This window comes from Klebsiella sp. BIGb0138 (assembly GCF_004342285.1).
Lineage (GTDB): Bacteria > Pseudomonadota > Gammaproteobacteria > Enterobacterales > Enterobacteriaceae > Klebsiella.
In genome coordinates this window covers 285,574-735,305 of sequence record NZ_SMCV01000002.1, presented here as the reverse complement: position 1 = coordinate 735,305, position 449,732 = coordinate 285,574, and the positions used below count along the sequence as shown (strand labels likewise).

The window sequence follows — 449,732 nt, the reverse complement described above, 5'->3', positions numbered from 1 at the left end:
GCGGGTCGTTAGCTCAGTTGGTAGAGCAGTTGACTTTTAATCAATTGGTCGCAGGTTCGAATCCTGCACGACCCACCAGTTTTATACTGGTGACGAGTGAAGAAGAATTCAGACAGTACCCGAGCGGGTCGTTAGCTCAGTTGGTAGAGCAGTTGACTTTTAATCAATTGGTCGCAGGTTCGAATCCTGCACGACCCACCAGTTTTATACTGGTGACGAGTGAAGAAGAATTCAGGTAGTACCCGAGCGGGTCGTTAGCTCAGTTGGTAGAGCAGTTGACTTTTAATCAATTGGTCGCAGGTTCGAATCCTGCACGACCCACCAATGTAAAAAAGCGCCCTAAAGGCGCTTTTTTGCTATCCACGGGGGACAAAATTCGCACCTGCAGCAGGTTCGGGTCGAACGTAGTGAGACAACGGAGCCGCTTGCGGCGACGGCCCGTAGGGCGAGGCGAAGCCGGGTCATCCTGCACGACCCACCAATGTAAAAAAGCGCCCTAAAGGCGCTTTTTTGCTATCCACGGGGTACAAAATTCGCACCTGCAGCAGGTTCGGGTCTCACGTAGTGAGACAACGGAGCCCTTGCGGCGACGGCCCGTAGGGCGAGGCGAAGTCGGGTCATCCTGCACGACCCCATGGAGGATGCCGCTTTTTGCTATCCGCTGTTTTTCCACCACAAAAATAGCTCCCTCTTTCTTTGGCTTCATTCAGGTATAAATTCCTCACGACAATTTCTGTACAATCGGCTATCTTGTTTAGCATATAAAACATCATGACCGTTATGATGCCCTGTGTGGGCATATTTACGGTTTTTGAGTTAAGCCAGTAAAACGAGATTGCATGATGAGCGTAATGTTTGACCCTGAAACGGCGATTTATCCATTCCCGCCTAAGCCATTGCCCTTAAGTCGCGATGAAAAGCACTTTTATCGGGAAAAGATTAAACGTCTGCTGCGTGAGCGCGATGCGGTGATGGTCGCCCACTACTATACCGATCCTGAAATTCAGCAACTGGCAGAAGAGACCGGCGGCTGTATTGCGGACTCTCTGGAAATGGCTCGTTTCGGCGCTCGCCACACGGCATCAACATTGCTGGTTGCCGGGGTCCGCTTTATGGGAGAAACGGCAAAAATCCTCAGCCCGGAAAAAACGATCCTGATGCCCACGCTAAACGCCGAGTGCTCTTTGGATCTGGGCTGTCCAGTTGATGAATTCAATGCTTTTTGCGATGCGCATCCCGATCGCACCGTGGTGGTCTATGCCAATACCTCGGCGGCGGTAAAAGCGCGCGCTGACTGGGTTGTTACCTCCAGTATCGCTGTTGAACTTATCGAACATCTGGATAGCCTGGGCGAAAAAATTCTTTGGGCGCCGGATCGTCATTTAGGGCGTTACGTGCAGCGACAAACCGGCGCGGACGTACTCTGCTGGCAAGGGGCCTGTATTGTCCACGATGAGTTTAAAACTCAGGCGCTGACGCGAATGAAGGCGCTGTATCCCGATGCTGCCATACTGGTGCATCCTGAGTCGCCACAGTCGATCGTTGAGATGGCCGATGCGGTCGGCTCGACCAGCCAGCTGATTGCCGCCGCCAGAACGTTGCCTCAGCGCCAGCTTATTGTCGCCACCGATCGGGGGATCTTCTACAAAATGCAGCAGGCGGTGCCGGAAAAAGAGCTGCTGGAAGCGCCGACGGCGGGAGAAGGGGCGACCTGCCGCAGCTGCGCCCACTGTCCGTGGATGGCGATGAACGGCCTGAAGGCCATCGCTGAAGGGCTGGAGCACGGAGGCCTTGAACACGAAATCCAGGTGGATACCCAGCTGCGCACCGGGGCATTAATTCCGCTTAACAGAATGCTGGATTTTGCAGCTACACTACGGGGATAACTGACAAACGGCGTCATCATACGCTCTGGGGAAAATATGGATTTTTTTAGTACACAGAACATTTTGGTACATATACCCATTGGGGCCGGGGGATACGACTTATCATGGATTGAGGCGGTCGGCACCCTTGCCGGGCTGTTGTGTATCTGGCTGGCGAGTCTGGAAAAGATCGGCAACTATGCTTTTGGGCTGATCAACGTGACGCTGTTCGCCATCATTTTCTTTCAGATTCAGCTCTATGCCAGCCTGCTGCTCCAGGTATTTTTCTTTGCCGCTAATGTTTATGGCTGGTACGCATGGTCGCGGCAAACCAGCGACCATGAGGCCGAGCTGCAAATTCGCTGGCTACCTTTGCCCTGGGCGCTCGGCTGGCTGACGGCTTGCGTGGTGGCGATTGCGCTGATGACGGTGTTCATCAACCCGGTCTTCGCATTCCTGACCCAGATTGCGGTGACGGTGATGCAGGGCCTGGGGCTGCAGGTGACGATGCCGGAGCTCCAGCCGGATGCGTTCCCGTTCTGGGACTCCTGCATGATGGTGCTGTCGATCGCGGCGATGATTCTGATGACCCGCAAATATGTCGAAAACTGGCTGCTGTGGGTGATTATCAACGTCATCAGCGTGGTGATTTTCGCCCTTCAGGGGGTGTACGCGATGGCGCTGGAATATCTGCTGTTGACCTTTATTGCCCTCAACGGCAGCCGCATGTGGATGAACAGCGCGCGTGAGCGAGGTTCTCACGCGTTATCTCGTTAATGATGGTGCTGATGGCCATGCCCGGCGTGCGTCAGGTTAAGACGGCATTCCGGGCCGCTACAGGGCTGATACTCCATCTGCACGGTGACATGTTCAATAGCATATTTATGCTGCAGAAAGGTTTGAATACGATTCAGCAGGCCGTCGTGATCGTACGGCGGTACCACCTGAACATGCAATGTCATCACCGTTTTTTCGCCGACCAGCCAGACGTGAACATGATGGACATCGCGAACCTCCGCAACGGAGCGATGCAAATCGCGTTTTAGCCCCTCGACATCTAACGAGCGCGGGGCCCCTTCCAGCAGCTCGTTCATGCTTTCCTGCAACAACCGCCAGGCGCTACGTAACACCAGGCATGACACCAGTACCGACAAAATCGGGTCAATCGGCGTCCAGCCGGTGGTCAGAATCACTATCGCGGCAATAATTGCCCCAACCGAGCCCAACAGGTCGCCGAGGACATGCAGCGCGGCGGCGCGAACGTTGAGGTTCCGCTCCGCGCTGCCGCGGTGCAGGATCCAGAACGCCAGGATATTGGCCAGCAAACCGGCAACGGCAATGACCATCATCGTGGCGCCGGCGACAGGTTGGGGATGGTTAAAGCGTTGCACCGCTTCCCAGACGATAAGAATGGTGATCACCACCAGCGCAATCGCGTTGACGAAAGCCGCCAGCGTTGTCAGACGCAGCCAGCCGAAGGTATGGCGGGTGTTGGGCGGGCGGTTGGCGAAGCGGACCGCCAGCAGGGCGAACAGCAGGGCGGCTGAATCGGTCAGCATATGGCCGGCATCGGCCAGCAGCGCCAGCGAGCCAGAGAGTACTCCGCCGATGGCTTCAACCAGCATAAAACCGGCGGTGACGATGAAAGCCTGCAGCAGCCGGCGGGCATTATTATCTTCCGACGGTGAAGGAGAAGTATGAGAGTGCGCGTGGGCCATGGTGCCATCCCCTGATAATTATCATTATTACTGTATGACATCATACCGCTTTTCGGTTAACAAAATGAAAAAGGAGAGCCGTAGCTCTCCTGATGTTAAACCTGGGGGTTACTGGGTGGTACCGTCGGTTTTGCTGCTGTCGCCCTGGGGACTATCCGGGCAGCGGCCGTCTTTGCACATCGAGTTTTTATGCGCTTCGTCGCTGGTCATCCCGCCGCTATTGGCAGGTGAATCTTCGGAATGGAGCATCGTCCCGCCGGAGTTGATTTTATTGTTATCAACGTTATTCGGCGCTACGTTTTCACGGGCATCGGGGGCGACCTGCCCGGCATCGGCGGCGGCGTTTGCCTGCCCGTTATTGGATTGCGCGCCGCTATCTGCCGCCAGGGCAGCGCCACTGGCCAGAGTGAGGGCGGAGGCTAAAAAGAGGGTGGTGAGTTTGGTCATTTTCATCGGATGCTCCTGTTATGGTCGAATTGTCGGATAGCCGCTTCCAACAGTGCATTTGCCTGAGTGGTGACACGCTCTGGTTAAAGACCCTACATCAAAGAGTTACACCAGCATGGAATACTAATTATTTGCGTAAAATATGGCTTTAACAGTTAAAAATTATAGCTTAAGGATTATTATTCGCTACTTTATGGCGTTTTTAACCCTATTTCCAGGATTAATCTGTCGCGACTGTAAAATCATGTTTACACTTTTTCGGCGAAGAGATAGATTGGAGGGATTGCATTTAAATAGATAAGATGGCAACGCTGGAAAGAACATGAATTATCAGAACGACGATTTACGTATTAAAGAGATCAACGAATTATTACCTCCCGTTGCGCTCCTGGAAAAATTCCCCGCTACCGAAAACGCCGCAAATACCGTGGCTCATGCGCGTAAAGCGATCCATCAGATCCTCAAAGGCAACGACGATCGTCTGCTGGTGGTGATTGGCCCGTGCTCAATTCACGATCCTGCTGCGGCAAAAGAGTACGCCGGGCGTCTTCTGGCGCTGCGTGAAGAGCTGAAAGGGGAACTGGAAGTGGTGATGCGCGTCTATTTTGAAAAACCGCGTACCACCGTCGGCTGGAAAGGGCTGATTAACGATCCGCACATGGATAATAGCTTCCGCATCAATGACGGTTTGCGTATTGCGCGTAAGCTGCTGCTGGAGATTAACGACAGCGGGCTGCCTGCGGCGGGTGAATTCCTCGATATGATTACCCCACAGTATGTTGCCGACCTGATGAGCTGGGGAGCTATCGGCGCGCGTACCACGGAATCGCAGGTGCATCGTGAACTCTCTTCCGGCCTCTCTTGCCCGGTGGGCTTTAAAAACGGCACTGACGGGACCATTAAAGTGGCTATCGATGCGATCAACGCCGCCGGCGCGCCGCACTGCTTCCTGTCAGTGACCAAATGGGGCCATTCGGCGATTGTGAACACCAGCGGTAACAGCGATTGTCATATCATTCTGCGCGGTGGTAAAGAGCCGAACTACAGCGCGAAGCACGTCGCGGAAGTGAAGGTCGGTCTGGCGAAAGCGGGCCTGCCGGCGCAAATCATGATCGACTTCAGCCATGCCAACTCCAGCAAGCAGTTTAAAAAGCAGATGGAAGTAGGGGCGGACGTTTGCCAGCAGATTGCCGGCGGTGAGCAGGCGATTATGGGGGTGATGATTGAAAGTCACCTGGTGGAAGGGAATCAGAATCTGGAAAGCGGCGAGCCGCTGACCTACGGTAAGAGCGTGACCGATGCCTGTATCGGTTGGGAAGATACCGATCTCATCCTGCGCCAGCTGGCGGACGCGGTGAAAGCCCGCCGCGGCTAATGCGTTGCGTCGCCCGGCCCGGCGTCGCGACGCCGGGCTGAGGGCAATAAAAAAGCGTGGACGACTCCACGCTTTTTTTATGGCTGGCGAAAATTACTTCGCTTTACCCTGGTTGGCTACCGCTGCGGCTTTGGCGGCGATTTCATCCGCGTTGCCCAGGTAGTAGTGTTTGATCGGTTTGAAGTTTTCATCGAACTCATAAACCAGCGGCACGCCGGTCGGGATGTTCAGTTCGAGGATTTCATCTTCGCCCATGTTGTCCAGGTATTTCACCAGCGCGCGCAGGGAGTTACCGTGAGCGGCGATAATCACGCGCTCACCGCTTTTCAGGCGCGGCAGAATGGTTTCGTTCCAGTAAGGCACAACGCGCTCAATGGTCAGCGCCAGGCTTTCGGTAAGCGGCAGCTCTTTGTCGGTCAGTTTTGCATAACGCGGATCGTGACCCGGATAGCGCTCGTCATCTTTGGTCAGCTCCGGCGGGGTAATGGCAAAACCACGACGCCACTGTTTTACCTGCTCGTCACCATATTTTTCCGCAGTTTCCGCTTTGTTCAGACCCTGCAATGCACCGTAGTGACGCTCGTTCAGCTTCCACGATTTTTCTACCGGCAGCCACGCTTGATCCAGTTCGTCCAGCACGTTCCACAGAGTGTGGATGGCACGTTTCAGCACAGAGGTATAAGCAAAGTCGAAGCTGAAGCCTTCGTCTTTCAGCAGTTTACCTGCCGCTTTTGCTTCACCAACGCCTTTCTCGGACAGATCGACGTCGTACCAACCGGTGAAACGGTTTTCATTGTTCCATTGGCTTTCGCCATGACGGACCAGTACCAGCTTAGTTACAGCCATTCTCTCACTCCTCAATACACGCCATCTTCCGCGCTGCCTCAACGCTGGCAACCGGTGCGCTCCAGGATGGCATAGATGTCTATGCTCCCAGGAATTCACCCGGCTGCCGGCCCGACGCAACCCGAATGCTGTGGTGTATGCGTTTTATTGATTGATTACTATTCTCATTATATTGCCGTAATTTGAGCCACGGCAACGCTTATCCCTAACCATAGCGAAAATAGTGGCTCAGTGTAAGATGCTTGTAAATCGGCGGTTATCTTTTTGTCTGTAAGCGGCGTAATTTGCAGCAAAATGGCGAAAAAAAGCCCTCCGACAGGAGGGCTGGGGCATTATCCGGCGATGAACTGGTATTCAGTCAGGCTGACGTATTCCTCGCCGGGGCGCAATACGCAGTCTGGCTGTGGCCATTCCGGGTGATTGGGAGAATCCGGCAGGAATTCGCTTTCCAGCGCCAGACCCTGCCAGTCGGCATAAGGCCGATCCGTGCGCGACGGGGTGCCGCCGAGATAGTTACCGGAATAAAACTGCAGGGCGGGGGCGGAGGTATAGACCGTCATCTGCAGTTTTTCATCCTGCGACCAGACATGGGCGGCCGCCTGGCGAACATCGCCTTTGGCCTGCAGCAGGAATGCATGATCATACCCTTTCACTTTCTGCTGATCGTCATCGCGGAGGAAGTCGTCCGCCAGCACTTTCGGCGTGCGGAAATCAAAGCCGGTCAGCGTGACGTTTTGCAGCTCGCCGCCCGGGATGCCATCGCTTTCGACCGGCAGATATTGGTCGGCGAAAATTTGCAGCCGATGATTGCGGACATCGCTCAGCTGACCATCCAGATTGAAGTACACGTGGTTGGTCAGATTGACCGGGCAAGGCCGATCGACGGTGGCACGATACTCAATGGCGATGCGATTATCTTCGGTCAGACGATAGTGCGCCGTGGCGTTGAGGCTGCCCGGAAAGCCCTGATCGCCATCAGCGGATGCGAGGGCAAACAGCGCCTGATGTTCGTCCGCGCGGACAATCTGCCAGCGGCGTTTATCAAAGCCATCCGGCCCGCCGTGCAGCTGGTGGCCGGCTTCGCTCGTGGGCGTCAGGGCGATAGTCTGGCCATCCAGCGTGAAGCGGCTGTTGGCAATTCGGTTGGCATACCGGCCCACCGAGGCGCCGAGATAGGCCGCCTGATGGTTATACTGTTCCGGGGTCGCGCAGCCGAGCAGCGCTTCGCGAACCTCGCCATCGGCCAGCGTTATGCGAGCCGATAACAGCGTGGCACCCCAGTCCATTAGCGTCACTTCCATCCCGGCGTCATTACGCAGGGTGATCAGATTCCACGGCTGGCCGTCCGGCGCGCGTTCGTTGGTTTGATTCAGCACTGGCCAGCCCCCTGTGACGGTTTGCAGACGTAGAAGGTCTCTTTAATGCCGGTTTCCGCTTCATACCGGGCCGCAACGGCCTGCTGAACGGTATCCACCAGCGCTTCCGGTACCAGCGCCACAACACAGCCGCCGAAGCCGCCGCCGGTCATGCGAACGCCGCCTTTATCGCCAATGGCGGCTTTGACAATCTCGACCAGGGTATCAATTTGCGGGACGGTAATTTCGAAATCATCGCGCATCGAGGCGTGAGACTCGGCCATCAGCTCCCCCATACGCTTCAGGTCGCCTTTCTCCAGCGCGCTGGCGGCTTCGACGGTGCGGGCGTTTTCGGTCAGTACGTGACGAACGCGTTTCGCTACCACCGGGTCCAGCTCATGGGCAACGGCGTTGAACTCGGCAATTTTGACATCGCGCAGCGCCGGCTGCTGGAAGAAACGCGCGCCGGTTTCGCACTGTTCACGGCGGGTATTGTATTCGCTGCCGACCAGGGTACGTTTAAAATTACTGTTGATGATCACCACCGCGACGCCCCTGGGCATCGATACGGCTTTGGTACCTAAAGTACGGCAGTCAAGCAGCAGCGCATGATCTTTCTTACCCAGTGCAGAGATCAACTGGTCCATGATGCCGCAGTTACAGCCCACGAACTGGTTTTCCGCCTCCTGACCGATGAGGGCGATTTGCGTCCCGTCCAGCGGCAGATGGTACAGCTGCTGGAAAACGGTACCGACCGCCACTTCCAGCGAGGCGGAGGAGCTTAAACCGGCACCCTGCGGCACGTTGCCGCTGATCACCAGATCCGCGCCGCCAAAATGGTTATGGCGTTTTTGCAGATGTTTCACCACGCCGCGCACATAGTTTGACCACTGCTGGCTGTCGTGGCTGACAATCGGCTTATCCAGGGAGAATTCATCGCTCTGATTTTGGTAGTCAGCGGCAATCACCCGCACGATGCGGTCAGCCCGCGGCGCGCAGCTGATGACCGTCTGATAATCGATCGCGCAAGGGAGTACGAAGCCGTCGTTATAGTCGGTATGCTCACCGATCAGATTGACGCGACCCGGTGCCTGAATAACATGGCTGGCGGGGTAGCCGAATTTTTCAGCAAACAGGGTTTGGGTTTTCTCTTTCAGACTCATTGTTATTCTCCGGATTCGCGAAAATGAACGTCGCTGACGGCCCGCAGGCGCCCGGCGGCTTGTTCCGCCGTCAGATCGCGCTGGGTTTCGGCCAGCATTTCGTAGCCGACCATAAATTTGCGCACCGTCGCGGAACGCAGCAGCGGCGGATAAAAGTGGGCATGTAGCTGCCAGTGATTATTGTCTTCGCCATTAAACGGCGCGCCGTGCCAGCCCATGGAGTAGGGGAATGAGCACTGGAACAGGTTGTCGTAACGGCTGGTCAGCTTTTTCAGCGCCAGCGCAAGGTCGCTGCGCTGCGCTGCGGTTAAATCGGTAAGACGTTGCACGTGCGCTTTCGGCAGCAGCAGCGTCTCAAATGGCCACGCCGCCCAGTAAGGCACAACGGCCAGCCAATGTTCAGTTTCGACCACCGTCCGGCTGCCGTCGGCTAATTCACGCTGCACGTAAGCCACCAGCATTGGCGAACCCTGTTCGGCGAACCAGGCTTTTTGCAGGCGATCTTCGCGTTCGGCTTCATTGGGCAGGAAGCTGTTGGCCCATACCTGGCCGTGCGGGTGCGGGTTGGAGCAGCCCATCGCCGCTCCTTTATTCTCAAAAACCTGCACCCACGGGTAGGTTGCGCCCAGATCGGCGGTCTGCTCCTGCCACGTTTTAACCACCTCTTCCAGCGCTTCGACGCTCAGCTCGGGCAGCGTTTTGCTGTGATCTGGCGAGAAGCAGATGACCCGACTGGTGCCGCGCGCGCTCTGGCAGCGCATCAGCGGATCGTCGCTTTCCGGAGCATCGGGGGTATCGGTCATCAGTGCCGCGAAGTCGTTGGTAAACACGTAGGTCCCGGTGTAGTTCGGGTTGGTGTCTCCCGTGACGCGGGTATTACCCGGGCACAGGAAGCAATCCGGATCGTGCGCCGGCAGGGTTGACCTGGCCGGCGTTTCCTGCGCCCCCTGCCAGGGGCGTTTGGCGCGATGCGGTGAAACCAGAATCCACTGCCCGGTTAACGGGTTATAACGACGATGCGGATGGTCGACGGGGTTAAATACGTTCATGACGGTTCCTTAGTCTGGATAACCCTGCGGATGACGAGACTGCCAGTGCCAGGTGTCCTGCGCCATTTCGTCAAGGTTGCGGGTCACGCGCCAGTTCAACTGCTGGTCAGCTTTTTGGGCGTCGGCCCAGTAGGCCGGGAGATCGCCATCGCGACGCGGAGCGAAATGGTAGTTTACGGGTTTGCCACAGGCTTTGCTGAAGGCATTAATGACGTCAAGGACGCTGCTGCCAACGCCTGCGCCGAGGTTATAGATATGTACGCCAGCTTTGCCAGCCAGTTTTTCCATCGCCGCGACGTGGCCGTCGGCGAGGTCCATGACGTGGATATAGTCGCGTACGCCGGTACCATCAGGGGTGGGGTAATCATTGCCGAAGACGGCCAGCGATTCGCGACGGCCCACGGCCACCTGGGCAATGTAGGGCATCAGGTTGTTCGGAATACCCTGCGGGTCTTCACCCATGTCGCCTGATGGATGCGCGCCGACCGGGTTGAAGTAGCGCAGCAGCGCAATGCTCCAGTCGGGCTGGGCTTTTTGCAGGTCGGTGAGGATTTGCTCAACCATCAGTTTGCTTTTGCCATATGGGCTTTGCGGCGTACCGGTGGGGAAACTTTCGACGTAAGGGATCTGCGGCTGATCGCCGTAGACGGTTGCCGAGGAGCTGAAAATAAAGTTCTTCACGCCGGCGGCGCGCATGGCGGAGACTAATTTTAGTGTGCCGGTTACGTTATTGTCGTAGTATTCCAGTGGTTTGGCGACGGATTCGCCGACGGCCTTCAGGCCGGCGAAGTGGATCACTGCTTCTATCGCGTGATCGTGCAGGATTTCCGTCATCAACGCTTCGTTACGAATATCGCCTTCGATAAAGGTGGTTTTAGCCCCGCCGAGACGCTCCATGACCGGTAATACGCTGCGCTTACTGTTGCAGAGATTATCGAGAATAATCACTTCATGCCCCTGCTGTAACAGTTGCACACAGGTATGACTTCCAATGTAACCGCTACCACCCGTAACCAGTACTTTCATGATTCGCTCCAATAGGCTTATCGTATGTGAAGAAGATAGCATACCAAAGAAGTCAAAAGTGTGACACAGGGCAAATTGGTGGAATCGTTTACACAAGGGTGAGAAACAGAAGGTTTATGAGTATTTTTGTTTTAAAACATTACGTTATTCGGTGTTCCTGACATTTTTCTGAAAAAAACAGGGAGCCGCGGACCCCCTGTTTTGCTTTAGTGCACGAGTGTACCGACCTGATAAGTGTAACCGTCTCCACTCTTCACAAACTCCAGACGGTGGGTAATGCAGTCCGGCGCGTCTTCCGCATGATGGGAGACAAACAGCAGCTGGGTGGCCCCTTCGCTAATCAGCACATCGACAAAACGGCGCACCAGCTGTCGGTTGAGCGGGTCCAGACCCTGCAACGGTTCGTCAAGAATCAATAGCGTCGGGTGTTTGACCAGCGCCCGGACGATCAGCGCCAGCCGCTGCTGCCCCCAGGAGAGGCTGTGGAATGGCGCATCGGCGGTACGCTTGTCGATACCGAGGATATCCAGCCAGTTTTGCACCAGATGGCGTTGCTTATCGGAAACGGCCTGATAAATGCCGATAGAGTCGAAATAGCCCGACAGAATCACGTTGCGCACCGTGGTGCTGACGCGGTATTCAAGGTGCAGGCTGCTGCTGACGTAGCCAATATGCTTTTTGATATCCCAGATGGTTTCACCGCTGCCGCGACGGCGGCCAAACAGGGTGAGATCGTTACTATACCCCTGCGGATGATCGCCGGTGACCAGGCTAAGCAGGGTCGATTTTCCGGCGCCGTTGGGGCCGACGATCTGCCAGTGCTCGCCGGGATTAACCGTCCAGCTCAGGTGCTCAATGATCGGCCGATCGTTATACGACACCACGCCGTCATTGAGGACGATGCGCGGCGCGTCGGCTTCAAGAGCGTGGCGGGCGGCGGGGGCATCCGGCTCCGGCAGGGTCATGCCGTCGAGTTTTTCGCTGTGCGCCAGCTGGGCAATCAGCGCCTGTTGCAGCAGCGCCTGCTTTTCACCGGTTTCGCTCAGGGTGCAATCCGCCAGTACTCCGGCAAACTGAACAAATGGCGGTATTTCATCGAACCGATTGAGCACCAGCACCAGCGTGATGCCCGCGTCGTGCAGCGTTTCAAGCAGCCCGGCAAGCTGTTGACGGGAGGCGACATCAAGGCCGTCAAAGGGTTCGTCGAGGATCAGCAAATCCGGCTGCGCCATCAGCGCCTGGCATAGCAGCGTTTTACGCGTCTCGCCGGTAGAGAGATATTTAAAGCGACGCTGGAGCAGGCTGGTAATGCCAAACAGTTCGGCGAGGCGTGCGCAACGGACGGCGTCTTTGCACTCATCCTGGATGATCTCTTCCGTTGTGCGGCCGGTGTCTTCTTCGCCGGGACTGAGCAAATCCGTATTGTTGCGCTGCCACTCGTCGCTGACCAGCTTCTGCAGTTGTTCAAATGAGAGGCGGGTCATGCGGGAAAAGCGGCTTTCACGCTGGCCGGAGAGCAGGGTGAGTTCACCGGACAGCGCGCGGGCCAGCGCGGATTTCCCGCTGCCGTTGCTGCCGACAAAAGCCCAGCTTTCGCCAGCGCCAACGGCGAGGTGTTCAATCGTTAACGTTTTTGTGTCGCTCAGGCGAAACGTGCCTTGCGAAATTTGCAATGATGACATTGTGTATCCCACTTTTTGCAGCGATTTACCACAGGGATACGACGTCACGCGCGGGTTGTCAATCCCGTCAGCATAACGTGGCGAGAATGATGCGATCCGCATTGAAATATGCTATCGCCTCAGCACCTTCTGCCAGATCACGGGTCTGATCCACGGGTAAGGTTGCGCACAGGCTCTGACCATCCGGCAGCGCCATCAGGACTTCACACTGTTCAGCCCCATATTCAATATGGCTGATGCGCCCGGCGAGCTGATTGTCGGCTGCTCCGGCGACGGCCGGATCCTGAGTGATGCCCACCCACGGGGCTTTTAGCAGCACCAGCACTTCCTGACCCTCGTCGAGGCCCAGGCGATCGGCGCTTTGGGCGGTGATGGCAACTTTGAAGCGGGTCTGGCGATCGGCGAGTAGCACTTCGACATGCTGCTGCACCTGCTGGTGGTCGCGGCCGGTGATGGTGCCGAACCACTGGTTACGCGCGCTGGTTTGCAAAGAGAAGCGCGAGATGGCGGCCAGCAGGCTGTCGAGGGGCAGGGCGTCGTCATCGCTCAGCACGTCGAAGGCTTTCTGTTGAATTTGCGCCAGCAGATCGTAAAGCTGAATCAGCCGCTGGCCGTAGCGGGTCAGCACCGCGCCGCCGCCGCCTTTACCGCCGGTGGCGCGCTCGACCAGCGTCTGCTCGCTGAGCTGATTCATTTCATTGATCGCATCCCATGCGCTTTTATAGCTGATGCCCGCGTTTTTCGCCCCCTGGCTAATGGAGCCGGTACCATCGATCTGCTTTAGCAGGGCGATGCGACGGGGATCGGCGAACAGGCGCTGCTGTAACTTAAGGGTCAGAAGAATTTCGGCCTGCATAATAATATCCTGGCAAAAAAGGGTATTGTGACCGATAGCGGTCATCTTGCAAGATACATCTGTCGCCCGGCTCCGCCGGCCACCGCACAAATGGGGCGTGTTTTTCCAGCTGAAACGGTTACAATAAACTATTCGTACTTTCTGGAGCCCATTATGTTAGAGCTATTGAAAAGTCTGGTTTTTGCCGTTGTCATGGTCCCTGTGGTGATGGCGATCATCCTGGGCCTGATTTACGGTCTGGGCGAAGTGTTCAACATCTTCTCCGGCGTCGGTCACAAAGATCGCGGCCAGCACAACAACTGATTTCCCAACGCCCGGTTTTACCGGGCGTTTTTATATATCCCGCTCTTTTGATCCTCCTCTACTTACCACCAATTCGCGCTGGGAAAACCCTTGTCTTATCGTTATATTAGCCCCTACATAACGCACTCACAGGAGTTTCAGATGGCACGTCAATGGTTACGCTTGTTTGCCGGAGCGACATTAACGCTCTCCGTTGCTGGTCACGCGCTGGCGGAAGAAGGAAAGATCACCGTTTTTGCCGCGGCATCGTTAACGAATGCAATGCAGGACATTGCCAAAGAGTATAAGAAAGAAAAAAACGTCGAGGTGGTCTCCTCGTTCGCCTCTTCATCGACGCTGGCCCGGCAAATCGAAGCGGGGGCGCCTGCTGACCTGTTTATCTCTGCTGACCAGAAATGGATGGACTACGCGGTCGAGAAAAAAGCGATTGATACCGCCTCGCGTGAAACGCTGCTCGGCAATAGCCTGGTGGTGGTGGCGCCTAAAGCCAGCGCTCAGGGAGAGATCGCGATCGACAACAAAACCGACTGGACCAGCCTGCTGAAAGGCGGCCGCCTGGCGGTTGGCGATCCGGAACACGTCCCGGCGGGCATCTACGCTAAAGAAGCGCTGCAAAAACTGGGCGCCTGGGAAACGTTGTCGCCTAAACTGGCTCCGGCGGAAGACGTACGCGGCGCGCTGGCGCTGGTTGAACGTAACGAAGCGCCATTGGGGATTGTTTACGGCTCCGATGCGGTTGCCAGCAAAGGGGTGAAAGTGGTGGGGACCTTCCCGGAAGATTCGCATCAGAAAGTGGAATATCCGCTGGCTATCGTCGATGGGCATAAAAATGCGACGGTGAGCGCGTTTTATGACTATCTGAAAGGGCCGCAGGCGGCAGCTATCTTCAAACAATACGGATTTACGACCCGCTAATGTTCTTAAGCGATCCCGAATGGCAGGCGGTATTGCTCAGCCTGAAAGTCTCCTCCCTGGCGGTGGTATTAAGCCTACCTTTTGGGATCTTTATCTCCTGGCTGCTGGTCAGGCGTAATTTCCCCGGCAAAGCGCTGCTCGACAGCGTTATCCACCTGCCGCTGGTGCTACCGCCGGTGGTGGTGGGCTATCTGTTATTGATTGCAATGGGGCGGCGCGGGTTTATCGGCAGCTGGCTGTACGACTGGTTCGGTCTGACCTTTGCCTTTAGCTGGCGCGGCGCGGTACTGGCGGCGGCGGTGATGTCGTTTCCGCTGATGGTGCGGGCCATTCGTCTGGCGCTGGAAGGCGTCGACGTTAAGCTCGAGCAGGCGGCGCGAACCCTGGGCGCCGGGCGTTGGCGGGTGTTTTTCACCATTACGCTACCGCTGACGCTGCCGGGCATTATCGTCGGTACGGTGCTGGCCTTCGCCCGTTCGCTGGGGGAATTCGGCGCCACCATTACCTTTGTCTCCAATATTCCCGGTGAAACGCGGACCATCCCTTCGGCGATGTATACCCTGATTCAAACCCCGGGCGGTGAAAGCGCCGCCGCGCGTTTATGTCTGATTTCGATTGTGCTGGCGCTGATTTCGCTGCTGGTTTCTGAATGGCTGGCCCGTCTCAGCCGGACGCGGACGGGGAAATAGCGATGCTTGAACTCAATTTTACCCAGACGCTGGGCAACCACTGCCTGAGGATCAATGAAACGCTGCCCACCAGCGGGATTACCGCCGTTTTCGGCGTTTCCGGAGCGGGAAAAACCTCGTTGATTAATGCCATCAGCGGCCTGACCCGCCCGCAGCAGGGGCGGATTGTACTCAACGGCAGGGTGCTCAATGATGTCGATAAGCGTATCTGCCTGGCGCCGGAAAAACGGCGTATCGGCTATGTTTTTCAGGATGCGCGCCTGTTCCCACACTATAAGGTTCGCGGCAATCTGCAGTACGGCATGGCGAAAAGCATGGCAAGCCAGTTTGATAAGCTGGTGGCGCTGCTGGGGATTGAGCATCTGCTTGAACGCCTGCCCGGCGGGCTTTCCGGCGGTGAAAAGCAGCGGGTCGCCATCGGCCGGGCGCTATTAACCGCCCCCGAGCTGCTGCTGCTCGATGAGCCGCTGGCATCGCTCGATATTCCGCGCAAACGTGAACTGCTGCCATACCTTCAGCGCCTGGCGCGTGAAATCCATATCCCGATGCTTTACGTCAGCCACTCGCTGGACGAGATTCAGCACCTGGCGGATAACGTGCTGGTGCTGGAAGGGGGCGTGGTGAAAGCTTTTGGCGACCTTGAGGCGGTGTGGGGCAGCAGCGTGATGCATCCCTGGCTGCCGCAGGAGCAGCAGAGCACGATTCTCAACGTCTCGGTTGCCGCCCGGCATCCGCACTATGCGATGACCGCGCTGGCGCTCGGCGAGCAGCAGCTGTGGGTCAATCACCTTGACCGGCCGATCGGCGAGGCGGTGCGCATTCGTATTCAGGCGTCCGATGTGTCGCTGGTCCTGCGGCCGCCGCAGCAGACCAGCATTCGCAATATCCTACCGGCGCAGGTGGTGCAGTGCATGGAAACGCACGGGCAGATCGAGGTACAGCTGAACGTCAGCGGCCGTACGCTATGGGCGCGCATCAGCCCGTGGGCCAGAGATGACCTGGGGATTACGCCAGGCCAATCGCTGTATGCGCAGATTAAAAGCGTGTCGATTACCGCCTGATCACAGCAGATGGCGGTTGATAAAATCGGCAATACTGTTGCTTTCGTTGTCGCCGATGACGACGTTGGCGCGGGCTTTGACTTCGTCAACCGCATTGCCCATCGCCACCCCGGTACCGGCGGCTTCCAGCATGCTGAGGTCATTATAGTTATCGCCGAAGGCCACCACCTCCTGCATCGACAGCCCCTGAGCTTCCACCCACTGCGCCAGGCGCTTGCCTTTACTGTTGCCGGCGCGGGCGATATCGACCTGATCGTGCCACGACCATTCGCACTCCAGACCCAGCGTCTGCCCCACCTGCAGGGCGAACCGCTGCAGTTTAGGAATGTCCTCATCGGTGAGGGCAAACTTCCATACCGCCTTGACGTCGCGTGCGGCCTGCGCCAGCGAATCGACCTGGGTAAACACCGGGCGTTGCTCGGCGGGCAGCGACTGCGCCCAGCGGGTCGTGCGAATAACGTGCCCGGTCGGGCGTTCATACAGCATCGCGTCGTCAACGTACATCAGGCCGTGAATATCGTGCTCGGCCAGCATCCCGGTCAGGCTCAGCGCTTTATCTACCGGCATCGGATCGGACTGCAGAACCTTTTTTGCCTGATAATCATACAAATAAGTGCCATTACAGCAAATTGCAGGTGTATCCAGAGCCAGTGCCTGATAAAAAGGATGGATAGCGACGTGATGTCGGCCAGTGACGACGATCGCCTGGAACCCTGCCGCTCTGGCGCGCGCCAGCGCTTCCAGCGAGGCGGGCAGGATCGTTTTGTTGGAGGTGAGCAGGGTGCCGTCTAAATCCAGTGCAATCACGCGTGGGGTCATGTGTTGTTTCCGGTTAATGGTGAAAAAATTGCCTGGCATGATGGTACACCGCTCTCTCTCAGGGGCAAATTTTTCAGCATCTACCGTTAAAAGAGTCTATACATTGCATCAAAGAAGCAGCTTGATGAATGAAATGTATACGTTTTTCCATGTGCAGTGAGGAAAGGAGCAGTCATGAAACAAACCGTTTATACCGCCAGCCCGGAAAGCCAGCAGATTCATGTCTGGAGCCTGGATCTTGAGGGGCAGCTCAAACTTGTGCAGGTTGTTGACGCCCCAGGCCAGGTTCAGCCGATGGTGGTGAGCCCGAATAAAGAGTATCTCTACGTCGGCGTGCGTCCGGAGTTTCGCGTCCTGGCTTACCGCATTGCGCCAGATAACGGCGCGTTGACCTTCGCCGGCGAGGCGGCGCTGCCGGGCAGCCCGACGCATATTTCAACCGACCATCAGGGGCGTTTCGTGTTCAGCGCCTCCTACAACGCCGGTTGCGTGAGCGTGACGCCGCTGATTGATGGCCTGCCGGGGGAAACGGTGACCGTTGTTGAAGGGCTGGAAGGCTGCCACTCGGCCAATATTTCCCCGGATAATCGTACCCTGTGGGTACCGGCGCTGAAGCAGGATCGCATCTGTCTGTTTAACCTCAGCGATGACGGTTTCCTGTCCGCGCAAGACCCGGCGGAAGTGACCACCGTTGAGGGGGCTGGCCCACGTCATATGGTGTTCCATCCCAATCAGCAGTACGGTTACTGTGTGAACGAACTGAACAGCTCCGTCGACGTGTGGGAGCTGAAAGATCCGAATGGCAATATTGCGCGTGTACAAACGCTGGATATGATGCCTGCTGATTTTACCGATGTACGCTGGGCGGCGGATATTCACCTGACGCCGGATGGCCGCCATCTTTATGCCTGCGACCGTACCGCCAGCATTATTACCGTCTTCAGCGTATCCGAAGATGGCAGCGTGTTGTCGGTTGAAGGCTATCAGCCGACCGAAGCGCAACCGCGCGGTTTTAACCTCGATCACAGCGGTAAATACCTGATCGCCGCCGGGCAGAAATCGCATCATATCGCGGTCTATGAGATTAGCGCAGAGCAGGGGCTGCTGACCGAGAAAGGGCGTTACGCCGTGGGCCAGGGGCCAATGTGGGTGGTGGTTAACGCTTATTAAGCCGCGCCTCGCCGTGGCTAATGCTGGTCACTTAAGGTGGCCAGCAGGTTTTTGGCGTGATGCCGGTAAACGGCGGTTTGGGCGAAGTGCGTTTGTCGTTCGTGCTGTGGAATATTCCACCGCCCGAGTGATGAGACCGTGCTTTCGCCTCCTAAAAAGAAAGCCTTGCGGCATGCTATGAACATGGCGGATGGCCCGACCGGACATCGTTGCTGAACGTGCAGATAACGTCAAAAAATTATCTCCGTAGCGGCGACCCGCCACCGAAAACGCGTCTACTCCAGCGCCACCCAGCGCCTGCCGACAATGACCGTCAGCGCCACAATCGTCGCTATCGCCGCCAGATGCGTGACAAAATCCAGCGCATGCAGATGTACCGGATGGCAAAACGCCAGCAGGCTGACCGCCAGACAGGCAATTCCCAGCCCCGCCATCGCCAGGCTACGCACCGGATGCAGCGACCGGCTACGACGCAGGCTGGCGATCATCAGCGCCATCATCGGCGTACTGACCACCAGTAAAAAGATAAAGCAGGGCACGCTGTCATTATCCGCCGTCAGCGGTGGCTGATGCGGGATGCTGCTGATACTCAACCCCAGCCACATCACCCCAATGGGGAGCAGGGCTTTCCAGCTGAGGTGACGGCGGCCGGCAATACTCATATTGAAGGCGCTGAGAATGGCCAGCGTGCCGAGTAAAAAAGCCAGCAGCAGCTGGACCACCGCCCACGGGGCGCCGGGCTGCGACCAGTCGGTCGGGCTGCGTTGGACCAGAAAACTGGCGGCGATGGCGCAGGGAAGCGCGGCGGCCAGCCATGCCAGCACGCGCCAGCCGGTAGGGCGCAGCCGTTTTACCGGCCGCATGCCGCGCCCCAGTTTTTCAATCAACAGGTCATGATCGGTCATGATGAGCTCCAAAGCGGCGCAGATTTTTCAGCGCCCGATGCAGCAGCGATTTCACCGCTGCGACACTCAGATTGTGATGCGCGGCGGCCTCCGTCAGGCTCATTTCGCGCAGATGAACATGCTCCACGATAGCTTTCTGGCGAGAGGGGAGCTGGTTCAGGTACCCCGCCAGTTCCTCCCGACTATCCCACCGCGGCGGTTCCGGGGCCGTCGCCGTTTCCGGCAGCGTCTCTTCAGGGATTTCCCAATGCTGATAGCGCCCGCGGCGGCGCAGCGCATCGATGGCGCGCGCCGCGATAATCGCCATCAGCCAGGGTAAAAAAGGGAAGGCCGGATCGTAGGTATGGCGCACCCGATGCACCGTCAGCAGGACATCCTGAATCACGTCTTCGACTAAGGCCTCATCGGCGATGCGTTTACGTATCTGCGAACGAATCACCGGCACCAGCGCCTTAAGTAACCGGGTGTAGGCGCGCTGATCGCCCGCCTGTGCCTGTGCCATTAGCGCGGGCCAGCTTTCGCGCGCGCTATCGTTGGTTTCCATAATCCGCCTTGTTGCGTTTACACCTTTTTGCTGGTCGCCTGATTCAACGCGTTTACGACGATGCCCGGCGTCAGAACCTGCGGCAGTACTTTGGGCGGCCCGCCGTCGGCCGGGTAAACCACGTACAGCGGCAGACCGCCCTGGCCAAACTGATTCAGCGCATCATCGACATCCGGGTTAAATTTAGTCGAATCTGCGATCATATACAGCGTGCCGGTTTTTGCCAGCGCCTCTTTGACCGCCTGAGTCGAGAGCGAGGTTTTCTCGTTTACCTGACAGGTGATGCACCACGAGGCGGTGAAGTTAACAAAGATAGCCTGGCCGTGGCCGCGCCGGGACTCAACCGCCTGCGGCGTCCATTTTTCCGCGGCGACGTCGGCGCTAGTCCGGGCGCCCGGCTGCGCTGAGTCCGGATCAATCAGGCCGACCAGCGGGGCGATGACCGCCAGCGCGAGCGCCGCCGTGACGCCAAACAGAACCTTATGCCCTTTGCCCTGATAACGCCGCTGCTGCGCGATACCGTATAGCCAGGCGGCAAAGCTTAGCACCACGGATGCCGCCAGCAGCGTGGCCAGCGCGCCGCTCCCGGCCTGCTGCGCCAGCACCCATACCAGCCAGGCATACGCGCCAAACATCGGAAACGCCAGTACGCGTTTGAGTATATCCATCCACGCGCCCGGACGCGGCAGGAGAGTGGCCAGCGCCGGAAACAGCGAGACCAGGGTGAACGGCGCGGAAAAACCCAGCGCCAGAGCGAAGAACACTGCTAATGCCGTGGCCGGGGGCTGCACCAGCGCATAGCCGATGGCGCTGGCCATAAACGGTGCCGCACACGGGGTGGCGACGATAATGGCCAGCGCGCCGGTTAACGCCGAGCGGATAAAGGCGCCGCGTCCCATCTCCAGGGCGCCAACGCGCTGTGCCGCCAGCCCGACCTCGAACACGCCGAGCAGGTTGAGCGCCGCACCGAGGATCACCAGCGCAAGCAGGGCAATCACCAGCGGAGACTGCAGCTGGAACCCCCAGCCGACGGCGAGGCCCCCGGCGCGGGCCGCCAGCAGAATACCCGCCAGCGCCATCATGGTGATCATCACGCCAAGTAAAAATGCCAGCCCTTCGCGACGGGCGCTGGCGGCATTATCCGGGTGACGCAGGAGCCCGAGCGCTTTCAGGGAGATGACCGGAAAAACGCAGGGCATAAAGTTGAGTATAATGCCGCCCATAAAGGCGGCCAGCATGGCGGTTATCATCGCTGGCCTCTTCGCTTAATGAGTTTGCGGATGTGCAGCGTCGTACTGTTTCACCGCCGCCAGGGTTTTCTCGATATGAGTCTCCGGGTTTCGGTCCGTGTAGCTGAGCAGAATGTTGCCATCGGGGGCAATCACGTACGAGGTCCGGTCGGACAGGGTCTTGCCTTTCATCTCCATCAGCGTTTGATACTGCGCCGCCACTTTGGCGCCCGGGTCTGCGGCGACCGCGAACTTATCGCGGCACTCCAGTTTCGAGAAATCACTCACCTGGTCGGTGTTACCGGCGGTCACGCCAATCACGGTGGCCCCCATTTTTGTAAAGTCATCGGTGGCTTCGGCAAAATCATGAGCTTCAATGGTGCAGCCCGCGCTGAAGGCGGCCGGGAAGAAATAGAGCACCACCGGACCTTTTTGTAATGCCTGCTGCAATGAGAAAGTGATCGGTTTACCGGCTAAGGCGCCCTGCAGTTCGAAAGCGGGGGCCTTGGCGCCGACGGGCAGCGCCGCAGCGGCGTTGAACGCGGTGGCGGACAGGCCCAGCGCGACGGTCATGGTCAGAGTACGAGCGAGGTTTTTCATACGTTTCATTATCAGCTCCTGCGATGTAAGGGAGTTCCGGTTGGGTGACTCCACTATTCAGTTCGCCGCAGTGAGGGGAAAAGTTTCGCTGGGGAAAAAATATTTAGCAGGTCACCGGGAGGGCGGGTTACGCCAGCAGACGCTGTAACTGGCGCGCGTTCGTGTGCAATTGCGCGCCAGGGTTGCGGCCAAGCAATACGAACTGATACCCCCGGTTGCGCCACCAGGCGATATTCATCCCGTGCCGCTGCTCAGCGTTAATCGCCGCGCTGCTCTGCTGACGATCCGGCGAGATACACAGCGCCATCGGGCCATATTCGGCGTGAATCCACGCAATTTGCGTAATGGTGGTGCTGTCATAGCGCAACATGCGAACCATTTTCAGCTCCGCGCCCGGCAGGGTGAGCTGCTGCTCGCTGAGAGTTAAACCGATGTCCTCGGTGGTACGCGCCAGGCCTCGTTGCAACACTGCGGGTGAACTGTCCATGTCGAGCAGCGTTTCCGTGCTGTAGAGCGACATGTAGCGGGCTTCAAGATCGCGAATATTTTCACTGTCGTCAGGCGCGCTCGCGCCTGGCCGCGCCAGGTAGCCTAATCCGCTGCCGATCAGCAAAAAACTGAGCGAGGCGGCAATCATGGCGCGGCGGCTAAACTGCGGATGGGAGACGTCGCCATCCGCGGCGGGCAGCGCCGCCAGCTGCGCGTCGAGCCGGCTCTGCATCCGTGCCACCGGGGCTTCATCGAGCAAGGGGGCAAAGGCCTGCGGGTAATGTTGATTGTTGCCCATCAGCTCGGCGATGCGCCCGGCCAGCAGCGGGTCGTCCCGGAATGCGGCTTCGAACCGGCGCGCATCGGCCTCACTCATTTCGCCATCCAGCCAGGCGACGATCGCTTCATCGCCGTAAGGCGGGGTAAAACATAACGATTTCAAGAGGGTATCTCCTTGGCTGAGGGTGGGGCCGCGACCGTTTTTGCCAGCGTAGCGCGCGCCGCCGCCAGCCGGCTCATCACCGTGCCGATGGGGACTGACAGCGTGTCCGCCGCCTCCTGATAGGTAAATCCTTCAACATACACTAAGAATACGGTATTGCGCTGCGCCTCAGGGAGTGCGGCGACCCGTTGCATAATCTGCTGATAATACAGGCGATCCTCGCTCATTTCGCGGCTGTCGGGCGCCGTCAGCTCTTCACTATCCACAAATCCCTGCCCCATGCGTACGTGGCGCGCGCGTAGCTCTGAGATCCAGATGGAGTGCAAAATGGAGAATAACCACCTGTCTATACGCGTCCCGGGGGTAAACTGCGCGCTCTTTTCGAGCGCGCGTACGCAGGTCGACTGAACCAGCTCTTCAGCAATATCGCGGTTGCGCGAGAGGATCAGTCCATAGCGCCAAAGGCGCGACAGATGAGCGGCAAGCTGTGAGCGAACTTCACTGGTTGTAATTTTCTTACCCTCGCGGCGCTATTCAGGATTCAGGATGTCCGTCGATCGCGGCGCGTAAATCCCGGTACTCCTCGCAGCCCTGTCCGCAAATTCCGGCGATGACCTGCAGCTGTTCCTGCGCCAGATCCCGGCGGCCTTTAATCATCCAGGCCTCGCCAAGATATTCGCGCGCTTTCGCGTAATTGGGCGCCAGCGCCAGCGAACGCTGATAATAGCCGATACCTTCATCCGTACGTCCAAGCTTGCGGGTCGCATAGCCGCGGTAGTTCCAGGCCTCGGCCGTATTGCGGTTCTTCAGGGAATCCAGCAGGTTTAACGCCGCCTGATATTCGCCTTTTTTAGCCAGGTGGTAGGCGTAGTTGGTCTTATCCTGATCGCTAAGGCTGCTGGTTTTTGCCGGTACGCATTTTTTACTGACGCTGTCGTAAATCTGTCCATTGGGGCAGTCCGGGGTTTTGCTCTCGGTGCTATTATCGCCCATGGCAAAGGTCTGCGATGCATAGAATAAACATAGCAGTGCCGGGACCATTAAGCGGCGTGCTGTGGGCAGGAAGGGGGAATATAGGGTGTTCATCTTCGTCTCCGTGGCGGCGAAACAGGGAGCCAGGCCACATCCGGCGTAATACGGCGAATGAGGGCGACAGGCCATGATGTTCTGACAATGCGTAAACGTATGAGCGGGGATTTTTATTCGTTCACCCGCAGTTTTTTTTGCAGCCAGCAGAGAAGAGGGGGCGGCAGGCCAGGCGGTCGCCGCTGGAGGAAGCCAAGGGGGAGTGCCTCCCCCTTGATCAAACGTTACTGCCTGGGCTCAGCAACAATGACGCTGCCCACGCCGCGGTTATTGTATTCCCACATGCGGTTGAAGCTGGCGTCGTTGAGGTTACGCTGCGGATTGCCTTTTTCATCCGCGGTGCCGGTATTAGCGCTGAACGCGCGGTTAGAGACCGCCGCATCGGCCCACGGCTTAGCCACATTGAAGCCTTCATTGATGACGCTATCGCGGATCACGACCTGACCATTGGTCGCGCTGTCGACATCCAAAGAGCGCCCCAGCTGCGCAACGCCATCGCCGGAAGCGGTAAAGCGGCTGTTCACCGCCAGGAAACCGTAGGTGACGCTTTTCAACGTCGCCGGTGCGAAGACATAGCCTTCTTTCTGCGTGCGGGAATTCACCACCCGGAAATCGGTGTTATCAAATACGACGGCGCCGCGGCCGGCAACGATATCGACGTCGCCTTCAATATAGCTGTTGCTCACCAGGGTTCGGGTCTGGCGATCGTTCTGCAGACGGTTCTGTACGCCGCTGTTGGTGACGAAGAAGGTGTTCTGACGTCCCAGGATGTTGACGTTGTTAATCTGTACCTTGTCGCCATCGCTGCGTAGCGCCACGGCCTGGTGCGTTCCGGCATCCACGCTATCGCCGAGGTTGTTGGCGATGGTCAGGTTCTGCAGCTGCAGGCCGTTATTCTGCGACCAGAATACCGCCGAGCACATGACGCCCACGGTGGCGGTACGTTTGCTCTGGCAGCTATCGAACATATACCACGCAGGTTTACCCGGCATGTATTTCCCGGCCGGGTTCACCAGGTGGCGCCAGGTGTTGGTATCCATCTCGGAATCAATGGCCTGGCTAATTTTGACATCCAGCGGTTTTTCGCCGGTACCGTACAGCGTTATCGCTCCGGGCGCAGCCGGCACATAGACGGTACCGGTATATTCCCCGGGCTGAATGGCAATAAACTGGCGACGGTCGGAGTGACGCGCGATGGCCGCATCGACGGCTGCCTGAATCGTGGTGTGGGTCACGCCCTGGCCGCCCGCCGGGCCGACAACGAAGTCAGGCTGGGCTGGCGGGCTAATGGCCGCCGGAGTCCACGCCGCGGCGTTGGGATCCAGAGACTGGAAATAGCTGGCGGCGGTGAAATTTTTGGCTTCATCGGCCGTTAACACAGGGCGAGAGGCGGTGCCCGGCGCAGTCTGCGTGGAGGGCTGTTGATCGGCAGGGGTTGAACTACAGGCGGACAACGTCACGCCGAAGGCCAGTGCCAGCGTCAGGCGGGAAACTGAGAATGTGTTCATGTTGCTCCGGGCAAGAATCAATTAACAAGACCTGTGATACTCCGGGTTGCCTCTGCGTTCGCGCGTTCATGGCTATTCACCGCGCAGCAACCCGAATTATGTGGGGTGTAATTATACAAAAATCATTCCCGCAGCGTGAACCTTGCAAGGAATGAACGGCGTGTATAAGTCCTTTAAAACCTGCTTTTTATACTAAGTTGAGCGAAACGGGAAGATGCTGAGCGAAAAAGTTGCCGCAATTGTGGCAGGCGCTGGCTCCTGCCCTCGCGTTCAGTCACAAAAAAATAACAATTACGCCAGCTGGTGTTGACATTCAGTGCGTAATGAAAATAAATGTCTATACAACCCATGACAAGTTAACTGCTATGACTGAAGCCATTTCCGATCGCGTTATCTGGCGAAATGCCCGCCTTGCCACCCTGACTCCGCATGACTCGCGGCCTTATGGCCTGCTGGATAAACATGCGCTGCTGGTCCGCCACGGCCGTATTGAAGGTATTGTGCCTGAAAACGATGCCCCTGCCGGGCGCAGCGTTGATCTTGGCGGCAGACTGCTGACGCCGGGGCTGATTGACTGTCATACCCATCTGGTTTTCGGCGGCAGCCGGGCCCAGGAGTGGGAGCAGCGTCTGAACGGCGTTTCCTATCAGACGATTAGCGCCAGCGGCGGCGGGATTAACTCAACGGTACGCGCCACCCGCGAGAGCAGCGAAGCGCAGCTGTTGGCGCTGGCCCAACAGCGGCTGGATCGCCTGCTGCGTGAAGGCGTCACCACGCTGGAAATTAAGTCCGGCTATGGCCTGGATCTGGAGAACGAGCGCAAAATGCTGCGGGTGGCGCGTCGCCTGGCGGAGAACAATGCGCTAGAACTGTCGCCGACGCTGCTGTCCGCCCATGCCACGCCGCCGGAATATAAAGACGATCCGGACGCTTATATTACGCTGGTCTGTGAAACCCTGCTGCCGGTGCTGTGGCAGGAGGGGCTATTCGAAAGCGTCGATGTATTCTGTGAAAACGTCGGCTTCAGCCCGCAGCAAACCGAACGCGTGTTTCAGGCCGCTCAGGCCCGCGGGATCCCGGTCAAGGGGCATGTCGAGCAGCTTTCGTCCCTCGGCGGCGCGCAGCTGGTGAGCCGCTATCATGGCCTTTCCGCCGACCATATCGAATATCTGACGGAAGAGGGGGTGGCCGCGATGAGCCGCAGCGCCACGGTGGCGGTTCTGCTGCCCGGCGCGTTCTATTTCCTGAATGAGACCCGTAAACCGCCGGTCGATCTGCTGCGGCAATACCAGGTCCCGATGGCTGTCGCCACGGATTACAACCCGGGCACCAGCCCGTTCGCCAGCCTGCATCTGGCGATGAACATGGCCTGCGTCAAATTTGGCTTAACCCCGGAAGAGGCGTGGGCGGGGGTTACCCGGCATGCCGCGCAGGCGCTGGGGCGTCAGCACAGCCACGGTCAGCTGGCGAGCGGGTTTGTCGCTGATTTTGCTATCTGGGATGCAGAGCATCCGGTTGAAATGGTGTATGAGCCGGGACGTAGCCCGCTCTGGCGCCGCGTGGTGCGAGGAGAAATGCAATGACGTTGTGGCAACCTACGCCCGCCGATATCTGGCAAGGGCGTGACGACAGCGCGGAAGCCGCCAACGCGCTGCGCCTGTTCCAGACCATGGCGCGGGCCGAGCGCTTTGCGCCCGCGGCGCAGCCGGGAGACATCGCCCTGTTGGGATTCGCCTGTGACGAAGGCGTGCGGCGCAATCGCGGGCGCGCCGGGGCCGAAAAGGGGCCTGAGATCTTACGCCGGGCGCTGGCGAATATGGCCAGCCACAGCGGGCACGATCGCTGTGTGGATATGGGTAACATCGTGGTCGTCGGCGAGGCGCTGGAGGAGGCTCAGCAGGCGCTGCGTGATGCGGTGGCGGCCTGCCAGCGCGCGGGCAAACGTACGCTGGTGCTTGGCGGCGGACATGAAACGGCCTTTGGCCATGGCGCGGGGGTGCTTGATGCCTTCCCCGATGAGAAGGTCGGAATTATCAACCTCGATGCCCACCTCGATTTACGCATTGCCGGGCAGGCGAGCTCAGGAACGCCGTTCCGCCAGCTGGCGCTGGAGTGCGACGCGCAGCGGCGCGGTTTTCATTATACCTGCTTCGGGGCCAGCCGCGCGGCGAATACCCAGGCGCTGTGGGATGAAGCCGCGCGCCGTCAGGTGCGGGTGATTGAAGATCTGGACGTTATCGAGGCTTTTGAATTACGCGTAATGCCGGAAATCGCCCGCAATATCGCCCTGTACGATCGGCTCTATCTGACCATCGATCTGGACGTGCTGCCGGGGCGCGACATGCCGGCGGTGTCAGCGCCAGCGGCGTTGGGCGTGCCGCTGGCGACATTGCTGCGCATCGTCGAGCCGCTGTGCCGCAGCGGCAAGCTGCAGGCGGTCGACCTGGTGGAGTTTAATCCGCAGTTTGACATTGATAGTCAGGGCGCCCGCGCAGCGGCCCGGCTGGCATGGCAAATCGCCCATTGGTGGCGCTGACGATTCAGTATATTCTGATCGTTTCGCCGCCCATTGAGTATAAGGAAAGCCAGGCTATGTTTTCACAGCAACCTCGATCTGCGCCTGCACCGTTCTATGAAAAGGTGAAGCAGGCGATCAGCGAAAAGATTCAGCGCGGCGTCTGGCGTCCGCATGACCGCATTCCTTCTGAGGCGGAACTGGTGGCGCAATTTGGCTTTAGCCGGATGACCATCAACCGGGCGCTGCGTGAACTCACGGATGAGGGCTTACTGGTGCGTTTGCAGGGCGTGGGCACGTTTGTGGCGGAGCCGAAAGGGCAGTCGGCGCTGTTTGAAGTTCGCAGCATCGCCGACGAGATTCTCTCCCGCCACCACCAGCACCGCTGCGAGGTATTGCTGCTGGAGGAGACCGAAGCCGACCTTATCCAGTCGGCCGCGCTGAACGTCGCCGAGGGGACGCGGATTTTCCACTCCCTGATGGTGCATTTTGAAAACGATATTCCGGTACAGATTGAAGATCGCTGCGTCAACGCGACGGTGGTGCCGGACTATCTGCGCCAGGATTATACCGTGACCACGCCGCACGATTATCTGTCGCTGATTGCGCCGTTAACCGAAGGCGAGCATATCGTGGAGGCGGTGCAGGCGAGCGCCAAAGAGTGCGAGCTGCTGCAGATCCACGCCCATGACCCATGTTTGCTGATTCGCCGCCGTACCTGGTCAACCACGCATATCGTTTCCCACGCCCGTCTGCTGTTCCCGGGTAGCCGCTACCGGCTGCAGGGCCACTTTGCCTCCTGACCATCCCTCGCGTCAGCAAAAGCGTGATTGCTGACGCAATATAACAAAATTGTATCATTTCTGTTAAATCCTGGCTTGCGTAGGCTTGTATAGACAAGTATATGTATTTACGTAAACAACGTTAATTGTCAGGAGAAACCCCGATGTCGCAAAGCAAATATCGCCAGCAGGACGTACGTGCGCCGCGAGGCACGACGCTGAATGCGAAGAGCTGGTTGACCGAAGCCCCGCTGCGTATGTTAATGAATAACCTCGATCCCGATGTGGCCGAGAACCCCCATGAGCTGGTGGTCTATGGCGGTATCGGGCGCGCGGCGCGTAACTGGGAATGCTATGACGCTATCGTGAAGGCGCTGAAAAACCTGGAAAGCGACGAAACTCTGCTGGTGCAGTCCGGTAAACCGGTGGGCGTGTTTAAAACCCATGAAAACTCACCGCGGGTGCTGATCGCTAACTCCAACCTGGTCCCGCACTGGGCAACCTGGGAGCATTTCAACGAGCTGGACGCGAAAGGGCTGGCGATGTATGGCCAGATGACCGCCGGCAGCTGGATCTATATCGGTAGTCAGGGCATCGTGCAGGGCACCTACGAAACCTTCGTCGAAGCCGGACGTCAGCACTATCAGGGCAGCCTGAAGGGGCGTTGGGTATTAACCGCCGGTCTGGGCGGTATGGGCGGCGCGCAGCCGCTGGCGGCTACTCTGGCAGGAGCCTGCTCGCTGAACATCGAATGTCAGCAGAGCCGGATCGATTTCCGCCTGCGGACCCGCTACGTTGACGAACAGGCCACCTCGCTGGACGACGCGCTGGCCCGCATCAAGAAATACACTGCGGAAGGCCGGGCAATCTCTATCGCTCTGTGCGGCAACGCCGCCGATATCGTGCCGGAGATGGTTAAACGCGGCGTGCGCCCGGATATGGTCACCGACCAGACCAGCGCCCACGACCCGCTGCATGGCTATTTGCCGAAGGGCTGGAGCTGGGAAGAGTATCAGGCCAAAGCGGAGTCCGATCCGCAGGGGACGATCCTGGCCGCCAAACGCTCCATGGCCGACCACGTCCAGGCGATGCTGGCCTTCCACGAAATGGGGGTCCCGACCTTCGACTACGGCAACAATATTCGCCAGATGGCGCAGGAGATGGGGGTCGGCAACGCGTTCGATTTCCCGGGCTTTGTCCCGGCCTATATTCGCCCGCTGTTCTGCCGCGGCATCGGCCCGTTCCGCTGGGTGGCGCTCTCCGGCGATCCGCAGGATATCTATAAAACCGACGCTAAAGTTAAAGAGATCATCAAAGATGATACGCACCTGCACCGCTGGCTGGATATGGCGCGCGAGCGCATCAGCTTCCAGGGGCTGCCGGCGCGTATTTGCTGGGTGGGTCTGGAGTGGCGCCAGAAGCTGGGGCTGGCGTTTAACGAAATGGTCCGCAGCGGCGAAGTTTCCGCGCCGATCGTTATCGGTCGCGACCACCTTGATTCCGGCTCCGTCGCCAGCCCGAATCGTGAAACCGAAGCGATGCGCGACGGTTCCGATGCGGTTTCCGACTGGCCGCTGCTGAACGCCTTGCTGAATACCGCCAGCGGCGCGACATGGGTGTCGCTGCATCACGGCGGCGGCGTGGGTATGGGCTTCTCCCAGCACTCCGGGATGGTTATCGTCTGTGACGGTACCGACGAAGCGGCGGCGCGTATCGCTCGCGTCCTGCATAACGACCCGGCGACCGGGGTGATGCGTCACGCCGATGCCGGCTACGACATCGCGATCGAGTGCGCGGCAGAACAAGGACTGAATCTTCCTATGGTGGCAGCAACGCAGGGGCAACGCTGAAATGAAAAGCTTAACACTTATTCCTGGTCAACTGACTCTGGCGCAGCTGCGCGAGGTATATCATCACCCGCTGAGCATCACCCTCGACGAGCGCGCTTTTCCGGCGATTGACGAGAGCGTGGCCTGCGTCAACGCGATTCTGGCGGAAGGGCGTACCGCTTACGGTATTAACACCGGTTTTGGCCTGCTGGCGCAAACGCGCATCTCTACCGACGATCTGGAAAATCTGCAGCGTTCTCTGGTGCTCTCCCATGCCGCAGGCATTGGCGAGCCGCTGGACGAGGCGATGGCGCGCCTGATTATGGTGCTGAAGATTAACAGCCTCTCCCGCGGCTTCTCCGGTATTCGTCTGAGCGTGATTCAGGCGTTGATTCAGCTGGTGAACAAAGGCGTGACGCCGTGGATCCCGGCCAAGGGTTCGGTCGGCGCGTCCGGCGATCTGGCGCCGCTGGCGCACATGTCGCTGACGCTGCTGGGCGAGGGGAAAGCGCGCGTCGACGGCGAGTGGATGCTGGCGGGGCAGGCGCTGAAAAAAGTCGGTCTCGAGCCGATTACGCTGGCGGCGAAAGAGGGGCTGGCGCTGCTCAACGGCACGCAGGCATCGACGGCGTTTGCCCTGCGCGGCCTGTTTGAGGCGGAAGATCTGTTTGCATCTGCGGTGGTGTGCGGGGCCTTAACCACCGAAGCGGCGCTGGGCTCGCGTCGGCCGTTTGATCCGCGTATTCATGATGCCCGCGGCCAGCGTGGTCAAATTGATGCCGCCGCGCTGTACCGCCATGTGCTGACCGACGACAGCGCGATTTCGCAATCGCATCACAACTGTAGCAAAGTGCAGGATCCGTATTCTCTGCGCTGTCAGCCGCAGGTGATGGGGGCCTGTCTGACCCAGATTCGTCAGGCGGCCGACGTGCTGCTGATTGAAGCCAACGCGGTATCGGATAATCCGCTGGTCTTCGCCAGCGAGAACGAGGTGATTTCCGGCGGTAACTTCCATGCCGAGCCGGTGGCGATGGCGGCGGATAATCTCGCCCTGGCGATTGCCGAAATCGGCTCGCTGTCAGAGCGGCGGATTGCGCTGATGATGGACAGCCATATGTCGCAGCTGCCGCCTTTCCTCGTGAAAAACGGCGGCGTTAACTCTGGTTTTATGATTGCTCAGGTCACCGCGGCGGCATTGGCCAGCGAGAATAAGGCGCTGTCGCATCCGCACAGCGTTGACAGCCTGCCGACTTCGGCAAACCAGGAGGATCACGTCTCGATGGCGCCAGCCGCCGGTCGTCGCCTGTGGGCGATGGCGGACAACACCCGCGGCGTGCTGGCCGTAGAGTGGCTGGCCGCCGTCCAGGGGCTGGATATGCGCGAAGGCCTGGCCAGCAGCCCGCTGCTGGAGGAGGCGCGTCATCTGCTGCGCGAACGGGTCTCGCATTACACCCAGGATCGTTTCTTCGCCCCGGATATTGATAACGCTATTGCGCTTCTGGCGGCGCGTCACCTGACGCGACTGCTACCTGCCGTATTACCCAGTCAGCTCTGATCATCGCTGTTTTCTGTACCCGCGTCGGGGGGATATCTTCCCCCCGGCCGTCCTACGCGCATATTTGTCGTCATACAAAAATTATCAGGACACTCGCATATGCAACAACAACCCTCAAAGCCACACCTGCTGCGCGGGCTGAACGCCCGCCATATTCGTTTCATCGCGCTCGGTTCCGCCATCGGTACCGGGCTGTTTTATGGGTCGGCCGCCGCCATCAAGGCCGCGGGACCGGCGGTTCTGTTAGCCTACCTGATTGGCGGCGCGGCGGTATTTATCGTCATGCGCGCGCTGGGGGAAATGGCGGTGCGCAACCCCGTTTCCGGCTCCTTCGGCAGCTATGCCCGTCAGTATCTCGGACCGCTGGCCGGGTTTATCACCGGTTGGACCTACACCTTTGAAATGGTGATTGTCGCTCTGGCCGACGTCACCGCGTTTGGCATCTATATGGGGCTGTGGTACCCCGACGTCCCGCGCTGGATTTGGGTGCTGAGCATCATCTTTTTCATCGGCGCGATGAATCTGTGCCACGTACGCATTTTCGGCGAGATGGAGTTCTGGCTGTCGCTGATTAAAGTGGTGGCGATTATTGCGATGATCGTCGCCGGCGGCGGCATCATCTTCTTTGGCTTTGGCCATGCGTTCCCGGCGACAGGGCTGGAGAACTTGTGGCATCACGGCGGTTTTGCTCCGAACGGCTGGCAGGGGATTATCGCTTCGCTTGGAATAGTGATGTTCGCCTTTGGCGGGGTGGAAATTATCGGCGTTACCGCGGCTGAAGCGCAGAATCCCAGGAAAGTGATCCCGCAGGCGATTAACACCATCCCTCTGCGCATCGTGCTGTTCTATGTCTGCACGCTGGCGATTCTGATGGCGATTTTCCCGTGGAACAGTTTTGGCGAGCAGGGCAGCCCGTTCGTGCTGATTTTTAGCGGTCTGGGTATTCCGGCTGCGGCGACAATCCTCAATATCATCGTTATCAGCGCCAGTATTTCGGCCATTAACAGCGATATTTTTGGCGCCGGACGCATGATGTACGGCATGGCGAAAGAGGGCATGGCGCCGAAAAGCTTCCAGCGGATTGCCAGCAACGGCGTGCCGTGGATGACGGTAGTGGTGATGGGAGTGGCGCTGCTGGTGGCGGTGGTGCTGAACTATCTGATGCCGGAGCAGGTCTTCGTGCTGATTGCCTCCCTGGCAGCGTTTGCCACGGTGTGGGTGTGGCTGATGATCCTGCTGGCCCACTTCGCCATGCGGCGCGGGCTGTCGGCAGAAGAGCGCCGACAGATTGAGTTCCCGGTGCCGTTCTGGCCGGTCGCGCCGCTGCTGACCCTGCTGTTTATGGGGCTGGTGATTGCGGTGCTGGGGATGGTCGAAGAGACGCGCATTGCGCTGATCGCCGGACTGGTCTGGCTGGCGCTGCTGACGGTGGTGTGGTACGCGAAAGTCAAAAAAAGCGCGGCGCTGCCGGTGGCTGAGCAGTCATCTTCGAGCTGAAGGACTCCCCGGTGGCGCTGCGCTTACCGGGGCGATAAAGGTACTGTCACATCGCCCGGGTAAGGCGTAAGCCGCTACCCGGGGAAGGGTGACGAGAAAAGGTCAGATAAACAGGGCGGTGATGGATGCGCTGCCCAGGGAATGGAAATGGACGTTAAAGCCCACCATCGCGCCGCTTGCGCCCTCATCCACATCGATCTTGTCGACATCCAGCGCATGTACGGTAAAGATATAGCGATGGCTTTCCCCCTTCGGCGGCGCTGCGCCGCCATAGCCGGCCTGGCCGAAGTCGGTGCGGGTCTGGATGGCGGTTGCTGGCAGCGGCGCCAGACCGGAGCCGGCACCCTGCGGCAGTTCGCGCGTTTCCGCCGGCAGATTGGCGACCACCCAGTGCCACCAGCCGGAACCGGTCGGTGCGTCGGGATCGTAACAGGTCACCACAAAGCTTTTGGTGCCGGCGGGAACTTCGTCCCACGCCAGATGCGGCGAAATATTGTCGCCGTCGTAGCCCATGCCATTAAAAACCTGACGATGGGGCAATTTGCCGCCATCCTGCAGGTCGTGACTGATTAATTTCATACCGTCTCCTCAGGGATAATCTACTGATTAGCAAAGAAGTGTAGTCCGGTTGACGGCCAATTTCCGCTGCTTATTCGCTAAAAAATGTTTCTTCCTGCACCGCCGCGTTGACCGCCTGGGTCAGGCGCGTCAGCTGCTGCGCGGTGATGACATAGGGCGGCATCAGATAAATCAGGCGACCGAACGGACGGATCCATACTCCCTGCTCAACGAAGAAACGCTGCAGCGCGGCCATATTCACCGGACGACGCGTTTCCACCACGCCAATGGCGCCCAGTACGCGAACATCGGCCACCTGAGGAGATTCCCGCGCCGGCGCCAGTTCGGCGTTAAGCTGCGCTTCAATGGCCGCCACCTGGCGTTGCCATTCGCCGCTCTCCAGCAGGCGCAGGCTTTCTGTCGCCACCGCGCAGGCCAGCGGATTGCCCATAAAGGTCGGGCCGTGCATAAAGCAGCCCGCAGCGCCATCGCTGATGGTCTCCGCGACCCGTCGGGTGGTGAGGGTGGCCGACAGGGTCATAGTCCCACCGGTCAGGGCTTTACCGAGACAGAGAATATCCGCCGTAATCCCCGCATGTTCACAGGCAAACAGCTTGCCGGTCCGGCCAAATCCGGTGGCAATCTCATCGGCAATCAGCAGGATGCCTTCCCGGTCGCACATCTTGCGAATGCGCTTCAGCCACTCGGGGTGGTACATCCGCATTCCGCCCGCCCCCTGCACAATCGGTTCGAGAATCACCGCCGCGATCTCCTGGCGATGGGCTGCCATCAGCCGGGCAAACGACACCATATCCCGCTCATCCCATTCGCCGCCAAAGCGGCTTTGCGGCGCCGGGGCGAACAGGTTATCCGGCAGATAGCCCTGCCACAGGCTGTGCATCGAGTTATCCGGATCGCAAACCGACATCGCGCCGAAAGTATCGCCATGATAGCCGTTGCGGAAGGTGAGAAACCGCCGGCGCGGTTCGCCTTTTGCCTGCCAGTACTGCAGAGCCATTTTCATTGCCACTTCCACCGCGACCGAACCGGAGTCGGCGAGGAATACGCACTCCAGCGATGCCGGCGTCATCGCCACCAGCTGGCGGCAGAGCGCGACCGCCGGAGGGTGGGTGATGCCGCCAAACATCACGTGCGACATCTGGTCAATCTGCGCTTTCATCGCCGCGTTTAACCGCGGGTGATTGTAGCCGTGAATCGCCGCCCACCACGAAGACATGCCGTCGATTAACTGCTTGCCGCTGGCGAGGGACAGCTCGCAGCCGTGGGCGGCAACCACCGGGTATACCGGCAGCGGGGAAGTCATGGAAGTGTAGGGGTGCCAGATGTGGCACCGATCGAAGGCGAGATCGTCCGTTGTCATAAGTGACTTGTAAACCATTTTGAAAAGTTTTAGGTTTACGAGTATAAACCGAACCGACAATTAACAAAACCCTTTGGAGAGGCCAATGGCTCACCACGCACGCTGGACAATGTCGCAAGTTACTGAGTTGTTTAATAAACCGTTGTTAGACCTGCTGTTTGAAGCCCAGCAGACGCACCGCCAGCACTTTGATCCGCGCCAGGTCCAGGTCAGCACGCTGCTGTCGATTAAAACCGGCGCCTGCCCGGAAGACTGCAAATACTGCCCGCAAAGCGCGCGCTATAAAACCGGTCTGGAATCGGAGCGCCTGATGGAAGTGGAACAGGTGCTGGAGTCGGCGCGGCAGGCGAAAAATGCCGGTTCAACCCGCTTCTGCATGGGGGCGGCATGGAAAAACCCCAACGATCGCGACATGCCGTACCTGGAACAAATGGTCAAAGGCGTCAAAGCGTTGGGGCTGGAGTCCTGTATGACGCTCGGGACCTTGACCGACAGCCAGGCGCAGCGGCTGGCGGGAGCCGGACTGGACTACTACAACCATAACCTGGACACCTCGCCGGAATTCTACGGCAATATCATCACCACCCGCACCTACCAGGAGCGGCTGGATACCCTCGACAAGGTGCGTGACGCCGGGATCAAGGTCTGCTCGGGCGGGATCGTCGGCTTAGGCGAAACCGAGAAAGATCGCGCTGGCCTGCTGCTGCAGCTGGCTAACCTGCCGACGCCGCCGGAGAGCGTGCCGATCAACATGCTGGTCAAAGTGAAAGGCACGCCGCTGGCCGATAACGATGACGTCGACGCCTTTGATTTTATCCGCACCATCGCGGTGGCGCGGATTATGATGCCGACATCGTACGTGCGTCTTTCCGCCGGGCGCGAGCAGATGAACGAACAGACGCAGGCGATGTGCTTTATGGCCGGGGCGAACTCGATTTTCTACGGCTGCAAGCTGCTGACCACGCCGAACCCGGAAGAGGACAAAGACCTGCAGCTGTTCCGCAAGCTGGGCCTTAACCCGCAGCAGACGGCGGTGCTGGAAGGGGATAACGAACAGCAGCAGCGTCTGGAACAGGCGCTGCTCAACCCGGATACCGAGGAATATTACAACGCGGCGGCGCTATGAGCTGGCAGCAACGGATCGAGCGGGCGCTTGGCGAACGGCGGGAGGCGGACGCGTTTCGCCAGCGCCAGCCGGTCACCCAGGGAGCCGGGCGGTGGCTCGCCCGCGAAGGCCAGCGCTGGCTGAATTTCTCCAGCAATGACTATCTCGGGCTGAGCCAGCATCCGAAGATTATCGCCGCCTGGCAGCAGGGGGCGGCGCGTTATGGCGTCGGCAGCGGCGGCTCCGGCCACGTCAGCGGCTACAGCGAGGCGCATCGCGAGCTGGAAGAGGCGCTGGCTGACTGGCTGGGCTACCCGCGCGCGCTGCTGTTTATTTCCGGATTTGCCGCCAATCAGGCGCTGATTGCCGCGCTGCTTGCAAAGGACGATCGCATCGTCGCGGACCGGCTGAGCCACGCTTCGTTGCTTGAGGCGGCCAGCCTCAGCCCGGCGCAGCTCAGGCGTTTTGCGCACAACGACGTGCAGCAACTCGGCGATCTGTTGGCAAAGCCCCTGACCGGCCAGCAGCTGGTGGTAACCGAAGGGGTATTCAGCATGGATGGCGACAGCGCGCCGCTCGGCGATATCGCCCGTACCACCCGGGCGGCTGACGGCTGGCTGCTGGTGGATGACGCGCACGGTATCGGGGTGATGGGCGATGAGGGACGCGGCAGCTGTCATGCCCGGAACGTCCGCCCGGAACTGCTGGTGGTGACCTTTGGCAAAGCCTTTGGCGCCAGCGGGGCGGCGGTACTCTGCGACGATGCGCTGGCGGACTACCTGCTGCAGTTCGCCCGCCATCTGATTTACAGCACCGCCATGCCCCCGGCCCAGGCGCTGGCGCTGAGCGCGGCGCTGGCGGTTATCCGCAGCGATGACGGCCAGCAGCGTCGGGAAAAACTGGCCAGCCACGTGGCGCAATTTCGCGCCGGCATGGCCAGCTTCCCCGGCGAGCTCAGCGCCTCAACCAGCGCGATTCAGCCGCTGATCGTCGGCGACAATACGCGGGCGTTGCGACTGGCGGCAAGCCTGCGCGAGCAGGGCTGCTGGGCGACGGCGATCCGCCCGCCGACGGTGCCGGCCGGCAGCGCGCGGCTGCGCCTGACGCTCACCGCGGCGCATGAGTCCACCGATATCGCCCGTCTGCTGGAGGTGCTGCATGGCGGCGGTGAATAAACGCGCGGTGGCCGCGGCCTTTGGCCGGGCGGCCACCCACTATACGCAGCACGATGAGCTGCAGCGGTACAGCGCGGAGCTGCTGCTGCGCCGGCTGGCAAGCCGGGCCTTTGCCGAGGTGCTGGATGCCGGCTGCGGCCCCGGCAGTATGAGCCGCTACTGGCGCGATGCCGGAAGCCACGTCACGGCGCTGGACCTCTCGGTCGAGATGCTGGCGCAGGCGCAGCGTGGGGGTTGCGCCCACCGCTACGTGGCGGGCGATATTGAGTCGCTCCCGCTGGCGGATGGCTGTGTCGATCTGGCGTGGAGCAACCTGGCGGTCCAGTGGTGTGACAGTCTGGCGCGGGCGGTGGATGAACTCTGTCGGGTGGTGCGTCCCGGCGGCAGGGTGGCGTTCACCACGCTGCTGGCCGGTTCGCTGCCGGAACTTAATCAGGCCTGGCAGGCGATTGATGCCCGCCCGCACGCCAACCGCTTTCTCAGTGAGCAGGCGGTGCGCGAGGCGCTGGCCGGACGACGGGTTAGCGGACAGGTTCACGCCGTCAGCCTGCCGTTCGCCGATGCGCTGAGCGCGATGCGTTCGCTAAAAGGCATCGGCGCGACTCATCTGCATCAGGGACGCAGCGCCGCGCCGTTAAGTCGGGGCAAACTGCGCGAGCTCCAGCTTGCCTGGCCAAAACAGCAGGGGCTGTGCCCGCTGACGTACTATCTTTTTACAGGAGTCATTGCACGTGACTAAACGTTTTTTCGTCACCGGAACCGACACTGAAGTCGGGAAAACCGTCGCCAGCTGCGCCTTACTGCAGGCGGCTAATCTATCCGGGCTGCAGAGCGCGGGCTATAAGCCGGTGGCCTCCGGAAGTGAAGATACGCCGCAGGGGCTGCGCAACGACGATGCGCTGGCCTTGCAACGTAACAGCAGCGTGGCGCTGAGCTACGCCCAGGTTAACCCCTGTACCTTCGCTGAACCGACCTCTCCGCATATTGCGAGCGCCGATGAAGGCCGCCCGATTAGCGGGGCCGCGCTCTCCGCCGGGCTGCGCGAGCTGGAAAAGCTGGCCGGGTGGGTGCTGGTGGAAGGGGCGGGAGGCTGGTTCACGCCGCTCTCCGATACTCTGACCTTTGCCGACTGGGTGCGGGACGAACGGCTGCCGGTTATTCTGGTGGTGGGCATCAAACTGGGCTGCATCAACCATGCGCTGCTGACGGCCCAGGCGGTGCGTCAGGCGGGGCTGCCGCTGGCCGGCTGGATCGCGAACGACGTCCAGCCGCCGGGCAAGCGTCATGCCGAATACCTGGCGACCCTTAAGCGCCTGCTCCCGGCGCCGTTGCTGGGGGAGATCCCGTGGCTGGCGGACGCGCCGCAGCGCGAGGATCTCGGGCAGTATCTGGACCTTAACGCGCTGGATCTGGCGTCATCCACTGCGCCAGCAGCGGCTCATCCAGCTGGATAACGTTGCCCTGCGCCACGCTGCGGCCGCGATGAAGCAGGCAGAACCGGTCCGCCACCCGGCGAATAAACGGCAGGTGCTGTTCGGCAAGCAGCACCGTTAACCCGATATCGCGATTCAGCCGCACCAGCAGGTCCCCCAGCTTTTGCATGAAGTGATGCCCGCTGCCGCGCGAAGGCTCATCAAGGATCAGCAGGCGCGGTTGAACAATCAGCGCCCGGGCCAGCGCCAGCTGGTACTGGTCATCTTCCGAGAGCATCGCCCCTTTGTGCTGGCGCAGAGCGTACAATTCGGGAAATAAATCGTAAATCTCGCCCTTCACCGCGGCGCCGGGGTTCCCCCCGGCCGCCAGCGCAATATGCAGATTCTCCTCCACGCTCAGCTGGGAAAAGATGCGCTTGTCCTGCGGGACGTAGCCGATGCCAATAATCGAGCGGGAGTGGGCGGAAAGCGGCGTGAGATCGCAAGGCGGGGCCCCGATGTCATGCCAGGTCATCGTGCCGCTGGCGACCGGGAGATGCCCGGTAATGCAGTTTACCAACGTGGTTTTCCCCATCCCCTGCAGCCCCATCACGCAGGTGCACTCCCCTGGCCGGAGTTCAAGGTCGACATTCCATAGCGTGTGCTGACTTCCGTAGTACTGATTAACTGCGTGTAGACTCAACATAGACGTTTTCTCCTTTTTGGGGATAGCGAGCGACATGAAGATTCTGCAAATCTCTTGCCAGGAAAAAGATGTTTCGGTGTTTTCTCGCAAAGACAGGGGGCGCAGGGCATCACAGCGGCGGGTTAACGAGGCGGTTGCACTTTCCCGGTGCCAAAGCGCATGAAATTTGGTGCAGAAAGCAACAAAAAGGTGGCCGTCCTTAGCTGATAAATATCAAAAATAATTCGATAATTTTTTTTAGCCGGCCGATTTTTGCCGGCGGGCGATTTCTGCCGGGTGGCAGACCTCATGGCCTGCAGAGACTTATCCACTATTCCTGTGGATAACCTTGTGCATTAGAGTTAGAGAACTTGCGGTAAGCTAGAGATTACGCGGCCTGCGGCTGAATTGGCGCGAAACCCATCTTTTGTTTAATTTCATTTAATATCAATTAGTTGAATAAAAGCAATGGCTGTAAGGAAAGTGTCACCTGCTGCCATAAAAGATTCATTACCCTGCTTGACAAATGTTAAATCCTAAATCTTTCTGGGGATAACCCCACTGACTGGCGGATTATTCCGCAAGGCGGCCTGTTTTTAGCCCAAAACGATGGGTCGCTCGCCGGTATGGCGTATAGACAATAATGCGATACTGGTTTTATATCCAGTGTTATTTATTGGCAAAAGCTGGCGTGGAGGGTAGAATTAAACACCTGCCGCATACGGCCAGGCGCGTCATCCTTCTTCAGGGCCAGAGATATGAGTAAAACGTTCACGCTGCATTCCGCATTCCGTCCCTCTGGCGATCAGCCAGAAGCTATTCGCCGCCTCGAAGAGGGGCTGGAAGATGGCCTGGCGCATCAAACGCTGCTGGGGGTAACCGGTTCAGGTAAAACCTTTACCATCGCTAACGTCATTGCCGACCTGCAGCGTCCGACGATGGTGCTGGCGCCGAACAAAACGCTGGCGGCCCAGCTGTACGGTGAGATGAAAGAGTTCTTCCCGGACAACGCGGTGGAATATTTCGTCTCCTACTACGACTACTATCAGCCTGAAGCCTATGTCCCGAGCTCGGACACCTTCATCGAGAAAGACGCCTCGGTGAACGAACATATCGAGCAGATGCGTTTGTCGGCGACCAAAGCGCTGCTGGAACGGCGTGATGTGGTGGTGGTGGCCTCGGTGTCGGCGATTTACGGCCTCGGCGATCCCGACCTCTATCTGAAAATGATGTTGCACCTGACGACCGGTATGCTGATTGACCAGCGGGCGATTTTGCGCCGTCTGGCGGAGCTGCAATACACCCGTAACGATCAGGCCTTCCAGCGCGGTACTTTCCGCGTGCGGGGGGAAGTCATCGACGTCTTCCCGGCTGAGTCTGACGATATCGCGCTGCGTATCGAGCTGTTCGATGAAGAAGTTGAGCGTCTGTCGCTCTTTGATCCGCTCACCGGGCAGGTGGAATCAACCATTCCGCGCTATACCATCTATCCGAAAACGCACTACGTTACGCCGCGCGAGCGGATCGTGCAGGCGATGGAAGAGATTAAAGTCGAACTCGCCGACAGGCGGAAGGTGCTGCTGGAGAACAACAAGCTGCTGGAAGAGCAGCGTCTGACCCAGCGTACTCAGTTCGACCTCGAAATGATGAACGAGCTCGGCTACTGCTCCGGTATCGAAAACTACTCGCGCTATCTTTCCGGGCGCGGGCCGGGCGAGCCGCCGCCGACGCTGTTTGACTACCTGCCGGCGGATGGGCTGCTGGTGATCGACGAATCCCACGTCACGATCCCACAAATCGGCGGGATGTACCGCGGCGACCGGGCGCGTAAAGAGACGTTGGTCGAGTACGGCTTCCGTCTGCCATCGGCGCTGGATAACCGCCCGATGAAGTTTGAAGAGTTTGAGGCTCTGGCGCCGCAGACGATTTACGTCTCGGCTACTCCCGGGCCCTATGAGCTGGATAAATCCGGCGATGAGGTGGTCGATCAGGTGGTGCGCCCGACCGGGCTGCTTGACCCGCTGATCGAGGTGCGCCCGGTGGCGACCCAGGTCGATGACCTGCTCTCGGAAATTCGCATCCGCGTCGCGATCAACGAGCGCGTGCTGGTCACCACCTTGACCAAAAGGATGGCGGAGGACTTAACCGAGTACCTTGAAGAGCACGGCGAGCGCGTGCGCTATCTGCACTCGGATATTGATACCGTTGAACGTATGGAGATTATCCGCGACCTGCGCCTTGGCGAGTTTGACGTGCTGGTGGGGATTAACCTGCTGCGTGAAGGGCTGGATATGCCGGAGGTGTCGCTGGTGGCGATTCTGGACGCCGACAAAGAAGGCTTCCTGCGTTCAGAACGTTCTCTGATTCAGACGATTGGCCGTGCGGCGCGTAACATCAACGGCAAAGCGATTCTTTACGGCGATAAGATCACCGCCTCGATGGCGAAAGCCATCAGTGAGACCGAGCGTCGTCGTGAGAAACAGCAGCGTTATAACGAAGAGCACGGTATCACCCCGCAGGGTCTGAATAAGAAAGTGGTCGATATTCTGCAGTTGGGCAGCAACCTGGCGAAAACCAAAGCGAAAGGGCGCGGTAAATCACGCTCGCCGGTTGAAGCGGATGCTCCGGCGGCACTGACGCCGAAGGCGCTGCAGCAGAGAATTCACGAGCTGGAAGCGCAGATGATGCAGCATGCGCAGAATCTGGAGTTTGAAGAGGCCGCGCAAATCCGTGACCAGCTGCACCAGCTTCGCGAGCTGTTTATCGCCGCATCGTAGCGGCAGGCCGCGGAGAGGCGGTTCCGGGGCGGCCAGCGCCGGGTGATGGCGGTAAGATTTTGCCTTATCGTTGCGTTTGATGGCAGGCTTAGAGCCTATCCCATTAGGGCTATTTTACTTGCCATTTTGACGCTGGTCAGTGCTCGAAATCCTCACGTACTACGTGTACGCTTCGGTTTCTCCGCGCTGTCCGTGGTCAAACTGTCTGCGACAATAACGGCTACTGATAGGCTCTTAATGTCTGCTTAATCTTGCCAGGCGACACTGTCCTCATTCTGCTGAGGATAGTGTTATGCAAAAATTAAACTTCCGTGAGTATCTCGGCGTTGCCTGCGCCTTTGTGGTGGTTGTCGCCTTTTTCCATCAATGGGTGCTGACTTTCTAACGCGAAGGTTTAGGAAACAGAATCCAGCCCCGGACTCCGGGGCCCGGCTGGCGGTTATGTAAAAAGAACTGCGCCTCGTGTAGCTGAACGATGCGGGTGACGATACTTAACCCGAGGCCAATTCCGCCATAGCGGCTGTCCATGCGGACAAAGGCTTTGCTTAATTCGCCGCTTTTCGCTTCATCAATCCCCGGCCCTTCATCTTCCACGGCCATCACCGGCGTCGAACCTGCCTGTATCGAGATCTTCACCGTCGACCCCGTCGGGCTATAGCGGTGCGCGTTCTCCACCAGATTGCGCAGCACCACGCGCAGCAGCGTGGCATCGCCGGAGACGATAACCTCTTCATCGGGACAGGAGAGCGCCAGCTTTTGCTGGCGCTGCTCCAGCATTGTTTCCAGCTCGTTCTGCAGCGGCTCGACCACATCCTCCAGCAGGGGCACGCGCTGATAGCTCCCGGCGGAAAATGACTGGCCGACGCGGGCAAGCTGTAGCAGCTGAGAGATACTGTTGGTCATCTGGTCCAGACGCTGGATCAGCGGCGCGACCTCGACGCTGTGCACTTTCGCCAGCAGCTCGAGATGCAGGCGGAGCCCGGCTAACGGCGTACGCAGCTCATGGGCGACGTCGGCGGTGAACAGACGCTCGCGATCGAGCGTCATATTCAGACGGGAAACCAGCTGATTAATGGCCGTCGTCACCGCCGTGACCTCCGGAACGGAGTCCGTCAGCGTAATTGGCTGCAGGTTATCCGGGGTTCGGCTTTCCAGCTCGCTTTGCAGATTCGACAGTGGGCGGGTGATTTTTTTCACCGCCAGCAGGCTGATATACAGCGCCAGACCGATGATTAACAGGCTGGGTACCAGCAGGCTGGCCACCGCCTCGCGCACTTCGTGCTCGACGTGCTTTTGATTGTTATGCCCTTCTATGGCGCTCGCCACCAGCAGCTGTATCTGCTCTTTACTTTCATGCCATAGCCAGAAGACGCTGATCAGCTGACAGACCACCAGAATGGCGCCAATGGTCAACAACAGCCGGTGACGCATCGTCCATGTTTCACTTGCGAACAGAGCCATAGCGTTCTTCCGTTTCTGAGTTTTTCACCAGCATATAGCCAAACCCCCTGACGGTACGAATTCGGGCTTTGCCGACTTTTTCACGCAGGTTGTGGATATGCACCTCCAGGGTGTTGGTAGCCGGTTCATTATCCCAGCTATAGATATCGTTGTAGAGAATTTCCCGGTGCACCGGACTGCCCGCTTTCATCATCAGACGAGAGAGCAGGGCGTACTCTTTTGGCGTCAAATCCAGCGCCTCTTCGCCGAGCCAGACCTGGCGTCGGCTGATGTTCAGGCGCAGGTCGCCGACGGCCATTTCGTTATCCCCCTGATTGTTATGCCGGCGCAGCAGGGCGCGGATGCGGGCATTCAGCTCTTCCAGCGCGAAAGGTTTCACCAGATAGTCATCGGCGCCGGTATCAAGACCGCTGATGCGGTCTTCGAGAGTATCGCGGGCGGTGAGGATCAGCACCGGCTGGCTGAATTTCTCCCGGCGCATACGCGCCAGGAAGTGCAGCCCGTCCTCATCCGGCAGACCCAGATCTAAGACAATCAGGCTGTAGTGATTGCCGGCGAGGGACAGGGCGGCCTCGTGCGCGCTGGCGACGCCATCACAGACGTACCCTTCGCTTTGCATCGCCAGAATAAGTCCTTGTAACAGGAGTGCATCGTCCTCAATGACTAAGATTTTCATCTGTCTGCCTCGCTTCTGCATGGCGTTAAAATATCGTCTGTTGCCCGGTACTGCTGGGTATTCACCCCGAATAGCCCGAGCAGAGTGGAGAACAAATTATCCTGCGAATAGGGCTCCGTTTTGGCACGCTGCTGCAGGCACCGGCTGGAAACGCCGTAGCGCTGCTGATAATCCGGCGACAGCCAGATCAGCATCGGGACGTGTTTTTGCGTCACGGGGGCGATTGACCACGGTAGCCCGTGCAAATAGACCCCATCCTCGCCCAGCGACTCGCCATGATCAGAGAGATAAACCAGGCTGGTGGTAAATTTATCCTGCTTTGACTGCAGTATTTTTATAGCTTTATCAACTATATAATCGACATACAGTAGCGTATTGTCGTAGGTATTCGTAAGCTGTTGCTGCGTACAGCTCTGGATTTCGTTGGTCTCGCAGGTCGGCGTGAACTTTTTGAATTCAGGCGGATAGCGGTTGTAGTAGGTCGGACCATGGCTACCGATAGTGTGCAGAACGATAATGCCGTCGTGCTGCAAATTATCGATGTCATGTGCCAGATTATGGAACAGGACCTCATCGTAGCATTCCCCTTCGATGCACTGTCCACTCAGGTGCAGATCGGTGACGTTCTGGTGCGGAACGCGATCGCAGGCCCCCTTACAGCCGCCGTCGTTTTCGTTCCACAGTACCTGAATACCGGCCCGTTGCAGAATATCCAGCACCCCTTCCTGATGGTGCGCCAACTCTTCATCATAATGCGCGCGCGGCATGTTGGAGAACATGCAGGGTACCGATACCGCCGTCGCGGTACCGCACGAGGTGGTATTGGCGAAGTAAATCACCCCATCTTGCTGCAACCGCGGGTTGGTATCGCGCTCGTAGCCGCCCAGGGAAAAGTTCTGCGCGCGCGACGTTTCGCCCAGCACCAGAATGGTCAGATTCTTGCGCGCGCCGCTACCCATTTCCGGCTTCTGTACGGCATCTTCGCCGATTTTCACCAGCGGCAGGTTGTCCATCTTGTTGTGCGCGTACCACGAGTTGATCGCCACGATGCTGTTCGACGGGCTGAGGGATTTCACCAGTTCTTTGTTATTGCGAAATACCGAGGCGTAATCTTTATAAAACAGCGCGGCGACCACAACGATCAGTAAAGCCGAGACGGCGATATTCAGCAGGCGCACGGCGACGTCGCGCCACAGGGTGCTGGGTCGGCTGATTTTTATCCACCAGGCTATGGCGACCATCAGGAAGCCGGAAAGTCCCAGCGTCAGCACCATTTTTCCGGACATCAGGGCAAAGCTTTCCGCCGGGGTGGTATCGAGGATATTGGTGATCATCGCGCGGTCGATGATCACCCCGAAGGTCCAGATAAAGTACTGTGCTGAGGCGCTAAGCAGAATAAACAGACTGATGACGATGCGGTCGAGCCTGAGGAACGAGGCCAGCGTAGTGAGGATGTTCATCACGCTGAAGGCCACCACCGGCATGCTGAGAAACACCAGCCAGTTATGCACGCCGTTGACCGGCAGCAGGGTGAACGCCTGGCGATAGAAGGCGAGATTCAGCAGCAGGCCGACATACAGCGCAAAAAGAAGCAGATAAACCGTGCGGCTCATGACCGGCCGACGTAAGGGAAATAGCGACATAGCAAAAATCCTGCGGAAAAGATGTTTGCCATGCTGCCACCGTTATTTTAAGACAACCTTAAGATTTTAAGGAACCCGCCGGATACGCGGCCGACGGCAAGAGATTAAGACTTAACCTAAGATCTGAATCGCCTTTTCCAGCGCATTGCGTAACAGCATCCGGTCGTGGCGATAGGGGACATCGCTGGCATCCAACGGCGTCTGAACGATCGCCCGGTTTTCAAGACCGGTGATATCGGTTTTCGGCCCGATAACAACGGCGTCAATCACCCGCTTGCCGATATACTGCTCCATAATCCCGACCCGGTCCGCCAGCGTCAGATTGGCCGCCGGACTGTGCTCTTTACCGAGGTTATCGATAAATACCATGGCCGCCGGCGTTCGGCGCAGGGCCTGCGCCATCTCATCAAGCAGCAGTATCGGCAGCAGGCTGGTGTAAAAACTGCCCGGGCCAATCAGGATGAGATCGGCTTCGGCGATCGCTTCCACCGCTTCACGGGTGGTGGGGACCGGCGGGGTGAGCATCAGCTCGCGCGGTACGCAGGGGAGCCGATCGATATTCACTTCGCCGTAAACTTCATGGCCTTCGTGGTCAAGTGCCATCAGATCCACCGGCTGTTCCGACATCGGGATCAGGAAAGCGTCCACTTTCAGCAGGTTTCTGATTAAATTTATCGCCTCTAACGGCCTGACGCTTAAGTGATCCAGCGCCTTTAACATCAGATTTCCGAGGTTATGGCCGGAAAGTTCACCATTACCGGCAAAACGGTACTCAAACATCGCCGATGCGATGCTGGGTTCGGCAATAAGTTGATTAATACAGTTGCGCATATCGCCCCAGGCTATGCCGCCCTCCGAGCGACGAATTCGCCCTGTAGAACCGCCGTTGTCGGTGGTGGTGACGATACCGGTCAGACGCGATCCAAGCGATGAGAGTGACGACATCACCCGGCCCAGACCGTGGCCTCCGCCGAGTGCCACAACGCGATCCAGGTCGGCGAACGTACGAGTGCGCATACAGATTCCTTATCTCCAGTGAACGAGCTCACAGTAACCGATCTACCCCTAAAAGACGATGCCCGGATCCCGACAAAATGACCGATATCAATGCAAAAGGATGATTTTTAGCTATTCTGTAGCGAAAATGCACGATCGTGTCGATATATACCTGATTATATAACGAAATCGGACATGGCGGAACCGTCATTTCCGCGCTATCATCGGCATAAACCAGTTAACACTCTAGCCTCTGTGCCTGTGTCATAAGATATGGTGCTTTGGCCGTGACAGCCTCGCTTGTCACCAGGGCGTGGGAAGAAATGACCGCGTCTCCCGTACTTGGAAAGGTGTATATGGCCTCACAGCTTACCGATGCATTTGCGCGTAAGTTTTATTACTTGCGCCTGTCGATTACCGACGTGTGTAACTTTCGTTGCACCTACTGCCTGCCGGATGGTTACAAACCCGGCGCCGTCACGAACAAAGGCTTTCTCAGCGTTGATGAAGTGCGCCGCGTCACGCGGGCGTTTTCTGCCCTCGGGACCGAAAAGGTGCGCCTGACCGGCGGCGAGCCTTCGTTGCGCCGCGATTTCGCCGATATCATTGCCGCGGTAAGGGAAAACCGCGCGATCCGCCAGATTGCGGTCACCACCAACGGCTATCGCCTGGCGCGTGACGTCAAGCTCTGGCGCGATGCCGGGCTGACGGCGATCAACGTCAGCGTGGATAGTCTCGACGCCCGTCAGTTTCACGCCATCACCGGGCAGGATAAATTTCAGCAGGTGATGGACGGCATCGACGCCGCCTTCGCCGCGGGCTTTGCGAAGGTGAAGGTCAACACCGTGCTGATGCGCGATGTTAACCATCACCAGCTCGATACCTTCCTCGCGTGGATCAAACCGCGCCCGATTCAACTACGCTTTATCGAACTCATGGAGACCGGCGAGGGCAGCGAGCTGTTCCGCCGCCATCACATTTCCGGCATGGTGCTGCGCGATGAGCTGCTGCGCCGCGGGTGGATCCACCAGCTTCGCCAGCGCAGCGACGGCCCGGCTCAGGTCTTTTGCCACCCGGATTACTCCGGTGAGATTGGCTTAATCATGCCGTATGAGAAAGATTTCTGCGCCACCTGTAACCGGCTTCGCGTCTCGTCTGTCGGCAAACTGCATCTGTGTCTGTTCGGCGACGGCGGCGTGGCGCTGCGCGATCTGCTGGTCGAAGACCAGCAGCAGGCGGCGCTGGAGGCGCGTATTTCCGAAGCGTTAACCCATAAAAAACAAACCCACTTCCTGCACCAGGGCAACACCGGTATTACGCAAAATCTGTCGTATATCGGCGGATAATTTATTCTAAAGGAGCGATCAGATGAGTCAGGCTAGCGCTGAGTTTATCCCGACCCGAATAGCTATTCTTACCGTTTCCAGCCGGCGTGGCGAAGAGGATGACACCTCCGGCCACTGGCTGCGCGATGCGGCGCAGGAAGCGGGCCACCGCGTTGTCGATAAGGCGATTGTGCAAGAGAACCGTTATGCCATCCGCGCCCAGGTATCGGCGTGGATCGCCGGCGACGATGTACAGGTGGTGCTCATTACCGGCGGTACCGGGTTTACCGAGGGCGATCGGGCCCCGGAAGCGCTGCGTCCGCTGTTCGACCGCGAAGTGGAAGGCTTTGGCGAAGTGTTTCGCATGCTCTCCTTCGAGGAGATTGGCACCTCGACGCTGCAATCCCGGGCCATTGCCGGCGTGGCGAACCACACGCTGATTTTCGCCATGCCCGGTTCGACCAAAGCCTGTCGTACCGCGTGGGAGAATATCATTGCCCCGCAGCTCGATGCCCGCACGCGTCCGTGTAACTTTGTTCCCCATCTTAAGAAATAAGCTATGTCACAACTGACCCATATTAACGCCGCCGGCGAGGCGCACATGGTGGATGTCTCCGCCAAGGCGGAGACGGTGCGCGAAGCGCGCGCGGAAGCCTATGTTGCGATGCAGGCGGCGACGCTGGCGATGATTATCGACGGCAGCCACCACAAAGGCGATGTTTTCGCCACTGCCCGTATCGCCGGCATTCAGGCGGCAAAACGCACCTGGGAACTGATCCCGCTGTGTCATCCGCTGATGCTGAGCAAAGTCGAGGTCAATCTGCAGGCCCAGCCGGAACATAACCGGGTACGGATCGAGTCGCTGTGCCGTCTGACCGGGAAAACCGGCGTCGAGATGGAAGCGCTGACCGCCGCCTCCGTGGCGGCGCTAACGATTTACGATATGTGCAAAGCGGTGCAAAAAGATATGGTGATTGGCCCGGTGCGTCTGCTGGCGAAAAGCGGCGGCAAATCCGGTGACTTCAACGCGGATGAGACTCATGATTAAGGTTCTGTTTTTTGCTCAGGTGCGCGAACTGGTCGGCACCGACGCCCTGACCCTTGAGGCGGGCGACCTGGCGACGGTGGAAGCCGTGCGTCGCCAGCTTATCACCCGCGGCGATCGCTGGGCGCTGGCGCTGGAAGAGGGCAAACTGCTGGCGGCGGTAAACCAGACGCTGACCCCCTTTGACCATCCGGTCGTCGCCGGTGATGAAATCGCCTTCTTTCCACCGGTTACGGGAGGCTGAGATGACGGACACTCGCATTGTCGTCAGTCATGAGCGTTTTTGCGTGGGCGACGAGTATCCGTGGCTGGCCGAACGTGATGAAGACGGGGCGGTGGTGACCTTTACCGGTAAAGTGCGTAACCACAATCTTGGCGATAGCGTGAAGGCGCTGACGCTGGAGCACTATCCGGGGATGACGGAAAAGTCGCTGGCGGAAATCGTCGACCTGGCGCGCGAACGCTGGGCATTGGGGCGGGTGACGCTGATTCACCGTATCGGCGAAATGTGGCCAGGCGAAGAGATTGTCTTCGTTGGCGTCACCAGCGCGCACCGCAGCAGCGCCTTTGCGGCCGGGGAATTCATTATGGATTACCTGAAAACCCGCGCGCCGTTCTGGAAGCGCGAAGCGACGGCGGAAGGCGAGCGCTGGGTGGATGCGCGCGATAGCGATCGCCAGGCGGCAGAGCGCTGGTAGTGTGGTACGCTTAGTAAGAGAAAACTTGTTAATCAGGAGATAGTCATGGACAGATTCCCTCGTTCAGATTCCATTGTTCAGGTCCGCGGCGGTTTGCAGACGTATATGGCCCAGGTCTACGGCTGGATGACGGTCGGGCTGCTGCTGACGGCGTTTATTGCCTGGTTTGCCGCCAATACGCCGGCGGTGATGATGTTTGTCTTTTCCAGCAAAATAACCTTTTTCGGCTTGATTATTGCCCAACTGGCGCTGGTATTCGTGCTCTCCGGGATGGTACAACGCCTGAGCGCGGGGATGGCGACCACCCTCTTTATGCTCTATTCGGCGCTGACCGGGCTGACGCTATCCAGTATCTTCATCGCCTACACCTATTCGTCGATTGCCAGCACCTTTGTGGTCAGCGGCGGGATGTTTGGCGCGATGAGCCTCTATGGCTATACCACCAAACGCGATCTCAGCGGCTTTGGTAATATGCTGTTTATGGCGTTGATTGGTATCGTGCTGGCCTCGTTGGTCAACTTCTGGCTGAAGAGCGAAGCGTTGATGTGGGCGGTCACCTACATCGGTGTGGTGGTGTTTGTCGGCCTGACCGCCTATGACACCCAGAAGCTGAAAAACATCGGCGAGCAGATCGATACCCGCGACGGCTCAACGCTGCGTAAATACGCCATTCTTGGCGCGCTGACGCTGTATCTGGACTTTATCAACCTGTTCCTGATGCTGCTGCGTATTTTCGGCAACCGCCGTTAAAATCTCCGGCCCGGGCCGCGGCGGCAACGCCTTGCCCGGGTAACCGTCGTCTCTTCCCGTCACTTATCCATCCGCCAGCTTGCGCTGATTTTTCGCCCGTAACTTCTTCGCCTGACTCTCCAGCAGCAGATAGCCGACGGTGGCGATAAGCAGCGGCAGGAAATAATAGAGCACGCGATACGCCAGCAGGGCGGCAATAATCGCCCCGCGGGCGATCTGCTGATCGCTGAGCATCGCGATAAATACCGCCTCCAGCACGCCGATCCCGGCGGGAATATGCACAATAACCCCGGCAATACTGCTGACCAGCAGCACCCCCAGCACCAGGAAGTAATCGACCTGCTGCGCCATCAGGAGCCAGATAATCGCCGCCATCACCAGCCAGTTTACGACGGAAAGCGTCATCTGCAGCAGCGCGAATCGCCATGAGGGCAGGACCAGCCGCTGACCTTTAATGGTCATATGCCGCCGGGTGGCAAACGCACAGGCCCACAGATAGAGCGCGGCGGCGGCCAGCAGCACGATGCCAATCACCCGCAGCGTGCCCTGGCTGATGTACCAGTGCGCCGGGAGCTGCACCAGACTGGCGGTAAAAATCAATCCGCCCAGCAGAATGTATCCCAGCCAGTTGGTGGTGATGCTCAGGGAGAAAATGCGGGTAATGGTGCCGCCGCTGAGGCCAAGGCGGGAATAGAGCCGGTAGCGCATGCCGATGCCGCCGATCCAGGTACTGAGGGTCAGATTAAAGGCATAACAGATAAACGACACCAGGATCACCTGCCGCTTCGCCAGCTGATGCCCGCAATACGCCCGGCCCAGCAGATCGTAGCAGCCATAAATCAGATAGCTCACGATGGTCAATCCGACGGCGCCGAGCAGCGCGAGGCGGTTGTAGTGGCGGATAACCTTCCATACCTCCTGCCAGTCGACTTTTTGCGCGTAGACCACCAGTAAAACCGTGACGGCGATAAAAAATATCGCGGTGAGGATCTTTTTGACCATCCGCCAGCGAGGATGTGATTTCGCCATCAGGGTTTCACCTCCTGATTTTGCGCATCCAGCTGATCCTGGGTTTCAATTTCCGGCTGTACCGGCGGGCTGACCCGTGACAGATGCGGCGTGTGGGCCGGCAGCCAGCCGACCCATGCCGGGAAGTGGCGCAGGAAGTGGAAGGCCAGCACGCTTTTACCCAGGTTCCACCAGCTGCGTTTTGGCAGCATTGATTTATCCACCTGTTTACAGTCCCGGGTGATTAAGCCGTTGAGGTTGTCGCGCAGGGTCTGGTTGAACTCGCGGTCGTGGATAATCAGGTTGGCCTCCAGGTTTAATGAGAGGCTGAGCGGGTCGAGGTTACTGGATCCGACGGTGGCCCAGTGATCGTCTGCGAGGGCGACTTTGCCATGCAGCGGGCGGCGGCGATACTCAAATATCTGCACCCCTCCTTTGACCAGGTAGTGATACAGCAGGCGGGCGCCGACTTTGACGATGGGGATATCGGGCTCGCCTTGCACAATCAGCTTGACCCGTACCCCGCGTCGGGCGGCGTTGCGCATGGCGTGCAGCATCCGATAGCCAGGGAAAAAGTAGGCGTTGGCGATAATCACCTCGCGGCGCGCGTTGGCCAGCATCTTCAGATAGTGGCGCTCAATGTCGTCGCGATGATCGTGATTATCCCGCCAGATAAACAGCGCCTGCGCTTCACCGGGGCTGTGATTAACCTCCGGTCGGTGGCGACGGCGGGGCCACATACGCCGCGTCGTTTCGCTGGCAGGGAGATTTTCCAGCTCAAATCGCAGAATATCCAGCACCACCGGTCCCTCAACCTGCACGGCATAATCCTGTTTTGCCTCCGGGCCGTAGCTGGTCATGTGTTCGGCAGAGTAATTAATCCCGCCGACGAACGCCGTCGTATCATCGATCACCACGATCTTGCGGTGCATGCGGCGAAAGAGGTTGGTGCGCATGCCAAACAGCCGCGGACGCGGATCGTAGTAGCGGAAGATCACCCCAGCAGCGCTCAGCTGGTGCACGAAACGATCGCTCAGGTCGGGGGAGCCGTAGCCGTCGAGCAGGACTTCGACCTGGATCCCTCGCCGCGCCGCCTTTAGCAGCACCGCATGAAGCTGCCAGCCGACCTCGTCCTCAAACCAGATAAAGGTTTCGAGAATCACTTTGTGCTGCGCGCGCGCAATGGCCGCAAACAGGGCCGGATAATAGTTATCGCCGTTCTCCAGCAGCTGGATCCGGTTTCCTTCCTGCCAGCGACATTTCATAGATGAATCTCCACGCTCAGCGGCGCATGATCCGACAGGTGACGCCATCGATGAAGCTCCAGCGCCGCCGGCTGGCTGGCATGCGCATTTTTCACATAGATACGGTCAAGGCGCAGCAGCGGAAAACGCGCCGGGAAGGTGCGCGCCGGGCGGCCGTATGCGCGGGTGAAGATCTCCTCCAGACCGGCCTGCGCCTTCAGCGGCCGGTTGGCCTGCTGCCGCCAGTCGTTAAAATCACCGGCCACCACCACTGGCTCTCCGGCGGGCAGGTCGTTGACCCGTTCGGCGAGCATCGCCAGCTGGGCCGTTCGCTGCTGCGAACTCAGCCCCAGATGAACACAAAACAGGTGCAGGGTTACGTCGCTTTCCGGCGGCACAATCCGGCAGTAGAGCAGGCCGCGCTTCTCGCTCTCGCCCACGGAAATGTCGAGATTTTCGTAATATTGAATGGGAAAGCGCGAGAGCACGGCGTTGCCGTGGTGCCCCTCCGGGTAGACCGCGTTGCGCCCGTAGGCGTATTCGCTCCACATCGTATCGGCCAGAAACTCATAATGAGTGCTGTCCGGCCAGTTTTCGACATGCAGAGGATGAATTTCATGCGCGCCCATGACCTCCTGCAGACAAACAATGTCGGCGCTGACGCTGCGTACCGCATCACGCAGTTCCGGCAGAATGAAGCGTCGGTTAAACGTCGTAAAGCCTTTATGGGTGTTAATTGTCAGCACGTTTAACGAAAATCGCGGCATTTGTTCAGCCATATTTCTCCAGTCAATGTCACTTTCCTGAATGAAATAGTGTAGTAGGTGTCACAAAAAGATGCGGTGATACGGAATTTTCCGTAAAGTGCGGTACTCTGAGTTACAGATAAAGATCCTTCAGGAGAGAAGCCATGAAGTGGCAACAACGTGTACGCGTCGCAACTGGCCTCAGTTGCTGGCAGATTATGTTGCATCTACTGGTCGTGGCAGTACTGGTGATGGGTTGGATGAGCGGCGCGCTGGTACGCGTCGGATTAGGGTTATGCGTGCTGTATGGCGTCACCTTACTGTCGATGCTGTTTTTACAGCGTCACCATGAAGAGCGCTGGCGTGATGTCGGGGACTTCCTTGAGGAGCTCACCACCACCTGGTACTTTGGCGTGGCGGTTATCGTGCTGTGGCTGCTTTCGCGCGTGCTGCACAATAACCTGCTGCTGGCCGTTGCCGGGCTGGTGATTCTGGCAGGCCCGGCGGTGGTGTCCTTGCTGGCGAAAGATAAGAACCGCTACTCTAAGTTCGGACTGCATCAAGGCGGCAGCGCCGCGAATCCCCCGAAGCATAGATAATAGCTATGTGAGCGGGTGAGCGAGGAAGCCAACGCAGAGGCAGCCCGCACGATGACGGTTATCCCCTAAAGCGTTTGGCTTGCATCAAGGCGGCAACGCAGCGAATCTCCGGGAGCATAGAGAGCTATGTGACCGGGGTGAGCGAGGAAGCCAACGCAGAGGCAGCCCGAACGATGACGGGGATCAGGCAATCTTTCTGCGAAACATCGCATACGCCGCTGAGCCCGTCGTGGCCGCTATGACCAGTAGCGGCCACAAACTCCCCCACACAATTTCCAGACTCGCATCCTTTAAATAAATCTGCTTGGTGATATCGGTAAAGTGGCGAATCGGATTTATCCATGTCACCTCCTGCAACCACTGCGGCATGTTCTCAACCGGCGAGACGTAGCCGGAGAGCAGAATCGCCGGCATCATAAAGACGAAGACGCCGATAAAGGCCTGCTGCTGGGTGGAGCACAGGGAGGAAATCAGCAGTCCGAACCCCACCAGCGACAGCCCGTAAATCACCATCGTCAAGTAAAACAGCAGCAGCGAGCCGGCGAAAGGGATCTGATACGCCCAGATCCCGATGGCCAGCACGATGCTCGCCTGCAGAGTGGCGACAATCAGCGCCGGTATCGCCTTGCCGACGAAAATTTGCCAGGTCGCCAGCGGCGACACCAGCAGCTGATCGAGAGTGCCCTGCTCACGCTCGCGGGCCACCGACAGCGAGGTGACGATCATCACGCCGATGGTGGTGATCATGGCGATCAGCGACGGTACCACGAACCACTTATAGTCGAGGTTGGGGTTATACCAGTTGCGCACCACCAGTTCGCTGTTATTGGGCTGCGCTTTCCCTGCGAGCAGCTCCTGCTGATAGTTTTTGACGATCTGCTGGAGATAATTGGCGGCGATTTGCGCGCTATTGGAGTTGCGACCATCCAGCAGCAGTTGCAGCGGCGCGGTTTGCCCATGATCGAGATGGCGCGAGAAATCCGCCGGGAAGCGGACCAACAGCAGCGCTTTTTGTTCATCAATGGTCGGGCGAATCTCCTGCGGGCTTTTGAGGATCAGAATGTGGGTAAAGGCTTTGGCGCGGGCAAAACGCTGGGTCAGTTCCACCGCGTGGCGGCCGTTGTCTTCGTTGTAAATGGCGATGGTGGCGTTGGTCACTTCCAGGGTGGCGGCGAAGGGAAACAGCAGCACCTGAATCAGCACCGGCATAATCAAAATGGCGCGGGTTTGCGGCTCGCGCAGCAGCGATTGCAGTTCTTTGCGAATCAACGTCCATAAGCGATGGAACATCTTGGTCTCTCTCAGCATGGCCCGCCGCTCCCCGTCGTGCGCATCCGGGTGAGCCGCCCGCGGGCGCGTTAATCCAGGCGACGTTTGGTTTTCAGCCACGTCAGGCCGATAAACATCACCGCCGAAGCGATTAAAAACAGCACGTTCACCAGCAGTACCACTGGTATATTGCCGGCCAGAAACAGGCTTTGCAGGGTGCTGACGAAATAGCGCGCCGGGATCACGTAGGTCACCGCGCGGATCACCGCCGGCATACTGTCGATCTGAAAAATAAACCCGGAGAGCATAATCGACGGCAGAAAAGCGGCGTTCAGCGCGACCTGCGCGGCGTTAAACTGGTTGCGGGTGATGGTTGAAATTAACAACCCCATCCCCAGGGTGCTGAGTAAAAACAGGCTGGTGATAAAGAACAGAATCAGCAGCGAACCGCGAAACGGCACGCCGAGAATAAAGACTGCCACCAGCATGCACAGCAGCATTGCCAGCATGCCGAGAAAATAGTAGGGGATCAGCTTACACAGCAGTAGCTCAACGCGGGTAATTTCCGTCGACAGCAGCGCCTCCATGGTACCGCGCTCCCACTCGCGGGCGACCACCAGCGAGGTGAGGATCGCGCCGACCACGGTCATAATGATGGTAATGGCGCCGGGGATAATAAAATGCTGGCTGATGGCCGCCGGGTTGAACCAGTAGCGCATCTGCACGTCAATCAGCGGCTCGAAGGTTTCACCGCGGTCCTCCGCGCGCTGCTGCTGCCAGATTTGCCAGATCCCCTCCACGTAGCCCTGGGCAAAGTTGGCGGTGTTAGGCTCGCTGCCGTCGGTAATCAGCTGCAGCGGGGCGCTATCCCCGGGGCGCGCCATCTTCTGGTCAAAATCCACCGGGATCACCACCAGCGCGCGAATGCGCCCGGCCTGCATCATCTGAATCAGCTGCTGGCGATTATCGCTGAGGGTGGCGTCAATATAGGGGGAGCCGGTCATCGCGTGGACGAAATCCAGCGCCTCTTCACTGTGTTGTTCCAGCAGGACGCCGACCCGCAGCTTGCTGGAGTCGAGGTTGATCCCGTAGCCGAAGATGAACAGCAGCAGCAGCGGGATTACGACCGCAATCAGCCAGCTGCTGGGATCGCGGACGATCTGCCGCGTCTCTTTGACGCACAGGGCGCGTACGCGCCGCCATGACAGCAGTTTAGCGCTCACCGGCATTCTCCTTATCCCAGTCGTGAATCAGGGTGATAAATGCCTGTTCCATGGTGGGATCGGGCTGTTCATCGTTTGCCGCCAGCGCTTTCAGGGCATCCGGGGTGCCGCTGGCGATAAGCTTACCGTGATAAACCAGACCAATGCGGTCGCAATATTCCGCCTCATCCATAAAGTGGGTCGTCACCATCACCGTTACCCCTTTATCCACCATACTATTGATATGCAGCCAGAACTCGCGGCGGGTGAGGGGGTCAACGCCGGAGGTCGGCTCATCGAGAAACAGAATATCCGGCTCGTGCATCAGCGAGCAGGCCAGCGCCAGGCGCTGTTTGTAACCCAGCGGCAGCTCATCGGCGGCATGGCCGGCGATGTTTTTCAGGCCAAACGCCTCGCTCATGCGGGCGATCTTTTCGTTTTGCTCCCGGCCACGCAAACCGTAAACGCCGGAGAAGAAACGCAGGTTTTGCTCCACGCTAAGGTTGCCGTACAGCGAAAACTTCTGCGCCATATAGCCAAGATGCTGGCGCGCTTTGCCGGAGCTGATTTTCAGGTCCATCCCCAGCACCAGCGCTTTGCCGGAGGTGGGGACCAGCAGGCCGCACATCATTTTAAAGGTCGTGGATTTACCGGCGCCGTTAGGGCCCAGCAGGCCAAAAATCTCGCCTCGCCTGACCTGGAAGTCCACGTGGTCGGTGGCGGCGAAGTCGCCGAACTTTTTGCTCAGGCTTTGCGCTTCAATGACCGTTTCATCGCCGCTCCCCTCGACGCGATGAATAATCTCGCCCAGCGGCGATTCGGCGGTCGCGGCGCCGCCCAGCAGATCGATAAACGCGTCCTCAAAGCGCGGGGCGGTTTCGGCCACCTCCAGCGGCGGCAGGCCGCTATTGTGCTGCACCTCCGCCATGCTGGCCTCTTTTTTCAGGATCAGACGTACCGATTTGCCCTGAATGACGCCGTCGCTAATCTGCGGCAGTTTCAGCGCCCGCTGCAGGAGGCGACGGTTATTCTCCTCACGACTGGAAACCAGGAAGCTGCGCCCGGCCATCGTTTGGGTCAACGCCTTTGGCTCCCCCTGATACAGCAGTTGGCCTTCGTTCATCAGCAGCACATCGCGGCACTGTTCCGCTTCATCAAGGTAGGAGGTGCTCCAGAGGATCAGCATCCCGTCGCCCGCCAGTTCATGCACCATTTGCCACAGCTCGCGCCGGGAGATCGGATCGACGCCGACGCCGGGCTCATCAAGCAGCAGGACTTTCGGTTCGCCCACCAGGGTACAGGCGAGCCCCAGCTTCTGCTTCATCCCGCCGGAAAGCTTACCCGCCAGGCGGCCGGTAAAGGGGCCAAGAGAGGTGAACTCCAGCAGGCGGGCGAAGGTTTTTTTCCGCGCCTCGCCGGTGACGCTGCGCAGGTCGGCATACAGGGTGAGGTTTTCCATGACCGTCAGATCTTCATACAGCCCGAATTTCTGCGGCATATAGCCGAGCACCGCGTGCAGGGCGCTATCGTTGGCGATCGGATCGAAGCCGATAACGCTGGCGGTGCCGCCATCGGCCTTCAGCAGCCCGGCGAGCATGCGCATCAAGGTAGTTTTTCCGGCGCCGTCGGGGCCCACCAGCCCGGTGACATAGCCCGAGCGGATAGTGCAGGTGAGCGGCGCCACGGCCGGGCGGTCCATCCCGGCGAAGCGGCGGGTCAGCCCGTCGAGCGTGATGAGGTCCTCATTCATGTCCGTTCCCGCGGCTAAAGGTGACGGTCACCGGCATCCCCTGACGCAGCGCGTCGTCCGCATCGGTAACGACAATGCGCAGGCGGTAGACCAGGTCGGTACGTAAATCGGGGGTTTCAACGGTCTTCGGCGTAAATTCAGCGCTCGGGGAGACGAAGCCGATTTTGCCGTGATAGGGCTGATTCGGGCGGCTATCGGTGTACAGCAGGACTTCACGTCCCGGTGCCGCCTGGCCGAGATTTTTTTCGTCAATGTAGGCGCGGACCCATACCGGATGGGTGAGCGATAGCGTCATCACCGTGCCGCCGGCGCTGAGCATGCTGCCGGGCTCAACGGCGCGGGTCATCAGAGTACCGTCGGCGGGGGCGATCAGCGTGGTATCGTGCAGATCGAGCTGCGCCTGCGCCAGGGCGGCCTGCGCCTGCTCAAGGCTGGCTTTGGCCTGGGCGATTTCCTGCGGCCGGTTGCCGGCGCGATACTGACGCAGTTTATCCTGGGCTGATTTCAGCGTCGCCTGGGCCTGATCGCGGGAAGAGCGGGCATTTTCGAGATCGTTAAGCGAAATGGCGCTGTTCTGGCGCAGCCCAAGCTGGCGCTGGTAGAAGTTCTGCGCGTAATCGTAGGCGGCCTGCGCCTGTTTGACGGCGGCGGCGGCCTGAGCGATCTCTTCCGCCCGGTAGCCGGCCATCATCAGGTCATACTGCGCCTGCGCGGTGGAAACATTGGCTTGCGCCTGCTGCAGGGCGTTCTCGTAGGGCGCGCGATCCAGCTGGCCCAGGGTCTGCCCGGCCTGAATGGCATCGCCCTCATCGACGTTTAACGCCGCCAGGCGGCCGCCTACGCGGAAGCTCATATTGACGGTACGAATATCGACGTTGCCATACAGGGTCAGCTCCCTCTGTTGGCTGCTTTGATACCACCACCAGCCGCCGCCGACGGCGGCAATCAGCAGCAGCGCTAACAGGACGATGATGACGGGTTTTTTCATGATCCCAAACTCCTTTGCGATAACCCTTGCAGAACGAAATCGATATGGCAGGCGATAACCTGATAAATTTGCTCGGTTTTCTCTTCGTCGAACTGCGCCCAGCCGGTACGCAGCAAAATAGTTTCTCGCCCAAGGCGGAAAGCCAGAATCTCGCCCAGCAGCGCATGCGTGTGCAGAATCATCTGCGTGTCATCGGCATCAAGGCCGGTAAACGCGGCGATTAAACGGGTCAGATAGCGGTGCAGCGGCGCGATGACCTGGTCGTGGATTAACTGGTACGCCGCGGTGGGAGACAGCTGCTCGCGAGAGATGAATTTACTCAGATTGACCGTATCATCCTGGGTCAGCAGCAAAATCATATTCTGGCAGGCGCGCAGAATCAGCGTGCGAATCGCCGACTTGTCCAGCGTCGGCGCGGCAAGGAGCGTTTCCGCCGCCTCGGCATGCGGGCGAAAATTGTGGCTGATAAAATCGGCAATCCACTGCGCGCAGGCGAGATACAGGTCGTCTTTCGAGCCGAAATAGTAGGGGATGGCGGCGATATTTTGCCCGGCCTGGGCGGCAATATCCCGGGTGGTGGCATGCAGTCCATATTCGCCAAACTGGGCGATGGCTGCGGCAATCAGCTGACTTTTGGCTTGTTCGCCTTTGGTGGTGACCGGGGAGGTATTCATCGCGCGCACCAAAAAATTAATCAATCGATTGATTAATAGTATGTCCGGTTCGCGAAACTGTCCACCGTGGCTGATACTCTATTCAGCCTGCGTGCCCACCGGCTGGTGTCGCCGGGCGGACGAGGATTATGCGGCGGAAAAACCCCGCAGGGATATTTTATGCGCTATGTCACAAAACCTGCTAGACTGCGCCCCTTCATGGCATTGTGGTTTTTGCCATCTCTTTCGCAATAATCTCCCCGAAAACTACGCCTGTAACGGGCCGGGGCGGTTTGGAGTTGTTATGTCTTTTGATTCCCTTGGCCTGAATTCTGAAATCCTGCGCGCGGTCGCCGAGCAGGGTTACCTTGAGCCAACCCCAATTCAGCAGCAGGCGATCCCTGCGGTGTTGCAGGGACGCGATCTGATGGCCAGCGCCCAGACCGGCACCGGCAAAACGGCAGGCTTTACGCTGCCGCTACTGCAGCATCTGATTCAGCAAGAACCGCATGCCAAAGGCCGTCGCCCGGTGCGCGCGCTGATCCTCACGCCAACCCGTGAGCTGGCGGCGCAGATCGGTGAAAACGTCCGGGATTACAGCAAGTACCTGAATATTCGCTCTCTGGTGGTCTTCGGCGGCGTCAGCATTAACCCGCAGATGATGAAGCTGCGCAGCGGCGTCGATATCCTGGTGGCGACCCCCGGGCGTCTGCTGGATCTCGAACATCAGAACGCGGTCAGCCTGGATAAAGTGGAAATCCTGGTGCTGGATGAAGCCGACCGTATGCTGGACATGGGCTTTATCCATGATATTCGCCGCGTGCTGGCGAAGCTCCCGGCGAAACGCCAGAACCTGCTGTTCTCTGCGACCTTCTCCGACGAGATTAAGTCACTGGCGGAAAAGCTGCTGCATAATCCGCTGGAAATCGAAGTGGCGCGCCGTAACACCGCTTCCGAGCAGATAACGCAGCACGTCCATTTCGTTGATAAGAAACGCAAGCGTGAACTGCTGTCGCAGATGATTGGTGAAGGCAACTGGCAGCAGGTGCTGGTCTTTACCCGCACCAAACACGGCGCCAACCATCTGGCAGAACAGCTGAATAAAGACGGTATTCGCAGCGCGGCGATTCACGGCAACAAGAGCCAGGGGGCGCGTACCCGGGCATTAGCTGACTTTAAATCCGGCGGCATTCGCGTGCTGGTGGCCACCGATATCGCCGCCCGCGGCCTGGATATCGAAGAGCTGCCGCACGTGGTGAACTATGAGCTGCCGAACGTTCCGGAAGATTATGTGCACCGTATCGGCCGTACCGGCCGCGCCGCCGCCACCGGCGAGGCGCTGTCGCTGGTCTGCGTCGACGAACATAAACTGCTGCACGATATTGAACGTCTGCTGAAAAAAGAGATTCCGCGGATTGCGGTTGCCGGCTATGAACCGGATCCGTCGATCCGGGCGGAACCGATTCAGAACGGTCGTCAGCAGCGCAGCGGCGGCGGCCGTGGTCAGGGGCAAGGCCGCGGTAGCCAGGGCCAGGGGCGTAACGCTCAGGGCCAGGGGCGCAGCCAGCAGTCCGCGCCGCGCCGTACCGACGGTGAAGCGCCGAAGGCCGGGGCTAAACCTTCACGTCGTACCGGCGAGGCGAAACCGGCCGGCGAGCAGCAGCGCCGCCGTCGTCCGCGTAAACCGGCGGCGGGCGAATAACCGTCGTACCTCGCTCTTGCGATCCGGGCAATCTCCTGCCCGGATCGCGCGAGGCCGCAGCATCGCCCGGATAAGGCCTTTACCCCGCCACCCGGGCTTCTTCTTTTGCTTACGCCACGCCTGCTGGCATCGCGATTTTCCGCCAGACCCCGAGCCGCATTCCACTTTCCGCAGAAAGAAACTCCTCCTGTCAGGCAAAAAGTGTCACAATAGTGGCTGTTTATACAGTATTCAGGTTTTCTCATGGCTTTGACCGCTGCGCTAAAAGCGCAAATCGCCGCCTGGTATAAGGCGCTTCAGGAACAGATTCCGGACTTTATTCCCCGTCCTCCGCAACGGCAGATGATTGCTGACGTGGCGAAAACGCTCGCCGGAGAAGAGGGCCGCCACCTGGCCATTGAGGCTCCTACCGGCGTCGGGAAAACCCTGTCGTATCTGATTCCCGGCATCGCCATCGCCCGTGAAGAACAGAAAACGCTGGTGGTGAGTACCGCCAACGTCGCGCTGCAGGATCAGATCTACAGTAAAGATTTACCGCTGCTGCGCAAAATCATTCCCGATCTGCGTTTTACCGCCGCCTTTGGCCGCGGGCGCTACGTCTGCCCGCGCAATCTGGCCGCGCTAGCCAGCACCGAGCCGACGCAGCAGGATCTGCTGGCGTTTCTCGATGACGATCTGACGCCGAATAATCAGGCCGAGCAGAAGCTGTGTGCCACCCTGAAGACCGATCTCGATAGCTACCGCTGGGATGGTCTGCGCGATCACACCGATAAACCTGTTGATGACGGGCTGTGGAGCCGCCTGAGCACCGACAAAGCCAGCTGCCTGAACCGTAACTGCCACTATTACCGCGAATGTCCGTTCTTCGTTGCCCGGCGAGAAATTCAGGAAGCGGAAGTGGTGGTGGCGAACCATGCACTGGTCATGGCGGCAATGGAGAGCGAAGCCGTGCTGCCGGAGCCGAAAAATCTGCTGCTGGTTCTGGATGAAGGTCACCACCTGCCGGATGTCGCCCGCGATGCGCTGGAGATGAGCGCGGAAATTACCGCCTCCTGGTATCGGCTGCAGCTGGATCTGTTCAGCAAGCTGGTGGCGACCTGCATGGAGCAGTTTCGGCCTAAAACCACGCCGCCGCTGGCGAACCCCGAGCGCCTCACCAGCCATTGTGAAGAGCTGTATGAGCTGATCGCCACGCTGAATAATATTCTCAATCTGTATCTGCCCGCCGGCCAGCAGGCCGAGCACCGTTTTCCGATGGGGGAACTGCCGCAGGAGGTGATGGCGATCTGCCAGCGGTTGGCGAAACTCACTGAAATGCTGCGCGGGCTGGCGGAGCTGTTTCTTAACGATCTCGGCGAAAAGACCGGCAGTCATGATGTGGTGCGTTTACACCGGGTGCTGCTGCAAATGAACCGGGCGCTCGGCATGTTCGAAAGCCAGAGTAAGCTGTGGCGGCTGGCGTCGCTGGCGCAATCTTCCGGGGCGCCGGTCACCAAGTGGGTCACCCGCGAGCTGCGCGACGGCCAGGCGCATATCGGGTTTCACTGCGTCGGGATCCGCGTCAGCGACCAGCTGGAAAGATTGCTGTGGCGAAGCGTACCGCATATTGTCGTCACCTCCGCCACCCTGCGTTCGCTAAACAGCTTTGCCCGCCTGCAGGAGATGAGCGGGCTGAAAGAAAAGGCCGGCGATCGCTTTGTGGCGCTGGATTCCCCCTTCAACCACGTCGAGCAGGGCAAAATTGTGATCCCGCAGATGCGCTACGAGCCGCTCATCGATAACGAAGAGCAGCATATTGCGGAAATGGCGGCCTACTTCCGCGAGCAGGTTGAGAGCAAAAAGCATCTGGGGATGCTGGTGCTGTTCGCCAGCGGCCGGGCGATGCAGCGTTTTCTGCAACATGTCACCGACCTGCGTCTGCTGCTGCTGGTGCAGGGGGATAAGCCGCGTTACCGGCTGGTAGAGTTGCACCGCAAACGGGTGCAGGACGGCGAACGCAGCGTCCTGGTGGGGCTACAGTCGTTTGCCGAAGGGCTGGATTTAAAAGGCGAACTGTTAAGCCAGGTGCACATTCATAAAATTGCTTTCCCGCCCATCGACAGCCCGGTGGTGATTACCGAAGGCGAATGGTTGAAAAGCCTGAACCGCTATCCGTTCGAAGTGCAAAGCCTGCCGAGCGCCTCTTTCAACCTGATCCAGCAGGTTGGGCGTCTGATCCGCAGCCATAGCTGCTGGGGCGAAGTGGTGATTTACGACAAGCGTTTGTTGACCAAAAATTATGGCCAGCGTCTACTGAACGCACTGCCCGTTTTTCCGATAGAGCAGCCGGGCGTCCCTGAGGTTATAGTAAAAAGCAAAGCAAAACAGACGCGCCGCAGGCGTCGTTAATGGTGCAGTGTCGACGATGTGAGCAGCTTAGAAGGAGTCTTCAATGGACTACAGCAAGATCATTAAAGAAGTCGGGCGGGGCAAAAATCACGCTCGCGACCTGGATGTGGAAACGGCCCGCGCGCTTTATACGCGGATGCTCGATGGCGAGGTCGCCGAGCTGGAACTGGGTGGGATTTTAATTGCTCTGCGCATTAAAGGCGAAGGCGAAGCGGAAATGAAAGGCTTTTATGAGGCCATGCAGCAGCAAACGTTGCGCCTGACGCCGCCTGTGGCCCGGCCGATGCCGGTGGTGATCCCCAGCTATAACGGCGCGCGTAAGCAGGCTAACCTGACGCCGCTGCTCGCCGTCCTGCTGCATAAACTCGGCTTTCCGGTGGTGGTGCATGGCGTCAGCCACGATCCCACCCGGGTGCTGACGGAGACGATTTTTGAGCTGATGGGGATCCCGGCGACCCGGCATGCGGGACAGGCTCAGGCGCGGCTGGACGGCCACGAGCCGGTCTATATTCCGGTTGGCGCCTTCTGTCCACCGCTGGAGAAACAGCTTGCCCTACGCTGGCGAATGGGCGTGCGTAATAGCGCGCATACGCTGGCGAAACTGGCGACGCCGTTTGCTGAACAGGCGGCGCTGCGCCTGGCGAGCGTCTCCCATCCCGAATATGTCGGCAGAGTCGCGAAATTCTTTGCCGAAATAGGGGGGCGGGCGCTGTTAATGCACGGTACCGAAGGGGAGGTGTATGCCAATCCACAGCGTTGCCCGCAGATTAGCCTGATTGATAGCCACGGCGCGCGGGTGCTCCATGACCGCCAAAGCGATACGCCGCAGGGGGACCTTGCGCTGCCGGAGTCAAAAGATCCGCTGGTGACGGCGCGGTGGATTGAGCGCTGCGCGGTGGGAAGCGAGCCGTTGCCGCAGTCGCTGAGAATTCAGCTGGCATGTTGCCTGGTCGCTACCGGGGAAGCCACCTCGCTGGAACAGGGGCTGGCTAAGGTAGCAGAGCGCTGGTAGCCGCCCGGCTATCCGGGCGATAAAAAACCGCTAAAAAGCTTCATCAGCGGTTAGCGTGGCGTGTCGCAGGTACAAGACGGCGCGAGCAAAAGCATTTTTTGCCGCCGCGCCGGGTGGCCGGTTTTTATGGCTGCCGCTGAAAAGCGTGCAGCATAAAAATGGCGGCGGTGTGGCAAGGGGCCGATCGCCTGAGGTTCCCGGCGGCCAGTACACGTCTCCATGCCATTGATCGGCGGCGGGTGATCGGCGGCGGACAATATCAACGCATGCCACAGCCGCCGTGAACGGAATTATCCGCTGCACCTGACTCATTTACCTTCGCCCACACCGCCTCCAACAAGAAACCCATCGCCGAATGCGGCGCATAAAAAAAGCCCGTCCGGTGGCACGGACGGGCAAAACAAGGGTATTAAAGGGTTTTTCAGGGTTAATACAGGTGGAGCAGCGATTATTTGTAGATAACCGCGGTACCGCTAACTTTGTTATTGGTGTTAGCGGAGGTGATGCTGTAACCGGTGGCGCCCGCGGCATTCGCTTTCGCCGCCAGTTTGGCTTCCAGGCCATCCAGCGTCGTTGCGCCTTCCGCAGACACAACGCCGATTTTATTCATGCTTTCAGCCTGAGATGGAGTGACCGGTTGAGCGGCGAAAGCACCAAAGGACAGAGCAGATAGGGCAATAGCAGCGGCAGCATATTTAATGGTTTTCATGATTAATCTCTCGCAGGTTATTTTGTTAAGAGGACGATGTTCCGTCGATGTGATAAGTATCACGTTTGTTCGCGAGATATAAAATCGAAGGAAATTAACAGTCTTTATCGAATTTTTTGAATGACTATTAATTTATTGAATATTAATAAATTATTTTTCTGTTCGTGTCCCCGCGGGACGGTAGAGAGGGGCAGAAACTTTTCAGGGCACATTTTGCCACTTTTTTCGCCGGAAAACGTGCGCGAAAAGATAATCCATGCTGTGGTAATGAACGGTAAATGAAGGTCAGCGTAGCTGGCTATCCTTGGATCCGCGGCGATTATATCCTGAAAATGTATTGTTATGTAAATCTTTATCCTGCTGGCACTTCACGCAGAATCTGACCCCAGGAATCGCCTTGCGCCGGGCCTCGGGAATCGGCTCTCCGCATTCATCACAAAATTTGTTGCTCTCCCCGCTGGGAAGGGCGTTTCTCGCCCGCGCGACCGCATCGTCAATGGTGCTGTCGATCTGATCCTGAACTGCGCCATCATTTGCCCAACCTGATGCCATGATGCACCTCCTCACTGTTGTTACTGTCAGTATAGAGAAGATGGGGGCAAAAAAGGGTCAGGCAAGGGATCAGATTTCCGACCAGTCCCGCAGCAGGTTATGGTACAGATTCAGCAGCGATAGCACCTCATCACTTTCGCCGTGGCGGCTCTTCAGGGTTTGAATATTACGATCCAGCTCAAACAGCATACCGCGGCGCTTGTCGTCCCGGACCATTGACTGGATCCAGAGGAAAGAGGCCACCCGCACGCCGCCGGTGACTGGCGTCACGCAGTGCAGACTGCTTGAGGGGTAGAGTACCAGGTCGCCCGCCGGGAGTTTGACCGCATGCTGACCGTAGGTGTCGTTCACCACCAGCTCTCCGCCTTCATAGCTCTCCGGCGCGCTGAGGAACAGGGTGGCGGAAAGGTCGGTACGCATCCAGCCGCCCTGGGCCTGACTACGGACCGCGCCGTCAACGTGAAAACCGTAGGTTTCACTCTGCTGATAGCGGTTAAACAGCGGGCTGGAGAGGGTTTTAGGCAACGCGGCGGCGAAGAATAGCGAGCTGCGGTTGAGCGCGGCGAGGACCTTATTCTGCAGTTCAGCGTACAGAGGCGTGCGGGTGTCGACCTGCTGGTTTTTTTTCACCTGCGCGCCCTGATCGCCGGTGGTAGCTCGCCCGTCAACCCATTCGGCCTGCTGCAGCTGCGCGCGAAAATCATCAACTTCCTGCGGGCTGAGAACGGCGGGAATATGGTACATCATCGTGGTGTCTCCTGAGAAAACGGGGCGTTGCCGCCCCGTGTGTGGATTAGAAATGGACGTTGGCGGTCAGCAGGAAGGTCCGCGGTTCGCCTGGGTGATAACGGTAGCCGCTCTTGTTGATTGAGGCGACATAATTGGTATCGAACAGGTTATAGACGTTCAGCTGCAGATCGACGTTTCGGTTGATACGATAGCCCACTTTAGCGTCGGCCACCCAGTAGCCTTCGGTGTAGGACGGCGTACCGACGGCGCCGTCGCTGCCGCGATGCATGCTGCCGATGTAACGAGCGCCTGCGCCAAGGGCGATCGCATCGGTTGCCTGGTACTGGCTCCAGAGGGTAAAGGCGTGCTCCGGCGTGTACGGCAGCGCGCTGGTGCCATCCTGGGAGATGTTGGCGCCTTCACGGATGCTGGCGTGCTGCTGGGTGTATCCGCCGATGACCTGCCAGTCCGGCGTGATATTACCGGCCAGCGACAGCTCATAACCTTCGACGCGTTTTTTACCGTACTGCGAATAGGTGCCGTCGTCGTTTTGCTCGACTTCGTTCTCAATATCGGTACGGAAAACCGCCGCCGTCAGCAGCAGACGCTTATCCATCAGCTCCCACTTGGTGCCGACTTCGCTGGTCTTCGCTTTCTGCGGTTTGAAATCGGTACGGTTGGCGCTATTCCCGGTACCGCTCTGAGCCAGGGCGAAGTTGTTGCCGCCCGGGGGCTGCTGCGAGATCGCGTAGTTAACGTAAACGTTGCCGTTATCGGTCAAGTGGTACAGCGCGCCGGCTTTCCAGTTCACCAGATTGCCGCTCGTTGAGGTATCTACCGTGGTGACCGGCGAGTTCACCGCGACGCCGGCCGGGCAGGCAACCGCGCCGCGGCCGGTGCCGCCGCACAGGCTCGCGCTGTCGTATTTAGTCTGGTAGTTATCCAGACGAATGCCGCCGTTAAGCTCGAAATCACGGGTAATCTGCAGGGTATCGAAAGCATATACGCCGAAGGTGTCCGTCCGCCCGTTGGCATTGGCGCCGCTGCGGTTCAGCCCGCCAATAGAGATATCGCTATTGGGGTGGTAAATATTGACCGCCGGAGGCGTGATGGGATAAACGCCGTAGTTGGTCTGGGTTTCCCGGGTCAGCTCGAAGCCGGCGCTGATGTCGTGCCCGATCGAGCCGGTGTAGAACTTCGAGGTCAGGTTGGTCTGGTTGGTCAGAATTTTATTGCTGACGTCTTTGGTGTTCGCCAGGCGCGACCAGGTCCAGTCTCCAACATCCGGGCCACTTTGCGTGATGTTAGTCGCGCCGCCCATCACCGCCGTCAACAGATAATCCTGCTTTACGCGCGACCAGCGGGTGGTGTTGCGGATGGTGGTATTATCGCTCAGGTCATGCTCAAAACGCATGGTCACCGTATCGGTGGTGGAGTCGTCGTAATCGGAATTGGTACCGTAGAAGTTGCTGGTGGCGACTTTGCCGGAGTGATTGAGCGCCGCCGTGCCTGCCGTAGGGGCCGAGTATCCCGGCAGACCGATGGTTGGGATACCGCCATCTGGCGTGTTGTGCTGGGTCACGTGCAGATAGTTCAGGTACAGACGATTCTCCGTGCCGAGACCAAACGCCGCCGATGGCGCGACGCCGTAACGTTCATTTTTGACGTTATCGCGGCCGGCATCGTGGGTTTTCTCACCCATCAGGTTCAGACGCACGGCGCTGGTTTCGCCGATGGCCTCATTGATATCGAGCGTGCCGCGGCGCAACCAGGCGCTGCCGGCGCTGACGGAGGCATCGATACCGGAGTCCAGGCGCGGCTGCTTGCTGATCATATTGATTGAGCCGGTAGGGGCGCTACGGCCGTAGTCAGACCCCGACGGGCCTTTAATCACTTCCACCTGTTCAGTGTTAAAGGTATCGCGGGTCACGCTGCCGATATCGCGGACACCGTCGACATAGATGCTGTTAGACGTATCGGCCCCACGCATATAAATGGAATCGCCGGTCGATGAGCTACCGTTTTCACCTGCATAGAAGGCCCCGACGCCAGGGACGTTTTTTAGCGCATCGGTCAGGTTGGTCACGCCCTGATCTTTCATCACCTGATCGGAGACGACCGTTACTGTACGCGTGGTATCCGCGAGCGGGCGGGAGAATTTAGGGTCGGCGGATTGCGTGGGGGCATACAAAGAGGGAGCCTGCGCTTCCACCACCAGCGTTTCACCGCTATTTTTTTCACTGCTGTCTGCGGCCAGCACCTGTCCTGTCGGCGACAGGCTCAGACACAGACCGGTAAAGATCGTCAGCGAGCTAAAACTGCTGAAAGGTAAATTCTGTTTTTTGTCCATTTCAATAAGCAACTTATAGTTTTAATTTAAGCCATTACGGCCGCAGGCCCAGCGATGCCGGGTCCCGACCACTGCAGGTGATTTGTTAAAATAACAATGCGTTTGATAATGATTTTGATAACCATTATCAAATAACGGCAAATTTCTATCACTCATTGATAAAAAAATAAATACATTTCTTTACGTGCATTACATTTTTTCTACATAAACGGCGGGCGGCTGGCTCACCATGAGAGTCGGAGGCCCGATGGTCACCGACCCGTTTAGCCGCGGCTTATTTATAGATAATGGCGGTCCCGGACATTTTATTGGCGCTGTTGGCGGAGTTGATACGCCAGGCGATCGCCCCTTGTTCATGCGCTTTTTGCGCCAGTTTTGCCTGCAAATCATCCAGATTGCTGGCGCCTGAGGCCGAGACGGTACCGACCGGGCGCAACGGACCGCTTTCGGGAATAGTGGGGGAAGGGAGTATCTCGGCCGGGGCCATAAACGAGCTGGCGGCGAGCGCGATGGTGATGAGTACCAGCACATTTCTTCTCATGAGCATATCCTCATTAACCGCATGGGACATACTCTAAGTTTAGGCCTTTGCCGCAGGATAGACAGGATAAAAAACTGAAGGCAAACAACGACTTTTTTGCATGAACGGCGCGATAATCTGCTGCCCGGCCGGCCGTTTGCGCAGCAGGCCGGGCAGAAGGGGGCGCGGTCAGGCGGGGTTAGCGCGCGTCCGGGCGGATCAGGTCAAAACGCAGACTTTCATCAATCGCGTAATAGGCGCTCGGGCCGCCGGCACGGAGAATCGGCTGGGCCTTCGCGGTCTGATACACGCCATTCTCCAGCAGCGATTCGTCGATATGGACCGCCACCACTTCCCCCAGCACCAGCCAACTGTCGATGGGGGCGCCATCGGCGGTGGTCAGGCGAATGCATTGGGATAACCGGCACTCGAAGTTCACCGGACTCTCCGCTACCCGAGGCGCGGCGACGAGGCGACTGTCTGCGGGGGTCAGCCCGGCGCGGACAAACTCATCTTCGTGACGCGGGATACTGGCGGAGGTCTCGTTCATCGCTTCAGCCAGCGGGCGGGTCGCCAGATTCCAGACAAATTCTTTGGTTTCGACAATATTCTGTACACTGTCTTTCCATCCGCTGCTGGCAAAACCGATAATGGGTGGCCGATAGTTAAAGCAGTTGAAAAAACTGTAGGGAGCCAGATTGCGCTGTCCCGCCGTGTCCAGAGACGCAATCCAGCCGATCGGGCGCGGCCCGATAATTGCGTTAAGCGGGTCGTGCGGCAGGCCATGTCCTTGTGAAGGTTGATAGAAATACATAGAACACCCGTAACCGAATAGGAGATATCCAGACTCCCTTATTTACCGCGCCGCCGTCAACGGGTATCTTACGCGGCTGTTCAAAGGAGATTGCCATGAAAGCCCAGAAACCGGGGTTACACCCGCGTAACCGTCATCATCAACGTTATGATTTGCCCGCGCTATGCCAGGCTCATCCGGAGCTGGAGGGCTTTATCACCCTGAATCCGCTGGGCGAACAGACCATCGACTTTGCTAACCCGCTGGCGGTGAAGGCGCTGAATAAGGCGCTGCTGGCGCACTTCTACGCGGTAAAACACTGGGATATTCCGGACGGCTTTTTATGCCCCCCGGTACCGGGAAGGGCGGATTATATCCACCATCTGGCCGATCTGCTGGCGCTGGATACCGGGACGATTCCCGACAATGCCACCATCCTCGATATTGGCACCGGGGCAAACTTAATTTATCCGCTGATTGGCGCGCATGAGTACGGCTGGCGTTTTACCGGCAGTGAGATTAACCCGGAAGCGCTCGCCAGCGCCCAGGCGATTATCAGCGGCAACCCGGGGCTGAGCCGTCAGATTCGCCTGCGTCGCCAGAAAGAGAGCGGGGCTATCTTTAGCGGCGTGATACATAAAAACGAGTGCTACGACGCCACGCTATGCAACCCGCCGTTCCATGACTCGGCGGCCAGCGCGCAGGCGGGCGGCGAGCGCAAGCGCCGTAACCTGGGGCTTGGGGCAGACAGCGTGATGAATTTCGGCGGCCAGCAGCAGGAGCTGTGGTGTGAAGGCGGCGAGGTCGCGTTTATCACCCGGATGATTCGCGAAAGCCAGCAGTTTGGTCGTCAGGTGAAATGGTTCACCTCGCTGGTCTCCCGCGGCGATAATCTGCCGCCGCTGTATCGTACCCTGACCGACGTTGGCGCAGTGAAGGTGGTGAAAAAAGAGATGGCTCAGGGGCAGAAGCAGAGCCGTTTCATTGCCTGGACCTTTATGGACGAAGCGAAACGTCGCCGCCCGCTGTAGCCGTGAGCCGGCGCAGTGACGACGGCCGGGCGGTCTGTGCCGCCCGGGCCTCACGCTAGAGCGTCGGTTCTGATGGCGCCGGAGGCGCCTCGGGGGAGGCTGTCGATGCCGGTGCCGGGAGGACCTGGTAAGTTTGTACCGGCGCCCGTACCCCGGCGAGGTCGAAGTGTTTTTTCACCTGGGTGTCGAGGGCGAAACGGACCGTCCACTGCTTCAGCGGCAGGGTGGTAAAGGTCACCCGCAGGGTAAACGCCGTATTGCTGAGGCCGACCAGCCCGGCAAATGACGGTTCGCCAATCACCAGCCCACGAATCTCCTCCTGAGCCATCACCGCGGCAACCGCATCTTTCAAGGCCTGCCCGGCTTTTTCCAGATCTTCATGTCTGTCGACATCGTAGTTGGCGACCACCGAACCGATGCCGCGCACGAAGTTGGCGAAGGTGGTGATCGAAGACCACGGGATAATATGGTACGCGCCGGTATCCTGGCGCACGCCGACCGAACGGATCGACATCCGTTCCACCGTCCCGGTTAACGGCCCGATGGTGACCAGATCGCCGGTATTCATCCCGTTCTCAAACTGGATAAAAATCCCGGTGATAATATCCTTCACCAGCGTCTGGGCGCCGAACGAAATGGCCAGCCCCAGCGCGCCGGCGCCAGCCAGCAGCGGCGCGATATTCACCCCCACTTCGGAGAGCAGGATCATCGCGGTGATGGTGCTGATGATTACCGCCAGCGCGTTGCGGAATAGGGTCAGCAGCGTGCGCGCGCGGGCGCCCGGCAGCGGACGGCCGTGGATGTCGGAGGCGAGGCGGTTTTCAATCAGGCTGGCGAGCAGCGTCCAGCCGATGGCGGAAAAGAACAGGATCAGCGCGATGCGGATCAGCACATCCACCGCTTTTTGTCCGGCGCCGTTTTGCATCCAGTTCCAGAAATCAAACAGCCCCCACGCGCTGAGCAACAGCATGATCGCCACGGCAACCACCAGAATACGCGCCACCTTGAGCGAGGCCGAGATCCAGCCGTTCAGCCGTTTTTGCAGCTCCGGGTAGTTACGCTGGGTGTGCGGCGACAGGGTGATGGTTTTGGCTATCCAGCGCGATAGAATGCCGGAGACCAGCGCGGCGGCGCCGATAATCGCCAGGCTGCGTACCGTGGCCCCCATCATAAACTTCAGGCTGTTGCCGGGATCGAAGAGGGAAAAGAAAAACAGCACGATAAAATAGGCGCAGGCCAGCCAGTGCCAGATCAGCGCGAAGGCGCGGATAAACAGGCTGAAGAAGGTCAGCGAGCGATCCGCCAGATGGAGCAGCTCCTCGGTAATCAGTTTCTTATTATGGAAGATCAGATACAACGCCCACAGGGTGATACAGAGCATGATTATCACGTTGGCCAGCGCACCAACCTGCACATTGACCTGGTTGGAGATAATCGGTACCGCCACGATAAGACCGTAGCCAATCAGGCTGCTCAACGCGCTGAGACGGAGGTTCCAGTATCTGGCGCCCTCATCGCTGAGGTTAAAGGGGCGCAGCTCCGCCACCCGCGGGCAAAAAATCAGGCGCAGAATGGCTTTAAAGAACTCAATCAGGGCGAAGGCGTTGAGGAACAGGCTTTGCTGAAAGGCGATGGTGCGGCTGCCGCCGTTAAACCGGTCGCTGAGCATCTGGCCGATAAACAGCGTGAGCGCCAGCAGGAGCAGGTCGAAAATAAACGCGCCGGCGATGGTGGCCGGCAGCTGCAGCCAGTTGCCGCGATCGTGGTTTTTCCGTCGTCCCCATTGGCCCATTTTGCGATACAGCGGCAGGGCGGCCAGGCGCACTAACCACCAGAAGGCGAAGACCAGCGCGGCCAGCAGCAGGAAGTGGCCCGCGGCGTTGCGAAAGGTATCGGCATGAAAGGGTTTATGCGCCGAAGCGGTGATATTGCGCCACAGCTGAGAGAAACGCGAGGCGAAGCGTTCGCCGTACTCGCGGCTGATTTGGGTGACATTTTCCAGCACCGTACGTTCATCTTTCTCTTCCGGCGGCGTCAGTTTCGGCGCGCTGGCCGGCGGCGGCGTGGCGGCGGCGGTGCGCAGCTGGTCGATCAGCTCCTGGCGTGCGGCATCGTTATCCAGTACGTCGGCCAGCGCGGCATAGGCGGCTTTCTTCTTCGCAAGATCGGGTTCACTGCTGGCGGAGCGATCGGCGGTGGCGGTCGGGGCGCCGGGTAGCGCGGCTGCCGACAGCGGGGCGGTAAACAGCGTTGCAAGCAGTAACAGGATCCACGGCACAGGCGCCTCCCTCTCATTCCAAAACCATTAAGTATAGAAGTTGATGGGCGGAGGGGGGCGGTGAGATGAGTCTGGAAAGCGGCCCCCCGCGTTGGGGGAGCCGTTGTTGACGGTCAGGCTACGTGCTGGAGGAATTCGCGCAGACGCGGGCTCGGTGGGTTCCTGACCAGCTCCTGCGGGTTACCATCTTCCGCAATGCGCCCTTTATCAATGAAGATCAGCCGGGAAGCCACCTTCTCGGCAAAGCCGATTTCGTGGGTGACGATGACCATCGTCATGCCTTCTTCCGCCAGATCCTGCATAACCTTCAGCACTTCGTGACGCAGTTCCGGGTCCAGCGCCGAGGTGGGCTCATCAAACAGCATCATTTTAGGTTTCACCGCCAGCGCACGGGCGATCGCCACGCGCTGCTGCTGGCCGCCGGACAGTTCAGAAGGATAGTGGTGGGCGCGTTCCGCCAGACCCACTTTCTCCAGCAGATCTTGCGCCAGTTTCTCTGCCGCCTCTTTTTTCGCGCCGCGTACGCGCAGCGGCCCGAACATGACGTTCTCCAGCGCCGTCAGGTGCGGGAAGAGATAAAACTGCTGGAACACCATCCCGGCTTCCTGGCGGATCAGGCGCTCGTCGACCTTCGGGTCATTGACCTTCAGGCCATCGACAATCAGCTCGCCGCTGGTGATCTCTTCCAGTTTGTTGATGCAGCGCAGCAGAGTTGATTTTCCGGAGCCGGACGGCCCGATGATCACCACCACTTCGCCCTGGTTGATCTTCAGATCGATATCATGCAGCACCTTGGTTGGGCCAAAGTGCTTGGAAACGTTTTTAAATTCAATCACAGGATTTTCATCCTTCTTTCAAGACGACGCAGAATGAAGCTCAACACCAGGGTGATGATCAGATAAATCACGGCAACGGCGCTCCAGATTTCCAGCGCGCGGAAGTTACCGGCAATAATCTCCTGGCCCTGGCGGGTCAGTTCGGCGACGCCGATGACGATAAAGAGCGAGGTATCTTTGATGCTGATGATCCATTGGTTGCCCAGCGGCGGCAGCATACGACGCAGCGCCAGCGGCAGGATCACGTGACGAATGGTCTCGCGTCGGGAGAGACCAAGGGCCAGACCGGCTTCGCGGAAGCCTTTATGGATAGAGAGCACCGCGCCGCGGGTAATTTCCGCGATATAGGCGCCGGAGTTAATCATGATGGTGACCACCGCCGCGGAAAACGGGTCGATGCGCAAATCATTAAACGCCATTGGCAGGGCGAAGTAGATAAACATGACCTGCACCACGATCGGGGTGCCGCGAATGATCTCAATGAACACTAACGCGATGTGGTTGGCGATCCAGCCGCCAAAGCAGCGGGCGAAACCGGCGACGAGGCCGATAATCAGGCCGCCAGCCAGGCCGAGGACGGAAATCCACAGCGTCATTTTGGCGCCTTCCAGCAAAATCGGAATGGCGGGCCAGATGGCACTCCAGTCAAACTGCATAATTCGTTCCTGTTACCGTGTCGAAAAACAGAGGACAACCTCTGCGAAAAAATGACTCAGGCCTGCGGTGAGGTGATTCCCGGAGCGAGGCAACGGCCTTGTCCGGGAGACCAGACCACAGCAGGCCTGTAAACGAGCGACGCCGATTATTATTTCGGTTCAGTACCGAACCATTTTTTATAAATTTCGTTGTAGGTGCCGTTTTCATGCAGCGTCTTCAACGCGCCGTTCACTTTCTCGCGCAGCTCGTCGCTGCCTTTCGGGAAAGCGATACCGTAGTTTTGCGCTTCCAGCGACTCACCTACCGCTTTGAACTGACCGTTGCCGGCAGTTTTGATGAAGTAGAGGATGTTCGGGGTGTCATGCAGAACCGCATCGGCGCGGCCGGTACCCAGCTCCATATAGGCGTTATCGATATTCGGGAACTGGCGCAGATCCTTGGTTTTGATGTTCGCTTTTGCGTAGTCAACGGAGCCGGTGCCGCCTTTAACGGCGACGACTTTACCGTTCAGATCCTTCACGTCTTTGATGTCGTTGTTATTGGCTTTCACCATCACCAGCAGACCGCTCTTATAGTAGCCATCGGAGAAGTCGATCGCTTTCTTGCGTTCTTCAGTAATGGTAATACCCGCCAGCGCGAGGTCGATGTTCTTGGTTTGCAGCGCCGGGATGATACCGCTGAAATCCATCGGCTTCAGGGTGTAGTCCAGTTTCAGCTCTTTGGCGATGGCGGCCCACAGGTCAACATCGAAGCCGACGTACTTATCGCCTTGTTTAAATTCAAACGGCACAAACGCCGTATCAGTCGCCACAATCAGTTGTTTTTCAGCGGCCTGGGAAGAAACCGCAAAAGCCAGGGTCAGTGCAGCCAGTGAAACTTTAAATACAGACTTCATAGCATTTCCTTTTTTATCCACGGGACGATCCCCTGCGAGAACGACTAACCATATGAAAAAATCGTGCCAGTTTTACAACTTATTGTTTTATAACAAACGAAGTCGGTCCTGTTGCACGGTTTCGGTTATAGAGAACGGTAAATGCACCGCGATGGGGCGTCATTTTGGTGCGCCATAAACGCGCCGTATAACCAGCACATTTTTAACGCAAACACCGATGGTAAAACAATCTCGCTGTAACGATTGTGTGAGGTGATTATTACAATTGATTTACTTTAGTACGTATTTTGTACATTGGTGTGCACTGAAATAGTGCGTTGCGGCGAGCGAAGAAAAAATGGAGGGCAAAGGTGAGGATCATCTGAAAAAAGAAAGGCCGCCAGCCAGGCTGACGGCGATACAGGACGATCAGGCAATATTGGCTTCGATGAACCACAGGAATTTATCCAGGTCGCGGGAGGCGGCGGTAAAGATATCCGCAGTATCCTCGTCTTTTGCTTCGTCGATCGCTTTACGTACGTCATTGGCGACAATCGCGTAACGATCGGCCAGCTCTTTCAGGTGGTCCTGCACGTTGTGAATATCCAGCGGGTAGCTTTTCAGCGGCGTTTTGCTGTTAATCACCTGGGTGGTGCCGAGGGCGACGCCGCCCAGCTGTACGGCACGTTCTGCCATGGTGTCGAGATGATCGGTAAGCGCCGTACGGAAACCATCGAGCATTTCATGGACGGCGATAAAATTGGCCCCGCGCATATTCCAGTGAGCCTGCTTGGTGATCAACGACAGGTCGATGAACTGAATTACCTGGCGATTCAGCAGCTCGACGGTAGCCTTTTTCTCATTGTCTGCGACATCGTTGCGGGTATAGAGCAGATCGGACGCTTTCGTTTTAACCAGTTTTGCGGTACTCATAGTTTCATATCCTCTTGATATTTATACTCGTCATACATCAAATTTGAATCAGATGGAGCGCTTGTCCCCGGTAACTAATGGCATTAAGTATAGCAACGGATAGGAAAAGGGGGGTGGTGGTAGTCTCTATCGGTTTGATAGCGCAGGTGGGTTAGCTATTTTGAAAAATTCGTGAAATCAAAAGATTAGTCGGTGGCGGTTCTGCACGACACCCGGTGGCCGTGCAGAACGGAGGGGAGGATTTAGCGGATATCCACTTTTTCGATTTTACTTTCTCGCTGCATCGTCAGCGTCGACCCCATCGAGGCCAGGATAATCGCCCCGAGCGCCAGGGTTTGCGTTAAGGTCAACGTCTCGCCAAGGAACACCATCCCGGATAGCGCAGCCAGCGCGGGCTCCAGACTCATCAGGGTACCGAACGTTTTGCTTGGCATACGGGTGAGGGCGATCATTTCCAGTGAATAAGGCAGCGCGGTGGAGAGCACGGCGATAGCCACACCCAGCGGCAGAAGCGACCACTGGAACAGCGTATCGGTGGCCTGCAACATCCCCAGCGGAACAAAGATCGCCGCCGCGATAAGCGACCCCATGGCCACCGTTGCCGGGCCGTGCTCCTCCCCGGCGCGCTGTCCGGTCAGGATATAGACCGCCCAGCAGGCTCCGGCGCCGAGCGCCAGCAGCGCGCCGGGCAGATCGACCTGTGAGACATCTTGCCCCAGCGGCAGCAGGAACCACAGCCCCAGCACCGCGAGGATCACCCAGACAAAGTCGGGCGGACGTCTGGCACCAAACAGCGCTACCGCCAGCGGCCCGGTAAATTCCAGCGCCACCGCGATGCCAAGCGGGATGCGTTGGATAGATAAGTAAAAGAGATAGTTCATCGCCCCCAGCGCCAGGCCGTAAAAGAGCAGCGGCACACGCTGCGCTGCGGTGAAGCGCAGTCGCCAGGGCTTGAAGACGATCGCCAGAATTAAGGTACCCAATGCCAGGCGTAGGGCGGTCACGCCAGGAGCGCCGACTAACGGGAACAGCGATTTCGCCAGCGATGCGCCGCTCTGGATAGACACCATCGCGATTAAAATAACCAGTATCGGCAGCCATGCCGGAACTTTACGGGACGAGCCGGGCATCCTTTCTCCTGTCAGAATTTGTCAAACGCGGTAAAGGTTCCAGTGTAAATGAATAACCCAGCTACGGTTTATCTATTGTTGAAAAAAACGCGGGCAGGAAGCGTACAATGCGGCGAGATGCGAAGATAAACCTCTCTGTGGATTAGGAATTATCTGGATGCACGTCCGGCGGGTTATGGGCCTTAATAAGAGGATATTCGCTAAAAACGGTTGTTTTCCAGTTTGTTATAGAATTGTGGAAACTTTTGGTTACATGAAAAGCTATGTTAGACAGTGTAAAGTGAAAAGAGTTTCCCCAAAGTTTTTGATATATTTAAGACTTAGGACTTATTAGAAACACATTTGAGGTGGTTATGAATAAAATTGCACGTTTTTCAGCACTGGCCGTTGTTCTGGCTGCATCCGTAGGTACCGCTTTCGCTGCAACTTCTACCGTTACCGGTGGTTACGCGCAGAGCGACATGCAGGGTGAAGCCAACAAAGCAGGCGGTTTCAACCTGAAGTATCGTTACGAGCAAGACAATAGCCCACTGGGTGTTATCGGCTCCTTCACTTACACTGAAAAAGACCGTACCGAAGCCGGCGTTTACCAGAAAGGTCAGTACTACGGCATCACCGCGGGCCCGGCTTACCGTCTGAACGACTGGGCAAGCATCTACGGCGTAGTGGGTGTTGGTCACGGTAAATTCCAGGACAACAGCTACCCGAACAAGCACGACATGAGCGACTACGGTTTCTCCTACGGCGCGGGTATGCAGTTCAACCCGATCGAAAACGTTGCCCTGGACTTCTCCTACGAGCAGTCTCGTATTCGTAACGTTGACGTCGGCACCTGGATTGCTGGCGTAGGTTACAGCTTCTAATCACTCCGGTGATATAAAAAATCCGCCTCATTGGGGCGGATTTTTTTTGCCTGCAGCGAGCGACGATTCGCCGCCGCTAGCGGGGGGTGAAGAGATCGCTACCCAGATGGGTATAGTCCACCTTCTGCAGCTGGAAGTTAGTGATATAGACTGGCCCGGCTTTTTGCTCCGAGATAAAACGATAGCGCGGCGTAATTTCTGCGGCGCTGATTCCGGTCCACTGGGAGAAGAACCCCAGGAAGTCGTTGGCGGAGCGACGGGCTTTAATGATCTTATGCGCTTTATCGTCGCTGGACAGCACCATAAACGGAACCTGGAAATTCTGCTGAAACTTATCGTCGTGCGCCAGGTACTGAACTGCTTTGCCGCGCTCTTTAAAGGCCAGCCCGTGATCGGAAAAATAGGTCATCGAGAAGCTATCGCCGGAGTTTTGTAACTGACGGTAGAGCTGCCCCAACAGACCATCGGTTTGCGTCATGCTGTAGAGGTAGCAGGAGGTCTCTTTCGATTGCACAAAGACGGTATATTTTCCTTTGGTGCGGTCACAGGCCTGCGGGTGAGAGCCCATCAAATGCAGGACGATCAGCTGCGGCTGGGTCCGCTGAACCGAAAGTACCTGCTCTGTCAGCTTTAACAACTGCTCATCCTGGGTATTTTTGTTCGCTTCAAAGTCGCCATTTTTGAGGAACTGCACCTCATCCGCGCGCCTGGCAATACTGGCGATCGCCGTATCGTATTCGCCAATCTGCCCCTGATTCGAGAACCACCACGTCTGAAAGCCCGCGCGGTTGGCCAGAGTGACAAAGTTATCCTGATACTGCGGCTTGCCGTCTACTACCCGGTTAAGCGTTAAGCCGAGGGATTTTTGCGTTGAGCCGCTGGCGGCAATGTAGTCATTGAACAGATAGCCGTTGACCGAGCTGGTAAACGGGGTGTTGTCCCAGTGGCCGCCAAAGGCGCCGAGAGCATCGCGGCGCGCGCTTTCGCCGATCACCACAACATACAGATGATACTTCGGCTTGACCGCCAGCACGTGCCAGCTGTCTTTCATATTCGCCAACTGGGCCATCCGCGCCTGTTCATCCAGCACTTCATTGTTATTCACCACCACGTCCTTGACGAAGCGCAGCGCGGGATAGCCGGTATCAATCACTTTGAAGACCCCACCCCAGGCCAGGTTCTGCACCGGCTGGAGAAAGAAAATACCGATGCTGAACAGCAGGGCGACTATTTCCAGTTTATTCCAGCGCTTGCGCTCTTCCGCTTTGCGGTGCACGGCAGTGACGCCCAGCGCAAAAATGAAGACCGCCAGCAGGTAGTTGTACCAGGGGAAGATGGTCAGGATCTCCGTCGATTCTTCGACGTTGGTGGCATGCAGCGCCAGCAGCGTGTTGAAGTTGGGGGCGCCATACGCCTGGCCAAACGGATAGTAGAGTGCCGCCAGCAGGGAATAACCGCCCACCACCACCTTTTGCGCCCGCGGGAAACTGCGCCATAGCAGATGTAGCACGCAGGTAAATGCGACGGTATAAAGCAGGCTAAATTCGTAGCCAAGGGCGAGGTTAATCAGCAGAGACTGTAAAAAATAGAATCCTGTCCATGGGTTGGGAACCAATCCACGGGCGACCAGCGTTTCTTTCAGGGTGACATTCATAGTTAATAATCAAAAAGACGCCATGTGCATCCCCTGGCATCAAGGGGTAAAACCTGCTGGACAGTGCCGGAAGAGGGTCTCTGCGAGCCGCAGTAGTGGCAGGGCTGACAAAAGATAGGGCCTGCAAATGATAAGGTCAACCGGGCATAACGGATTGTTTTGGGAGAATGCTTACAAAACTTGAAAAAAGTGGCGGGAACGCGGGGAAACTAGCCAGTCTGGCAGCGGATTATGACGAAAAAATGAAGCGGCGTACCGCGACGCCGCTTCAGGGGTTGGATTTGTCCTGGCGATTTTTGCCATTAATCATGTCGCACAGCATGCCGATCAGCATCAGGCGGACTTTAAAGGGAGAATGAGTAAACACGGCTAAGCACCTCTTGAATTCGTTCATGGGACCTCCTGTAATTTCGCCCTTCGCTCCTTGAAGGATGTCTGCATTACATACAGATATAGCACAGGCTATATCTTATAGCTATGGCTAAAACGTTAATTTTTTGTGCTACGGGCCCAATCATTTACAATGGTGATCTTTTGAGATGATGCGTAATGCGTCACCAGGTATGAGGAAGCACAATGAACCGTCGCGTGGGTAAACCAATAACAAAAAAAGTGACGCAGCTTGTTAATGTTGAAGAACACGTTGAGGGGTTTCGCCAGGTGCGTGAGGCGCATCGCCGGGAGCTTATTGATGACTACGTGGAGTTGATTTCCGATCTGATTCGCGAAGTAGGGGAAGCCCGTCAGGTCGATATGGCCGCGCGTCTGGGGGTTTCGCAGCCGACGGTCGCCAAGATGTTGAAACGGCTGGCCAGCGTCGGGCTGATTGAGCAGATCCCGTGGCGCGGCGTGTTTTTGACCCCGGAAGGCGAGAAGCTGGCGCACGAGAGCCGTGAACGTCATCAGATTGTGGAAAACTTTTTGCTGGTGCTGGGGGTCAGCCCGGAGATTGCTCGTCGCGATGCCGAAGGGATGGAGCACCACGTGAGCGAAGAGACGCTGGCCGCCTTTAATCAGTTCACCCGGAAATACGGGCCGCGCGGAGAATGAGTCTCCCCTTTGTCCAGTCGTTGATCCGCGATCGCTTTCTCCATCTGCTGCTGCTTATCGCCTGTGGTTTAAGTTTCTTTGTACCGTTCGCGGCAAAAGGCTGGCTGCATGCTATCGACTGGCACACCATTATCACCCTGAGCGGGCTGATGCTGCTGACCAAAGGGGTTGAGCTGAGCGGCTACTTCGATGTGCTCGGGCGTAAAATGGCGCGTCGCTTTGCTACCGAACGACAGCTGGCGATCTTCATGGTGCTGGCGGCGGCGCTGCTGTCGACGTTTTTAACCAACGACGTGGCGCTGTTTATCGTCGTGCCGCTAACGCTGACGTTGAAAAAATGGTGCGCGATACCGGTTAACCGCTTGATTATTTTCGAGGCGCTGGCGGTCAATGCCGGCTCCTTACTCACCCCCATCGGCAATCCGCAAAATATCCTCTTGTGGGGGCGGTCCGGCCTCTCTTTCCCGGCGTTTATCGGTCAAATGCTGCCGCTGGCGGCGGCAATGATGCTGACGCTGCTGGCGCTGTGCTGGTGCTGTTTTTCCGCAACCCGCCTGCATTTTCAACGCGGCGACCGGGTACCGGCATGGCAGCCGAAGCTGGTATGGGGCTGCCTGGCGTTTTATCTGATTTTCCTTACCGCCTTAGAAATGCAGCTGGCGCTGTGGGGGCTGGGGCTGGTTGTGATCGGCTTCCTGGTGCTGGCGCGGTCGGTGATTATCTACGTTGACTGGTCGCTGCTGCTGGTCTTTATGGCGATGTTTATCGATGTTCATCTGTTGACCCAGCTTCCCGCGCTTCATCTGGCGCTGAGCGGCGTTGGCCAGCTCTCTTCCGGCGGGCTGTGGTTGACGACGATTGGCCTGTCGCAGTTTATCAGCAACGTGCCGGCCACGATTCTGCTGCTCAACTATGTTCCCCCTTCAACGCTGCTGGCCTGGGCGGTCAACGTCGGCGGTTTTGGCCTGCTTCCCGGCTCGCTGGCCAATGTAATTGCCCTGCGTATGGCGTCAGACCGTCGTATCTGGTGGCGTTTCCATTTTTATTCCCTGCCAATGCTGCTGTGGGCGGCGCTGGTGGGCTACGCGATACTGCATTTCAGCGCCTGATTTTCAGAGAATTGGGCAAGAAACAGACAGAATCACCCCATTCGGACTCTCTCCTGCCGGCGTATAACTATAACGCTGAGGTATAACATCCTGATGAGGAGAGTCCCATGCGTTATCAAAAACTAGGCAATACCGGTCTGTTTGTTTCTGAGCTGTGTCTCGGCACCATGACCTTTGGCGGCGAAGGCGGCATGTGGGGGAAAATTGGTCAACTGCGCCAGGCCGAAGCCGAACAGCTGGTGGGCAGCGCGCTGGATGCGGGAATTAACTTTATCGATACCGCGAATATCTATTCTGAAGGACGCTCGGAAGCGTTAACCGGCCAGGCGCTCAAAAACCTGAAAGTCCCGCGTGAAAACGTGGTGGTTGCCACCAAGGTCTTTGGTGAAACCGGGACGGCGGGCGTCAATTCCCGCGGCAGTTCGCGCTATCACATCATGAGTAGCGTCAAAGAGAGCCTGCAGCGGCTGCAGCTCGATCATATCGATCTTTATCAGCTGCACGGTTTCGATCCGGCGACGCCCATCGAGGAGACGCTCTACGCGCTGGATAATCTGGTGCAGCAGGGGCATGTCCGCTATATCGGCGTGTCGAACTGGGCGGCGTGGCAAATCGTCAAAGCGCTGGGGATTTCCGCACGTCTGGGTCTATCGCGCTTTGCCTCTTTGCAGGCGTACTACACGATCGCCGGGCGTGACCTGGAGCGTGAGCTGGTACCGATGATGCGCAGCGAAGGGGTAGGGTTGATGGTCTGGAGCCCGCTGGCCGGCGGTCTGCTCAGCGGTAAATACGATCGCGATGGTCAGACGGCGGCGGGCGGTCGGCGGCAGGAGTTTGATTTTCCGCCGGTGGATAAGGATCGCGCGTTTGATTGCGTGGACGCAATGCGCGTCATTGCCGACGCCAGAGGCGTATCGGTGGCGCAGATTGCGCTTGCCTGGCTGCTGCATCAACCGGCGGTCAGCAGCGTGATCATCGGCGCCAAACGAGTCGATCAGCTGACGGATAATATTGCCGCCACCGCGATTCGCCTTACTGAAGAGGAGCTCCAGCAGCTGGATGCCGTGAGCGCGCTGCCGCGGGAGTATCCGGGGTGGATGCTCGAGCGCCAGGGTGAGTATCGCCGTAATCAGCTTAAAGATTAATTTTCCGCGATCCTCAACGGCGGGCACTGTCCCTGATGCTGGTCACTTAAGGTGGCCAGCTTTTTTTATGGTTTATCGTGGGCCTGCGTAGGTAGATAAACGGTGGTTCAGGCGCAAGCTGAAGCGCTTGCGGGGGAATATTCCCGGGCACCCACGTAAGAAAACAGCTTTCGCCTGAACCACCATACAAAAGAAATTCTCTGCTTCACGGCGACGTCAGGTACGGGCTCACCTGTCAGGTATGTTGAGAACCGGCTCCTTAACCGACCGGCAGCAGGCTCTGTCCCGCCGTTTTCTTCTCCTCTTTTCGAAATCGCTCACAAAAACGACATAACTCTTTTGCCTGATTGGTCATTTCATTCTATATGACTAGTCATGATTTTTTAATGACTAGTCATAGCAACGGAGCGAACGATGAAGACACTGGCGAAGGATTTTTTATGGGGCAATTCAGTTTCCAGCATGCAGACGGAAGGCGCATGGAATGAGGGCGGAAAGGGGATGTCGGTATACGACATTCGCGAAGCTTCAGAGTTTGCTTCGGACTGGAAAGTGGCGACCGACTCCTACCATCGCTACGAAGAAGACTTTGATTTAATGCAGGATCTGGGCATGAATTGCTACCGCTTCCAGATTTCATGGAGCCGCGTGTGTCCGACCGGCGATGGCGAGTTCAACGAAGAGGGGATCGCGTTTTACCACCGCTTTATTGACGGGCTGATTGCCCGCGGCATCGAGCCGATGATTTGCCTGTACCATTTCGACATGCCGCTGGCGCTGGCGAATGAGTATAACGGCTTTATCGATCGCCGCGTGATGGCGGCGTTTGTGCGCTATGGCAAGAAAATGATCGACTGCTACGGCGATAAGGTGAAGTACTGGCTGACCTTCAATGAACAGAATATTTTCCATATGCCGATCGCGTTTCGCATTGCCGGCTACCTGCACGGTGATGAAACGCTCCGCGAGCTGTATCAGATCCAGCATTACACCATGATGGCGCACGTCCATCTGACCGCGTACCTGCACGCTACCAAACCCGGCAAGCTGATGGGAGGGATGCTGGCGCATCAGCTTATCTACCCGGCTACCTGCCGGCCGCGCGATATTTTTTGCGCTCAGCAGCATGATGAGTTCCTCAACCAGAACCTGCTGCGGGTATATGCCGGCCAGGGCTACAGCCCGGAGGTGATGGCGGTAGTGGCGCGCGAAGGCTTTGGGGATATCTATCGCGAAGAGGATTTAGCCCTGATTGCGCAGAATAAAAATGACTATATGGCGTTCAGCTACTATGCCAGCCGCACGCTCAGCAGCGATCCGATCCCGGAAGGTACCGAGGTGAACTACTACATGCAGTTCGGCGATAAGGATAACCCGTACCTGCAGTCTACGGAGTGGAACTGGCAGATCGACCCGCTCGGTTTTCGTACCATCATCACCCGCTACTACAACGACTGGCGCCTGCCGGTGTTCCCGATTGAAAACGGCATCGGGGTGATTGAGTCCTGGGATGGCGAAAACATGATTGCCGACGATTATCGCATCGCCTATCACCGTGACCATATCAACGCCATGAAAGAGGCGATTTTTGACGATGGCGCGGAGGTGATCGGCTATCTCGGCTGGGGGCTTATCGACATCCTCAGCTCGCAGGGCGATATGCGTAAACGCTATGGCGTGGTCTACGTCAATCGCGAAAACCACGATCTGAAAGACCTTCAACGGGTACCGAAGAAAAGCTATGCGTGGTTGAAACGGGTGATTCACAGCAACGGCCAGGAAATGTAAGCCGGCGGGTCGAACTGGGTTAACGGGTCAGTGATGAAGAGGATTCTGCAAAATGTCTGATAACACAACATCCAGTATGCAGTCTTTGACCGATCGCTTTGTTGAATTTTCCGCGCGTATCGCCAACCAGGTCCACCTGCGTTCGCTGCGCGATGCCTTTGCCGGAGTGATGCCGATTTTCATTCTGGCCGGGCTGGCGGTGCTGGTGAATAACGTGGTGTTTCCGTGGATATTCGTCGGCGACACGCTGGCGCACTTTAAGGTATGGGGCGATGCGATTATCAACGGAACGTTGAATATCGCCGCGCTGCTGATTGCGCCGATGATTGCGTGGTCGCTGGCCCGTAACAAAAACTTCGCTAATCCGGTTTCGACCGTCGTCATCGCGCTTTGCAGCTTTATTATTATGATGCCCATGCAGGTGGAGCTGGTGCCTGTCGGCGGGAAAGCCACGGTCAGCCTGACCTCGGTGCTGACCTTCGCCAACATTGGCTCTACCGGGATTTTCGCCGGGGTACTCATCGGCCTGCTGGCGACCGAGATCTTTATGCGCATCGCCGGCATCAAGCGTCTGGCGATTAATCTCGGCGAGAACGTGCCGCCGGCGGTGGGGCAATCCTTCTCTTCGCTCATCCCGGCCATTCTCACCCTGTCGCTGTTTGCGGCGCTTGCCGCGCTGCTGAATAACCTGCTGCATACCGATCTGATTCATCTGATCACCACGCTTATCCAGCAGCCGCTGCGGCTGATTAATACCAGTCTGCCGGGGACTATTTTTATCTACAGCTTTGGCAACTTCCTGTTTACTCTGGGTATTCATCAGTCGGTTGTCAACAGCGTGGTGCTGGAGCCTTTCCTGCTGATTAATACCAATGAGAATATGCTGGCCTACGCCAGCGGTCAGCCAATTCCGCATATCATTAACAACATCTTCGTTCCGACCTTCGGCATGGTTGGCGGTACCGGGAGTACCATTTCGTTGCTGATCGCCATCTTCCTCTTCTCGCGTCAGCGGGCCTCAAAGCAGGTGGCGCGTCTGGCCATTACCCCGGGGTTGTTCAATATCAACGAGCCGGTGATTTTCGGTCTGCCGATCGTTTTCAACGTGCCGCTGATGATCCCGTTCGTGCTGCTTCCCGCCATCGGCATCTTTTTCGCCTGGCTGTGCACCACGCTTGGGCTCATGTCGCGCTGCGTGGTGATGATCCCGTGGACGACGCCGCCGGTCCTGAGCGCCTGGCTGGCGACGGCGGGGGACTGGCGGGCGGTGGTGGTGCAGTTGATAATCATCATCTTTGGTGTATTCTTCTACCTGCCTTTCCTCAAGATTTCCGAGAGAGTGGCTTTAAAAAACAATGGGATAAATGAATAATAAGGAACGGGCAATGGCGGCGAAGTATCTTCTGATCGCGCGGGAAATTAAAAAGCGGATTATCAGCCGGCAGTATCCCGCCAGCACGCCGTTACCGGACCAGTTTGCGCTGGCGGCGGAGTTTAACACCAGCCGGATGACTATCCAGCAGGCGATACGCCAGCTCATTGTGGAAGGGCTGATCTACACCCGTAAGGGGCAGGGCACCTTCGTACGAAAAAATTTTCTTCAACTTTCGCAGTGGGATCTGCCCGGCAGCGACTATTTTGGCGCCACCAAAACCTGGGCGCATCTGGGGACGGTGAGCAGCCAGGTGGTGCGTTTTGAGCTGCGTTTTCCCAGTGAAAAAGAGCAGGCTTCGCTACTGATTAATGCCGACGCCCCGGTTTATGACTTCGTGCGTCTGCGGCTGCTCAACGGCGAACCGATGTCGCTGGATGCCACGGTGATGCCGGTGAATCTGGTTCCCGGCCTGAACAAAGGTCATCTGGAAAGCTCGGTGTTCCAGTATGTCGAAACCCTCGGGCTGAAGATCATGGGATCGTATCGCGTGGTGCGCGCTATTAAGCCAGGGGAGCTGGAGCAGCAGCATCTGGTATGTGACGCCAGCGATCCGGTGCTGGAGGTTGAGCAGGTGATTTACCTGGAGGACGGTACGCCGCTCGAATATGCCCACTGTCACTACCGCTACGATCACGGCGGCATCGTTATCGTTAATAACGGCTGACCTGAAGCGAAAATAAAAAAGGGCGAGGTGTTAACCTCGCCCTTTTTCGGCATAGTGCTCAGGATCAGTTCAGACGAACCGGCATACCGGAACGGTTCTGAACGGCCTGCTCCACAACGCTCTGATCGACGTCGGACTGGCTGGTGACCGACTGTACTGCTTTGGTCAGCGTAATCGGTACGACTTCGTCGCCCTGGAACTGCGCTTCGGTGGTGGACAGCGGGTTATGGACTTCAACATAACGGCTACCGTCTGGCTCAGTGGTGGCTTTCACCGGCTCATCGATAAATTCGACGCGGGTACCGACCGGCACATTTTCAAACAGGAATTTAATGTCTTCGTTGCGCAGACGGACGCAGCCGTGGCTGACGCGCAGGCCAATACCGAAGTTAGCGTTGGTGCCGTGAATAGCGTACAGGCGGCCAATATACAGCGCGTAGAGACCCATCGGGTTGTCAGGGCCGGCCGGAACAACGGCTGGCAGCGGGTTGCCTGCGGCAATATATTCGGCGTGCATTTTCGCCGTCGGCGTCCAGGTCGGGCCCGCTTTCTTACGTTCTACTTTGGTGACCCATTTGATCGGCGTATCTTTACCCAGCTGGCCGATACCAATCGGCAGCACGATGACGGTATTGGTGCCTTTCGGGTAGTAGTAGAGACGCATTTCCGCGCTGTTGATAACGATACCTTCATGAACGGTATCCGGCAGAATCAGCTGCTGCGGGATATTCAGCACGGTACCGCCTTTCGGCAGGTAGGTATCCACACCCGGGTTCGCTTCCAGCATGTTGGACAGACCCATCTGGTATTTAGCCGCGAAATATTCCAGCGGCTGTTTATTGTCATCAGGAACCGTGACGACCTGGTTCTGACCAATCAGTCGGCTACCGTCAGTCGGCAGCGGATAAGTGACGGCGGATGCGGTATTGCAAAAGCCCACAATGGCGAAGGCGGCCGCTAAGAGTGTCGATAATTTCATATTCATCATGTCGTGTGCAGTGTCAAAGCCACACAGGCCTTTGTCAGATTATTCAGGGAGTAGATAGGAGCGCATTATATGTGCATTCCAGGCAACAGGGAAATCAGATGTGTACGAAATCACACTTTTTTGCCAGTTGTTTCAAGTGTCGTTCGCCGCCCTGGCCGCGGGCGGCAAAACGTTGAATGCCAAAAACCGGCGGCTACCCTTCAAGAAGCCTTGCCCGCAGCGCCTCTCTCGCCTGCGGCGTGAGCTGATACTCCTGTTCCAGCCACGCCTCAACGCTGGGGTAACGTTCATTAATCGCTGCCAGCGCCGCCGAGAGATACGACTCATGCACCGTCATGATCTCTGCCAGGTTCTGCCGTCCTCGCGGGGTCAGATCATTGCCGAGCGTGTTGAGCAACCAGGCTTCAACCTCGTGTAGCATGCCGTGAGTGAGGAGATACTCCTCCATCACCGTATGGCTATCGCAGCCCAGCGCGAGCAGGGTCAGCGCGCAGCCGACGCCGGTACGGTCTTTCCCCACCGCGCAGTGCTGTAACAGCGCGCCGTCGTAAGGCTGCATCAGCCATCCGGCAAGCTGGCGGTAGGCGGGGTTGTTGAACGGCAGCTGGCGATAGAGCTGCAGCATAAACTGCTCGCCGTTAAGCGCATTCAGCGTCGCGGCGTTAAACTCCGTCACTTTGGCGTTGACGGGGGATGCGAGCGGGTTGGCGGGGGCATTGAGATAGCGGGTTCGTTGATTCAGCTTGTCGGGGCTGCGCTGCACTTCGTGCGGGTCGCGGTAATCCAGCACCCGGGTCAGCGGAATCGCCTCCAGACGACTAAGATCCTCGTCGGACATCATATGCAGCGCGCCGGAGCGCAGTAACTTTCCCCGGCGCACGCGTCGTCCGTCGGCGGTGGGCAGGCCGCCAAGGTCGCGAAAGTTGATGCCGCCCTGCAGCGATAAGAAGGCCGGATGGCGGGAGTGTGTGGTCATAGGTTCCTTCCAGATTCAGAGAAAAAACGGGTTTCAGGCAGATGAATCGCGCAATATAAGAGAGACCGTACCACAAGCGCGGCCCGGGATTTTATTGCAAACCGTGAAAAGTGTTGGCTTTGCTGGCATAATGTCCGATGTATCACACTTCTCATTCTCTTTTTTCAGGATAACCCCGTGCTAGTATCCAGCAACGTCACCATGCAGTTTGGCAGTAAGCCGCTGTTCGAAAACATCTCCGTCAAATTTGGCGGCGGCAACCGTTACGGCCTGATTGGCGCCAACGGTAGCGGTAAATCCACCTTTATGAAAATCCTCGGCGGCGATCTTGAGCCAACGCTGGGCAACGTCTCTCTCGACCCGAACGAACGTATCGGTAAACTGCGTCAGGATCAGTTCGCCTTCGAAGAATTCACCGTGCTGGATACGGTCATCATGGGCCACGGCGAGCTGTGGGAAGTGAAACAGGAACGCGACCGCATCTATTCTCTGGCGGAAATGAGCGAAGAAGACGGCTATAAAGTGGCCGATCTGGAAGTGACCTATGGCGAGATGGACGGCTACTCTGCCGAAGCGCGCGCCGGTGAACTGCTGCTGGGCGTGGGGATCCCGGTTGAACAGCATTACGGCCCGATGAGCGAAGTCGCTCCCGGCTGGAAGCTGCGTGTGCTGCTGGCGCAGGCGCTGTTCTCAAACCCGGATATTCTGCTGCTCGATGAACCGACCAACAACCTCGACATCGATACCATTCGTTGGCTGGAGCAGGTGCTGAACGAGCGCGACAGCACCATGATTATTATTTCGCACGACCGTCACTTCCTGAACATGGTCTGCACCCATATGGCGGATCTCGACTACGGCGAGCTGCGCGTTTATGCCGGTAACTACGACGAGTACATGACCGCGGCGACGCAGGCTCGCGAGCGCCTGCTGGCCGATAACGCCAAGAAAAAAGCGCAAATCGCCGACCTGCAATCTTTCGTCAGCCGCTTTAGCGCCAACGCCTCTAAATCGCGCCAGGCGACTTCCCGCGCCCGTCAGATTGATAAAATCAAACTGGATGAAGTGAAAGCCTCCAGCCGTCAGAACCCGTTCATTCGCTTCGAACAGGATAAGAAACTGTTCCGTAACGCGCTGGAAGTGGAAGCGCTGGCGAAAGGCTTCGACAATGGCCCGCTGTTCAAAGGGGTTAATTTACTGCTGGAAGTCGGCGAGAAGCTGGCGGTACTGGGGACCAACGGCGTGGGTAAATCCACCCTGCTGAAAACCCTGGTGGGCGAACTGGAACCCACCAGCGGTAGCGTAAAATGGTCTGAAAACGCGCAGATTGGCTACTATGCGCAGGACCATGAATACGAATTTGAAAACGATCTGACCGTCTTCGACTGGATGAGCCAGTGGAAGCAGGACGGCGATGATGAGCAGGCGGTGCGCAGCATCCTGGGCCGTCTGCTGTTCAGCCAGGACGATATCAAGAAGCCGGCAAAAGTGCTGTCCGGTGGTGAAAAAGGTCGCATGCTGTTCGGTAAGCTGATGATGCAAAAACCGAACATTCTGGTGATGGACGAACCGACCAACCACCTGGATATGGAATCGATCGAATCGCTGAACATGGCGCTGGAGATGTATCAGGGGACCCTGATCTTCGTCTCTCACGACCGTGAGTTCGTCAGCTCGCTGGCGACCCGGGTAATCGAAATTACGCCGGAACGAGTGATCGACTTCACCGGCAATTACGAAGATTACCTGCGCAGCCGCGGTATCGAGTAATTCTGCCGGCGCGTCGCGCCTGAGCGGATCGTCCGTAGTGAACCCCGGCAAGCCTCAGGCTGCCGGGGTTTTTTATGCCGGTTTAGCCGATGGCCCACTCGCTGGCGCGTTCACCGTTGATCAGCAGCGCGCGTGTTTCACCTGCCGGTAAGGTCACTTTCAGCGCCTTCCACGCCGGGCGATAATGACCGCGCGGGCTGATCTGCAGGCTGATGGTGCTGCCGTCACAGATCATTTTCCACTCCAGCCACAGCGCATCGTCCTGTTGATAGCCCCAGCTTTCGCCGTCGTCCTCAAACAGCAGGCCCTCTGATGACCCCACGCCTTTCAGCGGGAACAGCCTCAGCTCGCGGCGATCGTCCTTCGCCGCGTCCACATGAGCGAGGCGTTCGCTGAGCGGCAGGCCGGCCCCGGCGCGGACCAGCAGCGGCAGTTTTTCCAGCGGGGCATCCAGGGTGATCCACTGCCCGCCGGAGAACCACTCTCCGCGATAAAAATCGTACCAGCCGGATCTATTATCCGGTAGCCACACCCGACGCTGACGCTGGCCCGGCTCCACCACGCTGGCGACCAGCAGATCGCGGCCGAGGAGAAAATCATCGCACTCGGCGAAGGTCTGCGGATCGTGCTCGTGGTCGAGGAAGGTCGGGCGCAGCATCGGCTCATCGTCGGCATGCGCCTGCCACAGCAGGGTATACAGGTAGGGCAGCAGACGATAGCGCAGTTCAATAGCGCCGCGAATCGCGGGGGTGACGGCCGGATACATCCATGCTTCATTCACCGTCCGATCATCGTTCCAGGAGTGGATCGTAAAACGCGGGTGCATCACGCCGTTCTGGACCCAGCGTACGAACAGTTCGGCATCCGGTTTGTCGCCGGAGAAGCCGCCAACGTCATGGCCCACGTTATACAAACCGGACAAGCTCATTCCCAGCCCCATGCGGGTGTTGTAGCGCAGGGTCTCCCAGCTGGTGCGGTTGTCGCCGCTCCAGGTCTGGACATAGCGCTGCATCCCGGCGCAGCCGGAGCGCGAGATCAGATACGGCCGTTTTTGCGGCGCAAAACGCTGCTGGGCTTCTATTGAGGCGCGCATCATCAGCAGCGGCATGACCGGACGGATATGCTTGATGGCGATGTCGCGACCAAAGCCGTGGCAGCGGGCTTCGCCATCCCAGACTTCAAATTCGTTGTTATCGTTCCAGGTCGAATCGATCCCCATCTCCAGCAGCTGGCGGGTGACGCCCTCCTGCCACCAGTTGACGGTTTGCGGGTTGGTGAAGTCGAGATGCGACCCTTCGTCGTCCCAGAAGCTGGAACGTTCCGGCGCGTCCGTTTCCGAATCGCGGATAAACAGTCCTTGCTCCGCGACTTCGCCATAGCGCGGATGGTCCTGTAACAGACACGGTTTAATGTTGGCCGCCAGCCTGATGCCGGCGTCATGGAAGCGTTGGCTCATCACTTTTGGCTGCGGCACCTTGTCATAGTTCCAGTTAAAGACGTAGCGCTTGTCGTTGATGGAGGTATAGCCGGACGAGAGCTGGAAGGAGTCGCAGGGAATCGCATGCTCTTCGCACAGACGAATAAAATGCATCAGCTGATTTTGCGCATCCGGCGCGTCGGTGTAGTGCATGGTGGAACCGCTGTAGCCGAGGCTCCATTTGGGGCCGAACAGCGTTTTACCGGTCAGACGGACGAATGCTTTGGTGACGTCCAGCGCCCGTGGTCCGGTAAACAGGTAGTAATCGATATCGCCGGCTTCCGCCTGCCAGCGGCGATAGGCGGTGTGGTAGTTATCAATTTCATTGCCGAGGTCCAGCCAGCAGCTGCTCAGGTTGTCGTAGAACAGGCCGTAGCTGATGTCGCCGCGCTGGGTGAGGGTAAAGGGCACATGCTTGTACAGCGGGTCGGTGCTGAGGGCGTTGTAGCCCATCGCATCGAGGTTGCGCATCTCATAGCGCCTGCCGTTGCGCTGCAGGTCGCCGGCCTTCTCGCCAAGGCCGTAGAACCGTTCGTCCTTACGGCGGCTGAGATAGTGCGCCACGCCGTCGCCGTGGGCGTTCAGCAGGTAGGCGCTGGTGGGACGGTCGTTGACCAGCGGCTGCCACTCGCCGTTGTCGTTGCGATAGCTCCACTCCAGCCACAACGGCTGGTGGACGGTCACCCGCAGCTGTCCGGTGGCTACCGTCAGGCTGTCCGGCTGCTGTTCCAGCGTCCAGGCGGGAAGGGTGAAGCCGCTCAGGTCGTCGCGCGGACGGCCTTCCCACGGAACGTCCTGCTGCGGGGCAATGCTCCAGGTGCGGTCCAGCGCCAGCTCACCCTTGCGCCTGAGCAGGACGCGGAACAGGTTCTCTTCCAGTACATACAGGCACAGGGTGTGTTGCCCGTCGACGGTCAGCTCCACGTGGTGGGTAAGCTGTTGGTGTAATGTCCAGTGTTTAAGCGTTTTCATCTTTGTATCCACTCTCAGGCGCGTTTGGCGCGACGTTCAGCAATAAAAGTCACCAGGAAGATGGCGCCAATCAGGTCAAAGAACCCCATGGCGATAAATAGCGGGTTGAAGCCGATCTTGTCGGCGGTCACCCCGATGAGCAGCGAGAACAGGAAGCTGGCGATCCAGGCGGCGGAACCGCGCATGCCGTTGACGGTCGCCATCTGGCCTTTATCAAAGGATGCCACCACCAGCGCGCTCAGCATGCAGGAGATGATCTGGTGGCCGAAGCCGCCGATAGAAATCAGAATGATGGTGATATAGGGGTCGCGGGTGATGGCGACGAGCGCCAGCGAAATCATCAGGAATGCGCCGGTCACCGAGCTGGCGACCACCGAGTTAATCTGCGTGCAGCCGAACCAGCGGGTATACAGTCTGGTCAGATAGCCGCTGGCGACGCTGCCGAGGTCGGCGGCGAGGAACGGCAGCCAGGCGAACATGGCGATCTGCTTGAGATCCATCCCGTGCTCTTTCGCCAGGTACAGCGGTACCCAAAAGCTCAGCACCGCCCAGGCCGGTTCGGCCATAAAAGCCGGAATCGCAATACCGTAGAAGCGCTTATTTTTCGATACGGTTTTCAGCGCGGTAAAGAACGGCAGTTTTACCGCCGCCGGTTCATTATCCTGGCGGATGTACTCCAGCTCTGCTTTGCCGAGGTTGGGGTGCTTTTCCGGGGTGTGGTAAAACGCCCACCACAGAACCACCCACAGCAGCGCCAGCGCCCCGGTGAACATGAACGCGCCCTGCCAGCCGAAAGAGGCGTGGGCGAAATAGATAATCGGCGGCGCCAGCATGGCGCCGATGGAGAAGCCGACCCCGGCCCAACCGGCGGCAATCGGCCGTTCAGATTTCGGGAACCATTCGCCGATGGTTTTGGCGTTGGCCGGCGTGGCGGCGGCTTCTGCCCCACCCATAAAAAAGCGCAGGATCGCCAGGTGCAGCCAGCTACCGGCGCCGGCGTGAGCGATACAGGCGATCGCCCACAGCGTGGCGCAAATCATAAAGCCGAGCTTCAGGCCGATCACGTCGATAAGCCAGCCGCACAGCGGCTGGAAGAGGGTGTAGGCGAGCTGAAACGCGCCGACGATCCATGAGTACTGTTCGGTGGTGATGCCGAGGGTGGATTTCAGTTCCGGGGCGATAATCCCCAGAGAGTTGCGGGTAATGTAGTTAACGGTGACGCCGAGTAAGAAAAGGATCAGCATCCACCAGCGTAAGTTTTTTACCACCCGGCGGGCTTTGCTGACTGCCATATCGTTGTTGAGGCCTTGGCTCATAGAACGCTCCACAAGATTTTTTGTGTAGGGGGAAATGACCGTCTCAATCCGTAAGTTGTCATACCTGTTTTTTTAATATGTTGAATAATATTGTTTTATTTGTTTGGTGGTCCGAGGGTTTTTAGCGGAAGCTATCGGACCAATTGAGGTTAAGATAGAAAATTAGCCGACAGTAGCGTTATTTATGAAAGCTTTTTCATAAGATGGCGGAATGCTCACGGAAGATGCCAACGGTGGCTTGATAAACTGGGTTTTCAGTTGGTGAAAATTCTTTCATTTGCAAAATGGAGCTGGATCACAAAATGGATAAAAAGCTAAAAATCGCCGAAATCGCCGCCCGGACGGGGATGTCGGCGAGTACGGTTTCCAGGGTGCTGGCCGGAAAAGCGAACACCAGCGAGAAGGCGCGCCAGACCGTGCTGACCTGCGCGCGCGAAATGGGGGTGATGGATGGCATCGCCGCCGGACGCATGCTGCTCAATAGCCTGGTGGTGTTTGCGCCGCAGCGGGCGTTCGACGAGCGTTCCGATATCTATTACTACCGGGTTATCCAGAGCATTCATCACGCGCTGGCGGCGCATGAGGTGCGCCTGCGTACCTGTGCGCTGGAAGAGAACGACAGCGATGCCAACCTGTTTCTGGCGCGCATGAATGAGCCGGAAACCGAGGCGGCCGTCCTGCTCGGTATTGACGATCCGCATATTCACGATCTGGCGGCGGACCTGGCGAAACCCTGCGTACTGATCAACTGCCGCGATGAGGGAATGCGCCTGCCGTCGATTGCGCCGGATCACCGGCTGATCGGCCAGTTTGCCGCGCAGTATCTGTTTGATATGGGGCATCGGGCGGTGCTGAACGTGATGTGCCTGCGGCGCTACACCATGGAGCTGCGGCTGGTGGGCATCAAGGAGGCCTGGCGCGCGCGGAATCTGCGGTTTAGCGACGGGCGGGATCTGCTTACCGTCGCCAGCTTCAGCGCCAGGGAGACGGAAGAGCGGGTAGGGGAATGGCTCGATGCGCAGGCGGGGAAACCGCTGCCGACGGCATTTCTGGTGGGCGGCGATTTTATGGTCGCCGGCACCGTCAGCGCATTGCAAAAGCGCGGCCTGCGGGTGCCGCAGGATATATCGGTGATGAGTATCGATGGCTTTAATCTGGCGGCGATCCAGGATGTGCCGCTCACCGCGGTACACGTCCCACGCGATGAGCTGGGTACCGAAGCGGTCCATATGCTGCAGCAGCGGCTGCTCCGTCCGGATGCGCCGCGGGGTTCACTGCTGCTGCACGGTACGCTGGCGGTGCGTGACTCGGTACGGCGGATACGGCCGGATAACCGCCATACCGCCGTAGTGCAGGCCGGGCTCTATGACGACTAAACGGGGATACCCAGCGCCCGTTTACCGTGAACGTTGAGATCGTCCAGGGTAAAACGTTCCTGCCAGTCGGCCTCGTAGTCTTCACGCGGGAAGTCACCCGGCGAAGCGCCTTTTTCCAGCGCCAGTTTGACCTTCTGCGCGTAGGCGAGGTTTTTCTCGCACATCGGCGCGGCGGGGATATACATCACGTTGCCCCAGCCCTGCTGGTTTTCAACCGGGGCAACCGAGTGAATCACATCGCAGTGCCACCATACCGAATCGCCGGCGTTGAGCGCCGGAATCGAGCTCAGCGCTTTCATCAGCAGCGGGTGCCATTTCTGTGAAATCGGCAGCACTTTGCCCGGCGCCACGCCGCACAGCTCGTCTTCCGGCACGTCGTCAAGCAGCGGCCGCAGCAGGACATAGGCCATCGCTTCCGGAATCGGCACCACGTGCAGCAGTCCCTGACCCGGAATCATATCCGAGAGTGCGGTCCAGCCCTGGAAGGTACGGAAGACGGAACATTTGGTGGTGTTGTCGACGGTATACTCTTCCACTTCGGTGCGGTGCGCCGCATCCCACGGGTCGTAGGCTTCAATATTGCCGTTAAAAACGTTGGCAAAGACGCGTTGGTAGGCCGGCAGCAGCCAGCGCTCCAGCGCTCCGGAATCGGTGTGCGCGCCCAGCCCTTTTGAGGTGGTGCCCGGCGGGCGGCGGCGAATACGGTCCGGGTAAATGACGCTGACGTCAGGATCGAACCACTGTTTGCCGTCATGGTTAAAGGTCCACAGGCGGTTGAGGAACGATTGCACGGCCGCCATTTCATCGCTCTGCCGCGCCTGCATCTGCGCCTGGGACCAGTAAATCGGGTAAATTTCCGGGCGTGAGGCGTCGAGTGAGCCGAAGAAGGTATCGCCGGGGCCTTTGTAAACGTCATCGAAATGGTTGTGGTCGAGATACTCCAGCATTGCGTTATCCCAGGCCAGCGCGCGCTCGCGTGAAAAATGACCTTTGATCACCGCGCAGCCGCGACGCTTGATGGCTTCGCGCTGGGCGGGGCTGACCTTACCCTGGGCAATATCGCTAAATGGGATCACCGGCCAGACCTCTTCGCCGCGGGCCTTCAGCGCCTCGATCTCTGCCAGACGCGCGCTAATCCGCGCCGTTAGCTTATCGAACACCGCCTGCACATCGCCGATTTGCCCGCGCAGATGCTGTTTCATTTGTCGAATTGCCGCTTTGTGGTCGGCAGGTAATGTTTCGTGGGTATAGATAGCAGCCATGGTGACCTCACTCATCTTTCATTCGAAAGTATTAAATCTTACAAACGTTAATTTAAGTTAAATTTAAGTTAATGCAAGTTTAAAAATTAAAGGGAGTGCACAAAATGGAAAAAACCGGGGCGGAAGGCCCCGCTGAGCGATCAGACGTCGAAGGGGGAGGCGTTATCCAGAACGGCCTGAATGACCTTTAGCGCGCCGTGGTGATTATTGTCATCGGTCGCATACTGCGAGATAGTTTTGATGCTTTCGGCGGCATTGCCCATGGCGAATGAGTATTTCACCAGCTTGAGCATTTCCGCGTCGTTGCCGCTGTCGCCAATGGCGACGCACTCCTGCGGCGAGACGTGCCAGCGTTTCAGCAGGCGACTGATGCCGTTCGCTTTATGCAGGCCGGGAATGATTAAATCGACGAAGCCGAAACCGCTGGTCACCGGCTTCATGATGCCATCCAGCGCAACGTGCAGTTTATCGATCAGCTGCGGGATCTCGCTATCCGGCAGATTGAGCGAAAACTTAAACAGGGTGTCGTCGATTTGCTGATAATCGCTGATGCGCTGCAGGCGGTGATAGTGTTTTGCCATCAGGGCGACAAACGCATCGGGGGCTTTATCGCTGACGTAGGCGCTCTGCAGGCCGCAGGCGACAAAGTTCAGCTGGCTATCTTTCAGCAGCTCGCCAATGACCACCTGGGATTCGTGGCGCGTCAGCTCGCCGTGAAACAGCTGCTTGCCGTGCTCATACACCAGCGCCCCGTTCTCGGCGACGAAAGAGATCTGCTGTCGGATTTCAGGGAAAAAGGAGATCAGCTGGTAGTACTGGTTGCCGCTGGCGACAACGAATTCAATACCTTGCTGCTGAAGTTGCGCGAACTGCGCAAGAAAACGCGGGCGGTCATACTGCTTGGCGTCATTGAGAAAAGTTCCGTCCATATCAGTGACGATAACTTTAACGGTCATACCTGTGCTCCTGGCTTAACTGCGACCAGTAACATTCTAATTACAATGTGACCCAAAGCACAAATTTATTTCGAATGAAACTTCATCCGCCTCGTTGCGCTCCAGATAGGTGGGTTGACTCCGCTAGCGGCTGACAATGTACGGGAGAAAATTCCCGGGTTGCGGCGCTAACGCCTGACCCGGGCTACCACGGCGCGCAAATGGCCGTGAATCCGTAGCCCGGCTCAGCGCAGCGCCAGCCGGGGCTTTTACTTACAGCGTAGGCCTGGTACGGGCGATGAACTCGTCTCCGGGTTGCGGCGCTAACGCCTGACCCGGGCTACCACGGCGCGCAGATGGCCGTGAATCCGTAGCCCGGCTCAGCGCAGCGCCAGCCGGGGCTTTTACTTACAGCGTAGGCCTGGTACGGGCGATGAACTCGTCTCCGGGTTGCGGCGCTAACGCCTGACCCGGGCTACCACGGCGCGCAAATGGCCGTGAATCCGTAGCCCGGCTCAGCGCAGCGCCAGCCGGGGCTTTTACTTACAGCGTAGGCCTGGTATGGGCGATGAACTCGTCTCCGGGTTGCGGCGCTAACGTCTGACCCGGGCTACCAGCCAGCAAATGGCCGTGAATCCGTAGCCCGGCTCAGCGCAGCGCCAGCCGGGGCTTTTACTTACAGCGTATGCTCGGTGCGGGCGATGATATCGTCCTGGGCATCCGGCGACAGGGCGGTGAAGAAGGCCGAATAGCCGGCGACGCGGACCACTAAGTCGCGATACTGGTCAGGGTGTTTCTTCGCTTCCAGCAGCGTTTCGCGCGAGACGATGTTGTACTGGATATGCCAGCCTTTATGCACCTCGAAGAAGGTGCGCAGCAGCACCATCAGCTTCTGTTTATCGGACTCGTTCTCCAGCGTCGCCGGATTGAGCTTCTGATTCAGCAGTACGCCGCCGAGAATCGACCCGGTGGGGAGTTTACCGACGGAGCCGATCACCGCGGTGGGCCCGAGGTGGTCAGTCCCTGACGCCGGGCTTGCCCCTTCCGCCAGCGGGGAGTGCGCTTTGCGCCCATCCGGGGTGGCCATCGTCTGCGCGCCAAACGGTACGTTTGCCGAGATGGAAGAGGTCCCGGCGTAGTAGTTACCGCCAATCGGGCCGCGGCCGTAGCGCGGGTTATGATATTGCTTCAGCTCATCGATATAGGTCTGATACGCGCGCGCCAGCAGAATATCCACGCTGTCATCATCGTTGCCGTACTTCGGCGCGCCGTTAATGAGGCGTTGGCGCAGCTGTTCGTGGGTCAGTCCGGCGAAGTCCTCCGCCAGGGCTTGCGCCAGCTGCTGCTGACCGATCGCGCCCTGCTCAAACACCAGTTTTTTCACCGCCACTAAGCTGTTGCCGAGGTTGGCGATACCGACCTGCAAACCGGATACCCAGTCGTATTTCGCCCCGCCCTGCTTAATGCTCTTCGCCCGCTCGATACAATCATCCACCAGCGCCGAGCACAGAATGTCGTGGACGTTCTCTTCCAGCATGGTATCGACCACGTACTCGATCTCGATAGATTTGCGCGTGTAGTAGCGAATCTGCCTGTCCCAGTCCTCCAGCACCTGGTCGAAGCTGGCGAAGTTGCCTTTCGACAGCGCGCGCTCCTGCGGCAGAAACACCTGGCCGCTGGTGGCATCGCGGCCGCCTTCGAGAGTGGCCAGCATCACCCGGGCGAAGTTAATAAAGCTCATCCCGGTACAGCGATAGCCCCACTTGCCGCCGACGGCGGTTTCGATGCAGCCAATGGCGGCGTAGTCGTAAGCGTCCTGCGGCTCAATGCCGAGCTTGATGAATTCCGGAATAACGATTTCGTCGTTATTGAACGCCGGCATGCCGAAACCGCAGCGGATCACCTGCACGCAGGCATCGAGGAAGTCATTGCTCATCCCGGCATGGTAACGCACGCTGAGGTTGGGCTGGGTGGAACGCAGGCGGCCGCAGGATTCGAGGATCGCGTAGGAGAGCGGGTTCACCGCGTCCTGCGGCTTGCCGTCGACCAGATTCTGTCCGCCGATGGTGACGTTCTGGTACAGCGGGCTGCCCGCAGAGGCTTTGGAGTGCGAGCCGGAGCGGATTTTGTTCACTTCCAGCAGCTTCAGCCAGCAGCTATGCAGCATTTCAATCGCCTGCTCACGTTCCAGAGAGTGCTGCAGTTCGACGTCGCGGCGATAGTACGGGTACAGATACTGGTCCATTCGGCCGAAGGAGACCGAGTGGCCGTTGGATTCGATTTGCAGGATCAGCTGGATGAAATAGCACAGCTGCAGCGCCTGCCAGAAGGTTTTTGGCGGTTCATGGGCGATAATGGCGCAGTTTTCGGCGATGGCCAGCAGCTCGTCGCGACGGGCTTCGCGCGTTTCTGCGGCGGCCATCGTCCGGGCCAGCGCGGCAAAGCGTTGGCAATGTTCGCTCACCGCTGCCAGAACGATATCCATCGCTTTCAGGAACTGTTCGCCGTGTAAATCTGCCAGCACGGTGAGGTTAATCCGCGAGCGGCGCTCGGCGACTTTAGCGCGCAGGCCATCGAGACCTTTTTCCAGCAGCAGGGGATAGTTAACCGCCAGATGAGCGTCGCCGGAGGTCATGTTGCCTTCGGCTTTGATAATCCCGGTCGCCAGCAGCGCTTTTTGCTCATCGCTGAACATCCCGTAGCAGCGGTCCTGGACGGTTTGTCCGCGCCACCACGGGCAGATTTCATGCAGAACGCGCTTGTTCTCTTCGCTGACCGCGAAGCCCGCGCCCGGGCGATCGGCGAGGTCATCGATCTCTTTTTCTATCCAGCTGACGGTATATTCCGGGAAGATCGGCGCCGCGCGGACTTCGCTCGCCTGGTTGCCGACGATCAGCTCGTCGTGCTTGATCCAGATGGTGCGCTCCGCCAGGTGATGGGCCAGCGCCAGCGCGCGACGTACCGGGAGCGGCTTATCCAGATGCTGCTGATAAGCGGTGGTGTAATGCTGCGCGCGTTCGGTGCATACCGGCGGCTTAACAATATGCACCAGCGCCATTTTGTGCGCCTGAATGCGGGCGCTCAGCGTATCCAGTTTCAGAGTGGTCATGAGTTTATCCTCGTAAAGTAGCCGTTAAACCTTTGCTCTGAGCATAGTGCTGCGCGAAGGCGAGCAGCTCGGGGGCAGCAAGCGGTTTGTCCGGAGCGGTATAGGGCTGACTGAGTAACTGGTATTTGTTCATTCCCAGCGTGTGGTACGGCAGGAAATGAATCTCTCCGACCTGCAGGCGGTCGGCGGCAAAATCGGTTATGGCGGTAATCGCGGCTTCATCGGCGTTAAAGCCCGGAATGAGCGGGACGCGGATGATGATTTTCTTCCCGGCCTGCGCGACGCGCTGCAGGTTATCCAGCACCCGGCGGGCGCTGCCGTCGGTCCACGTATTGAAAATGGCCTCATTCACATGCTTGAGATCGGCGAGGAACAGATCGATCCACGGCAAAGAGGGGGCCACATACTTCCACGGTACGTGCAGGCACGTTTCGACGGCGGTATGGATCCCGGCCTCATGGCTTTTTCGCAACAGCGGCAGCGCCAGTTCAGGGCTCATAAAGGGTTCGCCGCCGGAGAGAGTGATCCCGCCGCCGCTGCGATCGTAAAAGGGCTTATCGCGTAGCACTGCGGTCATAATCTCGTCCACGCTTTTCTCTTCGCCACAGACGGTGAGCGCGGTAGTCGGGCAGCATTCGCGCAGCCGCGCATAGTGGTCATCGGTGAGCTTTTCACGATGGATAATCAGGCCATCCAGCTTGCGGGTTATCACCTCCGGCGCCGCCTGCTGGCACAGGTCGCAACCGTCGAGGCACAAACGGGCGTCATACAGCAGGTCCGCCGTACGGGCGCGGCTTTCCGGGTTCTGGCACCAGCGGCAGCCCAACGAGCAGCCTTTAAGGAACACCACGGTGCGGATCCCTGGGCCGTCATGGGTGGAATAGCGCTGAATATTGAAGATCATGATGAGCTCTCTCTTTGCATATGAAGATTAAATAACTTTCGAATGAAAGTTATATTGATGCAAATCAACAAGCATGGCGGAGAAGCTGGCAAAGAACGGGAAAGGTGTTGCAGGTCACAGATTAGCCGGCGACCGCCGCCGCCGGAAGGCAGTGGCAGGTTAGCGGCTTGCGCACACCTCGCACTGCGGATTGCGCGGCAGTCTCATTTCTCGGAACTGGCAGGTCATCGCATCATAGATCACGATTTTCCCCGCCGCGGGCGTGCCGTAGTGGGTGAGAACCTTGATGGCTTCCATCGCCTGCAGGGCGCCGATGATCCCCACCAGCGGGGCCATCACACCGGCCTCAACGCAGGTAAGGGCGTTATCGCCAAACAGACGGCTCAGGCAGCGATAGCACGGCTCACCCTCCTGCCAGGTGAAGACGCTGATCTGGCCTTCCATACGAATAGCCGCGCCGGAAACCAGCGGCGTGCGGTGCTGAAAGCAGCCGGCGTTAAGCTGGTTGCGGATGGCGACGTTATCGGTACAGTCAAGCACCAGATCATGGGCGGCGATTTGCGCCCACAGCGCCGGCCCTTCCAGCAGAGCGTTAAGCGGCGTGAGCTGAACATGGGGATTGATCCGCGCCAGCGCCTCGCGGGCGGAGTCGACTTTCGGCTGGCCGAGAGTCGCATCGCTGTGCAGGGTCTGGCGCTGCAAATTGGAGAGTGACACGCTATCAAAATCCAGCAGCGTCAGCTGCCCGACGCCTGCCGCCGCCAGATACTGCGCGGCGGCACAGCCGAGCCCGCCGAGTCCGACCACCAGCACCCGGGCGGCTTTCAGCTGCTCCTGACCGTCAAAATCAAAACCGCGGAGGATGATTTGCCGGTTGTAGCGCAGCATCTCCTCATCGCTCAGCTCCACGCCCATTACAGCCCCCCGAACAGATGGTTGAAGGGCTCGACTTCAACCCATTCGCCCGCTTCGACATGACCGCGTTCGCGTTCGAGGACGATAAAGCAGTTGCCGAGGCTGAAGGAGCTGAAAATGTGCGACCCCTGATGGCCGGTGGATTCGACCACCAGTTCACCGTCCGGATTGCGTTGCAGGATGCCGCGCTGGAAGTCGAGGCGCCCCGGCGATTTTTTCAGGCGTGCGGCGGCGCGAACCCGCAGGCGCATCGGCTGGGCCTGCGCGGTATTACCGCTCAGTTTCGCCAGCAGCGGCTGCACCAGCTGGTAGAAGGTGAGAGTTGCGGAGACCGGGTTCCCCGGCAGGCCGCAGAACCAGCTGCTGTTCAGCTTACCGAAGGCAAAAGGTTTACCCGGCTTGATGGCCAGCTTCCAGAAGCCGATTTCACCCAGCTCGTCGAGAATATCTTTGGTGTAGTCCGCTTCCCCGACGGAGACGCCGCCGGAGCTGATCACCACGTCAGCCTGCTGGTCGGCCTTGATAAAGACCTCCCGTAGCTTTTGCGGATCGTCAGGAATAATGCCGAGGTTGATGACTTCGCAGCCCAGCTGCTGAAGCATCAGGTGCACGGCAAGGCGGTTGGTATCGTAGATTTGCCCGTCGCCCAGCGGCTGGCCCGGCAGCTGCAGCTCGTCGCCGGTGGAGAAGACCGCCACCCGGACCTGACGAACCACTTCGACCTGGGCAATCCCCAGCGACGCCAGAACCGGCAGCTCGGCGACGGTTAAACGGGTCCCCGCCGGGAAGACCACCGCTCCCCTGGCGATATCCTCACCACGGCGGCGAACGTTTTGCCCGGCTTTGACCGGGGCAATGAAGCGAATGCCGTCCGCGGTTTGTTCGGTCTCTTCCTGCATCACCACCGCATCGCAGTCCGCTGGGACCGGCGCGCCGGTCATAATACGCAGACAGCTTCCCGCGGGCCAGGCGCCATGGAACGGCTGACCGGCGAACGCTTTACCCGCGACCGGCAGAGCGGCGCCATCGGCGAGATCGGCCAGACGTACGGCATAGCCATCCATCGCCGAGTTATCAAAGCCCGGAACGTCCAGCGGCGAAACGAGATCATGGGCGGTCACGCGCGAAAAGGCCTGCAACAGCGGTACGGTTTCCACCGCATTCAGCGGCGTTATACGGTTGAGCATCTGAGTCAGGGCGGTGTCGAGCGGCATCAGTCCGGCGGTAAAATCCATGGGTTGCTCCTGCGGGCAAAACATCAAAACGCCTATTATGGCAGAAAAGCGCCGGCGGCTATATGCCCTCCGGAACAGGCTTTACATCACCGCGCGCGCTTTCTATATTCAAAAATTGTATAGGACAGTAAGCACGATAATGATATTTATACACAAAATCATTCAGAGCGCGTCGAAGCGACAGCAACATCACCCCGGGATGGTGCGGGTGTTTGTTGCGTCGCAGGCGGCCGTTCACAGGATGCCGTGTAGAGGCACTTTATCGTTTAAGGATCGCTGAATGGGCAAGGCGGTAATAGCAATTCATGGCGGGGCGGGGGCCATCACGCGCGCGCAGCTGACGCCAGAACGCGAACGTCAGTACGTGGCGGCGCTGTCGGCGATTGTCGACAGCGGGCAGAAAATGCTGGCGGCGGGAGCCAGCGCGCTGAATACGGTGACCGAAGCGGTGCGCCTGCTGGAAGAGTGCCCGCTATTTAATGCGGGTATCGGTTCGGTATTCACCCGCGATGCGACGCATGAGCTGGATGCCTGCATTATGGACGGCAACAGTCTCCACGCCGGGGCGGTCGCCGGGATTAAACATCTACGTAACCCGGTGCTGGCCGCGCGTCTGGTACTTGAGCAGAGTCCGCATGTGCTGCTGATTGGCGAAGGGGCAGAGGATTTTGCCGCCTCTCACGGCATGGAACGGGTGGCAAACACGCTGTTTTCAACCACCGAACGTTTACTGCAGCTGCAGCAGGCGCAGTCGGATGACGAGATTGTCCTCGATCACCACCTCGCCCCGCTGGACGAGCGCCAGAAAATGGGTACCGTCGGCGCGGTGGCGCTGGATTTGGCCGGTAATCTGGCTGCCGCGACCTCTACCGGGGGGATGACCAATAAACTCCCCGGCCGCGTTGGCGACAGTCCGCTGCCCGGGGCCGGTTGTTACGCCAATAACGCCAGCGTGGCGGTCTCCTGTACCGGTACCGGCGAAGTCTTTATGCGTACGCTGGCGGCCTACGATATTGCCGCGTTGATGGAGTATGGCAACCTGAGTCTGTACGACGCCTGCGAACGCGTGGTCATGGAAAAACTGCCGGCGCTGGGCGGCAGCGGCGGGCTGATTGCGATCGACCGGGAAGGTAACGTGGTGCTGCCGTTTAACAGCGAAGGCATGTATCGGGCGTGGTGCTATGCGGGCGATACGCCTACGATTGGTATTTATCGGGAATAAGGGGAAGGACGTTGCCGCAGAGTCAAGAAATCGATGCCAGCGATGTGCTGGTGGTGCGCGATCTGAACGTGGCGTTTAGCCAGGAGCAGCAGACCTTTTCGGCGGTGCGTCATCTCTCGTTTACCCTGCGGCGCGGCGAGACGTTAGCCATCGTCGGGGAGTCCGGCTCGGGTAAGTCGGTGACCGCGCTGGCGCTGATGCGTCTGCTCGATCAGGCGGCAAGCCAGGTCAGCAGCGAGGGGCTGTGGCTGCGCCGCCGCAACGGCCAGGTGCTGGCCTTGAGCGAGCAGTCCGCCGCCGGGATGCGCAGCGTGCGCGGGGCCGATATGGCGATGATTTTTCAGGAGCCGATGACCTCACTGAACCCGGTGTTTACCATCGGCGAACAGATTGCCGAGTCTATCCGTCTGCATCAGGGGCTGGGGCATGAAGAGGCGCTGCGCGAAGCGAAAAAAATGCTCGACCAGGTGCGTATTCCCGAAGCGCAAGCGATGCTCTCGCGCTATCCGCATCAGCTCTCCGGCGGGATGCGCCAGCGGGTAATGATCGCCATGGCGCTGTCGTGCCGACCGGCGGTGCTGATCGCCGATGAGCCGACCACCGCGCTGGATGTGACGATCCAGGCGCAGATCCTCCAGCTGATTGCCGTGCTGCAAAAAGAGATGGCGATGGGGGTGATTTTTATTACGCACGATATGGGCGTGGTTGCCGATATCGCCGATCGGGTGCTGGTGATGTACCGCGGAGAAGCGGTGGAGTGCGGGGCGGTGACGGAGATCTTCCGCGCGCCGCAGCACCCTTATACCCAGGCGCTGCTGGCCGCGGTGCCGCGTTTAGGTTCGATGCGCGGCAGCGATCTCCCGCGTCATTTCCCGTTATTACAGCAAACCGCGCCTGACGAGGGCGAGCAGAATACCGTCGTCGCCGGGGAGCCGATTCTGAAAGTGCGTGACCTGGTGGCGCGTTTCCCGCTGCGCAGCGGCATTCTGAATCGCATCACCCGCGAAGTGCACGCGGTGGAAAAAGTCAGCTTTGACCTGTGGCCGGGGGAGACCCTGTCGCTGGTCGGCGAATCCGGCTGCGGGAAATCAACCACCGGTCGCGCCCTGTTGCGGCTGGTCGCGACGCAGGGCGGGACCATCACGTTTAACGGCGAGCGCATCGATACGCTCGCCAACAGCAAGCTGCAGGCGCTGCGCCGCGATATTCAGTTTATTTTTCAGGATCCGTATGCGTCGCTCGACCCGCGACAAACGGTCGGCTATTCGATTATGGAGCCGCTGCGCATCCACGGTATGCTGGAGGGCGATGCGGCGCGCGAACGCGTCGGCTGGCTGCTGGAGCGCGTCGGCCTGCTGCCCGAACACGCCTGGCGCTACCCACATGAGTTTTCCGGCGGCCAGCGCCAGCGCATCTGCATCGCCCGCGCCCTGGCGCTCAATCCAAAAGTAGTGATTGCCGATGAGTCGGTCTCGGCGCTTGATGTCTCGATCCGCGCGCAGATTATTAATCTGATGCTCGATTTACAGCGCGAAATGGGCATCGCCTTTCTGTTTATTTCGCATGATATGGCGGTCGTTGAACGCATCAGCCACCGCGTGGCGGTGATGTATCGTGGTCGCATCGTGGAGATTGGCCCACGGCGTGCCGTATTTGAAGACCCACAGCATCCTTATACCCGCAAACTGATGGCCGCCGTTCCGGTCGCCGACCCGACGCATCGTCATCCGCAGCGCGTGCTGCTCTCTGATGAGCTGCCGGGCAATATCTATAAGCGGGGAGAAGAGGTAACCAGCGCGCCGTTACTCCAGGTGGGGCCGGGACATTTTGTCGCCAGGGAACCCGTCGCCGATGTGCTGGGAAGATAACAACAACATCCATAATGCAGGATTTCAGGAGAACAACATGACACAACGCGTATCACGCAAATGGTTGCTGGCGCTGGGCATCGCGTCGGCGCTGGCGGCAAGTCCCGCTTTTGCCGCCAAAGATGTGGTCGTAGCGGTCGGTTCTAACTTTACGACCCTCGACCCCTATGATGCCAATGACACCTTGTCCCAGGCCGTCGCCAAGTCGTTCTATCAAGGGCTGTTCGGTCTTGATAAGGATATGAAGCTGCAAAACGTGCTGGCGGAAAGCTACACCATCTCCCCGGACGGGCTGGTCTACACCATCAAGCTGCATTCGGGGGTCAAGTTCCAGGACGGCAGCGATTTTAACGCCGAAGCGGTGAAGGCCAACCTCGATCGCGCCAGCAATCCGGACAATCACCTCAAGCGCTACAACCTGTATAAAAATATCGCCAGTACCGAAGCCGTTGACCCGACGACGGTAAAAATCACCCTCAAACAGCCGTTCTCGGCGTTCATCAACATTCTTGCCCACCCGGCAACGGCGATGATCTCCCCGGCGGCGCTGAAAAAGTACGGCAAAGAGATCGGTTTCCATCCGGTGGGCACCGGCCCGTATAAGCTGGATACCTGGAATCAGACCGATTTTGTGAAGGTGACAAAATTTGCCGACTACTGGCAGCCGGGCTTGCCGAAGTTGGATTCTATTACCTGGCGTCCGGTGGTGGATAACAATACCCGTGCGGCGATGCTGCAAACCGGCGAAGCGCAGTTTGCCTTCCCGATCCCCTATGAGCAGGCCCCGGTGCTGGAGAAAAACAGCAAGCTGGAGCTGGTGGCCAGCCCGTCGATCATGCAACGTTACATCAGCATGAACGTCACGCAAAAGCCGTTTGATAACCCGAAAGTGCGGGAAGCGATCAACTATGCGATCAACCGCCAGGCGCTGGTGAAGGTTGCCTTCGCCGGCTATGCCACCCCGGCCACCGGCGTTGTCCCACCTTCCATCGCCTACGCCGAGACCTTTAAACCGTGGCCGTACGATCCGGCGAAAGCCCGCGAGCTGCTTAAAGAGGCCGGTTTCCCTAACGGGTTCAGCACCACGCTGTGGTCATCGCATAACCACAGCACCGCGCAGAAGGTGTTGCAGTTCACTCAGCAGCAGCTGGCGCAGGTAGGAATTAAGGCGCAGCTGACGGCGATGGATGCCGGGCAGCGTGCGGCGGAAGTGGAAGGCAAAGGGCAGAAAGAGAGCGGAGTACGCATGTTCTACACCGGTTGGTCGGCCTCAACCGGCGAAGCCGACTGGGCGCTGTCGCCGCTGTTTGCTTCGCAAAACTGGCCGCCAACCCTGTTCAACACCGCTTTTTACGCCAACCCTCAGGTGGATAAGGACCTGAATGATGCGCTGAAAACTACCGACGTGAAGGAAAAAACGCGGCTCTACAAAGACGCGCAGGATACGATCTGGAAAGAGTCGCCGTGGGTTCCGTTGGTGGTGGAAAAACTGGTGTCGGCGCACAGCAAGAGTCTGACCGGCTTCTATATCCAGCCGGATACCGGCTTTAGCTTCGAGCAGGCGGATTTAGCACAGTGATAGCATGTACCCTGGCCCTCTCCCGCCGCGGGGGAGGGCAGCGGGCCACGCGGCTACGCCTGTTATCCTCGTCCCGACGCAGTGAGGGCGGAAGTCAGGAGGGGCGATGCTTAATTATGTGATTAAACGCCTGCTGGGGCTGATTCCTACGCTGTTGATTGTCGCGGTGCTGGTGTTTCTGTTCGTGCATATGCTGCCCGGAGACCCGGCGCGGTTGATTGCCGGACCGGAGGCCGATGCGCAGGTAGTGGCGATGGTGAGCCAGCAGCTGGGGCTCGATCGGCCGCTGCACGTCCAGTTCTGGCACTACATCACCAGCGTGCTGCAGGGGGATTTTGGCATCTCGATGGCGTCGCGTCGTCCGGTGAGCAGTGAAATCGCCAGCCGCTTTATGCCGACCCTGTGGCTCACGCTCGCCAGCATGAGCTGGGCGGTGGTGTTTGGTATGGCGGCGGGCATTGCGGCGGCGGTGTGGCGCAATCGCTGGCCGGATCGTCTGGGGATGGCGCTGGCGGTCACCGGTATTTCGTTCCCGGCCTTTGCGCTCGGTATGCTGTTGATGCAGGTCTTCTCCGTTGAGCTGGGCTGGCTGCCGACGGTCGGCGCTGACAGCTGGCGGCACTACATTCTGCCTTCCCTGACCCTGGGGGCGGCGGTGGCGGCGGTGATGGCGCGTTTCACCCGCGCCTCTTTCGTCGATGTGCTGCATGAAGACTACATGCGCACCGCGCGGGCGAAAGGGGTCAGCGAGACGCTGGTGGTACTGAAACACGGCCTGCGCAACGCGATGATCCCGGTGGTTACCATGATGGGGCTACAGTTCGGTTTCCTGCTCGGCGGGTCGATCGTGGTAGAGAAGGTCTTTAACTGGCCCGGCCTTGGGCGACTGCTGGTGGATTCAGTGGAGATGCGCGACTATCCGGTGATTCAGGCGGAGGTTTTGCTCTTTTCGCTGGAATTTATTCTTATCAATTTAGTGGTGGATGTGCTGTATGCCGCCATTAACCCAGCTATCAGGTACAAGTAAGGTGCGATTGCTCAACTGGAGAAGGCAGGCGGTTATCAATGCCATGCCGGGGCTCAAACCCGGACAAATACGCACGCCGTGGCACGAATTCTGGCGGCGTTTTCGGCGTCAGCCGGTGGCGATGGGAGCCGGCGTTTTTGTCCTGCTGCTGATTGCGGTGGCGGTGGTCGCCCCGTGGATCGCGCCGTTCGATGCGGAAAACTATTTCGATTATGACCGGCTGAATGAAGGCCCGTCGATGATGCACTGGTTTGGCGTCGATTCGCTCGGGCGCGATATTTTCAGCCGGGTGCTGGTCGGGGCGCAGATTTCACTGGCGGCCGGGGTGCTGGCGGTGCTGATCGGCGCGGCGATAGGCACCGTGCTCGGACTGCTGGCCGGGTATTATGAAGGCTGGTGGGATCGGATCATCATGCGTATCTGTGACGTGCTGTTTGCCTTCCCCGGGATCCTGCTGGCGATTGCGGTGGTGGCGGTGATGGGCAGCGGGATGTCGAACGTGATTATCGCGGTGGCCATTTTTTCGATCCCGGCCTTTGCCCGCCTGGTGCGCGGCAACACCCTGGTGCTCAAGCAGCAGACCTTTATCGAGTCGGCGCGCAGCATTGGCGCCAGCGATGCCACGATTCTGTTCAGCCATATCCTGCCCGGCACGGTGTCGTCAATCGTGGTCTATTTCACCATGCGTATCGGGGTGTCGATTATCTCCGCCGCCAGTCTCTCTTTCCTGGGGCTTGGGGCGCAGCCGCCGACGCCGGAGTGGGGGGCGATGCTCAATGAGGCGCGGGCGGATATGGTGATGGCGCCGCACGTGGCGCTGTTCCCGGCGATTGCGATTTTTCTGACGGTGCTGGCGTTTAACCTGCTGGGCGACGGCCTGCGCGATGCGTTGGATCCGAAGATCAAGGGGTAGCGGAAGATTCCCCGCCGGCGCGGCGCTTATCGGGGAGCGCGGGCGGGGCGATGTGTGGTTTTGCTCGCCCGGATAAGCCGCATCGCGGCGTTATCCGGGAGCGGGACGATGCCGGAATTAAACCCGGCTGCCCCACAGGTCGTATTCGTCGGCGTGTTCCACTTTCACCCGCACCACGTCGCCAGGTTTCACCCCGGTTTCGCCGTTCAGATAGACCGCGCCGTCGATTTCCGGAGCGTCGGCCATGCTGCGGCCGATGGCGCCTTCTTCATCGACTTCGTCGATCAGCACCATTACTTCGCGGCCCACCTTCTCCTGCAGACGTTCGGCGGAAATCTGCTGCTGCAGCTGCATAAAGCGATTCCAGCGCTCTTCTTTCACCTCTTCCGGCACCTGATCCGCCAGTTCGTTGGCGGTAGCGCCTTCAACCGGGCTGTACTTAAAGCAGCCAACGCGGTCGAGACGCGCCTCTTTCAGGAAGTCGAGCAGCATCTGGAAATCTTCTTCCGTTTCTCCCGGGAAGCCGACGATAAAGGTCGAACGCAGGGTCAAATCGGGGCAGATTTCACGCCACTGCTTGATGCGCGCCAGCTGACGATCGGCCGAACCCGGACGTTTCATCAGTTTCAGGATCCGCGGGCTGGCATGCTGCAGCGGGATATCGAGGTACGGCAGGATTTTGCCTTCCGCCATCAGCGGGATCACGTCATCGACGTGCGGGTACGGGTATACGTAGTGCAGGCGTACCCAGATGCCGAGTTTCGCCAGCTCTTCGCACAGGCTGACCATGCTGGTTTTCACCGGCATCCCGTCGTGGAAGCCGGTGCGGTGTTTCACATCCACACCGTAGGCGGAGGTATCCTGAGAAATGACCAGCAGCTCTTTTACCCCGGCATCGGCGAGACGTTTGGCTTCTGCCAGCACTTCGCCAATCGGACGGCTCACCAGGTCGCCGCGCATCGACGGGATAATGCAGAAGGTGCAGCGATGGTTGCAGCCTTCGGAAATTTTCAGATAGGCGTAGTGACGCGGCGTTAGCTTCACGCCTTGTTCCGGCACCAGGCTGAGGAACGGATTGTGCTTCGGCTTCGGCGTATAGTGATGGACGTGCTCAAGCACCTGCTCATAGCTATGCGGGCCGGTGATCTCCAGCACTTTCGGGTGCACTTCGCGAATCTGGTCTTCTTTCGCCCCCAGGCAGCCGGTCACAATCACTTTCCCGTTTTCTTTTAACGCTTCGCCAATGGCTTCCAGCGACTCCTGCACGGCGCTGTCGATAAAGCCACAGGTGTTGACGATAACCATGTCGGCGTTGTCGTAGGTGGGCACCACGTCATAACCTTCGGTACGCAGTTCGGTCAGGATGCGTTCTGAGTCCACGAGGTTCTTCGGGCAGCCCAGAGAGACAAAGCCGATCTTCGGCTGATGCGTTACATTGCTCATAGCTTAAAAAGTATTCAATTATTGGAATGGTCGGGGCACAGATTCTACAGAGATTGGCGGGAAAATTGTACTGCTATCTCCGCTTGCCGCAGCGGGTCGCGGATCCGCCGGGAAACGCTTTTCCCGGGCAGTGAAAGCGGGCAGGATGACGGGCGCGGCATTAAAATCCGCTGGCGTGCGACGGCCCCGTATAAAGGGCGCCGCTGCGCATAGGCCTTTCGCGTACCTTTAGCGCCGGCAATATGTATATCGCCAGCGAACAAGACCGGGCAGCACGTACGCCCGGAGAGGCTGATTGAGTCCCGGTTTAGCTCTGCTGTGATAACGTGCTGTTTTGCTCCCGACGTTTCCTTGTTGTGTCCCTGGATTTGTGCATGTTTAAAAAACGAAATTGCGTATGCGGTATTTCACTGATGGCGGCAGTCGCTTCAGGTTATGCCGCAGAGATTAATTTATATTCTATTAATACGGGTTCCTATGTCTATCATTTGACGGGGAATCATGGTCAATATAACGAGAATTTTAATAACCGCTTTGTCTCTGTTGAGCGGAAGTTTTCGCCAGAGTCTAAATACAGTGCATTAGTCGGCACGATGAAAAACAGTTTTGATGACCGCTGCCTGTCGTTGGGGATGAGAAGAGACTGGGCTTCCGGGCAAAACGGTTGGACATTTAAAGGTGTCTACGCCTATACCGGAGAATTCTTTTTTAAGGCGTTCAGCCACTGCGGTGATTCAGGAACCTACAGGACGGCAAAGAAATTAACCGGGGTCGGTTTTTCGCCCTATCTTTACCACGGACTGCAATATAACTTTAGCAATTATTTTGCCGTTGAAGGGGGGATGATTGTCCCGGCGATATTTGCCATGAGTATGCAGTGGAGCTTTCGTTAATGACCGCGATGTGGCCGCCGCACAATACGCCGCCGGATATTTAAACCACGCCACAGGGCGGAAAAAAGAGAGTATGCGTTGAATGGGGATTCATGAATCCCGGAGACCTTCACGCCATCCTGGAGCAAAGGCTGCCGGAGAGGTTAATTAAAAAGTGAATATTCACGCTGAGCGCCAGCATGATCAGCATGGTGACAAGGAACAGAATGCCGGAGCGCAATGTTTTTATTTTTTTCTCATTGCTGCTTAAATCACGGTTGTTGCGTATTTTATTACGCTGATACAAAAAGATAAGGCATAGCGCGATATACGCTAGCGGCGAAAAAATATGAAGATAATGATAGGGCCAGAGTAATAACTCGCTGGTGCCCATGGCAATGAGCCAGGCAATGATGAGGATCATGCTGTTTTCCGCAGTTGATAAATGATTTTTACACTATTTTCGGGTGAAGAAAAAATACGCTGAAAAAATGATATCCAGGAAAATCCACAGCCCGCTAAGAAACAGTATGTGCTTGAATGCGCCAATCCAGAAGGCCGCATCGCGGGCAAACCTGTGTTCGGCGAAGGGCGCTGCCGAACTAAAATACAGGACATACATGCTGACGGCTAACATGACAACATTCATTATGATGAATAATGTAAAAATAATGCTGCCAGTATGTGCTTTTTTACTTTTTTTAAATTTCATAGCGACCCTGTTTTTTAGTGGTTAAGTCAGGCAATAATAACAACAAGACTTTAAACGAAAAATAAACATGGCGGTCTGCGGAGCGCTATCCATATCCGGATATAGGTTGTTACGCTCATCGGTGGTTATTGTAGGGGGTGATGTTGTGCGTGGTGGGGCGTGGTCTCTACAGACTGCGGGGAAGGGCGCGAGGATTGGTCCATATCTCTTTAGGTTGATTGTGAGTTTTAAGCTGCGATGAATGGAAGAAATAAGCATTATGACTGACGAAGTCTTGATTAATATGATAGATAAAAACAAAAATGCATGCGGCTAACGAAAATATCAATATAAGTATTTTCATAGATGCTCCTGATATAGGTGGCAAGAAGGGCTATTTTGCTACGTGTGACCAGGCATGTACACGATGGAAAATAATTTTTGTGCGTTCTGTTTTAGTGTTGTTTATATTTAACGCCTGACCAGGTGTGCTGTGTTAAATAAAAATAAAGCGGAATTTATTAAATTGTTAGTGAGTTTTAATAAGATACTTGATTCTGTTATCAAGATGCGAAACTTAAATTTTAACTGATGTTAACGCATGGATTGTTGATATCAGGTTTATTTTTCATATGCATACTGATGCACTGCTTATCCTCTGCACAAAGAACGGAAATTTTTTTCTCTATACCGGATATTAATCACCCTATGAACGAGCAAATGAATAAACGACCACATCGTTTTGTCTTCACGACGGCCCTGCTGTTTATATCCCTGCACGCGGCTTCGGCGCATAGCCAGAAAAACTATATTATTGAAGCATTTCCAGCGAGAGAAGGTACGGCAATCGCGGCGGATGGACAGAAAAAATACATTAAAAGCTTTGATCTGGTGCTGATCAATGAAGGGCATCCGCTATTAATGACCGAATCAGGGCAGTGCTACCGGGCATATGATGAGAATGGCAATAGTTTTGCTGAGTGGCGAGTGCAGCCGGAACTTTTGGGGCATATTGATGAAGGCGTGGAAACCGGTGAGATTACCTTTGCCAGCGGTAGCCGTGCGGTATACCGGGCAACGTTCGTTCGGTTGAGTACCGATTGCGCTAAGTAAAGCATCCGAAACGTTGTCTACCTGGACCTGACGCCGGTCGCCCGCGCCCGGGGATTCGCGGCGCTGCGCCTTGATGCAACCCGGGTTATTCAGGATATAGATGGGCAATGAATAATCGCAGTGACGCTATGAGATTCTGATTTTTACCTGTGCGCCGGTGCTGTGTTTTCTTATCGTTTATTTTATGCAAAGTATCATGATGAGATAATTGGTTTCTCTGGTGTTAATTAAGCATGAATTTAAAATTAAAAAGTAATATCGGGGTTATTATTCTGATCATTCTCGTCGGCATCTATATTTTTGCGTTGGGTGAGTGCTGGAACTACCTTCTGGATAGCCACTGGATTGCTCTCGTCGACTAAAAGTCGCCATCGCTTGTCTTTGGTGTTACCCCATGGTCCGACGTCTGCCCTCTGTTCAGCGAGTCCGTCGTTTCCCGACGCCATAAGCGTGCAGCGCGCCAGGATGACTTTCCGTATTGGATCGCCCGTCGGCTGGATTTCGCGCTTTGTTTAACAATGTATTTACATTGTAAATGATGTTAATTAACCAGGAATTATTGACCTCGCGCATCATTTTGTACAAAAAATAACCATATCATATCTGTGGTAAAGGATGACAGAGGAGGAAACCTGATGAGCGTTGACAGACTGTATCGTCACCTTCTGAATAAGCTGATTAATGCCCACATTGATCTCGATGCTTATTTGCAGTTGCGCAAAGCGAAGGGCTATATGTCAGTCAGCGAAAATGAGCATCTGCGTGATAACTTGTTCGAACTGTGCGGTGAAATGCGTGAACACGGGCTGCGGCTGCAGCACGTTATTGCGCCGGAAGAGAGGGACGCTCTCCGTCTTGCAGGTGGAGCCGTTGCCTCTGCGGCGGTGTGCCTGATGAGCGGGCATCATGATTGTCCGTCTTATATTGCGGTTAACGTAGAGACGCTAGAACGCTGCCTGGCTGAATTGTCGCTGAATATTCATAAACTGAATAAGCTGGCGCCACTGTCCCACGTCTGAATTCAGGGGGAGGCGAGCTCCCCCTGCTTAATGTTATGTAAAAATCCCGTCCTGTTTCGTCCCGCTGGCTACCCTTATCAGCATTGCTGCCAACAGGAGGATGCCATGCGCCAGATTGCCACCGTAGTGACCCTTGCCGCGCTGTTGTTTCCCGCCCTGACCTATGCCGAAAAGGTGCGCGTTGACGTATTGCAAAACCAGCTTGACCATCCGTGGGCGCTGGCGTTTCTGCCCAATGACCAGGGGATGCTGATCACTCTGCGCGGCGGGGAACTGAAGCGCTGGCGCGAGGGAGACGGTCTCTCGGCGCCGATTGCGGGCGTGCCGAAGGTATGGGCCAACGGCCAGGGGGGGCTCCTGGATGTGGCCCTGGCGCCGGATTTTGCGCAATCTCGCCGGGTCTGGCTGAGCTACGCCGAAGCCGGCGATGACGGTAGGGCCGGCACCGCGGTGGGTTTTGGCCGCCTGAGTGACAACCTACAGCGGCTGGAAAACTTTCAGGTCGTTTTCCGCCAGCAGCCGAAGCTCTCTACCGGCAACCATTTTGGCGGGCGGCTGGTGTTTGATGGCAAAGGGTATCTGTTTATCGGGCTGGGCGAGAATAACCAGCGTCCGACAGCCCAGGATCTGGATAAGCTGCAGGGAAAAGTGGTTCGCCTGACGGAGGACGGCAAAGTCCCGGCCGATAACCCCTTTGTCGATCGGGCCGGAGCAAGAGCGGAAATCTGGTCTTACGGTATCCGCAACCCGCAGGGGATGGCGATGAATCCGTGGAGCCAGACTCTGTGGCTCAACGAGCACGGCCCGCGCGGCGGGGATGAGATTAATATTCCGCAGAAAGGCAAAAATTACGGCTGGCCGCTGGCGACGCACGGCATCAACTACAGCGGGCTGGCGATTCCCGAAGCGCAGGGTACCGCGGTAGAAGGTACCGAAGCGCCGCTTTTCTTCTGGCAGCACTCCCCGGCGGTGAGCGGTATGGCTTTCTACGATGCGCAGACCTTCCCGCAGTGGCGGCATAAGCTGTTTATCGGGGCGCTGAAGGATCAATCCCTGATTGTCCTGCGGGTGAACGGTGACGCGGTGAGCGAAGAAGAGCGTATTCTGCGCGACCGCGGTAAGCGTATCCGCGATGTACGCGTCGGACCCGACGGCTATCTGTATGTCTTAACCGACGAGTCCAACGGCGAGCTGCTGAAGGTGAGCCCCGGGAGTTAGCCTCAGGTCACCGGAATCATCACCACGTTGCGCCACGCCTGGCGCTGGTTGAGCTGCTGATACCAGCGCTGCAGATGCGGGCGCGGCTGCCAGCTATCGACAATCGTCATCAGGTTGTAGACGAACGGCGCAACGGCAATATCGCCGAGGCCAAACGCGTCGCCGGACAGCCAGGCCGACGTCGCCAGTTCGTCATCAAGGATAGCAAACAGCGCTTCGCAGGTGGCGATACCGGCGGCAATCGCCGCCGGGTCGCGTTTTTCCGCCGGCGTTCTGACCAGCCCCATTAACACCGGGCGGTGGGCCGGGGAAAGCGAACCGTTTGCCCAGTCCATCCACTTGTCGCTCTGCGCCCGCTGCCGCGGAGCGTCTAGCCACAGACGGCCGTGGCCATACTCGGCGGCCAGATAGCGAATAATGGCGTTCGACTCCCAAAGCACGAGGCCGTTCGCATCATCTTTGAGCAGCGGCACCAGGCCATTTGGGTTCATCGCCAGATACTCCGGGTCATGATTGAGGCCGAACTCCAGCCCCGCGAGGATTTGCTGATAGGGGAGCGCCAGCTCCTCCAGCACCCAGCGTACTTTCTTCACATTGGTCGAATTATTCCTGCCCCATAGCGTAATCATCTCTGTTCCTGCCTTTTATTGAGCCGTCGTTGCAGCATGGTGAGCAATCATGTTGGAATAGAGATAATATTTAGGCAACCACGATCAAAAAAATTGCTCTGTTTTCAGCAGGGAGCGAGGTTATTGCGTAAACTTTAAAAACTTTACCAACTCGCTGTTTCTTTAAGGTCATTTGTACGCTTTACTCACCGGCTGCTGCTGCGCCGAGAGAGTGTTGCGGCATATTTTGTTTGGAAAGGATACTTGGGTGGCTCTTATGACGCATGATGCTTTTTCCCTTCGCGGCCTCGCGGCAGGCTGCGCACTTCTCGTTCTCGCGGCGCCTGCGGTACAGGCAGCGGAACAACTCCCCGATGCCCCATCGATTGATGCGCGAGCCTGGATCCTGATGGACTACGCCAGCGGCAAAGTACTCAGCGAGGGCAACGCCGATGAAAAACTCGATCCGGCGAGCCTGACCAAGATCATGACCAGCTACGTGGTCGGCCAGGCGTTGAAAGCGGGTAAAATTAAGTCCACCGATATGGTGACCGTCGGTCGCGATGCCTGGGCCACCGGCAACCCGGTGCTGCGCGGTTCATCGGTGATGTTCCTCAAGCCGGGGATGCAGGTATCGGTCGAAGACCTGAATAAAGGGGTGATCATTCAGTCCGGCAACGATGCCAGCATCGCGATTGCCGACTACGTGGCGGGGAGCCAGGATGCGTTCGTCAGCCTGATGAACGGCTACGCCCAAAAAATGGGGCTGACCAATACCACCTTTATGACCGTGCATGGACTGGATGCGCCGGGGCAGTTCAGTACCGCGCGCGACATGGCGCTGCTGACCAAAGCGATGATCCATGACGTACCGGAAGAGTACGCTATCCATAAAGAGAAAGAGTTCACCTTCAACAAGATTCGCCAGCCGAACCGCAACCGCCTGCTGTGGAACGCCAGCCTCAACGCCGATGGCGTGAAAACCGGCACCACCGCCGGCGCAGGGTATAACCTGGTCTCCTCTGCAACTCAGGGCGATATGCGTCTGATTGCCGTGGTGCTCGGGACGAAGACCGATCGTATTCGGTTTAATGAATCCGAAAAACTGTTGACCTGGGGCTTCCGTTTTTATGAAACCGTGACGCCGATTAAACCGGACGCCACCTTTATCACCCAGCGCGTCTGGTTTGGCGACAGCAGCGAAGCCAAACTCGGGGCGGGAGAAGCCGGCTCGATTACCCTGCCGCGCGGGCAGCTGAAAAACCTGAAAGCCAGCTATACCCTGAAGGATCCGCAGCTGACGGCGCCGCTGAGCAAAGGGCAGGTGGTGGGAACCATCGACTTTAAGCTCAATGATAAAACCATCGAGCAGCGTCCGCTGATCGTCATGGAAGCGGTCAACGAAGGCGGTTTCTTTAGCCGGATGATGGACTTCGTGCTGATGAAACTGCACGGCTGGTTTGGCAGCTGGTTCTCGTAAGCCTCTGACCGCGCCCCGCGGGGCGCGGTCAGTACAGCAGTGAAATTTGTTTTTCTTTCGCCAGCGCGAGCAGATCGTCGTCCGGAGAGACATCGCTGGCAATCACGTCAAACTGCGATAAATCGCCCATCCGCGCCGGCCTCACCTTGCCGAACTTACTGTGATCGACCACCAGTACATGGTAGCGCGCGCTGCTCATCGCCCAGTGCTTAACCGGCAGCTCTTCGAGGTTATAGCAGGTTGCGCCCTGCTCGCAGTCGATGCCGGCCGCAGAATAGAAGGCGATATCCGGACACAGATGGCTGAGGGTGTCGCGCAGGCTTAGCGGTTTAAAAATCGCGTTGCTGGCATGGAATTCCCCGCCGCATAAAATAGCCCGGCACTGCGGTTTTTCCTGCAGCGCCAGGAAGGTGTTCAGCGAATAACAGACGCCGGTGAAGGGCAGGGCGTTATCGATCGCGTCGATGATCCACGGCGTGGTAGTCCCGCAGTCAAAAAAAGCCATCTGATGCGCTTCGAGCAACGCGGCAGCGTGGCGGGCAGCGCGGCGTTTCTCATCCACCAGGCGGGTTTTCTGGTCGCTGAGCAGGTAATGGGTCGCGCTGCGGGGCTCGAGGACAATGTAGCCGCCTAACAGCACCACCGGCCCGTTATGGCCGTTCAGATCGCGACGAATGGTCATTTCTGACACGCCCAGCAGCGACGCGGCCTCTTTTAAATGAAGCTTATCGCTGCGCTTGAGCGCCTGAATGAGCTGGCTGATGCGTTCATCACGACGTGTTTCCATATTCCCTCTAAGCTGAAATCGCCCTGCATCGGCAGGGCGTCAGGGGCAATTTTACCTGCCGGAAGAGGGTTAGTCACGCACCCAGCCTTTACGAATCGGCAGGGAGAAGCAAAGACGATACAGCTGCTGCAAATATTGATACAGCGAGCTGCCGCAGGCCTGCCATAGCAGCTGAGCGCCCAGACAGCCGCACATCCCGGTCAGCAGGCCGCCCAGCATATCCAGCGGCCAGTGTACCCCGAGATAGACCCGCGACCAGGCAATGGCGACGGCGGTCGCCATCAAGGCGGCGCCAGACCACAGGCGGTGCCAGAACAGGAACGCCAGCGCAAAGGTAAAACTGATGGTGCCGTGATTGCTGGGGAAGGAGTTATTCGGCGAGTGGTGCAGGAACTGATAGCCCGCGCCGGCGACGAATGGGCGGTCATGCGGAAAAAGGAAACCAAAAATCCATGACAGGCTCAGGCTTATCGCCAGCGCCAGCATCACTTTAAAAACCAGCTGACGCTGATGGGGTCCCCACAGCCATAGCGCGGCGGCCAGCAGGGGCACAATCAGAATCACATCTTTGGCAATCAACGTCGCCAGGCGTATGACCCACGACGGCGAAGCGGGCGTGGCGTTGATTAAGGCAAATAGCGCGTAGTTGATATTTTCCAGCATACTTCCAGGCTCTTGTTATCCGATAGCAATAAGCCGCCCACCTTAAGAGTCGGTGGCGATGAGGTAAAGCAGTATTGTCTTAATTATCAGCTTGTTAAGAACCTACCGCGGGGCGGTATCTTCGCAAACAGGCCACAGAGTCTGAGTATATCGTCTGTAACCTAATTGAAATATAAACGAAATATAGACAGGCCTATTTAAAATGGCGGCGGCGTGGACGGTCAGATGGGGAACCGGGAGCTATTTTTAATCGTCACTCATAATTCACTATCTCCCCAGCCAGACTTTCATTAAACTTTGCGCGATTTTTATTTTAATAAGAGATGGCATGCAGAATTATTCGCTTTCAGGCAAACGCCTCGGACGGCAGGCGCTGCTTTTCCCGCTGTGCCTGGTGCTATACGAATTTTCCACTTATATCGGCAACGACATGATCCAACCGGGCATGCTCTCGGTGGTGGAAGAGTTCCAGGTGGGCAACGAATGGGTACCTACCTCCATGACCGCCTACCTCGCCGGCGGCATGTTTTTGCAGTGGCTGTTAGGGCCGCTGTCGGATCGCATTGGCCGCCGCCCGGTCATGCTCACCGGGGTGGTGTGGTTTATTGTCACCTGTCTGGCGACGCTGCTGGCGCAGACTATTGAACAGTTCACGCTGCTGCGCTTTTTACAGGGCATCAGCCTGTGCTTCATTGGCGCGGTGGGCTATGCCGCGATTCAGGAGTCATTTGAGGAGGCGATGTGCATCAAAATCACCGCCCTGATGGCTAACGTTGCGCTGATTGCACCGCTGCTTGGCCCGCTGGTGGGGGCGGCGTGGGTGCATATTCTGCCGTGGGAGATGATGTTCGTGCTGTTTGCCGTACTGGCCGCCGTCGCCTTTTTTGGCCTGCAGCGCGCGATGCCGGAAACCGCGACCCGCATGGGTGAGAAGCTATCGATGAAAGAGCTGGGCCGCGACTATGGCCTGGTTCTGAAGAATCTGCGCTTTGTCGCCGGCGCGCTGGCGACCGGCTTTGTCAGCCTGCCGCTGCTGGCGTGGATTGCCCAGTCGCCGGTGATTATTATCAGCGGGGAGCAGGCCACCAGCTATGAATATGGCCTGTTGCAGGTGCCGATCTTCGGGGCGCTGATCGCCGGCAACCTGGTGCTGGCGCGTTTAACTTCACGGCGCACGGTACGCTCGCTGATTATCCTCGGCGGCTGGCCGATTATGGCCGGGCTGCTGCTCTCCGCGGTGGCGACGGTGGTCTCTACCCACGCCTATCTGTGGATGACCGCCGGACTCAGCGTCTATGCCTTCGGGATTGGTCTGGCGAACGCCGGGCTGGTACGCCTGACGCTGTTTGCCAGCGAGATGAGTAAAGGAACGGTGTCGGCGGCGATGGGGATGCTGCAAATGCTGATTTTTACCGTCGGTATTGAAGTCAGCAAGCATGCGTATGCCCTGGGCGGCAGCGGGGTCTTCAGCCTGTTTAACCTGCTCAGCGGCGTCCTGTGGCTGGCGATGATTATCTATTTTCTCAAGGATAAGTCCGTGGGGAACTCCAACGACCCGCAGGCATAGCGTCAGGGCTGGCGGGTGCGGCGAGGCTGGCCGCACCCGGCCGGCATCAGGCAAACGGCGCTTCGCGATTCAGCACTTTATCAATAATGTGCAGTACCCCTTCTTCATTGTTATGCGGCGCATCGTATCCGGCGACGGCTTTAACCGGCGCGGCGGCGTTGGCCATCGCAAAACCAAACCCGGCATGTTGCAGCATTTCGATGTCGTTTCCGCTGTCGCCGAAGGCGACCACTTCATGATTATCAATGCCCCAGCGCTCCTGCAGAATGCGCAGGCCGTTGGCCTTGTGGATCCCGGGAATGATCAGGTCGATGCTGCCGTAGCCGGTGGCTACGGCAGTCACCATAGCGCCTAATGCGGCATGCAGCTGCGGCTGGAGGTGCGGGATCAGCCGGTCGGGAACGTTGAGGCCGAATTTCAGAATCACGTCGTCAATCGCGGCAAAATCATCCACCAGCTGCAGGCGATGATAATACTTCGCGGCAACCGTCTTCAGCGCGTCGTTATAGCGATTGAGCGTCCAGGCGCTGCGTTTGCCGCAGGCGATAATGTCAATATCTTCCAGCGTGTGCAGGTAGTCGACCACGGTGTGGAAATGGTCCTTCGGTAACTGGCAGTTGAAGACGTCAACTCCGGCGCTCACCACCCAGCCGCCGTTTTCCGCGACGAAGGAAATCTCGTGGGCAATTTCCGGGAAAAACGAAATCAGCTGATAATACTGGTTGCCGCTGGCGACCACGAAGCGAATATCCTGCTCGCGCATCCGCTGATACTGGCTCAGGAAGCGCTGGCGATTATAGGTTTTGGCATCGTTTAAGAAGGTGCCATCCATGTCGACTGCAATCAGTTTAATGCTCATCAATTGTTCTCCATGACCGGTTCATGCTGTGGCCTGGCCACCGCCCGGGCGACCAGGGCAGCCACCAGCACCAGACCCAGCACCACCATCATGGCGCTGCGCAGGCCGAAATGTTCGCCGAGGAAGCCCAACAGCGGCGGCCCGACAAGAAAGGCGAGGTAGCCGGTTATCGCCACCACGCTGACGCGCTTCGGCGCATCCGGCCCGGTGTCGCTGGCGGCAGAAATGGTCAGCGGGAAACCGAGCGAGGCGCCGAGTCCCCACAGCAGCACGGAGATACCGGCCACCCACGGGTTGTCGACGAAAATGATCAGACCGATGCCCAGCGCCCCCATGATGGCGCTGGCGCGGACCACCGTAACCCGGCTGTAGCGATCGATAAACCAGCCGCCGGTGAAGCGACCGAGGGTCATCCCGAGGGTGAAGCCGGCGTAAATTAACGAGCCGGAGGTCGGACTGAAGCCGTGGCCGTCAACCATCAGCAGCGGCAGCCAGTCGTTGGCGGATCCCTCCGCAAAGGCCATGGCCAGCACCACCACGCCAATCAGCAGCAGCTGGACATCGCGCCACACCGGGAGACCTTTTGCTTCGTGATGGGCGGTTTCGGGCGCGTTCTGGCCGGTGCCGTCCGGAATGGCGCGAATGGCGATAGCGATCGGCGCGATCGCCACCAGCGCCGCCAGCAGAATATGCGGCGCGGCGGGCAGGCCAAAGCCGGTCACCGCCATACCTACCCCGGCGCCGAACAGCGTGCCGAAGCTGTAAAACCCATGCATCATCGGCAGGACGGTTTTATGCATTTCCCGCTCAACGGCGGCGCCTTCGACGTTAATCGCCACTTCCGCCGAGCCGAAGCTGGCGCCAAAAATAGCCAGACCGAAGGCAAACAGGGCGGCGGAGGTGAGCCACAGCGCCAGGCTGAGCACCATCATACCGACGACTGCGCAGGACATGGTGGTGCGAATGACTTTGCGGGTGCCGAAGCGTTTAACCAGCCACGCAGAACAGAGAATACCGCTCATCGAGCCAATCGACAGACCAAACAGGACGATACCCATTTCCGCCGTCGATAGCGTCAGCAGATCGCGGATCGCCGGCGTACGGGTGGCCCAGGAGGCCATCAATAAACCGGGAATAAAGAAGAACATAAAAAGTGCCCACAGCCGAAGCCGCAGGGCTCTGCGGGAGGTTTGCGTTGTCATCCGTTAACGTCAGTGAATGAGAAGATGGAGACAACAGTAGCAAGGTTGTGTACATTTGTACATATTCTTCGGAATGCCCGTTCCCTCAACGCCAGCATGGCCCGGGCAACGGCATTGCCGCCGGAGCGCAGCGCGAATGACTGCCAATAAGAGGAAAGATATGGCCCGTCGACCGAACGACCCGCAGCGCCGGGAGCGCATTTTGCAAGCGACCCTGGATACCATCGCCGCCCACGGTATTCACGCGGTAACCCACCGTAAAATCGCCAGCTGCGCCGAAGTTCCGCTCGGTTCGCTGACCTACTATTTCAGCGGCATTGAAGCGCTGATTGAAGAGGCGTTTCGTCTTTTTACCCGCGAGATGTCGGCTCAGTATCAACAGTTTTTTACCACGGTCAGCAGCCGTGAAGAGGCGTGTGATGCGATTGCTGAGCTGATCTTCAGCGCCCAGGTGACCACCGCGCGAAATATGGAGCTGATGTATCAGCTGTATGCGTTTTGCAGCAGCCAGCCGGCGCTGAAGGCGGTGATGCAGCACTGGATGCGGCGCAGTCAGCAAACGCTGGAGCAGTGGTTTGCAGCGGAAACGGCTCGTGGACTGGATGCGTTTATCGAGGGCATGACCCTGCATTTTGTCACCGATAGCGCGCCGCTCTCTAAGCAGGCCATCCGCCTGATGGTCGGACGCCTGGCGGGAGAGGCGAACGCGCCATAGCGCGCAGCGCGTCATGCGCATTGACCGGTCCGTCGCCCGCGCGCGCCGCACGGATTTCGCGGGCAGCCCGATCCAGCTTATTCTGGTTGCGCGCGCCGGGATATATCCGCGCCCCTCGCGGCCATGACATGTGCCGCGGCGCTGCCAGGTGCGCCGCTCCCGCCGAAGATAACCGCGACCTTGGTTTGCGCCAGCATCGCGTTTCCTCTCAGCGGTCTGGGTCCGTCAAAAGTACGGGCAATAATCGGGGGATGCAAATGGCGGGGGCAAGGCGTCCGCGATTGGGCATCTGGCAACGGAAAGTGAACAGCCTGTGCAGGCGAGGTTGAGCAGGGTTGGGAGGATTGTTCTGCACGCAAATGGCAGGCAACAAAAAACCCATCAACCTTGAACCAAAATGGCGGGGTTGATGGGCTCCACAAAATGGGGACATCAAAGAAAAGCAGTGGCACTACTTATGACTGATGCCTGAGAGAAAAGTTCTGCCTCTCGCCATTTTTTTCTGAAATATTTACTGTAGCCCTGGCCAGATGATGACTATCAGCGTCCCCGCGAGGGTGAGCAGCACGTTGGCAATCGCGTAAGTTCCCGCATAGCCCAGCGCCGGAATGTTGCTGCGCGCGGTGTCGCTGATGATTTCCATCGCCGGGGCGCAGGTACGCGCGCCCATCATCGCGCCAAACAGCATCGCGCGGTTCATGCGCAGCACATAGGCGCCGAACAGGAAACAAATCACCACCGGCACCAGGCTGACAATCAGACCCGCCGCCAGCATCTGGCCGCCGACAGCCCCCAGACCGTGCCCGATGCCGGATCCCGCGCTCAGGCCGACGCCGGCCATAAATACCATCAGACCGAACTCCTTCACCATATTCAGCGCCCCCTGCGGGATGTAGCCGAAGGTCGGGTGGTTGGCGCGCAGGAAGCCGAGCATAATCCCGGCGAACAGTAGCCCCGCGGCGTTACCGATGCCGAAGCTAAAGGAGCTGAACTGGAAGGTGATCATCCCGATCATCAGCCCGACGATAAAGAAGGCGCAGAAGGCGAGCAGGTCGGTGACCTGGCTGTGGATCGAGATAAAGCCAATGCGATCGGCGACGGTTTTGACCCGCCGCGCATCGCCGCTGACCTGCAAAACGTCGCCCTTGTTGAGCACCACGTTATCGTCGATCGGCATCTCAATCTGGCTGCGAATGACGCGGTTTAAGAAACAGCCGTGGTCGGTCAGCTTCAGCTGCGCCAGGCGGCGGCCTACGGCGTTATGGTTTTTGACCACGATCTCTTCGGTGACGATGCGCATATCCAGCAGGTCACGGTCGAAAACCTCTTTGCCGTTACGGAAGCTGGGGTCGAGACGGGCGTGCGCGTCCGGGTAACCCACCAGCGCGATATCATCACCTTTCTGCAGTACCGCATCGCCATCCGGGTTCGCCAGAATCCCGTTACGGCGAATACGTTCGATGTAGCAGCCGGTCTGACGATAGATCCCCAGCTCACGCAGATTTTTCCCGTCAGCCCAGGCCACCAGCTCCGGGCCGACGCGATAGGCGCGGATCACCGGCAGATAGACTTTGCGTTTAGAGTCGGTATCGAGCCCGCGTTCACGGGCGATTTGCTGGGCGCTGGTTTGCAGATCCTGATGCTGCAGCTTCGGCATATAGCGAGCGCCGACGATCAGACTGACGAGGCCAATCAGATAGGTCAGGGCGTAGCCGAGGCTCAGGTGGTCAAGGGACAGCGCCAGCTGGTCGCTGGGCAGGCCAAAATGGCGGAGCGTATCGCCCGCGCCCACCAGCACCGGCGTTGAGGTCATCGCCCCGGCGAGCATCCCCGCCGTCAGGCCGATGTCCCAGCCGAACAGTTTACCCAGCCCTAACGCCAGCAGCATCGCGCTGCCAACCATCACCAGGGCCAGCATCAGATAGTTTTTGCCGTCGCGGAAAAAAATAGAAAAAAAGTTGGGGCCAGCTTCGACGCCGACGCAGAAAATAAACAGCATAAAGCCCAGATTTAGCGCATCAGTGTTAATACTGAAATGCTGCTGGCCTAATAATAATGAAACCACTAAAACGCCAATAGAATTACCAAGTTGTACCGACCCGAGGCGCAGTTTCCCGAGACAAAGCCCGAGGGCAAGTACAACGAATAATAACAGGATGTAATTCCCGTTTAACAAATCTGCGACGTTTATATTCACGAAAGCCAACTTCTCATTTACTAGTAAGTTGTTGAAGGAAAGGGTTATTTGGTCTAAGGTTGCTCCAGTGTTCGCGTTGTCCCGAACCCTATTCTGGCATCCCGTTATAACCGGTAAAAATAGAGTCGGTAGTTTAATCCTTCCTGGATGCTGCGGCTAGTCACAATCTTTTTTACCTCGACGGGGCCAAATTGGCATGGATTGCCGGAATGCTTTATCTGACTGGACGAAATGAAATGGGTTGGAGGCAGAATCAGGAGGATGTTGTGAAATCTGAGCGTGCCTGGATCGGTATTACCTGCGGGTTCTTGTTGTTTATTGTGGTGTGCTTATCGCTGTTACTGCATATGAAAGGCGTCTTTCGCGCCGGTGGCAATCCTGAGGTCGGGCTGCTTTTTTTTCTGTTGCCCGGCGCGGCTGCAAGCTGCCTCTCGCCAGGGCGACGGGTAATGCTCCCGCTGGCGGGAGCTATTCTGGCGGCCCCGGTCTGCCTGCTGGTGATGCGGCTTTTTTTTGCGACGCAACGTACGTTCTGGCAACAGCTGGCGTGGTTATTTAGTGCGGTATTCTGGTGTGCGCTGGGGGCGTTGTGCTTTTTGTTTATCTGCGCCTGGTTAGACACCAGGCGCAAGCACTCGTCAGAGGAATGAGCCGGCTCAGGCGAACAGACCGAGATTCTCTTTCGCCCACGCTTCAAAATCCGTGCAGCCGCCGATATGTTTTTGATCGACAAAGATCTGCGGCACGGTCTCAACCGGCTTACCTACGGTCTTTTCCAGATCGCTCTTGCTGATGCCTTCAGCATGAATATCCACGTAGCGGTAGTTAAAATCATCACGTTCGTTGGTCAGTTTTTCCGCCAGCTCTTTGGCGCGAACGCAATACGGGCAGCCTGGACGACCAAAAATAACGGTAAACATGCTTTCTCTCCTTAAACTCTCAGCCGGATGGCGAATGGCGGCTATGATGCCCCGTTATACCGGTGAGTAAAAGAAGGTTCTGCCTTTTTCTCCGATGGTTTAAGGCTATGTTTGATAAATGTCTTCGTGGTTAAATCACTATACTGTCCCTGCTGCGCGGCGATCGGCCGATCGATCGCGCGGCCCACATTGACCGGAGGAGAGTTATGCGATCGCCCGCCATTTTGCCCAAAAGCGTTCTGCTGGTAGAGATTATTGGCATTGTGCTGCTGACCCTGGCCTGGCTCTCGCTGAACCAGTATTTGCGCCTGCCCGCGCCGTTTTCCGGCCCGACGGCCGCTCTGCTGATGATTTTCCTCGGCATCCTGCTGATGCTGCCGGCCGCTATCGCCTTAATGTGGCGAATGGCAAAGATCGTCGCGCCGCAGCTGACGCAAACGAAAAAAACACCTTCTTCACCACCAGACAGAGAACAACGAGATGACGCCGACCATTGATCTGCTGCGCAGCCACCGTTCCATTCGCCACTTTACCGATGCGCCGATCGACGATGAACAGCGCGCGGCCATTATCGCCAGCGCCCAGGGAGCCTCCAGCTCCAGTTTTTTACAATGCAGCTCAATTATTCGCGTCACCGATCCGCAGCTTCGCCAACAGCTGGTGACGATGAGCGGCGGGCAGCAGCACGTCGCGCGTGCGGCAGAATTTTGGGTATTTTGCGCCGATTTTAACCGCCTGCTGCAAATCTGCCCGGACGCCCAGCTGGGGCTCGCCGAACAGCTGCTGCTGGGGGCGGTGGATACCGCAATGATGGCGCAGAACGCGCTGGTTGCCGCAGAATCGCTGGGGCTCGGCGGCGTCTATATCGGCGGGATCCGCAACAGCATCGACGCGGTGACCGAGCTGCTGAAGCTACCGCAGCACGTGCTGCCGCTGTTTGGCCTGTGCCTGGGCTGGCCGGCCGATGATCCGGACGTGAAACCGCGTATGCCTGCGGCGCTGCTGGTGCATGAAAATGCCTATCAGCCGGTGGATGATGCGGTTCTGGCGCAGTATGACGAGCAGATGGCGCAGTACTATCTGTCGCGCGGCAGCAACGCGCGCCGCGATACCTGGAGCGACCATATCCGTCGCACTATCATTAAAGAAAGTCGCCCGTTTATTCTCGAATATCTGCATAAGCAGGGGTGGGCAACGCGCTGATTGCGTGTACACTGCACCTGCTTGCCGTCCCGTCATTCGCTGGACAGGGCGGTCGTGGCGCAATTAACATATTGCAGGCCCGCCGGAGCGGGCCTTGTTGCAGAGGTGCAGGGTGAAAATTGCCATATTATCCCGGGATGGAACGCTTTATTCATGTCGTCGCCTGCGCGAAGCCGCGCACCAGCGCGGCCATCAGGTGGAAATCCTCGATCCGCTATCCTGCTATATGAACGTGAGCCCTGTCGCCTCATCGATTCACTATAAAGGCCGCCAGCTCCCGCATTTCGATGCCGTGATCCCACGCATCGGCTCCGCGATTACCTATTACGGCACCGCCGCGCTGCGTCAGTTTGAACTGCTGGGCAGCTATCCGCTGAATGAATCGGTGGCGATCACCCGCGCCCGCGACAAGCTGCGTTCGCTGCAGCTGCTGGCGCGTCAGGGGATCGATCTCCCGCTGACCGGCATTGCGCACTCTCCGGACGATACCAGCGATTTGATCGCCATGGTCGGCGGCGCGCCGCTGGTGGTGAAACTGGTGGAGGGCACCCAGGGCATCGGCGTGGTGCTGGCGGAGACGCGGCAGGCGGCGGAGAGCGTGATCGACGCCTTCCGCGGCCTGAACGCGCATATTCTGGTTCAGGAGTATATCGCGGAGGCGAAAGGGCGGGATGTTCGCTGCCTGGTGGTCGGCAATGAGGTCGTGGCGGCGATTGAGCGCCGGGCGAAAGAGGGCGATTTCCGCTCTAATCTGCACCGTGGCGGCGTGGCAACCGTCGCGACCATTAGCGAGCAGGAACGGGGGATGGCCATCCGGGCTGCGCAAACCCTGGGGCTGGACGTCGCCGGGGTTGATATCCTGCGGGCGACCCGCGGGCCGCTGGTGATGGAGGTCAACGCTTCACCAGGCCTGGAAGGTATTGAAACCACCACCGGGATAGATATTGCCGGGCGAATGATCGCCTGGATTGAGTGTCAGGCGACGCCGGAATTTTGCCTGAAAATGGGCGGATAATCCGCATCGGATACACTTTCATGGTATGCGCCGCGTTTTTTGCGTAAGCTATGGCGTCGTTTTTCCACAGTAAGAGGTCACAGGTCATATGGATTCACTGGTCGTTCCGGGTCTGGATACGCTGCGTCATTGGCTCGACGAATTAGGCATCAGCTTTTTTGAATGTGATTCCTGCCAGGCATTGCACCTGCCGCATATGCAGAATTTCGACGGCATTTTTGATGCTAAGCTCGATCTGGTTGACAACGTGGTGCTCTTTTCCGCCCTTGCGGAAGTGAAGCCTTCGGCGTTGCTGCCGCTGGCTGCGGATCTCTCGGCGATTAATGCCAGTTCATTGACCGTAAAAGCCTTCCTCGATATTCAGGATGATAATCTGCCAAAACTGGTGGTGTGCCAGGCCTTGTCCGTTGGCGTTGGTATCTCCTTTGAACAGTTTGGCTGGTTTGTGCGCCAGAGCGAAGAGCAGATCTCGATGGTTATCCTCGAAGCGGCGGCCAATCAGGTGCTGTATAAAGCCGAAGAGGAAGAGTACGCCGCTGAGGATATTCAGCACCATTTTCTTCACTAAACCTGTCGATGAATAGCGCAGCCACTACCATAGCGGCTGCGTATTACGCGCTTTTATTCTGCTATTAACCTTTCCTTACGGAATTTTTCACCGCTATTCTGCCGCTTTTGGCTTATCACGTAGACCGTTATTGCCTAAAAAATTGATAAAAGGCGTTTTTTTAGCTGGGCTATAGCCTCTTATTCTGGCTACAGTTATTCTGACGATGCTTCCAGTTGCGGGCAACCATTCCGGGAGAGGTCCTCTCTCCTTTTCTTTGGCAATGAGAAAATATGCATGATTATTGCATGCAGACAAGTGCGTATATTAAGCCCGCTTGTTAACGGGCATTGAGAAGGAATAAGAGATATGACCGCCTTTGGTAAAAAATGGTTAACAGGTCTGATTACAGGTGCGTTGATGGCCGTCTCTGCCGGTTCACTCGCCGCTGAACAAAAAACCCTGCATGTTTATAACTGGTCTGATTATATTGCCCCGGATACGGTGGCGGATTTCGAAAAAGAGACCGGTATTAAAGTGGTGTACGACGTTTTTGACTCCAACGAAGTGCTGGAGGGCAAATTAATGGCGGGCAGTACCGGTTTCGACCTGGTGGTACCGTCAGCCAGCTTCCTTGAGCGCCAGCTGGCGGCGGGCGTATTCCAGCCGCTGGACAAGAGCAAACTGCCGAACTGGAAAAATCTCGACCCGGAAGTGTTACAGCTGGTTGCGAAGCACGATCCGGAGAACAAGTACGCGATGCCGTATCTGTGGGCGACCACCGGCATTGGCTATAACGTCGATAAAGTGAAAGCGGTGCTGGGCAAAGACGCGCCGCTCGATAGCTGGGATCTGGTGCTTAAGCCGGAGAACCTCGAAAAACTGAAAAGCTGCGGCGTCTCTTTCCTTGATGCACCGGAAGAGATCTTCGCCACCGTGCTGAACTATCTCGGCAAAGATCCAAACAGTACTCAAGCCAATGATTACACCGGCCCGGCAACTGACCTGCTGCTGAAGTTGCGGCCTAATATCCGCTACTTCCACTCCTCGCAATACATTAACGACCTTGCCAACGGCGATATCTGCGTCGCCATCGGCTGGGCGGGCGATGTCTGGCAGGCGGCAAACCGCGCTAAAGAGGCGAAAAACGGCGTCAACGTTTCCTACTTTATTCCCAAAGAAGGAGCGCTGGCGTTCTTTGATGTCTTTGCGATGCCGGCGGATGCCAAAAATAAAGATGAGGCCTATCAGTTCCTTAACTATCTGATGCGCCCGGAAGTTATCGCCAAAATCAGCGACCAGGTGTATTACGCCAACGGTAACAAGGCCTCTACGCCGCTGGTCAGCGAAGCCATCCGCAATAATCCGGCTATCTACCCACCGGCTGACGTGTTCGCCAAGCTGTTTACCCTGAAAGTTCAGGATCCGAAAATCGACCGCGTGCGTACCCGCGCGTGGACCAAAGTCAAAAGCGGCAAATAAAACCTGACGGCCCGGTTCGCCGGGCCGGAAAAGGTGTTACTCAGCCGGGAGATTGCCATGCCCGGCCTGAGCAGACGCGAAAGTCACGTGTAGCGAAAATATGCACCAGGATGGTGCACCTGCACTGTAAAGCACAATGTATGGCAACCGGGCCATACGGTGGTTAGTTTTTTGCCGGAGAGCACCCGAGTGAATGACGCAATTCCCCGCCCACAAGCGAAAACCCCGAAAGCGCTGACCCCGCTGCTGGAAATCCGTAACCTGACGAAGTCCTTTGACGGGCAGCACGCCGTCGACGACGTCAATCTCACGATTTATAAAGGCGAAATTTTCGCCCTGCTGGGCGCATCCGGCTGCGGAAAATCGACGCTGCTGCGCATGCTGGCCGGCTTTGAAGAGCCAACCGCCGGGCAAATTATGCTGGACGGCGTCGACCTGTCGCGGGTACCGCCGTATCAGCGCCCCATCAATATGATGTTTCAATCCTATGCGCTGTTTCCCCATATGACGGTGGAGCAGAACATTGCCTTCGGCCTGAAGCAGGACAAGCTACCGAAGAGCGAAATCACCAGCCGGGTGCAGGAGATGCTGGCGCTGGTGCATATGCAGGAGTTTGCCAAACGCAAACCGCATCAGCTGTCCGGCGGCCAGCGTCAGCGCGTGGCCCTGGCCCGCAGCCTGGCGAAACGTCCGAAGCTGCTGCTGCTCGATGAGCCCATGGGCGCTCTGGATAAAAAGCTGCGCGACCGCATGCAGCTGGAAGTGGTGGATATCCTCGAGCGCGTGGGGGCGACCTGCGTGATGGTGACCCACGATCAGGAAGAAGCGATGACCATGGCCGGGCGTATCGCCATTATGAACCGCGGTAAGTTCGTGCAAATTGGCGAGCCGGAAGAGATCTACGAGCATCCGACGACCCGCTATAGCGCCGAATTCATCGGTTCGGTCAACGTCTTTGAAGGGCTGGTCAAAGAGCGTCTGGAAGATGGCCTGGTGCTGAGTTCGCCGGGGCTGACGCATCCGCTGAAGGTCGATCCCGACGCTTCCGTCGTCGATAACGTCCCGGTGTGGGTCGCCCTGCGGCCGGAAAAAATCATGCTCTGCGACGAGCCGCCGGCGAATGGTTACAACTTCGCGGTCGGGGAGGTGATTCATATCGCCTACCTCGGCGACCTGTCTATCTACCACGTACGGCTGCAAAGCGGACAGATGATCAGCGCTCAGTTGCAGAACGAACACCGCCACCGCAAGGGCACGCCAACCTGGGGTGATGAAGTCCGTTTGTGCTGGGATGCCGACAGCTGCGTTGTTCTGACGGTGTAAGGAGAGGGCGATGAGTACATTAGAACCACCGGCCGGGGCGAATAAAACGGGCGGTTTTGCGCGATGGCTGACGCGCCTGCAGATGGCCCATGGCCGCAAGCTGGTGATTGCGCTGCCGTATCTGTGGCTGATCCTGCTGTTCCTGCTGCCGTTCCTGATCGTGTTTAAAATCAGCCTCGCGGAGATGGCGCGGGCGATCCCGCCCTATACCGATCTGTGGGCGTGGGCGGATGGCCAGCTCTCGCTCACTTTGAACCTCGGCAACTTCCTGCAGCTGACCGACGATCCGCTCTATTTTGAGGCCTATCTGCAGTCGCTGCAGGTGGCGGGGATCTCAACCTTCTGCTGCCTGCTGCTGGGTTATCCGCTGGCATGGGCGGTGGCGCACAGTAAACCGTCAACGCGAAATATCCTGCTGCTGCTGGTGATCCTGCCGTCATGGACCTCATTCCTGATCCGCGTCTATGCGTGGATGGGGCTGTTGAAAAGCAACGGCGTACTGAATAATTTCCTGCTCTGGCTCGGGGTTATCGATCGGCCGCTGGAGATTCTGCATACCAATCTGGCGGTCTATATCGGTATTGTGTATGCCTATCTGCCGTTTATGGTGCTGCCGATCTATACCGCGCTGACGCGTATCGACTACTCGCTGGTCGAGGCCTCTCTGGATCTGGGGGCCCGGCCGCTGAAAACCTTCTTCCAGGTGATTGTCCCGCTGACCAAAGGCGGGATTATCGCCGGTTCGATGCTGGTCTTTATTCCGGCGGTAGGGGAGTTCGTGATCCCGGAGCTGCTCGGCGGCCCGGATAGCATTATGATCGGGCGGGTTCTGTGGCAGGAGTTCTTTAATAACCGCGACTGGCCGGTTGCCTCTGCGGTGGCGATCGTGATGCTGCTGCTGCTGATCGTGCCGATCATGTGGTTCCACAAACACCAGCAAAAACAGATGGGGGAGCACGGATGAATGAGTTGCCGGTAGTCCGTTCGCCGTGGCGAATTTTAATCCTCGTTATCGGCTTCACCTTTTTATATGCCCCGATGCTGATGCTGGTGATTTACTCGTTCAACAGCTCGAAGCTGGTCACGGTGTGGGCCGGCTGGTCAACGCGCTGGTACAGCGAACTGTTCCACGACGATGCCATGATGAGCGCCGTGGGGCTGAGCCTGACCATCGCCACCTGTGCGGCGACGGCGGCGGCGATCCTCGGCACCATCGCGGCGGTGGTGCTGGTGCGGTTTGGCCGCTTTCGGGGGTCAAACGGCTTTGCCTTTATGATTACCGCGCCGCTGGTGATGCCGGATGTGATCACCGGGCTGTCGCTGCTGCTGCTGTTTGTGGCGCTCGGGCACGCCATCGGCTGGCCGTCGGATCGCGGTATGTTGACCATCTGGCTGGCGCATGTGACCTTTTGCACCGCCTACGTGGCGGTGGTGATTTCATCGCGGCTGCGTGAACTGGACCATTCTATCGAGGAAGCGGCGATGGACCTCGGCGCGCCGCCGCTAAAGGTCTTCTTCATTATTACGCTACCGATGATTATGCCGGCGGTGATCTCCGGCTGGCTGCTGGCGTTTACCTTATCGTTGGACGATCTGGTCATTGCCAGCTTTGTCTCCGGCCCCGGAGCCACCACCTTACCGATGCTGGTCTTCTCCAGCGTACGTATGGGGGTGAACCCGGAAATCAACGCCCTGGCGACCTTAATCCTCGGCGTCGTGGGGATTGTTGGTTTTATCGCCTGGTATTTGATGGCGCGCGCAGAAAAGCAGCGGGTACGCGATATCCAGCGTGCAAGACGGGGCTGAAGCCCCTAAAATCTACGGTAAGACTGGTATCGGCGTCGCGAGCAGGCGACGCCGTTTTCATGGAAGACGTTTCCGTTGGCATTGTTTACTAAAACTCGTTCATCTCATGCCCGGCTTAACGTGCCTGCGCTGGTGCAGGTCGCGGCCTTTGCCATTATTTTGATCCGCGCAGTGGACCTGCTGATGATCCTTAATCAGCTGGGGGTAAATGGCATAGCGGAATTTATTCACCGCAGCGTGCAGACATGGAGCCTGACGCTGGTGTTTCTCTCCAGCCTGCTGCTGGTGTTTGTTGAGATCTGGTGCGCATTTTCTCTGGTAAAAGGGCATAATCTGGCGCGGTGGATCTTTCTGCTGACGCAAATTATGGTCACCGGCTATCTTTGGGCGGCGTCATTGGGCTATGGCTATCCGGAACTGTTCAGCATTGCCGGTGAATCGAAGCGGGAGATTTTACATTCGCTGTTCATGCAAAAGCTGCCCGATTTGCTGGTGCTGGCGCTGCTGTTTATCCCGGCGTCGTGTCGCCGCTTTTTCCGACTGCAATAACGGTGATACAATCCCCGCCCCTGATTTTTTGAAGGTCTTCTTATGCACTGCGCACTCTATGACGCGGGCCGCTGCCGCTCCTGTCAGTGGCTGGAACTGCCGTTAACACAACAGCTCGCCGGTAAAATGGCTGAGCTCAGAACGTTGTTGGCAGACAGCCCGGTGGCGACATGGCATGAACCGGTCTCCGGCCCGGAGGCCGCTTTTCGCAATAAAGCCAAAATGGTGGTCAGCGGCAGCGTCGAACGTCCGCTGCTGGGGATGTTGCACCGTGACGGCAGTCCTGAAGATCTGACGGCGTGTCCGCTCTATCCCGCCAGTTTTGCGCCGGTTTTTGCCGCGCTGAAACCGTTTATCGCCCGCGCCGGGTTAACGCCCTATAACGTCGCTCGCCAGCGCGGCGAACTGAAGTATCTGCTGCTGACCGAAAGCCAGCAGGATGGCGGGATGATGCTGCGTTTTGTCCTGCGTTCCACAACGAAACTTGCGCAGCTGCGCGCCGCGCTGCCGTGGCTGCAGGCGCAGCTGCCCCAGTTGAAGGTCATTACCGCCAATATTCAGCCGGTGCATATGGCGATTATGGAAGGCGAAGAGGAGATTCTCCTCAGCGAGCAGGCGGCGCTGGCGGAAAACTTTAACGGCGTGCCGCTGTGGATCCGCCCGCAGAGCTTCTTTCAGACCAACCCGGCCGTCGCCAGCCGGCTGTATGCCGCCGCCCGCGACTGGGTGCGCCAGCTGCCGGTGAATCATATGTGGGATCTGTTCTGCGGGGTGGGCGGTTTTGGCCTGCATTGCGCCACGGCGAAAATGCGGTTGACCGGGATCGAGATTGCGCCGGAAGCGATTGCCAGCGCGAAACAGTCTGCCGCCGAGCTGGGCCTGAGCAACCTGCATTTCCAGGCGCTGGACTCGACGCAGTTCGCCACCGCCGGGGGAGAACTTCCTGACCTGGTGCTGGTGAACCCGCCGCGCCGCGGGATTGGCGGCGAACTGTGCGACTATTTATCGCGTATGGCGCCCCCCTACATTATCTATTCCAGCTGTAATGCCAGGACGATGGCAAAAGATATCGCTCAGCTGCCGGGTTACCGGGTTGAGCGGGTGCAGCTGTTCGACATGTTCCCCCACACCGCACACTATGAAGTGCTGACGCTGCTGGTTCGTGAAGTTTAAACAAAATGTGAACTCTTAGGGCGGGGGAAATCAGGTAAGCTTGGCGGATAACGGCGTGAATATTAGCGGAGCGATACCGATGGTCAAAAGAATCCTGCTGGTCGAAGATGATGACGACATTGCCACTTTGCTGCGCCTGAATCTGCAGGACGAGGGGTATCAGATTGTCCATGAAGCGGATGGCGCGCAGGCGCTGGCACAGCTGGAAAAGGGCGGCTGGGATGCGGCGATCCTTGACCTGATGCTGCCCAACGTTGATGGCCTGGAAATTTGCCGGCGTATTCGCCAGATGACCCGCTATCTGCCGGTGATTATCATCAGCGCCCGCTCCAGCGAAACCCACCGCGTGCTGGGGCTGGAGATGGGGGCCGACGACTATCTGGCAAAACCGTTTTCGGTGATTGAACTGGTGGCGCGGGTCAAAGCGCTGTTTCGTCGTCAGGAGGCGATGGGGCAGAACCTGTTGATGGATGCCGGGCGGATTGAGTGCCACGGCCTGAGCATCGATCCGCTGTCGCGGGAGATCAGACTGCGCGGCGAGCCGGTGGATTTAACGCCACGCGAATTCGACCTGCTTTACTACTTTGCCCGCCATCCCGGCGAGGTCTTCTCCCGCCTGGCCTTACTTGACCGCGTCTGGGGTTACCAGCACGAGGGCTATGAGCATACGGTCAATACCCATATCAACCGCCTGCGCAGCAAAATTGAACGTGAGCCGACAGAGCCGGAAATCATTCTGACGGTGTGGGGAAAAGGCTATAAATTCGCTCCTGAGCGCAAAGGGGAAGGGCAATGATGCGGCGGCTGAGCCTGAGTCAGCGTCTGGCGCTGGTGTTCACTTCGCTGCTGCTGCTTTGCGCGGCGGCCGTTTGTGCGGTTCAGCTATACAGCAGCGCGCAATACGGTAACGCGATGGTGCAGCGTCTTTCTGCCGGGCTGGCGCAGCAAATTGTGGCCCGTGAGCCGCTGCTCGATACCCACGGACAGGTCAATCGCCAGGCGCTGAAACCGCTATTTGACCGGCTGATGGTCTTTAACCCCAGCGTTGAGCTGTACCTGGTTTCTCCTGACGGCGAACTGCTGGCCGATGCCGCGCCGCCGGGCCATATCAAGCGCCAGCGTATCGACCTGTCGCCGGTGCAGACGTTTCTCTCCGGGGGGAGCTGGCCGGTGTACGGCGACGATCCGCGCAGTCCGGACCGGCAAAAAGTGTTCAGCGTCGCGCCGGTGAATATTGACGGCCAGCTGCGCGGGTATCTGTATATTATTCTGCAAGGGGAGACCTTTAATGCACTGGCGGCCAGCGCCTGGCAGAAGACGCTGGGGAGTCTGCTGATCTGGACGCTGCTGCTGGTGGCCCTGTTCGGCCTGCTGGCCGGTGGGCTGGCCTGGTTCTGGGTGACGCGCCCGGTGCGTCAGCTCACCGCGCAGGTAGGGATCCCTGGAGAAGACAGCATGGAGGCGATCAGGCTCCTGGCGGCGCAAACGCCGGAGCCGCATCCCGGTAATGAAGTGGCGATTTTGCACAATCGCTTTATCGACCTCTCCCGACAGATTGCCGGGCAGTGGGAGCATCTGGCCGATAGCGACCGCCAGCGTCGGGAGTTTATCGCCAATATTTCTCACGACCTGCGCACGCCGCTGACCTCGCTGCTGGGCTATCTTGAGACGCTGACCCTGAAAGCCGACCGGCTGAGCGCGGAGGAGAGCAAACGCTATCTGAATATTGCGCTGCGGCAGGGCAACAAAGTCCGCTATCTTTCGCAACAGCTGTTTGAGCTGGCTCGCCTGGAGCATGGCGGCATCAAGCCGCAGCCGGAGAAGTTTGTGCTGGCCGAGCTGGTGCAGGACGTGGCGCAGAAGTTCGACCTGGCGATTGCCACCCGTCATATTCGCCTGCAGCTGGCGCTGGCCGGCGGCCTGCCGCCGGTGGTAGCGGATTTATCGATGATGGAACGGGTCTTGACCAATTTGCTGGATAATGCGATTCGCCATACCCCGGATGGCGGCAACATCAGCCTGACGGCGCGTCAGCAGGGCGCGCAGATGGTGGTCGAGGTCGCGGATAGCGGCCCCGGCGTTGCCGGTGAACTGCGGGCCACGCTGTTTGAACGGCCTTCGGTGCTGGAGCCAGGTCAGGGGAGTGAATCGCGGGGCGGGTTAGGGCTGATGATCGTGCGGCGGATGTTGCAGCTGCACGGCGGCGATATTCAGCTGCAGGATGTGCCGGCAGGGGCCTGCTTCCGCTTTACCCTGCCGCTGCGTTTGTAGCTTCCCCCGGCCGGGGCCGAATACAGCGCCCGGGTCAGTAAAAGATTATTCCGGGAACCACTGGCTGCTGATTTTCTGATAGGTACCGTCGGCTTTAATCGCCTTCAGCGCGCTGTTCAGTTTTTCCAGCAGGGCTTTGTTATCCGGACGCACGGCGATGCCAAGGCCGGTACCGAAGTATTGCGGATCGGTCACTTTTGGCGTCGCCACGCCCAGCTGCGGGTTGGTTTTCAGCCACTCATTCACCACTGCGGTATCGCCGAATACCCCGTCAATACGGCCGTTTTTCAGGTCAATAATCGCATTCTGATAGCTATCGTAGGCCACGGTTTTGACTTCCGGATGTTTGTCCTGCAGGTATTTCTGGTGAGTGGTGCCGTTTTCCATACCAATACGTTTGCCTTTCAGGTCGGCAAAAGAGTGGAACGCGTCTTTTTTGGCAATCACCAGCGCCGAGTTTGCGTAGTACGGCTCGGTAAACGCCACCTGCTTGCTGCGCTCCGGGGTAATGTCCATACCGGAAATCACCGCATCATATTTTTTAAATTTCAGCGCCGGGATCAGGCTGTCGAAAGCATGATTAGTAAAAGTACAGTCGGCCTGCATTTGTTTGCACAGCGCTTTTGCCAGATCGAGATCGAAACCGACGATCTGATTGTTGGCGTCCATGGATTCAAAAGGGGGGTAGGTTGCCGAAACGCCGAAGCTGATCTTCTCTGCGGCAGCGGCGCCAAAGGCGAAAGAGGAAAGCAGTGCAGCCAGAACTAACTTTTTCATCGTGGAACTCCCGTCGGTCAATCTTATGATGTTGTGCCGTGTCTGCGGCTGATTTTTACAATGCCATTAAATGAATTTATATTCAATAATTTGGTATAAGTATTTTTTAATCAATAAAAAAGACGGGCTATGTAGCGACATGCCCGTCTTTATATTTGATAGTTATGCATTCTCGGCGCGCGTTTAATCCGGCGTCTCAACCTGCTTAAACGCAGACAAGCGTTAATTCCGCCGTTCAAACGCCAGCGCTTTACGCTCCACCAGCCGCATCAGTAAGGTCAGCAGCCCGTTGACGATCAGATAGACGATACCGGCCGCGCCGAAGACCATCACATCGTAGGTTCGTCCGTACAGCAGCTGGCCGTGCCCCATCACTTCCATCAGGGTGATGGTGTAAGCCAGGGAGGTGCTTTTGAACACCAGCACCACCTCGTTGGAATAAGAAGAGAGGGCGCGTTTAAAGGCATACGGCAGCAGAATCGCCAGCGTATCTTTCTTGCTCATTCCCAGGGCGCTACAGGACTGCCACTGGCCGTCAGGGATCGCGCGAATCGCGCCATAAAACAGCTGGGTGGTGTAGGCCGCGCTGTTTAGCGACAGGGCGATCAGGGCGCACAGCCAGGGTTCAGAAATCAGATGCCACAGTAGCGGATACTCCTGTAACGAGGGAAACTGCCCGGGGCCGTAGTAAATCAGGAAGATCTGCACCAGCAGCGGCGTGCCGGTAAACAGGGTGATATAGACGCGAACAATCCACACCAGTACCGGCGTTTTTAGCGTCAGCACAATGGTAAAGATTAGCGACAGAATCAGCGCCACGACGATCGATGCTGCGGTCAGCGTCAGGCTGGTGTGCAGCCCTTTCAGCAGTTCGGGTAAATAATCGAGCATCAGCCTGGTCTCCGTTCGAAGCGCGTCGCACGTTGGTCAATACGTTTCAGAATGTACTGACTGAGCAGGGTGATGACCAGATAGATCGCCGCCGCGATGATATACCAGTTGAACGGTTCCTGGGTGCGGGTGGCGATACTTTTGGTTTGCAACATCAGATCGTTGACGCTGATTAAGCTCACCAGCGCGGTATCTTTCAGCAGCACCAGCCACTGGTTACCGAGGCCCGGCAGCGCATGACGCCACATCTGCGGCATCACCAGACGGAAGAAAATCGCCCCTTTCGCTAGCCCCAGCGCCTGGCCGGATTCCCACTGCCCCTGAGGCACGGCCTTCAGCGCGCCGCGCAGAGTTTGCGAGGCGTAGGCTGCGTACAGCAGGGACAGGGCGACGGCGCCACAGAGGAACGGACTGACGTCGAAGTTCTCAATCTGCATCTGCACCGGAATCTGCACCACACCCAGATTGATGGTGAAGCCGTCAGAGAGCGTGAGCAGCAGCTGCGAGGAGCCAAAATAGATAAACAGGACCACCAGAATTTCCGGTAGCCCGCGCAGAACCGTCACCACGCCGGTTGCGAGCCATGCCAGCGGACGCCATTTCACTGACTCCAGCACGGCGAACAGCATCGCCAGCACAAGGCCGATGATGAGCGCGCAAACGGCAAGGCCGACGGTCATCCCGGCGGCACTTGCTAATGGGAAAATTTCGTTCATTGAGCGTTACTTCTGAAACCATTTGCTGTAGATGGTCTGGTAGGTCCCATCTTTTTTCACTTTTTCCAGCGCCGCATTAAATTTCTGCTGCAGCTCGGTGTTGCCCTGACGCAGCGCAATCCCGAGACCGGTGCCGAAGTAATCTTTATCCGTGACTTTATCGCCAACCGCCGCCAGCTTCGGATTGCTTTTCAGCCACTCGGTGACGACGGCATTATCGCCAAACACGGCGTCAATACGGCCATTTTGCAGATCCAGCTTCGCATTCTGGTAGCTGTCGTAAGGCACGGTGGTGATTTCAGGATGTTTGTCGTTAATGAATTTCTGGTGGGTGGTGCCGTTCTGAACGCCGACTTTTTTGCCTTTCAGCTGGTCGATGCTGGTGAATTTACCCTGCTGACCGACAAACAACGCGGAGTTCTCATAGTACGGGGTGGTGAACAGCACCTGCTTTTCACGCTCAGGCGTAATGTCCATCCCGGCCATCACCGCGTCGAAGCGGCGGAACTTCAGGCTGGGGATCAGGCTGTCGAAGGCCTGATTGGTAAAGGTGCAGGTCGCATCAATCTCTTTACACAGCGCGTTAGCCAGATCGACGTCGAAGCCGACAATTTTGTTGTTGGCGTCAATCGATTCAAACGGAGGATAGGACGCCTCGGTAGCGAAACGAATGGTCTGGGCTGCGGTAGCAGAGAGGCTCATACCCGCCAGAATCGCGGCAATCAGTACTTTTTTCATCGTCAATTCCCCGAAAAACATCAATGTGAAAGATAGTTTTTAAACGCGTCAGTCTGCGGATGCGTAAAGCAGCTGGCATCCCCTTGTTCAACGATATAGCCGTTTTCCATATACACCACGCGGCTGGCGGTTTTGCGCGCCACTTCCACTTCGTGGGTAACGATAACCTGCGTAATGCCGGTGCCAGCCAGTTCGCGGATAATACTGACGATCTGGGCGGTAATTTCCGGATCGAGCGCGGCGGTGGGTTCGTCAAACAGCAGCACCTGAGGCTCCATCATTAGCGCCCGCGCAATGGCGACGCGCTGCTGCTGGCCGCCGGAAAGGTGCAGCGGATAACGATCGCTGTAGGGCTTAAGGCGCAGCCGCTCCAGCAGCTTTTCGGCGCGAGCCAGAGCCTGCTCTTTGCTTAGGCCCAGCACGCGGCAGGGGGCTTCAATCAGATTTTGCACGACGCTCAGGTGCGGCCACAGATTGTACTGTTGGAAAACCATACCTACGTTCTGGCGCAGCTCACGAATGGCTTTGTCGGAAGGCGCTTTGGTAAAGTCAAAGTGGTTACCGGCGATATGTAACGTCCCGGAGCGCGGCATTTCCAGCAGGTTGAGTACGCGAAGCAGCGAGCTTTTCCCGGCGCCACTGGGGCCGAGCAGCACCAGCGTTTCCCCCTGCGGGCAATCCAGCGTGATGTCGAACAGCGCCTGGTGTGCGCCGTAGAAGCAGTTAATGCCGTTTAGTTTAATACTCATCTGGGCTGTCTGATTCGAATAGCTATTGAGGCCGCAAATACTACCTTTGACAGAATAGTTATGCAATATTTATGCGTTAAAAGTTAAATCTAAACCACATTTACCTCTAAACTTAGCACAAAATATGGGTTCGTGGGGTAGGGGGGAACAAATGTCGGTATAACCTGGAGAAATACCGACATTTTACCGGAGTTATCGTTTCAGCGCCGTGGGTTCAACGCCCTTATCCCCGTTTTTCAAGACTCTGTTGCAGCGATCCCGCCGGCGCGTGGGCGTTTATGCCGAGATAGCGCACATCATCGACTACCCAACACTGCCCTTCGTGAATCATCAGCACTTCATCTTTCCAGCTTTGGCTACCCTGGGTAAACCCGACGCGCAGAGGGATATTGCGGGCGTCGCGGTTCGGGATCGTCGAGGCGCTGGCGACGCTGGCGCTATCGGCCGGGGTCGCAGAGCTGGAGAAGGGGTTAGATTGCAGCAGGGAGCCGCGCGCCGGGTCGCGCTGCGCATCGTTCAACAGCTTCGCCAGATCGTCGCTCAGATAAGGGCGCAACGCCGTCAGGTCGTGATTACGCTGCTGAATCTGGTCGTCGTAAAACTTCTGCGCCACTTCATCTGGCCCACCTTCGATGCAGCTGCCGCTGCGCGGGCCGTTATCTTTATAGGCTGGAGTGACGGTGGTACAGGCGCTCAGCGCCAGCGCGCAGGGGAGCATTAAAGCAACGAGTTTGTAGCGCATAATGATTTCCTTATAAGCTCACTACGTTAAAATATCCATTCAAGCATAGCGTATCGATACGGGAATGTGCTTGACTCTCAGAGCTAACACCTTGAACGCTAAAGAAGGAGCTTTATGATGCAATTTTCAACGACTCCCACCCTCGAAGGACAGCCTATCGTGAAATACTGCGGCGTCGTGACCGGAGAGGCGATCCTCGGCGCGAACGTTTTCCGCGACTTCTTCGCCAGCATCCGCGATATCGTCGGTGGCCGCGCGGGATCCTATGAAAAAGAGCTGCGCAAGGCGCGGGAGATCGCGTTCGGGGAGATGGGCGAGCAGGCAAAAGCGCTGGGCGCCAACGCGGTCGTCGGTATTGATATCGATTATGAGACGGTAGGCAAGGATGGCAGTATGCTGATGGTCACCGTCAGCGGTACGGCGGTGCAGACCCGGTGACGATGCGCTCTGGCCTGAGCATAGCGATGCTGGCGCTGCTGCTGGTGGGCTGCTCGGCGGAAAAGGGAATAATCGACCGTGACGGCTACCAGCTGGATACCCGCCATCCGGCGCAGGCGGCCTACCCGCGCGTGAAGATCCTGGTCATCCACTATACCGCCGATGATTTCGACGTTTCGCTGGCAACCTTGACGGATAATCAGGTCAGCTCCCACTACCTGATTCCGCAAACTCCGCCTGTGCATCACGGCAAGCCGCGGATCTGGCAGCTGGTGCCGGAAGAGGATCTGGCGTGGCATGCCGGCATCAGCTTCTGGCGCGGCAGTACGCGAATTAACGACACTTCTATTGGTATCGAGCTGGAAAACCGCGGCTGGCAAAAGAGCGCGGGAGGGAAAAGCTTTACGCCATTTAATCCGCCGCAGATTGCGGCGCTGATTCCGTTGGCAAAAGATATTATCGCCCGCTATCACATCGCGCCGCAAAATGTGGTGGCCCATGCCGATATTGCGCCGCAGCGCAAGGACGATCCCGGGCCGCTGTTCCCGTGGCGCCAGCTGGCTGAGCAGGGCATCGGCGCCTGGCCGGACGCCGACCGGGTGAGCTTTTATCTGCAGGGGCGTCCGTCGTATCAACCGGTCGACAGCGCTGAACTGCTCGCTATACTGGCCCGCTATGGCTACCAGGTTACGCCGGAGATGACTCCGGCGCAGCAGACACGGGTGATTATGGCCTTTCAGATGCATTTCCGTCCGGCGCGCTGGGATGGGGTTGCCGATGCTGAAACCCAGGCCATCGCCGAAGCGCTGCTGGAGAAGTATGGCCAGGCGTAAACCGGCGTTAGCGGTGCAGCTTCCCGTGGTCTTTCAGCCAGGCGGCGGTACGGACAATCCCGTCGTCTAAGGTGACCACCGGTTGATAGCCCAGTTCTTCCTGCGCGCGGGTGATATCAAGAGTAAAGTCGAAGTTCAGCTTGGAGACGCCGTAGTGGGTGAAGGCGGGCTCTTTGGCGGACTTATTGCCAAAATGTTCCATACTGCGGGCGATAATATCCAGCATCGGGTAGGGCACCGAGCGAATCCGGCATTTGATACCCAGTTCATCAATCAGCTTCTGCACGATGCTGCGCAGGGGGCGCGGTTCGCCATTGGTAATGTTCCACGCGCGAGCGGAAGGCAGATGGTCACACTGGGGCTGGCTGGCGAGCCACATTGCATGCACCGCATTTTCATAGTAGGTCATGTCAACCAGCGCGCTGCCGCCGCGGGGCAGCAGGACGCTGCCATAATGTTGCATCATCTGCGCCAGGCGCGGGATAAACACCTTATCATGGGCGCCGAACAGACTTTGCGGCCGCAGAATGGTGAAGCGGGTGTTGGGGTTCGCCTGCGCCAGCAGGTTGATGACCTCTTCACTTGCCGCCTTGCTGCGCGCAAACTCATTGGCAAAACGCTGCGGGCGAAACTCTTCTTGCACATCGCGATGATGGTGATAGTCGAAATAGAGCGACGGAGAGGAGATATGAACGAAATTGCGTACGCCCCAGGCAACCGCCCATTCCCCCAGGCGACGGGTGGCCCGGACGTTGGCGAGATCGAAGGCCTGCTGCGTTCCCCACGGCGAGGTAAAGCTTGAGCAGTGCCACAAGGTATCAATACCGGCGAGCATGACCTTGGCCTGCGATGAAACCAGTTCGGTTAAATCAGCAGGCACAAACTCGGCGCCCATTTTGCTCAGCAGCTTGCCCATCGCTTCGTTACGCCCGGTCGCTCTGACGCTGATGCCTTTATGACGCAGATATTCCACCGCGTTGCGGCCTAAACCGCTGGTCGCACCGGTAACCAGTACCTTCATATCAACCTACTGTCCCAGAAAAGAATTTCGTGCGCATTTTTCCGTGATTCTCCTCATGTTGCAATGAGAATGATGCGAGAATGCCACACATAGTGCCTATTTGCCTGTGATTTGTTCTGCCAGCCGGGCAATGCGCCGCGCCATGCCGCGAAAGATAAACAGATGGGCCGGGATCATCAGCAGCCAGTAGAACAGCCCGGGCATACCATGAGGATGCCACCAGGCGCGGACATCCAGCTCGCGGTGGTCGCCTTTATCGTTCAGGGTGAAACTCAGGCGCCCAAGGCCCGGCGCCTTCATGCCGAATAATAAGGTTAGCTGCTTTTCCGGTTCGACAATAATCACCTTCCAGCTGTCTACCGTATCGCCGGTTTGCAGTTCGGCGCGAGCCGGGCGACCTTTCGCCAGCCGATGGCCCACCAGCAGATCCATCGCCGCGCGGATCTTCCACAGGACATTGCCAAAGAAGTATCCCTCTTGCGCGCCGAGCCGGTTGACCACCTGCCAGATGGCCGCCGCGCTGGCGGGGGTACTGACCGTACAGCCGGCCTGTTTCGGATAGTAGCCATACTCCGGCCGCCAGCGGGCAAACGCCTGCGCGTCATAGCCCCAGTCGCTGGAGTTGGCCAGCTGCTGCTCCTCTTTTAGCGTGCGGCGCACGGCCTCATCAAAAGAGATTAACGGTTGGGGGATCAGCGCGCGCAGGGCCCGATCGTCGGCGATCAGGTCGTGTTTCAGGCCCTGAATCAAGGCCCGGGCGGTGGTTGGCGGTACCGAGGTGATGACGTTGAGAAACCACACCGAAATCCAGCGGGTGGGGAAAGGTATCGGGATCAACAGGCGGTGCCTGCCGCTGAGCGCCATGAAGCGGGTGAACTGCTGTTGATAACTTAACACTTCCGACCCGGCGGCTTCGAAAACGCGGTGCTCGCTGGCCGGATGGCGCAGCAGCTGCAGCAGATAATAGATCAGGTTTTCCCGATCGATTGGCGTGGTTCGTGAACGAACCCAGCGCGGCGGCGTCAGGATCGGCAGGTTATAGACCATATCCCGCATCACTTCAAAGGCGGCGGAACCGGCGCCGATGATAATTCCGGCCCGCAGCTCGGTGACCGGCACGCCGGATTGCCGCAGGGTGTCGGCGGTCACCTGCCTGGCGCGCAGATGGTCGGATTGCTCCGCCTGCGGTACCTGCAGAGAGCTGAGGAAAATCAGCTGGCGCACCGGGGTGGCGAGCAGCGCATCGCGAACGTTAACGGCGACCCGGCGCTCATGGGCGATAAAGTCGCCCCCTTCACCCATGCCGTGGACCAGGTAATAAACCGTATCCACCTGCGCCAGCAGGGGGGCAAGCCCCTGCGGGCGATTGAGGTCGAGCGCATGACAGCTCACCCCGGGAAGATGCCGTTTCTTCAGCCTGGCGACATGGCGTGCCGCGGCCAGTACCGTATATCCTTGCTCGCTCAACGCCTGTACCAGATGCTGGCCGATATAACCGCTGGCGCCGAGCACCAGAATTCGTTGCGCCACGCCAGGCTCCTTAGCGCTGCAAAAATGCCTGCCAGTGGCTGACGACTTCCGCCAGCTGCTGACGGCTGACATCAAGATGGGTGACCAGACGAACGATCGGCGAAGCGTTGATCAGCACCCCGCGCTGTTGCATAAACTCACCCAGCGCCTGGGCATGCTCTTCGCCGACGCGGACAAACAGCATATTGGTGTCATGACGGGTGACGTCGGCGCCAAGCGCGCTGAGCTGGCTGGCCAACCACGCGGCGTTATCGTGATCGTCTTTTAAGCGTTGCACGTTGTTTTGCAGCGCATACAGGCCCGCGGCCGCCAGAATACCGGCCTGACGCATTCCGCCGCCGACCATTTTCCGCCAGCGGGTTGCGCGGCGGATGTATTCGTGACTGCCGACCAGCAGCGAACCGACCGGCGTGCCGAGTCCTTTTGAAAGGCAGATGGTAAAGGAGTCGCAATATTGCGCGATGTCACGCAGTTCGCAGCCGTATTCGACCACCGCATTGAAGATACGCGCGCCGTCAACGTGGAGCGCCAGATTGCGCTGGCGGGTGAATTCCCATGCCGCTTTCAGGTATTCGCGCGGCAGGACTTTACCGTTGTGGGTATTTTCGAGGCTCAGCAGACGGGTCGGGGCAAAATGGATATCGTCAGGCTTAATCTTCGCCGCGACTTTATCCAGCGGCAGAGAGCCGTCGGCCGCGGCGTCGATCGGCTGCGGCTGGATGCTGCCCAGGACCGCCGCGCCGCCCGCCTCATACAGATAGTTATGTGCGCCCTGGCCGACGATATACTCTTCGCCGCGCTGACAGTGGCTGAGCAGGCCGACCAGGTTGGCCTGGGTGCCGGTGGGCAGGAACAGCGCGGCGTCTTTGCCCGCCAGTTCGGCGGCAAAGCGCTGGAGCTCATTAACGGTCGGATCGTCACCATAAACGTCGTCGCCGACCGGGGCGGTCATCATGGCCTCCCGCATGGCGGGGCCAGGGCGGGTTACGGTATCACTGCGTAAATCAATCACGGCATTTCCTTATAAAATGATGAGGTTACCCGCCATCATCCGCATTTAAGTCCGCAGGCGCAAATCATGACGGGGAAGGCTATCTGTTTTACCTGAGCCAGTTGGTTTTCGCCAGTTCGATCACCTCATCCCCGCGTCCGCTGATAATGGCGCGCAGCATATACAGGCTGAAACCCCTGGCCTGTTCCAGTTTGATCTGCGGCGGAATCGCCAGCTCCTCTTTGGCGACGACGACATCGACCAGCACCGGGCCATCGGTGCTGAAGGCGGTTTGTAGCGCCTCATCGACCTCGCTGGCTTTTTCGACGCGGATCCCTTTGATCCCGCAGGCTTCGGCGATACGGGCGAAATTGGTCTCATGCAGCTCGGTGCCGTCGGTCAGATAACCGCCGGCCTTCATCTCCATCGCCACAAACCCGAGCACGCTATTGTTGAAAATCACCAGTTTCACCGGCAGTTTCATTTGCGCCAACGAGAGAAAATCGCCCATCAGCATGCTGAAGCCGCCATCGCCGCACATCGCCACCACCTGACGCTCAGGCGCGGTGGCTTTCGCGCCGATCGCCTGCGGCATCGCGTTGGCCATCGAACCGTGGTTAAACGAGCCGATCAGGCGGCGCTTGCCGTTCATTTTCAGATAGCGCGCGGCCCACACGGTCGGCGTCCCGACATCGCAGGTAAAAATGGCGTCATCAGCGGCGAAGTGGCTAATCTGCTGCGCCAGATACTGAGGATGGATCGCCTTATCGCTGGGCTTCGCCAGATCGTCGAGGCCTTTGCGCGCCTCGCGATAGTGCTCAAGCGCTTTATCGAGGAATTTACGATCGGTTTTCTCCTCCAGATGCGGCAGCAGCGCGCTGAGGGTGGATTTGATATCGCCGACCAGCGCCATATCAACTTTGCTGTGCGCGCCGATACTGCCGGGATTTATGTCGATCTGAATAATTTTCGCCTCGGTGGGGTAGAAGGCCCGGTAGGGGAACTGGGTCCCCAGAAGTACCAGGGTATCGGCGTTCATCATGGTGTGGAAACCGGAAGAGAAACCGATCAGCCCGGTCATGCCGACATCATAGGGGTTGTCGTACTCCACGTGCTCTTTACCGCGTAGGGCGTGGACGATCGGCGCTTTTAATGTTGCCGCGAATTGTACCAGCTCGGTGTGCGCACCGGCGCAGCCGCTCCCGCACATCAGGGCAATATTGCTGGAATAGCGCAGCACCTGCGCCAGCTTTTTGATCTCCTCTTCCGGCGGGGTGACCACCGGCAGCGGGGCGGAATACCAGTGGCTGCTGGCGCTCTCCGGCGCCGCTTTCAGGGCGACATCGCCGGGCAGCACGATCACCGAAACGCCGCGGTTAATCACCGCTTTACGCATGGCTATCGCCAGCACCTGGGGGATCTGTTCCGGCGTGGAGACCAGTTCACAGTAATGGCTGCATTCGCGGAACAACTCCTGCGGATGGGTTTCCTGAAAATAGCCGCTGCCGATTTCGCTGGAGGGAATATGGGCGGCGATGGCGACCACGGGGACGTGGTTGCGATGGCAGTCAAACAGGCCGTTAATCAGATGCAGGTTGCCAGGGCCGCACGAGCCTGCGCATACCGCCAGCTCACCGGTCAGCTGGGCTTCAGCGCCCGCCGCAAAGGCGGCGACCTCTTCATGACGCGTCGGCATCCATGCAATGGTACCCATCCGGTTGAGGCTGTCGCTCAGGCCGTTGAGGGAGTCGCCGGTGACGCCCCATATGCGTTTCACGCCGGCCTGTTCAAGGGTCTTCGCGATGTATGCCGCCACAGTTTGTTTCATGGTTGTCCATCTCCTTTTTGTGATAACGACTACAAGCTTAGATGAAACTGGCGGTTACGCCCGCGATATCCTCTCATTTTAAGTGGCTTTTCTTTGGTGCCAGGTCGGCATAATCTGGCTACACACAAAGTGGTAAACAGGAATCATTTCAGATGGTTAAATCACTGTTAAATGCTGTTAATAAAATGCTGTCTCACGACGATGTCGGCAAACTCTTGTTACGACTTGCGGTCGGCGGGCTGATGCTGTTTCACGGTCTGCATAAACTGTTTGCGGGGGTGTCAGGGATTAGCGGCATGCTGGTGGCGAAAGGATTGCCGGGGTTTATCGCTTATGGGGTGTTAGTGGGAGAGGTGGTGGCGCCTTGCCTGCTGATTGCGGGGATCCTTACCCGCCCGGCGGCGCTGGTTCTGGCATTGACTATGGCGGTGGCATGGCTGATGGTCGGCACCGGTCAAACCTTTATGCTGGATGCGGTCGGAGCCTGGGCAATTGAGAGCCTGGTCTACTTCTTTATCGGCGCGTTGGCGATCGCCTTTCTCGGGGCGGGGCGTTTTTCGCTCGCCGGGAATTCGGCCTGGCGGTAAAGCGCGTGCCGGGTGGCGCATTGGCGGCGCCATCCGGCAGCGCTTAAGCTATGCCAGCACTAAATCGCTCTGCGGATGACAGGAGCAGGCCAGCACGTAGCCGTCGGCGATTTCCGCAGCGCTCAGCGTCATGGTGCTGTTGACCGTGTAGTCGCCGGAAACCACTTTCGTTTTGCAGCAGCCGCAGACGCCGGCGCGGCAGGCGGCGGTAACCGGAACGCTGTTGCTTTCCAGCGCCTCCAGCAGGGTACTACCGACCGGGGCATAAAACGTCTTCGCCGGCTCTAGCTTGCTGAACTTCAGCCCTTCGCTGGCCGCTGCCGCCACCGGCGTAAAGAACCGCTCTTTAAAGAAGCGCGTCACGCCCAGGGCTTTCACTTCTTTTTCGACCAGCTCCATGTACGGCGCGGGACCGCAAGTCATCACCGTACGCGAGGTCAGATCCGGTACGCTTTGCAGCAGTTCGCTGGTCAGTCGGCCGGCCACAAATCCGTGGGGAGCATTATTTTCGGCGACCAATGTCACCGGATATTCACGCCATTGGTCGGCAAAAATGACATCTTCCGGTGAACGAACGTTAAAGATCACCTGCACGTCGGCCCCGGGACGGTACTTCGCCAACCAGCGGCGCATCGACATAATCGGCGTCACGCCGCAGCCGGCAGCCAGCATCAGGAATTTATCGTCTGCTTTGTCTTCACAGGTGAAATCTCCCATTGCATCGGACAGCCAGAGATAGTCGCCGCGTTTCACTTCCCGGGTTAACCACTGCGAACCCGCCCCGCCATCAATCCGGCGAACGGTCAGCGTAATGTATTCGCTGACGCCCGGCGTTGAAGAGAGGGTGTAGGCGCGCAGCGTATCCGCCGAATGGCGCACGCTGACCAGAGCATACTGCCCGGCGCGGTAGGGATAATAGTCGTGACACAGCAATGAAATAGTCCAGACATCCGGCGTTTCCTGATGGATGTGATGAACCTGCATCCGCCACGGGCACTGATGGGTTGGCATCGTCATTCCATTACTCCTTATGCGCTCAGCAGCAGCTGCATGTCTTGTTCAACGGTAGTCACCGAACGCAGGCCAAATTTCTCATTGAGGATCGCCAGCAGATCCGCCGTGAAGAAGCCCGGTGCCGTTGGGCCGGTGACGATGTTTTTCACACCCAACGACAGCAGAGTCAGCAGAATGACAATCGCTTTCTGTTCAAACCACGAAAGCACCAGGGAGAGCGGCAGGTCGTTCACGCCGCAGCCCAGTTTTTCCGCCAGGGTGACCGCCAGAATAATCGCCGAGTAGGCGTCATTGCACTGACCGGCATCCACCAGACGCGGCAGGCCTTCGATGTCGCCGAACTCCAGTTTATTGAAACGGTATTTGCCGCAGGCCAACGTCAGGATCAGACAGTCGTCCGGCACGCTGGTAGCGAAATCGGTAAAGTAGTTACGTTCGCCACGTGCGCCGTCACAGCCGCCGACCAGGAAGATGTGGCGCAGTTTTTCACGGCTCACCAGGTCGATCAGCGTATCCGCCGCGCCTAACAGGGTCTGACGGCCAAAGCCAACGGTGATCAGGTGGGGAATTTCGCTATACGGGAAACCGGCCATCTGCTGAGCCTGGGCGATGACCGGGGCGAAGTTGTCGCCTTCAAGATGGCTCACGCCCGGCCAGCCAACGATGCTGCGGGTCCAGATCCGGTCATCGTATGCACCAACGGTGGGGTCGATGATGCAGTTAGAGGTCATCACGATAGGCCCAGGGAAACGGGCGAATTCCACCTGCTGATTCTGCCAGCCGCTGCCGTAGTTACCGATCAGATGTGTGAATTTGCGCAGTTCCGGGTAGCCGTGCGCCGGCAGCATTTCCCCGTGGGTATAGACATTGACGCCGGTACCTTCGGTTTGCTCCAGCAGGTTATACAGATCCTGCAGATCGTGGCCGGAGATCAGGATGCACTTACCTTCGGTGGCTTTCACGTTCACCTGGGTCGGCGTCGGGTGCCCGTATTTGCTGGTTTCACCGGCGTCCAGGATGCTCATCACTTTGAAGTTCATCTGGCCGATTTCCATTGAGCACGCCAGCAGCGCGTTCAGATCGGCAGGCCAGGTGCCCAGCCACGCCATGATTTTGTGGTAGCGGGCGTAGATATCATTGTCATATTGGCCGAGAACGTGGGCATGTTCCATGTAAGCCGCCGCCCCTTTCAGGCCGTACAGGCATAGCAGGCGCAGGCCGAGAATATTCTCGCCGATGGCGGCTTTATCTTTATTCGGCGTAAATTCCGCCGCCTGACGCTGCAGGTCGCCGAGGTCGTCGCTCACCAGCTGCAGGTCAGCCATCGGGTTGTCTGTGGCGGCACCGGCATCGATATTCAGGCACTGCGCTTTCAGCGCTTCGCGCAGGGCGATAGCTTCACGGGCGTAGCCGACAATACGTGGCGAATCGAAGTTAACGTTGGTCAGCGTGGAGAAGAAGGCGCGCGGGGCAAAGCTATCGACATGGTGATCGATAATGCCATATTCACGGGCCTTGATTGCCCAGGCTGACAAACCTTGTAGGGAAGCGATCAGCAGATCTTGTAGATCGGAAGTTTCAGCCGTTTTACCGCACATACCCTGCGCGTAAGAGCAGCCGTTTCCTGCCGGAGTACGGATGGTTTGTTCACATTGCACACAAAACATGGTCACACCTTTTAAAGTTATATTTAATATACATGTTTAAGGTTATGCCGGGGTAGAAAGGGATAAAAGGTATTTCTGATACAATTTAAAGGGAGATTGATTTAGCGCAAATTTGGCGGCGGCGGGCTACCGCTGCGGAGGTAGAGAGTCTCTTTATCGAGAAGACATCGAGAAGACAAGGGTGATAAAAAGTCTGTCCCCGGCGACATTGTGAAGATGGTCGCCGGGAACAGCGCAGGCTCTATCAGGCCGAGAACATAGCGATCAATACAGGCACCAGCAGGCTCAGAACAAAACCGTGCACGATGGCGGCAGGGACGATCTCCACCCCGGCTGAGCGCTGTAATACCGGCAGGGTAAAGTCCATCGAGGTGGCTCCGCACAGTCCTAATGCCGTGGAGCAGCTGCGACGAACCAGCCCTGGAATCAGCATAATGGCCAGCAGTTCGCGGGAGAGGTCATTAAAGAAGGCGGCGCTACCGATAACCGGTCCGTAAGATTCGGTCATCAGGATCCCCGACAGCGAATACCAGCCAAACCCGGAGGCCATCGCCAGCCCGGCTTTCAGCGGCAGGTCGAGAATAAAAGCGTTAATGACGCCGCCGAGCATCGAACTGGCCACCACCACCACGGCCACTATCATGCCCCGACGATTAAGCACAATTTGCCGTAGGGTCATGCCGTTATTTCGCAGCTGAATACCAATCAGGAACAGCAGGAAGATCAGCGTATATTCGCTGGCCTCTGTCGCATGCTGTAAAAATGACAAACCGCTCAGGCCGATGAGAAAACCAATAAATACCACGCCACACAGCTGCAGTGACTCCATTGCCATGGCCACCCGGGAAGGTAATTTCTCCTGCCGATGCTGGTTGCGCCACGGCATCTTCTGCTCCAGCCACATTAATGCTGCAATATTGCACAGCAGTATAACCACCACGCTGACCACCGCATAATGAAGAATGGATAGCAGGTTGCTGGATAAATTATCGAGGAAGGCCAGGCTAATCCCCATGAAAAAGAGGATCACGTAAACAATCCCGCTCAGCAGTCGTGTAATAAGTTTAAGTGCCGAGGGATGACGCAGAGGAATAAGATAGCCGACGACCAATGGCAGCAGAATGATTAATAATCCCGAAAACATGAACGATGTGGTCCTTGCAGAATGAGGAAAGCGCCACTGACACTACCCAGGTCAGGGAACCGAGTAAAGCTGTACTCCAAAAGAAAGGCCCGGCATTGCCGGGCCTATGGTGAAACCACAAGGCTAATTACCGGCGTTTTTCCAGCAGGGTGCGATACAGCACGCCGCCGAGGATACCGCCGATGATTGGCATCACCCAGAATAACCACAGCTGCTGCAGCGCCCAACCGCCCTGGAAAATCGCCACCGCGGTGCTTCGCGCCGGGTTCACCGAAGTATTGGTCACCGGGATGCTGATTAGGTGGATTAAGGTCAGCGCCAGTCCAATCGCGATTGGCGCAAAGCCCGCCGGGGCGTTTTTATCCGTTGCGCCATGAATAACCAGCAGGAAGCCACAGGTCAGGACAATCTCAATCACAATGGCGGACAGCATCGAATAGCCGCCCGGAGAGTGTTCAGCGAAGCCGTTGGCCGCAAAGCCGCTGGCCGCCGCATCGAAGCCGGCTTTACCGCTGGCGATCACGTACAGAATAGCGGCTGCAATAATCCCGCCAACCACCTGGGCGATAATATAGCCAATCACCTCTTTCGCCGGGAAACGCCCGCCGGCCCACAGACCTAAAGTTACCGCCGGGTTAAAGTGGCCGCCGGAAATATGACCGACGGCAAACGCCATCGTTAATACGGTTAAACCGAAGGCCAGCGCCACGCCGGCAAAACCAATTCCCAGCTCCGGGAATGCGGCTGCCAGCACCGCGCTACCGCAGCCGCCAAACACCAGCCAGAATGTACCGAAACATTCTGCCGCTAATTTTCTGAACATAACCACCTCAAATAATAATGTATATAGGCATGCGTTGTGATGCCGTTCTTTATTTATCAACGTAAAGGATGAAGATAAAAATAAAGCGACGCTATTCTATGGACAATCCCCATCAAGCACCAGACTAAAAAATTAGCGATAATCTGATTTAGGGCCAGGCAATCTTAATCCTTTCGCCAATGATGATTCCAGAGAAGTGTAGAACATAAATAATCAAGATCACCACCGCGCGGAATGAATTCTTTTTAAAGCGCGGAGCGCAATAAATAATCCTATCGCCGAAGCTTTAACCGAACCGCTGCCGGTAGCGGTTTTTGTCCGGAGTGTCATGTTACGCCATGTCTCGCTATACTGCTGATAACTGAAGGAGAAAGTGGTCGCTGAGCGGAGGGGATATGCATCTTGAACGGGTAGAAATCGTCGGTTTTCGCGGTATCAATCGTTTATCGTTGATGCTGGAGCAAAATAACGTTCTGATCGGTGAGAATGCATGGGGTAAATCCAGTCTGCTGGACGCGCTGACGCTGCTCTTATCCCCGGAATGCGAGCTGTACCATTTTGTCCGGGATGATTTTTGGTTCCCGCCTGGCGATGTCCAGGGGCGCGAACATCACCTGCATATCATTTTAACCTTCCGCGAGAACGAACCAGGCCACCACCGGGTGCGGCGTTTTCGCCCGCTCAGCGACTGTTGGGTCCCTTGCGAAGATGGTTTCCAGCGTATCTTTTACCGCCTGGAAGGCGAGCTGGCGGACGACAGTAGCGTGATGACGTTGCGCAGCTTTATCAACGGCAAAGGCGAAGCGCTGGAGCTGGAAGATATCGATGAAAAGGTGCGCCATTTAGTGCGGCTGATGCCGGTTTTGCGCCTGCGTGATGCGCGCTTTATGCGACGCATCCACAATGACAGCGTCCCGCACTCGTCGCAGATAGAGATCACCGCTCGCCAGCTGGATTTTCTCTCCCGCGAGCTGGTGAACCACCCGCAAAATTTAACCGATGGCCAGATCCGCCAGGGGCTATCGGCGATGGTGCAACTGCTGGAACACTATTTTGCGGAACAAAGCAGCGCGCAATCTCGTCACCGGCTGATGCGCCGTCACTCCCATGATGAACAGCGCAGCTGGCGCTATCTGGACATTATCAACCGGATGATTGATAAACCCGGCGGCCGCAGCCATCGGGTGATCCTGCTGGGGCTGTTTTCGACCCTGCTGCAGGCGAAAGGGACGGTGAGGCTTGACCGCGACGCGCGGCCGCTGTTGCTGATCGAAGATCCGGAAACCCGCCTGCACCCGATTATGCTGTCGGTGGCCTGGCATTTACTCAATTTACTGCCGCTCCAGCGCATCACGACAACCAACTCGGGTGAACTCCTGTCGCTGACCCCCGTGGAGCACGTTTGTCGGCTGGTGCGCGAATCGTCGCGCGTTTCGGCCTGGCGGCTCGGGCCTGGCGGAATGAATGCCGAAGATAGCCGACGGATCGCTTTTCATATTCGCTTTAACCGCGCCTCCTCGCTGTTTGCCCGCTGTTGGCTGCTGGTGGAAGGCGAGACCGAGACCTGGGTGATCAACGAACTGGCCCGTCAGTGCGGGCATCACTTTGATGCTGAAGGGGTGAAGGTGATTGAGTTTGCTCAGTCAGGGCTGAAGCCGTTAATTAAATTTGCCCGCCGGATGGGCATTCAATGGCACGTGCTGGTCGACGGCGATGAGGCAGGGAAAAAATATGCCGCCACGGTGCGCGGCCTGCTTAATGATGACCGCGACCTTGAACGCGAACATCTGACCACGCTTCCGGCGCTGGATATGGAACACTTTATGTATCGCCAGGGTTTTAACGATGTTTATCATCGGGTGGCCCAGCTGCCGGCCAACGTTCCGATGAATATGCGTCGGGTGATCACGAAAGCTATCCATCGCTCATCGAAACCGGATCTGGCGATTGAAGTGGCGATGGAGGCCGGGCGCCGCGGCGTTGAGTCGGTGCCGACGCTGTTGAAAAAAATGTTCTCCCGCGTGCTGTGGCTGGCGCGCGGTCGGGCGGATTAGTCCCCGGCCGGCCGGGAGAGCAAAAGTGCAGGGCGAGTCAAATACAGGGTTATGTTTTCGCTATATCCAGATAGAATCACCACCTGGCGCTGCGGGTTAAAACATCAGGAATTTTTATGAAGCTCAATGGAAAACGCAGGAAAGTCTGGTGGCTGCTAGCCATTGCGGTACTGGCCGTGGCCGTCTGGGGATGGCGGATCTTAAATGCGCCGCTGCCGCAGTATCAGACATTGGTGGTGCGTAAAGGCGATTTGCAGCAGAGCGTGCTGGCAACCGGCAAGCTCGACGCCCTGCGCAAAGTGGATGTCGGAGCCCAGGTGAGCGGGCAGTTAAAAACGCTGCGCGTGAATATTGGCGACAAAGTCCAGAAGGATCAACTGCTGGGGGTTATCGATCCCGAGCAGGCGGAAAACCAGATTAAAGAAGTTGAGGCCACGCTGATGGAGCTGCGCGCCCAGCTCAATCAGGCGCGTGCCGAACGTCAACTTGCCGCCGTCACCTTAGCGCGCCAGCGGCAGCTGGCCCAGCGTCAACTGATTTCACGCCAGGATCTGGATACCGCGGCGACCGATTTGGCGGTGAAAGAGGCGCAAATCGGTACCATCGAGGCGCAGGTCAAACGCAATCAGGCGACGCTGGATACCGCAAAAACCAACCTCGATTACACCCGTATTGTCGCGCCGATGTCCGGCGAAGTGACGCAAATTACCACCCTGCAGGGGCAAACGGTGATTGCCGCTCAGCAGGCGCCGAATATCCTGACGCTGGCCGATCTCAGCACCATGCTGGTGAAGGCTCAGGTCTCGGAAGCCGATGTCATTCACCTGCGTCCCGGGCAAAAAGCCTGGTTCACGGTGCTGGGCGATCCGCTGACCCGCTATGAGGGCAGCCTGAAGGATATTTTACCCACCCCGGAGAAGGTCAACGATGCCATTTTCTATTACGCCCGTTTTGAAGTGCCGAATCCGCAGGGCATTCTGCGCCTTGAAATGACCGCCCAGGTGCATATCCAGATGGCGGAAGTCAAAAATGTCATCACGATTCCGCTGAGCGCGTTAGGCGATGCGATCGGCGATAACCGCTACCACGTGCGTCTGCTGCGTTCCGGCGAGGTTAAAGAGCGGGAGGTGACCATCGGATCGCGTAACGATACCGATGTGGCGGTGGTGAAAGGGTTAGAGGAAGGCGATGAGGTGATCGTCGGTGAAAGTCATGCCGGGACGGCAAAATGACGGCGTTGCTGGAACTGCGTGATATCCGCCGCAGCTATCCTTCCGGCGGCGGCAGCGTGGATGTACTTAAAGGCGTCACGTTGAGTATTGCCGCCGGTGAAATGGTGGCTATCGTCGGCGCCTCCGGTTCCGGTAAGTCGACGCTGATGAATATTCTCGGCTGCCTCGATAAGCCGACCAGCGGCACCTACCGCGTTGCCGGGACGGATGTCGCGCAGCTTAGCGGCGATGAGCTGGCCCGCCTGCGGCGGGAACATTTTGGCTTTATCTTCCAGCGTTACCACCTGCTGTCACACCTGACGGCGGCCCAGAACGTGGAGGTGCCTGCGGTGTATGCCGGCACCGAGCGACGGCGACGCCTGGTGCGGGCGCACGAACTGCTGGTGCGGCTGGGGCTTGGCGAGCGCGCGGAGTACCAACCGTCGCAGCTCTCCGGCGGTCAGCAGCAGCGGGTCAGTATTGCCCGCGCCTTAATGAACGGCGGAGAGGTCATTCTGGCCGATGAGCCCACCGGGGCGCTGGACAGCCGTTCCGGTGAAGAGGTGATGGCGATCCTCCATCAGCTGAAATCCCAGGGACATACGGTGATCATCGTCACCCATGACCCCCAGGTGGCCGCGCAGGCCGAGCGGATCATTGAGATCCGCGATGGCGAGATTGTGCGTAATCCACCGGCGAAAACGGGGACCGGCGGCGTGGCGCGTCAGCTGAGCCGCGAGGAGCCTTCCGCATGGCGCCAGTTCAGCAGCGGCTTTCGTGAGGCGCTGGTGATGGCCTGGCGGGCGATGGCGGCCAATAAAATGCGTACCCTGCTGACCATGCTCGGCATCATCATTGGTATCGCCTCGGTGGTGTCGATTGTGGTGGTCGGCGACGCGGCAAAACAGCTGGTGCTGGCCGATATTCGCGCCATCGGCACCAATACTATCGATGTCTATCCCGGCAAGGATTTTGGCGATGACGACCCGCGCTATCAGCAGGCGCTGAAGTATGATGACCTGCTGGCGATCCAGAAGCAGCCGTGGGTGAGTTCAGCGACCCCCGCGGTGTCGAAAAGCCTGCGTCTGCGGGCGGATAATATTGATGTCGCCGCCAGCGCCGAAGGGGTAGGGCCACAGTATTTTAACGTCTACGGGATGACTTTCAGCGAAGGTAATACCTTCAACGAGCTGCAGCTCAATAGCCGGGCGCAGGTGGTGGTTCTGGACAGTAACGCCCGGCGTCAGCTGTTTCCGCATAAAGCGCGGGTGGTCGGGGAAATCATCCTGATCGGCAATATGCCGGCCACCGTCGTGGGAGTGGCGGATGAGAAGCAGTCGATGTTCGGCAGCAGTAAAATCCTGCGGGTCTGGCTGCCGTACACCACCATGGCGGGAAGGGTGATGGGGCAGTCATGGCTGAACTCAATTACCGTTCGCGTGCGGGAAGGCTATGACAGCGCCACCGCCGAGCAGCAGCTGCTGCGTTTGCTCGAACTGCGCCACGGTAAAAAAGATGTTTTCACCTGGAATATGGACAGCATCTTGAAAACGGCGGAACGGACCACACATACATTACAGCTGTTTCTGACTCTGGTCGCGGTTATCGCTCTGGTGGTGGGCGGTATCGGCGTGATGAACATTATGCTGGTGTCGGTGACCGAACGAACCCGTGAGATTGGGATTCGGATGGCGGTCGGGGCGCGGGCCAGCGACGTGCTGCAGCAGTTTTTGATCGAGGCGGTATTAGTCTGTCTGGTGGGGGGCGCGCTGGGGGTGACGTTATCGCTGATGATAGCCTTCATCCTGCAGCTGTTTTTGCCCGGCTGGGAGATCGGTTTTTCACCGCTGGCGCTGGTCACCGCATTTTTGTGTTCGACGCTGACCGGCGTGCTGTTTGGCTGGCTTCCGGCGCGCAATGCCGCTCGTCTCGACCCGGTGGACGCGTTGGCTCGCGAGTAGAAACAAAAAAATGCCAGTCAGAAGGACTGGCATTTTACGGGCAGGATGTACACAATGAAGCAAAAGAGTTATGCAGCCGCTTCCGCTTCCACAGGAACAATCACGCTGGCGTGATTGCCTTTCGGCCCCTGGTGAACATCAAACCGAACGGCTTGTCCGGCTTTTAGCGTTCTGTAACCATCCATCTGGATGGTGGAGTAATGGGCGAAAATGTCTTCGCCGCCGCCCTCAGGGCAAATAAAGCCGAACCCTTTGGCATTGTTGAACCACTTAACAGTACCCATTTCCATACTTCGACATCCTTCGTAAATCTTTATAAGTAAGATGGAATGAACCGGTGGTGGAGTGACGAGTTGTTCAAATGCTCGCCAACTCTCGCCAGTACAATTTAGAGAAATACGGAAATGCGTCAAGCGATTGACGGTAGTGGGAGGCGAAAAATGCGTCAAAATTTGAAGCAGTTAACGCTATTGCCGGGGAATGTGACAGACATCGCGGATGGAAGTAATAGATGATAGTTATCTATGATCTATTGTAGATTTGTGGTGTGCATAGCCTCTGGTCATCGACAGGCCGCCGCCTGTTGGCAACAGCAACCGATGATGAACACTGACGATGAGTAAGAGAGATTGGCTGGACTTCGATCAGCTGGTAGAAGACGAAGTTCGTAATGAGCTTAAACCACCATCGATGTATAAAGTGATATTGGTCAATGATGACTACACTCCAATGGAGTTTGTTATTGACGTGTTACAAAAATTCTTTTCTTATGATGTAGAACGTGCAACGCAACTGATGCTGACGGTTCACTATCAAGGTAAAGCGATTTGTGGGGTATTTACCGCAGAAGTGGCGGAAACCAAAGTCGCGATGGTGAATGAATACGCGAAGGAGAACGAGCATCCATTGCTGTGTACGCTAGAGAAAGCCTGAAGACAGGCATGAAAATTGGGGGAGGTGCCTATGCTCAATCAAGAACTGGAACTCAGTTTAAATATGGCTTTCGCCAGAGCGCGCGAGCACCGTCATGAGTTCATGACCGTCGAGCACTTGTTGCTGGCTCTGCTTAGCAACCCCTCGGCCCGCGAAGCGCTTGAAGCGTGTTCTGTGGACCTGGTGGCGCTGCGTCAGGAACTTGAAGCCTTCATCGAACAGACCACACCCGTTCTACCCGCCACGGAAGAAGAGCGCGACACTCAGCCGACGCTGAGTTTCCAGCGCGTGCTGCAGCGTGCGGTCTTCCATGTACAGTCCTCTGGCCGCAGTGAAGTGACCGGCGCCAACGTTCTGGTCGCGATTTTCAGCGAGCAGGAGTCCCAGGCGGCCTATCTGCTGCGTAAACACGAGGTCAGCCGTCTTGACGTCGTGAACTTCATCTCTCATGGTACGCGCAAAGACGAGCCGAGCCAGTCTTCCGATAACAGCGGAAGCCAGCCCGGCAATGAAGAGCAAGCAGGCGGGGAGGAACGTATGGAAAACTTCACCACCAATCTCAATCAGCTTGCTCGCGTCGGCGGTATCGATCCGTTGATCGGCCGCGAAAAAGAGCTGGAGCGCGCTATTCAGGTTCTGTGCCGCCGGCGTAAAAATAACCCGCTGCTGGTGGGGGAATCCGGCGTAGGTAAAACCGCGATCGCCGAAGGGCTCGCCTGGCGTATTGTCCAGGGCGACGTGCCGGAGATCATGGCCGATTGCACGATCTACTCGCTGGATATTGGCTCTCTGCTGGCGGGAACAAAATACCGCGGTGATTTCGAAAAACGTTTCAAAGCGCTGCTCAAACAGCTTGAGCAGGATACCAACAGCATTCTGTTTATTGATGAAATCCACACCATTATCGGTGCGGGCGCCGCTTCCGGTGGGCAGGTCGATGCCGCCAACCTGATTAAACCGCTGCTTTCCAGCGGCAAGATCCGGGTGATGGGGTCAACCACCTATCAGGAGTTCAGCAATATCTTCGAAAAAGACCGGGCGCTGGCTCGTCGTTTCCAGAAGATCGACATTACTGAGCCTTCCGTGGAAGAGACGGTGCAGATTATCAATGGTCTGAAGCCGAAGTACGAAGCGCACCACGATGTGCGTTACACCGCGAAAGCGGTTCGTGCGGCGGTGGAGCTGGCGGTGAAATACATTAACGACCGTCATTTGCCGGACAAGGCGATTGACGTCATTGATGAAGCGGGCGCGCGGGCGCGGTTAATGCCGGCCAGCAAGCGCAAGAAAACCGTTAACGTGGCGGATATCGAATCCGTGGTTGCGCGTATTGCGCGTATTCCAGAGAAGAGCGTTTCGCAGAGCGACCGCGATACGCTGAAAAACCTTGGCGAGCGCCTGAAAATGCTGGTCTTTGGTCAGGGCAAAGCGATTGAGGCCTTAACCGAGGCGATCAAGATGGCGCGTGCCGGACTGGGGCATGAGCACAAACCGGTGGGTTCCTTCCTGTTTGCCGGGCCGACCGGGGTCGGGAAAACCGAGGTGACCGTGCAGCTGGCGAAAGCGCTGGGGATTGAGCTGCTGCGTTTTGATATGTCCGAATATATGGAACGTCATACCGTCAGCCGCTTGATTGGCGCGCCTCCGGGCTACGTGGGGTTCGATCAGGGTGGGCTGCTGACCGATGCGGTGATCAAACATCCGCACGCGGTGCTGCTGCTCGATGAGATTGAAAAAGCGCATCCGGACGTCTTTAACCTGCTGCTGCAGGTCATGGATAACGGTACGTTGACCGATAACAACGGCCGCAAGGCGGACTTCCGCAACGTGGTGCTGGTGATGACCACCAACGCCGGCGTGCGTGAGACCGAGCGTAAATCGATCGGTCTTATCCAGCAGGATAACAGCCCGGATGCGATGGAAGAGATCAAGAAGATCTTTACGCCGGAGTTCCGTAACCGTCTCGACAACATTATCTGGTTCGATCATCTGTCCACCACGGTGATCCATCAGGTGGTGGATAAGTTTATCGTCGAGCTGCAGGTTCAGCTGGATCAGAAAGGTGTGTCGCTGGAAGTGAGTCAGGAAGCGCGTGACTGGCTGGCGGAAAAAGGCTATGACCGGGCAATGGGCGCACGTCCGATGGCGCGCGTAATTCAGGATAACCTGAAGAAACCGTTGGCTAACGAGCTGCTGTTCGGGTCGCTGGTGGATGGCGGTCAGGTTACCGTCGCCCTGGATAAAGAGCAAGGCACGCTGACGTATGATTTCCAAAGTGCGCAGAAGCATAAACCGGAAACCGCGCATTAAAGCGGTTCTCTGATAGTAAAAAACCGGCCCGTGGGCCGGTTTTTTTATACCCGCCGTTTTAGCAGATAACCGATATGAAAAGACCGGGAATTATCCCGGCCTTCAGCATCTGACGCCACGAGGGCGGAAAACTATCAGCGACTACGGAAGACAATGCGGCCTTTGCTCAGGTCGTACGGGGTCAGCTCAACAGTCACTTTGTCGCCCGTCAGAATGCGGATGTAGTTTTTACGCATTTTACCGGAAATATGCGCAGTTACCACGTGACCGTTTTCCAGTTCTACGCGGAACATTGTGTTAGGCAACGTGTCAAGTACGGTGCCCTGCATTTCAATATTGTCTTCTTTGGCCATCTAGTCCTCTGGGGTATCACTACCGTAGTTTTGAACCGGCAAGATAATGCCGAAGTTCAGCGAGTAAGTAAAGTTTTACGTTTGTGTGCTTTATCTTTCAGGCTCTCTTCGCTTACCTGGTCACATAGTTATTGACGCTGCCAGGCGCTTTGTTGTGCCTTCCTGACGCATCCTAAATTATTAAGGGTATAAGTCATTGAAGTAGTTTTGGCGCATTGCCCGGAATTCACACGGATAAGCCGCATGACAGGCGCAAACGTAAAGGGGAGTGACAGAACGATGGGCGTTATCTGACTCTTATTATTCCCATAACGGCGGCGGGGCAACAGGCAGAAGCTACTCTACTGCGCAATTATACCATCACGGTGAAAAATGTGCTGAAAACATTTACACATTGCCGGTAAATAGCACCCTGGGCACCCAAAATCTTTCCGGCAGACGGAAGGTCCGCAATATCGCCAGGCTATCGAGATAATCGCGGCGGGGGATTTCGCTCGCCCCCAGCGATGCCGTATGATTATTCAGCACCTGGCAGTCAATTAATTTCCCGCCGTCGCGCATAAACGCCTGGCAGAATACCAGCAGCGCGGTTTTCGAGGCATTTTCCGCGCGGCTGAACATCGACTCGCCGCAAAATAGCGCGCCTTGCGCCACGCCGTACATCCCTCCCACCAGCGTATTGCCGAGCCACACCTCGATCGAGTGCGCATGACCCAGCTCGTGGAGCTGGTGATAGGCCTTCACGATGCTGGGCGTAATCCAGGTCCCTTCATCACGATTGTCGGCACAGCCCGCGATAACCTCGCCGAAGGCATGGTTCAGCGTGACGCGATAGGGAGAGCGCTGATGGAAACGTTTCATGCTGCGGCTGAGGTGAAACCGTTCAGGCCACAGCACCGCGCGCGGATCGGGAGACCACCATAAAATAGGGTCGCCCGGAGAAAACCAGGGGAAAATTCCGTGCTGATAGGCCATCAGCAGGCGCGCCGGGCTAAGATCGCCGCCGAGCGCCAGCAGGCCATTCGGTTCGCGCAGGGCGCCTTCCGGGGAAGGAAAGGCAATGGACTGACGGGAAAGCTGAACCAGACGCATTTTAACCTCAATACGCACCAGGCAATTGTTCAATATATTCGCTGTCTTACAAGCGTACATCAGCCCCGTGGTCCCACCGTGGCCACAGGCCAGTGCCTGACTCCACGGGGCCGCTTTCAGCACGCCTGAAACTCATAGAGTATATACGCAAAACGTTGTACAGCACCTTCAGACAAGCGGTCTACAGACGCTGCTTAAACTGGTAGTAACGCCCCTGTTCGGCCAGCAGTTCCGCGTGACTACCTTGCTCAATAATCTCGCCGTTGTCCATGACAATTATCTGATTAAAACGCGCCAGGCCGCGCAGACGGTGGGTGACCATCAGCACGGTCTTCTCGCTCATGACCTCAGCGAGTAAATCCAGAATCTGGCTTTCCGTCGTGGCATCGAGACCTTCGGTGGGCTCATCAAGCAGCATCAGCGGCGCGTCGTGCAGCAGCGCACGGGCGATGGCCAGTCTGCGGAGTTCGCCGCCGGAGAGCTGACGGCCACCTTCGCCGAGCCAGCTATTGAGACCGCCGTCTTCCAGTAGCTTATCCAGCCCGACGCGTTGCAGGGTGTTCATCAACTGGGTATCGCTGGCCTGCGGCGCCGCCAGCAGCAGGTTGTCGCGCAGCGTGGCGCTAAACAGGTGCACGCGCTGGGGGACAACGCTCATCGCCTGGCGTAGGGTCGCTTCGTTGAGCTGGGTTAACGGCCGATCGTTGAGCAGAATCTCTCCCTGCGCGGGATCCCAGGCGCGGGTCAGGAGTTGCAGCAGCGTGGATTTGCCGCAGCCGGTGCGCCCCAGAATGGCAATATGCTCTCCGGGGGCGATCTGCAACGAGATGTTTTCCAGCGCCGGCGTGGTCTGCTGCGGATAGCTGAAGGAGACCTGATTAAAGGTCAGCGCAACCTGCGCAAACTGCCGATCGGCGCCCTGTACGAAGGAGACCTCCGGCTGCTGTTCGGTAATTTGCGTAATCCGTCGGGCGGAGGCGATGACCTGCCCGAGGTGCTGAAATGCGCCGGTGACCGGGGCCAGCGCTTCAAAGGCCGCCAGCGCGCAGAAGACAAACAGCGCAATCAGCGCGCCGGGCTGGCTATTGCCACCGACGCCGGCAGAGGCGAGCCACAGCATGGCTACTACCGCTATCCCGCTCACCAGCAGCATCAGCGCCTGCGATAGCGCCGTCAGCTCGGCCTGGCGACGTTGCGCATCCTGCCAGTGCAGTTCGGTCTTTTCCATCTGGGCGCGGTAGCGGTCGCTGGCGCTGAACAGCATCAGCTCAGCTTGTCCCTGCAGCCAGGCGGTAAGCTGCTGGCGGTACTGCCCGCGCATTTGCGTCATGCTTTCACCGGCCGGTTTACCCGCCCGATAAAACAGCGGCGGCAGGATCAACAGCGTCAGCAGCATAATTCCCCCCAGCGTCAGCGCCAGCGTGACGTCGAGAATGCTTAAGCCCGCGCTGACCACCACAATGACCACCAGCGCTCCCACCAGCGGGGAAATCACCCGCAGATAGAGATGGTCCAGAGTATCAACGTCGGCGACCACCCGGTTGAGCAGTTCGCCCTGACGAAAACGCGCCAGCCCGGCAGGGGAGAGCGGCAGCAGCTTGCTGAAGGTGAAAACGCGCAGATGTTGCAGGACGCGGAAAGTGGCGTCGTGGCTGACGAGGCGTTCGAAGTAGCGACCGGCGGTACGAATAATTGCCGCGCCGCGCACGCCTGCGGCCGGCAGCATATAGTTAAAACTGTAGATCCCGGCGACGCCGACCACGGCGGAGGCCGATAAGAACCACCCCGACAGCGTCAGCAGGCCGATGCTGGCCAGCAGGGTGACGATGGCCAGCACCACGCCAAGCGTCAGCAACCAGATGTGCCGTTTATACAGCGCCAGATAGGGTAATAATGCGCGCATTTAAATCTCCTCCGGACGGTGGGCCAGCAGCCCGGCGAAAGGACCGCCGGCGGCGGCCAGCTGCGAATAAAGCCCCTGTTCGACAATCTGTCCATCCTGCATCACCCAGATCGCATCCCAGTCGGCGAGACCTTCCAGCTGGTGGGTCACCATCAGCGTCGTTTGTTGTGAAGAAGCGTGAAAAAGCGCCTGCATGACCCGCTGTTCGCTATGCGCATCGAGGCTGGCGGCGGGTTCATCCAGCAGCAGCAGACGGCAGGGCATCAGCAGCGCCCGCGCGACGGCAATTCGCTGCGCCTGGCCGACCGACAGGCGAGCGGCCTGATCGCCAACCAGCGTGTCAATACCTTGCGGCAGCTGGGCCACGAATTCGCTCACCCAGGCTTTATCCAGCGCCAGCTGGAGCTGCGATTCGCTGGCTTCCGGCGATGCCAACAGCACGTTATCACGCAGCGTGGCGGCGGGGAGCTGCGGGTTTTGCCCCACCCAGCTCAGCAGGCGATGCCAACGGCTGGCGTCAAGATCGCGCAGTTCCACGTCGTTGACCATCAGCGAACCCTCGTAGGGGAGAAAGCCGGTTAAGGTATTCAGCAGCGAACTTTTACCGGATCCGCTTTTCCCTACCAGCACCACGCGCTTGCCGGCGGGAAGAGTAAAGTTGAGCGGACCCGCCAGCACTTTGCCTTCAGGTGATTTAACGATTAAATCGCGGGCTTCGAGGCGAATCAGCTCATTGTCGCTGAGTACCTTTTCACCGCGTTTCGCCTGCGCCAGCGGCGTTTCCATAAACGTTTTCAGACTATCCGCCGCGCCAATGGCCTGCGCCCTGGCATGGTAGAACGTGCCTAAGTCACGCAGCGGCTGGAAAAACTCCGGTGCCAGGATCAGCGCCAGAAAACCAGACATCAGGGTGACGCCGGCACCGTAGTGGCCGAAATTCAGCTCTCCGAGGTAGGAGAAACCGAAGTAGACCGCCACCAGGGCAATGGAGAGCGAAGTGAAAAACTCCAGCACCCCGGAAGAGAGGAAGGCGAGACGCAATACTTCCATCGTCCGCTGACGGAAATCCTGGGAGGCCTCACGAATGTTATCCGTTTCCGCGGCGCCGCGATGAAAGATGCGCAGCGTTTCCATGCCGCGCAGGCGGTCGAGAAAATGCCCGCTCAGGCGGGCCAGCGCCAGGAAGTTACGCCGGTTAGCATCCGCGGCCCCCATCCCTACCAACGCCATAAACAGCGGAATCAGCGGTGCGGTGCCGAGCAGAATCAGCGCGGCGGCCCAGTTAATCGGCAACAGGGTGAGGACGATCAGCAGCGGCACGCAGGCCGCCAGCGTCATCTGCGGCAGGTAGCGCGCGTAGTAATCGTGCATATCGTCAATTTGTTCGAGTATGAGCGTCGCCCAGCTCCCGGCCGGTTTACCCTGAATCCACGCGGGACCGGCCTGCTGCAGGCGATCGAGAACCTGACGGCGAATCTCATAACGAATGTGTTGCCCGGCATAGAAGCCCACCCGCTCGCGCAGCCATACCACCCAGGCCCGGAGAACAAAAATCAGCACCAGGACGATAAACGGCAGTACCAGCGCCGTCGCCGGAATATTCTCCATAATCATGCGGTGCAGGATCCGCGCCAGCAGCCATGCCTGAGCGACGATCAGAAGGCCGCTAATGACGCCCAGCGCGCGGGAAATCATCAACCAGCGACGGGAGAGAATGCTTTGCTCTTTTAACCAGCGGGTTAACTCTTGTTGACGGGTTTTATTCATTGCGCACTTAGCAGGTGTAGTTATGAGGTTTTTGGGCCACGCAATGTTACAACGAGGAAAAAATAAAGGCGACTTTTCGTCGCCTTCTTTACCTTTGTTACTGACTTGTAAAGATTATTTGCACGCGTCGGCTAAACCGTCAAGATAGCGCTCAGCGTCCAGCGCCGCCATACAGCCGGTGCCTGCGGAGGTGATCGCCTGACGATAGATATGGTCCATCACGTCGCCCGCGGCGAAAACGCCCGGAATGCTGGTCTGGGTAGCATTGCCGTGGATCCCGGACTGCACTTTGATATAGCCGTTTTCCAGCGCCAGCTGACCGTCGAAGATCGCCGTATTCGGGCTGTGGCCGATAGCGACAAACAGACCCGCCACTTCCAGCGATTCGATATTGTCCGCGTTTTGCGTATCACGCAGACGCAGACCGCTCACGCCCATCTGATCGCCGGTCACTTCTTCCAGCGTGCGGTGGGTGTGCAGCACGATGTTGCCGTTTGCCACTTTGTCCATCAGGCGGTTGATGAGAATTTTTTCGGCGCGGAAGGTATCGCGACGGTGAATCAGGTGCACTTCAGAGGCGATGTTAGAGAGATACAGAGCCTCTTCCACCGCGGTGTTGCCGCCGCCGATGACCGCGACTTTCTGGTTGCGGTAGAAGAAACCGTCGCAGGTTGCGCAGGCGGAAACGCCGCGCCCTTTGAAGGCCTCTTCCGACGGCAGACCCAGATAACGCGCTGAAGCGCCGGTGGCAATAATCAGCGCGTCACAGGTGTATTCACCGCTGTCGCCGACCAGGCGGAAAGGACGGTTCTGCAGATCGACGCTGTTGATATGGTCGAAAATAATTTCGGTATCGAATTTCGTCGCATGCTCATGCATACGTTCCATCAGCAGCGGGCCGGTCAGATCGTTTGCATCGCCGGGCCAGTTTTCCACTTCGGTGGTGGTGGTCAGCTGACCGCCTTTTTCCATGCCGGTAATCAGCACCGGCTGCAGGTTTGCGCGCGCTGCGTAGACGGCAGCGGTGTATCCCGCAGGTCCAGAACCAAGAATAAGCAGTTTACTGTGTTTGGTCGTGCCCATGAGATCCCCATAATTTATTGGCATACATTGGCTTGGATTGTAGGGAATTTGTTGGCGTAAAAAAAGAGCGCAGCGGTTTTGTTAACGATATGTGCAATCGGGGGCGCCGATGAACTGGCGATTTTACGCACGAAGAATATAACTAATTCTACTGTCAGCGGGACAATTATAAGATGAAAACATGAGGATCCACGGGGGTGGATAATGAATATCTGGCATCTTGTACTAAAAATCGATGTTTTGCTTTGACAATCCCCTGTGCTTTTGCGAAAACATTCATGGAAGACAAAAAGCAGTGTTTCGCGTGTGGCGAATTTTCATGCACGCAAATGCCATTTTTATCCGGGTCAGCGAAATCTACGCATGGTGTGGACAGACGCCATGCGTGATGTCGGTGACTGCCGTCAGGCAACGGGCTTCTCACGTACCCCTGGGTTACCCAATGTCGTATACGGGTAATAACAGGATGGACTCGGGCAGTGAAGGCTCTGAGTCGGAACAGGAGTAGGGAAGGAATACAGAGAGACAATAATAATGGTAGATAGCAAGAAGCGCCCTGGCAAAGATCTCGACCGCATCGATCGTAACATTTTGAATGAACTGCAAAAAGATGGGCGTATTTCCAACGTCGAGCTTTCTAAACGGGTGGGACTTTCACCGACGCCTTGCCTTGAGCGCGTGCGTCGGCTGGAAAGACAGGGTTTTATTCAGGGCTATACGGCGCTGCTCAACCCGCATTATCTGGATGCATCACTTCTGGTATTTGTTGAGATTACTCTGAATCGTGGCGCACCGGATGTGTTTGAGCAATTTAACGCCGCTGTGCAAAAACTTGAAGAAATTCAAGAGTGTCATCTGGTATCCGGTGATTTCGACTATCTGTTGAAAACCCGTGTGCCGGATATGTCAGCGTATCGTAAATTACTGGGCGAAACCCTGCTGCGCCTACCGGGCGTGAATGACACCCGTACCTACGTGGTAATGGAAGAAGTCAAGCAAAGTAATCGTCTGGTAATTAAGACGCGCTAACACGGAACAGGTGCAAAATCGAAGTAGTTTGATTACACTCCTGTTAATCCATACAGCAACAGTGCCGGGGTGACCCGGCACTGTTGTCCGTTTTAGCAGCAGGCAGGAAACAGCCTGATACCTGGAGAGCCTTTTTTGAGCCAGGAATACACCGAAGACAAAGAAGTCAAACTGACCAAGTTAAGCAGCGGGCGCCGACTCCTTGAGGCGTTACTCATCCTTTGCTCCCTATTTGCCATCTGGCTGATGGTAGCCTTACTCAGCTTTAATCCCTCGGATCCTAGCTGGTCGCAAACGGCCTGGCACGAGCCTATTCACAACATAGGCGGAATACCGGGAGCCTGGCTTGCCGATACGCTATTTTTCATTTTTGGCGTAATGGCCTATACCATCCCGGTGATCATCATCGGCGGCTGCTGGTTTGCCTGGCGTAATCAGGCCAACGACGAGTACATCGATTACTTTGCCGTCTCGCTACGCTTAATTGGCGCGCTGGCGCTGATTCTGACCTCCTGCGGCCTGGCCGCCATCAATGCCGATGATATCTGGTATTTCGCCTCGGGCGGGGTGATTGGCAGCTTGCTGAGCACCACTCTGCAACCCTTGCTGCACAGCAGCGGTGGAACCATCGCGCTGCTCTGTATCTGGGCGGCGGGGTTAACTCTGTTTACCGGCTGGTCCTGGGTGAGCATCGCCGAAAAACTCGGCGGCGGTATTCTTTCCGTCCTCACGTTCGCCAGCAATCGCACCCGTCGCGACGATACGTGGGTGGATGAGGATGAATATGAAGATGATGAAGACGAATATGACGAATCTGCCAAACCGCAGGAATCCCGGCGCGCGCGCATTTTACGCAGCGCCTTAGCGCGTCGTCAGCGCCTGGCGGAGAAATTCAGCAATCCGATGGGGCGCAAGACCGATGCCGCGCTGTTCTCCGGTAAACGGATGGATGATGCCGAAGAGGACGTCCAGTTCAGCGCAAACGGGGCGCCAGTCGCGGCGGATGATGTGCTCTTCTCCGGCGCCAGCGCGACGCGTCCGGCAGAGGCAGACGATGTGCTGTTCTCCGGCTCCAGCGCAACGCGCCCGGGGGATTTCGACCCCTATGACCCGTTATTGAATGGCCAAAGCATTGCCGACCCGCTCGGTACGGCGGCGGCGGCCACCGCGGCGCCGCAGACGTGGGCCGAACCGGTAGCCGGTCAGGCGCCGTTGCAGCAGCCTGTTTATCAGCCCGCACCGTCGCAGGCGCAGCAGCAGGTATATCAGCCGGAACAGGCGCCGGTTTATCAGTCCGCACCGTCGCAGGCGCAACAGCAGGTGTATCAGCCGGAACCGGCGCCGGTTTATCAGCCCGCACCGTCGCAGGCGCAGCAGCAGGTGTATCAGCCGGAAGCGGCGCCGGTTTATCAGCCCACACCGTCGCAGCCGCAGCAGCAGGTTTACCAGCCGGAACAGGCGCCGGTTTATCAGCCCGCACCGTCGCAGCCGCAGCAGCAGGTGTATCAGCCGGAACAGGCGTCGGTTTATCAGTCCGCACCGTCGCAGCCGCAGCAGCAGGTGTATCAGCCGGAACAGGCGCCGGTTTATCAGTCCGCGCCGTCGCAGCCGCAGCAGCAGGTGTATCAGCCGGAACAGGCGCCGGTTTATCAGCCCGTGCAGCAGCCTGTTTATCCGTCGGAAGCTGCTCAGCAGACCTATTATCAGCCGCAACCCCCCGTTTCTTCAGCTGCCGTAGAGCCTGAAGCGCCGCAGGAAGAGGTGAAGCCGCAGCGTCCGCCGATGTATTATTTTGAAGAAGTCGAAGAAAAACGTGCGCGCGAACGTGAGCAGCTGGCCGCCTGGTATCAGCCGATTCCAGAACCGGAAAGCCCGGTCGCGACGCGCCCCATGACGCCTCCGTCCTCTTCCCCGGTCGATGCCGCTGCGGTAACCCCGCTTGCGGCCGGCGTACACCAGGCCACCGGCGCTGGCGCGACGGCTGCCACCGTGGCTTCTGCGGCGTCATCTGCGGCGCCGGTGTTCAGCCCGGCGTCCGGTGGGCCGCGCGCGCAGGTGAAAGAGGGGATTGGTCCAAAACTGCCGCGCCCTAACCATGTTCGCGTTCCGACACGTCGGGAGCTGGCTTCGTATGGGATTAAGCTTCCGTCGCAGCGGATGGCGGAAGAGCGTGCGCGGAAGGCGGAACTCGATCAGAGCTATGACGATGAACCGTTAACGGACGAAGAAGTGGATGCGCTGGAGCAGGATGAACTGGCGCGCCAGTTCGCCGCCACTCAGCAGCAGCGCTATGGTGAAGCCTACCCATCTGAGCAAGAAGAAGATGATGACTCGGCTGCTGAAGCCGAGCTGGCCCGGCAGTTTGCCGCTTCCCAGCAGCAGCGCTACAGCAGCGAGCAGCCGCAGGGGGCAACGCCATTCTCGCCTGCTGATTATGACTTCTCGCCGATGAAGGCGTTGGTCGATGACGGCCCAGGCGAGCCGCTGTTCACTCCGATGCCGGAAACACAGCCGCCGGTACAGCAGTACCAGCAGCCGGCACAGCAGCCGCCGGTCCAGCAGTACCAGCAGCCGGCACAGCAGCCGCCGGTCCAGCAGTATCAGCAGCCGACACAGCAGCCGCCGGTCCAGCAGTATCAGCAGCCGACACAGCAGCCGCCGGTCCAGCAGTATCAACAACAGCCGGCTCAACACCCGCAGCAAGCCCCTCAGGGCCACACGCCGCAGCAGACAGCCGCCGTGCAGCCGCCGCAGGATAGCCTGATTCACCCGCTGCTGATGCGTAACGGCAACAGCCAGCCGATGCAACGGCCGACGACGCCGCTGCCGTCGCTGGATCTGCTGACGCCGCCGCCGAGCGAGGTCGAACCGGTGGATACCTTCGCGCTGGAGCAAATGGCGCGCCTGGTTGAGGCCCGTCTGGCTGACTTCCGCATCAAAGCGGATGTGGTGAACTACTCGCCAGGTCCGGTTATCACCCGCTTCGAGCTGAATCTGGCGCCGGGCGTGAAGGCCGCGCGTATTTCAAACCTGTCGCGCGACCTGGCCCGCTCCTTGTCCACCGTTGCGGTGCGCGTCGTGGAGGTGATTCCAGGTAAGCCGTACGTCGGCCTGGAACTGCCGAATAAAAAGCGTCAGACCGTTTACCTGCGTGAAGTGCTGGATAACACCAAATTCCGCGATAACCCATCGCCGCTTACCGTGGTGCTGGGTAAAGACATCGCTGGCGATCCGGTCGTTGCCGATCTGGCAAAAATGCCGCACCTGCTGGTTGCCGGTACCACCGGTTCCGGTAAATCGGTCGGCGTGAACGCCATGATCCTCAGCATGCTCTATAAAGCGCAGCCGGAAGATGTGCGCTTCATTATGATTGACCCGAAAATGCTCGAACTGTCGGTCTATGAAGGGATCCCGCATCTGCTGACGGAAGTGGTCACCGATATGAAAGACGCCGCCAACGCGTTGCGCTGGAGCGTGAACGAGATGGAGCGTCGCTACAAGCTGATGTCGGCGCTGGGCGTGCGTAATCTGGCAGGTTACAACGAGAAGATTGCCGAGGCGGCGCGAATGGGGCGTCCAATTCCGGATCCTTACTGGAAGCCGGGCGACAGTATGGACGCCGTGCATCCGGTGCTGGAAAAACTGCCGTATATCGTCGTTCTGGTGGATGAATTCGCCGATCTGATGATGACCGTGGGTAAGAAAGTCGAAGAGCTGATCGCGCGCCTGGCACAAAAAGCGCGTGCGGCGGGGATTCACCTCGTGCTGGCTACCCAGCGTCCGTCCGTCGACGTGATTACCGGCCTGATCAAGGCCAATATCCCGACGCGTATCGCCTTCACCGTGTCGAGCAAAATTGACTCGCGTACCATCCTCGATCAGGGCGGCGCGGAATCACTGCTGGGGATGGGGGACATGCTCTATTCCGGGCCGAACTCAACCATGCCGGTACGTGTCCACGGCGCCTTTGTGCGTGACCAGGAGGTCCATGCGGTGGTACAGGACTGGAAAGCGCGCGGCCGTCCGCAGTATGTTGACGGCATCACCTCCGACAGCGAAAGCGAAGGCGGTGGCGGCGGCTTTGACGGTGGCGAAGAGCTGGATCCGCTGTTCGATCAGGCGGTCAACTTCGTGACTGAGAAACGTAAAGCGTCGATTTCCGGCGTACAGCGTCAGTTCCGCATCGGTTATAACCGTGCCGCGCGCATTATTGAACAGATGGAAGCGCAGGGTATCGTCAGCGAGCAGGGCCATAACGGCAACCGCGAAGTGCTGGCGCCGCCCCCCTTCGAGTAAGTGCAAAGTTGGGTAAATAAGCGCAAAATCAGCCTATTCTTCTGTCCCGCCGCGCCAGGCGGTCCTACATTAGGGGCAGAAGAGGCTCCCGCGTCGGGAGTGACGCACATTAAGGAATAACAATGAAAAAACTCGCAATCACCTGTGCATTACTGTCTGGATTTGTTGTCAGCCAGGTTTGGGCGGATGCCGCCAGCGACTTGAAAAGCCGCCTTGATAAGGTGAGCAGCTTCCACGCGAGCTTCACCCAGAAAGTGACCGATGGCAGCGGCAATGCCGTCCAGGACGGCCAGGGCGACCTGTGGGTCAAACGTCCCAATCTCTTCAACTGGCACATGACGCAGCCGGATGAGAGCATCCTGGTTTCCGACGGCAAGACGCTGTGGTTCTACAACCCGTTTGTGGAGCAGGCGACGGTGACCTGGCTGAAAGACGCCACCAGCAATACGCCGTTTATGTTGATTGCCCGTAACCAGTCTAACGACTGGCAGCAGTACAACATTAAACAAAATGGCGACGATTTTGTCCTGACGCCGAAAAGCGGCGGCGGCAACCTGAAGCAGTTCACCATCAATGTTGGCCGCGACGGTACCATCCATCAGTTTAGCGCGGTGGAACAGGACGATCAGCGCAGCAGCTACCAGCTGAAGTCGCAGCAAAATGGTGCGGTCGAGGCATCTAAGTTCACCTTTACGCCGCCGCAAGGGGTTACGGTGGACGATCAACGTAAGTAGAGGCGAATGTGAGCAATCTGCCGCTCGATTTTTCCGACAATGCGTTTCAACCTCTGGCCGCCCGCATGCGGCCAGAAAATTTAGCGCAGTACATCGGCCAGCAGCATCTGCTGGCGCCGGGTAAACCTTTGCCGCGGGCGATTGAAGCCGGGCACCTGCATTCGATGATTTTATGGGGGCCGCCAGGCACCGGGAAAACCACGCTGGCCGAAGTGATTGCGCGCTACGCCAGCGCCGACGTCGAACGTATTTCGGCGGTCACCTCCGGAGTGAAAGAGATCCGTGAGGCCATCGAGCGCGCCAGGCAGAATCGCAATGCCGGCCGCCGCACCATTCTGTTCGTCGACGAAGTCCATCGTTTCAATAAAAGTCAACAGGATGCCTTCCTGCCGCATATTGAAGATGGCACCATCACCTTTATCGGCGCGACGACGGAAAACCCCTCGTTTGAACTCAATTCCGCACTGTTATCCCGGGCGCGGGTTTACCTGCTGAAATCGCTAACCAGTGATGATATCGAACAGGTGCTAACCCAGGCGATGAACGATAAACATCGCGGCTACGGCGGGCAAAATATTGTTCTGCCGGACGACACCCGACAGGCCATTGCCGGGCTGGTCAACGGCGACGCCAGGCGCGCGCTCAATACGCTTGAGATGATGGCCGATATGGCCGAGACCGATGCCTCCGGCAACCGGGTGCTGCAGGCCGAACTGCTGACCGAAATCGCCGGGGAACGCAGCGCCCGTTTTGATAATAAAGGCGATCGTTTTTACGATCTGATTTCCGCGCTGCACAAATCCGTTCGCGGCAGTGCGCCGGATGCTGCGCTGTACTGGTACGCGCGAATTATCACCGCCGGCGGCGATCCGCTGTATGTCGCCCGTCGCTGCCTGGCGATCGCTTCGGAAGATGTCGGCAATGCCGATCCGCGGGCTATGCAGGTGGCTCTCTCTGCCTGGGATTGCTTCACCCGCGTGGGGCCGGCCGAGGGCGAGCGTGCCATTGCTCAGGCCATTGTTTATCTGGCCTGCGCGCCGAAGAGCAACGCGGTCTATACCGCGTTTAAAGCGGCGCTGGCCGATGCCCGCGAGCGCCCGGATTACGACGTGCCGGTACATCTGCGTAATGCGCCGACCCGGCTGATGAAAGAGATGGGCTACGGGCAGGAGTATCGCTACGCCCATGATGAGCCGAACGCCTATGCCGCCGGGGAAGCGTATTTTCCGCAGGAAATGGCCCAAACACGCTATTATCAGCCAACAAATCGGGGGCTGGAGGGGAAAATTGGCGAAAAGCTCGCCTGGCTTAGCGAACAGGATCAAAATAGCCCCATAAAACGCTACCGCTAACAGAGGCGTTGCGGTAAGGTTATCAGGATATTCCGGTGGTCGTAGTCTGCGGCCACTTTTCTTTTTTAATTCGATAAGCACAGGATAAGCATGCTCGATCCCAATCTGCTGCGTACCGAGCCAGACGCAGTCGCTGAAAAACTGGCACGCCGGGGCTTTAAGCTGGATGTAGATAAACTGCGCGCTCTGGAAGAGCGTCGTAAAGTTCTGCAGGTGGAAACTGAGAACCTGCAGGCGGAGCGTAACTCCCGATCGAAATCCATTGGCCAGGCGAAAGCGCGCGGGGAAGATATCGAGCCATTACGCCAGGAAGTGAACAAACTTGGCGAACAGCTGGATGCGGCAAAGGCCGAACTGGACGTGTTACTGGCGGAAATCCGCGACATCGCCTTGACCATCCCGAACGTTCCGCACGATGACGTTCCGCTGGGTAAAAGCGAAAACGACAATGTTGAAGTCAGCCGCTGGGGTACCCCTCGTGAGTTTGATTTTGACGTTCGCGACCATGTGACGCTGGGTGAAATGCATGGCGGGCTGGATTTTGCCGCTGCCGTTAAGCTGACCGGTTCCCGTTTTGTGGTGATGAAAGGCCAGCTGGCCCGTCTGCACCGCGCGCTGGCACAGTTCATGCTGGATCTGCATACCGAACAGCACGGCTACAGTGAAAACTACGTACCGTATCTGGTCAACCAGGAAACGCTGTACGGTACCGGCCAGTTACCGAAATTCGCCGGCGATCTGTTCCATACGCGTCCGCTGGAAGAAGAGGCGGACAGCAGCAACTATGCGCTGATCCCCACGGCGGAAGTGCCGCTGACTAACCTGGTTCGCGATGAGATCATCGACGAAGACGATCTGCCGATCAAGATGACCGCCCACACGCCATGCTTCCGTTCTGAAGCGGGATCCTACGGGCGTGACACCCGCGGTCTGATCCGTATGCATCAGTTCGACAAAGTGGAAATGGTGCAGATCGTCCGTCCGGAAGATTCTATGGCGGCGCTGGAAGAGATGACCGGCCATGCGGAAAAAGTGCTGCAACTGCTGGGTCTGCCGTATCGTAAAGTGGCGCTCTGCACCGGTGACATGGGCTTCAGCGCATGCAAAACCTACGATCTGGAAGTCTGGGTTCCGGCGCAGAATACCTATCGTGAAATTTCTTCCTGCTCCAACGTCTGGGACTTCCAGGCGCGTCGTATGCAGGCGCGTTGCCGCAGCAAGTCTGACAAGAAAACGCGCCTGGTACACACCCTGAACGGCTCTGGCCTGGCGGTAGGGCGTACTCTGGTTGCGCTGATGGAAAACTATCAGCAGGCCGACGGTCGGATTACGATCCCGGAAGTTCTGCGCCCCTACATGCGCGGCCTCGAATTTATCGGCTGATTTTTCTACCTGCTTCTCAAAAGCGCCTTCGGGCGCTTTTTTTTTATCCTCTTATTGATGCCGGGCAATAATCCATCTGGTGAATACCTCCATACTCCCTTTGAGTTAAATCAGCACAAAAAACTATAAAAAACAAAATTCGTTATATAAACACCTATATAACGATTGTCAGTATATTGTGAGCAACCAAAGCGAGTATCCATGAAAATTAAAGCCCCCGATGCTTTACTGGCTGCCGAAGTCAGCCGGCGTGGTTTAATGAAAACCACGGCGATTGGCGGTCTGGCGATGGCCAGTAACGCATTGACGTTACCCTTCACACGCATTGCCCGCGCCGCCGATGGCCTGGCGCCAGTCGGTGAAACGGTCACCTGGAGTGCCTGTACCGTGAACTGCGGTAGCCGTTGTCCGCTGCGTATGCATGTTGTGGATGGCGAAATTAAATACGTTGAAACCGATAATACCGGCGATGATAACTATGACGGGCTGCATCAGGTGCGCGCCTGTCTGCGCGGGCGTTCAATGCGTCGGCGGGTCTATAATCCGGACCGGCTGAAATACCCGATGAAACGCGTAGGCAAACGCGGTGAGGGTAAATTCGCGCGGATTAGCTGGGAAGAGGCCTTCGATACGATTGCCGGCAATATGCAGCGCCTGATTAAAGATTATGGTAACGAATCTATCTATCTGAATTACGGCACCGGAACCCTTGGCGGCACCATGACCCGCTCCTGGCCGCCGGGAAAAACGTTAATCGCGCGCCTGATGAACTGCTGCGGCGGCTACCTTAACCACTATGGCGACTACTCTTCGGCACAAATTGCCGCAGGCCTGAATTACACCTACGGCGGCTGGGCGGATGGTAACAGCCCGTCGGATATCGAAAACAGCCAGCTGGTAGTGCTGTTCGGAAATAACCCTGGCGAAACGCGGATGAGCGGCGGCGGGGTGACGTACTATCTTGAGCAGGCGCGGCAAAAATCCAACGCGCGGATGATCATCATCGATCCGCGCTATACCGATACCGGCGCAGGCCGTGAAGATGAGTGGATCCCTATTCGTCCCGGTACCGATGCCGCGCTGGTTTCCGCGCTCGCCTGGGTCATGATTAGCGAAAACCTGGTCGATCGCCCTTTCCTGGATAAATACTGCGTCGGTTACGACGAAAAAACCTTACCTGCCGATGCGCCGGCTAACGGACACTACAAAGCCTGGATCCTCGGGCAGGGCAGCGACGGCGTTGCCAAAACTCCGCAGTGGGCATCAACGATCACCGGGATCCCGGTCGAGCGTATCGTGCAGCTGGCGCGTGAAATAGCGACGGCGAAACCGGCTTATATCAGCCAGGGGTGGGGGCCGCAGCGCCACGCGAACGGCGAAATCGCCACCCGCGCGATCGCAATGCTGGCGATTCTGACCGGTAACGTGGGGATCAACGGCGGTAACAGCGGCGCGCGTGAAGGGTCATACGACCTGCCGTTTGAGCGTATGCCGACGCTGGAGAACCCGGTACAGACCAGCATCTCGATGTTTATGTGGACCGATGCCATTGAACGCGGTCCGGAAATGACGGCGCTGCGTGATGGCGTACGGGGCAAAGATAAGCTGGATGTCCCGATCAAAATGATCTGGAACTATGCTGGCAACTGTCTGATTAATCAGCATTCTGATATCAACCGTACCCACGACATTCTGCAGGATGATAAGAAATGCGAGATGATCGTGGTAATCGACTGCCACATGACGTCATCGGCGAAATACGCCGATATCCTACTGCCGGACTGCACGGCGTCCGAGCAGATGGACTTCGCGCTCGATGCTTCCTGCGGCAATATGTCCTACGTGATCTTTACCGATCGGGTGATTAAACCACGTTTTGAATGTAAAACGATCTATGACATGACGACGGAACTGGCCAAACGCATGGGCGTGGAGCAACAGTTTACCGAAGGTCGCACCCAGGAAGGCTGGATGCGCCATCTGCATGAACTCTCGCGCAAGGCGATTCCTGATTTACCGGACTTTGAGACCTTCCGTCAGCAGGGGATTTATAAACAGCGCGATCCGCAAGGGCACCATGTCGCCTATAAAGCCTTCCGCGACGATCCGCAGGCCAATCCGCTGACCACGCCGTCGGGTAAAATCGAGATTTATTCCCAGGATCTGGCGAAAATCGCCGCGACATGGCAGCTACCTGACGGCGATGTGATCGATCCGCTGCCGATTTATACCCCGGGTTTTGAAAACTACAACGATCCGCTGAGCGCAAAATTTCCGCTGCAGCTGACCGGCTTTCACTATAAATCCCGCGTGCATTCGACCTACGGCAATGTTGACGTGCTGAAGGCCGCCTGTCGCCAGGAGATGTGGATGAACCCCCTCGATGCGAAACAGCGCGGCATCGCCAATGGCGATCGCATCCGTATTTTCAACGGCCGCGGGGAAGTGCATATCGAAGCTAAAGTCACGCCGCGGGTGATGCCTGGCGTCGTCGCGCTGGGCGAGGGGGCCTGGTATAACCCGGACGCAGGACGCGTGGATCAGGCGGGGAGCATCAACGTGCTCACCACCCAACGCCCGTCGCCGTTGGCGAAAGGTAACCCATCGCACACCAACCTGGTCCAGGTTGAGAAGCTGTAAGGAATAACCGATGACAACTCAATATGGATTTTTTATCGATTCTGCTCGTTGCACCGGTTGTAAAACCTGCGAGCTGGCCTGTAAAGACTATAAAAACTTAACCCCGGACGTCAGTTTCCGTCGCATTTATGAATATGCGGGCGGCGACTGGCAGGAAGATAACGGCGTCTGGCATCAGAACGTCTTTGCCTATTACCTGTCCATTGCCTGTAACCACTGCGAAGACCCGGCCTGCACTAAAGTGTGCCCGAGCGGGGCGATGCATAAACGCGACGATGGTTTTGTGGTAGTCGACGAAGATGTATGTATTGGCTGTCGCTATTGCCACATGGCCTGCCCATACGGCGCGCCGCAGTACAATGCGGCGAAAGGGCATATGACCAAGTGCGATGGCTGCCACGAGCGTGTTGCTGAGGGGAAAAAACCGATTTGCGTCGAATCCTGCCCGCTGCGCGCGCTGGATTTTGGCCCCATCGAGGAGCTGCGCAAGAAACACGGCGAGCTGGCTGCGGTTGCGCCATTGCCGGCCGCGCATTTTACCCAACCCAGTATTGTCATCAAACCGAACGCCAACAGTCGTCCGTGTGGTGATACAACCGGCTATCTGGCCAACCCGAAGGAGGTCTGAAATGGGAAGTGGATGGCATGAGTGGCCGCTGATGATCTTCACGGTCTTTGGCCAATGCGTGGCGGGCGGTTTTATCGTCCTGGCCGTGGCGCTGATGAAAGGTGGCTTAGCGAACGAGCAGCAGCAGCGCGTGGTGCTGAGTATGTTCGGCTTATGGGTGCTGATGGGGATTGGCTTTATCGCCTCGACGATGCACCTGGGATCGCCGATGCGCGCCTTTAACTCGCTAAACCGCGTTGGCGCATCGGCGCTGAGTAACGAAATTGCCAGCGGCGCGCTCTTTTTCGCGGTGGGCGGTATCGGCTGGCTGCTGGCAGTGGTGAAAAAGCTGCCGGTTGGGCTGCGTAGTCTCTGGCTGGTGGTGACGATGGCGCTGGGCGTTATCTTCGTCTGGATGATGGTGCGGGTATACAACACCATTGATACCGTACCAACCTGGTATAGCGTCTGGACGCCGCTGAGCTTCTTCCTGACCCTGTTTATCGGCGGCCCGCTGTTGGGTTATCTGCTGCTACGCGTGGCGGGGGTTGACGGCTGGGCGATGCGCCTGCTGCCGGCCATTACGCTGCTGGCGCTGGTGGGCAGCGTGATGGTGGCCTTGCTGCAGGGCAGCGAACTGCCGACCATTCATAGCTCAATTCAGCAGGCTGCCGCTTTGGTGCCCGATTACGGGTCGCTGATGGCCTGGCGTGTGGCCGCGCTGGTGCTGGCGCTGGCGTGCTGGGTGGTTCCGCTGCTGAAAGGGTATCAACCTGCCGTACCGCTGTTAGGCCTGGCATTTGTGCTGGTGCTGATTGGTGAGATGGTGGGGCGCGGGGTGTTCTACGGTCTGCATATGACGGTGGGAATGGCCATCGCCAGCTAACCTGGATATTGCGCCAGGATGTTCACTTCTGGCGCAATAAAAAATGCTGTCGATTCATGAAATTTTTCTACTGATATTCCTACCGCTATTTTCCAATAAATTAATAAAAACAATGGAATAATATAAAGAATAATTCTGTTGTCGTTCCGCTGGATAAAAAACTTCTATCGTTGCCCGTGAAACCGCGTCCTGCCTGATTTCTGGTGGATTGACAATGTTTATAGCGGTGGCATGATGCGCACGAAATCTAAACTTCCTCACGGTTACATCCATGTCCATCTACACCCGGCCGGTGCAAATGTTGCTCTGCGGCCTGCTTTTGTTGACGCTGGCGATCGCGGTTTTAAATACCCTCGTCCCGCTTTGGCTCGCCCATGAAAACATGCCTACCTGGCAGGTCGGGATGGTCGGTTCGTCCTATTTTACCGGCAACCTGGTCGGCACGCTGCTGGCCGGATGGGTCATTAAGCGTCTGGGATTTAACCGCAGCTATTACCTGGCGTCGCTGATCTTTGCGGTGGGCTGCGTCGGGCTTGGCGTCACTATTGGCTTCTGGACCTGGTTTAGCTGGCGTTTTATCGCCGGCGTGGGCTGCGCGATGATTTGGGTGGTGGTGGAAAGCGCGCTGGTTTGCAGCGGTACTGCACGCAGCCGTGGTCGTCTGCTGGCGGCCTATATGATGGTTTACTATGTGGGGACCGTGTTGGGCCAGCTGATGGTCAGCAAGCTGCCGACGGATCTGATGAGCGTGCTGCCGTGGGTTACCGCGCTGGCGCTGGCGGCGATTCTGCCTTTGCTGTTTACGCACGTGGTGAATCAAAGCGATGAACAGCATGAACCTGCGCGCATCTGGCCAATGCTCAGGCTGCGTCAGGCTCGTCATGGCGTTAACGGCTGTATTATCTCCGGAATTGTCCTTGGCTCACTGTATGGCCTGATGCCGCTGTGGTTGAACCACCAGGGGGTGAGCGACGCCGGAATTGGCTTCTGGATGGCGGTGATGGTCAGCGCGGGTATTCTTGGCCAGTGGCCGATTGGGCGGATGGCCGATCGCTACGGTCGTCTGCTGGTGCTGCGCGTGCAGGTGTTTGTGGTTATTCTGGGCTGCCTGGCGATGCTGAGCGGCGCCGCCATGGCCCCGGCGTTGTTTATCCTCGGCGCATCCGGCTTTACGCTGTACCCGGTGGCGATGGCCTGGGCCTGCGAAAAAGTCGAACGTCATCAGCTGGTCGCGATGAATCAGGCGTTACTGATGAGCTATACCGTCGGCAGTCTGCTTGGGCCAACGTTCACCGCGATGCTGATGCAGAATTTCTCCGACAATCTGTTATTTATCATGATCGCCAGCGTGTCGTTTATTTACCTGCTGACGCTGCTGCGTAAAGCGGGGCACCATCCGACGCCGGTGGCGCACGCGTAAGTTTTCTGCGGGCCTTCGCTACGGTGATAATAAAAGGGGACAAAGTCCCCTTTTATTCTTTGCCGCCAGCGACGAGCGCAGCAAGCTGGTTCTGATGTCCTACCCTGGTGAGCTGACGCAGCCGATCCTCCTCATCCAACCAGCAGACTAACCGCTGGATAGTCTGAATATGCTGTTTACTATCGGCCGCGGCCAGGACGATAATCAACCGTACCTCGGGATGACCGGGGAACTTCACCGCCTCAGCGCAGCAAACCAGAGAAAGAACGCTGTGCGGGCTCAGGACCCCTTCATCCGGACGGGCGTGCGGGAGTGCAAATTCCGGACTGAGTATGTACCAGGGGCCGTTTTGCTCGGTGGCGCTAATGATGGCTTCCGTGTAGTCGGCGCTGATTTTCCCCTGCTGCGCCAGAGGGTGGCAGGCCAGCCTAATGGCGCTGCGCCAGTCCAGGCTCCGCTCCGTATACTGACAAGCGGCAAATAATTTCTCATCCATACAGGATCCTCAAATAGCGAGCCGGCCACTGCGCGACCGGCTCGTGCGCCGGTCAGCGAAGCGCGTGATACAGCGCCTCGCCGGAGATGCCGTATTTTGCCTTGAGCTGTCGGCTGTTGCCCGACTCGGTGAAGGTATCCTGCGTTCCCAGACGCGTCAGGCGCGCAGGATGGGCCGCTTGCGCCATGGCTTCGGCCACCTGACCGCCAAGGCCGCCGTTTACCGTGTGATTCTCAAGGGTGGCGATATGCGGGCAATTTGCTACCAGCGCATAAAACGCCTGCTGGTTAAAGGGTTTGAGCTTCGCCACGTGGATGAGCTTGCCTTTCTTACCGCTGGCCACCAGCCTTTCATAGCCTTCGCTGGCCTGTTCCAGCACCGTGCCTTCAAAGAGAATGGCGAAATCATTGCCGCTACTGGCGATGGCCGCAATATCGGTGACCCGCGGAACCACGCTCTTATCGCGTACCGGCATCGGTTCACGCGCCACGCGGATATAAACCGGGCCTTTGATTTTTGCCGCCTGCTCAAAGGCGTCGGCTATTTCTTCGGCATCGGCCGGCGTCAGGATCGTCATGCCTGGCAGCACCCGGGTCAGGGCAAGATCCTCCAGCGCGTGGTGCGAGGCGCCGTCCGGCCCGTCATCCATGCCCGGATGGCTGCCGACCAGCTTGACGTTGGCTTTGGCATAGCAGGCCTGGCGCAGCTGGGTCCATGCCGTCCCCGTCACAAACATCGCAAAATTGACATAGTAGGGGATATAGCCCTCAAGCGCCTGACCCACGGCAAAACTCATCGCTGAACCTTCCGCAATGCCCATTTCAAAGAAGGCCTCCGGGTAGCGCGCCTGAAACTGGTCGGTGCGGGTTGAACTGGCTAAGTCACTATCGATAGCGACGACCGGGTAGCCTTTTTCTTTCAGGGCAATCAGTGCATTACCGATCTCATCACGCGGTGCTTTCATCACTGTAACTCCTCCATTGCCTGCTGGTATTGTTCTGTGGTCGGGGTTTTTGAGTGCCAGTCGCCGTTATTTTCCATGTAGCTGACGCCGGAGCCCTTGGTGGTATGGGCGACGATGGCGACGGGCTTGCCTTTCAGATGGCGGGAGAGCATCAGGGTGTCGGCTACCTGGTGCATATCATTACCGTTATGCAGCTCCAGCACGTGCCAGCCAAAGCTGCGGATCTTATCCGCCAGCGGCTCGAGATTAACTACCTCATTGACCGGATCGTGAGAAGAGAAGCCGTTGTAATCGATGATCGCGACCAGATTATCCATTTTCATATGCCCGGCCTGCTGTAAGGTTTCCCAGATTTGCCCTTCATGCATTTCGCCATCACCGATGATGGCAAACACCCGATGAGGATCGTCGCGCCGTTTTTTAGCGGCCGCCATACCGAAAGCAATGGAGAGTCCCTGGCCGAGCAAACCGGTCGTCGCGTCGACATCCGGGAGCGATTTTATGCTGGGGTGCCCCTGCAGGCGCGAATTGATCTGGCGGAATGTATTGAACTCGCTGCGTTCGATTTTGCCTTTTTGGTAAAGCATGGCGTACTGCGCGGCAACGGCGTGCCCCTTGCTCATAACGACGCGCGCGCGGGGCGAGGCCGCCAGGTCAACCTCCTGATAATAGAGCCAGGTGAGGATATCGATTATCGATAGGGCGCCGCCCGGGTGGCCAATGCCGGACTCATAAATCATGGTGACGATATCGCGGCGAGCGGCGAGCGCATGGGACTTCAGTTCATCAATGTTCATGTTGTTTCCTTCTTATGGCAGCATTTTGCCGATGTAGTACACAACCAGGCCCAGGGCGACAAAGTCGGTTTCCGGGAAGCTGGTTCCCGACAGGCCGACGGACTCCATGATGGGGTAAATCAACGCAGGGCCGATACCAATCAGGATCCCGGTGACGAAGCTGCCGGCGATAGCCCCTTTCCAGCCGCCCGAGGCGTTACCAAATACCGCCGCGGTGGCGCCGATAAAGAAGTAGGGGATCGCCACCGGAATAATGACGGTTTGCCCGAGGATCGCCAGAAAGCCCATGACCACCAGTCCGCCGACAAAAGAAGAGATAAATCCCAGTACTGTGGCGGTTGGTGCATACGGGAAAACCACCGGGCAATCGAGGGCGGGTTTGGCGTTGGGAATGAATTTCTCCGAAATGCCGAGGAAGGCCGGGACAATTTCTGACAACAGCAGGCGTACCCCAGTAATGATGATGTACAGCGACGCGGTGAAAGTGAGCGACTGGAACAGAGGGTAAACCAGCCAGTGCATTCCGCCCGCGGCGGCGGTCACCGCCTCTTTCCCGGCGGCGAGCGCCGCAATGTAATAGAAAATACTGACCGAGATCGACACGGAAACGATGTAATCTTTAAAGATCCCAAGCCAGCCGGGCAGATTCAGCTTTTCGGTCGACTGCTTAGGATCGCCTACCTTTGAACCGATCCACCCGGATGCCGCATAGGCCAGCGTCACGTAGTGCCCCATCGCAATTTCATCATTACCGGTGATTTTCCTCATCCACGGCTGGGCAATTGCCGGGTACAGGCAGGCGGCCAGCCCGAGCAGGATAGAACCGACAATAATGGTGGTCATGTCGCTATAGCCGAGCGCTTTCAACGTGACGGTCAGCAGGGCGGAGAGATAGAGATTGTGCTGCCCGGTGAGAAAAATGTATTTGAAGGGGGTAACGCGAGCAAAGAACAGGTTCCAGCCAAAACCAATCACCATAATCAGCGAAACGCACATCGCGAATTTAGTTTGTGCCAGACCGGTCAGCGCTTCCGCCAGCGGCATGACGCCTTTCAGACCAAATCCATCGCTGAATAATGTTTGAAAATTACCGAGAGAGGTCACCGCCAGTCCGGCCCCGCCGGCAAAAACCAGAAAGCCGACAATCGTTTTGAACGTCCCGGAGAGAACCTTTTCAATGGGCTTTCGTTGGATCAATAAGCCAATTAATGCGATAAAACCAACTAAAAGTGGGGTGACGCCCAGAATGTCGAATACAATAAATCTGAGGAAATCCATATTGCCTCCGGGAGAGGTTAGTTGTCCTGGATTACGCGGGTAAGCGCTGATTCCATTTCTTCACTGTTCATCAGGTCGGTGATACCGATAGCTTTAAACCCGGCAGCTTCGACTTCATCGGTGAGATCGCGCATCGTGATGACGAAATCAATATCTCGCCAGGTTCTTAAACCTGAGAGGACGTCGTGTTCCAGCTCGATATCCCAACCGTGTTTATCGATGATTTTTTGTGCTTTTATTTTGAGCATTAAGGAACTGCCCATACCGGTACGACAGACGATGAGACCTTTCATGAGATGTTCTCCTGTTTGTAAAAATAATTATTTTTATTTTTTTGCATGAGATAATAATTATTATCTTTAGCGCGGGACGAAAGATGTGACTGTGTTTGCATTTTGAGCAAGAAAGGCAAAAAATGAGCCAGATAGATAATAACTTATTGATAAACATACGGAATGGGTCTTCGGAACTCAGCCCGATACTGGAGAAGGTTGGCCGCTTTATTGCGGAAAATCCTGATTTTGTGATGCGGCATACCATTTCAGAACTGGCTGACTCTGTTGATACCAGCGAGGGCAGTATTACCCGTTTTTGTCGGGCGTTTGGATTTAAAGGTTTCTCAGATTTCAGAACGGCGCTGGCGGTTGAGCAGGGCGCTGCGCGTTCGGAAGAGGGCGATGATGAAGACATGGCGCCGGTGCTGGCGAGCATTCGCGACAGCAATGCCATTATCGATGCCCAGGAGCTGCAAAGCGCGGCGGTTTGGCTGAATGCGCTGAATAATATTGCCATTTATGCTGTAGGTACGGCGGTGCCCGTCGCTCTGTTTCTACAAATGAATTTAATCAACATGGGGAAAGTCGCCAGCTTCGTCGATCGCTCTTATCCGGCGGCGATTCCCATGTCAACCGATCGGCAAAAGACGGGAATTATCGTCGTTCATACCGAACAGGCATCGGCGGATATGATGCAGGCTTTGACGCTGGCAAAGCAGCAGGGGGTGAAAATATTGTCGCTTACGCGCGGTACTTTTACGCCGCTGGCCCGTTTATCGGACTGGAACCTGCAGGCCGCCGTTGCTTTACAAGGGGAAGGTGAATCCGGATTTGCCGAAATTGCCGGCGCAATGATGGTTGCCGATCGGATGCTCCACGCGCTGGAGGAGCAGGATGAACGCTATGCGGAGTATCGTAAAGCGCATCAGAAACGCATTTTCTCGATTGAGAGTGTGGCAAATAAACTGTCGCAATACTTTATGTCGTGATGCCGGCAGACGCGTTTTTCGCCCGGATAAGACGTTTTGCGCCCTATCCGGGGAACACTCTGCGTAACCGGGCAATGTATCTATCGCCGCCGTCGGGTTAATACATGACCTTATGGCCATACTGCTCGAGAATACCTTTTACCCGGTCCATGGTCTCTTTCTTCGGCGGATGCACGCCATCCAGCTTGTACTCTTCGCCCATGGCCACCCACTTATGTTTACCTAACTCGTGATACGGCAGCAGTTCGATTTTTTCGACGTTGCCCATATCGCGGGTAAACTCGCCGAGGCGATGTGCGGAATCATCATCATCTGACCAGCCGGGAACGACCACGTAACGAATCCACACTTTGACGTTTTTATTCGCCAGGTAGCGGGCAAATTCCAGCGTACGGTGGTTAGAGACGCCGACCAGATTCTGGTGGATCTCATCGTTCATCTGCTTGAGGTCAAGCATCACCAGGTCGGTGACTTCCAGCAGCTCATCGATGACCGGATCGTAGCGGCGGACAAAGCCGTTGGTATCGAGACAGGTATGGATGCCTTCTTCGTGGCAGGCGCGGAACCAATCGCGGACGAACTCCGCCTGCAGAATCGCCTCGCCGCCGGATGCCGTGACGCCGCCGCCAGAGGCGTTCATAAAGTGGCGATAGGTCACGACCTCTTTCATTAAGCTTTCGACGGTCACTTCAGTGCCGCCGTGGGTATCCCAGGTATCGCGGTTATGGCAATACAGGCAGCGCATCAGGCAGCCCTGGAAGAAGGTGATAAAACGGATCCCTGGGCCATCGACAGTGCCACAGGATTCAAAGGAGTGAATACGACCAATAGTTGACATTGCGGTGATATCTCCAGATTCGGCCCGTCCGGGGCCTGTGATGCACAGCTCAAACCGGCTGTGTTAAGTCTGTTTTGGCGGTTATCCATTCAGTATAGATAGCGGACAAAAGAGACTGCGGCAGGGAAGGTGTTAAAAAGGCCCCACTTGCGTGGAGCCTTTATTGTACGCTTTTTAAATCGCGATTTCAGTCACACCCATTACATGGTCTGAGTGAAGGTACGCGTAATAACGTCCTGCTGCTGTTCTTTAGTCAGGGAGTTAAAACGTACTGCGTAGCCAGATACGCGGATGGTCAACTGCGGATATTTTTCCGGGTTTTCCATGGCGTCGAGCAGCATTTCACGGTTCATCACGTTGACGTTCAGGTGCTGACCGCCTTCGATAGATGCTTCGTGGTGGAAGTAACCATCCATCAGGCCAGCCAGGTTGGTCTTACGAACTTCGTCGTCTTTACCCAGTGCGTTCGGAACGATAGAGAAGGTGTAAGAAATACCATCTTTCGCGTAAGCAAACGGCAGTTTAGCGACGGAGGTCAGAGAGGCAACAGCGCCTTTCTGGTCACGGCCGTGCATTGGGTTAGCGCCTGGTCCGAACGGCGCACCAGCGCGACGACCGTCTGGGGTGTTACCGGTTTTCTTACCATACACCACGTTAGAAGTAATGGTCAGAACCGACTGCGTCGGGATAGCATTGCGGTAGGTGTGCAGTTTCTGAATTTTCTTCATGAAACGTTCAACCAGGTCAACCGCCATGTCATCAACGCGAGAGTCGTTGTTACCAAACTGCGGATATTCGCCTTCGATTTCGAAGTCGATAGCCAGACCGTCTTCGTCACGAATCGGTTTAACTTTCGCATATTTGATAGCAGACAGGGAGTCAGCCGCAACGGACAGACCCGCGATACCGCATGCCATGGTGCGCACCACGTCGCGGTCGTGCAGCGCCATCAGGGATGCTTCGTAGCTGTACTTGTCATGCATGTAATGGATGATGTTCAGCGCGGTGACGTACTGTTTAGCCAGCCAGTCCATGAAGTGATCCATGCGTTCCATCACTTCGTCGAAGTTCAGGACATCGCCTTTGATCGGTTCAGATTTAGGGCCAACCTGCATTTTCAGTTTTTCATCAACGCCGCCGTTGATCGCGTACAGCATGGTTTTCGCGAGGTTAGCACGGGCACCGAAGAACTGCATTTGCTTACCAACAACCATCGGGCTAACGCAGCAGGCGATAGCGTAGTCATCGTTGTTGAAGTCCGGACGCATCAGGTCATCGTTCTCATACTGCAGAGAAGAGGTATCGATAGACACTTTAGCGGCGAATTTCTTGAAGCTCAGCGGCAGTTTTTCAGACCACAGAATGGTGATGTTCGGCTCCGGAGACGGCCCCATGGTGTACAGGGTGTTCAGGAAGCGGAAGCTGTTTTTGGTGACCAGAGTACGACCGTCAACGCCCATACCACCGATGGATTCGGTTGCCCAAATCGGGTCGCCGGAGAACAGTTCATCATATTCCGGAGTACGCAGGAAACGAACCATACGCAGTTTCATGACCAGGTGGTCAATCATTTCCTGAGCGTCTTGCTCGGTGATTTTACCGGCTTTCAGGTCACGTTCGATGAAGATATCCAGGAAGCTGGAAGTACGGCCGAAGGACATTGCCGCGCCGTTCTGAGATTTAACGGCAGCCAGGTAACCGAAGTAGGTCCACTGGATGGCTTCCTGAGCGGTCGTTGCCGGACCGGAAATATCGTAGCCGTATTTGGCGGCCATTTCTTTGATCTGGCCCAGAGCACGGTGCTGCTCGGAGATCTCTTCACGCAGACGGATAGTCGCTTCCAGGTCTTCGCCGCTTTCCAGTTTATCCTGCAGAGACAGGAACTGAGCGTATTTGTCTTTCATCAGGAAATCAATACCGTACAGCGCAACGCGACGGTAGTCACCGATGATACGACCACGGCCATAAGCATCTGGCAGGCCGGTCAGAACGCCTGATTTACGGCAGTTCAGGATGTCTTTGGTGTAAACATCAAACACGCCCTGGTTATGCGTTTTACGGTATTCAGTGAAGATTTTTTTCAGCATCGGGTCCAGCTCGCGATCGTACGCTTTGCAGGAACCTTCAACCATTTTGATACCACCGAACGGGATGATTGCACGTTTCAGCGGCGCTTCAGTCTGCAGACCCACGATTTTCTCAAGTGCTTTTTCGATGTAGCCAGCGTCATGAGAAGTGATGGTGGAGGCAAGGGAAGTGTCAAAATCAACAGGCGCGTGAGTGCGGTTTTCCTGTTTAACACCTTCCATTACGTTGTCCCACAGCTTGGTGGTCGCCTCAGTTGCGCCAGCCAGGAAGGACTCGTCACCTTCGTACGGGGTATAGTTTTTCTGGATAAAGTCACGGACGTTGACTTCGTTCTGCCAGTCACCTTTCGCGAAACCTTCCCAGGCTGTGGCTAACTTTTCATTAAGCTCGGACATGTAACACCTACCTTCTTAAGTGGATTTTTTATTTACTGCCTGAAACGGCCCTTAGTGATGGTCGTCGCCACGCAGGTAAATGACCCAGTATGTCAACCCAACCAGCAGACCACCGCCGATAATGTTCCCGATAGTGACCGGGATCAGGTTATCAGTGATGAAGTTCATAACGGTCAGGTGAGAGAAATTTTCCGGAGTGGAACCGATAGCGGTCCAGAATTCCGGGCTTGCAAAGTCGCGGATTACGATCCCCATCGGGATCATAAACATGTTAGCGATACTGTGCTCAAAACCGCTGGCAACAAACATGGCCACGGGTAAAACCATAATCATGGCTTTGTCCATCAGGCTGCGGCCGGAGTAGCTCATCCACACCGCCAGACAGACCATCAGGTTTGCCAGGATCCCCAGGCACACGGCTTCAATAAAAGTATGGTGCATTTTGTGGTCAGCGGTTTGCAGGACGTTGAGGCCCCAACCGCCGTTGGCGGCCATATACTCGCCAGACAACCACATCAGTAAGACAAACAGCAAAGCGCCTATCAGGTTACCAACATAGACGTTGAGCCAGTTTCGCGCCAGTTGACCCCAGGTAATTCGCCCGCTGGCTTTCGCCACGACGATCAGAACGGTCGAGGTAAACAGGTCTGCACCGCAAATGACGCAAAGAATCAGGCCGAGTGAAAAGCAGATCCCTCCGATCAGCTTGGCAATACCGAAAGGCATCGCGGCAGTACCGGTCGTTGCAGTGATATAGAAGACAAAAGCGATGGAAATGAAAACACCAGCGGTAATCGCCAGATAAAATGTCTTCATCGGGTGCTTTGTCGCTTTATAGATACCTGCTTCTTCGGCAACTTTCGCCATGGCAGCAGGGAGTAAAAGATCAAAAGGGTTGTCAGCTTTCACACTAACTCTCTCTTTATATAAGTTGGCGGTGAGATACTAACAAAGCATTATAGAAGGGAAATTGATGTAGATCATATCCCACCGGAACTATAGGCCCTGTCAATGTATGGTTTTCATTTTTTTCATGGTTAACTTTATGTTTTTTATGAGGAAAATAAATTTTAAAATTTACAACTTATGTTGATTTTTTTCATTTCTGCGCGCAAATGACGGTTAATTAAAATGGGGTATTTTTATTAAAATTAACAACCATAAAGTGCTGCGTAAATTTTTTTTACGCGAAATTAACTTTGCAACTACAAATAAGGCGGGGCGGTGCGTAAGGATAAAAAAACGGAGCCGTAATCGGCCCCGCTGGTAGAGTGCTCAACCGCGAAAGGCGGTCTTATTTTGCCCAGAATGCGGCTTTTGCACGCTGCAGTTTTTCATAAGCTTTCAGCAAGGACTGGTGAGCCGGGAAAGCGTGCAGATCGCTATCGACCGCCTGCAGACCGTAGAACGGCGCTTCACCGCTCAGCGCGGCGCTGGCGGCTTCTACCGCATCGGCACCGTACATACGGACAAAGGCATTCAGGTACTGTAACGGTTCGCGTTCTTCTTCCTGGCTCAGTAACAACAGCGTCTGCAGGCAGCGGTAGTAGTTCGCGCGTTCTGCACTGAAGATTGAGGCATTGAATTCAATGGTCCATTCTGTCCAGATCAGCGCCTGTTCCAGATCGCCGCCCGCCAGCGCCAGCATCGCCTTCAGCTCACCAATGCGCAGCGTATACCAGCCGTTGTCTTTGCCCGTCGCCAGACCCAGCAGTTCGCGTACGCGGGTAAAATCGTCATTACCTTCATCGTCGAGCTGTTCAATCAGCGCGAGATAATCTTCTTTCTCCCACTCACTGCCCGGCAGGGAAAGCAGGGTTTCGCGCAAATGGCTGCCCATGCTGTTATTCGCCAGCCACAGATCTTCTGCCGGATAAATGTCAGACATCCCCGGAACGATGATGCGGCAAGCGTAGACGCTCAGATGCTCGTAGTCAGCGATGTAAACTTCTTTATCTTCTTGTTTGAAGATGGCCATCAGGGTCGCGAACTCTTCTTCCGTCGTACCGGAGAAGTTCCAGTCGACGAACGGGTAGTCGGCATCCTGCTTGAACATATCCCAGGAGATTAAACCGCTGGAGTCAATAAAGTGGGTTTCAAGGTTGGCATGCTCGGCGACCTCTTCATCATCGAAGGTCGGCGGCGTGAAGACATCGAGATCTTTCAGGCTGCGGCCTTGCAGCAGCTCGGTGACGGTACGTTCCAGCGCGACGCCGAAATCCGGGTGGGCGCCGAAGGAGGCGAAGCAGGTCCCGTTCGTCGGGTTAAACAGCACCACGCAGATCACCGGGTATTTGCCGCCCAGCGAGCCATCGTAGGCAAAAATCGGGAAACCCTCCGCTTCCAGCTTATTGATGGATTCCACCACGCCCGGGTAGCGCGCCATCACCTCAGCCGGGATTTCCGGCAGGCTGATGCTTTCAGCGATAATGCGGTTTTTAATGTGACGCTCAAAAACTTCCGACAGGCCCTGAACACGCGCTTCATTCGGGGTATTACCCGCAGACATGCCGTTAGATACATACAGGTTGCCGACGATATTCATCGGAATATAGACGGTTTCGCCATCGGACTGACGGGTGAACGGCAGGCCGCAAACCCCGCGCTCATCGTTACCTGATTGCAGATCTACCAGCATGCTGGCGGTCAGCTGATCGTCAGGATCGTAGAATGCGCGCAGGCGTGGATCCAGCAGGCCCTCCGGCACGTCGTCGTTTTCAGTCAGCGGGAACCATTTTTCGTTCGGGTAGTGAACGAACGGCCCGTTGGCGATCGTTTCGCCCAGCCAGAAGTCGGCGAAGAAATAGTTGGTGGACAGACGTTCGAAGTATTCGCCCAGAGCAGAGGCCAGCGCCGCTTTTTTGGTCGCGCCTTTACCGTTGGTGAAGCACAGCGAACACTCTTTATCGCGGATATGTACTGACCACACGTGGGGTACCGGATTCAGCCATGAGGCCTCTTCAATATCAAATCCGAGGTCGAGCAACTTCTGCTGGAAGCGAGCGATGGAGTCTTCCAGGGCGGCGTCTTTGCCGGGAATAAACGTTTGAGTCATGGCGATCACTTTTATCGTACGTAAAGCGCGCAATGATACGGCTTTTAGATGACCGGCGCTATCTCCATCGTCTGGCTATCCTTACTGACACCCGATAACTGTTCAGGCGTTAACCATGAAGGCATTTGATTGGCATCGTATGGCGTTGGATAAAGTGCCAGTGGATTTTTTGGCTGAGGTGGCGCTGCGCAGCGTGTACACCTTTGTACTGGTCTTTATTTTTCTTAAAATCACCGGCCGACGCGGTGTGCGGCAGATGTCGCTGTTTGAAGTTCTCATTATTCTGACCCTCGGTTCCGCGGCGGGCGATGTCGCTTTTTATGATGATGTCCCGATGCTGCCGGTGCTGGTGGTCTTTGTCACCCTGGCGCTGCTTTACCGGCTGATTATGTGGCTGATGGGTAAAAGCGAGAAGCTGGAGGACTTACTGGAGGGCAAACCGATCGCGGTCATCGAACAGGGTGAACTGGCCTGGGAAAAATTACAGGCGGAAAACATGACCGAATTCGAGTTTTTTATGGAGCTGCGGGTCAACGGTGTTGAACAGCTGGGTCAGGTCAGGTTGGCTATTCTGGAAACGAACGGACAAATTAGTCTCTACTACTATCCTGATCGAGACGTTAAAGCCGGCCTGTCCATTTTACCTCCGCCGCACAACGCGAGCTTCGCCACCATTCCGCGCGACGATGAATATGCCTGCGTACGTTGTAGCGCAGTTCTTAGGCTACGCGCCGGGGATAAACAATTATGTCCGCGCTGCGCAAATGCAGAATGGTCGCGGGCCAGCCGGGCGAAAAGAGTCACCTGACAGCAATTATGTCGGTTTTATGACGTCAAGCTGGCAGATTCTTTTGTGTGACGGCGGCCGCATTTCGTGGCCGCTTAGTTTTACTCGTTGCGGTGTGTGTCACTGAATGATAAAACCGATAGCCACAGGAATAACTTATGCTCGCGATGGTTCGCGGGCAGACAACATAGCAACGTGGTGAGGGGAAATGGCTCAGGTCTATAACTTTAGTTCGGGCCCGGCAATGCTGCCGGCGGAAGTTCTCAAACTGGCACAGCAGGAATTGTGTGACTGGCATGGTCTGGGTACGTCGGTCATGGAAATCAGTCACCGTGGCAAAGAGTTTATCCAGGTGGCCGAGGCGGCAGAACAGGATTTTCGCGATCTGCTCAATATCCCTTCCAACTACAAAGTTTTATTCTGCCACGGCGGCGGTCGCGGTCAGTTCGCGGGCGTTCCGCTGAACCTGCTGGGTGATAAAACCACCGCAGACTACGTCGATGCGGGTTACTGGGCGGCAAGCGCGGTTAAAGAAGCGAAAAAATACTGTTCGCCCAATACCATCGACGCCAAAGTGACGGTTGATGGCCTGCGGGCGGTCAAACCGATGAGCGAGTGGCAGCTGACCCCTGGCGCGGCGTATCTGCACTATTGCCCGAATGAAACCATCGACGGTATTGCGATTGATGAAACGCCGAATTTTGCTGACGACGTGATTGTTGCGGCCGATTTCTCCTCCACCATTCTTTCTGCGCCGATCGACGTCAGCCGTTACGGTGTTATCTATGCCGGCGCGCAGAAAAACATTGGTCCGGCGGGCCTGACGCTGGTCATCGTACGCGAAGATCTGCTGGGCAAAGCCAACGTCGCCTGTCCGTCAATCCTTGACTACACCGTGCTGGATGCCAACGACTCGATGTTTAACACCCCGCCGACGTTTGCCTGGTACCTGGCGGGCCTGGTGTTCAAATGGCTGAAAGAGCAGGGCGGGGTGGCCGCAATGGACCAGATCAACCAGCAAAAAGCCGATCTGCTCTATGGCGTTATCGATCGCAGCAGCTTCTATCGTAACGACGTGGCGGCGGCCAACCGTTCCCGTATGAACGTGCCGTTCCAGCTGGCCGACAGCGCGCTGGATAAACTGTTCCTTGAAGAGTCCTTCGCCGCGGGCCTGCACGCGCTGAAAGGCCACCGGGTGGTTGGCGGTATGCGTGCCTCTATCTATAACGCGATGCCGCTGGCGGGCGTGAAGGCGCTGACCGACTTTATGCAGGACTTTGAACGTCGTCACGGCTAATCACGGTCTTGCTTTTCATCCCCGCAGCTGGCCTGCGGGGTTTTTATTCTGTTTGTTTGAGAGTTGAGTTTGATGGAATCCCTGACGTTACAACCCATTGCGCGAGTCGATGGCACCGTGAACCTGCCTGGGTCAAAAAGTGTCTCTAACCGCGCTTTGCTGCTGGCGGCATTAGCCCGTGGCACTACGGTGCTGACCAATCTGCTGGACAGCGACGATGTACGCCATATGCTGAATGCCCTGAGCGCCCTGGGAGTTCATTACGCCCTGTCAGCCGATCGTACCCGCTGTGAAGTGACCGGCAACGCCGGTCCGCTGCGGGCCGGTAGCGCGCTGGAGCTGTTCCTCGGTAACGCCGGGACCGCGATGCGTCCGCTGGCGGCCGCGCTGTGCCTGGGAAGCAACGATATCGTGCTGACCGGCGAGCCGCGGATGAAAGAGCGCCCGATTGGTCATCTGGTCGATGCTCTACGTCAGGGCGGCGCGCAAATTGATTATCTGGAGCAGGAAAACTATCCGCCTCTGCGCCTGCGCGGTGGTTTTGCCGGCGGCCAGGTTGAAGTGGACGGCAGCGTCTCCAGCCAGTTCCTGACCGCGTTGCTGATGGCCGCGCCTCTGGCGCCGCAGGATACTACGATCGCCATTAAAGGCGATCTGGTTTCCAAACCGTATATTGATATCACCCTGCATCTGATGAAAACCTTTGGGGTTGAGGTCGAGAACCAGGCTTATCAGCGTTTTGTCATCAGCGGCAATCAGCAGTACCAGTCGCCGGGCGATTATCTGGTGGAAGGCGATGCCTCTTCGGCTTCCTATTTCCTCGCCGCCGGGGCGATCAAAGGCGGTACCGTAAAAGTGACCGGCATCGGTCGCAATAGCGTGCAGGGCGATATCCGCTTTGCCGACGTGCTGGAAAAGATGGGGGCCACCGTCACCTGGGGTGAAGACTATATTGCCTGCACTCGCGGTGAGCTGAATGCGATTGATATGGATATGAACCATATCCCGGATGCGGCGATGACCATCGCTACCGCGGCGCTGTTTGCGAAGGGGACCACCACCTTACGTAACATCTATAACTGGCGCGTCAAAGAGACCGACCGTCTGTTTGCGATGGCGACCGAACTGCGTAAAGTGGGCGCCGAAGTGGAAGAGGGTGAGGATTATATCCGCATCACGCCGCCGCTCGAACTGCAGTTTGCCGAGATTGGCACCTATAACGATCATCGCATGGCGATGTGCTTCTCGCTGGTGGCGCTGTCCGATACGCCGGTGACCATTCTCGATCCGAAGTGCACGGCGAAAACCTTCCCGGATTACTTCGAGCAGCTGGCGCGGATCAGTACGCTGGCTTAACGTTCGCCGACGCAAAAAAGTAAAACATTGTCATCTCCCGGGCTGATGTTCCATCGGCCCGCTATAATTGCGCAATTCTTCTGCATTACATTTCTGGTAGTCCGTAATTTGCAAGCAATGCTCACTTTCCGGCGTATAGATGCGTATAATGCGCGGCGTTTATATTCTATGCGCCTTGCTGAAGGAGAAAAAGATGACGGCAAATATTCCGGTAATCACCATTGATGGGCCTGGCGGCGCGGGTAAAGGCACGTTGTGCAAGGCAATGGCGGAAGCGCTGGGCTGGCATCTGCTGGATTCCGGTGCTATCTATCGCGTTCTGGCCCTCGCGGCGCTGCATCATCATGTTGATGTCGAATCGGAAGAGGCGCTGGTGCCGTTGGCCGCGCATCTGGATGTACGTTTTATTTCCACCGACGGTCATCTGGAGGTCGTGCTGGAAGGCGAAGACGTCAGCGCTGAAATCCGTACCCAGGAAGTGGCGAATACCGCCTCGAAAGTGGCTGCGTTTCCGCGCGTGCGTGAAGCGTTACTCCGTCGTCAGCGCGCTTTTCGTGAATTGCCCGGCCTGATTGCCGATGGACGTGACATGGGAACCGTGGTGTTTCCCGATGCGCCGGTGAAAATTTTCCTTGATGCATCCGCGCAGGAGCGTGCCCACAGACGCATGCTGCAGTTGCAGGAAAAGGGCTTTAGTGTTAACTTTGAACGTCTTTTGTCCGAGATAAAAGAGCGTGACGATCGCGACCGCAATCGCAGCGTGGCGCCGCTTGTCCCGGCCGCTGATGCTTTAGTTCTCGATTCGACTGAACTAAACATTGAGCAAGTTATTGAAAAAGCGCTACACTATGCGCGCGAAAAATTGGCAGTCGCCTGACCGTTAAACGGTGAAGCGCCAGGCCTCCGAATTATAGCAGTACCCCCGCAGCAATGGAGTGTTAGCGGGTATGTTAAACAACCCCATCCGGCATGGAGCCAGGTGGACGTTAAATATGAAACCTGAAGATTAAACATGACTGAATCTTTTGCTCAACTATTTGAAGAATCCTTAAAAACAATCGAAACCCGTCCGGGTTCCATCGTTCGTGGTGTTGTTGTTGCTATCGACAAAGATATCGTACTGGTTGACGCCGGTCTGAAATCTGAGTCTGCCATTCCGGCAGAGCAGTTCAAAAACGCCCAGGGCGAGCTGGAAATCCAGGTCGGTGACGAAGTTGACGTTGCCCTGGATGCAGTAGAAGACGGCTTCGGTGAAACCCTGCTGTCCCGTGAAAAAGCTAAACGTCACGAAGCTTGGATCACGCTGGAAAAAGCTTACGAAGAAGCTGAAACTGTAGTCGGTGTTATCAACGGCAAAGTTAAAGGTGGCTTCACTGTTGAGCTGAATGGTATTCGCGCGTTCCTGCCGGGTTCCCTGGTTGACGTTCGTCCGGTTCGCGACACCCTGCACCTGGAAGGCAAAGAGCTTGAGTTCAAAGTCATCAAGCTTGACCAGAAGCGTAACAACGTTGTTGTTTCCCGTCGTGCCGTTATCGAATCCGAAAACAGCGCAGAACGCGATCAGCTGCTGGAAAACCTGCAGGAAGGCATGGAAGTCAAAGGTATCGTTAAGAACCTCACTGACTACGGCGCATTCGTTGATCTGGGCGGCGTTGACGGCCTGCTGCACATCACCGACATGGCGTGGAAACGCGTTAAGCACCCGAGCGAAATCGTCAATGTTGGCGACGAAATCACGGTTAAAGTGCTGAAGTTCGACCGCGAGCGTACTCGTGTATCTCTGGGCCTGAAACAGCTGGGCGAAGATCCGTGGGTAGCTATCGCTAAGCGTTATCCGGAAGGTACCAAACTGACCGGTCGCGTGACCAACCTGACCGACTACGGCTGCTTCGTTGAAATCGAAGAAGGCGTTGAAGGCCTGGTTCACGTTTCCGAAATGGATTGGACCAACAAAAACATCCACCCGTCCAAAGTTGTTAACGTTGGCGACGTAGTGGAAGTTATGGTTCTGGATATCGACGAAGAACGTCGTCGTATCTCCCTGGGTCTGAAGCAGTGCAAAAACAACCCGTGGCAGCAGTTTGCGGAAACCCACAACAAGGGCGACCGTGTTGAAGGTAAAATCAAGTCTATCACTGACTTCGGTATCTTCATCGGCCTGGACGGCGGCATCGACGGCCTGGTTCACCTGTCTGACATCTCCTGGAACGTTGCAGGCGAAGAAGCAGTACGTGAATACAAAAAAGGCGACGAAATCGCAGCGGTTGTTCTGCAGGTTGACGCAGAGCGTGAGCGTATCTCTCTGGGCGTTAAACAGCTCGCAGAAGATCCGTTCAACAACTGGGTTGCACTGAACAAGAAAGGCGCAATCGTCAACGGTAAAGTCACTGCAGTTGACGCTAAAGGCGCAACCGTAGAACTGGCTGACGGCGTTGAAGGTTACCTGCGCGCTTCTGAAGCTTCCCGCGACCGCGTTGAAGATGCGACTCTGGTTCTGAGCGTTGGCGATGACGTTGAAGCTAAATTCACCGGCGTTGATCGTAAAAACCGCGCAATCAGCCTGTCTGTTCGTGCTAAAGACGAAGCTGATGAGAAAGATGCTATCGCCACTGTTAATAAACAGGAAGATGCAAACTTCTCTAACAACGCAATGGCTGAAGCTTTCAAAGCAGCTAAAGGCGAGTAATTTTCGTCATTCAGGTTACAACAACCTGAATTATGACGAGTTTACTTGACAGATTGCAGGATTCGTCCTGTAATCAAGCACAAAGGGCGGCTACGGCCGCCCTTGTTTAAAGCAGTTAGCTAATTTTGCCTTGAAGGAAACCGGAGGAATAATGACCAAGTCAGAATTGATAGAAAGACTTGCCAGCCAGCAATCTCACATTCCTGCGAAAGCGGTCGAAGATGCTGTTAAAGAAATGCTGGAACATATGGCCTCAACGCTTGCTCAAGGTGAGCGCATTGAAATCCGCGGTTTCGGCAGTTTCTCTTTGCATTATCGAGCACCTCGCACCGGGCGTAACCCGAAAACTGGCGATAAAGTCGAACTGGAAGGTAAGTACGTTCCGCACTTTAAGCCCGGGAAAGAATTACGCGACCGCGCCAATATTTACGAAGAGTAAGTCTCGCAGAACGGCGACAACGTACTCTGACAATAAAAAAAGCACCGCAGAAGGTGCTTTTTTTATGCCTGCTATTTGTCCCTCCTCACAAAAAAACATCCTCTTTGCGGCAAGCCGAACGTTTCTGCGGAAGCAAAAATCCGGGCTAATCGAACGGTGACTGACGAGCCTCTGGCTTAGCGTGATACTTCTGGTTAACAGGGAGGGCGCTATGCGTTTGCCACAGCTTGCCGGGTGCGCGATTTGCGGGATGTTACCGCTGTTGTTATTACCTGATTTACCCACGTTGGCCACCGTACAGGGCACCGTTGTCGGCGCTCTGCTGGTCGCGCTGTCCCGCAGAACCGTTGCCCGCTATCTGGCACTGACAATGCTGTTTTTCGCGTGGGGCGTACTCCACGCGCAGCAGGCGCTATGGCCGACTCAGGCGTTAGCGGGCGGTTCCCGTCAGATAGAGGTTGAGCTGAGCGCCGTGGACGGGGAGACCACGTTCCAGGGAAATATCACCCGTTTAAACGGGCGGCGCCTGTCTCCCGCACCGGGCGTTACGTTTTACGGCCGTTCTCTTCCCGAGCCACCGTGCGCCGGGCAGCGCTGGCGAATGACCGCCCGGATTCGGCCGATCCATAGCCAGCTCAATGAGGGGGGCTTTGACGGCCAGCGTTACGCCCTGGCCCAGCATCGCGCTTTAACCGGGCGCTTTACCTCCGCTGAGGCGCTCGACCTGAACTGCAGCCTGCGGGCGCGCTATCTGGCGTCGTTAGAGCATACCCTTACCGCATTCCCCTGGCAGTCGGTGATATTAGGGCTCGGGATGGGGGAGCGTCTGGTGGTGCCGGGAGAGATAAAAGTCCTGATGCAGGAAACCGGAACCTCGCATCTGATGGCGATATCCGGCCTGCATATCGCGCTGGGGGCATTGCTGGGTGGGTTAGCGGTACGTGGCCTGCAATTCTTTTTGCCCTGCCGCTGGATAGGCTGGCAGATGCCATTACTCACGGGCCTGGTCTGTGCGTTATTTTATGCCTGGCTGACCGGGATGCAGCCGCCGGCCCTGCGGACCTGCGTCGCGTTAGGCGCGGGGGTTGGCCTGCGCTTATCCGGCAGGCGCTGGTCGCCCTGGCAGATATGGGGATGCGGTATCGCCGCGATTTTATTCGCCGATCCGCTGGCGGTGTTGTCCGATAGCCTGTGGCTGTCGGCATTTGCCGTCGCGACGCTGATTTTCTGGTATCAGCTGGTGCCGGTGTCATTACACGCCTGCCGCTGGCCGCTGCGCCAGATACTGGCTTTATGCCACCTGCAGTTCGGACTGATGTTCCTGCTATTACCTCTCCAGATCGTCCTCTTTCACGGCATGAGTATGACTTCCTGGGTGGCGAATCTTGTTGCCGTCCCGTTAGTGACCTTTGTTATCGTGCCCCTCATTCTGGGGGCGATGGTGGTACACCTCTGCGGACCCGTGCTGGCCGAGATGGCTTTGTGGCTGCTGGCCGACCGGCTGCTGGCGGGGTTATTCTGGTTTTTGCGTCTGCTGCCACAGGGCTGGCTCAGCCTGGATTTCCGCTGGGCAGGGGTGAGCGTCCTGCCGTGGCTGATACTTCTGGTCTGGCGCTTTCATGCCTGGCGTTCGCTCCCGGCTGTCTGTCTCAGTAGCACCGTGCTGCTGAGCTGGCCCTTCTGGCGCCACCTGCCACAGGATGAATGGCGGGTGACGATGCTGGATGTCGGGCAGGGGCTGGCGCTGGTTATCGAGCGCCAGGGCGCGGCTATCCTTTATGATACCGGGCTGGCCTGGCCCGATGGCGATAGCGGTCGGCAGATTATTATTCCCTGGCTCCGCTGGCATAACCTGCGTCCGGAAGGCATTATCCTGAGCCATGAGCATCTCGATCATCGCGGCGGTCTGAACTCGCTCCTCGAGGCCTGGCCCGGGCTCTGGGTCCGCAGCCCTCTGGACTGGGCGGGGCATCGGGCATGCCGCCGCGGTGAAAGCTGGCAGTGGCGCGGGTTAACTTTTCGCGCGCTATGGCCACTGCCGGGGAGCAGCGCAACCGGCAATAATCGCTCCTGCGTGGTGCGAATCGATGATGGAAAGCGCAGCATTCTGCTGACCGGAGATATTGAAATTCCAGCGGAAAGGGCCATGTTGAGCCGCTACTGGCAGCATCTTGCGTCTACACTTATCCAGGTTCCGCATCATGGCAGCAATACCTCTTCTTCGCTAGCGCTATTGCAGCGAACCGGAGGTGCGGCGGCGCTGGCCTCTCTGTCCCGCTATAATGCGTGGCATATGCCTGCAGAAAAGGTTATTCAGCGCTATCGGCAACAGGGCTATCAGTGGTTCGATACGCCGCATCAGGGGCAAATTACGGTGAGTTTTTCCGCAGAGGGTTGGCAAATCCACGGCTTACGAGATCAACTTTTACCGCGTTGGTATCATCAGTGGTTTGGCGAGACCGCGGATAACGGGTAGAATATGCGGCTATTTCAACACAAGCTGGTTTATTGAATGCAGAACGATAAAGACCTCTCCACGTGGCAGACCTTCCGCCGACTCTGGCCGATTATTGCGCCGTTTAAAACCGGACTGATCGTGGCGGCAGTCGCGTTAGTGTTTAACGCGGGTAGTGATACCTTCATGCTATCGCTTCTTAAACCGTTACTGGATGATGGTTTTGGTAAAACGGATCGCTCAGTGCTGCTCTGGATGCCGCTGGTAGTGATCGGCCTGATGGTGCTGCGCGGCGTCACCAGCTATATTTCAAGCTACTGTATCTCCTGGGTTTCCGGCAAAGTGGTTATGACCATGCGTCGCCGACTGTTCAGCCATATGATGGGGATGCCGGTTTCCTTCTTTGACAAGCAGTCGACAGGGACTCTGCTGTCGCGTATCACCTACGACTCCGAACAGGTGGCGTCATCCTCTTCCAGCGCGCTGATCACCGTGGTGCGCGAAGGGGCTTCGATCATCGGCCTGTTTATCATGATGTTCTACTACAGCTGGCAGCTGTCGCTAATTCTGATCGTGTTGGCTCCTATCGTCTCAATGGCGATTCGCGTGGTATCCAAACGTTTTCGTAATATCAGTAAAAACATGCAGAATACCATGGGGCAGGTGACCACCAGCGCTGAACAGATGCTGAAAGGGCATAAAGAAGTGCTGATGTTCGGCGGCCAGGCGGTAGAAAGCAGCCGTTTTGATAAGGTCAGCAACAAGATGCGTTTGCAGGGGATGAAAATGGTCTCCGCGTCGTCTATCTCCGATCCGATCATTCAGCTGATCGCCTCGCTGGCTTTGGCGTTTGTTCTGTATGCCGCCAGCTTCCCCAGCGTGATGGAAACCTTGACCGCCGGTACGATCACCGTCGTCTTCTCTTCCATGATTGCCCTGATGCGCCCGCTGAAATCCCTGACTAACGTCAACGCCCAGTTCCAGCGCGGGATGGCCGCCTGCCAGACGCTGTTTGCGATCCTTGATTCCGAACAGGAAAAAGACGAGGGTAAGCGGGTTATCGAGCGTGCGAAAGGCAATCTCGAGTTCAACAACGTCACCTTTACCTACCCGGGCCGCGATGCGCCGGCGCTGCGTAATATCAATCTGAGTATCCATGAGGGTAAAACGGTCGCGCTGGTGGGGCGTTCGGGGTCGGGTAAATCGACTATCGCCAGCCTGATCACCCGCTTTTATGATATCGATGAAGGGCAGATTACGCTGGATGGGCACGACCTGCGCGAATACACCCTGGCTTCTCTGCGCGATCAGGTCGCGCTGGTATCGCAAAACGTCCATCTGTTCAACGATACGGTGGCGAATAACATCGCCTACGCGCGCACAGAAGAGTACAGCCGTGAGCAGATCGAAGAAGCGGCGCGGATGGCCTATGCCATGGACTTTATCAGCAAAATGGATAATGGCCTGGATACGGTTATCGGCGAGAATGGCGTCCTGCTTTCCGGCGGTCAGCGTCAGCGTATTGCCATCGCGCGGGCGCTGCTGCGTAACAGCCCGATCCTGATTCTGGACGAAGCAACCTCGGCGCTGGATACCGAATCCGAACGCGCCATCCAGGCTGCGCTCGACGAACTGCAAAAGAACCGCACTTCGCTGGTGATTGCTCACCGCCTGTCAACCATCGAGCAAGCCGACGAAATTGTGGTGGTGGAAGAGGGTCATATCGTTGAACGCGGTAGCCATGCCGATCTGCTGGCGCACCGCGGCGTATATGCCCAACTGCATAAGATGCAATTTGGCCAATGATTGCGCGTATCTGGTCCGGTGAGTCGCCTTTATGGCGACTTCTGCTGCCGCTCTCCTGGCTTTATGGCCTGGTGAGCGGGCTGATTCGCCTCAGCTACCGGCTGGGGCTGAAGAAGGCCTGGCGGGCGCCGGTGCCGGTGGTGGTGGTGGGCAACCTTACCGCAGGCGGCAACGGCAAGACGCCGGTGGTCATCTGGCTGGTGGAGCAGCTACAGCAGCGCGGGATCCGGGTCGGCGTGGTGTCGCGCGGCTATGGTGGTAAAGCGCCGGGCTACCCGCTATTGCTCAGCAATCGCACCAGCACCGCGGAAGCGGGCGATGAGCCGGTGCTGATTTTCCAACGCACCGGCGCGCCGGTTGCCGTCTCGCCGGTGCGCAGCGAGGCGGTGCAGGCGCTGCTCGCCGCCCATGATGTGCAGCTGATCGTCACTGATGACGGTCTGCAGCACTATAAGCTGGCGCGCGATAAAGAAATTGTCGTCATTGATGGCGTGCGCCGTTTTGGTAACGGCTGGTGGCTGCCGGCCGGGCCGATGCGTGAACGCGCTTCCCGTTTACGCAGCGTCGATGCGATCATCGTCAACGGCGGCGTCGCGCAGCCGGGAGAGATCCCGATGCAATTGCGTCCCGGGCTGGCGGTGAATGTGTTAAGCGGTGAGCGACGTCAGGTGGCGTCATTCGCTAATGTCGTGGCGATGGCGGGAATTGGTCATCCGCCGCGCTTTTTTGCCACTCTGGAAAGCTGCGGCGTGCAGCCGGTGAAAACCGTCGCGCTCGCTGACCATCAGGCATTAACTCAGGCGGGCGTGTCCGCCCTCGTGACCGCGCAGCAAACGCTGCTGATGACCGAGAAAGACGCGGTAAAATGTCGCGGGTTTGCCGAAGCGAACTGGTGGTATTTACCCGTCGACGCCATCATGACGGATGCACGCGCACAGCGCTTGCTGACGGATCTGGTGACGCTGGCGCAACGTTAGTGCTGCCACGCTGGCTTTCACCGACGCTGTGCCGCAGTCCTTTACGGAGAACCTGCATGTCGGTATTAGCACTGTCACTCAAAGAAGCCCGTCATCTCCACCTTGCGGCGCAGGGGTTACTGAAAAAACCCCGACGTCGTGCCCGCGCCGGTGACATTCTGCAAACTATTCAGCAGATGTCGCTGCTGCAAATCGATACCATTAACGTCGTGGCCCGCAGCCCCTACCTGGTCCTGTTTAGCCGCCTTGGCAGCTACCCGCAAGGCTGGCTGGAAGAGGCGCTGCGCGCCGGGGAGCTGATGGAATACTGGGCCCATGAGGCCTGTTTTTTGCCGCGTAGCGATTTTCCCCTGATACGTCATCGGATGCTGACGCCCGATAATATGGGCTGGAAGTACCGCAAAGCGTGGATGGCGGAACACGCCGAGGAGATTCAGCAGTTGCGTGAGCATATTGCGCAGAATGGCCCGGTACGTTCGGCCGATTTTGCACATCCGCGCAAAGGCGCCAGCGGCTGGTGGGAGTGGAAACCGCACAAACGCCATCTGGAAGGGTTGTTTACCGCCGGGGAAGTGATGGTGGTGGAGCGACGCAATTTTCAGCGGGTATATGACCTGACGCAGCGGGTGATGCCGCACTGGGACGACGCGCGCGATGCATTGTCACAGGCGCAGGCGGAAGAGAGAATGTTGCGTAACAGCGCCCGGAGCCTGGGTATTTTCCGCCCACAGTGGCTGGCCGATTACTATCGGCTGCGCCGGCCCGCGTTGCCGAATCTGCTGGCCAACTGGCAGGAAGAGGGGCTGGTGGTGCCAGTGAAGGTGGAAGAGTTAGGCGAGATGTGGCTCCACCGCGAAGCGCTCGGGCTGCTGGAATCGGCGCCCGGCGGTAAACTCTCCGCCAGCCACAGCGCCGTGCTCTCGCCATTTGACCCGGTGGTCTGGGACCGGAAACGCGCCGAGCAGTTATTCAATTTTAGCTATCGTCTTGAGTGCTATACCCCGGCGCCAAAGCGGCAGTATGGCTACTTTGTTCTGCCGCTGCTGCACCATGGCAAACTGGTGGGCAGAATGGACAGCAAAATACATCGCAAAACCGGGGTGCTGGAAGTGTTCTCGCTGTGGCTGGAAGAGGGGGTCAAGGTGACCCCAGGCCTGGAAAAGGGGCTGCAGCGGGCGCTTGAAGAGTTCGCCCTCTGGCAGTCGGCCCGGCGAATCGCCATCGGGCGTCTGCCGCCGATGCTCTTTGCCGACCGGCGTGAGGGCTGGGAAATCGAACCGGCCTGAGCCGCAGGCCACGTCCCGCTCAGCGCGACCGCAAACGGATCCCTGAGTTTGCCATCATGTGCTATGCTGCTGCGGAATCTATTCGGTCCATCAGGAGGAATCATGGATCACCGTTTACTTGAAATCATCGCCTGTCCTGTCTGCAACGGTAAACTCTACTACAGCCAGGATAAGCAAGAGCTGATCTGCAAAATTGACAGCCTGGCCTTTCCTTTTCGTGACGGCATCCCCGTGTTGCTGGAAACCGAAGCCCGCGCGCTAGCCGTGGGAGAAAGCCATTCATGAGTTTCGTGGTCATCATCCCTGCGCGCTTTGCCTCCACGCGCCTGCCGGGAAAACCTTTACAGGATATCAACGGTAAGCCGATGATCGTTCATGTGCTGGAGCGCGCGCGCGAGTCCGGCGCCGAGCGTATTATCGTGGCGACGGACCATGAAGACGTTGCCCGCGCCGTCGAAGCGGCCGGGGGGGAAGTGTGCATGACGCGTGCGGATCATCAGTCCGGTACCGAACGTCTGGCTGAAGTCGTGGAAAAATGCGCCTTCAGCGATGACACCATCATCGTCAATATTCAGGGCGACGAGCCGATGATCCCGCCGGCGATTGTCCGTCAGGTGGCTGACAATCTGGCGGCCAGCAGCAGCGGGATGGCGACGCTGGCTGTGCCCATTCACGATGCCGAAGAGGCGTTTAACCCGAATGCGGTGAAAGTGGTTATGGATGAACAAGGCTACGCCCTGTACTTCTCCCGCGCCACCATTCCGTGGGATCGCGATCGCTTTGCCAAATCCCGTGAGGCCATCGGCGATTCTCTGCTACGCCATATCGGTATTTACGCTTACCGCGCCGGCTTTATCCGTCGCTATGTCAGCTGGGCTCCCAGCCCGCTGGAGCAGATCGAAATGCTGGAGCAGCTGCGCGTGCTGTGGTACGGCGAAAAAATCCATGTCGCGGTGGCCGAAGTTGTCCCGGGCACCGGCGTTGATACACCGGAAGATCTGGAGCGCGTTCGCGCAGAGCTGCGTTAATCCCTCTGTCCCCTCCGTCGGGAGGGGATATTTCCACGTTTTTTTTCCATATTTTTTCCGCTAATTTTTGATCTTACCCGATGACATCCCCGCGGCTGGCGCTCATTATAAAACCAGTAGTATTCACAGGGGCAATCAATAATGGAACAATTGCGAACCGAACTGAGCCACCTGCTGGGGGAAAAACTCAGCCGCGTGGAGTGTGTCAGTGAGAAGCCCTCGTCGGCGCTGTGGTCGCTATACGATGCGCAGGGAAATCCGCTACCGCTGCTGGCGAGAAGTTTCACCACTCCCGGCGTTGCCCGCCAGCTGGCATGGAAAATCTCAACCCTGGCGCGGAGCGGCACCGCGCGCATGCCGGTGGTCTACGGGGTGTTGACCCATGAAGAGCATCCTGGCCCCGACGTGTTGCTGATTGAGCGGCTGCGCGGAGTATCGGCAGAAGCGCCGGCCCGTACGCCGGAGCGCTGGGAACAGCTGCAGGAGCAGATCGTGGAAGCGCTTCTGGCATGGCATCGGCACGATAGCGGCGGCTGCGTCGGTATGGTCGACAGCACCCAGGAAAACCTGTGGCCGAACTGGTACCGTCAGCGGGTTGAGATGCTGTGGAGTACCCTTAATCTGTATCAGGATACCGGCCTGACGATGCAGGATAAACGAATTTTGTTCCGCGCCCGCGAGTGCCTCCCGGATTTATTGCAAGATTTTAATGATAACTGCGTGCTGGTACACGGCAGCTTCACGCTGCGCAGCATGCTGAAAGATGCGCGCAGCGATCAGCTGCTGGCGATGGTCGGGCCGGGCATGATGCTGTGGGCGCCGCGAGAATATGAGCTGTTCCGCCTGTCTGACGGCGGACAGGCGGAACAGCTGCTGTGGCACTATCTGCGCCGCGCGCCGGTGGCGGAGTCCTTCCTGTGGCGGCGCTGGCTCTATCTGCTGTGGGACGAGGTGGATAACCTGGTCAATACCGGGCGCTTTGACCGCGGCCGCTTTGATTTAGCGGCGAAATCAATCCTCCCCTGGCTTGCCTGACGCTCCTTTCAGCCACTGCCAGATGCGCCCCAGCGTTTCATAGCCTACGCGATCGCTGTGCATCAGCCAGAAAGGCGAAGGGATTGCCCGCTCCCACGGGTTGAGCGGCGACTCCACCGCCAGCTGGTTGGCGGGCGCTGGCAGAGGGTTCAGCCCGGCATGACGGAAGAAAATCATCGCCCGCGGCAAATGTGATGCGGAGGTCACCAGCAGGAACGGCGCATCGCCGATCGTCTGTTTCACCGCCGCGGCTTCTTCCTCGGTATCTTTCGGCCGATCGAGTACGATAATCTCGCTGCGCGGCACGCCAAGGCTTTGCGCGACCCGCGCGCCGGCCTCCGCCGTGCTGACCGGGTTGGTTTTCGCCGCGGCGCCGGTAAAGATCATCTTCGATCCCGGATTCTCCTGCCACAGCCGTATCCCCTCGGTCAGTCGCGGCAGGCTGTTATTAATCAGGTTTGAGCTGGGAGCCCACTGCGGATTCCACGTATACCCGCCGCCGAGCACCACCACGTACTGAACGTGCTGTGTACCGCGCCATGTCGGATAGGTCTCTTCTATCGGTTTAAGTAAACCGTCGGCCACCGGTTGCAGGCTGAGCAGCGCCAGCAGTAGCCAGCCGACGCTGACGCAGGTCTTGCCGGTGCGTTGAAAACGACTGAACCAGAGCAGCGCGATACCCACCGCAATCAGCAGCAGCAGCAGCGGAAGCGGCAGCATCATGCCGCCAATATACTTTTTCAGCGTAAAAAGCATGCCAGATGGCTCCTTTTTTAACCATATAACCAAAGTTATGCCCGGATCTTATAACAGATCGCTTCATTCTCAGCGTGGGTATGACAAAATAGCGGCTTTGTGGTGGCAGGTGGAGTCGTTCGTGCAGGATCGTAATTTCGATGACATGGCTGAAAAGTTTTCGCGCAATATCTACGGCACCACCAAGGGCGAACTGCGTCAGGCGATCCTCTGGCAGGATCTGCAACCGTTGCTGAGTCAGCTTGGGCCCGGGCCGCTGCGGGTTCTTGACGCCGGCGGCGGGGAAGGGCAGACGGCGGTGCGAGTGGCGGAAATGGGCCACCACGTGACGTTATGCGATCTTTCCGCTGAAATGGTGGCCCGCGCCCGGCAGGCGGCTGCCGATAAAGGTGTGATCGACAACATGCATTTTGTACAATGCGCGGCTCAGGATATTGCGCAGCATTTGGAAAGCCCGGTCGATCTGATACTGTTTCATGCGGTACTGGAATGGGTGGCCGAGCCGCAGGAGATGTTGCGCACGCTGTGGTCGGTGCTACGCCCCGGCGGCGCGTTGTCGCTAATGTTCTACAATGCTAACGGTCTGCTGATGCACAACATGGTCGTCGGGAACTTCGACTACGTACAGCTTGGCATGCCGAAAAAGAAAAAACGCACGCTATCGCCGGACTATCCGCGTTCCCCGGAGCAGGTGTATGGCTGGCTGGAAGAGCTGGGCTGGCAGATTACCGGGAAAACCGGCGTGCGGGTGTTTCATGATTATCTGCGTGAAAAACGCAAACAGCGCGACAACTTTGCGGCGCTGCTGGAGCTGGAGACGCGCTACTGTCGCCAGGAGCCGTATATCAGTCTGGGGCGTTATATTCATGTCACCGCGATTAAGCGCCAGGCTCAGAGCTGCAGATGCAAGGATAAAGTATGAGTGAATTTTCCCAGACAGTCCCCGAACTGGTTGCCTGGGCCAGAAAAAATGATTTTTCTATTTCGCTGCCGGTGGACAGACTCTCTTTTCTGCTGGCCGTTGCCACGCTGAACGGCGAGCGGCTGGAAGGGGAAATGACCGAGGGAGAACTGGTGGATGCGTTCCGCCACGTCAGTGATGCGTTTGAGCAGACCAGCGAAACCATCAGCCAGCGCGCCAATAATGCGATTAACGACATGGTGCGCCAGCGTCTGCTGAACCGCTTTACCAGCGAAAGTACGGAAGGCAATGCTATCTATCGTCTTACGCCGTTGGGAATCGGGATTACCGACTACTATATTCGTCAGCGCGAATTTTCTACGCTGCGTCTGTCGATGCAGCTGTCGATCGTGGCAGGCGAACTGAAGCGCGCCGCCGACTCGGCCGAAGAGGGCGGGGATGAGTTTCACTGGCATCGTAACGTCTTTGCGCCGCTGAAATACTCGGTGGCTGAGATTTTCGACAGCATCGACCTGACCCAGCGCATCATGGATGAACAGCAGCAGCTGGTCAAAGATGATATCGCCCAGTTGTTGAACAAAGACTGGCGCGCGGCGATCTCCAGCTGTGAGCTGCTGCTGTCGGAAACCTCCGGCACCCTGCGCGAGCTGCAGGATACGCTGGATGCGGCGGGCGATAAGCTGCAGGCTAACCTGTTGAGAATTCAGGACGCGACGATTACGCGCGACGATCTGCATTTTGTCGACCGTTTAGTCTTTGATCTGCAAAGTAAGCTGGACCGCATTGTCAGCTGGGGGCAGCAGGCTATCGACCTGTGGATCGGCTACGATCGCCACGTGCATAAGTTTATCCGTACCGCCATTGATATGGATAAAAACCGCGTGTTCGCCCAGCGTCTGCGTCAATCGATCCAGACCTACTTTGATGCGCCGTGGGCGTTGACCCACGCCAGCGCCGATCGTCTGCTGGATATGCGTGATGAAGAGATGGCGCTGCGCGACGAAGAGGTCACCGGGGAACTTCCCGCCGATCTGGAGTACGAAGAGTTTAACGAAATTCGCGAGCAGCTGGCCGCGCTGATTGAAGCACAGCTGGTGGTCTATAAAGACAAAGGGGTGCCGCTGGATCTCGGTCTGGTGGTGCGCGAATATCTGGCGCAGTATCCGCGAGCTCGCCATTTCGATGTGGCGCGAATTGTTGTCGATCAGGCGGTACGCCTGGGCGTCGCGCAAGCAGATTTCACCGGACTGCCGGCAAAATGGCAGCCGATTAATGATTACGGAGCCAAGGTACAGGCGCATGTCATCGACAAATATTGAACAAGTGATGCCAGTTAAACTGGCGCTGGCGTTGGGCAATCCGTTATTTCCGGCGCTGGATAGCGCCCTGCGAGCAGGCCGCCATATCGGTCTGGACGAACTGGATAATCACGCATTTTTGATGGATTTCCAGGATTACCTGGAAGAGTTTTACGCTCGCTATAACGTTGAACTGATCCGCGCGCCGGAGGGATTCTTCTATCTGCGCCCGCGCTCCACCACGCTGATTCCGCGTTCGGTTCTGTCAGAGCTGGATATGATGGTTGGCAAAATCCTTTGCTACCTCTATCTCAGCCCGGAACGCCTGGCCAATGAAGGAATCTTTACCCAGCAGGAGCTCTACGATGAGCTGCTGACCCTGGCGGACGAAGCCAAACTGCTGAAGCTGGTAAACAACCGCTCCACCGGTTCCGACCTCGATCGCCAGAAGCTGCAGGAGAAAATGCGCGCGTCGCTCAACCGCCTGCGCCGTCTGGGGATGGTGTGGTTTATGGGCCATGACAGCAGCAAATTCCGCATTACCGAGTCGGTCTTCCGCTTCGGCGCTGACGTCCGCGTCGGCGACGATCCGCGCGAAGCGCAGCTGCGGATGATTCGCGATGGCGAAGCGATGGCGCTGGAAAACCACCTGCAGCTCAATGATGAGAATGAAGAGAATCAGCCGGATAGCGGGGAGGAAGAGTAATGATTGAACGCGGTAAATTTCGCTCGCTAACGCTGGTTAACTGGAACGGTTTTTTTGCCCGGACTTTTGATCTGGATGAGCTGGTCACCACCCTTTCCGGCGGCAACGGCGCCGGGAAATCCACCACCATGGCGGCCTTCGTCACGGCGCTGATCCCGGACCTGACCCTGCTGCACTTCCGTAACACCACCGAGGCTGGCGCCACCAGCGGCTCGCGCGATAAGGGCCTGCACGGTAAGCTGCGCGCCGGGGTGTGTTATTCGGTGCTGGACGTTATCAACTCGCACCACCAGCGGGTGGTGGTGGGCGTGCGTCTGCAGCAGATCGCCGGTCGCGATCGTAAAGTGGATATCAAACCCTTTGCGATTCAGGGACTGCCGACGTCGGTGCAGCCAACCCAGCTGCTGACGGAAACCCTTAACGAACGCCAGGCGCGCGTTCTCAGCCTCAACGAGCTGAAAGATAAGCTTGAGGCGATGGAAGGGGTACAGTTCAAGCAGTTCAACTCGATCACCGATTATCACTCGCTGATGTTCGATCTGGGGGTGGTGGCCCGTCGTCTGCGTTCTGCCTCTGACCGTAGCAAATACTATCGCCTGATTGAAGCTTCGCTGTACGGCGGGATTTCCAACACCATTACCCGCTCGCTGCGTGACTACCTGCTGCCGGAAAACAGCGGCGTGCGTAAAGCGTTCCAGGATATGGAAGCCGCGCTGCGCGAAAACCGTATGACGCTGGAGGCGATTCGCGTCACCCAGTCCGATCGCGATCTGTTTAAACACCTGATCAGCGAAGCGACGAACTACGTGGCGGCGGACTATATGCGTCACGCCAATGAACGTCGCGTTCATCTGGATAAAGCGCTGGAATACCGTCGCGAGCTGTTCACCTCGCGGTCGCAGCTGGCGGCAGAACAGTATAAGCATGTCGATATGGCCCGCGAACTGCAGGAACATAACGGCGCGGAAGGCGACCTGGAAGCCGATTATCAGGCCGCCAGCGATCATCTGAACCTGGTGCAAACCGCTCTGCGTCAGCAGGAGAAAATCGAGCGCTATGAAGCGGATCTCGATGAACTGCAGATTCGCCTGGAAGAGCAGAATGAAGTGGTCGCGGAAGCGACCGATCTGCAGGAAGAGAACGAAGCCCGTGCGGAAGCCGCTGAAGTGGAAGTGGATGAGCTGAAAAGCCAGCTGGCCGATTATCAGCAGGCGCTGGACGTGCAGCAGACCCGCGCGATTCAGTACAACCAGGCCCTGCAGGCGCTGGAACGCGCGAAAGCGCTGTGTCACCTACCGGATTTAACCCCGGAAAGCGCCGGCGAATGGCTGGAAACGTTCCAGGCGAAAGAGCAGGAAGCGACGGAAAAAATGCTGTCGCTGGAACAGAAAATCAGCGTGGCGCAAACCGCGCACGGTCAGTTTGAACAGGCTTACCAGCTGGTGGCGGCAATCAATGGCCCGCTGGCGCGTAATGAAGCCTGGGATGTGGCCCGCGAACTGCTGCGCGATGGCGTCAACCAGCGCCATCTGGCCGAGCAGGCCCACGGCCTGCGCAGCCGTCTGACCGAGCTGGAGCAGCGTTTGCGCGAACAGCAGGACGCCGAGCGCCAGCTGAGCGAATTCTGCAAGCGTCAGGGCAAACGCTACGAGATCGACGATCTGGAAGCCCTGCATCAGGAGCTGGAAGCGCGTATCGCCTCCTTGTCCGACAGCGTCTCTTCCGCCAGCGAACAGCGCATGAATCTGCGTCAGGAGCTGGAACAGCTGCAGTCCCGCACCCAGTCTCTGCTGCGTCGCGCGCCGATCTGGCTGGCCGCACAGAACAGCCTGAATCAGCTCTGCGAGCAGAGCGGCGAGCAGTTTGAATCAAGCCAGGACGTCACCGAATACCTTCAGCAGCTGCTGGAGCGCGAACGCGAGGCGATCGTTGAACGTGACGAGGTCGGCGCCCGTAAACGCGCGATCGACGAAGAGATCGAACGTCTCAGCCAGCCGGGTGGGTCTGAAGATCCGCGTCTTAACGCGCTGGCCGAACGTTTTGGCGGCGTCCTGCTGTCTGAAATTTATGACGATGTCAGTCTGGAAGATGCGCCGTACTTCTCCGCGCTGTACGGCCCGTCGCGTCACGCGATCGTGGTTCCCGATCTGGCGCAAATCGCCGAACAGCTTGAAGGGCTGGAAGATTGCCCGGAAGATCTCTATCTGATCGAAGGCGACCCGCAGTCGTTCGATGACAGCGTATTCAGCGTTGATGAGCTGGAAAAAGCGGTGGTTGTGAAGGTAGCGGATCGTCAGTGGCGCTATTCGCGCTTCCCGACGCTGCCGCTGTTTGGCCGCGCCGCGCGTGAAAGCCGCATTGAGAGCCTGCACGCCGAGCGTGAAGAGCTGTCAGAGCGTTTTGCCACCCTCTCGTTTGACGTTCAGAAAACGCAGCGTCAGCATCAGGCGTTCAGCCGCTTTATCGGCAGCCATCTGGCGGTGGCCTTCGAGGATGACCCGGAAGAAGAAATCCGTAAACTGAACGGCCGTCGCGGCGAGCTGGAGCGGGCGCTTAGCGCGCACGAAAGCGATAACCAGCAGAACCGGGTGCAGTTTGAGCAGGCGAAAGAGGGCGTTTCGGCGCTGAACCGTCTGTTACCGCGTCTCAACCTGCTGGCGGACGATACGCTGGCCGACCGCGTGGATGAAATTCAGGAGCGTCTGGATGAGGCTCAGGAAGCGGCGCGCTTTATTCAGCAGTATGGCAACCAGCTGGCGAAGCTGGAGCCGATCGTTTCGGTGCTGCAGAGCGACCCGGAACAGTTCGAACAGCTGAAAGAAGATTATGCTTACTCGCAGCAGACGCAGCGCGATGCGCGTCAGCAGGCGTTTGCGCTGAGCGAAGTGGTGCAGCGCCGCGCGCACTTCAGCTACTCCGATTCGGCGGAAATGCTCAGCGGCAACAGCGATCTCAACGAAAAACTGCGCCAGCGTCTGGAGCAGGCGGAAACGGAACGTAGCCGCGCCCGCGACGCGACGCGTACTCATACGGCGCAGCTGAACCAGTACAATCAGGTGCTGGCGTCGCTGAAAAGTTCGTATGACACCAAAAAAGAGCTGCTGGGCGATCTGTATAAAGAGCTGCAGGATATCGGCGTACGGGCCGATAGCGGCGCGGAAGAGCGCGCGCGCGCGCGTCGCGATGAGCTGCATAGCCAGTTAAGCAACAACCGCGCCCGCCGCAATCAGCTGGAAAAAGCGCTGACCTTCTGTGAAGCGGAAATGGACAACCTGACCCGCAAGCTGCGTAAGCTCGAACGCGACTATTGCGAAATGCGTGAGCAGGTGGTTAGCGCCAAGGCGGGCTGGTGCGCGGTCATGCGTCTGGTGAAAGATAATGGCGTCGAGCGCCGCCTGCATCGCCGCGAGCTGGCCTATCTCTCGGCCGATGAGCTGCGTTCGATGTCGGATAAGGCGCTCGGTGCGCTGCGTCTGGCGGTGGCGGATAACGAACATCTGCGCGACGTGCTGCGCGTCTCAGAAGATCCGAAGCGTCCTGAGCGTAAAATTCAGTTCTTCGTTGCCGTTTATCAGCATCTGCGCGAGCGTATTCGTCAGGACATTATCCGTACCGACGATCCGGTTGAGGCGATTGAGCAGATGGAAATCGAGCTTAGCCGCCTGACGGAAGAGTTGACCAACCGCGAACAGAAGCTGGCGATCAGCTCCCGCAGCGTCGCCAATATCATCCGCAAGACTATCCAGCGCGAGCAGAACCGTATTCGTATGCTCAACCAGGGACTGCAGAGCGTCTCCTTCGGCCAGGTCAACAGCGTGCGGCTGAACGTCAACGTGCGGGAAACCCACTCGACGCTGCTGGATGTGCTGTCCGAGCAGCATGAACAGCATCAGGACCTGTTCAACAGCAATCGTCTGACCTTCTCTGAAGCGCTGGCGAAGCTCTATCAGCGCCTGAATCCGCAGATCGATATGGGACAACGGACGCCGCAAACCATCGGCGAAGAGCTGCTCGACTACCGCAACTATCTGGAAATGGAAGTTGAGGTTAACCGCGGCTCCGACGGCTGGCTGCGCGCTGAGTCCGGCGCGCTGTCAACCGGTGAGGCTATCGGGACCGGGATGTCGATCCTGGTGATGGTGGTGCAGAGCTGGGAGGATGAATCACGTCGCCTGCGCGGCAAAGATCTTTCGCCGTGCCGTCTGCTGTTCCTTGATGAAGCGGCGCGCCTCGATGCCCGATCCATCGCCACGCTGTTTGAGCTGTGCGAACGTCTGGAGATGCAGCTGATTATCGCGGCGCCGGAAAATATCAGCCCGGAAAAAGGCACCACCTATAAACTGGTGCGTAAAGTGTTTAATAACCATGAACACGTTCACGTCGTCGGCCTGCGCGGTTTCGCCGCTCAGCTGCCGGAAACGTTGCCGGGAACGGCTGACGCCTCTTAACGGGCGGTGAATCAGCGGAGAAAAGGGCGACAATGTGTCGCCCTTTTTGTTATCCAATTGGTAGGGTAAGGTTGTATAATCTTTAAACTTCTTTACATTTGGTAAGGCAAAAGCGTTTACGCCTTTATATACTGTGAGTAAGCCCCATTTTTGTGGGTGGCAATGTGTTAACAGGGGGCAAGGGATGTTGCTAAAAAAACGGTATGGTCGTCAATGGTCAGCGCTGAGTTTGAGCCTGGCTTTTGCATTTGCTCCACTGTTCAATGTCCAGGCCGAAGAGCCTGAAGTGGTACCTGCCGACAGTTCCGCCACGATTGGTGAACTGTCTTCTGCGCTGAGCCAAAGCGCGGGTCAGTCTGCGACGGTCGCGAAAATGGCCGGCGAGCAGCCGCTGGCTACCGATGCGGCAGCGAAAAGTCGTGCCGATATTACCGCACTACTGCCGGCGGGTTATCAGCCGGTGTTTATGAATCCTCTGGTGTCGCTGTACGCGGCCAGGGATATGAAGCCGATGTGGGAGAACCGCGAGGCGGTGCAGGCGTTCCAGCAGCAGCTGGCCGAAGTCGCGATTGCCGGTTTCCAGCCGCAGTTCACCACCTGGGTAAGCCTGCTCACCGATCCGGCGGTGAGCGGTATGGCGCGTGATGTCGTGCTTTCCGATGCTATGATGGGCTATCTGCACTTTATCAGCGGCATTCCGGTTCAGGGGAACCGCTGGCTGTATAGCTCCAGACCTTACACCATGTCGACGCCGCCGCTGTCGGTCATCAACCAGTGGCAGCTGGCGCTGGATGACGGTTCACTGCCGCAGTTTATTGCCGGACTGGCGCCGCACCATACGCAATATGCGGCGATGCATCAGGCGCTGCTGTCGTTGGTGGCGGATTCGCGTCCGTGGCCGCAACTGACCAGTACCGCATCGCTACGTCCTGGCGAGTGGAGCAACGATATCGGCGCGCTGCGTGAGATTTTACAACGTACCGGCATGCTGGATGACGCTGAGAAGATAGCTTTGCCGGGGGACGTCGTCAGCCCGTCGGCGGGGAAGAAAAATAAAACGGCTGCGCGCGGCGTTTACGATCGCCAGCTTGTTGCGGGCGTTAAGCGCTTTCAGGCGTGGCAAGGGCTGGGTGCCGATGGCGTCATTGGCGCCTCCACGCGCGACCTGCTGAACGTTTCCGCGGCGCAGCGCGCCGGGGTGCTGGCGCTGAACATCCAGCGTTTACGCCTGCTGCCGGGCAAGCTCTCCACCGGGATCATGGTGAATATTCCGGCCTTTTCGCTGGTCTATTATCAGGACGGCAGTCAGGTGCTGGCATCGCGAGTGATCGTCGGGCGCCCGGATCGTAAAACGCCGATGATGAGCAGCGCGTTAAATAATGTGGTGGTGAATCCGCCGTGGAATGTGCCGCCGACGCTGGCGCGCAAAGATATCCTGCCGAAGGTGCGTAATAATCCAGGCTATCTTGAGCAACATGGCTATACGGTAATGCGCGGCTGGAACAGCAAAGAGGCCCTCGATCCCTGGCGCATTGATTGGTCAACGATCACCGAGAACAATCTCCCGTTCCGCTTCCAGCAGGCGCCGGGGGCACGTAACTCGCTGGGGCGTTATAAGTTCAATATGCCCAGCTCCGATGCTATCTATCTGCACGATACGCCGAACCACAATCTGTTCCAGAAAGACGTGCGCGCGTTAAGCTCCGGCTGTGTGCGGGTCAATAAAGCTTCTGAACTGGCGAATATGCTGCTGCAGGATGCCGGCTGGAACGATACGCGGATTTCCGATGCGCTTAAGCAGGGCGATACGCGGTATGTGAATATCCGGCAGAATATCCCGGTGAATCTCTATTATTTAACCGCCTTCGTTGGCAGCGACGGCCGCATGCAATATCGTACAGATATTTACAATTACGATCTCACCGCGCGATCTGGCGCACAAATTTTGGCGAAAGCTGAACAATTAATCAGGTAAATGAAGTAGTTCACCCCATTTCGTTGTCCTAACTGTGGGTGAAAACAGGCTCTGTTCCTCTACAGAGCCTGTATTTACTGGGGTTAGGCTACCTTGACGTTGGCAATAATGCCCGGTAAGGTGCCTTTCGTGCGCCAGAAGTGCATATATTCGATTCATTTACTTGTAGACCTGATTATCATGGACAAATTTGACGCTAATCGCCGCAAATTGCTGGCGTTAGGTGGGGCTGCGCTCGGTGCCGCCGCCATTCTGCCTGCGCCGGCATTTGCCACCCTCTCGACCCCCCGACCGCGTATTTTGACGCTGAATAACCTGCATACTGGTGAATCACTCAAGGCGGAGTTTTTCGATGGCAGAGGCTATATTCAGGATGAATTAGCAAGGCTTAACCATTTTTTCCGTGATTTCCGCGCGAATAAAATTAAGCCCATCGATCCGAGTTTGTTCGATCACCTCTATCGTCTGCAGGGATTGCTTGGCACGAATAAACCTGTCCAGCTCATCTCTGGCTATCGTTCCCTCGATACCAACGATGAACTTCGTGCACGAAGCCGTGGTGTAGCGAAACATAGCTATCACACCAGGGGGCAGGCAATGGATTTCCATATTGAAGGCATTTCGTTAAGCAATGTTCGCAAAGCGGCGTTATCTATGGGCGCAGGTGGTGTAGGATACTACCCACGTAGCAACTTTGTGCATATTGATACCGGTCCGGTAAGGCACTGGTAACGAAAGGAGCATCATGAACTATCGTATTATTCCGGTTACCGCGTTTGCTCAGAACTGTTCTTTAATCTGGTGCGAACAAACCCGGCTTGCAGCGCTGGTCGATCCTGGCGGTGACGCTGAGCGAATCAAACAGGAAGTAGCGGCAGAGGGCGTCAGCCTGATGCAGATTTTGCTCACCCACGGTCATCTCGATCATGTCGGTGCGGCGGCCGAGCTGGCACAGCATTATGGTGTGCCGATTATCGGGCCGGAAGAAGAAGATCGGTTCTGGCTGGAAGGGCTGCCGGCGCAAAGTCGGATGTTTGGTCTGGAAGATTGTCAGCCATTGCAGCCGGACCGCTGGCTCAATGAAGGCGATGTGGTCAGCGTAGGGAATGTTGCTCTGCAGGTGCTGCACTGTCCCGGGCACACGCCAGGGCACGTGGTCTTTTTTGATCCGGCATCCCGGCTGCTGGTTTCCGGCGACGTCATTTTCAAAGGTGGAGTAGGGCGCAGCGACTTCCCGCGCGGCGACCACGGTCAGCTGATTGATGCGATTAAGCGCAAATTACTGCCTTTAGGCGATGATGTGACGTTTATTCCCGGTCACGGGCCGATGTCGACGCTGGGCTATGAGCGTCTGCATAACCCTTTCCTGCAGGATGAAATGCCCGTCTGGTAATGCTCCTCGACGGAAAATATAAACAAGGCCGCGCAAGCGGCCTTTATTTTTTGCCAGCGAGGCTATTACAGCACGGCGACAATCGCTTCACACAGCGGCGCCATGTTGTCTGGCGTCATACCGGCGACGTTGATACGCCCGGAAGCCACGGCGTAGACCCCGAACTCTTCACGCAGACGCAGCACCTGCTCTTTGGTCAGGCCGCTGAACGAGAACATCCCGTTTTGCTTGATGATGAAAGAGAAGTCGCGAGTGGCCCCTTTTTCCTGCAGGGTATTCACGAACAGCAGACGCATGCGCTGAATACGCTGGCGCATATCGGTCAGCTCTTGTTCCCAGATAGCGCGCAGCGCGTCGTTGCTGAGAATCGTCGCCACCACCGAAGCACCGTGCGCCGGCGGGTTGGAGTAGTTTGCCCGGATGGTGGATTTCATCTGGCTGAACGCGCGGTCAACGGTTTCCTGGTCGCCAGCCACCAGCGTGCAGGCGCCGACGCGCTCGTTGTACAGACCGAAGTTCTTCGAGTAGGAGCTGGCCACCAGCAGCTCTTTATGCAGCGCGGCAAACGCGCGCAGCCCTTCAGCATCCTCTTCCAGACCACGGGCAAAACCCTGGTAGGCAAAATCGAACAGCGGCAGCCAGCCTTTTTCGACGGACAGCTGCGCCAGCTGTTGCCACTGCTCCAGCGTCGGATCGATACCGGTTGGGTTATGGCAGCAGCCATGGAACAGAACCACGTCACCGGCCTGCGCCTCATTGAGGCTTGCCAGCAGACCGTCAAAGTCGAGCGCGTGGTTGGCGGCATCGTAATAGGCATATTCACGGACTTCCAGACCCGCGGAATTGAACACGCTTTTGTGATTCGGCCAGCTCGGATTGCTCACCCAAACGCGCTTAACGTCGGTATTCTTCGCGAGGAAATCCGCGGCAACGCGCAGGGCACCGGTACCGCCAGGCGTCTGTGCGGTACGGGCGCGCTTATCGTTGATAATCGCATTGCCTTTACCGAACAGCAGCTCCTGAGTGCAGCGACCAAATTCCGCAATACCATCGATACCGAGATAGTTTTTGGTGGTTTCATTTTCCAGCAGATACTGCTCTGCTTTTTTTACGCTGGTCAGGACCGGGGTTTTACCCGTTTCATCTTTGTAAACACCAATCCCGAGGTTAATTTTGGTAGGGCGGTCATCGGCACGAAACAGATCGGCCAGGCCCAGAATAGGGTCGGCAGGGGCGGCAGTAATGTTCTCAAACATGACGAGGTTCCATTGTGATTACTGAAGGGAATTCCGCTATCAGGGTAACGGCAGATGAACTAATTGCCAACCGTTTGCGACAAAAAGCGCGAAGGTTTTCGAAAGTTACGATCTTTATCTCAGGAATAGAGAAAAGCAGGACCGAAGTCCTGCTTTTTAGGCATATCACGAAGGGGTGTACTGCAGATTAGAACTGGTAAACGATACCCACGGCGACGGTGTCGTCGGAGTTCACGCCCAGCTTGTTGTCGCTGTCAATCTGGTTGATTTGATAGTCAACATAGGTGGACATGTTTTTGTTGAAGTAGTAGGTCGCGCCGACGTCGATGTAGTTGATGTAATCTTCATCGCCAATGCCGCCTTCAATATTTTTCGCTTTAGATTTGTAGTAAGCGATGGACGGACGCAGGCCGAAATCGAACTGATACTGCGCAACGACGGAGAAGTCCTGAGTTTTGTTGGCAAAGCCATCCGTAATGCGGGTCGCATTGCGGGTTTCGCCGTACAGGGCTGCGAGGTAGATATTGTTCGCATCGTATTTCAGGCCGGTTGCCCACTGCTCAGCTTTATCGCCTTTGCCGCGTGCCAGAGCCTGCTGTCCGTCGGTACGGTCTGCTGCGCCGTAAGCGCCGACAATGCCGAAGCCATCGACTTCATAGCTCAGAGAGGTTGCCCAGCCATCACCGTTCGCACGGGACGGGTTATCTGCGTGCTCGTTTTTACCCAGGTACTGTACGCCGAAGTTCAGACCGTCAACCAGACCGAAGAAGTTGCTGTTACGGTAGGTTGCCAGGCCACCGGTACGACCGGCGAAGAAGTTATCGCTAGGGCCGGTGTCGCCGCCAAACTCAGGCAGCATATCGGTTACGCCGATGGCGTCATAAACCAGGCCGTAGTTACGACCGTAGTCGAAGGAGCCTGCATCGCCGAATTTCAGACCGGCGTAGGCCAGACGGGTTTTGTTACCGGTCTGAGCGTCGCTACCTTCCGTATTATTACCCTGGAAGTTATATTCCCACTGGCCGTAACCGGTCAGCTGGTCGTTGATCTGCGTTTCCCCTTTAAAACCCAAACGGGCATAGGTTTGGTCGCCGTCATTATCTTTGTTATCAGAGAAATAATGCAGACCTACGGTTTTGCCGTACAGATCGAGCTTGTTGCCGTCTTTGTTATAGATTTCCGCAGCGTTTGCTGCGCCGGCTACCAGCAGGGCAGGGATCACCGCTGCCAGAATATTGCGCTTCATCATTATTTATTACCCTCATTAATATTTTTATATGAACACTTGCCACTGCCGCCAATAAATTCCGTCAATAAAAATTTACAGAACTATTGATGATAGTTTGGTGTCTGAAGGCATCTTTCCATCCACGCCACCGTTTCGCTAGCCGGAAAATGCTACCAATGTCGCATATGAGTAACAATACGAAAATGTATGTAACAAAATATGTATTTTTAGGAACTTTGTGAACTCAATCAAAATTCCGTTCCGGTTTGCTCGTAAAATAAACTAACCTTATATATCTATATGAATTAATTATGATTAATTTAGATAAGGCGGCTTTTGTGCATTTTATGTCTGCATTTCGCTTTTTTTTCGCTCAGCTTTTGTCTTCACACCTTGTGCGGTGGGTGCTTAAAAAATGAACAGAATAATCAGGCATTTCGCCAATATATGAACATAAGATGCGATTTGTCGGCTGTGGAGGGGGCGAAATAGTGAGTAACATAAATGTGAACTTGAAGGGTTGATGTTTAAATTTATTAGTATTCGTTAACATTAATTGACATAAAAAAAGGCCAGCTTACGCTGGCCCTTGGCGATGATCAGAAAAAACAATCAGAATGTGGCGCTACGCGGCGTACGCGGGAACGGAATCACATCACGCACGTTCTGTACGCCGGTGACGTAGGCGATCAGACGTTCAAAGCCCAGCCCGAAGCCGGAGTGTGGTACGGTGCCGTAACGACGCAGGTCGCGGTACCACCAGTAGTCTTCTTTATTAAGACCCATTTCCGCCATGCGCGCGTCCAGCACGTCCAGACGTTCCTCACGCTGAGAGCCGCCGATGATTTCACCGATGCCCGGCGCCAGGACATCCATTGCCGCGACGGTTTTACCGTCTTCGTTAAGGCGCATATAGAAGGCCTTAATGTCTTTCGGGTAGTTTTTCACCACCACCGGCGCTTTGAAGTGCTCTTCGGCCAGATAGCGCTCATGCTCGGAAGAGAGATCCACGCCCCAGTAGACCGGGTTTTCAAACGGCTTGCCGCAGTTCTCCAGAATCGTCACCGCGTCGGTGTAATCAACCTGAGCGAAGTCGGCATTAATAAAGCGTTCCAGACGAGAAACGGCTTCTTTATCGACGCGCTCGGCGAAGAATTTCATGTCATCCGCCCGCTCTTCCAGTACCGCTTTGAAGACGTACTTCAGCATGGCTTCAGCCAGGCCAGCGACATCGTTGAGGTTCGCAAAGGCCACTTCCGGCTCCAGCATCCAGAATTCCGCGAGGTGACGGCTGGTGTTAGAGTTTTCAGCACGGAAGGTTGGGCCGAAGGTATAAATTTTCGACAGCGCGCAGGCATAGGTTTCGCCGTTCAACTGGCCGGATACGGTCAGGAACGACTCTTTGCCGAAGAAATCTTTATCGAAATCCACTTTGCCCAGATCGTTACGCGGCAGGTTCTCCAGATCCAGCGTCGATACGCGGAACATTTCGCCAGCGCCTTCGGTATCCGATGCGGTAATCAGCGGCGTAGAAACCCAGAAGAAGCCCTGCTCGTCAAAGAAACGATGCAGCGCCTGTGCCAGGGTATGACGCACGCGGGCGACGGCGCCAATCAGATTGGTACGCGGACGCAGGTGCGCGACTTCACGCAGATACTCGATGCTGTGGCGTTTAGCGGCCATCGGATAGGTATCCGGATCTTCTACCCAACCGGTCACTTCAACATGGCTGGCCTGGATTTCAAAACTCTGACCCTGACCCTGGGACGCCACGATTTTACCCGTAACGATGACCGAACAGCCGGTGGTCAGGCGCAGTACTTCCTGATTGTAATTGGGCAGAGAATTATTAATAACGGCCTGTACAGGATCAAAGCAGGAACCGTCATAGACGGCCAGGAAGGAAAAGCCAGCTTTTGAATCTCGGCGGGTACGTACCCATCCGCGCACGGTGACTTCGCTGTCAACGGCAACACGGCCCTGGAGTACGTCGGCTACAGGCACAACGCTCATAATAGTCTCTCTATTCGTAGTCCAATAAAAAAATCGATATCCCCCGGCAATCGGGGGATATCTATGTTACCTGTCATCTTCCATCAGACAAGTAGATTTCGCACCGGGAGAGAGAGTTTTCGGAAATAAATAAAGAACAAGGAGCCAGAACGGCTCCTTATGGTGATTAACTGGCCTTTTTCACCGGCGGCAGATCGAAGGCTTTACGCAGCGCGCGCACGAATGCTTTATCGTGGCAGATGGTTTTGCCCGGACTGTCGGAGAGCTTGGCGACCGGTTTTCCATTGCATTCCACCAGTTTTATAACGATATTGAGCGGTTTAACCTGGGGGATGTCGCAGGTTAAACGGGTACCGATGCCAAAGCTGAGATTGATCCGCGAAGAGAAGTGGCGATACAAATCAACCGCTTTCGCCAGATCGAGATTATCGGAAAAGACCAGTACTTTACTCATCGGGTCGATACCCAGTTTCTGATAATGGGCAATGGCTTTCTCACCCCATTCAAACGGGTCGCCGGAATCGTGGCGCAGACCCTGATAACGGCTGGCGAACTCCGGACCGAAGTCGCGCAGGAAGGCATCCATGGTAATACAGTCAGTCAGGGCGATGCCGAGCCGATCGGGATACTCTTCCAGCCAGGCCGCCAGGGCCGCGCGCTGGCTGCTGGCTAAATTGGGGCTGATTTGCTGATGCGCCTGGAACCATTCATGCGCCTGGGTACCCATTGGCGTCAGATTCAGGCGTCGAGCCAGATCGTAGTTGCTGGTGCCGCTAAACCACGGCTCCTGCTGTAAACGTGCAACAATGGCCTGCTGCACTTCACGGGAGAAGCGTCGGCGGGTGCCGAAGTCCATCAGACGGAAGCGACTCAGATCGAGGTCCGCCGTGATATGTGCGAAGTCGGCGAGCTTGCGCTCAAGCGTGTCGAGCGCTAAATCGACGCTGATTTCGGGCGAGCGGTAGCGATGGACCAGCTCGCTAATGACTGCCAGCAGCGGCACTTCCCACATAATGACTTCACGCCAGGGGCCGGACAGGCGGATATTCAGCTTGCCGTTGTCGTTGCTGACGATGACCTGCTGCGGGTCATAGCGGAAATCACGTAGCCAGTCGAGATAGTCCTGAGAAAAGAACGGCAGGGTGGACAACCACTGATATTCATCGTCCTGCAGCTTCAGGTCACGCATGGTTTCCACCTGCTCGCGAATTGCATCGGCGTAGATACCGAGCAGATCGTCCCCGCGGCAGCGGAACTCCGCCGCAACGTGTACGTCGTGATAGCGGTGGAAGACAGCCTGCTGCATATGCAGCTTGTAAGCATCCGTATCAAGCAGCGAGTGCAGTACAGGAGAAGTGAATTGTGTCATGGTGCGCAGTAGCGTCCTCTCACTGGAGCGTTTCCATCAAAACCGAAGCAGAAAAAAGGAGGCGGAGTATACCTTTATTACCCGACTCTGTCCCGCAGTGACGGTCGATGGCGACGCTGACGGTCATTTGCGAGGCCTAGTTTAATATATTGAACAGGGATCACACCACAAGCTTTGCGCCGGGTCGAGTGCATTTCGTGCCTCTTGTGTTATCAATATGTAGCAATTTTCGTGTTTGACGTTGAAAAGATGAAGATTCTGCATAGCGCGATCTACACAACAGGAATAGACTGGGTTCGACACTTTATGGAACATGCTAAAGGTTTTTTATGACACAACAGCCCCAAGCCAAATACCGCCACGATTACCGTGCGCCGGATTATCTGATTAGCGATATCGATTTGACCTTTGACCTGGATGCCGCGAAAACCGTTGTCACGGCTGAGAGCAAAGTCTCCCGTCACGCGGCTGCGTCTGATGTGCCATTGCGTCTGGATGGCGAAGACCTGACGTTGGTCTCCCTGCAGGTCGATGGCCAGCCGTGGAGCAACTATAAAGAAGAAAATAACCAACTGGTGATCGCTGGATTGCCGGAACATTTCACCCTGACGATCGTCAATGAAATCAGCCCGGCGGCCAATACCGCGCTGGAAGGGCTGTACCAGTCCGGCGAAGCGCTGTGTACCCAGTGCGAGGCGGAAGGCTTCCGTCATATTACCTGGTATCTGGATCGCCCGGACGTGCTGGCGCGTTTTACCACCAAAATTATTGCCGATAAAACGAAATATCCCTACCTGCTCTCCAACGGCAACCGCGTGGCGCAGGGCGAACTGGAAAACGGCCGGCACTGGATCCAGTGGCAGGACCCGTTCCCGAAACCATGCTATCTGTTTGCGCTGGTGGCCGGTGACTTCGACGTGCTGCGCGATACCTTCAAAACCCGTTCCGGGCGTGAAGTGGCGCTGGAGCTGTTCGTCGATCGCGGCAACCTCGATCGCGCGCCGTGGGCGATGACCTCCCTCAAAAACTCGATGAAATGGGACGAAACCCGTTTTGGTCTCGAGTACGATCTCGACATCTATATGATTGTCGCCGTCGACTTCTTTAATATGGGGGCGATGGAGAATAAGGGGCTGAACGTCTTTAACTCCAAATACGTTCTGGCGCGCACCGATACCGCAACCGATAAAGATTATCTCGATATTGAGCGGGTGATCGGCCACGAATATTTCCACAACTGGACCGGCAACCGCGTCACCTGCCGCGACTGGTTCCAGCTGAGCCTGAAAGAAGGGCTGACCGTCTTCCGCGATCAGGAGTTCAGCTCTGACCTTGGCTCGCGTGCGGTCAACCGCATTAACAACGTGCGCACCATGCGCGGCCTGCAGTTCGCCGAAGACGCCAGCCCGATGGCCCATCCGATTCGCCCGGATATGGTCATTGAGATGAATAACTTCTATACCCTGACGGTGTATGAAAAAGGCGCGGAAGTGATCCGTATGCTGCACACCCTGTTAGGGGAAGCCAACTTCCAGAAAGGGATGCAGCTGTACTTTGAACGGCATGACGGCAGCGCCGCGACCTGCGACGATTTCGTCCAGGCGATGGAAGATGCTTCCAATGTCGACCTGTCCCATTTCCGTCGCTGGTACAGCCAGTCCGGTACGCCGGTGGTCAGCGTTCATGATGACTATAACCCGGAAACGGAACAGTACACGCTTACCATCAGCCAGCATACGCCGCCGACCGCCGAGCAGCAGGAGAAGCTGCCGCTGCATATTCCGTTCGATATCGAACTGTATGATAACGAAGGCAAGGCGATCCCACTGCAGAAAGGGGGGCATCCGGTCCATCACGTGCTGAACGTGACCCAGGCCGAACAGACTTTCGTCTTTGACAATGTCTACTTCCAGCCGGTACCGGCGCTGCTTTGCGAATTCTCCGCACCGGTGAAGCTGGAGTATAAGTGGAGCGACCAGCAGCTGACGTTCCTGATGCGCCATGCGCGCAACGACTTCTCCCGCTGGGATGCCGCGCAGAGTCTGCTGGCGACCTACATCAAACTGAACGTTAACCGCCATCAGCAAGGGCAACCGCTGTCGCTGCCGATTCACGTCGCCGATGCGTTCCGCGCGATCCTGCTGGATGAGAAGATCGATCCGGCGCTGGCGGCCGAAATTCTGACGCTGCCTTCCGCGAGCGAAATCGCCGAGCTGTTTGCCATCATCGACCCGATCGCCATTGTGGCGGTACGCGAAGCGTTGACCCGCACGCTTGCGAAAGAGCTGGCGGACGAGTTCCTCGCGGTTTACCACGCCAATAAGCTGGCGAGCTATCGCGTGGAGCATGGCGATATCGGCAAACGTTCACTGCGTAATACCTGCCTGCGCTATCTGGCGTTTGGTGATGCTGAACTGGCGGATAAGCTGGTCGTCGCCCAGTATCAGCAGGCCGACAACATGACCGACGCGCTGGCCGCGCTGTCAGCAGCGGTCGCCGCGCAGCTGCCTTGCCGCGATGCCCTGATGCAGGAATATGACGATAAATGGCACCAGGACGGCCTGGTCATGGACAAATGGTTCATCCTGCAGGCCACCAGCCCGGCGGATAATGCGCTGGAAACGGTGCGCGGCCTGCTGAACCACCGTTCGTTCAGCATCAGCAATCCGAACCGCGTGCGTTCGCTGATTGGCGCGTTTGCCGGCAGCAACCCGGCGGCATTCCACGCCGAAGATGGCAGCGGGTATCAGTTCCTGGTGGAGATGCTGACCGAGCTCAACAGCCGTAATCCACAGGTGGCCTCGCGCCTGATTGAGCCGTTGATTCGTCTGAAACGCTATGACGCCAAACGTCAGGCGCTGATGCGCGCGGCGCTGGAGCAGTTGAAAGGTCTGGAGAATCTCTCCGGGGATCTGTTCGAGAAAATCAGTAAAGCGTTAGCGTAAATGCCTTATCCGGGCTACCGATCGCAGGATCCGTAGCCCGGAATCGGGCGTTTAACCGTGACTAAACAAGCGCGGCGCAGGTTCATTCTTGCCGCGTTTCATCACCCGGTTCAGCACTTCCGCTTCCAGCTCAGCCAGTCTGGCTGACCCGGTACGGCGCGGTCGTGGGATATCGACGACTAAATCCAGTCCAATCTTGCCTTCTTCAATTAACAGCACCCGGTCGGCCATCGCCACCGCTTCGCTCACGTCGTGGGTCACCAGCAGTACGGTAAAACCGTGCTCCTGCCACAGGGAAACGATCAAATCCTGCATTTCCAGGCGGGTAAGGGCATCCAGCGCGCCCAGCGGTTCATCCAGCAGCAGCAGGCCCGGGCGGTGAATCAACGCGCGAGCCAGCGCCACCCGCTGTTTCTGCCCGCCGGAGAGCGCCGCCGGCCAGTCGCCCGCGCGGCTTTCGAGGCCAACGCTGGCCAGCGCCTGGAGCGCGGCCTCGCGCCATGAGCCTTTTAGCCCAAGTCCGACGTTATCGATGACCGTTTTCCACGGCAGCAGCCGTGAGTCCTGAAACATCATGCGGGTATCGTCCTGGATCTGCGCCAGCGGCGTCGCACCCGCCAGCAGCTCGCCGCCGTTAGGTTTTTCCAGCCCGGCCAGCAGCCGCAGCAGGGTGCTTTTACCGCCGCCGCTGCGCCCGACTACCGCGACAAACTGCCCGGTAGGAATATGCAGGTCCAGCTCATTAAGAATGGTGTTCTCGCCGTAGCGTTTGGTCACGCCGTTCAACAACAGCGGGATCCCTGGGTTCAGACGGGCAGTGGTCATGCGTTGGCCTCCTGAAGGTGATAAGCCGGGTTCCAGCGAAGCCAGACGCGTTCCAGTAGCTGGGCGCTGAAGTCGGCCAGTTTGCCAAGAATGGCGTAGAGAATGATGGCTACCACCACCACATCGGTTTGCAGAAATTCCCGCGCATTCATCGCCAGATAGCCGATCCCGGCGTTGGCGGAGATGGTTTCGGCCACGATCAGCGTTAGCCACATCAGACCAAGCGCAAAGCGGATGCCGACCATAATCGAGGGCAGGGCGCCGGGCAGAATGACGTGGCGGAATAAGGCGAAGCCGGACAGGCCATAGCTACGCGCCATCTCCACCAGCCCGCGATCGATATTACGGATGCCGTGCCAGGTATTGATGTAGATCGGGAACATGGTCCCCAGCGCGACGAGGAAGATTTTGGCGCTTTCATCGATGCCGAACCATAAAATAACCAGCGGAATCAACGCCAGATGCGGGACGTTACGCAGCATCTGAATCGAGGTATCCAGCAGGCGTTCCCCCCAGCGTGACAGGCCGCTAATCAGGCCCAGCACCAGCCCGATGGAACCGCCGATAGCGAAGCCCAACAGCGCGCGCCATGAGCTGATAGCCAGGTGTTGCCACAGCTCTCCGCTGGCGGAGAGCGTCCAGAAGGCTTTCAGTACCCCCTCCGGAGAGGGGAGAATACGGGTCGATAGCCAGCCCACCGAAGAGGCGATTTGCCAGACGATGACGGTCCCTACCGGCAGAAGCCAGGGAGCGACCCGCAGCAGCAGTTTTTGCGCCGATGTTGCCATGACCTGCTCCTTAACTCTGCGCCGCTTTACGCGGGATAAATTCATTCGCCACCGCTTCGCCCTGCTGACGCAGGCTATGCGGCTGCGGGATCGACGGAATATTGACATCCAGCAGGGGGAACAGCAGCTCCCCGACGCGATAAGCCTCTTCAAGATGCGGATAGCCGGAAAAGATAAAGCTATCAATACCGAGGGCGGCATATTCGTTGATGCGTTCGGCCACGGTGGCCGCATCGCCCACCAGCGCGGTACCCGCGCCACCGCGCGCTAACCCCACGCCGGCCCACAGATTGGGGCTGATTTCGAGCTTGTCGCGCTGGCCATTATGCAGAGCCGCCATCCGGTGTTGCCCCACCGAATCGGTTTGCGCAAAGGCAGCCTGCGCCCGGGCAATGGTCTCATCATCAAGATGAGAAATAAGACTCTCCGCCGCTTGCCAGGCCTCTTCATTGGTTTCTCTGACAATGACATGCAGACGAATGCCGAAGCGTACCTGGCGGCCAAGCCGGGCCGCTTTTTCACGGACCTGGGCGATTTTTTCCGCCACCTGGGCCGGAGGCTCCCCCCAGGTAAGGTATAAATCAACCTGCTCAGCGGCGAGATCCTGCGCCACTTCGGAAGAACCGCCGAAGTAGAGCGGGGGGCGCGGCTGCTGCAGCGGCGGGAATAACAGCTTCGCGCCGCGTACGCGCTGGTGTTTACCGTGGAAGGTGACCGTTTCGCCTTCCATCAGGCGGCGCCAGATATGGGTAAATTCAGATGAGGCTTCGTAGCGTTCGGTATGGTCGAGGAATACGCCGTCGCCGGCGAGCTCCTGCGGATCGCTGCCGGTCACCAGATTAAACAACGCCCGACCGTTGGACAGGCGGTCGAGGGTGGCGGCCTGGCGTGCGGCGACCGTGGGTGACATCACGCTTGGGCGCAGGGCGACGAGGAACTTCAGACGCTGGGTGACCGGAATCATCGAGGCGGCCACCAGCCACGCATCTTCACAGGAGCGCCCGGTCGGGATCAGGACACCGGTAAAACCGAGACGATCGGCGGTTTGCGCGATCTGTTGCAGGTAGCCGTGGTCGACCGGGCGAGCGCCTTCTTCCGTACCAAGATAGCGACCATCACCGTGGGTCGGTAAAAACCAGAACATATTCAGACTCATGATTTCGCTCCTTGTGCGGTTGCGGGATGCCAGATGCGGTCGCGGATATCGACTTTTTTTGGTACCAGCTTGTTCTCGTAAAACAGGTCGGCGGTTTGCTGCTGGCGGGCTGCCGTTTCGGCGCTGACCGGCGTAATGATGGTGGGCGGGCGATGGTCCAGATAGCTGGCGATCACCGCTTCAGGCAGGCCCATGATTTTTGCCAGCAGGGCAATGCTTTGCGGGCGCTGGCTCTGCGTCAGGGCGTCGGCCTGGCTGAAGGTCTCGAGCACGCCGGTAATAAAGGCACCGTTTTTCTCGGCGTAGGGGCGAGAAGCCAGATAGAAAGAGCCGGTTTGTTTCAGGTCGGTGCCATCCTTCAGCACCCGGGCGCGACTTTGCTGCAGGGCCGCGGAATAGTACGGATCCCAGATAGCCCAGGCATCGACATTGCCCTGCTGGAACGCGGCGCGGGCGTCGGCGGGGGCGAGATAGACCGGCTGAATATCGCTGAATGTCAGGCCCGCCTGCTGCAGCGCGCGCAGCAGCAGATTGTGTGAACTGGAGCCTTTCTGGAAGGCCACCTTACGTCCTTTTAACTCAGCCACGTTTTTGATCGGGCTGTTTTCCGCCACCAGAATCACCTCTGCTTTCGGCTTCGGCGGCTCGGCGCCGACGTAGAGCAGATCGGCCCCGGCGGCCTGAGCGAAAATGGGCGGTATATCGCCAGTACTGCCGAGGTCAATACTGCCGACGTTTAATGCTTCGAGCATCTGGGGGCCAGCGGGAAACTCCACCCAGGAAATTTTGGTGTTCGGGTAGCGTTTTTCCAGCAGCTGGTAACTTTTAGCCAGCACCATACTGACGCCCCCTTTTTGGTAGCCGATGCGCAGCGCGTCCGGCGCGGATTCTGCCGCATGGCCCAGGGCGGAGAGCGTCAGCAACCCGCCAAGCGCCAGGGCACGCAGGGGATTAAGCATGTTCCACCCCGCGAATCGTGTTCAGCGCGGGAGCACGGCTGCTCGGACGGTGCAGCGCCTGCCAGAAGGTCTCCAGCGCCAGATCGAGGCGTCCTTGCAGGTTAGGCGTGAACTGCGGCTTGTGCTGATAGTCGGTTACCTGGCTGTCATCGGCAAAGACGCCGTGGAGGATCTCCTGGGCTTTCAGGGCATTGAGCACCGGTTTCAGCGCATAATCTACCGCCAGCATATGTGCGATGGTGCCGCCGGTGGCCAGCGGTAAGACGATTTTACCTTCCAGCGCCCGTTCCGGGAGCAGGTCGAGCAGCGTCTTCAGCGCGCCGGAAAATGAGGCTTTATAGACCGGGGTGGCGATAATCAGCCCATCGGCGCCCGCCAGCTGTTCGTTCAGGGTATGCAGCGCCGGGTTATCGAAACGGGCATAAAGAAGGTCTTCCGGGGCAAAATTCTGCAAATGCCAGTGGCAGACTTCAACATCAGCGGCGGAGAGCGTCTCTCTGGCATATTCCAGAAGCGCGCTGGAACGGGAAGGGTAGCGCGGGCTACCTGCTAGTGTAATGACACGCATTTTCTCTCTCCTTATAACCAAATGTTTGCATTTATCTATAATTGATAACATTTGATGGCAGTGTGACAGAGCCGATTTATTTCCCTAAATGATTTTTCCACCCTTGTTTTGTCAGAATTTGCATAACGCGGGCGTGAAAAGTAAACGTTTGCGCTGGATGTGACATTTTTTGTCGCAGGTCAATTCCCTTTCCGTCGTCGATCGAACATAATACGCCCCCGGTTTGCACACCGGGAATCCAGGAGAGTTCATGTACTACCCCTTCGTTCGTAAAGCTCTTTTTCAGCTCGATCCTGAGCGCGCTCATGAAGTAACCTTTCAACAATTACGCCGTGTATCAGGTACGCCGCTGGAAATGCTGGTCCGCCAGAAGGTGCCGTCTAAACCGGTCACCTGTATGGGACTCACGTTTAAGAATCCGCTGGGTCTGGCCGCCGGGCTGGATAAGAATGGCGAGTGCATTGATGCGCTCGGCGCCATGGGCTTTGGGTCAATTGAGATTGGTACCGTGACGCCGCGCCCGCAGCCGGGTAATGATAAGCCAAGGATCTTCCGTCTGGTGGATGCCGAGGGTTTGATCAACCGCATGGGCTTTAATAACCACGGTGTTGATAACCTGGTTGAGAACGTAAAAAAGGCGCATTTTGACGGTATTCTCGGGATTAATATCGGCAAAAATAAAGATACCCCGGTTGAGCAGGGTAAAGATGATTATCTGATTTGTATGGAAAAAGTCTATCCCTACGCCGGTTATATCGCCATTAATATCTCTTCGCCGAATACGCCGGGGCTGCGTACCCTGCAATACGGTGAGGCCCTCGATGATTTACTCTCCGCGATTAAAAATAAGCAACTTGAGCTGCAGCAGAAGCATCAGAAATATGTTCCTGTGGCGGTGAAGATCGCGCCGGATCTTTCTCCTGAGGAATTGATCCAGGTGGCCGATAGTTTAGTCCGGCATAATATTGATGGCGTCATCGCCACCAACACCACTCTGGATCGTTCGCTGGTGCAGGGGATGAAATTCTGTGATGAAACCGGTGGTCTTAGCGGTCGTCCATTGCAATTAAAGAGTACGGAAATTATCCGTACGCTGGCGATGGAATTAAATGGTCGCTTGCCGATTATCGGCGTTGGCGGGATTGACTCGGTGATTGCGGCTCGGGAAAAGATGGCTGCCGGCGCCAGTCTGCTGCAGATTTATTCCGGATTTATTTTTAAAGGCCCCCCGCTGATTAAAGAAATTGTTACCCATATCTAATCTTTTCCCCCTCTGATACCCCCCAGGGCTTTATTTCCGGCCCTGGTTGTTTTATATTCCTTCATTGTTGCTTATTTAGACATTTTAGTCTTTTCTTAATTTTGGAATTATTCTGTTGCAGGATGTCATGGCATTACAGACGGAAGTGAAAGAGGACGGGGGAACAATGCGAATTAAACCTGACGATAACTGGCGTTGGTATTACGATGAAGAGCACGATCGTATGATGCTCGATCTGGCCAATGGTATGTTGTTCCGTTCGCGTTTCGCGCGTCGGATGTTAACGCCTGATGCTTTTTCACCGTCCGGGTTTTGTGTCGACGATGCTGCTCTTTATTTCTCATTTGAAGAAAAATGCCGCGATATAGAATTATCTAAAGAGCAGCGTGCGGAATTAGTCCTTAATGCGCTGGTAGCGATTCGTTTTCTGAAACCGCAGATGCCGAAAAGCTGGCATTTCACCACCCACGCTGAGTGCTGGCAGCCGGGCAGCGGCGATGCCGCCAGCGCCTGGTTGAGCGACACCGGGCAGCAGGTCAATCTGCTGGTGGTGGAGCCGGGTGAAAATGCCGCGCTGTGCCTGCTGGCGCAACCGGGGCTGACGCTCGCCGGACGAACGATGCAGCTGGGGGATGTGATTAAAATCATGAACGACAGACTGCAGCCGGCACCGGGCGTGGCCAGCTACAGCCTGGGTCAGGCGGTTTAGAAACACGTTCCCGCGCTCAAGGCGCCAGCCGTAAGGCGGTTTTCGGCACGCAGCTACAGCACAGAATCGTGCCATCCGAGGCCTGTGCGTTCTTCTTCAGCGGGCTGACTTCACCTTCCTCCAGACGAATCCGGCAGCTGCCGCAGATGCCCGCCCGGCAGGAATAGGCAATACGTATACCCTGTTGTTCCAGCTGCTCCAGCAGCACCTGCTGGTTGTTTCCCTTAAAATGCTGCCCCTGCCATTCGATGTCGACGGTGGTACTCTGCTGCGGGGTCAGCGCCAGCGTATCGTCGCTATCGCCTGCGCCATAGGCCCTGGCCGGACCGCGGGTCAGGATTTCCACTTCATCGCCAGCGCGCACCACGCCGCTGTTACGGGCAATCAGATTCTGGCCGAAATCGACATCGCCGTTATCCAGCGCGGTCCGGAAGCGTTGCAGCGTGGCTAACGGTTCGCCGGAAGGGTGTTTTTGTCCGCGCTCCGGACTGACGGTGGTTAGCACGCAGCGGCTGCAGGGCTTCGCGACGTCAAAAACGACCTCGCCGATGCGAATCACTTTCCAGGTGTCTTCTTCCCAGGCCGCGGCGCCGGTCACTACCAGATTGGGGCGAAACTGTTCCATGCGCACGCCGGCCGGGCAACGGTTTTGCAGATCGCGCAGCGAGGCTTCATTGGTCAGCAGGTAGGGGAAACCATCCGCGAAGGTGAGAGGAACGGCATCATGGCGCTTAACCCGGCGGGTGAGCTGCGGCCCCAGCCAGCGGAGCTGAACGTCGCGGTTGAAGAAAGCGCTGAGCCATTGGTTGATCGCCGGGGGGGCGATCAGGGCGGTAAAGTGGTTACCCCACACTTCGGTAGGCTCGCCCTGCGGGGCAAAATCGCTGAAACGCACGATCGCGCTGCTGCCGTCGACCGCCGTCAGGTGAATCCCATCATGCAGCGGCGCGGGGGTAAACTTCACCATCTGGGGGAACTGACGGGCGGTAATAAAGGTGCCATCGGTTTCCGTCACCATAAACGCGCGATCGAAAGCCAGGCCGCTGATATCGGCAAACGCGTGCGTCAGGCCAATTCCTCGCATGGATTTGACAGGGTGAATAAAAAGTCGCGATAGCGTTATCATGCGCAGCCTCTGGGCTTAAAAATAAGCCTTTAACTTTATGACATAGGGCGCATATTGGCTATAATGCGCAACAATTTTCTTTTAGTAAAAGTGACGATATGAATTCTCTGTTTGCCAGTACGGCTCGTGGCCTTGAAGAGCTGTTAAAAACTGAACTGGAAGCACTTGGCGCGATGGACTGCCAGGTAGTCCAGGGCGGGGTCCATTTTCAGGGAGATACGCGCCTGCTGTATCAAAGCCTGATGTGGAGCCGACTGGCTTCGCGCATCATGCTGCCGCTCGGTCAGTGTAGCGTGTATAGCGACCTGGATCTTTACCTTGGCGTTCAGGCCATTCCATGGACGGAGATTTTCACCCCCGACGCCACTTTCGCCGTGCATTTTAGCGGGCTGAACGAGGAAATACGTAACAGCCAGTACGGGGCGTTAAAGGTCAAAGATGCGATCGTCGATAGCTTTACGCGCAAAAACCTGCCGCGTCCCAACGTCGATCGCGAACATCCCGATCTGCGGATTAACGTCTGGCTGAATAAAGAGACGGCGCACATCTCGTTGGATCTCAGCGGCGAAGGTCTGCACCTGCGCGGTTACCGCGATGGCACCGGTATGGCGCCGATCAAAGAAACGCTCGCCTCGGCGATTGTCACGCGTTCTGGCTGGGTTCCCGGGACGCCACTGCTCGATCCAATGTGCGGTTCCGGTACCTTGCTAATCGAAGCCGCGATGCTGGCGACCGATCGCGCACCGGGCCTGCATCGCGGGCACTGGGGCTTTAACGGCTGGCTGCAGCACGATGAGGCGGTGTGGAAAGAGGTGAAAGCCGAAGCGCAAACCCGCGCCCGTAAAGGGCTGGCGGGGTATGAATCGCGCTTCTATGGCTCCGACGTTGATGCCCGCGTGATTGAACGCGCGCGCAGCAACGCCCGTCGCGCCGGCGTCGGCGAGCTGATCGCATTTGAAGCAAAAGATGTCGCCCAGCTCAGCAATCCGCTGCCGAAAGGCCCTTACGGTACCGTAATCAGCAACCCGCCGTATGGTGAGCGTCTGGAAAGCGAGCCGGCGCTGATCGCGCTGCATAGCCTGCTTGGCCGGACGATGAAAAGCCAGTTTGGCGGCTGGAACCTGTCGCTGTTCAGCGCCTCTCCGGAACTGCTGAGCTGCCTGCAGCTGCGTGCGGACAAACAGTTTAAAGCGAAAAACGGCCCGCTGGACTGCGTGCAGAAGAACTACCACCTTGCGGAAAACGAAGGCGGTGGTGCGGTATCGCTGGCGGAGGATTTCGCTAACCGGCTGCGCAAAAATCTGAAAAAATTTGAAAAATGGGCGCGTCAGGAAGGGATTGAATGCTATCGCCTGTACGATGCCGATCTCCCGGAATATAACGTCGCCATCGATCGCTACGGCGAGTGGGTGGTCGTCCAGGAGTATGCGCCGCCGAAAACGGTCGATGCGCATAAGGCGCGTCAGCGTCTGTTTGATATTATTGCGGCGACTATCTCCGTACTCGGCATTGCGCCGAACAAGCTGGTGCTGAAAACCCGCGAGCGGCAGAAAGGCAAAAATCAGTACCAGAAAATGGCCGAGAAGGGCGATTTCCTTGAAGTACAGGAATATAACGCGCGTCTGTGGGTCAACCTGACCGACTATCTGGATACCGGCCTGTTCCTCGATCACCGTATCGCGCGCCGCATGCTAGGCCAGATGAGTAAAGGGAAAGATTTCCTTAACCTTTTCGCCTATACCGGCAGCGCCAGCGTACACGCCGGCCTCGGCGGGGCGCGTTCCACCACCACCGTGGATATGTCCCGGACCTATCTCGAATGGGCCGAGCGTAACCTGCGCCTCAACGGTTTGACCGGGCGCGCGCATCGTCTGATGCAGGCTGACGTGCTGGGCTGGCTGCGCGAGAGTACCGAACAGTTTGATCTGATCTTTATCGATCCGCCGACCTTCTCTAACTCGAAGCGCATGGAAGATGCCTTTGATGTACAGCGCGATCACCTGCGTCTGATGACGGATCTCAAACGTCTGCTGCGCAAAGGCGGCACGATTATGTTCTCGAACAACAAACGCGGTTTCCGTATGGATCATGACGGGCTGGCGCAACTGGGGCTGCAGGCGCAGGAAATTACGCAAAAAACGCTGTCTCAGGATTTTGCCCGTAACCGTCAGATTCACAACTGCTGGCTGATTACCGCAGCCTGAAAGGAATAAAGAATGTCATTAATTAGTATGCATGGTGCCTGGCTCTCCTTCAGCGATTCTCCGCTGCTGGATAATGCCGAGTTGCATATCGAAGATAACGAACGCGTCTGTCTGGTCGGGCGTAATGGCGCGGGTAAATCCACGCTGATGAAGATCCTCAACCGTGAGCAGGGTCTTGACGACGGGCGTATTATTTATGAACAGGATCTGGTGGTTGCCCGTTTGCAGCAGGATCCGCCGCGAAATATCGCCGGCACCGTATACGACTTTGTTGCGGAAGGGATTGAAGAGCAGGCGGCCTATCTGAAGGGCTATCACGATGTCTCGCGCCTGGTGATGACCGACCCGAGCAGCAAAAATTTAAATGAGCTGGCGCGCCTGCAGGATCTGCTGGATAACCTGGGACTGTGGCAGCTGGAAAACCGCATTAACGAAGTTCTCGAACAGCTGGGTCTGGATGCCAACGCCGAGCTGGCGTCGCTGTCCGGCGGCTGGCTGCGTAAAGCCGCCCTTGGCCGCGCGCTGGTCAGCGGCCCGCGCGTGCTGCTGCTGGATGAGCCGACCAACCACCTGGATATCGAAACTATCGACTGGCTGGAAGGTTTCCTCAAGACCTTCAAAGGCACCATTATTTTCATCTCGCACGACCGTTCCTTTATTCGCAACATGGCGACGCGGATCGTCGATCTCGATCGCGGTAAGCTGGTGACCTATCCAGGCAACTACGACCAGTATCTGCTGGAGAAGGAAGAAGCCCTGCGCGTGGAAGAGCTGCAAAATGCCGAGTTTGACCGCAAGCTGGCGCAGGAAGAAGTCTGGATCCGCCAGGGTATAAAAGCGCGGCGTACCCGTAACGAAGGCCGCGTTCGCGCCCTGAAGGCAATGCGTCGCGAACGTGGCGAACGCCGTGAAGTGATGGGTAGCGCGAAAATGCAGGTGGAAGAGGCGGCGCGCTCGGGTAAAATCGTCTTCGAAATGGAGAACGTTGACTACCAGGTTGGCGGTAAAGTACTGGTTAAAGACTTCTCCGCGCAGATTCAGCGCGGCGACAAGATTGCGCTGATTGGCCCTAACGGCTGCGGCAAAACCACGCTGTTGAAACTGATGCTGGGCCAGCTGCAGGCGGACAGTGGACGGGTTCATGTCGGCACGAAGCTGGAAGTGGCCTACTTCGATCAGCATCGCGCCGAGTTGGATCCTGATAAAACGGTGATGGATAACCTGGCCGAAGGCAAGCAGGAAGTGCTGGTCAACGGTAAGCCGCGCCATGTGCTGGGCTATTTACAGGACTTCCTGTTCCATCCGAAACGGGCGATGACGCCGGTGCGCGCGCTATCCGGCGGAGAGCGTAACCGACTGCTGCTGGCGCGCCTGTTCCTTAAGCCAAGCAACCTGTTGATTCTCGATGAACCGACCAACGATCTGGATGTTGAAACCCTCGAACTGCTGGAAGAGCTCATCGATGGCTATCAGGGCAGCGTCATGCTGGTCAGCCACGATCGGCAGTTTGTGGATAACACCGTGACCGAATGCTGGATCTTCGAAGGCGAAGGGCGCATTGGTCAATATGTCGGCGGCTATCACGATGCCCGCGGGCAGCAGTCGCAGTCGTTGGCGCAAAAACAAGCGGTGGCGAAAAAAAGTGTCGAAGTCGCTCAACCGAAAGCAGAAAGTGTCAAACGAGCGCCTGGCAAACTAAGCTATAACCTGCAGCGCGAACTGGAGCAGCTGCCACAGCGGCTGGAAGAGCTGGAAGCTCAACTGCAGACGCTGCAGGAGCAGGTTGCCGATCCTGCTTTCTTTGGCCAGTCCCATGATCATACGCAGCAGGTGCTGGCGCAGCTGGCCGAAGCGGAACAGGCGCTGGAAACCGCCTTTGAACGCTGGGAATATCTTGAAGGATTAAAAAACGGCGCATAAGCTGAGGAGTTTTCATGTGCGATCATCATCATGCTGCGCGGCATATTCTGTGCCCACAATGTGATTTGCTGGTGGCTTTGCCGCAGCTGGAGCATCGCCAGAAAGCCGCGTGTCCGCGTTGCGGGACAACGCTGACAACGTCATGGGACGCGCCCCGGCAGCGTCCCACCGCCTATGCGCTGGTGGCGCTGTTTATGCTGCTGCTGGCGAACCTGTTCCCGTTTGTCAACATGAACGTCAGCGGCATCAGCAGCGAAATCAAGCTGCTGGAGATCCCGGACGTTCTGTTCAGCGAGAATTACGCCAGCCTCGGAACCTTCTTTTTGCTCTTTGTGCAGCTGGTACCGACGTTTTGCCTGGTGACGATTCTGCTGCTGGTCAATCGTGTCCATATGCCGCGGGGAGTGAAGGCATTTTTGGCGCGCATTCTGTTCCATCTCAAAACCTGGGGCATGGCGGAAATTTTTCTCGCCGGGGTACTGGTGAGCTTCGTCAAGCTGATGGCGTATGGCGATATCGGCGTCGGCCTGAGTTTCGCGCCCTGGTGTTTGTTCTGCCTGCTCCAGCTGCGCGCGCTGCAGTGCGTGGACAGGCGCTGGTTATGGGACGATATTGCGCCGATGCCGGCGATTAAACCGCCGCTGCGGATTGGCATGCCGGGGATCCATCAGGGCCTGCGCTCATGTTCATGCTGCACCGCCGTTTTAGCGATTGATGAGGCCGTTTGTCCGCGTTGCCAGACCAAAGGTACGGCGCGCCGCAAACACAGTCTGCAGTGGACGCTGGCGCTGCTGTTGACTTCATGCATTCTTTATCTCCCTGCTAATATCATGCCGATCATGATTACTGATTTGCTGGGCGATAAAATGCCCTCCACGATCATGGCCGGGGTGATCCTGCTGTGGAGTGAAGGGTCGTATCCGGTGGCGCTGGTGATATTTATCGCCAGTATTATGGTGCCGACGCTGAAAATGCTCGCGATTGGCTGGCTGTGCTGGAACGCCAACGGTAATGGTCAGCGCGACCCGGAACGCATGCATCTGATTTATGAAGTCGTGGAGTTTGTTGGCCGCTGGTCAATGATTGATGTTTTTGTCATCGCTGTACTCTCGGCGCTGGTGCGCATGGGAGGGTTGATGAGTATCTATCCTGCGATAGGGGCGGTGATGTTTGCGCTCGTTGTTGTCATGACAATGTTCTCAGCCATGACCTTTGACCCTCGTTTGTTGTGGGACCGTGAACCAGATTCAAGCCATGAGGAAATGCAGCAGCATGGAAAATAAGAGCGGAGAAGCAAAAGTGCAAAAGGTGAAGAACTGGTCACCGGTATGGATCTTCCCCATCGTCACTGTGCTTATCGGCGCGTGGATTCTTTTTTATCACTACAGCCATCAGGGGCCGGAGGTGACGCTGATCACCACCAATGCTGAAGGGATTGAAGGTGGTAAAACCCGGATTAAAAGCCGTAGCGTCGACGTTGGCGTGGTGGAAAGCGCTACCCTGACGGACGATCTGACGCACGTTGAGGTTAAAGCCCGTCTTAACTCCGGTATGAAGAAGCTGCTGCACGACGATTCCGTGTTCTGGGTCGTTAAACCGCAGGTGGGACGTGAAGGGATCAGCGGGCTCGGAACCTTGTTGTCCGGGGCCTATATTGAGCTGCAGCCGGGTTCGAAAGGGGGGGAACCCGCCAGGTATCCGCTGCTGGATTCTCCGCCGCTGGCTTCACCGGATGCGAAAGGGATCCGCATTCTGCTGGAAAGCAGTAAAGCCGGCCAGCTCTCTCCTGGCGATCCGGTGCTCTTCCGCGGCTATCGCGTTGGCTCGGTTGAAACCAGCACCTTCGATGCGCAAAAGCGCAGCATCACCTATCAGCTGTTTATCAATGCGCCAAACGATCGTCTGGTCACCTCCAACGTTCGCTTCTGGAAGGATAGCGGTATCGCGGTCGATCTGACCTCGGCGGGGATGCGCGTGGAGATGGGCTCACTGGCCACCCTGTTTGGCGGCGGCGTCAGCTTTGATGTTCCGGAAGGGCTGGAGCTGGGCGAGCCGGTAGCGGACAAAACGGGCTACCACCTGTTCGACGATCAGAAGAGTATTCAGGATTCTGTCTTTACGCAGCACGTTGATTACGTGATGTTCTTTAAAGATTCTATCCGCGGCCTGCAGCCGGGCGCGCCCGTGGAATTCCGCGGCATACGTTTAGGGACCGTCGGTAAAGTGCCCTTCTTTATACCTGGACTGAATCAGCGCCTGAATGATGACTATCGCATTCCGGTAGAGGTGCGTATTGAACCTGGACGGTTGATTAACCAGCTTGGCAGCAACCCGGATATTCCTTCTCATATCGACGATCTGATCAACCGCGGCCTGCGGGGATCCCTGAAAACAGGTAACCTGGTGACCGGGGCGTTGTATATCGATCTCGACTTCTATCCGAAAGCGCCTCCGCGCGGCCAGATTCGTGAGTTTGGATCTTATCCGATCATCCCAACGGTCAGCGGTGGCCTGGCGCAGATTCAGCAGCGCCTGATGGATGCGCTGGATAAGATTAACAATCTGCCGATCAACCCGCTGCTGGAACAGGCGACCAGTACTCTGGCGCAGAGCGAAAAAACGATGCAGCATGTGCAAGCGACGCTGGATAGCCTGAACAAGATAACTTCAAGCCAGTCTATGCAGCAGCTGCCGGGCGATATGCAAAATACGCTGCGTGAGCTGAACCGCAGTATGAAGGGCTTCCAGCCGGGCTCTGCGGCATACAACAAGATGGTGGCGGATATGCAGCGACTGGATCAGGTTCTTCGCGAACTGCAGCCGGTACTGAAAACGCTCAATGATAAGAGCAATGCGCTGGTATTTGAGGCCAGGGATAAAAAAGATCCTCAGCCGAAGGGAGCGAAATAATGAAAAAATGGTTAGTGGCGGCAGCGGTGTGTGCGTTAACGGCGTGCAGCAGCGGTGGGGAGAGTAAAACCTACTATCAGCTGCCCGTTGCCCAGAGCGGCGCGCAAAGCGCCGCCCACCAGAGCAACAAGCTGCTGTGGGTTGAGCAGGTGAGCATCCCGGATTATCTGGCAGGCAACGGCGTGGTTTATCAAACCACGGACGTGCAGTACGTCATTGCCAATAATAACCTGTGGGCCAGTCCGCTCGATCAGCAGCTACGCACCACGCTGGTGGCGAATTTGAGCAACCAGCTGCCGGGCTGGGTGGTCGCATCGCAGCCTCTGGGCAACGACCAGGATACGCTCAACGTCGCGGTGAACGGTTTCCATGGCCGTTACGATGGGCGGGTCATCGTCAGCGGGGAGTGGCTGCTGAAGCATCGGGGCCAGCTGATTAAGCGCCCGTTCAATATTGAGCTTAAGCAGCAGCAGGACGGTTATGATGCGATGGTGAAGACCATGGCTCAGGCCTGGGCTCAGGAAGCGACCGCGATTGCCAGCGAGCTGAACCGTCTGCCATAAGTAAAATGAATGAAAATTAACAGCCGCGGTGGTCTGAAAAACCACCGCGGCTTTTTTATTTTCTCGTCAGGTTGTTACTTGTCCCGGTTCACAGTTTTTGTACAAATGAACTTTCATGTAGCTCACAATTATGACAATGGCGTGAATTTTGCGCATTGACGTTGCCTCAGATTCGCGGTATTCGTTAACCGTGGTTGCATATTTAGTGACCACTGTTTTCTTTTCCACCAGATCAGATAATGAGGGAAACGAGGCATGAAGAGACAAAAACGAGATCGCCTGGAACGGGCACATCAGCGTGGATATCAGGCCGGGATAACCGGAAGATCGAAAGAAATGTGTCCCTACCAGACCTTGAACCAAAGGTCCTACTGGCTAGGAGGCTGGCGAGAAGCCATGGAGGACAGGGTACAAACTGCCTGACTGTCTCTTTAAAAAAGAAGCCTCCGCAGAGCGGGGGCTTCGCCTTGTTTACAGCATTACAGCTTATCAGAACGCGGAAGTGTCCTGGAACAGGCCTACTTTCAGATCGTTGGCGGTGTAGATCAGACGATCGTCAACCAGTACTTCGCCATCCGCCAGGCCCATAATCAGACGACGGTTAACAATGCGTTTGAAGTGAATACGGTAGGTCACTTTCTTCGCCGTCGGCAGTACCTGGCCGGTGAATTTCACTTCACCCACGCCCAGCGCACGGCCTTTGCCTTCGCCGCCGAGCCAGCCCAGATAGAAACCAACCAGCTGCCACATGGCATCCAGACCCAGACAACCCGGCATTACCGGATCGCCGATAAAGTGGCAACCGAAGAACCACAGGTCCGGGTTAATATCGAGTTCTGCTTCAACATAACCTTTATCGTAGTTACCACCCGTTTCGGTCATTTTGATGACGCGGTCCATCATCAGCATATTCGGCGCTGGCAACTGCGGGCCTTTCGCACCAAACAGTTCACCACGACCAGAGGCAAGAAGGTCTTCTTTTGTATAGGATTCGCGTTTATCTACCATTGTTTTCAGTAAGCCTTATTTTGAGTTCGGGACGCAGGATAGCTAACACGTGTAAGCTGAACAAGTCCGATCAGTTAGAACCTGAACCACCTAACCAGCGTAGCGGCCACGGAAAACGATGGCGATTCTCTTGCTGGGTCGCCTGCGCAATCCGTTCCTGAATGGTTTGCCGTAAAGTTTGCCCTTCGCCATCCCATAGCAGCTGGGTCAAAATGGGTAACGCTTCAGTGACATCTTCCACCGCCCAGATGAAAAACTGTTCTTCCGCCACCGCCTGCTGCAGGTCTGCTGACAGACTCAGGTGGCGAATATTCGCCGCTGGGATGATGACGCCTTGTTTACCGGTCAGCCCGCGCTGCTGGCAAATGGCGAAGAAGCCTTCAATTTTCTCATTGAGCCCACCGACCGGCTGTACGCGACCAAACTGATCGACTGAACCGGTAACGGCAATGCTCTGATGAATCGGCACGCTCGCCAGGGCGCTGATTAAGGCGCATAGCTCGGCCATGGAGGCGCTATCGCCGTCCACTTCACTGTAGGATTGCTCGAAGGTCAACGAGGCGGTGAAGGGGAGCTGTTGCTCGAGTTCCAGTTCGGACATCAGAAACGCCTGCATGATCATCATACCTTTGGCGTGAATGTTGCCGCCCAGCTCCGCCTTACGTTCAACGTCGATAAACTCACCATCACCGATGTGGACTACGCAACTGATACGCGACGGCTCGCCAAATGCGCGCGGGTGGCCAGGGAATTCGATCACCGACAGGGCATTAATCTGGCCGATGCACTCGCCTTCGGTTTCAATTAATATCTGTTCCTGCAGGATTTCATCCTGCATCCGCTCGGCGAGATAACCCTCACGCCACTCGCGGCGGGCCAGCATGGTCTGCATCTCTTCTGCCGTGATCTGCTCGCCTTCGCAGAAGGCCGCGGCTTCACGCAGCTGGCGCGCAATCCACAGCGGAGATAGCGGCAGCGTCTCCTGGTCGCCGGTATAGCGTGCGCCTTCCTGAATTAACAGGGGCCAGGCATCAGCGGCCGGTCCCGGCAGTTCAAGCTGTCGGGCGTTTTGCCATACCCACTGACACCATTGTTTCAGCGTCTCGCCATCCGTGATTTGCAGATTATCTTCGTATTCGCTGTAAATCGCCTGGGCAGAAAGCTCAGGCTCCATCTCCTGGAAATCGGCCAGGGCGTCACGCTCGCCAACCAGAATCACCTTCAGGCTGAGCGGCATGGAGGGAATGCTAACCGGCAGAGGACGGGATTCATCGATGGATAGCCAGTCAAAACGCTGGCGGGTGACCATATTTTTCAGGCGCATCCATAGCAGCGGCTGAGCGAGTAGCGCGCGCAGGGAGATAATCAGCACGCCGCCGTTGGTGCGGTGAACCAGCCCCGGCTGCAGGGATATTTCACCGTTAAACTGGCGAACGCAGCCAAAAAGCTGTTCGGCTTCGATCCAGTCGGCAGATTCAACCGGCGCGGTGCTGGCAAAATTATCGTCGGCAGTCTTCGCCGGCGTGAGGGTAACGTTTCCGCCATTGATCTGGTAGCGAACACCGTACAGCGGTGCTGCAGGTTCATGTAAGGTGCGTGTTTCCGTCGTCAGCCATTGCAGATATTCGGGTTCTTCCGGGGCCTTAACCAGCATGAATGATGAAATGGTCGGAGTCACCAGAAGCTGCTCCAGACCATAGAATAAACGGGGCTGCAGTTCGCCTGAGAGGGAAGCCTCTGCCTGGGCTAAATCGGCTTGTGCAAACAGCGCCTGATAACTTTCCGTATCAGGAGCGAGGTCGTTTCGGGTAAGTTTCGTAATGGTCAAAGTCGCTGTTTTTTAGTCAGATGTAAAACGCGCGATTATACCTTATGCCGCGTCTGAGCACACGGCTGATTGTGTTTGCGGTGACGATAACCCGGTTACGTGCATCACGAATGATGATTTATTCTCAGCACATTGGGAAAAAACTGATATCCTGAAATGAGTTACACGGTCACATTGAGATCGCAATGAAATATCAACAACTGGAAAACCTTGAAAGCGGCTGGAAATGGAAATATCTGGTAAAGAAGCACCGGGAAGGTGAGCTGATTACCCGCTACATTGAAGCCAGCGCTGCGAAAGCCGCGGTCGATGTCTTACTGACGCTCGAAAATGAACCTGTTCTGGTGCATACCTGGATTGAGCAGCACATGAATCCGGAGTTAATGAACCGGATGAAGCAGACTATCCGCGCGCGTCGGAAGCGACATTTTAACGCCGAGCATCAGCACACGCGTAAAAAGTCGATCGACCTGGAGTTTGTTGTCTGGCAACGTCTGGCTGGGCTTGCGCAGCGGCGTGGCAAAACGCTGTCCGAGACCATCGTACAGCTGATTGAAGACGCGGAGCATAAAGAGAAGTACGCCAACAAGATGTCCAGCCTGAAGCACGATCTACAGCTACTGCTGGGCAAAGATTCGTAACCGGAAGCAGGGCGCAGGATTGTCGTCGGCTCAGCTGTTAGCGTTAACGCCAAAATTTAGTTAAAAAAAACCCCGCATCAGCGGGGTTTTTTATCGGTAGTGAAACTTAAGCCTGCGGCTGAGTTACTACGTCTTTGTAACCTTTAACTTCGATCTCTACGCGACGATCCGGGGCCAGGCAGTCGATCAGTGCAGCGCGAGCTTTCACGTTGTCACAGGTGTTGCCGGTAACCGGGTTGGATTCGCCCATACCACGTGCGGAGATTTTGCCAGCCGGGATACCTTTAGAAACCAGGTAATCAACAACGGACTGAGCACGTTTCTCAGACAGCTGCTGGTTGTAAGCGTCAGAACCGATACGGTCGGTGTAGCCCAGAACCACTGCAGAACCGTCTTTCGGATCCATGTTGCTCAGTTGGGTGTACAGCTGATCCAGAGCCTGCTGACCTTCCGGTTTCAGGGTAGATTTGTTGAAGTTGAACAGAACGTCAGACTTCAGGGTGAAGTGCTTAGTAGTCACTTCCGGAGCCGGAGCCGGAGCCGGTGCAACAACCGGAGCTTCTTCCTGACCGAAACGGTAGGAAACACCCAGGCTCAGCATGCCGTTATCCGGACGAGTACCAACGGTACCTGCGTCACCGATGTTGTTAACCCACTGGTATTCCAGACGGGTAGCGATGTCACGAGTAACAGCCCACTCTACACCACCAGCAAATACCGGGGATACGCCAGTGTCGTGTTCGCTACGGGAAACGCCGGTAGAAGCGTAGTTGCCCTTAGCATCTGCACGCCAGACCATACCACCCAGACGGGTATAGATGTCCAGATCGTCAGTGATCGGGTAACCCAGTTTAGCAGTCAGCTGAACGCCCTGAGCTTTGAAAGCACCGTTGTCTACGCTGCCTTTATAAGCCATACGGCCCAGCCAGTCGTAACCCATTTCAAAACCGAGGTACGGGTTAACCTGATAGCCACCGAACGCACCAGCACCCAGCTGATCGTTACGGGTAGGGCCGTTGTTGCCCTGGAAGCCGTTACCGTAGAAACCGGTATCGTGATACTGGGACCAGCCCAGTTTACCACCTGCATACCAGGTGTTATCTTTCGGAGCGGCCTGCGCTACGGTAGCGAAGCCAGCCAGTGCCACTGCAATCGCGATAGCTGTCTTTTTCATTTTTTGCGCCTCATTATCATCCAAAATTCGCCATGAAGGTACAAAAGACCTCACGGTTAAATCCTTCACCCGGGGCGTGACTTGTTGTTAACTATGCTGATACATGCAGCGTAAGCCGATCACCCCTGGCGATGTAAAGTCTACAACTTAGTTCGAAACTTACAAGTGTGAACTCTGTCAGGCATATGAAAAAAAAGGGTTGTATACACAACATTTAACAAATATGGTTGATTTTTATTCAGCAAATAAAGCCGCGAGACCGCATCAGACAGGCATTCCGGCAAAAATAACCCCGGTCAAAAAATGGCTTTTGGCGAAGCAAAAAAAATTCCAGGATTAATCCTAATTTAGCTTAATGGTACAAGTTAGAGTGAATTTTTAGCCCGCTGAGTTGTCTCCCATGCTGGCTCGTATTTCCCACCGGGCGCATGATGAACCCCATCGCATGACCTTCTTCCGCCGCGATAACCAGGCGTTCATGCTCTTCCGCCGTCAGCTCATCTGCCAACCAGCCGATCACTACGCTATAATTGCCGGTACGCAGCGCGCGGATCATTGATTCCAGAGTGTTGTAGGGAGACAGCTGGCTGATCTGCATAACTTTCGATAGTGGCAGGCCGGAAGACTGGACCCATTCGCGACTTAACTTCTGCTTCGGTGTTAACCAGAGCTGCCAGCGAGACTGCTGGCCAAGCTGTTGTAATAAAGGCAGCAGGAGGAGTTGTGTCATCATCGGCTGATCTTCACGGTAGACAATTTCACTAATCAGCCCGCTGGCTGGTTGTTCGACGACGTCATGCGAGTGGCGACGTACTGAAGCAGAAGTCAGTGATGAACGATTTGCATAAGCTGAAGTCAACATAGTCTGTCCCGCCTGTGGGTTACTGTATGCATATACAGTATATCCAGCAGGGGAAAAGATCAACCTCATTTCTCATCTTGTTGGTCAATATTCATACATGAAGCAGTGCCCGAACCGTGCCAACCCGTGCTGGCGTTGGGAGAGGAGAGATGTAAATTTTTTCTGGCCAGTCGTCGGGAGGGGGAGTTTACCGCCCGAACGAATTGAGCGCCGGTGCCAGCCCCGCCGATAGCCCATCTATTCACCTGAATCTCACTCACTACGGCTTGTCTATTTTTCCACTTATATATTTGCCATATCGGGGCGCCAGTTTCCTGAAAGCCCCTCGCAAAATGATGAGTTAATTGAGATGAACGGCAAAATCATCTTGCCGCAATAAAAGAAGTCACTTATTTTCTATATTAGCGGATCCGTTCATAAATTATCCTCTATTTGCATGATTAACAAAGGAATAATCATGAAGAAAATTTCATCTTTACGGTTCCATCAATTTCAGGAATGTTTATCTTCATTAGGTAAAATAAGCTGTCGTCCATTATTTGGCGGTTATAGCCTGGCGATAGAGGATACGGTTTTTGCCATGGTGGCGGAAGGCGAAATCTATCTTCGGGTTTGCGAACAGAGTGCGGCCTACTGCGGGGAGCATGCGAATCCCCCTTTGACGATGCGCAAAAATGGCCGTCCGGTGTCGCTGAAATACTATCAGATTGACGAAACGCTTTGGCGCGATAGCAAAATGCTATTCAACCTGTCGGCGTGCTCGTTGCAAACCGCGCGTAATGAAAAGAGGCGACAGCGTGATGGCGGGAGGTTGAAAGACCTGCCAAATATTAGCTTTCACATGGAGCTACTGTTGATTAACGCAGGCGTCACTGATGAACAGACCCTACGTCATCTTGGCGCGGAGAAGGTCTGGTTGAAATTACGTGAGTTGAATAAGGCCCTGACGCTAAATGTTCTCTATTCGCTGGAAGGCGCGATCGCCGGCGTTCACGCCGCGGCGCTCCCGACGCAACGGCGTCAGGAGCTCAAAGAGTGGGCTGGTGCCCAACCCCGGAGGTATTGATGTTTACTCAGGGTGAACCGCTACCTGCTTTTGCAGCCGGCAGATTTCCGGTAACAGCGCCAGTAGCAGACCGACCTGCTGGAGCACCAGCGGTTCTTTACTGTCGGCGCGCGGCTCGAGATGTTGGATCCGGGTTTGCAAACTGCTGAGTGCCTGCTGCACCCGCTGTTCGTCGGCTGGCGTGTGGTGCAGCCCATCATCAACATAGCAGACGGCATCATCAAGGAGAGCCAGTATCTCCGGGGTAGAGAGTTTTTCCCGGTGCGCGCCCAGCGCCGAAATATAGCTGGTAAACGTATGGTTCAGGCACAGTAAACGGAATGCCGTTTCGCGCAGGGTCGAGTCTGCGCGCGGTTCCGTCGACAGGTTAGAGACCACCGAGGCGAGTTCACCATCCCGGCTGTGTGCATCCCGACGTGCAACGCGGTAGGCCAGGCGGTTATCGCGCCCCTGATGATACTGTTCGAGGATAGCATCCAGGTAGCGGCAGTTGGCATTGAGCGCCTGGTCCAGCGCGCGCGGCAAATTGCGGAACTTCCAGTCCGGCCAGATAAAGCTCACCGCCGCCCAGGCGATAGCACAGCCAATCAGTGTATCGATGATGCGTGGCAATGCCACCTCGAACCCTTCTCCCAGCAGGTTAAAGCACAGCAGGACCAGCAGGGTGATAAACATCGTCGCGTGGGCATACTGTACGTTGCGAAACGCAAAGAACAGTACGCCGGTCAGGACAATCAGCAGCAGCTGGCCTTCAACTGACGGTACCAGCAGCAGTATCGGCAGGCCAATCGCTACCCCGATCAACGTCCCGATAATCCTCAGCGCCAGCCGATGGCGGGTGGCGTTATAGTTCGGCTGACAGACAAACAGGCTGGTCAGGAGGATCCAGTAACCATGATCTAATCCGGTGAACTGAATAAACGCATAGCCTGCGCACAGCACTAACGACATCCGCACGGCATGGCGAAACAGGGCCGACTCCGGCGACATATTGCGCCGCAGGCGTAGCCAGATATCACTGAAACCGCTGAGCCTGTCGTCTGAGAGCAAGCTTTCGGTATTGCTGGTTGATGGCGTAATCGTTTGTACTGACTCAATGGTCGCCAGCTGCGCATCAATCGCGCGTAAATTATTCAGCAGGAAGCCGAGCGCTTTCACCTGTTCCGCTGGCGCTCCGCTGGCCCGAACGCGATCGAGGGCGGCATCAAGGTGCATAAATGCCCGTTCAAAATGGGCATCGTGCTGATAAGGCTCGCGTAAAAGAATTGCGCGGGAGAGTTTCTGACACGCCTGCGCCTGCATCGACAGCATCCGCTGGAAGCGAAACATCACATCGCTATAGCGGAAATGATCGCGCAGCGTCTGATACTGAATATGCGATGAGCTGGCGCGCTCATGGATGTCCTGGGCAACAAAATAATACTGCAGCGTTCGACGGGTGCCGCGCTGCCCGCGGTCGCCGCGCAGGCGAGTCAGCAGCGAGGTTTTCGTCTGATTGAGCGTTGTGACCAGCTGGCCATTGGCAATGGCTAAATCGTAGAGCGGCGCCTGACTTTCATCTTCAATATCCGGGTCAAACAGGCGGGACTTGAGCTCCAGGTAACGTGCCAGCTGCTCATAGCTGCGCGCAAGATTGTCCTGAAGCGGGCGAATCGGGAAAATGATGTGCCCGGCCAGCGTCAGGAGGTTGTACCAGACGGCCCCGGTCAACAGGAACAGCGGTTGCAGATACCAGCGATCGTAGAGCGTCACCCCTAGCATGGTATAAATGGCGATCAGCAGGGCGCCGAATGCGATCGTGGCGTAACGCTGTCCCAGCCCGCCGAGCAAAATGAAGCCGGTGGTGGAAAGCGTTAAACCGAGCGCAAACAGCCAGGGCCAGGGAAAGAGCAGTTCCACCGAGGCGGAAGCAATAAAAAAGCACACCAGGGTAATGGCCAGATTGCGTAACCGTCCGGTGAGGCGATCGTCGAGGTCGGTCAACGCGGCGGCAACGACCCCAAGCGTCAGGGGGATGGTCAGTTTTACTTCGCCGAGCCACCATGGAACGGCGGTCGTGCCGCACAGGGCGATAAAAATCCTGGCGTTGTATAACCAGGCGCTGTTCCATGTATAACGGCGTAGCAGGGGGCTAAGCATGATCGTATTCCGCCCGGTTACTGAAAGCGACGGCGTGCATTCGCCTCACGCGCGGCGCGGGCCGTTTCGACGGAAACTACTCTGCGCCCCACCGGCCACAGGGCAATGGCGGCGATTTTAAAGTTGGCAATACCGACCGGGATACCGATGATCGTCAGACACTGGGCGATGCCGCTGAAGATGTGCATCAGGCACAGCCACCAGCCAAAAAAGATAAACCACAGTATATTCAGGATGGTGCCGCCGGCATTCAGCAGGCTATTTTTCCCCTGCGGTTCGAGTTCGTCGACATGAATTGCCTCGTTACCATAGGGCAGAAGAGACAATCGGGTAATTTCCCAGCACGAGCGGGTTAACGGCAGGGTGAAGATCAGGACGATGCTGACCAATGTCGCCAGCAGCCAACCCAGGGTGGTGGCGAAACCGCCAAGTATAAAGTTCAAAATATTCAGAATGGTACGCATAAACCCTCTGTTCAGTCCTGGAGATAATAAGACCTGACCATTGTAACGTTTTTTACGCTGGAGCACCTGGTCGCTGGCGGTTAAACTTAAAAACATCCAACCTGATTGAAATTCGGCATTATATGGAACTTAAAGCGACAACATTGGGCAAACGCATGGCACAGCACCCTTACGATAGGGTGCAACTGCTTAATGCCGGAGTAAAAGTTTCCGGCGATAACCATGAGTATCTTATACCTTTCAATCAGTTATTGTCAGTTCATTGTAAGCGTGGCCTGGTCTGGGGCGAGCTGGAGTTTGTGCTGCCGGACAGCAAGGTTGTGCGTTTGCATGGCACCGAGTGGAACGAAACGCAGCGTTTCTTTCATCATCTGAATACTCTCTGGCAGCAGTGGAGCGCGGAAATGAGCGACATTGCGGCTGATGTTCTGCGCCAGCAGCTGGCGGAAGTCGCTCGTTCCAGCGCGGAAGGGAAGTGGTTGACCCGCCAGCAGGTCGCTGACGTGCAGAGTAAAATACGCCGTGCGCTGAAAGGGCTGCCGATGCCCACCAGCCGGCTTGACGCTTTCGAGAACTGCCGTGAGCTGTGGCAGCAGTGCCAGAGCTGGTTGGGTGATACGGAAGAAGCCCGGCTTGCGCATAATCAGGCTTTTACAGCGTCGATGCTGGAGCAATACCGCGGTTTTTTTGCCGGAGTCGAATCATCGCCGCTTAATCCGGCGCAGGCGCGGGCGGTGGTTAACGGCGAGCGCTCTTTGCTGGTGCTTGCCGGCGCCGGCAGCGGAAAAACGTCGGTGCTGGTGGCGCGTGCCGGATGGTTGTTAACGCGAGGCGAAGCCGCGCCTGACCAGATCCTGCTGCTGGCATTTGGGCGCCAGGCGGCCCAGGAGATGGATGAGCGCATCCACGAACGGTTAAGCAGCGAAGAGATTACGGCACGCACTTTCCACTCTCTGGCGTTGCATATTATTCAGCAGGGCAGTAAAAAAGTGCCGGCCATCAGCAGGCTGGAGAGCGATAGCGCCGCTCGTCAGGCGCTGTTGCTGAAACACTGGTGCCTGCAGTGCCAGGAGAAAAAGGCGCAGGCCAAAGGCTGGCGCCAGTGGCTGGAAGAAGAGATGGCGTGGCAGGTACCGGACGGTGAATTCTGGCAGGACAAAAAAATACAGCGACGGATATCCAGCCGCCTCGATCGCTGGGTCAGCCTGATGCGCATGCACGGGGGATCGCAGGCGGAGATGATCGCCGGCGCGCCAGAAGAGGTGCGGGATCTGTTCGGCAAGCGCGTCAAACTGATGGCGCCGCTGCTTAAGGCCTGGAAAACGGCGCTGAAAGACGAAAACGCGGTCGATTTTTCCGGCCTGATACATCAGGCGATTAATATTCTGGATAAGGGGCGTTTTGTCAGCCCGTGGAAGCATATCCTGGTGGATGAATTTCAGGATATCTCTCCGCAGCGCGCCGCCTTGCTTGCCGCACTGCGCCGGCAGAACACGCAGACCACGCTCTTTGCCGTGGGCGACGACTGGCAGGCTATTTACCGCTTCAGCGGCGCGCAGCTCTCCCTGACCACCGCCTTCAACCACTATTTTGGCGAGGGGGATTGCTGTGCGCTGGATACCACCTACCGCTTTAATGGCCGTATTGGTGAAGTGGCGAACGGTTTTATTCAGCAAAACCCGCATCAGCTAAGCAAACCGTTGAACAGCCTGACGGCCGGAGATAAAAAGGCCGTGACCTTGCTGGCTGACGATAAGCTCGACGAGCTGCTCGATAAGCTTAGCGGCTATGTGAAGCCGGAGCAGCGGATCCTGCTGCTGGCGCGCTACCATCATCTGAAACCCGATGCGCTGGAGAAAGCGGCGACGCGCTGGCCGCATTTGCAGCTCGATTTTATGACTATTCACGCCAGTAAAGGGCAACAGGCGGATTACGTGATTGTCCTCGGGCTGCAGGAGGGCGACGATGCCTTTCCGGCCCCGGCCAGGGAATCCATCATGGAGCAGGCGCTGTTGCCGCAACCGGAAGATTTCCAGGATGCGGAAGAGCGGCGGTTACTGTATGTCGCCATCACTCGCGCGCGTCTTCGCGTCTGGTTGCTGTTCAACAAGGCGCGGCCTTCGCCGTTTGTCGAAATATTAGAAGAGCTTGATGTTCCTGTGGCGAGAAAACCGTAATCGCTGGCGGCCGGTCCGCCAGCATGGCTTACTTCAGGCGGTCGGCGAGATAGCGTTGATAATCCGGAATCAGGATATCGAGCGGTTCGCTAAAGTGCGGAGACAGAATAATAAAGTCGGCCGTTGAGGCGTTTGTCGCTACCGGGATATTCCACACCGTTGCCAGGCGCAGCAGCGCTTTGACGTCCGGGTCGTGCGGTACGGCGTTAAGCGGGTCCCAGAAGAAAATCAGCACATCGATTTTGCCTTCGGCGATCAGCGCGCCGACCTGCTGATCGCCGCCCATCGGCCCGCTCAGCATCGCATTTACCTCAAGCCCGGTTGCGCGGGAGATAAGGTTACCGGTGGTACCGGTGGCATAAAGCTCGTGCTGAGCCAGCAGCGCCTGGTGGCGCGCCACCCATTTCATCAGCATATCTTTGCAGTGATCGTGAGCAACCAGCGCGATATGTTTGCGCGCAGGTAACGTACGTGTCGTCAGTTCCATAATTTCATTCCACATTTTGACCAGCAGACAGATTACTGGAAGTGACTGCGGCTGCAAGTGCCGCGGTGAAAATTTTTGACGTATCCGTTAATCAGGAGGAATGGCTCGTTTACCCGGATTAGCTTACACTTGGCCTAAATAGCGGGAGGAAAATATGACAGAGAACGATATCGCAGACATTCTCACCTCAACACAGACGATTGCGCTGGTGGGGGCGAGTGACAAACCCGATCGTCCCAGCTATCGGGTAATGAAATATCTTCTGGAACAGGGGTATCACGTGATCCCGGTCTCGCCGAAGGTGGCCGGCACGACGCTGATGGGGCAGAAAGGTTACGCCACCCTTGCCGATGTACCGGAAAAAGTGGATATGGTTGATGTTTTCCGTCATTCCGACGCGGCGTGGGGCGTCGCGCAGGAGGCGATAGCCATTGGGGCGAAAACGCTGTGGTTACAGCTGGGCGTGATTAATGAGCAGGCCGCCGTCCTGGCGCGCGACGCGGGGCTGAACGTGGTGATGGATCGCTGCCCGGCGATTGAAATACCGCGCTTAGGGCTGGCGAAATAAACAAAAAACCCCGCCATCGCGGGGTTTTTCACATTAGTTACGTAATCGCGGTGCCTGCAGCTGCTGGCGAATCGTTCTGGCCAGCTCATCCATGGACGGCTGCTCCGGGTGTTCATCGCTGGCTTCGCTGCTCAGCTGCGCTTCTGCAAGATAAGTGTGGATCGGCTGGCCGTCCTCATCTTCCATGACCACATGATACCAGGGCGACGCCCGCAGTTCGTCATTGGCGGCAATTTCATCCTCTTCCGGTTCCGCGAGCGAGTATTCTGGATCGATATCAACGACCACGCCGAGGTAGCCCAACAGCGTATGGCGGACCTGCTGGCCGATACCGAATTTGCTGGCAATCATAGGCACCTCCTGGGAAACATATTACCTGCTATATGCGGGCAATGTTCCGCTTTTCAAGTTACATGATGCGACAGGCAAACCCTTTCAGATACAGCCCTTCCGGGTAGGTTGCAATCACCGGGTGATCGGCAGCCTGACGGAACTGTTCTATAAATTGTACATCACGTCCGGCATCAATTGCGGCATCGGCAATGATTTTCTGAAATAAATCGGTCGCCATTAAGCCAGAGCAGGAGAAGGTCAGCAGGATGCCGCCGGGATTCAGCAGCTGGATAGCCAACATATTGATGTCTTTATAGCCGCGGCAGGCGCCCATCAGCTGGCTCTTGTTCTCAACAAATTTCGGTGGATCCATGACGATAACATCGAACTTCTCCCCCTGATCGCGATATTTGCGCAGCAGTTTAAAAACATCGTCGCGGACAAATTCGGCTTTCGACAGATCCAGTTTATTCAGCTCAACGTTTTGTCTGGCGACGTCCAGCGCTTCCTGCGACGTATCGACGCTGATGACCTGGCGGCAGCCGCCGATCAATGCAGAGACGGCGAAACCGCCGGTATAGGAGAAGCAGTTCAGTACCCGTTTGTCGGCAACGTAGCGGCGGGTCGCCAGGCGGCTATCGCGCTGGTCGAGGTAGTAACCGGTTTTGTGACCGCCCTGAATATCGACCAACAGCTGCATGCCGTGTTCGGCGATCGGCAGCAGCGCCGGCGGCAGTTCGCCGGTAACCAGACCCTGCGCCAGCTCCAGACCTTCTTTTTTACGTACCGCGACATCGCTGCGATCGTAAATGGAGCAGGCCGGGAACAGGGTTTGTAGTGCGCTGACGATGGCTGCGCGCTGGTACTCGGCCCCGGCGCTCAGCAGCTGCAGCACGAAAAAGTTGCCAAAACGGTCAATCGTCACCCCCGGAAGCCCGTCGGACTCACCGGCAATCAGGCGGTAGCTGTCAAGACCGTCGCGCGCCGCCAGCCATTCACGCCAGCTCTGCGCCTGTTGCAGGCGGCGCTCGAAAAAGGCGTTGTCGATAGCTTCGTGACGATCGAAGCTCCAGACGCGCGCGCGAATCTGTGAAGAGGGTGACCAGGCGCCGCGGGCCAGCCATTTCCCCTGAGAATCAACGATGTCGATGGTTTCACCGGAGCGGGCTTTCCCTTCCAGACGGGCGACGGCGCCGGAGAAAATCCAGGGGTGACGACGCAGCAGAGATTTCTCGCGTCCTTTGGTTAACACTAAGCGGGGATAAATGGAGTCTGTCATGGGGCTACCTTTAAGCAACGGGAATGTCGGCACCGAAAAATGGCGCGTAGGTTAGCACAAGTGACCGGCGCAAGCATCATTCCGCCTGCGTCGGCGGGTGAGCGTTTCGGCACAAAACGCAGGCGCTTCGGCACAATAAAAACCTGCGCTCGATCTTACAGTGTTTCCTCACCCAACGGAGGAAAATACGATGAAAACAGGATCCTGGTTAGCGGCTATCATGATGGCGATGAGCGGTACCGGCGCGGCGGCTGCACCGTTTCGCGTCACCAGTAGCGACATACGTGAAGGTGGCACTCTGGCGATAGCACAGCGGTTTAACGGTTTTGGCTGCAGCGGCGACAATATCTCACCGCAGCTGGCCTGGGAAAATGCGCCGCCGGGAACCCGGAGTTTTGCGGTGACCGCTTATGACCCGGATGCCCCCAGCGGCAGCGGCTGGTGGCACTGGACGGTAGTCAATATCCCGCCAGCGGTTTCTCAGCTGGCGGCTGGTGCCGGGGATAAAAATAGCGCTACACTGCCTGTCGGCGCGGTTCAGGGGCGGAATGATTTCGGCTATGCGGGATTCGGCGGAGCGTGCCCACCTGCCGGGGACAAGCCTCACCGTTACCGCTTTACGGTGTGGGCGCTGGATACGCCAGCATTACCGATAGATGCCCAGGCCAGCGGCGCGTTAGTTGGCTTTCAGCTGCACGGCCATGCCATCGCCAGCGCGCAGTTGACGGCGATGGCGGGGCGCTAAACGACCTCAAGAGAACGAAGATGCGGAACATTCATTTTCATCACAGCGCGTTATCGGCGGCAGAAATTACCTCCCGACGATTATATAAACTGCATCGCGTCAGGCTGTTTTCACCGGCGCTGTGTCGGGTTAATCGCGGGAGTAAGATTATCGTACAGGGCGTCAGCCAGATGCTGGCGACGCCACAGCAGCTGATCATTCTGCCCGCTGACGTCGAACTGGAAGTGATTAATCAGCCGGATAGCGGGCTGTTTTGTTCCGATCTGCTTTCGCTGACGGCAGACCTGCTGGCGGATTTTAAAACCCGCTACATGAGCGAGCCGCAGCCCGGCCGCCTGACTTCATTATGTGCGCCGATAACCCCTGAGCTGGCGTTTATGTGGCAAAACGTGTTGCAGACGGTTCGCGGCGAATTATCGGCGGCGATGCAGCAGCATCAGACGATGGGGTTACTGCTGGCGTTACAGCAGGCAGGGTACGCCGGGCCGCTGTTGAGTGAAAGACAGCAGGATCTGACTGGTCAGGTCCGGCAGATTATTATGCTGTCGCCCGCCGAAACGTGGAGCGTTTCCCGGGTGGCGAAGATGTTGTTTGTGGGGGAGTCGACGCTACGCCGTCGTTTACGTCAGGAGTCGCAAAGCTTTCGCCAGATCGTCGAAGAGGTGCGCATGGCTCATGCACTAGGTCAGCTGCAATCGACGTCGCTGCCGATAGGCGAGATCGCTCTCAACAGCGGCTATCAGTCCGGTTCTCGATTCAGCGCGCGTTTTCGTCAGCACTATGGTCTGCTGCCGAAGCATGTACGTTGACGAGAATTTGCTATTCTCAGCGTAAGGGGTTGCCCGGAAAGGGGGGAATATGGCGACAGTATGCACAATGGCATGGGTTTATGGTTCCGTGCAGGGCGTTGGGTTTCGCTACTCGACGCAGCGGGAAGCGCTACGTTTGGGGCTGACGGGTTACGCGCGTAATCTTGATGATGGTAGCGTGGAGGTGCTGGCCTGCGGAGAGGAGGAGCCGGTCGCGGCGTTAGTGGCCTGGCTGAAGGCCGGCGGACCGCGCAGCGCGCGGGTTGACAGGGTGAATACCGAGCCCCATCAACCCAGCAGAGAGTGGCAAAAGTTTGCCATTCTTTATTAGATGCACTTTACCGGTTTAGGCAGGCCGGCAATTTTTGTCGCCTGCTTCGCCGGGCCTTTCGGGAACAGGCGGTAGAGATAGCGACTGTTGCCTTTCTCTTCGCCAAACTTGCTCGCCATCGCCTTCACCAGCATACGGATCGCCGGCGAGGTGTTGAATTCCAGATAAAAGTCGCGCACAAAGCGCACCACTTCCCAGTGTTCAACGGAAAGGGTAATCCCTTCCTGCCCGGCGATGACCGCGGCCATTGCTTCGCTCCACTGGGTGGTATCCTTCAGATAGCCTTCGCTATCGGTCTCTATTTCGTTGCCTTCAAAGATAAACATAATTCGTCACATACCGCTCAAACTGGCGGCAGTGTAGCAAAAAATAAGGCCCCGCATAAGCAGGGCCTGAGAAGAACAGGAGAGCGGTTAGTCTCTGCTGGCGAAGCCAAGGATGCTCAGCAGGCTGACGAAGATGTTGTACAGCGATACGTACAGGCTCACCGTTGCACGGATGTAGTTCGTTTCACCGCCGCGGATGATGTTGCTGGTTTCAAACAGGATAGCGCCTGAAGAAATCAGGATAAACACCGCGCTGATCGCCAGATGCAGAGCCGGCAGTTGCAGGAAAATGTTCGCCACCATACCGATCAGCACCACCACTACGCCCGCCATCAGCATACCGCCGAGGAAGGACATATCTTTACGTGTGGTCAGCACATAGGCCGAGCAGCAAAAGAACACCAGAGCGGTCCCCCCCAGCGCCAGACCGATCAGATCGCCCATCCCCGCTGACAGGTAAGCGTTGAGCATCGGCCCGAGGATATAGCCCAGGAAGCCGGTAAAGGCGAACGCCGCCAGAATGCCGGTCGGTTTATTCGCCAGTTTGTAAGTCAGGAACATCAGACCATACATACCGACCAGGGTCAGAATCAGTCCCGGAGAGGGCAGCATCAGTACCGTGCTTGCCGTTGCCGTAATGGCGGAAAATGCCAGCGTCAGACTGAGCAGGAAATAGGTGTTCCGCAGCACTTTGTGCGTGCTGAGCAGCGATGAACGGTCACGCGACGACGTAATAATACGATCCATGAGTCACTCTCTTATGACAGATGTAATTAATAATGAAGCATAAAAAAACCACGCCTGAAGCCATAGGGCTTTTACCCATCTTTACGTAGACCTCAAGGTAATGATGCAGCATATTATTCTAATAAATGATGGTAAGGCGGTGTGTTTGTGCGTTTAGCGTCAGGAACCAGATCGGAATCTGATAGGTTACTGAAAAATATTGCGTTATCGCCATTCTGTGGCTAAGTGTGGAGAGGGTACAAATGAAGTGTAACAAAGGCAAGGGATATGAAATTACAAAAATACAATCACCTCACACGCGCATTACTGGCCATCGGGTTACTCGGTACGACGTTCACGGCTTTCGCCGCGCAGGTGCCGCCGGGAACGGTGCTGGCAGAGAAGCAGGAACTGGTCAGAAATAACGGCAGCGAACCGGCATCTCTGGATCCGCATAAAGTGGAGAGCGATGTTGAGTTCAATATCATCAGCGATCTCTTCGAGGGGCTGGTCAGCGTCTCGCCGCAGGGCGAAATTCAGCCGCGGCTGGCGGAGAAGTGGGAAAATAAAGATAACACCGTCTGGACGTTCCATTTACGCCCCGGGGCGACCTGGTCAGACGGGACCGCCATCACCGCGCGGGATATTGTCTGGAGCTGGCAACGTCTGGTTTCCCCGCTAACCGCATCGCCTTATGCCAGCTACCCGGGCAATATGCATATCGTCAATGCGCAGGATATTGCGCAGGGCAAAAAAGCGCCGGAGACGCTGGGCGTCAGGGCTATCGATGACAGCACCTTTGAAGTGACATTAACCCAGCCGAACGCGGCGTTTTTAGCGATGCTGGCGCACCCTTCGCTGGTCCCGATTGATAAAGTGCTGGTGACCCGCTTTGGCGAGCAGTGGACCAAACCGGAACATATTGTCACCAGCGGGGCGTATAAACTTTCCGCATGGGTGGTCAACGAGCGGATTGTGGCCGAACGTAACCCGCGCTACTGGGATAATGCTCATACCGTCATCAATAAAGTGACCTGGCTGCCGATTCATTCGGAAGCGGCTGACGTTAACCGCTATAAAGCCGGTGAAATCGACATCGTTTATACGGTGCCGATTAACCAGTTCGCTCAGCTCAAAAAGACCATGGGCGATCAGCTGAACGTTTCGCCGCAGCTGGCGACCTACTATTACGAGTTCAATACCACCAGAGCGCCCTTTAACGATCCGCGGGTCCGACTGGCGCTGAATATGGCGCTGGATAAAGACATCATCGCTGAAAAAGTGCTGGGGCAGGGGCAGCGTCCGGCGTGGTTGATCAGCCAGCCTGATATTGGCGGCGTAAAACTGCAAAATCCAGATTATGCCAGCTGGCCGCGCGATAGACGTATAGCCGAGGCCAAAAAGCTGCTGAGCGAAGCCGGGTACAGCGACAGTCATCCGCTGGTATTCAATCTGCTGTATAACACGTCGGAATCACATCAGCGGGTGGCGATTGCCGTCAGTTCGATGTGGAAGAAAAACCTCGGCGTAGAGGCGAAGCTGCAGAATCAAGAGTGGAAGACGATGCTCGATACCATGCATACGCATAATTTTGATGCGGTGCGCTACGCGTGGATTGCTGATTATGACGATGCCGCCACCTTCCTGAATAACTTCCGCACCGGCGATAGTGAAAACACCAGCCAGTACAGCAACCCGGCCTATGATGAAGCGTTAAAAAGCGCGGCTAAGGCGCCGGATGTTGTTACCCGTGGCCAGTTCTATCAGCAGGCCGAGGATCTGCTGGGGAAAGATGTCCAGGCGGTGCCGGTTTATCATTATGTTCGTACCCACCTGGTGAAGCCGTGGGTGGGAGGATTTACGCCGGATAAGCTGGGCTACTATTTCACGAAAGATATGTACATCAAAAAACATTAACCATCACCCGCCCGATTGGCGTTGATTTTTTACGCAAACTGCCTGTATTTCAGACGAATAACGCATTTTTGGTTGTTTTTAAGGCAGTTGAACAAAATCGGGCTTTACAGGCTACGCCGAGGTGTTTATAGTGCGCCCCATACCGGAAGCGTGGCCGAGCGGTTGAAGGCACCGGTCTTGAAAACCGGCGACCCGAAAGGGTTCTAGAGTTCGAATCTCTACGCTTCCGCCAAATAAAAAAAGGGGTTACCGACAGGTAACCCCTTTTTGCTTTTTGTCGTTTAACCCATGAGCTAACGTAATCTGCAGGTGTAGTAAAGCCGCTACCTTGACAGGGGATTATGTTCCGTCGGTCGATAGTTCATTCCCGGGTAAAAAAACCTCTTCACTTGCGACTTCCCTCCCGCGGTGGTATCTCCTGGCTATTGCCAGCGTTCATCCACTGGTTATTTCCCGGTTCTTTTCCCCTCATCTCCGTATTTAATGTGAAACTTATCACAAAATGAATACGCCGATTTTTTGGCAAAATACACACTTTTTAAAAAATAGAGCCTAACAAAAAAGATAAATAAAAACATATGGTTAAAAAATTTGGCTTTAAAAACGCTCTAAATATTAGTGATTATTATCACAATTTTTTATGTATTTTTAACCTGTCAATAACCTTTTGAGCCCTGAAATCTCACAAATATGTGATGGGGTTCAAAAAAAATAATATGCCCACTATTAGAATCGATTTCACCTTAAGAGCTGAGTAAATAACCTGAGGGCACCATGAAAATTGGTTTGGTAATTAGTGGTGGCGACGTCAGCGGCATGAATAATTTTCTTTTTCAGATCAATCGAATGACTGAAACAGAAATTGTTATTTTTGATGGTGGTATTAATGGTTTGATCGGCAACTGTGCCAAGGAAATATCAACCAGAGATTTAGTCGATTTTTCAATCTCCGCCGTGCCGTTAGTTTCTTCCGGCAGAAAAGAGGATAAATGCAGAAAATCTGACTACGAAAAAATAGTTAAAAATATTCGTAGTAAAAAACTGGATTGTCTGATTATGGGAGGCGGCGATGGTTCATTTCAGTTTCTAAAGAATCTGAGTGGCTACGGTATAAATTGTTACGGAATCGGTATGACGATTGATAATGATATTGCCGGTAACAGTTATACAGTGGGGTTTTCTACCGCCTGTGAACAGGTTATTGCTGAGGTCGCCAAACTACGTAATACCGGGCGCGGGCTGCCGGGGCGTGTATTTATGATTGAGCTGCTAGGGGGATACTGCGGCGAACTGACGCTTCAGGCCGCGCTGAAAAGTAATGCCGATATTGCCTTAATTCCTGAAGCCATATGGGATATCGACGAGCTGGCCAGTCGTATTAAATGTAAAATAAAACAGCAGAATAGCGTGATAATCCTCTGCTCAGAAGGCTACACCAAAGAATATACCCCAGGATTCCAGGGGGCGATTGATACTATGATTGGCAAAATCGAGCACAAGATTGGTATTCGTATCAGAAAAACGATTTTAGGATATGGTTTAAGAAGCGGGATGCCAACCGGCGAGGAAATTATTGAAGGTGCAATATTAGCTGAAGAAGTGGTGAGATGTATCAACAGCGGTCTGACTAATAAAATCATAGTTATTAATAACAACAATAGAGCGATTCCGCTCGATCTTGAAGATTCTGAAAGACGTTTAGTAGATCAAGAAAGCGACATCTACAAACTGGCTAAACTAACTCAACTTATCTGAGGTATTTAAAATGCTTAAAGTACTCTGCGTATGTGGCTGTGGCCTTGGCTCAAGTTTTGCTATTGAGATGAGCGCGAAAGCAGTATTAAAGAAGTTACAGATTGATGCCGATATCGATCATACGACGGTTTCTGAAGCATCATCTTTTAAATATGATTTCATTCTTACACAAAAAATGTTTGCCGATATTTTAAATGCCGACGCCAGCGAGGAACAAAAGAAAAAAGTTATCATATTAAATAAACTGACGGATAAGAATGAGATAGAAGAAAAAATCCTTGCTTATATGAAAAACAAGTAATCGTGAGGTGTTACGTGGACGCTATTATTCATTTTATAGTCAAAGATTTTTTAGGGCAGGCTTCGATACTGATTGCGCTTATTGCAATGCTGGGTCTGATCTTACAGAAAAAATCGCTCGGGAAAACGGTTGAAGGGACCTTTAAAACCCTGCTTGGCTTCCTGATCATGATGGCCGGGATCAATATCATCGTCGAGGCGCTGACCTTCCTCAATGATATCTTCACCCAAGGCTTTGGTATGAAGGGGTATATCACCGACGTCGCTGCGATTGCCGGGGTGGCTAACCGTGAGCTGGGCTCGGAAGTCGCGCTTACACTGCTGGTCATTTTTGCCGTTAACATCCTTATCGCCCGTATTACACCGTTTAAATATATCTTCCTGACCGGTCAGGCTCTGCTGTGGATGGCAACCATTGGTACCGTCATTGGTTATAAAGCCGGGTTAAGTGGGGCCTCTCTGATTCTAACCGGTGGAATCTTTGGCGGCATCATGGCGGTGCTGATGCCGGCAATCGCGCAGCCTATCGTGCGTAAGATCACTGATTCGGATGATATTGCATTGGGACACTTCTGCACCATTGGCTATCTGGTGCAGGCGGCAGTGGCCAAAGTGGTCGGTAAGAACTCCCACTCAACCGAAGATCTGCAACTGCCTGATAACTTTAAGTTCCTGCAGGATACCTACCTGTCGATGGCGGTGATTATGGTGCCGATGTATATCATTCCTGCAATCTTCGCCGGTTCGGGTTATATCGCGCAGTTCGCCGGGGATACTAACTACATTATGTACTCCTTTATGCAGTCAATGCAGTTTGTTGCCGGTGTATTCGTGCTGTACAGCGGTGTACGTTTACTGCTGAACGAACTGGTACCAGCCTTCCGTGGTATTGCCATGCGCCTGGTGCCGAATGCCAAACCCGCTCTGGACTGCCCGGTACTGTTCCCCTACGCGCCAAACGCGGTCATCGTTGGCTTTCTCGCCACTACCGTGGGGTCAATTATCGGCATGATCGTCTTTCCGATGTTCGGTCTGGCGATGATCCTGCCCGGCCTGTTAACCAACTTCTTCGCCGGAGGGGCTGCCGGGGTGTTTGGTAACGCGATGGGTGGCAGAAAAGGGGCCATTATCGGCGGCGTGGTACACGGGTTATTTATCACCCTGCTGCCCGCCATTCTGGTGCCGCTGCTGGAGTCCTTCGGCTTTAAAGGTGTGACCTTCAGCGACTCTGATGTCATCAGTACGGGGCTGGTATTAGGCCATGCTTTCCAGAATGACTGGTCATTCGTCATCGGCTTTATTGTCTTCGTCGTCCTAATTGTCTGGTTTGCTAACAGAAAACTGAGCAAGTAATCGTTAATTAAATTAACTGATATCCCCCGGCAGAAATAACGTAGTAACGCACCAGGAGGCAATATGTTTTCATCATTAAAAAAACTCTTTAATTCAGGTAAGGTGCAGGGGAATACCTATGACGCTGAGGCCGAGAAAGTCAAGCTTGAGTTATCACAGTTAGAAGCCGCACTGGCTGAAAACCCGGCGGATAATGCAACGCAAAAACTGTTAATGGTGAAATATAACCAGGCCATCAAAATTTACGCTGCCAGCAAGGACTACAGAAATTGTGTTGATGATGTTTTCGTTAAAATTGACGAATTAAGGAACACTATCCGCAAAAATATATGAGGTTGTATGAGTATTAAAGACTTTCTCTCGGAGAACCATTGTATTCAGGTCAGCATTGAAGTTCATTCATGGCATGAGATAATTGAAATAGTGGCGCAGCCATTAATTACCGGCGGGTTTGTCACCCGTGATTATCCCACCGCGGTAATTAATAATACGGAGGAATTTGGTGCCTATTACGTCTTTGATGAAGGTATTGCTATTCCTCACGCAAGACCAGAGTGTGGGGTAATAAAGAACTGTTTCAGTATGGCAACGTTAAAAGTACCGATATCAATTCATGGCAGCTCGCCGGTAGATATTGTGGTGATGTTTGCTGGGGTCGACAGCAATACCCATATTACCGAAGGCATTGCCTCGATAGTGGAACTGCTGGAAGATGAGACGACATTAGCGCAAATCAGAAACGCTACCTCTGTAGATGAAATACTGAGGTTATTATGAGGAAACTGATTTTAGTGAATGGTATTCCCGCGTCAGGGAAAAGCTCGGTGGCAAAAAATATTTCTCTGCATTTTAATGCGCCAGTGTTGAGTATCGATGAAATTAAAGAGCCCTTTATGCTTCAGTTTGCCGATATTATTGACCGACCATTAAATCGTAAGCTCGGGTATGCCGCATATGAAGCTATGTTCAGGATTGTCAGGAGCGCGCCGGAAAATTCGCTGTTTATATTAGATGCCTGGTTTGGTTTTCGCGACAGGTCAGTTCTTGAAGAATACCTTGCGATGGCTGGATGCCAGAGTGTTATTGAAATATGGAATAAGATCTCGGCGGAAAATGTGGCTGAGCGCTATAAATCACGGTGCTCCTGTCGGGTGAAGGGGCATCCGGGGGAAGAGTATATTCCGGAATTAATGCGACTGGCTGAGAAAGCACAGCCAATGGCGTTAAGTGATGTCTATATCGTTGACCAGAATAACCTCAGCGATGGCCACGATCTGATGACATGGATTGGCCAGCGTCTGCACTGCAATTAATTTTAATACTGTTAATCTCCTATAAGAGGGTATATATGATGAATATAATGACCACCGCTGAGCGTCGCGGCTATCAAATGATTTGCGATGCTACAGGTTCAATGATGGTTGTCGCCTGCGATCAGCGCGGAGGAATGCGGACGTTATTAGCGGCAACCCCTGAAGCGCAAAAAGAGATCAGTAACGAAACGCTGGGTAAAACGAAATATGATATTACCCGCTATCTTGCCTCTGAAGCGGGCTGTGTATTAGTCGACCCTCTCTGTGCCGTACCGGGAATTGTCGATGAAGGCGTACTGCCACGTAATACCGGTCTGCTGGTCGGCCTGGATGCGTCCGGCTGGGAAACCTCAGAGCAGGGATATCGCATCTCTACGATGGTGGAAGGGATTAATGCGCGCAAAGTTCGCGAACTGGGCGCTACCGGCGGGAAAATTATGATCTACCTGCGTTCCGATATACCGGATGCCAATACCGCCAACCTTGCGACGCTGAGGGAGGTCATTGCCGACTTCGCGCGTGAAGACCTGCTACTGGTCGTGGAGTTCCTGACCTACCCGTTGGAAAATGAAAGTAAGGAAGAATACCAGCGTAGAATTCCGCAGCTGATTCAGGATGGCTGTAAGCTATGCATTGAGTGCGGTTCAAAGGTACTGAAAATCCCTTATCCGGGAACGGAAGAAGCTTGCGCAGCGGTGACGGAAATCTGTGGCGATATTCCGTGGGCGGTACTGTCTGCCGGAGTCGACCATGCCACCTTCCTGAACCAGGTTGAGATCTCCCTGCGCAACGGCGCATCCGGAGTGATTGCCGGACGCTCGCTTTGGAAAGACTGCATTTCTCTTGACCGTGATGTTTCAAAAGAGAAACTGTCTTCAATAGCGGTTTCCCGTCTGCGCGATATCCAGCAACTGCTGGTCAAATACAGAAAGCAGGTACAGGCTGCTTAAATCTTAGTCTGTGCGGTCGCCTGCCGCCACCGGCGGCGACCGGATCCTAACGGGAAAAATAAAGATGGCCAGAGCACCTGAACTGGTAATATTTGACTGTGATGGCGTGCTGATTGATTCCGAGATTATTGGTATCAATCTGACTCTGCGGCTGCTGGAAAGCCACGGAGTGACGATAGGGTTTCACGAGTTTGCCAGCGAGTTCAGCGGACTTTCATGGGACGAGCTGATCGATAAGGTTCGCGATCGGCAGGGCGTTGCCGTGCCGGCTTCGATCAACGGTACGTTCTATGCGTTGTTGCAGGAGGAGTTTGCACAAAAATTGACGCGAACCGACGGTACATTGGAGGTTCTCCGTTCGCTGGACTTTCCAAAATGCATCTGCTCCAACTCCTCCAGCAGCCAGATTGACTATGCGTTGACCCTGGTTGGCCTGAAGCCGCTTTTTCCTGGCGGCGTTTTTTCCGCCGTCGATTTAGGGCCTGGACGCGCCAAACCCCAGCCTGATATATACCTGCATGCTGCAAGAGTGATGAATGCGGCCCCAGAAAATACGCTGGTGATTGAAGATTCCGTCCATGGGGTAACCGCAGCCAGCAGGGCGGGCATGGCGGTTATTGGCTACATTGGGGGGGCGCATACTTATCCTTTGCATGGTGAAAAACTGCGGGCGGCCGGCGCAGGGGTAATTATTCAGTCGATGTATCAGCTCCCGGCGGAAATTGCCCGCTTTATCAGCCAGCGCGATATCCGCTGAGTGGGGTTTAATGAACGGACAATTCACGTCACGTTGGCGCGGATCTTACATCACCCACCGTGGTTTTTAGCGACTTTCGCTAATGCTTCAGGAATAAGTACATCCATTTTACTTTCCAGTTGTTCATAGGCCTGCCGCGGTTTTCCGTAAGGGTCCGGTAAATCGGCATGCTGTCCCTGGGCATACTCGGTTAACGTGAAGACATGATCCCGCGCCTGAGGATATTCAGCCAGAATCTTCTCTTTATGCGCGGCGGTCATCGTTAATACGACCTGTGAGTCTTTAATATCGTCGGCCGTCAGCTGCTTTGCTCTGTGCGCGGAAACATCAATACCGCGTTCTTTTAATACGGCGACGGTGCCTGCCTCAGGCTGGGTTTCCTGGGGATTAACCTTCACGCCCCTCGACTGAACATGGATATTAAGATGTTCAGCCTGAATAAGATGAGAGGCTAACGCTTCGGCCATTGGGCTACGACCGGTATTGCCCGTACAGACGAAGGTGACCAGGGGGGCAGCGGCAAAGGAAAGGGTACTGAACAGCGAAAGCCCTGCTGCAAAAAACATGCTAATTTTTTTCATATTCATCCCAGGTAAAATCAATTAAAAGAGCACGGAATAAAAAGCGGCCTTATAACATCTGCCTGCGAGTAATATCATATCGTTATAAAAAAGATAAAAGATCGGTAACGTATAGTTGATGCTTTGTTTATGACTTTTTCTTATTTCTCTGCCGTGTCACTTCATCGCCATAACATCGCGGATTCCCGGCGAGAGTTTCAGATTAGGCATACTTTGACATGTTTCGCCCATCGTCCACGATATCCAGAAGCATTGTCAGGCGATCGGCTTGATCCACGGTGAAAAACGCTACCGCGCACGCCTGGATGGGAATCTCATGTTGATTATAGGCGACGGACATCTTAACTTACCCCAACGTAAAGATTGTCATCTGACGATTGTGCACACCGTGCATTTTCATCTGCATCCGTTTGAGCGTTCCAGGAGAACATGTGGCAAAAACAGTTGAACAGCAGGGAACCCAGTACGAGTTGCTGAAATCTATTGCCGAGGGCATTGCGGCCCTTTTCTTCCCGAGCGTGGAAGTGGTTATTCATAATGTGACTACCGGTAAGGTGGCCTACATTGCGAATAACCTCTCCAGACGGAAACCGGGCGATGATGCTGGCCTGGAAGAGATGGAAATGAGCAGCCTTGAACGGCTGACCGGACCTTACGAAAAGCTCAACTGGGATGGTAAAAAGATGCGTTCTGTCAGTATTGCCGCAGGTCGCGAGGGCCATACCGATTATCTTCTATGTATCAATCTGAGCACGGCCATTTTTGAAGAAGCCAAAAATGCTCTGGAACTCTTTCTTTCTGCCTCCCGACTGAGGCCCCAGCCCGCCGAGTTGTTCAAAGATGACTGGCAGGAAAAGATCAATACATTCCTGCATGACTGGATACGTCAGCAAAATACCACGCTGGCGTTACTGACCAGAGAGCAGAAGAAGCGTTTAGTTATCGCTTTACACCACGAAGGGGCGTTCAGGGCGAAGAATGCGGCTGACTATATTGCCAGCGTGCTCTCTCTGGGCAGAACGACCGTCTATAAATATCTTCGTGAACTGAAAAAGTCATAATCCGCCTGCAACGACCCCGTTAAATCCCTTTCACCCTGACAATCTCCATAGGGATTTCTTATTCCTCCCGGCGACTGGTTTTTGTCAGAGGCCCGCTAATTTTTATTTAATTCAAATTATTCAATGGCTTGATGTTTATTTTCGCCAGTATTTATGTTTAATCCGGGCGGCAGTCTGCCTCTGCTATGCCGGGTTTATACATTGTAAACAATTTGTGCATAGTGTACTTTTTAGTTCATGTAGTGCGAATTTTCACCATCGCCAGCCAGACTGGCCAGCTGGATACGCTATGAAACCTGTCGGAATTCCCGTTGTTAGCGCCGAAAAAACGGCGCAGATACTTCCCCGGATTGATGTTGTCGGCACGCTACGTCAGGCGTTTATCGGTCTGGCCAGGGGCGCCGTGGTGCAACCGGCACAAAACGTGGTGCTGTTGCCCGATAACCAGGGGGATTTCATCAACTACCTGGCGGTGGATATGACCAGCAAGGTGCTGGGTGCAAAAATATCCCCATATCTTGTCACTGCCGGCAGACCGATTATCACTGCCTGGACACTGCTGATGTCGACGGAAACCGGTATGCCGCTGATGCTGTGCGACGCCTCGCTGCTGACTATTGAGCGAACGGCGGCCACGACGGCGCTGGCGATAGATTATCTTGCGCCGCAGACTGCAAAGAAACTGACGCTGATCGGCACCGGTCCCGTTGGCCTGGCCCACCTGCGGCAGGTCGTAAACCTCAGGCAATGGGAGGCGATCGGGATCTATAGCCGTAAATCCTCCCTGGAAGCGGATGCGTTAGCCGCGGATTTGGCACTCCCCGCCGGGCGTATCAGCGTGCACACGTCGCTGGATGAGGCGGTACAGGATACCGATGTTCTGATGCTATGCACCTCTTCCGCCACACCGGTGATTGACCCATCGCAATTGACCAGACCTTGCCTGATTACCTCGATCGGCACCAATGCGCCGGGGGCGCACGAGGTCCCACCTGAATCGCTAGCCGGCATGGAGGTCTACTGTGATTACCGGCAAATCACCCCTTTGCAGGCCGGGGAAATGGTGCTGGCGGCGTCCGCTACGGGCTGGAACCACAACGACATCAAAGGCGACCTGGCAGAACTGTGCAGTGGCGCCTGCGAGAAACCCACTTTTCGGCAGCATGTCTTCTTTCGCTCGGTTGGGCTGGGTCTGGAAGACGTCGCGATTGCCTGTCAGCTGATGAACAACCTACAAGCTCAGGATAAATAAGATGCAAATAAGAACTTTTGGCGTAGAGCAGTGGATGAATGAGTGGGAAACGCGCTGTGAATATAACCTGGCGGAGACCTGCGTTGAATCGCTAACGATGCGGGAACTGCTGGCCATGAGCGGCAGAACCGAGGATGTGCTGCGCGATATGCTCGATATCAAAATGACGTACGGGGAGATAACCGGTTCCAGCCGTCTGCGCGGCATCATTTCTCAGCAATATGAGAAGCAATCTGCGGAGAATATCCTGATGACCCACGGCGCGATTGGCGCCAACGCGCTGGTCTATGAAACCCTGGTTGAGGCGGAGGATACGGTAATTTCCGTTTTGCCCACCTATCAGCAGCATTATTCCATCCCCGCCAGCTATGGCGCTGAAGTGAAAATTCTCCCCCTCCGGGAAGAAAATCACTTTCTCCCCGATCTGAACGAACTGCGCGGGCTGGTTGATCATAAGACCCGTCTGATTGCCATCAACAATCCGAATAATCCGACTGGCGCGTTGATGGATGCTGCTTTCCTGCGGCAGATTGTTGACATCGCGCGTGAAGCCGGCGCCTGGCTGCTGTGCGATGAGGTCTACCGCGGCACCAATCAGCACGGCGATGGTTATACCGCGGCCGTGGCCGATCTCTATGAAAAAGGCATCAGCACCGCCAGCATGTCAAAAGCCTATTCGCTGGCCGGATTACGTCTGGGCTGGATCGCCGGGCCTGTTGAGCTGCTAAAAGCCGTTGAAGTTCATCGTGATTACAACACGATCAGCGTGGGGATCCTGGACGATTATTTTGCTTCTCTCGCGCTGGAAAATCGCGACCAGATTCTGGCGCGCAATCAGAAAATGCTGCGCGAGAACCTTGAGATCCTCGATCGGTGGGTACAATCCGAGCCTTATATTAGCTATATCAAACCCGATGCTGGCACCACGGCGTTACTGAAATATGATTTGCCGCTCAGCTCGCGGGAATTCTGTATCAGCCTGCTGGAAAGATATGGGGTCATGTTCACCCCGGGCGACGCCATGGATATGGAAGGCTATCTGCGAATCGGTTTCGCCAATAATCAACAGATATTGCAAAAAGGCTTATCGCGGGTCTCTGCATTTATTAAAGAAATAGCGCAAGAACGTGCCGGAGAGTAAAGGCGCATCGCTGAAATAACCCTTACACAGCAAACCGTCATGCTCATTGATTTAAAATGAGCATAATCTGGAGTGATGGTATGAAAAGAATTTTAGCTTTAGGTGTTATGTGTTGCTCATTATCGTCGATGGCCGCAGTCACGGAGCAGATTCGCTATGGTGTGGAACCCAATTACGCGCCTTTCGAATATAAAACTCAGGACGGTAAACTGGCTGGGTTTGATATTGATATCGGGCATGCGCTTTGTGAAAAAATGAAGATTCAATGTTCGTGGGTGGAAGTGCCTTTTGATGCGCTGATCGCCGCTCTGGATGCGAAAAAATTCGATGTGATTAACTCTGATTTTAGCGCGACGGCGAAACGGGCGCAGATCATCAATTTTTCGCATATGTTGTACGATGTTTCTCGTCGGCTGGTGGCGCGCAACGGAAGCAATTTACAGCCGACGCCGGCGTCGCTGCGCGGGAAAACCATCGGCGTGACTCAGGGCACCATTGAAGAAATCTTTATCAAGAAGCACTGGGTTCCTCAAGGGGTTAATATTCAGGTGTATCAAAATCAGGATCTGGCCTATGCCGATCTGGTGAACGGCCGCGTGGATGCGTTACTTCAGGGCACCCAGTCGGCGGAAACGGCGCTGCTGAGCCGGCCGCAGGGCAAGGACTTTGGCTTCTCAGGCCCGCCGGTAATCGATGAAGAGACGCTGGGCAAAGGGGTATCCTTAGGCTTCCGTAAGGAGGATACCGCGCTGCTGCAGCGTTTTAATCAGGCGATTGCTGAACTGCACGCCGACGGCACGATCGAAAAAATCAGCCGTAACTATTTCAAGGAAGGGGTGATTTTCTTCCCTCATAATAAGGTCGATGGCGATGCAACCCACTAAATATACCCCGGTGTTACAGGAAATAGCCCGTGAGGTCCGGCCGATCGTATTGCGCTATTTCAGAAGCGAACTGTCGGTAGAGATCAAAGAGGATAACAGCCCGGTTACCGAAGCGGATAAACGCGTTGAGATAAAAATCCGCGAAATTGTCGCGCGTCATTTCCCGCAGGATGCGATCTGCGGTGAAGAGTTTGGCGGCGAACCCGGCGACGCCGCGACCTGGATAATCGATCCGGTCGATGGCACTAAGGCTTTTGTCTGCGGCTTTCCTCTGTTTGGCACGCTAACCGGAATAATGAAAAATAGCCGTATGGTCGCGGGAATGATCTCTGTTCCGGTCACCGATGAGCTGTGGCTGGCTGAAGAGTCAGGCGCCACCACGCTGAATGGTGTGGCGGTACAAACCAGCCGCTGTCGGTCGCTTAGCGCAGCGAGGATATGCACCACCTCACCCGATGATTTTGCTGCCGCGGCCTGGCCGTATTATCAACGGTTAGCCGCCGCCTGCCAGATGCAGCGCATGGGGGGAGGGTGTTATGCTCACGCGATGCTGGCCAGCGGTCATGCCGATTTGGTGGTGGAATATGGTCTGGGCCCCTGGGATTTCTTACCGTTGATACCGGTGGTCGAAGGGGCGGGGGGAATTATCAGCGACTGGGCCGGGCAGCCGCTGAACTTTCATTCCCGCGGCGATGTGCTGGTCAGCGCCAATGCCGAACTGCATGCCTCAGCGCTGAATTATTTACGTGAGTACCGCTATTAATACCTGCCATCCGCCAACCAGCGGGGCTGACGATGAACAAACAGCTTAAGCCTGTTCGCCGGTTAAAACCGCACAATAACCGGCATTTCACGATAAGCATGCTATCCCGGGTCATATTCTGCGGGCCAAATGAGGAGCGGCAGGCGCCGGTTAATTGCCGGCTTTAATGCACACTATCACTTTTGTGTGCTAAAAGGGTAAGGCGGCTTTTCATCAAAAGGAAAGAGTATGGTTACTCAAAAACTGGTTGAAACCTACATGTTAGTTAGCGATCAACAATCACGGGTAAAGTACGAAGTTTTTGCAGGTGATGAGGACCTCTACGCGCTGGTGACGGTTTTCGGGGATGACCCCGATGTTCATATCGTCGGATATGACTCCTTAACGCTGAGTGATTCGGAAGATATTCGATCGCAGATTGAAGAACACTTTGCGGCCACCTACCCGTAACGCGGCACGCCTTGATGGTCAGGCTCGTCGCCAGCCGTCGACAAGCCCCGCTGCTGCGGGGCTTTTTTACGCCCTTTATGCCCAGGTGATTTGTCCGGTATTGAGGTTGGCGCCGTTCAGTTCATCGCGGCAGAAGCGTCAATGGGTAACGCGAAACCGAACACGTCAGCTGGGGTTTATACGCTGCCGGCAGGCAATGGAACGAAGCAGAAACGAACATACAACGGTAAACTGGCTGAAGTTAATGATGCGGTAAAAGTAATGGATGCCGCTATTGCGGAAGAGAACCGTAATGGAAATATCCACCGTATGGTTGTTATCTGGGCCAGTTATATGGCAAGTGCTTATGCCGTAGCGGTGTCGGTTTTCGAAGGAACAGCGTAACTGATGGTGTCGTGGCTGATTAACGAGACCGGTAATAAAATGACTTCAGACCGATATATGATTGTCTGCGTCTTAATTTAATTGCAGACGATCGGTTTCTTTGAAGATACGGGTGATAAAACGCTGGGATAAGACAGGAATGTATATTGTCTAGCTACTTCCTTATATTGTCTGTGGTCTTATATGTCAATATAGAATAAATATTCATTGATAAAAAAGCCGAATTTTTTAATCCGGATTAGAAAATGAAGTCACCGATAGTCTACTTTAATTGAAAAAACTGAACTGATGATATTTAAACATTCTGTTCAAATCAGCTTTTCTGCTCTAAACGACGACCCGGTGGCTGAGGCAAAACAATATCTTGTTGCACGGAATGGACGATACCGCCCTATAGCAGGCAGGATGAACATCATAGGATCCGCCCTGTCCTGATGGCACCATGTTCGTCCCTGGCCCATATACCCCAACATCAAGGGGGAGCGATCCTTACGGCATCCCCGGATGTTGAACTGCACCCGGCGCTCGTAGTTCGGAATCCATCAGGATACTGCAGGCATACTCTGAAACCGCCATCACAGATTCCTTATTTACATCCCCTCACTACTATCCTCATTAACTCATTGTTTATTAATATTTATTATGTCTGGACAACAGAGTCTTAGGACAAGGGGTTCCCATTTTGTTTCGTGACTCATCTCTCATTTTATTCATTTTTCGGATTGTCACGCTTGATAACCTGGTGGTGAAGTGTAGTTTAAATCATAACTTCACAAATAATTGTGAAGAAGGAAAGTACATCACAAACTAGTTTTGAAGGATCCACCCTCATGTCGGAATTGAAATTTGCCACGCGTTTAAACTCTTTTGCCTCAGGGGCGAACCTCTATTGGCCGGATCTTCAGGGAAAACCCTCTGTGCTGCAGATGATTGCCCGCGCCGGTAAGGTAAAAGGGTTAACCCATCTTGATTTGAACTATCCGCAACACATCACGACTGATATTCAAACGCTGCGCCTGGCCATTGAAGATGCAGGACTAGCGGTCAACGGTATGCAAATGCGCTGGGATGCACCGCAATTTAAAATCGGGGCATTTACTAACCCTAATCCGCAGATCCGCCGCGAAGCCATTGAGTTGACAAAACGCGGAATTGATGCCGGGCGCGAATTTGGATCACGCCTGATGACGCTGTGGATGGGGCAGGATGGCTATGATTACTGCTTCCAGGCCGATTACAAAAAAATCTGGGACGATGCGGTGAGCGCAGTCCGTGAAATTGCCGAATATGCGCCGGACGTCGATATCAGTATCGAATACAAACCGAATGAGCCGCGTGCTTACAGTATTTTCCCCAATGCCACGACATGCTTACTGGCGGTAGAAGAAGCTGGCTGTCCGAATCTGGGGATCACGCTTGATTTTGCTCACGTGCTGTTTGCCAATGAAATTCCAGCTTACGCTGCGGCGATGGTAGCGCGCCGTTCACGTCTGCTGGGGCTTGATCTCAATGACGGTTGGGGAAAACGTGACGATGGGTTGATGGTGGGCTCGGTCAACCCACGTGCCACGCTGGAATTTCTCTGGCAGATGCAGCGCGATGGTTATCAGGGGGCCTATTACTTTGACACTTTCCCGGATGCCAGTGGTCTGGATCCGGTTCGTGAAGCTGAAATCAACATTGCGACTGTTACCCGTCTACTGAAACTTTGTGAACAACTGAATGGCAATGATGAACTGGCAGCGGCCATCAGCCGCCAGGACGCAGTTGCCTCTCAGTGGATAGTTAATGACATTATGCTGGCCAGATAGCGCAAAGAATTAGCAAAAATTAAAAATGTACCCTGATGCGAAAATTAAAGGCTGAAAAATGAAAAAGCTCATACTCTCTGTACTCGCCTCTTCTTTACTGTGCTCGATGGCTTACGCCGCTGATTTAGCCCCGCTGAAATCGGATACTGAACCGGATCGCACAGACTGGACGCAACTCAGCAGCAAATATGGCCCTATGCCGAAAGTCGACAGCAAACTTAAAATTGGCGGCGTATCGAAAACGCTGACCAATGAATACTGGCGTTCACTCGGCGAAGGTTATCAGAACGTCGGTAAAAAATATGGCTTCACCGTAGCTTACCAGGCTGCCGCAAATGAAGACGATCAACTGGGTCAGTTATCAATAGCGGAAACGCTTATCTCCCAGGGATTTAACGGGCTGCTGGTATCACCTCAGACTGATATCAACCTCGAACCCGCTCTGGAAAGTGCCACCAGCAAAAAAATTCCGGTGGTCAATGTTAACGATGCGGTGATGCCAAATGCACCGTATTACGTCGGGAACGTGCAGAAAGATAACGGTGTGCGGGTGGCGAAATGGTTCATCGAACATCATCCGCAGGGCGGTAAAGTTGCAGTGATCGAGGGGCAGCCTGGTGTCTATGCCGCTGGCCAGCGAACCAGCGGTTTCAAAGAGACGCTACAGGTCAACGGCAAGTTCAATATTGTTGCCAGCGTACCGGCGAACTGGAGTCGTGAACAGGCGTTTAATGCGGCCTCAACAATCTTGCAGCAGCATCCCGATCTGATTGGTTTTTACGCAAATAACGACACCATGGCGCTGGGCGTGGTGGAAGCGGTTCGTTCGCTGAATAAAGCCGGGCAGGTGGCCGTATTTGGTACCGATGGTATCTCAGATGCCTATGCCTCGATTAAACGTGGCGAACTGACGGGCACGGTGGACAGCTTCCCGATACTGACGGGGGAAGTCGCAATGGAAGTTATGCTGCGCCTGATTGATGGTCAGGAAATTTCCCGTGTGGTCTCTACGCCTCAGGCTTTGATCACGAAAGATAACGCGGATGCTTTTTCGACCAAAGATAACGATAAGCTGCGTCAGCTGCTGGCTCAACAGTAAGTCAGGCGGAGGGTGTATGGAACAGTATCGCTTAACGATGCGTGGGATAAGTAAGACATACGGTAATGCGGCGGCATTACAGGACGTGGACTTTTCGGTCAAAGCTGGAGAGGTTCATGCCCTGATTGGTGAAAACGGCGCAGGAAAATCCACGCTGTTAAATATTCTTTCAGGCGTACGAGAGGCCGATAGCGGCGAGATTAGCGTGAACGGACAGCCCGTTCAGATGAAGAATCCGCTCAGCGCTCGTCATGCGGGTATTGCCATGATTCACCAGGAATTACAGCATGTTCCGGAACTCTCCGTTGCGCAGAATATGTTTCTTGGCCGGCCGCTTACCAAAGCAAAAGGCCTATGGGTGGATAAACACGCTCAGCTGGAAAGAGCGAAGCTGATTCTCAAACAGCTGGATCCGACAATTGATCCCAATGAGCCGATCAAGAACCTGAAAGTCTCACAGCAGCAGATCGTGGAGATTGCTCGCGCCATGCTGGACGATGCAAAAATCATCGCCATGGACGAGCCGACATCCAGTCTGACGCCGAGAGAGTTTGACCGGCTGGCCGAACTGATTTCGGATCTGAAGTCTATGGGGGTATCGCTTATCTATGTTTCTCATAAGATGAACGAAATTTTCAAAGTCTGCGACCGGGCCACCATTATGCGGGATGGCAGGCAGGTTGGGGTGGTGAATATTTGTGATGAGGATGAAGAGAGCATCGTCTCAAAGATGGTCGGGCGCAAGATTGAGAAACTTGAGCACAACTCTTATGTGACCGAGCGTGAAGTTCTTCGCGTTGAGAATCTCTCTCGTGGTGGCGCTGTGCGCGATGCCAGTTTCACCGTCCGTGCCGGTGAGGTGCTCGGTATTGCGGGTCTGGTCGGAGCCGGGCGTACGGAACTGATGAAACTGATTGCCGGTATTGATAAACGTAGCAGCGGCAACGTGTTTGTTAACGGTAAGGCCGTACGCAATCATAACGTCAGTGCCGCCATCAGCTCAGGTATCGGCCTGGTGCCTGAAGACCGCAAGAAAGAAGGGATTATTAAAGAACGTGCGGTGAAGATGAATATGGCGCTGCCTTCAATGCGTAACTTCACCATTTCGGGAATGATCAGTAAAGTTAAGCTTAACCAGGTTGCGCATGAAGTGATGAGCGATTTGAAGCTACGACCACTGAATATTGATAAAACGATTGGCACATTAAGTGGAGGTAATCAGCAGAAAGTTATTATTGGACGCTGGGTTGCCGCAGATGCTCAGGTTTTTCTGTTTGATGAGCCAACCCGGGGAATTGATATCGGGGCAAAATCAGAAATTTATAATCTGATAGAAAAACTGGCCCGTTCAGGCAAAGCGATTGTTGTTGTCTCTTCAGAGATGACAGAGATTATTCGTATTTCAGACCGCGTACTGGTTATGCGTGAAGGGAAGATTACTAAGGAACTGAAGGGTGATGCTATCACGGAAGATAATATTGCACGCTTTGCCATTAAAGATGTCGAAGAGACCATTTGACTTTGTTATCCGTATTAATTTGAAAGGCCATAATCATGATTTTACAAAGTAATTCCCGGCCCGAAAAGCTTCGTGCGCTGCCGTTTAAATTTAACCTTCGCGATGCTGGAACCTTAATTGGTTTGCTTATTATCATTATTACGTTTTCTTTTTTATCACCGGTGTTTTTCACTATCCCTAATTTGCTGAATATTTTACAACAATCATCCATTAACGCATTAATTGCGCTCGGGATGACCCTGGTAATTATCTCCGGAGGTATCGATCTTTCGGTTGGTCCGACCGCTGCATTATCGGCGGTTTTAGGGGCAACCATGATGGTAGCGGGAGTCCCCGTGCCGTTGGCCATTCTGGCAACGCTGGGTATAGGGGCTATCTGCGGCGTCTTTAGCGGTTCGCTGGTTGCCTATGCTGGATTGCAACCCTTCATTGTTACCCTCGGGGGGCTGTCGTTGTTCCGTGCTATCGCGCTGATTTATACCGGCGGCAATCCGGTATTTGGTATCCCAATGGAATTCCGTAGCCTGATTAACAGTGAAATTTTTGGCATTCCAACGCCTATCGTTATTGTTGCCGTTATTGCTCTGGTGCTGTGGACCGTTATGAATAAAACTCCGTTAGGAGAATATATTCTGGCCGTCGGCGGCAATGAAGAAGCTGCTCGCGTTGCCGGCGTGCCGGTGAAAAGAACCAAAGTCACGGTATTTGTTATCTCAGGCACTCTTGCGTCTCTGGCTTCCCTTATCCTGATTGGCCGACTAGGTGCGGCAGAGCCGACGATTGGTAACCTGTGGGAGCTGGACGCCATTGCCGCTGCGGCTATTGGCGGCGCGTCTCTGATGGGAGGGAAAGGTAGCGTAGTAGGTACAATTATCGGCGCAATCATTCTTGGTGCGCTACGTAATGGCCTGACGTTACTTAATATCCAGGCTTTTTACCAATTGCTTGCGACTGGTCTTATTATTATCATAGCGATGTTGATTGACAGAGCGACCAGAGGCAAGTAATGAAGCAGGATCCACGAGCCATTGGTGCTCAAATACGTATGCGACTGCCCCAGCTGACACCTTTAGAACGCCGTGTCGTTGAGGCTATCATTGCCCGAACGGACATTACTGAGCAGACCTCGTTAAAGGAAATTGCCCAGGAAAATAATGTTTCAGAAGCAATGATTGTCAAAATTGCCAAAAAGCTTAACTTTTCGGGATTCAGGAATTTCAGAACCGGTTTGATTTATTACAACCAGTCTGAAGTGGCAAGTTTACATGCGGAAATTGAGCCCGGTGACTCATCGGAACAATTGTTGTCAAAAGTATTCAGAACCTCTATTCAGGCTATTGAAGAAACGATGTCAATACTGGATATTGCTGAATTTGACCGCGCTGCGGATATTATATTTAAGGCACGTCATATTGATTTATATGCGGTTGGGGGGTCGGCTACAGTAGCACGGGACTTATCGCATAAGTTATTAAAGATTGGTATAAAATCGACAGTATATGACGATGCCCATATTATGTTGATGTCCGCCGCAGTGTTGTCAGACGACGATGCTGTACTGGCAATCAGCCATTCCGGTGCGACGCGTGCCGTTAACGACCCGGTAAAACTGGCGGCTCGTAATGGGGCCAAAGTGATTGCGATTACGAATTATGCCGAATCGCCTATTGCGCGTAATGCGCATGTGGTACTCAATTCAACTTCTCAGGGATCGCATTTGTTAGGGGAAAACGCCGCGTCACGCATTGCCCAACTGAATATTCTGGATGCATTGTTTGTGGCTATTGCCAAGAAAGATCTGAAGCAGGCGGAGAAGAATTTGATGAAAACCCAGCATGCGGTTCAGGACCTGCGGGAATATTAACCATGAGTAAAATTGTTGTAGCGGGGAGCCTTCATTACGACATTATGCTGGATGCGCACCATCGTCCGGAGAAAGGGGAAACGGTAATAGGCTCAGGCTGCGCTTACAAATTTGGCGGTAAGGGAGGAAATCAGGCCATTTCAGCCGCCAGAGCGGGCGCTGCTGTCGCGTTTATTGGCGCGGTGGGAGCAGATGCACAAGGACAATTTTTGCTGCAGACGCTGCGTGATGCCGGAGTGGACACCGGGGCTGTCGTGGAAATTAGCGGTGCCCCTTCGGGAATGAGCGTCGCTATCTCCGATGCTGATGGGGACTATGGCGCGGTTGTTGTCTCGAATGCGAATCAACGTATTCCGGCAGGACTCTTTCAGCAGGAGAGCGTCTGGCAGGATGCCAGGATGCTGGTATTGCAAAATGAGGTTCCGGAAACGATCAATCTCTGTGCTGCAGCGGAAGCTAAAAAACGTGATATTCCCGTATGCATTAATGCTGCCCCGGCAAGAGAACTGAGTTCTGAACTGGAAAATTGTATCAGTTTGCTGGTGGTCAATGGCATCGAAGCGCGTGATATGAGTGGCATTACGGTGAGCGATTTATCCTCAGCTCTTCGGGCGGCAGAATTATTGGCCAGGCGCTTCCCCCGGGTGGTTGTCACCGCGGGCGAACATGGTGTGGCGTTTTGTGAAGCAGATCAAACCGGGCGGACTTTACCGGCCAGGAAGGTCAAACTGGTGAGTACGCATGGCGCTGGTGATTGCTTTATGGGGGTATTGTGCACCAGCCTGATGAGAGGGGAAAACTTTGAAGAGGCAGTATCTAACGCGAACGAGGCGGCAGCAAGGCATGTCTCCCAGTCTCAGGCATAGATAGATTCATTGTAATGAAAACAGAGGAGGGAGATTTCCCCCTCTGTTTTCATCTCAGGGTCTGAAACATTATTCCTGTATCAAGATATAATCGCAGGAGTTAGTGGTATTAACTCACCAGCAACTCCCCTGTGCGCCCCGCATCCTGTCCGGCAAGCCGCACGACCAGCCCCCCTGCGCTGGCGAATCTATCCCAATGGCGCGCATAGACGATGCCGCCAAACCTCGCGACCAGCGGCGTGAGCCGGTCGGTGAGCGGGTCAAGGATCTCGGCAACTACCTCTCCAGCCTTGACCTGTGCTCCCAGCGGGCAACGATACAGAATGACTCCCGAATGCGGAGCGTGCAGGTATTCGCACCCCGCCAGCGGAGTAGCCGCATTGATCAGGGGGGGAGGAGGACTGGCTTCGCCGGCAATATATCCCCCGGCGATTAAGGCCTGAATAATGGCATCCGCATCTTTTGCCGCCTGCTCTGATGACACATCGCGTACGCCGCGAAGTTCTACGGTTACAGGCAACAAACCGCGCGGCAGAGGATACGTCTCTCCAAAGCGTTCCTTTAGCGTCAGCCAGGGCTCGCAGCAGGCTTCATCAAAAGGTTCGCCTCCGGAAATTTGCGCCAGCAGCTGGACCTCGCTCCCCAGCCAGCGGGCCAGAGGTTCGATATCAGGCCAGGCGTGCGGCATCGTATAAAGATGCGCCAGCGCCTCCCAGTCGCAATGCAAATCGATCATTAAGTCCGCCTGGCTTGCCATGCGCATGAGGATAAAACGCTGAGCGTCCAGTTCGGTTTTTGGCGCGCTATCCCGGTAATACCGCTCGATAGCGTCGCGGATAAGGCGTTTGTTTTCCGCCTCATTGGGGGTAAGACGACCGGTAAGCGCTTTAACCAGCTCTGCGCCCAGCATGGGGAATTTACGGTTAAAGTCCTGACCGCTGGCGGTGTGAAAACGGCCCAGATGCGAGCCGTGCCAGTGTTGCCCGAGGGCCAGTGGGTTAGCCACCGGCACCAGGGTGAACGCCGCTTTCAACTTTCCGTCGTTTTCCAGCTCAATGAAGCGCTGTTTAAGATGCCAGGCGGTCGCGATGCCGGGTATCTCGTCGCCGTGAAGGGCGGCCTGGATATAAACCTGTTTTTCGTTCTCCCCGCCAAAATGGTAGCTGATGATTTCACGCTGGGTTCCCAGCGTGGCGCTAAGCAGGGGATGGTGTTGTTGTTGCATGGCGTAAACTCAATTCCTGATTCGGCGCTACTGCTGAATGGAAATATCGGTAGCAAAGTACTTCTTCTGAATGCGTTCGAAGGTGCCGTTCTTTTTGATTTCCGCAAAGGCGTTATCCAGCGCGGTTTTCAGCTCTTCATCACCTTTGCGCAGGCCGATTGCCGTTCCCGGGCCGATAATCGGATCCTCAACGATGGGGCCGGCCAGCTCAAAGTCTTGCCCTTGCGGTTGTTTCAGAAAGCCGATGGCGGCCTGGGCGGCATCGGTGAATACGGCATCCAGACGGCCGGACACTAAATCGCTCTCCACCTGCGCCTGATCGCCATACGCAGTAACCGTCACACCAAACGGCTCCCATTTCGCTTTTGCATAACGCTCCTGAACCGTACCTTGCTCAACGCCGACGGTTTTTCCTTTCAGCGAACCGGCCTCCGGTAACAGGCCTGTGCCTTTACGGGCGAGCAGCTGCGCATGGGTATCGTAGAGCGGAACGGTAAAATCGATCTGCTTCAGTCGCTCTTCAGTGATCCCCATATCGGAGAGAATCGCATCGAACTTGCGCCCTTTCAGGGCAGGGATCATGCTGTCAAATTGACTTTCCACCCACACGCAGCGGGCCTGAATTTGCGCGCAGAGCGCGTTACCCAGATCGATATCGAAACCGACTAATTTACCTTGCGAAGTTTTGGATTCAAACGGGGGGTAGGTGGGGTCAACGGCGAAGCGAATCTGTTCAATTTTTGCCTGAGCGCCAAATGCGCAACCGGCCAGGATCGCCATCGTCAGGGTCTTACGGAAACGTGTGGAGAGTGTTGTTGTCGTCATAATATCTTCTTGTATTGTGATGTTGTCACTTGCAGAGTACCTGCGGTTACTCCCGTTGACAATTCGCAATGCCGCCTGAAATGGCGATCTGTGTGTCGGCTGGCGGCGAAAACTATGTCTCCCCGTGGCTGGCGCTCACGGTAGAGAGGGGCAATTATTGCCTTCTTTGGCGGCGTCGAAGGCGACCTGATGAAGCTATAAAAAGGTATTAGGGTTGAGCTGCGCCGATGGTACGACGACGCTACGCGAACATATACATTTTGTTCACGCCGGGCGGAAAATCCTCGCCCGGGAGAAAAAATAATCGCCGGCGGGCCGCGAGCAATGACAGCGGCCGTATCTTACGCGCAGGCATCTCGACGGCAGGATCACGCGTCGCGCGATCCCAGCAGCGCCCGCAGGGCATGCTCCAGCTGGCGGGCATTGTCCTCCACCGCGATCCATTCAGGCTGCAGCATGTCACCCTCCGTGGCGGCGGACTGAGGCCGCGTTCCCATACTGGCCTGCGGGTCATCTGCCGTGAGCGCGACGACGGCGGATTGCCTGGCCAGCACCATGCAGCTGTCCGATAACCACTGGCAATATGCCATGACTGCGGCGGGCGGCGGCGTGTGCGTGTGCGAGGTGGCCCGACCGAGGCTCTCCGCCAGCAGGAGCGCCGTGGCATAGGCGCGTACGGCATGGCGATCGTAACGGCGCGTGACCAGCGCGAGCCGGCCGGCATTGAGCCGACCGCGCAGCGACCAGCGTTTGCTGACCTGCGCTTCGGTCACCGCGGCGCGCAGGGCCGCCAGAGACCCTTGCGCCTGCGACAGGTGGCCCAGCGCCGCCTCAGCGGCCTCGCCGCTTTGCGCCTCGCAGGCCCTGAGCACCCGATCCAGGCCATTGCCGATCTGACGCAAGAAGTCAGAGGTGGCCCGTCCGATATCCTTGAACGGATTCGACGTAAACAGCACCTGGCTGAACAATAGCCCCACCGCGGCCCCCAGCAGGACGTCCAGCAAACGCGTGCCGCCGGCGGTATCCGGCCCCATGGCGAGGACCAGCGCCACCGACACGCCGGCCTGGATTGGCACCACCGGCGCCGGGCCGATGACGGCGCCCAGCAGAATCGCAAAGAACATGCCGACGCTCATACGCACCAGCGGGTGAGTATCGGGGAACTGCCACATCAGTTCTCCCATCACAATACCGAGCGTGCAGCCAATCACCAGGTTGCGGGCTTGTTTGAGGTGGCTGGGTAAGCCCGGGGCCAGACACACCACCGCGGTGACGATCGCAAACGTGGGATGCTCGTGCCCCCACAGCCATCCTGCCAGCACCCACGCCAGCACGCAGGCCAGTGCGGTGGCCAGCGCATCGCGCGCGGCCAGCCGGGCCCGTGAAGGCAACGTAGTGATAACCTGGCGCCAGGCCAGGCGTAGACGAACCAACCAATGCACCAGAGAACTCCTTAGCGACGATGGGTATGATGATTGCCCCGGTCGGGCAGGGGACTGACGATTGGGGCACCTCATGGCGCTGATAAAACGGCAGGCCGGACTTTGCCCCTGATAACGCCCTTTATACCCGGTCGTTATTTTATTTGTAAACGCTCAGGGGAGCTTCCCCTGGCGATTGGCCGCGCCGCGAAACGATGTTTTCACACTCTCCCCGCGCGGACCGAGGGACTATCACCGTGTCAGCCAGAATTCGCGCTGTAATGCCAGGGTCTCGTCTTCGATCTCCGCCACCGGTCCGACAAGCGAAATCGTTTTCTGCCCATGGCTGAAGATATAAGAAGCCGGAATGCTCATCGTCGGATTTTCCTGGTGGCTTCCCGTACAATCCAGCAGCTTTTCCTCGCTCATGCCGTACACCACTTTACCGATATTCGCCCAGTAAATCGTCCCGGCGCACATACAGCAAGGCTCGACCGCCGTATAGAGCGTGCATCGCCAGAGATATTCCGCGGGATAATTGCTGGCGGCAATGCGCGCCAGCGTCGATTCCGCATGGTTTACGGTATCAATGTTGCACTGCGTCAGCAGCACGGTGTCGCCATCAGGGGCGACCAGTACCGCGCCGAAGGGATGTCTACCCAGCGCGATAGCCCGGCGGCCCACCTCGTTGGATAACCTGAGAAACTGTATGTCGGTTGGGGTAATCAAAGCGATGTCTCCGTTTTGAGTGTGCGGCGATGAAGCAACGCATTGAGAAGAACTGCGGTGAAGCCGCCGATAAAAATTCCACTGTCCAGAAACAGTTTTACGGACGCCGGTAGCTGCTGAAAAAGCGCAGGGAATGCGACGGGAAGCACGCCGCTTGCAATAGACACCGAGACGATCAGGACATTTTTCTCATCGCCAAAATCGACGTTTTTGAGTTCCTGCACGCCCGCTGCCAGCGTCATGCCAAACATCAGCACGGCCACGCCACCGAGCACCGGATTCGGGATCATCGCGACGATAGCCCCGAGCTTAGGAAACAGCCCCAGCAATACCAGAATGAGACCCGCGGCGATCAGTACGCGTCGGCTGGTGACTTTGGTCAGCATGAGCAGGCCGGCATTTTGTGAGAAAGCGTTATAGGGGAAGCTGTTCAGGCAGCCGCCGACCATGGTGGAGAGCCCATCGGCGCGGATCGCATCTGCCAGGCGCTGTGATGTGGTCGGCTGTCCGATCAGCTTATCAATCAGTAAAATGTTGCCTGTGGTCTCGGTCATCACAATCAGCATCGACAGACACAGCACCAGGATTGGCGCGACAGCAAAATGCGGCAGACCAAAGGCGAAAGGCAGGCTGAAGCCAACCCAGGAGGCCCCGGTCACGGCACCGAAATGAGTTAAGCCGCACAGCCAGGCGCCCAGCGTCCCGGCCAGCAGCCCGAACAGGATACTGAAGTTGCGCATTACCCCGTGGGTATTGCAGTAGAACAGCAGGGTGACGGCGAGAGTGGCAAAACCGAGCAGTAAATTCTGCGGTTGGGCAAAGTCTGGCGCATGCGGATTACCGCCCCCCAGCCAAATTGCCGCTGCGGGCATCAGTGAAATGCCAATCAGGGTGATCACGCAGCCAATGACGATCGGTGGGAAAAAACGCACCAGGCGGCTAAACACCGGGGCCACCAGCAGAGTGAACAGGCCGCAGGCAATAACCGAGCCGAAGATGGTGGCGATGCCGTATTGTTGCCCAATCATAATCATCGGCGCCAGTACGATAAAAGAGCATCCCTGAATCAGCGGTAAGCGACTGCCGAAACGGCCAATGCCCACCGCCTGCAGCAGCGTCGCCAGCCCCGAAGTGAGCAGGCAGGCATTGATTAGCGTAATGGTTTCGCTACTGCTCAGTTGCAGCACGGCCGCCAGAATCAACGGAACGGTGACCGTGCCGGCGTACATCACCAGCACGTGCTGGAGCCCAAGAGAAGCGATGCGTTTTATGGTCAGCGGGTTGGTCGTGCTCTGGTTTTCTAAAACGGTAGCCATGTGAATCCCCTGAAGAGTGCCCGAAGGAAGCGATGGCCAACTATATGTGGGTAAACGTGATATAAGTTAGTCAGCTGTTTTCAGTTTTTTTGAAATCTGGGGGGCTGAAGTGAAGTATTCATTGGAACAACTTATGGTATTCGAGCAGGTTGCGCGGTCCGGTTCGTTTTCTGCCGCCGCCCGGGCGCTGAAGCGTTCGCAGTCGTCGGTGAATATGGCAATGAGCAACCTTGAGGATGAATTCAATCTCCGGTTGTTCGAGCGTTCCCCCCGACAGATCACCCTGACCGGGGAGGGGACCGTATTACGTGAATACATCAAAACCGTCCTTGAGCAATGCAATGTGCTGGAGCAAAGAGTGGGGGCTTACAATGTTCAGACTGAAGCCTGCATTACGCTGGCGATTGAGGTGCCATACCCGACTATAGCCCCGGTTTTATATGAATTTGCTATGACATTTCCTCAGGTGGATATCCATATCCGCGAGCCCCATCAGGGGAATGTGACCGGTCTGGTGAGCCGAGGAGAAGTGGACGCCGGGATCGTGATCGCCCGCATGGTTGATAGCGACCGCCTCCAGTTTGTCCAGCTGGGAAAGGTCATTATGGTCCACGTTGTTAGCGCATCGCACCCGCTGGCGGGGCAGGGCCCGGTCTCTTTTGCGGATCTGCATCGCTGGCGGCATATTACCTTCGGCCCCCAGGAACAGCACATTGCCACCACGGAATATCTTGGCAGCCCGATGCTATGGCGCGTTGAGAGCTATAACGCCATGATTGCGGCTGCCATCGCGGGGCTGGGCTGGGCCTCTCTGCCGCGTTTGTTCATTGGCAAAGAGCTCCATGAGGGCACGCTCGTTGAACTGCGCCAGCAGGAATATCCTCATACGGACTGGGAGGTTGGCGTGGATTTATTGTGGTCGAAAAAGAAGAGCGTCGGTAAATCCCTGAACTGGTTACGGGATCGTCTCATCCAGCACAAAATTTTCGAGCAGGATAATAGCGGTAATCGAACGACTTTATAATAAATGACGTGATATTAATGACTCATGGCTTTAATCATCAAGCCGTTAAAAGCGGGCTTCACTATCAGGGCTCGCAGGCATCATGACAGATCTCTTTTCAGACGCCGGATCCGAATGAGGCTGTATCACCGGCCAGGAGAAGAAATAACCCGCCTTAATATTAAGCCTATATTCTGACGAACGGCAAATAACGCTTGTCTCCTGGGCCTCTTGCTCATCCCTTTCTCGACGCCGGCAAATTCCCCTCATGTTGTTCTCGCTGAGGGGGGATTATTCCTAATATGCGCCTCTCAGTTCCATTAAACTCCGGCTATTGTTGCAAATGCTAATGGTATTGTTAATCATTATCATTAGCATTCGTTATTGGGATTTTATCTGGCAAGGTTATTACAGAGACCGCAAGGAAAGAGGGCGCGATTGATCAACGGAACTCTTTTCTCGCCGGCGAGCACAGGCTGACGCCATCAGGATGAGGCACCAGGTTTTGTCTTCAGGAATAACCGACACAGCAAAACTCGCCGATCGGTCTCTGCACCCGGCGGATGCGTACAGGGCCAGAACGGCGCCAGGCAGCACGGCACCGTTTCTGGTGGTTCGTGGACAATGACGCTCAGGCGTTACCGGTAGTCGGGACAGGGAAAGCCCGGTTCGCCAGGGAGGTCACCGGGACGCCGGCGTCCTCTCTCTGGCGAAACTCACTCTGACGCAGGCGCACAGGTCGGGCGGCGGCCTGATGAAAAATATATCGCCGCCCTGGCCGCAGAGCGACTGCGTCAACTTCCAGACTTCAGTTAGTCAAGCGGAGAGGGATTTTCTCATGCGTATTCTGTTTGTGGGCCCACCTTTATATGGGCTGCTGTACCCGGTGTTGTCTCTTGCTCAGGCTTTTCGTGTCGATGGTCACGAAGTCTTGATCGCCAGCGGCGGGAAATTTGCTCAGAAAGCAGCAGAAGCGGGGCTGGTGGTGTTTGACGCCGCGCCGGGTTTTGATTCGGAAGCCGACTATCGCCGGCGGGAAGCGTTACGAAAGGAAAGCAACCTCGGTACTAAAATGGGCAACTTCTCTTTCTTCAGCGAAGAGATGGCCGATCAGCTGGTCGAGTTCGCCGGACACTGGCGGCCTGACCTGATTGTCTACCCCCCGCTGGGAGTCGTCGGGCCGTTAATTGCCGCAAAATATGGCATTCCGGTGGTGATGCAAACGGTGGGATTCGGGCACACCCCCTGGCACATCAAAGGGGTAACACGGTCGCTCACCGATGCTTACCGGCGCCACGGCGTCGACGCGCCGCCGCGGGATATGGCGTGGATCGACGTGACGCCGCCGAGCATGAGCATTGTGCAAAATGAGGGAGAGCCGATCATTTCCATGCAGTACGTTCCCTACAACGGGGGGGCCGTCTGGGAAGCGTGGTGGGACCGGACGCCAGATCGCCAACGCCTGCTGGTGAGTCTGGGTACCGTCAAACCGATGGTTGATGGCCTGGATCTGATTTCATGGGTCATGGATTCCGCCGGCGAGGTGGATGCCGAGATCATCCTGCATCTGTCAGCGAATGCGCGTTCTGATTTGCGCACACTGCCGCCAAATGTGCGCCTTGTCGACTGGATCCCAATGGGGGTCTTTCTCAACGGCGCCGACGGGTTCATTCACCACGGAGGGGCAGGCAACACCCTGACCGCCCTGCACGCCGGGATACCGCAGATCGTGTTTGGCCAGGGGGCCGATCGTCCGGTCAACGCCCGCGCCGTTGTGGAACGCGGGTGCGGAATCATTCCCGGCGACGGTGGGCTGACGAGCGGCATGATCAACGATTTCCTCGGCAACCGCGATCTTCGCGCCGCTTCCGCGGCGGTCGCCGCGGAGATGGCGGCGCAAGCTACGCCGTGTGAGGTGGTTAAAAACCTGATCGCCATGTTGCAACGCGGCTGATTGCTCTTTTTGATGCGATGCGTTAGGGCGATCGCGCCTGTCCTGCTCCTGCGATGGGGCTGCAGAAGCTCGCCCTGACGCGATGTTTAAACGGATCTTTCCGGCGGCGGTTCGTCGCCTGTGCTAATGGATCTCATTTATCGATGAAGGAGGCTTGATGCCTGCATCACACTCTCCCATGCCTGCCCGCTCCTGGATAGTTCGTCTTGCCGGCGTGTGTTGGGAACGTAAGAAACTGAGCCTTATTGTGGTGGTGGCCTCGGTGGCGACGATCGTTCTTGCCGCCTTGACGCCGCTGCTGACCCGCCAGGCGGTTAACGATGCGCTGGCGGGCGACCCGACCCAACTGCCATGGCTCGCCTGCGGCCTGCTGCTGATTGCGTTTTTGGACTTCGTCGGCAACTACGTGCGCCGCGGATACGCCGGAGAACTCTCTCTTTGGGTTCAGCATACCCTGCGTGGAAGGGCCTTCGACAGCATCCAGAAACTGGACGGCGCCGGGCAGGATGCCCTGCGCACCGGACAGGTGATTTCGCGTACCAACAGCGATCTGCAGCAGATGCATACCCTGCTGCAGATGTGTCCTGTTCCACTCGCGGTGTTCACTTACTACGTCGCCGGTATCGCGGTGATGCTATGGATGTCGCCGGCGATGACGCTGATCGTCGTCGGCGTACTGACCTCTCTGGCCGTTACCGCGCTACGCGCGCGTCGCCGAGTTTTTGCCCAGACGGGGCTAGCCTCTGACAGACTGGCCCACCTGACGGAACATATGCGCGAGGTTCTGACCCAGATCTCGGTGGTTAAGTCATGCGTGGCGGAACTGCGCGAGACGCGCTGGCTGGATAGCCAGTCGCGGCAGATGGTTCGCGTACGCATCGGCGCTGCCATCTCCCAGGCGATGCCGGGCGCCACCATGCTGGCGCTGCCGGTGGTGGGGCAAATCGTGCTGCTCTGTTTCGGCGGATGGTCGGTGATGAACGGCCGCATCGACCTGGGAACGTTTGTTGCTTTCGCCAGCTTCCTGGCGATGCTAACCGGGCCAACCCGTGTGCTGGCTTCATTTCTGGTCATCGCGCAGCGCACGCAGGCTTCGGTAGAACGCGTTTTCTCCCTGATCGACACCCGGTCGCAGATGGCGGACGGGACGCAGTCTGTGAGCGGGCAGGTCGTCGGACTGGAGCTGGAGCAGGTTGGTTTCCACTATGGCGGCGGCGCGGGTGTTCTGCAGGATGTCTCATTTTCCCTGCGCGCCGGCGAGACGGTGGCGGTGGTGGGCGCGTCAGGTTCGGGCAAATCAACGCTGCTGATGCTGCTCGCGCGCTTTTACGATACCACCGCCGGAAACGTGTGGCTTAATACCACGGAGGGGCGGCAGAATCTTCGCGATCTCAAACTGGCAGAGCTGCGCCGCGCTGTTGGCGTCGTGTTTGAGGACGCTTTTCTGTTTGCCGGGACGGTGGCGGAGAATATTGCCTACGGTCATCCGCAGGCGACGGACGAAGACATCCGCCGCGCCGCCGACGCGGCCGGGGCGACCGCGTTTATCTCCGCATTACCGCAGGGGTTTAAAACCCGCCTCAGCGAGCGCGGCACCAATCTCTCCGGTGGGCAGAGGCAGCGTATTGCGCTGGCCAGGGCGTTAATCTCTGCGCCGGGCGTGCTGATTCTCGACGATACCACCTCGGCGGTTGATGCCGGCACCGAAGCGGAAATTAATACCGCACTGGGGCGCTATGCGGACGATCGGCATATGCTGCTGGTGATCGCACGTCGCCGTTCAACGTTGCAGCTGGCCCGCCAGATTGTGGTACTGGACAAAGGACGGGTGGTGGATATCGGTACGCAGGCGGAGCTTGCGGCTCGTTGCCAGACGTTTCGCGCGCTGATGTCAGGCGCAGGCGATTTTCTGGAGCCGCCCCCGGCTTCGCATGCCGAACTGTGGCCGTCAGCGCCCGCGGTGGACGACAATGAGGCACCAGAGATGCCGTCTGCCGGAGAGAAAGGCTTTGTGGCGCGCATGACCAGCGTGCCGGAGAACGCAGTGCAGCGGGCGCTGGCCGGTAAGGGGAAGCGGGTCGCGTCGCTATTGTCGCCTGTCGCATGGATGTTTGCTATTGCCGCATTGCTGATCGCCATTGATTCAGCGGCGGGCGTCGGCGTGCTGGTGCTCTTGCAGCGCGGCATTGATGCCGGCGTCGCCGCCGGAGATCTGTCCACGATCGGTATTTGCGCTTTGCTCGCGCTGTGTCTGGTGACCGTCAGCTGGTGTTGCTATGCCCTGCAGACGGTGTTTGCGGCGCGCGCGGCGGAATCGGTGCAGCATACGGTGCGCTTACGCAGCTTCGGACATCTGCTGCGGCTTGCCCTGCCTTATCATGAGAAGAATGTCGATTCCCGTCTTACCCGTATGACGGTTGACGTCGACGCGCTTGCCCGGTTCCTGCAAAACGGACTCGCCGGCGCGGCAACCAGCCTGGTGACGATTGTCGCCATTGCGGCGGCGATGTTCTGGCTCGATCCGATCCTGGCCTTGACGGCATTAGGCGCGGTTCCGGTCGTTATTCTGGCAACGTGGATCTACCGTCGCCTGAGCTCCCCAGCCTATGCCCAGGCGCGTCTTGAGATCGGTAAAGTCAACAGTACGTTGCAGGAGAAGGTATCCGGACTGCGGGTCGTGCAGTCTCACGGTCAGCAGGCGCAGGAGTCGGCCAGGCTGCAAGCGCTGTCGGATCGCTTCCGCGCCACCCGTGTGCGGGCACAAAAGTACCTTGCCGTCTACTTCCCCTTCCTGACCTTTTGTACCGAGGCGTCCTACGCTGCCGTCCTGCTGGTGGGCGCTACCCGCGTCGCCGACGGCGAGATGACCGCCGGCGTGCTGGCGGCGTTCTTCCTGCTGCTGGGGCAGTTCTATGGTCCGGTACAGCAGCTGTCGGGTATTGTGGACTCCTGGCAGCAGGCGACGGCCAGCGGTAAACATATTGATGAGCTGCTGGCGACCGAGGGCGCGGAGTCGGTCGAGCCGTCAGCGACGCCGTCGATCAGCGGCGCGCTTCATCTGGAGTCGGTGACGTTCCGCTATCCCGGCGGTGAGCGTCCCGCGCTGGATAAACTCACCCTTGCGATCCCGGAAGGCACGGTGGTGGCGGTGGTGGGGCGCAGTGGCGCGGGCAAGTCCACCCTGATCAAGCTGATTGCCGGGCTCTATGCGCCCACCGGTGGCCGGATCCGCGTCGGCGAACGCGGCGTCGATGAGATGTCGCTGGCTGATTACCGCGCCCAGGTGGGGCTGGTCGATCAGGATGTGGCGTTGTTTAGCGGCGATATCGCGGAGAATATCCGCTATGCGCGGCCGACGAGCAGCGATGGCGAGGTGGAAAACGCCGCGCGGCGGGCCGGTCTGTTTGACATCGTTCGTTCGCTGCCGCAGGGATTCCGGACGCCGGTCAATAACGGCGGCGCCGATCTGTCGGCGGGTCAGCGCCAGCTCATCGCGTTAGCCCGCGCTCAGCTGGTCAATGCGCACGTTCTGCTGCTTGATGAAGCCACGTCCCGGCTGGACCGGGCTAGCGAAGAGACGTTAATGACCTCGTTGTCCGAAGGCGCCCGCACCGAAGGGCGAACGGCGCTGGTGGTGGCACATCGCCTCACCACCGCGCGCCGCTGCGACCGGATTGCCGTCCTCGATAAGGGGCGCATTGCTGAATACGGCACGCACGATGAACTGATCGCGGCGGATGGTCTCTACGCACGCCTGTGGCATGATAGCGTTGGTCGCGACGGCATGGGCGGCCCGGCGTGCGAAACCGCGGGGGAAATGGTGGGATAAGCGTTCCGCACGGAGCGATAATTCCGCCACCTTAGGCATCAATAAACCAGGGTGACCGTTCTCTGAACGGCCACCCTGGTGCACAGAACAACACACCTTTTGAATGATAGGGAATGCTGAAAATGAGACACACCCCGCCCGTCGCGCCAGCGGATGTTGGTACCGCCGCCGCTCTTCTCAGGCAACTGGCCGAGGGCTCCCCACTGGACGTCTCTGAGTTCTGGCGCGACGTTGACGCGATGAATATGCCGCTGGTCACGGAGGTGGCCGGCGATCGCAATGCCCGCGAGGTGACTTTTCTGTGGCGCGCGGAGAGGCCGTTACAGGGGGTTTACGTGCGCCTGAACCGCGTGACGGATAAGTCCGACGTTGATAAAGGCCTCATGCGCCGCCTGCCGTCCAGCGATATCTGGATCTTAACCCTGCGCCTGCCGGCGACCTACTGCGGATCATATACGATCGTTGAAATTCCGCAGGGGACCCCGGCCGACGCGCTTTCCCAGCTGGGAGGGCGCTTCTCGCCGCTCTCCGGGCAGGCCGACCCGCTGAATAAGACGCCGGGGATTAACGTGCGAGGCGTCGAGCGGGAGTCCGTACTGGCCCTTGACCAGGCGCCGGCGCAAGATGAATGGGCGCGGGGGCCGCATTGTTTTTCCGGCAGCCTGAGCGTTTCCCAGCGCGCTATCGCCGGACGGAAGCGCCGCGTACGCCTATATCTACCGGATGTTCCCGCAGCCCAGCCTCTTGGCATGCTGGTACTGCCGGATGGCGAAACCTGGTTCGATCACGTCGGCGTGGCGCCGGCGATTGACGCCGCGATTAACAATGGCCGCATTCCTCCCGTGGCGGTACTCGGCGTGGATAACGTGGATGAGCGCGATCGTACCGAAATCCTCGGTGGACGCCGCGAGCTGGTGCTCGACATTGCCTGCCGCCTGCTGCCTGAGGTTATGGCGGAACAGGCGCATCGCTGTTGGGCGGGCCGTTCGCAGACCGTTCTGGCGGGGCAGAGCCTGGGCGGCGTGACCGCGTTGATGGCGGCCCGTCATGCGGCGGATACCTTCGGCCTGGTACTGTGTCACTCTCCATCGATGTGGTGGACGCCGGACGGCAGCGGTCGTCCTTTTCTGTTTTCCTCCAGCGATATCTCCTGGGTGAGCGAACATCTGCTCTCCGCGCCTCCGCAGACGGTGCGCGTTAGGCTATGCGTCGGATCCTTAGAGGGCTCGACGGTTCCGCACGTGCAGCAACTGCACCAGCGGCTGCTTGCCGCGGGCGTCGATAGCCGCTGCGCCATTTATACCGGCGGTCATGATTATGCATGGTGGCGGGGCGCCCTCATCGACGGCCTGGCCCTGCTGTCGTCGTAAGGGGTTCCGCGGACCCTGACAGGTCACGCAACAGAATGGTGTATTCCCGGAAGCGGGCTGAGTGAGGATTAGCCTGTCGTGATGGCAGAAGAGCGGCGGCAGGGGAGACCCGTCCGCCGCCTTATCTGTCACGCTATGCTGTTATCAGAAGTGCAGTCCCACCTGCATGTAGTAGGTACGCCCGGGTTCGTTATAGGTATTTGCCCCGGCGCCCCACAGCCAGGCGCCCGTGGTGGCGTTGCCGGTACTCTGGGCGTTACCTTCGCGGAAGTGGCGCTTGTCGAACAGGTTATCGATCCCCGCCGTCACGTCGAGGTTCTTCGTCACGGCATAGGTTGCGCTCATCCCCACCAGCGCATAAGGCGATACCTGACGGGTTTCGCTGCCTGACGTTGGAACTCCCTGATAATTATATTTTTTCGGTTTCTGCCGACCGTACCATGTCAACATCCCCTGCACTGACAGATCGTTGGTGGCCTGCCACTCCAGCGTCGAGTTGATGGTGTATTTGGGAATCACCGACAGGTAATCGCCGTTCTGCTTGTTTTTGTTCTCGATAATATAGGTGAAGTTGTTGTTCATCTTCAGCGTGTCGGTGATCGGGAAGTTGAAGGTTCCTTCCAGCCCCTGTACGACCGCTTTGGGCACATTTTCCCATTGATAGATATTGGCGGTGCCGTTGTTGGTTGTTGGCGTGTAGCCGGCTTCAACCTTGTCATGATAGTCGTTACGGTACCAGGTCAACCCGGCCTGCACGTCGTCATGGTTGTATTCAATGCCGATCTCTTTATTGACGCTGGTTTCCGCTTTCAGGTCGTTGTTACCCTGCAGGTAGCAGGCGCCGCCGCCGTAGCAGCCCTGGCCTTTACTGTAGAGCAGGTAGTTAGGGTTGGTCTGATACAGGTTTGGCGCTTTCCACGCCCGGGCGATGCCGAGCTTCAGCGTGAAGTCGCTGCCCAGCTCCTGGGAGAGGTTCAGCGCCGGGCTCCAGTTACTGCCGCTGATGTTCTGGTGGTTGAAGCGGATGCCTGGGGTCAGGCGGGTCGTGTCGGTCAGCTCGATGTTATCTTCGGCGAAGATGCCATAAATATCGGCTGAGCTGTATTTGCTCCGATCGGTGTCGGCAATCCCGGGAACCGAGCCGCCGCCGCTGGTGGATTCGGTATTCGATGCGGGATCTTTCATCGCCTGGTGGTTAAACTCCGCGCCGAGGGTCAGAGTCTGGTTGACCCACAGATCAAGCGGGATATTCACATCCGAGTGCAGGTTGGTGTCATACAGCGTAATGGTCGAAAACCCTTCATTGGCAGGGCTGAAAATCCCCGCGATACCGCCGGAAAGGCCCTCGTTGAGTCGGGTATTACGCGTTTTTTCAAACTGCACGTAGTTATTGGTGGTGACGCCGCTGTCCCAGGCGCCGGTATATTTCAGGTTAAGGGTCTGGCGGTAGAGAACGTTGGTTTCTTTGCCGTAATATTTTTTCACCAGCGCATTGCTGTTGGTGTTTTGCGTGTCACCGGCGTAGAGGTTGCCCTGGCGACTGTAGCCCGCCCCCAGCTCCAGCGCCTGCATTGGCATAAATTCCCAGCGCAGAACCGAATTGATGTCCTTATTGATAAAGCCTTCACGGCCGGAAGGATAGGTACCGGCGTAAGTCCCGGTACGCGGAGTCGTATGGCTTTCGTTGATATCCTGGGCATCGGCCTGGGTTTTATTCCAGTTACCGTAGAGGCGCAGGGTCAGGTTATCGGCCAGCGCGCCGCTTAAGCTGCCGTTGTAGCGTTTGGTGCTGCCTTCAGATTTATGCTGCGGAACGTTGTAATAGGTGTTGAAGCTGCCGTGCCATTCGTCCGTGGCGGGCTTAGTGATGATATTCACCACTCCGCCCATTGCGCCGCTGCCGTACATTGCTGCAGCCGGGCCGCGAATGACCTCGATGCGCTCGATCATTTCCGGCGGCACCCAGTTGGTATCGCCGCGGGTATCGCGTTCATCGCTCCAGCCGTAGCGCACCGAGTTGCGGCTGGAGACCGGCATGCCGTCAACCAGGATCAGAGTATTTTCGGGGCCCATGCCGCGGATATCAATCTGGCGGTTATTTCCGCGCTGCCCGCTATTTGAGTTACCCGTGAGGTTAACGCCCGGCATGGTGCGGATAATTTCAGCGACGTCGCGCTGAATGGGGTGTTTTTTGATGGCCTCGCTATCAATGATGGAGACCCCCGGCGCCTGCAGCGTTTGCTCTTTGGCCGTTACGACCATGGTTTCGTCATTATTTTGGCTTTTGTCGCGGAGAACCTGTTTTTCATCAGGGTGACTGCCGTTTGGTTGTGCTGCTTTCTGGTCCGTCGCTGTATTGGCTTCATCTGCCTGTACCGCAGGAATTGCCAGACACCCCGCGATGAGCGATCCCAAAAGCGAGTATTTAAATGTATTTTTTATCATAATATTAACCACTTGCCATTGTTAAGAAAAAAAAGACGCGCAAATAATTTATTGGCAATGGTTATCATTTGCAACAAATTAATGATAATCATTATCGTTTGATCGGCGGGAGAGTGCGGAGATTTTCCGCAACCGGGTATTTAACAGATAAAAATCTGCCTGATATTTAAAGAAAATTAGCAGAGCTGCACCGGTGCAGAACAGGGAAGAGGAGATGAAACACCGCGTCCTGCATGTTGCATCAGGTTTGCTGCATAAGCTGTTCTGGCATACAGGCAATCTGCGGCAGCGGGGGGCATCCGTGCAGCCAGAATTGGGCCTGGATAAACGCGATCGCTACGATCGGCATATATCGCATGGGTCTGGCATTTCTCTAATGCTCTGAACCATCCTCAGAAATGCACTCAGAGGAAGGTCGCCAGGGATTTGTAACGTTTACAGGAGAGAAGTGGTTTACATTGCGGGTACCGTCAATGATCTGGATGACTCACGCCGATAATTCAGCATGAATGCTTCGACTTCTATCGCATCGTCGGCGTGAGGCGCCTTAGAGGATGAGTAAGAGGCGCTGATGATGAACGCCATACCGAGCCTGCCAGGTTCATAACTTATGATTGCTTAATGAGAATGATATTGAAGCCTTCCCACCGCCGCTACCAGTCAGTTCTCGCTCAATAACTTCGTTCTGATGTTTTAATACCCCTCTTTTGCGAAGGAGAACCTGAATCTGTTAATAGCTCAGGTAACCAGGCATGTTTTATTTATGTCACCCCTCATTGTTGTGGATGTATAAAAACCAGGCATGTTGTGGACGTTAAAACATGTATTTTCAAGCTGTGTTTTAATTGGCTTACCCTACCAAATATGGGGGTGTGATGTCAGGGGATGATTTTTTGGGATTATTCTCATTTTATGTAAATGGATATTTCTGACTGGGGTGTTGATTAATTTTAAATTAATTAATGGCCAATTAAGTGTTAATAATCAATTGGTTGAAAATTGATTATGATGGCGCCAGTCGTTTGTTTAAATCGGGTTGAGGCAGCGGCTTCGCGCGCCGGGGAATCCATTAATGAGATAAATCCTAAATGTTGTTGCGCTGTAATGGAATTGTGTTCTCGATCTATTTGTTGAGTTGAATTGACCGTCTCGTTCTGTAAAATTGTGTGGCGATAGTTAATGAAATGTAATGGTTGACAGGGGCTTTGTACGCAAAGACTCGTGCGGTAGCCATGTCTGTTGCCAGCAAAAATGACCTTTTGCCTTCGGTGGATAAGGATATTAAAACGACCTGTTGGCCGCTAAAAATATCTTTATATAATAATAGAGTTGCGATGGAAAAGCAGATGAAAATGCGAATGTTTGTAGCCGCCATAATTGCGGTCGGCCTGGCTGGGTGTGAAGCTCCGCCGAAGCCACAAATTACCGATGATACAATTGAAACGAGCCAGATTAATGGCGTGACGCTAACCCACCGACATATCGTTGTGCCGCCGACTGAATTCACGCCGATTAACGCTGCATATCGTGCGCTATATTCCGCCGCGGTTATGAGTCGTCCAGGATATGGCGGGAAAGTGATTGTTCAGTTAGTTCCAGGCGCAAACTATATTGCCCTCGGTCAGGCGGAAGGCTCATGGATTGCATTGGCTAATGATGGTCAGACCGATCTTATCGGCTATGCTCCGGCCAATGCCGTCGTGAAAAGTGAGCTCTATGATAAAACCATAAACGAGCAGTCAAAGCGCCCAAAAGCGCGCAAGAAAGCGACCTGCGTGAACGTTGATGGTAATACCAAAGCCTGTAAAAACGGCAATAATGGTACCTGGATTCTGGATTAATCCCGCCTTTACGAGCGACACCGTATGAACAATAACTCTTATTTTCGCCGGGGCTTTCTGGCGTTTTATTGGTTTATTTTTGCATTGATTAGTGGTTGTGGCTCGTCTTCACACAGCGACCCCGCCCGATACAATCTTCGATTTCAGGCCCACCCGCAAATTAACAGTTCTGCGCCGTTGAAGGTCAGAGTGTTATTGCTGAAATCTGATGCTGAATTCATGTCCTCAGATTTCTACTCCTTACAGAATAACGCGCAGACGGTACTGGCTGCCAACCTGCTTAATAGTGATGAGTTTTTCCTGATGCCGGGGCAGCTATCCAGGACCCTGAGCGGGCAAAATTCGTCAGAGGTGCGTTATATCGGGGTTATGGCGGAATACCAGTCTTTAGATGGTAAAAAGTGGCGCATATCCCTCCCCCTTCCCGATCCGGGTGAAACACCTTTCTGGCAGTTCTGGAAACTGTCGACGAATGAACTGCAGGCAAGTCTTTATCTTGACGTAAATGGGATCCGCGTCGTCAAGCAATAACGCGAGTTCTTACAGGAAATTAGCATGAATAAAGCAGAAAAAGTGGTCTGGACAGAAGGTATGTTTTTACGTCCGCATCACTTCCAGCGGGCGGAGAGCTACCTGCAAAACCACATTCGCGAGTGGGGCGGCCTGCAGCGGGCTTATCTTTGGGGCTTTCTCGATTTTGAGCTGGATGAAGCCATGTTACGCCAGGGATGCGTCGCGCTGAGCTCTGCCAGCGGTCTGTTACCTGACGGAACGTTCTTCCAGTTCCGCGACAGTCGCCAGGGACCGAAGCCATTGACGGTCGCGGATAATACTGCCGGTGAAAAAGTGGTTCTGGCGCTACCGGTGCGCCGCAGCGGACGTGAAGAGGTTATCTTCAGCGAAGAAAAGGATTCGCTGGCGCGTTTTCTCGCCTTCGAGCAGGAGGTGGCGGACGATAATGCGCTCTCCGTCGGTGACGCTACCGTACAATTTGGCCGTCAGCGTCTGCAACTGATGCTGGAGAAGGATTTAACGGCTGAATGGACCGCGATTGGCGTCGCCTTTATTGTTGAAAAACGCAATGACAATCATGTTCGTCTGGACAATGGCTATATCGCGCCCATGCTAAACGGCACGAATCATCCGCTACTCTACGGCATGGTTAACGATCTGCACGGTCTGCTGGCCCAACGCAGCCAGCAAATCGCCGGTCGTCTGCGCCAGCCCGGGCGGTTTAATACCTCGGAGTTAATTGAATTTACCTTGCTGTCGCTGGTGAACCGTCATCTGGGACACCTCGCACATCTTAAAAACCTGCCGCTGATTCACCCCGAAGCACTGTGGAATAGCTGGCTACCCTTTGCGAGCGAACTGGCGACCTGGACCGCCCAGAGAACGCTGGAAGGGACATTACCGGTGTATGACCACGACGATCTGGCGAGTTGTTTCGGCAAGCTGGTGCTGCTGTTGCGTCAGGGGCTATCGATGGTGATGGAAGAAAATGCGATTCAGCTACCGCTGACCGAACGTTCACATGGCCTGAATATCGCCACCGTTCCGGATACCAGCATGGTGCGTGAGTTCGGCTTCGTCCTGGCGGTAAAAGCCAGCGTACCGGGAGAAATGCTGCAAACGCACTTCCCTGCGCAGATGAAAGTCGCACCGGTGACTAAAATTCGCGATCTGGTACAACTCCAGCTGCCTGGGCTGATGCTACGCGCGATGCCCGCCGCGCCGCCGCAAATTCCCTGGCACGCAGGTTATAACTACTTCGAGCTGGAGAAGGGGGGGGAGCTCTGGAGTGAAATGGAAAAATCAGGCGCTTTCGCTCTTCACCTTGCGGGTGAATTCCCGGGCCTTGATATGGAGTTTTGGGCTATCCGTAGTCCGACAGAATAATAAAGCGAGCGCTCATTATGCAGGAACAACAGGCCCCCGGTAGCAACCCCTCCGGTAGCGGAACAAGTGGCAATAATCCCCTGGTTGCGGCCGCCAACCCTTTGCTAAATGCGATACCACAAATCCGCCACTCCGTATCCCATGACGATCAGGCCGGGCTGCGTCAGCGGCTGATTGACGAAATCCGTCGTTTTGAAGTGCGATGTCAGCAGGCCGGATTGCCCTATGAAGTGATCGTTGGTGCTCGCTACTGCCTGTGTACCGCCCTGGATGAAGCGGCGGCCCTCACTCCGTGGGGAAGCCGCGGGGTGTGGTCCGGCGGCGGCCTGCTGGTGACCTTCCATAATGAAACCTGGGGCGGGGAAAAATTTTTCCAGCTGCTGGCGCGGCTGTCGCAGAACCCCCGCGAACACATCAATCTGCTGGAGCTCATCAACTACTGCCTGCTGCTCGGCTTTGAGGGGCGTTACCGGGTAATGGATAACGGCCGCACGCAGCTGGAAACCATTAAGCAGCGGCTGTGGCAGATGATCTGCGGCGTGCGCGGTAACTATGCGCCGCCGCTTTCCGTGCACGGTGAAGACCGGCCGGTACTACGCAAATTGTGGCGACCTGTCGTGCCGCTTTGGGCCTGCGTCGCCCTGGCCGGATTTGTCGCCTGCCTTTTTTACATCATTCTTAACTGGCGATTGGGTGACGGGACCAACCCGGTACTGGCGAAAATTTATCAAACCCCGCTCCCGGAAGCCTCTATCCAGCAGCCGGCGGAAAAACTACCGGCGGTGCTGAACCTGCGCGGCTTCTTGCGCCCTGAAATCGATGCAGGGCTGGTGGCGGTACGCGATGAAGCCGATCGCAGCGTGGTTATCCTGAAGGGCGATGGACTGTTCGCTTCCGCCTCGACGGTCGTACGCGATCGCTATGATAGGGTTATTGATCGCGTCGCGCAGGCAATGGATAACGTCAGCGGGCGAATACTGGTGGTGGGATACAGCGACAACGTGCCGATTCGCAGTGCGCGTTTTGCCTCCAACTATGAGCTCTCGCTGGAGCGTGCCCGCTCGGTACAGAAACAGCTGCAAAAACACCTATCGCAACCTGAGCGGGTGAAAGCCGAGGGGCGCGGTGAAATGAACCCGATTGTCCCCAACACGACCCCTGAGAACCGCGCCCGTAACCGCCGCGTGGAAATTACTCTGCTGGTGTCGCCAGATAACACCCAGGCTGAGCTGAACGGATTGCCCCAAGGAAATTAAGGATGCTGACACTTCTCCTTTCCATACTGACCAACCGACTGCTGTGGGGCTTCCTCGGCGCCACGGCTGTTGCGGCGGTAATCTGGATGATTGGACCGCTGCTGTCCATCGTCGATACCCGGCCGCTGGAATCTGAACAAAACCGCGCGATTACCATTGCGGTGGTCTACCTCCTCTGGGCGCAAAGCCATATTGTTCCACGCCTGTACAATGCCTGGCTCAATCGCAAACTGATGGACAATTTGCAGGAAGAGGGCAAACAGCCGGCATCTGGGGAGCCACAGCAGCGTCTGAACAGTGAGGATCAGATCCTCGCTGAACGGTTTGACGAAGCCGCGCAGATGCTGAAAAAAGCCCATTTCAGCAAAGCCGGCAGTAGCCATGCGCAATGGACCCAGCGTTTCAGCACCCAATATCTTTATCAGCTTCCGTGGTATGTGATTATCGGCGCCTCCGGCTCCGGGAAAACGACCGCACTGGCCAATTCAGGGCTGCAGTTCCCGCTGGCCGACCGCTTTGGTAAAACGGCGCTGCGCGGAATTGGCGGCACTCGTCACTGCGACTGGTGGTTTACGAACGAAGCCGTTTTGCTGGATACCGCCGGGCGTTACACCACCCAGGAGAGCGAGCAGGCTCAGGATGCCGCTGAATGGCTGAAATTTATCGGGCTGCTGCGCAAATATCGCCGTCGCCAGCCAATCAATGGTGTGGTGGTGACGATCAGTATTTCCGACCTGCTGAGCCAGTCAACAGAAGCATCGCGGCAGCAGGCGGTCAACCTGCGCCTGCGCCTGTCGGAGCTGCATGAGCAGCTTGGGATCCGCTTCCCGGTATATGTGCTGGTGACCAAGGCGGATCTCTTAAAAGGCTTCCGCGCCTGGTTTGCCGGCTACGATAAAGCGCAACGCGATCAGATTTGGGGGTTCACCTTTCCCTGGGAGCAGGCAAAACTGGCCGACTTCGATCTGATGGGCAGCTTTGCGCAGGAGTTTTCTTTGTTGCAACAGCGGCTGGAGGCCGGCCTGCCGGAAACCATGCTGAAAGAGCATGATGCAAAAACCCGTGCCGAAGCGTGGCTGTTCCCGCAGGAGTTTGCCGCCTTGCGTCCGTTGCTGGCTGACTATCTGAGTACCGTTTTTGCGCGGTCCAATTTCGAAACGGAATTCTCCCCGCGCGGCATCTATTTCGCCAGCGGGACGCAGGAGGGGCTGCCGTTCGACCGGGTGATGGGCGAACTTAATCGCTCGCTCTCACTACCCGAGGTGAATGAGAACGACAGCTGGGATTCGGTCAGCAAAGAGGCACCGATCCCCGGCGGGAAAGGGCAGAGCTACTTTATCAAGAATCTGCTGCAGAACGTGATCTTCCAGGAGGCGGGCATTGCCGGGCAAAACCGCTGGTGGGCCCTGCGCAACCGGGCGTTAATCTGGTCCGGGTATGCGGTATTGGCCGCACTGCTGGTGATTCTTTGCGGCCTGTGGTTAACCAGCTATGGCAAAAACAAAGCCTATCTGCAGGAGGTGCAGGCTAAGGTCCCTCCGCTGGAGCAGCAAAGTAAACAGCTGCAGTATCCTGGCCAGAACGACCTGTTTGCGATGCTACCTCTGCTCAACGGGCTGATTGCGCTTCCGCAAAGCGCCGGGTTTGATGTTAACGATCCGCCGCTCACCCGTCGTATGGGGCTGTATCGCGGCTATGACGTTAGCGACGCTGCGCAGACGCTTTATCAGAAAGCCTTGCAACAAATGCTGCTGCCTCAAGTCGCAATGCGCATAACCACCTGGCTGCGTAATGACAACGGCAGCGATGTGGAATACAGCTATGAGGCGTTGAAAGCCTATCAGATGCTGTATCAACCCAAACAGTATGACGGGAAGTTCCTGCTTTCCTGGATCATGCTGAACCTGCAGCGCAATTTACCGCAGAACATCACCCAGGCGCAGCTACGCCAGCTTGAAGGGCACCTGGCTCAGTTGCTGGAGCCGCAGATACAGTCTTCGCCGTACGCAAAAGACGATGCTCTGGTCGCCAGGGAGCGCGCGCTCATTAACCAGCAGCCTTTATCGACCCGCGTTTACGGGCGGCTCAAGCGGCTGCTGGAACATGACGACAATCTTAAACCGATCTCTCTGGCCACTCTCGGCGGCCCGCAAAGCGAACTGGTGTTCTCGCGTAAAAGCGGGAAATCTGTCAGCGACGGCGTGCCGGGGCTGTATACCCCGGATGGCTACTGGAAGGTATTCAATCAGCAAATCGATAACGTCACCAGCGCCCTGCACGATGATGATGCATGGGTACTGGGCGCCACGACGGCACAGGAAGATAAGCCACAGACCGACAATGCGGTCCGCCAGCTGTATATCCGCGATTTTATTGCCAACTGGGATAGCTTCCTTGCCGATATTCAGCTTAATAACAGCGCCGATCTGTCGTCGCGGATTAATACTGCTCGTCTGCTTTCAGCCAGCAATTCGCCGTTACGCCGTCTGGTGATCAACCTGAGTCAGGTATTGACGCTGTCGCGAGCGGAGCCGGATGCCGGGCAGGGGGCAAAAGAAGAGACGGGGAACCGGGCAACCCGTACCCTTGAAGCGCTGTTCCGCAACGATGACAACCGTTCAGCGCAAGGCGCCGCTATGGCCCAGACGCCGGAGCAGCTGGTTACCGAACATTATGCGCCCCTGATCGAACTGGCTCAGCCGCTGGAAAAAGGCAGCAAAACTATCGTGTTTGATGACTTTCTCAAGCAGGTGGATGAGCTGTATCGCTACCTGACCGCGGTGCAGGATGCGGCTAATAGCGGAATGCAACCGCCGGGCGGCGAGGCGATCGGTCGCTTACAGGCCAGCGCCGGGCGTCTGCCGGGCGGGTTACAAACGATGTTCAGTAAGATGGCGGTCGGTGCCAGCAGCGATACGCAGCGCCGCGATCTCGACAACGTCCGCAAGCGTATTAATGTTGAAGTCGGCGGCTTTTGCCGTCAGGCGATTGCCGGTCGCTATCCGCTGGTGCGCAACGCCAGCAGTGAAGTGACGCCGGATGACCTGGCCCGGATGTTCGCGCCGGGTACCGGGATGATGGACACCTTCTTCCGGGACAATCTGACCAACAAAGTGGATACCACTCAGGCCAACTGGCGCTTTATGCCGGGTATTGACGGGAAAACGTTGCCGGGAAGCGAAGGGTTGCTGCGTCCGTTCCAGCAGGCCCAGTCGATTCGCGACGCGTTTTTTGCCAACGGTGCGACCACGCCGTCATTCAAAGTGACCGTACGCACCATCAGGATGGATAACCGCATTCTTAACCTGACCCTGGATGTCGACGGCCAGCAGCTGCGCTACAGCCATGGCCCGCAGGCGGTGCAGATGATGAGCTGGCCTGGCCCTGGGGGGACCAACCAGGTGCGGATGCAGCTCGGCCTTGCCGATGGCACCACCTCGACGCTGGTAACCGGCGGTGCCTGGGCGCTTAACCGTTTCTTTGATAAAGCACGTACTGCGCCGGGCAGCAGCAGTTTAAGCCGTCAGGCGACGTTCAACGTTGATGGCTACGCGGTCACGCTGGAATTTGCGCCGAACAGCATTCGCAATCCGTTCCAGCTTCCACGTTTCTCATGTCCATAACCGCAAGGAAAGCCGAATGACGAACTCCCCTGCGATGAGCTGGTACGGAAAATTACCCAGTGCCGGCGATTTTTTACAACGTCGCTTCCCGGACATCCTGGTTCGCCAGTGGTCGCAATGGTTCCAGGTTGGCCTGCTGGCCTGGCAACAGGAGCAGCAGCGTAGCGGTAAGCGGCAGTTCAGCAACGCGCCGGTATGGAATTTCATCGTACCGCCGATGCTGAGCGGGCAAATGGTTCAGATGGGTTGTCTGATCCCTGGCCGTGACAGAGTGGGGCGCCAGTATCCGATCTGTGCGCAGATAGCCTTTAATCCGCTGTCCTGGTCACCACAAATACTGGCGCAGGCCGGGGGATGGTATCAGCTGGTTGGACGTATTTTGCTCCATGCCGTCCGCAATGGTTTCTCCGCCGAGCAGTTGGATCAGGCGCTGCTGGCCATTCCGGCTCCGCGAATGGTGGCCCCGGAACAGCGCTCGGAAATCCTGGATGTGATCGGCTATGAAACCGGTGACCAAAGCCCCCTTGGCTGGCAACAGGCGGCGGAATGTTTCGATCCGCAGCGACAGACCAGTTTCTGGTGGACCAACCGCGGAGACGGTTACCCGCTTTATACCCATGTTCACAGCGGAAACCTGACCGGGCAGCTGTTTACGCTGTTATTCGACCCCGCCGGTGGGGCAAGACCGGGGCGGCATGGTCTCTATCCGCCGATGTTTGAATAAGCAGGTATGCAATGAATATTGACGATTTTCTCGCTCCGGTATCGCCGGAGCAGCCCTGCGGGGACAATCTGGAATATGACGCCGATTTTCAGGCCATGGAACAGGCCAGCCAGGGGAAAGCCGAGCAGCAATTTGGCGACACCATTATTCCGGCCGAGCCGGCGGACTGGACCACGGTAGAAAAGCTGGCCGTTAGCCTGCTGGGGCGGACCAAAGATCTGCGCGTCATGCTGGCGTTAACCCACGCGTGGACCAAACGCCGGGGGCTGGCCGGCTACGCGGATGGCCTGCTGCTGGTGCAGCAGGCCCTGTCGCTCTACTGGCCGCAGATGTATCCGCTGCTGGAGGAGTTCGGCGAGACCGATCCCTTTTATCGTATCAACGCCCTGGCAGGAATGAGCGACAAATCTGAGCTGACCACTGCGCTGCGTAACGCCATGCTGTTGCGCAGCAACGGCGATGAGCTGACGCTGCGCGATGCGCAGGCGCTGCTGGATGGCAGTAAAACAGAATGCGCCGGTTATCCCGGCGGGCGTTCGCGATTGATTGATGAACTGGCGCGTGGCGGCCAGCCGGGAATTGAGGCCATCCTCGCCATTCATCAACGTCTGCAGACCATTCGTGAACTGCTGGTGGGCTATCTCAGCGAAAGCGGAGTCCCGGAAATGGAACAGTTGCAAAAGACCGTCGGCGTGGTCGCGAGCGCCTGCCAGGTGACTGACATCTCGGCCTTTCATTCCCCGCGTGAAGAGCTCGTTGTCAGTGAACAGGCCGTGACGCCTGGCGCATCAACGGCGCAGTCGGCTGTCGATTGGCGTAGCGCGCAAATCACGACCCGCGCTGAGGCCCAACTGATGCTGGAAAAGGCGAAGCAGTATTTCTCCCAACATGAACCCAGCCATCCTGCGCCCTTGATGATTGAGCGGGTTCAACGGCTAATTGAACTTGATTTTATGGACATTATTCGCGATCTGGCGCCGGACGGCGTCCATCAGCTGGAAAATATTTTTGGACGTCGCGACTGACGCATCCAGGTATTATGGCGACAGGCATAAGGTCTGACGCTCAACCTTTACCGCGCATCTTCGATGGAGAACATCATGGCAATAAGTAAGAGTGGGCAGAAATTTATCGCACGTAACCGTGCCCCCCGCGTACAGATCGAGTACGACGTAGAGATTTATGGTGCGGAACGCAAAATCCAGCTTCCGTTTGTGATGGGCGTCATGGCCGATCTGGTCGGTAAACCGGTAGATAACCAGCCTTCTGTCGATGAGCGTAAGTTTCTGGATATCGATATCGATAACTTCGACGAACGCATGAAAGCCCTGAAGCCGCGCGTGGCGTTCCAGGTTGACAATACGCTGACCGACGAGGGCAAGCTGAACGTCGATCTGACCTTCGAGAGTATGGATGACTTTCTGCCGGATGCTATTGCCCGCAAGGTTGAGCCGCTGAACAAGCTGCTGGAAGCGCGAACTCAGCTCTCCAACCTGCTGACCTATATGGACGGTAAAAACGGTGCGGAAGAGCTGATTGCTAAAATTTTGCAGGATCCCACGCTGCTCAAATCCCTGAGCCAGATGCCGAAACAAGATGACAGCGCGAAAGGTAGCGAGGAGTAAGCGATGAGCAACCCGACTCAACAACATGAACACCAGTCCGGCCAGGCGTTCAGCCAGGATGAATTCAGCGCGCTGCTGAGTAAAGAGTTCCGCCCGAAGACTGACCAGGCGCGCTCGGCAGTGGAAAGCGCGGTAAAAACGTTGGCGCAACAGGCGCTGGAAAACACCGTGACGTTTTCCAACGACACCTACCGTACCATTCAGAATCTGATTGCCGGGATTGACGAGCAACTCTCCCGCCAGGTGAACCAGATTATCCATCACGACGAGTTCCAGAAGCTGGAAAGCGCATGGCGCGGGCTGAATTATCTGGTCAGCAACAGCGAAACCGATGAGATGCTCAAAATCCGTTTTATGAGCATCTCTAAACAGGAGCTGGGCCGTACCCTCAAGCGTTATAAAGGGGTGGGTTGGGATCAGAGTCCCATCTTCAAAAAAGTTTATGAGCAGGAGTATGGCCAGTTCGGTGGCGAACCGTTTGGCTGCATCGTCGGCGATTATTATTTCGATCATGGTCCGCAGGATGTGGAGCTGCTCGGCGAAATGGCACGCATTGGTTCGGCCGCTCACTGCCCGTTTATCACCGGTACCGCGCCGGGCGTCATGCAAATGGAGTCCTGGCAGGAGCTGGCGAATCCGCGCGATTTGACCAAAATTTTCCAGAACACCGAATACGCCGCCTGGCGTTCGCTGCGTGAATCGGAAGATGCCCGCTACCTGGGGTTGGTGATGCCGCGTTTCCTCTCCCGGCTGCCATACGGTATTCGCACTAATCCGGTGGATGGTTTTGATTTTGAAGAGCAGACCGACGGTGCGGATCATAACAACTACGCGTGGGCGAACTCTGCCTATGCGATGGCGGCCAATATCAACCGCTCGTTCAAAGAGTTTGGCTGGTGTACCTCTATTCGCGGCGTGGAATCCGGCGGTGCGGTGGAAAATCTGCCGTGTCATACCTTCCCGAGCGATGATGGCGGAGTCGATATGAAATGCCCGACGGAAATCGCTATCAGCGACCGTCGCGAAGCGGAGCTGGCGAAAAACGGTTTTATGCCACTGATTCATCGCAAAAACTCAGATTTCGCAGCCTTTATCGGCGCGCAGTCGCTGCAGAAACCGACGGAATACCACGACGCCGACGCCGCCGCTAACGCACGCCTGGCAGCCCGTCTGCCTTATCTGTTTGCCTGCTGCCGTTTCGCCCACTATCTGAAGTGTATCGTTCGCGACAAAATCGGTTCTTTCCGCGAACGCGACGATATGGAGCGTTGGCTGAATGACTGGGTGATGAACTACGTCGACGGCGATCCGGCGAACTCCTCGCAGGAGACCAAGGCGCGTAAACCGCTGGCCGCTGCGGAGGTCCAGGTCGCCGAGATTGAAGACAATCCGGGTTACTACACCGCCAAGTTCTTCCTGCGCCCGCACTACCAGCTGGAAGGGCTGACGGTTTCCCTGCGTCTGGTGTCGAAGCTGCCGTCGCTGAAGACGAAAGATGCGTGATAACTGCCGCCGGGAGACCATGCCCGGCGCTGGCTTTATAGCATGGAAGTTTGAGGGGAAATATGATTGCGCGACCTTCGTTCGTTGCTGCCTGGGCGGCGGCGACACGTATTTACGATGCAAATGATTCTATCGGCAAAGTTAAGCAAGTTATCGGTGGTAAGGTAAGGCACAACTTCGAAATACCGGAAGAGAAGGGCGGGTGGTCAAACAGTTGCGCCGTTCGCATGAGTTATGTTCTGAATTATACCGGGCACTCCGTGCCGCGTATTTCAAATCTCACGGTATCCGGTGCTGATAACAAATGGTACTTCTACCGCGTAAAGGATGTCATTGCCTGGCTGACTCGTCAGTGGGGTAAACCTGACATGATCGTGAGTTATCCGTCTTTACCCGTTCAGCAATTGGCCAACAAAAAGGGCGTAATCCTGTTTGAGGTACAAGGCTGGAGTGACGCCGCGGGGCATGCCACATTCTGGAATGGTTTAACCTGTTCGGATCACTGTTATTTCAATGCGCCGGATACAAATTACACAACGACCAAAGCCAATTTTTGGGAGTTGCCATGAAAAAAATAATTGCTAGTCTGCTATTGCTTACCAGTTCAGCCTCGGTTTATGCAACTGACGATCCGGTGTTATTTTTAAAAAAACTCCCTTATAAGCAGGTCGTCAAAGACGTTGTTCTTTCTCGCTGCCTGGCGCAAGTCTCTGATGATAAAAGCCAGTTTTCTGTGGATGCTGCCCGTAGTGGTAATGCGTTACTGGAATGGGTGCCTTTCGATATTGATAATGGTAATGACAAAATTAATATCCTCATTGATAAATACAAAGGGGCAACCAATGCGTTTCATTCCGAGAGAAAACCAGCAGTACAAGGTGTGACCTTAAACTGTTTACGCCTTTATCACAGCGATGAGCTTAATGAACTGGTGCCACAATTAATTATTGGAAATCCTGAACACACCTGGATTCAGGATAACCCGAAAGAATAAAGACTTCACATTTCTTAATCTATTTAGAAAGGAGTGTCAAGACTGTCAAACGACATCAGCCGTTTGATTTGAGGCAGAGGTAAAATATGGATGGTTTTATTCAGCCCCATGCTTTCCTGTTTGCCATATAAGCGCTTTTTCGAAAGCAATAATTGTCATTAACGAAGAGTAGATATTATGGCTATTGATATGTTCCTGAAGATCGAGGGTGTTACCGGTGAATCGAAAGATTCTAATCACACCGGCTGGACTGATATTACCTCTTTTTCCTGGGGAGCTTCCCAGCCGGGTAATATGAGCGTTGGCGGCGGCGGCGGCGCGGGTAAAGTGAATTTTAACGATCTGCACGTGAACGCGCTGATTGATAAATCCACGACCGCTATCCTTAAGCACTGCTCCAGCGGAAAACACCTGACTAAACTTGAGCTCTCCGTGTGCAAAGCCGGTGGCCAGCAGGTTGAGTACGCGCGAATTACTCTGGAGGACGTGCTGGTGACCTCCGTGCAGTACACCGGTGCCGACAATGGCGATACCGTTGGTGTGACCTATGCTTTCCAGGCTGCGAAAGTCAAACAGCAGTACTGGGAACAGACTTCAGCAGGCGGTAAAGGTGCTGAAAGCAGCTCTGGCTGGAATATCAAAGAGAACAAAGAAGCATAATTGCTGGTCGGGCCAGGGATTTTCCCCGGCCCTTATCTGCCGGCAAGGAAGATAACATGGCAAGTTTGCAGGAGGGGGCGTTCGGCCTCTGACTATCGGTGAAATCGCGTTGGCACGATCTGTTTTCGGTGACGCAATAAAATACTCCGAAGTAAAAGTGCATAATAAAAGCTATCTAAATACCCGGCAATGTCACCAATGGCGCGGTATTCCATGGCAAGCCGGGGAATATGATGTTGCGCTTAAAGTGACGGGTAAAAACGAATCGATTCGCTACGCCGCTCGGTTTGTATTAGAAAAAAACACATCAGGGCAATTTAACATTTCACAGAGTGAATAGTATTTGTTACCCCCAAACGCCGCCGTTCTTATTTCGAGAGCGGCAGCGTTTGAGCGCTAATCATACCAGCAGGAATACGCTATGCGATTCACGATTATTTCGACCAAAGACGGTCACCAGCCGCCGCAGAGCAGCTGCGATTTTTATGCCCCGGGCGGCACTATTGGCCGCGGAAGCGACAATAATCTGGTGCTGCCGGATAACGACCGCGCCATTTCACGTCTGCAGGCGATTGTTCACGTGGCGGCCGACGGCGAATGCCGGATCACCAACCGCGGTAACGTCACCCGGGTGGTGCTCAACGATATCCCGCTGGAGCGCGGGCGCCAGGTTGAACTGCAGGACGGCGATCTCCTCTCTATTGATGAATACCGGATTAAAGTGAGCGATCTGCTTCAGGACACCCGGCCGATGAGCCATATGGCCGCTGGCGAACCGCCACAGGTGAACGCTCGTCCGGTTACAGAATCAACGCCGCAATCTGTGCGTGCCAGGACGGAGAGTATGCCGACGGCGGTGCCAGCGGAAATCTGGGACAGCCTGATGCAGGAGTTTTCCATTTCCGACAGCATCTCCAGTAACCGGGTGAAACCGCAGCCAGCGGCGGCGCATAATCCTTTTGACGAGCCGCAGGCCGCGGAACGTAACCCGGAAGATCCGCTGGCGATGTTCAACGACAGCGAATCGCCGTTTGTCCGTGAAAACATGGCGACTGACAAATTGTTTGCTGATGACACGCCGTTTAACAGCGACGGCATCTTTGCCGATCTCACGCCGACCACGCTGGTCCCGCCGGTGGAATCATCGGTCGAACCGATGATCAAAGGAAGCGAGGAAGAGCTGGATCCGCTGGCACTGTTTGCCGGGGGGGCGACGACGAAAGCGGCGCGTAACGACGATCCGCTGGGGCTGATGGGGGGGGCGCCGCTGACGCCGGTTGAAGCTTTTAGTGCGGCAGAAACGCCCCTCGCGCCACAGCCTGAAGCTTCCTCGGAGCCGGATGCCGCTTTTGACTCCCCGCTGTGTATGCAACAACCGTCGCCGAAGCCGCCTGCCGTGCAGCAGCAAGAGCAGTTGCAAGATGCGCTTCACGCCTCGCCGACGCCGGGAGAGCGCGAAGCGGCAGAGGCTATTCCGTTGCCTACCCCGCAGGCGGTGGTGCGCCACGCCGCGCAGACGCCGAAAGGGCGCCTGCGCATCGACCCCGTAAGCAACGCGTCACCGGCTGACTCCCGGCAGCAGCCTGCAAACGGCGATGTTCTGCAGGGCGAATTACTGGAAGCGCTGCTGGAAGGAATGGGGCTGGGGGATATGCAGCCGGTCCCGCAGTTCGACCGCGAAAATATGCGTCAGCTGGGACAAATGCTAAGCATGTTCTCCCAGGGGACCGTAGCGCTGCTCTCCTCCCGCTCGATTCTGAAACGCGGCGTCAAAGCCGATATGACCATGGTGCTGGATGATGCCAATAATCCGTTCAAACTGCTGCCATCGGGGAAAACGGTACTGATGCAGATGTTTGGCGCGCGGATGCCGGGCTTTATGCCGCCGAAAAAAGCGGTGCGCGATGCGCTGATCGACCTGCAGGCGCACCAACTGGGGATGATTTCCGGGATTCGCGCCATTATCGCCGCCATGCTGCAATCCTTTAATCCGGAGCAACTGGAGGAAGAGGCGAAACGCGATGGCGCCACCTCGCGGCTGGCGCTCCCGGCAAGCCGCAAGGCCGCGCTGTGGGACTATTTTGTCCGTACCTATGGTGAAACCGCCGGTGAGATTGAAGATGATTTTCACACCCTGTTTGGCGAAGCGTTCCTCTATGCGTATGACATGGAAGTGAATCAGTACAAGGACTCACAGAGCGGATCGGAAGAATAATGGACATTACAACGGCCTCACTTTCCCGCCAGGGGACGCGCGCCAGCAACCAGGATCAGACCGGGGAAAACGTCGGCGATCGTTCCGCCTGCTTTGTGGTGTGCGACGGCATCGCCGGCCTTCCCGGGGGCGATGTTGCCGCGGAACTGGCGCGGAATGCCATTCTGACCCGTTTTGATGGTGAAAATCATCTCAATGCGCAGACCATTCGCGAATATGTCCAGGCGGCGAATCGCGCCATCCTCAACGAGCAGCGCGCGACGCCGGATTACCGGCGAATGGGGACCACGCTTGTCAGCCTGTTTATCGATCGTGATTACAAGCTGGCCTACTGGGCACACGCTGGAGACAGCCGTCTGTACCTGTTTCGCCGCGGCTGGCTATACCACGTCACCACCGATCATAGCCTGGTGCAACAGATGAAAGATGCCGGGCACCAGACCGACGAAATCAACAGCAACCTGCTGTATCGGGCGCTGGGCATGGCCAGTGAAGGGCCGGAAGCCAGCTATAGCGATGTCGTGCCGGTGGAAGATGGCGATGCCTTTTTACTCTGTACCGACGGTTTCTGGCACTGCGTGGGGGAAGAACAGATGAAATCATCCCTGCAGATGGTGAACACCCCGCAGGAATGGCTAACCTTGATGAACCAAATTATTCAGAAAAACAACGAAGGCGCTCAGGCTTCGCAGGATAACTACAGCGCCGTGGCGGTATGGATGGGGAGTCCGGAGGAGGCGACGTTATTGCATTCGCTCTCGGACGCCGCTCAGTTTTTCCCTCTGCGGGATTGATACAGGCTTACAAGGATTTTTATGAAACTTTGGTTAATGGGCGCGGCGCTGCTCGCCGTCACCGGCGTTACCCAGGCGGAAAACTACCGGATCGTGCAATCGCCTTCGCAAAAGCTGGACGTCTGGATCGATAACATTCAGGGCAACGCCCCGCAGAACTGGTGTGCCAACGAACTGGCGCTGCGCATTGTCGCCAATGGCAACAAAAACGTGAAGGTACTGGCCAACTTTTTGCCGCGGGTAGGTACGCTGCTGGAGCATCAATGCGCGCGTTTACAGCAGGTGAACTGGACGCTGGTGGACGCCAGTAACGGACATATTGCGCAGGGGACCGCGGCAAAAAATAAAAAATGGGCGGTGCAGGTCTCCGCCGATACTGCGGCTGCGCCTCCTCAGGCGCCTGCCGCCCCGGCGCTATTGCCGCCAGCAGATAAAGCTGAAGCGCTCTCTGCCGCCGCCGACCGTACGCCGTGGCAGGAGTTTACCCTGATAGACGGCTGTCGTCTGCGAACCTTCTGGCAGGATAGCGCGAATGCTCCGGCGCTGTTCATTCCGGCGGGCGCGTCGGGAAGCTGCGAGAAAGGCGGTTGGTTGACGGGACGCTATGTGATTAGCCAGCTGAACGACGGCGCGGAGAAACAGAGTACCGTCACCTTTGTCCATGGCTTCCCGGTCATCGGGCTCAATGAGGCCGTTGAACCGAACAAGCTGCTGATTACCGCCGTGAATAATCAACGCATGGTGGTCAGTCACGAACAGGCCACCCAGAGCTGGATGATTCTGCCCTACGTTTCCGCGCAGAACGGCTGGCGGATGGACGGCACGCTGGCGATTGAAATTTCTGCTGAACAGGCCAACGACGCCGCCCGCCTGCAGGCGCGCGTTGATGCGGTGCGCAAAGTCTGGACTCCGTGGCTGGCACCAGAGACCAAATTAAACGTGGTGCTCATCGATGGGCTGCATCCTCTGTTACGTAACCCGGCGGCGAGCGCCTACCGCGCAGCGCATTAAGGAGCGCCTATGAACACGCTTTATCAACGGCTGGCGGGCGAGTCCGTCGCCTCTGCGCTACAGCGCCTGGAAAATGAGATCAAAGCGCATCCCGCAGACGCCGATCTGCGGGCGGCGTTTGTGCAGTTTCTGTGCCTCAGCGGTAACTGGTCGCGAGCGCAGAGGCAACTGAAAAGCTGGCTGGCGCTGAAACCGCAGGCCCGGCCTACCGTTACCTTGCTGGAACACACCCTGCAGGGGGAACAACAACGCGCTGAAGTGCTGGCTGGCCGGGCGCAGCCACACATGCCTGAACACCCGTGGCCGTGGCTGGCGACGCTGGTCTCGGCGCTGGCTCAGCCGCCGGAAGCGGCTCATCAGCAGCGGCTTCATGCGTTTGAAGAGGCGGAAGCTAACCCCGGCGAACTCGGGTTCCCGGAAGGTCAGGCGCAGCCGTTTGCCTGGCTGATGGACGGCGATGCCCGTCTGGGGCCGGTTTGCGAGGTTATTGTTAACGGTCGTTACTTCTGGTTGCCGTTTAGCGCCATCGCGGAGATCCGTTTTCAGGCTCCGGCCAGCGTTACCGACCTGGTGTGGCGGCATGCGCTGGTGCGTTTGCGTGATGGCAGCGAACAGGTCTGCCAGATCCCGGCGCGTTACCCTCTGACCCCGGCATCAGAAGAACGTTTTATGCTGGCCCGGGCGACGGAGTGGCAGGCGCTGGATGAGGAGGGGATGTTGTATCAGGGACACGGACAGAAAGTGTGGCTCAACGATAGCGCAGAGTTCCCGCTGCTGACGTTAGAAGTGGTGACCTTTGAATGAATAAATCGCTTCGCGATGGCGATGTTCTGCTCAGCGGCTGGCAGGCGCGCAGTAAAAAAGAGACGGTGGGCGCACGGGATAAAATGCAGCCTTCGCTGCTTGATCGCCTGACGGACAACCACCCGCAGACGCAGCAAGAGTCGGTTAACAGCAATTTGATTACCCACACGACCTTGCGTCGTCACGTATTGCGCGATCTTCAATGGCTATTTAACACCATCAACCATAGCGACCCGCAGACGCTGGCCGAGCTGGCGCACGTTCGCCGTTCGGTTGTCAACTTCGGCGTTGCGCCGCTGGCCGGGAAGCGGATGTCGGATATTGAATGGCAGGATATTCAGCGCAAATTAACCGAAGCCATTCTCAACTTTGAACCGCGCATCCTGCCACAGGGGCTGCAGGTGCGCTGCGTTTCCGATCCCCGCTCGCTGGATCTGCATAACGTGCTGTCCATCGAGATTAAGGGGCGTTTGTGGTGCGTACCGTACCCGCTGGAGTTTTTGTTTCGTAGCGATGTGGATCTTGAGAATGGTCATTTTGAATTAAAAGACGCGGGGTAACGATGGAAGGCAAACTGCTTGAATATTACAACCGCGAACTGGCCTATCTGCGCGAAATGGGCGCCGAATTTGCTGAGCGCTACCCTAAAGTCGCCGGGCGACTGGGAATGCGCGGTATCGAGGTCGCGGATCCTTACGTTGAACGCATGATGGAGGGCTTCGCCTTCCTGACTTCGCGCGTACAGCTGAAAATGGATGCCGAGTTCCCGCGCTTTTCTCAGCGCCTGCTGGAGATGATCGCCCCGAACTATCTGGCGCCGACGCCATCCATGGCTATTGCTGAACTGCAGCCTGACGGCAATAAAGGCGATCTGAGCAAAGGCTTCGTGGTACCCCGCGGCACCATGATGGACAGCCAGACGCTGAAAAAAAATGGCGTTACCTGCAGCTATACCACCGCCCATGACGTGACGCTGCTGCCGCTGCGTATCGAAAAAGCCGAACTGGGCGGGCTCCCGGCGGATGTGCCGCTCGCCGCGCTTGGCATGAGCCAGCGTGGGGCGACCAGTGCGCTGCGCATTCGCGTCTCCTGCGACGGGGCGCAGAATCTTGGGCATCTTGATTTTGACCGTCTGGCGTTTTTCCTCAGCGGCCCGGACATTGAAGCTCTCAGTCTGCTCGAACTGGTGATGGCGCACCAGGTGGGCTGCCTGTGTCAGACAACGGGCAGCGAGCCGCGCCGCCTGACGCTTGGCGATGACGCCCTGCAGCAGGAAGGATTTGCTGCCGATCAGGCGCTGCTCCCGGAAGATCTGCGCAATTTTGATGGCTACCGCTTGCTGCATGAGTATTTTGCCTTCCCGGCGCGCTTTCGTTTTATCAGCGTGAATGGGCTGGGCGAGCTGATAGCCGGCTGCGGCAACGAAAAATCCTTTGATATTATTATCCTGCTGGATAAAACCGACGAACGGCTGGAGCAGGTGGTCGATGCCAGCCACTTTGCGCTACATTGCACCCCGGTGATTAACCTGTTTCCCAAAATCGCCGCCCGCCAGAAGCTGAGCGATAGCCAGCATGAATACCATCTGGTGGTCGATAACATTCGCCCGCTGGATTACGAAATCTATGCCGTCAGAAAAATCCACGCCAGCGCCGACGGCCAGCGCGACGACCGCGAGTTCCGGCCGTTCTGGAGCTCCTGGAGCGGTGACGGCGGAAATTACGGCGCTTATTTCTCCCAACGTCGTGAACAGCGGGTGCTATCGGAACACGCGCTGCGCTACGGTACCCGCACCGGCTATACCGGCTCGGAGATTTTTGTTTCGCTGGTGGATGAGCAGCATGCTCCCTGGCAGGAGGCGTTGCGCTATATTACCGCCGAAGTACTGTGCACCAGTCGCGATCTGCCGCTGGTACTACAGCAGGAGCTAGGCCAGTTTGTGCTGCCGGACTCATTGCCGGTTAAGTCATTGAAAATGCGCAAAGGGCCAACGCCGCCGCGTCCGGCATTGGCTGAAGGGTTGAGTACGTGGCGGCTGATCAGTCAGCTGCAAATGAACTATTTAAGCCTGATGGATAGCGACAATGGCGAAGGCGCAGCCGCCCTGCGCCAGCTGCTGGGGTTGTATGCCAGCCTGGCGGAAACGGCGATTGCGCGGCAGGTTGAAGGCGTACGCAGCTGTGTGCTGGAGCCGGTACATCGGCGGGTGCCTGAGCCGGGGCCGATTGTTTTCGCCCGCGGCATTGGCATTACTTTAACCGTCGATGAACGCGCATTTTCCGGCTCCAGCCCGTGGTTGTTTGGCAGCGTGATGGAACGCGTTTTTGCGCGGCTGGTATCGCTGAACAGTTTTACCGAGTTTACGCTGTGCAGCCAGCAGCGTGGCGAGATAGGTTACTGGGCGCCGCGGATGGGCAAAAGGGCGCTGATATGAGTGACCCGCAGGCAAGCACCACCACCATCCATCGTCTGACGCCATTAGCCGAGAATTTCTGGCGTGGGGTGATGGCCGCGCCCTGGCAATATGATCTCTTTCAACTGCTGCGGCGGCTGGATGCCCAGGGAGGGGAACGTTACCCGTTAGGCCGCGCGCCGCTGCCAAAATTTGAGTCGTTGCGTATTGGCCAGACCCCGTCCATGGGCTTTGCGCCGGCGACGTTGGCTTCTGCCAGCAAGCGTGAAAACAGCGCGCTGCACGATATTTCAATTCTGAGTTTTGGCCTGTTTGGCCCTAACGGGCCGCTGCCGGTGCATTTGACCGAATATGCTCGCGAACGCATCCATCACCACCAGGATGACAGCCTGAGCGCCTTTGCAGATCTGTTCCATCATCGCCTGACGCTGCTGTTTTATCGTGCCTGGGCGGATGCACAGCCGACAGTTTCTCTCGACCGGAAAGATAACCCACGCTTTGAACGTTATCTGGCGGCGCTCATCGGTATGGGGCAACCTGGACAGATGGAAAAGGGCAAACTCAGCCCGCATGCGCGTTTTACCTATGCCGGGCATCTCACCCGCCACAGCCGCGACCCGGAAGGGCTGGAGAAAATTCTGCGCAGCTACTTTAAGGTGCCTGTGCGGATTATCTGCAATGTTCCGCAGTGGATGCCGTTGAGCCCGCGTGATCGGGCGCAACTGGGGGCCGGACGTCGGCTGCCGCGTCTTGGCGTGTCGGCATTTCTCGGCGTGGCGGTACGCGATGTCCAGCATAAATTTCTCCTCGAAATCGGGCCGCTCAGCGCCGATGAATATGCCCGCTTCCTGCCGGGAGAAGCGCAAATTAACGCCTTACGCGACTGGGTTCGCCAGTATCTGGGCATTGAATACCAGTGGGATGTCCGGGTGCTGATTCGCGCCGCCGAGGTCTCCTCAGTGGTGCTCGGCGGCGGTGGCCGACTGGGTTACAGCACCTGGCTTGGCGTACAGCCAGCCCCCGCACCGCGAGGTGACTTAGTGTTTAGCGTGGAGATGTCGCAGACGTGACGCCTCCTTCTCTCTGACGCCCCTTTTTAATGTTATCAATGGAACCGAACATGTCAGAAATCAGCCGTGCCGTCCTTTTCGGCAAACTGGATACGCTGTTATTTACGTCGCTGGAAAGCGCCACCGCCTTTTGCAAACTTCGCGGAAACCCGTATGTCGAGCTGGTGCACTGGCTGCATCAGCTGATGCAGCAGCAGGATGGCGATCTGCAGCATATTGTGCGCCGCTTCGCGCTTGATGAGCAGGTGCTGACCCGGGATATCCTTAAGGCGCTGGATGCCTTGCCGCGCGGCGCTAGCTCGGTGTCCGACCTTTCCGAACACATCGACAGCGCCGTCGAACGTGCCTGGGTTTACGGCTCGCTGAAATATGGCGTCAACCGAATTCGCGGCGGTCATCTGATTATCGGACTGCTGAAGACCTGGAATCTGGCCAATGTCCTGCAAGGGATCTCGTCGCAGTTCAACCGGATCAATGTCGAAGCGTTGAGCGAGGACTTTGATACGCTGCTCTCTGCAAGCAAAGAGAGTCAGCCGGCGGGGCCGGAGACCGGCGATAACGAGGCGCTGCCGACGGCTCAGGGGACACTGGCCCGCTACGGACAGAATCTCACCGAACGGGCAAGGGAAGGCAAAATCGACCCGGTTGTCGGGCGTGACGAAGAGATTCGCCAGATGGTCGATATTCTGATGCGTCGCCGCCAGAACAACCCATTGCTGACCGGCGAAGCGGGGGTGGGGAAAACGGCTGTTGTCGAAGGGCTGGCGCTGCGCATCGCCGCAGGCGAGGTTCCGCAATCGTTGCACAATATCCAACTCTGGCTACTGGATATCGGCATGTTGCAAGCCGGGGCGGGGATGAAAGGTGAATTTGAAGCCCGTCTGCAGGCGCTGATTACTGAAGTGCAGTCCAGCCCGACGCCGATCGTGCTGTTTATTGATGAGATCCATACCTTAATCGGTGCGGGCGGTCAGCAGGGAACCGGCGATGCGGCGAATCTGCTGAAACCGGCTCTGGCTCGGGGGCAACTGCGGACCATCGGCGCAACCACCTGGGCGGAATACAAAAAGTATATTGAAAAGGATCCGGCGCTGACCCGCCGTTTCCAGACGGTACAGATCCACGAACCGGATGAAGAAAAAGCGCTGCTGATGCTGCGTAGTACCGTTTCACCTTTGGAGATGCACCATCGGGTTCTGCTGCTGGATGAGGCGGTAAGCGCGGCGGTTAAACTGTCACATCGCTATATTCCGGCGCGACAGCTGCCGGATAAAGCGATAGCGCTGCTGGATACCGCCTGCGCCCGGGTCGCCGTCAGCCAGAGCGCCCCGCCGCCGCCGCTGGAGGATTGCCTGCAGCGTATCGCCGCGCTGGACGTGGAGATTGACATCGCCGAGCGGGAAACCCGGCTGGCGATTGGCGACAACCATCGCGTTGAACAGCTGCGGCTGACTCGTCAGCAGCAGGAGGCGGAGCGTGAAGCGTTGACCCTACGCTGGGAGCAGGAGCGGGCGCTGATCAATGAGGTGATCGCTCTTCGCGCCGGGCTGCACGAGGCTGAGCCTGAGGCGCAGCCCGCATTGCGTGCTGCCCTGGCGGAAAAACAGCAGGCGCTGCAAGCGCTGCAGGGCGATATGCCGCTGTTGTTCGCGGCGGTTGATGAAAACGTGGTGGCGGCCGTAGTCTCCGACTGGACCGGGATCCCGCTGGGGCGGATGGTGAAAAATGAGATAGACGCCGTACTGAGCCTGGCCGATACCCTTAATCAACGGGTGATTGGCCAGCGCCATGGCCTGGAGCTGATCGCCCGACGCGTTCGCACCTCGCGCGCTCGCCTTGATGACCCGAATAAACCGGTTGGGGTGTTTATGCTTTGCGGCCCTTCCGGCGTCGGGAAAACCGAAACCGCGCTGGCGCTAGCCGAGTCGCTATATGGCGGTGAACAGAATGTGATCACCATTAATATGAGCGAGTTCCAGGAAGCCCATACCGTTTCTACCCTTAAAGGTGCCCCCCCGGGCTACGTTGGCTACGGGGAAGGCGGGGTTCTGACCGAGGCTGTCCGCCGTCGTCCCTATAGCGTGGTGCTGCTTGACGAGATTGAGAAGGCCCATCCTGACGTGCATGAAATTTTCTTCCAGGTCTTCGATAAAGGCTGGATGGAAGACGGTGAAGGGCGGCATATCGACTTCCGCAATACCATTATTATCCTGACCTCAAACGTCGGGACCGAGCTGATTAGCGCCATGTGCGCTGACCCGGATCTGATGCCTGAACCGGATGCGTTAAGCGGCGCGCTGCGCCAGCCGCTGCTGCAGGTATTTCCTCCGGCGCTGTTAGGCCGCCTGCTGGTGGTCCCGTACTATCCGCTTAGCGACGACATGCTGGGCCAAATCGTCCGCCTGCAGCTGGCGCGCATTCAGCGCCGTCTGCAGGAGAACCACCGTATTACCGCCAGTATCGACGATAGCGTGGTCGCGCAGATCGTTGAGCGCTGTACCGAGGTGGAATCCGGCGGGCGGATGGTCGATGCCATTTTGACCAATACCTTACTGCCGCAGATCGGCCAGATGTTGTTAACCGCCAGCCGCAACAACGAGCGATTCCGACATCTGCGCGTGAGCTTTGAGCAGGGCGAGTTTCATTGTCAGTTTGCCGCGTAACGCAATCATTAAGTGAGTCTTTAACCATGACGGATCACGAAAACCACCGAACTGTCCTGAACGCGCTGCCGCTCGGGTATCGTTTTAACGAGTTTGAAATTAAGGAAGTGATTGGCGGCGGCGGCTTCGGCATTGTGTATCGCGCCTGGGATCATCAGCTGGAACGCACCATCGCGATCAAGGAGTTTATGCCATCGTCGCTGGCGGTGCGGAATGAGGATATGACCCTTGCGCTGCGCAGCGAGCGTTTCAGCAAAGCGTTTTCCGCCGGTCTGAACAGCTTTATTCAGGAGGCGCGCCTGCTGGCGCGTTTTAACCACCCGAACCTGGTACACGTGTTGCGCTTCTGGGTACAGAACGACACCGCCTACATGGGGACGCTATTTTACAGCGGCAGCACGCTCTCGCGCCTGCGGGAGACGCAGCCGGAGCTGATTAACGAAGCCTGGATCCGCCGGATGCTGCCGATGCTGTTCGGCGCCATCAAGACGATTCATGACGAAGGGTATCTGCACCGGGATATCTCCCCGGACAACATTCAGATTCAGGATAATGGTCTGCCGGTGTTGCTCGATTTTGGTTCCGCGCGCCGCACCATCGGCAACCTCGCTGATGAAACGGAAACCATGCTCCGCCCGGGCTATGCGCCTATTGAACAGTACACCGATGATAACGAAAGCGAACAGGGGGCATGGACCGATATCTATGCTGTCGGCGCGGTGCTGCATACGCTGATTGTCGGCTCACCGCCGCCGGTCAGCGTGGTACGTAGCATTCAGGATAGCTATCAGCCTCTGGCGGAACGCCAGCCGGCAGGCTATTCACAGGCGCTATTGCAGGCGGTGGACAAAGCGCTGGCGCTGCGCGTCGAAGAGCGCCCGCAGTCGATTGCGGCCTTTGCCGAGCTGATCGACATGTCGGTATCGAATGTTGACGATGTGCTGACGGTGAAGAAACCCGGCACGATGTTGGCGCTGGTGGAGGAAGAAGGGGAGCCCGTCGTCAATAGTTGGCGTCGTTATAAAGTCCCGGCGATGGTGGCTGCGGGGGTTGTCGTTGGCGTCATTGCCGGAGGGATGCTGTTCAGCGGTGGTCATGAGGCCCCGGCGGAACAGACCGCCAGCGCCCGGCAGGCACCGCAGCAAGCCCGGCCAGTGGCATCACCCCAGGCGAAGGCGGTAACAACGCCTGCTGCGCCTCCCGCCGCGAAAGACGCTGCGCCTCCCGCCGCGAAAGACGCTGCGCCAGCGGCCGTGGAGGCGGCGCCGGTTGCTCAGATTTATGTCCGTATGCGCGAAGGCGAGAAGCTGAAGCTCAATGGCGAAGTGAAAAGAGCCCTCCCGGCAAGTAATGGTTTTGCCTCGCTCAGGCTGGCGCCAGGCCGCTATGAGATTGTCCTGCAGGGCAACGGGCAGACTCGTTCGCAAAGCCTGAACATTGCGAAGCCGGGGACCTGGCTGATTAATCCGTCTCGTTAATCTCTTGTGCCATGTCGTGCGCGCGTGGCCAGTTAATCTGGATGTTGCTTATGTTTAACCGAATTACCGTTCAGCTCCCGGTGGAGGGGCTGCTTTTCTGGAAACTCTCCGGCCGTGAGGCGATGTCCGGGTCGTTTGCCCTGACTCTGACGCTGCTCGGCACCGATGCGCGTATCGACCGCAGTACGCTGTTGGGCCAGGCGGTTACGGTGACCATTCCCACGCAAAATCTGCTCACCTCCCGCTACATCAATGGCAAGGTGACGCGCGTGGCGGTGAGCGCGACCGAGCTGTCCGGCACCCGTTACGCGGTCTATCAGCTGACGGTTGAGCCGGATCTGTGGCCGATGAAGCGCGACCGTAACCTGCGTATTTTCCAGGGACAGACGGTACCGCAGATAGTCAAAACGCTGCTCGGCGAATATCAGGTGAATATTGAAGACCGGCTGAGCGGCAGTTATCGGGTGTGGGACTACTGCGTGCAGTACCAGGAGAGCAGTTTCGACTTTATCAGCCGGCTGATGGAGCTGGAGGGGATTGCGTATCACTTCCGGCACGAGGCGGACAAGCACACCCTGGTGCTGACCGATGCGGCGGAGCAGTATCAGCCGTTCAGCGGCTACGAGGTGATCCCGTATCACCAGACGTCGTCGGGCGGGAGTACCGATGAAGAGGGGATTGGCCAGTGGGCGCTGGAAGACAGCGTGACGCCGGGGATCTACAGCCTCGATGACTACGACTTCCGCAAGCCCAACGCGTGGCTGTTCCAGGCCCAGCAGAACCCGGCCTCACCGTCGCCGGGGAGCATTGACGTGTACGACTGGCCGGGGCGCTTCGTCGAGCACAGTCACGGCGAGTTCTACGCCCGCATCCGCCAGGAGCGCTGGCAGGTGGAGCATCAGCAGATCCGGGCGACGGCGACGGCGATGGGGATCGCGCCCGGCGCAACCTTTACCCTGAGCAACGCGCCGTTTTTCAGCGACAACGGTGACTACCTGACCACGGTGGCGGAGTATACCTTTGAAGAAAACCGCTACGCCAGCGGCGACGGTGGGGCGACGGTACACCGCATCGACTTTACGGTGATCCCGGCATCGGTGGCCTATCGCCCGGCGCAGGCGACGGCGTGGCCGCGGACCTACGGCCCGCAGACGGCGAAGGTGGTGGGCCCGCAGGGCGAGAGCATCTGGACGGATAAATACGGGCGGATCAAGGTGAAGTTCCACTGGGATCGTCTGGCGAAAGGGGACGACACCAGTTCATGCTGGGTGCGCGTATCGAGCGCGTGGGCGGGTCAGGGCTACGGCGGGGTGCAGATCCCGCGGGTGGGCGATGAGGTGGTGATCGACTTCATCAACGGCGACCCGGACCGGCCGATCGTCACCGGACGGGTGTATAACGAAGCGAGCATGCCGCCGTGGGCGCTGCCAGCCGCGGCGACGCAGATGGGGTTTCTCAGTCGTTCGAAGGATGGCTCTGTCGACAATGCCAACGCCCTGCGTTTTGAAGATAAAGCAGGCCATGAGCAGATCTGGATCCATGCCGAAAAAAATATGGATACGGACATCGAACATTCTGAGACCCACGACGTGGGGGTGGACCGCAAAAAAACGGTCGGACAAGATGAAAATATTACGATAAAGCGCAATCTAAAATCTTCTGTCGGTAATAATGAAACGCATAATATAGGTAATAAACACATTATAAATGTTGGTAAAGATCAAACGGCGTTAACCCTGGATAAAGAAGGTAATGCGCTGCTTGAATCCGTGACCAGTATTAAGCTTAAAGTGAAAGACAACTATATTCTGATTACGCCTGATGCAATTGAAATAAAAGTCGGGGAAGGCAACCTTACGGCTGAAGCGGTGACACAGGCCATATTCAAAGGTGACGAATTGACATCGCTGGGCGACGGTGTGAATACCGAGTTGAAGGCGAATAACACGGTGAGCATAGTGGGTAGCAATCTTACCGATATCAAAGGCGCGCTTGTGAAAGTTAACAGTTAATTTGCCTACAGAGAACGCGATTATGGGAAAACCTGCCGCCAGAGCGCGTATTGACACAAGTGCGCATACTGGCCCAATTCAAAGCGGAAGCCCGAATGTCATTATTGGCGGATTTCCGGCGGCACGGAAAGGCGACCCGCTTTCATGCTCTCAGCATGGGCAGGGGAGCATCGTCGGGGGGTCAGCGACGGTATTTGTTAATGGGTTACCTCTCGCCCGGCAAGGCGATAAAACGCTTTGTAATACCGCCGGTACTCCGGCAGCAGCGGCGGTCAAACCCGCGCCTCCGCAATACTGGGGAGGAACGCTGGCGAAACAGGCGGGTGAAGATGGCGCCATGCATGGCGATGTTTTTGATGCCCGGGTTCTTGGCGCTTACGCGAGTCTGGAAGATAAAACCGGATTAGGGAAACCGGACACGGCGACTGCGGGCTTTGCCCTGGCAGACATCACCGTCGGGAATATGAAAAGCCAGTCTCTGGCGCGCGGCGAACTGCACACCAAATTGGCTGTCGCCAATGCCAGTGGCACGCTGGTGGTCGATCAGGCCGATTATGCCGGATTAAACGCCAGCGCCTCCGCGACAGGGATGCAATATGGTGCGACGGGCGGTCTTGGAAAAGAAGGTACCCTGTATGGGGGCGTCGGCGGCGATTTTACCGTCGGCACCGCCGAAGCAAAGGCCGTCAGTGAGCTATACAACGGGAATAAAGGGCGCTATGGCTTTAATGCTGAATTAGGGGCAGAAGCCGCCGGAGTTAAAGGAGAGGGCACGGGCAAAGTCGATCTTCTCGGCGTGATTGTTGCCGATGGCAAAATCGGGGGCAGTGTCGGCAGCGCCGGCGCCTCTGCGGGGGTGGCGGCGTATATCGATGAAACGGACTATTCCCTTAACCTGCGGGCTGCAGGCGAGGTCGCGCTAGCGCTTGGGCTCAAAGCGGATGCGAATATCAAAGTGGCGCTCAAACCTATCATTGACTGGATTTATGATGACGATGATAAAAACAACCCGCCCCCCGCCGTTGGGGACGGCGATGGTGTGATTAAGACGGGGTGTGTTACAGTCCTGGTAGGAGATTAAAATGTGTAAATGGGGAACGTGGTAATGAATTGGTTTTTCTTTATTCTCTTTTTGATTCTGACGTTGGTGCTGATATGGAATGGGAAAGATCAGTTCAGCAAAAAACAGTGGTTCAGGACGGGCTTAATGCTGCTCCTGGTGCTGGTTGCGACGGTGGTCATCAGTTTTATTTTTAAATATCTGGCGCAGTCCTTTTCATTATTTTCTGTGGCAACGGCGAAACAGTATTCGATCATCTTTTCAATGTCATTGCTGTGTCTCTGGGGATTAAAAGTCGTCGTGGTTCTGCTTTGTACTATTTTTGCCGGGATTATGGGCGGCCATAAAACGCACAATGCGCAAAATTATGAAAAGTTATCCTCGGTATCACGTGTTGTCGCCCCGAGCTTACTTATCGTTGCAAAAGGCTTAGTCTCTTTGGGCAGCGTGCTGATATTTTCAGGTTTATGGCTTAAATAAGTACTATGGTTGAGGGTGTACGATGGATACTGAAAAAAAATATCTTTTCCCTCTCGAATTGCAGGAGCAGGCGCAAGCGGTTCGGGATGGCTTTTGGAAATGTCTCTACACCTCTGCAGAAAAAGAGATGTTGCATTACTGGATCCTGCTTCCGCAGAGCGTTAAGCCCGTTGAGCTGCGGCCCGTTGTTTTTCAGGACGTCGGGCTAACCAACATCGGGCGCTACATCACCGAGGATACCTCGCCCTACGTTGAAGTCTGGGCGGCTTATGAGCATTGCCGCTGGGAAATGAATGCATCAGACTGGCTGATAAATAAGCTCGATTTGATGGGCGAGAAGATTCTGCACCAGCGGATCATCACGCACCCCTCCGGCAGCGGAAAATTTGCTGATATTCTGACCAGTAAAACGATGACCTCAGGTGATGAAGTTGTTTCACGTTATAGCGTGCAAAAAGATTACAACCCCATAAATGGCGGCGGTAATTACTTTTTAATTAAAACGTCTTGTGCCGCCCGGGATTACAACGCGCTTGCCAATCAAATCTTGCTGATTGCGATCAACTGGGACCTGATGCATCGCAGCAATATGATGCTTGCGGAACTGTTAAAAACCGTCAGCCTGAGTAAAAAAAATGATAGTGGGTTTAAAATTCCTGATTCATGGCAGGTGAGCACGCTGGCTGATAATCGTCTGGTGATAGAACACACGTTTAACGAGATTAATCATGGAGTGATTAATCTCTGTATCTACCGGCAGGATGATTATCACAGCGAAGGCGATATTTTCAAGGTCGCCACTGCACGCTTTAATCAGCACGATCGCGCAGTCTCACTGTCTGCAACGGATATTGTTAGCGTCCCTAACGAGATCAATACCGCCTTTACGGGCGATATCTATACCTGTTCAGGAGAAGTGGTAAGCGCTGCTGAGAATGTCCGGGCGGCTTATCAAATGTGCATTTTTAAAATTAATGATTTGTGGTGTTACGTTGAGGTTGTCGGCCCTCATCGCAATCATCAAAACTACTATTTTGAAGCCAATATACGCTGCCAGGAAATCATTCTGTCAACGTTTCGTATTGAAAAAAGCTAAGTGTTTCTACCGTAGATAGCGGCGATCAAAAAAGCCAGCCAATCACTGGCTGGCAAATACTCGGATAGAACTACATTTTATGGTTGGTGCTAAGTCTGTGCTGAACACCTGTCCGGAAACGGCGCTGCGCGCCACGCCATACCCGGACAGCTGGTCAGCACGTGTGACGTGGCGAGGTCAGCGGGGGGAGAGCCACTTCCTGCAGCTGTAAATAAAGGCGCTGGAACGCTGCGTTAAGGCCGCAATTTCCCGGGGCGTCATGCCATTGCGCAGATATTCAACGATGGCCTGCCGGTCGGCGGCAATATTATGCCGACAGTTATATTTTGCGCTTTCCTGCTCCAGCCGCCGCTGTTTCAGCAGCGCCGCAATCTCAGACTGCTTGTGTCTGGCCTGGGCCTGGACTTCCTCGTCGCCGAGTTTTTCTATCTCAGCCCATAGCGCGAAGGCGCGGCGTAATAAACCCTTTTCCTGCAGGCTATCGGCCTGAAGCCGTCTCTTCTGTGTGGTATTCATAATGGCGCCCGGCGTTTTGGGTTATGATGTATTTGTCATACAAATATGGCGGAAATGGATTAATAAGTGAAATGAATAATTTTTATTAAGAACATGACTAACTGGAATGATTTCTTATCTTATTGATTTAAATGTAATTAGTTGGCTATGTTCAGGAGAGAGAAAGACGCGATGCCTGAAACGTCAGCGTTGATTTGCAGGCATCGGCGTAGCAGAAAGGTTATAAATCAATCACTAAGCTGGCGGAGCGGCTGCGGGAGCAGCATAGCGCGATATGCTGCGCGCCGGCGCACTTTTCTGCCTCTGACTGCACCGTATCGCGGTGGTCCACCTCTCCGGCGATCACCGGCGTCAGACAGGCGCCGCAAATCCCCATTTCACAGGAGAGCGGAACGGCAACGCCGTTTTCCTGCAGCACCTGGGCGATGGTCTTGTGGCCCGGAACCGGCCAGCTTTCCCCGGAGGAGGAGAGGGTCACGGTAAAGATCCCATCCTCTCCTGCGCCGGCGCTGGGCGGCAGCGGTTGAAAGGCCTCGCTGTGTACCTGCGCCTCGTCCCAGCCTTTTTCCGCGGCCGCCTGACGCACGGCGGCCATAAATCCCGGCGGCCCGCAGAGGTACAGACGCTGGTCGGCCTGCGCCTCGTTCAGCATCGCCGCCAGATTGACCCGCGGGCTGTGCCCTTCGCTGGAGCAATGAATCATCACACTCCCTTCCGGCAACGTCCTCGTCATTTCAGCAATAAAGGCGCCATTTTCCCGGCGTTTAACATAGTAATGCAGCGTAAACGCTATCCCTTCGTTTGCCAGCTGTAGCGCCATCGCATACAGCGGAGTGATGCCGATCCCGGCGGCCAGCAGGGTCACGTGGCGTGCGCGCTGCAGCGCAAACAGATTGCGCGGCGGCGAGATCGCCAGCGTCTGGCCGGGGCGCAGCGTCTCATGGATATAGCGCGACCCGCCGCGGGAATCGCTCTCCCGCGCCACGCAGATCAGATAACCCTCCGTCGCGGTGTGCGAGCCGGTTAACGAGTACTGGCGGATAATCCCGCAGGGCAGGTGGACGTCGATATGCGCTCCCGGCTGCCAGTCGGGGAGCGGTGCGCCATTTGTTCCTGTCAGCCTGATGGCGAGGCAGTTATCCCCCTGGCGCCACATGCCGTCGACCATCACCTTCAGAACGTCACTCATGACTCTTCTCCCTCTTTACACCAGGAAAAACTCACCGAAGCCCATCTTCTTCAGGCCGCGCCGATAGGCAATGGAGCTGCGGTCGGCGGGGATATGCGCTTCGAGCGTCAGATCCAGCGGCAGCCTCTCCGGACGCTGGGTCTCCACCATCAGCCGATCCTCTTCAAATACCCGCAGGTTGAAGGCATAAACCTCCTCCTCCGGCACGTGCAGGTCGAAATTGCGCGCGATGGGGGCAAACATCCGCGTCACCCGTGACGAAACCGGCGAAGCGGCGTTCATGATCACCAGCCTGGCTTCACCGGGAAAGTGGATGGTCAGGGTGGCGGTAAAGGGCAGGTGCATTTCGAAGTGACGTAGCCACTGAAACCCTTCCGGCGCGCGGAACCCGGCGCTGGCCGGATAGTTGCCGACCGAGCTCCAGTAGTCGGCGACAAAACCGAACGGCGTCTCCTGCGGATTGTAGGTCGGCACCACCTGGTTATCCGGATCGGCGAAGGTCTCGGTATGGATCCAGGCGAAGTGGGCGACGTCAAGAAATCCCTCAACCTGGCGTCCGGCGAAGCCGTTCACTTCAAACGCCGGGCAGGTGAGCTGCTGAAAACCGTCATCGTGCCAGTGGGGCATCGTCGGCAGCGGCTGCGGATTTTCCGGGTCGAAGGCCAGGCAGGTCCAGATCAGCCCGTAGCGTTCCTCTACCGCGTAGCTGGTCAGGTGCAGCTTCGCCGGCACCGGCTGGTCCGGGCTGGAGGGGATGCGGTTGCAACGGCCATCTTCACCGAAGCGCAGGCCGTGATAGGGGCAGACGATCCCTTCTTCATCATGAAAGCCCAGCGTCAGCGGCACGCCGCGGTGCGGGCAGACATCGCGGGCGACCACCACCTGTCCCTTGATGCGATAAATCACCAGCTGTTCATCCAGCAGCGTAGCCTTCACCGGCGCGGGGCCGATATCACAGGCGCGGGCGACCGGGTGCCAGCATTTCGCCAGGCGTAGCCAGTCCTCCGGCTCGAAGGTGCAATGGGCGGGTGGGGTGGGCTGTGGTCTGTTCATGGTCTTCCTTCCTGCTCACATAAATTGATTTGTTTAATTGTTGTGAGTTTATTGTTGTCATATTAGGGTGTTGACATCCATCAGCATTAATTCACTAACCCGTTGCAAAAAAGAGTACAGGTGAGGTATGAGTCCATTTTCGCGTTTTGCGCTCTATTTTTCTGAAGTCGCCCGCAGCGGCAGCCTGCGCCGGGCGGCGGAAAAACTGCATATCTCGGCGTCGGCGATTAACCGCCAGATCCTGCAGGCCGAAGAGGCCTTCGGCACGCCGCTGTTTGAACGGCTGCCGGAAGGGCTGCGCATGACCACCGCCGGGGAACTGCTGTATGACAATCTGCTGCGCTGGCAAAAAGAGTTTCGTCTGACCCGGCAGAAGTTTGATGAACTGCAGGGGCTAAAGCGCGGGACGGTCAGCGTCGGGATGGTGCAGGCGCTGGCGGAGGGCAGCTTTGCCGCGGCGCTGGCCGAAATCATCGGCGTCTGGGACTGGCTGGAGCTGGTTTTACAGGTGGCGGACAGCCATACGGTCAGCGAAAAAGTGCGCCAGGCCGATCTCGATTTTGGCCTGATTCTTGACCCGGAAGGCCAGGCGGGGCTGAGCGTGCTGGCGTTTGTTGAGCTGGAGATGGGGGTGGTGCTGCGCCCGGATCATCCCCTTGCCGGCTCGACGGTGCTGTCACTGGGGGAGCTCAGCGAGCAGCGCCACATCCTCCCCGGCGCGCCGCTGATTGTTCATGACCGGGTGGGGATGCTGTATCGCCACTATGATTTTTCCCCGACCAACGCCATCAGCTGCAACGATATCCGGTTGATTAAATCGCTGGTGCTCAAAGGTAGCGGCGTGACGGTGCTGAGCCTGCTGGATGTGCTGGACGAGGTAAAAAGCGGGCAGCTGGCCTTTATTCCGCTGCGCAATAAGCTGCTGCGGCCGCTGACGCTGGCGCTGTGCACGGCGCCATCGCGCCAGCTCTCTCGTCCGGCGCAAATGGCGATTCAGAAACTGACGGCGGTGATGGAGGAGATGCTGGCCGTCCGCGAGCTTCAGCCTAACGGGCCGCCCTGAATCGTCTCGCACAGGCCGTTGATAATGCGCTCGCCGGTCTCCTCTTTCAGCTCCTGATACCAGGCCTGAGTCAGCGCCATATCTTTGCCGTGGGTGATATCGCAGCGCTTGCGCGCCTTGAGGATCAGGTCGCGAACCCGCTCGCAGCGCAGCGCCTCATACTGGCGCAGCGCGGAGACGATATCCTTGTTGTCGCGGAAAATCGCCCCCAGTACCACCGCATCCTCCATCGCCGCGCAGCCGCCCTGGCCGATATCCGGCGTGGTGCTGTGTCCGGCGTCGCCGAGCAGCGCCACCTTGCCGTGCACCAGCTTGTCGAACGGTTCAATATCGTGAATTTCAATACGGTTGGTGGTCTCCGGATTGAGGGCGGCGATCAGTTTTTGTACCGGCGGCGCCCAGCCGCTGAAGTAGCGGGTCAGATCCGCGCGCAGGGTACTGCGATCCTCGGCCAACCCGGCGGGCAGCGGAACATCAAAGAAGAAATAGAAGCGACCGTTGGCCACCGGCATCAGCGACACGCGTTTGCCCTCGCCGACAAAGGTTGTCCACTGATCGGCAGGGGCGATGCTTTCATCGATCTCCACCAGACCGTTCCAGTTGACGTAGCCGGCGTAGCGGCGCTCGGGCGTATATCCGAGGACATAAGGCCGCAGGGCCGAGTGGCTGCCGTCGGCGGCAATCAGAAAATCGCCGTGGGCCGTCGTGCCGTCGGTAAACCACACGGTCACGCCATCGGCGCTTTCTTCCGCGCGGGTCACCCGTTTGCCGAACTGCACGGCGTCACGTCCCCAGAAATCGAGCATTTCCCCCTGCAGTTCGCTGCGTGAAACCGGGCAGGGACGGCCCCGGGTCCGTTCAACCAGCGGCGCCAGGCTAAAGCGGGTCAGGATCTCACCGCGCTGATACTCCTGATAGGCCAGATAATGCATTGGGCCGCCGTAGGTTTCGATAATCTCGCCCATGCCCAGACTGTGCATACATTTCACGCCGTTGGGCCAGATGGAAATCGCCGCGCCGACCGGTTTGATCTCTTTCACCGCTTCAAACACTTCGCAGGTTATTCCCGCGTTCTTCAGCGCTACCGCTGCACTCAGACCGCCAATACCGGCGCCGATCACTAATGCTTTCATTCTCTTCCCCTTATGTTGCGTCGTTATGGGGTTGAGCAATTTGCGTACCAGATCGGCCGGGGCGCGAAAATCGGGGGTGGGTGGCCGAAATCGCGCAGGGGTTGCATCGTAATGGTGCATTATCAGGTCATTGTTGCCTTTTTATGAATCAAAAATTTCCATATTTAATTTTAAGAACCTAACGTTTCAGTGGCGTCAGAAAGACGTTGCAGGAGATAGCAAAAGAGCGTCGTTTTTAGTTCATTGATAAATAATGATTAATTTTGCCTTTAACAACAATTTTCCCGCGAAAGGCGACTCTGGCCTGCTTTGTGCACCAGGCAGATAACGCTTATTCACAACGGGATGTCATAACATGTCTGATGACCAGAACAGCAGCTTACTTTACGGCCTGGAGCAGCGGATCCCGCCGCTTCCGGCCTTCTTCAGCGCCCTGCAGCATGTGCTGGCGGGGCTGGTAGGAATAATCACCCCGCCGCTGATTATTGGCGCTACGCTGGGGCTCGGCGAATGGCTGCCGTATCTGATCAGCATGTCGCTGCTGGCCTCCGGTATTGGCACTTTTCTGCAGTCCAACCGCATCTGGGGCATCGGCGCCGGGATGATCTGTATGCAGGGCACCAGCTTCGCCTTTCTCGGCGTCGCTATCGCCGGAGGGATGTGGGTCAAGGCGCAGGGCGGCGGTCCGCAGGATATTATGGCGATGCTGTTCGGCGTTAATTTTGTTGCCGCACTGGTGCCGGTTATCGTCAGCCGGTTTATTGAGCCGCTGAAGAAGCTGTTCACCCCGATTATTACCGGGAGCGTGATTGCGCTGATTGGTATCAGCCTGATCAAAGTCAGCGTCATTAACTGGTGCGGCGGCGAACAGGCGAAAGATTTTGCCAGCCCGGGCAATATTGCGCTGGGGGCCGGGACGCTGGGGGTTATTGTGTTGCTGAGCTGCGCCAAAAACCGCTGGCTGCGTCTCTCCTCCGTGGTGGTGGGGATTGCCGTCGGCTGCGCGGCCGCGGCGCTGAGCGGCAAGTTTCATCTCAGCCCGATCGGCGAGAGCTGGTTCCGCTTACCGGCGCTGTTCCCCTTTGGCTTCCAGTTTAACAGCGCGATCTTTTTACCCATCGCGCTGGTCTCGCTGGTGTGTATTCTGGAGGCGGTGGGCGATCTGACCGCCAATTGCCTGATCTCCCATCAGTCGATTGATGACGGCGCGTTCCGCTCGCGGCTGAAAGGCGGGATCCTCGCCGACGGTATCAGCTGCATGGTGGCCGCCATGCTTTGTGCATTTCCGAATACCACCTTCGCGCAAAATAACGGCGTGATCCAGATGACCGGCGTCGCCAGCCGCTACGTCGGGCGCTATATCGGCGCGATCCTGATTATGCTGGGGCTGTTCCCGCCGTTTGGCGAGATTCTGCGGCAAATCCCCACCCCGGTATTAGGCGGAGCCACCATGGTGATGTTTGGCTGCGTGGTGGCGGCGGGGATCCGTATCATTACCCAGACGCCGCTCACCCGTCGCGATATGCTGATTGTCGGTCTGGCGTTTGGTTTTGGTCTCGGTATTGAAGCGGTTCCGGCGTTTCTCTCTCACTTCCCGCCGATCGTCGGCAACCTGTTTGGCTCGGCGGCGACCAGCGGCGGGCTGGTGGCAATTGTCCTGAATCTGGTTCTTGCGGAAGAAAAAACCGCGGTAGCGGCGGTAACGCCAGGGAGCAATGATGATCGCGCTCAATCACTTTAATCAACTGGCGCACGCGGACGCCGTGCGCCTTCTGGAACCCTGCGTGGCGATTCCCGCGTGGACCGCGGCGCTGGTGGCGGGACGTCCGTACCCAAGCCTTTCCGCGCTGACGGCCTGCGCACAGGAAAGTATGCGGGGCTGGGGGGAGGCGGAGCTGACGCAGGCGCTTAGCGCCCATCCGCGGATCGGTGAGAAAGCGGCCGGGGAGCAGGCGCACGCCGCGCTGTCGCGCCAGGAACAGTCGGCGGTCAACCCCGACGATGCGCTGCTCGCCGAGGCTTTGAAAGAGGGAAATGCCCGCTACGAAGCCCGCTTTGGCCGGGTTTTCCTGATTCGCGCCAAAGGGCGCAGCGGGGAAGAGATCTTGCAGGCGCTGACCCAGCGCCTGCAGCACAGCGAGGCGCAAGAGGTTCAGGCGGCGCTGGCGCAATTACGTGAAATTACCTTATTAAGACTGACAGGAGTCGTTGGCCCATGAATACGCTGAGCACCCATATTCTCGATATTTCGACCGGTAAACCCGCCGAAGGCGTCGCGGTGAGCCTGCTGCGGGAGGGGCAATGCCTCGCCGCCGGCGTGACCGATAGCCATGGCCGCATTGGCGAGCTGGCGCCCGGCGCGCTCGGTCCCGGCGCGTATCAGCTGGTGGCGGAGCTGGGGGCGTGGTTTGCGCGCGACGGTCGCCGGACGCTGTATCCCCGGGCGCAGATTGATTTTGTTATCGATGAACCGGCGGATGACCATTTTCATCTGCCGTTTTTGATCGCCCCCGGCGGCTGGTCAACCTATCGGGGGAGCTAGTCTGAACCCTGCGGCCCGGCTCAGGTCGTCACGCCTGCGCCGGGCATTACCATCAGATATCCCCCTGCCATACGCGCTCGCCATTGACCCATGTCTCGCTGATATTGCGTTCATCGCCTAAGGTCATCAGCACAAACAGCCGCTCAAACACCTCCTGACAGCGGCCGATCCGCAGTTTTTGCAATGGCGTTACCGCGGGGTCGATAACCACAAAATCGGCCTCTTTACCGGGCTGGAAATTACCGATCTTGTCATCGAGACGCAGGGCGCGGGCGCCCCCCAGCGTCGCATGATAAAACGCTTCGCTGGCGCGCAGACGGTAGCTCTGGAGCTGCGCCACCTTGTAGGCTTCGCCGAGGGTACGCAGCATGCTGAAGGTGGTGCCCGCGCCAACGTCGCTGCCGATGCCGATGCGCACCTTCTGCTGCCAGCTGGCGGGCAACCGGAACAGCCCGCTGCCGAGAAACAGGTTTGAGGTCGGGCAGAAGGCGATCGCCGAGCCGGTCTCATGCAGGCACCGCCACTCCTTGTCCGCCAGATGGATCCCGTGGGCAAACACGCTGCGCTCGCCGGTCAGCTGATAGTGATGGTACACATCCAGGTAGTGCTCATGCTCCGGCCACAGACTCTTCACCCACGCTACTTCATTGAGGTTTTCGCTCAGGTGGGTCTGGAGCCAGGTATCCGGAAACTCTTCCCGCAGCCGCTGAACCGCCGCCAGCAGCTCCGGCGTGGAGGTGGGGGCAAAGCGCGGGGTGATGGCGTAGCCGAGGCGGCCGCGCTGGTGCCAGCGCTGGATCAGTTCGCGGGTCTGCCGGTAGCTCTGTTCGGCGGTTTCAGTCAGATAATCCGGCGCATGGCGGTCCATCATCACCTTGCCGGCCAGCAGGCGCATATTCAGCCGCAGGGCTTCGTTAAACAGCGCATCGACCGACTCCGGGTGCAGCGTACAGAAGACCAGCGCGGTGGTGGTGCCGTGGCTCAGCAGCTGGTTGACAAAAAATTGCGCGATCTCGGCGGCGTAGGCTTCATCGGCGAACTGGCTTTCCACCGGGAAGGTGTAGGTGGTCAGCCACTCCAGCAGCTGTTCGCCGAAGGCGCCGATCATTTCGGTCTGCGGGTAATGGACGTGCGCATCGACAAAGCCGGGCAGCAGCAGCTTACCGCGCAGGTCGGTGTAGCCCTTGCGCGGATGCAGATACGCCTCGCCCTCCTGCCACGGCAGCAGCGCCTGGATTTTGCCCTCGTGAATAAACAGGATGCCATCGTCAAGATAACGCGCATGGCGGGCGATATCGTCAGCGCTCTCGGCCGGTTGGGCAATATCAAAAAACGCGCCGCGTAGGGCGGTGTGGTATTCAATCATGGTGCAGCCTTATCAGTTCCGTGAAGACAGACTTATAGAGCAAGAACAATGCCAGTTTGCCTGAAGTGAACAGGCCGCGGCGAGGACCGCGGCCGGAGGGGTTACTCTTTCTGGGCCACGACGTCGGCGTGGAAACGTGACGCGCCGGTGGCCTGACGCTCGTCGCGGGCAATCCAGCGATAGGCGACGCCGCTGAGGAACACGCCGATAAACCAGCTGAAGTTGGCCACTTCATGCAGGGCCGGGATAAAGCTGATGATCAAACCGATGGCGACCGAAGGCAGCAGGGCGGCAATCGCTTTTGGGTTAAAGCCGTTGCGATACCAGTATTTGCCTTTCGGCGAGTCATCAAACAGGTCGTCCACCGAAACCTGTCCGCGCTTAATCAGGTAGAAGTCGACGATCAGGATGCCGAACAGCGGGCCGATAAACGCGCCTAAGACATCAAGGGTGTAGTGAATCAGTTCGGGCGAGTTGAACAGGTTCCACGGCGTCAGCAGAATTGACCCTACCGCGGCGATCATCCCGCCGGTACGGAAGCTGATTTTCTGCGGCGAGCAGTTGGAGAAGTCAAACGCCGGTGAGACAAAGTTGGCGACGATATTGATCCCGATGGTGGCGGTAATCATTGTCAGCAGGCCAATGGCGACCGCCAGATCGTTACCCACGCGGCTGACGGTTTCAATCGGGTCGGTAATCATCCGGCCGAACAACGACTGGGTGCCGGAGACAATCACCACGGTGACGATCGAAAACAGCAGGAAGTTGAACGGCAGGCCCCAGCGGTTACCGCGACGGATTTCGCCCATGCTTTTCCCGTAACGTGAGAAGTCGCCGAAGTTCAGCAGCGGGCCGGAGAAATAGGAGACCACCAGCGCGGTGGCGGTGATCATCTGCCAGGTCTGCTCGCCGGCGGTCAGCGATTTGCTGGCCAGGGTAAAGGAAATGCCGTCGAATCCGGTTTTGTATACAATCCAGCCCGCCAGCGCCAGCATCACCACGTAGACCGCCGGTCCGGCGATATCAATAAAGCGCTTAATGGCGCTCATTCCGTGCCAGAAAACCATCGCCTGCAGCAGCCACATGGTGGCGAAACATAGCCAGCCGAGATGCGACAGGCCAAGGAAGGTGGCTGCGGTTAATGTCGCCAGCGCAGGCCAGAATTTGAGCAGCACCAGCATCAGCGCGTTGGCCGCCAGATAGGTCTGAATGCCGTACCAGGCGAAGGCGATCAGCCCGCGGATCACCGCCGGGATATTGGCGCCGAAGACGCCGAACGCCTGGCGACAGATCACTGCATAGGGCACGCCCGCCATCTGGCTGGGCTTCGCCACCAGGTTCGCGCACAGCTGGACAATGCAAATCCCCACCAGCAGACAGAGAAGCACCTGCCAGCTGGCCAGCCCGAGGGTGAAGAAACTCGCCGCCACCACATAGCCCCCCATGCTATGCACATCCGACATCCAGAAAGAAAAGATGTTGTACCAGCTCCAGTTCTGGTCGCGCGTCGGCGCCAGATCCTCATTACACAGCCGTGGACTGTAGCCGACGGTGGAGTCAGCGCCCTTAACCTGATGGGTATTTTGTCTATTTGGCATGAAACCTGCTCCTCTGAATGAAAACCCTTGTACGTTGCTGACAGCAGCTGTTGCAGGATTCAGGCCAGAATGGTTAATTTTGTATACAAGAAATTTATTTTATGTATACGATTGGATATCAAAAAGTAAATCCGGAGTGGGTGAATGCGTAATGAAAACCGTCTGCAGGCCGCGGCAGAACTGCATGACAAGGATGAATCCATCTATCAGGCCCTGATGACGGCGATTGTCGAACATCAGCTGCTGCCAGGCAGCAAATTGCCGGAAGAGGCGCTGGCGGAGGCGTTTGGCGTGAGCCGGACCGGGATCCGTAAAGTGCTGCAACGACTCAATGCTGTGCAAATGGTGACATTAACGCCCAAACGTGGTGCACAGGTGGCCAGCCCGACGGTGGAAGAGGCGCAGGAGATCTTCCGTACCCGTGCGCTGCTGGAGGTGGCGAATCTGCCCGAGGTGCTCGCCCGCTGTCAGCCGCCGCATCTGGCGGCGCTGGAGGCGATTATTCACCAGGAGCAGCAGGCGCATGAAGCCTACGATGGCCCGGCGGCGATCCGCTACTCCGCCGATTTCCACATCCAGCTGCAGGCGATATCCGGTAACCAGGTGCTGACCGAAATGGTTACCCGCCTGAGTCAGCGTTCTTCCCTGGTGATTGCCGCCTGGGGGGCGCCGTGGCGCCAGGGCTGCCGCTGCGACGATCATCAACAGCTCGTCGGCCTGCTGCGGGAAAAAGCCCTGCCGGCTCTCAGCGCCGCGTTGACGCACCATTTTGAACATATCGTCGCCAGCTTGTGTTTTGAACGCGCTGGCGAATGCCTGCCTGATTTCGCCCGGCTGTTTGCCGGTTACAAGGAGCCGTAATGGCCGCACTCTGTATACAAGTGATTAATCCCAACACCAACGTCGGGATGACCGAAACCATCGCCACCGCCGCTCGGGCGGCCGCCGCGCCGGGGACCGATATCGTCGCGGTCTGTCCGCAGGACGGCGTCCCGTCCATCGAAGGTCATTTTGATGAGGCGATTGCCGCCGTCGGCGTGCTGGAACAGATCAAAGCGGGGCGCCAGCAGGGCGTGTCGGGCCACATCATCGCCTGTTTTGGCGACCCGGGGCTGCTGGCCGCGCGCGAGCTGGCGCAGGGGCCGGTGATCGGCATTGCCGAAGCGGCGATGCATATGGCGACGCTGGTGGCGACCCGCTTTTCCATCGTCACCACGCTGCCGCGCACGCTGATTATCGCCCGCCATCTGCTGCAGCAGTATGGTTTTCAGGACCACTGCGCCGCGCTGCACGCCATTGACCTGCCGGTGCTGGCGCTGGAAGACGGCAGCGGCCTGGCGCAGGAGAAGGTGCGCGCGCGCTGTATCCGGGCATTAAAAGAGGACGGCTGCGGGGCCATCGTGCTGGGCTGCGGCGGGATGGCGACGCTGGCCCAGGAGCTGACCCGCGAACTGCAGGTGCCGGTGATCGATGGCGTCAGCGCGGCGGTGAAGATGGTCGAGTCGCTGGTGGCGCTGGGTCTGTCGACCAGCAAGCGGGGAGACTTAGCGTTCCCGGAGGCGAAAACGTTGAGCGGTAAATTTCAGGCATTGAATACATTTTCAATTTAAGGGGTGGGAGATGACGTCAGCAGAACAGAATTACCCTCGCGACCTGCGAGGATACGCCGGTCAGCCGCCGCACGCGCAGTGGCCGAACCAGGCGCGCATCGCCGTGCAGTTCGTACTCAATTACGAAGAGGGGGCGGAAAACCATGTCCTGCACGGCGATGCGGGATCCGAACAGTTTCTCTCCGATATTATCGGCGCGGCCAGCTATCCCGATCGCCATATGTCGATGGACTCGTTATATGAATACGGCAGTCGCGCCGGATTCTGGCGCATCCATCAGGCGTTCCGCGCGCGCGGGCTGCCGTTGACCGTGTTTGGCGTCGGGATGGCGCTGGCGCGTCACCCGGAAATCGTGGCGGCGATTAAAGCCGCCGACTACGACGTGGTCAGCCACGGCTGGCGTTGGATCCACTATCAGCATATGGATATCGACATGGAGCGCGAGCATCTGCACAAGGCGGTGCACGTCTTAACCGACCTGTTCGGCAAGCCGCCAACCGGCTGGTACACCGGGCGGGATAGCCCCAATACCCGTCAGCTGGTGGTTGAGCACGGCGGTTTCGATTACGACAGCGACTACTATGGCGATGATTTACCCTTCTGGACCGAGGTGCAGTGCGGCGACGGTTCGCGCAAGCCGCATCTGATCGTCCCCTATACCCTCGACGCCAACGACATGCGTTTCGCCACCGCCCAGGGCTTCAACACCGCCGAGCAGTTTTACACCTATCTGAAAGACAGCTTTGATGTGCTGTACGCCGAGGGGGAGCAGGCGCCGAAGATGATGTCGATCGGCATGCATTGCCGGCTGTTAGGCCGCCCGGGGCGCTTCCGGGCGTTGCAGCGTTTTCTGGATTATGTGCAGGAGCATGAACGGGTGTGGGTCTGCACCCGTCAGCAGATCGCCGATCACTGGCGGCAGGTGCATCCATACCGGCCTTAGTGTCGGTTTCCCCGGCGCCAGCGGCTGACTCGGGAAACCGGGTCGGCGGATTGTGCGGTAGCCCGGCTATGCGCAGCGTCAGCCGGGCGAGGCGCGGGGTTAGCTCAGCAAACTGACCTGCGCGGCGACAATGCGCCAGCCAAACGGAAAACGGACCCAGGTTTGTTGCTGGCGGCCGATGCGATCGCTGCCTGCGCGGGTAAACTCGGTGCTGCACACCGCATAATCCTCGCCAAAGGTGGTGATCACCGTATGGCGTAATTCGCGCTGTAGCCCCGCCGCCGGGCGAGCGGCGCGAAAGGCGCGAATTTCATCGATCCCGTAGAGGTTCTCCCCGGCGCCCAGGCGCACCGTGCGCTTATCGTGCCAGAACAGCTCATCCAGCACTTCAATGTTGTTGCTGATCAGAGCCTCTTCATAGCGATAAAAGGCCGCCGTGACTTCGGCCAGCACCAGCGGCCGGTTAATATTATCCTGATTCATCATGCTGCTCTCTCCGCAGGTCGGGCATCGCTGATGCCCATTGCTTCCAGGACACGCGCCGCGCGCAGGCAGGCCTGTTCATTAAACGGCGCGGCAATCAGCTGCACCCCAATAGGCCGTCCCGCAGCGGTGCGTAGCGGCACCGTAACTACCGGCAGCCCTAAAAAAGAGATCGGCTGGGTGAGCATGCCCATGCTGGCGCGAATCGGCAACGCCTGGCCGTTGATTTCCATGGTGTGCTCACCGATGACGGTGGCGCTGCACGGCGTTGCCGGGGCGATCAGCACATCGGCGTGGGCAAATAGGGTTCTTGCCGCCTGGCGGGCATGGCGGCGAAAACGCTGCGCCTGCAGGTACCAGGCGGAGGGGATCATCGCTCCGGCCAGCAGACGTTCCCGCGAATTCGGTTCAAAGCGCTCCGGTTCGCGCCGCAGCGCCGGCAGGTACTGGTTGCCCCCTTCGGAGGCGCTGATAATAAACGCCGCCGAACGCGCCAGTTCGGCTTCGGGGAACAGATGCTCTTCCCGGGCATCGAGGGCCTGGGCGACGCGAGCCACCGCGGCACGCGCATCGTCATCGCACCAGTGGGTAAAATAGCCGCCGAGCACCCCGCAGCGCAGCCCTTCCGCACCGCGCTCCAGCAGGTGGCTGGTGGGGGCAACGGCGCGATCGGCCTGAAAATCATCGTCAGGATCGCGCCCCTGCAGGATATCGTATACCGTTGCCAGATCGTCGACGTGACGGGCAAACGGGCCAATATGGTCGAGGCTGGCGACGAACGGGTGGCTACCGGCGCGCGACAGACGGCCAAACGTCGGTTTCAGGCCAAAGATCCCGCACAACGAGGCTGGAACGCGGATCGAGCCGTTAGTGTCGCTACCCAGCGAGAAGTGAACCAGCCCGGCGGCAACCGCCGCCGCCGAACCGCCGGATGAGCCGCCGGCGATGCGTTGCAGATCGTGCGGATTATGCGTGGCGCCGTAGTGGCTGTTTTCCGTGGTAAACCCGTAGGCGTAGGCGTCCATATTCAGCATTCCGGAGAGCAGGCCGCCCGCGGCGTGGATCTGGCGGACCGCCCAGCCGTCCACGGCGGCAGGCGGCTGGGCACTGAATAGCCGGGCACCGGCGAGAGTCGTTTCACCGGCGACATCAAACAGGTTTTTTACCGCATAGGCGATCCCCGCCAGCGCGGGCAGCGGCTGCTTTGCCCGGCGCAGGGCGTCAATATGATCGGCTTCGGCGAGCATCCGCCGTTCGGTGATCTGGGTCCAGGCGTTGAGCTGGGGGTTAACCCGCGCAATATCGTCCAGGGTACTGCGGGCCATCTCCCTGGCGCTCAGCTCGCCGTCGGCCAGCGCGCGCTGAATATCGGCGATAGTCATCTCATTGAGCTTCATGCTTTGTACACTCCGGCAATCTCCAGGCGCTGATCGAGCGGGTAGGCCATCAGCGGTTCGGCCATCGCGGCAATGCGGCTGAACTGCAGCTGCAGTTCGCCGCGGCGGGCGTCGTCCAGCTCCAGCGCGAGGATCTGTTCCATTTGCGCCAGGTAGGTATTCCAGTCGGGGATCGTGGTCTTCATGGTTAACTCCTAATATCCGGCGGCTGCGCCGTTACTGCGTGGATCGGCGGCCCCTTCAAACAGGCCGTTGGGGTGGCGGACGATGGCGCCGGCGTGGCCCATGGCTTCGCTGAAATCGGGCAGGATCTCGACGTCATGACCCAGCTCCCGCAGGCGGGCGATGCTCTGCGGCGTAAAGCGCCCCTCCAGCTTCAGCGAGTCTGAGGTTTGCCCCCAGGTGCGACCTAGCAGCCAGCGCGGCCGGGAAATACTCTCCTGCAGCGGAACGCCCTGCAGGACATAGCGGGTGAAGATGGCCGCCTGGGTTTGCGGTTGCCCGTCGCCGCCCATCGAACCATACACCATCACCCGGCCATCGCGGAGGCGGGCGGCGGCGGGATTGAGGGTATGGAACGGCTGTTTACCGGGGGCCAGCGCCAGCAGGTGGGCGGGGTCGAGGCTGAACGACGCCCCGCGGTTTTGCCAGACAATCCCGCTATCCGGCAGCACGACGCCGCTGCCGAACTCATGATAGAGACTTTGAATAAAGGAAACCGCCAGCCCGCTGCTATCCATCACCCCCATCCACACGGTATCGCCGGGGCCTTTCCCCGCTCCCCACGGGGCGGCGCGCTGGTCATCGACCTGCGCGGCCATCTGCTGCAGCGCCTGCGGATCCAGCAGGCTCTGCATATCGACAGCAAGATGTTGCGGGTCGGTGATATGGGCGTCGCGCAGGGCAAAGGCCAGCTTGGTGGCCTCGACGATCCGATGCACGGTCTGCGCGTCATCGGCTTGATCCATTGCCAGCCGATCGGTAATACCGAGGATCGCCAGCGAGACCAGCCCCTGCGTCGGCGGTGCCAGGTTCCACAGCTCCCCGTGCTGATGCGCAAGTTTCAGCGGCGCAGGGCGGCGGGCGTGATGCCGCTGCAGGTCATCGAGGGTGATGGGGAGCCCATATGTTGCCATCCCTTCAGCCAGTCGCTCCGCCAGCGGACCGCGATAAAAGCTATCGAGACCCTCTTCGACCAGCCGCGTCAGCGTGGCGGCCAGCGCCGGCTGATAAAAACGGCTGCCGGTTTCCGGCGGCTGGCCGTTGACCAGGAAGGTCTCCGCGAAGCCCGGCAGGTCGTGGAGTTCGGCGAATTTACTGGCGGTGGCGCTGGACTGAGACGCGGTTACCGGCGCGCCATCGGCCGCATAGCCGATCGCATCTTCCAGCAGGCGGCCCAGCGGCAGCGCTTTCCCGGTCAGCGAGTGCGATACTTTCAGGGCCTCATCCCAGCCGCTGACGGTACCGGCGACGGTCAGCGCCGCCTGCGGGCCGCGGTGCGGAATATGCGCCAGTCCGGCATAGGCCTCCGGCGTCGCCAGAGAACCCGCCGCGCCGCTGGCATCTATGGCGATGGGCTCGCCTTCCGGCGGCACAATCAGCCAGAAACCATCGCCGCCCAGGCCATTCATATGCGGGTAGACCACGGCGATAGTCGCCGCGGCGGCCACCATCGCCTCGATTGCGCTTCCGCCTTCGCGCAGTACGGCAAGCGCGCTTTGGCTTGCCAGATGATGGGGGGCGACAGCCATCCCGTGGGCGGATACATTACTCTGCATGGGTTGTCCTCATGATCCAATCGTGCAATGAGGTTTGCAAAAGCTGTTCCACTTTGAAAGTAAAGTTTCAGCTATCCAGGCAGCGGCCTTTTTTCTTAAACTGGCATGCATTGTGAAAGGGCTTACATGTCTATACCCGGCATACGACAGGTTGCATGGGTGTTGGTTTTCCTCGCTCTCCCCCCGTCACTTACGGGAGCAAGCTGCCGGGGATTCCCGCATCGCCGCGTGATTCGACCTTTGGCCTCACCCCTGCGGGGCCAGCGCGCGCTGTTCAAAACGGTTAACCGTTTTACCCTGTAAGCCGAGGTATTGAGGGGATCGTTTGATGAAACAAAAGTTACAGAGGCTTTATGGAACAACTTGATGAACGCCTGAAAGGGCAATATGCGTCATTGTCGCCTCAGGAACAGCGGGTGGCGGATTTTATTTTCGATCACTTTGACGACCTGATTAGCTATAACAGCGCGGAGCTGGCGCAGCTGAGCGGGGTATCCAAAGCCACGGTGAGCCGTCTGTTTAAGCGGCTGGGGTATGAAAAGTATAAGGATATGCGCGACGAACTGCGCACCTTACGCCAGAGCGGGATGCCGCTCACCGATCACCGCGACGCGGTGCAGGGTAACACGCTGCTGGCGCGCCATTATAAACAGGAAATGGCGAACCTGACGCAGTGGGTCAACGCGCTTGACGCGCAGCAGTTTGCCGAGGCGATTAGCGGCATGGTCAAGGCCCGGCGTATCGTCATTATCGGGATGCGTAACGCCTATCCTGCGGCGCTGCACCTGCGTCAGCAGCTGCTGCAGGCGCGCGGCCAGGTGCTGGTTCTGCCGCAGCCGGGACAGAGTTTAAGCGAAGAGCTGGTGGATCTTTCGCCGGACGATCTGGTGGTGGTGATGGCGTTTCGCCGCCGTCCGCGCATTATTCGCCCGCTGCTGCAACAGCTGCAGCTGCACGGCATTCCGGTGCTGTTGATGTGCGAGCCGCAGGCCTACAGCCTGTTTCCGCTGGCGCGCTGGCAACTTTGCGCGCCGCTGGATAGCGTTTCGGCCTATGACAGCTACGGCGCGGTTAACAGTTTAATTAACCTGCTGGCGAATGCGTTCCTGCATGAAATTCTCGATAAAGGTCGCCCGCGGATTCACGAAATCGCCACCCTCTATCAGCAGCTGGATGAACTTGAGCAGCGATAATGGGGCCTCAGGCTGGTGCTTTGCATTGTTTTGGTGCAATAAAATAGTGGGGAAATGACCGCCATTTTCTCACTTTTTTTCGCTATATCTTGTTTCTTCTCTTTTTTCTCACGCTTTTCAACGCCCCCCTCTCATTTTTTGTATCTGGCACATTAGTTGCAGAAGTTTATTTAAAGAATCTTTTGTTTCATACTAACGTAACGGGTAAACATCATGAAAAAACTGCTGATCGCACTGGCCGGGGCCGCTTGTCTGTTCACGCAAATCACAGCGGCGAAAGCCGACCAGCTGCAGGATATCGAAAAGCGCGGCGTGATTCGCATTGCGGTTCCGCAGGATTTCCCGCCGTTCGGTTCGGTGGGGACCGATCTCCAGCCGCAGGGCTATGACATCGATATGGCGCGTTATCTCGCCAAACAGATGAAGCTCAAGCTGCAGCTGGTGCCGGTGACCAGCGCCAACCGGGTGCCTTACCTGCAAACCGATAAAGTGGATCTGGTGATCTCCAGCCTCGGCAAAAATGCGGAACGCGAGAAGGTCATTGATTTTAGCCGCCCCTATGCGCCGTTCTTCCTTGGCGTATTCGGCCCGAAAGGGGAAGAGCTGAAAGATGCGGCGGCGCTCGGCGGCAAAACCGTCGGCGTCACCCGTGGCGCGGTGGAAGATATGGTGCTGACCAGCATTGCGCCGAAAGAGGCGCAGATTAAACGCTATGAAGACAACAACACCACGCTGTCGGCTTATCTGTCAGGCCAGGTGCAGTACGTGGCGACCGGTAACCTGGTGGTGGCGGCGATTTCCCGGCAAAACCCGGCTAAAGCGCCGGTACCGAGCTTTATGCTGAAAGATTCGCCGTGCGTGATCGGCCTGAAGAAAAATGAGCCGGCGCTGAAAACGAAAGTCGATGCGCTGATCGAGCAGGGAATTAAAGACGGCACCCTGAACAATTTGTCCCGGCAGTGGCTGAAAGCGCCGTTGCCCGCAGACTTTGCCGCATAAGGCCTGCGAATGACGGAACAACTTCATTTTTCTGAGCTTTGGCCGCACTGGCCGGAGCTGCTGGCGGGGCTGTGGGTGACCATTCAGCTGACGGTGCTGGCGACGGTCGGCGGCCTGGCTATCGGCATCTTTGGCGCCGCTATTCGTAGCGGGCGCGCCACCTGGTTCAGCCGTCTGTGGGGCGGCTACGTGGAGCTTATCCGCAATACGCCGTTTGTGGTTCAGCTGTTTTTCATCGTCTTCGGTCTGCCTAACCTGGGGCTGAAGATGACGGCGGGCGAAGCCGCGCTGCTGGCGATGGTGGTGAACCTTGGCGCCTACAGCACCGAGATCGTTCGCGCCGGGATCCAGGTGACGCCAAAAGGCCAGTGGGAAGCCGGCCGCGTACTGGGGCTCAGCCGCACGCAGACCTTTATTCAGGTGGTGCTGCCGCCGGCGCTGCAGCGGATTTACCCGGCGCTGGTGAGCCAGTGCATTATCGTGATGCTGGGGTCGTCGGTGGTGTCGCAGGTTTCTTATGAAGAGCTGACCTTTGCCGCCAACCTGATCCAGTCGCGGACGTTTCTGAGCTTTGAGGTCTATCTGGTGACGACGGGGATCTATTTAGTGCTTTCGATAACAATGCGTCAGCTGCTGATGGCGGCAGGACGGAAATGGCTGAGGGTCCAGGCATGATCACCACCTTTACCGATTGGGACATCGTCCGCAACCTGCTGCTGGCCGGGCGCTGGACGGTGCTGCTGTCGCTGGTGGCGTTTATCGGCGGCGCGCTGGTGACGTTGCCGCTGCTGCTGCTGCGCCTCACCGGCGGACGGCAGGTTAAGCGCCTGATTCGCGGCTATATCGAGCTGTTTCAGGGCACGCCGCTGCTGATGCAGCTGTTTCTCGCCTTCTTCGGCGTGGCGCTGTTCGGCATTGACGTCTCGCCGTGGACCGCCGCGTCGCTGGCGCTGACCTTCTACACCAGCGCCTTTTTACTCGATATCTGGTTCGGCAGCATCCGCGCGTTGCCGAAAGGGCAGTGGGAAGCCTCGCGCTGTCTGGGGCTCAGTTTCGCCCAGACCCTGTATCGCGTGGTGGCGCCGCAGGCGCTGCGCATCGCCATCGCCCCGACCGTCGGTTTTGCCGTCCAGGTGGTGAAAGGCACCGCGCTGGCCTCGATTATCGGCTTTGTCGAGCTGACCAAGGCCGGAACGATGCTCACCAACGTGACCTATCAGCCATTTAAAGTCTTTGCGCTGGTGGCGCTGGGCTACTTCATTCTGTGCTACCCGCTGTCCCGCTACAGCCGCTATCTGGAGAATAAATTCAATGCCTCTCATCACCATTAATCAGATGCAGAAGTACTACGGGGATAACCACGTGCTCAAAGGGGTCGATCTGGATATCGATATGGGCGAGGTCATCTCGATTATCGGTCGTAGCGGCTCGGGGAAAAGTACGCTGCTGCGCTGCATCAACGGGCTGGAAGGGTACCAGGAAGGCAGCATTAAGCTGGGCGGAATGACCATTACCGATCGTGATTCACAGGCGCGGGAAATCAGCCGCTCCATCGGGATGGTGTTCCAGAATTTTAATCTGTTTCCGCACATGACCGCGCTGGAGAATGTGATGCTGGCGCCGCGGCGGGTGCTGAAAAAAAGCGCCGCGGAATGTCGCGATCTCGCCCGGCGCATGCTGGAGAAGGTGGGGCTGGGCGACCGCCTGGACTACTATCCCTCCAGCCTCTCCGGCGGCCAGCAGCAGCGGGTGGCGATTGCCCGCGCGCTGGCGATGTCGCCAAAAGTCTTACTCTGTGACGAGATTACCTCGGCGCTGGATCCTGAACTGGTGGGCGAAGTGCTCAAGGTGCTGGAGCAGCTGGCGGCGGAGGGGATGACGCTGATCCTCGTCACCCATGAAATGAATTTTGCCCGTGAAGTGGGCGACCGGGTGGTGTTTATGCATCAGGGGCGGGTCTGGGAACAGGGCGACAGCAAAACGCTGTTTGCCAACCCGCAGACTAACGAACTGAAGCAGTTTATCTCATCCGTGCGCGGCCTGAATTAATCAAAGGAATCTAAGATGGATATCGCTCAATTTTCGCAAATCAATCCGCCGCAGCGTCTGCTGATGGGACCGGGGCCGATTAACGCCGATCCGCGCGTGCTGCGCGCCATGTCGAGCCAGCTGATTGGCCAGTATGACCCGGCGATGACCCACTATATGAATGAAGTGATGGCCCTTTATCGCGGCGTGTTTCGGACCGATAACCGCTGGACGATGCTGGTGGACGGCACCTCGCGCGCCGGGATCGAGGCGATCCTGATTTCGTCAATTCGCCCCGGCGACAAAGTGCTGGTGCCGGTATTTGGCCGCTTTGGTCATCTGCTATGTGAAATCGCCCGCCGCTGCCGGGCGGAGGTCCATACCATTGAGGTGCCGTGGGGCGAAGTCTTCACCCCCGACCAGGTTGAAGAGGCGATCAGGCGCGTGCGCCCGCGTCTGCTGCTGACGGTGCAGGGCGATACCTCGACCACCATGCTCCAGCCGCTGGCGGAGCTGGGGGAGATCTGCCGCCGTTACGACGTGCTGTTCTACACCGACGCCACCGCGTCGCTGGGCGGCAACGCCCTGGAGACCGACGCGTGGGGTCTGGATGCGGTATCCGCCGGGATGCAGAAATGCCTCGGCGGCCCGTCCGGCACCTCGCCGATTACCCTCAGCGCGCGCATGGAGGAGGTGATTCGCCGCCGCAAATGCGTGGAGGAGGGCATTCGTACCGACGCCCATCTCGATGGCGTCGATGAGATGGTTTACTCCAACTACTTCGACCTCGGCATGGTGATGGATTACTGGGGGCCGGAGCGCCTGAACCACCATACCGAAGCCACTTCCGCGCTGTTTGCCGCCCGCGAATGCGCCCGGCTGATTCTGCAGGAAGGGCTGGATAACGGCATCGCCCGACATAAGCTGCATGGCGATGCGTTGGTCAAAGGGATCCAGGCGATGGGGCTGGAAACCTTCGGCGACCTGAAACATAAGATGAACAACGTGCTGGGGGTGGTGATTCCGCAGGGGGTCAACGGCGACCAGGTGCGGAAGCTGATGCTGGAAGATTTTGGGATTGAGATCGGTACCTCCTTCGGCCCGCTGCATGGCAAAGTGTGGCGTATCGGCACCATGGGCTACAACGCGCGTAAAGATTGTGTGATGACCACGCTCAGCGCGCTGGAGTCGGTGCTCAACTATCTGAAGTTCACCACCACCCAGGGCGCGGCCATGCAGGCGGCGTGGGACCATTATCGCAGCGAGAGCCCGCTATGAGCCAACCAGCACGCCAGCAGGCGGAGAGTTCGGAGGCCGCGGCACGGGTAATGGCCCGCGCCGATGAGCTGGCATCGATCAGTGAAACCCCTGAGGGGCTGACCCGGGTCTATCTTTCACCGCAGCATCTGCAGGCCAATCAGCGGGTGGCCCGCTGGATGATGCAGGCGGGCATGACCGTCTGGCAGGATAGCGTCGGCAATATTTGCGGGCGCTATGAAGGGCAGCAGGAGGGGGCGGCGGCCATTTTACTCGGCTCTCACCTGGACACGGTGCGCAACGCCGGGCGATATGACGGCATGCTCGGCGTCCTGACGGCCATTGAAGTGGTGCATCACCTCCATCGCCAGGGTCGCCGTCTGGCGAAAGCCATTGAAATTGTCGGTTTCGGCGATGAAGAGGGGACCCGTTTCGGGATTACGCTGCTCGGCAGCCGCGGCCTGACGGGAAGCTGGCCGGAGGGCTGGCTGGCGCAGACCGATGGGGATGGCATCAGCGTGGCGCAGGCGATGGTTAACGCCGGGCTCGACCCGGCCCGTATTGGCCTGGCGGCGCGCCCGGTAGCGGATATTGCCGCCTATCTGGAGCTGCACATTGAGCAGGGTCCGTGCCTTGAGCGGGAAGGGCTGGCGCTGGGCGTGGTGGAGGCCATCAACGGCGCGCGTCGCCTGAACTGCCGCTTTACCGGCGAGGCGGGGCACGCGGGGACGGTGCCGATGAGCCATCGCCGCGATGCGCTGGCCGCTGCTGCCGAGTGGATGATGCTCATTGAAACGAGCACCCGCCAGCAGGGCGGCAACCTGGTTGCCACCGTCGGCACGCTGCGCTGTTCGCCCGCGGCGGTCAACGTTATCCCTGGCGAAGTGGCGCTGACGCTGGATATTCGCGGCCCGCACGATCGGCCGCTGGACACGCTTCTGAGCTCGCTGCTGGCGGGGGCGCGAGAGATTGCCGCGCGTCGTCACCTGCAGTTCGGGGCGGAAGAGTTCTACCGCATTGCGGCCACCGCCTGCGATTCGACCTTACAGGCGGTGTTAACGCAGGCGGTACGCGACGTGCAGGGAGCGTCTCTGTCGCTGCCGAGCGGCGCAGGGCATGATGCCATCGCCATCGCCGAACGTTGGCCGGTCGGTATGCTGTTCGTGCGCTGTAAAGGCGGCGTCAGCCACCATCCGGCGGAGTCGGTAACCGCCGCTGATGTTGGGCTGGCGATTGCGGCATTCGGCCGGGCGGTGCAGACGCTGGCGGACAGCGAGTAATCCGTTGGCGCGGCGCAAGATAAACCCCGCCGGGATGGTGGGGCCGCCAGCCGCGCCACTGACTTCGTCGCCATGGATGGGGAGCCCGTTGGAATTATTCCGCGGGGTCAGTCTATTCTTGTGGTCAGCGATCCGTGACGCCGTTAAGTTTTCTCCGCATTATTATTTAACCCTCAGAACATTATCGTTTTTATTCGCCGGGCATCGGCAGGCGACTATGCTACTTTTTGAAACTTTGTGGTTGTTGCCGCATTAACGTGCCGTACGTCGACGCGCGTTCTCAATCGTTGAACGATGAGCCTCAGGACGCTTTGATCAAGAAAGTCGATCGGGCGCTGAACGCCGCCAGGCAGAGCGGCCGCGGGCGGTATGGGCCTCGTTCTGAGGCCGGAACTATCCCTGCTGCGCGCTGCGGCAGTGACGGCGATATTCGGAAGGCGAGCGCTCGGTGTAACGCTTAAATACCCGGCAAAAATAGTTGCTGTCGACAAACCCGCAGTTGTGGGCGATCTCTTTGACCTTTAAGTCATAGCCGCGCAATAGCTTCTTGGCCTGCTCGAGGCGGACGCTGGTCAGGTATTCATTAAAGCCGACGGAACCTGATTTCTGGAAAATATGCGAGAGATAATTCGGCGTGATGTGAAAGCGCTTCGCTACCGATTCGCGGGTGAGCGGCTGGCGGAGATTCTCCTCGAGATAATCCTGCACCGCCATAAACAGATCGCGACTGCGGCTGACCCGCATTTCAAGTCCCACCAGCTGCTCCAGGCAGTGGCTAAGCAAAGCCGACACCACCAGCCTGGCGGTGACCGGGTCCGGCTGCAGGCAGATTTCATTCAGGGCCAGCAGCAGATAGGAGCCGACGCGGGGGCCAAGACGGGCGACGTTTTGCTTCCCGGTACGCAGCTGCTTGCCATCCCAGCGCTGGATACAGAACCCCAGCTTTTGCCTGCCGAATAAGATACTCAACGTTGAGGCCGGGCCGGTCCACTGCGGTAGCGTCCATTTTCCCGCCTGCACATACAGCACCTGCGAGGTGGACAGCAGCGCATCGGACAACGGTAAACCGTGCTCCCGCAGCTCGCCTTCGAGCACGATCTCCAGACGCGGAAAAGGGACCTTGTAAGCCAGCTCCGGGACGGAAATATCCGGCTCAGGGAATCGGACCTGCAGTTTCTCTTTCTGATGGACCAGGCGATTCAATATGTCCGGCAGATCTTCAATCATCCCATAACCCCGAATAAGAACTATTATCCTGTTGATTATAATCTATTTTATAACGGCTAACCTCTTATGGATCGCTTTACGCGGAGCGGATTAGCCCGCATCCGGCAGGCGAGCGGTAGAATTTGATGGTAGTCACACTTTGCTCTCCCGCGTACGGATGTCCAGTTTTTCGTAGGAATCGCCTCATGTATTTCCCCTGGCCGACGTTTAGAGTTTATTTCGTGTTATCGAAAGGTTAAGGAAAATAACTATGGAACCACAATCTGCCGTTTATCTCGATGCGCTCGGCGCCAATATCGCGCTATCCACAAAGATGAAACACGAGCTGGATACCCTCGGATATACCGTTGTGCCGCATGTCGCTGACCCGGAATGGCTGGCAGCGATGCGCGACCTTATCGACGCTATCGTCGAGCGAGAGGGGGATAATCTGGCCATCGAACACCATCAGGAGGCCACGGCGACGCGTATTGCCAATCTGATTAACAAAGGGGCTATCTGGGAGAAAGTATGGTCCCACCCGCTGGTGCTTTCGGCCTGTCGCTATGTGTTCCAGGGAGACTTTAAAGTCTCGAGTCTCAATGCGCGAGAAGCGCTGGTTAACGGTGGTCACCAGCCGCTGCATGCGGATTGGAAAAAGCCGCGCCCGGATTTTCCGAAAGTGCATCTGGTGAATACCATCTGGGCTATTGATGATCTCAGCGCCGAAAATGGCGCGCCGCGGATCATCCCCGGGACGCACCTGCGCCCGGAACTGCCGGAAGATGTGCTGGACGACCCGGAACTGGCGCATCCTGATGAAGTGGTGTTTGTCGCCCCGGCGGGCAGCGTGATGATTTATAACGCCCATACCTGGCACGGCGGGACCTGCAACAGAATCGGCAGCAGAAGGCGCGTGCTGCATGGTTTATATATCGACAGACAGGATACTGCCCAGCAGGATCAACAGCGCTGGATTAGGCCGGAAACCGCAAGCCGCCTGACGCCTGCGCAAAAATGGTTGCTTGATGTCGAGTGAATCGGCAAAAGGCCAGGCTGGTTCAGGTAAACCAGCCTGGCTCAGCCGGTGCTCAATCAGGGGATATCGACGCTGACCACCGGCTTTTTCATCACCTGTTTAATCGCCTCCACGATGTGCTGCGGCTGGAGCAAAAACGTTTTGATGCTGGTTTTCACCGTTCGGACGCCGCAAAACCGCTGGCCGTCGTCGATTTCAATATCGGTGACCAGCAGGACGACATCGGCATGGGCAATATCGTCGGGCGTAATTTTATGCTCAATGCCTAACGCGCCCTGAGTCTCGATTTTGATCTGCCATTTCTCATGGTGAGCCAACTTTTCCAGACGTTCCGCCGCCATATAGGTATGGGCCACGCCGCTTACGCAGGCGGTGACGGCGACAATCTTGAGTTCCATAGCATCCTCCGGATATTAACCACCGATGGTTACGCGAAAACCGGCTTGTTCGGCCATGGTTTTAAACACCGCTATCTCTGACGCCGACGGCGGACTTATCTTCGCCATCGCCCACGTTTTGCCCAGCAGCTGATATTTCGGTTCGCCATACTGATGGAACGGCAGCAGGTGAATATCGGGCAGTTTAAACGGCGCCAGGAAGGTCAGAATATTGTTGAAATTCTCTTCGCTCAGGGTAAACCCGGGAATTAACGGCACTCTGGGGATAACGCGAACACCGGCCGCCGCCAGTTGGCTGAAGTTGGCTAAAACGCGCGCGCTGTCCATCGATAGCCGTGCCCGGGCCTGCTCCGGGTCGATGATTTTCAGGTCAAACAGCACTTCATCGCACTCGCGTGCAAGCGCGTAAACTCGGCTGAAGGCCGCGTCACCCGCGGTTTCTATCGCCGTGCTGATCCCCCACTGCCGCAAGGTGTGCAGAAAGCGGCTGGCGAATCCGGCCTGCATTAACACCTCGCCGCCCGAGAGGGTGACGCCGCCGCCGGAGGTGCGGAAGAAGATCTCATCTTTTAGCACTTCTTCGAGTAACGCTGCGTGGGTGACATCGCGACCAATCTGCTGCCACGCGCCGGAGGGGCACTCATCCACGTCTTGCTGGCAACGCGCGCAGTGCAGGCATGTGCTTTCCCGCCGCACGGTTTCGATTTTTGCTGAAATAGATTCCGGATTGGCGCACCACGGGCAGGTATGCGGGCAGCCTTTAAAAAAAATGACGGTTCTGATCCCCTGACCATCGTTCAGAGAGTAGCGCTGGATATTGAAAATGCGCGCCCTGTCGGCGCGCGTATCCATAACCTCACAGCTGATGCGTGGTGCGGTGGATAATGTCATCCTGAATCTCCTTTGATAGCTCGACAAAGAAGGCGCTATAGCCCGCGACGCGTACCACCAGTCCGGCGAAATCCTGCGGACGCCGCTGCGCTTCGCGCAAGGTGTCGGCATTGACCACGTTAAACTGAATGTGCTGAAGCTTCAGCTTGGTGAAGGCCTGTAAAAAATCCGCCAGCTTATGCAGCCCGCCATCCCCGCTCAGGGTCGCGGGGGTGAACTTTACGTTGAGCAGCGTGCCGTTGGAGAGCAGGTAGTTATCCAGCTTGCTGACCGATTTCAGTACCGCCGTTGGCCCCTGAGAGTCCTGGCCGACCATCGGCGACAGCCCACCGTCGGCAAGCTGCTCGCCGGCCAGACGGCCATCCGGCGTGGCCCCGACAACGGAGCCCAGCGGTAGGTGCGCCGATACGGTGTACGACCCCGGAGTGAAATGTCCGCCGCGCGGGTTGCGGTACTGTTCAACCTCTTTGCAGTAAAACCGCAGCAGGTCGGCGCTGATATTGTCGACTTTATCGATATCATTGCCATATTTCTCAAAACGATGAATCAGACGGGCGCGAATTTTTTCACCTTCCGGCGTCTGAAAATTGGCTTTGAGGACCTGGAGCAGTTCATCGAAGCTAAGGCGTTGCTGGTCAAAAACCATCCCTTTCAGCGCATGCAGCGAATCGCTGAGGTTGGCGATACCGATCCCCTGAACGCCGGAGAAATTGTAGCGTGCGCCGCCTTCGGTGATATCTTTGCCGTGCTGAACGCAGTCCAGCACAAATGAGGAGAGCAGGGGAACCGGCGCCTGGTCCCGGTGGCCGAGATCGCAAATATTGCTGCCTTCGACCATCAGCCTGATGTAATAGCGGATTTTAGCGCGGATCTGCCCAAGCAACCCTTGCCAGCTGATATCGGCATTGCCTTCATTTTCCAGCATCACGATCTCCATCACCTTCAGCAGGTTGAACATCGCAATATCATGCAGGCCGTAGGTGCGCCCGGGGATGGAGAGTTCGACGCAGCCCACGACGGCATAATCTCGCGCATCTTCCAGCGAGACGCCGCGATTAAGAAATGCCGGGATGACCACTTCATCGTTGAAAATTTGCGGGATCCCGGTGCCTAAACGGATCGTTTCCGCCGTTTTGTGCAGGAACGGGCGGTCGATCAGTTCATTGACCCGAACCCCGAGGTTAGGCTGCGGCAGCCTGACGTTCTGATAGGCGTCAAGCGCGAGGAAGGAAAGCACGTTGACCGCGCTGCGCCCGGTTTCGCTCAGGCCGCCGAGCAGCGCGGTATAGCCGGTCGGGAACCCGGCAAAATAGCGGGCGCTGCTGGATGAGCGCAGCAGAACGATATCGTTGCATTTGACCCACAGCGATTCGAGCAGCGCTTTCAGGAACGCGGGATCCTGGCCGCGATTTAGCGACGTCTGGTAGAACGGCAGCATATATTGATCAAAACGCCCCAGTGAAATAGAGCTGGCGTTGGACTCGTATTGCAAAATGATGTTCATGTACCAGAACAGCTGGCAGGCCTGCCAGAAATCTTCCGGGCGATGTACCGCATTATGGCGCGAAATGTCGGCGATCGTCTCCAGCTCCCGGCGGCGCTGCGGATTATCGCAGCCGCGGGCCATCTCGTCGGCAAGCGTGGCGTAGCGCAGCATATGGCGCTGCGAAGCTTCTAGCACGATCAGCGCCGCCTGATAAAAGTGGTTCTGCGGATGCCGGCGGGTCAGGGTTTGCATTTCCGTCACCAGCGCCGCCAGCCCCTTATTTAACAGCCGGGGATAATCAATAATGATATGGCCCTGGCCCTTGTCGGTTTGGTTGATGCTGAAAATCTGCGTGCTTACCGCCTCTGTCACTTCGGCGGTCATCCGGCCATTAATAACGTCTTTCATCGAGCGTTGTTCCCAGTAGGGGAACAACTCTTCACGATAAATGCGCTTATCCTCTGCGCTGATGGCGAAGCGATCCTGGGCCCGGGTCGGGAACTGCTCCAGCTCGTTGAGTAGCCAGTAAGGATCCATCTCCGGCGAGACGATCCCGGCGCGCGGTTTGATGGTGCGGTTTCCGGCTATCAGTTCGTCGTCACGTATTGAAATCTGGACATGGTCAAGGATCCACGCGGTGGCCTTCGCCCGGCGAAGCATCACCGGCTCGCCCCCGGTCTGTTTATGACTTGCGGTGTATAGCAGGGCGCGCTCAAGAGAGATTTCCCGGGGTTGGGCAAACAGGCTGTCTATTAAACGTTGGGTGCGATTGGTCATGACTCACTCCATGTAAGCGCCTCTCTCAGCAGGCTAATTGGCCCATGCGATGATGGCGCCTGCTGAGCCAGGCGCTGAGTCTTGCGCAGCTTCGCCGCGCGTTATTCAGGCCTTCTGTGCAAGGTGGCTATCGATTTTGTTCATGATGGCGTCGGCGCGTTTCACCGCATCGCTGATATTGACGCGGACGATGGTTTTACCGGTGAAACGTTCTTCGAACTTGATACCGATATCTTTGGTCAGGATAACCATATCGGCGCTGGCGACATCGTCCGCCGACAGCTCGTTCTCAATGCCGATGGAGCCCTGGGTCTCCACTTTGACCTGCCAGCCTTTGGCTTTGGCGGCGCTTTCCAGCGCTTCAGCGGCCATATAGGTGTGGGCAACGCCCGACGGGCATGCGGTAACGGCGATGATTTTAGTCATAGAATTTTCCTTCCAGCGTTTCAGTTAATTTCGAAATCCAGATCCAGCTCGTCGTCGGCCCTGGCTTCTGACGCTTTCTTTTTAGTCAGCGCTTTGAGCATGATGACGCTGGCGGCGCTGACAAATGCCCCGACCAGCAGGCCAACGATAAACCCGCCTTTCCCCTCGACGACCGGCAGGACAATCAGCCCGCCCCAGCCGGCGTAACACTGAACGCCAAGCAGAGCGGTCGCTGCACAGCCGCTGGCGGCGCCGATCATGATTGACGGGATAACGCGCAGCGGATCGGCGGCGGCGAAGGGGATCGCCCCCTCGGAGACGCCGACGCAGCCCATCACCAGCGCGGCTTTCCCCGTTTCACGCTCCTCCGGGGTGAAGTATTTGCGGCCAATCAGGGTCGCCAGGCCCATGCCCAGCGGCGGGACGGCGATACCGACCGCCGCGATGGCGACCACGCTATAGACCCCTTGCGAAACGCAAATCAGCATGAAGGCGTAGGCCACTTTATTGACCGGGCCACCCATGTCGAAGGCCAGCATCAGGCCCATGATGATGGCGAGTAGCACGATGCTGCCCTCGCGCATCCCCTGCAACCAGCTGGTCAGACTGACGGTTAGCGCGCCGATGGGTTCACCCAGACCCCACATCATGATCCCGGCGGTAATGAAGGTGCCGACGATCGGGATGACAAAAATTGGCATCACGGAGCGCAGCACTTTATGCACCGGGATCTTCTTCAGGTAATAGACCACCAGCCCGCCGATCATCCCGGCAATCAGGGCGCCGAAAAAACCGGCGCCAAAGCTGTTGCCAACCCATGCGCCAATGGCGCATGGGGCCAGCGCCGCGCGGTCGGAAATGGAATAGCCGATATAGGCCGCCAGAAAAGGCACCATCAGCGTCAGGCCGGCGACGCCAATATCAAACAGTTTTTTCAGGTTGGGATCGGTTGCGGCGTCGGGGACGGCACCCTTGCCGTATAACATCACGGAGACCGCGAGCAGGATCCCGCCGGAGACAACAAAGGGAATCATGTGTGAGACGCCGGTCATGAGATGCTGGCGTGTATTTTTTAGTATTTGCACCAGTTCGTTCATTGCTTGCTCCTGAGCGGGATATCGCTCGTGACAGTATTGATGCCTCAACAGTAGGAAAACGGCGGCGGAGAAAATAGTAGAGAAAAAGTGCATTTACTGGATATTTGTAAGATGCGAATGAAATTGCGATCCACCTCAAATCTTCATGTTGTCGGGTGATAGTTGCGGCAGAATGCCCGATTTGTGACGCGGAACGAAAAAAAGAGCGCTGTGTACAATTATCCAGTAATTGAGTGTTTTTTCGCGTAGTCCCGGCGACGCGCTTTCATTACTTTTGAGTCATTAACCTATTGCTCAGGAGAGAGGCGATGGCTCAGGTCATTAACTTCATATGCGATTTGCCCAATGGCGTACACGCCCGCCCGGCCAGTCTGGTGGAAACGTTGTGTAATACATTTTCATCTTCTGTTGAGTGGTTGAACCGCCGCAGCGATCTCCGCGGCAATGCCAAAAGCGCGTTGGCGATTATCGGCACCAACACCATTAAAGGTGATGAATGTCAGTTAATTATCAGCGGTGACGATGAACAGCAGGCCTTTACTACGCTGTCGGCATTTATGCAGGAGCAATTTCCCTACTGCGACGCGCCGTTGCCGGCGGGGGACAGCATGGATATTCAGCCGATACCTGAATCGCTATCCCGTCTCAACCCGACCTTATTTCATGCGCTGCCGGTGTGCGCCGGCAGCGCGGGCGGCACGCTGACCCATCTGAAAGCGTTTGATCTGCGCGACTCAGGAACGCTGCCCGCTGCCGGGAATATTGAGCAGGAGCAGGCGCAGCTGGATAAAGGCCTGCAGCTGCTGGTCAAAAATATTGAACTGCGATTGCTGGATAACGACGGAACCGCCAGCGCCATTCTTGATGCGCATCGCTCGCTGGCGACGGATGCTTCCCTGCGTCAGCATCTGCTCGGCGGGTTGCTGACCGGCCTGAGCTGCGCGCAGGCGATCGTCGCCAGCGGCGAACATTTCTGCGCGCAGTTCCGCGACTCCGGCAACCGCTATTTACAGGAGCGCGTGCTGGACGTGCGCGATATCTGTTTCCAGCTGCTGCAGCATATTTATGGCGAGTCCCGCTTCCCGGCACCGGGTCAGCTGACTGAGCCCGCTATTTGCCTTGCCGACGAGCTCACGCCGGGTCAGTTTCTTGAGCTGGATAAAACGCTGCTGAAAGGGCTGCTGCTGTGCTGCGGAGGGACTACCTCGCATACGGTGATTCTGGCGCGTTCGTTTAATATTCCAACACTGGTTGGCGTTGAGATGGCGGCGCTGCAGCCGTGGGTCGGCCAGCCGGTGTATATCGACGGCAATGCCGGGCTGGTGGCGGTCAATCCGGATGAGGCGCTCACGCGCTACTATCGCCAGGAAGCCTGGGTTGCGGCGCAAATTCGCAGCCAGCAGCAGGCGTGGCTGGATAAAGAAGGGCTCAGCAAAGATGGCATGCGGCTGGAAGTGGCGGCGAATATCGCCCACTCCGTTGAAGCCGCCGCGGCCTTTGACAACGGGGCGCAGGCGATAGGGCTGTTCCGCACCGAAATGCTGTATATGGACCGCCCCAGCGCGCCGTCAGAGGACGAACTGTATAACATTTTCTGCCAGGCGCTGGAGCCGGCTAACGGCCGCAGTATCATCGTCCGCACCATGGACATCGGAGGAGATAAGCCGGTGGCGTATCTTAACATTCCGGTGGAAAACAACCCCTTCCTCGGCTATCGCGCGGTGCGTATTTACGAAGAGTATCAGGCGCTGTTCCGCACCCAGCTCAGGGCCATTCTGCGCGCCTCGGCGCACGGCTCGCTGAAAATTATGATCCCGATGATCTCCTCGATGGAAGAGATTCTGTGGGTGAAAGACCAGCTGGCCGACGCCAGGCAATCGCTGCGCGATGAGCATATCCCGTTTGATGAAAAGATCCCGTTCGGCATCATGCTGGAAGTGCCCTCGGTGATGTTTATCATCGACCAGTGTTGTGAAGAAATTGATTTTTTTAGTATCGGTAGCAACGACCTGACGCAATATCTGCTGGCGGTGGATCGCGATAACAGCAAGGTGACCCGCCACTACAATAGCCTGAACCCGGCATTTCTGCGCGCGCTGGACTATGCCGTACAGGCGGTGCATCGCCAGGGTAAGTGGATTGGCCTGTGCGGCGAGCTGGGGGCGAAAGGTTCGGTCCTGCCGCTGTTGGTCGGACTGGGGCTGGACGAGCTGAGCATGAGCGCGCCGTCGATACCGGCCACGAAAGCCCGTCTGGCTCAGCTGGACAGCCGGGCCTGTCGCCAGCTGCTGAACCAGGCCATGCAGTGTCGCACCTCGCTGGAGGTGGAACATTTACTCGCCCGCTTCCGTATGACTCAGCAGGATGCGCCGCTGATTACCGCGCAGTGCATCACCCTGAACAGCGACTGGCGCAGCAAAGAGGAGGTGATGAAAGGCATGACCGACAATCTGCTGCTGGCGGGGCGTTGCCGCTATCCGCGTAAGCTGGAGGCCGATCTGTGGGCCCGCGAGGCGGTGTTCTCCACCGGGTTAGGCTTCAGCTTTGCGATACCGCACAGCAAATCAGAGCATATTGAGCAGTCGACCATCAGCGTGGCGCGCCTCGCCCAGCCGGTGGCATGGGGCGATGATGAGGCACAATTTGTGATCATGCTCACGCTGAACAAGCACGCGGCCGGGGATCAGCACATGCGCATCTTCTCGCGTCTGGCGCGGCGCATTATGCATGAAGCGTTTCGCCGTGCCCTGGTAACCGCCGACAGCAGCGAGGCTATCGCCACGTTATTGCAGCATGAGCTGGAGCTATAGTTCCCCCCGGCGGCGCGGCGCCACCGGGGATGCAGGTTATTGCAGAATCGCCTGGCAAATGGCTTCGCTGACCTGCCGGGTAGAGGCATCCCCTTTCATGTCCGGCGTTTTCGGGCCGCGGGCGATAACCTGCTCAATGGCCGCCAGAATGCCATTATGCGCCGCCTGGTAGCGCGCGTCGCCCGCGCCGAGGAAATCGAGCATCATCGCGCCAGCCCAGATGGTGGCAATCGGGTTGGCGATGTTTTTACCATAGATATCCGGCGCTGAGCCGTGTACCGGCTCGAACAGCGACGGGAAGGTGCGCTCGGGGTTCAGGTTTGCCGAAGGGGCGATACCGATGGTGCCGGTGCAGGCCGGGCCGAGGTCGGACAGAATATCGCCGAACAGGTTTGAGCCGACCACCACGTCGAAGCGTTCCGGCTGCAGGACGAAACGGGCGCACAGGATATCGATATGCTGCTTGTCCCAGTGAATATCGGGATAATGGCGGGCCATGGCCTCCACCCGCTCATCCCAGTAGGGCATGCTGATCGCCAGGCCGTTGGATTTGGTGGCCGAGGTCAGCGTTTTACGCGGGCGGCTCTGCGCCAGTTCAAAGGCGTAACGCAGGATCCGGTCTACGCCGCGGCGGGTGAAGACCGACTCCTGAATCACCAGTTCATGCTCGGTGCCGGGGTTGACGCGACCGCCGAGGGAAGAGTATTCGCCTTCGGTATTTTCACGAACGACATAGAAATCAATATCCCCGGCCTGTTTGCCCGCCAGCGGGCAGGGGACGCCGGGAAACAGGCGCACCGGACGCAGGTTGACGTACTGATCGAACTCGCGGCGAAATTTGAGCAGCGACCCCCACAGGGAGACGTGATCCGGCACGGTGTCGGGCCAGCCGACGGCGCCGAAATAGAGAGCATCAAAGGTTTTAAGCTGTTGATGCCAGTCGTCGGGCATCATTTTGCCGTGGCGGGCATAATAGTCGCAGCTGGCCCATTCAATCTGCTCAAAGCTTAATGCCAGATCCCAACGTTGCGCCGCGGCTTGTAATACGCGAATGCCCTCAGGAAGCACTTCTTGACCAATCCCGTCTCCGGGGATGGCGGCAATACGATAGGTTTTCTTCATACCGGTTCTCACTTATCAACCATCAAAATTGACTTCCCCCTTATCCTATAATTGACTGCTTCATAATTAATCACGCTAACTGGTGAAACATAAAACACAGATCATGAACAATCTGCCGCTGCTAAATGATTTACGCGTGTTTATGCGGGTTGCCCGTCGCGCCGGATTTGCCTCCGTCGCCGAAGAGCTCGGCGTTTCTCCCGCCTTCGTCAGTAAACGCATTGCGTTGCTGGAGCAGACGCTGAATGTGGTATTGCTGCATCGCACCACCCGGCGGGTGACCATTACCGAGGAGGGGGAGCGCATCTATGAATGGGCGCAGCGTATTTTGCAGGATGTGGACCAGATGATGGATGAACTGTCCGATGTACGCCAGGTGCCGCAGGGTACGCTGCGGATTATCAGCAGTTTTGGCTTCGGCCGCCGGGTGGTCGCCCCCGCGCTGTCGGCGCTGGCCCGTCAGTATCCTCAGCTGGAGCTGCGTTTCGATGTCGCAGACCGGCTGGTGGATTTGGTGAACGAAGGCGTCGATCTCGATATTCGCGTCGGTGATGATATTGCCCCTAATCTGATTGCCCGCAAACTGGCGACCAACCAGCGGATTCTCTGCGCTTCGCCGGCGTTTCTGGCCCGCTATCCGCAGCCCAGGCAGCTCAGCGATCTGGCGACCTTGCCCTGTCTGGTGATTAAAGAGCGCGATCGGCCCTTTGGCGTGTGGCAACTGCATGGGAAGGAGGGAGAACAGGCCATCAAGGTGACCGGCCCGCTCTCCTCTAACCACGGGGAGATCGTGCATCAGTGGTGTCTGGATGGGCAGGGCATCTCTTTGCGATCGTGGTGGGACGTGAGTGAGAATATTGCCAGCGGGCATCTGGTGCATCTGCTGCCAGAGTATTATCAACCGGCTAACATCTGGGCGGTATATGTCTCGCGGCTGGCGACCTCGGCGAAAATTCGAACCACGGTGGAGTTTTTACGTCACTACTTTCAGCAGCACTATCCGCAGCAGTGTGTTGCCAGCGGCGACGTCAGGTAAGGTCGCGTCGCCGAGGGCAGGCGCCGTCGGCGACGCGGGGAGCGTTAATCCCGGATGACGTTTTGCAAAATGGTCAGCGCGCTGGCGAACTGCGCATCGGGGATGGTTAACGGATAGAGGAAGCGAATCACGTTGCCGTACTGGCCGCAGGTCAGCAGCAGCAACCCCTGTTCCAGCGCCCGTTGCTGAATTTTCTGCGCCAGCGCTGGGCAAGGTTCGCCGGTCGCCGGGTCAACGAACTCAGCGGCAATCATCGATCCCACGCCGCGCACTTCCGCCAGCCCCGGGCACCCGCTCTTCGCCTCATTGAGGGCGGCGGTTAAACGCTCCCCCAGCCGCCGGGCGCGCGCGCAGAGCGCTTCCTGGTCGATGATGTCCAGCACCGCGTGGGCCGCGGCCACCGCCAGCGGGTTACCGGCATAGGTCCCGCCCAGGCCGCCCGGCGCGGGCGCATCCATGATCTGCGCGTTGCCCACCACGCCGGACAGCGGCATGCCACCGGCCAGGCTTTTGGCCATCGTCAGCAGATCCGGCCTCTCGGCATAATGGTCCATGGCGAAGAGTTTGCCGGTACGGGCAAATCCGCTTTGTACCTCATCGGCGATCATCACAATCCCGTGCTCATCGCAGATGCGGCGAATGGCGGCGACCAGCTCAGGCGGCGCCACGTTAAAACCGCCTTCGCCCTGTACCGGCTCAAAAATAATCGCGGCGACCTGACTGGCTGCAATATCGGCTTTAAACAGGCGTTCGATAGCGGTAATTGCATCCTGGGTGCCGATCCCCTGCTGAACTGAGGGATAAGGCACGTGATAAACGGAACCCGGGAAGGGGCCAAAGCCCAGCTTATATGGCGCGACTTTGCCGGTCAGCGCCATGGTCATATAGGTGCGCCCGTGGAAGCCGCCGCTAAAGGCGATAATCCCCGGGCGCCCGGTGTGGGCGCGGGCGATTTTAATCGCGTTTTCTACCGCTTCTGCGCCGGTAGAAAAGAAGGCGGTTTTCGCCGGGCCGGTGACCGGGGCCAGTTCGTTAAGCTTCTCAGCCAGTGAAACATAGCTCTCGTAGGGGACAATCTGATAGGCGGTATGGGTAAAGCGCTGCAGCTGTTGCTGCACCGCGGCGACCAGCGCAGGGTGGCGATGCCCGGTATTGAGCACCGCAATCCCGGCGGCAAAATCGATATACTCCTGGCCTTCGACATCGGTCAGCGTCGCATTTTCAGCGGACCGGGCGAAGAACTGACACATGACGCCCACCCCGCGTGGGGTGGCGGAAAGACGACGTCGATGAAATTCGCTGTTGCTCATGGTTAATACCCTTAGTTAAACATCATTACCTGGACCTGCGGGCAAACTTACACCCCGAGACGGTCGCGCAAGCTGTAGTACGCCGCGCCCATCGCGGTAAACGGAATACGCAGGCTCCGGCCGCCCGGGAACGGATAGTGCGGCAGGTTGGCAAAGGCGTCGAAGCGCTCGGCGTCACCGCGCAGCAGCTCGGAAATCAGGCGGCCGGCGAGGTGGGTACAGGTCACGCCGTGGCCGCTGTAGCCCTGCATGTAATAGATGTTTTTGTCCAGGCGGCCGAACTGCGGCATCCTTGAGAGCGTCAGCAGGAAGTTGCCGGTCCAGCGATAATCGATTTTCACCCCTTTCAGCTGCGGGAAAGTCTTCAGCAGCTTTGGCAGAATCAGGCGTTCGACGTCATCCGGGTCGCGGGCGCCGTAGACCACGCCGCCGCCGTACAGCAGGCGGTTATCGCCGGTCAGACGGTAGTAGTCCAGCAGGTAGTTACAGTCTTCCACGCAGTAGTTTTGCGGGATCAGCGAGCGGGCCACGTCCGCGGACAGCGGCTCGGTGGTCACCACCTGGGTGCCGCACGGCATGCTGCGTTTTGCCAGTTCCGGCTCGATTTTATCGCCCAGGTAGGCATTACCGGCGACGATGACGTAGCGCGCGGTCACCTGACCGTGGGCAGTGGTGACCACCGCCGGGCTGGTGTGCTGAATCCGGGTGACCGGCGACTGCTCGTAAACCCGGCCGCCGTTCAGCCGGATGGCATCCGCCTCGCCGATGGCCAGATTCAGGGGATGAATATGGCCACCGCTGCGATCGAGCAGGGCGCCGGTATAGCGATCGCTGTTTACTTCGCGGCGAATGGCGCTGGCGTCCAGCAGCTCCAGCTGGCTATTGCCGTAGCGCTCCCAGTTCGCCTTCTGCTCTTCCAGAGTCTCCAGCTGTTTGTGGTTCAGCGCGACAAACAGACCGCCGGGCCGATAGTCGCACTGAATCTGATAGCGCTGGATGCGTTCGCGGATGATCTCGCCGCCTTCGAACATCATGCTGCCGAGCATTTTGGCCGCATCCGGGCCGTAGGTTTTTTCAATGACGTCGATATCGCGGCTGTAGGAGTTAACCAGCTGGCCGCCGTTGCGTCCGCTGGCGCCGAAGCCAATGCGCGCCCCTTCCAGCAGCACCACATCGTAGCCCATTTCGGCCAGATGTAGCGCCGAGGAGAGGCCGGTATAGCCGCCGCCGACAATGCAGACGTCGCAGCTGATCGATTCATTCAGCGCCGGAAAGGGGGCGTATTTGTTGGCGCTGGCGGCGTAATAACTGGTGGTATGTTCGGTCATGATTAAGACTCCAGAGTCATCCAGATCGTTTTCAGTTCGGTGAATTTTTCCAGCGCGTGCAGAGACTTATCGCGTCCGTTGCCGCTTTGCTTATAGCCGCCAAAGGGGACGGTCATGTCACCATCGTTATAGTTGTTTACAAAGACGGAGCCCGCTTTCAGGCGGCGGCTCATGCGGTGGGCGCGGGAGAGGTCGCGCGTCCATACCGCCGCGCCAAGGCCGTAGTGGCTGTCGTTGGCCAGCCGCAACGCCTCCTCTTCTGAGGCGAAGCGGGTAACCACCAGCACCGGGCCGAAAATCTCTTCCCGGCTCAGGGGGGAGGCCGGATCGACATCGACGAAAATGGTCGGGCCGACGGCGGCCGGCCACGGGTTTTTTCGCCCGTCGACCAGCAGTGTACTTTGACTTTCACCGACGCGAATAAAGCTGTGCACGCTGTCGGCATGGGTGTTATCGATCAGCATACCCATGGTGGTGTTCGGGTCGAGCGGGTTGCCCGGCTGCCAGTGGCGAGCCTGTTCCTGCAGGCGGCGGAGAAACTCATCGGCGATGCTGTCTTCAACCAGCAGGCGGGTCCCGGCGATGCACACCTGGCCCTGGTTATAGAAAATGCCGCCGGCGGTGGCGTTGACCGCTGTTTGCAGGTCCGGACAGTCGGCAAAGACGATGTTGGCGCTTTTTCCGCCGGCTTCCAGCCAGACGCGTTTCATATTGCTGTCGCCGGCATCTTTTAATAGCTGCTTGCCGGTACGGGTGGAGCCGGTAAAGGTGATGACCTCGACGTCCGGGTGCAGCGACAGAGCCTGGCCTGCTTCGTGGCCAAACCCGCTGATCACGTTCAGTACGCCGTCCGGCAGCCCGGCCTCTTTCGCCAGGGCGGCAAGACGCAGGGCGGTAAGCGGAGATTTTTCTGAAGGTTTCAGGATCACGCTGTTGCCGGTGGCCAGCGCCGGGCCGAGTTTCCAGCAGGCCAGCAGCAGTGGGAAGTTCCACGGAACCACGGCGGCAATGACCCCCACCGGCTCGCGGACGATCATCGCCAGCTCACCGGCGCCGGTCGGCGCGACTTCGCCATACACTTTGTCGATAGCTTCCGCATACCAGCGGATGGCGCGGGCGGCGCCGGGGATATCGTCGCGCAGGCTGTGGCGGATCGGTTTACCGGTATCCAGGGTCTCCAGCAGCGCCAGCTCTTCACGATGACTTTCCATCAGGTCGGCCAGCTTATTGAGCACCGCTTTACGCTGCGCCGGCGAGGCCTGCGACCAGTCGCCGCGATCGAACGCTTCGCGCGCGGCCTTGACGGCAAGCTCGACATCGGCTTTTTTCCCGCGGGCAACGTGCGCCAGCGTTTGCTGGGCGGCGGGGTCGATGGTTTCAAAGGTGGTATTATCGACAGCAGAGCAATATTCGCCATTAATAAATAACCGCGTTTCTATCTCGATGCTTTTCGCTTTATCCTGCCACCAGGACAGAGGTTTGAAATCCATATAAGACTCCTTAATCACATAATCGAATAGTGGGCATGACAGACAGCACAGGGCGTAGGGCGTCCCCGGAGTCAGATACCGTCTTAAGCGCGTGTATATTTGCGCGGATTATTGCGGCCAGCAGGAAATAATCTTCCGCACAACGCTGTGTATTATTTGCGTGTTCTTCGCTCCGCCGGAAACAGGGCATCCGACGGAGCAGGCCTGAAGAAAGCCTGAAATATTCTCAGGCTAAAAAATCAGAATGTGGTGGGAGTATGGGCACTGATAATTCGGCAAACGCCTGCCGAGGTATTACTGAAACTGTGCGGTATGCCGGTGTTGATGGCATAGCTTTGCCCAGCAACCAGGTGGTACGCCTGGCCGTTAATCACCAGCACGACTTCACCTTCCAGTATGGTGCCTATCTCTTCACCTTGATGCTTGATCCTCTCCCCGGTTGTGGTTCCAGGCTGGTAAGTTTCAAAAATCATCGCCAGCGTACGGTTCGGATTTCCGTTGTGCACCAGTTTCATCGAAACCCCTTGACTGCCGATTTCGATAAGATCGTCCTGATTAATAACCACCTGCGGTTCATCAGGTTTTTCTGGTTCAGAAAAGAATTCCGAGAGCGACAGCCCATAAACTTTCAGCAGCTTTTGCAGCGTACTGATGGCAGGACTGACTTTGTCCTGTTCTATGGTACTGATGGCACTATGTGTTAACCCAGACAGTTCGGCGGCACGACGTTGTGAGAGACCCAGCTGTTGGCGGATCGCTGACAGACGTTTTCCTGGCGCCAGTCCGTCATCGCTCATATTTGCATTTCCTTAACTGTAATGGTCAGAGCCGCTGCTTTTCAGCAATGTGCTTCTGACAGGCGGTGATAAAACCTTCAAACAACAAACGCGACAGGGCGTATTCGCTACTGTTCCATTCCGGGTGCCACTGCACACCCAGCGCGAACGGATGGTCATTGACGCTGACCGCCTCTGCCAGACCGTCTGAAGAGCGGGCTTCGACGCGCAGACGCGAGCCTACCGTTTTTGCTCCCTGCCCATGTAGCGAGTTTACCCAAAACGTGTTGCAGCCCGGTATTAACTGAGAAAGTAATCCTCCTTCCTGAACCTGCACTTCGTGAGAAGGCGCATATTGCTGTTCTACCGGCAGTTCAGGATCTTCGCGATGTTCGAGGAGCTGCGGCTGCTCGAAAAGACGACGATACAGAGTCCCGCCGGTGGCGACAACCAGTTCCTGTAACCCACGGCAGATGGCGAAAATGGGGATGCGCCTTTCGAGTGCGGCATTAATCAATGCCATGCTCAGAAGATCACGCCCGGGATCGGCGTCAGGCTCATCGCCGTTTTCACCATAAAGGTGCGGCTGCACATTGCTGGGGCTGCCTGGCAGATAAATTCCGTCCAGTTTCGGTAACAGCGCGGCAAGCAGTTCTGGCTCCGCCAGCGCGTGCGGCAGGGCAATCGGCAACCCTCCGGCGTTAATAATGGCATTCAGGTACTTTTCTTGCAGGGTCTGGGTCTGGTGACCCTTCAGCCTGTTCCTGCACATCACGACGCCAATAACTGGCTTGTACATTATATTTTCCATGATCGCCCTCACAAAGTGGACTAAATTATGACCATTTAGGGTATCAAATGGCCATATCGTTCAATATTTTCTCAATCTAGCAGCGCAAATAGCCGTTTGCAAACTTAATTTAACATTTGACAAACAATTTATTTGCATACACATTCGAATGGTGGGCATTATATTTAACGGCAAGAAAGCCTGAGTCCGAAACCAACACAACGGCGGTGAATAATGGAAACCAATATCGTAGAAGTTGAGAATTTTGTTCAGCAGTCAGAAGAGAGACGGGGCAGCGCATTTGCGCACGAAGTGAAACGCTACCTTGAACGCTATCCGAATACACAGTATGTCGACGTGTTATTGACCGATCTGAACGGCTGTTTCCGCGGCAAACGTATTCCGGTCTCCAGCCTGAGCAAGCTGGAGAAGGGCTGCTACTTCCCGGCGTCGGTTTTTGCCATGGATATTCTCGGCAATGTGGTGGAAGAGGCGGGCCTGGGTCAGGACATGGGCGAGCCGGATTGTACCTGCTTACCGGTGCCGGGAACCTTAACCCCTTCCGCTGCCGATCCAGAGTCTATCGGCCAGCTGCTACTGACGATGGTTGATGAAGATGGCGCTCCCTTTGACGTTGAGCCGCGGAACGTACTGAACCGCCTCTGGCAGCAGTTGCGCCAGCGCGGATTGTTCCCCGTGGTAGCGGTAGAGCTGGAGTTCTATTTACTCGATCGGAAACGCGATGCCGAAGGCTACCTGCAGCCGCCTTGCGCACCGGGGACCGGCGATCGCAACACCCAAAGCCAGGTCTACTCCGTTGACAACCTCAACCACTTCGCCGACGTGCTGAACGATATTGATGAGCTGGCCCAGCTGCAGCTGATCCCGGCCGACGGCGCGGTCGCCGAAGCGTCGCCCGGTCAGTTTGAAATCAACCTGTACCACACCGATAACGTGCTGGAGGCTTGCGATGATGCGCTGGCGTTAAAACGCCTCGTGCGTTTAGTGGCGGAGAAGCATAAGATGCACGCCACTTTTATGGCGAAGCCTTATGAAGAGCATGCGGGTAGCGGGATGCACATCCATATCAGCATGCAAAACAATAAGGGTGAAAACGTGCTGGCGGATGACGATGGCGAAGATTCAGCGCTGCTGAAACGCGCGCTGGCCGGGATGATTGACCTGATGCCGGCGTCGATGGCGCTGCTGGCGCCAAACGTTAACTCCTGGCGTCGCTTCCAGCCGGGAATGTATGTTCCGACTCAGGCCTCGTGGGGACACAATAACCGGACGGTGGCGCTGCGTATTCCCTGCGGCGATCGCAATAATCATCGCGTCGAGTACCGCGTGGCGGGGGCAGATGCCAATCCATACCTGGTGATGGCGGCCATCTTCGCCGGGATCCTGCACGGACTGGACAACACGTTGCCGCTTCAGGAAGAAGTGGAGGGAAATGGCCTCGAACAGGAAGGGTTGCCGTTCCCGATTCGGCAAAGCGATGCGCTGTGGGAATTTATGCAAAACGCTAGCCTGCGCGAGCGCCTGGGTGAACGTTTCTGTCACGTTTACCACGCCTGTAAGCACGACGAATTACTGCAGTTTGAACGACTTATCACCGAAACAGAAATTGATTGGATGTTGAAAAACGCCTGATCGGCGCCCCGCAAGGGGCCGACAGGTTTGATCGACAGGTAGCATCATACGGCCTGAGCGGAGCCTGGTCGAACGTTTTGCTGGCAGCCCAGCCATTTCCCGGATGTCGCGTAAAGGAGCGCAGGCGGCAACGGGGCTTCAGTTAACGACACAGTGTGTGACGAGGAAATGAGATGATGCAGATGTTCAAATACCCGCAGGGAGAAGGGGGCCATGAAGGCCGTAATGAATGCCGTAATGAATGCAAATCCACCGCCGCTCGCCGGTACGTTTTAGCCGATGGTCCCCGTTTTACCCCCTTGCTAAGCAGGTTTGTTACCCGGTCATTGCGCCCACAAACCCTCGTTGGCATGGGGGGACACGTTCATGGCTGCTAATTCCGATTCTGTGATGTCATCCGCAGATGGCAAGCCGCGTCTGCGCAAGTCGCTCAAACTGTGGCAGGTGGTGGTGATGGGGCTAGCCTATCTCACCCCGATGTCGGTGTTTGATACCTTTGGGATTGTGTCGGGAATCAGTAACGGTCACGTACCGGCCTCCTATCTTCTGGCGCTGGCTGGCGTGCTGTTTACCGCCATCAGCTACGGTAAGCTGGTGCGTCAGTTCCCGGAAGCGGGGTCGGCGTATACCTACGCGCAGAAGTCGATCGGCCCGCACGTGGGTTTTATGGTGGGCTGGTCATCGCTGCTGGATTATCTCTTTTTGCCGATGATCAACGTCTTACTGGCGAAGATCTATCTGTCCGCGCTGTTCCCGGAAGTGCCGCCGTGGATGTGGGTGGTGGGCTTTGTCGCGATTCTGACGGCGGCGAACCTCAAAAGCGTCAACCTGGTGGCGAACTTTAACACTCTGTTCGTGCTGGTACAGATTGCGATCATGGTGGTGTTTATCTTCCTGGTGGTGCAAGGGCTGCATAAAGGTGAAGGGGTCGGGACCGTCTGGTCGCTGCAACCGTTTATCAGCCAGAACGCCCATCTGATCCCGATCATTACCGGGGCGACAATCGTCTGTTTCTCGTTCCTCGGCTTTGACGCGGTGACTACGCTGTCGGAAGAAACCCCGGACGCCGCGCGCACTATCCCGAAAGCGATCTTTCTGACCGCGGTATACGGCGGGATTATCTTTATCGTCGCCTCTTTCTTTATGCAGCTCTTCTTTCCGGATATCAGCCGCTTTAAAGATCCCGATGCCGCGCTGCCGGAAATTGCGCTGTACGTTGGCGGGAAACTGTTCCAGTCGATCTTCCTCTGCACCACCTTTGTGAATACCCTGGCGTCGGGTCTGGCTTCGCATGCCAGCGTTTCCCGTCTGCTGTATGTGATGGGGCGCGATAACGTCTTCCCGGAGCGTATTTTTGGCTATGTGCACCCGAAATGGCGTACCCCGGCTCTCAATGTGTTGATGGTCGGCGCTGTGGCGTTGTCGGCGCTGTTCTTTGACCTGGTGACCGCGACGGCGCTGATTAACTTCGGTGCGCTGGTGGCCTTTACCTTCGTTAATCTGTCGGTGTTCAACCACTTCTGGCGGCGTAAAGGCTATAACAAAACGGGGAAAGATCGCGTGCACTACCTGATTCTGCCGCTGATTGGCGCGGCGACGGTGGCGGTGCTGTGGGTGAATCTGGAAGTGACGTCGTTGACGCTGGGTCTGGTGTGGGCGGCCGTCGGCCTGCTGTACCTGACCTGGCTGACCCGACGTTTCCGTCAGCCTCCGCCGCAGTTTGATGGTAGAAAAGCGGAGCAGGCCTGGGAGTCGTAGCGCAGGTGGTCACTGAATAAAGAAAAGCAGGCAACATGCCTGCTTTTCTTTTGTCGCTATAGCGTCTCTATAGCAGAGCGGAGATTATTTTTTCTTCTTGTGAAAAGGCAGCTGGCTGGCGCGACGCTCCTTGACGTATGACACCAAACTGTAAAGCGCAACCCCCAGCAAAATGACCGCAGCGAGAAGGAGAATAATACCGGACATACACAATCCTGGGCCCTGGTTGAAAACGATGCACTCTATAAATACGCGGCTAAGATAGCATCGGGATATGTCTGAAATATGACTCTTCCATCGGTAAAACCTAACAAACGCGCCAGGTAAACCTGTTGTTTTGTCGGGCGGGGTAACACTCCGTTAAGTGATTTTACAGACGCGCGGCCTCCAGGCTGTTACTCTCCACGTGAGTACGAATTGTCTGAGAATAATGAATGCGTAATAAACATGTCGTCAGCCTGATTGGGCTGACCCTCATCCTGGCCTCCTTTACCACCCTGGCGGAGTCAGAACGTCAGCAAACCCGCGAACGGATCATGGATCAGGTGCTGAAACCCTGTGAAGGCAAAAAAGCCGGTGACAAAGTGGTGATGGTCGATCGCCGTGGCGGTGAACATGAAGCCATCTGCACGTTGACGGCGGTCCCGCTACCGGAGTAACCGCCGCCATCGGCTACAGGTTTGCCGTACCGCCATCAACCCGCAGCTCGCTACCCTCGACATCGCTGGATTCATCAGATGCCAGATATCGGGCTTTTGCCAGCTACTGCGGCGTGCTCATCCGCTCAAACGTTACGATGAGCGATAGCGCGGCGCAGGCTGCCCGGTGCGCGCGGTGCTAAACAGCGCCAGCCGCGCCTGGTCGAAGTTCTCCCACAGCGCCAGCTCGTGGACCGGCGGTAAAGTGACGTTTTCCCCCTGATCCAGGCCGCTGAGCGCGGCGTCCACCAGATCTTCCGTCGTCATCACCGAGCCGGCAGGCAGCGCGTCAAGGGCGACGCCGGAGGTCGGCCACAGGTCCGTCGCCGTCGCCGCCGGGAGAACGACCTGGATACGCAGGCCGCTGTCGGCAAACTCCTCCTGCAGTCCGCGGGTAAAGCTGAGAACCCACGCTTTGCTGGCGCTATAAACGGCGCTGCCGGGCAGGGTATGGAGCGCGAGAATCGAGGCGATATTGATCAGCGTCCCCTGACGGCGCGGGCTGAAGGCGGCCAGCGCCGCATAGCTCAGACGCAGCAGGGCGGTGGTGTTCAGGGTATGAATGGTCTGGTGTTCGCTCACGTCGGAGGCAAGAAATCCGCCCATTTTCGCGGTTCCGGCGTTATTGATAAATAACGCAATCGTCGGGTCCGACTGCAGGCGTTGTTCAACGGCGCGAATACCGCTTTCTTCACTCAGGTCAGCCTTCAGCACGCTGGCCTGAATGCCATACTGGCTTTGCAGTTGGTCCGCGAGGGCCTGCAGGCGTGGTTCACGCCGGGCGACCAGGATCAGGTTGTAACCCCGGGCGGCGAGGCGCCCGGCATAGACAGCGCCGATGCCGGAAGAGGCGCCGGTAATTAAAGCGGTTGGGGAGTACGTAGTCATGGTGAAGCCTCAATTAATATGGTTGCATTATTAAACCAAATTCAGCATGAGATAATTGGTTTAATAATGCAACCAATAGCGCGAAATTTTTTTGTTATATCAGCAGATCAGAATTGAATAATTATTTAAATCAATCTGTTGTTGGCAGTCGGGCGGTGATCTCATCGGGGCGGAGCGCGCGGCCATCGGCGGCCTGCAGCACCAGTTTGCGCAGCGGCTGGCGCGAGAGGGTATCGATCAGCACCGTAGCGGGCTCATCGGCAGTAAACAGATACTCATCGGCCCATTGACCGAGCGCCACCAGCACGGTTTGCAGGCCGCGCCCTTTTTCAGTGAGCACGTATTCCTGCCAGGCGCTGCCGTCAGAGGCGGGCTGGAGCGTCAGAATCTCTTCTTCCACCAGCATTTTCAGCCGCCCGGCGAGCATATTTTTGGCGATGCCGAGGTTTTTCTGGAATTCACTGAAGCGCCGGGTTCCACGCAGGGCGTCGCGGACGATCAGTAATGACCACCAGTCGCCGATAACATCAAGGGAGCGGGCGATAGGGCAGCAGCTGTTTTCCAGACGGGTACGTTTCACGATGACTCCTGTAGCTTCAATGGTTTTATTATAAAACTATTTTGCCGGACAGGGAAAAGTTTCTGTCGTCACCTCAGTTTGCGAGCTATTACCCGGAAAAATGTCATAAATTTGTCACAATAAAGGCGATGATAATCACTGACTGAGGGTTAAGGGATGAGAAAGAGTCTACTCGCTGGCATTGTCGCAGGCGCCGTACTGGTATCCGCAGCGGTCCAGGCACAGGAACAAGCGGCACCGCAGGGCTATCAGCTGCAGCAGGTGCTGATCATGAGCCGCCACAACCTGCGCGCGCCGCTGGCGAATAACGGCAGCGTGCTGGAGCAGTCAACGCCGAAATCATGGCCAGAGTGGGATGTTCCCGGCGGTCAGTTAACCACCAAAGGTGGGGTGCTGGAAGTTTACATGGGGCACTATATGCGTGAATGGCTGGCGCAGCAGGGGCTGGTTACCAGCGGCGAGTGCCCGCCGGAAAACGCGGTTTACGCTTATGCCAACAGCCTGCAACGCACGGTGGCCACCGCGCAGTTCTTTATTACCGGCGCCTTCCCGGGCTGCGGCGTGACGGTGCATCATCAGCCGCAGATGGGCACGATGGACCCGACGTTTAACCCGGTGATTACCGATGATTCCGCGGCCTTCAGCGAAACAGCCGTGCAGGCGATGGAAAAAGAGCGGCAAAAAATGCCGCTTACCGACAGCTACAAGCTGCTCGAAGAGATGACCGACTATCGCAATTCGCCTTCCTGTAAGGAGAAGCAGCAGTGCTCGCTGAGCGACGGAAAAGACACCTTCAGCGCCAAATATCAGCAGGAGCCGGGCGTCTCCGGGCCGCTGAAGGTCGGCAACTCGCTGGTCGATGCTTTCACCCTGCAGTATTACGAAGGGTTCCCGCAGGACCAGGTGGCGTGGGGGGAAATTAAAACCGACAAGCAGTGGCAGGTGCTGTCGAAGCTGAAAAACGGTTATCAGGATAGCCTGTTTACCTCAACGGAAGTGGCGCGCAATGTCGCTAAGCCGCTGGTGAAGTATATCGACAACGCGTTGGTCGGCGATGCGGCACAAACGGCGAAGGTGACGCTGCTGGTCGGCCATGACTCGAATATTGCCTCGCTGCTGACGGCGCTGGATTTCAAACCCTATCAGCTTCATGCGCAGAACGAGCGTACGCCAATCGGTGGCAAAATCGTCTTTCAGCGCTGGCATGACAGCGGCGCGAATCGTGAGCTGATGAAGATTGAATATGTTTATCAAAGCACCGCGCAGCTGCGCAACGCCGAGGCCCTGACGCTACAGTCGCCGCCGCAGAAAGTGACCCTGGCGCTCAACGGTTGCCCGGTGGATGCGAACGGTTTCTGCCCGATGGAGACATTTAAGAAGGTGATGAACGACGCGGCGAAATAAAAAGTGGGCGGGCCATGGCGGCCCGCCCACTTATTGTTCAGGTCTGCCCGGTAGGCATACCGGGCACGACGAGTCAGACGTTTTTACGCTCGATAGTCTGCTCACCCCAGAAAAGGGAATCTTTATCCGTTTTCGCGAAGGCCAGGGGCAGGACCTCATCGCTGCCTTCTTCCCAAATTTTCTCCGCGAGCTTTTCATCATATTCGGCTAATTCGAAAATCGCTTCGGCGATCTCTGGAGAAGTGTTTCGTAAACTTGCCCATTCACCCACGTGATGGGCTTTCGCTTCTTGAGTTGGCATGCAAATCCTCCTGCTGAAGGTTAGCCGTGTAGTTTAACTGCCAGGCCTGCGACATGTTCACCCTGATAACGGGCAATCGCCAGCTCTTCCTGGCTTGGCTGGCGGGAACCGTCGCCTCCGGCGATAGTGGTCGCGCCATACGGCGTGCCGCCGCGAACCGTCGACACATCAAAGAGCTCCTGCGCGCCGTAGCCAATGGGAACAATCACCATCCCATGATGGGCAAGCGTAGTCCAGGTTGAGGTAATGGTCTGCTCTTGTCCACCGCCGGTACCGGTGGAGCTGAATACGCTGGCAAGTTTGCCGTACAGCGCGCCGGAGGCCCACAGACCGCCGGTCTGGTCGAGAAAGGTGCGCATCTGTCCGGACATATTGCCGAAACGGGTCGGGGTACCAAAGATGATGGCGTCATACTCTGCCAGTTCCTGTGGCGTGGCGACGGGCGCATTTTGCGTTTTCCCGCCTGCTTTGGCAAAAGCCTCAGCCTGCATAGTTTCCGGCACGCGCTTCACGACCACCTCAACGCCGTCGACTTTGTTCGCCCCTTCGGCGACGGCATGAGCCATGGTTTCGATGTGTCCATACATTGAATAATAAAGCACCAGAATTTTAGCCATTTGCATCACTCCTCGGTTGCGTTATAGGCCAGCCAAACGACTGACTATCTTTAAAGATAAGGCCTCTGGCTAAGAGTGCAAATCTAACAATCATTTATTTGATTTATAACAAAATTGCAAACAACACGTTTGTAGCAAAAAGATACATCTTCGGCGCCGCGCTTTTCGTCAGGCATAAGAAACGGTTAGCGCGACGCTGGCGCAGCAAGCTCCCTTTGACGTGGCAATTTATTGCAGAATGTTACTATTTACCTGGCGAACGGGTTTCATTCACTACGCTTAAAAGCACGCGCGACGAAAATGGCCAGGCCATCGGCCGCATAATGGCGGCCTCGTACTGCGCGTAATGCAAGATGATGTCTAACCAAGTGGAGGTCAGTGATGGCAAACCATCGTGGCGGTTCCGGCAACTTTGCCGAGGATCGTGAAAGAGCATCAGAAGCAGGTCGTAAAGGTGGTCAGCATAGCGGGGGGAACTTCAAAAACGATCCTCAGCGCGCCTCGGAAGCTGGCAAAAAAGGGGGCAAAAACAGTCACGGTAACCGCCACAGCTGACGGATACGCGGACTGTCTGTGATGTGGTTTTAATCTCCCGGGCGCCAGCCACATCCACCTCGCCGCCGGCATCCGCCGGCGGTTTTTTCTTCCCCGGCCGCGTGCGGCGCAACCGGCGAAAAGGTGGCTCAGACGGTGGCGTTGGACTGTTCCGCCAGCGCGGCCCGGCGGTTGAGCAGCGCGTGCAGTAAGATCGCGCCAAAGGTGGCCGTCCCTATGCCGCCAAGGGTGAAGCCGCCGATCGACAGGGCGAAATCCCCGGCGCCTAACACCAGCGTCACGGCCACCATAATCAGATGGCTGTTGTGGCTCAGATCCACCCGGTTCTGCAGCCAGATGCGCGCGCCCGCGACGGCAATCAAACCGAAGACCACGATCGATGCCCCGCCGATAACCGGCCCGGGAATGGTGTGGATCAGCGCGCCAAACTTCGGCGAAAACCCGAGCAGAACGGCAATGAGCGCCGCGGCAACGAAGACCAGCGTGGAGTAGACTTTGGTCACCGCCATCACGCCGATATTTTCCGCGTAGGTGGTCACGCCGCTGCCGCCGACCGTGCCGGAAAGCATCGTCGCCAGCCCGTCGCCGACAAACGCCCGCCCCATATACGGGTCCATATTGCGCCCGGTCATCCCGGCCACCGCTTTCAAATGCCCGAGGTTTTCGGCCACCAGAATCACCGCCACCGGCGCAATCAACATGACCGCCTGGCTACTGAACGTCGGCGTGGTGAATTGCGGCAGTCCGAACCAGGCGGCCTGTTCCAGTAAGGTGAAATCCAGCGGTTTCCCTAACCTGAAGACGTTGGCCAGCAGCGCATACAGCACGCAGGCAACAATCAGGCCGACGAGAATCAGCAGCCGCTGGATCATCCCGCGGGTAAAGACCGCCACCAGGCCGATACACAGCACCGTCAGTACCGCCATCCAGCCGTCAAAGGCGGTTGCCGAGACGCTGCGCACGGCAATCGGCGCCAGATTCAGGCCAATGGCCATCACCACCGCCCCGGTCACGACCGGCGGCATCAGGCGTTCAATCCAGCGGGTACCGACTTTCATCACCACGACGCCAATCAGGGTGTATACCAGACCGCAGGCGATAATTCCGCCGAGAGCGACGCTGAGGTGCGGGTTCAGCCCCTGGCCGTTAAACCCGGTAATGGCGATCACCACCCCGACGAAGGCGGCGCTGGAGCCGAGATAGCTTGGCACCCGCCCGCCGGTCACCAGGAAAAACAGCAGCGTGCCGATGCCGGACATTAAAATCGACAGATTGGGATCCAACCCCATCAGGATCGGCATCAGGACGGTGGCGCCAAACATCGCCACCGCGTGCTGCACGCCCATCACCATAGTCTGCCCGAGGGAGAGACGTTCATCGGGGGCCACCACGCCGGATGCGGCGGAGGGGGAGGTCAACTGCCAGCGAGGAAAATCGAAAAGTGCCATGATGATATCCCGGGTTTGAGGTTAACAGGCTGGACGCATAAGCGTGTGGTAGCCGCGGTCGAACCACATCAGTCCGCGCGGCTCCGGATGTCTGACGACGGCGGCGACTTCACAGAACAAAATGTCGTGGGTGCCGACGCTGACTATCTGGCTGATGCGGCAGTCGAAGCTGACCAGCGCATCGGAGAGCCGCGGGCAGCCGGTGAGACCGGTTTGCCATTCGGCGGCGGCAAACCGTTCCGCCATCGGCGTCTTGCCGCCAAAAAGATTCGATAAGGATTCCTGCCCCGCCGCCAGAGTATTGACGCACAGCGCCTGATGCTGGCTGAAGGTCGGCCATACCGAGGCGGAGCGGTTCAGACAGACCAGCAGCGTCGGCGGGGTATCGGTGACGCTACAGACCGCGCTGGCGGTAAACCCGGCGCGGCCCGCCGGGCCATCGGTGGTAATCACGTTGACCGCCGCGCCGACCTGGGCCATGGCGTCACGAAAACTCTGTTTATCCGCTACGGACATGGGATCTCCTTACGCCAGCTGGCAGGCATCATCAAAGGACAGGCGCGGCAGGCGGCCATACAGTTTGGCTGCGTCGCCATAACCAATATTAATCAACAGGTTGCTTTTCCAGCCGCTGTCGGCAAAGAACGCCGCATCGACTTTATCGCGGTCAAATCCTGACATCGGGCCGGTATCCAGGCCAAGGGCGCGGCAGGCGAAAATGAGATACGCCGCCTGCAGAGAGCTGTTGCGAAAGGCGGTCTCTTCCGCCAGCTGTGGGCTGGAGGTGAACCAGCTGCGGGCGTCGCCGTGGGGGAACAGCTCCGGCAGACGATCGTAGAAGACGCGATCCCAGGCGAGGATGGCGGTCACCGGCGCGCTCAGGGTTTTTTCAAGGTTGCCGCTGGAGAGCGCCGGGCGCAGTTTCTCCTTGCCCTCCGGCGTGCGGACAAAGAGCACGCGCGCGGGGCAACAGTTGGCGGAGGTCGGCCCCATTTTCATCAGGTCATAAACTTCATGCAGCAGGCTATCGGTGACCGGTTTATCCAGCCAGCCGTTATGGGTCCGGGCGTGATTGAACAGGGTGTCACGCGCGCTTTGGCTAATGCTTTCGCTCATAGATTTTCCTTATGTGGGGCCAGCAGAGTGGCCAGGCCGTCGCATAAAATAGCGTTGAAGGTTCCGGCATCGGTGACGTTGCAGGCATGACCGCCCCAGGTCATCTCCACCCGCTGACTGCCCGCTATCGCCTCCTGTAAGGTGCGCGAGCAGGAGGCGGGCACCAGCAGATCGTCATGGGCGCTGATAATCAGCGTCGGGCAGGTCACCGCACAAGCCTGGCGGGAAAAATCGGCCTGCTTCAACGCCTGCAGCCGCTTCAGCAGATTCTCCTTGCCCTGAAAGTGGCTGAGGGCGAGAGCATCTTCCGCCTCCAGCCGCGGCATCCGCGCGGCCATCCACTCCGCCGGGTAGAGGAATAAAGGCTGCGCTTCGACCCACGCCTGGGCGCCGCCGGCATGCAGCAGGCGTTCGCGCACCTGGAAGCAGCGGCGGGTGTGCGGCGAAAGGGTCAGCCAGCCGTTGACCAGCACCAGCGCGCTGACCGCCTGCGGCCGATCCAGCGCCAGCTGTAAGCCAATAAGCGCCCCCAGCGCATGGCCGACCAGCGCAAAGCGCGAGATGCCGGCCTCCTGCAGCGCGCGCCACAGCTCCTGGGCCATGGTCGCCATGCTATAGCCGGCGGGCAGCGGGCCGGCATTCTCACCGGTGCCGTTGTGGTCGTAGGTCACCAGCTGATACTGTTCCGCCAGCGCCGCGCGCTGCGGTAGCCAGTAGCTGCCCGCACCGCCTAAGCCGGCGCTCATCACCACCACCGTCGCGCCATCATCGGGGGCGGGGGAGATATTCAGCTTCATGGCGTCGGCTTCCCGATGTGGGCGACCGTCGCTATCTCCACCAGCGCCTCCGGCTTGACCAGCCCGCACTGAATGCAGAAGCGCGCCGGTTTATCACCGGGGAAAAATTCGGCATAGACTTCGTTAATCGCGGCGTAGTTTTTCCAGTCGGTGATAAAAATGCTGTTGAAGGTCACATCCTCCAGACTGCCACCCGCCGTTTCGATCACCGTTTTGATCGTGTCGAGAACGTGGCGGGTTTGCGCCTTTGGGTCGCCGATGTGGACCACGTTATTTTGCTTGTCAAACGGCAGGGTGCCGGAGACATACACCACCCCATCGGCCAGCGTGCCAGGGACGAAAGGGGCAATCGGCGTGGTGGTGCCGGGCGGAATAATCACCTGTTTAGGCATAACGTTTCTCCTCGCTGAAAGGGAGTGGAGCGGCAGGCTGGAGCGCCTCGCAGAAGCTGGCGACGTCGCTGACCCAGCCAAAGAAGGTCTCAATGTTGAATAGCGCGGCCTGCTGGGCGAAGGCCGGTCCGGCCTGATGGGTGGCGTCTTCCAGCACGACGCCGAAGTATTCGAGGAAGAAGCCGTCGCGCAGGGTCGATTCCACGCAGACGTTGGTGGCGATCCCGGTAAAGACCAGGTGACGGATGCCGCGGCTGCGTAAAATGCTGTCCAGCGGGGTGTTGAAAAAGCCGCTGTAGCGCGGTTTCGGCAGCACCACGTCGCCGGGCTGCGGCTGCAGTTCATCGACCAGCTGATAGTCCCAGCCGCCCTTGGCCAGCAGCTTACCCTGTAGTTCAGGGCGCTGGCGCATAGTCTTCAGGGCGTTGGATTTGTGGTAGTTCGGCGAGCCCGGGCCGCCGGCTTCCCTATATTGATCGTCCCAGCCGTTCTGGAACCAGATAATCAGCATGCCGGCGGCGCGGGCGGCGGCGACGGCGGTATTAATATTGTCGATAACCGGCCGGGTGGCGGAGACATCAAACCCGGCGAGATCGAGATATCCCCCCTGGCTGGCGTAGGCGTTTTGCATATCAACAACGATCAGCGCGCTATTTTGCGCCGGGAAGCTCAGGGATTCCGGACGGGCGGACAGGGTAATCATCAGGCAACCTCGCGGGTAACGGTGGCAATATGGTCGCGGCAGCGCATCAGCGGTTGAATACGCTGGCCGAAGGCTTCAATGCCGATCAGGAAATCGTCAAACGTCAGCAGGACGCCGTCGGTGCCGGGGACGGAGGCGACGTCGTCGAGCATACGGGCGACGCTGGCGTAGGAGCCCACCAGCGTTCCCATGTTGATATTGACCGCCGAGGTCGGATCGGCCATCTGGCGGACGTTGGTGTCGCTGCCGGAGCGGGTGTCTTTCTGGCTTTGCTCGGTGAGCCACGCCAGCGCTTCGTCATCGGCTCCCGCCTTGTAGTGCTCCCATTTGGCGCGAGCGGCCTCGTCGGTTTCGTCGGCAATCACCATAAACAGCACGTACGACCCGACGTCGCGGCCGGTTTTTTCCGCCGCCTGCATCATCCGCGCGGCGGTGGGGGCAAAGGCGGTCGGGGTATTGACCCCTTTACCGAAGCAGAAGTTGTAATCGGCGTACTGCGCGGAGAAGGCCATACCCGCGTCGCTTTGCCCGGCGCAGATCACCTTCATCGGTTGTGACGGCTGCGGGCTGACGCGGCAGTCGTTCATGGTGAAATAGTCGCCTTTAAAGTCGCTATGCCCGGTGCCCCACAGGTCGCGCAGTACCTGGACATATTCGGTGAGATAGTCGTAGCGGCGGGCGAAGTAGTCATCGCCGGGCCAGATGCCCATCTGCTCATATTCCGGTTTTTGCCAGCCGGTCACCAGATTGACGCCGAAGCGGCCGCCGGAGATGGAGTCAATGGTCGAGGCCATCCGGGCGACAATCGCCGGCGGTAGGGTGAGCGTCGCGGCGGTGGCATAGATCTGGATCCGTGACGTCACCGCCGCCAGACCGGCCATCAGGGTGAAGGATTCGAGGTTATGCTCCCAGAATTCGGTTTTTCCGCCGAAGCCGCGCAGTTTGATCATCGACAGGGCGAAATCAAAATGGTAGTGCTCGGCTTTCTGGACGATGGCTTTATTCAGCTCAAACGTCGGCATGTACTGCGGGGCATGGGTGGAAATCAGCCAGCCGTTATTACCAATCGGAACGAAGACACCAATTTTCATACGTACCTCTCTGCAGTCGTTGAAGAAGGCGCGCGGCGTTGCATCCTGCATCTCCCTGGGTCACCTCGCAGGAAAGATAAAGCAAAGGGGATGCCAGTTTTACAAAAATCAATGTTATTAATGTGTTGCGTGTTAGTTGCTGAATATGGTGGTGAAAAAAGTGGACTGGATGGTCAAAAAGAGTGCACGAAAAAACGGCAGTCATGCGCAATTGGGGTGCATAAGGTCGTGTCGGCGTTGGGCTTTTGCTATGCTGATGGCGTCGAAAGAAGGAGATGAGGTATGGCACAGGGCGCCGTGAAAAAAACCGGAAAACGTTCGCAGGCGGTGAGCGCAAAAAAAGAGGCTATTCTGGCCGCTGCGCTGGATGCTTTTTCGCAATTTGGTATCCACGGCACGCGTCTTGAACAGGTTGCGGAGCTGGCCGGGGTATCGAAAACGAATTTGCTCTATTACTACCCGTCGAAAGAGGCGCTGTATATTGCCGTGCTGCAGCAGATCCTGACTATCTGGCTGGCGCCGCTGCGGGCCTTTCGCGAAGATATCAGCCCGCTGGTGGCTATCCGCGAGTATATTCGTTTGAAGCTGGAGGTGTCTCGCGATTATCCGCAGGCATCGAAGCTGTTCTGCCTGGAAATGCTGCAGGGGGCGCCGCTGCTGATGGGCGAACTGACCGGCGATTTGAAAGCGCTGGTGGATGAAAAGTCGGCGATTGTCTCCGGCTGGATCGACAGCGGCAAGCTGGCGCCGGTCGACCCTCAGCATCTGATCTTTATGATCTGGGCGACCACCCAGCATTACGCCGATTTCGCCACGCAGATCGAGGCGGTCACCGGCGCGACGCTACGCGATGAGACGTTCTTTCAACAAACCGTGGAGAACGTCCAGCGGCTGATCATTGAAGGGATCCGGGTGCGTTAATTCGCCGGGGGAAGCGGGCAGCTCTGATCGCCATCTTCGCACTGCAGCAGCGAGGCGAGGAACGACTCCCGTTCGACGGTTTTGTCCGCCATGCACTGCGCGATCAGCATCGGCTGGACGCTTCCGCCTTCGGCGGCGGAAGCGAGGAAGGCGCAGTCGGCGTCACGCAGCGCGATCCACGTATGCTGCGCCTTTTTCAGCAGCTCCAGCTGTTTGCCCGGGGCGCGTTTCAGCGCTTCCTGATAGGTCTGATTCAGTTTTTTATCCGCCGCCTGATACTGCGCCGCCGCGCACTGATTCATCTCCGCCTGATTACTGGCGTTGGCGCATTCGTCCGCCAGCGCAGGCCCGCTGACCAGCAGGGCGGTAAGGGCAAGTAAAGTACGTTTCATTGATCCACTCCCATAAAAAAAGCTCCCGTTGGGGGAGCTCTAATTAACCATAGCCTGCATCCGCTGTCATTAGCTGACGTTGACGCCGACCGCTTTCCCGGGGGGCGGCGCCGGGGAGGGTTTTAGCCGATGGTCATCAGGCTGGCGTTACCGCCGGCGGCCGCGGTATTGACGCTTAGCGAGCGTTCAATGTACAGGCGTTCCAGCAGCAGGTTGGTTTCGCCACGGGCGAAGCCCTGAACGGAGACAATCGCGCCATCGCGGGCCGCAACCTGCTCACACAGTTCGCGCAGCTGGTCGGAATCGCCGTGGTAGATCACCGCATCGAAGGTCTGCGCGGTTAGCGTCTCGGCTTTGGCAAAGTGGATCCGTTCGCTCACTTCGCGCGGCAGCTTTTTCGCCAGCTCGCGATGCAGGGCATTATCCGGCCACAGGATTTCACATCCGACGGCGGTGACCGCCGCCAGCTGGATCAGCGCATCCTGCTCATTATCCGCCACGCACAGGACGCGGTCGCGCGGAATAAAGGTCAGGGTATTGCGCTCGCCGGTCGGGCCAGGCAGCAGACGCTGGGTGCCAGCCTGCGCCTGCTCGCTGTACTGCTGGCACAGCGCCTGCAGTTCCGGACGACCCGCCGCCCACTGCTGCAGGGCGTTCAGCGGTTTTTCCAGCAGGGTTTTCAGCTGCGCGTCCAGCGGACGTTCGGCATCCTGGCGGGCGAGCGTGGTTCCCACGGCGTTTTGCGGGCGGCTGGAGAGCAGACGGTACAGATAGAGCGGGCCGCCGGCTTTCGGTCCGGTACCCGACAGACCCTCGCCGCCGAACGGCTGTACGCCAACGACGGCACCGACCATATTGCGGTTCACATACAGGTTACCGACCTTCGCGCTGCCGGTCACCTGGGCGATGGTCTCGTCGATGCGGGTATGCACCCCGAGAGTCAGGCCGTAGCCGGATGCGTTGATCTGCTCAACCAGCTGATCCAGTTCGTTGCGGTTGTAGCGCACCACGTGCAGGACCGGACCAAAGACCTCTTTTTTCAGTTCATCGAAGCTCTCGAGTTCGATAAGCGTCGGCGGGACGAAGGTTCCGCTTTGCCATTCCCGCGCATCGTCGCTGTTCTCGCGTACGGCCTGGAAGACGCTGCGGCCTTTGGCGCGGAGCGCCTGGATATGTCGTTCGATATTCTCCTTCGCTTGCGCATCGATAACCGGGCCGATATCGGTGGTCAGACGGCCTGGGTTACCCATCCGGCATTCGCCCATCGCCCCGCGCAGCATGGTCAGGGTATGGTCGGCGATCTCTTCCTGCAGACAGAGAACCCGCAGAGCGGAGCAGCGTTGACCGGCGCTATCGAACGCCGAGGCCAGCACGTCGACCACCACCTGCTCGGTGAGGGCGGAGGAGTCGACGATCATCGCGTTCATTCCGCCGGTTTCGGCGATCAGCGGCGTCGGACGGCCCTGGGCATCCAGACGCGTGGCGATAGCGCGCTGCAGCAGGGTGGCGACTTCGGTCGAACCGGTGAACATCACGCCGCGAACGCGTTCGTCGCGGGTTAGCGCCGCGCCGACGGTTTCCCCGCGGCCTGGCAGTAGCTGAATAACCCCCGGCGGCACGCCGGCTTCCAGCAGAATCGCCACCCCCTGAGCGGCGATCAACGGCGTCTGTTCGGCGGGTTTCGCCAGGACGCTGTTGCCGGCGGCTAACGCGGCGGCAATCTGGCCGGTGAAAATCGCCAGCGGGAAGTTCCACGGGCTGATACAAACGACCGGGCCCAGCGGGCGGTGGGTCTCATTATCAAAATCGTCGCGTACCTGACCGGCGTAGTAGTGCAGGAAGTCGACCGCTTCGCGCACTTCGGCGATGGCGTTACTGAAGGTTTTACCGGCCTCACGCACCAGTATGCCGATCAGCGTCTGGGTCTGGTCTTCCATCAGAACCGCGGCACGTTCAAGGATCGCGGCACGTTCCTGCGGCGGGGTGGCGAACCAGATCGGGGCATTATTGACCGCGCTGGTCAGCGCCAGCTCGACTTCTTGCTCGCTGGTCTCACGCACGTGACCGACGATATCTTTGGGCTCGGCCGGGTTAACCACCGTCTGCAGCTCACCTGCGATAACCGGATGCTCCAGCACCGGCAGCGCCTGCCATTTATGCAACGCGCTGTTCAGCAACGAGGAGGAGAGGGAGGCCAGACGATGTTCGTTGGCCAGATCCAGACCCGCGGAGTTGCTGCGGCCCGCACCGTACAGATCGCGCGGCAGCGGAATCTTCGGATGCGGCAGACCGGCCTGACCCTCCTGGCGGGCCAGTTTTTCCACCGCGGCGACCGGGTCGGCGACCAGTTCATCCAGCGGCAGCGTGGTATCGGCAATCCGGTTGACGAAGGAGGTGTTGGCCCCGTTTTCCAGCAGACGACGCACCAGGTACGCCAGCAGCGTTTCGTGGGTGCCCACCGGCGCGTAGATCCGGCATGGGCGGTTCAGTTTGCCATCGGCTACTTTACCCACCACCTGCTCATACAACGGTTCGCCCATGCCATGCAGGCACTGGAATTCGTACTGACCCGGATAGTAGTTTTGCCCGGCGAGCTGGTAAATCGCCGCGAGGGTGTGGGCGTTGTGGGTGGCGAACTGCGGATAAATCAGACTCGGCACCGCCAGCAGTTTCTTCGCGCAGGCGAGGTAGGAGACGTCGGTGTACACCTTGCGGGTATACACCGGGTAGCCTTCCAGTCCGTCCATCTGCGCGCGTTTGATTTCGCTATCCCAGTAGGCGCCTTTAACCAGACGGATCATCAGGCGACGACGGCTGCGGGTGGCGAGGTCAATCAGGGAATCAATGACGAACGGGCAGCGTTTCTGGTAGGCCTGAATAACGAAGCCAATGCCGTTCCAGCCGGCCAGCTCGGGCTCAAAGCACAGCTTCTCCAGCAGATCGAGGGAGATCTCCAGACGATCCGCCTCTTCGGCGTCGATATTGATCCCGATGTCGTACTGACGTGCCAGCAGGGTTAACGATTTCAGGCGCGGGTACAGTTCTTCCATCACCCGGTCATACTGCGCGCGACTGTAGCGTGGATGGAGAGCGGAAAGCTTGATGGAAATACCCGGGCCTTCATAGATGCCGCGGCCGTTAGAGGCTTTACCAATCGCGTGGATGGCCTGCTGGTAGGAGACCATGTAGGCCTGGGCATCGGCGGCGGTGAGCGCGGCTTCGCCCAGCATATCGTAGGAGTAACGGAACCCTTTCTCTTCCAGCTTACGGGCGTTTGCCAGCGCTTCGGCGATGGTTTCGCCGGTGACGAACTGTTCGCCCATCAAACGCATCGCCATGTCGACGCCTTTGCGAATCAGCGGCTCGCCGCTTTTGCCGATGATCCGGTTCAGCGAGCGCGACAGGCTGGTTTCGTTATGGGTTGAGACCAGTTTGCCGGTAAACAGCAGGCCCCAGGTGGCGGCGTTGACAAACAGCGACGGGCTGCGGCCGATATGCGACTGCCAGTTGCCGTTGCTGATTTTGTCGCGGATCAGGGCATCGCGGGTGGCTTTATCCGGAATACGCAGCAGCGCTTCCGCCAGACACATCAGCGCCACACCCTCCTGGGAAGAGAGGGAAAACTCCTGCAGCAGGCTCTGCACCATCCCCGCGCGGCCGCTGGCGGTTTTTTGATTGCGCAGCTTTTCCGCCAGCTGATAAGCCAGCTTATGCGCCTGTTCGGCCAGCGGCTGCGGCAGGCGCGCCTGCTCCAGCAGCATCGGCACGGCGTCGGTTTCCGCGCGGCGGTAAGCGGCGGTAATGGCGGCTCGGGTCACCGACTGCGGCAGGATCTGCTCGGCAAATTCAAGGAACGGCTGATACGGTTCATCGACCGGGCTGGCCGCGTCATCGCTTTCATTGGCCGCGCCGGAGAGCAGCGCCGGCAGCTCGGGCAGCGTCTCGTCGTTTTCCAGCTTTTCCAGATAGTTGAAGATGGCTTGTTTAATCAGCCAGTGCGGCGTGCGGTCGATCCGGCTCGCAGCGGATTTAATCCGTTCGCGGGTCGCGTCATCAAGCTTAACACCCATGGTGGTGGTGCCCATGCTTAAAACTCCTGTTATCAATCGTTGGTCTCTTATGCGGTTGCGTGGAAATATCCACTATGTTGCAACTTTGTGCAACCTTGTTGATCGTGACTTGTGCGGCAGGCTGCAAAATGCGCTGAATGTTAAATTTAATCGATGGTTACACCGAAATTTAACCTTTGTCCAATAGGGTATTTATCTGCGTCAGTTAACAGTTTTATCAGGTGCAACCGATAAAAACGTGAGAGAGTGCAACCTATGACAAAATGAAGTTTGGTGATGGCGGGAATTAGTGTAAATGCTGTGTTAAATCGTTTGTGAAATGCCAGCGCTTCCGTCAGGATACGGTCGCCCAATACAATCCTTGTGCCATTACCCCGTTCCGGTAGTGGAATAAAATGACAAAGCAGGACGTTGTCGACAAAAATATCTGGAGATTTTACATGGCTATTAGCACCCCCATGTTGGTGACTTTTATTATTTATATCTTTGGCATGGTACTGATCGGTTTTATTGCCTGGCGATCGACAAAGAATTTTGATGATTATATTCTTGGCGGGCGGAGCCTGGGGCCATTTGTCACGGCGCTGTCCGCCGGGGCCTCTGATATGAGCGGCTGGCTGCTGATGGGATTGCCGGGAGCGATATTTCTCTCCGGTATTTCCGAGAGCTGGATCGCCATCGGCCTGACGCTCGGTGCATGGATTAACTGGAAACTGGTTGCCGGTCGTCTGCGCGTTCATACCGAGGCGAATAATAACGCCCTGACGCTGCCGGATTATTTCACCGGTCGTTTCGAAGATAACAGTCGGGTGCTGCGGATTATTTCCGCGCTGGTTATTTTGCTGTTCTTCACCATTTATTGTGCCTCCGGTATTGTGGCCGGCGCCCGTCTGTTTGAAAGCACTTTTGGTATGAGCTATGAAACTGCTCTGTGGGCCGGGGCTGCGGCGACCATTATTTATACCTTCGTGGGGGGATTCCTCGCGGTGAGCTGGACCGATACCGTTCAGGCCAGCCTGATGATCTTCGCGCTGATCCTGACGCCGGTGATGGTCATTATATCCGTCGGCGGTTTTGGCGATTCGCTGGAGGTTATTAAGCAGAAGAGCATTGAAAACGTCGACATGCTCAAAGGACTGAACTTCGTGGCGATTATTTCGCTGATGGGCTGGGGGTTAGGCTACTTCGGGCAGCCGCATATCCTGGCGCGCTTTATGGCGGCGGACTCGCATCATAGCATCGTGCATGCGCGTCGTATCAGTATGACCTGGATGATCCTCTGCCTGGCGGGCGCCGTGGCGGTCGGTTTCTTCGGTATCGCCTGGTTCAATAACAACCCGGCGCTGGCGGGAGCGGTCAACCAGAACTCAGAACGCGTATTTATCGAACTGGCACAAATCCTGTTTAACCCGTGGATTGCCGGTATCCTGCTGTCGGCGATTCTGGCGGCGGTGATGTCGACGTTGAGCTGCCAGCTGCTGGTGTGTTCAAGCGCGATTACCGAAGACCTGTACAAAGCCTTCCTGCGTAAAAACGCCGGCCAGAAAGAGCTGGTGTGGGTCGGTCGGATGATGGTGCTGGTGGTGGCGCTGGTGGCGATTGCGCTGGCGGCCAACCCGGAAAACCGCGTCCTGGGTCTGGTGAGCTATGCCTGGGCGGGCTTTGGCGCCGCGTTTGGCCCGGTGGTCCTGTTCTCGGTGATGTGGTCTCGCATGACGCGTAACGGCGCTCTGGCCGGGATGGTGATTGGCGCGCTGACCGTCATTGTCTGGAAGCAGTTCGGCTGGCTGGGGCTGTACGAAATCATCCCTGGCTTTATCTTCGGCAGCATCGGGATCGTGGTCTTCAGTCTGCTGGGTAAAGCGCCGTCCGCGGCGATGCAGCAACGTTTCGCCGAAGCGGATGCCCATTATCACTCGGCTCCGCCGGTACGGGTCACCGCAGAGTAAATACCGCGCTTCTCCTTCAGGCCCATATTCTGCGCCATGCTGGTCACCTAAGGTGACCAGCATTTTTTATGGTTTATCGTGGGGTCGCCCAAAGCACCGAAAAAAGACATCCTCGCTTAGCGGCACTGCCAGGTACTGGCCCGCTCAGCGATCCTTAACTTCTCCCCCTCTTGCTAATTGCCTGAAAATACGCTGATATCGTGGCACAAAAAAACAATGAGGATAGCAAAATGAGGTTCAGACAAGGGGCGCTGGCGCTGATGCTGGCAGGCGTGCTCGGCGGCTGTGTGGCGCCGGCAAAAAACAGCGCGCCGGTTCCGGCCGCCGCCGCGGCGTGCCCGGCGGAAAATGCCATGGTTCAGACTACCCTCTATTTCGGGCTGAGCCGCCCGGCGGGGAAAGATATTACCGCTCAGGAGTGGCAGCAGTTTGTCGATCGGGATGTGACGCCGCGCTTTCGCGCGGGGTTGACGGTGTTTGACGCCCGCGGGCAGTGGCTGGGCAATGACGGGACGGTTGCCCGCGAGCAAAGCAAAGCGCTGATGCTGATCCATGGCGCAGACGGCCGCAGCGAAGAGGGCATTGAGGCGTTACGCAATCGCTACAAATCACGCTTCGCGCAGGAATCGGTGATGCGTGTTGACCAGCCGGTCTGCGTTCACTTCTGAAAAAATGGCGGGGCTCCCCCGCCGTTTCGTTTACAGCACCAGCCCGGCAAAGCTGGCGGAAAGCAGGCTGACCAGCGTCGCGCCGTACACCAGGCGCAGGCCGAAGCGGGAAACGATATTGCCCTGCTGCTCGTTCAGGCCTTTAATCGCTCCGGCAATAATGCCAATTGAGGCGAAGTTAGCGAACGATACCAGGAACACCGACAGGATACCCAGCCCGCGCGGGGTCATACCGGCGGCGATTTTTTGCAGCTCGATCATCGCCACGAATTCATTAGCCACCAGCTTGGTCGCCATAATGCTGCCGGCATTCAGCGCATCGCTCAGCGGAATACCGATCAGCCAGGCCAGCGGATAAAAGACATAGCCGAGAATTTGCTGGAAGCTGAGGCCAAATACCGTGGCAAACAGGGCGTTAATGGCGCTGATTAAGGCAATAAAGCCCATCAGCATCGCCAGAATAATCATCGCGACTTTGAAACCGGCGAGAATGTATTCGCCGAGCATTTCAAAGAAGCTTTGTGATTCGTGCAGCTTCTCCAGCTTAATCTCTTCTTCGCTACCCGGGCGCGTCGGATTAATAATCGACAGGACAATAAAGGTACTGAACATATTAAGGATTAGCGCCGCCACCACATATTTCGCATCGAGCATGCTCATATAGGCGCCGACAATCGACAGCGACACCGTCGACATAGCGGTTGCCGCCATGGTGAACAGACGGCGAGAGGAGAGGTCGCCGAGTACCCCTTTGTAAGCGATAAAGTTCTCCGACTGCCCAAGGATCAGCGAGCTGACGGCGTTAAAGGACTCGAGCTTGCCCATGCCGTTAACTTTGGACAGCAGGGTGCCGATCGCGCGGATAAAAATCGGCAGAATACGCCAGTGCTGGAGAATACCGATCAGCGCCGAGATAAACACAATCGGGCACAGCACGCCGAGGAAAATAAACGCCAGCCCTTTTTCGCTCATGCCGCCAAATACAAAATTGCTGCCCTCGGCGGCAAAGCCCAGCAAAGAGGTGAAAAAGTTTGAGATATTTTTAACTATCCACAGGCCGCTTTCGGCGTGGAGAAAAAAGAATGCCAGGATAATTTCAATAATAATTAACTGGATAATATAGCGAATACGGATTTTTTGTCGGTCATAGCTGGCGAGCCAGGCAAGGCCGAGAATAACCGCCAGCGCCAGCAGGAAGTGCAAGAATTGTGTCATGTTGTTCATTTCAAAGGTCAATAAGGCCGCTATTTAGCCATAGCCGCTACGTCCGGTAAATATCTGCGGCGAAAAAACCGTTGTTGCTGCCGCTCAATGACGCGGCAGGCAGATAATCCCATAAGTAATTATTTTGCAGCGATTAATTTACAACTCGTCACCATTCTCTCTACATTTCACTTGTGTTTCTCATTATTGTAATGATAATCACTATCAGAAATATTTACCTATCTTTGCATCCATTGACTGCGATTCACATTGAAGGGTGTCGGCATGTTTGTTCCATTTCTCATTATGTTACGCGAAGGTCTGGAAGCGGCGCTGATCGTCAGCCTGATTGCCAGCTACCTCAAACGCACCCAGCGTGGCCGCTGGATTGGCGTCATGTGGATCGGGGTGATTCTGGCGGCGGCGCTGTGCCTGGGGCTGGGGATCTTTATCAATGAAACCACCGGCGAATTTCCCCAGCGCGAACAGGAGCTGTTCGAAGGCATCGTGGCGCTGGTGGCGGTCTGCATCCTGACGTGGATGGTATTCTGGATGCGCAAAGTTTCCCGCAACGTTAAGCAGCAGCTGGAGCAGGCGGTCGATAACGCGCTGCAACGCGGCAACCATCACGGCTGGGCGCTGGTGATGATGGTCTTTTTCGCCGTGGCGCGGGAAGGGCTGGAGTCGGTGTTTTTCCTGCTGGCGGCATTCCAGCAGGACGTTGGCATCTGGCCGCCGCTTGGCGCGATGCTGGGTCTGGCGACGGCCATCGTCCTCGGTTTTCTGCTGTACTGGGGCGGTATTCGTCTCAATCTCGCCGTGTTCTTTAAATGGACCAGCCTGTTCATTCTGCTGGTGGCGGCCGGGCTGGCCGCCGGGGCGATTCGCGCATTCCATGAGGCCGGGCTGTGGAACCACTTCCAGGACGTTGCCTTTGACCTGAGCGGCGTGCTGTCGACGCATACCCTCTTTGGGACCCTGCTGGAAGGGATCTTCGGTTATCAGGAAACGCCGACCATCAGTGAAGTGGCGGTGTACTTTATCTATTTGATTCCGGCGCTGGTGCTGTTCGCGCTGCCGCCACGTAGCAATACAGCCACCTCGCGTACCGCCCCGCTTAAGTAGGGTGGCGCAGGATACATCGTTACAACATACTTACCGAAAGGGATGATCATGATGACTCATTTTCGCCGTAATGCGCTGCAGTTTGCCGTCGCAGCGTTGTTCAGCTCTGCCTTTTGCGCTCAGGCTGCGGATATCCCGCAGGTAAAAGTCACCGTTAACGACAAACAGTGTGAGCCGATGAACGTGACCGTGAAAGCGGGTAAAACACAGTTCATTATTCAGAACCACAGTCAGAAAGCGCTGGAGTGGGAAATCCTCAAGGGCGTGATGGTGGTGGAAGAGCGCGAAAACATCGCCCCTGGCTTTACGCAAAAGCTGACCGCTAACCTGCAGCCGGGCGAATACGACATGACCTGCGGGCTGCTGACCAACCCGAAAGGGAAGCTGATTGTGACCGGCGCGGCGACCAAAGATGCGGCGAAAGCCAATGCGCTGTTGAGCCTCGGCGAGGCGATTACCGCTTATAAAACCTACGTGACGGCGGAAACCGCGCAGCTGGTCAGCGGTACGAAAGCCTTCACCGACGCGGTGAAAGCGGGCGATATCGAAAAAGCGAAAGCGCTGTATGCCCCGACGCGTCAGCACTACGAACGTATCGAGCCTATCGCTGAGCTGTTCTCTGACCTTGACGGCAGCATCGATGCCCGTGAAGACGATTATGAGAAAAAAGCCGAAGACCCGAAATTCACCGGCTTCCACCGTCTGGAAAAAGCCCTGTTTGGCGACAACAGCGTCAAAGGGATGGACCAGTATGCCGACCAGCTGAACAGCGATGTGCTTGAGCTGCAAAAACGCATCAGCGAGCTGGCGTTCCCGCCGTCTAAAGTGGTAGGCGGCGCCGCCGGCCTGATCGAAGAAGTGGCGGCCAGCAAAATCAGCGGCGAAGAAGATCGCTACAGCCATACCGACCTGTGGGACTTCCAGGCCAACATCGACGGCGCACAGAAGATTGTCGACCTGCTGCGTCCGCAGCTGCAAAAAGAGAACAGCGCGCTGCTGGCGAAAATTGACGCTAACTTCAAGAAAGTTGACGGCATCCTCAGTAAATACCGCACCAAAGACGGCTTCGAGACCTACGACAAGCTGACGGATGCGGACCGCAACGCGCTTAAAGGGCCGATCACCACGCTGGCGGAAGATCTGGCTCAGCTGCGCGGGATCCTCGGGCTGGACTAAGTCGATGGCACAACAGAAGCAACGCGACGTGAATGAACCTTCACGTCGTCGGTTATTAAAAGGGATCGGCGCGCTTGGCGGCGCGCTGGCCATTACCGGCGGCTGTCCGGTGGCGCACGCGGCGAAAGGTAACAGCTCTCCAGGCGTGTTGTCGCCGGATGCGCGCAGCGAGGCGCAGCCTTTTTACGGCCAGCATCAGGCCGGCGTGCTAACGCCGCAGCAGGCATCGATGATGCTGGTGGCCTTCGATGTACTGGCCAGCGATAAAGCGGATCTGGAGCGTCTGTTTCGTCTGCTGACCCAGCGGATTGCTTTTCTGACCAAAGGCGGTCCGGCGCCGGATACGCCGAATCCGCGGCTGCCGCCAATGGATTCGGGGATTCTCGGACCGTGGATTTCCCCGGATAATCTGACCGTTACCGTCTCGGTCGGCCATTCGCTGTTCGATGAACGCTACGGGTTAGCCGACAAGGCGCCGAAAAAGCTGCAAAAAATGACGCGCTTTCCCAACGATGCGCTGGACGCCGCGCTCTGCCATGGCGATCTGCTGTTACAAATTTGCGCCAATACGCAGGATACGGTGATTCACGCGCTGCGCGATGTGATTAAACACACCCCGGATCTCCTCAGCGTGCGCTGGAAACGCGAAGGCTTTATCTCCGATAGCGCCGCGCGCAGTAAAGGCAAAGAGACGCCGGTTAACCTGCTGGGCTTTAAGGACGGCACCGCAAACCCCGTCAGCACCGATAAGGCGCTGATGGATGAGGTGGTGTGGGTTACCGCTGGCCAGGGCGAACCCGCGTGGGCGACCGGCGGCAGCTATCAGGCGGCGCGTATCATCCAGTTCCACGTCGAGTTCTGGGATCGCACGCCGCTGAAAGAGCAGCAGACCATTTTTGGTCGGGATAAACACAGCGGCGCGCCGCTGGGCATGCAGCACGAGCACGATGTGCCGGATTATAGCAAGGATCCGGACGGCGACATTATCGCGCTGGATAGCCATATCCGTCTGGCCAATCCGCGCACGCCGCAGACGCAGTCGAGCCTGATGATGCGCCGCGGCTACAGCTATTCCCTGGGGGTAACCAACTCCGGGCAGCTGGATATGGGACTGCTGTTTGTCTGCTATCAGCACGATCTGGAGAAAGGTTTCCTGACGGTGCAAAAACGCCTTAACGGCGAGGCGCTGGAAGAGTATGTCAAACCGATCGGCGGCGGCTACTTCTTTGTATTGCCCGGTGTCATCGATAACCAGCACTATCTGGCTCAGTCTTTGCTCGAAGCCTGACGTACCCTGCCCGTAAGGGCAGGGCGTTTTCTGCTGTTTTTCCATTCTTTTTTTGTATTTCCTGCCTTGTGTTATTTTTCTGTAATCTAAATGACGGAAACTCTCTTCAGCTGTTCGGGGAATTATTTGTTGCGCTTGTGTAAAAAATAAGTTGCATTAAGAATATTTTTTGATGTACTTATTACAGACGCGGTAGTTCCCGGCAGTGATGTCGTTTCACTATGGAGATCGCGAATGGTAGGGTCCTGTACCGGACAACGCAAAACAACACACCGCACTCTTCAGCGCGGAGGACACACCTCCGGCAGCGACTTCGTCAGCGTAAAGTCACCTCCTTCCACCACCACAGAACAACCGAACCCTGACAGGGTACGCGGTGCGCGTAGCCGTGACTCATTGTCAATTCAACAGGCAAGCAATGGCTTAAAAGGAAGCCAAACCTCAATCGTTTGTGCGCATAATCGCGTCGATGCTGACGCGTGTGATGTAAACCAACAACGCAAGGTGCTATCCATGGGAAGACAAAAAGCAGTGATCAAAGCTCGTCGTGAGGCAAAACGTGTGCTGAGACGCGATTCGCGCAGCCATAAGCAACGCGAAGAAGAATCGGTCACATCGCTTGTGCAAATGAGTGGCGTAGAAGCAATTGGCATGGCGCGGGACAGCCGTGATACTTCTCCAATTGAGGCGCGCAATGACGCTCAGGCGCATTATTTGCATGCCATCGACAATAAACAGCTGATTTTTGCTACGGGCGAAGCCGGGTGCGGGAAAACCTGGATTAGTGCGGCGAAAGCGGCCGAAGCCCTGGTACATAAGGATGTGGACAGGATTATTGTTACCCGTCCCGTATTGCAAGCCGACGAAGATCTCGGCTTCTTACCGGGAGATATCGCCGAGAAGTTCGCTCCCTATTTCCGCCCGGTTTATGATGTGCTGGTGAAGAGGTTGGGCGCTTCCTTTATGCAATACTGCCTGCGGCCGGAAATCGGCAAGGTGGAAATCGCGCCGTTCGCCTATATGCGCGGACGTACATTTGAAAATGCCGTCGTGATTCTGGACGAGGCGCAGAACGTGACGGCAGCGCAAATGAAAATGTTTTTGACCCGCCTCGGGGAGAACGTGACGGTCATCGTCAACGGCGACATTACCCAGTGTGATTTACCCTCTGGCGTGAAGTCCGGCCTGGTCGATGCGCTGGCGCGTTTTGAGGAAGACGAAATGGTCGGTATCGTCCGCTTTACCGCCGATGATTGCGTCCGTTCGATGCTCTGCCAGCGAACGCTGAAAGCCTACTACTAACCGTTATCTGTTGTGCAAAGCCCGGGAAACCCCGGGCTTTGTTATTTTGACGCGGCGGGAACGCCGGCTTCGAAGCGATAACCCCCGTTAGCCTATCGCCCCCAGCGCATCTTCGCTGCCCTGTTTTTTCGGCAGCAGGAACAGGGTGGCGAAAATATCCAGCAGGTACAGCAGGGCCAGCAGCGTGATGGCCGCGCTAAAGGACCAGTGGCTGACGAACAGCCCAATCACCAGCGGGCCAAAGCCGCCGACGCCGCGCCCCAGGTTAAACAGGACGTTTTGCGCAGTAGCGCGCACTTTGAGCGGATAGGTATCCGAGATCAGCGCCCCGTAACCGCCGATCATCCCGTTCACAAACATCCCCATAACCGCCCCGGTAAACAGCATGATGGTCGGATCGCGCAGCTGAGCGTAGATAATCACCATCACCACGGCGCCCACCTGATAAATCAGGAAGATTTTCCAGCGCGAGAAGCGATCCGCCAGCACGCCAAACAGCCAGATGCCGAAGGTCATTCCCACCACGGTGACCGCTGTCCAGAGCCCGGATTTGGTGAGAGAAAAGCCAAAACTGGAGGACAGATAGCTGGGCATCCAGATCATCAGGCCGTAGTAGCCAAAATTCTGCACCGAACACAGAATGAGGATCCCGATACTGGCCTTCGAGGTAGTGCGGTCGGCGAACAGCATCCTGAGACGGGTCGCGAAGGAGACCTCCTGGGTGACCGCGATATCTTTGGTAAACGCGTCGGGTTCCCCCATGCCGCGGCGAATGGCAAATGAGACCAGAGCGGGCAGCAGCCCGACCAGGAACATCCCGCGCCAGCCGATGATATCCAGCAGAAGAGGGGTGATAAAAGCGGCAAGCAGCACGCCAAGCTGCCAGCCGATGCCGACCCATGCCGAGGCGCGATTGCGTTTACTGGCGGGCCAGACTTCGGCAATCAACGCCATACCGATGCCGAACTCACCGCCTAACCCCATCCCGGCAAGGGTACGATAGGCCAGCAGATCCCAGTAGCCCTGCGCGACCGCACAGAGGCCGGTAAAGACCGAGAACATCAGAATCGTGAAGGTCAGGACGCGAATACGCCCCAGGCGATCGCTGAGATGGCCGAAAAAAATCCCGCCCAGTACCGCGCCAACCAGCGTCCAGGTGACGAGGGAACCTGCCTGAGAGGCGCTGAGCGCCAGTGAAGCGCTGATGGCGGGCAGCATGAAACCCAGGATCAGCAGATCAAAGCCATCCATTGCATAACCGCTGATCGCGGCGACCATCGCTTTAGCCGGCGTTACGCCGCGTTTGTTTAGTGGGGAAGAGAACTTCATGTCCAGGCCTTAGGGTTAAAATTGTGCGCCAAGTATAAATTTGTCAGCGGCCGCAATCTACAGGCAAGGGGGGATAAGGTCAGGAGATGCCAGCAAAACCGGCGCAAAGTCAGGATATCGCCAGATACCTCGCTGTGCCGATGGATCATCATGAATAATAAAGGAGATACTGGCGTACCTCCTTCGGCTGGGGAACGGAGCGAATTAGCCTGCCAGGCGACGATCCAGATTCATCAGAGTTTGCGCGACGACCGCTGCGCCATTCGCCAGCTGTTGTTCGGTAATCGATTCTTCCGGGCAATGACTTCGCCCGGCCAGGCACGGGATAAAGACCATCCCTACCGGACCCGTCGGCGCAACATAGACGGCGTCGTGGCCTGCACCGCTTGGCAGATGTCGATACGCGAGCTGTAAACGGCCCGCGGCTTCTGCTATCGCCTGCATCACGATATCGGAGCAAGGCGTCGGGCTGGCGCGGCTCACATGCTCCAGCGTGGCGGATAGACCCAGGCTTGCCAGCGATGATTCACCCATTTGCATGATGTCTTCAGGGAAAGTGTCCAGAACCTGCTGGCTGTCGCTGCGGACTTCAAGCATCAGTTCAACCCAGCCGGGAACCGCGTTGGGCGCGTTCGGAGTCATCGCGATACGGCCAATCGTTGCCACGACGTAGTGCGGGTTGCCGCTTCGGGCGCTAGCCGCCTGATGTACCAGAGTTATCACCTGTGCGGCGCCGACTAAAGCATCCCGGCGTACATCCATCGGCGTGGTGCCGGAATGGTCCGGCTGGCCGTGCACCAGTATCCGCACGCGGCGGATCCCCACGATATGCGTCACTACGCCAATGGGTAGGTCCGCGTTTTCCAGTACCGGACCTTGCTCAATGTGCAGTTCAATATATGCCGCCGTGCTGCCTGAGGTACGTATCGGCGCCGTTAATAGCTCGGGTTTCGCGCCAACCCGTACCATCGCCTCCGCCAACGTTTCTCCGGCATGGTTTTTAGATGCTAGCATGCCGCTATCGAGCGATCCGGAAAAAGCTCGGCTGCCAACGCAGGAAATACCGTAATCACTCGGCTCTTCCGACAAGAAATCGATCACTTCCAGCGGATGTTCAAGCTGTATCCCCCGTTCCTGGAGGCTGAATGCGATCTCGATGCCGGCCAGGACACCGATAATGCCATCATAACGTCCGCCGCCAACCACGGTATCACTATGAGAACCGATTACCAGCGGTGGCAGGTCAGGGCGTCGCCCGGCCCGGCGACCGATCAGGTTACCCCCCGCATCAAGAGCGACGCTCAGGCCAGCTTGCTCCATTTTGAGCTTTAACCACTGGCGGCCTTCGCTGAATAACGGCGTAAAGGCCCGGCGGGTCCATGGCACATTCGGTAGCGTAATGGTTGCTAACGTATTGGCGTTGGTCCACAGGCGGGCGGAATTAATGAGATCGCGATCGTGGACGATTTCATGGTGTGGTGTTGTCATGATGTTCTCTTCTTTAGGCGACCCGGCGTGGGCGGAGGAACTGGCCATCGCCGGCCTGATTGACGATTTTGCCGTGGTGAAAGACCTGCATACCGCGGCACCATGTCTGTTCAATGCGCACGGTAAACGCCATGCCGGCGAATGAGCTCCAGGTCACCGCCGACAGGCTGCCAGAGGGATCGAAACGATAGCTTTCAGGATTCAGAATGACGAAATCGGCATCCTTCCCGGTAGCAAATGACCCCTTACGGTCATCCAGCAGGAAGTGTTGCGCCGGATTGCGACACAACAGCTGAACAACCGTGGTGGGCGAAATCCCGCGCTGCTCACATCCGGTCCACAGCGCAGGTAATAACGTTTCCAGTCCCGGTCCGCCGGAGGCGTTTTTGAAAATATTCGCATCGCTTTTACGCTCCAGTCCCCAGCTGACGTGGTCAGAAGAGACAAATGTACAATCCCCTTGCGCAATATGGACCCATAATCGTTCGGACTCGGATTTTGGCCGAATAGGGGGGTAATGTTTGGTTTTTGCCCCTAGCCTTAAAGTGTGTTCTTCATGGTTAAGCATCAGATACTGAACGCAGGTTTCGATAGAGACCGGATAGCCGGCATTTTTGTACATTTTATAAATCTCAAATCCGCGCGAGGTCGAAACGTGAACCGCATGCGCGCGGGCGCCAGTTACCGCGCCAATTTCATACAGCTGCGCGGTCGCCAGGTTTTCGATCAGGGGAGTGTGAGCACGCATGAATGCGTCCCAGCCGGTATTGTTTTCCGCCATCATGCGTTGGATATTTTTGCGCGTCATTTCCTGCATCTGGTTGTGTACCGCGCAGGCTAAACCGCTTGGGGCGATCAGCTGAAATGCATACTGCAGGTCGTCTTCCTCAACCCGAGGGAAGCGGCCGGGCATCGCCTCGAAAGTCGAGAATTTAAACGCGCAGACGCCGCCTTCAATCAACCCTGCCGCTGCGTCAAAACCCTGCTTGTGGTTGAGCGTACCGAATAGCGCTACGTCTACATGGCAGTCGCGTTCAATTTCAGCAATTTTATTGTCCAGCAGGCGGCGACTGGCAACGGGCTCAGGGTCGTCGTAAGGCATATCCACCATCACCGTCACCCCTCCCGCTGCGGCTGCGCGTGAGGCCCGGCCGAGTCCCTCCTGATTGGCCTGGCTGCCTGAGTGTACCTGCCCATCGATCACGCCGGGGATGACCCATTTGCCGCTGGCGTCGATGGTTCTCTCTGCCTGCGGCGGCTGGCCGCTGCCGGTGGCGATAATTTTCCCCTCGTCGATAGCTATCCAGCCATCAGGCGTGATGCTGTCGGCATCGACCAGGTTTCCCTTTACCACGATGTCCCATTTTTTCTGCACAGCCATGACCAACGCTCCCTTATAACTTTTAGCGAAAATTTTGCATAAAAATGCATATGTGACCGATGAGTAGTCGGGCCCTTTTCCAAAGTCTGCGTCTAGTGTAGGGTGGCTGTATGTATTATGTCTTATGCTTATTTATCACTCATGCATAACATTGTGTTAACTTTATTGAGGGTGCAATGCGCTTAAATCTCAAACAAATTGAAGTCTTTCGCGCCATTATGTTGACGGGTTCAATCAGCGGCGCGGCAAAACTATTACATGTTTCTCAGCCGGCGGTTTCGCGCTTAATCAGCTATACCGAACAGCGTCTGGGGTTATCGCTGTTTGAACGCATAAAAGGACGGCTTTATCCCACTCCGGAAGCGCGGCATCTGTTTATCGAGGTCAACTCGGTCTATCTCGGCGTGCAGCGGGTCAATGAAGTTGCAGAAGATCTGATTCAAAACCGGATGGGGCATCTGAGGATTGCCTGTAGCCCGAGCCTTGGGCAGGGTTTAATTCCCAATGCCATTGCCAAATTTCACCGAACGCTGCCGGACGCCAGGGTGATTTTGCATACCATGATCCCCGATGTTTTACTTCAGGCAGTCCTGACCCAGCAGGTGGAATTAGGGATTGCCTTTCTGCATGAAGGTCATCCGAACGTGCAGTCCCGGGTGCTGTATGAGAATCATTTAGTGGTGGCGCTCCCGGCTACTCATCCGCTTACGGCAAAAAACATTATCAATGTGGAGGATTTGGTTGGCCAACCGTTTATTGGCTATGGCTCAGATATCCCCATTGGCCAGATTGTCCGCCAACTCTTTAATAATGAAGGTATTGTTGTACGTCCCATCGTTGAATCACAGCAGATTCACGTGGCTTGTGCTTTGGTTCAGGCGGGGGTCGGCATCGCCTTGATTGATGAAATTACCGCCAGCGGCCCGGTATGGACAAACGTCGTCTTTCGTCCCATTTCACCCACGGCTAAAACGCCCATTAGCATCATCCACGGGATGTATGAACCGCTTTCACGATTAGCTCAGGAATTTATCACCACCCTGGAATCTATTCAGGTGCACTGGTCGAGATAGCCTGTTTTTTATCCCCCTCACACTTTAGCGTTGTTTCACATCTTTTCTGGTCAAGCACAACGGCTTTGAATTTTTCGACCGTTAACATTTTGTTATACGCCGTGGCCAAAAAGTAATATGACATTTTGACCAGGTGCCCTCTAGTATCGAACAAAGGCCGCAATGATTATTCATTAATTATGCACTTTGAGGCCGGATTACTGGTTCTGTACTTCTGGAGGAATAGCAATGGGTCGAATTTTAACGCTGGCTGATGTCGAAGCCGCGGTGAAGGGTGGGTCAGTGTTTGCCTGTGGCGGCGGCGGTTGGGTCGAACATGGGCTGGAGTTGGGCAAAATGGCCGTCACCATTGGTCGTCCTGAGCTGGTCACGATGGAAGAGGTTGCCGACAGTGCCTGGATTGCCACCGCCGCAGCCATTGGTGCGCCTGGGGGGCTGACCGACTGGGAAATGCTCGGTGTCGACTATGTTAAAGCCGTCCAGCTGGTACAAAAAGAGCTGGGGGAGCCCATTTATGGGCTGATTATCGGGCAAAACGGGATGTCCAGTACGCTAAACGGCTGGCTACCGTCCGCTATTCTCGGTACTAAAGTGGTCGATGCGGTGGGGGACCTGCGCGCCCATCCTACTGGCGATATGGGGTCATTAGGCCTTGCTTCCAGCACACAACCCATGATTCAGGCGGCCGTTGGCGGCAACCGCAAGCGTCATGCCTATATTGAGCTCGTCGTCAAAGGCGCGACCGCCAAAGTCTCCCCCATATTGCGTAAAGCCTCGGATATGTCCGGTGGCTTTATCGCCAGCTGCCGTAATCCGATCCGTGGTTCTTATGTGCGCCAGCATGCCGCACACGGCGGTATCAGCCTGGCCCTCTCTCTTGGTGAAACCATTATCTCCGCCAGTAAAAAGGGCGGCAGCGCGACGATCGATGCAATTTGCAACCACACCGGGGGGCAGATCATCGGTAGCGGTAAAGTGACGCAAACCACCCTGCAATATACCGATGAGGCTTTTGACGTCGGCATTATCGACGTGGGTCAGGGAGAAAACCTGCGTCGCATACATGTCATGAATGAGCATATGGCGGTGGAGGACAGCCATGGCCAGCGCATTGCCACCTATCCCGACATCATTACCACCCTGGATATGCAGGGCAACCCTGTCAGCGCAGGGCAGCTTAAACCGGGCCTCGAAATTGTGATTTTTCACCAGCACCATAGCCAGATCCCGCTCTCTTCATCGGTTACCGATCCTGCGGTTTATCCGCCCGTCGAGAAGGTTTTGGGTATCGAATTGTTCAGCCATATTCAGCAAGGAGCCCTAAAATGACCAGGACCTTCAGCGTGACTTCGGGTAATCAGCTGCGCTGCTTAGGCTGGCGCCAGGAAGCCTTGCTCCGTTTGCTGGAAAATGTACTGGCCGTCGGGGAAAAACCTGACGAACTGGTGGTCTATGCCGCATTAGGCCGCGCCGCGCGCGACTGGCCTTCACACGATGCGATTGTGCAAGCGCTGCAAACCATGCGTGAAGATCAAACGCTGCTGGTCCAGTCCGGCAAGCCGATCGGCCTCCTGCAAACCCATGTCAACGCACCGCTGGTTATTATGGCCAATTGCAACATGGTCGGTCAGTGGGCCAAAGCGGACAATTTTTATCGTTGGGAAAAGGCCAATCTGATCTGTTGGGGGGGCTTAACCGCCGGCGACTGGCAATACATCGGTTCACAAGGCGTCATTCAGGGTACCTATGAGATTTTCTCACGCATTGCGGAACGGCACTTTGATAATGACCTGGCCGGGCGCTTTATCCTTACCGCCGGTCTGGGGGGGATGGGCGGGGCTCAACCGTTGGCAGGTACCATGGCCAGAGCGGCTATTCTCACGGTAGAGGTCAACCAAAAGAGTATCGACAAGCGCTTGAAAAACGGCTTTCTGCAGTATCAGGCGCAGGACCTTGAACATGCGCTGACGCTCATTCGCAATGCGCAGCACGATCGCCAACCCATTTCAGTCGGTTTGCTTGCCAACGCTGCCGATGTTTATCCTGCTATTTTGGCGAAAGGTATCATCCCCGATATCGTCACCGACCAGACCGCTGCCCATGATTTAGTGTACGGCTATGTGCCTTCAGGTTACTCGCCGGAACAGGCTGCCGCCCAGCGGGAGAACGATATTGATGTGTTGATGGATGCCAGCCGTCGTTCGATCGTCCAGCATGTCACCGCCATGCTGGGGTTTATGGATAAAGGCGCCGTGGTGTTTGATAACGGCAATCTTATCCGCACCCACGCCCATCAAGGCGGCGTCGAACGCGCCTTTGAGATCCCCATTTTTACCGAGGCCTTCCTGCGCCCGCTGTTCTGCCGCGCTATCGGACCATTCCGCTGGATCGCCTTGTCCAATAACAGCGATGACATCAGGCTCATCGATAACTATTTATTAGATCGTTTTGCCAATAACAAAATTGTCAGCAACTGGATCCGTCTGGCCCGTGAGAAAGTGCCGTTCGAAGGTTTACCCGCGCGAATCGCATGGCTTGGCCATGGCGAGCGAACGGAACTGGCGCTGGAGGTGAACCGCATGGTTGCCGATGGCCGTCTGAGTGGGCCGATTGCCTTCACCCGTGACCATCTGGATGCGGGGGCAATGGCCCATCCCAACATTATGACTGAAAAGATGAAAGATGGCTCAGATGCCATCGCCGACTGGCCGCTACTCAATGCTCTGGTGAATTGCGCCTCAATGGCGGATCTGGTGGCTATTCATTCCGGCGGCGGTGGATATAGCGGTTATATGACCAGCTCCGGAGTGACGGTGGTGGCCGATGGCTCAGATGCCGCGGCCCAGCGCCTGCAGCTCGCCATGACCAATGATACCAGTACCGGCGTGATGCGCTATGCCGATGCGGGATATCAGGAATCTCTGGATGAAATAAAAGAAAAATCAATTCCTTATATTAATTTATCGTCGGCCATCTAGCCTTGCGTATGAGGTCATTATGACAAAAAGCACGATTTCTCCCTTGACCGCTCGGGTGTGTCAGTCCGTACCGGGACAACGCAATAAGGGCTATAAAGCGATTGCGGCTGCATCAATCGGTAATGCGCTGGAATGGTACGACTTTTCCATCTATGCCTTTTTTGCCGTCTACATCGCGCAGAACTTCTTTCATCAAGCCGATGCCGGGGCGCAGTTGTTCGAAGCCTTTTTAGCGTTTGGGCTCGGTTTTGTGATCCGTCCTCTGGGGGCGCTGGCTATCGGGGTCTATGGCGATCGGGTAGGGCGCAAAGCCGCGCTGACGCTGACAATTATGACGATGGCCGTGGGAACCGCCATCATTGCGTTTGCGCCACCCTATAGCGCCATTGGCATTGGCGCACCGCTGTTGATTCTGTGTGGCCGGGTATTGCAAGGCTTCTCCGCTGGAGGGGAAGTGGGCGGCGCGGCGGCCTTTTTGGTCGAGCATGCTCCGGCCGAAAAGAAGGGACAGTATGCCTCCTGGCTACAGGCCAGCATGGGGATCTCCAACATCTTTGGCGCGCTGGTCGCCACCGTGGTGACGTTGACCCTCAGCCATGAACAGATTGGCGATTGGGGCTGGCGCATACCGTTTATTATCGGTCTGTCTATCGCGCCAATTGGTTTGTGGATGCGTAAAACGCTGGAGGAGACGCCGCTATTTGTTCAAGAACAGGCCCGCCGTCAGGCAGAGAAGATCCAACCGGTGATGCCGCTGCTACAGCTGTTTAAAACGCACAGCAACGCGGTATTACTCGGTACCGGTCTGTCTGTTCTGTGGGCCGTTAGCGTCTACTCGTTGATCATCTTCATGCCGATTTATGTCCAACGTCAGCTGCATTTTGAGAGCCACCAGGCCTTCCTCGCGGCGCTGATTGGTAACTGCTTTATGGTGGTGGGCTGTGTTGTCGCAGGCAGCTATTCCGATCGTATCGGCTCGCATAAGTTACTGATGGTGGGGGCCGGCTTGTTGCTCATCTGCAGCTATCCACTGCTGCTGTTGCTTGATGCTTCGCATACCACCGGGACGCTGATTCTGGTGCAAAGCCTGTTCTGTATCCTGGTATCGCTGTTCGTTGGCGTGGCTCCTCTGGCGCTGTCTGAACTTTTCCCCACCGATGTTCGCGCCAGCGGGATGTCGGTTTCTTACAACCTTGCGGTGACCCTCTTTGGCGGCTTTGCTCCGGCAGTGCTGACCTGGCTGACCGAAAACATCGGAACGCGGTTCGCCCCGGCGTGGTACGTCATGATTGCCAGTATTCTGGCGATGATTGCTTTAGTCAGGATTGAGCGTCAGAAGGCCAGAGGAAAAGATTAACCAACCGATATAAATATAAAAATAGTAATTAATCCATTTCCTGACTCATACAGCATCACCAATAATAAGAGGGTTTTCTCTATGCCAGCAAAGTTCTCCCTTTCGATGATTGCCTTGCTCACGCTGAGCTACAGCCAGCTGAGCAGGTCTACCGTCACTCTCGATGGACACACCATCACGCCAGCCATTATTGCCAGCGTGGCGGATGGCGAAACGGTCGCTATTTCTCCAGCCGCTACCGACCGGGTAAAAAAAGCGCATCAGGTGCTGATTGCAGCGGCGCAGAATGGACAAAAAATATATGGCCTGACGGTGGGCGTCGGTTTGAATAAAGACCGTCCGATGGTCGATGTCCACGGTAAACTGACCGATGAAGTGATCGCGGCGTCAAAGAAATTTAATATTGGCTTGCTGCACGCCCATTCGGGGGGCATCGGTGAACCAATGAGCCAGCGTGCGGCTCGTGCGACAATGGTTACCCGCTTAAATACCTTGTTAACCGGCGGCGGTGGCGTGCAGCCTGAAGTCATCGACGCCTATGTCAGCTTTCTCAATAAGGGCATCACGCCGCTTATCCCGTGTGATGGTTCAATCGGCGAGGGGGACATTACGGTTATCAGCCATATCGGCCTGGCGATGATAGGCGAAGGCGACGTGTACTATCAGGGGAAAAAAGTTCCGGCACAACTCGCACTGGACCATAGCAAAACGTCGGTTGTTGTCCCTTATGCCAAAGACGCATTAGCCATTTTAAGTTCGAATGCGTATTCTGCGGCCAGCGCCGCGCTGGCGCTGAATTCCCTGGCTCATCTGCTGCCCCTTAATTCCTTGATTTATGCCACCAGCCTTGAAGCGTTGAACGGTAACGTTTCTCCTTTCCTTGAAATACTCTGGCCTTGCGTTCCTACCCTGAAGTGGTGGCGATGGGTCAACACCTGCGCACCCTGCTGGCGGGCTCCAGCTTGTGGGAACATGACGACAGCCGTCCGTTGCAGGACCCGCTGAGCTTCCGTTCCGGTGTCTATTTACTTGCCGAACTACAGCGCAGCTATCAGCTGGCCTATGACCAGCTACTGATACAGCTCAATAGTTCGGATGACAACCCCGGTGTCGCTATCGACGTTGCCGCGCCATCGGACCGCCCGCAGGATCGTCTGGGCTATGTGGATCAAGATGGGGTGAAAGGTGCCGTATTGCCAACCGCCAACTTTGAGCCCTTGCCATGGGTTATCTCCTTCGAACAGCTCAGCCTGGCGCTGGCCCACAACTCGTTGGCCAATGCTCAGCAGGTCGTAAAACTAAATAATCCATCATTTACCGGGCTTACACGTTTTCTCGGTACGGAGAATACCGTTCATGCCTTTGGGGCGATGGAAAAACCGGTGATGTCGCTGGCGATGCGCAATAAAGCGTTGGCGATGCCGGTATCGCTGGATTACATGCCGGTTGCGGGCGATATTGAAGACATCGCGACGAATGCACCAGAGGTCGCGCAGCGTCTGCAGAGACAAATCGATAACAGCTATCAGCTTTTGGGCATTTTACTGGTCCATGACGCACAGGCGATTGATTTGCGTAAGCAGAAGAAAAACGGTTTCACCATGTCGCAGCCGACCAGCGTGTTATACGATGCGCTCAGACGCCAGGTGAAATTTATGGATAGCGACCACCCGCTCAGCCCGGACTTCGCCGCGGCGGCACAGGTTGTGAAGGCATTCGATATGCAAGATGTGACGAAGAAATAGCCATTCGTTTTCCGGTCGCCAGACATCGTGTTGCGTTTAAATAAGCGCCAGTTTCTGAATGAGGGCCGTCCTCTCTTCCGGGCGCCTTTTAACCATTCCGCTTTTTTGATGTATGGCCCGGCGTCGGCTTCGTGCGTTGAATGAAAACAAGGCATAGACAGCAGGGGAGCGCCATATACTGCATGTATATGGCGTTACCATTAATTGATGACTATTTGGCCTGGAGCCAGAATGTGCCGGAATAAGGGAAATTCAATACGTTCTTATGAATATTCTCAATATCTGTTTCCGGATCCAGATCTGCAAATAAGGCCGGGTGCAGGAATTTTGCAATAACTTCAACAGCCATGATATTCAAGGGACTATCGTAGTACTGATGATAAATCGCCAGCACCCGTTTATTTTGCATCGCATCAAGCGTTTCTATTCCTGTGCGTTTGATCAGGTGATCCAATCGCTGTTCAGTTACTTTCGTATCAGCATCATAGCCCAGAGGAATACCGATACTTTGTTGGAAATTACTACTCCAGTCTGCGCCCGTCATGATGTAGTAGGATGGGTTTGAAGTAATAAGCTGCTCCAGGCTCATGGTACCGTTTTTCCCGGCAAACAATGCGCTGCCGACGTTAATACCGCCAGCAGTCGCAATGAACTCGCCGAAGCTTCCTTTACCGTAGGTAAAACAGCATTCATCGCCGGTCATGCCGGCATGGCGTTCAATAAAGACTAACGGCTTTTCTTTTTCATTTAACCCTGCGGTACGCTGACGTATCAGCTTGAGCCGCTCTTCATAGAAACGAGCCCAGGCTTCGCTGTGCTGCTCATCACCCAGTACTTTACCAAGAAGCCTGATACTGGTGATGCTGTTGGTGAGCGGGCGTAGGCGAAAGTCGATAAATAATACCGGAATGCCTATCGCCGCAAGCTGATCCAGCACGCGGCTTTCTTTTAGTTTACTCACTACGCCAAAGTCGAAAATGATCAGATCGGGATGCATCTGAGCGGCGCGTTCAACACTAAAATCAGTGAGATACGCATTTTCGAGCATCGGCAGCTGTTTTAGCTGGGGGTATTTTGCCAGATAAAGTGAGTACAAGTCCGGCGCTTTGGTTTTGAGGGTGTTATCCCAGGCAATAAGCTGAGCAAACGGATTCTGCGGATGCACAATCTGTAACGCCTGAATCGCCCGGGCGTCCGCCAGAATCACCCTTTTTGCCGGCTGCTGAAGTGTGACCTCCCGCCCGGCAATATCGGTCACCGTGACCGGAGATGCCTGCAGGTTCGCAGCCGACAGTAAAAGCAGACAACCTAATACCCTACGCCACAAAAATTGCTGTCTCATTTTCTTAATCCGTATACCCGTAGCCGTGAGACAGCCCAGCCTGGTTGTCTGGGGTGTAAAACAACATTCGGTTCTTAAAAATTAGTTTACATTTCTATGTATTGCTAACTATTATCATTCCGTTTCTCATAATGCAAATCGTTCATAATTCAAATTGTGTTCTTTTACAGGGGATCTTCTTGATGTCTGGTCACTTCCGGCACTCGTTGCTTGCGACTGCTATTGTTTTAGCGCTACCGACCTGGGCTGCTGATAAAAATGATAACGCTTCATCAACCGATCGTACGGATACACTGACGGTTGTGGGTAACTGGCTTGATTCGCCGGATTACGACACTATTGTTCTCGATCATGCTGGTGCCAGAACCATTGTGACGGAGCAGCAGGTAAAGGAAAAAGGCGGAGAGACGATTTCTGAAGCACTACGCGGTATTCCTGGCGTACAGGTTCAGGAGAATAACGGGACCGGCGGTAGCGATGTGTCATTGAACGTTGGCGTTCGCGGACTGACCTCGCGTCTTTCTCCTCGCTCAACGATCATGATGGACGGCGTGCCGCTCTCTGTTGCCCCTTATGGCCAACCTCAGCTGTCAATGGCTCCCCTCTCAATGGGAAACATTCAATCCATTGATGTTATTCGTGGTGGTAGCGCCGTCCGCTATGGACCGCAGAACGTCGGCGGAGTGATTAACTTTGTCTCGAAGGATATCCCGGAGGCGTTCGGCGGCGCGGTGAGCGCGCAAACGGAAGGGGCGTCCCACGGTGGGTTAAAAACGTTGACCAGCGCTTCCGTTGGTGGAACGGCGGAGAATGGTCTGGGGGCCGAGTTGCTTTATTCTGGTCTGCACGGGCAGGGATACAGAGAAAGCAATGACAATACCGATATTGACGATTTTATGCTGAAAACGCGTTATCGTTTCACCCCTAAGGACGAACTGACCGGTAACTTTCATTATTATAATGCCGCAGCAGGTATGCCAGGCGGTCTGACGAAAGAGCAGTACCAGCAAAATCCCTTCCAGTCTGTTCGGCCGTTCGATCAGTTTGCGGGTCGCCGTCAGGATATGTCTTTCAAATATCGCCATCAGGAAGAGGATAGCCAGTTTGAAGTGCTGACCTATTTCACCAAAAGTTTCCGGACCAGCGATATTCAGACCGATGGCACCGGGGCGCAGGAAGGACAGAGTCGCCTGGCGGCAGCCCCGCGTCACTACACCACCTGGGCCATCGAGCCTACTTATTCTCATTTGTTCCGGTTTTGGGATATGGCTCATGAGGTCACCCTTGGCTATCGTTACCTGAATGAGACATCGGATGAAAAAGGGTATCGATCTGACTGGTACGATCCGGCAACCACCACCTCAGCGCCGAATTCCAAAGCCAATTATTATCAGCATACCTCGGGCGGTACCGCGGCCAATGCGTTTTATATTGATGATGCGATAAACGTGGGGAACTGGACGATCACGCCAGGGCTGCGCTATGAAAGTATCCGTACGCATGTGAATGATTCTTTTGCCGATATTGCCCGAGAAAAATCGTACAGCGAACCTTTGCCCTCAGTCAACGTGATGTATCACCTGTCTGATAGCTGGAAACTATTTGCGAATGCCAATACCTCTTTCGGGAGTTTACAGTATTTTCAGCTGACGCGCGGTGGCAATCATGGGCAGCCGGCTCCAGGTCTACAGCCTGAAAAGGCCCGTACCTATGAAGTGGGTACCCGCTATGACGATTCATTATTCAAAGCTGAGCTGACCGCCTTCTACATTGATTTTGATAATCAGCTGCAGTACATCAACAATACCATTGGCTGGACCACGTTAGGCGCCACTAAGCATGAAGGCGTTGAGCTGGCCCTGAACTATGATCTCAGCGAGTTAGCCAATAGTCTGGACGGCCTGAGTGTCTACACGACCTATACCTATACCCGCGCCGTATCCGTCAGCGGAGAGTTTTCGGGTAAAGATCTGCCATTCTATTCCCGTCAGGTACTGACGGTGGGCTCCCGCTATGCGACGGGCAACTGGGTCTGGAACGTTGATGGCTATTCACAATCTCGCCAGCATTCTCCAGGATCATCCGATGCCGGGAATGGTTATATCACGCAGGAGAGCGATGACGGCCAGTACGGTGATATCGCGGGCTATATGGTGTGGAATATGCGCGGTGAATATGACATGGGACCTGCATGGTCAAATCTGAAGCTGGGCGCCGGTGTCAAAAACCTTTTCGATCAGCGTTACTACACGCGCTCGACAGATAATAACTACGGGAAATATGTCGGCGAACCGAGAACGTTCTTTGTGCAGGCGTCTCTGGCATTTTAAAGCGTTAGCCTTCGCGGTGTAGAGGATACACCGCGAAGAGGTTAGTTTAGAAAGAAGAGCTTGCCTGGGGTTCGATAAGACCATCAATAATGGTATAGGGATAGCCGCGCGAGCAGAATTCAATTCTGCCTTTTACACCGTAGACGGTGGCGAGATTGGCTTCCGTAATCACCTCATCAACCGCGCCATTGGCGACCAGCTCGCCCTGTTTCAGCATCAGGATGTGATCCCCATGACGCAGTGCGGTATTGATATCGTGGACCACGACTACGGTAACAATATTACGCCGACGCGTTTCCTGAGCCACCAGACTCATGACGTGAAATTGATGGTTCAGATCCAGAGCGCTTAAGGGTTCATCCAATAATAATAAGGAGGGCGCGCGAATCAGCGACTGGGCCAGGCCTACCAGCTGTTTTTGCCCGCCAGAGAGTTGATCCAGATAGCTCAGTGCCAGATGTTCAATCCCCAGTTGACGCAGGAGCGCCATCACTTCTTCCTGCTGCGCAGAGGTCTGTACCCCTCCTGATGCCCGCTGCGCGACAATGACCGATTCCAGTACATGAAGATGGACCCCGGCCGGTAACGTCTGCGGCAGATAAACCACTTTTTCCGCTCGCCGGGAGAAAGGCAGGGTCTTCAGATCGGTATCATCCAGCCATAATTCGCCGTCAGAACTATTCAGACCTGCCATCGCCCTCAGCAGGGTGGATTTACCGCTACCGTTAGGGCCCAGTAAAACCGTGATTTTACCGCGCGCCAGATGGGGCACGGTGAGATCGCGAATTATCTGGCGCCTGGGGTAACCTGCGCTGAAGTGGGAAAGGCGCAAACCCGTCTGTACAGGCTGAGTCATACGTTACTCCGATGGCGTAGAATAATACTCAAAAAGAAAGGGACCCCAACCAGCGATGTCACAATCCCTACCGGGATAATGACCCCTGGAATGAGGTTTTTTGATGCGACTGAGGCGAGCGATAATACCAGAGCGCCGGTGAATGCGCTGCCCGGTAAGTAAAAACGATGATCTTCACCAAAAATCATGCGCGCAATATGCGGTGCAACGAGGCCGATAAAGCCGATAGGACCGACAAATGCTACGGCAACGGCGGATAAGATACTAATACGCAATAATGTCGTCAGACGAAGACGGCGTACGTTAATACCAAAGCTGATCGCACGATCTTCTCCTAGCCTCAGTGCGGTAAGTTTCCAGGAACTCATCAGCGATAGCGGTAAAATAAATAACAGGATAAGACACAGGATACCGACTTTTTCCCATGAGGCGCGGGCAAGGCTGCCCATCGTCCAGAAAACCAGCCCCTGCAGCGTATCCTCACTGGCGACAAACTGAAGCATTGACACCAGGGCATTAAAGGTAAACACCAGGGCGATACCAAAAAGTATCACGCCAGAGGTAGCGACATTTGTCCAGCGGGTAATTCCGTCCAGCAGCAGGGCGGCCAGGAGCGCAAACACAAACGCGTTTGCCGAGATAAACCACTGCTCCGGAACGCCCGGAACGCCGATCCCAAGCACTATCGCCAATGCTGCGCCGAACGCCGCCGCTGAGGAGACGCCGAGTGTAAAAGGGCTGGCTAAGGGATTGTTGAGGATAGTCTGCATTTCGGCGCCAGCCAGGCCGAGCGCCAGGCCAACAACAATAGCCATGAGCGCATAAGGTAACCGGATATCCCAGACGATGACTCGCGTACCCGTATTTACCGTCTCAGGGGAGACCAGCGTTTGCCAGATGGTATCCAGTGTTAATCCGGAAGGACCCATGGTGAAATCCAGCAGTAAAGACGCCAGGATGAGCATCAGCAGTATTACCATAATCAGAATACGGCGACGCAAAATACGCTGATATCCATTGATAAGCCCCATGCCGTCGGTGCTTATCTTTTGTTTATCCGTTTTGATGGTTATATTCATGAGTCACTAACGAACCTTGTTTGCATTGAAATAATTTAAAAAGGAATGGGTGATACCCTGAGGTATTTTTCTCATACGCGTGATTTTTAAGCTTATCCACCGGAGTTTGGATCCAACAAAGGAATGCCGGTTAACGATGGCTCTGAGCATACTATCCACGAGCGGTTGATACCAGAACATCCTCCTGGGCTTCTTCATCACTGAAGGCCAGCTCATAAGATGTTCATTGATGGGGAAGTCGTCATAGTAAATGTGGGTATTAACAACGACCCTCAGCCGGGGGAACCGAATACCATCAGCAATAGGCTCGCGCTGAGTATCCGCGGTGGAGTCGAACCTTCAGGCTTATTCGGCTTTGTTCGTGAGGTTATCTTATCCTCATTTTTAATAATAATCGCACAGTGCTTAAATGGCTGAGAAGATAAATCATTCATTTCCCTGACGCTATTTGCAGAGTATTGCCTTATTTATTTTAATGCGTATTAAACGATGAGTCAGGTGACGTTATGCCGCCAACGTTGAGAGAGCAAGAGGACGCTTTATCTTTTACCCTCCTGGTTCTGCCATCGGTGGATGGTCTCTCTTCGGGATGGTATCTGAGCGATACGATGAGAGAACCCTGCGTACCGTTAAACGGGGATCAGGGAGAGGGGAACCATTAGCGGTACCTCAGGAGAAGCGGGAGCGTCCTCCCGCCAATCCAACCTTGCGAATACTCCCGGATAATGCGCGGTATGGTGCCGCAAATACTGTCGTCGTGAGAAAACGCTGACGAGATATTTTATGAAACGGTTTATGCCGTTACCCGTTATAATACGTAGAATCAATCAGCATCCGTTCTGGAACTGAGTCGTTATATCAGGGCGGGTTCCCCGTGCCGTTCTCGATCAGGCAATCGAATAACCTGCGTCAACCAGAAGACCATGACCGGAAACGAAAGAGGCGTCATCAGAAGCTAAAAACGCCACGACGCTAGCCACTTCTTCCGGTAAGCCTGCCCGACCAGCTACGGTTGCAGCGGCGAAATCATTCTTCGCGTCGCTGCCCGGCCAGATGCGGTCCTGGAACGGGGTGTCGATGATGCCAGGATTAACGGCATTAACGCGCACGCCCTGCTTGAACCATTCAATGGAAGCGGTTTTGGTCAGCCCAAGAACAGCATGCTTACTGGCGATATAGAGGCCGGCGTTGGCAAAGCCGATCACCCCTCCCATTGACGCATTGTTGATGATGACGCCGCTGCCCTGGGCCAGCATCGCTTTGGCTTCATGTTTCATGGACCAGAAGACGCCGCGCACGTTGGCATTAAAGATGGTGTCATAGACTTCATTTGATTGCTCAATGAACGGCGTAAACTCACCTTCGGTACCTGCATTGTTAAAGGCTATGTCGATTCGGCCATAGGTAGCGCACGTTGCGGCGACCAGATCGATCACCTCTTTTTCAACGTTGATATCCGCCACAACGGCCGTTGCTTCGAAACCTTCGCTTTTGATTTCAGCGACAAGCGCGTCGATTTCGCTACGTCGACGAGCGCTGGCGACCACCCTGGCGCCACGGCGGGCCAGTTCGATAGCTGTGGCGCGGCCAATACCAGAACTTGCTCCGGTAACCAGCGCGACTTTTCCTGACAGGGTTTGAGAAGCGGTTTTGATAGTCATCGATTTCTCCAGATTGATAGCATCAGATCGTTAAGCCAGAGAGAACTTTCTCTCATATGTCTTGCACCACATTCTGGAGTTTTCGATTGATATGATAAAGTAGGTAATAATTGCCACTATGATGAATGAGGTTCACTAATGGATGCTGCCGAGATGATTGAACTGACCGTGTTCGCGTCGGTGGCGAAGCATTTAAGCTTTCGTCGGGCTGCCATAGAAAGAGGCACATCCTCCTCCGCAGTGAGTCATTCAATTCGTAGTCTTGAGACTCGTGTGGGCGTGCGTCTTTTTCATCGCACTACCCGTAGCGTCTCGATGACTGAAGCAGGGCAGGTGTTGTACGCAAAGCTACAGCCGGCACTAGTCGATATGCAAAATGCCCTGGACGGACTGAACTCATTTCGCGCTTCGCCTTTCGGCACCGTCAGAATTAATGTCCCCAGTTCACTGGCGGTATTCGTTCTGGGTGAAGCCATGGAGCTACTGGCACATAACACCGGGCTTAAGCTGGATGTTGTCGCCACGGATGCTCTGGTGGATATCGTCGAAGAGGGATTTGATGCCGGGATCCGCTTCGGTGAGCGTCTGTCACAGGATATGATCGCCGTTCGGCTCAAGCCGAAATTCCGCTTTGCCGTTGTGGGCTCGCCGGGCTATTTCGCGACGCATCCGGCTCCCGTCACGCCACACGATCTGCAACAGCATGCCTGTATTCGCTATGCTTTTCCCAGCGGGAAGATTTTAAACTGGGAGTTCGCAAAGGAAGGGAAAATGCTAGAGGTCGATGTGACCGGTCCCTTGACGACGGATAGCCAGGAATTGATGGTGGATGCCGCAGCGCGTGGGCTGGGGCTCGCCTATATATGGGCAGACCGTGCCGCACCCTATGTCTACGATGGCCGGTTGCAGCGCTGCCTGGAAGACTGGTGTACCATCGAGGAAGACCTGTTTCTCTATTTCTCTGGTCGTAAGCATCAAACGGCGGGACTGAGGGCTATCATTGATGCGCTGAAGGCTTAGGCTTAGATAGCCACGGCCTGGCCTGCAAGAGCAGCCGCGCACTCTCATAGCGTGCGCGCTACTCTGCACTGCCCGGTAAGTACTATCCGTTACTGACTGCTGAATGACTCCGGGAAGTCGGTCGCCTCCGAAACTTCGCGCCATTCAACAATATCTTTCTCTACCGCAGCCACTTTTTGCAGAGCATAGTCATTTGCTATCTGGCCAGCAAATAAATGCAGGGGGGCCTTCTGCACTTCGGCGGCCTGAATTATCAGTAAGGCAACCTTAGCAGGATCGCCAGCCTGCGCGCCGGCAAATTCGTTGAGATGTAAATCCAGTAAGTCTTGCGCAGCCGTATATTCCGGGATGCTGCGCTTCGCAACGACTAAGGAGCCTGAAGACAAGAATTCGGTACGTACCGGGCCGGGATAAACGACCGTTGCCTTAATGCCAAATTCGGCAACTTCAGCGGCCAGGGCTTCAGTAAGCCCGGCAATGGCGAATTTGGTGGCGGCGTAAACCCCCCATCCCGCATAACCGCCCTGGAAACCCGCGATGGAACCCACGTTAAAGACATGGCCTGAACGTTGGCGACGCAGGTGGGGCAGCACGTGACGAATAACATGTGATGGTGCGATGACGTTGACGTCAAAGTTACGACGTAATTCTTCGTCAGATATTCCTTCTAAGGTGCCCTGCAGACCATAACCGGCATTATTCACGACCACATCGATGCGGCCAAAATGAGCAAGGGTTTTTTCGATGCTATCCTGTACGCTGCGCTCATCAACGAGATCGACCTGCAGCGGAAGAAACGTATCAGAAGCCGGGCCAATCTGCGCGACGAGTGAAGTCAGCGTACGAGATGTGGCGACAACGTTAGCACCGGTTGCCAACAGCTTGCGTGCAAGCGATAGACCAATTCCTTTTGACGCACCGGTGATATACCAGGTTTTTGCAAGTTGACTCATAAGTTTTAATCCTGAATAGCGGTTTTTCGATAATAGTCATGCAGGCCGGAATGGCTCTGTCCCAGCGATGCCGCAGAAGTAAATTGCTGAATATGTTATTGGAAGAACCCTAACGGCATCGGTTGATTAAGTATTAGCTGGTGGTCTTGTCATTACAATGCACTATCGACCATTTATCCTGCATAAAAGTCCACGCCGGTGTTAAGGGGGCGTTGGAATTATGCATCAAGGTATTTCCTGGCATTTATAAACAGACCCATTAAGTTTGTCCGGATGGGAATGTGCTGATGATTATTACTGGGGAAAACGTATCCGCGGAGCGGTAACTTTCGGCTAAAAAAGAGAGCACCAGACCTGTTGTCACTGGGGCTATCATTATTGTATATGCACAATTCGCGATTGTGTTAGTTTGCCGAGTTGTTATGATGAGGTCTACAACATAAAGAGTGTTAGTATTTTTATTGGATCGCTCACGATGAATATCCCGAATGATTTTGCCCCACAATTAGACGCCAGAGAGACGCTGACTCAGGAGTTAATTTCTATCATTAAACGATTTTCTCCGATTGACGGAGAACACAAGGTTGCGATTCCTTCACTGACTTTTTTCCGTTTTTCATCGCCGTCAAAAGAAGAATCGACGTTAAGTAAGGTTGCGCTCATTTTTGCGGCCCAGGGGAGTAAAACGATTAAGGCTGGTGAGGAATGCTATGATTATGATTCCAGACGTTGCCTGGTCACCTCCGTTGATATGCCGATAAGTGGCCGGGTGATAGAGGCGAGTCAGGACAAGCCATACCTCTGTTTTTCTTTCGAGATCGATATGACAGTGGCGGCTAACCTGGTCTCGGCAAAAGAGTTCCCCGTGCCGGATGAGCCTTCTGCTGGCCCGGGAGTGAGTACCGGTGATTTATCAATCGACCTGCTGGAGGCCACCTGTCGTCTGGCTCGCTTGCTGTTAACGCCAAAACATATCCCCATGTTAGCGCCTCTCATTGAGCAAGAAATAATTTATCGGATATTGATGAGTAACCAGGGCATGCGTCTGCGACATTCAATGGTCAGGGACAGCAGCTCATACAAAATTACCCAAGCCGTCAATTGGCTCAAAGAGCATTTTAATGAGCCGGTGCGCATTGAGGCACTTGCAAGACATGTCAATATGAGCACATCGTCACTATATCAACATTTTAAAGAGGTGACCTCGTTGAGTCCATTACAATATCAAAAACGCCTGCGTTTAATGGCGGCCCGGGCTCGTTTACTCGAGCGTGCGAGTGATGTCGCTCTGGTCGCTTCCGCGGTAGGTTATGACAATATTTCTCAATTTCATCGCGAATATAAAAAACTATTTGGCGCGCCGCCTGTTCAGGACGCGAAGCGTCTTAGAAAGGGCGGGGAATACGCTTAAATAGTAAAAGAAAATGAATGTGGATATGCGGGTATGCAGTAGCGTGAGGGAAGGTTGTCAATTGTGACAATAGCTATTTAATGCGGGAAGGTTTTACCGCAGTGTTGCATTTTCAGCCATATCGCCGGCTTTTCCGTTTGCTAAGAAAATAAAAGACGCTGCCGCTACGCGTACCTCATTCCCGTAATACGGGAAGGTGCATTATTTGCTGTGGTTCTTCGCGCGATGATGAAATCGCCAGCGTCCAGCGTAGATTTGGATTTTTGTGCACTAATGTCGTAGGTATCGACAGCCGCCTCTCACCATTTTAGTGGATACTCCTCCCGTGAATGGTATGGAGCCCCTTTTTCCCAAAACCGTATGTCCGGGGCGAGTGAGAGCATTTATCGAGAATTATTATGAAAAACGTATTAATTATTAATGCATTCCAGTTCTACGAGGGGTTCTCCAGAGGGGAGCTGAATAAGACCATGGCCCATGTGATCGAGGAAGAAATGGCGCGTCGGGGCTACAACGTTCAGACAACGCATATTGAGCAGGGTTATGGTGTTGAAGAAGAGGTTAAAAAGCATGTCTGGGCGGACATCATTGTATTGCAGACGCCCGTCTACTGGTTTGGTGCTCCCTGGATTTACAAAAAATATGCCGATGAGATATTCACCCATGGTCTGCTCCAGAAAAGGCTGATTGTCGACGACGGGCGTACGCGTGAAGACCCCTCCAGGCAGTACGGCACGGGCGGTAAGATGCAGGGGAAAAAGTATATGCTTTCTTTGACCTGGAATGCTCCACGCGTGGCGTTTGATAATAAAGATCAGTATCTGTTTATGGGGAAATCCGTCGATGACGTGATGATCGCCAACACCGCCAACTATCGTTTCTGTGGTGCGGAGGTTCTCCCGTCCTTTTCCGCTTTCAACGTCGTTAAGGACCCACAAGTGGATGAGTATATCGCTCAGCTGCGCGACCATCTGGAAGCGCTCTTTCCGGTTCATGCCACCAGCGAGTGCGTAGGGTAGGCGATCGACTATGGCTAACCGACAACAATCCGCGGAGAAAGTCGCGATGCGCCAGATTGCAGCCGCCAGGGCTTATCGAATTCTTGAGTCCGGCCCGATTCTCATGGTTTGTACCCACGATGGCGTGCGTCCAAACATCATGACCATGGGGTTTCATATGATGATACAGCATGCTCCACCGCTCATTGGCTGCGTTATTGGTCCCTGGGATCATAGCTTTGCCGCACTGAACAAGACCGGGCAATGTGTTCTCGCGGTGCCGGGAGCCGATCTTGCGCGCACCGTGGTTGACGTGGGTAATTGCAGCGGTGTGGCAGTCGATAAATTCGAATGTTTCGGTCTGGCGACGGCCAGGCCGGCCAAAGTAAACGTCCCGCTATTAAGTGACTGCCTTTACAACATTGAGTGCGTCATGCATGACAACACGATGGTCGACAAATACCAGCTTTTTATCCTTAAGGCCGTCGCGATATGGTCTAACGATTCGCGCAGGGAACGACGTTATTTGCATCACCACGGCGATGGTACCTTCACAGCTGACGGTGAGCGCTTCGATCTGCAAGACCGCATGACGCAGTGGAAGCAGTTCCAGGTCGATCTCTAACAACATCATCTTTTGGCGTTACGGATATGATCCAGACCCGATATGCATTCATTATCAAAGCCCCCGGCTATAACCGGGCTACGCACGCGGCGCAGATGACATCGCCAGAGTTCGACGCCCAATTTATCGGCGTGAACGACGCCGACGAAATGCTGTCCGCCGCCGAAGATCTTGTCGCTGATGGTATCCAGATTATTGAATTATGTGGCGGTTTTACACCGCAGGAAGCAACAAAGCTGCGCCGTCACTTCCCCGGCATTGATGTTGGGCTTGTGACTTATCCATAGTACAACCGATCGGTAAAACAGTTCTTTCCTTACGATTATTCGGCTGGAGATACAACATGCAATATAAAACGCTGGGTAACACCGGTTTACTCGTTTCCCGTCTGTGCCTGGGGACCATGACTTTCGGTGACGGTTCTGGTGTTTACAAACACATCGGTGCCGCCGGGCAGAAAGAGGCTGATGATATCGTCAAAGCCGCTTTCGAGGCTGGGGTCAATTTTTTTGATACCGCCGACGTTTACTCTGACGGTGGTAGCGAGCAGGCGTTGGGGCAGTCTTTCAAAAACCTGGGTCTTTCCCGCAAAGATGTGGTGCTGGCAACCAAAGCCTATAGCCGCATGGGACAGGGGCGGAATGATGTCGGCGCATCGCGTGGCCATATTATGGACGCCGTTGACGCCAGCCTGAAACGCCTTCAGACCGACCATATTGATCTGTACCAGATCCATGCCAATGATACGATCACGCCGATTGACGAGACCCTGCGAGCGCTTGATGATTTGGTGACCCAGGGCAAGGTCCGCTATATCGGGGTTTCGAACTGGCAGGCCTGGAAAATTGCCCGCTCGCTGGGGATTTCCGAGCACAAGAATCTGGCGCGTTTCGAAACGCTGCAGGCCTATTACTCGCTCGCCGGTCGCGATATAGAACGTGAGCTGGGGCCGCTGCTGGAGGCGGAGAAGATGGGACTGCTCGTCTGGAGCCCGCTTGCCGGCGGTCTGCTTTCCGGCAAGTTTACCCGCGACCACCAGAAGCCAGAGGATTCACGCCGTTCTGAGTTCGACTTCCCGATTGTTAATCGGGAAAGAGCCTGGAATATTATTGACGTTCTCATTCCTGTCGCACAGGCGCATGGCTGTAGCCCTGCTCGTGTTGCCCTGGCGTGGCTGTTGTCCCGACAGGTTGTCACCTCGGTCATCATGGGGGCGAAACGCCTCGATCAGCTTGAGGATAACCTCGCCGCCATCGATCTGGTGCTGACAGATGACGAGCTGCGCCAGCTGGATGCAGTCAGCATGCTGCCACCGGAGTATCCGGGCTGGATGCTGGATACCCAGGGAGCAGATCGACTGGGACCGGTCGATCTATGGTCAGCAGCCAGCGCTTCCTGACCCTCACATAAACTTCCTGCCACAACATTTTCTACCGGATCCAGGCCCTGGCGCTTCGGATCCGTTCCCTGTGCTGAATCCTGACTTCTCTACATGATGAGAGCGGTATCGTCGTCGGTACCCACGCATCCTGGGGGGCTCATCCCTTTGCTCGCTTACGGGAAGTTTCTCCGGTACCGTCTGGGTTAAATGATGCCCTTGATGACGCATCGGAGGTTCGCCTGCGGTTACTGATGGGTTCACGCAGATGTCGCTTCTCACGGCTTCGACGGTACTTTTCTCTACAAGATCGTGAAAACGTGTTTGCTGCTTCGTCAGGTTTGAGCTTGCCATCCTTTTTTTTCGCTTCTGAAATGACCGCCTACTCACTCATTTAATGGGGTGTATATGGCAAGACCTTTAAGCGACGAAAAACGTAGGGCTCTCCTCGACGCCGCTCTTGACGTGGTGTCAGAGGTAGGGCTGTCGGCCTCTACCGCCCGGATAGCCAAACAGGCAGGCGTGGGTGACGGGACGTTATTTGTTTATTTCCCTACCAAAGAACAGCTCTTTAATCATCTTTATCTTTACATAAAGAATGATTTTAGGAAGACATTTGAAATTGATACTTCCCGGGCTGTGCAAATGGAGCTCAGGCGATTTTGGGATGCGTATATTGCCTGGGGAATGAAGTTTCCTAAGAAATACATGGTTTCTCGATATTTAAATTCCTGGGACAAACTCCAGGCTGAGACCCGAAAGCTGTCATGGGAAATGTTTGTCGATTTTAAAACGTTAGTGAACACGGGCATTGAAAAAGAGATATTACGCAATCAGCCAGAAGAATTTATTGGCCAATTGGTTGACACAATCGCAAATATGGTTATCGAACATAGTCAAGGTCATCCCCAGCAGATAGGCCAGTGGCAGGCACTGGGATGGCAGGCTTTCTGGAATGCCGTGCGTACTTAGCGTCTTCAGGCAAAGCTATCTTTTACTGTAACTAGCAGGTGAATATATGTCTGAAATTATCCTTCATCATTTCGACGCGTCGCCATTTGCGGAGAAAGTTCGTCTCGTTTTTGGATTAAAGAATCTGATTTGGCAATCGGTTCAGGCAGAATTGATAATGCCTAAGCCGAAACTAACAGCCCTCACCGGTGGATACCGAAAAACACCGGTAATGCAAATTGGCGCCGATATTTATTGTGACTCCCGACTGATTGTTGCTGAGTTAGAAAAACGTTTCCCAACACCAACAATTTTTCCTGGTGGGAGTCAGGGACTTGCTCTTGCCCTCGCTTGCTGGAGCGATCGCGATCTGCATATAGCCAGTTCTGGCTTAGCTATTGGTTCAAATATCCATCAATTCCCTGCAGCGTTAATGCGCGATCGGCAGGCATACTTTCGTGGTTTTATGGATGTTGAGAAACTGGAGTCGGATATCCCCTACCTGACGACGCAGTTACGTGCTCATATTCATCGGGTGGAACAGCAGATCTCAGATGGTAGACATTTCCTGTTAGGTGACGAGCCAGGCTTAGCAGATTTTCATGCCTATGTTGAGATCAAAACAGCTCTTGCTCACGTACCGCATGCAGAATCGCTATGTGGACAGTTCCCCCATTTAAGCGCCTGGATGGTACGCGTTCAATCAATAGGTAACGGACAACGTAGCGAAATCACGTCGGACGATGCGCATGCCGTCGCGCGTCGTGCGACGCCCATGCCAGAAAGATTCGTTGATCCCACCGATGCTCTTGGGTTTATTGAAGGTGAAACGGTAACTATTACACCGGACGACTATGGGCGTGAGCCCGTCACCGGGCGACTGGTGACGCTTACTATTAACGAAGTCGCTATTGAACGACAGGATCCGTTCGCAGGGACGGTGGTCGTTCACTTCCCACGTCTCGATTTTCGTATTTCAAAAAATGGATGAGCGGCCAATTTACTGACAATAAAAACGCGCATATTGATAAATAAATCATTCTGTAAAGCTAACCCGGTCAAAGCCACCAGAATGACCCCCAACAGGCGCTGGTTGTACAAAATGGCGTTCAGCGCTATGGCAATGTGCTGACCATGACTATGCTGACCCCGGGGAATGACGTTTACTACGCTGTGGGGAGGGGGGGACAACAGGCGAAAAAAAAGCCCGTGACTGCGTACGAGCTGTTCTTAAAATATGGCGGTGAGGGGGGGATTGACTCGCTGCGCTCGCCGTTACCCGGCCCATCCCTGGGCCTGGCCCCTGCGGGGCCAACGCAGGCGTTGTTCAAAAATGCTCCCGCCATTTTTGTGCGGGCAGCCCGCTCACGGGTTCGCGGTCTGTCCAGCTGGCTGCGCCAGCTGTCGAACCCCGGTCGGGGCTTCTCATCCCCCCCCTGGTGGGTACAACAGGCGAAAAAAAAGCCCGTACTTTCGTACGAGCTCTTCTTAAAATATGGCGGTGAGGGGGGGATTCGAACCCCCGATACGTTGCCGTATACACACTTTCCAGGCGTGCTCCTTCAGCCACTCGGACACCTCACCATATTGTTTCGCTGCACACCTTGGGTGGGCAACGGGGCGCTACTATAGGGAGTTGCGCGAAAACGGTCAAGCAGTATTTATTCTTTCTTTACCGTTCGGTCAAGCATTGAACACCGCCCCGCCGTAAACCGGCAGGGCGGTGATTTTAACGCTGTGAATCAAGCTGTTCGCTATTCTTCACCACTTCCTGAGCTTTGCTATAGCTCTCGATCAGTAGCTGGTAGGCCGGGAAAACTTTGGTATACACCTCCGCCCACTCGGCGGCATCCGGGCGGTTCCATGTGCGCTGCAGCTCGGAAGCCACCGCCGCCGTATCCATCGGGATAACGCCTGCCTGAACGACGCGAGCCAGGGTTATCTCCTGCGCCATCTTGCTGTAGGTGCCGGAAGCATCGATGACCGCGAAGACTTTATAGCCATCGGCAACCGCGGCGATGGACGGAAATGCCATGCAGACGCTGGTAATAGTACCTGCGATAATCAGCGTGTTACGTCCCGTCGCTTTCACCGCGGCAACGAAATCTGGATTATCCCAGGCGTTAATCTCACCTTTACGCGCAATATATTGGGCATGAGGCGCATTTTCGTGGATCTCCGGGATCAGCGGACCGTTCGGCCCCTGCGGTACAGAGGCCGTAGTGATAACCGGTATCCCTGCCAGAGAGGCCATTTTTGCCAACGCGGCGGCGCGAGCGCGGAGTTCAGGCATTGGCATATCACCCACGGTCTGGAACAATCCACTCTGATGGTCAATCAACAACATGGCGGTGTTGTTAACATCAATCACCGGACGAGAACCGTTAAAGTTTGCTGGGGCGGACATATTATTCACCTCTGTCGTTTCAGATCTGGCCAAAACGGCCGCTGTTAAAATCGCGTACCGCTTCCGCGATCTGTGCTTTCGTGTTCATCACAAACGGACCGTAGCCTACGATAGATTCCTGTAACGGCTCACCGGCCAGCAGCAGCACCCTGGCGTTAGCCGCGGCGTGGAGATGAATTGCATCTCCTTTTTGGCTTAACACCACCAGTTGGCCTTCACGTACAGCGTCACTGCCGTTGACGCTGACCTCTCCTTCGAGAACCACCAGCGCGCTGCTCCAGCCATCAGGTTGCGTGAACGTCACGTCATGGCCCTGATTTAACTGCGTATCCCAGACGTTCAACGGCGAGAAGGTATGCGCAGGCCCGGCAACATCGCCGTAGCTGCCGGCGATCACCCGGACATTGCCGGCGCCATCCGGCAGGGCGACATCAGGAATGACATCCGCCGTAATACTCTGATAGCCGGGGTGGGTCATTTTGTCTTTGGCTGGCAGATTGACCCACAGCTGTATCATCTTCAGTTCCCCGCCGCTGCGGGTAAATTCCGCTGAATGGAACTCTTCATGCAGGATCCCGGCACCCGCCGTCATCCACTGCACATCGCCGGGGCCGATGACGCCGCCTTTACCCGTCGAGTCACGGTGTTCAACTTCCCCGGAATAGACGAGGGTGACCGTCTCAAATCCACGATGCGGGTGCTGGCCGACGCCGCGTTTACCGCTACCCGCCGGGAAGCTATGCGGACCGGCATAGTCCAGCAGCAGGAAGGGGCTCAGCTGCTCGCCATGTGTGGTGTAAGAAAACAGCGAGCGAACCGGGAAACCGTCGCCCACCCAGTGCTGCGCCGGCGCGGTGTAAACTCCTGTAATCTGTTTCATTTCTTGCTCCTGTGTCTCTGTTGCTGATGTCAGTAAGCTTATATGTGTGACCAATAGTCCGGTAGATAGCAAAAATGGCCTATACTGTTCTGAAAATGGAACAATGGAGGAAGGATGCAGGATCTCAACGACTTAGCCTGGTTTGTCCAGGTGGTGGACCATGAAGGGTTTGCCGCCGCCGGAAGAGCGCTCGATCAGCCAAAATCAAAATTAAGCCGGCGGATAGCTCAGCTGGAAGAACGCCTCGGCGTGCGTTTAATTCATCGCACCACGCGACAGTTTGTGGTGACCGAAGTCGGGCAGGCCTTCTATCAGCACTGCAAAGCGATGTTAATAGAAGCCGAGGCGGCGCAGCAGGCGGTTGAAACCCTGCGTGCTGAACCGTGCGGCAGCGTCAAACTTACCTGTCCGATCACCTTATTACATGCGCACGTCGGGCCGATGCTGGCGCGGTTTATGCTGCGTTACCCGGGGGTGAACGTCCTGCTGGAGGCGACGAACCGCCGGGTTGATGTCGTCGGCGAGGGAATAGATGTCGCGATTCGCGTACGCCCGCGCCCGTTTGACGACAGCGATCTGGTGATGCGTGTCCTGGCTGACCGCGGCCATCGGCTAGTGGCCAGTCCGGCATTAATTGCCGGTATGGGCCGGCCTCATGCGCCATCCGCGCTCAGCGCGTGGCCTGGTCTTAGCCTCGGGGCGGGCAAGCATCAGCACAAATGGCAGCTGATGGGGCCCGCTGGCGCGCGGGCGGAAGTCTATTTTACGCCCAGAATGGTGACCACGGATATGCTGGCGCTTCGTGAGGCGGCGGTTGCCGGCGTCGGGGTGGTCCAGCTGCCGCTATTAATGGTGCGCGATCAGCTGGCGGCGGGAGAACTGGAGGTGGTGCTGGATGAGTGGCAGCCGCAGCGGGAAGTGATTCATGCGGTATTTGCCTCCCGCCGCGGTCTGCTGCCCTCGGTAAGAGCGCTGGTGGATTTTCTCAGCGAAGAGTATCAGCGAATGGAAGAGGATTGATGGCAGGGCCAGCGCTGCGCCAGCCCTGATCTCCATACAGAGCGATTATTTTTGCTGCCTGAAAGCGATGACCGTATCCCATGCGGTTTGCTGCAGGGCGCGGGCCGTCTGTTCGCTCATATCGCTGTCCACAGGCAGGGCGCCGCCTATCGGTGATTTATTATACAGGGTCGCGAACAGCACGCAGGCCGTCAGATAAGTACCGGCCAGAGACGGGTGGTTGCCGTCGCTATGGTATAAATTTATCTCCGGATGCTGCGCAATGGCGCGCGCAAACGCGAGGCCGACAGGGGCAACGTACCCCTGGGTCTGGCGAGCGATATCCAGATAGGCTTTTTCCAGTTTATCCGTCTGCTCCGGTTTATTTTTGCTGGCCCACGTCATGAACCAGACGACCTTTTCATTTGCTTTATGCGCCATATCCGCCATTTTTATCGCCGATTGCTTAAAGTCTTCCCGGGTGGCGGCTTTTTTGGTAATGGCTTCCGTCGAGTTTCCCTGGAAGACGACCACGTCCCATTTTTGCAGGCCGTTTTGAAACTCCAGATTGGGGATATGCCAGCCTAAGTGCCCTGTCGAGATGGTAATACCGCGGTACGCATAGCCTTTGCCGCGATCGGGCAGCAGCGAACGGGCGAGATCGCGCAGGCGAGTATTCACGTTGTTATTGTAATGGGTGTAAGAGTTGCCATATATCGCCACGGTTTTGTTTGCACCGCTCATCGTCGACCAGGGCGTCGGGGCAATCACGGTCTCAGCCTGCGCGAGGGTTGACAGACACAGACAGCCGGCCAGTAGATAACGTGCTTTTTTCATATTGCTGATCCTCAAAAGTCGTAGCGCAGTCCGGCGATGAAGGCATCGTCATGGATTTGCTTATTTTTATTGGCCAGTTCCTTCACATAAGTCAGGGATAGCCAGGTATCTTTCGCTAGCGTTAATTGTGTTTCCGCACGCCAGCCCCGGCGTTCGGCATATTTCTTACCATTTTCATTCAGCGTGCTATATCCTCCCAAAAATCTGACTTTTTGATATTTCCATGAAGCTAAGGAATCGAAGCTGGTATAATCATTGTCAGCTTTCTTATCGCGCGCGATCGTGACTTTACCCACCGTGGCGGCGAAAGAAATATCGCCATAATCGAGCTGTAGCCCGCCGGTATATTGCGTATGCTTTTTCCGCCCGTCCGTCGTTTTTACCCCGTCTTTGCGCTTATATTCGCTGGAAGAGAGGGCTGGCGTTATTTTCAGGTCGGCTAACGACCAGGTTTTTCTGTAACTTGCCATCATGCCGTCATCCAGAGCATTAGTATCGCTATTACCGTTGCCCATGACATATGCCAGCTGGATCTGGTGTCCGTCAAACTCGCCGTTCCATTGAATGGTACCGTCCTGACGGTTAAACTGGTAGGAGCTATCTATCGTCGTGATTCCGTAGTTATAGACGTTCGGCGTAAAGTTTTTATAACGGTCGGTCATTCTCATGACCTGATAGAGCGGGTTTTTGGTGCGCCCGCCGATCAATTCACCGTAGCGGGCATGGGCCAGACCGAGCCAGGCATAGCGGGCATCAAGATCTTTCTCTCCGGTTTTATTATCGTTTTTTTCCGTCCTGACCTGCCATTCAACCCGACCGACAATTTTGGTATCATCGAGTACGTCTAATTTGTGGGTTAAATAGAGTCCAAGACGTCCTCCAAGCTGGCTACGTGAATCGTCTTCGGCAAATGACGCGTCGCCATGGGCAAGTTGCCATTCTAACCGACCATATATATCCAACGTATTCTTTTTATCTTTATAAACATTGATTGCAGAGGCGGAATAACTGGCGGTCATGAATGTAATAAGGATGATTGCTTTCGTTGTTGTGTGCATAGAATCCCTCGGGCCAGATAAAATGTAGCGGTAACAGGTTATGTTCTATTGTTGGGCGTGCGCTGTTTTTTTAAACCTGAACGATGATGCGCGGTAGGGGAAACTTTTTTTCTCATGGCCAATTGTGATATTAAACACAAATTACCGTCCAGGGCGCTATTAAAAGCGGTGTTTTATTCCTCACGGAATTAGTGAAATGATTATTTTAAAAGAACCGAGGGCGTAAAATTGGGGGGATTTGTTAAGTCGCTCACATTCCCGCAGGGGGAGTCTTGAGGTCCGGCGGGAAATAAATTTTCCCATTTTTCCTGTTAATTATTTAACGCACAATCAGCCGCAGAGAGAAAACCATTCAGTTGTGCCAACCGGGCCATACTGTCGGTAGAGGCGTAACCCATACAGGAGTTGATGATGCGAGGTAGTCAAAGTTCGGTATTTGATTCAGAACTGTATTCTTCTCTGTTTACCCAAACGGAGATGAAAGTTATCTGGTCGGATGAAAACCTGATTAGCTGCTGGCTAACGTTTGAATCGACCGTCGCGCGCGTGCAGGCAGCGCAGGGGATAATTCCCCAGCAGGCGGCAGATGATATCGCCGAAACCTGCCGGACGCTTTCACTCGACTGGGACCGACTGGCGCAAGAAACCCGCAGCGTCGGTATGCCAATCAAGCCGCTGATCGATCAAATTGCCGATGCGGGGACGCCGCAGGTGAAAAAATACCTGCACTGGGGCTGCACCACCCAGGATCTTCTGGATAGCGGACTAGCGATGCGTCTTAGTCAGACGCTGACGCTGCTGCGGCGCCAGACGATCGCGCTGGGAAACGCGTTAAAAGAGATGGCCGTGGAGCATAAACACAGCGTCATGGTCGCGCGGACTAATTCGATAGACGCCTCAGCGACCACGTGGGGACTGCAGGTGAGCGGCTACCTGGGGGAAGTGACGCGGCATTTGCGGCGCCTGGATAACCTGTTTGCGACGGCAACGACCGGTTTATTTGGCGGGGCGGTGGGGAATCTGGCGTCGGTTGGCGCGCAGGGACTGGCTATCCGCAACCGTTTGATGAGCGAGCTGGGTCTAAGCTGTCCGTCCGGGGTCATGAATGCCAGCCAGGATAACGTCGTTGAAGTGGTACAGTTTTTCGCCCTCGTTCATGGCACCTTGTGTCGCATTGCCAATGACGTGGAGACGCTGGGCCGTACGCCGATTGCGGAGCTGCGTGAAGGGGAAGGCGGGGGCGGCTCCAGCGCGATGCCGCATAAAACAAACCCGCGGGCCAGCAATATGATCCAGACGCTGGCCCGGATGGGCTGGATGTATTCCTCTGGCGGGCCAAATCTTCTCGATCAGCATGACGTACGTTCTGCCTCCGTCCGGGTGCTGAACTGGACGCTGGTGCCGGAAGCCGCGCTCTGTCTTGCCACCAGCCTTGAGCGTGGCGAACGCCTGATTCGTCACCTGGAGGTGGATACCGCCAGGATGCGTGAGAACTTCACCGCCTCGCACCACTTTATCATGTCGGAATCCGTCTCTATGAAGCTGGCAGAAAAAATTGGCCGCAGTGAGGGATACAACATGTTGAAAAGCCTGTTAAACCAGGCGGACGGATCGCAAAATCTTTACGACACCCTTATGGGATGCCCGGCCATCAGAACTCTCCTGTCAGAAGAGGAGATCCGCCACGCCTGTGAACCGGCCAGCTGGCTGGGCAGCAACGATATATTAATTGATGAGGCCATTTGCGCCTTCGATCGCCAGCTATCTCCCCCGGCCAGCGGGCAGGGCTAATGCGTTATTTTCGGCTCATCCGGTAGCCCGTCAGGTACCGGATGAGAAGGTTTCAAAAAAGACGAAAAGCTCTTCCAGCTGTTCAAAATTACCTTCGCCGCCACCTTTTTCATAGGCCAGATGAAGGGTGAGTTCAATAAAGAAGAAACCAATGATCCGGCTTTTAAACACCGAGCGGGTATCGCTCGGTAAAACGAACTGCAGATTGCAAAACTTCCCGTAGGGATTGGATTCAGAATTGGTGATCAGCACCACCAGCGCCTTCTTGCTGCGAAACCATTCTGCGATGCGTAACGCGGTATTATTAAATCGATAATAGGAAAAAACGATCAGCACATCATTATCTGCCAGGTTCAATAGTGATTTGGGGAGTTCTCCGGCATCCAGAGATAATAGCGTGACGCGGTCGCGAAAATACTTTATGAGAGTGACGAAGTGCGTCGCCATCGCATGAGATGACGAGGGGCCGACGACAAATAATTTCCGGTCGTTATCCAGAATAATATCGATAAAATGGTTAAGGCTTTTGATATCGATGCTGTCTTTGAAACTCGTAAAAAGCGTCGCCACGTTATTATTGAACTCCGTCACGACCTGCTCCGTGGCGACGTTGTCTCTGACCGGCGAACGTGTTGCCAGCTGATACGGTGAAATCATCTTTTGCGGCGACAGGGACTCTTCGACAACCCGCCGGAACGCCGCATAACCGGTAAACCCTATTTTATTTAAAAAACGACCAATCGTCGCTTTACTGACCGCCGCGTTGTTAGCGACATCGACAATGCCATGATACGGGATTTCATTAAAATGCTCACGGATATAGTTATCCAGACGCTGTTCTGACTCGGTTAAAACAGATAAATGCGCGGTGTTAATCTTATATTCTTCCAGCGTTAAGGGTGATTTAATTGACATTTTATAGACCCCGGAAAAGTTATTTCGTTATGAAATATCGCATATTTAGATGGATAAGTAAGTATTTCGCTAATCCAATAACTCTGGACACTTCGCGTTATGGGATCATGCGCACAATTTGCTGTGGGAAAATCATTTTCTCATTTTTTACCGGTACGGCGAAATTTACTCTGTTGGTATCTGAAACACAACCCACGACCAGAAACGAAGCATTTCTCTATCTTACCCGGCTTCATAAAAGGACATCATCCATGATCGCATTTATAATCGCCATTGTGATTACCGCTATTGCCGCATGGTTAATTATCAAGAACGTTCAGCCTCAGACGGTCCTCCTGCTGGCCGGGCTGGCGCTGCTAACCATCACCGCGCTATTTTATCCTGAACAGAGCATCTTGTACGCTAACGCCAAATCGACGGGATCGATCTGGCTCGATATCTTCTCCTTCGCGAAAGAGTCGCTGGCCACCCAGGTCGCAGGGATAGGGCTTATCATCATGGCGGCAGGGGGCTTTGCCAGCTATATGGACCACATTAAGGCGTCGAATGCGATGGTGAATGTCTGCATTCGTCCTTTACAGGTGATTAAAGCCCCCTATGTGATTCTCGCGTTGGGATATATTTGCGCTCAGCTCCTGCACGTGGCGATTTCCAGCGCCGCCGGGTTGGCGATGCTGCTACTGGTAACCTTTTTCCCCGTACTGGTGCGCCTTGGCGTGAGCAAAGCGGCGGCGGCGGCGATGATCGGTCTGTGCGCGTTTATGGATCTGGGCCCCGCGGTCGGAACCGCCAACCTCGCGGCTAAACATGCTGGCATGGAAGCGGCGGTCTATTTTGCCCGCTACCAGATGCCGGTGGCGATCGCCGTGATGCTGACGGTTGCGGTACTGATTTATTTCACCGCGAAATATTATGATAAAAAAGAAGGACATTGCCCTGGCGAACCGTTAGCGCAGCACGCGAGTGCTCATGACGCCGAGCGGCAGGCGCCGATATTTTACGCCATTCTCCCGGTTTTTCCCGTCATACTGGTGCTGGTATTCAGCCCGTTGGTCATCACATCAATTAAGGTCGATGTGGTCACCGCGATGATTGTCGGCACGCTGCTGGCGTTTGTCTGCGAACTGGCGGTGACACGGGATTTTCGCGCGAGCTGCAAGGGCGTGCAGAGCTTTTTTAAAGGAATGGGCAGCATGTTTACCAGTATCGTTTCACTGCTGGTCTGCGCCGATATTTATGCCCAGGGAATGCAAAAAATTGGCGCTATCGACTATTTACTCGACGCCGTACAGAACGCCGGTTTTGGTTTCGCCAGTATGACGCTGGTGATGACCGCGCTGGTTGGGGTGACCGCCGTGCTCACCGGCTCTGGCGTCGCGGCCTTCTTCTCCTTCTCCGGTATGGCCCCTTCGATTGCCAGCACGTTTGGTGAGAGCGCGGTGAAGATGATTCTGCCGATGCAAATGATGGCCGGCATGGGGCGCGCCATTTCTCCGGTCGCCGGTATTATTATCGCCGTCAGTAAGGCGGGAGAGTGCTCGCCTTTTGCCATCGTACGGCGGACGCTCATTCCCGCTATCGGCGGCATTATCGCCATGCTGGCAACCAACTATCTCATGTTCTGAATATCAACGTCGTGCCACTTTACCCACTGGACCTTGTTATGGACAATGCAACAAGAGAAAACCCGCTTTATATTCCGTACGCCGGTTCGCTATTGCTGGAGTCGCCTTTATTGAACAAAGGGAGCGGCTTTACACAGGCGGAACGGGATAATTTTAATCTGCATGGTTTGATCCCGGCGACGGTTGAATCGATTGAAGAGCAGGCGCAGCGTGCCTGGCTGCAGTTTCAGGATATTAAATCGGATATTGCCCGGCATATTTATTTACGCAATATTCAGGATATTAACGAGACGCTATTTTATCATCTGGTCGAAGGTTATTTACCGGAGATGCTGCCGATAATTTATACTCCGGTAGTCGGGCTGGCCTGTGAACATTTTTCTGCGATGTACCGGCGCCCGCGCGGATTGTTTATTTCGTGGGAAGACCGCTATCGCATCGATGATATTCTGCACAATGCCTCCCGCCAGAATGTCCGGGTTATCGTGGTAACCGACGGCGAGCGTATTTTAGGACTGGGCGATCAGGGAATGGGCGGCATGGGGATTCCGATCGGCAAATTATCCCTGTATACGGTCTGCGGGGGGATCGCCCCGGAATATTCGTTACCCATTTTTCTTGATGTCGGCACCAATAATCCCCGGCTGTTAAACGATCCGCTGTACATGGGGCGGCGGCATCCACGTATCACCGGCGAGGAGTATTTTGAGTTTATCGACCTCTTTATTCGCGCGGTGAAACAGCGCTGGCCTGAGGTCCTGCTGCAGTTCGAGGATTTTGCCCAGCAGTCGGCAATGCCGCTGCTGGAGCGCTATCGTGATGAACTGTGCTGCTTCAACGATGATATTCAGGGGACCGCCGCGGTAACGCTGGGGGCGGTAGTGGCCGCCAGTCATGCCACCGGGCGGCGGGTCAGTGAGCAAACGGTGGTGTTCCTCGGGGCCGGCTCGGCGGGATGCGGCATCGCCGAGCAGATTGTGACGCAGATGGTCGCGGAGGGGCTAAGTGAAACGCAGGCCCGGGCGCGTATCTATATGGTTGACCGCGCTGGCCTGCTAACGGAGGAGCAGACGGATCTCCTTGCTTTCCAGGCGCGCCTCAGTCAACCGCTCAGCCGGCTGAAGGGCTGGCAGTGCGAACAGGGTAATTACGGGCTGCAGGAGGTGGTTCGCCACGCCCAGCCGACGATTTTGATTGGCGTGAGCGGCCAGCCTGGTCTGTTCAGCGAAGCCGTGATAACGGAGATGTATCGTCATTGTCGGCGGCCGATTATTATGCCACTCTCTAATCCGGACTCTCGCGTGGAAGCCCGGCCGGAAGATATTCTGGCCTGGACCGAAGGGCGGGCGATCGTCGCTACCGGTAGCCCCTTTGCGCCCGTTCAGTGGCAGGGGGAAAGCTACCCGGTTACGCAGTGCAATAATGTTTATATCTTTCCGGGGATTGGGCTTGGCGTGATGATAAGCGGCGCGCGGCGGGTAACGGACGGGATGCTGATGGCGGCAAGCCGGACGCTGGCGGAGTACTCTCCCCTGGCACTTCACGGTACCGGTCTGCTGCTGCCCGATATTTCGCAGATTCAGTCGCTCACCCAGAAGATCGCGGTTCGCGTGGCGCAGGCGGCGCAGCAAGACGGCATTGCCGCCGAGCTGCCAGAGGAGAGCCTGTGGGCGCGCATTGCGGACAACTTCTGGCGCCCGCGATATCGGCAGTACCGGCGCACGCCATTTTGAACCCGCCGATTCTTTTACCCGGGCGGTGAGGGCCACGCGCGGCGGCGATGATATTGACGACATCACGCCGCCGCTCATAAATGCTGAAGATGCCTGCCGCGCGACGGTAGGCCCTTTCCAGAAACGGCGGTGTGGTCATTTTTCCCACGCTCTTTGGCGTGAACCCGGCTAACCCTGGCAAAAAGCTGAAACAAACAAGCGGCCTCGTTTGCTGCGCGAACCGCAGTATAAAATTCCGCCTGTCCTGCTGGTAGCTCATGTGCGGATATGATGTGGCTTTATCTCCGTCTGTACTCTCCCGGGGCCGTCTACGCTGCGGTCACGTATTCTCCGCAAAGAATTTTTATGACCGATAAAGGGCGGTCAATTATTCCCCTGCCAGGTTATCTCTTTACGCGCTCTGGAGTATACATGGGTAAATAGCGATTAAGCCGAAGCGGTGTCTGAGAATAATAATGTGTTGTAGAAAGGCGGGCGCGAAGAAAAAAGGCAATCAGTCGGATGATATGATTGCCTTAAAATGGTGTACATCACCGGTTGTATCTAACGACAACCTTTTTTAAATGAGTATCTGGCTCTTGTTTTCATCCGGAGAGAGTGAGTTGCGGGCCAAATTCATCGTCAGTAAGCGTAGGCGCGAATAGCGGCGAGGAGAAGGGGAATAAATGGGAAACAGTTTTGCATTTGCCGGGCGCAGCTGGCGGATGCTTCTGAACGATCTCCCCGGGCCGTTGCAGGTTAATAAAACTGCTTTGTCGGTTCTGGCGAGGAATTAAAGCAACACAGTTTTGCCGACATAGTTCTTATTCCATCCAATAATACAGGTTAAAGTAACATCGTGGTTGAAAATCAATATCGCTTTGTCGCAAACCACCTATTTATATTATTGAGGAGCAGCAAAATGACCGATTCAATTGTGGAACGTCATGATATTCTTCCTGCAGATGTAACAGCCGATGCCGTCTTTTATGAATACTCAAAAGCCGCCAATCCTATCGGGGCTAAGATCATTTCACGCGTGCCGTATCATACTTTCCCGGCTTCATTGTATGAAAGTGGCGAGACCCGCGTGATTCCTCTGGATCTCTCCGACAGATTAAATTGTGTCGGTCCGGCAACTGGCCCGGGGTTACTGGCTAATTTTATTCGCATCAATGGCGGTGACAGAATTGCGCTGAATCCGCTTGCGACTTCACAAATTGTTTATGTCATTGATGGTTTCGGCGTAGCGGAACATGACGGGAAAAACATCCCTCTGGATAAGGGCTCTTTCCTGGCATTCCCGGGGGGAATTCCGACCACGCTCAGGGCTGTGACGACCTTAAAACTCTATTATGTTAATGACGCGCCGTTGCTTTCTTATCTTGGCGTTGGCCAGGTAACGCCACGCTTCTCCGCGACGCTGTATGGCGCCGAACGTGCGGAAGAAGAGCTGCGTAAAGCCGCAGCAGATAAAGACGCGGGTAACCGTAGCCGAATTTCCGTGCTGTTGGGGAATAAGCACTTCCCACATACTCGTACGGTTACCCATGTTCTGTGGGCAATGTTTGGTACGCTGCCCGCGAATTCCGTGCAAAAACCGCATCGCCATCAGTCTATCGCGCTGGACTATATCGTTGATTGCCCGCAGGGATGCTACTCGCTGGTGGGCACTAAACTCGATGAGCAGGGTAATATTGCGGATGCCACCCGGGTGGATTGGGAACCGGGAATGTCTTTTGTTACCCCTCCGGGTTACTGGCACGCGCATATCAATGAATCCAGCGAAGCTGCCAGGCTTATCCCTATTCAGGACGCCGGTCTGCAGACCTGGCTGCGTTCGCTGGATATTCGCTTCAGCTAAATGAAATCACCGCCTTAGAAGAATAAGGCGGTGGAATGGATGTCACTCATCACCCTGCCAGCGCGGCGCCGGCCGGGTGTTTTTTTTATGAAGCAAGCCATGCGGTAAAACGATATGCTGACTGTTCACGATCGCGCCAGAGGCTCCTTTGGCTATGGCCACAGGCGCGGGAGGTTCATTCGAATGCTAAGGTAATATACGATGAGTGACGCAATAATGCCTGGTTCAGAGCAGGATAAACCGGCCGCTTTGTCATTAAATATAGGCAATAAAATAAGGCGCCTGCGGCAATCACGAGGCATTTCGTTAAACGATCTGTCTAAATTGTCAGGTATTTCAAAGGGCGCGTTATCTAAACTGGAGTCAGGTCACTCAAATCCCCGGGTCGATACGCTGGATGCTATCGCCGCCGCCTTACGCCTGCCCATTGGCGATTTGCTGAGCGGCAGCAATAAGCTATACCCTTATTTTGAAAGATATCGGCCTGCGCCGGGCGATTATTCACAAACGATGAAATTCCGCATCGGGCCGGGAAATACCTCCGAGATATGGCTATTGCAAATGAATCCGCAAGTGACCATTAACAGTCCGGGCCATTCTGTTGGCACCCATGAACATATTATGGTGCATAGCGGTGTTTTGCTATTACGGTTTAGCCCGAACGAGGCCATTACATTACGAGCGGGGGATTTTTACGGTTTCTCCGGGGAGGTTGCGCATGCTTATATCTCTACTGAAACGGCGATTAGTGCAACGGTGGTGATGTCGCATCTGGATCCGGGTTAATGGCCTGCGCCGCGATCGGGTGAGATGCGTCAGGTAAGGAGTCTGTCTCCCGGGCCTTTGTTCACTTAAAGAAACGAAACCTGCGGTCTGATAATCATGCGGTAAAAATTTTTATAAATAAAAGATATTTAATTCAGTAGGTTGATGTCCGGGTAATGAAATTATTCACCTGGGATCGGGAAACCTATTGTTCTGCTTTGTGGGTAACTGTATTCTTATTTCGAACAGCCGCGTTGGATCTTCCGCGTATCAATTTGCCGGAAAGATAAGCAAGATCGCGCGGTAAACCACGGGCAGCGATACCGCGATTCTCTTTATAGTCCGCCGGTATCTCTTTTTCAGCAATAAATCTAACCTGGCAGGCTCAGCACCGTGCTGCCTGTTTCCCGGCTATTTTTATTATATATTAAACTCGTTAGTGTCAGAGCACTATGATGGAGATGATTAATGCGTAAAGTTAATTTAAAAGAAAGCTTTGATCTGTTCAGCGATCGCTGGAGTCCGAAAATTGTCGGCGATATCAACGATGCGTATGTCAAACTGGCTAAATTCTCCGGAAAGTTTGACTGGCATCATCATGAACATGAGGATGAGCTTTTTCTGGTTATCAGCGGTCGTTTACGGATGGGGTTAAGAACAGGGGATATCGATCTTGAACCGGGCGAGTTTATCATCGTGCCTAAAGGAACCGAACATTGTCCTGAAGCGCTTAGCGAAGAGTGTTGCGTCGTTTTGCTTGAGCCAAAATCGACCCTTAATACGGGTAATATCGTCAATGAGCGTACCGTGCATGCCCTGGATAAATTGTAATCACTGTGCTTGTCGTTTCGCTTCTGGCAGCATATCAGCGAAATATTTTATTACTTTATAAAAATATCTGCTCTCGGCAATAGAAAGTTATAGTTGTCGCCTGGCGGACCATGATTGCCGATAGCTCCTGTATTTCTATGAACGACTCTGCGAACAAACATAATATTGTTCCCGGGACGTGGGACTTTGTTACGGACAGGGGGTTTTACTCATCTCATGAATAGATATTGAGATTAAAGAAATATATGTCCCGCACATTTTCTCATCCCTGCTGATTATTCCGTTAGCGGGTGGCGTTGCGGCTGTTTTTCTGTCGCGGTGGGGCTATCGAGCCAGTAAGGTTTTTCACCGATCTCAGCAATCATAAAGTCGATAAATGCTCTTACTTTCGATGATACTGTCTTTTTATGGGGGTAGGCTAACCAGATATCAGTAGGTTCGCGTCCCGGCTGAAAGGTAATTTGCGGGAAGACTTTTACGAGTTCCCCTGCTTTTAATGCATTAAACGCCAGCCATTCCGGGAGAACCACAATACCTTGATTATTTTTGGCCCGTTCCAGCAGAACTTCTTCTTCCCGTGAAATGAGACGCGGTAGCCGGTGAGTTCCGGTTTCCTGCCATTCACCTTTTCCTTCCCTCCAGTACCAGCCGATTTCGCTGGGGATGAAAAACGCGCTGGCGATAAGTTGTTGAACATGTAACGGGAAGCCTGGCCTATGCAAACAGGAGGGGCTTGCATAGGCCGCATAGCTATGCGTAGCCAGTTTACGCGCGCGAATCGTTGACTGATTTAACGCGCCAAAACAAATAGCGAGGTCGGTTTCGGTGCCAATCAGGCTCTCCTGGCCGGTGCTGTAGCGCAGATAAATATCGATATCCGGATAGCTAAGAAAGAACTTATCTATCAGTTTCAGTACGTGGTGACGACAAAAGGCACCGGGAACCGTTAGTTTTAATTGCCCTGAAGGGTGCTGATTTAATGCCATAGTGGCGGCTTTGGCTTCTGCCAGATTATGCAATAACTCTTTGGCTTTCGGAAAAAATAACGTACCAGCCTCGGTCAGACTTAATCCGCGGGAGGTTCTGTTGAATAGCGTAATATGCAGATGCTCTTCCAGTCCGGAGATGTGTCGTGATACGGTCGATCTCTTTATCGAGAGCTCGCTGGCAGCACGATTAAAACTCTGCAGTTCTGCCACGTGGATAAAGGTTTGCAAAGCTGAAAAGTAGTTCATAGACACCCCGACATTATTTATGATGAGATACAATGGCATCGATGGCACCTTTCCTGAAGTGCTATTTTTGGATAACACAATTGCATAATTATGCCACCTGCGAAATGCTTCTTAAGAAAGCGGAAAAGGACCAAGACAATGAATTATTTTGCTGCGATCAGAACGTTTGTTAGCGCTGCAGAATTGAAAAGTTTCAGTGCCGCCGCGAAGGAACTGAATATCGAAACCTCAACCATCTCCCGGCATGTCGCCGATCTGGAAGAGGATCTGCATATTGCACTGTTCAATCGTTCAACGCGCGGTTTGACGCTAACCGAAGCGGGGAAGCTTTTCTATTCGCATGCCACTCGTTTATTGGCACAGTGGGAGGAGGCGAAAAATTCGACTTCGGCGCTCAACAAGCGGCCTGCGGGTATGTTGCGCATCAGCGTCCCGAGCGCCTTTGGCCGCATGCATGTGATGCCCTTCGTGGAGGAGTTTCTTCAGCTCCACCCGGAAATCTCCCTGGACATGACTTTCAACGACGATGTGCAGGATCTGATCGAATCTCGCATCGATCTGAGCATCCGCATCGGCATACTACCGGAATCGACTATGCATGCGCGGAAACTGGCTGCACAGAAACGTTATGCCTGGGCGAGCCCGGACTGGATAGCACGCCATTCGCCCGCAGATCTGCTGCCTGGTCAGCAGATGTTGATGTTTTCGCGGCTCCACGGCGAAGGCTGGTATGCCCGTAAAGAGGGGGCCGGGGATGACTGGGCTCGAATATCGATGAACTCCCGGCTTATTGCCAACGACAGCGAAGCCCTGCTTTATGCGTGTCGCCATGGATCTGGAATAGCCGTGCTGCCTGACTGGCTGGTCTGCAATGATTTGCGACAACATCGCCTGCAGCGCGTTTTTCCCGAATGGGAATTCAGCATGCTGCGCGCCGAAACGGCTATCTGGATTGTTTATCCGCGTAAAAGGATCGTTTCCAGCAAGGTCCGGTCGTTTATCGACTTTCTGGTGGCGAAAATTGGCACTCCGCCGCTCTGGGAACGACTATAGCCGGAGGCAAGTTAAAAACCGGGTTCCGGTTGCATCCGCCTGAACCCAGGTTTTGTTCACCGGTGCATAAGAAAACCGCGCCGCGTTATGGGCTGCTTGTGGAGTTTATAACCGGCTATTAATGCCACAATCCTGCCAGCAGTGGCACAATCAACGCCGTGAGTAAGCCGTTCAGACCAATACCAATCGCGGCAAATGCAGCGGCTAATCCGTTCAATGGCGCGATTTGCGCTGCGGCTACGCCACTACCGGCCACCCCTGCGGCAAAACCGTGCGCTCTCCAGTCGTTAATTTTAAACCAGCGTAGGATCGTTCGTCCCACCACGGCCGCGACGATACCGCCAGCAATCGCCAGCGCGGCGGTCAAGGCGGGCACTCCACCGACTTCCTGCGCCAGCGCGATAGCGATCGGGGTGGTCACCGACTTGGAGGCCATCGACAGAGCCACGGTGCGTGCGCCGCCAAATAGCCATACCAGCAGCGCGCCGGTGATGGTGGAAGTCAATGACCCCGCCAGTAGCGCAAGTCCAATAGGCCGAAAGCTACTTTTAATATGTGACATGTTCAGCGCCAGCGGTACCGCCAGCGATACGGTCGCTGGCCCAAGCAGAAAATTGATAAACCGGGCGCCTTTGAAATAGACGGCATATGGCGTCCCGGTAAGTTTCAGCAAGATGGCCATCAAAATAATGGCCAGCAGTACCGGGTTTAATAACGGTGAATTTCCTGAAAGTTGCTGTACCTTTTTCCCTGCCATGAAACATAACAACGTCAGCGTCAGCCACAGCAAAGGACTTAATGCCATCGGCGTCCACAAAGCATGAATAGTCGACATTATTGTTGCCCCCGGAGTTCTATCGATTCGCTCAACTGCTTATTTTTTCGTGAAAAATGATGCATCACCAGTCCGGTGACCACCAGTCCAAGGATGGTTGAAAATACCAGACCAATGAGAATAGGTAACCAGTATTCACGAAGTATGCCGCCTTCCGTAATAATCCCGACACCGGCGGGGACAAACAACAACCCCATATTATTTATCAGGCCCTCGGCGAGCTGTTTTAATGCACTATCAGGGGCGCTTGCTAACTTGCTTGTACCGCGAAGGATGAGAATGAGCGCCAGAATAAACATGCCAATGACCGGCCCTGGTAACGGAAGATGGAGTAAATTCCTCAGTAGTTCACCTGTTAATTGGGCGACCACCAATAACGCAAACGCATTTACCATGATATTTTCTCAATATTAACTTTATTTAAGGATAATGATTTTAAGTCCGTGCGATATTTATCTCCGGGCCGGGAGAATACGTTGTCTATGGCTTATATTCAGCCCTGGCCTGATGGGCAATATACTACAGGGGATCGTTTCGCGGACAATGTCCCTGGATGCAAAACTGTGTTGCGCTTTAACTTAAAGGGCCGGGGAGACGAGATTCTTGTCCCCCGCTATTTATGCAAAACTGAATTCCATATATTGCGTTTCTCTGATTGTTCGAAAAAGGCATACTGGCTACGGTATCAGCGAACGGGAAAGCGTTAAGACGTCGTTGCCGGATTGTCCCGCGAAGAGGAGAACCCTGGCCGGCCGGGCTCACTCGCATACCCGCTTCACCT

Annotated in this window: 399 protein-coding genes, 5 tRNA genes, 1 other RNA gene, 1 pseudogene and 1 riboswitch; of the genes and pseudogenes, 227 read left to right on the top strand and 179 right to left on the bottom strand. The window is 56.7% G+C overall.

Going from position 1 to position 449,732, the window contains the following annotated elements; genetic code table 11:
• The first annotated feature begins 2 nt into the window (after positions 1-2).
• The 6 genes from EDF73_RS07860 to pnuC all read left to right on the top strand — a co-directional run bounded on the left by EDF73_RS07860 (position 3) and on the right by pnuC (position 2,642).
• Positions 3-78: transfer RNA gene (locus EDF73_RS07860), tRNA-Lys, on the top strand.
• 47 nt (positions 79-125) lie between these two features.
• A tRNA-Lys gene (locus EDF73_RS07855) sits at positions 126-201 on the top strand.
• A 47-nt stretch (positions 202-248) separates the two neighbouring features.
• Positions 249-324 (top strand) — tRNA-Lys (locus EDF73_RS07850).
• A gap of 24 nt (positions 325-348) precedes the next feature.
• Positions 349-481: non-coding RNA, RtT sRNA (locus EDF73_RS07845), on the top strand.
• A gap of 361 nt (positions 482-842) precedes the next feature.
• A complete protein-coding gene (nadA, locus tag EDF73_RS07840; RefSeq protein ID WP_132728142.1) occupies positions 843-1,886 on the top strand; it encodes a quinolinate synthase NadA in 1,044 nt (347 codons plus the stop codon).
• A 36-nt stretch (positions 1,887-1,922) separates the two neighbouring features.
• Positions 1,923-2,642 (top strand): nicotinamide riboside transporter PnuC, encoded by a 720-nt coding sequence (pnuC, locus tag EDF73_RS07835; protein WP_132728016.1) that lies wholly within the window; start codon positions 1,923-1,925, stop codon positions 2,640-2,642.
• Here the strand turns inward: pnuC and zitB are convergent.
• Both zitB and EDF73_RS07825 read right to left on the bottom strand, forming a co-directional pair.
• Positions 2,639-3,583: a CDF family zinc transporter ZitB gene (zitB, locus tag EDF73_RS07830; protein ID WP_132728013.1), complete on the bottom strand. Its 945-nt coding sequence runs from the start codon at positions 3,581-3,583 to the stop codon at positions 2,639-2,641. The two genes, pnuC and zitB, sit on opposite strands and share 4 nt — an antisense overlap.
• Before the next feature lie 108 nt (positions 3,584-3,691).
• On the bottom strand, positions 3,692-4,036 hold the full coding sequence (locus tag EDF73_RS07825; protein ID WP_132728010.1) for a YbgS-like family protein: 345 nt from the start codon (positions 4,034-4,036) through the stop codon (positions 3,692-3,694).
• A gap of 316 nt (positions 4,037-4,352) precedes the next feature.
• Here EDF73_RS07825 and aroG point away from each other — a divergent pair, with 316 nt between their 5' ends.
• Positions 4,353-5,405 (top strand): 3-deoxy-7-phosphoheptulonate synthase AroG, encoded by a 1,053-nt coding sequence (gene aroG, locus EDF73_RS07820; RefSeq protein WP_132728007.1) that lies wholly within the window; start codon positions 4,353-4,355, stop codon positions 5,403-5,405.
• Between the two features lie 93 nt (positions 5,406-5,498).
• Here the strand turns inward: aroG and gpmA are convergent, their stop codons facing one another.
• The 7 genes from gpmA to modE all read right to left on the bottom strand — a co-directional run bounded on the left by gpmA (position 5,499) and on the right by modE (position 13,382).
• Positions 5,499-6,251, bottom strand: a complete 753-nt coding sequence (gene gpmA, locus EDF73_RS07815) for a 2,3-diphosphoglycerate-dependent phosphoglycerate mutase (protein ID WP_132728004.1) — start codon at positions 6,249-6,251, stop codon at positions 5,499-5,501.
• A 332-nt stretch (positions 6,252-6,583) separates the two neighbouring features.
• Positions 6,584-7,627 carry a galactose-1-epimerase gene (galM, locus tag EDF73_RS07810; RefSeq protein WP_132728001.1) on the bottom strand — a complete coding sequence of 348 codons (1,044 nt, stop codon included), beginning with the start codon at positions 7,625-7,627 and terminating at the stop codon, positions 6,584-6,586.
• On the bottom strand, positions 7,621-8,769 hold the full coding sequence (gene galK, locus EDF73_RS07805; RefSeq protein ID WP_132727999.1) for a galactokinase: 1,149 nt from the start codon (positions 8,767-8,769) through the stop codon (positions 7,621-7,623). The genes galM and galK overlap by 7 nt, the downstream gene beginning before the upstream one ends.
• 2 nt (positions 8,770-8,771) lie before the next feature.
• Complete coding sequence (gene galT / locus EDF73_RS07800; protein WP_132727996.1) at positions 8,772-9,818, bottom strand: galactose-1-phosphate uridylyltransferase; 1,047 nt, start codon at positions 9,816-9,818, stop codon at positions 8,772-8,774.
• Between the two features lie 9 nt (positions 9,819-9,827).
• On the bottom strand, positions 9,828-10,844 hold the full coding sequence (galE, locus tag EDF73_RS07795) for a UDP-glucose 4-epimerase GalE (protein ID WP_132727993.1): 1,017 nt from the start codon (positions 10,842-10,844) through the stop codon (positions 9,828-9,830).
• 206 nt (positions 10,845-11,050) lie between these two features.
• Positions 11,051-12,526 (bottom strand): molybdate ABC transporter ATP-binding protein ModF, encoded by a 1,476-nt coding sequence (modF, locus tag EDF73_RS07790; RefSeq protein WP_132727990.1) that lies wholly within the window; start codon positions 12,524-12,526, stop codon positions 11,051-11,053.
• Positions 12,527-12,593: 67 nt separating this feature from the next.
• On the bottom strand, positions 12,594-13,382 hold the full coding sequence (gene modE / locus EDF73_RS07785) for a molybdenum-dependent transcriptional regulator (RefSeq protein ID WP_132727987.1): 789 nt from the start codon (positions 13,380-13,382) through the stop codon (positions 12,594-12,596).
• A gap of 153 nt (positions 13,383-13,535) precedes the next feature.
• Here modE and EDF73_RS07780 point away from each other — a divergent pair, with 153 nt between their 5' ends.
• From EDF73_RS07780 to modC, 4 genes are all read left to right on the top strand, one after another.
• Entirely contained in the window at positions 13,536-13,685 is a 150-nt protein-coding gene (locus EDF73_RS07780; RefSeq protein WP_132727984.1) for an AcrZ family multidrug efflux pump-associated protein, read from the top strand.
• 141 nt (positions 13,686-13,826) lie between these two features.
• Positions 13,827-14,600 carry a molybdate ABC transporter substrate-binding protein gene (gene modA / locus EDF73_RS07775; RefSeq protein ID WP_132727981.1) on the top strand — a complete coding sequence of 258 codons (774 nt, stop codon included), beginning with the start codon at positions 13,827-13,829 and terminating at the stop codon, positions 14,598-14,600.
• Positions 14,600-15,289: a molybdate ABC transporter permease subunit gene (gene modB / locus EDF73_RS07770; protein WP_132727978.1), complete on the top strand. Its 690-nt coding sequence runs from the start codon at positions 14,600-14,602 to the stop codon at positions 15,287-15,289. The genes modA and modB overlap by 1 nt, the downstream gene beginning before the upstream one ends.
• A 2-nt stretch (positions 15,290-15,291) precedes the next feature.
• Entirely contained in the window at positions 15,292-16,350 is a 1,059-nt protein-coding gene (gene modC, locus EDF73_RS07765) for a molybdenum ABC transporter ATP-binding protein ModC (protein ID WP_132727975.1), read from the top strand.
• On the opposite strand, the gene EDF73_RS07760 is transcribed toward modC, so the two are convergent.
• On the bottom strand, positions 16,351-17,169 hold the full coding sequence (locus EDF73_RS07760; protein WP_132727972.1) for a pyridoxal phosphatase: 819 nt from the start codon (positions 17,167-17,169) through the stop codon (positions 16,351-16,353). It abuts the gene before it with no gap.
• 174 nt (positions 17,170-17,343) lie between these two features.
• On the opposite strand from EDF73_RS07760, the gene pgl reads away from it, so the two are divergent.
• On the top strand, positions 17,344-18,339 hold the full coding sequence (gene pgl, locus EDF73_RS07755; RefSeq protein WP_132727969.1) for a 6-phosphogluconolactonase: 996 nt from the start codon (positions 17,344-17,346) through the stop codon (positions 18,337-18,339).
• 275 nt (positions 18,340-18,614) lie between these two features.
• Here pgl and EDF73_RS07750 read toward each other — a convergent pair whose 3' ends face one another.
• The 8 genes from EDF73_RS07750 to EDF73_RS07715 form a co-directional block, all read right to left on the bottom strand.
• Positions 18,615-19,244: an NrsF family protein gene (locus EDF73_RS07750; protein ID WP_132727966.1), complete on the bottom strand. Its 630-nt coding sequence runs from the start codon at positions 19,242-19,244 to the stop codon at positions 18,615-18,617.
• Complete coding sequence (locus tag EDF73_RS07745; protein ID WP_132727963.1) at positions 19,231-19,788, bottom strand: sigma-70 family RNA polymerase sigma factor; 558 nt, start codon at positions 19,786-19,788, stop codon at positions 19,231-19,233. The genes EDF73_RS07750 and EDF73_RS07745 overlap by 14 nt, the downstream gene beginning before the upstream one ends.
• A 17-nt stretch (positions 19,789-19,805) precedes the next feature.
• Positions 19,806-21,038 carry a thioredoxin family protein gene (locus EDF73_RS07740; RefSeq protein ID WP_132727960.1) on the bottom strand — a complete coding sequence of 411 codons (1,233 nt, stop codon included), beginning with the start codon at positions 21,036-21,038 and terminating at the stop codon, positions 19,806-19,808.
• Positions 21,039-21,053: 15 nt separating this feature from the next.
• On the bottom strand, positions 21,054-21,626 hold the full coding sequence (locus tag EDF73_RS07735) for a peroxiredoxin (protein ID WP_132727957.1): 573 nt from the start codon (positions 21,624-21,626) through the stop codon (positions 21,054-21,056).
• Positions 21,627-21,744: 118 nt separating this feature from the next.
• Positions 21,745-22,548, bottom strand: a complete 804-nt coding sequence (locus tag EDF73_RS07730) for a hypothetical protein (protein WP_132727954.1) — start codon at positions 22,546-22,548, stop codon at positions 21,745-21,747.
• Positions 22,545-23,060: a sigma-70 family RNA polymerase sigma factor gene (locus EDF73_RS07725; RefSeq protein ID WP_132727951.1), complete on the bottom strand. Its 516-nt coding sequence runs from the start codon at positions 23,058-23,060 to the stop codon at positions 22,545-22,547. Before EDF73_RS07725 ends, EDF73_RS07730 begins: the two co-directional genes overlap by 4 nt.
• Before the next feature lie 22 nt (positions 23,061-23,082).
• Positions 23,083-23,589 (bottom strand): tetratricopeptide repeat protein, encoded by a 507-nt coding sequence (locus EDF73_RS07720; protein WP_243655208.1) that lies wholly within the window; start codon positions 23,587-23,589, stop codon positions 23,083-23,085.
• 269 nt (positions 23,590-23,858) lie between these two features.
• Positions 23,859-25,142, bottom strand: coding sequence for a putative acyl-CoA thioester hydrolase (locus tag EDF73_RS07715; RefSeq protein WP_132727945.1), 1,284 nt, complete (start codon positions 25,140-25,142; stop codon positions 23,859-23,861).
• A gap of 323 nt (positions 25,143-25,465) precedes the next feature.
• On the opposite strand from EDF73_RS07715, the gene hutI reads away from it, so the two are divergent.
• The 6 genes from hutI to EDF73_RS07685 all read left to right on the top strand — a co-directional run bounded on the left by hutI (position 25,466) and on the right by EDF73_RS07685 (position 33,320).
• On the top strand, positions 25,466-26,725 hold the full coding sequence (gene hutI, locus EDF73_RS07710; protein ID WP_165905665.1) for an imidazolonepropionase: 1,260 nt from the start codon (positions 25,466-25,468) through the stop codon (positions 26,723-26,725).
• On the top strand, positions 26,722-27,678 hold the full coding sequence (gene hutG / locus EDF73_RS07705) for a formimidoylglutamase (protein WP_132727939.1): 957 nt from the start codon (positions 26,722-26,724) through the stop codon (positions 27,676-27,678). The genes hutI and hutG overlap by 4 nt, the downstream gene beginning before the upstream one ends.
• 56 nt (positions 27,679-27,734) lie before the next feature.
• The gene (locus tag EDF73_RS07700) at positions 27,735-28,460 is read left to right on the top strand and encodes a histidine utilization repressor (RefSeq protein ID WP_132727936.1); all 726 of its coding nucleotides are present in this window, start codon (positions 27,735-27,737) and stop codon (positions 28,458-28,460) included.
• Positions 28,461-28,603: 143 nt separating this feature from the next.
• Positions 28,604-30,289 carry a urocanate hydratase gene (gene hutU, locus EDF73_RS07695; RefSeq protein WP_132727933.1) on the top strand — a complete coding sequence of 562 codons (1,686 nt, stop codon included), beginning with the start codon at positions 28,604-28,606 and terminating at the stop codon, positions 30,287-30,289.
• A gap of 1 nt (position 30,290) precedes the next feature.
• Positions 30,291-31,823, top strand: coding sequence for a histidine ammonia-lyase (gene hutH, locus EDF73_RS07690; protein WP_132727930.1), 1,533 nt, complete (start codon positions 30,291-30,293; stop codon positions 31,821-31,823).
• Positions 31,824-31,922: 99 nt separating this feature from the next.
• A complete protein-coding gene (locus tag EDF73_RS07685) occupies positions 31,923-33,320 on the top strand; it encodes an amino acid permease (protein ID WP_132727927.1) in 1,398 nt (465 codons plus the stop codon).
• Positions 33,321-33,422: 102 nt separating this feature from the next.
• Here the strand turns inward: EDF73_RS07685 and EDF73_RS07680 are convergent, their stop codons facing one another.
• A complete protein-coding gene (locus EDF73_RS07680; protein ID WP_132727924.1) occupies positions 33,423-33,899 on the bottom strand; it encodes a kinase inhibitor in 477 nt (158 codons plus the stop codon).
• Positions 33,900-33,969: 70 nt separating this feature from the next.
• Positions 33,970-35,259 carry an adenosylmethionine--8-amino-7-oxononanoate transaminase gene (bioA, locus tag EDF73_RS07675; protein WP_132727921.1) on the bottom strand — a complete coding sequence of 430 codons (1,290 nt, stop codon included), beginning with the start codon at positions 35,257-35,259 and terminating at the stop codon, positions 33,970-33,972.
• 85 nt (positions 35,260-35,344) lie between these two features.
• On the opposite strand from bioA, the gene bioB reads away from it, so the two are divergent.
• From bioB to bioD, 4 genes are read left to right on the top strand one after another with little or no spacing between them, the layout of a single operon-like run.
• The gene (bioB, locus tag EDF73_RS07670; protein ID WP_049267849.1) at positions 35,345-36,385 is read left to right on the top strand and encodes a biotin synthase BioB; all 1,041 of its coding nucleotides are present in this window, start codon (positions 35,345-35,347) and stop codon (positions 36,383-36,385) included.
• Entirely contained in the window at positions 36,382-37,539 is a 1,158-nt protein-coding gene (gene bioF / locus EDF73_RS07665; RefSeq protein WP_132727919.1) for an 8-amino-7-oxononanoate synthase, read from the top strand. Before bioB ends, bioF begins: the two co-directional genes overlap by 4 nt.
• On the top strand, positions 37,523-38,278 hold the full coding sequence (gene bioC / locus EDF73_RS07660; protein WP_132727916.1) for a malonyl-ACP O-methyltransferase BioC: 756 nt from the start codon (positions 37,523-37,525) through the stop codon (positions 38,276-38,278). Before bioF ends, bioC begins: the two co-directional genes overlap by 17 nt.
• Positions 38,271-38,993: a dethiobiotin synthase gene (gene bioD / locus EDF73_RS07655; RefSeq protein ID WP_132727913.1), complete on the top strand. Its 723-nt coding sequence runs from the start codon at positions 38,271-38,273 to the stop codon at positions 38,991-38,993. Before bioC ends, bioD begins: the two co-directional genes overlap by 8 nt.
• Here the strand turns inward: bioD and EDF73_RS07650 are convergent.
• A complete protein-coding gene (locus tag EDF73_RS07650) occupies positions 38,935-39,657 on the bottom strand; it encodes an ATP-binding cassette domain-containing protein (protein WP_132728140.1) in 723 nt (240 codons plus the stop codon). The genes bioD and EDF73_RS07650 overlap by 59 nt on opposite strands.
• Before the next feature lie 737 nt (positions 39,658-40,394).
• Here EDF73_RS07650 and uvrB point away from each other — a divergent pair.
• Positions 40,395-42,413 carry an excinuclease ABC subunit UvrB gene (uvrB, locus tag EDF73_RS07640; RefSeq protein WP_132727910.1) on the top strand — a complete coding sequence of 673 codons (2,019 nt, stop codon included), beginning with the start codon at positions 40,395-40,397 and terminating at the stop codon, positions 42,411-42,413.
• Positions 42,414-42,794: 381 nt separating this feature from the next.
• On the opposite strand, the gene pmrB is transcribed toward uvrB, so the two are convergent.
• From pmrB to yvcK, 4 genes are all read right to left on the bottom strand, one after another.
• Entirely contained in the window at positions 42,795-43,874 is a 1,080-nt protein-coding gene (pmrB, locus tag EDF73_RS07630) for a two-component system sensor histidine kinase PmrB (protein ID WP_132727905.1), read from the bottom strand.
• Positions 43,855-44,550 (bottom strand): two-component system response regulator PmrA, encoded by a 696-nt coding sequence (gene pmrA, locus EDF73_RS07625; protein ID WP_132727902.1) that lies wholly within the window; start codon positions 44,548-44,550, stop codon positions 43,855-43,857. Before pmrA ends, pmrB begins: the two co-directional genes overlap by 20 nt.
• Positions 44,547-46,193 carry a phosphoethanolamine transferase EptA gene (eptA, locus tag EDF73_RS07620; RefSeq protein ID WP_132727899.1) on the bottom strand — a complete coding sequence of 549 codons (1,647 nt, stop codon included), beginning with the start codon at positions 46,191-46,193 and terminating at the stop codon, positions 44,547-44,549. Before eptA ends, pmrA begins: the two co-directional genes overlap by 4 nt.
• A gap of 111 nt (positions 46,194-46,304) precedes the next feature.
• Positions 46,305-47,210, bottom strand: a complete 906-nt coding sequence (yvcK, locus tag EDF73_RS07615) for a uridine diphosphate-N-acetylglucosamine-binding protein YvcK (RefSeq protein WP_132727896.1) — start codon at positions 47,208-47,210, stop codon at positions 46,305-46,307.
• A 209-nt stretch (positions 47,211-47,419) separates the two neighbouring features.
• Positions 47,420-47,558, top strand: a riboswitch (molybdenum cofactor riboswitch).
• On the opposite strand from yvcK, the gene moaA reads away from it, so the two are divergent.
• From moaA to EDF73_RS07585, 6 genes are all read left to right on the top strand, one after another.
• Entirely contained in the window at positions 47,546-48,535 is a 990-nt protein-coding gene (moaA, locus tag EDF73_RS07610; RefSeq protein WP_132727893.1) for a GTP 3',8-cyclase MoaA, read from the top strand. It overlaps the preceding riboswitch by 13 nt.
• Positions 48,536-48,557: 22 nt before the next feature.
• Positions 48,558-49,070: a molybdenum cofactor biosynthesis protein B gene (moaB, locus tag EDF73_RS07605; RefSeq protein WP_132727890.1), complete on the top strand. Its 513-nt coding sequence runs from the start codon at positions 48,558-48,560 to the stop codon at positions 49,068-49,070.
• Positions 49,071-49,073: 3 nt separating this feature from the next.
• Positions 49,074-49,562: a cyclic pyranopterin monophosphate synthase MoaC gene (gene moaC, locus EDF73_RS07600; protein WP_132727887.1), complete on the top strand. Its 489-nt coding sequence runs from the start codon at positions 49,074-49,076 to the stop codon at positions 49,560-49,562.
• Positions 49,555-49,803, top strand: coding sequence for a molybdopterin synthase sulfur carrier subunit (gene moaD, locus EDF73_RS07595; protein ID WP_132727884.1), 249 nt, complete (start codon positions 49,555-49,557; stop codon positions 49,801-49,803). Before moaC ends, moaD begins: the two co-directional genes overlap by 8 nt.
• A gap of 1 nt (position 49,804) precedes the next feature.
• On the top strand, positions 49,805-50,257 hold the full coding sequence (gene moaE, locus EDF73_RS07590) for a molybdopterin synthase catalytic subunit MoaE (RefSeq protein WP_132727881.1): 453 nt from the start codon (positions 49,805-49,807) through the stop codon (positions 50,255-50,257).
• Positions 50,258-50,302: 45 nt separating this feature from the next.
• Entirely contained in the window at positions 50,303-51,007 is a 705-nt protein-coding gene (locus EDF73_RS07585; RefSeq protein WP_132727878.1) for a Bax inhibitor-1/YccA family protein, read from the top strand.
• 63 nt (positions 51,008-51,070) lie between these two features.
• Here EDF73_RS07585 and EDF73_RS07580 read toward each other — a convergent pair whose 3' ends face one another.
• Genes EDF73_RS07580 through EDF73_RS07570 form a run of 3 tightly spaced genes read right to left on the bottom strand, consistent with a single transcriptional unit; the run spans position 51,071 to position 54,038 of the window.
• Positions 51,071-52,036, bottom strand: coding sequence for a lysylphosphatidylglycerol synthase domain-containing protein (locus EDF73_RS07580; RefSeq protein WP_132727875.1), 966 nt, complete (start codon positions 52,034-52,036; stop codon positions 51,071-51,073).
• Positions 52,036-53,280, bottom strand: a complete 1,245-nt coding sequence (gene clsB / locus EDF73_RS07575; RefSeq protein WP_132727872.1) for a cardiolipin synthase ClsB — start codon at positions 53,278-53,280, stop codon at positions 52,036-52,038. Before clsB ends, EDF73_RS07580 begins: the two co-directional genes overlap by 1 nt.
• Positions 53,277-54,038, bottom strand: coding sequence for an endonuclease/exonuclease/phosphatase family protein (locus tag EDF73_RS07570; protein ID WP_132727869.1), 762 nt, complete (start codon positions 54,036-54,038; stop codon positions 53,277-53,279). Before EDF73_RS07570 ends, clsB begins: the two co-directional genes overlap by 4 nt.
• Before the next feature lie 131 nt (positions 54,039-54,169).
• On the opposite strand from EDF73_RS07570, the gene EDF73_RS07565 reads away from it, so the two are divergent.
• Positions 54,170-54,604, top strand: a complete 435-nt coding sequence (locus EDF73_RS07565; protein WP_132727866.1) for a YbhQ family protein — start codon at positions 54,170-54,172, stop codon at positions 54,602-54,604.
• Between the two features lie 183 nt (positions 54,605-54,787).
• Here EDF73_RS07565 and EDF73_RS07560 read toward each other — a convergent pair whose 3' ends face one another.
• The 5 genes from EDF73_RS07560 to cecR form a co-directional block, all read right to left on the bottom strand.
• Positions 54,788-55,894, bottom strand: coding sequence for an ABC transporter permease (locus EDF73_RS07560; protein WP_132728138.1), 1,107 nt, complete (start codon positions 55,892-55,894; stop codon positions 54,788-54,790).
• 68 nt (positions 55,895-55,962) lie between these two features.
• Entirely contained in the window at positions 55,963-57,096 is a 1,134-nt protein-coding gene (locus EDF73_RS07555) for an ABC transporter permease (RefSeq protein ID WP_165905664.1), read from the bottom strand.
• Entirely contained in the window at positions 57,086-58,825 is a 1,740-nt protein-coding gene (locus tag EDF73_RS07550; RefSeq protein WP_132727860.1) for an ATP-binding cassette domain-containing protein, read from the bottom strand. The genes EDF73_RS07555 and EDF73_RS07550 overlap by 11 nt, the downstream gene beginning before the upstream one ends.
• Complete coding sequence (hlyD, locus tag EDF73_RS07545) at positions 58,818-59,813, bottom strand: secretion protein HlyD (protein WP_132727857.1); 996 nt, start codon at positions 59,811-59,813, stop codon at positions 58,818-58,820. Before hlyD ends, EDF73_RS07550 begins: the two co-directional genes overlap by 8 nt.
• Positions 59,810-60,487, bottom strand: coding sequence for a transcriptional regulator CecR (gene cecR, locus EDF73_RS07540; RefSeq protein WP_132727854.1), 678 nt, complete (start codon positions 60,485-60,487; stop codon positions 59,810-59,812). Before cecR ends, hlyD begins: the two co-directional genes overlap by 4 nt.
• A gap of 283 nt (positions 60,488-60,770) precedes the next feature.
• Between cecR and rhlE the strand changes: the two genes are divergently transcribed.
• From rhlE to ybiB, 3 genes are all read left to right on the top strand, one after another.
• Positions 60,771-62,168 carry an ATP-dependent RNA helicase RhlE gene (gene rhlE / locus EDF73_RS07535; RefSeq protein WP_132727851.1) on the top strand — a complete coding sequence of 466 codons (1,398 nt, stop codon included), beginning with the start codon at positions 60,771-60,773 and terminating at the stop codon, positions 62,166-62,168.
• Between the two features lie 243 nt (positions 62,169-62,411).
• Positions 62,412-64,556: an ATP-dependent DNA helicase DinG gene (gene dinG / locus EDF73_RS07530; protein WP_132727849.1), complete on the top strand. Its 2,145-nt coding sequence runs from the start codon at positions 62,412-62,414 to the stop codon at positions 64,554-64,556.
• Positions 64,557-64,599: 43 nt separating this feature from the next.
• Entirely contained in the window at positions 64,600-65,568 is a 969-nt protein-coding gene (gene ybiB / locus EDF73_RS07525; RefSeq protein ID WP_132727846.1) for a DNA-binding protein YbiB, read from the top strand.
• A 448-nt stretch (positions 65,569-66,016) separates the two neighbouring features.
• Here ybiB and ybiJ read toward each other — a convergent pair whose 3' ends face one another.
• The 6 genes from ybiJ to EDF73_RS07495 form a co-directional block, all read right to left on the bottom strand.
• Complete coding sequence (gene ybiJ / locus EDF73_RS07520; RefSeq protein WP_132727843.1) at positions 66,017-66,277, bottom strand: DUF1471 family protein YbiJ; 261 nt, start codon at positions 66,275-66,277, stop codon at positions 66,017-66,019.
• A 285-nt stretch (positions 66,278-66,562) separates the two neighbouring features.
• Entirely contained in the window at positions 66,563-66,829 is a 267-nt protein-coding gene (locus EDF73_RS07515) for a DksA/TraR family C4-type zinc finger protein (protein WP_132727840.1), read from the bottom strand.
• A 69-nt stretch (positions 66,830-66,898) separates the two neighbouring features.
• On the bottom strand, positions 66,899-67,576 hold the full coding sequence (gene ybiX / locus EDF73_RS07510) for a PKHD-type hydroxylase YbiX (RefSeq protein WP_132727837.1): 678 nt from the start codon (positions 67,574-67,576) through the stop codon (positions 66,899-66,901).
• A gap of 46 nt (positions 67,577-67,622) precedes the next feature.
• On the bottom strand, positions 67,623-69,908 hold the full coding sequence (locus tag EDF73_RS07505) for a catecholate siderophore receptor Fiu (RefSeq protein WP_132727834.1): 2,286 nt from the start codon (positions 69,906-69,908) through the stop codon (positions 67,623-67,625).
• 274 nt (positions 69,909-70,182) lie between these two features.
• Positions 70,183-70,449, bottom strand: coding sequence for a YdgH/BhsA/McbA-like domain containing protein (locus tag EDF73_RS07500; protein ID WP_132727831.1), 267 nt, complete (start codon positions 70,447-70,449; stop codon positions 70,183-70,185).
• 178 nt (positions 70,450-70,627) lie between these two features.
• A complete protein-coding gene (locus EDF73_RS07495) occupies positions 70,628-71,242 on the bottom strand; it encodes a flavin reductase family protein (RefSeq protein ID WP_132727828.1) in 615 nt (204 codons plus the stop codon).
• Between the two features lie 95 nt (positions 71,243-71,337).
• Between EDF73_RS07495 and rlmF the strand changes: the two genes are divergently transcribed.
• Complete coding sequence (gene rlmF, locus EDF73_RS07490) at positions 71,338-72,252, top strand: 23S rRNA (adenine(1618)-N(6))-methyltransferase RlmF (protein WP_132727825.1); 915 nt, start codon at positions 71,338-71,340, stop codon at positions 72,250-72,252.
• 55 nt (positions 72,253-72,307) lie between these two features.
• Here the strand turns inward: rlmF and ybiO are convergent, their stop codons facing one another.
• From ybiO to rhtA, 6 genes are all read right to left on the bottom strand, one after another.
• Positions 72,308-74,530, bottom strand: a complete 2,223-nt coding sequence (gene ybiO, locus EDF73_RS07485) for a mechanosensitive channel protein (RefSeq protein ID WP_132727822.1) — start codon at positions 74,528-74,530, stop codon at positions 72,308-72,310.
• Positions 74,531-74,643: 113 nt separating this feature from the next.
• Complete coding sequence (glnQ, locus tag EDF73_RS07480) at positions 74,644-75,366, bottom strand: glutamine ABC transporter ATP-binding protein GlnQ (RefSeq protein WP_132727819.1); 723 nt, start codon at positions 75,364-75,366, stop codon at positions 74,644-74,646.
• Positions 75,363-76,022 carry a glutamine ABC transporter permease GlnP gene (glnP, locus tag EDF73_RS07475; protein ID WP_032700530.1) on the bottom strand — a complete coding sequence of 220 codons (660 nt, stop codon included), beginning with the start codon at positions 76,020-76,022 and terminating at the stop codon, positions 75,363-75,365. The genes glnQ and glnP overlap by 4 nt, the downstream gene beginning before the upstream one ends.
• 149 nt (positions 76,023-76,171) lie before the next feature.
• Positions 76,172-76,918, bottom strand: a complete 747-nt coding sequence (gene glnH / locus EDF73_RS07470) for a glutamine ABC transporter substrate-binding protein GlnH (protein ID WP_132727816.1) — start codon at positions 76,916-76,918, stop codon at positions 76,172-76,174.
• Between the two features lie 408 nt (positions 76,919-77,326).
• A complete protein-coding gene (gene dps / locus EDF73_RS07465; RefSeq protein ID WP_132727813.1) occupies positions 77,327-77,830 on the bottom strand; it encodes a DNA starvation/stationary phase protection protein Dps in 504 nt (167 codons plus the stop codon).
• A gap of 242 nt (positions 77,831-78,072) precedes the next feature.
• Positions 78,073-78,960: a threonine/homoserine exporter RhtA gene (gene rhtA / locus EDF73_RS07460; protein ID WP_132727810.1), complete on the bottom strand. Its 888-nt coding sequence runs from the start codon at positions 78,958-78,960 to the stop codon at positions 78,073-78,075.
• A gap of 353 nt (positions 78,961-79,313) precedes the next feature.
• Between rhtA and ompX the strand changes: the two genes are divergently transcribed.
• On the top strand, positions 79,314-79,823 hold the full coding sequence (ompX, locus tag EDF73_RS07455) for an outer membrane protein OmpX (RefSeq protein WP_132727807.1): 510 nt from the start codon (positions 79,314-79,316) through the stop codon (positions 79,821-79,823).
• 76 nt (positions 79,824-79,899) lie between these two features.
• On the opposite strand, the gene EDF73_RS07450 is transcribed toward ompX, so the two are convergent.
• On the bottom strand, positions 79,900-81,477 hold the full coding sequence (locus EDF73_RS07450; protein ID WP_132727804.1) for a phosphoethanolamine transferase: 1,578 nt from the start codon (positions 81,475-81,477) through the stop codon (positions 79,900-79,902).
• Positions 81,478-81,745: 268 nt separating this feature from the next.
• A complete protein-coding gene (gene mntS / locus EDF73_RS07445; protein ID WP_132727801.1) occupies positions 81,746-81,871 on the bottom strand; it encodes a manganase accumulation protein MntS in 126 nt (41 codons plus the stop codon).
• A gap of 182 nt (positions 81,872-82,053) precedes the next feature.
• On the opposite strand from mntS, the gene mntR reads away from it, so the two are divergent.
• The 6 genes from mntR to EDF73_RS07415 all read left to right on the top strand — a co-directional run bounded on the left by mntR (position 82,054) and on the right by EDF73_RS07415 (position 88,668).
• Positions 82,054-82,527 (top strand): manganese-binding transcriptional regulator MntR, encoded by a 474-nt coding sequence (mntR, locus tag EDF73_RS07440; RefSeq protein ID WP_132727798.1) that lies wholly within the window; start codon positions 82,054-82,056, stop codon positions 82,525-82,527.
• Positions 82,524-83,636, top strand: a complete 1,113-nt coding sequence (locus EDF73_RS07435) for an anion transporter (protein ID WP_132727795.1) — start codon at positions 82,524-82,526, stop codon at positions 83,634-83,636. Before mntR ends, EDF73_RS07435 begins: the two co-directional genes overlap by 4 nt.
• Positions 83,637-83,743: 107 nt before the next feature.
• Positions 83,744-84,781 carry an aldo/keto reductase gene (locus EDF73_RS07430; RefSeq protein WP_132727793.1) on the top strand — a complete coding sequence of 346 codons (1,038 nt, stop codon included), beginning with the start codon at positions 83,744-83,746 and terminating at the stop codon, positions 84,779-84,781.
• A gap of 414 nt (positions 84,782-85,195) precedes the next feature.
• Positions 85,196-86,569, top strand: a complete 1,374-nt coding sequence (locus tag EDF73_RS07425; RefSeq protein ID WP_132727790.1) for a glycoside hydrolase family 1 protein — start codon at positions 85,196-85,198, stop codon at positions 86,567-86,569.
• Positions 86,570-86,621: 52 nt separating this feature from the next.
• Positions 86,622-87,941, top strand: coding sequence for a PTS transporter subunit EIIC (locus EDF73_RS07420; RefSeq protein ID WP_132727787.1), 1,320 nt, complete (start codon positions 86,622-86,624; stop codon positions 87,939-87,941).
• 13 nt (positions 87,942-87,954) lie between these two features.
• Positions 87,955-88,668, top strand: a complete 714-nt coding sequence (locus EDF73_RS07415) for a GntR family transcriptional regulator (RefSeq protein ID WP_132728137.1) — start codon at positions 87,955-87,957, stop codon at positions 88,666-88,668.
• Between the two features lie 64 nt (positions 88,669-88,732).
• Here the strand turns inward: EDF73_RS07415 and ldtB are convergent, their stop codons facing one another.
• Both ldtB and EDF73_RS07405 read right to left on the bottom strand, forming a co-directional pair.
• Positions 88,733-89,653 carry a L,D-transpeptidase gene (gene ldtB, locus EDF73_RS07410; protein ID WP_132728135.1) on the bottom strand — a complete coding sequence of 307 codons (921 nt, stop codon included), beginning with the start codon at positions 89,651-89,653 and terminating at the stop codon, positions 88,733-88,735.
• A 196-nt stretch (positions 89,654-89,849) separates the two neighbouring features.
• The gene (locus EDF73_RS07405) at positions 89,850-90,632 is read right to left on the bottom strand and encodes a tyrosine-protein phosphatase (protein WP_132727784.1); all 783 of its coding nucleotides are present in this window, start codon (positions 90,630-90,632) and stop codon (positions 89,850-89,852) included.
• A gap of 177 nt (positions 90,633-90,809) precedes the next feature.
• Here EDF73_RS07405 and EDF73_RS07400 point away from each other — a divergent pair, with 177 nt between their 5' ends.
• Positions 90,810-92,402: an ABC-F family ATPase gene (locus EDF73_RS07400; protein WP_132727781.1), complete on the top strand. Its 1,593-nt coding sequence runs from the start codon at positions 90,810-90,812 to the stop codon at positions 92,400-92,402.
• A gap of 82 nt (positions 92,403-92,484) precedes the next feature.
• Here the strand turns inward: EDF73_RS07400 and EDF73_RS07395 are convergent, their stop codons facing one another.
• A complete protein-coding gene (locus tag EDF73_RS07395) occupies positions 92,485-94,851 on the bottom strand; it encodes a glycoside hydrolase family 31 protein (RefSeq protein ID WP_132727778.1) in 2,367 nt (788 codons plus the stop codon).
• Positions 94,852-94,865: 14 nt separating this feature from the next.
• Positions 94,866-96,167 carry an MFS transporter gene (locus EDF73_RS07390; RefSeq protein ID WP_132727775.1) on the bottom strand — a complete coding sequence of 434 codons (1,302 nt, stop codon included), beginning with the start codon at positions 96,165-96,167 and terminating at the stop codon, positions 94,866-94,868.
• A gap of 284 nt (positions 96,168-96,451) precedes the next feature.
• Here EDF73_RS07390 and EDF73_RS07385 point away from each other — a divergent pair, with 284 nt between their 5' ends.
• Positions 96,452-97,543 carry a LacI family DNA-binding transcriptional regulator gene (locus tag EDF73_RS07385; RefSeq protein WP_165905663.1) on the top strand — a complete coding sequence of 364 codons (1,092 nt, stop codon included), beginning with the start codon at positions 96,452-96,454 and terminating at the stop codon, positions 97,541-97,543.
• On the opposite strand, the gene EDF73_RS07380 is transcribed toward EDF73_RS07385, so the two are convergent.
• From EDF73_RS07380 to moeA, 6 genes are all read right to left on the bottom strand, one after another.
• Complete coding sequence (locus tag EDF73_RS07380; protein ID WP_132728133.1) at positions 97,540-98,805, bottom strand: DUF1479 domain-containing protein; 1,266 nt, start codon at positions 98,803-98,805, stop codon at positions 97,540-97,542. The genes EDF73_RS07385 and EDF73_RS07380 overlap by 4 nt on opposite strands.
• 140 nt (positions 98,806-98,945) lie before the next feature.
• Complete coding sequence (locus EDF73_RS07375; RefSeq protein WP_132727769.1) at positions 98,946-99,761, bottom strand: Cof-type HAD-IIB family hydrolase; 816 nt, start codon at positions 99,759-99,761, stop codon at positions 98,946-98,948.
• Positions 99,762-100,416: 655 nt separating this feature from the next.
• Positions 100,417-102,849 (bottom strand): formate C-acetyltransferase/glycerol dehydratase family glycyl radical enzyme, encoded by a 2,433-nt coding sequence (locus EDF73_RS07370; RefSeq protein ID WP_132727766.1) that lies wholly within the window; start codon positions 102,847-102,849, stop codon positions 100,417-100,419.
• 4 nt (positions 102,850-102,853) lie between these two features.
• Positions 102,854-103,753, bottom strand: a complete 900-nt coding sequence (locus EDF73_RS07365) for a glycyl-radical enzyme activating protein (protein ID WP_132727763.1) — start codon at positions 103,751-103,753, stop codon at positions 102,854-102,856.
• 159 nt (positions 103,754-103,912) lie between these two features.
• Complete coding sequence (gene moeB, locus EDF73_RS07360) at positions 103,913-104,668, bottom strand: molybdopterin-synthase adenylyltransferase MoeB (RefSeq protein ID WP_132727760.1); 756 nt, start codon at positions 104,666-104,668, stop codon at positions 103,913-103,915.
• Positions 104,668-105,903, bottom strand: coding sequence for a molybdopterin molybdotransferase MoeA (gene moeA, locus EDF73_RS07355; protein ID WP_132727757.1), 1,236 nt, complete (start codon positions 105,901-105,903; stop codon positions 104,668-104,670). The genes moeB and moeA overlap by 1 nt, the downstream gene beginning before the upstream one ends.
• A 280-nt stretch (positions 105,904-106,183) precedes the next feature.
• On the opposite strand from moeA, the gene iaaA reads away from it, so the two are divergent.
• The 5 genes from iaaA to gsiD all read left to right on the top strand — a co-directional run bounded on the left by iaaA (position 106,184) and on the right by gsiD (position 112,512).
• Complete coding sequence (gene iaaA, locus EDF73_RS07350) at positions 106,184-107,125, top strand: beta-aspartyl-peptidase (RefSeq protein WP_132727754.1); 942 nt, start codon at positions 106,184-106,186, stop codon at positions 107,123-107,125.
• Positions 107,126-107,136: 11 nt separating this feature from the next.
• Entirely contained in the window at positions 107,137-108,993 is a 1,857-nt protein-coding gene (gene gsiA / locus EDF73_RS07345; RefSeq protein WP_132727751.1) for a glutathione ABC transporter ATP-binding protein GsiA, read from the top strand.
• A 37-nt stretch (positions 108,994-109,030) separates the two neighbouring features.
• Positions 109,031-110,572 carry a glutathione ABC transporter substrate-binding protein GsiB gene (gene gsiB, locus EDF73_RS07340; RefSeq protein ID WP_132727748.1) on the top strand — a complete coding sequence of 514 codons (1,542 nt, stop codon included), beginning with the start codon at positions 109,031-109,033 and terminating at the stop codon, positions 110,570-110,572.
• A gap of 106 nt (positions 110,573-110,678) precedes the next feature.
• Positions 110,679-111,599 carry a glutathione ABC transporter permease GsiC gene (gene gsiC, locus EDF73_RS07335; protein ID WP_132727745.1) on the top strand — a complete coding sequence of 307 codons (921 nt, stop codon included), beginning with the start codon at positions 110,679-110,681 and terminating at the stop codon, positions 111,597-111,599.
• 1 nt (position 111,600) lies between these two features.
• Positions 111,601-112,512: a glutathione ABC transporter permease GsiD gene (gene gsiD, locus EDF73_RS07330; RefSeq protein ID WP_132728132.1), complete on the top strand. Its 912-nt coding sequence runs from the start codon at positions 111,601-111,603 to the stop codon at positions 112,510-112,512.
• 117 nt (positions 112,513-112,629) lie between these two features.
• Here the strand turns inward: gsiD and rimO are convergent, their stop codons facing one another.
• Positions 112,630-113,955 (bottom strand): 30S ribosomal protein S12 methylthiotransferase RimO, encoded by a 1,326-nt coding sequence (gene rimO / locus EDF73_RS07325; RefSeq protein ID WP_132727742.1) that lies wholly within the window; start codon positions 113,953-113,955, stop codon positions 112,630-112,632.
• A gap of 413 nt (positions 113,956-114,368) precedes the next feature.
• Here rimO and EDF73_RS07320 point away from each other — a divergent pair, with 413 nt between their 5' ends.
• The gene (locus EDF73_RS07320) at positions 114,369-114,848 is read left to right on the top strand and encodes a hypothetical protein (RefSeq protein ID WP_132728130.1); all 480 of its coding nucleotides are present in this window, start codon (positions 114,369-114,371) and stop codon (positions 114,846-114,848) included.
• A gap of 109 nt (positions 114,849-114,957) precedes the next feature.
• On the opposite strand, the gene EDF73_RS07315 is transcribed toward EDF73_RS07320, so the two are convergent.
• Together EDF73_RS07315 and EDF73_RS07310 are read right to left on the bottom strand one after the other, a co-directional pair.
• Entirely contained in the window at positions 114,958-115,251 is a 294-nt protein-coding gene (locus EDF73_RS07315; protein ID WP_132727739.1) for a hypothetical protein, read from the bottom strand.
• Positions 115,252-115,284: 33 nt separating this feature from the next.
• Positions 115,285-115,539, bottom strand: a complete 255-nt coding sequence (locus EDF73_RS07310; RefSeq protein ID WP_132727736.1) for a hypothetical protein — start codon at positions 115,537-115,539, stop codon at positions 115,285-115,287.
• A 687-nt stretch (positions 115,540-116,226) separates the two neighbouring features.
• Here EDF73_RS07310 and EDF73_RS07305 point away from each other — a divergent pair.
• From EDF73_RS07305 to EDF73_RS07295, 4 genes are all read left to right on the top strand, one after another.
• Positions 116,227-116,631, top strand: coding sequence for a DUF4354 family protein (locus EDF73_RS07305; protein ID WP_165905662.1), 405 nt, complete (start codon positions 116,227-116,229; stop codon positions 116,629-116,631).
• A gap of 233 nt (positions 116,632-116,864) precedes the next feature.
• Positions 116,865-116,993 (top strand): hypothetical protein, encoded by a 129-nt coding sequence (locus EDF73_RS27935; RefSeq protein WP_279387984.1) that lies wholly within the window; start codon positions 116,865-116,867, stop codon positions 116,991-116,993.
• A gap of 273 nt (positions 116,994-117,266) precedes the next feature.
• Positions 117,267-117,650, top strand: a complete 384-nt coding sequence (gene bssR, locus EDF73_RS07300; RefSeq protein ID WP_132727730.1) for a biofilm formation regulator BssR — start codon at positions 117,267-117,269, stop codon at positions 117,648-117,650.
• 105 nt (positions 117,651-117,755) lie between these two features.
• On the top strand, positions 117,756-118,868 hold the full coding sequence (locus EDF73_RS07295) for a PQQ-dependent sugar dehydrogenase (protein WP_132727727.1): 1,113 nt from the start codon (positions 117,756-117,758) through the stop codon (positions 118,866-118,868).
• A gap of 2 nt (positions 118,869-118,870) precedes the next feature.
• On the opposite strand, the gene EDF73_RS07290 is transcribed toward EDF73_RS07295, so the two are convergent.
• Complete coding sequence (locus EDF73_RS07290; protein WP_132727724.1) at positions 118,871-119,497, bottom strand: glutathione S-transferase family protein; 627 nt, start codon at positions 119,495-119,497, stop codon at positions 118,871-118,873.
• Between the two features lie 256 nt (positions 119,498-119,753).
• Here EDF73_RS07290 and dacC point away from each other — a divergent pair, with 256 nt between their 5' ends.
• Positions 119,754-120,956, top strand: coding sequence for a serine-type D-Ala-D-Ala carboxypeptidase (gene dacC, locus EDF73_RS07285; protein ID WP_132728129.1), 1,203 nt, complete (start codon positions 119,754-119,756; stop codon positions 120,954-120,956).
• A 28-nt stretch (positions 120,957-120,984) separates the two neighbouring features.
• On the opposite strand, the gene deoR is transcribed toward dacC, so the two are convergent.
• Both deoR and ybjG read right to left on the bottom strand, forming a co-directional pair.
• Positions 120,985-121,743, bottom strand: coding sequence for a DNA-binding transcriptional repressor DeoR (deoR, locus tag EDF73_RS07280; RefSeq protein WP_132727721.1), 759 nt, complete (start codon positions 121,741-121,743; stop codon positions 120,985-120,987).
• A gap of 69 nt (positions 121,744-121,812) precedes the next feature.
• Positions 121,813-122,406, bottom strand: coding sequence for an undecaprenyl-diphosphate phosphatase (gene ybjG / locus EDF73_RS07275; protein WP_132727718.1), 594 nt, complete (start codon positions 122,404-122,406; stop codon positions 121,813-121,815).
• A 328-nt stretch (positions 122,407-122,734) separates the two neighbouring features.
• Between ybjG and EDF73_RS07270 the strand changes: the two genes are divergently transcribed.
• The gene (locus EDF73_RS07270) at positions 122,735-123,973 is read left to right on the top strand and encodes an MFS transporter (RefSeq protein ID WP_132727715.1); all 1,239 of its coding nucleotides are present in this window, start codon (positions 122,735-122,737) and stop codon (positions 123,971-123,973) included.
• Between the two features lie 46 nt (positions 123,974-124,019).
• On the opposite strand, the gene EDF73_RS07265 is transcribed toward EDF73_RS07270, so the two are convergent.
• Positions 124,020-124,832 (bottom strand): Cof-type HAD-IIB family hydrolase, encoded by an 813-nt coding sequence (locus EDF73_RS07265; protein WP_132727712.1) that lies wholly within the window; start codon positions 124,830-124,832, stop codon positions 124,020-124,022.
• A complete protein-coding gene (locus tag EDF73_RS07260) occupies positions 124,832-126,034 on the bottom strand; it encodes an MFS transporter (protein ID WP_132727709.1) in 1,203 nt (400 codons plus the stop codon). Before EDF73_RS07260 ends, EDF73_RS07265 begins: the two co-directional genes overlap by 1 nt.
• A 160-nt stretch (positions 126,035-126,194) precedes the next feature.
• Here EDF73_RS07260 and EDF73_RS07255 point away from each other — a divergent pair, with 160 nt between their 5' ends.
• A complete protein-coding gene (locus EDF73_RS07255; RefSeq protein WP_132727706.1) occupies positions 126,195-126,749 on the top strand; it encodes a TetR family transcriptional regulator in 555 nt (184 codons plus the stop codon).
• Between the two features lie 511 nt (positions 126,750-127,260).
• On the opposite strand, the gene EDF73_RS07250 is transcribed toward EDF73_RS07255, so the two are convergent.
• Positions 127,261-128,946, bottom strand: coding sequence for an aspartate:alanine antiporter (locus EDF73_RS07250; RefSeq protein WP_132727704.1), 1,686 nt, complete (start codon positions 128,944-128,946; stop codon positions 127,261-127,263).
• Positions 128,947-129,212: 266 nt separating this feature from the next.
• Between EDF73_RS07250 and EDF73_RS07245 the strand changes: the two genes are divergently transcribed.
• The gene (locus EDF73_RS07245) at positions 129,213-129,596 is read left to right on the top strand and encodes an inner membrane protein YbjM (protein ID WP_132727701.1); all 384 of its coding nucleotides are present in this window, start codon (positions 129,213-129,215) and stop codon (positions 129,594-129,596) included.
• Positions 129,597-129,602: 6 nt separating this feature from the next.
• Here the strand turns inward: EDF73_RS07245 and EDF73_RS07240 are convergent, their stop codons facing one another.
• Complete coding sequence (locus tag EDF73_RS07240) at positions 129,603-129,866, bottom strand: GrxA family glutaredoxin (protein ID WP_004859945.1); 264 nt, start codon at positions 129,864-129,866, stop codon at positions 129,603-129,605.
• A gap of 206 nt (positions 129,867-130,072) precedes the next feature.
• On the opposite strand from EDF73_RS07240, the gene EDF73_RS07235 reads away from it, so the two are divergent.
• The 12 genes from EDF73_RS07235 (at position 130,073) to EDF73_RS07180 (ending at position 141,235) form a co-directional block, all read left to right on the top strand.
• Positions 130,073-130,363: a YbjC family protein gene (locus tag EDF73_RS07235; RefSeq protein WP_132727698.1), complete on the top strand. Its 291-nt coding sequence runs from the start codon at positions 130,073-130,075 to the stop codon at positions 130,361-130,363.
• Positions 130,347-131,069, top strand: coding sequence for an oxygen-insensitive NADPH nitroreductase (nfsA, locus tag EDF73_RS07230; RefSeq protein ID WP_132727695.1), 723 nt, complete (start codon positions 130,347-130,349; stop codon positions 131,067-131,069). Before EDF73_RS07235 ends, nfsA begins: the two co-directional genes overlap by 17 nt.
• Before the next feature lie 112 nt (positions 131,070-131,181).
• Positions 131,182-132,084, top strand: coding sequence for a 30S ribosomal protein S6--L-glutamate ligase (gene rimK / locus EDF73_RS07225; protein WP_132727692.1), 903 nt, complete (start codon positions 131,182-131,184; stop codon positions 132,082-132,084).
• Positions 132,085-132,172: 88 nt separating this feature from the next.
• Entirely contained in the window at positions 132,173-132,652 is a 480-nt protein-coding gene (locus EDF73_RS07220) for a YbjN domain-containing protein (RefSeq protein ID WP_132727690.1), read from the top strand.
• Between the two features lie 348 nt (positions 132,653-133,000).
• Positions 133,001-134,113 (top strand): spermidine/putrescine ABC transporter substrate-binding protein PotF, encoded by a 1,113-nt coding sequence (gene potF / locus EDF73_RS07215; protein WP_132727688.1) that lies wholly within the window; start codon positions 133,001-133,003, stop codon positions 134,111-134,113.
• Positions 134,114-134,302: 189 nt separating this feature from the next.
• A complete protein-coding gene (potG, locus tag EDF73_RS07210) occupies positions 134,303-135,436 on the top strand; it encodes a putrescine ABC transporter ATP-binding subunit PotG (protein ID WP_132727685.1) in 1,134 nt (377 codons plus the stop codon).
• A gap of 10 nt (positions 135,437-135,446) precedes the next feature.
• Positions 135,447-136,400: a putrescine ABC transporter permease PotH gene (gene potH, locus EDF73_RS07205; RefSeq protein WP_132727682.1), complete on the top strand. Its 954-nt coding sequence runs from the start codon at positions 135,447-135,449 to the stop codon at positions 136,398-136,400.
• Positions 136,397-137,242 (top strand): putrescine ABC transporter permease PotI, encoded by an 846-nt coding sequence (potI, locus tag EDF73_RS07200; RefSeq protein WP_132727679.1) that lies wholly within the window; start codon positions 136,397-136,399, stop codon positions 137,240-137,242. Before potH ends, potI begins: the two co-directional genes overlap by 4 nt.
• Positions 137,243-137,317: 75 nt before the next feature.
• Positions 137,318-137,791 (top strand): YbjO family protein, encoded by a 474-nt coding sequence (locus EDF73_RS07195; protein ID WP_132727677.1) that lies wholly within the window; start codon positions 137,318-137,320, stop codon positions 137,789-137,791.
• Between the two features lie 42 nt (positions 137,792-137,833).
• Positions 137,834-138,964, top strand: coding sequence for a 23S rRNA (uracil(747)-C(5))-methyltransferase RlmC (gene rlmC, locus EDF73_RS07190; RefSeq protein ID WP_132727674.1), 1,131 nt, complete (start codon positions 137,834-137,836; stop codon positions 138,962-138,964).
• Positions 138,965-139,043: 79 nt separating this feature from the next.
• On the top strand, positions 139,044-139,760 hold the full coding sequence (locus EDF73_RS07185) for a response regulator transcription factor (RefSeq protein ID WP_132727671.1): 717 nt from the start codon (positions 139,044-139,046) through the stop codon (positions 139,758-139,760).
• A complete protein-coding gene (locus tag EDF73_RS07180) occupies positions 139,757-141,235 on the top strand; it encodes an ATP-binding protein (RefSeq protein WP_132727668.1) in 1,479 nt (492 codons plus the stop codon). The genes EDF73_RS07185 and EDF73_RS07180 overlap by 4 nt, the downstream gene beginning before the upstream one ends.
• A 45-nt stretch (positions 141,236-141,280) precedes the next feature.
• On the opposite strand, the gene artJ is transcribed toward EDF73_RS07180, so the two are convergent.
• The 6 genes from artJ to EDF73_RS07150 all read right to left on the bottom strand — a co-directional run bounded on the left by artJ (position 141,281) and on the right by EDF73_RS07150 (position 145,848).
• A complete protein-coding gene (artJ, locus tag EDF73_RS07175; RefSeq protein ID WP_132727665.1) occupies positions 141,281-142,012 on the bottom strand; it encodes an arginine ABC transporter substrate-binding protein ArtJ in 732 nt (243 codons plus the stop codon).
• A gap of 222 nt (positions 142,013-142,234) precedes the next feature.
• Positions 142,235-142,903 (bottom strand): arginine ABC transporter permease ArtM, encoded by a 669-nt coding sequence (gene artM / locus EDF73_RS07170; protein ID WP_132727663.1) that lies wholly within the window; start codon positions 142,901-142,903, stop codon positions 142,235-142,237.
• Positions 142,903-143,619: an arginine ABC transporter permease ArtQ gene (artQ, locus tag EDF73_RS07165; protein ID WP_132727660.1), complete on the bottom strand. Its 717-nt coding sequence runs from the start codon at positions 143,617-143,619 to the stop codon at positions 142,903-142,905. Before artQ ends, artM begins: the two co-directional genes overlap by 1 nt.
• Positions 143,620-143,625: 6 nt before the next feature.
• Positions 143,626-144,357 carry an arginine ABC transporter substrate-binding protein ArtI gene (gene artI, locus EDF73_RS07160; protein WP_132727657.1) on the bottom strand — a complete coding sequence of 244 codons (732 nt, stop codon included), beginning with the start codon at positions 144,355-144,357 and terminating at the stop codon, positions 143,626-143,628.
• A gap of 20 nt (positions 144,358-144,377) precedes the next feature.
• Complete coding sequence (gene artP, locus EDF73_RS07155; RefSeq protein WP_132727655.1) at positions 144,378-145,106, bottom strand: arginine ABC transporter ATP-binding protein ArtP; 729 nt, start codon at positions 145,104-145,106, stop codon at positions 144,378-144,380.
• A 223-nt stretch (positions 145,107-145,329) separates the two neighbouring features.
• Positions 145,330-145,848: a lipoprotein gene (locus EDF73_RS07150; RefSeq protein ID WP_132727652.1), complete on the bottom strand. Its 519-nt coding sequence runs from the start codon at positions 145,846-145,848 to the stop codon at positions 145,330-145,332.
• Between the two features lie 117 nt (positions 145,849-145,965).
• On the opposite strand from EDF73_RS07150, the gene EDF73_RS07145 reads away from it, so the two are divergent.
• Entirely contained in the window at positions 145,966-146,286 is a 321-nt protein-coding gene (locus EDF73_RS07145) for a heavy metal-binding domain-containing protein (protein ID WP_095098017.1), read from the top strand.
• 2 nt (positions 146,287-146,288) lie between these two features.
• The gene (locus EDF73_RS07140; RefSeq protein ID WP_132728127.1) at positions 146,289-147,119 is read left to right on the top strand and encodes an N-acetylmuramoyl-L-alanine amidase; all 831 of its coding nucleotides are present in this window, start codon (positions 146,289-146,291) and stop codon (positions 147,117-147,119) included.
• A 7-nt stretch (positions 147,120-147,126) separates the two neighbouring features.
• On the opposite strand, the gene EDF73_RS07135 is transcribed toward EDF73_RS07140, so the two are convergent.
• The 4 genes from EDF73_RS07135 to poxB form a co-directional block, all read right to left on the bottom strand.
• Complete coding sequence (locus EDF73_RS07135; protein ID WP_132727649.1) at positions 147,127-148,140, bottom strand: NAD(P)-dependent oxidoreductase; 1,014 nt, start codon at positions 148,138-148,140, stop codon at positions 147,127-147,129.
• Between the two features lie 96 nt (positions 148,141-148,236).
• Positions 148,237-149,670 carry a DUF2867 domain-containing protein gene (locus tag EDF73_RS07130; protein WP_132727646.1) on the bottom strand — a complete coding sequence of 478 codons (1,434 nt, stop codon included), beginning with the start codon at positions 149,668-149,670 and terminating at the stop codon, positions 148,237-148,239.
• 10 nt (positions 149,671-149,680) lie between these two features.
• Positions 149,681-150,682 carry a low-specificity L-threonine aldolase gene (gene ltaE / locus EDF73_RS07125; protein WP_132727643.1) on the bottom strand — a complete coding sequence of 334 codons (1,002 nt, stop codon included), beginning with the start codon at positions 150,680-150,682 and terminating at the stop codon, positions 149,681-149,683.
• Between the two features lie 88 nt (positions 150,683-150,770).
• Positions 150,771-152,489 (bottom strand): ubiquinone-dependent pyruvate dehydrogenase, encoded by a 1,719-nt coding sequence (gene poxB, locus EDF73_RS07120; protein WP_132727640.1) that lies wholly within the window; start codon positions 152,487-152,489, stop codon positions 150,771-150,773.
• Between the two features lie 152 nt (positions 152,490-152,641).
• Between poxB and EDF73_RS07115 the strand changes: the two genes are divergently transcribed.
• On the top strand, positions 152,642-153,076 hold the full coding sequence (locus EDF73_RS07115) for a DoxX family protein (protein WP_132727637.1): 435 nt from the start codon (positions 152,642-152,644) through the stop codon (positions 153,074-153,076).
• Positions 153,077-153,124: 48 nt separating this feature from the next.
• Here EDF73_RS07115 and hcr read toward each other — a convergent pair whose 3' ends face one another.
• The 4 genes from hcr to aqpZ form a co-directional block, all read right to left on the bottom strand.
• On the bottom strand, positions 153,125-154,093 hold the full coding sequence (hcr, locus tag EDF73_RS07110) for an NADH oxidoreductase (protein ID WP_132727634.1): 969 nt from the start codon (positions 154,091-154,093) through the stop codon (positions 153,125-153,127).
• Between the two features lie 11 nt (positions 154,094-154,104).
• Positions 154,105-155,757, bottom strand: coding sequence for a hydroxylamine reductase (gene hcp / locus EDF73_RS07105; protein WP_132727631.1), 1,653 nt, complete (start codon positions 155,755-155,757; stop codon positions 154,105-154,107).
• Between the two features lie 244 nt (positions 155,758-156,001).
• Complete coding sequence (locus EDF73_RS07100; protein ID WP_132727628.1) at positions 156,002-156,901, bottom strand: lysine exporter LysO family protein; 900 nt, start codon at positions 156,899-156,901, stop codon at positions 156,002-156,004.
• Between the two features lie 127 nt (positions 156,902-157,028).
• Complete coding sequence (gene aqpZ / locus EDF73_RS07095) at positions 157,029-157,724, bottom strand: aquaporin Z (protein ID WP_132727625.1); 696 nt, start codon at positions 157,722-157,724, stop codon at positions 157,029-157,031.
• Positions 157,725-158,119: 395 nt separating this feature from the next.
• On the opposite strand from aqpZ, the gene EDF73_RS07085 reads away from it, so the two are divergent.
• From EDF73_RS07085 to macB, 3 genes are all read left to right on the top strand, one after another.
• A complete protein-coding gene (locus EDF73_RS07085) occupies positions 158,120-159,778 on the top strand; it encodes an ATP-dependent endonuclease (protein ID WP_132727622.1) in 1,659 nt (552 codons plus the stop codon).
• A 116-nt stretch (positions 159,779-159,894) separates the two neighbouring features.
• The gene (gene macA / locus EDF73_RS07080) at positions 159,895-161,010 is read left to right on the top strand and encodes a macrolide transporter subunit MacA (protein ID WP_132727619.1); all 1,116 of its coding nucleotides are present in this window, start codon (positions 159,895-159,897) and stop codon (positions 161,008-161,010) included.
• Entirely contained in the window at positions 161,007-162,950 is a 1,944-nt protein-coding gene (gene macB, locus EDF73_RS07075; protein WP_132727616.1) for a macrolide ABC transporter ATP-binding protein/permease MacB, read from the top strand. Before macA ends, macB begins: the two co-directional genes overlap by 4 nt.
• A 68-nt stretch (positions 162,951-163,018) precedes the next feature.
• On the opposite strand, the gene cspD is transcribed toward macB, so the two are convergent.
• Complete coding sequence (gene cspD / locus EDF73_RS07070; RefSeq protein WP_004860015.1) at positions 163,019-163,240, bottom strand: cold shock-like protein CspD; 222 nt, start codon at positions 163,238-163,240, stop codon at positions 163,019-163,021.
• Between the two features lie 325 nt (positions 163,241-163,565).
• Here cspD and clpS point away from each other — a divergent pair, with 325 nt between their 5' ends.
• Both clpS and clpA read left to right on the top strand, forming a co-directional pair.
• Positions 163,566-163,883 carry an ATP-dependent Clp protease adapter ClpS gene (gene clpS, locus EDF73_RS07065; RefSeq protein ID WP_132727613.1) on the top strand — a complete coding sequence of 106 codons (318 nt, stop codon included), beginning with the start codon at positions 163,566-163,568 and terminating at the stop codon, positions 163,881-163,883.
• 30 nt (positions 163,884-163,913) lie between these two features.
• Positions 163,914-166,193: an ATP-dependent Clp protease ATP-binding subunit ClpA gene (gene clpA, locus EDF73_RS07060; protein WP_132727610.1), complete on the top strand. Its 2,280-nt coding sequence runs from the start codon at positions 163,914-163,916 to the stop codon at positions 166,191-166,193.
• Positions 166,194-166,327: 134 nt separating this feature from the next.
• Here the strand turns inward: clpA and infA are convergent, their stop codons facing one another.
• From infA to trxB, 5 genes are all read right to left on the bottom strand, one after another.
• Positions 166,328-166,546, bottom strand: a complete 219-nt coding sequence (gene infA, locus EDF73_RS07055; RefSeq protein ID WP_002211347.1) for a translation initiation factor IF-1 — start codon at positions 166,544-166,546, stop codon at positions 166,328-166,330.
• 387 nt (positions 166,547-166,933) lie between these two features.
• Positions 166,934-167,638, bottom strand: a complete 705-nt coding sequence (aat, locus tag EDF73_RS07050; RefSeq protein ID WP_132727607.1) for a leucyl/phenylalanyl-tRNA--protein transferase — start codon at positions 167,636-167,638, stop codon at positions 166,934-166,936.
• Positions 167,639-167,819: 181 nt separating this feature from the next.
• Positions 167,820-169,541, bottom strand: a complete 1,722-nt coding sequence (gene cydC / locus EDF73_RS07045; RefSeq protein ID WP_132727605.1) for a cysteine/glutathione ABC transporter ATP-binding protein/permease CydC — start codon at positions 169,539-169,541, stop codon at positions 167,820-167,822.
• Positions 169,542-171,308, bottom strand: coding sequence for a cysteine/glutathione ABC transporter permease/ATP-binding protein CydD (gene cydD, locus EDF73_RS07040; RefSeq protein WP_132727602.1), 1,767 nt, complete (start codon positions 171,306-171,308; stop codon positions 169,542-169,544). It lies immediately after the preceding gene.
• A gap of 114 nt (positions 171,309-171,422) precedes the next feature.
• Positions 171,423-172,391, bottom strand: coding sequence for a thioredoxin-disulfide reductase (gene trxB, locus EDF73_RS07035; protein ID WP_132727600.1), 969 nt, complete (start codon positions 172,389-172,391; stop codon positions 171,423-171,425).
• A 534-nt stretch (positions 172,392-172,925) separates the two neighbouring features.
• Here trxB and lrp point away from each other — a divergent pair.
• The 9 genes from lrp (at position 172,926) to EDF73_RS06990 (ending at position 186,738) form a co-directional block, all read left to right on the top strand.
• Positions 172,926-173,420: a leucine-responsive transcriptional regulator Lrp gene (gene lrp / locus EDF73_RS07030; RefSeq protein ID WP_000228469.1), complete on the top strand. Its 495-nt coding sequence runs from the start codon at positions 172,926-172,928 to the stop codon at positions 173,418-173,420.
• 135 nt (positions 173,421-173,555) lie between these two features.
• The gene (gene ftsK / locus EDF73_RS07025) at positions 173,556-177,716 is read left to right on the top strand and encodes a DNA translocase FtsK (RefSeq protein ID WP_132727597.1); all 4,161 of its coding nucleotides are present in this window, start codon (positions 173,556-173,558) and stop codon (positions 177,714-177,716) included.
• A gap of 122 nt (positions 177,717-177,838) precedes the next feature.
• Positions 177,839-178,450 carry an outer membrane lipoprotein chaperone LolA gene (lolA, locus tag EDF73_RS07020; protein WP_132727594.1) on the top strand — a complete coding sequence of 204 codons (612 nt, stop codon included), beginning with the start codon at positions 177,839-177,841 and terminating at the stop codon, positions 178,448-178,450.
• 8 nt (positions 178,451-178,458) lie between these two features.
• Positions 178,459-179,802 (top strand): replication-associated recombination protein A, encoded by a 1,344-nt coding sequence (locus EDF73_RS07015; protein WP_132727592.1) that lies wholly within the window; start codon positions 178,459-178,461, stop codon positions 179,800-179,802.
• 90 nt (positions 179,803-179,892) lie between these two features.
• Positions 179,893-181,185 carry a serine--tRNA ligase gene (gene serS / locus EDF73_RS07010; RefSeq protein ID WP_132727590.1) on the top strand — a complete coding sequence of 431 codons (1,293 nt, stop codon included), beginning with the start codon at positions 179,893-179,895 and terminating at the stop codon, positions 181,183-181,185.
• 201 nt (positions 181,186-181,386) lie between these two features.
• Positions 181,387-183,825 (top strand): dimethylsulfoxide reductase subunit A, encoded by a 2,439-nt coding sequence (dmsA, locus tag EDF73_RS07005; RefSeq protein WP_132727587.1) that lies wholly within the window; start codon positions 181,387-181,389, stop codon positions 183,823-183,825.
• A gap of 10 nt (positions 183,826-183,835) precedes the next feature.
• The gene (locus tag EDF73_RS07000; protein ID WP_132727585.1) at positions 183,836-184,453 is read left to right on the top strand and encodes a DMSO/selenate family reductase complex B subunit; all 618 of its coding nucleotides are present in this window, start codon (positions 183,836-183,838) and stop codon (positions 184,451-184,453) included.
• 1 nt (position 184,454) lies between these two features.
• Positions 184,455-185,318, top strand: a complete 864-nt coding sequence (locus tag EDF73_RS06995) for a dimethyl sulfoxide reductase anchor subunit family protein (protein ID WP_132727582.1) — start codon at positions 184,455-184,457, stop codon at positions 185,316-185,318.
• A 271-nt stretch (positions 185,319-185,589) separates the two neighbouring features.
• Entirely contained in the window at positions 185,590-186,738 is a 1,149-nt protein-coding gene (locus EDF73_RS06990; RefSeq protein ID WP_132727579.1) for an MFS transporter, read from the top strand.
• Positions 186,739-186,790: 52 nt separating this feature from the next.
• Here the strand turns inward: EDF73_RS06990 and EDF73_RS06985 are convergent, their stop codons facing one another.
• The 5 genes from EDF73_RS06985 to EDF73_RS06965 are packed head-to-tail and all read right to left on the bottom strand — an operon-like array spanning position 186,791 to position 190,566.
• Positions 186,791-187,234 carry a PTS sugar transporter subunit IIA gene (locus EDF73_RS06985; RefSeq protein ID WP_132727577.1) on the bottom strand — a complete coding sequence of 148 codons (444 nt, stop codon included), beginning with the start codon at positions 187,232-187,234 and terminating at the stop codon, positions 186,791-186,793.
• A gap of 52 nt (positions 187,235-187,286) precedes the next feature.
• Entirely contained in the window at positions 187,287-188,198 is a 912-nt protein-coding gene (locus EDF73_RS06980; RefSeq protein WP_132727574.1) for a transketolase C-terminal domain-containing protein, read from the bottom strand.
• Positions 188,198-188,995, bottom strand: a complete 798-nt coding sequence (locus EDF73_RS06975) for a transketolase (RefSeq protein ID WP_132727572.1) — start codon at positions 188,993-188,995, stop codon at positions 188,198-188,200. The genes EDF73_RS06980 and EDF73_RS06975 overlap by 1 nt, the downstream gene beginning before the upstream one ends.
• A gap of 12 nt (positions 188,996-189,007) precedes the next feature.
• Positions 189,008-190,273 (bottom strand): PTS ascorbate transporter subunit IIC, encoded by a 1,266-nt coding sequence (locus tag EDF73_RS06970; protein ID WP_095095648.1) that lies wholly within the window; start codon positions 190,271-190,273, stop codon positions 189,008-189,010.
• Positions 190,274-190,290: 17 nt separating this feature from the next.
• A complete protein-coding gene (locus EDF73_RS06965) occupies positions 190,291-190,566 on the bottom strand; it encodes a PTS sugar transporter subunit IIB (protein WP_132727569.1) in 276 nt (91 codons plus the stop codon).
• 122 nt (positions 190,567-190,688) lie between these two features.
• On the opposite strand from EDF73_RS06965, the gene EDF73_RS06960 reads away from it, so the two are divergent.
• The gene (locus EDF73_RS06960) at positions 190,689-191,537 is read left to right on the top strand and encodes a MurR/RpiR family transcriptional regulator (protein WP_132727566.1); all 849 of its coding nucleotides are present in this window, start codon (positions 190,689-190,691) and stop codon (positions 191,535-191,537) included.
• Between the two features lie 97 nt (positions 191,538-191,634).
• Here EDF73_RS06960 and pflA read toward each other — a convergent pair whose 3' ends face one another.
• The 4 genes from pflA to ycaO all read right to left on the bottom strand — a co-directional run bounded on the left by pflA (position 191,635) and on the right by ycaO (position 197,913).
• Complete coding sequence (gene pflA / locus EDF73_RS06955) at positions 191,635-192,375, bottom strand: pyruvate formate lyase 1-activating protein (RefSeq protein ID WP_132727564.1); 741 nt, start codon at positions 192,373-192,375, stop codon at positions 191,635-191,637.
• 200 nt (positions 192,376-192,575) lie between these two features.
• A complete protein-coding gene (gene pflB, locus EDF73_RS06950) occupies positions 192,576-194,858 on the bottom strand; it encodes a formate C-acetyltransferase (RefSeq protein ID WP_132727561.1) in 2,283 nt (760 codons plus the stop codon).
• A 51-nt stretch (positions 194,859-194,909) separates the two neighbouring features.
• Positions 194,910-195,767: a formate transporter FocA gene (gene focA / locus EDF73_RS06945; RefSeq protein ID WP_132727558.1), complete on the bottom strand. Its 858-nt coding sequence runs from the start codon at positions 195,765-195,767 to the stop codon at positions 194,910-194,912.
• 385 nt (positions 195,768-196,152) lie between these two features.
• Positions 196,153-197,913 (bottom strand): 30S ribosomal protein S12 methylthiotransferase accessory factor YcaO, encoded by a 1,761-nt coding sequence (gene ycaO, locus EDF73_RS06940; protein WP_132727556.1) that lies wholly within the window; start codon positions 197,911-197,913, stop codon positions 196,153-196,155.
• A gap of 115 nt (positions 197,914-198,028) precedes the next feature.
• Here ycaO and EDF73_RS06935 point away from each other — a divergent pair, with 115 nt between their 5' ends.
• From EDF73_RS06935 to EDF73_RS06870, 13 genes are all read left to right on the top strand, one after another.
• Positions 198,029-198,721 carry a DUF421 domain-containing protein gene (locus tag EDF73_RS06935; RefSeq protein WP_132727553.1) on the top strand — a complete coding sequence of 231 codons (693 nt, stop codon included), beginning with the start codon at positions 198,029-198,031 and terminating at the stop codon, positions 198,719-198,721.
• 187 nt (positions 198,722-198,908) lie between these two features.
• On the top strand, positions 198,909-199,997 hold the full coding sequence (serC, locus tag EDF73_RS06925; protein WP_132727549.1) for a 3-phosphoserine/phosphohydroxythreonine transaminase: 1,089 nt from the start codon (positions 198,909-198,911) through the stop codon (positions 199,995-199,997).
• Positions 199,998-200,069: 72 nt separating this feature from the next.
• Positions 200,070-201,353, top strand: a complete 1,284-nt coding sequence (aroA, locus tag EDF73_RS06920) for a 3-phosphoshikimate 1-carboxyvinyltransferase (RefSeq protein ID WP_132727546.1) — start codon at positions 200,070-200,072, stop codon at positions 201,351-201,353.
• A 193-nt stretch (positions 201,354-201,546) separates the two neighbouring features.
• Positions 201,547-202,230, top strand: coding sequence for a (d)CMP kinase (gene cmk, locus EDF73_RS06915; RefSeq protein ID WP_132727544.1), 684 nt, complete (start codon positions 201,547-201,549; stop codon positions 202,228-202,230).
• 135 nt (positions 202,231-202,365) lie between these two features.
• Positions 202,366-204,039, top strand: coding sequence for a 30S ribosomal protein S1 (gene rpsA, locus EDF73_RS06910; RefSeq protein WP_004860074.1), 1,674 nt, complete (start codon positions 202,366-202,368; stop codon positions 204,037-204,039).
• A gap of 151 nt (positions 204,040-204,190) precedes the next feature.
• Positions 204,191-204,478, top strand: coding sequence for an integration host factor subunit beta (ihfB, locus tag EDF73_RS06905; RefSeq protein ID WP_004100704.1), 288 nt, complete (start codon positions 204,191-204,193; stop codon positions 204,476-204,478).
• 211 nt (positions 204,479-204,689) lie between these two features.
• Positions 204,690-206,954, top strand: coding sequence for a ComEC family protein (locus EDF73_RS06900; RefSeq protein WP_132727541.1), 2,265 nt, complete (start codon positions 204,690-204,692; stop codon positions 206,952-206,954).
• A gap of 36 nt (positions 206,955-206,990) precedes the next feature.
• The gene (gene msbA, locus EDF73_RS06895; RefSeq protein WP_132727538.1) at positions 206,991-208,739 is read left to right on the top strand and encodes a lipid A ABC transporter ATP-binding protein/permease MsbA; all 1,749 of its coding nucleotides are present in this window, start codon (positions 206,991-206,993) and stop codon (positions 208,737-208,739) included.
• Positions 208,736-209,716, top strand: coding sequence for a tetraacyldisaccharide 4'-kinase (gene lpxK, locus EDF73_RS06890; protein ID WP_132727535.1), 981 nt, complete (start codon positions 208,736-208,738; stop codon positions 209,714-209,716). The genes msbA and lpxK overlap by 4 nt, the downstream gene beginning before the upstream one ends.
• Before the next feature lie 56 nt (positions 209,717-209,772).
• Positions 209,773-211,002, top strand: coding sequence for a winged helix-turn-helix domain-containing protein (locus EDF73_RS06885; RefSeq protein WP_132727532.1), 1,230 nt, complete (start codon positions 209,773-209,775; stop codon positions 211,000-211,002).
• Positions 211,003-211,104: 102 nt separating this feature from the next.
• Positions 211,105-211,287, top strand: a complete 183-nt coding sequence (ycaR, locus tag EDF73_RS06880; protein WP_132727529.1) for a protein YcaR — start codon at positions 211,105-211,107, stop codon at positions 211,285-211,287.
• Positions 211,284-212,030 (top strand): 3-deoxy-manno-octulosonate cytidylyltransferase, encoded by a 747-nt coding sequence (kdsB, locus tag EDF73_RS06875; RefSeq protein ID WP_132727526.1) that lies wholly within the window; start codon positions 211,284-211,286, stop codon positions 212,028-212,030. Before ycaR ends, kdsB begins: the two co-directional genes overlap by 4 nt.
• Before the next feature lie 141 nt (positions 212,031-212,171).
• Complete coding sequence (locus EDF73_RS06870) at positions 212,172-213,065, top strand: YcbJ family phosphotransferase (protein ID WP_132727523.1); 894 nt, start codon at positions 212,172-212,174, stop codon at positions 213,063-213,065.
• On the opposite strand, the gene elyC is transcribed toward EDF73_RS06870, so the two are convergent.
• On the bottom strand, positions 213,042-213,821 hold the full coding sequence (gene elyC / locus EDF73_RS06865) for an envelope biogenesis factor ElyC (protein ID WP_132727520.1): 780 nt from the start codon (positions 213,819-213,821) through the stop codon (positions 213,042-213,044). The two genes, EDF73_RS06870 and elyC, sit on opposite strands and share 24 nt — an antisense overlap.
• A gap of 121 nt (positions 213,822-213,942) precedes the next feature.
• On the opposite strand from elyC, the gene cmoM reads away from it, so the two are divergent.
• From cmoM to EDF73_RS06830, 7 genes are all read left to right on the top strand, one after another.
• Positions 213,943-214,743 carry a tRNA uridine 5-oxyacetic acid(34) methyltransferase CmoM gene (cmoM, locus tag EDF73_RS06860; RefSeq protein ID WP_132727517.1) on the top strand — a complete coding sequence of 267 codons (801 nt, stop codon included), beginning with the start codon at positions 213,943-213,945 and terminating at the stop codon, positions 214,741-214,743.
• Positions 214,740-216,062 carry a chromosome partition protein MukF gene (gene mukF, locus EDF73_RS06855; protein ID WP_132727514.1) on the top strand — a complete coding sequence of 441 codons (1,323 nt, stop codon included), beginning with the start codon at positions 214,740-214,742 and terminating at the stop codon, positions 216,060-216,062. Before cmoM ends, mukF begins: the two co-directional genes overlap by 4 nt.
• On the top strand, positions 216,043-216,747 hold the full coding sequence (gene mukE / locus EDF73_RS06850; RefSeq protein ID WP_100685488.1) for a chromosome partition protein MukE: 705 nt from the start codon (positions 216,043-216,045) through the stop codon (positions 216,745-216,747). The genes mukF and mukE overlap by 20 nt, the downstream gene beginning before the upstream one ends.
• On the top strand, positions 216,747-221,195 hold the full coding sequence (gene mukB, locus EDF73_RS06845) for a chromosome partition protein MukB (protein ID WP_132727511.1): 4,449 nt from the start codon (positions 216,747-216,749) through the stop codon (positions 221,193-221,195). Before mukE ends, mukB begins: the two co-directional genes overlap by 1 nt.
• Before the next feature lie 184 nt (positions 221,196-221,379).
• Positions 221,380-223,170: a L,D-transpeptidase gene (ldtD, locus tag EDF73_RS06840; RefSeq protein ID WP_132727508.1), complete on the top strand. Its 1,791-nt coding sequence runs from the start codon at positions 221,380-221,382 to the stop codon at positions 223,168-223,170.
• A 180-nt stretch (positions 223,171-223,350) separates the two neighbouring features.
• Entirely contained in the window at positions 223,351-223,902 is a 552-nt protein-coding gene (locus EDF73_RS06835; RefSeq protein WP_132728125.1) for a YcbK family protein, read from the top strand.
• Between the two features lie 13 nt (positions 223,903-223,915).
• On the top strand, positions 223,916-224,563 hold the full coding sequence (locus EDF73_RS06830) for an MBL fold metallo-hydrolase (RefSeq protein ID WP_132727504.1): 648 nt from the start codon (positions 223,916-223,918) through the stop codon (positions 224,561-224,563).
• 65 nt (positions 224,564-224,628) lie between these two features.
• Here the strand turns inward: EDF73_RS06830 and aspC are convergent, their stop codons facing one another.
• The 4 genes from aspC to pncB all read right to left on the bottom strand — a co-directional run bounded on the left by aspC (position 224,629) and on the right by pncB (position 230,429).
• Positions 224,629-225,819 carry an aspartate transaminase gene (aspC, locus tag EDF73_RS06825; protein ID WP_132727501.1) on the bottom strand — a complete coding sequence of 397 codons (1,191 nt, stop codon included), beginning with the start codon at positions 225,817-225,819 and terminating at the stop codon, positions 224,629-224,631.
• Positions 225,820-226,006: 187 nt separating this feature from the next.
• A complete protein-coding gene (gene ompF, locus EDF73_RS06820; RefSeq protein ID WP_279387983.1) occupies positions 226,007-227,068 on the bottom strand; it encodes a porin OmpF in 1,062 nt (353 codons plus the stop codon).
• A 591-nt stretch (positions 227,069-227,659) separates the two neighbouring features.
• The gene (asnS, locus tag EDF73_RS06815) at positions 227,660-229,060 is read right to left on the bottom strand and encodes an asparagine--tRNA ligase (protein ID WP_132727498.1); all 1,401 of its coding nucleotides are present in this window, start codon (positions 229,058-229,060) and stop codon (positions 227,660-227,662) included.
• 166 nt (positions 229,061-229,226) lie between these two features.
• Positions 229,227-230,429 (bottom strand): nicotinate phosphoribosyltransferase, encoded by a 1,203-nt coding sequence (gene pncB / locus EDF73_RS06810; protein WP_132727495.1) that lies wholly within the window; start codon positions 230,427-230,429, stop codon positions 229,227-229,229.
• A 329-nt stretch (positions 230,430-230,758) separates the two neighbouring features.
• On the opposite strand from pncB, the gene pepN reads away from it, so the two are divergent.
• Positions 230,759-233,374 (top strand): aminopeptidase N, encoded by a 2,616-nt coding sequence (pepN, locus tag EDF73_RS06805; RefSeq protein ID WP_132727492.1) that lies wholly within the window; start codon positions 230,759-230,761, stop codon positions 233,372-233,374.
• 51 nt (positions 233,375-233,425) lie between these two features.
• Here the strand turns inward: pepN and ssuB are convergent, their stop codons facing one another.
• From ssuB to ssuE, 5 genes and pseudogenes are all read right to left on the bottom strand, one after another.
• Complete coding sequence (gene ssuB / locus EDF73_RS06800) at positions 233,426-234,199, bottom strand: aliphatic sulfonates ABC transporter ATP-binding protein (protein WP_132727489.1); 774 nt, start codon at positions 234,197-234,199, stop codon at positions 233,426-233,428.
• The gene (gene ssuC / locus EDF73_RS06795) at positions 234,196-234,987 is read right to left on the bottom strand and encodes an aliphatic sulfonate ABC transporter permease SsuC (RefSeq protein WP_132727486.1); all 792 of its coding nucleotides are present in this window, start codon (positions 234,985-234,987) and stop codon (positions 234,196-234,198) included. The genes ssuB and ssuC overlap by 4 nt, the downstream gene beginning before the upstream one ends.
• A gap of 10 nt (positions 234,988-234,997) precedes the next feature.
• Positions 234,998-236,143 carry an FMNH2-dependent alkanesulfonate monooxygenase gene (gene ssuD, locus EDF73_RS06790; protein WP_132727483.1) on the bottom strand — a complete coding sequence of 382 codons (1,146 nt, stop codon included), beginning with the start codon at positions 236,141-236,143 and terminating at the stop codon, positions 234,998-235,000.
• Positions 236,103-237,102 (bottom strand): annotated as a pseudogene (locus EDF73_RS06785) (sulfonate ABC transporter substrate-binding protein). The gene ssuD and the pseudogene EDF73_RS06785 overlap by 41 nt, the downstream one beginning before the upstream one ends.
• Positions 237,095-237,670: an NADPH-dependent FMN reductase gene (gene ssuE, locus EDF73_RS06780; protein WP_132727478.1), complete on the bottom strand. Its 576-nt coding sequence runs from the start codon at positions 237,668-237,670 to the stop codon at positions 237,095-237,097. Before ssuE ends, EDF73_RS06785 begins: the two are co-directional and overlap by 8 nt.
• Positions 237,671-237,920: 250 nt before the next feature.
• On the opposite strand from ssuE, the gene pyrD reads away from it, so the two are divergent.
• Together pyrD and zapC are read left to right on the top strand one after the other, a co-directional pair.
• Positions 237,921-238,931: a quinone-dependent dihydroorotate dehydrogenase gene (gene pyrD, locus EDF73_RS06775; RefSeq protein ID WP_132727476.1), complete on the top strand. Its 1,011-nt coding sequence runs from the start codon at positions 237,921-237,923 to the stop codon at positions 238,929-238,931.
• 166 nt (positions 238,932-239,097) lie between these two features.
• Positions 239,098-239,640, top strand: a complete 543-nt coding sequence (zapC, locus tag EDF73_RS06770; RefSeq protein WP_132728122.1) for a cell division protein ZapC — start codon at positions 239,098-239,100, stop codon at positions 239,638-239,640.
• Positions 239,641-239,656: 16 nt separating this feature from the next.
• On the opposite strand, the gene EDF73_RS06765 is transcribed toward zapC, so the two are convergent.
• A complete protein-coding gene (locus EDF73_RS06765; RefSeq protein WP_132727473.1) occupies positions 239,657-240,766 on the bottom strand; it encodes a YcbX family protein in 1,110 nt (369 codons plus the stop codon).
• A 98-nt stretch (positions 240,767-240,864) separates the two neighbouring features.
• On the opposite strand from EDF73_RS06765, the gene rlmKL reads away from it, so the two are divergent.
• The 6 genes from rlmKL to rmf all read left to right on the top strand — a co-directional run bounded on the left by rlmKL (position 240,865) and on the right by rmf (position 248,786).
• A complete protein-coding gene (gene rlmKL / locus EDF73_RS06760; protein ID WP_132727470.1) occupies positions 240,865-242,970 on the top strand; it encodes a bifunctional 23S rRNA (guanine(2069)-N(7))-methyltransferase RlmK/23S rRNA (guanine(2445)-N(2))-methyltransferase RlmL in 2,106 nt (701 codons plus the stop codon).
• Positions 242,971-242,982: 12 nt separating this feature from the next.
• Positions 242,983-244,890 (top strand): ABC transporter ATP-binding protein, encoded by a 1,908-nt coding sequence (locus EDF73_RS06755; protein WP_132727467.1) that lies wholly within the window; start codon positions 242,983-242,985, stop codon positions 244,888-244,890.
• Positions 244,891-244,904: 14 nt separating this feature from the next.
• Positions 244,905-246,173, top strand: coding sequence for a membrane integrity-associated transporter subunit PqiA (gene pqiA, locus EDF73_RS06750; protein ID WP_132727464.1), 1,269 nt, complete (start codon positions 244,905-244,907; stop codon positions 246,171-246,173).
• The gene (gene pqiB / locus EDF73_RS06745) at positions 246,163-247,800 is read left to right on the top strand and encodes an intermembrane transport protein PqiB (protein WP_132727461.1); all 1,638 of its coding nucleotides are present in this window, start codon (positions 246,163-246,165) and stop codon (positions 247,798-247,800) included. Before pqiA ends, pqiB begins: the two co-directional genes overlap by 11 nt.
• Positions 247,800-248,363 carry a membrane integrity-associated transporter subunit PqiC gene (gene pqiC / locus EDF73_RS06740; protein ID WP_132727458.1) on the top strand — a complete coding sequence of 188 codons (564 nt, stop codon included), beginning with the start codon at positions 247,800-247,802 and terminating at the stop codon, positions 248,361-248,363. The genes pqiB and pqiC overlap by 1 nt, the downstream gene beginning before the upstream one ends.
• 255 nt (positions 248,364-248,618) lie before the next feature.
• The gene (gene rmf, locus EDF73_RS06730; RefSeq protein WP_004871568.1) at positions 248,619-248,786 is read left to right on the top strand and encodes a ribosome modulation factor; all 168 of its coding nucleotides are present in this window, start codon (positions 248,619-248,621) and stop codon (positions 248,784-248,786) included.
• 66 nt (positions 248,787-248,852) lie between these two features.
• Here the strand turns inward: rmf and fabA are convergent, their stop codons facing one another.
• Both fabA and EDF73_RS06720 read right to left on the bottom strand, forming a co-directional pair.
• A complete protein-coding gene (gene fabA / locus EDF73_RS06725) occupies positions 248,853-249,371 on the bottom strand; it encodes a bifunctional 3-hydroxydecanoyl-ACP dehydratase/trans-2-decenoyl-ACP isomerase (RefSeq protein WP_002898398.1) in 519 nt (172 codons plus the stop codon).
• Positions 249,372-249,441: 70 nt separating this feature from the next.
• On the bottom strand, positions 249,442-251,199 hold the full coding sequence (locus EDF73_RS06720) for a Lon protease family protein (protein ID WP_132727455.1): 1,758 nt from the start codon (positions 251,197-251,199) through the stop codon (positions 249,442-249,444).
• 185 nt (positions 251,200-251,384) lie between these two features.
• On the opposite strand from EDF73_RS06720, the gene matP reads away from it, so the two are divergent.
• A complete protein-coding gene (gene matP, locus EDF73_RS06715; RefSeq protein WP_132727452.1) occupies positions 251,385-251,840 on the top strand; it encodes a macrodomain Ter protein MatP in 456 nt (151 codons plus the stop codon).
• A 106-nt stretch (positions 251,841-251,946) separates the two neighbouring features.
• Here the strand turns inward: matP and ompA are convergent, their stop codons facing one another.
• Complete coding sequence (gene ompA, locus EDF73_RS06710; protein ID WP_132727449.1) at positions 251,947-253,014, bottom strand: porin OmpA; 1,068 nt, start codon at positions 253,012-253,014, stop codon at positions 251,947-251,949.
• Between the two features lie 352 nt (positions 253,015-253,366).
• A complete protein-coding gene (gene sulA / locus EDF73_RS06705) occupies positions 253,367-253,876 on the bottom strand; it encodes an SOS-induced cell division inhibitor SulA (protein ID WP_132727446.1) in 510 nt (169 codons plus the stop codon).
• Positions 253,877-254,333: 457 nt separating this feature from the next.
• Between sulA and EDF73_RS06700 the strand changes: the two genes are divergently transcribed.
• Positions 254,334-254,942 (top strand): TfoX/Sxy family DNA transformation protein, encoded by a 609-nt coding sequence (locus tag EDF73_RS06700; protein WP_165905660.1) that lies wholly within the window; start codon positions 254,334-254,336, stop codon positions 254,940-254,942.
• Positions 254,943-254,945: 3 nt separating this feature from the next.
• Here the strand turns inward: EDF73_RS06700 and yccS are convergent, their stop codons facing one another.
• Both yccS and EDF73_RS06690 read right to left on the bottom strand, forming a co-directional pair.
• A complete protein-coding gene (yccS, locus tag EDF73_RS06695; protein ID WP_132727441.1) occupies positions 254,946-257,081 on the bottom strand; it encodes a YccS family putative transporter in 2,136 nt (711 codons plus the stop codon).
• A 17-nt stretch (positions 257,082-257,098) separates the two neighbouring features.
• A complete protein-coding gene (locus EDF73_RS06690; protein WP_132727438.1) occupies positions 257,099-257,545 on the bottom strand; it encodes a YccF domain-containing protein in 447 nt (148 codons plus the stop codon).
• Between the two features lie 122 nt (positions 257,546-257,667).
• On the opposite strand from EDF73_RS06690, the gene helD reads away from it, so the two are divergent.
• The gene (gene helD / locus EDF73_RS06685) at positions 257,668-259,722 is read left to right on the top strand and encodes a DNA helicase IV (RefSeq protein WP_132727435.1); all 2,055 of its coding nucleotides are present in this window, start codon (positions 257,668-257,670) and stop codon (positions 259,720-259,722) included.
• 28 nt (positions 259,723-259,750) lie between these two features.
• Here the strand turns inward: helD and mgsA are convergent, their stop codons facing one another.
• On the bottom strand, positions 259,751-260,209 hold the full coding sequence (gene mgsA, locus EDF73_RS06680; protein WP_132727432.1) for a methylglyoxal synthase: 459 nt from the start codon (positions 260,207-260,209) through the stop codon (positions 259,751-259,753).
• 154 nt (positions 260,210-260,363) lie between these two features.
• Here mgsA and EDF73_RS06675 point away from each other — a divergent pair, with 154 nt between their 5' ends.
• Positions 260,364-260,777 carry a CoA-binding protein gene (locus EDF73_RS06675; protein WP_132727429.1) on the top strand — a complete coding sequence of 138 codons (414 nt, stop codon included), beginning with the start codon at positions 260,364-260,366 and terminating at the stop codon, positions 260,775-260,777.
• Positions 260,778-260,810: 33 nt separating this feature from the next.
• On the opposite strand, the gene hspQ is transcribed toward EDF73_RS06675, so the two are convergent.
• Both hspQ and rlmI read right to left on the bottom strand, forming a co-directional pair.
• Entirely contained in the window at positions 260,811-261,128 is a 318-nt protein-coding gene (gene hspQ, locus EDF73_RS06670; RefSeq protein ID WP_132727426.1) for a heat shock protein HspQ, read from the bottom strand.
• Positions 261,129-261,186: 58 nt separating this feature from the next.
• Entirely contained in the window at positions 261,187-262,389 is a 1,203-nt protein-coding gene (gene rlmI, locus EDF73_RS06665; protein WP_132727423.1) for a 23S rRNA (cytosine(1962)-C(5))-methyltransferase RlmI, read from the bottom strand.
• A gap of 190 nt (positions 262,390-262,579) precedes the next feature.
• Here rlmI and EDF73_RS06660 point away from each other — a divergent pair, with 190 nt between their 5' ends.
• Genes EDF73_RS06660 through yccX form a run of 3 tightly spaced genes read left to right on the top strand, consistent with a single transcriptional unit; the run spans position 262,580 to position 264,274 of the window.
• The gene (locus EDF73_RS06660; RefSeq protein ID WP_132727420.1) at positions 262,580-263,134 is read left to right on the top strand and encodes a YbhB/YbcL family Raf kinase inhibitor-like protein; all 555 of its coding nucleotides are present in this window, start codon (positions 262,580-262,582) and stop codon (positions 263,132-263,134) included.
• 20 nt (positions 263,135-263,154) lie between these two features.
• A complete protein-coding gene (locus EDF73_RS06655; RefSeq protein ID WP_132727417.1) occupies positions 263,155-263,943 on the top strand; it encodes an AraC family transcriptional regulator in 789 nt (262 codons plus the stop codon).
• A 49-nt stretch (positions 263,944-263,992) separates the two neighbouring features.
• On the top strand, positions 263,993-264,274 hold the full coding sequence (gene yccX, locus EDF73_RS06650) for an acylphosphatase (protein ID WP_132727414.1): 282 nt from the start codon (positions 263,993-263,995) through the stop codon (positions 264,272-264,274).
• On the opposite strand, the gene tusE is transcribed toward yccX, so the two are convergent.
• Together tusE and yccA are read right to left on the bottom strand one after the other, a co-directional pair.
• The gene (tusE, locus tag EDF73_RS06645; RefSeq protein WP_132727412.1) at positions 264,271-264,600 is read right to left on the bottom strand and encodes a sulfurtransferase TusE; all 330 of its coding nucleotides are present in this window, start codon (positions 264,598-264,600) and stop codon (positions 264,271-264,273) included. The genes yccX and tusE overlap by 4 nt on opposite strands.
• A gap of 87 nt (positions 264,601-264,687) precedes the next feature.
• Positions 264,688-265,347 (bottom strand): FtsH protease modulator YccA, encoded by a 660-nt coding sequence (gene yccA, locus EDF73_RS06640; protein ID WP_004860189.1) that lies wholly within the window; start codon positions 265,345-265,347, stop codon positions 264,688-264,690.
• 267 nt (positions 265,348-265,614) lie between these two features.
• Here yccA and EDF73_RS06635 point away from each other — a divergent pair, with 267 nt between their 5' ends.
• The 10 genes from EDF73_RS06635 (at position 265,615) to EDF73_RS06590 (ending at position 273,671) form a co-directional block, all read left to right on the top strand.
• On the top strand, positions 265,615-267,243 hold the full coding sequence (locus EDF73_RS06635) for an ABC transporter substrate-binding protein (RefSeq protein ID WP_132727409.1): 1,629 nt from the start codon (positions 265,615-265,617) through the stop codon (positions 267,241-267,243).
• 144 nt (positions 267,244-267,387) lie between these two features.
• Positions 267,388-267,475, top strand: a tRNA-Ser gene (locus EDF73_RS06630).
• A gap of 542 nt (positions 267,476-268,017) precedes the next feature.
• The gene (locus EDF73_RS06625) at positions 268,018-268,998 is read left to right on the top strand and encodes a 6-phosphofructokinase (protein ID WP_132727406.1); all 981 of its coding nucleotides are present in this window, start codon (positions 268,018-268,020) and stop codon (positions 268,996-268,998) included.
• Positions 268,999-269,008: 10 nt separating this feature from the next.
• Entirely contained in the window at positions 269,009-269,299 is a 291-nt protein-coding gene (locus EDF73_RS06620) for a PTS sugar transporter subunit IIB (protein ID WP_132727403.1), read from the top strand.
• Positions 269,300-269,313: 14 nt separating this feature from the next.
• Entirely contained in the window at positions 269,314-270,651 is a 1,338-nt protein-coding gene (locus EDF73_RS06615) for a PTS sugar transporter subunit IIC (protein ID WP_132727401.1), read from the top strand.
• A 63-nt stretch (positions 270,652-270,714) separates the two neighbouring features.
• A complete protein-coding gene (locus tag EDF73_RS06610) occupies positions 270,715-270,984 on the top strand; it encodes a hypothetical protein (protein WP_132727398.1) in 270 nt (89 codons plus the stop codon).
• Between the two features lie 6 nt (positions 270,985-270,990).
• Positions 270,991-271,428 (top strand): PTS sugar transporter subunit IIA, encoded by a 438-nt coding sequence (locus tag EDF73_RS06605; RefSeq protein ID WP_132727395.1) that lies wholly within the window; start codon positions 270,991-270,993, stop codon positions 271,426-271,428.
• Positions 271,425-271,964, top strand: coding sequence for an AAA family ATPase (locus EDF73_RS06600; protein WP_132727393.1), 540 nt, complete (start codon positions 271,425-271,427; stop codon positions 271,962-271,964). Before EDF73_RS06605 ends, EDF73_RS06600 begins: the two co-directional genes overlap by 4 nt.
• Before the next feature lie 38 nt (positions 271,965-272,002).
• Positions 272,003-272,914: a tagatose-bisphosphate aldolase gene (locus EDF73_RS06595; protein WP_132728120.1), complete on the top strand. Its 912-nt coding sequence runs from the start codon at positions 272,003-272,005 to the stop codon at positions 272,912-272,914.
• Between the two features lie 64 nt (positions 272,915-272,978).
• Positions 272,979-273,671: an HAD-IA family hydrolase gene (locus EDF73_RS06590; RefSeq protein ID WP_132727390.1), complete on the top strand. Its 693-nt coding sequence runs from the start codon at positions 272,979-272,981 to the stop codon at positions 273,669-273,671.
• Positions 273,672-273,721: 50 nt separating this feature from the next.
• On the opposite strand, the gene EDF73_RS06585 is transcribed toward EDF73_RS06590, so the two are convergent.
• Positions 273,722-274,252 (bottom strand): low molecular weight protein arginine phosphatase, encoded by a 531-nt coding sequence (locus EDF73_RS06585; protein ID WP_207896613.1) that lies wholly within the window; start codon positions 274,250-274,252, stop codon positions 273,722-273,724.
• 431 nt (positions 274,253-274,683) lie between these two features.
• Between EDF73_RS06585 and EDF73_RS06580 the strand changes: the two genes are divergently transcribed.
• From EDF73_RS06580 to EDF73_RS06520, 13 genes are all read left to right on the top strand, one after another.
• Positions 274,684-275,313 carry a PAS domain-containing protein gene (locus EDF73_RS06580; protein WP_132727384.1) on the top strand — a complete coding sequence of 210 codons (630 nt, stop codon included), beginning with the start codon at positions 274,684-274,686 and terminating at the stop codon, positions 275,311-275,313.
• Between the two features lie 289 nt (positions 275,314-275,602).
• A complete protein-coding gene (locus tag EDF73_RS06575; protein WP_132727381.1) occupies positions 275,603-276,565 on the top strand; it encodes an ornithine cyclodeaminase family protein in 963 nt (320 codons plus the stop codon).
• A gap of 1 nt (position 276,566) precedes the next feature.
• On the top strand, positions 276,567-277,706 hold the full coding sequence (locus EDF73_RS06570) for an aminotransferase (RefSeq protein ID WP_132727378.1): 1,140 nt from the start codon (positions 276,567-276,569) through the stop codon (positions 277,704-277,706).
• Between the two features lie 80 nt (positions 277,707-277,786).
• The gene (locus EDF73_RS06565) at positions 277,787-278,590 is read left to right on the top strand and encodes a transporter substrate-binding domain-containing protein (protein ID WP_207896611.1); all 804 of its coding nucleotides are present in this window, start codon (positions 277,787-277,789) and stop codon (positions 278,588-278,590) included.
• Positions 278,577-279,353 (top strand): inositol monophosphatase family protein, encoded by a 777-nt coding sequence (locus EDF73_RS06560; RefSeq protein WP_165905659.1) that lies wholly within the window; start codon positions 278,577-278,579, stop codon positions 279,351-279,353. The genes EDF73_RS06565 and EDF73_RS06560 overlap by 14 nt, the downstream gene beginning before the upstream one ends.
• Before the next feature lie 228 nt (positions 279,354-279,581).
• Entirely contained in the window at positions 279,582-279,803 is a 222-nt protein-coding gene (locus tag EDF73_RS06555) for a DNA gyrase subunit B (RefSeq protein ID WP_132727370.1), read from the top strand.
• A 90-nt stretch (positions 279,804-279,893) separates the two neighbouring features.
• Positions 279,894-280,187, top strand: coding sequence for a hypothetical protein (locus EDF73_RS06550; protein WP_132727367.1), 294 nt, complete (start codon positions 279,894-279,896; stop codon positions 280,185-280,187).
• An 830-nt stretch (positions 280,188-281,017) separates the two neighbouring features.
• The gene (locus EDF73_RS06545; RefSeq protein WP_132727364.1) at positions 281,018-281,998 is read left to right on the top strand and encodes a TIM barrel protein; all 981 of its coding nucleotides are present in this window, start codon (positions 281,018-281,020) and stop codon (positions 281,996-281,998) included.
• 58 nt (positions 281,999-282,056) lie between these two features.
• Entirely contained in the window at positions 282,057-283,097 is a 1,041-nt protein-coding gene (locus tag EDF73_RS06540) for a substrate-binding domain-containing protein (RefSeq protein WP_132727361.1), read from the top strand.
• Positions 283,098-283,113: 16 nt separating this feature from the next.
• Positions 283,114-284,616, top strand: a complete 1,503-nt coding sequence (locus EDF73_RS06535) for a sugar ABC transporter ATP-binding protein (protein WP_132727358.1) — start codon at positions 283,114-283,116, stop codon at positions 284,614-284,616.
• Between the two features lie 35 nt (positions 284,617-284,651).
• The gene (locus EDF73_RS06530; protein WP_132727355.1) at positions 284,652-285,623 is read left to right on the top strand and encodes an ABC transporter permease; all 972 of its coding nucleotides are present in this window, start codon (positions 284,652-284,654) and stop codon (positions 285,621-285,623) included.
• Positions 285,623-286,480 carry a MurR/RpiR family transcriptional regulator gene (locus tag EDF73_RS06525; RefSeq protein WP_132727352.1) on the top strand — a complete coding sequence of 286 codons (858 nt, stop codon included), beginning with the start codon at positions 285,623-285,625 and terminating at the stop codon, positions 286,478-286,480. The genes EDF73_RS06530 and EDF73_RS06525 overlap by 1 nt, the downstream gene beginning before the upstream one ends.
• A 2-nt stretch (positions 286,481-286,482) precedes the next feature.
• The gene (locus EDF73_RS06520) at positions 286,483-287,346 is read left to right on the top strand and encodes a PfkB family carbohydrate kinase (RefSeq protein WP_132727349.1); all 864 of its coding nucleotides are present in this window, start codon (positions 286,483-286,485) and stop codon (positions 287,344-287,346) included.
• A 109-nt stretch (positions 287,347-287,455) separates the two neighbouring features.
• Here EDF73_RS06520 and EDF73_RS06515 read toward each other — a convergent pair whose 3' ends face one another.
• The 5 genes from EDF73_RS06515 to EDF73_RS06495 form a co-directional block, all read right to left on the bottom strand.
• Entirely contained in the window at positions 287,456-288,571 is a 1,116-nt protein-coding gene (locus EDF73_RS06515) for a succinylglutamate desuccinylase/aspartoacylase family protein (protein ID WP_132727346.1), read from the bottom strand.
• A 27-nt stretch (positions 288,572-288,598) separates the two neighbouring features.
• The gene (locus tag EDF73_RS06510; RefSeq protein WP_132727343.1) at positions 288,599-289,396 is read right to left on the bottom strand and encodes an ABC transporter substrate-binding protein; all 798 of its coding nucleotides are present in this window, start codon (positions 289,394-289,396) and stop codon (positions 288,599-288,601) included.
• A gap of 368 nt (positions 289,397-289,764) precedes the next feature.
• Positions 289,765-290,838, bottom strand: coding sequence for an FUSC family protein (locus EDF73_RS06505; RefSeq protein WP_207896609.1), 1,074 nt, complete (start codon positions 290,836-290,838; stop codon positions 289,765-289,767).
• Between the two features lie 231 nt (positions 290,839-291,069).
• Complete coding sequence (locus EDF73_RS06500; protein WP_132727337.1) at positions 291,070-291,546, bottom strand: nucleoside deaminase; 477 nt, start codon at positions 291,544-291,546, stop codon at positions 291,070-291,072.
• The gene (locus EDF73_RS06495; protein ID WP_132727334.1) at positions 291,543-292,862 is read right to left on the bottom strand and encodes a nucleobase:cation symporter-2 family protein; all 1,320 of its coding nucleotides are present in this window, start codon (positions 292,860-292,862) and stop codon (positions 291,543-291,545) included. Before EDF73_RS06495 ends, EDF73_RS06500 begins: the two co-directional genes overlap by 4 nt.
• 121 nt (positions 292,863-292,983) lie before the next feature.
• Between EDF73_RS06495 and EDF73_RS06490 the strand changes: the two genes are divergently transcribed.
• The 4 genes from EDF73_RS06490 (at position 292,984) to EDF73_RS06475 (ending at position 301,018) form a co-directional block, all read left to right on the top strand.
• A complete protein-coding gene (locus tag EDF73_RS06490; protein ID WP_243655206.1) occupies positions 292,984-293,886 on the top strand; it encodes a LysR family transcriptional regulator in 903 nt (300 codons plus the stop codon).
• Positions 293,887-294,703: 817 nt separating this feature from the next.
• Entirely contained in the window at positions 294,704-295,819 is a 1,116-nt protein-coding gene (iroB, locus tag EDF73_RS06485; protein ID WP_132727328.1) for a salmochelin biosynthesis C-glycosyltransferase IroB, read from the top strand.
• Between the two features lie 157 nt (positions 295,820-295,976).
• Positions 295,977-299,648, top strand: a complete 3,672-nt coding sequence (gene iroC / locus EDF73_RS06480; RefSeq protein ID WP_132727325.1) for a salmochelin/enterobactin export ABC transporter IroC — start codon at positions 295,977-295,979, stop codon at positions 299,646-299,648.
• A gap of 122 nt (positions 299,649-299,770) precedes the next feature.
• The gene (locus EDF73_RS06475) at positions 299,771-301,018 is read left to right on the top strand and encodes an alpha/beta hydrolase-fold protein (protein ID WP_132727322.1); all 1,248 of its coding nucleotides are present in this window, start codon (positions 299,771-299,773) and stop codon (positions 301,016-301,018) included.
• A gap of 144 nt (positions 301,019-301,162) precedes the next feature.
• Here the strand turns inward: EDF73_RS06475 and EDF73_RS06470 are convergent, their stop codons facing one another.
• Positions 301,163-303,463, bottom strand: a complete 2,301-nt coding sequence (locus EDF73_RS06470) for a TonB-dependent siderophore receptor (protein ID WP_132727319.1) — start codon at positions 303,461-303,463, stop codon at positions 301,163-301,165.
• Between the two features lie 1,346 nt (positions 303,464-304,809).
• Here EDF73_RS06470 and EDF73_RS06465 point away from each other — a divergent pair.
• The 25 genes from EDF73_RS06465 (at position 304,810) to EDF73_RS06340 (ending at position 334,684) form a co-directional block, all read left to right on the top strand.
• Entirely contained in the window at positions 304,810-305,304 is a 495-nt protein-coding gene (locus EDF73_RS06465) for an SH3 domain-containing protein (protein ID WP_132728119.1), read from the top strand.
• A gap of 24 nt (positions 305,305-305,328) precedes the next feature.
• Positions 305,329-305,835 carry a type VI secretion system lipoprotein TssJ gene (gene tssJ, locus EDF73_RS06460; RefSeq protein ID WP_132727317.1) on the top strand — a complete coding sequence of 169 codons (507 nt, stop codon included), beginning with the start codon at positions 305,329-305,331 and terminating at the stop codon, positions 305,833-305,835.
• Between the two features lie 24 nt (positions 305,836-305,859).
• On the top strand, positions 305,860-307,203 hold the full coding sequence (tssK, locus tag EDF73_RS06455) for a type VI secretion system baseplate subunit TssK (protein ID WP_132727315.1): 1,344 nt from the start codon (positions 305,860-305,862) through the stop codon (positions 307,201-307,203).
• 17 nt (positions 307,204-307,220) lie between these two features.
• The gene (locus EDF73_RS06450; protein WP_165905658.1) at positions 307,221-308,459 is read left to right on the top strand and encodes a DotU family type VI secretion system protein; all 1,239 of its coding nucleotides are present in this window, start codon (positions 307,221-307,223) and stop codon (positions 308,457-308,459) included.
• 2 nt (positions 308,460-308,461) lie between these two features.
• Positions 308,462-312,082 (top strand): type VI secretion system membrane subunit TssM, encoded by a 3,621-nt coding sequence (gene tssM / locus EDF73_RS06445; RefSeq protein WP_132727309.1) that lies wholly within the window; start codon positions 308,462-308,464, stop codon positions 312,080-312,082.
• A gap of 16 nt (positions 312,083-312,098) precedes the next feature.
• Entirely contained in the window at positions 312,099-312,806 is a 708-nt protein-coding gene (tagF, locus tag EDF73_RS06440; protein ID WP_132727307.1) for a type VI secretion system-associated protein TagF, read from the top strand.
• Positions 312,807-312,817: 11 nt separating this feature from the next.
• A complete protein-coding gene (gene tssA / locus EDF73_RS06435; RefSeq protein WP_132727304.1) occupies positions 312,818-313,831 on the top strand; it encodes a type VI secretion system protein TssA in 1,014 nt (337 codons plus the stop codon).
• 75 nt (positions 313,832-313,906) lie between these two features.
• Positions 313,907-314,431, top strand: coding sequence for a type VI secretion system contractile sheath small subunit (tssB, locus tag EDF73_RS06430; RefSeq protein ID WP_132727301.1), 525 nt, complete (start codon positions 313,907-313,909; stop codon positions 314,429-314,431).
• A gap of 3 nt (positions 314,432-314,434) precedes the next feature.
• Positions 314,435-315,934, top strand: a complete 1,500-nt coding sequence (tssC, locus tag EDF73_RS06425) for a type VI secretion system contractile sheath large subunit (RefSeq protein ID WP_132727298.1) — start codon at positions 314,435-314,437, stop codon at positions 315,932-315,934.
• 62 nt (positions 315,935-315,996) lie between these two features.
• On the top strand, positions 315,997-316,503 hold the full coding sequence (locus EDF73_RS06420; RefSeq protein ID WP_132727295.1) for a type VI secretion system amidase effector protein Tae4: 507 nt from the start codon (positions 315,997-315,999) through the stop codon (positions 316,501-316,503).
• The gene (locus tag EDF73_RS06415; protein ID WP_132727292.1) at positions 316,500-316,928 is read left to right on the top strand and encodes a T6SS amidase immunity protein Tai4 family protein; all 429 of its coding nucleotides are present in this window, start codon (positions 316,500-316,502) and stop codon (positions 316,926-316,928) included. The genes EDF73_RS06420 and EDF73_RS06415 overlap by 4 nt, the downstream gene beginning before the upstream one ends.
• Before the next feature lie 177 nt (positions 316,929-317,105).
• Positions 317,106-317,588 carry a type VI secretion system tube protein Hcp gene (locus EDF73_RS06410; RefSeq protein ID WP_132727289.1) on the top strand — a complete coding sequence of 161 codons (483 nt, stop codon included), beginning with the start codon at positions 317,106-317,108 and terminating at the stop codon, positions 317,586-317,588.
• A 421-nt stretch (positions 317,589-318,009) separates the two neighbouring features.
• Positions 318,010-319,803 (top strand): type VI secretion system-associated FHA domain protein TagH, encoded by a 1,794-nt coding sequence (tagH, locus tag EDF73_RS06400; protein ID WP_132727286.1) that lies wholly within the window; start codon positions 318,010-318,012, stop codon positions 319,801-319,803.
• Positions 319,803-320,597 (top strand): protein phosphatase 2C domain-containing protein, encoded by a 795-nt coding sequence (locus tag EDF73_RS06395; protein ID WP_132727283.1) that lies wholly within the window; start codon positions 319,803-319,805, stop codon positions 320,595-320,597. The genes tagH and EDF73_RS06395 overlap by 1 nt, the downstream gene beginning before the upstream one ends.
• A gap of 21 nt (positions 320,598-320,618) precedes the next feature.
• On the top strand, positions 320,619-321,608 hold the full coding sequence (locus EDF73_RS06390) for a hypothetical protein (protein WP_132727280.1): 990 nt from the start codon (positions 320,619-320,621) through the stop codon (positions 321,606-321,608).
• Between the two features lie 9 nt (positions 321,609-321,617).
• Positions 321,618-322,412, top strand: a complete 795-nt coding sequence (locus EDF73_RS06385) for a type VI secretion system accessory protein TagJ (protein WP_132727277.1) — start codon at positions 321,618-321,620, stop codon at positions 322,410-322,412.
• Positions 322,409-322,972 carry a type VI secretion system baseplate subunit TssE gene (gene tssE / locus EDF73_RS06380; RefSeq protein WP_132727274.1) on the top strand — a complete coding sequence of 188 codons (564 nt, stop codon included), beginning with the start codon at positions 322,409-322,411 and terminating at the stop codon, positions 322,970-322,972. The genes EDF73_RS06385 and tssE overlap by 4 nt, the downstream gene beginning before the upstream one ends.
• 2 nt (positions 322,973-322,974) lie before the next feature.
• Positions 322,975-324,846 (top strand): type VI secretion system baseplate subunit TssF, encoded by a 1,872-nt coding sequence (gene tssF, locus EDF73_RS06375; RefSeq protein ID WP_132727271.1) that lies wholly within the window; start codon positions 322,975-322,977, stop codon positions 324,844-324,846.
• Positions 324,843-325,895 carry a type VI secretion system baseplate subunit TssG gene (tssG, locus tag EDF73_RS06370; protein ID WP_132727268.1) on the top strand — a complete coding sequence of 351 codons (1,053 nt, stop codon included), beginning with the start codon at positions 324,843-324,845 and terminating at the stop codon, positions 325,893-325,895. Before tssF ends, tssG begins: the two co-directional genes overlap by 4 nt.
• Before the next feature lie 50 nt (positions 325,896-325,945).
• Positions 325,946-328,558, top strand: a complete 2,613-nt coding sequence (gene tssH, locus EDF73_RS06365) for a type VI secretion system ATPase TssH (RefSeq protein ID WP_132727265.1) — start codon at positions 325,946-325,948, stop codon at positions 328,556-328,558.
• Between the two features lie 26 nt (positions 328,559-328,584).
• Positions 328,585-330,036, top strand: a complete 1,452-nt coding sequence (locus EDF73_RS06360; protein WP_132727262.1) for a serine/threonine-protein kinase — start codon at positions 328,585-328,587, stop codon at positions 330,034-330,036.
• 50 nt (positions 330,037-330,086) lie between these two features.
• Entirely contained in the window at positions 330,087-332,048 is a 1,962-nt protein-coding gene (tssI, locus tag EDF73_RS06355) for a type VI secretion system tip protein TssI/VgrG (RefSeq protein ID WP_132727259.1), read from the top strand.
• A 22-nt stretch (positions 332,049-332,070) separates the two neighbouring features.
• On the top strand, positions 332,071-333,129 hold the full coding sequence (locus EDF73_RS06350) for a PAAR domain-containing protein (protein WP_132727256.1): 1,059 nt from the start codon (positions 332,071-332,073) through the stop codon (positions 333,127-333,129).
• 24 nt (positions 333,130-333,153) lie between these two features.
• Positions 333,154-333,588 carry a hypothetical protein gene (locus EDF73_RS06345; protein ID WP_243655205.1) on the top strand — a complete coding sequence of 145 codons (435 nt, stop codon included), beginning with the start codon at positions 333,154-333,156 and terminating at the stop codon, positions 333,586-333,588.
• 22 nt (positions 333,589-333,610) lie between these two features.
• Positions 333,611-334,684, top strand: coding sequence for a hypothetical protein (locus EDF73_RS06340; protein WP_132727250.1), 1,074 nt, complete (start codon positions 333,611-333,613; stop codon positions 334,682-334,684).
• Between the two features lie 177 nt (positions 334,685-334,861).
• Here the strand turns inward: EDF73_RS06340 and EDF73_RS06335 are convergent, their stop codons facing one another.
• From EDF73_RS06335 to hpxD, 3 genes are all read right to left on the bottom strand, one after another.
• Complete coding sequence (locus EDF73_RS06335; RefSeq protein ID WP_243655204.1) at positions 334,862-335,200, bottom strand: hypothetical protein; 339 nt, start codon at positions 335,198-335,200, stop codon at positions 334,862-334,864.
• Between the two features lie 220 nt (positions 335,201-335,420).
• Positions 335,421-336,389 (bottom strand): PDR/VanB family oxidoreductase, encoded by a 969-nt coding sequence (locus EDF73_RS06330; protein ID WP_132727244.1) that lies wholly within the window; start codon positions 336,387-336,389, stop codon positions 335,421-335,423.
• A gap of 15 nt (positions 336,390-336,404) precedes the next feature.
• Positions 336,405-337,442 carry a molybdenum cofactor-independent xanthine hydroxylase subunit HpxD gene (gene hpxD / locus EDF73_RS06325; RefSeq protein ID WP_132727241.1) on the bottom strand — a complete coding sequence of 346 codons (1,038 nt, stop codon included), beginning with the start codon at positions 337,440-337,442 and terminating at the stop codon, positions 336,405-336,407.
• A gap of 127 nt (positions 337,443-337,569) precedes the next feature.
• On the opposite strand from hpxD, the gene hpxR reads away from it, so the two are divergent.
• Positions 337,570-338,505, top strand: a complete 936-nt coding sequence (gene hpxR, locus EDF73_RS06320; protein WP_132727238.1) for a LysR family hpxDE operon transcriptional regulator HpxR — start codon at positions 337,570-337,572, stop codon at positions 338,503-338,505.
• On the opposite strand, the gene hpxO is transcribed toward hpxR, so the two are convergent.
• Positions 338,484-339,638 carry an FAD-dependent urate hydroxylase HpxO gene (gene hpxO, locus EDF73_RS06315; RefSeq protein WP_132727235.1) on the bottom strand — a complete coding sequence of 385 codons (1,155 nt, stop codon included), beginning with the start codon at positions 339,636-339,638 and terminating at the stop codon, positions 338,484-338,486. The two genes, hpxR and hpxO, sit on opposite strands and share 22 nt — an antisense overlap.
• Before the next feature lie 355 nt (positions 339,639-339,993).
• On the opposite strand from hpxO, the gene EDF73_RS06310 reads away from it, so the two are divergent.
• The 3 genes from EDF73_RS06310 to uraH are packed head-to-tail and all read left to right on the top strand — an operon-like array spanning position 339,994 to position 342,180.
• The gene (locus EDF73_RS06310) at positions 339,994-341,379 is read left to right on the top strand and encodes a nucleobase:cation symporter-2 family protein (RefSeq protein WP_132727232.1); all 1,386 of its coding nucleotides are present in this window, start codon (positions 339,994-339,996) and stop codon (positions 341,377-341,379) included.
• Complete coding sequence (gene uraD / locus EDF73_RS06305) at positions 341,357-341,857, top strand: 2-oxo-4-hydroxy-4-carboxy-5-ureidoimidazoline decarboxylase (protein WP_132728115.1); 501 nt, start codon at positions 341,357-341,359, stop codon at positions 341,855-341,857. The genes EDF73_RS06310 and uraD overlap by 23 nt, the downstream gene beginning before the upstream one ends.
• Positions 341,854-342,180 (top strand): hydroxyisourate hydrolase, encoded by a 327-nt coding sequence (gene uraH / locus EDF73_RS06300; RefSeq protein WP_132727230.1) that lies wholly within the window; start codon positions 341,854-341,856, stop codon positions 342,178-342,180. The genes uraD and uraH overlap by 4 nt, the downstream gene beginning before the upstream one ends.
• 52 nt (positions 342,181-342,232) lie before the next feature.
• Here the strand turns inward: uraH and guaD are convergent, their stop codons facing one another.
• Positions 342,233-343,546 carry a guanine deaminase gene (gene guaD, locus EDF73_RS06295; protein WP_132727227.1) on the bottom strand — a complete coding sequence of 438 codons (1,314 nt, stop codon included), beginning with the start codon at positions 343,544-343,546 and terminating at the stop codon, positions 342,233-342,235.
• Between the two features lie 101 nt (positions 343,547-343,647).
• A complete protein-coding gene (locus EDF73_RS06290; protein ID WP_132727224.1) occupies positions 343,648-345,144 on the bottom strand; it encodes an NCS1 family nucleobase:cation symporter-1 in 1,497 nt (498 codons plus the stop codon).
• A gap of 144 nt (positions 345,145-345,288) precedes the next feature.
• On the opposite strand from EDF73_RS06290, the gene EDF73_RS06285 reads away from it, so the two are divergent.
• From EDF73_RS06285 to puuE (EDF73_RS06275), 3 genes are read left to right on the top strand one after another with little or no spacing between them, the layout of a single operon-like run.
• Positions 345,289-346,005 (top strand): GntR family transcriptional regulator, encoded by a 717-nt coding sequence (locus EDF73_RS06285; RefSeq protein WP_132727221.1) that lies wholly within the window; start codon positions 345,289-345,291, stop codon positions 346,003-346,005.
• On the top strand, positions 346,005-346,754 hold the full coding sequence (hpxA, locus tag EDF73_RS06280) for an allantoin racemase (RefSeq protein WP_132727218.1): 750 nt from the start codon (positions 346,005-346,007) through the stop codon (positions 346,752-346,754). Before EDF73_RS06285 ends, hpxA begins: the two co-directional genes overlap by 1 nt.
• 10 nt (positions 346,755-346,764) lie before the next feature.
• A complete protein-coding gene (gene puuE, locus EDF73_RS06275; RefSeq protein WP_132727215.1) occupies positions 346,765-347,697 on the top strand; it encodes an allantoinase PuuE in 933 nt (310 codons plus the stop codon).
• Positions 347,698-347,796: 99 nt separating this feature from the next.
• Here puuE (EDF73_RS06275) and hpxZ read toward each other — a convergent pair whose 3' ends face one another.
• From hpxZ to hpxW, 4 genes are read right to left on the bottom strand one after another with little or no spacing between them, the layout of a single operon-like run.
• Positions 347,797-348,183: an oxalurate catabolism protein HpxZ gene (gene hpxZ, locus EDF73_RS06270; RefSeq protein WP_132727212.1), complete on the bottom strand. Its 387-nt coding sequence runs from the start codon at positions 348,181-348,183 to the stop codon at positions 347,797-347,799.
• The gene (locus tag EDF73_RS06265) at positions 348,180-349,577 is read right to left on the bottom strand and encodes an AtzE family amidohydrolase (RefSeq protein ID WP_132727209.1); all 1,398 of its coding nucleotides are present in this window, start codon (positions 349,575-349,577) and stop codon (positions 348,180-348,182) included. The genes hpxZ and EDF73_RS06265 overlap by 4 nt, the downstream gene beginning before the upstream one ends.
• Entirely contained in the window at positions 349,574-349,762 is a 189-nt protein-coding gene (hpxX, locus tag EDF73_RS06260) for an oxalurate catabolism protein HpxX (RefSeq protein WP_132727206.1), read from the bottom strand. Before hpxX ends, EDF73_RS06265 begins: the two co-directional genes overlap by 4 nt.
• A gap of 9 nt (positions 349,763-349,771) precedes the next feature.
• On the bottom strand, positions 349,772-351,355 hold the full coding sequence (gene hpxW, locus EDF73_RS06255; protein ID WP_132727203.1) for an oxamate amidohydrolase: 1,584 nt from the start codon (positions 351,353-351,355) through the stop codon (positions 349,772-349,774).
• A gap of 353 nt (positions 351,356-351,708) precedes the next feature.
• Here hpxW and hpxU point away from each other — a divergent pair, with 353 nt between their 5' ends.
• The 7 genes from hpxU (at position 351,709) to hpxK (ending at position 358,112) form a co-directional block, all read left to right on the top strand.
• Complete coding sequence (hpxU, locus tag EDF73_RS06250; protein ID WP_132727201.1) at positions 351,709-352,548, top strand: MurR/RpiR family transcriptional regulator HpxU; 840 nt, start codon at positions 351,709-351,711, stop codon at positions 352,546-352,548.
• A gap of 213 nt (positions 352,549-352,761) precedes the next feature.
• A complete protein-coding gene (locus tag EDF73_RS06245; protein ID WP_132727197.1) occupies positions 352,762-353,547 on the top strand; it encodes a transporter substrate-binding domain-containing protein in 786 nt (261 codons plus the stop codon).
• Positions 353,548-353,556: 9 nt separating this feature from the next.
• Positions 353,557-354,222 (top strand): amino acid ABC transporter permease, encoded by a 666-nt coding sequence (locus EDF73_RS06240; RefSeq protein WP_132727195.1) that lies wholly within the window; start codon positions 353,557-353,559, stop codon positions 354,220-354,222.
• Positions 354,222-354,878, top strand: a complete 657-nt coding sequence (locus EDF73_RS06235) for an amino acid ABC transporter permease (RefSeq protein ID WP_165905675.1) — start codon at positions 354,222-354,224, stop codon at positions 354,876-354,878. The genes EDF73_RS06240 and EDF73_RS06235 overlap by 1 nt, the downstream gene beginning before the upstream one ends.
• Complete coding sequence (locus tag EDF73_RS06230; protein WP_132727192.1) at positions 354,859-355,596, top strand: amino acid ABC transporter ATP-binding protein; 738 nt, start codon at positions 354,859-354,861, stop codon at positions 355,594-355,596. The genes EDF73_RS06235 and EDF73_RS06230 overlap by 20 nt, the downstream gene beginning before the upstream one ends.
• Positions 355,597-355,611: 15 nt before the next feature.
• Positions 355,612-356,853, top strand: a complete 1,242-nt coding sequence (locus EDF73_RS06225) for an alanine--glyoxylate aminotransferase family protein (RefSeq protein WP_132727189.1) — start codon at positions 355,612-355,614, stop codon at positions 356,851-356,853.
• Positions 356,850-358,112 carry an allantoate amidohydrolase gene (gene hpxK / locus EDF73_RS06220; RefSeq protein WP_132727186.1) on the top strand — a complete coding sequence of 421 codons (1,263 nt, stop codon included), beginning with the start codon at positions 356,850-356,852 and terminating at the stop codon, positions 358,110-358,112. The genes EDF73_RS06225 and hpxK overlap by 4 nt, the downstream gene beginning before the upstream one ends.
• 393 nt (positions 358,113-358,505) lie before the next feature.
• Here the strand turns inward: hpxK and EDF73_RS06215 are convergent, their stop codons facing one another.
• Positions 358,506-359,339, bottom strand: coding sequence for an AraC family transcriptional regulator (locus EDF73_RS06215; RefSeq protein ID WP_132727183.1), 834 nt, complete (start codon positions 359,337-359,339; stop codon positions 358,506-358,508).
• 250 nt (positions 359,340-359,589) lie between these two features.
• Between EDF73_RS06215 and EDF73_RS06210 the strand changes: the two genes are divergently transcribed.
• The gene (locus EDF73_RS06210) at positions 359,590-360,357 is read left to right on the top strand and encodes a phytanoyl-CoA dioxygenase family protein (protein WP_132727180.1); all 768 of its coding nucleotides are present in this window, start codon (positions 359,590-359,592) and stop codon (positions 360,355-360,357) included.
• A gap of 56 nt (positions 360,358-360,413) precedes the next feature.
• On the opposite strand, the gene EDF73_RS06205 is transcribed toward EDF73_RS06210, so the two are convergent.
• From EDF73_RS06205 to EDF73_RS06185, 5 genes are all read right to left on the bottom strand, one after another.
• Positions 360,414-360,755 (bottom strand): PTS fructose-like transporter subunit IIB, encoded by a 342-nt coding sequence (locus EDF73_RS06205; RefSeq protein WP_132727177.1) that lies wholly within the window; start codon positions 360,753-360,755, stop codon positions 360,414-360,416.
• A 15-nt stretch (positions 360,756-360,770) separates the two neighbouring features.
• A complete protein-coding gene (locus EDF73_RS06200) occupies positions 360,771-361,646 on the bottom strand; it encodes a [formate-C-acetyltransferase]-activating enzyme (RefSeq protein WP_132727174.1) in 876 nt (291 codons plus the stop codon).
• Positions 361,612-363,909 (bottom strand): formate C-acetyltransferase, encoded by a 2,298-nt coding sequence (locus tag EDF73_RS06195; RefSeq protein WP_132727171.1) that lies wholly within the window; start codon positions 363,907-363,909, stop codon positions 361,612-361,614. Before EDF73_RS06195 ends, EDF73_RS06200 begins: the two co-directional genes overlap by 35 nt.
• Before the next feature lie 105 nt (positions 363,910-364,014).
• Positions 364,015-364,335 (bottom strand): PTS fructose-like transporter subunit IIB, encoded by a 321-nt coding sequence (locus EDF73_RS06190; protein WP_132727168.1) that lies wholly within the window; start codon positions 364,333-364,335, stop codon positions 364,015-364,017.
• 20 nt (positions 364,336-364,355) lie between these two features.
• Complete coding sequence (locus EDF73_RS06185) at positions 364,356-365,432, bottom strand: PTS fructose transporter subunit EIIC (protein WP_132727165.1); 1,077 nt, start codon at positions 365,430-365,432, stop codon at positions 364,356-364,358.
• Positions 365,433-365,740: 308 nt separating this feature from the next.
• On the opposite strand from EDF73_RS06185, the gene ptsP reads away from it, so the two are divergent.
• A complete protein-coding gene (gene ptsP, locus EDF73_RS06180; RefSeq protein WP_132727162.1) occupies positions 365,741-368,242 on the top strand; it encodes a phosphoenolpyruvate--protein phosphotransferase in 2,502 nt (833 codons plus the stop codon).
• Positions 368,243-368,278: 36 nt separating this feature from the next.
• Here ptsP and EDF73_RS06175 read toward each other — a convergent pair whose 3' ends face one another.
• On the bottom strand, positions 368,279-369,364 hold the full coding sequence (locus tag EDF73_RS06175; protein WP_132727159.1) for a tartrate dehydrogenase: 1,086 nt from the start codon (positions 369,362-369,364) through the stop codon (positions 368,279-368,281).
• Between the two features lie 82 nt (positions 369,365-369,446).
• Here EDF73_RS06175 and EDF73_RS06170 point away from each other — a divergent pair, with 82 nt between their 5' ends.
• Positions 369,447-370,400 carry a LysR substrate-binding domain-containing protein gene (locus tag EDF73_RS06170; protein WP_165905657.1) on the top strand — a complete coding sequence of 318 codons (954 nt, stop codon included), beginning with the start codon at positions 369,447-369,449 and terminating at the stop codon, positions 370,398-370,400.
• A gap of 44 nt (positions 370,401-370,444) precedes the next feature.
• Here EDF73_RS06170 and puuE (EDF73_RS06165) read toward each other — a convergent pair whose 3' ends face one another.
• The 5 genes from puuE (EDF73_RS06165) to puuD form a co-directional block, all read right to left on the bottom strand.
• Positions 370,445-371,710 (bottom strand): 4-aminobutyrate transaminase, encoded by a 1,266-nt coding sequence (gene puuE / locus EDF73_RS06165; protein ID WP_132727156.1) that lies wholly within the window; start codon positions 371,708-371,710, stop codon positions 370,445-370,447.
• Positions 371,711-371,757: 47 nt separating this feature from the next.
• On the bottom strand, positions 371,758-373,038 hold the full coding sequence (locus tag EDF73_RS06160; RefSeq protein WP_132727153.1) for an FAD-binding oxidoreductase: 1,281 nt from the start codon (positions 373,036-373,038) through the stop codon (positions 371,758-371,760).
• A 2-nt stretch (positions 373,039-373,040) separates the two neighbouring features.
• Positions 373,041-374,528: an aldehyde dehydrogenase PuuC gene (puuC, locus tag EDF73_RS06155; RefSeq protein ID WP_132727150.1), complete on the bottom strand. Its 1,488-nt coding sequence runs from the start codon at positions 374,526-374,528 to the stop codon at positions 373,041-373,043.
• A 239-nt stretch (positions 374,529-374,767) separates the two neighbouring features.
• Positions 374,768-375,325: an HTH-type transcriptional regulator PuuR gene (gene puuR / locus EDF73_RS06150; protein ID WP_132727147.1), complete on the bottom strand. Its 558-nt coding sequence runs from the start codon at positions 375,323-375,325 to the stop codon at positions 374,768-374,770.
• A 25-nt stretch (positions 375,326-375,350) separates the two neighbouring features.
• The gene (gene puuD / locus EDF73_RS06145) at positions 375,351-376,103 is read right to left on the bottom strand and encodes a gamma-glutamyl-gamma-aminobutyrate hydrolase (RefSeq protein WP_207896607.1); all 753 of its coding nucleotides are present in this window, start codon (positions 376,101-376,103) and stop codon (positions 375,351-375,353) included.
• A gap of 225 nt (positions 376,104-376,328) precedes the next feature.
• On the opposite strand from puuD, the gene EDF73_RS06140 reads away from it, so the two are divergent.
• Positions 376,329-377,747: a glutamine synthetase family protein gene (locus EDF73_RS06140; protein WP_132727141.1), complete on the top strand. Its 1,419-nt coding sequence runs from the start codon at positions 376,329-376,331 to the stop codon at positions 377,745-377,747.
• Positions 377,748-378,113: 366 nt separating this feature from the next.
• A complete protein-coding gene (locus EDF73_RS06130; RefSeq protein WP_132727134.1) occupies positions 378,114-379,505 on the top strand; it encodes an APC family permease in 1,392 nt (463 codons plus the stop codon).
• A gap of 84 nt (positions 379,506-379,589) precedes the next feature.
• On the opposite strand, the gene EDF73_RS27415 is transcribed toward EDF73_RS06130, so the two are convergent.
• Positions 379,590-379,712 carry a small membrane protein gene (locus EDF73_RS27415; RefSeq protein WP_095096195.1) on the bottom strand — a complete coding sequence of 41 codons (123 nt, stop codon included), beginning with the start codon at positions 379,710-379,712 and terminating at the stop codon, positions 379,590-379,592.
• Between the two features lie 227 nt (positions 379,713-379,939).
• Between EDF73_RS27415 and EDF73_RS06125 the strand changes: the two genes are divergently transcribed.
• Positions 379,940-380,164, top strand: coding sequence for a hypothetical protein (locus EDF73_RS06125; protein ID WP_132727131.1), 225 nt, complete (start codon positions 379,940-379,942; stop codon positions 380,162-380,164).
• Positions 380,165-380,296: 132 nt separating this feature from the next.
• On the opposite strand, the gene EDF73_RS06115 is transcribed toward EDF73_RS06125, so the two are convergent.
• Both EDF73_RS06115 and EDF73_RS06110 read right to left on the bottom strand, forming a co-directional pair.
• Positions 380,297-381,091, bottom strand: a complete 795-nt coding sequence (locus EDF73_RS06115; protein ID WP_132727128.1) for an SDR family oxidoreductase — start codon at positions 381,089-381,091, stop codon at positions 380,297-380,299.
• Between the two features lie 130 nt (positions 381,092-381,221).
• A complete protein-coding gene (locus EDF73_RS06110; RefSeq protein WP_132727125.1) occupies positions 381,222-381,671 on the bottom strand; it encodes a helix-turn-helix domain-containing protein in 450 nt (149 codons plus the stop codon).
• Between the two features lie 156 nt (positions 381,672-381,827).
• On the opposite strand from EDF73_RS06110, the gene agp reads away from it, so the two are divergent.
• Positions 381,828-383,075 (top strand): bifunctional glucose-1-phosphatase/inositol phosphatase, encoded by a 1,248-nt coding sequence (agp, locus tag EDF73_RS06105; protein ID WP_132727123.1) that lies wholly within the window; start codon positions 381,828-381,830, stop codon positions 383,073-383,075.
• A gap of 73 nt (positions 383,076-383,148) precedes the next feature.
• Here the strand turns inward: agp and EDF73_RS06100 are convergent, their stop codons facing one another.
• Together EDF73_RS06100 and wrbA are read right to left on the bottom strand one after the other, a co-directional pair.
• Complete coding sequence (locus tag EDF73_RS06100; RefSeq protein ID WP_132727120.1) at positions 383,149-383,376, bottom strand: YccJ family protein; 228 nt, start codon at positions 383,374-383,376, stop codon at positions 383,149-383,151.
• A 20-nt stretch (positions 383,377-383,396) separates the two neighbouring features.
• Positions 383,397-383,993, bottom strand: a complete 597-nt coding sequence (gene wrbA / locus EDF73_RS06095) for an NAD(P)H:quinone oxidoreductase (RefSeq protein ID WP_100685730.1) — start codon at positions 383,991-383,993, stop codon at positions 383,397-383,399.
• Between the two features lie 381 nt (positions 383,994-384,374).
• Here wrbA and EDF73_RS06090 point away from each other — a divergent pair, with 381 nt between their 5' ends.
• Entirely contained in the window at positions 384,375-384,548 is a 174-nt protein-coding gene (locus EDF73_RS06090; RefSeq protein ID WP_004860412.1) for a general stress protein, read from the top strand.
• A 128-nt stretch (positions 384,549-384,676) separates the two neighbouring features.
• On the opposite strand, the gene rutG is transcribed toward EDF73_RS06090, so the two are convergent.
• Genes rutG through rutA form a run of 7 tightly spaced genes read right to left on the bottom strand, consistent with a single transcriptional unit; the run spans position 384,677 to position 390,095 of the window.
• Positions 384,677-385,996, bottom strand: coding sequence for a pyrimidine utilization transport protein G (gene rutG, locus EDF73_RS06085; protein ID WP_132727118.1), 1,320 nt, complete (start codon positions 385,994-385,996; stop codon positions 384,677-384,679).
• Between the two features lie 21 nt (positions 385,997-386,017).
• A complete protein-coding gene (gene rutF, locus EDF73_RS06080; protein ID WP_132727115.1) occupies positions 386,018-386,512 on the bottom strand; it encodes an NADH-dependent FMN reductase RutF in 495 nt (164 codons plus the stop codon).
• A 9-nt stretch (positions 386,513-386,521) separates the two neighbouring features.
• Entirely contained in the window at positions 386,522-387,112 is a 591-nt protein-coding gene (locus tag EDF73_RS06075) for a malonic semialdehyde reductase (protein ID WP_132727113.1), read from the bottom strand.
• Positions 387,109-387,909, bottom strand: coding sequence for a pyrimidine utilization protein D (gene rutD, locus EDF73_RS06070; protein WP_132727111.1), 801 nt, complete (start codon positions 387,907-387,909; stop codon positions 387,109-387,111). The genes EDF73_RS06075 and rutD overlap by 4 nt, the downstream gene beginning before the upstream one ends.
• On the bottom strand, positions 387,906-388,301 hold the full coding sequence (gene rutC / locus EDF73_RS06065) for a pyrimidine utilization protein C (protein WP_132727108.1): 396 nt from the start codon (positions 388,299-388,301) through the stop codon (positions 387,906-387,908). Before rutC ends, rutD begins: the two co-directional genes overlap by 4 nt.
• Positions 388,294-389,004 (bottom strand): pyrimidine utilization protein B, encoded by a 711-nt coding sequence (gene rutB, locus EDF73_RS06060; RefSeq protein ID WP_132727106.1) that lies wholly within the window; start codon positions 389,002-389,004, stop codon positions 388,294-388,296. Before rutB ends, rutC begins: the two co-directional genes overlap by 8 nt.
• On the bottom strand, positions 389,004-390,095 hold the full coding sequence (gene rutA / locus EDF73_RS06055) for a pyrimidine utilization protein A (protein ID WP_132727103.1): 1,092 nt from the start codon (positions 390,093-390,095) through the stop codon (positions 389,004-389,006). Before rutA ends, rutB begins: the two co-directional genes overlap by 1 nt.
• A 282-nt stretch (positions 390,096-390,377) precedes the next feature.
• Between rutA and rutR the strand changes: the two genes are divergently transcribed.
• Positions 390,378-391,016 (top strand): HTH-type transcriptional regulator RutR, encoded by a 639-nt coding sequence (gene rutR, locus EDF73_RS06050; protein ID WP_132727101.1) that lies wholly within the window; start codon positions 390,378-390,380, stop codon positions 391,014-391,016.
• Here rutR and EDF73_RS06045 read toward each other — a convergent pair.
• Both EDF73_RS06045 and putA read right to left on the bottom strand, forming a co-directional pair.
• The gene (locus tag EDF73_RS06045; RefSeq protein WP_132727098.1) at positions 391,013-391,408 is read right to left on the bottom strand and encodes a lysozyme inhibitor LprI family protein; all 396 of its coding nucleotides are present in this window, start codon (positions 391,406-391,408) and stop codon (positions 391,013-391,015) included. The genes rutR and EDF73_RS06045 overlap by 4 nt on opposite strands.
• Positions 391,409-391,530: 122 nt before the next feature.
• The gene (gene putA / locus EDF73_RS06040; protein WP_132727096.1) at positions 391,531-395,493 is read right to left on the bottom strand and encodes a trifunctional transcriptional regulator/proline dehydrogenase/L-glutamate gamma-semialdehyde dehydrogenase; all 3,963 of its coding nucleotides are present in this window, start codon (positions 395,491-395,493) and stop codon (positions 391,531-391,533) included.
• Between the two features lie 425 nt (positions 395,494-395,918).
• Between putA and putP the strand changes: the two genes are divergently transcribed.
• Positions 395,919-397,427 carry a sodium/proline symporter PutP gene (gene putP / locus EDF73_RS06035; RefSeq protein ID WP_132727093.1) on the top strand — a complete coding sequence of 503 codons (1,509 nt, stop codon included), beginning with the start codon at positions 395,919-395,921 and terminating at the stop codon, positions 397,425-397,427.
• 230 nt (positions 397,428-397,657) lie between these two features.
• Positions 397,658-398,095 carry a DUF3574 domain-containing protein gene (locus EDF73_RS06030; protein WP_132727091.1) on the top strand — a complete coding sequence of 146 codons (438 nt, stop codon included), beginning with the start codon at positions 397,658-397,660 and terminating at the stop codon, positions 398,093-398,095.
• Between the two features lie 30 nt (positions 398,096-398,125).
• Here EDF73_RS06030 and EDF73_RS06025 read toward each other — a convergent pair whose 3' ends face one another.
• Positions 398,126-399,310 carry a nucleoside transporter C-terminal domain-containing protein gene (locus EDF73_RS06025; RefSeq protein WP_132727088.1) on the bottom strand — a complete coding sequence of 395 codons (1,185 nt, stop codon included), beginning with the start codon at positions 399,308-399,310 and terminating at the stop codon, positions 398,126-398,128.
• A gap of 273 nt (positions 399,311-399,583) precedes the next feature.
• Between EDF73_RS06025 and efeU the strand changes: the two genes are divergently transcribed.
• From efeU to phoH, 4 genes are all read left to right on the top strand, one after another.
• Entirely contained in the window at positions 399,584-400,423 is an 840-nt protein-coding gene (gene efeU, locus EDF73_RS06020) for an iron uptake transporter permease EfeU (protein WP_132727086.1), read from the top strand.
• 48 nt (positions 400,424-400,471) lie between these two features.
• On the top strand, positions 400,472-401,599 hold the full coding sequence (gene efeO, locus EDF73_RS06015; protein WP_132727083.1) for an iron uptake system protein EfeO: 1,128 nt from the start codon (positions 400,472-400,474) through the stop codon (positions 401,597-401,599).
• Positions 401,600-401,603: 4 nt separating this feature from the next.
• Positions 401,604-402,887: an iron uptake transporter deferrochelatase/peroxidase subunit gene (gene efeB / locus EDF73_RS06010; RefSeq protein WP_132727081.1), complete on the top strand. Its 1,284-nt coding sequence runs from the start codon at positions 401,604-401,606 to the stop codon at positions 402,885-402,887.
• 513 nt (positions 402,888-403,400) lie between these two features.
• A complete protein-coding gene (gene phoH, locus EDF73_RS06005; protein WP_207896605.1) occupies positions 403,401-404,189 on the top strand; it encodes a phosphate starvation-inducible protein PhoH in 789 nt (262 codons plus the stop codon).
• Between the two features lie 87 nt (positions 404,190-404,276).
• Here the strand turns inward: phoH and EDF73_RS06000 are convergent, their stop codons facing one another.
• From EDF73_RS06000 to EDF73_RS05990, 3 genes are all read right to left on the bottom strand, one after another.
• Positions 404,277-405,518 (bottom strand): MFS transporter, encoded by a 1,242-nt coding sequence (locus EDF73_RS06000; RefSeq protein WP_132727075.1) that lies wholly within the window; start codon positions 405,516-405,518, stop codon positions 404,277-404,279.
• Between the two features lie 204 nt (positions 405,519-405,722).
• Positions 405,723-407,006, bottom strand: coding sequence for a Zn-dependent hydrolase (locus EDF73_RS05995; protein ID WP_132727073.1), 1,284 nt, complete (start codon positions 407,004-407,006; stop codon positions 405,723-405,725).
• Positions 407,007-407,019: 13 nt separating this feature from the next.
• On the bottom strand, positions 407,020-408,387 hold the full coding sequence (locus EDF73_RS05990) for an amidohydrolase family protein (RefSeq protein ID WP_132727070.1): 1,368 nt from the start codon (positions 408,385-408,387) through the stop codon (positions 407,020-407,022).
• A 176-nt stretch (positions 408,388-408,563) separates the two neighbouring features.
• Here EDF73_RS05990 and EDF73_RS05985 point away from each other — a divergent pair, with 176 nt between their 5' ends.
• From EDF73_RS05985 to EDF73_RS27925, 6 genes are all read left to right on the top strand, one after another.
• Positions 408,564-409,460 carry a LysR family transcriptional regulator gene (locus EDF73_RS05985; protein WP_132727067.1) on the top strand — a complete coding sequence of 299 codons (897 nt, stop codon included), beginning with the start codon at positions 408,564-408,566 and terminating at the stop codon, positions 409,458-409,460.
• A 228-nt stretch (positions 409,461-409,688) separates the two neighbouring features.
• Positions 409,689-410,789, top strand: coding sequence for a DUF917 domain-containing protein (locus EDF73_RS05980; RefSeq protein WP_132727064.1), 1,101 nt, complete (start codon positions 409,689-409,691; stop codon positions 410,787-410,789).
• On the top strand, positions 410,786-412,438 hold the full coding sequence (locus EDF73_RS05975; RefSeq protein WP_132727061.1) for a urocanate hydratase: 1,653 nt from the start codon (positions 410,786-410,788) through the stop codon (positions 412,436-412,438). The genes EDF73_RS05980 and EDF73_RS05975 overlap by 4 nt, the downstream gene beginning before the upstream one ends.
• 19 nt (positions 412,439-412,457) lie before the next feature.
• Positions 412,458-413,795 (top strand): MFS transporter, encoded by a 1,338-nt coding sequence (locus EDF73_RS05970; protein ID WP_132727058.1) that lies wholly within the window; start codon positions 412,458-412,460, stop codon positions 413,793-413,795.
• An 81-nt stretch (positions 413,796-413,876) separates the two neighbouring features.
• Positions 413,877-414,800, top strand: coding sequence for an aromatic amino acid lyase (locus EDF73_RS27930; protein ID WP_207896603.1), 924 nt, complete (start codon positions 413,877-413,879; stop codon positions 414,798-414,800).
• Complete coding sequence (locus EDF73_RS27925) at positions 414,719-415,540, top strand: aromatic amino acid lyase (RefSeq protein ID WP_207896601.1); 822 nt, start codon at positions 414,719-414,721, stop codon at positions 415,538-415,540. Before EDF73_RS27930 ends, EDF73_RS27925 begins: the two co-directional genes overlap by 82 nt.
• Before the next feature lie 211 nt (positions 415,541-415,751).
• Here the strand turns inward: EDF73_RS27925 and EDF73_RS05960 are convergent, their stop codons facing one another.
• On the bottom strand, positions 415,752-416,882 hold the full coding sequence (locus EDF73_RS05960; RefSeq protein ID WP_132727055.1) for an ABC transporter substrate-binding protein: 1,131 nt from the start codon (positions 416,880-416,882) through the stop codon (positions 415,752-415,754).
• A 182-nt stretch (positions 416,883-417,064) separates the two neighbouring features.
• Between EDF73_RS05960 and EDF73_RS05955 the strand changes: the two genes are divergently transcribed.
• Positions 417,065-419,212, top strand: coding sequence for a TonB-dependent siderophore receptor (locus EDF73_RS05955; RefSeq protein ID WP_132727053.1), 2,148 nt, complete (start codon positions 417,065-417,067; stop codon positions 419,210-419,212).
• A 46-nt stretch (positions 419,213-419,258) separates the two neighbouring features.
• On the opposite strand, the gene EDF73_RS05950 is transcribed toward EDF73_RS05955, so the two are convergent.
• The 3 genes from EDF73_RS05950 to EDF73_RS05940 all read right to left on the bottom strand — a co-directional run bounded on the left by EDF73_RS05950 (position 419,259) and on the right by EDF73_RS05940 (position 422,808).
• Complete coding sequence (locus EDF73_RS05950) at positions 419,259-420,068, bottom strand: ABC transporter ATP-binding protein (protein ID WP_132727051.1); 810 nt, start codon at positions 420,066-420,068, stop codon at positions 419,259-419,261.
• A complete protein-coding gene (locus tag EDF73_RS05945; protein ID WP_132727048.1) occupies positions 420,065-421,147 on the bottom strand; it encodes an iron ABC transporter permease in 1,083 nt (360 codons plus the stop codon). Before EDF73_RS05945 ends, EDF73_RS05950 begins: the two co-directional genes overlap by 4 nt.
• An 887-nt stretch (positions 421,148-422,034) precedes the next feature.
• Positions 422,035-422,808, bottom strand: a complete 774-nt coding sequence (locus EDF73_RS05940) for a glucose 1-dehydrogenase (protein WP_132727046.1) — start codon at positions 422,806-422,808, stop codon at positions 422,035-422,037.
• A gap of 153 nt (positions 422,809-422,961) precedes the next feature.
• On the opposite strand from EDF73_RS05940, the gene EDF73_RS05935 reads away from it, so the two are divergent.
• Positions 422,962-423,828, top strand: coding sequence for a LysR family transcriptional regulator (locus EDF73_RS05935; protein WP_207896599.1), 867 nt, complete (start codon positions 422,962-422,964; stop codon positions 423,826-423,828).
• A gap of 89 nt (positions 423,829-423,917) precedes the next feature.
• Here the strand turns inward: EDF73_RS05935 and EDF73_RS05930 are convergent, their stop codons facing one another.
• Entirely contained in the window at positions 423,918-424,781 is an 864-nt protein-coding gene (locus EDF73_RS05930; RefSeq protein ID WP_132727040.1) for an SDR family oxidoreductase, read from the bottom strand.
• A 475-nt stretch (positions 424,782-425,256) separates the two neighbouring features.
• On the opposite strand from EDF73_RS05930, the gene EDF73_RS05925 reads away from it, so the two are divergent.
• From EDF73_RS05925 to EDF73_RS05895, 7 genes are all read left to right on the top strand, one after another.
• Complete coding sequence (locus EDF73_RS05925; RefSeq protein ID WP_132727037.1) at positions 425,257-426,192, top strand: AraC family transcriptional regulator; 936 nt, start codon at positions 425,257-425,259, stop codon at positions 426,190-426,192.
• 398 nt (positions 426,193-426,590) lie between these two features.
• Entirely contained in the window at positions 426,591-427,211 is a 621-nt protein-coding gene (locus EDF73_RS05920; protein ID WP_132727034.1) for an NAD(P)H-dependent oxidoreductase, read from the top strand.
• A 10-nt stretch (positions 427,212-427,221) separates the two neighbouring features.
• Positions 427,222-427,815: a flavin reductase family protein gene (locus EDF73_RS05915; protein ID WP_243655203.1), complete on the top strand. Its 594-nt coding sequence runs from the start codon at positions 427,222-427,224 to the stop codon at positions 427,813-427,815.
• Positions 427,816-427,841: 26 nt separating this feature from the next.
• Positions 427,842-428,102, top strand: a complete 261-nt coding sequence (locus tag EDF73_RS05910) for a DUF6506 family protein (protein WP_132727031.1) — start codon at positions 427,842-427,844, stop codon at positions 428,100-428,102.
• Between the two features lie 56 nt (positions 428,103-428,158).
• A complete protein-coding gene (locus EDF73_RS05905; RefSeq protein WP_132727028.1) occupies positions 428,159-429,214 on the top strand; it encodes an aldo/keto reductase in 1,056 nt (351 codons plus the stop codon).
• A gap of 387 nt (positions 429,215-429,601) precedes the next feature.
• A complete protein-coding gene (locus EDF73_RS05900) occupies positions 429,602-430,165 on the top strand; it encodes a TetR/AcrR family transcriptional regulator (protein ID WP_132727025.1) in 564 nt (187 codons plus the stop codon).
• Between the two features lie 46 nt (positions 430,166-430,211).
• Entirely contained in the window at positions 430,212-431,135 is a 924-nt protein-coding gene (locus tag EDF73_RS05895; protein ID WP_132727022.1) for a glutathione S-transferase family protein, read from the top strand.
• Positions 431,136-431,640: 505 nt separating this feature from the next.
• Here the strand turns inward: EDF73_RS05895 and EDF73_RS05890 are convergent.
• The 3 genes from EDF73_RS05890 to EDF73_RS05880 form a co-directional block, all read right to left on the bottom strand.
• A tRNA-Ser gene (locus EDF73_RS05890) sits at positions 431,641-431,728 on the bottom strand.
• Positions 431,729-431,873: 145 nt separating this feature from the next.
• Entirely contained in the window at positions 431,874-432,551 is a 678-nt protein-coding gene (locus tag EDF73_RS05885) for an isochorismatase family protein (protein ID WP_132727019.1), read from the bottom strand.
• A gap of 19 nt (positions 432,552-432,570) precedes the next feature.
• Positions 432,571-433,431 (bottom strand): pirin family protein, encoded by an 861-nt coding sequence (locus EDF73_RS05880; RefSeq protein WP_132727016.1) that lies wholly within the window; start codon positions 433,429-433,431, stop codon positions 432,571-432,573.
• A gap of 114 nt (positions 433,432-433,545) precedes the next feature.
• Between EDF73_RS05880 and EDF73_RS05875 the strand changes: the two genes are divergently transcribed.
• Complete coding sequence (locus EDF73_RS05875) at positions 433,546-434,451, top strand: LysR family transcriptional regulator (RefSeq protein WP_132727013.1); 906 nt, start codon at positions 433,546-433,548, stop codon at positions 434,449-434,451.
• Positions 434,452-434,496: 45 nt separating this feature from the next.
• Here EDF73_RS05875 and EDF73_RS05870 read toward each other — a convergent pair whose 3' ends face one another.
• On the bottom strand, positions 434,497-435,267 hold the full coding sequence (locus EDF73_RS05870) for a DUF4886 domain-containing protein (protein WP_132727010.1): 771 nt from the start codon (positions 435,265-435,267) through the stop codon (positions 434,497-434,499).
• A gap of 11 nt (positions 435,268-435,278) precedes the next feature.
• Positions 435,279-436,325: a porin gene (locus EDF73_RS05865; protein WP_132727007.1), complete on the bottom strand. Its 1,047-nt coding sequence runs from the start codon at positions 436,323-436,325 to the stop codon at positions 435,279-435,281.
• 411 nt (positions 436,326-436,736) lie between these two features.
• Between EDF73_RS05865 and EDF73_RS05860 the strand changes: the two genes are divergently transcribed.
• Positions 436,737-438,116, top strand: coding sequence for an adenylosuccinate lyase family protein (locus EDF73_RS05860; RefSeq protein ID WP_132728109.1), 1,380 nt, complete (start codon positions 436,737-436,739; stop codon positions 438,114-438,116).
• 30 nt (positions 438,117-438,146) lie between these two features.
• On the opposite strand, the gene EDF73_RS05855 is transcribed toward EDF73_RS05860, so the two are convergent.
• Positions 438,147-439,031, bottom strand: a complete 885-nt coding sequence (locus tag EDF73_RS05855; protein WP_132727004.1) for a MurR/RpiR family transcriptional regulator — start codon at positions 439,029-439,031, stop codon at positions 438,147-438,149.
• Between the two features lie 251 nt (positions 439,032-439,282).
• On the opposite strand from EDF73_RS05855, the gene dcuC reads away from it, so the two are divergent.
• The 5 genes from dcuC to EDF73_RS05830 all read left to right on the top strand — a co-directional run bounded on the left by dcuC (position 439,283) and on the right by EDF73_RS05830 (position 445,828).
• Positions 439,283-440,656, top strand: coding sequence for a C4-dicarboxylate transporter DcuC (gene dcuC, locus EDF73_RS05850; RefSeq protein ID WP_132727001.1), 1,374 nt, complete (start codon positions 439,283-439,285; stop codon positions 440,654-440,656).
• 26 nt (positions 440,657-440,682) lie between these two features.
• A complete protein-coding gene (locus EDF73_RS05845; RefSeq protein ID WP_132728108.1) occupies positions 440,683-442,389 on the top strand; it encodes an NAD-dependent malic enzyme in 1,707 nt (568 codons plus the stop codon).
• 838 nt (positions 442,390-443,227) lie between these two features.
• Entirely contained in the window at positions 443,228-444,232 is a 1,005-nt protein-coding gene (locus EDF73_RS05840) for a cupin domain-containing protein (protein ID WP_207896595.1), read from the top strand.
• Between the two features lie 201 nt (positions 444,233-444,433).
• Positions 444,434-445,018 (top strand): XRE family transcriptional regulator, encoded by a 585-nt coding sequence (locus EDF73_RS05835; protein WP_132726998.1) that lies wholly within the window; start codon positions 444,434-444,436, stop codon positions 445,016-445,018.
• 447 nt (positions 445,019-445,465) lie between these two features.
• Positions 445,466-445,828: a cupin domain-containing protein gene (locus EDF73_RS05830; RefSeq protein ID WP_132726995.1), complete on the top strand. Its 363-nt coding sequence runs from the start codon at positions 445,466-445,468 to the stop codon at positions 445,826-445,828.
• 275 nt (positions 445,829-446,103) lie between these two features.
• Here the strand turns inward: EDF73_RS05830 and EDF73_RS05825 are convergent, their stop codons facing one another.
• The gene (locus EDF73_RS05825; protein WP_132726993.1) at positions 446,104-447,102 is read right to left on the bottom strand and encodes a LysR family transcriptional regulator; all 999 of its coding nucleotides are present in this window, start codon (positions 447,100-447,102) and stop codon (positions 446,104-446,106) included.
• 99 nt (positions 447,103-447,201) lie between these two features.
• Between EDF73_RS05825 and EDF73_RS05820 the strand changes: the two genes are divergently transcribed.
• The gene (locus EDF73_RS05820) at positions 447,202-448,116 is read left to right on the top strand and encodes a LysR family transcriptional regulator (protein WP_132726990.1); all 915 of its coding nucleotides are present in this window, start codon (positions 447,202-447,204) and stop codon (positions 448,114-448,116) included.
• 118 nt (positions 448,117-448,234) lie between these two features.
• Here the strand turns inward: EDF73_RS05820 and EDF73_RS05815 are convergent, their stop codons facing one another.
• Complete coding sequence (locus EDF73_RS05815) at positions 448,235-448,951, bottom strand: LrgB family protein (protein ID WP_207896593.1); 717 nt, start codon at positions 448,949-448,951, stop codon at positions 448,235-448,237.
• Positions 448,951-449,346, bottom strand: coding sequence for a CidA/LrgA family protein (locus EDF73_RS05810; protein ID WP_132726987.1), 396 nt, complete (start codon positions 449,344-449,346; stop codon positions 448,951-448,953). The genes EDF73_RS05815 and EDF73_RS05810 overlap by 1 nt, the downstream gene beginning before the upstream one ends.
• Positions 449,347-449,732 lie beyond the last annotated feature (386 nt).

Bases quoted from the DNA above. Each gene is read 5' to 3' on its own strand.
- rutB (WP_132727106.1), bottom strand. From the start codon at position 389,004: ATGATTACCCTGTCCGCCCGTCCGGAATCCCTGAGCTTCCCGGCGCAA.
- cspD (WP_004860015.1), bottom strand. From the start codon at position 163,240: ATGGAAATGGGTACTGTTAAGTGGTTCAACAATGCCAAAGGGTTCGGC.
- tssG (WP_132727268.1), top strand. From the start codon at position 324,843: ATGAGTGACCCGCAGGCAAGCACCACCACCATCCATCGTCTGACGCCA.
- modF (WP_132727990.1), bottom strand. From the start codon at position 12,526: ATGTCATCATTGCAAATTTCGCAAGGCACGTTTCGCCTGAGCGACACA.
- EDF73_RS06330 (WP_132727244.1), bottom strand. From the start codon at position 336,389: ATGAGTGACGTTCTGAAGGTGATGGTCGACGGCATGTGGCGCCAGGGG.
- EDF73_RS06990 (WP_132727579.1), top strand. From the start codon at position 185,590: ATGTCCATCTACACCCGGCCGGTGCAAATGTTGCTCTGCGGCCTGCTT.
- EDF73_RS06335 (WP_243655204.1), bottom strand. From the start codon at position 335,200: ATGAATACCACACAGAAGAGACGGCTTCAGGCCGATAGCCTGCAGGAA.
- EDF73_RS06605 (WP_132727395.1), top strand. From the start codon at position 270,991: ATGAGTATTAAAGACTTTCTCTCGGAGAACCATTGTATTCAGGTCAGC.
- agp (WP_132727123.1), top strand. From the start codon at position 381,828: ATGAGAAAGAGTCTACTCGCTGGCATTGTCGCAGGCGCCGTACTGGTA.
- galK (WP_132727999.1), bottom strand. From the start codon at position 8,769: ATGAGTCTGAAAGAGAAAACCCAAACCCTGTTTGCTGAAAAATTCGGC.
- lrp (WP_000228469.1), top strand. From the start codon at position 172,926: ATGGTAGATAGCAAGAAGCGCCCTGGCAAAGATCTCGACCGCATCGAT.
- EDF73_RS07395 (WP_132727778.1), bottom strand. From the start codon at position 94,851: ATGAAAACGCTTAAACACTGGACATTACACCAACAGCTTACCCACCAC.
- ybiB (WP_132727846.1), top strand. From the start codon at position 64,600: ATGGACTACAGCAAGATCATTAAAGAAGTCGGGCGGGGCAAAAATCAC.
- EDF73_RS07740 (WP_132727960.1), bottom strand. From the start codon at position 21,038: ATGATAACCGCCATGCTGGCCGCCTTTATGGGCGGCATTATACTCAAC.
- EDF73_RS06585 (WP_207896613.1), bottom strand. From the start codon at position 274,252: ATGAAAAAAATTAGCATGTTTTTTGCAGCAGGGCTTTCGCTGTTCAGT.
- EDF73_RS05985 (WP_132727067.1), top strand. From the start codon at position 408,564: ATGCGCTTAAATCTCAAACAAATTGAAGTCTTTCGCGCCATTATGTTG.
- EDF73_RS06420 (WP_132727295.1), top strand. From the start codon at position 315,997: ATGATTGCGCGACCTTCGTTCGTTGCTGCCTGGGCGGCGGCGACACGT.
- pyrD (WP_132727476.1), top strand. From the start codon at position 237,921: ATGTACTACCCCTTCGTTCGTAAAGCTCTTTTTCAGCTCGATCCTGAG.
- EDF73_RS06690 (WP_132727438.1), bottom strand. From the start codon at position 257,545: ATGCGTACCATTCTGAATATTTTGAACTTTATACTTGGCGGTTTCGCC.
- EDF73_RS07255 (WP_132727706.1), top strand. From the start codon at position 126,195: ATGGCCCGTCGACCGAACGACCCGCAGCGCCGGGAGCGCATTTTGCAA.
- EDF73_RS06610 (WP_132727398.1), top strand. From the start codon at position 270,715: ATGTTTTCATCATTAAAAAAACTCTTTAATTCAGGTAAGGTGCAGGGG.
- tagF (WP_132727307.1), top strand. From the start codon at position 312,099: ATGACGAACTCCCCTGCGATGAGCTGGTACGGAAAATTACCCAGTGCC.
- macA (WP_132727619.1), top strand. From the start codon at position 159,895: ATGAAGCTCAATGGAAAACGCAGGAAAGTCTGGTGGCTGCTAGCCATT.
- hpxR (WP_132727238.1), top strand. From the start codon at position 337,570: ATGAGTCCATTTTCGCGTTTTGCGCTCTATTTTTCTGAAGTCGCCCGC.
- EDF73_RS05815 (WP_207896593.1), bottom strand. From the start codon at position 448,951: ATGTCGACTATTCATGCTTTGTGGACGCCGATGGCATTAAGTCCTTTG.
- EDF73_RS05950 (WP_132727051.1), bottom strand. From the start codon at position 420,068: ATGACTCAGCCTGTACAGACGGGTTTGCGCCTTTCCCACTTCAGCGCA.
- hutH (WP_132727930.1), top strand. From the start codon at position 30,291: ATGAAAAGCTTAACACTTATTCCTGGTCAACTGACTCTGGCGCAGCTG.
- fabA (WP_002898398.1), bottom strand. From the start codon at position 249,371: ATGGTAGATAAACGCGAATCCTATACAAAAGAAGACCTTCTTGCCTCT.
- EDF73_RS05855 (WP_132727004.1), bottom strand. From the start codon at position 439,031: ATGTCAATTAAATCACCCTTAACGCTGGAAGAATATAAGATTAACACC.
- pflB (WP_132727561.1), bottom strand. From the start codon at position 194,858: ATGTCCGAGCTTAATGAAAAGTTAGCCACAGCCTGGGAAGGTTTCGCG.
- galE (WP_132727993.1), bottom strand. From the start codon at position 10,844: ATGAAAGTACTGGTTACGGGTGGTAGCGGTTACATTGGAAGTCATACC.
- EDF73_RS05910 (WP_132727031.1), top strand. From the start codon at position 427,842: ATGATCCAGACCCGATATGCATTCATTATCAAAGCCCCCGGCTATAAC.
- EDF73_RS06560 (WP_165905659.1), top strand. From the start codon at position 278,577: ATGCAACCCACTAAATATACCCCGGTGTTACAGGAAATAGCCCGTGAG.
- EDF73_RS05820 (WP_132726990.1), top strand. From the start codon at position 447,202: ATGAATTATTTTGCTGCGATCAGAACGTTTGTTAGCGCTGCAGAATTG.
- EDF73_RS06210 (WP_132727180.1), top strand. From the start codon at position 359,590: ATGGAACCACAATCTGCCGTTTATCTCGATGCGCTCGGCGCCAATATC.
- EDF73_RS27415 (WP_095096195.1), bottom strand. From the start codon at position 379,712: ATGTCCGGTATTATTCTCCTTCTCGCTGCGGTCATTTTGCTGGGGGTT.
- aroA (WP_132727546.1), top strand. From the start codon at position 200,070: ATGGAATCCCTGACGTTACAACCCATTGCGCGAGTCGATGGCACCGTG.
- EDF73_RS06185 (WP_132727165.1), bottom strand. From the start codon at position 365,432: ATGAACGAACTGGTGCAAATACTAAAAAATACACGCCAGCATCTCATG.
- poxB (WP_132727640.1), bottom strand. From the start codon at position 152,489: ATGAAACAAACTGTGGCGGCATACATCGCGAAGACCCTTGAACAGGCC.
- EDF73_RS07000 (WP_132727585.1), top strand. From the start codon at position 183,836: ATGACAACTCAATATGGATTTTTTATCGATTCTGCTCGTTGCACCGGT.
- rutF (WP_132727115.1), bottom strand. From the start codon at position 386,512: ATGTCCGTAGCGGATAAACAGAGTTTTCGTGACGCCATGGCCCAGGTC.
- EDF73_RS05915 (WP_243655203.1), top strand. From the start codon at position 427,222: ATGGCTAACCGACAACAATCCGCGGAGAAAGTCGCGATGCGCCAGATT.
- aspC (WP_132727501.1), bottom strand. From the start codon at position 225,819: ATGTTTGAGAACATTACTGCCGCCCCTGCCGACCCTATTCTGGGCCTG.
- EDF73_RS06225 (WP_132727189.1), top strand. From the start codon at position 355,612: ATGGATATCGCTCAATTTTCGCAAATCAATCCGCCGCAGCGTCTGCTG.
- ybiX (WP_132727837.1), bottom strand. From the start codon at position 67,576: ATGATGTACCATATTCCCGCCGTTCTCAGCCCGCAGGAAGTTGATGAT.
- aroG (WP_132728007.1), top strand. From the start codon at position 4,353: ATGAATTATCAGAACGACGATTTACGTATTAAAGAGATCAACGAATTA.
- moaC (WP_132727887.1), top strand. From the start codon at position 49,074: ATGTCACAACTGACCCATATTAACGCCGCCGGCGAGGCGCACATGGTG.
- gsiC (WP_132727745.1), top strand. From the start codon at position 110,679: ATGCTTAATTATGTGATTAAACGCCTGCTGGGGCTGATTCCTACGCTG.
- tssC (WP_132727298.1), top strand. From the start codon at position 314,435: ATGAGCAACCCGACTCAACAACATGAACACCAGTCCGGCCAGGCGTTC.
- ompX (WP_132727807.1), top strand. From the start codon at position 79,314: ATGAATAAAATTGCACGTTTTTCAGCACTGGCCGTTGTTCTGGCTGCA.
- sulA (WP_132727446.1), bottom strand. From the start codon at position 253,876: ATGTTGACTTCAGCTTATGCAAATCGTTCATCACTGACTTCTGCTTCA.
- EDF73_RS07385 (WP_165905663.1), top strand. From the start codon at position 96,452: ATGGAGCTGGATCACAAAATGGATAAAAAGCTAAAAATCGCCGAAATC.
- cydC (WP_132727605.1), bottom strand. From the start codon at position 169,541: ATGCGCGCATTATTACCCTATCTGGCGCTGTATAAACGGCACATCTGG.
- EDF73_RS07295 (WP_132727727.1), top strand. From the start codon at position 117,756: ATGCGCCAGATTGCCACCGTAGTGACCCTTGCCGCGCTGTTGTTTCCC.
- EDF73_RS07580 (WP_132727875.1), bottom strand. From the start codon at position 52,036: ATGGCGAAATCACATCCTCGCTGGCGGATGGTCAAAAAGATCCTCACC.
- EDF73_RS07405 (WP_132727784.1), bottom strand. From the start codon at position 90,632: ATGACCACACACTCCCGCCATCCGGCCTTCTTATCGCTGCAGGGCGGC.
- hpxZ (WP_132727212.1), bottom strand. From the start codon at position 348,183: ATGATGAATCAGGATAATATTAACCGGCCGCTGGTGCTGGCCGAAGTC.
- EDF73_RS06530 (WP_132727355.1), top strand. From the start codon at position 284,652: ATGATTTTACAAAGTAATTCCCGGCCCGAAAAGCTTCGTGCGCTGCCG.
- EDF73_RS07735 (WP_132727957.1), bottom strand. From the start codon at position 21,626: ATGAAACGTATGAAAAACCTCGCTCGTACTCTGACCATGACCGTCGCG.
- pepN (WP_132727492.1), top strand. From the start codon at position 230,759: ATGACACAACAGCCCCAAGCCAAATACCGCCACGATTACCGTGCGCCG.
- rlmF (WP_132727825.1), top strand. From the start codon at position 71,338: ATGAAAGCCCAGAAACCGGGGTTACACCCGCGTAACCGTCATCATCAA.
- EDF73_RS07650 (WP_132728140.1), bottom strand. From the start codon at position 39,657: ATGTTGAGTCTACACGCAGTTAATCAGTACTACGGAAGTCAGCACACG.
- elyC (WP_132727520.1), bottom strand. From the start codon at position 213,821: ATGCTTTTTACGCTGAAAAAGTATATTGGCGGCATGATGCTGCCGCTT.
- nadA (WP_132728142.1), top strand. From the start codon at position 843: ATGAGCGTAATGTTTGACCCTGAAACGGCGATTTATCCATTCCCGCCT.
- EDF73_RS05945 (WP_132727048.1), bottom strand. From the start codon at position 421,147: ATGAATATAACCATCAAAACGGATAAACAAAAGATAAGCACCGACGGC.
- uraH (WP_132727230.1), top strand. From the start codon at position 341,854: ATGAATACGCTGAGCACCCATATTCTCGATATTTCGACCGGTAAACCC.
- pgl (WP_132727969.1), top strand. From the start codon at position 17,344: ATGAAACAAACCGTTTATACCGCCAGCCCGGAAAGCCAGCAGATTCAT.
- EDF73_RS07115 (WP_132727637.1), top strand. From the start codon at position 152,642: ATGGTTAAATCACTGTTAAATGCTGTTAATAAAATGCTGTCTCACGAC.
- EDF73_RS05895 (WP_132727022.1), top strand. From the start codon at position 430,212: ATGTCTGAAATTATCCTTCATCATTTCGACGCGTCGCCATTTGCGGAG.
- EDF73_RS06245 (WP_132727197.1), top strand. From the start codon at position 352,762: ATGAAAAAACTGCTGATCGCACTGGCCGGGGCCGCTTGTCTGTTCACG.
- EDF73_RS06900 (WP_132727541.1), top strand. From the start codon at position 204,690: ATGCGTTTGCCACAGCTTGCCGGGTGCGCGATTTGCGGGATGTTACCG.
- EDF73_RS06570 (WP_132727378.1), top strand. From the start codon at position 276,567: ATGCAAATAAGAACTTTTGGCGTAGAGCAGTGGATGAATGAGTGGGAA.
- EDF73_RS06510 (WP_132727343.1), bottom strand. From the start codon at position 289,396: ATGACGACAACAACACTCTCCACACGTTTCCGTAAGACCCTGACGATG.
- EDF73_RS06600 (WP_132727393.1), top strand. From the start codon at position 271,425: ATGAGGAAACTGATTTTAGTGAATGGTATTCCCGCGTCAGGGAAAAGC.
- EDF73_RS07140 (WP_132728127.1), top strand. From the start codon at position 146,289: ATGCGCTCTGGCCTGAGCATAGCGATGCTGGCGCTGCTGCTGGTGGGC.
- hpxW (WP_132727203.1), bottom strand. From the start codon at position 351,355: ATGCAGAGTAATGTATCCGCCCACGGGATGGCTGTCGCCCCCCATCAT.
- artJ (WP_132727665.1), bottom strand. From the start codon at position 142,012: ATGAAAAAGTTAGTTCTGGCTGCACTGCTTTCCTCTTTCGCCTTTGGC.
- puuD (WP_207896607.1), bottom strand. From the start codon at position 376,103: ATGTACAAGCCAGTTATTGGCGTCGTGATGTGCAGGAACAGGCTGAAG.
- hpxX (WP_132727206.1), bottom strand. From the start codon at position 349,762: ATGAAGACCACGATCCCCGACTGGAATACCTACCTGGCGCAAATGGAA.
- mukF (WP_132727514.1), top strand. From the start codon at position 214,740: ATGAGTGAATTTTCCCAGACAGTCCCCGAACTGGTTGCCTGGGCCAGA.
- EDF73_RS07380 (WP_132728133.1), bottom strand. From the start codon at position 98,805: ATGGCTGCTATCTATACCCACGAAACATTACCTGCCGACCACAAAGCG.
- EDF73_RS07135 (WP_132727649.1), bottom strand. From the start codon at position 148,140: ATGAAGGTACTGGTTACCGGTGCGACCAGCGGTTTAGGCCGCAACGCG.
- EDF73_RS07100 (WP_132727628.1), bottom strand. From the start codon at position 156,901: ATGTTTTCGGGATTATTAATCATTCTGCTGCCATTGGTCGTCGGCTAT.
- EDF73_RS07430 (WP_132727793.1), top strand. From the start codon at position 83,744: ATGCGTTATCAAAAACTAGGCAATACCGGTCTGTTTGTTTCTGAGCTG.
- iroB (WP_132727328.1), top strand. From the start codon at position 294,704: ATGCGTATTCTGTTTGTGGGCCCACCTTTATATGGGCTGCTGTACCCG.
- EDF73_RS07425 (WP_132727790.1), top strand. From the start codon at position 85,196: ATGAAGACACTGGCGAAGGATTTTTTATGGGGCAATTCAGTTTCCAGC.
- pqiB (WP_132727461.1), top strand. From the start codon at position 246,163: ATGGAAAATAAGAGCGGAGAAGCAAAAGTGCAAAAGGTGAAGAACTGG.
- clsB (WP_132727872.1), bottom strand. From the start codon at position 53,280: ATGAAATGTCGCTGGCAGGAAGGAAACCGGATCCAGCTGCTGGAGAAC.
- clpA (WP_132727610.1), top strand. From the start codon at position 163,914: ATGCTCAATCAAGAACTGGAACTCAGTTTAAATATGGCTTTCGCCAGA.
- lpxK (WP_132727535.1), top strand. From the start codon at position 208,736: ATGATTGCGCGTATCTGGTCCGGTGAGTCGCCTTTATGGCGACTTCTG.
- EDF73_RS06885 (WP_132727532.1), top strand. From the start codon at position 209,773: ATGTCGGTATTAGCACTGTCACTCAAAGAAGCCCGTCATCTCCACCTT.
- modB (WP_132727978.1), top strand. From the start codon at position 14,600: ATGTTCTTAAGCGATCCCGAATGGCAGGCGGTATTGCTCAGCCTGAAA.
- ompF (WP_279387983.1), bottom strand. From the start codon at position 227,068: ATGATGAAGCGCAATATTCTGGCAGCGGTGATCCCTGCCCTGCTGGTA.
- ldtB (WP_132728135.1), bottom strand. From the start codon at position 89,653: ATGAATATGAAATTATCGACACTCTTAGCGGCCGCCTTCGCCATTGTG.
- EDF73_RS06520 (WP_132727349.1), top strand. From the start codon at position 286,483: ATGAGTAAAATTGTTGTAGCGGGGAGCCTTCATTACGACATTATGCTG.
- EDF73_RS06215 (WP_132727183.1), bottom strand. From the start codon at position 359,339: ATGATTGAAGATCTGCCGGACATATTGAATCGCCTGGTCCATCAGAAA.
- EDF73_RS06410 (WP_132727289.1), top strand. From the start codon at position 317,106: ATGGCTATTGATATGTTCCTGAAGATCGAGGGTGTTACCGGTGAATCG.
- gsiB (WP_132727748.1), top strand. From the start codon at position 109,031: ATGACACAACGCGTATCACGCAAATGGTTGCTGGCGCTGGGCATCGCG.
- pqiA (WP_132727464.1), top strand. From the start codon at position 244,905: ATGTGCGATCATCATCATGCTGCGCGGCATATTCTGTGCCCACAATGT.
- EDF73_RS07235 (WP_132727698.1), top strand. From the start codon at position 130,073: ATGCGATCGCCCGCCATTTTGCCCAAAAGCGTTCTGCTGGTAGAGATT.
- EDF73_RS07495 (WP_132727828.1), bottom strand. From the start codon at position 71,242: ATGTATTTCTATCAACCTTCACAAGGACATGGCCTGCCGCACGACCCG.
- moeB (WP_132727760.1), bottom strand. From the start codon at position 104,668: ATGGGCGTGGAGCTGAGCGATGAGGAGATGCTGCGCTACAACCGGCAA.
- tssB (WP_132727301.1), top strand. From the start codon at position 313,907: ATGGCAATAAGTAAGAGTGGGCAGAAATTTATCGCACGTAACCGTGCC.
- EDF73_RS06625 (WP_132727406.1), top strand. From the start codon at position 268,018: ATGAAAATTGGTTTGGTAATTAGTGGTGGCGACGTCAGCGGCATGAAT.
- EDF73_RS07550 (WP_132727860.1), bottom strand. From the start codon at position 58,825: ATGAATGAGGACCTCATCACGCTCGACGGGCTGACCCGCCGCTTCGCC.
- EDF73_RS06125 (WP_132727131.1), top strand. From the start codon at position 379,940: ATGCGTAATAAACATGTCGTCAGCCTGATTGGGCTGACCCTCATCCTG.
- kdsB (WP_132727526.1), top strand. From the start codon at position 211,284: ATGAGTTTCGTGGTCATCATCCCTGCGCGCTTTGCCTCCACGCGCCTG.
- EDF73_RS05860 (WP_132728109.1), top strand. From the start codon at position 436,737: ATGCGAGGTAGTCAAAGTTCGGTATTTGATTCAGAACTGTATTCTTCT.
- zapC (WP_132728122.1), top strand. From the start codon at position 239,098: ATGCGAATTAAACCTGACGATAACTGGCGTTGGTATTACGATGAAGAG.
- EDF73_RS07265 (WP_132727712.1), bottom strand. From the start codon at position 124,832: ATGAGCATTAAACTGATTGCAGTCGACATGGATGGCACCTTCTTAAAC.
- EDF73_RS06200 (WP_132727174.1), bottom strand. From the start codon at position 361,646: ATGACATTATCCACCGCACCACGCATCAGCTGTGAGGTTATGGATACG.
- ompA (WP_132727449.1), bottom strand. From the start codon at position 253,014: ATGAAAAAGACAGCTATCGCGATTGCAGTGGCACTGGCTGGCTTCGCT.
- pmrB (WP_132727905.1), bottom strand. From the start codon at position 43,874: ATGGCTCTGTTCGCAAGTGAAACATGGACGATGCGTCACCGGCTGTTG.
- EDF73_RS06535 (WP_132727358.1), top strand. From the start codon at position 283,114: ATGGAACAGTATCGCTTAACGATGCGTGGGATAAGTAAGACATACGGT.
- hcr (WP_132727634.1), bottom strand. From the start codon at position 154,093: ATGACGATGCCAACCCATCAGTGCCCGTGGCGGATGCAGGTTCATCAC.
- EDF73_RS07585 (WP_132727878.1), top strand. From the start codon at position 50,303: ATGGACAGATTCCCTCGTTCAGATTCCATTGTTCAGGTCCGCGGCGGT.
- trxB (WP_132727600.1), bottom strand. From the start codon at position 172,391: ATGGGCACGACCAAACACAGTAAACTGCTTATTCTTGGTTCTGGACCT.
- EDF73_RS05880 (WP_132727016.1), bottom strand. From the start codon at position 433,431: ATGAAACAGATTACAGGAGTTTACACCGCGCCGGCGCAGCACTGGGTG.
- EDF73_RS06205 (WP_132727177.1), bottom strand. From the start codon at position 360,755: ATGGAACTCAAGATTGTCGCCGTCACCGCCTGCGTAAGCGGCGTGGCC.
- galT (WP_132727996.1), bottom strand. From the start codon at position 9,818: ATGAACGTATTTAACCCCGTCGACCATCCGCATCGTCGTTATAACCCG.
- puuE (WP_132727156.1), bottom strand. From the start codon at position 371,710: ATGAGCAACAGCGAATTTCATCGACGTCGTCTTTCCGCCACCCCACGC.
- EDF73_RS06755 (WP_132727467.1), top strand. From the start codon at position 242,983: ATGTCATTAATTAGTATGCATGGTGCCTGGCTCTCCTTCAGCGATTCT.
- dacC (WP_132728129.1), top strand. From the start codon at position 119,754: ATGACGCATGATGCTTTTTCCCTTCGCGGCCTCGCGGCAGGCTGCGCA.
- efeB (WP_132727081.1), top strand. From the start codon at position 401,604: ATGGCACAACAGAAGCAACGCGACGTGAATGAACCTTCACGTCGTCGG.
- EDF73_RS06985 (WP_132727577.1), bottom strand. From the start codon at position 187,234: ATGGATGAGAAATTATTTGCCGCTTGTCAGTATACGGAGCGGAGCCTG.
- EDF73_RS27930 (WP_207896603.1), top strand. From the start codon at position 413,877: ATGCCAGCAAAGTTCTCCCTTTCGATGATTGCCTTGCTCACGCTGAGC.
- EDF73_RS06160 (WP_132727153.1), bottom strand. From the start codon at position 373,038: ATGACCGAACATACCACCAGTTATTACGCCGCCAGCGCCAACAAATAC.
- EDF73_RS07745 (WP_132727963.1), bottom strand. From the start codon at position 19,788: ATGGAAACCAACGATAGCGCGCGCGAAAGCTGGCCCGCGCTAATGGCA.
- puuR (WP_132727147.1), bottom strand. From the start codon at position 375,325: ATGAGCGATGACGGACTGGCGCCAGGAAAACGTCTGTCAGCGATCCGC.
- nfsA (WP_132727695.1), top strand. From the start codon at position 130,347: ATGACGCCGACCATTGATCTGCTGCGCAGCCACCGTTCCATTCGCCAC.
- mukB (WP_132727511.1), top strand. From the start codon at position 216,747: ATGATTGAACGCGGTAAATTTCGCTCGCTAACGCTGGTTAACTGGAAC.
- moaE (WP_132727881.1), top strand. From the start codon at position 49,805: ATGACGGACACTCGCATTGTCGTCAGTCATGAGCGTTTTTGCGTGGGC.
- EDF73_RS06385 (WP_132727277.1), top strand. From the start codon at position 321,618: ATGAACACGCTTTATCAACGGCTGGCGGGCGAGTCCGTCGCCTCTGCG.
- EDF73_RS07720 (WP_243655208.1), bottom strand. From the start codon at position 23,589: ATGGTCCCGGCACTGCTATGTTTATTCTATGCATCGCAGACCTTTGCC.
- dps (WP_132727813.1), bottom strand. From the start codon at position 77,830: ATGAGTACCGCAAAACTGGTTAAAACGAAAGCGTCCGATCTGCTCTAT.
- clpS (WP_132727613.1), top strand. From the start codon at position 163,566: ATGAGTAAGAGAGATTGGCTGGACTTCGATCAGCTGGTAGAAGACGAA.
- EDF73_RS06620 (WP_132727403.1), top strand. From the start codon at position 269,009: ATGCTTAAAGTACTCTGCGTATGTGGCTGTGGCCTTGGCTCAAGTTTT.
- rutA (WP_132727103.1), bottom strand. From the start codon at position 390,095: ATGAAAATTGGTGTCTTCGTTCCGATTGGTAATAACGGCTGGCTGATT.
- EDF73_RS07680 (WP_132727924.1), bottom strand. From the start codon at position 33,899: ATGAAATTAATCAGTCACGACCTGCAGGATGGCGGCAAATTGCCCCAT.
- EDF73_RS07715 (WP_132727945.1), bottom strand. From the start codon at position 25,142: ATGAACACATTCTCAGTTTCCCGCCTGACGCTGGCACTGGCCTTCGGC.
- EDF73_RS07565 (WP_132727866.1), top strand. From the start codon at position 54,170: ATGAAGTGGCAACAACGTGTACGCGTCGCAACTGGCCTCAGTTGCTGG.
- glnP (WP_032700530.1), bottom strand. From the start codon at position 76,022: ATGCAGTTTGACTGGAGTGCCATCTGGCCCGCCATTCCGATTTTGCTG.
- ycaR (WP_132727529.1), top strand. From the start codon at position 211,105: ATGGATCACCGTTTACTTGAAATCATCGCCTGTCCTGTCTGCAACGGT.
- EDF73_RS07180 (WP_132727668.1), top strand. From the start codon at position 139,757: ATGATGCGGCGGCTGAGCCTGAGTCAGCGTCTGGCGCTGGTGTTCACT.
- dcuC (WP_132727001.1), top strand. From the start codon at position 439,283: ATGATCGCATTTATAATCGCCATTGTGATTACCGCTATTGCCGCATGG.
- EDF73_RS06285 (WP_132727221.1), top strand. From the start codon at position 345,289: ATGCGTAATGAAAACCGTCTGCAGGCCGCGGCAGAACTGCATGACAAG.
- moaD (WP_132727884.1), top strand. From the start codon at position 49,555: ATGATTAAGGTTCTGTTTTTTGCTCAGGTGCGCGAACTGGTCGGCACC.
- EDF73_RS06595 (WP_132728120.1), top strand. From the start codon at position 272,003: ATGAATATAATGACCACCGCTGAGCGTCGCGGCTATCAAATGATTTGC.
- wrbA (WP_100685730.1), bottom strand. From the start codon at position 383,993: ATGGCTAAAATTCTGGTGCTTTATTATTCAATGTATGGACACATCGAA.
- cecR (WP_132727854.1), bottom strand. From the start codon at position 60,487: ATGAATACCTCCCCGGTCACCACCAAAGGCGAACAAGCCAAAAGTCAG.
- EDF73_RS07505 (WP_132727834.1), bottom strand. From the start codon at position 69,908: ATGGACAAAAAACAGAATTTACCTTTCAGCAGTTTTAGCTCGCTGACG.
- EDF73_RS05925 (WP_132727037.1), top strand. From the start codon at position 425,257: ATGAATATCCCGAATGATTTTGCCCCACAATTAGACGCCAGAGAGACG.
- EDF73_RS06675 (WP_132727429.1), top strand. From the start codon at position 260,364: ATGACAGAGAACGATATCGCAGACATTCTCACCTCAACACAGACGATT.
- artP (WP_132727655.1), bottom strand. From the start codon at position 145,106: ATGAGTATTAAACTAAACGGCATTAACTGCTTCTACGGCGCACACCAG.
- EDF73_RS05980 (WP_132727064.1), top strand. From the start codon at position 409,689: ATGGGTCGAATTTTAACGCTGGCTGATGTCGAAGCCGCGGTGAAGGGT.
- EDF73_RS06115 (WP_132727128.1), bottom strand. From the start codon at position 381,091: ATGACTACGTACTCCCCAACCGCTTTAATTACCGGCGCCTCTTCCGGC.
- EDF73_RS06340 (WP_132727250.1), top strand. From the start codon at position 333,611: ATGGATACTGAAAAAAAATATCTTTTCCCTCTCGAATTGCAGGAGCAG.
- putP (WP_132727093.1), top strand. From the start codon at position 395,919: ATGGCTATTAGCACCCCCATGTTGGTGACTTTTATTATTTATATCTTT.
- EDF73_RS06495 (WP_132727334.1), bottom strand. From the start codon at position 292,862: ATGGCTACCGTTTTAGAAAACCAGAGCACGACCAACCCGCTGACCATA.
- tssJ (WP_132727317.1), top strand. From the start codon at position 305,329: ATGAACAATAACTCTTATTTTCGCCGGGGCTTTCTGGCGTTTTATTGG.
- ybjG (WP_132727718.1), bottom strand. From the start codon at position 122,406: ATGCTGGAAAATATCAACTACGCGCTATTTGCCTTAATCAACGCCACG.
- EDF73_RS06360 (WP_132727262.1), top strand. From the start codon at position 328,585: ATGACGGATCACGAAAACCACCGAACTGTCCTGAACGCGCTGCCGCTC.
- cydD (WP_132727602.1), bottom strand. From the start codon at position 171,308: ATGAATAAAACCCGTCAACAAGAGTTAACCCGCTGGTTAAAAGAGCAA.
- potF (WP_132727688.1), top strand. From the start codon at position 133,001: ATGACCGCCTTTGGTAAAAAATGGTTAACAGGTCTGATTACAGGTGCG.
- EDF73_RS06970 (WP_095095648.1), bottom strand. From the start codon at position 190,273: ATGGATTTCCTCAGATTTATTGTATTCGACATTCTGGGCGTCACCCCA.
- EDF73_RS05835 (WP_132726998.1), top strand. From the start codon at position 444,434: ATGAGTGACGCAATAATGCCTGGTTCAGAGCAGGATAAACCGGCCGCT.
- EDF73_RS07370 (WP_132727766.1), bottom strand. From the start codon at position 102,849: ATGACCACTCTGAAACTGGATACGCTGAGCGCCCGCATTCAGGCGCAC.
- pqiC (WP_132727458.1), top strand. From the start codon at position 247,800: ATGAAAAAATGGTTAGTGGCGGCAGCGGTGTGTGCGTTAACGGCGTGC.
- EDF73_RS07420 (WP_132727787.1), top strand. From the start codon at position 86,622: ATGTCTGATAACACAACATCCAGTATGCAGTCTTTGACCGATCGCTTT.
- ldtD (WP_132727508.1), top strand. From the start codon at position 221,380: ATGTTGCTAAAAAAACGGTATGGTCGTCAATGGTCAGCGCTGAGTTTG.
- EDF73_RS06030 (WP_132727091.1), top strand. From the start codon at position 397,658: ATGAGGTTCAGACAAGGGGCGCTGGCGCTGATGCTGGCAGGCGTGCTC.
- EDF73_RS07315 (WP_132727739.1), bottom strand. From the start codon at position 115,251: ATGATCCTCATCATTGCCTGGCTCATTGCCATGGGCACCAGCGAGTTA.
- EDF73_RS07260 (WP_132727709.1), bottom strand. From the start codon at position 126,034: ATGACAACGCAAACCTCCCGCAGAGCCCTGCGGCTTCGGCTGTGGGCA.
- EDF73_RS05930 (WP_132727040.1), bottom strand. From the start codon at position 424,781: ATGAGTCAACTTGCAAAAACCTGGTATATCACCGGTGCGTCAAAAGGA.
- hutG (WP_132727939.1), top strand. From the start codon at position 26,722: ATGACGTTGTGGCAACCTACGCCCGCCGATATCTGGCAAGGGCGTGAC.
- EDF73_RS06310 (WP_132727232.1), top strand. From the start codon at position 339,994: ATGTCTGATGACCAGAACAGCAGCTTACTTTACGGCCTGGAGCAGCGG.
- EDF73_RS06965 (WP_132727569.1), bottom strand. From the start codon at position 190,566: ATGAAAGGTCTCATCGTCTGTCGTACCGGTATGGGCAGTTCCTTAATG.
- hpxA (WP_132727218.1), top strand. From the start codon at position 346,005: ATGGCCGCACTCTGTATACAAGTGATTAATCCCAACACCAACGTCGGG.
- ssuB (WP_132727489.1), bottom strand. From the start codon at position 234,199: ATGACCACTGCCCGTCTGAACCCAGGGATCCCGCTGTTGTTGAACGGC.
- EDF73_RS06230 (WP_132727192.1), top strand. From the start codon at position 354,859: ATGCCTCTCATCACCATTAATCAGATGCAGAAGTACTACGGGGATAAC.
- EDF73_RS06025 (WP_132727088.1), bottom strand. From the start codon at position 399,310: ATGACACAATTCTTGCACTTCCTGCTGGCGCTGGCGGTTATTCTCGGC.
- tusE (WP_132727412.1), bottom strand. From the start codon at position 264,600: ATGTTTATCTTTGAAGGCAACGAAATAGAGACCGATAGCGAAGGCTAT.
- EDF73_RS06975 (WP_132727572.1), bottom strand. From the start codon at position 188,995: ATGAACATTGATGAACTGAAGTCCCATGCGCTCGCCGCTCGCCGCGAT.
- tssK (WP_132727315.1), top strand. From the start codon at position 305,860: ATGAATAAAGCAGAAAAAGTGGTCTGGACAGAAGGTATGTTTTTACGT.
- artQ (WP_132727660.1), bottom strand. From the start codon at position 143,619: ATGAACGAAATTTTCCCATTAGCAAGTGCCGCCGGGATGACCGTCGGC.
- pflA (WP_132727564.1), bottom strand. From the start codon at position 192,375: ATGTCAACTATTGGTCGTATTCACTCCTTTGAATCCTGTGGCACTGTC.
- EDF73_RS07305 (WP_165905662.1), top strand. From the start codon at position 116,227: ATGAACGAGCAAATGAATAAACGACCACATCGTTTTGTCTTCACGACG.
- hcp (WP_132727631.1), bottom strand. From the start codon at position 155,757: ATGTTTTGTGTGCAATGTGAACAAACCATCCGTACTCCGGCAGGAAAC.
- EDF73_RS07150 (WP_132727652.1), bottom strand. From the start codon at position 145,848: ATGCGCTACAAACTCGTTGCTTTAATGCTCCCCTGCGCGCTGGCGCTG.
- rpsA (WP_004860074.1), top strand. From the start codon at position 202,366: ATGACTGAATCTTTTGCTCAACTATTTGAAGAATCCTTAAAAACAATC.
- tssI (WP_132727259.1), top strand. From the start codon at position 330,087: ATGTTTAACCGAATTACCGTTCAGCTCCCGGTGGAGGGGCTGCTTTTC.
- potH (WP_132727682.1), top strand. From the start codon at position 135,447: ATGAGTACATTAGAACCACCGGCCGGGGCGAATAAAACGGGCGGTTTT.
- EDF73_RS06475 (WP_132727322.1), top strand. From the start codon at position 299,771: ATGAGACACACCCCGCCCGTCGCGCCAGCGGATGTTGGTACCGCCGCC.
- potI (WP_132727679.1), top strand. From the start codon at position 136,397: ATGAATGAGTTGCCGGTAGTCCGTTCGCCGTGGCGAATTTTAATCCTC.
- EDF73_RS06525 (WP_132727352.1), top strand. From the start codon at position 285,623: ATGAAGCAGGATCCACGAGCCATTGGTGCTCAAATACGTATGCGACTG.
- ssuE (WP_132727478.1), bottom strand. From the start codon at position 237,670: ATGCGTGTCATTACACTAGCAGGTAGCCCGCGCTACCCTTCCCGTTCC.
- EDF73_RS06345 (WP_243655205.1), top strand. From the start codon at position 333,154: ATGAATTGGTTTTTCTTTATTCTCTTTTTGATTCTGACGTTGGTGCTG.
- aqpZ (WP_132727625.1), bottom strand. From the start codon at position 157,724: ATGTTCAGAAAATTAGCGGCAGAATGTTTCGGTACATTCTGGCTGGTG.
- EDF73_RS06565 (WP_207896611.1), top strand. From the start codon at position 277,787: ATGAAAAGAATTTTAGCTTTAGGTGTTATGTGTTGCTCATTATCGTCG.
- infA (WP_002211347.1), bottom strand. From the start codon at position 166,546: ATGGCCAAAGAAGACAATATTGAAATGCAGGGCACCGTACTTGACACG.
- EDF73_RS07825 (WP_132728010.1), bottom strand. From the start codon at position 4,036: ATGAAAATGACCAAACTCACCACCCTCTTTTTAGCCTCCGCCCTCACT.
- EDF73_RS07570 (WP_132727869.1), bottom strand. From the start codon at position 54,038: ATGGCTGAACAAATGCCGCGATTTTCGTTAAACGTGCTGACAATTAAC.
- EDF73_RS07700 (WP_132727936.1), top strand. From the start codon at position 27,735: ATGTTTTCACAGCAACCTCGATCTGCGCCTGCACCGTTCTATGAAAAG.
- EDF73_RS05885 (WP_132727019.1), bottom strand. From the start codon at position 432,551: ATGTCCGCCCCAGCAAACTTTAACGGTTCTCGTCCGGTGATTGATGTT.
- EDF73_RS07185 (WP_132727671.1), top strand. From the start codon at position 139,044: ATGGTCAAAAGAATCCTGCTGGTCGAAGATGATGACGACATTGCCACT.
- rlmKL (WP_132727470.1), top strand. From the start codon at position 240,865: ATGAATTCTCTGTTTGCCAGTACGGCTCGTGGCCTTGAAGAGCTGTTA.
- modA (WP_132727981.1), top strand. From the start codon at position 13,827: ATGGCACGTCAATGGTTACGCTTGTTTGCCGGAGCGACATTAACGCTC.
- EDF73_RS06765 (WP_132727473.1), bottom strand. From the start codon at position 240,766: ATGATAACGCTATCGCGACTTTTTATTCACCCTGTCAAATCCATGCGA.
- EDF73_RS05875 (WP_132727013.1), top strand. From the start codon at position 433,546: ATGCAGGATCTCAACGACTTAGCCTGGTTTGTCCAGGTGGTGGACCAT.
- hpxK (WP_132727186.1), top strand. From the start codon at position 356,850: ATGAGCCAACCAGCACGCCAGCAGGCGGAGAGTTCGGAGGCCGCGGCA.
- mntS (WP_132727801.1), bottom strand. From the start codon at position 81,871: ATGAACGAATTCAAGAGGTGCTTAGCCGTGTTTACTCATTCTCCCTTT.
- pmrA (WP_132727902.1), bottom strand. From the start codon at position 44,550: ATGAAAATCTTAGTCATTGAGGACGATGCACTCCTGTTACAAGGACTT.
- msbA (WP_132727538.1), top strand. From the start codon at position 206,991: ATGCAGAACGATAAAGACCTCTCCACGTGGCAGACCTTCCGCCGACTC.
- EDF73_RS06465 (WP_132728119.1), top strand. From the start codon at position 304,810: ATGAAAATGCGAATGTTTGTAGCCGCCATAATTGCGGTCGGCCTGGCT.
- EDF73_RS07290 (WP_132727724.1), bottom strand. From the start codon at position 119,497: ATGATTACGCTATGGGGCAGGAATAATTCGACCAATGTGAAGAAAGTA.
- EDF73_RS06660 (WP_132727420.1), top strand. From the start codon at position 262,580: ATGAAAACAGGATCCTGGTTAGCGGCTATCATGATGGCGATGAGCGGT.
- EDF73_RS06415 (WP_132727292.1), top strand. From the start codon at position 316,500: ATGAAAAAAATAATTGCTAGTCTGCTATTGCTTACCAGTTCAGCCTCG.
- hlyD (WP_132727857.1), bottom strand. From the start codon at position 59,813: ATGAAAAAACCCGTCATCATCGTCCTGTTAGCGCTGCTGCTGATTGCC.
- EDF73_RS07750 (WP_132727966.1), bottom strand. From the start codon at position 19,244: ATGACCGATCATGACCTGTTGATTGAAAAACTGGGGCGCGGCATGCGG.
- tssE (WP_132727274.1), top strand. From the start codon at position 322,409: ATGAATAAATCGCTTCGCGATGGCGATGTTCTGCTCAGCGGCTGGCAG.
- EDF73_RS06835 (WP_132728125.1), top strand. From the start codon at position 223,351: ATGGACAAATTTGACGCTAATCGCCGCAAATTGCTGGCGTTAGGTGGG.
- tssA (WP_132727304.1), top strand. From the start codon at position 312,818: ATGAATATTGACGATTTTCTCGCTCCGGTATCGCCGGAGCAGCCCTGC.
- EDF73_RS05935 (WP_207896599.1), top strand. From the start codon at position 422,962: ATGATTGAACTGACCGTGTTCGCGTCGGTGGCGAAGCATTTAAGCTTT.
- glnH (WP_132727816.1), bottom strand. From the start codon at position 76,918: ATGAAGTCTGTATTTAAAGTTTCACTGGCTGCACTGACCCTGGCTTTT.
- artM (WP_132727663.1), bottom strand. From the start codon at position 142,903: ATGCTCGATTATTTACCCGAACTGCTGAAAGGGCTGCACACCAGCCTG.
- EDF73_RS05825 (WP_132726993.1), bottom strand. From the start codon at position 447,102: ATGCCATTGTATCTCATCATAAATAATGTCGGGGTGTCTATGAACTAC.
- EDF73_RS06980 (WP_132727574.1), bottom strand. From the start codon at position 188,198: ATGAAAGCACCGCGTGATGAGATCGGTAATGCACTGATTGCCCTGAAA.
- hutI (WP_165905665.1), top strand. From the start codon at position 25,466: ATGAAAATAAATGTCTATACAACCCATGACAAGTTAACTGCTATGACT.
- EDF73_RS06175 (WP_132727159.1), bottom strand. From the start codon at position 369,364: ATGAAGAAAACCTATCGTATTGCCGCCATCCCCGGAGACGGGATTGGT.
- moaB (WP_132727890.1), top strand. From the start codon at position 48,558: ATGAGTCAGGCTAGCGCTGAGTTTATCCCGACCCGAATAGCTATTCTT.
- EDF73_RS07240 (WP_004859945.1), bottom strand. From the start codon at position 129,866: ATGTTTACCGTTATTTTTGGTCGTCCAGGCTGCCCGTATTGCGTTCGC.
- EDF73_RS06290 (WP_132727224.1), bottom strand. From the start codon at position 345,144: ATGCCAAATAGACAAAATACCCATCAGGTTAAGGGCGCTGACTCCACC.
- bioC (WP_132727916.1), top strand. From the start codon at position 37,523: ATGGCGGCGGTGAATAAACGCGCGGTGGCCGCGGCCTTTGGCCGGGCG.
- EDF73_RS07435 (WP_132727795.1), top strand. From the start codon at position 82,524: ATGAGTCTCCCCTTTGTCCAGTCGTTGATCCGCGATCGCTTTCTCCAT.
- hpxD (WP_132727241.1), bottom strand. From the start codon at position 337,442: ATGAACAGACCACAGCCCACCCCACCCGCCCATTGCACCTTCGAGCCG.
- hspQ (WP_132727426.1), bottom strand. From the start codon at position 261,128: ATGATTGCCAGCAAATTCGGTATCGGCCAGCAGGTCCGCCATACGCTG.
- EDF73_RS06655 (WP_132727417.1), top strand. From the start codon at position 263,155: ATGCGGAACATTCATTTTCATCACAGCGCGTTATCGGCGGCAGAAATT.
- rimO (WP_132727742.1), bottom strand. From the start codon at position 113,955: ATGAGCAATGTAACGCATCAGCCGAAGATCGGCTTTGTCTCTCTGGGC.
- yccA (WP_004860189.1), bottom strand. From the start codon at position 265,347: ATGGATCGTATTATTACGTCGTCGCGTGACCGTTCATCGCTGCTCAGC.
- ycaO (WP_132727556.1), bottom strand. From the start codon at position 197,913: ATGACTCAAACGTTTATTCCCGGCAAAGACGCCGCCCTGGAAGACTCC.
- EDF73_RS27925 (WP_207896601.1), top strand. From the start codon at position 414,719: ATGGGTCAACACCTGCGCACCCTGCTGGCGGGCTCCAGCTTGTGGGAA.
- efeO (WP_132727083.1), top strand. From the start codon at position 400,472: ATGATGACTCATTTTCGCCGTAATGCGCTGCAGTTTGCCGTCGCAGCG.
- hpxO (WP_132727235.1), bottom strand. From the start codon at position 339,638: ATGAAAGCATTAGTGATCGGCGCCGGTATTGGCGGTCTGAGTGCAGCG.
- EDF73_RS06995 (WP_132727582.1), top strand. From the start codon at position 184,455: ATGGGAAGTGGATGGCATGAGTGGCCGCTGATGATCTTCACGGTCTTT.
- matP (WP_132727452.1), top strand. From the start codon at position 251,385: ATGAAATATCAACAACTGGAAAACCTTGAAAGCGGCTGGAAATGGAAA.
- guaD (WP_132727227.1), bottom strand. From the start codon at position 343,546: ATGATTGAATACCACACCGCCCTACGCGGCGCGTTTTTTGATATTGCC.
- bioF (WP_132727919.1), top strand. From the start codon at position 36,382: ATGAGCTGGCAGCAACGGATCGAGCGGGCGCTTGGCGAACGGCGGGAG.
- EDF73_RS05905 (WP_132727028.1), top strand. From the start codon at position 428,159: ATGCAATATAAAACGCTGGGTAACACCGGTTTACTCGTTTCCCGTCTG.
- serS (WP_132727590.1), top strand. From the start codon at position 179,893: ATGCTCGATCCCAATCTGCTGCGTACCGAGCCAGACGCAGTCGCTGAA.
- EDF73_RS06240 (WP_132727195.1), top strand. From the start codon at position 353,557: ATGACGGAACAACTTCATTTTTCTGAGCTTTGGCCGCACTGGCCGGAG.
- EDF73_RS06935 (WP_132727553.1), top strand. From the start codon at position 198,029: ATGAAGGCATTTGATTGGCATCGTATGGCGTTGGATAAAGTGCCAGTG.
- phoH (WP_207896605.1), top strand. From the start codon at position 403,401: ATGGGAAGACAAAAAGCAGTGATCAAAGCTCGTCGTGAGGCAAAACGT.
- EDF73_RS06045 (WP_132727098.1), bottom strand. From the start codon at position 391,408: ATGAAACGTACTTTACTTGCCCTTACCGCCCTGCTGGTCAGCGGGCCT.
- macB (WP_132727616.1), top strand. From the start codon at position 161,007: ATGACGGCGTTGCTGGAACTGCGTGATATCCGCCGCAGCTATCCTTCC.
- EDF73_RS06130 (WP_132727134.1), top strand. From the start codon at position 378,114: ATGGCTGCTAATTCCGATTCTGTGATGTCATCCGCAGATGGCAAGCCG.
- EDF73_RS06090 (WP_004860412.1), top strand. From the start codon at position 384,375: ATGGCAAACCATCGTGGCGGTTCCGGCAACTTTGCCGAGGATCGTGAA.
- EDF73_RS07515 (WP_132727840.1), bottom strand. From the start codon at position 66,829: ATGGCATCAGGTTGGGCAAATGATGGCGCAGTTCAGGATCAGATCGAC.
- EDF73_RS06140 (WP_132727141.1), top strand. From the start codon at position 376,329: ATGGAAACCAATATCGTAGAAGTTGAGAATTTTGTTCAGCAGTCAGAA.
- iroC (WP_132727325.1), top strand. From the start codon at position 295,977: ATGCCTGCATCACACTCTCCCATGCCTGCCCGCTCCTGGATAGTTCGT.
- cmk (WP_132727544.1), top strand. From the start codon at position 201,547: ATGACGGCAAATATTCCGGTAATCACCATTGATGGGCCTGGCGGCGCG.
- EDF73_RS06870 (WP_132727523.1), top strand. From the start codon at position 212,172: ATGGAACAATTGCGAACCGAACTGAGCCACCTGCTGGGGGAAAAACTC.
- EDF73_RS07390 (WP_132727775.1), bottom strand. From the start codon at position 96,167: ATGAGCCAAGGCCTCAACAACGATATGGCAGTCAGCAAAGCCCGCCGG.
- hutU (WP_132727933.1), top strand. From the start codon at position 28,604: ATGTCGCAAAGCAAATATCGCCAGCAGGACGTACGTGCGCCGCGAGGC.
- bioB (WP_049267849.1), top strand. From the start codon at position 35,345: ATGGCTCACCACGCACGCTGGACAATGTCGCAAGTTACTGAGTTGTTT.
- EDF73_RS07220 (WP_132727690.1), top strand. From the start codon at position 132,173: ATGGATTCACTGGTCGTTCCGGGTCTGGATACGCTGCGTCATTGGCTC.
- eptA (WP_132727899.1), bottom strand. From the start codon at position 46,193: ATGTCGCTATTTCCCTTACGTCGGCCGGTCATGAGCCGCACGGTTTAT.
- EDF73_RS05865 (WP_132727007.1), bottom strand. From the start codon at position 436,325: ATGCACACAACAACGAAAGCAATCATCCTTATTACATTCATGACCGCC.
- EDF73_RS06830 (WP_132727504.1), top strand. From the start codon at position 223,916: ATGAACTATCGTATTATTCCGGTTACCGCGTTTGCTCAGAACTGTTCT.
- tssH (WP_132727265.1), top strand. From the start codon at position 325,946: ATGTCAGAAATCAGCCGTGCCGTCCTTTTCGGCAAACTGGATACGCTG.
- yccS (WP_132727441.1), bottom strand. From the start codon at position 257,081: ATGCTTAGCCCCCTGCTACGCCGTTATACATGGAACAGCGCCTGGTTA.
- rutD (WP_132727111.1), bottom strand. From the start codon at position 387,909: ATGAAGCTGAATATCTCCCCCGCCCCCGATGATGGCGCGACGGTGGTG.
- ptsP (WP_132727162.1), top strand. From the start codon at position 365,741: ATGGCTCAGGTCATTAACTTCATATGCGATTTGCCCAATGGCGTACAC.
- EDF73_RS07145 (WP_095098017.1), top strand. From the start codon at position 145,966: ATGCAATTTTCAACGACTCCCACCCTCGAAGGACAGCCTATCGTGAAA.
- mukE (WP_100685488.1), top strand. From the start codon at position 216,043: ATGTCATCGACAAATATTGAACAAGTGATGCCAGTTAAACTGGCGCTG.
- EDF73_RS05960 (WP_132727055.1), bottom strand. From the start codon at position 416,882: ATGAGACAGCAATTTTTGTGGCGTAGGGTATTAGGTTGTCTGCTTTTA.
- EDF73_RS07320 (WP_132728130.1), top strand. From the start codon at position 114,369: ATGGCGGCAGTCGCTTCAGGTTATGCCGCAGAGATTAATTTATATTCT.
- EDF73_RS06450 (WP_165905658.1), top strand. From the start codon at position 307,221: ATGCAGGAACAACAGGCCCCCGGTAGCAACCCCTCCGGTAGCGGAACA.
- EDF73_RS07270 (WP_132727715.1), top strand. From the start codon at position 122,735: ATGCAGAATTATTCGCTTTCAGGCAAACGCCTCGGACGGCAGGCGCTG.
- hpxU (WP_132727201.1), top strand. From the start codon at position 351,709: ATGGAACAACTTGATGAACGCCTGAAAGGGCAATATGCGTCATTGTCG.
- serC (WP_132727549.1), top strand. From the start codon at position 198,909: ATGGCTCAGGTCTATAACTTTAGTTCGGGCCCGGCAATGCTGCCGGCG.
- EDF73_RS05990 (WP_132727070.1), bottom strand. From the start codon at position 408,387: ATGGCTGTGCAGAAAAAATGGGACATCGTGGTAAAGGGAAACCTGGTC.
- EDF73_RS07310 (WP_132727736.1), bottom strand. From the start codon at position 115,539: ATGAAATTTAAAAAAAGTAAAAAAGCACATACTGGCAGCATTATTTTT.
- uvrB (WP_132727910.1), top strand. From the start codon at position 40,395: ATGAGTAAAACGTTCACGCTGCATTCCGCATTCCGTCCCTCTGGCGAT.
- tssF (WP_132727271.1), top strand. From the start codon at position 322,975: ATGGAAGGCAAACTGCTTGAATATTACAACCGCGAACTGGCCTATCTG.
- tssM (WP_132727309.1), top strand. From the start codon at position 308,462: ATGCTGACACTTCTCCTTTCCATACTGACCAACCGACTGCTGTGGGGC.
- rlmC (WP_132727674.1), top strand. From the start codon at position 137,834: ATGCACTGCGCACTCTATGACGCGGGCCGCTGCCGCTCCTGTCAGTGG.
- EDF73_RS05920 (WP_132727034.1), top strand. From the start codon at position 426,591: ATGAAAAACGTATTAATTATTAATGCATTCCAGTTCTACGAGGGGTTC.
- EDF73_RS06545 (WP_132727364.1), top strand. From the start codon at position 281,018: ATGTCGGAATTGAAATTTGCCACGCGTTTAAACTCTTTTGCCTCAGGG.
- EDF73_RS07450 (WP_132727804.1), bottom strand. From the start codon at position 81,477: ATGAATGTCACCCTGAAAGAAACGCTGGTCGCCCGTGGATTGGTTCCC.
- EDF73_RS06395 (WP_132727283.1), top strand. From the start codon at position 319,803: ATGGACATTACAACGGCCTCACTTTCCCGCCAGGGGACGCGCGCCAGC.
- EDF73_RS06700 (WP_165905660.1), top strand. From the start codon at position 254,334: ATGAAGAAAATTTCATCTTTACGGTTCCATCAATTTCAGGAATGTTTA.
- EDF73_RS06540 (WP_132727361.1), top strand. From the start codon at position 282,057: ATGAAAAAGCTCATACTCTCTGTACTCGCCTCTTCTTTACTGTGCTCG.
- EDF73_RS06195 (WP_132727171.1), bottom strand. From the start codon at position 363,909: ATGACCAATCGCACCCAACGTTTAATAGACAGCCTGTTTGCCCAACCC.
- EDF73_RS07685 (WP_132727927.1), top strand. From the start codon at position 31,923: ATGCAACAACAACCCTCAAAGCCACACCTGCTGCGCGGGCTGAACGCC.
- dinG (WP_132727849.1), top strand. From the start codon at position 62,412: ATGGCTTTGACCGCTGCGCTAAAAGCGCAAATCGCCGCCTGGTATAAG.
- rlmI (WP_132727423.1), bottom strand. From the start codon at position 262,389: ATGACAGACTCCATTTATCCCCGCTTAGTGTTAACCAAAGGACGCGAG.
- EDF73_RS06515 (WP_132727346.1), bottom strand. From the start codon at position 288,571: ATGCAACAACAACACCATCCCCTGCTTAGCGCCACGCTGGGAACCCAG.
- ybiJ (WP_132727843.1), bottom strand. From the start codon at position 66,277: ATGAAAACCATTAAATATGCTGCCGCTGCTATTGCCCTATCTGCTCTG.
- rhlE (WP_132727851.1), top strand. From the start codon at position 60,771: ATGTCTTTTGATTCCCTTGGCCTGAATTCTGAAATCCTGCGCGCGGTC.
- rutG (WP_132727118.1), bottom strand. From the start codon at position 385,996: ATGGCACTTTTCGATTTTCCTCGCTGGCAGTTGACCTCCCCCTCCGCC.
- EDF73_RS06635 (WP_132727409.1), top strand. From the start codon at position 265,615: ATGAAATTACAAAAATACAATCACCTCACACGCGCATTACTGGCCATC.
- EDF73_RS06265 (WP_132727209.1), bottom strand. From the start codon at position 349,577: ATGAAGCTCAATGAGATGACTATCGCCGATATTCAGCGCGCGCTGGCC.
- EDF73_RS05940 (WP_132727046.1), bottom strand. From the start codon at position 422,808: ATGACTATCAAAACCGCTTCTCAAACCCTGTCAGGAAAAGTCGCGCTG.
- EDF73_RS05900 (WP_132727025.1), top strand. From the start codon at position 429,602: ATGGCAAGACCTTTAAGCGACGAAAAACGTAGGGCTCTCCTCGACGCC.
- EDF73_RS05970 (WP_132727058.1), top strand. From the start codon at position 412,458: ATGACAAAAAGCACGATTTCTCCCTTGACCGCTCGGGTGTGTCAGTCC.
- bssR (WP_132727730.1), top strand. From the start codon at position 117,267: ATGAGCGTTGACAGACTGTATCGTCACCTTCTGAATAAGCTGATTAAT.
- puuC (WP_132727150.1), bottom strand. From the start codon at position 374,528: ATGGATTTCAAACCTCTGTCCTGGTGGCAGGATAAAGCGAAAAGCATC.
- EDF73_RS07500 (WP_132727831.1), bottom strand. From the start codon at position 70,449: ATGAGAAGAAATGTGCTGGTACTCATCACCATCGCGCTCGCCGCCAGC.
- ssuC (WP_132727486.1), bottom strand. From the start codon at position 234,987: ATGGCAACATCGGCGCAAAAACTGCTGCTGCGGGTCGCTCCCTGGCTT.
- putA (WP_132727096.1), bottom strand. From the start codon at position 395,493: ATGGGCACCACCACCATGGGTGTTAAGCTTGATGACGCGACCCGCGAA.
- moaA (WP_132727893.1), top strand. From the start codon at position 47,546: ATGGCCTCACAGCTTACCGATGCATTTGCGCGTAAGTTTTATTACTTG.
- EDF73_RS06555 (WP_132727370.1), top strand. From the start codon at position 279,582: ATGGTTACTCAAAAACTGGTTGAAACCTACATGTTAGTTAGCGATCAA.
- zitB (WP_132728013.1), bottom strand. From the start codon at position 3,583: ATGGCCCACGCGCACTCTCATACTTCTCCTTCACCGTCGGAAGATAAT.
- iaaA (WP_132727754.1), top strand. From the start codon at position 106,184: ATGGGCAAGGCGGTAATAGCAATTCATGGCGGGGCGGGGGCCATCACG.
- EDF73_RS06100 (WP_132727120.1), bottom strand. From the start codon at position 383,376: ATGCCAACTCAAGAAGCGAAAGCCCATCACGTGGGTGAATGGGCAAGT.
- helD (WP_132727435.1), top strand. From the start codon at position 257,668: ATGGAACTTAAAGCGACAACATTGGGCAAACGCATGGCACAGCACCCT.
- moeA (WP_132727757.1), bottom strand. From the start codon at position 105,903: ATGGATTTTACCGCCGGACTGATGCCGCTCGACACCGCCCTGACTCAG.
- EDF73_RS06190 (WP_132727168.1), bottom strand. From the start codon at position 364,335: ATGACTAAAATCATCGCCGTTACCGCATGCCCGTCGGGCGTTGCCCAC.
- mntR (WP_132727798.1), top strand. From the start codon at position 82,054: ATGAACCGTCGCGTGGGTAAACCAATAACAAAAAAAGTGACGCAGCTT.
- EDF73_RS07560 (WP_132728138.1), bottom strand. From the start codon at position 55,894: ATGTTCCATCGCTTATGGACGTTGATTCGCAAAGAACTGCAATCGCTG.
- dmsA (WP_132727587.1), top strand. From the start codon at position 181,387: ATGAAAATTAAAGCCCCCGATGCTTTACTGGCTGCCGAAGTCAGCCGG.
- uraD (WP_132728115.1), top strand. From the start codon at position 341,357: ATGATCGCGCTCAATCACTTTAATCAACTGGCGCACGCGGACGCCGTG.
- artI (WP_132727657.1), bottom strand. From the start codon at position 144,357: ATGAAAAAAGTACTGATTGCCGCGATTCTGGCGGGTATGAGCCTCTCT.
- efeU (WP_132727086.1), top strand. From the start codon at position 399,584: ATGTTTGTTCCATTTCTCATTATGTTACGCGAAGGTCTGGAAGCGGCG.
- pncB (WP_132727495.1), bottom strand. From the start codon at position 230,429: ATGACACAATTCACTTCTCCTGTACTGCACTCGCTGCTTGATACGGAT.
- ssuD (WP_132727483.1), bottom strand. From the start codon at position 236,143: ATGAGTCTGAATATGTTCTGGTTTTTACCGACCCACGGTGATGGTCGC.
- bioA (WP_132727921.1), bottom strand. From the start codon at position 35,259: ATGACAACGGACGATCTCGCCTTCGATCGGTGCCACATCTGGCACCCC.
- EDF73_RS07365 (WP_132727763.1), bottom strand. From the start codon at position 103,753: ATGATCTTCAATATTCAGCGCTATTCCACCCATGACGGCCCAGGGATC.
- EDF73_RS06960 (WP_132727566.1), top strand. From the start codon at position 190,689: ATGAGCCAGATAGATAATAACTTATTGATAAACATACGGAATGGGTCT.
- tagH (WP_132727286.1), top strand. From the start codon at position 318,010: ATGCGATTCACGATTATTTCGACCAAAGACGGTCACCAGCCGCCGCAG.
- EDF73_RS05830 (WP_132726995.1), top strand. From the start codon at position 445,466: ATGCGTAAAGTTAATTTAAAAGAAAGCTTTGATCTGTTCAGCGATCGC.
- yccX (WP_132727414.1), top strand. From the start codon at position 263,993: ATGGCGACAGTATGCACAATGGCATGGGTTTATGGTTCCGTGCAGGGC.
- lolA (WP_132727594.1), top strand. From the start codon at position 177,839: ATGAAAAAACTCGCAATCACCTGTGCATTACTGTCTGGATTTGTTGTC.
- rutC (WP_132727108.1), bottom strand. From the start codon at position 388,301: ATGCCTAAACAGGTGATTATTCCGCCCGGCACCACCACGCCGATTGCC.
- EDF73_RS27935 (WP_279387984.1), top strand. From the start codon at position 116,865: ATGAATTTAAAATTAAAAAGTAATATCGGGGTTATTATTCTGATCATT.
- gpmA (WP_132728004.1), bottom strand. From the start codon at position 6,251: ATGGCTGTAACTAAGCTGGTACTGGTCCGTCATGGCGAAAGCCAATGG.
- EDF73_RS06350 (WP_132727256.1), top strand. From the start codon at position 332,071: ATGGGAAAACCTGCCGCCAGAGCGCGTATTGACACAAGTGCGCATACT.
- yvcK (WP_132727896.1), bottom strand. From the start codon at position 47,210: ATGCGCACTCGTACGTTCGCCGACCTGGATCGCGTTGTGGCACTCGGC.
- ihfB (WP_004100704.1), top strand. From the start codon at position 204,191: ATGACCAAGTCAGAATTGATAGAAAGACTTGCCAGCCAGCAATCTCAC.
- EDF73_RS07415 (WP_132728137.1), top strand. From the start codon at position 87,955: ATGGCGGCGAAGTATCTTCTGATCGCGCGGGAAATTAAAAAGCGGATT.
- modE (WP_132727987.1), bottom strand. From the start codon at position 13,382: ATGCAGGCCGAAATTCTTCTGACCCTTAAGTTACAGCAGCGCCTGTTC.
- rmf (WP_004871568.1), top strand. From the start codon at position 248,619: ATGAAGAGACAAAAACGAGATCGCCTGGAACGGGCACATCAGCGTGGA.
- EDF73_RS06390 (WP_132727280.1), top strand. From the start codon at position 320,619: ATGAAACTTTGGTTAATGGGCGCGGCGCTGCTCGCCGTCACCGGCGTT.
- EDF73_RS05975 (WP_132727061.1), top strand. From the start codon at position 410,786: ATGACCAGGACCTTCAGCGTGACTTCGGGTAATCAGCTGCGCTGCTTA.
- EDF73_RS05810 (WP_132726987.1), bottom strand. From the start codon at position 449,346: ATGGTAAATGCGTTTGCGTTATTGGTGGTCGCCCAATTAACAGGTGAA.
- EDF73_RS05955 (WP_132727053.1), top strand. From the start codon at position 417,065: ATGTCTGGTCACTTCCGGCACTCGTTGCTTGCGACTGCTATTGTTTTA.
- EDF73_RS05995 (WP_132727073.1), bottom strand. From the start codon at position 407,006: ATGACAACACCACACCATGAAATCGTCCACGATCGCGATCTCATTAAT.
- EDF73_RS06000 (WP_132727075.1), bottom strand. From the start codon at position 405,518: ATGAAGTTCTCTTCCCCACTAAACAAACGCGGCGTAACGCCGGCTAAA.
- EDF73_RS07375 (WP_132727769.1), bottom strand. From the start codon at position 99,761: ATGACCGTTAAAGTTATCGTCACTGATATGGACGGAACTTTTCTCAAT.
- EDF73_RS06470 (WP_132727319.1), bottom strand. From the start codon at position 303,463: ATGATAAAAAATACATTTAAATACTCGCTTTTGGGATCGCTCATCGCG.
- EDF73_RS06575 (WP_132727381.1), top strand. From the start codon at position 275,603: ATGAAACCTGTCGGAATTCCCGTTGTTAGCGCCGAAAAAACGGCGCAG.
- EDF73_RS06590 (WP_132727390.1), top strand. From the start codon at position 272,979: ATGGCCAGAGCACCTGAACTGGTAATATTTGACTGTGATGGCGTGCTG.
- deoR (WP_132727721.1), bottom strand. From the start codon at position 121,743: ATGGAAACACGTCGTGATGAACGCATCAGCCAGCTCATTCAGGCGCTC.
- EDF73_RS07085 (WP_132727622.1), top strand. From the start codon at position 158,120: ATGCATCTTGAACGGGTAGAAATCGTCGGTTTTCGCGGTATCAATCGT.
- EDF73_RS05870 (WP_132727010.1), bottom strand. From the start codon at position 435,267: ATGAAAAAAGCACGTTATCTACTGGCCGGCTGTCTGTGTCTGTCAACC.
- aat (WP_132727607.1), bottom strand. From the start codon at position 167,638: ATGCGTCTGGTTCAGCTTTCCCGTCAGTCCATTGCCTTTCCTTCCCCG.
- EDF73_RS07760 (WP_132727972.1), bottom strand. From the start codon at position 17,169: ATGACCCCACGCGTGATTGCACTGGATTTAGACGGCACCCTGCTCACC.
- EDF73_RS07780 (WP_132727984.1), top strand. From the start codon at position 13,536: ATGTTAGAGCTATTGAAAAGTCTGGTTTTTGCCGTTGTCATGGTCCCT.
- pnuC (WP_132728016.1), top strand. From the start codon at position 1,923: ATGGATTTTTTTAGTACACAGAACATTTTGGTACATATACCCATTGGG.
- puuE (WP_132727215.1), top strand. From the start codon at position 346,765: ATGACGTCAGCAGAACAGAATTACCCTCGCGACCTGCGAGGATACGCC.
- mgsA (WP_132727432.1), bottom strand. From the start codon at position 260,209: ATGGAACTGACGACACGTACGTTACCTGCGCGCAAACATATCGCGCTG.
- modC (WP_132727975.1), top strand. From the start codon at position 15,292: ATGCTTGAACTCAATTTTACCCAGACGCTGGGCAACCACTGCCTGAGG.
- rhtA (WP_132727810.1), bottom strand. From the start codon at position 78,960: ATGCCCGGCTCGTCCCGTAAAGTTCCGGCATGGCTGCCGATACTGGTT.
- EDF73_RS06075 (WP_132727113.1), bottom strand. From the start codon at position 387,112: ATGAGCGAAAGCATTAGCCAAAGCGCGCGTGACACCCTGTTCAATCAC.
- asnS (WP_132727498.1), bottom strand. From the start codon at position 229,060: ATGAGCGTTGTGCCTGTAGCCGACGTACTCCAGGGCCGTGTTGCCGTT.
- rutR (WP_132727101.1), top strand. From the start codon at position 390,378: ATGGCACAGGGCGCCGTGAAAAAAACCGGAAAACGTTCGCAGGCGGTG.